Raw genomic sequence first — 456217 nt, 5'->3', positions numbered from 1 at the left:
GGTGCATGGCCATGGCCGAATCGGTCAGCTTGAGCTGGTCGCTGGCCTTGGGCGGTGGCGGTGCCCCGGCGGCATGGCCGGCGTTGCTGCTCAAGGCGGTTGCCACGCCATTGCCGGCGGCGTTGCTGGCCGGCTGGGGCTTGGGCAGACCGTTGTTGGAGATAGTGGTGTTCATGTGTCCGTACTCGCGACTAGTGACCCTGTAGACGTTGTTTCGACAATGCCGGCGGAAACTTTAGGGCTTGCCCGGCGGCGAGGGAAGGCAAGTGCGGATCAAGGCAGGGCCTGCACGGTGCCGGGGCCGCTGACCATGGCGTCGATCACCCGCCCGGAGCTGTCGTTGCGCACGCGCAGGCGGGCGCCATCGTCGCCGCTGCCCAGCGCCACGCCGTCGGCGCGCACCTCGATGGCGCCCAATTTGGCCACCACCGCGACGTGATCGCCGGCGCGCACCAGGCTGCGCCCGCCCAGGGCGGCGGGGGACAGCACGCTGCCGGCGGGCAGGTTCTGGCTCAGCGTGCGGCCGACGACCTGCTCGAGGTTGCCGATGTAGCCGTAGCCCAGTCTGGCAATGTCGCGGGGTTCGACCTGCACGTCGGCTGCCCGCAGGCCGTCGCCGCGCAGCAGTGGGTGGCGGGCGACCAGTACGTCGCGGAACACCTGCAGCTTGACCAGTACGCGCACCGTCCAGCCGCCGGTTGGTTGCGGGCAATGCACCGGCACGCTCACGCTGGGCAGGGCGCGCAGGGTGTCGGGCAGGCTGGCTTTGAGTGGCAGGGAACAGGCGGCGGGCTGCAGGCGCGGTTCCAGCGGCATGGCTTGCAGGACGAGCCGGTTGCCCGGCAGGTCGAAATGCGCGCGCGTGGCCTGTTCGGCCGCGGCGAGGATGGCCTGGGCGGGCGACTCGCCAGCGCGTGCGGCCGCCGGCCATGTCCCGCCGAAAACGGCGAGGGTGGCGAGCAGGCCAGCGGTGGCGAGGCGGGCGCTCATGCGTCGGCCAGCAGGGTTCCCAGTTGGCCCACCAGGGCATCGCGGCCCGATTCGATTTGCGCGATGAGCGCGGCGGCCTGGTCTTTCTCGTTGTCGCTCAGGAGGGTGATGAAGCGGCTGCCCTGTTCGCGCAGCTGTTTGCTGGTTTCGGTGAGTTGACTGCTGGCGGGATGGCCCTGGCGCAGCGCGGCCAGCCGTTCGACGCCATTGCCCAGGGCGTGGGTGTCGAACCAGCGGCGATCCAGCGCGGAGGGTTCGGTCAGCGCAAGCTCGGCGGCCTGGCGCAGCGAGGAGGCGGCCTCGCGCACGGTGAGGCTGAGGCTGGCGGCGTCACAACCGCTCAGGCTGTCCAGCCAATCCAGCCCCAGCCGGTGGGCGAGCAGGGCGGCGCGTTGCAGCGCCTCGGATTGGCGCCTCGCCTCGCCGGCCCGGCGCTGCAGTGCGCCCAGTGCGGATTGGGTCGTGCCGATGCGCGCGTGTTGCGCGTCGTGGCCTTGCCGCAGGCGCAGCGCACGCTCGCTGGCGACCTGCAGCGCCGCGCTGCCGCCGCCCAGCGTGGCGATGGATTGGGTGGTGCAGGACTGGGCACGATCCAGCTGCTGCAGGCTGTGTTGTACGTCGTTGTTCAACTGGGTGGAAAAGTCGCCGATCGAACCGGTGACGACTTCGATCTCGGTGGTGGCGGTCGTGGTCTTCTCGGCCAGCAGCTTGACCTCGTCGGCGACCACCGCGAAGCCGCGACCCGCCTCGCCGGCGCGGGCGGCCTCGATGGCGGCGTTGAGCGCCACCAGGTTGGTCTGGTGGGCGATTTCCTGCACGGTGGCGGTGAGCTTGCGGATCTGCTCCACCTGTTCGGCCAGCTTGCTCTGGTTGCGGTTCATGGTGGCGAGCGCGCCGCGCAGCAGGCGCAACTGGCCATCCAGCTCGCTGACGTTGGCGGTGCCGGAGTGGCTGGCCTGTTCGGCCCGTTCCAGTTCGGTGGCGACCTGTTGCAGTTCCGTCGAGATGCCGGCGCTGGCGTCCGTCAATCGGTCGACGCTGCGGCGGCTATCGCCGGCGGCGTCGTCGAGCGAGGCCTGCTCGCGGGCGAGCTTCTGCACGGCGGTCAGCACCAGGCTTTGCTGCTCCACGGTCTGCAGCGCTACCGCGGCCGGTGGCCGACTGGCGGCGCGGGCCAGAAGCGGCGCAAGCAGTCGGGCGGCGCGGGGGTGTCGGCGACGCAGTTCGGCGACACGATCGTCGTCGCCGGCGGCAGCGGCGTCCACCAGATCGGCAAGTGGCTGTATCCAGGTCAGGCTCATGGGAGGGGAGTCACCTTAGGCAAGGGCGGAATATGGATTGGCGCAGTCTGCATCGTCCGGTAGCCGCCGAACTTGAGCAAGCAATCCATGTGCCAGATGGTGCGCACGGCGCTGGCTCAAGCCTGTCCCGGCGCGGCCGATAGCGTACGCGCTGGGCCGCGTACGGCGGCGGGTGTATCGGTTGGGAGTTCGCATGGGCAGCACACTGCTGGAGAAGGTGGAACAGCATACCCGCCTGGCCGGTCACAACCGGGTCAACATGTTGCTGTTCCGGCTGGGCGATCCCCAGTTGTTCGGCATCAACGTGTTCAAGGTGCGCGAGGTGATGCGGCGGCCGCCGATGGAGCGGCTGGTGGGGGTGCACGCTTTCCTGGCCGGCAGCTGCGATTACCGCGGGCAGACCATTCCGGTGATCGATATGGCGGCGGCACTGGGTTATCCGCCGCTGCGCGAGGTGGAGTCGGCGCACCTGGTGGTCACCGAGTTCAGCCGTTCGGTGCAGGGTTTCCTGGTGGCCGACCTGCAGCGCATGGTGCAGGTGAACGGCGACACGATGTCGCTGCCGGCGCCGGCGCTGGGCTTCGGCAACCGGGTCAATGCGGTGACGCGGCTGGATGGTGCGCTGGTGGCCGTGGTGGACGTGGAGCAGGTGCTGGCCGATATCGACACGCAGCCCACGGAGCTCTCCGCGCATATGCAGCGCATGGTCGATGAGCGCATCGTGACGTCGCGCCGGGTGATGGTGGTGGACGATTCGCTGATCGCGCGCCGCCGCGTGGTGACCCTGTTCAAGCAGATGCACATCGAGTGCGTGACGGCGAAGGATGGCCGCGAGGCGCTGGAGCTTCTGCGCGAGATGGCCGACGGCGACCCGGAGGCGGGCGTCAGGCTGGTGGTATCCGACATCGAGATGCCGCGGCTGGATGGCTACGCCCTGACGCGCGCGATCCGCGAGGATCTGAAATTGCGCGGGCTCAAGGTGGTGCTGCACAGCTCGCTCAGCGGCGGCTTCAACACGGCGATGGTGAAGGAGGTCAAGGCCGACGCCTTTGTCGCCAAGTTCCAGCCCGATCTCCTCGCGCAAGAGGTGCTGGCGCTGCTGCCGCAAGAGTAGCTGCCGGCGGACTGCCGCCCGGGTTGCTGGCGGGTCGACGCCCTGTCCACACGGGCGTCAACAAATCGACTTCACGCCGATGCCGGCGCGGTTCAGGCTGTCGCCGACAGGCGGCAGGCCAACCCCGGCAAGGGTTTCCGGCGTACTGGCATGCAACTTGCCTCCGACTTCGTGCGGCCATTCCACACGGAGTCCGAGTCGATGAGCGCCCTACCCGACAACCTGTTCGGCATCCATACCCAGGCACTGGAGCTGTGGCAGCGCCGTGCCCAGGTGCTGGCCAGCAACCTGGCCAATGCCGATACCCCGGGCTATCTCGCCCGCGACGTCGATTTCCGCAAGGCGCTGGCCGAGGCCGGCGGTGCGACCACGGCGTTGCCGCTGGAGACGACCGCCCCCGGCCAGATCGCGCCCCAGCAGCAAGCCGGCCAGACGCTGGCCTATCGCGTGCCGCTGCAGCCCAGCATGGACGGCAACACGGTCGACCCGCAGGTCGAGCAGGCGGCGTTCGCCGGCAACACGGTGCACTACCAGGCCAGCCTGTCCTTCATCACCGCGCAGATCCACATGTTGCGCGCCGCCATCACGGGAGGCCAAGGCTGATGTCCCTGTTCTCGATCTTCAATGTGGCCGGTTCGGGCATGGCCGCGCAGTCGATGCGGCTCAATACGGTGGCCAGCAACCTAGCCAATGCCGAGAGCGTGGCCCCCACGCCCGAGGGCGCCTACCGCGCGCGCGAACCCCTGTTCGCGGCCGTGCAGCAGCAATTGGCCGCCGGTGCAGGGGCCGGCGGCGTGGCGGGCGGCGCGGGGGCGGACGAAGGCGTGCGCGTGCTCGGCGTCAGCCAGAGCCAGGCCGACATCCCCAAGCGCTACGAACCGGGCAATCCGCTGGCCGGGCCGGACGGCTACGTCTACGGCAGCAACGTCAACCCGGTCGATGAGCTGGTCAACATGATTTCCGCCTCGCGTTCCTACCAGAACAACGTCGAGGTGATGAATAGCGCCAAGCAGTTGATGCTCAAGACCTTGACCCTGGGCAATTGAAGAGAACCGCCATGACTACCAGCGTGACCAACAATCCCGGCGCCAGCGCCGGCTCGACGGCAGCGGCCGGTTCGGCCACCGCGGCGATGGGCAAAGCCATGAACCAGGCCGATTTCCTGAAGCTGATGACGGCGCAGCTGCAGGCGCAGGATCCGACCAGCCCGTTGGACAACTCGCAATTCGTCGCGCAGCTCGCGCAGTTCAGCCAGCTCGCCGCCACCCAGGATCTGAGTGCCAGCGTCAACAACATCGGCAGCCAGGTGGCCGGCTCGATGCAGACCGCGCAGGTGCTCAGTTCGGTCGGGCTGGTGGGGCGCCAGGTGATGGTGCCTTCCGACAGCATCGCCTACACGAGTGGCACGGTGCAGGGCGCGGTCGGCGTCACCGGCAGCGCGGCGCAGGATGTGCAGGTGGCCATCAAGGACGGCAACGGCAAGGTTGTGCGCACGCTCGACCTTGGCATCCAGGCTGCAGGGCTTGCCCGTTTCCAGTGGGACGGGCTGGACGACAGCGGCAGCCCGGTGGCCCCCGGGAGTTACAGCGTGTCCGCGGCCGACGCGGGCGGCAGCGCACTTTCCACCTACGCCGCCGGCACGGTCACCGGCGTGGGCTACGGCGGCAGCAGCGTGGGCACCTATGTGCAGGTGGCCGGCGTGGGCGGGGTGCCGCTTTCCGCCATCGCACAGATCAACTGACCGCGATCCCTTCTTCCAGCTCAAGGAACCCAAGCCATGGCACTCAATCAGGCCCTCAGCGGCATCAACGCGGCGCAGTCCGACCTCAACGTCATCGCCAACAACATCTCCAATGCCAACACCACCGGCTTCAAGGGCTCGCGTGCCGAGTTCGCCGACATCTACGCGGTATCCGGTATCAACCTCAGCGCCACCGCCATCGGCGGCGGCACCCGCATGGTCGACGTGGCCCAGCTGTTCGCCCAGGGCGACATCGAGGCCACCGGCAACAGCCTGGACATGGCCATCAGCGGCAACGGCTTCTTCGTGGTGAACTCGGGCAAGGGCGATGCCTACACCCGCTCCGGCGCCTTCCACCAGGATGCGTCCGGCAACGTGGTCACCAACGAGGGCTATCCGCTGCAGGTCTATCCCTACAGCGCAACCAGCGGCAGCTTCAACACCAGCACGCTCTCCAACCTCAACCTGATCTCGGCGCAAAGCACGGCCAAGGCCACGACCTCGGCCTCGGTCACGTCCAACCTGCCAGCCTCGGCCACGGTGCCGACGCTGCCGTTCGACCCCAACAATCCGGCCACCTTCAACGACTCCACCACCTTCACGGTGTACGACAGCCTGGGTACCGCGCACCAGGCCACCGCCTATTACGTGAAGACCGGCACCAACGCCTGGAACGTCAACCTCTACGTGGATGGCAACAACGCCGGTACCCAGGCGCTGACCTTCAGCTCCAGCGGCGCGCTGGCCACGCCGGCCAGCGGCATCCTGACCTTCAACCCGGTGAACTACGGCAACGGCTCCAACCCGCAGACGCTGTCGGTCAACATGGGCCTGACCACCCAGTACGGCACCGCGTACACGGCAGGCAACATCACCCAGGACGGTTACCCGGCCGGCGGGCTCTCCTCCATCGATATCGACAGCGCCGGCATCGTCACCGCCAACTACTCCAACGGCCAGACCAGCAAACTTGGGCAACTGGCGATGGCCAACTTCCAGAACCTGCAGGGCCTGCGCCAGCTCGGCAACGCCAGCTGGATGTCCAGCCCGGATTCGGGCACGGCGGTGATGGGCGCGGCCGGCGCCGGCCAGTACGGCACGATCCAGTCCGGCGCGCTGGAGTCGTCCAACACCAGCGACACCACCCAGCAGCTGGTGGACATGATCAAGGCGCAGCGCGACTACCAGGCCAACGCGCAGGTGCTCTCCACCGACAACAAGCTGGCCTCCACCCTGTTCAACGCCGTCGGGTAACCGACCATGGACCATGCCATCTACATCGCCATGACCGGGGCCACGCAGATCATGCGGGCCCAGGACGTGGTGAGCCACAACCTGGCCAATGCGTCCACGGTCGGTTTCAAGAGCGAGCTGGACGCCTTCCAGAACCTGCCCGTGCTGGGGCCGGGCATGCCCAGCCGGATCAACGCGGTGGCGCAAAGCCTCGGCTACGACGCCACCTCGGGCAGCCTGCAGCAGACCGGGCGCGCGCTGGACGTGGCGATCCGTGGTGACGGCTGGATCGCCGTGCAGGCGCCTGACGGCAGCGAGGCCTACACGCGCGCCGGGCAACTGCAGCTCACCGCCGACGGCACGCTCACCGACGCCGCCGGCAATCCGGTGGTCGGCAGCGGCGGGCCGATCACCCTGCCGCCCAACACCAACGTCACCATCGGCGGCGACGGCACGATTTCCGTCGTGCCGCAGGGGCAGGGGCCGAACACGCTTGCCCAGGTCGACCGCATCAAGCTGGTCAACCCCGGCCCCGGGCAACTCAGCAAGGGGGCGGACAGCCTGATGCACCTGGCCGGTGGTGCCAGTGCCGACGCCGACCCCAACGTGCACCTGGCATCGGCCATGCTTGAAGCCAGCAACGTCAACCCCTCGGGCGAACTGGCACGCATGATTACCCTGGCGCGCCAGTACGACATGCAGGTGCGTTCGATCAAGACCGCCAAGGACGACGCCGACAGCAGCGCCCTGCTGCTGCAGGCGAGCTGAAGCGGCACATCACTGACGGAGCCACGCCATGTTTTCCTCACTCTGGATCGCCAAGACCGGCCTCGATGCGCAGCAGGCAAGCCTGGATGCGATCGCCAACAACCTGGCCAACGCCAATACCACCGGCTACAAGACCTCGCGCCCGGCGTTCCAGGATCTGATGTACCAGAACATCACCCAGCCGGGCAGCCAGACCACCGAGCAGAACCAGTCGCCCTCGGGCCTGATGATGGGCACCGGCGTGCGCATCGTGGGCAACGAGAAGGTGTTCACCGAAGGCGCGATCAGCCAGACCGGCAACGCGCTGGACGTGGCCATCCAGGGCCGCGGCTTCCTGCAGGTGGGCATGCCCGACGGCACCACCGCCTACACCCGCGATGGCTCGCTGCATACCGACGCCAATGGCCAGATCGTCACCGCCGACGGCTACCCGATCCAGCCCGCCATCACCCTGCCGCAAGGCACCCAGAGCATCACCATCGGCAACGATGGCACGGTCAGCGCCACCGTGCCGGGGCAGGCCACGCCGGTGCAATTGGGCGTGCTGCAGCTGGCCGATTTCATCAACCCCGCCGGCCTGCAGGCGATGGGCCAGAACCTCTACCTGCAGACCGCTTCCAGCGGTACGCCGCAGACCGGCCAGGCCGGTTTGAACGGCATGGGCACCCTGCTGCAGGGCGCGCTGGAATCTTCCAACGTCAACGTGGTGGAGGCGATGGTGGACATGATCCAGACCCAGCGCGTGTACGAGATGAACTCCAAGGCGATCAGCACCGCCAGCAGCATGCTGCAAGCCATCACCAACAACGTCTGAGGTCGCCGTGATGTGCCGCATTCCTTCCCTTCGCGCCTTCGCCCTGCTGGGGTTTGCCGTGGCCGCCAGCGGCTGCGCCATGCTGCATCGGCCCAACGACGATGCGCAGTGGGCGGCGACGGCACCGGTGGTGGCCGAGGCGCCGCCACCGGCCAACGGTTCGATCTACCACGACACGCAGAACATGGAGCTGTTCTCCGACCCGCGCGCGCACCGCGCCGGCGACATCCTCACCGTGGTGCTGGTGGAGAACACCCAGGCGGTGAAGAAATCCAACACCACCACCAGCAAGACCGACAAGGACACCGTTGGCGCGCCGACCCTGCTCGGCAAGACCTTCAGCAAGGCGGCCATCGGCACCAGTGCGGATCGCAGCTTCGCCGGCGCCGGCACCAGCAGCCAGAGCAATCAGCTCACCGGCAACATCACCGTCACCGTGGCCCAGCGCCTGGCCAACGGCAACCTCATCGTGCGCGGCGAGAAGTGGCTCACCATCAACCAGGGCCAGGAACTCATCCGCATCGCCGGCATCGTGCGACCGCAGGACATCGCGCAGGACAACACCGTGCCCTCCACCCGCGTGGCCGACGCCAAGATCACCTACACCGGCCGCGGCTCGCTCGCCGACGTCAACACGCAAGGCTGGCTGTCGCGCTTCTTCAACTCCAAGTGGATGCCTTTCTGACATGAAAATCCACGCAGCCAGGGTGATGCGGTGGCCCGTGATCGTGGCGCTGGCCACGGCGCTGGCGGTCATGCTCGCCGCGCCCGCTCCGGCCCACGCCGACAAGATCCGCGACCTCGCCTCGATCAGTGGCGTGCGCAACAACCAGCTGATCGGTTACGGCCTGGTGGTGGGCCTGGATGGCACCGGCGACCAGACCACGCAGGCGCCGTTTACCACGCAGAGCCTGGAGAACATGCTGCAGCAGTTTGGTGTCAGCGTGCCGGCCAACGTGAACCCGCAGCTCAAGAACGTGGCGGCGGTGACCATCACCGCCCAGTTGCCGCCGTTCGCCAAACCGGGCCAGGCCATCGACGTCACGGTGGCCTCCATCGGCAACGCCAAGAGCATCCGCGGCGGTGAGCTGCTGATGTCGCCGCTGCGCGGCGCCGATGGCAACGTCTACGCGGTGGCGCAGGGCAGCGTGGTGGTGGGCGGCGTCAGCGCCGCGGGCAAGAGCGGCTCCAGCGTGCAGGTGAACATCTCCGCCAGCGGCCGCATTCCCAACGGCGCCATGGTGGAGCGCAGCGTGGCTTCCACCTTCGCCGGCAGCGACGATCTGCACCTGAACCTCAATACGCCGGATTTCACCACGGTGGCGCGCATCGTCAGCCTCATCAACCAGACCTATGGCAGCGGCACCGCGCACGCCGTCGACGGCGGCTCGGTGGATGTGAAAGTGCCGGTCGATCCCAGCCAGAAAGTGGCGTGGCTGGGCTCGATCATGAACCTCGACGTGACCCCGGGCGACCCGCCGGCGCGGGTGGTGGTGAACTCGCGCACCGGCACCGTGGTGATCGGCTCGGACGTGCGCGTCTCCGCCGCCGCCGTGGCGCACGGCGCCATCCAGGTGACCATCGGCGAGCAGCCGCAGGTCAGCCAGCCGGCGCCGTTCAGCGGCGGCCAGACCACGGTGGTGCCCAACAGTAGCGTGCAGATCAGCGAAGGCGGCGGCCACATGTTCAAGTTCGGCCCCGGGGTGAGCCTGGACACCATCGTGCGCGCGGTGAACCAGGTGGGCGCCTCGCCCAGCGATCTCATTTCCATCCTGCAGGCGCTCAAGCAAGCCGGCGCCCTGCATGCCGATCTGGTGGTCATCTAGCCGCCATGACCACTCCCGCGCTCGCCAGCAATGCCTCGCTGAACACCTGGACGGATCTGTCCGGGTTCAACCAGCTGCGTGCGCAGGCCAAGCAGGATGGCAAGGCTGCGCTGCCGGCGGTGGCGCGCCAGTTCGAGGCGCTGTTCACCCAGATGATGCTGAAGACCATGCGCGAGGCGGGCGACAGCCTGGGCGAAGGCTTGGGCGACAGCGACGCCGGCAAGGCGTATCGCGACCTGTTCGACCAGCAGCTCGCGGTGAGCCTGTCGCAAGGAGGGCGTGGCATGGGCATCGCGCAGATGCTGGTGCGCCAGTTGGGCGGCAAGGTGGATGGGGCGACGTCGCCGACCTCCGCCAGCGCGAACGGCGCGTTGCCGACAGGTGCTGGTTTGCCGGCGGGTGGTGGTTTGTCGACAGGCGCAGATGCCCCGGCGGTTGCCACCGTCGAAGGCGTGGGCGGATCCTCCGCCCTGTCCGCCGGTGTCGGTGCCTTCAGCCAGAACCTGTCCGAGCTGGTGCAGGCCGGCCGCGCGGTGGGGCGCAGCGCCATGCAATGGCTGCCGCAGAGCGCGCAGGATTTCGTGCGCGAGCTGGCACCCTACGCCGAGGCGGTGGGTCGCAAGCTGGGCCTGTCCATGCGCACCGTGCTGGCCCAGGCGGCGCTGGAAACCCAATGGGGCAAGCACATGCCACGCGCGGCGGACGGCTCGCCCAGCTTCAACCTGTTCGGCATCAAGGCCGGCAGCAGCTGGGACGGACGCAAGGTCAGCGTGCCTACGCTGGAGTTCGAGGGTGGCGTGGCGGTGCAGCGACGCGCCCAGTTCCGCGCCTACGACTCCCCGGCGCAGTCGTTCAGCGACTATGCCAGCCTGATCGCCGGCAACCCGCGCTACGCCGCCGTCCGTGGGCATGGCGACGACGTGCGGGGCTTTGCCAATGCGCTGGTGCAGGGCGGGTATGCCACCGATCCGGGCTATGCGGAGAAGATCGCGGCGGTCGCCAGCAGCCCCGTCATGCGCGAGGCGCTGACGGCGCTAAAGCATTCCACCAACCTGCCGATGCAGTAAGCGTTCTTGGGAGTACAGGCTCATGTCCAGCCTTCTCGGTATCGGCACCTCCGGGTTGATGGCCGCCCAACTCGGGCTCACCACCACCAGCAACAACATCGCCAACGCCAGCACGCCCGGCTACAGCCGGCAGAGCATCGTGCAGGAAGACCGGGTGGGCCAGAGCAACGGCCGCTACACCATGGGTTCGGGCGTGGATGTGACGGCGGTGCAGCGCGCCTACACCCAATACCTGACCCAGGCGCTGTGGAACGGCAACAGCTCGCTGCAAAACGCCACCACCAACAACAACCTGGCCAGCCAGCTCAACGGCTTGCTCAGCAGCGGCGGCAACCTGCAGGCGGCGCTGGACAATTTCTACGGTGGCTTCAGCGGCGTGGCCAATGCGCCCAGCGATCCCTCGGCGCGCCAGGCCCTGCTTGGCAAAGCCACGAGCCTGGTCACCACGTTCAACACGCTGGGCCAGCAGCTCGACCAGCAGCGCAGCCAGATCAACACGCAGATTTCCGACACGGTCGGCAACATCAACTCGCTGGTGCAGCGGATCGCCACGCTGAACACGCGGATCAGCCAAGCCGGGCATAACCCGTCCAACGACCTGCTCGACCAGCGCGACAGCCTGATCCAGCAACTGGCCGGCAACACCGGTATCAGTACGGGCACGCAAAACGACGGCACCATTTCCATCTACAGCTCGTCGGGGCAGGTGCTGGTGAGCGGCGGTTTCTCCTACGGCTTCAAGGTCGGCACCAATCCTGCCGATGCGAGCACCACCACCGTGCTCAACGCCAGCGGCAGCGACATCAGCTCGCTGCTCACCGGTGGCAGCCTGGGGGCGCTGCTGAACTACCGCAGCAACACCCTCGATCCGGCGCAGAACCAGCTCGGCCGCGCCGCGTTGGCGCTGGCGCAGAGCGTCAACGCGCAGCAGGCCAAGGGCCTGGATCTCAACGGTACACAGGGCCAGCCACTGTTCTTCGTGCCCTATCCCAGCGTGGCCGCGTTCAAGAGCAACGCCGGCACGGCCACTGCCAGCGCTGTCGTCAGCGACGTCAGCCAGCTCACCAACGACAACTACCAGCTCACCTACACCGGCAGCAATACCGCGCCCTCGGTCAACGGCTGGTCGCTGGCCACCAGCAGCGGGCGCACGGTGACGATGACGGCGGGGCCGGGCGGCACTCTGCAGGCCGAAGGACTCACCTTCACCGTTTCCGCCGGCGCCCAGGTGGGTGACAGCTTCGCGGTGCGGCCCACCCAGGACGCCGCCACCGGCCTGGCCATGGCCACCACCAGCACATCCTCGATCGCCGCCGCCGCCGCGCTCAGCGCCAAACCGGCCAACGCCAACACCGGCAGCGCCAGTGTCTCCGCGGTGACGGTCACCGATAGCGCCAACGCCAACCTGTTCGCAGGTGCCACCGTCGCCTTTGGTGCGGGCGGCAACTACACGGTGACCGACGGCGCCGGCAACACCACCAGCGGCACGTATGCGGCGGGCACGCCGATCCAGTTCGACGGCTGGAGCCTCGCGCTCACCGGTTCGCCGGCCAGCGGCGACAGCTTCACCGTGGGCAAGAACAGCAACGGCCTCAACGACAACAGCAATGCCTTGAGCCTGGCCGCGCTGGGCAATACCGGCGTGCTCGACGGCGGGCAGACCTCGGTGGTAGGCGCCTACGCCGTGCTCACCAACCAGGTAGGCCTGGCCGGCAGCATGGCGGCCAGCGACCTGACCACGCAGACGAGCCTGTTCAACCAGGCCACCAGCGCCCAGCAGAGCGCGGCCGGCGTCAACCTGGATGAGGAGGCCGCCAGCCTCGTCAAGTACCAGCAGGCCTACCAGGCTTCGGCGCAGGTGATCTCCACCTCGCAGACCATCTTTGCCAGCCTGATCTCCGCCATCCATTCCTGACTGGAATTGCCATGATCCGCCTGTCCACCAGCTGGATGTACCAGCAATCGCTCACCACCATGCTGGATGCGCAGGCGGCGATGGCGACCTCGCAGAACGCGGTCAGCAGCGGCAAGCGCATCAACCAGGCCTCCGACGACCCGGCGGGCGCGATGCAGGTGGTGCTGCTCGACCACGCGCTGGCCAACAACGCCCAGTATTCGTCCAACATCGACGCGGCCAATGCGCGGCTGTCCACCGAGAGCAACACGCTCAACACCTTCGGCAGCCTGCTGAACCAGGCGCGCTCGATCAGCGTGCAAGGCATCAATGGCGTGCTGTCCAACTCCGATCGCCAGGACATGGCCGCCCAGCTCAGCCAGATCCGCGAGCAGATGGTGCAGCTGGCCAACACCGCCGACGTCAACGGCAACGCGCTGTTCGCCGGCACCAGTACCACTGCCACGCCCTTCGTGGTGCAGCCCAACGGCGCGGTCAGCTATGCCGGCAATACCGACAACCAGCTCACCACCATCGGCAACGGGCTGCGCATGCCCAACAGCGACCAGGGCAGCGGCGTATTCATGGACATCCCCGCCGGCAACGGTTCCTTCGTTGCCAAAGCCGCCGCCGGCAACACGGGCAGCCTGCTGGTGGGCGCCAACAGCGTCACCAATGCCACCGCCTGGAACGCGGCCCTCGCCGCCGGGCCGGTGAACTACCAGCTCAGCTTCGATGGCGCCGGCAACTGGACGGCCACCGATCTCAACCACGGCAACGCCGTGGTGGGCAGCGGCACCTACCAGGGCAGCGGCAACATCAGCTTCAACGGGCTCACCATGGCGCTCACCGGCAACCCGGCCGCGGGCGATTCGGTGAGCGTGCAGAGTGGCCAGACGCAAGACGTCTTCACCACCATGGCCAACCTCATCGGCGCCCTGCAGAACAACGGCCTCAGCGACACCGCGCGCAGCAACGCCATCAGCAGCCAGCTCGCCGGCATCGACCGCGCGCAGGACAGCGTGCTGGGCACCCAGACCGCCGTCGGCAGCCGCATGAGCGGGCTCACCCAGCAGCAGTCGAACTACAGCTCCCTCACGCTGGGCTACCAGACCACCCTGTCCGGTGTGCAGGACACCGACATGGCCAGCGCCATCACCAAGCTCATGCTGCAATCCACGGCCCTGCAGGCCTCGCAGCAGACCTTCGTGAAAGTGCAGGGCATGACGCTGTTCAATTACCTCAAGTAGCGCTCGCTGCGACGGGTCGCCGCCGTGGACGAAGGTGCGGTGCGGGTGTTTCCCCGTGTGATCGGCAGCGGCCCCGGGTCGCGGGCGGGCGCGCCGTGCGTGCCTGCGGCCATCGACACGGCGCAGGGCCGGTGAACCATGCGAACGTCGTTGCGAGGTCGTCGTCGGACGCGCCTGGCAAGGTGCGCCACCAAAGCTGCCGTCTCGGATGCGGGAAGTGCGCCTTGGCACGTTACGTGCTGCGAGGGGACGCAACGGGGCTTCCGTCGTCCGCCTGCCCGCCCCGTGCACATGCCCTTGTCGAATTCGTCGGTAATTTGACGACCACGCACGTTCGGCTGGGCCACGGTGTCGCAGGCTATGGCGTACACGAGGTGTGGTGATGGATGGTGCAGCCGCGTCGAACCCGCCTGGGGAGTCATGGGTGTCAACCAAACGCATACGCAGCAAGGCCGACCTCGCCATCCATGGCGCGCCGCCGGCGTTCGCCCAGCCCTTGCACGTGGGGCGGCCCAACATCTGCAACCGCGCCGAATTCCTGCAACGCATGGAGCAGGTGCTGGACAACCAGTGGCTGACCAACGACGGCCCGCAGGTGCGCGAGTTCGAGGCGCGCATCGCCGAACGCCTCGGCGTGAAGCACTGCGTGGCCATGAGCAACGGCACCATCGCGCTGGAAATCGCCATCCGCGCGCTGGGGCTCACCGGCGAAGTGATCGTGCCCTCGTGGACCTTCGTGGCCACGGCGCATGCGCTGTACTGGCAGGACATCATGCCGGTGTTCGCCGACATCGATCCAGCCACCCACAACCTCGATCCCGCCGCCGTGCGGCGCATGATTACCCCGCGCACCAGCGGCATCATCGGCGTGCACCTGTGGGGCCGCGCGGCGCCCGTGGAGGAGTTGCAGTCCATCGCCGACGAGCACGGCCTCAAGCTGATGTTCGACGCCGCGCACGCCTTCGGCAGCACGTACCGTGGCCAGGCCATCGGCAATTTCGGCAACTGCGCGGTGTTCAGTTTCCACGCCACCAAGGCCTTCAACACCATGGAAGGCGGCGCCGTCACCACCAACGACGACGCGCTCGCCGAGGCCATGCGCCTGATGCGCAACTTCGGCTTTGCCGGCTACGACAACGTGATCCACCCCGGCACCAACGGCAAGATGATCGAGGCCTGCGCGGCGATGGGCCTGGCCAACCTCGGCTGCTTCGACGAGGTGGTGGCGGTGAACACGCGCAACCACGCCGCCTACCGCGAGGCGCTGGCCGGCATCCCCGGCATCGCAGTGCTGGACTACGACCCCGCCGAGCGCAACAGCCATCACTACGTGGTGATCGAGGTGGGCGAAGCCTGCCCTGTCCCGCGCGACGCCATCATCGCGGCGCTGCACGCCGAGAACATCCTCGCGCGCAAATACTTCTGGCCGGGCAGCCACCGCATGCAGCCCTACCGCGACCTGTTTCCGCACGCGGGCCTGCTGCTGCCGCATAGCGAGGCGGTGGCCAGCCGCGTGATCGTGCTGCCCAACGGCATGGCCTTGCCGACGACGGCGGTGGCGACGATCGCCGACGTCCTGCGCACGCTGGTGGCGGGTGGCCAGGCATGAGGCTGAACGTCGTCGACTTTTTCGAGCAGGGGGCGCTGCAGGCCTTTCCGGATCGCGTCGCCATCGTCGACGGCGATCGCCAGGTCACGTTTGCCGAACTGGCCGCTGGCGCCAAACGATGCGCCACGGGGATCGCCCAGCTCCTGGGCGGGATCAATCAGGCTGTCGTGGTCTACCTGCCCAAGAACGCCGAGGCGGTGGTCGCCGACCTGGGCATCGTCTACAGCGGCAACGCCTACTGCAACCTGGACATCAAGTCTCCGCCGCAGCGCCTGCGCAACATACTCGACAAGATCGGCCCGGCCTGCGCCGTCACGTCGCGGGCGCTTGCCGGGGCGCTGCGCGACGCGGCCGGCACGGCCATCGAGATCGCCTGCATCGAGGATCTGCTGGAGGACGATGCCGACGCGGCGCTGATCCGTGGCTGCCTGCACCGGATCGTCGACACCGACCCCCTGTGCATCATCAACACCTCGGGCTCCACCGGCACGCCCAAGGGCGTGGCGCTCAGCCATCGCGGCACCATCGATTTCATGGAGTGGCTGTTCGCCACCTTCGACTTCGACGAAACCGTGCGCATCGGCAGCCTGTCGCCGCTGTACTTCGACATCTACATCCTCGAGCTGTTCCTGTGCCTGCACAAGGGCGCCACGCTGGTGTTCGTGCCGGAGCAGATGGCGACGTTCCCGGCGCGCCTGCTCGAATTCCTGCAGGCGCAGCGCGTCAGCTTCCTGTTCTGGGTGCCGTCGATCATGGTGGCCATCGCCAACCTCGACCTGCTCGGCAAGTTCGACCTGGTGGCCTTGCGGAACGTGTTCTTCGCCGGCGAGGTGTTTCCCACCAGGCAGCTCAACCACTGGCGGCGGGCGCTGCCGCAGGCGCGCTTCGTCAATCTCTATGGCCCCATCGAAATCCACGTGGACTGCACCTGCTTCGTCGTCGATCGCGAATTCGACGACGACGAGCCGCTGCCCATCGGCCGTCCTTGCCGCAACACCGACATCCTGATCCTCGACGACGCGGGCCGGCCGTGCGCCGATGGCGAACGCGGCGAACTGTGCGTGCGCGGCAGCTCGCTGGCGCTGGGTTACTGGAACGACCCCGACAAGACGGCCAGGGCCTTCACGCAGAATCCGCTGAACACGCGCTACCCGGAGCGGATCTACCGCACCGGCGACGTGGCCTATCGCGCCGCGGGCGGCGAGCTCTACCTGGTGGGCCGCAAGGATTTCCAGATCAAGCATATGGGCTACCGGATCGACCTGCAGGAGATCGAGCACCAGGTGCATTGCGTGGAAGGCATCGGTCAGGCCTGCGTGCTGTACAACGCGGCCGCCAAGGAAATCACAGTGTTCTACGAGGCGCTTTCCGCAGAGGTCGCGCCGGCGGATATCCGGCGGAGCCTGGCGGCGATCTTCCCGAAATACATGCTGCCGACGGCGTTCCGGCCGATGGCATCGCTGCCGCGCAACCCCAATGGCAAGGTGGATCGCAATGGCCTGGCGACGCAATTGGCCGAGGCGCGATGAGCCGCCTGTCCGCCGCCGCATTGCAGGACGCCATGGGCCGGATCGCGCGTGGCGGCCCGGGTTTCGCGGTCAGCTTCTTCGCGCCGGCCGCGAAAATCGAGGCGTGGATCGCGGAAGGCTCGCTCGGGATGCTGCCGCGCGACGGCGCCCTGTTGATCCATCGCGAGGACGGCGGGTTGTTGCGCGTCAGCCATGTCGCGGCCGACCTGCCGGCGCTGGATGCCGCGCTCGGCACGCTGGCCGCGGCGATGCCAGGGCAGTGCATGGTGGCCGACCTGGTTGGCCGACCGGCGGACGTCGAGCGCGTCGCCGATGTCTACCGACAACACGGCTTCATGCGGCACACGCAACTGCTGCGCATGCAGCGTGGTGGCGCGCGGCCGGCGGCGACGGCTGGCGTGGCCGGCGTCGACCTCGCGGGCAGGGACGACGTGCCCGCGTTGCGCGCCTTCATGGAGCGTTGGCTCGACCCCTTTTCGGAGCAGATCCAGGGCATCGCCGAACTGCGCCAGGCGGTGGCGGCGCAGGGCGTGTTCGTGGTGCGGGATGGCGCCGGCCTGGCCGGCATCCTGCTCCACGACACCACCGGGCAAAGCACGACGCTGCGCTATTGGCACGTGGCCGGTGACCGGCACGGGCGGGGGATCGGGTCGCGGCTGATGCACGCCTTCCTGGCGCGCTGCGCGACGAGCCGCCGGGTTACCTTGTGGGTGATCGCCGACAACACGGCGGCGATCGCCAAGTACCACCACTACGGGTTCAGCGAGGATGGCATGATCGACGACATCATGGTGCGGCAAGTGGAGGTGGCGCGATGAAAAGTATCCTCGACATCCTGTCCGGCATCCGGCCCGAATTCGACTTCGCGGCGTCGCAGGACTACCTCGCCGACGGCATGCTTGATTCGTTCGACATGCTGGCCCTGGTGTCCGATCTGGACCATGCCTTCGGCATCCGCATCGCGGGCACGGACATCCTGCCGGAGAACTTCTGCAACCTGCAGGCGATCCGCGCGTTGCTGGCCAGGCACGGGGTCGCCGCATGAAGCTGGCCTTCCGCGGCAAACGGATCGAGGGGCTGCTGACGATACTGCCCGCCAACGAGCGCCTGTTCATCGACGAGATGGATCAGTTCGATTTCCCGCGCGCGCGCTCGCTGAAACTCAAGGACGTGATGGGCTACGACCGCCACCGCATCGTCGATGGCGCGGTGTGCGTTTCCGACCTCGCGGTGGCCGGCTTCGAGCACCTGTTCGCGCAAGGCCTGCTTGGCCGCGACGGCTTCGATGCGCTGATCGTGGTCACCCAGACGCCCGACTACCTCATGCCGGCCACCAGCAGCGTGATCCAGGGCCGGCTGGGGCTGCAGCACGACCTGTTCTGCATGGACATCAACCAGGGCTGCGCCGGTTTCCTGATCGGCCTGTACCAGGCCTTCATGCTGCTGGAGCAGCCGGCCATCCGCCGCGTCGCGCTGGTCAATGCCGACGTGCTGAGCCGCAAGGTGTCCGCGCGCGATCGCAACAGCTACCCGCTGATCGGCGATGCCGCCGCGATCACCCTGGTTGGCCGCAGCAACGACGATGCGACTATCCACGCCAACCTCAAGATGGATGGCAGCCGGCGCGAGGCGCTGATGATACCGGCCGGCGGCCTGCGCGAGCCCTCCAGCGAGGAAACGCGTGTGGCGCATGCCGATGCGGAGGGCAACCTGCGCGCCCGCGACAACCTGGTGATGGACGGTTCGGCGGTGTTCAATTTCGTGCAGACCGAAGTGCCGCCGATGATCGAGGCCTTGCTCGCCGACGCGGGCACCGACGCGGCGGCGGTGGATACCTTCCTGTTCCACCAGCCCAATCGCTTCATGCTGCAAAAGCTGGCGGACAAGCTGCAGGTGCCCTACGCGAAGATGCCCAGCAACGTGGTGGAGCATTTCGGCAACTCCAGCGGCGTCACGATTCCGCTGGCGCTTGCCCTCAACCTGCGCGAGCGCGTGCTGGACGAAACACTGACGGCGGTACTCGGCGGCTTCGGCGTCGGGCTCACCTGGAGCTCGATGCTGCTGCCGCTGGGGCCATTGGACTATTGCGACATGATCAACTACCCACAGGTGCACTGATGGACGACTTCTTGAAGGAAATGGCCGACATCCTCGACGAGGAGTCCGTCCAGGAAACCGATCGGCTCGACGGCTTCGGGGCGTGGGATTCGCTGGCCGTGCTTTCGGTGGTGGCGATGGCGGATTCGCGCTATCACGCCACCTTCTCGGCGCGGGAAATCCGCGGCGCGGCCACGGTCGGCGAGCTGTACCGGCTGCTCTCCGCTGGTGCGAAGGCAGGTTGATCGCGTGAGCGCCCTGGCTTCCAACCCGCTCGACCTGGGCGGTCGCCACTACCTTGTCACCGGAGCGGCCTCCGGCATCGGTCGCGCGACCGCCGAGCTGTTCGCGGCACTGGGCGCACGCGTCAGCCTGATCGATTGCGACGAGGAGCCGCTGCGCACGTGCGCCGACAATTTGCCGAACGGGCCGCATGGTTGCCACGTGCATGACCTCGCCGACGTCGAAGGCATCGACGCGCTGGTGCGCGATGTCGTCGCCGCGAACGGGCTGTTGCACGGCATGATTCACGCGGCGGGAACCCAGGCCGTGATGCCGGCCCGGGACATCAAGCCGGAAGTCTGGCGGCGCATCCTCGCGGTGAACACCGAGGCCGCGCTGGCGCTGGCACGCAACATGGCGCGCAAGCGCATCGGCCAGGGCGGCGGCGCGGTGGTGTTCATTTCCAGCGTGATGGCGCTGGCCGGCAGCCCCGGTTCGGTGGCCTATGCGATGAGCAAGGCGGCGCTGCACGGGTTGGCCCGTTCGCTGGCGCTGGAGTTGGCGCCGCAGGGCACGCGGGTGAACTGCATCGCGCCCGGCTTCGTGCGCACGCCGATGCTGGAGCGGCTGGAACGCGGCTGGGATGCCGCGCAGCGCGACGCCGTCGAAGCCCTGCACCCGCTAGGCTTGGGCGAGCCGCAGGACATCGCCCACGCCGCGGCCTTTCTGGCCGCCGCCACCGGCCGCTGGATCACCGGCACCGTGCTGGTGGTCGATGGCGGCTATCTGGCGAAATGACGGAGACGCAGCATGCCGTGTGACGCAAGCCATGACGACGGACGACCGGCATGAACGAGTCGGCGACGTCGCAGTCGTCTGACTGCCTGCTGATTACCGGGGCATCCTCCGGCCTCGGCCGCGAGATGGCGCTGCGTTTTTCCGCCAGTCACCGGCTGATCCTCGCGGGACGCGACGAAGCGCGCCTGCAGCGCACGCGCGCGGCTTGCCACGCCCCGGAACAGCAACTGGTCTGGCGACACGACCTGGCGGACGTGGAAGCCATCGCGACCTCGCTCGGGGCTTTCCTCAGCGCCAACGACGCGCGGGTGGACGGCTTGATCCACTGCGCCGCGCAGTTGGACGTATTGCCCTTGCGCAGCCTGGAGCCGGCCCTGGTGCTGGCGACGTTCCGCACCAACGTGCTGGCCGCGATGGAGCTGGTCAGGACGCTGACGAAGCAGCGGATCAACCAGCGGCGGCTGCGCAGCGTGGTGTTCGTCTCCAGCATCGCCAGCCAGTTCGGCGCCAAGGGTTTTTCGGCCTACAGCGCCAGCAAGGGCGCGCTCGATGCGCTGATGAAATCGCTGGCGGTGGAATTGGCGCCGGCGGTGCGCGTGAACTCGGTCCTGCCCGGTGCCTTGCGCACCGCCATGACCGAGTCCATGTTCGCCGATGCCGCGATGGCCGAGCGCCTGGCGGCGGGTTATCCGCTGGGCATCGGTGCGCCGGCCGACGTCGTCGACGCCGTCGGGTTTCTGCTCTCGGACAAGGCGCGCTGGATCACCGGCCAGCAACTGGTGGTGGACGGCGGCCGCACCAGCAACATCACCGCCTGAGGCGCACTCAGTCCATGATCCTGGCCGGGTTGCCGAACACGGCCTGCCCGGCGCCGACGTGGCGGAACACCACGCTGCCCATGGCCACCGTGGCGCCGTCGCCGATCTTCTTGCCGGGATGGATGAGCGCGCCAGCGCCCACCAGCACGCCTTCGCCAAGCAGCACGCCGCCGTTGATGCTGGCGCCGCCGAGCAGTGAGCTGTAGGCACCGATCACGCAGTCGTGGCCGATCGCGGTGCCACCGTTGACCAGCACGTGCTCGCCGAGGGTGGCGTCGGAGGAAATCGAGCAGCGCGGAAAGACCATCGTGCCCTTGCCAATCGTCAGGTTCACGCCGAGCATCGCCGATTCGTGCACGTAGGTGCCAGCTTGCCAGCCCAGTGCGTCGAGCTCGTGTGCCAGGCGCCGGCGTGCCTGCGGATCGGCGACCGCGATGAGGTAATCGACCACGCCAAGCTGCGGGGCCTGTTCCCGGCGCAGGACGGGGATGCCGTCGTAACGGTCACAGGTCGGCTCGCCGTCGACCACGAAGGCCGCCATGCGCGCGCGCGGCCCGGCATCGCGGGCGGTGCGCATCCAGCCCCACAGCTCGCGGGCGAGCCCGCCGACGCCGAAAATCACCAGTGGCCGGTTGTCTGCCGCCATGCTGCGCTCCTCAGGTGTTGGAAGGCGGCTTGAGCGCGTCGACTTCGCGCTGCAGCTCCACCAGGCGCGTCGTTCGCGAGCGCACGAAAAGTTTGGCCTTGCGGTCGAGGATGATTTCGCTGCGCCATTGTCCACGCAACAGCGCGATGCCGCTGGGGTCGTCGGCCGGCTGGTAGATGATGTCGGCGAGCACGCGATCCGGGCCGCTCACGTGCGGGCCGGAGCGGTGCCAGGTCAGCGAGTGCATGAGCACGACATCGCCGGGCTCGACGCTGGGCGCATACGTGGGCCAGTCGGGCGCGAGGATCGCCGGGTCGATCTCGCCGGCGTCGCCGAGATAGCCGTACTGGTGGGTGCCGGGGTAGAACACCATGCCGCCGTTGTCCGGATTCATCGGGCTCAGCGGCACGAAGGCGGAGGCCTTGTTCGGCCAGCCCAGATGGTAGGGGAAGTCCTGATGCAGGAAGACCGGCCCGCGGCTGTGCTGGTCCTTGACCACGAAGCGCTGGTTGTAGAGCGCGATGTCCGGCCCGAAGGCTTGCGCGACGACATCCAGCAGGGCGGGGTTCCTGTGCATCTCCGACAGTGGCGGCGGCGGGGCCTCGTCGACGGCCACCGGGTTGAAGCGATTGACCTTGCGCCCGCCCGCCAGCTCCACGTTGCAGAAGTCGCGCCAAGCGGCCTGCCAGGATGCGACCGTGTCGCTGGGAATGGCGTGACGCACCACGAAGACCCCGGCGGCATGGAAGGCCTCCGCCGAAAACGTGGCGGAGTCCAGTGCGGGGAGTAGTGCGCGCAAGGCGTGCGGACCGATGCGTTGCATGGGAGTCTCCTGCGTGGTGCGTGGTGCGTGGTGCGTGGTGCGTGGTGCGTGGTGCGTGGTGCGTGGAGAGGTGGGCGGCCGCGTCAATCCGGCAGCCAGGCGTCGCGCCAGGCGACCAGGTTGTCGCCGGTGAGCATCCAGTCGCGACGTACCGCCTCGCGCAGCGCGTCGCCCTTGGCGGCGGCGGCGTCGAGGTCGGACAGGTGCAGGCGGATCGCGTCCATCCACTCCTTGTAGCGGTTGCGCACACGGGTGACAGGCAGGTCGCCGCGGTAGCAGACGATGTCGCTGCAGATCACCGGGAAGCCGCAGATGCCGTATTCGAGCAGGCGCAGGTTGCTCTTGCAGGCGTTGAAGAAGTTGTCCTCCAGCGGTGCCAGCGCGAGGTCGAGGTTCAGCGAGGCCAGCTTGGCCGGGTAGTGCTCGATGGGCAGCCCGGGGTGGAACTCGTGGATGTAGGGGTGCAGCTGCTCCGGACACATGCCGAAGAACACCCACTCCACGGCGCCGGAGAGGTCGCGCACGATGTCGCTGATGAGCTCCAGGTCGCCGCGATGGCTGCTGCCGCCGCCCCAGCCCACGCGGGGTTTGCGGCCTTGCCGGCGCAGGCTCTTGAGCTCGCCCCACCAGTTCACCGGCAGGCGATTGGGCACCACGCGGATGTCGCGGTGCAGGTCGGCGAAGGCTTCGGCCAGCGGGGCGGTGGAAACCACGAAGCGGTCGGTGAGCCCGATGGCCTTGCGCAGGGATTTCAGGATGTCCTTGGGCATGTCCTTGCGGTGCATGCTCTTCAAGGGCACGTTGGGCATGTAGTCGTCCAGCTCATACACCTTGAAGGCGTGGTTGAACTCGCGGTACTGGCGCAGCAGGCCGATCTGGCCGTCGGTGTACTGGCGCTGCAGCACCATGCTGGTGGGGTCGCAACGCTCCATCAACACCGGCGGCAGGTGGGACGGCGCGATCATGCCCTGGGCCAGCTCTTCGCGCTGCATCGCCTGGAAGGGTTGCATCACGCGGTAGTGGCCGCAGCCGGTGATGTCGGCGGCGATGCAGAAGAAGTTGGGCAGCGCGGGCTGCTCGAACGGCTGCCAGTTCAGCTTGCGCAAGAGGTCGATGTCGTAGCCGTTGCCGGCCAGGCCAAGGCTGCGGTTGTAGGCCGGGTCGCGCGCCAGCAGCGGCAGCCAGCGGTGGTACATGGCGTGCTGCGCCTGCTGGGTGCGTTGCTGCATCTGCTCGTTGCCGACACGGTCGATGGTGTTGTGGCTGGCGCCGGCGTGGTGCATCAGGCGTGCATAAGGTGTCCACACGGTGAGATAGCCGGCGGCACGCACCTTGAGGCAGAGATCGATGTCGTTGCAGGTGTTGGCGAGGGTTTCCGTGTCCAGCCCGCCGACTTCCGCATAAACCGCCTTGCGCACCATCAGGCAGGCAGCGGTGACGGCGGTGTAGTTCTGATCCACCTGCAGGCGATGCAGGTAGCCGGGAGCGTCCATGGCTTCGTCGATGAACGGGGAGTCGGCCGGGCCGTGCAGGCCAAGCAGCATGCCGGCATGCTGGATGTGGCCGTTGGGGTAATGCAGCTTGGCGCCGACGATGCCCACTTCCGGGCGTTGTGCGTGGTTGAGCAGCGCCTCGATCCAGTCCGCGTGCAGCACGGCGGTGTCGTTGTTGAGCAGGATCAGATATTCGCCTTGCGCCTGTTCGGCGGCGAAGTTGTTGATGGCGGAATAGTTGAACGGGTGCGGCCAGCGCAGTACGCGCAGCTGCGGGTTGCCCAGCCTCGCGATGCCGTCCAGATAGGCGCAGGTGGCGGGATCGTGGCTGTCGTTGTCCACGATCAGCAGTTCGTAATTCGTGTAGTGGGTGGTGGCCAGCAGGCTGTCGATCAGGCCGTTGAGCAGGGGCAGGCGGTCGCGCGTGGGGATGATGATGGAGACCGGCGGCTGGCGCTCGTTCTGGTAGGTGATGCGGTTGGAGCCGAGCAGCACGCCGGGCTGGATGTGGTGGGGCACGCCGAGGCGGTCGAGGTGGCGCGACACCATGGGCGCCGACTGCTCGGCCACGGCCTGGCTGCCCAGCCAGGCGGCGAAAGGCGTGCCGGCATGCAGCAGCACCTCGGCGACGTGGCCGACGGCGGGCAGGCCGAATTGCTCGATGCAGCGGAAGACGAGGTCGCTGGCCGCCAGCGCGCCGGCCAGTTCCGCCAGCCCGCCGGCAGCGAGCAGCGGTTCGCGGCGCATGGCGAGCATCTGGCCGACATAGGGATAGCTGCGCAGCAGATCGAGGTTGAGGTCGGGCTTGAAGATGGGCTGCGCCGGGCCGTCGGGCAGCCAGGCATCTTCGTCGCTGTAGCAGCAGGCCCACTCCGGATGGTTGCTGGCGGCGTCGGCCAGCAGCAGCAGGGCGTCGACGGTCAGGCGGTCGCCGGCCATGAGCGGCAGCAGCCAGGTGGCCGCGCTGGTCTGGGCGACGGCGTTGCATGCCGTTACCCAGCCGGCGCCGAGCGCGTGCCAGGCGACGCCATCGGGAAGCGCCGGCGCAACCTCGCTCAGCACGGTGATGGCCGCGGCGGGCAGGGATTGGGCTTGCACGGATTGCAGGCTGTCCGCGCGGCGCGCGGCATCGCCGTCGGTGTCGATGACGAGTACGTGGAAGTCGATGGAGGGCGCCAGCCGCGCGCGCGCCAGCGCCACGTGCCGGCTGGACAGCTGTTGCGGGGCCAACCATTGCCGATAACTCTCCTCGACGGAGAGCGTGGCTTCGTCCGGCCCGCTGGCGGCGCCGGTTTCCAGCCGGTAGGCGGCGGTGCGGTTGTCGCCGAGCTGATCCAGCAGGCGGTCGAGCAGTTCCACGCGATGGACGGCGATGTCCGCATCGAGTTCGATGCGCGGCAACTGGCTGGCGCGAGCGTAGAGGGCTTCGAGCTGCGGCTGGAAGTCGGCGGCGTCGTAGACCAGGCGGATCGCGCTGGCGGCCAGCCTGCCGTTGCGTTCGCGCAAGGCCGGCGAGTCGAGCAGCTCCAGCAGGCGCGCGCGGTACTCGTCGGCGTCGTGACAGACGTGCAAGGCTGGCGGGATGGCTTCCGCGTTGATGGTGAAGCCGCTGTCGCTCCAGTCCTGCGGGTTGAACTTCAGCACTGGCTTGCCGAGGATCGCGGCCTCGTGCATGGACGTGCCCGAGGCGAACGGGCAGGGGTCGAGATAGACGTCGCTGGCGGCATAGGCCGCGTGCAGCAGCTCGCGCTGGCTGATGATGCCGGTCAGGTGGATGCGCCCCGGGAAATCCGCCGACAGGCTGGTGCCGGGGGCATCGAAGCGCGGGCCGATCAGCAGCACGTGCACGTCGTCGCGCTCGCTGAGCACGGGCGTCAGCAGCGCGGCCAGCGAGTGGCCGTCGATGGGCACGAATTTGTAGGCGGCACCGCAGGACACCAGCAGCGGTGCCTCAGGCGGGATGCCGAATCGTTCGCGCGCGTCGATGCCGGCGGTGTCGGCCGGGCCGGTGTCGATGAGGGTGCGCAGCCAGCTCGTGTGCGCGCGCGGTATGCCGCGGCGGCCGGCGGCGATGCGCATGCCGTCGCTGTGCAGCGCAACGAGCAGGTTGGCAGCGCTGGCACCCATCCAGAACACGTGGTTGGCGTGATCCTCCAGCAGCACCGGTGGCGGCGACGGCATGCCGGCCAGCGCCACCGCGGGCAGCGGGTCGTTCGGATGGATATGCAACACGACCTGGTCGGCTTCGCCGAACAAATGGTGCAGCCGGTGCACGCGGTCGATCGCCAGGGGCTCGTCCAGCACCACCAGCCGAGCGCGGCCTTGCTCGATCAGCGCCTCGACGGCGCGGGGTATGGGCGTCCGATCCTGCCGGGTGATGACCAGGGTGTGCCGCGAGCGCGTGTCGTTGGCGATCCACGAACAGGCAATCGGCGTGTGCCCGCCCGAGGCGTACGCCTGGGTCATCACCGTCACCACATGGCGATCCGTGCCCTGCGTGCGTGGCGGCGGGGCCTGCGCCGGGATCAGCCGGCCGATCCGCGCCAGCAGGGCCTCCAGCCGCGGCGAGGCGAAGATGCCGCAGCTGTGCGCCCATGCATGCATGCCTGCCTGCCAGGCGTGATGCATGGCCAGCTCGAGGCTGCCCTTGTTGGTGGCGGCCTCCACCTGGTCGAGCAACTGCTGGAAGGCGGTATGGTTCTGCTGGATGCGGGCATCGATCTGCATGGTGGACGTTCCGTGAAGCGCAAGAGGCTTGGGAGCCTGTGAAAAAAATCGCCCTTCTGCTGCGGCTTCCACGCATCGCCCCTGGCGGCGCGCTGCGCGAAAACGGTGGTCATCGGGTTCGCCAAAATCCTATGTTTTCGCCCAGCGCGCCTTGCCAAGCTCGCCCGGTGACGCTTTCGCGCGACGATGTCCGAATTTTTTACAGGCTCCGACGTGTCGGAATGGCGTCGCGCCGACACCATTCCGCAAGCGCGCAGCAAGCTTGGTGCCAATCAATGATGGGTGACACGTGGCGCGTCAAGCGGCGGTGCGGCAGACATCGCGTTGCGCCGCATGGCAGGGGCATCGCGCACGTTCCATGCCAACGCGAAGCGATGCTCAAGAAGCCCGTGCCGGCGCCGAAAAGCCCACTGAGGCGGTTGGCACTCCGATCCAGGGGCACCGCCGGAGAGCCATTCCGACAGCTTCAAGATTGAATCGCAGGAGAAATCCCATGTCCCTCGTCGTCAACACCAACGTCTCTTCGCTCAATGCGCAAAACAACCTGATGAGGTCGCGGAGCGCCCTGGCACAAGCCACCGAGCGCCTGTCTTCCGGTCTCCAGATCAACAGCGCCGCCGACAACGCCGCCGGCTTCGCCATTGCGCAGCGCTACACCACCCAGATCGGCGGCATCGCCCAGGCCAGCGCCAACGCCTCGGACGCCATCAACCTGGCGCAGACCACCGGCTCCGCGCTGGATCAGGTCACCGCCAACCTGCAGGCCATCCGCGACCTGGCTGCGCAGTCCGCCAACGGCACCTACACCGCGACGGATCGCGCCTCGATGGACGCGGAAGTGCAGCAGCGCCTGCAGGAAATCACCCGTATCGCCAACCAGACCTCCTTCAACGGTTCCAACGTGCTGGACGGCTCGCTGGGCACCAAGAGCTTCCAGGTGGGCGCCAACGTCGGCCAGACCATCAGCGTCACCCTTGCCACCAGCGTGAAGGCCTCTGACATCGGCAAGGTGGCGCATTTCGAGTCGGGCAACCTGACCGGCGCCTTCGTCGGCAGCGGCGGTACGGCCGCCCCGACCCAGACCATGGATCTGAGCAAGATCACCATCGCCTACACCGGTGCCGATGGCGTCACCACGGGCAGCGTGACGCTGGCCGGCACGGCCAACAGCGTGCAGAACCTGTCCGACCAGATCAACGCCGCCCTGAGCGGCAACGTGACGGCGGCGGTGGACGGCAACGGCGGCGTCGACGTCTTCTCGCAGGGCAGCTTCAGCATCAAGGACAGCGGCTCGGTTTCCGCCAATTCCGCGCTCAGCGGCACGGCGAGCGCCGTCAGCAGTGGCGTGACCTACAGCGGCGCGACCTCGGGTTCGTCGGCGAGCTACACGGCGGGCAACGCGATTGGCGCCTCGGGTTCGATGGCTGGCGCCGACGTGCTCACCGTCAGCGATGCCAACTCGCTGGTGTCGCGCGTCGACGTGGCCTTGTCCTCGGTGGCCACCTTCGCGGCCCAGCTGGGCGCGGTGCAGAACCGTTTCCAGTCCACCATCGCCACGCTGTCGGCGCAATCGACCAACCTGCAGGCATCCCGGTCGACCATCCAGGATGCGAACTTCGCGGCCGAGACGGCGGCACTCAGCAGGGCGCAGGTGCTGCAGCAGGCGGGCATCTCGGTACTGGCCCAGGCCAATGCCAACCCGCAGCTGGCGCTGAAGCTGCTGCAGTAATACGCACGACAGCCCAGGGATGAGCCACAAAGCCCACGTCCAAGGACGTGGGCTTTGTGTTTTTAGCGGGAAGTGGGGGGCGAGAGGCGAGCCCCCCTCCCCCGCGTCGCATCCCGAGCCTCGCCTCTCGCACTCCGCCTCCCGCGCACAGACCATGCCAATGCTGCTCTTCAAGAAATCCAGCCCGTCGCCGAAACATGAAGCATGAGGGTTGCGGCCGGATGCGCGCTTGGCGCGGGTCTTGCCTGTAGCCATCGAAGCGCCGTTCGATCGGCGGCACCATCAGTCGCAAGGTACTCGGCCATGACTTCCATTTCCGGCATCAGCAGCACGCCCACCCCGTCGCCGTCGCCGTCGCCGTCGCCGACAAGTTCCGGCGGCACCAGCAGCGGTTCCGGCACAGGGTTGCTCAGTTCGGCGGGCATCGGTTCAGGCCTGAATGTCAACGCCATCATCACGGCGCTGGTCAATGCCAAGCAGGCCGGGCCGCAGCAGCAGATCAGCAACGAGTCCACGCAGTTGCAGGCCCAGGCCGCCGGCCTGACGGCGCTGAGCAGCGCGCTCAGCTCCCTGCAGGGCGCGGTGAGCACGCTCAGCAACAGCGCCACCTTCAATACCTACACGGCGACCCTGGCCAACTCGACCATCGGCACGGCCAGCACCCTGGCCAACGCGCAACCGGGCACCTACAACGTGGTGGTGAACAACCTGGCCACGGCGCAGTCGCGCACCAGTGGCGCCTATGCCACCGGCACGGCGGTGGGCGCCGGAACCTTGACGCTCACCGTCGGCAGCCAGTCGGTGAACATTACGGTGGGTGCCACCGACCAGATGAGCGACATCGCCACGGCCATCAACCAGGCCAGCGGCAATCCCGGCGTGCAGGCCACCGTGGTGTATGGCACCAGCGGCGCGCAGTTGCTGCTCACCTCCACCCGCACCGGCGTGGCCAATGGTTTCACCGTCACCGCCGGCTCCGGCAGCAGCGCGGGCCTTTCCTCGCTGGCCACCACCTTGAACACCGCCGGCTCGAACGAGGCCCACGACGCCAGCCTGAGCATCAACGGCATCGCGGCCACCAGCGCCAGCAATGCGGTGAGCGGCGTGCTCGATGGCGTCACCCTGAACCTCAAGGCCACCGGCACAACCACGCTGACGGTGAGCCAGAACACCGGCGCGGTGACCGACGCGGTCAACAACTTCGTCGCCGCCTACAACAACTATGCGAGCACCGTGAGCACGTTGAGCAGCTACGACCCCACCAGCAAGCAGTCCGGGGTACTGCTGGGCGATGCCACGCTGCAATCGGTGCAGCGCCAGGTCAACAGCCTGCTCAGCAGCTCCGTGGCGGGCAACAGCTTCGGCTCGCTGGCGGCGCTCGGTATTGCACGGAACGCCGACGGCACCTTGTCGGTGAACAGCACCACCCTGGGCAACGCGCTGCAAAGCAATCCAGGCGCGGTACAGAGCCTGTTCTCGAGCACGAATGGCTTTGCCACGACGCTCAACAACGCCTTGAACGGCTTCACGGCGGGCGGCGGCATCATCGCCGCGCGCAACACCAGCATCCAGAACCAGCTCACCAACCTGGGCCAGCAGACAGCTGCGCTCAACGCGCGCATGGCGGTGTACAAGGCGCAACTCAGCCAGCAGTACACCGCGCTGGACACCTTGATGTCCTCGCTCAACAACACCAGCAGCTATCTCAACAACGCGCTGCAGACGATCATGAGCCCGTACATCGCTTCGAACAAGTAACGAGGGTGAAGCCATGACCAACGCCTACATGCGCCATGCCAGCGCCATGTACCAGCAGACGCGCGCCGCCGGCAGCGTCGAGGGCGCCGATCCGCACCAGTTGATCGCCATGCTGCTCGATGGCGCGATGGAGCGCGTGGCGCAGGCGCGCGGCCAAATGCGCCAGCAGAATGCCAACGCCAAGGGCACCGCCATCGGCAAGGCCATCGCGATCCTGGGCGAGTTGCGTACTAGCCTCAACCTGGAGGCCGGCGGCCAGTTGGCGCAGCGGCTGGATTCGCTCTACGACTACGTCAACCGGCGCCTGCTGCATGCCCAGCTCAATGACGACGACCGCGCCCTGGTCGAATGCCTGGATCTGCTCGGTCAGGTGCGCGATGGCTGGAATGGCATCCGCGGGAACTACCTGGCCGAGCGCGCGGGGAAAACCGCATGACCAGCGACTACACCTCGCTGGAACGGGCACTGGAGGTCAGCTACACCATGCTGGCCGAGGCCCGTGAAGGCCGCTGGGACAAGCTGCCGCGACTGGAAGTGGAGCGGCAGCCGCTCTTGCGGGCGGAGTACCCGCGTGATGCGCGCAGCCGCGAACTGCTGCAGCAGCTGCTGACCTGCAACGAGGAAATGCTCGCCTTGGCGGCGCGCGCGCGCGCGCAGGTGGCCAACGCCCTGCGCCAGCAATACCGCGCCGGGCAGGCGCTGCGCACCTATGTCGGCGTGGCGGGCTGAGCGCCGCGCGGTGCACACTGGCATGATGTGATGCACGGCCTTGTGCTTCGGAGTGCCAGTCATGCCAACGTCCATCCGTACCGAGTTTGAACAGCGCATGGTGTATGCAGGCTCGCTGCATGCGGCCTTCGAGGCGGCGGCTGCACCGGATGTCGGCGCGTTGCAGGCGCTGGCCGAACGCAATGCCCATGTGCTGGTGGCGATCGCCCTGCTGGAGGAGCGCCCCCGCGCCGAGCGTGACGATGCCGGCCCGATGGCGCAGGAGCTGGCGCGGCTGGATGGCAAGCTCAATCTGCTGATCGAGATCGTCAATCACCTGTTGTTGCCCGCCACCGCCTTGCCGCCACGACAGCGGCTGCGGTTCAACGGCGTGGGCGCGGAGGTGCCGCAGGCCTTGTTGCCGCCGGGCGCCACGCTGGGTCGTTTGCGTCTGCATCTGGATGCCTGTCTGGCCTTGCCGCTGGAGTTGGCCTGCCACGTCGAGTCGGTGCACGACGACATGGCTTTCCTCGCCTTCAGCGCCTTTGGCGATGCGGTGGAGGAAGGCTTGGATCGTTACGTTTTTCGTCAGCATCGGCGCAAATTGGCCGACGAGCGTCAGTCGGCCGGGTGACGCCCGCTGGGCCGCTGTCACCGCACGTGTGATGCATTTCACACTTTGCCTGTGCGCTCCCTCGCAAAAACGCCAATACGCGCCGGTACGCCGTCGTCGGCTGTCCGGCAGGCCATGCTTTGCGGCATCAATCCGCCGCAACCGACGCGTTGGCGGAAAGCCTTGCCGTGACAGGCTTTTCGCCAAGGGTGCGTTACGAATGCGCGGGTACAGCAGCGTCCATCGATGCAGCGGAGGCATGACGCGCGTCGGTTTGACGTCGCCGCCGCCATGTCTCTGGCCCTGTTCTTGCACTTCATCCGCCAAGCGGCGCTCACGGAAAACCGACAGTGCCTGTGAAAGAGTCAGGCACCGTCGCGAAACCGTCGCCGGGGCCCGTTATCGGGAGACGGTACGCACGAGAGGGGCGGTCATCATCGCCGACGACGTGCAACGCCGCCGCTCCCATCGCGGGGCGCATCGGTCGATCGTGGCGTTGCATGAATCTTTTACGGCATGGGTCGGGCCAAGGGGCAGCACGTATCGGCAGTTTTGGATGGCAACAAAGTCAGGTGTGAGGTGAGGGATATGAGCAAGGTCGATTTCCTGGTCATCGAGTCGGATGCCATGCGCGCCCAGTCCGTGGCGGCGGCGCTGCACTTTCTCGGCTATCACCCGCAATCGGCCGCGGAGTATGCGCTGGCCGCGCCGGCGAGCACGTTGTGGCGCGGCGTGTACGTGGGCACGCTCGGCGATGTGGCCGAGGCCGAGCGCCAGTTCGCCCTGCTGGGCGAGGCGGCGAACCAGGTGCCGGTGCTGCTGGCGGTGGACTCGCCGTGGACGGATCGCCTGCTGGCCTCCAGCTCGCCTTGCGCCACGCATGCGGCGGCACTGGAATTTCCGCTGGCCTACGAGGCGCTGGCCGACACGCTGCACACCCTGCAGATGCGCCTGGCCGGGGCGCATCGCGGCGAATTCCGCTTCGTCGGCGAGTCGGCGCCGATGCGCCATTTGAATGCCTTGATCCACCAGGTGGCGCCGTTCGATTCCAGCGTGCTGGTGCTGGGCGAGTCGGGCACCGGCAAGGAGATGGTGGCGCGCGCCATCCACGAGCAATCGGTGCGGCGGGACAAGCCCTTCGTGGCGATCAATTGCGGCGCGATCCCGGCCGAACTGCTGGAGAGCGAGCTGTTCGGCCACGAGAAGGGCGCTTTCACCGGCGCGATCAGCGCGCGCAAGGGCCGCTTCGAGCTGGCTGAGGGCGGCACGCTGTTCCTGGACGAGATCGGCGACATGAGCCTGCCGATGCAGGTGAAGCTGCTGCGCGTGCTGCAGGAGCGCGTGTATGAGCGTGTCGGCGGCAGCAAGACCCAGCGTTGCGACGTGCGCATCATCGCCGCCACTCATCGCAACCTGGAGCAGTCCATCGCCGATGGCCGCTTTCGCGAAGATCTGTTCTACCGCCTCAGCGTGTTTCCGCTGGAGCTGCCGGCGCTGCGCGAGCGGCTGGAGGATCTGCCGGTGCTGGTTGCGGAGTTCAACCAGCGCCTGGCGCGGCGCGGCCTGCATGCGGTGCACTTCAGCGCCAGCGCGATGCAGGCGCTGCGCAACCACGGCTGGCCCGGCAATGTGCGCGAACTGGCCAACCTGGTCGAACGCATGGCCATCCTGTGTCCCGGTGGCGAGGTGCGCGCCAGCGAATTGCCGGACAAGTACCGCCAGGCCCACGGCAGCGACGAGGTGCACGGCACCGCCTTGCTGAACCTGATGGAGGACGACGGCGCCACCGCCGCCGTCGCCGCCGGCGTGCAAATGGTGGATGAGTCCTTGCGCCTGTTGCCCGAGGACGGCATCGACCTCAAGGATCACCTGGCCGACATCGAGATCGGCCTGATCCGGCAGGCGCTCGATGCCAGTGGCGGCGTGGTGGCGCATGCGGCGCGGCTGCTGCACGTGCAGCGCACCACGCTGGTGGAGAAGCTGCGCAAGTACGGACTGGCCAGCAGCCTGGCGGCTTGACGGCAGCGGGCGCGCCTGGTGGCGCGTGGCGATGGGTATGGCACGGCGCATGCATTCCATCCTCGTAAACCCGTCGCGTGACGTTATCCCGTCGCCTCGCCATGGCAGGAGTCCAGCATGAGCACCATCGACGTCAACAACCTGCTTGCCCAGATGCGCCTGCTCTCCGTGCAGGCCCAAGCGCCCGAGCATGCCATCGGCGCGCCCGTCGCGAAGTCGACCAATTTCGCCATGCTGCTCAAGCAATCCATCGCTGCCGTGGGCGAGTCGCAAGAGCGGGCCGGCCAGATGGCCGCCGCCTTCGAACGCGGCGATCCGGGCGCGGATCTCGGCCGCACCATGGTGGCGATCCAGAAGGCCGACCTCTCGCTCAACGCACTGGTGCAGGTGAACGGCAAGCTGGTCAACGCCTACAACGCCATCATGAACATGACTTTCTGAGGCCCCGGCGCGGCTTGCCGCCCCGCCCTCGCCTGACGAGCACATCCCATGGCCGACACCGCCATCGCGAACACCGACGACAGGCCACCGGCGCCACGGCTCGACCTGCGCCAGCTCGCGCGCAGCCCGGCGACGCGCCAGCTGTTGCTGCTGGTCGGCATGGCGGCGGCCGTGGCGCTGGGCGTGGCCGTGGTGCTGTGGTCGCGTGGCCCCAACTACGGCCTGCTCTACGCCGGACTGGACCAGAAGGACGCCGCTGCCATCACGCAGACGCTGCAGGCCGCCAATACGCCCTACAAGCTGGGCGACGACGGCAATTCGATCATGGTGCCGGCGGCCGACCTCGCCGCCGTGCGCCTCAAGCTGGCCGCGCAAGGCCTGCCGCAGGGCAGCGCGGCCAACGCCCTGTCGGCGGGCGACTCGCCCTTCGGCATGAGCGACCTGGCCGAACGCACGCGCTACCAGCAGATGCTGGAAACCGATCTGGGCAACACCATCGGCAGCCTGCAGGGGGTGCGCGCGGCGCGTGTGCACCTGGCGCTGTCCAAGCCCTCCGCCTTCATCCGTGACAGCCGCGAGGCCAGCGCCTCGGTGCTGGTCACGCTCTACCCGGGGCGGCGGCTCGATGCCGGACAGGTGGCCGCGATCATGCATCTGGTGGCCGCCAGCGTTCCCAACCTCGACCCCAACCAGGTGTCGGTGGTGGATCAGCAGGGCCAACTCCTGACCAATGGCGGCCCGGATAACCTCGCCGCCGTGGGCGACAGCCGCTTGCGCCTGGCTACGCGCATCGAGAACACCTACGACCAGCGCATCGAGGAGCTGCTGACGCCGCTGGTCGGTGCCGGCAAGGTGCGCGCCCAGGTCTATGCCGATCTCGATTTCAGCCAGAGCGAGAAGGCCACCGAAACCTATGATCCGGATCATTCCGCGTTGCGCAGCGAGCAGGTGAGCAGCGAGCAGCGCAGCAACGGCGGCAATGCCAATGGTGGCGTGCCGGGCGCGCTCAGCAACCAGCCGCCCAACACCGTGGCCCAGCCCACGGCGGCGCAGCCCACGGCCGGCCAGGGCGCCAAACCCGGCACCGCCGCCACGGCCAGCACGACCACGCCGACCGACAGCTCCAGCAGCGCCACGCGCAATTACGAGCTCAATCGCACCATCAGCCATGTCAGCGATCCGGCTGGCCGGCTGTCGCGGCTTACCGTGGCGGTGGTGGTGGACAACAAATCCGTCCGTGGCCCCAAGGGCGACGCCAGCGTGCCGTTCAGCACGCAGGAATTGGCGCACTTCACCGACCTGGTGAAGAACGCGGTGGGCTTCGATGCCAGCCGGGGCGACAACGTCAGCGTCGTCAACGAGCCCTTCCATCAAGCCACCCCGATGGCCGCGCCGGAGTCGACGCCGATCTGGCAGCGTCCGGGCATGCTCGACCTGGTCAAGCAAGGCATGGGCGTGCTGGTGGCGTTGTTGGTGGCCTTTGGCCTGCTGCGCCCCTTGCTCAAGGGCCTGATGCGCAGCGAGCCGGCCTTCGCCGGCGCGGGCGGCAAGCAGGCCTTGCCTTCCCCGCTGCCGAACGTGTCGGTGCGGGTGGGCGATGAGACGGAGGAGGCCGCCGTCCGGCCGCGCATCGAGGTGGCGGGCGCGGGCACGGGCCAGGCCTACGACCAACGCATCACCAAGGCCAAACGCATGGTGGGAGAAAATTCCAAGCAGGTCGCACAGGTCGTGCGCAGTTGGGTGAGCGAAGATGGCGAATAGGAACTCCAACATCCCGTTCAGCGGCGCGCAGCGCGCGGCGGTGTTGCTGCTTGCCGTGGGCGAACAGGATGCCGCCGAAGTGCTCAAGCACCTTTCCGCGCGCGACGTGCAGGCGGTGGGTTCGGCGATGGCCGGCCTCTCCAACATCTCGCGCGAACAGGTCACCGGCGTGCTTGATCGGCTCGACGAGGACATGGGCGTGCAGACCTCGTTCGGCGTGGGCACCGAGGAGTACATCCGCAAGATCCTCACCAATGCGTTGGGCGAAACCAAGGCCGGCGGCCTGATCGACCGCATCCTGCTGGGCCGCAGCTCGAAGGGGCTGGAGTCGCTCAAGTGGATGGAGAGCCGCGCCATTGCCGAGATGATCAACCAGGAGCATCCGCAGATCATCGCGCTGGTGCTGGCGCATCTGGAGCCCGACCAGGCGGCCGAGGTGCTGGGTTACCTGCCGCCACGCACGCGCTCTGACGCGGTGATGCGTATTGCCACGCTCGACGGCGTGCAGCCGCATGCGCTGAACGAGCTGGATGAAGTCATGGAGCGTCAATTCTCCGGCTCCAACAAGAAGCTCAAGACCGCCAACGTGGGCGGCCTGAAGGCGGCGGCCAACATCCTGAACTCGATGGACAGCAGCCGCGAAGCCGAGTTGATGACCGCCATCCGCGGTCAGGACGATGCCCTGGGCAGCCGCATCGAGGATCTGATGTTCGTCTTCGACGACCTGATCGAGATGGACGACCGCAGCCTGCAGACCCTGCTGCGCGAGGTGCAGTCGGCCACCCTCATCACGGCGCTGAAGGGTGCCGAGCCGGCCATGCGCGAAAAGGTCTTCTCCAACATGTCCAAGCGTGCCGCCGACATGATGCGCGACGACCTCGAGGTGAAGGGCCCGGTGAAACTTTCCGAAGTGGATGCCGCGCAGAAGGAGATCCTCGCCAGCGCCCGCAAGCTGGCCGACGCCGGCCAGATCAGCCTTGCCGCCAGCGGCGGGGATGAGTACGTATGAGCGTGGCCGACGTCCACGAGGCTGCCGCGGACTTCCAGCGCTGGGAATGGCCCAGCATGGATGCGACCGCCGCTTCCGCGCCCGCGGCGGTCGAGCAGCCCACTGTGCAGGATCTGCAGGCCATCGAGCAGCAGGCGCGCGAGGAAGGACGTGCCGCCGGCCTGGCGGAAGGCCTGGCCGTCGCCGAGCAGCAACTGCGCCAGCGCATGGCCCAGCTCGACGCGCTGTACGTGGCGACGACACATCCGTTGCTGGCTTTCGACGAGCAGACCGCCGATGAACTCGCCCGCCTGGCGATGGTGGTGGCGCGCCGCGTGGTGGCGCACGAATTGCAGCTCAACCCGGAGCTGATCGCCCGCGCCGTGCGCGAGGCGGCCGACGCTCTGCCGGCGGCCACGCGCGAGCTGCGCGTCTACCTGCACCCGGACGACCTCGCGCTTGTACGTGCGCTGGACGTGGCCGAGCGCGACTGGCAACTGCTGGCCGATCCCTCGCTCGCGCGCGGCGATTGCCGCATGGAGAGCGAACGCTCGCGGCTGGACGCGCGGGTCGAAACGCGCCTGGCCGCGGTCATCGACGCTGTGCTGGGCGAAGCTATCCGGCCGGAGTTCGACGAGCCATGAGTGCGGGCGTCGACCATGCCGCGCGCCGCGAGCGCTGGCAGCACCAGTTCGCCCGCCTGGCCGAGCGTGCCGGCAGCGCCGCCACGCTCACCGTGGAAGGGCGCCTGCGGCGCGTGGTCGGGCTCACCCTGGAGGCGGAAGGCTGCGAGGCCGCGCTGGGCGCGCGCTGCCTGGTCGATACCGTCGACGGCAGCCAGCTGGAAACCGAGGTGGTGGGCTTCGCCGACGAGCGCCTGCTGCTGATGCCGGTGGGCGACATCCATGGCGTGCCGCCGAACGCGCGCGTGCGCCCGTGCGCGACCAGCAGCGGCTTGCCGGTGGGCAGGCAACTTCTGGGTCGCGTGGTCGGCGCTGATGGCGCGCCGCTCGACGACCTGGGCCCGCTGGACGCCGACGAGCAGGCCCAGCTCAAGAACGAACCGATCAACCCGATGGCGCGCAAACCCATCGACGCGCCGCTGGACGTCGGCGTGCGCGCCATCAACGCCATGCTCACCGTGGGGCGCGGCCAGCGCATCGGCCTGTTCGCCGGCTCGGGCGTGGGCAAATCCACCCTGCTCGGCATGATGACGCGTTACACCAATGCCGACGTGGTGGTGGTGGGCCTGGTGGGCGAACGCGGCCGCGAGGTGAAGGAGTTCGTCGAGCACACGCTGGGCGCGGAGGGTCGCCGCCGCGCGGTGATCGTGGCAGCGCCGGCCGACGCGCCGCCGCTCAAGCGCCTGCGCGGCGCGCAGTACGCCACCGCCATCGCCGAGTGGTTCCGCGATCGCGGTCAGCGCGTGCTGCTGCTGATGGATTCGCTCACCCGCTACGCCCAGGCGCAACGCGAGATCGCGCTGGCGATCGGCGAGCCGCCGGCCACCAAGGGTTACCCGCCATCCGTGTTCGCGCTGATGCCGGCGCTGGTGGAGCGTGCCGGCAACGACGCCGAGGGCAAGGGCTCGATCACCGCCTTCTACACCGTGCTGACCGAGGGCGACGATTACCGGCACGACCCCATCGCCGATGCCGCGCGCGCGATTCTGGACGGCCATATCGTGCTCTCGCGCGACCTCGCCGAGGCTGGCCACTACCCGGCCATCGACATCGAGGCCTCGATCAGCCGCGTGATGCCGCAGGTGACCACGCGCGAGCATCTTCACGCCGCGCAGCGCTTCCGGCGCGTCTACTCGGCGTATCGCCAGCAGCGCGACCTGATCGCGGTGGGCGCCTACCAGAAGGGCTCCGACCCGCAGGTCGATCTTGCCATCGCCATGTGGCCGCAACTGCGCGACTTCCTGGTGCAGGAAGTGGACGAGCCGGTGACGCTCGCCGCCGCCATCCAGCGCCTGAGTGCCCTGGCCGAACAGGTGACCACATGAACTCGCGAACCCAACGCCTGCAGCCGGCCGTCGACCTGGCCCACCAGCGCAGCGAGGACGCCCTGGCGGAACTGGCGCGCCAGCAACAGCAACTGGCCAAGGCCGAACAGCAACTCGAAGAGCTGGAGCGCTACCGCAGCGAGTACGCCATTGGCGGCGCTGAGGCGCTCAGCGTGTCGGCGCTGCTCAACCGGCAGGGTTTCGTCGAAAAGATCGACCACGCGATCCGCGTGCAGGTGGCCGAGGTGGCGCGCCAGAAGCGCCTGCTCGACCGGGTGCGCGACCACTGGCAGCAGGCGCATGCCCGCGAAAGCGCGCTGGGCACCGTGGTCGCGCACCAACTGGAACATGAGCGCCGCGCGGAGGACAGGCGCGAACAGGCCGAGGTGGACGAGCGCATGCAGCATCGCCGGGCGCGTTGATGCCGAGGTCGCGGTCGCCGGTGTTACAGCGGCCGAGATTGTGCGTACTTGGCGCGGGCGCGGCGCCACTCGGCACGAATCCTGCCTTGCCATGGTGGGGCGTCGGCTGATTGACGCCGCCCGCCGGGGGTGCGCCACGCGGCGCGCGCCCGCTTCCGTCCGTTTCCGGAGTCCGTCCCATGTCATCCACCGCGGCCACTGTCGCCAACCTGATCCTCCCCCAGAGCGGCTACCCCGCCGGGCAGGGCGTCCCTGCCGACGTCCTGGCCACCGGCGGCTTCGACAATCAATTGCAAACGGCCAGGCAATCGCCGACCGGTGCGGCAGCGCCCACCGCGGCGGGCGACCAGGCCACCAATCCACTGGCCGCCTTGTTGCAACAAGGCGCCAACGCCGCCTTGGCTGACGGCACGGGAGGCGGCATGCCCAGTACGGGAACGACGATATCGGGCGCGAACGCAGGCGCCGCGCCGACCAATGGCAAGCCGGGCAATGGCGCGTCGCCGGTGGCGGCTGCAGCAACGACAGCCGCTGCGGCAACGGCGCTCGCCGCCAGTGCCGCGGCCGCGCTGGCGTCCGCCACCATGCCGCCCACCGCGGTCGCGGATACGCCGGTCGCCGGCGTCGACACGCCGCCCGCGAAATCATCGGACAAGGCGAAGGAGATGGGCAACGACCAGGCCGCAGCGGCGCTGGCCGGGGCGATGCTGGCGGCGCTGGGGCAGCTGACCAGCGCGGTGCTGCCAGCGTCCGCCACACCGGCAACGGGTGTGGCCATCGGCAAGGCGCCGCCGACGGCCAAGGCCATCGGCCTGGCGGGGACGCTGCCTGCGGCGACGGCCCTGGTGCCGGGCGCCGTATCGCTGCCGGCCGGCATGAATCAGGCTGCCGGCGTACCAGCCCATGGCACGCCGGCTGGTGCGGGGCAGGGTGCTGTCGACTGGTTGGCGCCCCTGTCAACGGCCTTGGCGGGGACGCCGACTGCCGCCGCGACGATTGCCGCAACGACGGCGCCGCCTGCCGCGACGGCAACAACAGCGGCCACGCCGGCGCCTGCCGACGCGGCATCGTCGGCGGACGGCGCTGGCAGTGGGGGTCAGCCTGGCGCCACCGCCTTGCTGGATGCGCAAGCCCCGTCCCTGGCGGGGGGCGGTGCGGCGCCGGCTGCCGGCGCGGCGGCGTCGGCATCGACCGCGCCGGCCGCCGGCGTAGCCTTCGTCAACCTGCTGCATGGCGTGCCGGTGCCGGCCTTGTCGAAACACGCGGAGCCCACCGGGCTTGCGGCCTTGCTGCCGCCCACGGTCGCCGGCGTGGCGACGGTGGTGCCCATGCATGCGCTCAACCTGGCCAATCCGCCGGGCACGCCGGCCTTCACGCAGGAGCTCAGTCAGCAGATCGCCTGGCTGGGCGGACAGGCGATCACCCAGGCACGCATCCGCCTGCATCCGCAGGATCTGGGGCAGCTCGACGTGAAAGTGAGTGTGCAGCAGAGCGGCCAGGTGGATCTGAGCTTCGCCGTGCAGCACCCGGCGGTGGTGCATGCCTTGCAGCAAACCCTGCCGCAGCTGAACGCCATGCTGGCCCAGCATGGCTTGTCGCTGGGCCAGGCACAGGTCGGCCAGCAGCAGGCGGGACGCGAGGGCGCCCACTATGCGGCGCTGGCCGGTGGCGCCGGCGGCGGCAGCGAGGATGGCGAGCCGATCATGGCGATCACGAGCGTGGCGGCGACCACGGCCAACGGCCTGCTCGATACCTTCGCTTGAGGCCCGCCGTGCGGCCGCCGCCCGTCGTCGCGCGGATCGCCGACGGCGGGCGCGGCGGTGTCCGTTTCTGCACGTCTTCTTGCCGCCGCGACGTTGAGACTTGCCGGTGAGGTTCATTGGTGCGTGCCGTCGTGATGGCGTCGCGGCACCACGTCGGCGGGCGTCAATGAATTGCCGTCAGTCGTGCTGGTGTTGGCGTGGCGTGCGCAAGTCGATGCGCCGGCAGGCTTTTCACACATGGCACGCGGATTGCTAAACATCACTGGGCGCGCGGATCGGCGCCACTCACCCGGACGAGGCATCCATGAAAGACGACGAAGAACAGGCCGCGGCGCCAGCCGAAGCTCCCAAGCCCAAGCGGCGCTTGCCGCTGCTGATCGCGCTGGCGGTGGTGGTGCTGGTACTGGCCGGCGGCGGGTTCTTCCTGCTGAAGGCGCGCGGGGCGCACGGCAAGGATGGCGCGGCCACCGCGCCGGTCAGCAAGCTGGATCTCTACCTGCCGCTGGAACCGGCCTTCGTGGTGAATTTCAAGGATGGCGACTCGCTGCGCTATTTGCAGGTGGGGGTGACCCTGATGTCGCACGATCCCAAGGCGATCGAGGCGGCCAAGGCGGCCGATCCGGTAATCCGCGATGCCCTGGTCAACCTGTTCAGCAACCAGGATTTCGCCGTCATCAGCACGACCAAGGGGCGCGAGGCGATGCAGGCCAAGGCGCTCGCGGCGGTACGCAAGATCATCCAGGATCGCCTCGGCCAGCCAGGCATCGATGCGCTGTACTTCACCAGTTTCGTGATGCAGTGACGGGGGTTTCGCACGCATGAGCGACCTGCTCTCCCAAGACGAAATCGACGCGCTGCTCGAAGGCGTCACCGATGGCGGCGTCGAGACCGGCGGCGATCAGCCGCCACCGGCCGGCACGGTGATCAATTTCGATTTCACCCAGCAAGACCGCATCGTGCGTGGTCGCCTGCCCACGCTGGAGATGGTCAACGACCGCATCGCGCGCTACCTGCGCACCGGCATGTTCAACGTGCTGCGCAAGACCTGCGAGGTGGGGGTGCTCGGCGTGAAGATGGTGAAGTTCGCCGAGTACGTGCACGGCCTGGTGGTGCCGACCAACCTCAACCTGATAAAGATCAAGCCGCTGCGCGGCACCGCCCTGGTGGTGTTCGAGCCGCGCCTGGTGTTCAGCGTGATCGACAACTTCTTCGGTGGCGACGGCCGCTTCCACGCGCGCATCGAGGGCCGCGATTTCACGCCCACCGAGAGCCGGGTCATCCAGATCATCCTGGACGAGCTGTTCAGTGCGATGACCGAGGCGTGGGCGCCGGTGATGGGCCTGCATTTCGAATACCAGAGTTCGGAAATCAACCCGCAGTTCGCCAACATCGTCAGCCCCACCGAGACGGTGGTGGTGTCGCGCTTCCACATCGAGCTGGACGGCGGCGGCGGCGAGATCCATATCACCCTGCCCTACGCGATGATCGAGCCGATCCGCAGCCTGCTCGATGCCGGCGTGCAGAGCGACCGGGTCGACCGCGACGACCGCTGGATCGAGATGCTGCGCGACGAGGTGCTCGACGCCGAGGTGCCGGTCAGCTCGCAACTGGTCGAAATCGAACTCACGCTCGGCGAATTCCTGCACCTGCGCCCGGGCGACGTCATCCCGATCCAGTTGCCCGAACTGGCCACCGTCTACGCCGAGGATGTGCCGCTGTTTCGCGGCCGCTACGGCCAGGCCAATGGCCATAACGCCGTCCGTTTCGTGATGCGGGTGGGGCGCCGCACGCTGCGCACCTCCGGTGAACTTTCCAGCAAGGAAGAGTCTCCATGAACACTCCCATCGATGCCATGCCGCCGGGCGAAGACAAGCTTGCCTTTGATGCCCTGCACGGCGCCGCGCCGGCCGCCGCCGATGCCGCTTCCGGTACCACCGACGTCAACCTCGACATGATCCTGGACGTGCCGGTCACGCTGGGCATGGAAGTGGGCCGCACCCGCATCAGCATCCGCAACCTGTTGCAGCTGAACCAAGGCTCGGTGGTGGAGCTCGACCGCGCCGCCGGCGAGCCGCTGGACGTGTTCGTCAACGGCACCCTGGTGGCGCATGGCGAGGTGGTGGTCATCAATGAGAAATTCGGCATTCGCTTGACCGACGTCATCAGCCCCGCCGAACGCGTGCGCAAGTTGAGGTAGCGCCGTGACCCGCAACGCATGGCACGAAATACGTCTTGCCGCGCTGGCGCCGGTGGTGGCGCCGGCGGCGTCGATCGATGTGGGCGGCGAGTTGCTGCGGGTGCTGGCCAGCCTCGTCGGCGTGGTGGCGTTGATCTTCGCGGCGGGCTGGTTGTCGCGGCGCCTGCAGGCGCGCCAGCGGCCCGGCGGACGGCGCCTGCGCTGCGTGGAGGCGATGGCGGTGGGCACGCGCGATCGCCTGCTCCTGATCGACGCCGACGGCAAACGCCTGCTGATCGGCGTCGGGCCGGGCGGCATGCGCACGCTGCATGTCTACGAGGGTGCCGCGCCGGTCGACACCGCGCCGCCCGAGGCGCCGGGCATGCCCAATTTCGCGCAGCTGCTCGCGCGCTGGAAGATCAAGCCATGAGCGCCTGGCAGCGGGCGACGGTGTGTGGCTGGCTGCTGCTGGCGCTGCTGCTGGTGCCGCTGGCGGCCTGGGGCGCGCCGCAGGCGGCGGGTGCGCGCGCCGGCGCACCGGCGGCGGCCGCGCTGTCGATGCCGGCCAGCCCGCCAGGACTGGGCGCGGCCGGCATCCCGGTGTTGACCGTGCACGATGCGTCGAACGGCGCGAAGAACTGGACGCTGTCCCTGCAGATGCTGGCACTGATGACGGTGCTGACCCTGCTGCCGGCGATCTTCCTGATGATGACCTCGTTCACCCGCATCATCATCGTGCTGGGTTTCCTGCGGCAGGCGCTGGGCACGCAGACCACGCCGCCCAACCAGGTGCTGCTGGGGCTGGCGCTGTTCCTCACCCTGTTCGTGATGTCACCGGTGCTCAACCGCGCCTATGTGGACGGCGTGAAGCCCTACATGGACGGCCAGCTCTCCGCCGAGCAGGCGGTGCCGGCCGCCGCGGCGCCGTTCAAGCGCTTCATGCTCGACCAGACCCGCGACGCCGACCTGCAGCTGTTCGCCAGGCTCGCCGGCGACAAGCCTTATGCGAACAAGGCTGACGTGCCGTTCAAGGTGGCCATGCCGGCCTTCCTCACCTCGGAGCTGAAGACCGCGTTCCAGATGGGCTTCCTGCTGTTCATCCCCTTCCTCATCATCGACCTGGTGGTGGCCAGCGTGCTGATGTCGATGGGCATGATGATGGTGTCGCCCTCGATCATCTCGCTGCCGTTCAAGATCATGCTGTTCGTGCTGGTGGACGGCTGGACGCTGCTGCTGGGCACGCTGGCGGGGAGCTTCTACACGTGACCCCCGAATCCATCATCCAGCTCGGCCAGCACGCGTTGTACGTGGCGATGCTGGTGGCGATGCCGATGCTGCTCACCGCGCTGGTGGTGGGCCTGCTGGTGGGCGTGGTGCAGGCGGCCACGCAGATCAACGAGATGACGCTGTCCTTCATCCCCAAGCTGATTGCGATGGCGGTGATGGCGCTGGTCGCGGGGCCGTGGATGTTGCGGCTGCTGGTGCAGTTCACCCGGCAGCTGATCGAGGGCCTGCCGGGGGCTATCAAGTGACGCCGATACCCTACAGCTTCGACCCGGCCCTGCTGCAGCCGTGGATGGGCGCGCTGTTGTGGACGCTGGCGCGGGTCGGTGGCTTGAGCCTGACCGCGCCGGTGCTGGGCGCGGCGGTGGTGCCGGGGCGCATCCGCACCGGGCTCGCGGTGCTGCTGGCGCTGCTGCTGTTGCCGGTGGCGCCGATCGCGACGGCCGATCCCCTGAGCGCGGCGGGGGTGGCGACCATGGCCGGGCAACTGCTGCTGGGCGCGCTGCTGGGTTTCGTGTTGCAGCTCACCTTCGAGGCGGTGTCCTTCGGCGGGCAGGTGGTGTCGCAGAGCATGAACCTGGGCATCGCCGAGGTGCTCAACCCCGCCGCCGGCGGCAACGTGCCGGTGCTAAGCCAGTTCTACAACGCGATCATCATGCTGTTGTTCCTGGCGCTGGACGGACACCTGCGGCTGATCGCGCTGCTCTCGGACAGCTTCCGCCTGCTGCCGCTGGGTGTCGATCCGGTGAGCGCGGGCGGCCTGCACGCGGTGATGGCGTTTGCCGGGGAGCTGTTCGCCGGGGCGGTGCGCGTGGCGCTGCCGGCGTTGACCTCGTTGCTGGTGGTGAACCTGGGCTTCGCCGCGATCAGCCGCGCCGCGCCGGCGATGAACCTGTTCGCGGTGGGTTTTCCGATCATCCTCACGCTGGGCATGGTGGTGCTGTGGCTGGCGCTGCGCAGCCTGCCCGGCGCGTTCGCCGCGCTGCAGGGCGATGCCTGGGCGCTGATGCACCAGTTGGTGGGAGGCTGAAGCCATGGCCGAACACGACGACGACCAGGAACGCACCGAACAACCCTCCGAAAAGCGCCTCAAGGAAGCGCGCGAAAAAGGCGACCTGCCGCGCTCGCGCGATCTTTCCGGCGCGCTGGTGGTGCTGGCGGCGACCGCTGCGCTGTTCTACACCGCGTCGGGCACGTTCCTGCATTTGCGGCGGATCTACCGGCTGGGGCTGGACTACGATCGCACGGCGCTGTTCAGCGATGCCTTGCCGGCGCGCGTGCTGGCGCTGGCGGCGCGTGAGGCGCTGGCCCTGTTCACGCCGGTGGCGGCCGTCACCGTGCTGGCGGCCGTCCTCGGCCCGCTGCTGCTGGGCGGGCTCAACTTCAGCGTCGAGGCGCTGGAGCTCAAGCTGGAGCGGCTCGATCCGATCGCCGGGCTGGGCCGCATCTTCGCCCTGCGCGGTTTCGTGGAGCTGGGCAAGTCGCTGCTCAAACTGGCCTTGATCGGCGCGGCGCTGGCGCTCTTGCTGCGGCACTGGGAGGGCGAGCTGATGGCCACCGGCAACGGCGCGGTGGACGCGGGCATCGTGCGTTCGCTCGGCCTGCTCGGCCGCTCCGCCCTGCTGTTTGGCGGCATGCTGCTGCTGATCGGCGGCATCGACGCGCTGTACCAGCGCTTCGACTACACCCGCCGCCAGCGCATGACCCGGCAGGAGCTGCGCGACGAGGCCAAGGAAACCGAAGGCAATCCGGAAATCCGTGGCCGCGTGCGCCGGGTGCAGCAGGAGCTGTCACGGCGCCGCATGATGCAGCAATTGCCCAAGGCCGACGTGGTGGTGACCAATCCCACCCACTTCGCGGTGGCGCTGATCTACGACCAGGGCAGGAGCGGCGCGCCCCGGGTGATCGCCAAGGGCATGGATCTCTTGGCCCAGCAGATCCGCCTGGTGGCGGCCACGCATCACATTCCGCTGGTCGAGGCGCCGCCGTTGGCACGCGCCTTGTATGCCACTACGGCGCTGGGGCGGGAAATCCCCGTCGGCCTGTATGTGGCGGTGGCGCAAGTGCTGGCCTACGTCTATCAGCTCAAGCAGTCCACCGAACGTGGCGATGCGCCGCCGCCAGCGCCCCATCCCGAGGTCGATCCCGACCTGATGGGGCCGTACAAGCCGCACTAGCAGGAAGGATTCATGGCCGCCACCACGAGCGTGCTGGACAACCTGAAACTGATGACCCGCCGCGGCATCGGCGCGCCGGTGATGATGCTGGCCGCGCTGGCCATGCTGATGCTGCCGCTGCCGCCGTTCCTGCTCGACATGCTGTTCAGCTTCAACATCGCGCTGTCGCTGGTGATCCTGCTCGCGGTGATCTACGTGATGCGGCCGCTGGAATTCGCCGCCTTCCCCACCGTGGTGCTGGGCGCCACCTTGCTGCGCCTGGCGCTGAACATCGCCTCCACCCGCGTGGTGCTGCTGCACGGCCACGACGGCCCCGGCGCTGCGGGCAAGGTGATCGAGGCCTTCGGCGAGTTCGTCATCGGCGGCAATTTCGCGGTCGGTCTGGTGGTGTTCGCGATCTTGACCATCATCAACTTCGTGGTGGTCACCAAGGGTGCCACCCGCGTGTCGGAGGTGACCGCGCGGTTCACCCTGGACGCAATGCCCGGCAAGCAAATGGCGATCGACGCCGACTTGAACGCCGGACTTTTGACCCAGGAGCAGGCGCGTGAGCGGCGCCAGGAAGTGCGCGAGGAGGCGGACTTCTACGGCTCGATGGACGGCGCCTCGAAATTCGTGCGCGGCGACGCCACCGCCGCCATCCTGATCCTCTTCATCAACATCATCGGCGGCTTCATCGTCGGCGTGATGCAGCACGGCATGTCGGCCGGCGAAGCGGGGCGCACCTACACCCTGCTCAGCATCGGCGACGGCCTGGTGGCGCAGGTGCCCTCGCTGATGCTGTCGATCGCCACCGCGGTGATCGTCACCCGCGTCTCGCGCGCGCAGGACATGGGCCGGCAGGTGATCGGCCAGGTGTTCGGCCAACCGCGCGCGCTGGCGGTGGCCGGTGTGGTGCTGGGCGTGATGGGCCTGGTGCCGGGCATGCCGAACATCGCCTTCCTGATCCTCGGCGCCAGCTGTGGCGCGGCGGCGTGGATGCTGCTCAAGCGCCAGCGCGAGACGCTGGACAAGCTGGCCGAGAGCGTGGGCGAAGCGCCGACCACCGCCGCGCCGGCCGAGCGGGTGGAGCTGAACTGGGACGACGTGGCCAGCGTCGATCCGCTGGGGCTGGAAGTGGGCTACCGGCTGATCCCGCTGGTGGACACCCACCAGGGCGGCGAGCTGATGGGGCGGATCAAGTCGGTGCGCCGCAAGCTCTCGCAGGAGCTGGGCTTCCTGATCCCCGCCGTGCACATCCGCGACAATCTCGACCTCGGCCCCAACACCTATCGCATCACCCTGATGGGCGTGCCGATGGGCGAGGCCGAGGTGCATACCGAGCGCCTCCTGGCGATCAATCCCGGCCAAGTGCACGGTCAGGTGCCCGGCATCAAGACGCAAGACCCTGCCTTCGGGCTGGAAGCGGTGTGGATCGACCTCGGTCAGCGCGAGCTGGCGCAGAGCTACGGCTACACCGTGGTCGATCCGGCCACCGTGATCGCCACGCATCTGTCGCATATCCTCGGCAGCCACGCGCATGAATTGCTCAGCCATCAGGACGTGCAGCAACTGCTCGACCGCCTCGCGCAGAGCGCGCCCAAGCTGGTGGAAGACCTCGTGCCCAAGCGCCTGTCGCTGGGCGTGGTGGTGAAGGTGTTGCAGAATCTCTTGGCCGAGCGGGTGCCGATCCGCAACATGCGCTCCATCGTCGAGTCCTTGGCGGAGCACGCGGGGCAGAGTCAGGATCCCGGCATGCTCACCGCCGCCGTGCGCGTCACGCTGGGCCGGCAGATCGTGCAGGAAATCGCCGGCCTGGGTACCGAGATTCCCGTCATCACCCTGGCGCCGGAGCTGGAGCAGATCCTGCTGGGTTCGCTCTCCGGCAGCGGCGTGGCCGGCGCGGCGGTGGAACCCGGCCTCGCCGACCGCCTGCAACAGGGCGTGGCCGAGGCCGCGCGGCGGCAGGAATCCAGCGGCGAACCCGCCGTGCTGCTGGTCGCCCCGCAGCTGCGCCCGTGGCTCGCGCGCTTCACCCGGCATGTGGCACAAAACCTGCACGTGCTTGCCTACAACGAGGTGCCCGACAACCGTCGTGTGCGCCTGGTACAAGCCTTGGGGCGATGACGAGCCGGGAATCGGGACATAGGGAATAGGACATCGGAAAAGCCAAACCCGCGAGGCTGCGGCGCTTTCCCTGCTCCATTCCCGAATCCCGAATCTCCTTCGCGGAGCGAGCAATGAAGATCAAACGTTACGTGGCACCCGACATGCGCCAGGCCATGCGCGAAGTGCGCGAGGAGCAGGGTGCCGATGCGGTGATCCTGTCCACCCGGCGGGTGGATGAGGGCATCGAGGTGGTCGCCGCCGTCGACTACGACGAGGCCCTGGTGCGGCAAGCGGTCAGGCCGCCGGCGCCGACCGGCGCGCCGAGTGCGCGCGTGGAGCGCCCGGCCACGCCGCCAGCGCCCACGGCCACGGCGGCCTTCGGTGCCAGCGCCACGGCATTGTTGCGGCGTGCCATGCCACCGGCCACGGCGCCGGCGCGCCCGGTCGCCGCGCCTGCCGCGCCTGCCGCGCCGCGTGTGCCCGCCACCCCGCGTATGCCCGCCACCCCGCGTATGCCCGCCCCCCCGGTCGCCTCTGCGCCGGCGCCGCGTCCGGTGGATCGCGCCGTACGCGAAACCGAACAATTGCGCGAGGAAATGGGCGACCTGCGCGCCCTGCTGGAAGTGCAACTGTCCGGGCTGGCGTGGAACGACCTGGAGCGTCGCCGTCCGCTGCGCGCGCGCGTGCTGCGCGAACTGAGCCGCATGGGCATCGAGCCCGATGTCGCCCGCGCGCTGGCGGGTGGGTTGCCCGAGCAGATCAGCCCAGAGCAGGCGCGCTACCTGCCGCTGGGCATGCTCAGCCGCAGTGTGGCGGTGAGCGGCCGCAGCCTGGCCGGCGACGACAGCGACATCATCGCCCTGGTCGGCCCCACCGGCGTGGGCAAGACCACCACGCTGGCCAAGCTGGCCGCCCGCGCCGTGATGCGCCATGGCGCCAACCGGGTGGCGCTGGTTTCGACCGACCACTACCGCATCGGCGCTGCCGCGCAACTGGAGCACTACGGCCGCCTGCTGGGCGTGCAGGTGCACCCGGCCTACGACGTGCGCAGCCTGCGCAAGGTGCTGGACATGTTGCGCGGCCGGCAGACCGTGCTGATCGACACCGCCGGCATGGCCACCAGCGACCCGCGGTTGGCCGCCCAGCTGGAGGTGCTGGCCGGCGCCGGCGAACTGCGTCTGGATCTGGTGCTGGCAGCCAACGCGCAGCCGCAATCGATGGAGGAGTCCCTCGGCGCCTATCGCGCGCTGAAGCCGCAGGCCTGCATCCTGACCAAGCTGGACGAGGCACCGAGCCTGGGCGGCGCGCTCAGCGTGCTGATCCGCCACCGCCTGCTGCTGGACTACACCACCGACGGCCAGCGCGTGCCCGAGGATATCGCCGTGGCGGACGCACGCACGCTGGTATGTCGCGCCGCACAATCACTTAAGGCTGACATCCCCGATGACAGCATGATGGCCGAGCGTTTCGGCCTGACAATGGCCGAGGTATGAGCGGGGTGTGGACGATGGATCAAGCGGCGGGGCTCAAGCAGATGCTGGCGGCCATGGTCACTCCCGAACCCGTGTCGCAGGAGGTGGACGGACAGCAGGCCAGCGGCCTGCTCGCCACCGTCAATGCGCCGGCGCGCGCGTGCCGCACCATCGCGGTGGCCGGCGGCAAGGGTGGCGTGGGCAAGAGCACCGTGGCGGTCAACCTCGGCGTGGCGCTGGCCGGCCTCGGCAAGCGCGTGATCCTGCTCGATGCCGACATGGGCCTGGCGAACGTCGACGTGCTGCTCGGGCTCACCCCCACGCGCCACATCGGCCACCTGCTCGACGGCGAGTGTCGGCTTGAAGAGCTTCTGCTGGACGCGCCTGGCGGCTTGCAGGTGGTGCCGGGCGGCTCCGGCGCGCGGCGGCTGGCCCAGCTGAAGAACGGCGAGCACGCGGCGATCATCCACGCCTTCGACGAATTGCCGATGCCGCCGCAGTATCTGCTGGTGGATACCGCCGCCGGTCTCACCGACAATGTCACCCTGTTTGCCGCCGCCGCCAATGAGGTGATCCTTGTCGTGTGTGATGAACCTGCCTCGCTGACCGACGCCTATGGCCTGGCCAAGGTGCTCAATCGTGATTTCGGCGTGCGCCGCCTGCGCATGCTGGCCAACCTCGTGCGCAACGAAGGCGAAGCCCGCCAGTTGCACCAGAAGCTCACCCGGGTGAGCGACCGCTTCCTCGACATGGCCATCGACTACTGCGGCTGGATACCTCACGACGAGCGCCTGCGCCAGGCGATCCGGCGCCAGAACTCGGTGCTCGAGCTGTGGCCGACCAGCCCCGCCGCGCTGGCATTCAAGAAATTGGCCGATGCGGTCGATAAGTGGTCGGAACCCGAACGCGGCGGTCTGGATCGCCTTGCCTTCTTCGGCGGCCGCATCGTGCCGGCCGGAGGGGTGGCTGGATGAACGTGGCTTCGGGATACCTTCAACTTACCCGCGAAAGCGCCGACGAACTGGTACGTCGGCACGCGCCGTTGGTGCGACGCATCGCCTATCACCTGATGGGTCGACTGCCGCCCAGCGTCGACGTGGGCGACCTGATCCAGGCGGGGATGATCGGTTTGCTGGAATCGGCGCGCAATTTCGCCCTCGACAAGGGCGCCAGTTTCGAGACCTATGCGGGCATCCGCATTCGCGGCGCCATGCTGGACGAACTGCGCAAGACCGACTGGACCCCGCGCTCGGTGCACCGCAAGACGCGCGAGGTGGCCGACACCATCCACCAGATCGAAATCGAGACCGGCGCCGAGGCCGACGACGCCGAGGTGATCCGCCGGCTGGGCATCAGCGCTGAGGAATACCACCAGGTGCTCGCCGATGCGGCCTGTTCGCGCCTGCTCAGCCTCACCACCGCCGAGGATGGCGAGGAAAGCGGCATGTTCGAGGTGGTCGACGAGAACAGCCTCGGGCCGGCGGAAAGCATCGAGCACGAGGGCATGCACGATGCGCTGACCGACGCGATCAGCGGACTGCCCGAGCGCGAGCAACTGGTGATGTCGCTGTACTACGAGCAGGAGCTGAACCTGAAGGAGATCGGCGCCGTGCTCGGTGTGAGCGAGTCGCGCGTCTGCCAGATCCACGGCCAGGCCGTGATCCGGCTGCGCGCACAACTGTCCGGCTGGCGTCACTGAACCGCCGCCCCATTTCCCGCAACCCGGCCTTCCACGGGCCCGAAGCACCCGGAGCAGACGTTTGGACAAGAACTTGAAAATCCTGGTGGTGGACGACTTCTCCACCATGCGACGCATCGTCAGGAATCTCCTGGTCGAAGTGGGCTTTTCCAATCAACTGATCCAGGAAGCCGACGATGGCGAGAACGCCCTCACCATGCTGCGCGGCCAGCCGTTCGACTTCGTGGTCACCGACTGGAACATGCCCAACATGACCGGCATCGATCTCCTGCGCGCGATCCGCGCCGAGCCCTCGCTCAAGGGGCTGCCGGTGCTGATGGTCACCGCCGAAAACAACCGCGACCAGATCATCGCCGCGGCCCAGGCGGGTGTGAACGGCTACATCGTCAAGCCGTTTACCGCCGTCACTCTGCAGGAAAAGCTCACCAAGATCTTCGAACGGATCGCCGCCAGCGGAGCCAGCGCATGACCGCCACCTTGCCCATCGCCGCCGACAAGAGTCTGCCGCCGGAACTGCGCGAACTCTTCAACAGTCCGGAAGGCCCGGCCTTCGAGCATGCGCTTGACGCGATCGTGCGCGAACGCGAGCAAACCCTGTTTCGCGCGCTGGGCAAACTGGCGCGCGAGCTGCACGACGCCGTGGGCCGGCTTGGCGGCGAGCTGGCGCACGAAGGCGTGCCTGGCATCGTGGCCGATGCGCGCCAGCACCTGGCCGAAGTGATGGAAATGAGCGCCGAGGCCGCCAACCGCAGCATCGACTTTGCCGAGCGCCTGCGCCCGCAGGCCGATGCGCTGGCGCAGCGCGCCGCCGCCGCGCTGGCGCAGTCCAGCGCCGACCCGCTGGCGCGCGAAGCCGCCGACTTCGCCAAAACCTGCTGCTCCGGCTTGGCCGACATGGTGGTGGCGCAGTCCTGGCAGGATCTTTCCGGACAACGCATCAAGAAGGTTTCGGCCTTCATCGGCACGGTCGAATCCTCGCTGCTCGAACTGGTGCGCCTCACCGGTGCGCTGGCCGGCAGCGAGGCCAAGGTCGAGGTGGCCAAGGTGACCAGCCAGGAGGACGCCGACCGGCTGCTCAGCGAATTCGGGTTCTGACGGACGCCACGCGTGAATACGGAATTCGACAATGAGCTGAAGCAGGATTTCCTGGTCGAGGCCGGCGAACTGGTCGAGCGCCTCTCCGAACAATTGGTCGAACTGGAAAAAACACCGACCGACCCCGAACTGCTCAATGCCGTGTTCCGTGCTTTCCACACCGTGAAGGGAGGCGCCGGCTTTCTCGCGGTCGAACCGATGGTGCAGCTGTGCCACCACGCCGAGGATCTGCTCAACGAGGCGCGCAACGGCAAACTGCAACTGGACGCCGATTACATGGACGCGCTGCTCAAGGCGCTGGATCGGCTCACCGAGATGATGGATGCCTTGCGCAGCGACGCCGCCCTGGTGATGCCGCCGCCGGGGCTGCTCAAGGCATTGCTGCCGCGTGGCGCGCGACCGGCACCGGCACCCGCCCCGGTGGCGGTGGTCGCGCCGGCCACTGCCGGGGGCGCCATCGATGACAGCGAATTCGAGGCGCTGCTGGATACCCTGTACGGCGCCGCCGCCCCCGGTACCGTGCCCGCCGCGCCCTTGCCGGCGCCAGCGGCGTCGACCACCATCGACGACGACGAATTCGAAGCCCTGCTGGACAACCTGCACGGCAAGAGCGGCCAGCCCGGTGCCGTCGGCACGCCCGCACCGGCGCCCGTCGCACCGGCGCCAGCGCCGGCGGCCACACCGACCGCAGCCCCCGCCAAGCATGCCGCGCCAGCGACCGAAACCACCGTGCGCGTGGACACGGCGCGGCTGGACGTGCTGGTGAACCACGCCGGCGAACTGGTGTTGGCGCGCAACCGTCTGCTCAGCTTGGCCGCGCGCCACGGCAATGACGCGCTGGCCGATGCGGCCAGCGAGCTGGATCGCATCACCGACGAATTGCAGACTGCCGTGATGGGCATGCGCATGCAGCCGGTGGGGCGTCTGTTCCAGCGCTTCCCGCGCATCGTGCGCGACCTCGCCCGCCAGCTCGGCAAGGACGTGGAGCTGGTGCTGGAAGGCGAGGGCACCGACCTCGACCGCAGCCTGGTCGAGTCCTTGGCCGATCCCTTGATCCACCTCCTGCGCAATGCGCTCGACCACGGCCTGGAAAAACCCGACGAGCGCGAGCGCGCTGGCAAGCCGCGCAAGGGCCGGGTGACCCTGTCGGCCAGCCAGCGCGGCGAGCGCATCGTGATCTCGGTGAGCGACGACGGCCATGGCATGGATCCGGAGGTGCTCAAGCGCAAGGCCGTGGAGAAGGGTGTGATCGACCTGGCGCAGGCGGCGCGCCTGTCCGAGACCGAGTGCTACGAGCTGATCTTCCGGCCGGGCTTTTCCACCGCCGCCGTGGTGTCGGACATCTCCGGCCGCGGCGTGGGCATGGACGTGGTGAAGACCCGCATTACCGAGTTGGGCGGCACCCTGGCGGTGCATTCCAAGCTGGGCCATGGCAGCGAGCTGGAGCTGGCCGTGCCGCTCACCCTGGCGGTGCTGCGCGTGCTGATGGTGCGCATCGGCCATCGCCTGCTGGGCCTGCCGCTGAGCAGCGTCGAGGAAGTTTTCGAGCTGGAAAGCGGTCAGGACAGCCTGTTCGACGGCCGCCTGGTCGCGCACCATCGCGATCGCGCGCTGCCGTTGGTGGATCTCGTCGCGTGGGCGCGCGGCGCGGTCGAGGCGGTGCGCCACGTGGTGGTGCTGCACATCGGCCACCAGCGCTTCGGTTGCCTGGTGCATCAGGTGCTTGGCCGCGAGGACGTCATCGTCAAACCGCTCGGCCACCTGTTCGCCGGCGTGCCGGGCGTGGCCGGCGCCACCATCACCGGCGACGGCCGGCTGGCGCTGGTGATGGATGCGGCCAGCCTGGCCACGAACGAGGTGTTCCTGACCGCGCCATCGGCCAGCACAGGCTGATCGCCATGGACATGGTGAGCATCATCGGCACGGTGCTGGCTTTCCTGGTCATCATCGTGGGCACCATCCTGAAGGGCTCCACCGTCGATGCCCTGTGGAATCCGGCCGCCTTCGTGATCGTGTTCATCGGCACGCTGGCGGCGCTCCTGGTGCAGAATCACGGCAAGGTGCTCCGGCACGCGCTCCGCATGGTGTCGATGATCTACCGCCCGCCGGTGCACCGGCCGGACGACCTGGTCAGCCGCATCGTGGGCTGGAGCGAGATCTCGCGCCGGCAGGGACTGCTGGGGCTGGAGCCGCAGATCGAGCGCGAGAGCGATGCCTTTGTCTGCAAGGGGCTGCAACTGCTGGTCGACGGCGGCGAGCCGGAGGCGATCCGCGGCGTGCTGGAAGTGGATCTGGAAACCCGCGAGGCGGTGGATCTGGCCGGCGCCAAGGTGTTCGAGATGGCCGGCATCTACTCACCCACGCTGGGCATCATCGGCGCAGTGATGGGGCTGATGGCGGTGATGCAGAACCTGGCCGATCCCAGCAAGCTTGGCCACGGCATCGCCGCCGCCTTCGTCGCCACCATCTACGGCGTGGCGCTGGCCAACCTGTTCATGCTGCCGATGGCGGCGCGGCTGAAGACCCTGGTGGGCCGGCAGACCAGGATGCGCGAAATCCTCATCGAAGGCCTGGTATCCATCGCCCAGGGCGACAACCCGCGCCAGATCGAGGCGCGCCTGCAGGGTTACCTGTCGTGAGGCGTCGACGCCACCGCCACGACGACCACATGAACCACGAGGCGTGGGCGATCCCCTATGCCGACCTGATGACCCTGCTGCTGGCTTTTTTCGTGGTGATGTACGCCGTCTCGGTGGTCAACGAAGGCAAGTACCGGGTGCTGTCCGACTCGATGGTGCAGGCCTTCAACGGCTCCAGCCACGTGGTGGCGCCGATGCCGGCCACGCCGACGCGTCCCCGCAATATCGTGCCGGCCATCGTCACCCCCACCGGCGCGCCCAGCGCAGCGACGCCCGCCGCCATTCCCCTTCCGGCGCGCACCCCGCCCAAGCCGGCGGTCGACACGCATGCCAAGACGCCGCCGCCCGCCGCCGCGCCGGGCAGCATGCAGCAGATCGAAAGCCGCGTGCGCGAGGCGCTGCAGCCGCTGATCGACAAGCAACTGGTGAACGTGCGGCGCGACAAGAACAACCAGTGGCTGGAAATCGAGATACGCACCGACCTGCTGTTCCCTAGCGGCGTGGCCATGCTGGATGCCCCGGCGCAGGGCGTACTGCACAACCTTGCGGCGGTGTTGGCGAACCTGCCCAACCAGATGCGGGTGGAAGGGTTCACCGACGATGTGCCGATCGGCACCGCGCAGTACCCGTCCAACTGGGAGCTGTCCGCCGCGCGCGCCGGCAGCGTGGCGCGCCTGTTCGTCGCCAACGGCATCGCGCCGGGGCGGCTGGGCATCGTTGGCTGGGGCGAGACGCGGCCGGTGGCCGACAACGCCACCGAAGCCGGTCGCCAGCGCAATCGCCGCGTGCTGGTGGTGGTGCTGGGGGCGGACTCGGCGCCCACGCGCGAGCAGGGCGGGGTCGACGATTTGCGCCTGCAGCCCGCTGCCACCGGGTCGTCGGCGCCGGTTACACTGCCCGGACAGCCGGTGGTGCCGGGCGCGGCAACGCCCGCCGCCACGAGCATGCCGCCGGTGACCCCGGCACGCGCCGCCGCGCCGTCGCGGCACGAGTGATGAGCGCCACCCTTGTGCATGGAGTCGTCGCATGAATGACACCGCCACCGACGCCGATACGATACGCGGCAGCACGCTCTGGCTGACGTTTCGGATGGGTGCGCAGCTGTACGCCGCCCTGCTGGCGGAGGTCAACGAGGTCATCCGTGACAGCGAGCTGACCGCGGTGCCTGGTGCGGCCGCCGACATGCTGGGGGTGCGCCATCTGCGCGGTCGCATCGTGCCGGTGATGGACGGCCGCCGCCGGCTCGGCCTGCCCGCGGAGCCGGCGCCCGACCCCGCCGACGTGCGCATCGTGATGCTGGCCAGGGGCGGGCAGGTGGTTGGCCTGAAGGTCGATGCCGTGGGCGAGCTGATCGACAGCACGGGGCTGGAGGTGGCGCCGCCGCCGCCCGGTCGGGTCGGACGGGAGGATGACCCGGTCAGCGGTGTGCTGGCATGGCGCGCCGGCTTCGTGGCCCTGCTCGACGTGCGCCGCCTGTGCCGGTTGGAGGTCAATGATGCCGACCAGGCTTGAATGGGGCGTGTTGATCGTGCTCGTGCTGGCGCTCGTGCAGGTCGGGCTGCTGATGTTGCTTTGGCTGCGTTCGCGTCGATTGCAGCAGCGGCTCGATGCGCTCTGGCAAAACGCCGCCGGCACCGGCACCGATGTGCCCACCTCGATGCTGGTGGCCGCCCTGGGCCGCATGGAGCGGCAGCTTGGCCAGGTGCAGCAGGCGGCGCCGGTGGGGCGGGCCTGGGAACTGGCGCAGCAACTGGCGCGCGAGGGCGCCGATGCCGAGCAGTTGATGGCGCGCTGCGGCCTGTCCAGCGAGGAAGCCAAGCTGGTGTTGCAGGTGCGCCCGCCCGCCGCGTGAGCACCGGTGGATTTTTCAGGCGCGAAACCCCGCCACGGATGACCGGACGCGAATCGTCCGTCCGGATGACCGGCCCAGGCTTCTAGGCGCCCGGCTCGCCGGCGGCGTCGTAGACCGCCGCCAGCACTGAGGCGGCAGCGGCGTACAGCAGCACCGGCACGTCGTCGCGCAGGCGCAAGCCGGCCAGGATCGCGGCGATCTGCGGATCGGGATGCAGCGGCACGCCCATTGCCTGTGCGCGTGCGCGCAGGCTCTCCAGCGTTTCGGCCGGCAGCGGCCTGGCCTCGCCGTCGCTGGACAGGCGCAGGCTGACCCGGCGCATGGGCGTCGCGGGCGTGTTCATGCGGTGGCCTGCAGCAACACGGAGCTGTGGCGGCCAGGTGATGCGGGCAGGCCGACCTGGCAGCTCAGCTGATCGAGCAGCACGCCGCAGGCCGCCAGCCGTTGGCGCAGCGCGGTGAATTGCTGTTCGAGACGCTGCGCCGTCGTGGCTTCGGCCGCCCACAGGCGCACCGACAGCCGCGGGTCGCGCAGCTGCAGCTCGCCCTGCACGGCGCCCAGCGTCGGCAGGTCGAGCGCAAAACCGAGGTTCCAGCCCTGGCTGCTGTCCACGGCATCGGTGGCGTACTCGAGCTGCAGTTGCAGCACGTCGCCGCCATCCCGGCCTTGCAACGGTATCTCGATCATCCAGGCAGGCACCAAGCTGCTGCCGGCTTCCAGCTGGGCGACCTCGACGCGGGCGAAGGCGGCCTTCACCTCGCTGTGCAGGCGGTCGAGCAACGGGTTGATGTCGTCATCGGTGGGCAGCGGCGGCGGCAGCGCGCGCGGCTGGGGTTGCAGACCACGCTGCAGCAGCGGCGGAGCGGCATTGTCGCTGGAGGTCGGCGGTGCCGGTGGGCCGCCCGCGCGCTGGCCGAGCAGCTCCAGCAGGCGCAGCAGGGCGCCCTTCCAGTCGTCCTGGGGCAGGTTGGCGAGCTGGCTCTGCGGCAAGGTCAACTGCGACTCGAAAAACAGCCCGCTGCGCAGGATGGCCTGGCGCAGGCCCTCACCGCTGGTGATTTCGGTGGGCGTATGCAACGCCTGCTCCAGCATGGCCAGCGCGGTGCGCAGTGGCGGCGACAGCTGGCGCACCATCGGGCGTTGAGCCAGCGCGCCCAGCGTGGCCAGCAGCGGCGCGTAGCCGTCCTGTTGCGGCAGGCGCTCGCGCAAGGCACGTTGCAGCACTGGTTCGAACGAGGGGATGAGCGCCTCCAGTTGCGGCTGCGCACCCATGCTCAACACCCGCACCTGGAATTGCGAGGGGAGCTGGCCGTGCACGACGTCGGCTTCCACGCTGAGCGAGCCGATCTGCAGAACCTGCAGCCCCTGCGGGCTCACCCCGGTGGGCCGTGCCGACAACACGCTGCCGATGCGCCAGCTGGGCGCCAGGGTGCCCGCGGCAGCGCCGGCCCAGGTCAGGGCGGCAAGGCTGGTCGGCTGGATGATCAAGTCGGTTCCCTACCCTGGGGCGGCAATGGACGGTTTGAGGGGCTTCAAGCGGCCATCGGCCACCGGCGGGCAAACTTTAGGAACATGGCGGCGCAAACCGCGATGCGCGTCACGTTTCCGGCCGCTGCCGGCGCCGCACAAGGGGTTACGCCGTGGCCTGACCCGATTGTCGGCGCCGGGCGGGATCGGTACCGGCCCGTGGGTCGGGGAAGCGCGGGGCGGCACTTGCCCAACCTCCCGCCAACAGGCTGTCGAGAAACAGCCTGTTGGCGCGATCCATGGATGGATCGCACGCCGGGCAAACACGCAACGGCTTGCTCGGCGGAGCCGCGTCCGGACATGTGCCGGACGCGGCGAGTTGAGAAAGTGCAGGACAGCACTTTCTCAACACCCTGCTAAAGCGTGCACGCATCGTGCCGATAAGGCCAGCACGGCGCCGCGCTGGCGCGCACGGAGCATCGGGATGGCGGGCAAACGGGCGGCAAAGCATGACGACGACCCGCAGGCAGGCGGGACGGCGACGGTGGTGTTGCCGGCCGATTGCCGGCTGGCGGCGCTGGCTGCCGTGCAGGCCGAACTGATCGAGGCGAGGTCGGCGGGCGCCATCGAACTGGATGGCCGCGAGGTGGAGCGCGTGGATACGGCCGCGCTGCAGCTCTTGACGATCCTGCGACGTGAACTGGACAAAGCTGGCGCCACCCTGACTTGGTCGGGTGCCAGCGTCGCGCTGAACGATGCGGCCAGTTTGCTGGGACTGGCGAAATTACTGGCATTGCCGGCTGTCGGGCCGGCCTGAACGAGGTGGAAGCATGGCAAAGATTCTTGCGGTAGACGATTCGGCTTCGATGCGCGGCATGGTGGCCTTCACCCTGCGCGGCGCGGGGCATGAGGTGACCGAGGCCGAGAACGGCCAGTTGGCGCTGGATGCGGCCAACGCAACCGCCTTCGACCTGGTGCTGGCCGACGTCAACATGCCGGTGATGGATGGCATCACCATGGTGCGCGAGTTGCGCACGCGGCCCGCCTACAAGGGCGTGCCGATCCTGATGCTCACGACCGAGTCGCACACCGAAAAGAAGATGGAGGGCAAGGCGGCCGGCGCCACCGGCTGGCTGGTCAAGCCGTTCGATCCGGAACAGCTGCTGGCCACCGTCAAACGCGTACTGGGCTGAGGCGACGCACATGGGTACGGTCGACCTGACCCAGTTCCACAAGACCTTCTTCGAGGAAAGCCGCGAAGGCCTGGATGCGATGGAGGCCGCGCTCCTGGCGCTGGACTCCGGATCGACCGACCATGAGCTGGTGCACACCATCTTTCGCGCCGCGCATTCCATCAAGGGCGGCGCGGCGACCTTCGGCTTCACCGACGTGGCCGCTTTCACCCACGTGGCCGAGTCCTTGCTGGAAGAGGTACGCAGCGAACGGCGCGCGGTGGATGGCGAGCTGATCGACCTGCTGCTGCGTTCGGTGGATTGCCTGCGCGCCATGCTGGAGCACACCAGCATGGGCCAGCCGGTGGCCGATGCCGCCAGCGAGGCGTTGCGTGCCGAACTGGCGCAGCGGGTCGAAGGCGGGGCGGTGGCCAAGCCCGCGGCGGCCGTGGCGGCCACCGGGCCTGTGCAGCACGCGGGCTGGGCCATCCGCTTCGTCGCCTTGCCGCACCTGCTGCAAACCGGCAACGATCCCACCCGGCTGTTCCGTGAGCTGCAGCAGCTGGGGCAGCTGGAAGTGGTGAGCGCCTTCCTGCTCGACAGCGCGCCCGGCGAACTGGCCGCGCTCGACCCCAGCCAGTGCTACCTGGGCTGGGAGCTGCGCCTGCACGGCGACGTCAAACGCGCCGATCTGGACGCGGTATTCGACTGGCTGGAAGGCGACTGCGAACTCACCATCGAGGCCTTGCCGACCGAGGGGGGCGCGGTCGAAGCCGTTGCCGTTCCAGTCGCCGCTGCGGCGGCCGCGGCACCGGTTGCCGCCGCGCCGGCGGCGGGCCAGCAGGCCATCGCGCATGCGGAAGGCGGTTCCATCCGCGTCGGCATCGACAAGGTCGATGCGCTCATCAACATGATGGGCGAGCTGGTCATCACCCAATCCATGCTCAGCGACATCGGCGAGCATTTCGACATGTCCCAGCTGGAGCGCCTGCGCGACGGTCTGGGCCAACTGGAGCGCACCACACGCGAGCTGCAGGAAAGCGTGATGCGCATACGCATGCTGCCCATCGGCAGCGTGTTCAACCGTTTCCCGCGCCTGGTACGCGACCTGGAGCGCAAGCTCGGCAAGCAGGTGAAGCTGGAGCTGCACGGCGAAGGCACCGAGCTGGACAAGACCGTGCTGGAGAAGATCGGCGATCCGATGGTGCACCTGGTGCGCAACGCCATCGACCACGGCCTGGAAACCCCCGACAAACGCCGCGCCGCCGGCAAGAACGAAACCGGCACGCTCACGCTCGATGCGCACCACGAAGGCGGCAACATCATCGTGCGCATCAGCGACGATGGCGCGGGGCTCAATCACGAACGCATCCGGGCCAAGGCGGTCGAGCGCGGCCTGGTCAATGCTGGCCAGCAGCTCAGCGACGACGAGATCGCCGAGCTGATCTTCCAGCCCGGCTTCTCCACCGCCGCCCAGGCCACCGATCTCTCTGGACGCGGCGTAGGCATGGATGTGGTTCGGCGCAACGTGCGTGATCTTGGCGGCAGCGTGGGCGTCAAGAGCGAAGAGGGCAAGGGCAGCGTGTTCACCATCGCCCTGCCGCTGACGCTGGCGATCATCGATGGCCTGGTCACCACGGTGGGCGAGGAGCGCTACATCGTGCCGCTCATTTCCATCGTCGAATCGCTGCGGCTGTCGGGCGACACGGTGCGCCGGCTTGCCAGCGGCGGCGAGGTGTTCCACTTCCGTGGCGACTACCTGCCGGTCATGCGCCTGCACCAGATCTTCGGCTGCGCCAGCGCCGTTACCGAGATCGAGCGCGGCATCGTGGTGGTGGTCGAAGACGAAGGCCAGCGCGTCGGCCTGCTGGTCGACGAGCTGGTCGGCCAGCAGCAGGCGGTCATCAAGTCGCTGGAGGCGCATTACCGCCGTGTGCAAGGGGTGTCCGGTGCGACCATCGTCAGCGATGGCTCGGTGGCGCTGATCGTGGACGTGGCGGGCGTGGTCCGGCTGGGCCGGCGCAGCAAGGCGGCCTGAGTGCTCGTGGATTCTTCGAGCGCCTGGCTGGCCACGGATGGCCGGAGATTAAGCAGCCACGCAAGCGGCTGATTTGAGTCCGATGTGGTCGGGCAGGATTGCCGGGAGCGGATTTGGACAGCCGCAGGTTGGCCCGAAAGGCCGGATGCCAGGCATGGCGCCCGCACATGTGCCGGAGGCGCGGATGAGGCATTCCGCGCGACGCGGCATGTTTCACCGGCGCCGGCCCGGCGCCGTCCATGGGAGAAAGTGGGTGCGGGCGGCTAGGCGCAGCTGCCGCGCTGGTGTCCTGCGCCGTGCTGTTGGGAGGTAACGCGATGTTTTCGGCCATACACAGGTTTTTCGACAGGCTCAGCCTCAACGCCAGGGTGGTCCTGGTGTTGGTGGTGGTACTCGCCGGCCTCACCGCGCTGGCCACGGTCGGCGCGCTGCAGGATCGCGCCAACCAGATGGCGGGCCTGGAACACCTGCTGCGCAGCCAGGTGCAATCCGCCATCGCGGTGGCCGCCTCCTACGATGCGCGGGCGGCCAAGGGTGAGTTCAGCCCGGCCGAGGCGCGCAAGCGCGCGCTGGCGCAGATCGAGCACCAGCGCTGGGACGGCGGCGCCGGCTACGTGTTCGCCTTCGACGACGATTACACCCTGGCCGAACACCCGGTGATGACCGACAAGGTCGGCCAGAGCGTGAAGGCGATGGCCGATCCCGACGGCAAGCAGGTGTTCGTGCTGATGCACGATGTCGATGCGAGGGACGGCCATGGCATCAGCCTCTACCGCTGGGCCAAGCCGGGGGCCAAGCAGCCGGTGGGCAAGGTCACCTACAGCGAGCTGTACCTGCCGTGGCGCATGCATTTCGGCGCGGGCGCCTACTTCGACGACATCGACGCCAAGTTCCACCACGATCTGGGGGAAAGCCTGGGTCTGGCCCTGCTGATCGCGTTGCTCGTGATCGGCACGGTGTGGCTGTCGATGTTCAGCATCCGCCGCAGCGTCGGCGGCGAGCCGGCCCAGGGCATGGCCATCCTCGGGCGCATGGCCGGTGGCGAATTGCTGGTCAAGGGCACCGACGAGCTGCATTTCCTGCCGGGCAGCATGATGCATTCCATGCGCGAGCTGCGGCACAAGCTGATCGAGGTGGTGGGCGAGGTGCAGCGCGGCTCGGACACCGTGAACAGTGCCGCGCAGGAGCTGGCCAAGGGCAACGACGACCTGTCCCAGCGCACCCAGGAACAGGCCTCCAGCCTGGAGGAAACCGCTGCCTCGATGGAGGAGATGACCTCCACCGTGAAACACAACGCCGAGAACGCCAGCGTCGCCAACCAGCTCGCCGCCGGCGCGCGCGAACAGGCCGAGCGCGGTGGCGGCGTGGCGGCGCAGGCGGTGGCCGCGATGGGCGAAATCACCGCCTCCAGCCGCAAGATCGCCGACATCGTGGGCCTGATCGACGAGATCGCCTTCCAGACCAACCTGCTCTCGCTCAACGCCGCCGTCGAGGCGGCGCGCGCGGGCGAGCAGGGGCGCGGCTTCGCGGTGGTGGCCAGCGAGGTGCGCAGCCTGTCGCAGCGCAGCGCGGCGGCGGCCAAGGAGATCAAGGCGCTGATCGGCGAGAGCGTGCAGAAGGTGCAGGCCGGCAGCGTGCTGGTGGAGCAGTCGGGCGCGGCGCTGGCCGGGATCGTGGAGAGCGTGCGCAAGGTCACCGACATCGTGGCCGAGATCGCGGCGGCCAGCCAGGAACAATCGCAAGGTATCGACCAGGTGAACCGCGCGGTGATGCAGATGGACGAGGTCACCCAGCAGAACGCCGCGCTGGTGGAACAGGCCTCGGCCGCGGCGCGGGCGATGCAGGAGCAGGCCGGCGAACTGCGCCGGCAGGTGGGGTTCTTCCAGCTTGGCGAAACGGCCGAGCCCGAGCCGCCGACGCGGGCGATGGTGCCGGGGCACACGCCGACGGTGCGCCAGCCGGCGTCGCAGGTGCCGGCCCGTCGCCCCGGCAAGCCCGCCGGTGGCGCCAAACCGGCCGCGGCCAAGCCGGCGTCCTCGGCGGACGAGTGGACGGAATTTTGAGGCGATCCATCATCCGTCGCGCTCAAGTCCTTCACATGGGAGTCGATAACGTTTCCGCGTCCGGCGCCCGACGCGGTCATCCACAAGGCAAGCGATCATGAGCGAAAACAGACAGGAGACGGCGGCCACCGTGCAGCAACTCACCTTCAGCCTGGCCGGCGAGGAATACGGCGTCGACATCCTCTCCGTGCGCGAAATCCGCGGCTGGTCGCGCGTCACGCGCATCCCGCAGGCGCCGCCGCACGTGCTGGGTGTGCTCAACCTGCGCGGTGCGGTGGTGCCGGTGATGGACTTGCGCCTGCGCTTCGGCATGGAGCGCGTGGAATACAACGAGAACACCGTGATGATCGTGGTGGCGCTGGCCGAGCGCCTGTTCGGCATCGTGGTCGACGCGGTGTCCGACGTGGTCGACATCGACCCGGCGGCGATCAAGCCGGTGCCCGACATGGGCGCCATCGTCGATACCCGTTACTTGAAGGGCCTCGCCACCCATGTGGAACGCATGGTGATGTTGCTGGACGTGGACAAGCTCATGCGTCCGGACGAGGTCGAAACTCTGGACGCCGCGCTGCCGGAAGTCCGGGATGTCGAAGTTGCCGCCTGATTCGGGAAACACGATGAATATCAAGAAACTCCTCGCACGCCTCAACCAGTTGTCCACTCTTTCCCTCAAGGCGCGCCTGTCCGGTGTGCTGGGCCTGCTTTGCCTGATGCTGGTTATCGGCGCGGCGGTGGGGCTGGGCGTGATGAAGATGCAGAACGAGGGAACCCGGCAGATTTACGAAGACAACCTGCAACCGATCCAGCAGGCTGGTTTGGCCCGTAAGAGCGAACTGAAGGCCTATATCGCCCTGGATGATGCTTTGCGGCTCATGAGCAAGCCCGACCAGATGAAGCAAAAGGTCGATGCTTTCCACAAGGAAGAGGCTGATGCCGCTGCGGCATCGAAGAAGATCGGGGCCCTGCCGAAGAGTGCCGAAGTCGACAAGCTCTACAAGGCCTGGATAGCTACCGATGGCGACATGGCCTCCAACAGCAAGGATCTGCTCGATGCGATGGCGCAGAAGGACGACAGCGCGGGCGACCTGCTCGACATGCAATTGCAGCCCATCATGCTCGACCGCCTGGACAAGCTGCAAAAAATGAATCAGGCGCTCGGCGAGGAGGCACATCAGGCCTATGCGGCGCAGGTGAAGCGCTACAAGGTGATTTCGACGATCACCCTGCTTGCCCTCGTACTCGGCCTCGCCGTGGCGCTGGTGGCGGCCTTCATCCTGATCCGTTCGATCACCGTCACGCTGTCCCAGGCGGTGAAAATTGCCAACGCCATCGCCGAGGGCCGGCTGGTGCACGACGTCAAGGTGACCCGGCACGATGAACTGGGCCAACTGCTGCGTGCCTTCCAGCAGATGGACGAGCGGCTGGCCGCCATCGTGGGCGAGGTGCGCCAGGGCTCGGAGGCGGTCAATACCGCGGCCAAGGAAATCGCGCGCGGCAACGACGACCTCAGCCAGCGCACGCAGGAGCAGGCCTCCAGCCTGGAGGAAACTGCCTCCTCGATGGAAGAGATGACTTCCACCGTCAAGCAGAACGCCGAGAACGCCAGCCACGCCAACCAACTGGCGCGCGGCGCGCGCGAGCAGGCCGAGCACGGCGGCACGGTGGCCGGCAAGGCGGTGGCGGCGATGGCCGAGATCGATGCCTCCAGCCGCAAGATCGGCGACATCGTGGGCCTGATCCAGGAGATCGCGTTCCAGACCAACCTGCTGGCGCTGAACGCCGCGGTGGAGGCTGCGCGCGCCGGCGAGCAGGGTCGCGGCTTCGCCGTGGTGGCCAGCGAGGTGCGCAGCCTGGCGCAGCGCAGCGCCGGCGCGGCCAAGGAAATCAAGAGCCTCATCACCGAGAGCGAGGCCAAGGTGAAGAGCGGCTCGGAGCTGGTCAACCAGTCCGGCAAGGCACTGGCCGAAATCGTGGAGAGCGTGAAGAAGGTCACCGACATCGTGGCCGAGATCGCCGCCGCCAGCCAGGAACAATCCGCCGGCATCGACCAGGTCAACAACGCCGTGATGCAAATGGACGAGATGACCCAGCAGAATGCCGCGCTGGTCGAGCAGGCCTCGGCCGCCGCGCGCGCCATGCAGGATCAGGCTTCCGACCTCACCAGCCAGGTGAGCTTCTTCCAGGTCGGTAGCGAAGGCGGCGCGGCCAGCCATGGCGCGGGCGCGGCCAAGGCCGAAGCGCGGTCGGCGGCCAAGGCCGCACCCAAGGCCGCACCCGGCCGGCCGGTGCCCACGCAGAACGTGCGCGTGGCCCCCGCCGCGCGCAAGACCAACCTGCCGGCGATGGTGAGCGAAACGTCGGATGCGGGCGCCTGGAAGGAGTTCTGAAGATGGTGGCCGTCGGTGCGGACAGGAGTTCGCCTGCTGCGTCCGACGATGGCGCGACGGGATTGGGCGACGCCGAATTCGCCTTCCTGCGCGATTTCGTCTACCAACACCTCGGCATCGCCCTGAGCGAACAGAAGCGCCAGCTGGTGCAGGGGCGGCTGGCGCGGCGGCTGCGTGCGCTGCGCCTGCCGGATTACGCCGCCTATTGCCAGCTGCTGCGCGACGATGCGGAGGGCGAACTGGGCGAGCTGGCCAGCGTCATCAGCACCAACGTCACCTCGTTCTTTCGCGAGAACCACCATTACGAACTGCTGGAGAAGGAGCTGCTCCCCCGCTGGCTGGATCAAAAGCGCCGCGCGGGCGACCGCCTGCGCATCTGGTCAGCCGGCTGCTCCAGCGGCGAGGAGCCTTACGCCATCGCGATGGTGCTGGCCGAGGCGATGGAAAAGGCCGGATCGCACGGCATCGACGCGAAAATCCTCGCCACCGACCTCTCGCCGCAGGTGCTGGACATCGCGCGCAACGGCGTCTACCCGCTGGACAAGCTCGATGGCATCAGTGAGGAGCGCCGCCGGCGCTGGATGCTGCGCGGTTCCGGGGCGAACGAGGGCTACGCCTGCGTGCACCCGCGCCTGCGCGAGCTGGTGAGCGTGCAGCGCCTGAACCTCTTGCACGACTGGCCGATGCGCGGCCCCTTTGACGCCATTTTCTGCCGCAATGTGGTGATCTACTTCGACACGCCCACCAAACAGCGGCTGTTTTCCCGCTACGCGGCGTTGTTGCCAACGGGGGGCTACCTGTTTCTCGGCCACTCCGAGTCGATGCACGGCATCAACAGCGAGTTCGACCTGGTGGGCCGCACCACCTATCGGAAGCGATCATGACGTACGTTGGAAGAATGGATCATCGCGGGCACCGCGCACCGCCGCCACCCTCCAGCAAACCGGAGCGCCGGGCCACGGTCACCCTGCCCGAGGCCTTGCCGGGCTTCGAGCACCTGCGGCGGTTCTGGGACCCCACCCAGAACTGCATGGTGGTGAAGGTGCTGCCGGGCGAGTTCTATGTCAGCGGCGAGGAGGAGCTGGTCAGCACCGTGCTGGGTTCCTGCGTGTCGGCCTGCATCCACGATGCCTCACGCGGCATCGGCGGCATGAACCACTTCATGCTGCCCGAACCGCGCGGCAACGACAGCGACAGCTGGTCGGCCACGGTGGGGCGCGCGGCGCGCTACGGCTCGGACGCGATGGAGCAGCTCATCAACTCGCTCATCAAGGCCGGCAGTCAACGCGGCGACATGCGCATCAAGGTGTTCGGCGGTGGCCGCGTGCTGGCGCAGATGAGCGACGTGGGCCAGCGCAACATCGAGTTCGTGCGCCGCTACATCGCCGCCGAGCAGCTCAAGCTGGTGGCGGAGGACCTGGGCGACATCTATCCGCGCCAGGTGCAGTTTTTTCCACACAGTGGGCGCGTGCGCGTGCGCCAGCTGCGCCGCAGCGACGACGTCAAGCTGGTGGCCGATGAGCGCGTCTACCTCAAGCAACTGGACAAGGACCCGATACAGGGCGACGTGGAGCTGTTCTAGCGCGTGCCCGTCGCGGGCCGCGGTGCGTGACGCCCCGCCGGCACGTTCGGATCACGATGGAAGGCAAGACCCTAGGGTGAACGATGGACAAAGTGCGTGTTCTGGTGGTTGACGATTCCGCGCTGGTGCGCAAGCTCATGTCGGGCATGCTGGCCAGCGATCCGGAGATCGAGGTCGTGGGCACCGCCCCCGACCCGCTGATCGCGCGTGACAAGATCAAGCAGCTCAATCCCGACGTGCTCACCCTGGACGTCGAGATGCCGCGCATGGACGGACTCACCTTCCTGGAAAACCTGATGCGGCTGCGGCCGATGCCGGTGGTGATGGTGTCCACCCTCACCACCGCCGGCGCCGACGTCACCCTGCGCGCGCTGGAGCTGGGCGCGGTGGATTTCTACGCCAAGCCGAACAGCGACCTGGCCGCCAGCTTCGCCGAGGCGGCGCAGGAGCTGTGCACCAAGGTCAAGCACGCGGCCGTGGCCAAGCCGCGCGCGCGCACCACGGTGCGCAAGCTGGACGTGGCACCCAAGCTCTCCGCCGATGCCGTGCTGCCGCGCTCGCAGGCCATCGGCAGCCGTGGCGGCAGCCCCATCATCGCCATCGGCGCCTCCACCGGTGGCACCGAGGCGATCCGCGTGGTGTTGGAGATGATGCCGCCGGATGCGCCGCCGATCCTGATTACCCAGCACATCCCCGCCGCCTTCAGCGGCCCGTTCGCCGAACGCATGGATCGCTGCTCCGCGATGCGCGTGTGCGAGGCGCAGGATGGCCAGCCGATCCAGCCGGGCTCGGCCTATATCGCGCCCGGCAGCCATCACCTGCTGGCCATGTGGGACGGTGCCAGATACGTGTGCCGCCTGCACGATGGCCCGCCGGTGAACCGGCACAAGCCCAGCGTGGACGTGCTGTTCCGCTCGATGGCCGCCAGCGTGGGCAAGGCCACCATTGCCGCCCTGCTCACCGGGATGGGTGATGACGGTGCGCGCGGTCTGCTGGAACTGCGCCAGGCGGGCGCCGCCACCTTGGTGCAGGACGAGGCCAGCTCGGTGGTGTGGGGCATGCCAGGCTCGGCCTGGAAAATCGATGCCGCCCCCGAGGCGCAGCCCATCGACCAGGTGGCCGGGCGTCTGCTGGCGCTGGCCCACTACTCCCATACCGGCGCGACCAGCGCCTGATTCGCGGACATTGACCATGCCATTTCTCTCCCGTTACGCCCTGCGCCATCGGCCCGCCGGCTGGATCGCCAGCGCCGTCGCCCTGCTGCTGGCCCTCATTTGGCACCCGGTCTGGTTGGCGCCACTCTTGGTGCTGGCCGTCACCGCCGCGTGGATGATCGTGCCCCGATCCGGCGAGCCGGTGACCACCGTGGTCGTGCCCGCGCCCAACGCGGTGCCGGTGCGCGAGGCACTGGATGATGTGCGCAGCGCGCTGGTCGACGAACTCGGCCATGCCTGCCGCGAACTGCATCAGGGGCTGGATCTGCTGCACGACGCCGTCTCCGAGCTGGGCGGCGGCTTCGACGGCCTCTCCAACAAGACCAACCTGCAGCAATCCCTGCTCAAGCAGATCATCGACGCGCAGAAGGGCGGCGTCTCGGTGCAGGATTTCGCCGCGCGCACCGGCGACCTGCTGGAGCATTTCGTGGGCGTGGTGGTGCAGATGTCGCGCGAGAGCCTGCGCATCGTCTACCGCATCGACGGCATGGCCAAGGAGATGGATGCGGTGTTCGGCCTGCTGCGCAATGTCAACACCATCGCCGAAGAGACCAACCTGCTGGCGCTGAACGCCGCGATCGAGGCGGCGCGCGCCGGCGAGTCCGGCCGCGGCTTCGCGGTGGTGGCCGGCGAAATCCGCAACCTGGCCAGCAACTCCAACCAGCTCAACGAGCAGATTGGCGGCCACGTCGAGCGCGCGCGCTCGGCGATGGAGCAGTTGCGCGGCCTGATCGGCGCGATGGCCTCGCAGGATCTCAACGTGGCCTTGTCGGCCAAGGGCGGCATCGACGCGATGACCGCCCACGTCACCGAGAGCGACGCGCGCACCAGCGCGGTGGCCGACCAGGTAGTGGAAATCAGCCGCGGGCTGACCGCCGATGTCTCCACCACGGTGCGTTCGCTGCAGTTCGAGGACATCCTGCGCCAGCTGATCGGGCAGTCGCGCGCGCGGCTTACCGAGTTGCAGGAAATCACCGCCGATTGCACCCGCGACATCGAGGATCTGGCCTGCGCACCGCTGGAGGCCGAGGCGCTGGAGGAGCGCTCGCAGCGCGTGCGCGCCCGCCTTGCCATGCAGCGCGAGAAGGCGCGCCTGCGCGCGCGCGGCCCGGCGTTGCAGAACTCCATGGACGCTGGCGAAATCGAACTGTTTTGAGGATGGCCTGATGATCGTGCACCACGACTCCGAACTCGATTGCCTCACCCTGCAACTGGGCGAGCGTTTCGACTTCAGCATTCACCGCGACTTCCACGATGCCTGCCTGGGCGGTGGCAAGCCCGCGCGCAGCTACATCATCGACTTGAACGAGGTGACCCACATGGACAGCTCGGCGCTGGGCATGCTGCTCCTGCTGCGCGAGCACGCAGGCGCCGACCGGGCGGACATCCGCATCGTCAACGCCTCCGACGAATTGCGCGGCACCTTGCGCGTGGCCGGCTTCGACAAGCTGTTCGTGCTGCACTGATTCGCGCTGCGTGCTCGCCGCCGCCGGCCTGGCTGGCCTGCGGCTGGTGCGTGGCGATCCCCGCCGCCACATCGACCGACGCACACGAAAAAGGCTCCTTGCGGAGCCTTTTTCGTGTCGCCAGCCAGCCAGACTGCCGAGGATCAGCCTGGCGAAGCGGCTTACCAGGTACGCACGCTCACCACGCTCACCGTGTAGCTGCTCATGTTGGGCTGCACGCGGATCAGGCGGCCGAGGTCGAAATGCACCGACTGCCCCGGGGCGATGTTGGAAGTGCCGGCCGGCCAGGCTTCCTTGCTGGCGATGACCTTGCCGGCGTCGTCCTTGATGTCGACGCGAACCTGCGGCGCGGAGGCGGCGGCGCAGTTGTTCACGACGTTGCCGGGCAGGGCCATGTGGCCGCCCGCGGCGGCGGCGGGCTTGAAATCCTTGACCGCGAAATCGGTGGGCGCGCAGGCGGCGTGGGCGGCCAGCGGGGCAAGCAGCAGGACGGCAGCAAGAGCAAGGGCTTTCATGAACGCATGGACTCCAGCGAGGGGATGTGGGGGCGCAAGTGCGGGGGAATGACCACCGCGTTATCGTCGCCGGATCGCTGGTCTTGAGTCGTTTGAGGCGGTTTCTGCCCGGTTTGTTGCGGTTCCGTGACGGAGATCACGCTTCGCCGGCCCGGCTCGCAGGGGTAGTTGTCGTGTTGGCTAAAGAAACCCCGCCAAGTGTCGATTCATTCCATGAATGCCCAAAGGCCTGCAACGGGATGACCCCAACCCATGAAGACATTGCTGCTCGCCGCCATTGTGCTGTTGGTTCCCTTGGCCGCCCACGCCGCTTGTGCACCCACCGATTTCGCGATCAAGAACTTCAAGCCGTCCTTCAACAGCGTTGGCCCGGCGACCCGCATCAGCCTGCGTGGCGAGCTGGTCAATAACTGCGCCACGGCGGCGGCGGCCCAGGTCCGCATCGACATCAAGGACGACTCGGGCAAGGTCGTCGAGAGCAAGCAGGCCTGGCCGGCCGGCACGTCCAACATCGACCCGGGCAAGTCGGTCGACTTCGACCTGGGTCGGCTGTTTCGCTTTCAATCCAGCATGAGCAGCTTCACCGTCACCGTCACCGAGGTGCGCACCTGGTGAGCGGTGCGGCCGGTGTCGCGCAGGCGGGTTGCCTTCAATCCAGCGGGTGGCCGAACTGCTGCGCAAAGGCTGCGGCGAACTCGGCGTAGCTGAAGCGCTGGTTCTGCGTGCCGGGGTGTTCCACCTTGAGCGCGCCCATCAGCGAGGCCATGCGGCCCACCGTGGGCCAGTCCGCGCCGCGCATGATGCCGAAGATCAGGCCGGCGCGGTAAGCGTCGCCGCAACCGGTGGGATCGACCACCTGGCGCTCCTGCGCGGGCGGGATTTCATGGGTCGTGCCGGCGGCGTGGATCAGCGAGCCGCGCGGCCCCAGCGTGACGATGTAGGCCTTGACGCGGCTGGCGATCTCCTGCGCGCTCCAGCCGGTACGTGTCTGCAGCAACTGGGATTCGTAGTCGTTGACGATGACGTAGGTGGATTTTTCGATCATCGCGCGGAATTCGTCGCCGCTGAACAGCGGCATCGCCTGGCCCGGATCGAAGATGAAGGGCACGCCGCGCGCGGCGAATTCGTCCACGTGCTGCAGCATCGCCTCGCGGCCGTCGGGCGCGACGATGGCGAAGTCGATGTCGGGGATGTCGCGCACGTGGTTTTCCTGCGCGCTGGACATCGCGCCAGGATGGAAGGCGGTGATCTGGTTGTTGTCCAGATCCGTGGTGATGAAGCATTGCGGGGTGAACTGGTCATCGAACACGCGCACGCCATCGAGCCGGATGCCGCATTTTTCCAGGTGCGCGCGGTAGGGCGCGAAATCCTGGCCCACGGCGGCCACCGGCAGCGGATCGCCGCCCAGCAGCTTCAGGTTGTAGGCGATGTTGCCGGCGCAGCCGCCAAACTCGCGGCGCATCCTGGGCACCAGGAACGACACGTTCAGGATGTGCATCTGGTCGGGCAGGATGTGGTTCTTGAACTGGTCCTGGAACACCATGATGGTGTCGTAGGCCAGCGATCCGCAGATGACGGCAGACATGGTTGCGAGGTGCCCTGTGTGTGTTGGATGGCCGCCGGCGGCGGCAGGCCGGTGCGGACGCGCCGAGCGGGCCAAAGCGCTCATGTTAGCGTGAACAACCATTCAGGGTGAACCCTGCGGGCCATGGCAGCGCTGGGGCAAAGTTGTGGAAATGTGCGGCAAATGGCGCTGCACAAGGCTTTTTTAACGTCCGCGCGGTTGCGTGGATGGGGCGCGCTGACTAGACTGGTGAGCTTGATTTTTACTCGGCGGCGCGCGGCGGATCTCATGTTCAAGAAGTTTCGCGGGATGTTTTCCAACGATGTCTCGATCGACCTTGGCACCGCCAACACGCTGATTTATGTGCGCGGCCAGGGCATCGTGCTGAACGAGCCCTCGGTGGTGGCGATCCGCCACGATCGCGGCCCCGGCGGCCCGCGCACCATCGCCGCGGTCGGCAGCGACGCCAAGCGCATGCTGGGCCGCACGCCGGGCAACATCGCCACCGTGCGGCCGATGAAGGACGGCGTGATCGCCGACTTCACCATGACCGAGGCGATGCTGCAGCACTTCATCAAGCAGGTGCACAAGTCGCGCTTCCTGCGCCCGAGCCCGCGCGTGCTGGTCTGCGTGCCGTGCGGCTCGACCCAGGTCGAGCGCCGCGCGATCAAGGAATCGGCTGAAGGCGCCGGCGCGCGCGACGTGTTCCTGATCGAGGAGCCGATGGCCGCCGCGATCGGCGCCGGCATTCCGGTGCACGAGGCACGCGGTGCGATGGTGCTGGACATCGGCGGCGGCACCTCCGAGGTGGCGGTGATCTCGCTCAACGGCATCGTCTACTCGCAGTCGGTGCGCGTGGGCGGCGACCGCTTCGACGAATCCATCATCAACTACGTGCGCCGCAACCACGGCACCCTGATCGGCGAATCCACCGCCGAGCGGATCAAGCTGGAGATCGGCTGCGCCTTCCCGCAGGCCAACGTCAAGGAGATCGAGATCTCCGGCCGCAACCTCGCCGAGGGTGTGCCGCGCATGTTCACCATCAACTCCAACGAAATCCTGGAGGCGCTGCACGAGCCGCTGGCCGGCATCGTGGCGGCGGTGAAGTCGGCGCTGGAACAGACCCCGCCGGAACTGTGCTCCGACGTGGCCGAGCGCGGCATCGTGCTGACTGGCGGCGGCGCCCTGCTGCGCGACCTCGACCGCCTGATCTCCGAGGAAACCGGCCTGCACGTGCAGGTGGCCGACGATCCGCTGACCTGCGTGGCGCGCGGCGGCGGCAAGGCGCTGGAGCTGATCGATCAGCACGGCAGCGATTTCTTCGCGCCCGAATAAGGCCGGGGCGTCCCGATGGCGCGGCCGCGCGATGCATCCTCGCCACTGTTCGCCGGCAACGCGGCGGGCACCTTGCGGCTGATCGTCTACCTGGCGCTGGCCATGGTGCTGATGGTGCTGGATCACCGCAACGGCTGGTTGTGGCGCGCGCGCGGCGTCGCGTCATGGGTGGTGGAGCCGGTGTACCAGCTGGCCAACCTGCCCGGCGCGGGTGTGCGCTCGCTCACCGTGGCCTTCGCCGACCGCAAGCTGCTCACCGAGCAGAACCAGCGCCTGCGCGAGGATCTGCTGCTCGCCAACGCGCGGCTGAACCGCATGGCCGGCGTGGCCGAGCAGAACCAGCACCTCAAGCAGTTGCTCGACACCCGGCGCAGCCTGGAGCTCAACGTGCAGCTCGCCCGTGTGGTGGGCGTGGATCTGGGTGAATGGCAGCAGCGCCTGGTCATCAACCTGGGCGCCCGCGACGGTGTGAAGCCGGGTCAGCCGGTGATCGACGCGCATGGCGTGATGGGGCAGGTGGTCGAGGTGTTGCCCACCACGGCGGTGGTGATGCTGGTGAGCGATCCCGCGCATGCGGTGCCGGTGGTGGTGGAGCGCAGCGGCCTGCGCACCGTGGCCTATGGCGCGCGCGACGGCAGCGGCATGACCCTGCCCAACATCCCGCTGGCCGCCGATGTGCGGGCGGGCGATCGCCTGCTCACCTCGGGCCTGGGCGGGCGTTTTCCGCCGGGTTTTCCGGTGGGTACGGTGACGATGGTGACGCCGGGAAGCTCGGGCATGTTCCGCGTGGCGCAGGTGCGGCCGGCGGCCGATCTCGACCGCAGCGAGGATGTGCTGTTGCTGCACGACCAGGCCGAACCGGCCGGGCCGCCCGCACCGGTGGTGCCGGCCGGGCCGCCGGCCAGCCTCGCGGCACCGGCGGACGCGGCCTCGTCCGCGCCACCGCGCGCGGCCGGAGCGACATCCGTCCCGGCCAAGCCGGCCGTTTCTGGAGCGCAGCGATGAACCACCAGCGTCTCGCCCGCTGGTGGTTCGCCGCCACCTTGCTGCTGTCGCTCATGGCGATGCTGGTGCCGCTGCCGGCGGTGCTGGCGCCGCTCAAGCCGTACTGGCCGGCGCTGGTGCTGATCTACTGGGTGCTGGAAACCGAGGACAGGGTGAGCCTGGGGCTGGCCTTCCTGCTCGGCCTGGGTGCCGACCTGTTCGATGGCGTGCTGCTGGGCGAGCAGGCGCTGCGGCTCACCGCGCTGGTGTTCATCGTGCTGCGCTTCCGCTCGCGGCTGCGTTTCTTCACGCTGTGGCAGCAGGCGCTGGCCGTGCTGGGCCTGCTGCTGAACGACCGCGTGCTGCTGCTGGTGGTGCGCATGTTCGCCGGCGACGCCGCGCCGCCGTGGAGCTGGTGGGTCGCACCCTTCACCGGGGCGCTGCTGTGGCCGTTCCTGTTCCTGTTGCTGGACGACCTGCGCATGCGCCTGCGCCTGCAGTGAGGATGCGATGAGGCCGCAGCGCGCCATCAAGGATGCACGCAGCGAGGGGGCACTGTTCCGCCGCCGCGCGCTGGCCGGTTTCGCCATGATCCTCCTGGCGCTGACGGGCCTGGCCGGTCGCTACGTGTTCCTGCAGGTGATGCGCTACGACGAGTTCGCCGCGCGCTCGCAGAACAACCGCATCAAGCCGATCCCGATTCCCCCGGCGCGCGGCCTGATCTACGACCGCAACGGCGTGCTGCTCGCCAACAACGTGCCGGCGTTCCGGCTCGAAGTGGTGCCCGAGCAGGTGGACGACATGGCGGCGATGCTGGCGCGGCTGGGCCGCATCGTCCCGCTCGGCCAGGACGACCTCGATGCCTTCCACAAGCAGCTCAAGCAGAGTCGCCGCTTCGAGAGCGTGCCGCTCAAGCTGCGCCTGACCGAGGACGAGATCGACCGCTTCGCGGTGAACCGCTGGCGCTTCCCCGGGGTGGACGTGGTGCCCTACCTCAACCGCCGCTACCCGCTGGGCGAGCTGTTCGCGCACGTGATCGGCTACGTCTCGCGCATCGACGCGGATGACCTCGACCGCCTCGATCCGTCGCGCTACAAGGGCACCACCCACGTCGGCCGCATCGGCATCGAGCGCTCCTACGAGGACATGCTGCACGGCACGCCGGGCTACGAGCTGGTGGAGGTGAACGCGGACGGCCGCATCCAGCGTGTGCTGCAGACGCATCCGGCCACCGCCGGGCAGAACCTCTACCTCTCCATCGACGCGCGCATCCAGAAGGCCGCCGAGGCTGCCTTCGATGGTCGTCCCGGCGCGGCGGTGGCGATCGACCCGCGCAACGGCCAGGTGCTGGCCATGGTCAGCGTGCCGAGCTTCGATCCCAACCTGTTCGTGGACGGCATCAGCCACGCCGACTACGACGCGCTCACCACGGCGCCGGACAAGCCGCTCTTGAACCGCGCGCTGCGCGGGGTGTATCCGCCCGGCTCCACGGTGAAACCCTTCGTCGGTCTGGGCGGTCTGGAGCTGGGCCTGCGCCGGCCCACCGACACCGTGCTCTCCACCGGCACCTTCTACATTCCCGGCCAGTCGCGCGGCTACCGCGACGACGTGCGCGGCGGCGTGGGCTCGGTGAACCTGATGCAGGCCATCGAGATGTCGGTGAACACCTATTTCTACAAGCTCGCGCTGGACATGGGCATCGACCGCTTCAGCGCGTGGATGGGAGGGTTCGGCTTCGGCAGGCCCACCGGCATCGACCTGGACGGTGAATCCAGCGGCGTGCTGCCTTCGCGCGCCTGGAAGGCCAAACGCTTCAAGCAGCCGTGGTATCCGGGCGAGACGGTGATCGCCGGCATCGGCCAGGGCTTCTGGGCGGTGACGCCGCTGCAGCTGGCGCATGCGCTGGCGACCCTCGCCGGCCACGGCGTGCCGCATGCGCCGCGCCTGGCGTTGGCCACCCAGGCCGGCGTGGATCAGCCCAAGCTGGTGTTGCCCAATCCGCCCAGCGGCCCCTCGCTTATCACCAGCCAGGCCAACTGGCTGGCGGTGAACCAGGGCATGCAGATGGTGGTGAATGACCCGCGCGGCACCGGCTACGGACTGGGCCGGGGCTTCCCCTACACCGTCGCCGGCAAGAGCGGCACGGCCGAGCGCTACTCGCGCCGCAGCGACGCCTACAACGAGAACAAGAACACCGCCTACCTCGCCAGCCGCCATCGGGCGTGGTTCGAGATGTTTGCGCCCGCGGATGAGCCGCGCATCGCCGTGGCGGTGGTGCTGGAGCAGGGCGCCTGGGGCGCCTCCTCGGCCGGCCCGATCGCGCGCAAGATCCTCGATGCCTGGCTGGCCACCCAGCCCGATGCGCCGCCGGACACGCCGCTGTCGGCCGCGCCGTCCGCCGCGCCGCCGCCCGCCGCCGAGGAACCGCAGGACGCCGCGCCGGCGGATGCCCCGGCCAGCGCCGGTACCACGGCCGGCGATCCGTTGGAGAGTGGCCATGATTGACGTGCTGCAAGTCCGCCTGCAGCGCCTGCTGCGGCGCGTGCTGACGCGGCCGCGCATCGACCTGCCGCTGGCGGCGGGGCTGCTGCTGCTGGCGCTGGCCGGGTTGTGCACCCTGTACACGGCGGCCGATGGCGGCATGGCGCTGGTCGGCGGGCAGGCCGCGCGCTTCGTGCTGGGCTTCGCCCTGCTGCTGCTGATCTCGCGCATCCCGCCGGCGATCCTGCGCAACTGGACGCCGTGGCTGTACGCCGGCAGCACGTTCCTGCTGGTGGTGGTGGCGGTGCTGGGCGAAGGGCGCGGCGCGGATCGCTGGCTCAACCTCGGTGTGATGCGCTTCCAGCCTTCCGAGCTGCTCAAGCTCACCATGCCGATGATGGTGGCCTGGTACCTGCACCCGCGCCAGCTGCCGCCCTCTTGGAAGGACATGGCCGTGGTCGCCGCGCTGATCGCCGTGCCCGCCTACCTGATCGGCAGGCAGCCGGATCTCGGCACCGCGTTGCTGGTGGCGGCGGCCGGCAGCTTCGCGCTGTTCCTCTCGGGGGTGGCGTGGTGGCGCATCGGCGTGCTGCTGCTGGGGGCCGCCGGCATGGCGCCGATCGCCTGGCATTTCATGCACGGCTACCAGCGCGGCCGCATCCTCACCATGCTCAATCCGGAATCCGATCCGCTGGGCAACGGCTGGCACATCATCCAGTCGCAGATCGCGGTGGGTTCCGGCGGGGTGTTCGGCAAGGGCTGGATGCACAGTTCGCAGTCGCGGTTGGACTTCCTGCCCGAGCACACCACCGACTTCATCTTCGCGGTGTTTTCCGAAGAGTTCGGCCTGGTCGGCGTGTGTCTGCTGATGGCGCTGTATGCCTTCATCATCGGCCGCTGCCTGTGGATCGCGATGGAGGCGCGCGATACCTACTCGCGCCTGCTCGCTGGCGCCATCGGCATGAGCCTGTTCGTCTACGTGTTCGTCAACGGCGGCATGGTCGCCGGCATGCTGCCGGTGGTCGGCGTGCCGATGCCGCTGGTGAGCTACGGCGGCACGTCTGCCGTGACCTTGCTGGTGGGCTTCGGCATGCTCATGTCCATCCACGTCAATCGCAAGGTGCACGCTTGAGGCATGTGGCCATCGACGGCGGCGCGTTCGATCGGCGCGGTTGCGGCGGATCGCAAGGGTGATGCGCCCGGGTGCATGTTACGCTTCGGAGCCTGTGTTTCGAGCCGATCACGCCATGCCCTTGAACCTCGCATCGCGCCACCGGCGCCGTGTATGGATGTCCGTTCTGCTGCTGGTCCTCGCGCTGCCGGGCGCGGCGTTGCGCGCCGAGACGCATCCCGGCCAGGCCGCGCTGGTCGCCGAGGTGGCGCATGACACCGGCAGGAGCCCGCGCGAGCTGAATGCCTTGCTCCGGCGCGCGCAGGTGCAGCCGTCCATCCTCGCCGCCATCGGCCGTCCGGCCGAGAGCAAGCCATGGAGCAGCTACCGGCCGATCTTCCTCACCCCGCAGCGCATCGCCGACGGCGTGGCGTTCTACCGCGCGCACCGCGTGCTGCTGGAACACATCGGCCGGCAGTACGGCGTGGCGCCGCAGTACCTGGTGGCGATCCTCGGCGTGGAGACGGCCTACGGTCGCAATACCGGCAGGTACAAGGTGCTCGACGCGCTGGTGACGCTGGGCCTGTATTACCCGCCGCGCGCGAAGTATTTCCGCCAGCAGTTGAAGACCCTGCTGGAACTGCCGCCGACCCAGCTCGGCGGCCCGCTGGACACGCTCACCGGCTCCTACGCCGGCGCGCAGGGCTGGTGCCAGTTCATGCCCGACAGCATCCGCGACTACGCGGTGGACGAGGACGACGACGGCCGCATCGACCTCAAGGACTCGCTGCCCGACATCCTCGCCAGCGTGGCCAATTACTTCGCCAAGCACGGCTGGGTCTACGGCGGCCCGGTGGCGGCGCGCGCACAGATGGACGGAGCGGCCAAGCCGCTGGGCGACTGGCCGGCACAGGCCACGTGGCCGGTCGAGCAACTGGAGGCCTGGGGCTACGCGCCGCTGGAATCCCTGAACCCCGGCGAGTCGGCCGGCGTGCTCGCCTTGGACGGCGCGACCGGGCCGGAGCACTGGTTCACCTTCAACAACTTCCGCGTCATCACCCGCTACAACAAGAGCCCGCTGTACGCGATGGCGGTGCAGCAGCTGGCGCAGTCCATCGTGGACGACGTGCGCCGCGCGGACGCCGCGCCGTGAACCGCTGGCGCTGGTGCCCGTTGCTGCTGGCGTTGTCGGCGCTCGCGGCCTGCGGCGGTCGCCACACCACGCGCCCGGGCGCGGGCGGCGCCGCGGCGAATGCGTCGCGGTCGTCGCACCACGGTTGGTTTGGCCATGGCGACGACACCAGCCTGCCGCAGGATCGCCGCTACGGCGACAAGAGCGACAGCACGCCGGCCGGCCCGCCGCCAGCCTTCATCTACACCATGCCCGAACCGGTGCCCAAGGCCGCGCCGCGCTCCGCCTACGGCAACAAGTCACCCTACAGCGTGCTGGGCCAGACCTACCGCGTGCTGCCCAGCGCGCGTGGCTACGACGAGCGCGGCATCGCCTCCTACTACGGCGACAAGTTCCATGGTTACAAGACCTCGAACCTCGAACAGTACGACATGTACCAGTTCACCGCCGCCAGCAAGGTGCTGCCCCTGCCGAGCTATGCGCGCGTGACCAACCTCGCCAACGGCAAGAGTGTGATCGTGCGCGTGAACGATCGCGGGCCGTTCCACGAGAACCGCATCGTCGACCTCTCCTACGCCGCCGCCGTGCGCATCGGCATCTGGCCCAGGGGCAGTGGCCTGGTGGAGGTGCAGGGCATCGACCCGTCCGCGGGCAAGGCGGAACCTCCGCCGCCGCCCGCGGTCGCAGCTAGCGCCAGGCCGCCGGGCATCTACCTGCAGGTGGGCGCGTTCTCCGACCCGGCCAACGCCGAGCGGGTGGCCGCGCAGCTGCGTCAGGCCAACTTCGCGCCGGTGCAGGTGGAGTCGGTGCAGATCGACGGGCGCAGCATGCGCCGCGTGCGGGTGGGGCCGTTCGACGGCGTGGATCGCGCCGATGCGGCCACCGCCCGCATCGAGGATATGGGCCTGCCGCACCCGCAGGTCGCGGTAGACTGAGCGGCCCTTTTCCAGGACGGCACGCGTTTGTGCCGTCGAAATTTCTTCCGGATCGAAAACCACGATGAGCTTGTTCCGCCGCCTCCTCACGCCGTTCGCCATCGCCGCCTTCACGGCTGGCGCCGCCATCGCCCAGACCGTGCCGCCGCACCCGACGACCCCGCCACATCCCGGAGCCGTGCCGCGCCCGGCGGTGCCCGCGATGCCGGTGCCGCCGCCGCCGGACGTGGACGCACAGAGCTGGGTGCTGATGGACTACGCCACCGGCCAGATCCTCGCTTCCAAGAATCCCGACGAGCACCGCGCGCCGGCCTCGCTCACCAAGGTGATGACCGACTACGTGGTCTCCGCCGAGATCGCCAACGGCCGCGTCCATCCCAGCGACATGGTCACCGTCAGCGAGCACGCCTGGCGTGCCGGCGGCGGCGGCACCGACGGCTCCACCAGTTTCCTGAAAATCCATAGCCAGGTGCCGCTGGAAGACCTGCTCAAGGGCATGATCGTGCAGTCGGGCAACGACGCCGCCATCGCGCTGGCCGAACACGCCGCCGGCTCCGAGGACGCCTTCGCCAACCTGATGAACGCCTATGCCAAGCAGCTCGGCATGGCCAACACGCACTACGCCAATGCGTCGGGCTACCCGGTCGACGACCACTATTCCACCGCGCACGACATCGCCACCCTCTCGCGCGCACTGATCCACGACTTCCCCACCGACTACGCGATCTCCGCGATCAAGGAATACACCTGGAACGGCATCAAGCAGCAGAACCGCAACGAGCTGCTGTGGCGCGATCCCGCCGTGGACGGCATCAAGACCGGCCACACCGCCGCCGCCGGTTTCTGCCTCGATGCCTCGGCCAAACGCGGCGACGCACGCATGATCGCGGTGGTGATGGGCTCCTCCACCAACAAGGGACGCGCCGACGCGGCGATGGCGCTGCTCAACTACGGCTTCCGCTTCTACGAAACCCACAAGCTCTACGAAGCCGGCAAGGCGCTGGCCACGCCGCGCCTGTGGAAGGGTGCGTCCAGCACCCTGCCGCTGGGCGTGGCCGAGCCCGTGCTGGTCACGGTCAAGACCGGCCAGTACGACAAGCTCAAGGCTGCCATGGACATCCCCAGCACCTTGATCGCCCCGTTCAAGAAGGGCCAGCAGGTCGGTACGCTGCGCATCACGCTGGATGGCGCGCCAGTGCAGAACGTGCCGCTGATCGCGCTCGCCGATGCCCCGCAAGGCGGTTTCTTCTCGCGCCTGTGGGATTCCATCCTGTTGTGGTTCCACCGCGATCAGGCCGCCAAGTAATGCACGAGATCGACTTCAGCCAGGCGAAGCGGGAAGGCAAGGGTTTCGTCTTCCCCGGCGAATTCGAGATCACCGCCGTGGGCAAGGCCGACGCCGGCCTGCCCACCCGCGTGCCACAACTGCTCGCCGGCGCCGGGCTGGACGTGCTGCACGAAACCGTGAAATTCCGACACTCCGGCGGCGGCAACTACGTCTCGGTGACCGTCAGCTTCCGTTGCGACAACCGCGAGCAATACGACAGCGCGCACGCGGTGCTGCGGGCGGACGAGGCGATTCGGTATACGTTGTGAGTGCAAGGGATCGGGCGTCGGGAACAGGGCATGGCGAAGGCGCGTTTCCGTATTCCGACCACCCTGCCGGAACCCTCCATCATTCCAGTCTTGCCGTGACCATCGAATCCCCCATCCCGAATTCCGCATCCCTGCCCTTGGCCGTCCGTCGCCTCGGCCGCCAGCCCTACGCGGCCACCTGGCACGCGATGAGCGCGTTTACCGACAACCGCACCGCCGACACCGTCGACGAGTTCTGGCTGCTGGAGCACGAGCCGGTGTTCACCCTGGGCCAGGCCGGCAAGATGGAACACGTACTGGCGCCGGGCGACATTCCGGTGATCCCGGTGGATCGCGGCGGCCAGGTGACCTACCACGGCCCCGGCCAGATCGTGGGTTATCCGCTGATCGATCTGCGCCGCGCCAAGGTCGGCGTGCGCGAGCTGGTCAACAAGATCGAGCAGGCCATCATCGACACGCTGGCGCACTGGGACATCGAGGCCGTGCGCCGCGAGGGTGCGCCCGGGGTGTACGTGGCCGAGGCCAAGGTGGCGGCGTTGGGCCTGCGCGTGCGGCGCGGCTGCAGCTTCCATGGGCTGGCCTTCAACGTCAACATGAACCTTGAGCCTTTCCACCGCATCAACCCCTGCGGTTACAAGGGTTTGGCGGTAACGCAAGTGTTAGACTTGGGTGGCCCGTCGCGGCTGGCGACGGTGGAAGACGTGCTGGTGGAGGAGTTTTGCCGCCAATTCGGGTTCCGCGCCGAGCCGGCTGCTCCCGTGATCCCCGAACTCCCCGCGCGCGCGGCGGTCTGAAGCCCATCCATGAGCGACGTCATCCCCAAGTCCATCCCGATCAGCGTCGTCAGCGGCGCCGCCGCGCTCGACAAGCAGGTAGGCAGCGACAAGATCGCGTTGAACCGTGCCGGCTTCGACACCAGCGTGCCGACCCTGCGCAAGCCGAGCTGGATTCGCGTGCGCCTGCCGCAGGGCAACGCCGTGCAGCAGCTCAAGGCGCGCCTGCGCGAGAACGCGTTGGTGACGGTGTGCGAGGAGGCCAGCTGCCCGAACATCCACGAGTGCTTCAGCAAGGGCACCGCCACCTTCATGGTCCTGGGCGAGGTGTGCACCCGGCGCTGCTCGTTCTGCGACGTGGCGCATGGCCGTCCGGTGGCGCCCGATCCGCTGGAGCCGGCGCGGCTGGCCGAGACGATCCGCGACATGCGCCTGCGCTACGTGGTCATTACCTCGGTGGATCGCGACGACCTGCGCGACGGCGGCGCCGAGCACTTTGCCGCCTGCATCCGTGCGGTGCGTCACGCCTGTCCGGACATCCGCATCGAGATCCTCACGCCGGATTTCCGTGGCAAGGGCCGCATGGAGCGCGCGCTGGAGGTGCTCAAGGACTTCCCGCCGGACGTGTTCAACCACAACCTGGAAACCGTGCCGCACCTGTACCGCGAGGTGCGCCCCGGCGCCGACTACCAGTGGTCGCTGGATCTGCTCAAGCGCTTCAAGGCGCAGCACCCCGACGTGCCGACCAAGAGCGGCATCATGCTGGGCCTGGGCGAGACGCACGAGCAGGTGCTGGAAACCATGCACGACCTGCGCGCGCATGACGTGGAAATGATCACCATCGGCCAGTACCTGCAACCCACCGCGCATCACCACCCGGTGACCCGTTACTGGACGCCCGACGAATTCGACGAGCTGCGCGTGCAGGGCGAGGCGATGGGCTTCCATCATGTCGCCTCCGGCCCGCTGGTGCGTTCCTCCTACCATGCCGACCGGCAGGCGCACGCCGCCGGTGTCGCCTGACCCCACGAAGAGCCACGACCTCATGAGCTTCCGCCCCGCACTGGCCCTGTTGCTGGCTTTCACCGTCACCGGCGCCTGTGCGCAATCGGCGGCCGACCTCGGTGCCGGCGCGCAGCGCAAGGCCGCCACCTGGCCGGTGCAACCCACCGCCGTGCAGGAGCAGGCGGCGCAGCTGTCCGCGCGCTTTCTCACCCGCCTCCACTACGACGCGCAGCCGCTGGACGATGCGATGTCGGCGAAGATCTTCAGCGACTACCTGAAGCTGCTGGACGCCGACAAGGTGTTCTTCACCCAGCAGGACATCGACGGCTTCGCCAAGGACAAGGACAAGCTCGACGACGCGATCTGGAACCAGGATCTCGCCGCGCCGTTCGCCATCTACAACGCTTTCCTCCAGCGCGCGGTCGGGCGCATGGCCTACGCGCGCGGCCTGCTCGCCGCCGGCTTCGATTTCAACGGCGACGAAAGCTACGACTTCGACCGCAAGCACGCCAGCTGGCCCAAGGATCAGGCAGCGATGGATGCGTTGTGGCGCAAGCGCACCATGAACGACTGGCTGCGCCTGAAGCTCGCTGGCAAGAGCGACGAGGAAATCCGCAAGACGCTGACCAGGCGCTACAGCAACTACATCGAGCGCCTGAAACAGCTGGACGGCGAGGACGCGTTCCAGACCTTCATGACCGCGTATGCCGAGACCACCGATCCGCATACCGACTACCTCAGCCCGCGCCAGGCGGAGAACTTCGCGATCCAGATGAAGCTCTCGCTGGAGGGCATCGGCGCCCAGCTGCAGGCGCGCGACGACTACACCATGATCTTCTCGCTGGTGCCCGGCGGCCCGGCGCAGAAGTCCGGCAAGCTCAAGCCCGGCGACCGCATCGTCGGCGTGGGCCAGGGCGACGGCGGCCCGTTCACCGATGTGATCGGCTGGCGCCTGGACGACGTGGTCAACCTGATCCGCGGCAAGAAGGACACCACGGTGCGGCTGGAAATCCTGCCCGCCGACGCCGGCCCCGACGGCAAGCACGAGGTCATCAGCCTGGTGCGCAAGAAGATCAACATCGAGGAAAGCGCCGCCAAGAAGAAGATCATCGACATCAAGGACGGCGATGTCGTGCGCAAGATCGGCGTGATCGAGCTGCCCAGCTTCTACTCCGATTTCGGCGCGCGCAGCGAGGGCGACAAGGACTACCGCAGCGCCACCCGCGACGTGGCCAAGCTGCTGGGCGAGCTGAAGGCCGCCGGCGTGCAGGGCGTCATCATGGATCTGCGCAGCAACGGCGGTGGCTCGCTGGCCGAGGCCGATTCCATGACCGGCCTGTTCACCGCCAAGGGGCCGGTGGTGCAGGTGCGCAGCGCCAACGGCCAGGTCGACGTGCAAGGCGCGGACAATGCCGAGCCGGTGTGGAACGGCCCGCTGGCGGTGCTGGTCAACCGCGGCACGGCTTCGGCCTCGGAGATCTTCTCCGCCGCCATCCAGGATTACGGCCGTGGCCTGGTCATCGGCGCGCCCACCTTCGGCAAGGGCACCGTGCAGACCCTGATCGACCTCGACCACTACAGCCCCGCCGCGGATGGCAAGCCGCAGTTCGGCGAGCTGAAAATGACGGTGCAGGAGTTCTTCCGCATCGACGGCGGCTCCACCCAGATCAAGGGCGTCACGCCGGACATGGCTTTCCCGAGCAATGGCGATGCCAAGGAGTTCGGCGAATCCACCTATGACAATGCCTTGCCGTGGACGCACATCGCACCGGCGCACTACGCGACCGAGGGCAATGTGAAGGCCTACTTGCCGCCATTGCAGCGCCTGCATGCGGCGCGCGTGGCGCAGTCACCGTCGTGGAAGCTGATGCTGGACGAACTCAACCAGTACAAGGCCATGCGCGACCAGACCATGGTGTCGCTGAACTTCGCCAAGCGCGAAGCCGAACGCAAGCAACTCGATGCCATCCAGACCGGCTTTCGCAACCGGCAAAAGGCCATCGACGGTGGTGACGCCTACCTGAAGGATCAGGACAGCGCGCTGGACGACGGCCTCGATCCCGGCGAGCGCAGCCTGAAGACCGAGTTGCAGCAGGAGAAGGACGCGAAGAAGGCGCCCGATGCCCAACTGCGCGAGGCGGCGCACATCGTGTCCGACGAAGTGGGCCTGCTGCGCCAACAGCCCAAGCTGGCCACCGCCATCCTGCCACCGGGCAGCGATTACCTCACCGCCGTGCTGGCCAAGCCCGACGCGCCGGCGCCGGCCGCGTCCACCGGCAAGGCGCCTGCTTCGACCGCCAAGGCGCACTGAGCGCGCCAGCGGCGGTGAACGAAGAAGGGGCGCTGCGGCGCCCCTTCTTCGTCATGCATCAGAGGGCATAGCCAAGCCGCTCGATCATCGGCCGCAGCAGTGGCAGCACCGGCTCGAAATGCTCGCGATAGGCTTGCCAGCGGCCGATCGAGCCGCCGTGGATGCCGGTGGTGACCTGGGCGTAGCTAGGTGTGCTGATGAAGGGTTTGGCGCGCGCGTGCTCGGCGTAGCGCGCCAGCGGCGCGGCGTCGGCCACGTCGAGGAAGCGGCCGAGGCGATCCACCTGGCCGGCGAAATCGCCGACCACGTCCTCGTAGCGCCAGGTCAGCAGGTTCGGCGCGAAGACCTCCGCGTGCTGGAACCAGTGCTCGAAGGCCTGCACGTAGCCACGCGCCAGTCGCTCCAGCGAGGAGCACAGCACCATGAAGGCGGGCGAGCGGAACGACTGCATGTAGCAGCTGAGCAGCACGTCGCAGGGGTGGCGCAGGCACAGGATGATGCGCGAGCGTGGAAACAGCCGCGCGATCATCGGCAGGCAAAGCATGTTGAGCGGGTTCTTGTCCACCAGGCGGCGGGCGCCGAGATCGGGCACGACCTGGGCGACGCGGCGGTAGTAGACCGCGCGCAGTTGATCCGCCTCGCGCGTGGAAAGACGGGCCAGGTCGTCCGGGTAGTGCTGGCCGGTCATCGCCATGGCTTCGATCAGGTCGTGGATGAAGGCGCGCTCGTCCATCGAGCGGAAATCCGGGTGCGCGTCCAGCATCTGCTCCAGCAAGGTCGTGCCCGAGCGTGGAAAGCCCACCACGAACACCGGTTGGTGGCTTGCGGGCGGCGCGGGCAGGGGCTGCCAGTGTTGATAGGTCGCGCGATCCACTTGGTGTTTGGCCATCTGCAAGGGCGTGCTGCCGGCTTGCATCAACTCCGGCACGATGCCGCGTGCGATCTCCAGCTGGGCGGCATGGGCTTGCTGCAAGGCCGGCCATGCCGCGCCGTGCTGTTGCAAGCGATGACAGGCGGCGGCGAGGCCAAAGGCGGCATGGCTGCGGTGCTGCTCGTCCAGCGGCAAGGTCAGCATGCGGCGATAGAGTGCGGCGGCGGTGGCAGGGTCGCCGTCGCGCATGGCCAGCGCGGCGTGGGCGCTCCAGCCTTCGGCGCGCAGTTCGTGGTCGCCCTGCGCGTCGAGCGTTTCCAGTGGCACGGCCAGCAAGGCCTGGCGGGCGCGGTCAAGCTGGTTGCCGCGCTCGTACAGCGCCGCGCGCTGGGCGCTCAGGCGCAGGTGCATGATGTCGGCGGTTGGGCCAGTGGGCAGCACCGCGCGGTCGAGCGTGGCCAGTGCGATGGCCAGCTCGCCTTGCGCGGACAGCATCGGCGCGAGCAGCAGGGCCTGGGCGGCCGCTTGCGCCGGCCAGTGCGCGGCGCCCTCCAGCATGGCCTGCTGGCCTTCGTTGTCGCCGCCGACGTAGCAGGCATGGGCGGCTTGCAGGCGGGCTTCGATGAAGGCTGGTGCCAGTGCGACCGCATCCATCAGCGCATCCCTGGCGCGTACCCATTGCCGCTGTTGCAAATGCAGCAGGCCGAGGTTGTAGTGCAATTCGGCGTCGTTCGGCGCCAGCGCGAGCGCCGTCTGGAAAGCGTGCTCCGCGCCGGCCGGGTCGCCGGCCTGGCGGCGGGCCAGCCCGAGGTTGTTCCAGTACGCCGATACCGTGGGCTGCAGGTTCGTCAGCGCCAGGAAGGTGGTGGCGGCCTGGTCGTGGCGGCCGCAGGCGTAATGGGCCAGCCCCAGCCACAGCAGCGCCGATTCGTCCGCCGTGGTGGCGCTTTCGCCCAGGGCGACGACGCGCGCCATGTCGCCGTCTTGATAGGCGTGGCGCATGGCTTCGCCGAGGCTGGGGGTGGCTGCGGTCATGCGATCCTGCGGGCGGTTTTCGGCAGGCCGCCATTATGCAAGAAGGGGCAGCGGATAGACTCCGCTGCCCCTTCGATTTACCGCGCTTCAGCGTCCGGTGCCGATCAGAACTTCACCGTGGCGCGGGCCCAGTAGTAGCGGCCGAGCGCGTCGTAGGTGGAGGTGTCCACGTTGTAGTTCATGCCGTTCTGGTAGATCAGCGGCGGGGTCTTGTTCATCAGGTTGTCCACGCCGACGTCGAACGAGGTGTGGATGGCCGGCACCTGGTAGCCGACCTTGAGCGACTGATACACGACCGAAGCCAGCGGCAGGTTGACGCCGGGGATGCTGGCGTCCGCGTTCATGTTGGTCAGGTGGTTGATGTAGCGACCCTGCCACTGGGCATTCCAGTTGCCGCGCATCCAGTTGAGCGTCAGCGTGCCGCGCCAGCGGGCCATGTTGCCGAACTGCTGGGTGTAGGTGCCGGCGTAGTTGACCGTGTGCGCGCCCTGCAGGCCAGGCGTGGCGTCGTTCTTGTAGGTGGAAAGGTAGGTGCTGGCGAAGCCCAGCTTGAAGTCGCCCGGATTGGTGCCGCCGAGGTCGAAGTGCGGGATCTTGTAGTCCAGCGTGAAGTCGATGCCGCTGGTGCTGAGCGTGCCAAGGTTGACGACCGGCGTGCTGATGACCTTGATGTTGCCGGCCTGCTGGGTGTTGGTGCCCTGGCGGCTGATCAGCAAGCAGGCAGGGCTGCTGTTGTTGGCGAAGCAGGCGTCGACGATGGTCTGGGCGGCGATCGGGGTCAGCAGGTCGTTCAGGTAGATGTGCCAGAAGTCGACGCTGGTGGACAGGCCCGGCATCCAGTCCGGCGCGTAGACCAGGCCGAAGTCGACCGACTTGCCCTTTTCCGGCTTGAGCGACTCGCCCACCGTGCTGGCGCCCGAGTACCAGGTATTCACCTGGTAGGGCGAATTGCCCGCCCAGCCGACCGGGACGGACTGGCAGGCGGCGGCATGCTGCGCCAGCTGGGCGGCGGTCAGGTTCACGCAGGGGTCGTTCAGGCCGGGCTGGACCAGGGTGACGCCGTCGTAGAGCTCGTCCAGGTTGGGCGCGCGGAACACTTGCGAGACGGTGCCGCGCACCAGCAACTGGGCGGTGGGGCGCCACTCGATGGCGGCCTTGCCGTTGGTGGTCGTGCCACTGGTGCTGTAGTTGGACGTGCGCACGCCAAGGTCGAGGTTCAGCGAGTGCGCCCAGGGCTGGTCGGCCAGCAGCGGGATCAGCGTTTCGGCGAAGAACTCCTTGACGTTGTCGCTGCCGCGGCCGGGCGAGCCGCAGGCTTCCTGCAGCACCGCGCAACGGCCGGTGGCCAGGTTGAGCACGGCGTCGGGGGTGACGGTGTAGTTCATCGTCCGCTTGCGGTACAGGGCGCCGAGCGCCAGCTGCATGGCGCCGGCCGGCAGATCCCACAGCTCGCCGTTGGCGTCGACCTGCACTTGCTTGGTGGAGTTCGTGTAGACGTATTCCGGCGCGTCCACGCCGGCGGCCAGCGCCGCGCCGGCATGGGCCTGGTCAAAGATGTTCGCGCCGTTGTTGATCGCGTTCTGGAAGGCGGCGATGTTGATTTCGTTGTAGTCGCGCTGCCTGCGGTTGGCGTGGCCGTAGTTGAGGATGGCGTCCCAGTTCCAGCTGCTCTGGCCGAACGCACCGCGCAGGCCGGTGTTGATCTGCACGTTCTGGGTGTCGAAGGCGTGCAGGCGGGTGCCAGCGCCGGTCAGGCGGGTGTTGAAGCCGTAGCCGCCATTGGGGTCGTTCGGGTTGGCGGGGTCGGTGCCGAAGGTGACGCCGAATGGATTGATCGGGTTGCTGGCCGACACGTACCAGCCATCGTCGTTGGCCGAGGTGGGTGCGGGGGCGTCCTGGCCGCTGGACTGGGTGTGGTTGAAGAACGCGTCGGCGAAGAGGGTCAGGTTGCTGGTCAGGTTGTAGCTGCCGAGCAGGAAGCCGTCGGTGCGCTGCTGCGCGGTCTGGATGTAGTTGAAGGCGTTGTAGTTGTAGGCGTCCGGGTTGCCGAGGTCGCAGCGGTAGTCGCCCAGGCTGGAACCGTTGCCCTGCGCCAGCGTGACGTACTGGGTCGGACAGGTGCCTGCGTTGTGCGCGGCGATCGATGCCGGCGTCTGGATCTTGCCGGTCGGAATGGTGCTGGAGCCGGCCACGCTGAGCACGCCGCTGGAGAGGTACAACTGGTGCGCCGAGAACTTGCGCTTGGTGGCCAGCACGGCGTCGTACTTGTTGTAGTCGAGGCCGCCGACGATGTTGTAGTTGTCGCCGTTCAGCCCGCCGATCAGGTTGATGCCGTGCCGCTGGCCGTCGCCATGGCTGGAGATGCCGCCGTTGACGCTGGCTTCGACGCCCTTGTAATCCTTGCGCAGGATGAAGTTGACCACGCCGCCGATGGCGTCGGAGCCGTACACCGTCGAGGCACCCTCGGCCAGCACATCGACCCGCTCGACCATGCTCTGCGGGATCATGTTGATGTCGGGATTGGCCATGCGCTGGCCATCGATCAGCACCAGGGTGCGGTTGACGCCCAGGCCGCGCAGCGAGACACGCGCGGCGCCGTCGCCGCCTTCCAGGCTCGGGCTGGCGACGCCACCGCCGTTGCTGTTGTTCTGGGTGTTGGTGGCGTTGCCGGCGATGTTCGGCAGCGCCTGCAACACGTTGCCCATGGTCGGGTTGCCGGCGTTGGCGATGCTGCTGCGGTCGACTGTGACCACCGGGCTGGAGGTTTCCACGTCGACGCGGCGGATCAGCGAGCCGGTAACCACCACGGCCTGCAGGTTCTTGGCTTTGTCCTTGCTGGGCGCCTGGCTGCTGCTGGACTGGGCGTCGCCGGTCTGGCTGGCGGTCGCATCCTGGGCCTGGATGGCGCCGGCCATCGCGAAGGCGCCCACGGTGAGTGCCAGGCGTACGGCCAGCGACAAGCGATTCAAGTCATGTTTCATGCGTTTTCCCCAAGTGGATGGCAAGTGGCCCGCTGGCCGCGAGGCAAGCGGTGGCGCCGTGGCGGTTGCTCTTTAGGGCAGCGGTCGGGCGCCGGGCGGAGACGTGGAGTGGGAGTGGGAGTGGTCACGACGTGGACGGTCGCGGCGGACGGGACGCCCCGGTGCATCGGACAACGCGTAGTTCACGAGCCATGCGGTTATGCCCCAGGTGGTCACGGTACGGCAACCATCCACGGCAGGCCTGGGAGTCCGGGTCTGCGTGGCGGCTCGCCGTGGCTCCCGGGTCGCGTCAGCGGGTGCAAGCTCGTGCTGGCGGCGGCGTGGGGACGGCGGGCCGCAGGCAGCCTAGCACGGATTTGTACAAGAAATTAACGGGCGAAATTTCCGGCGGAACGTGCCTGTCGGCAGTGGGCGGCGGCCGGCGGCGTCAGTCCCCGGTGTCATCCGTCAGTAAGAAATCGGTGAACTGGAAACGCCCGTCGCGCAGCACCGTTTCACCCTGTCGCAGCGCCAGCGGGCGGCGGAACAGCGGGCCGCCGCAGGCCAGGGTGTGGAACTCGCCGCGCTCGCCGCAGGGGTCGACGCCGGCGGGCAGGGCGTCGAGCAGGGCATCGTCGAAGGTGTGGCCGCAGAAGCTGGCGGCGAGTTGTTGCGTGTCCACGCAGCACAGGCGGGCGGCATGTCCTGCGGCCACGAAGCGGCGCGACAAGGTGGCGGTGTCCTCGCCCCAAAGCGGGAATACCGCCTGCCAGCCGTCGCGCGCCAGCTGGCGTTCGCGATAGGCGCGCACGTCGGCGAGGAACAGGTCGCCGAAGGCGCAGTGCCTGATGCCGGGCCAGCGCAGGCGTGTCTCCGCCAGCGCCTGGGCGTGCGCTTCCTCGTAGGCCGTGTTGCTGCCCGGCCAGTCCATCATCACCTCCACCAGCGGCAAGGCCAGCGCCTCGGCCTGCGCCTGCAACACCGCGCGACGGATGCCGTGCATGGCTACGCGCTGGTGGCTGCGGTTGACCGTGCTGAGCAGGCCGACTACCCGCCAGGCCGGATCGGCGCGCAGGCGCGTGAGTGCCATCAGGCAGTCCTTGCCGCCGCTCCAGGCGAGCAGGATGGGAGTGGGCGTGGCGTTCATCGTGCGCGGCTTCCGCAGGCAGGGCAGCGGTTATTGTCGCCATCGCGGCCGGGCAATTCACCCCCTGCGGGCGCGCACCGTGCGCTGCGCATCGACAGTGGCGGCAGGCAACCGCTATAAAGACTGCCGATCAGGCGGTGGAGAACGTGCGGCAAGGCGCATGCCCCGCCGCCGTTTTTCCGGGAGCAGGCAGTGAGCGAAGAAATCCTGATCAACGTGACCCCGCGCGAGACGCGGGTGGGCGTGGTCGAAAACGGCATGTTGCAGGAAGTGCACGTGGAGCGCGCCTCGAAGCGCGGCTACGTGGGCAACATCTACAAGGGCCGGGTGCAGCGGGTGATGCCGGGCATGCAGGCCGCTTTCGTGGAGATCGGTCTGGGCCGCGCCGCTTTTTTGCATGCCGCGGACATCGTGCGCCCGCCGCTGGCCGAAGGCGCCGAGCCGGCCGGCAACGGGCACGGTCACACGCCGTCGATCAGCGAGCTGCTGCACGAGGGCCAGGAGATCGTGGTGCAGGTGGTGAAGGATCCGATCGGCAGCAAGGGCGCGCGGCTGTCCGCCCACCTGTCGATCCCTTCGCGCTACCTGGTGCTGTTGCCCTACGCGCACACGCTGGGGATCTCCGCACGCATCGAGGACGAGGCCGCGCGCGTGCGCCTGCGCGAGGTGCTGGTACCGCTGATCGGCGAGCAGCCGCTGGGTTACATCGTGCGCACCAATGCCGAAGGGCAGAGCGCGGAGGCGCTGGCCTTCGACGTCACCTATCTGGGCAAGGTGTGGCGCGTGGTGCAGGAGAACGTCGCCAAAGCCAAGGTGGGCGAGCGCGTCTACGAGGAACTCTCGCTGCCGCTGCGCAGCCTGCGCGACATGCTGAACGAGGGCATCGAGAAGGTGCGCGTGGATTCGCGCGAAACCTTCGACAAGGTGGTCAAGTTCGTGCACAAGTTCATGCCCAGCCTGGATGATCGCGTCGAGCATTACGACGGCGAGCGGCCGATCTTCGACCTGTACAGCGTGGAGGACGAGATCCAGCACGCGCTGAAGAAGGAGGTGCCGCTGAAGTCGGGCGGCTACCTGGTGGTGGATCAGACCGAGGCGATGACCACCATCGACGTCAACACCGGGGCGTATGTGGGCACGCGCAACCTGGAGGAAACCGTCTACCGCACCAACCTCGAAGCCGCGCAGGCGGCGGCGCGCCAGCTGCGGCTGCGCAACCTCGGCGGCATCATCATCATCGACTTCATCGACATGGTGGACGAGGAGCACAAGCGGCAGGTGCTGCGCATGCTGTCCAAGGGGCTGGCGCGCGACCACGCCAAGACCACGGTGTATCCGATGTCCTCGTTGGGCTTGGTCGAAATGACCCGCAAGCGCACCACCGAGAGCCTGGCACGCCAGCTGTGCGAGCCCTGCCCGGCCTGCGGCGGGCGCGGCGCGATCAAGACCGCCGAGACGGTGACCTACGAGATCTTCCGCGAGATCACCCGCGCGGTGCGCCAGTTCAATGCCGAGAAACTCCTGGTGATGGCGCATCCCGCCGTGGTGAACCGCATTCTGGAAGAAGAGTCCAGCGCGGTGGCCGAACTGGAGGAGTTCATCTCCAAAAGCATACGCTTCCAGGCCGAAGAGCATTATTCGCAGGAACAGTTTGATGTGGTCTTGCTGTAAATCCGAGCACCAAGCGGCCGCGCGATGATGAAGGCTGTCCTGCAACGACGGCTTCAAATCGGCATGCGCGCGCTGGGTTGGGTCGTGGGCGTGGTGCTGATTACGCTGGCGGTGCTGATGGCGCTGGCGCAGCTGCTTCAGCCGCTGGTGCTGCGCCATCCCGACTGGGTGGCGCGCGAGCTGTCGGAAAAGCTCCATCGCCCGGTGAGCTTTGCCAGGCTGGATGGCTACTGGGCATCTGGCGGCCCGCTGTTCGAACTGCGCGATGTGGTGGTGGGCGTGCCACCGGGCGAAGCGGGCACGCCGGTACGGTTGCCGCGTGCGCAGGTGTGGCTGGACATCGGCCGCGGCTGGCTGCCGGCGCGGCATCTGCTCAATCTGCGCGTCAGCGGCTTGCAGCTCGATCTGGCGCGCGGCAAGGATGGCCGCTGGCGGGTGGATGGCATCGGCAGTGGTGGCGATTCGCAGCCGGCGGATTTCGGCCGCCTCTCGATAGCGCTGCAACTGGACGACCTGCATCTGGCCATCCGCGACGACGCCACCGGCAAGCAGGCCAAGGTGCTGGCCGAGGCGGTGCGGCTGACGCGGCAGGGGCGGGAGATTCGCGTGGGCTTGCGCCTGCGCCGCGAGGGTGCCACCGGCGTGCTGCAAGGCGCGGGACGCTTTCGCGATGACGGCAGCAGCGGGCGGCTGTGGCTGGCCGGGCAACGGCTCGATCTGGCCGCGCTGACGGCGAGCCTCGATCTGGACGGCCGCACGGTGCAGGCGGGGCAGGGCGACGTGGCCGCCTGGCTGGATTGGCAAGATGGCCGGGTGCAGCGCAGCTTCCTGCGCATCAACCTGCACGGTGTGCGCATGGCCACCGCCAGTGGCGCGCATGTCAATGTGCCGATGCTCAAGGGCGAGGCCGACCTCAGCCGCAGCGCGGATGGTTACATCTTGCGCTGGGCCGGTGCGGACAAGGGCGCGCTGGCGCTGTGGCTGCATCAGCCCGGTACGCCGCGGTTCAACGTGCAGGCGGTGGCGCGCGAGTTGCCCATCGCGCCGCTGCTGCCGTGGCTGGGCCTCGTGCCCCAACTGCCGCCGGCACTGGCCAACTGGGTGGGCACGGGCCAGCCGCGCGGGCAGTTGGATCACGCGGCGCTGGCATGGTCGCAGGCCGGCGGGCTGGCACGCCTCGATGCCACATTCAGCGGCCTGGGCATCGGCGCGGCGGGCCATATTCCGGGCGTGAGCGGTCTGGCCGGCATCGTGCGCGGCGACGCCGAGGCGATATCGCTCAGCCTCGCCGGGCAGGGCGCCACGGTGGATGCGCGGCCCACCTTCCGGCAGCCCTTCGTGTTCTCGAAACTGGCCGGCACGCTGGCGTTGTGGCACGCGGGTGACGACTGGCATCTGGGCATCGACCCACTGGATTTCGAAGGTCAGGGCTACGGCGGCCAGGCGCGCGGCGAGGTTCGCTTCCACGATGCCGGCGGCGCGCCCTTCCTCGACATCTACGCCAGCATCGACCATGGCGAGGTGCCCGCCGCCAAGCTGTTCTGGCCGGTGAGCGTGATGCCGGCCGGTACCGTGCAATGGCTGGATCGCGCGCTGGAAGCCGGCACGCTCGATCACGCTGACGCGCTGGTGCGCGGCGATCTGAAAGACTGGCCGTTCCGCCACAACGAAGGCCGCTTCGAGGCGCGCGCGCAGCTGAGCGGCCTGCGCCTGCGCTATGCGCCCGATTGGCCGGCGGCCACCAACATCCACGCCACCGCCAGCTTCATCGACAACGGCATGTTGGTGGAGGCCGACGGCGGCGATTCGCTGGGCGTGGCGGCGGACAAGGTGGTGGCGCTGATTCCCGATTTCGGCGCTGGCCTGCTCGACCTCAACGTGGATGGCCACGGCAGCGCGGCCAATCTGTTGGGCTTCGTCGCCAAGAGTCCGATTGGCCGCGCGCAGGCCAAGCTGCTTTCCACGCTGAAGTTGGCGGGCAGCGGCAGCTTCGGCTTTCATCTCGCCCTGCCGCTGGGCGTGCCCGGGCAGTTCCGGCTGGCCGGCCATGCGCAGCTGAAGAACGTGGACGTGAGCCAGGGCGACTGGTCGCTCAAGCTCGATCAACTCAGCGGCCCGGCCAGCTTCGATGGCGGCGGCTTCCACGCCGGCCCGCTGGAAGGCCGCTTCCACGGCCAGAACGCACAGGTCGACCTCGCTATCGCCGATGCCACGGGCGATCCCGCCACGGCGCTGGCGGCGCACCTCACCGGCGCCTTCCGCCTCGATGAGCTCACCCAGGGCTACCCGTCGCTGGACTGGCTGAATCCGCTGGGCAACGGGCGCAGCCTGTTCGACCTCGGCTTCCGGCTGGCGCGGCCCGCGGGTGGTGGCGAGCTCACGCAGACCCTCAGCGTGGATACCAACCTGGTCGGCATGGCGCTCACCGCGCCGGTGCCGCTGGCCAAGTCCGCCACCACGGCGTTGCCGCTGCACCTCACGCTGGGCCTGCCGCTGGCCGGCGGCGATCTCAAGGTGGCGCTGGGCGAGGTGGCGCGCGGCCATTTGCGCCTGGCCAATGGCAAGCAGCCGCTGGCCGGCACCCTGGCCTTCGGCGCGCAGATGCCGGCTGAACTGCCGGCGCAGGGCCTGCGCATCCGCGGCCATGCGGCGAAGCTCGACGTCACCGGCTGGGTGCAGCAAGCCGTCGCGCTCAGCGCGGGCGGCGCCGGCGCGGGCGGCGGGCCGCAGTTGGAGAGCGTGGACGTGGGCACCGACCACGCCGAGTGGTTCGGCCGTCCGCTGGGCGCCATGACGCTGCACGTTGCACCCAAGCCCGACGCCTTGCAGGTGGATGTGGAAGGCGCCCTGCTGGCCGGGCACTTCAGCGTGCCCAACCGCGAGCTGGACAAGCGCGGCATCACCGCCCGCCTCGATCGTCTGTACTGGCCCGGCAACCCGCCGGCGTCGCCCGGCGCGGCCGGTAACGCGGTGGCCGAAAACCCCGCCGCCACCGGCATCAATCCGGCTGCGTTGCCGCCCTTCCACCTGTGGGTGGGCGAGCTGCGCTTCGGCGAGGCGAAACTGGGCGAGGCGCGCCTGGAAACCTGGCCCACCGACCAGGGCATGCACATCGACCAGTTGCGCGCGCTCTCGCCCAGCGTGCAGCTCACCGGCAGCGGCGACTGGAACGGGTCGGCCGCCGACAGTCACACCACCATGCGCGTGCGCTTCGCCGCCGACGACCTGGGCAAGATGCTGAACGCCTTCGGCTACAACGGCCTGGTCAGCGGCGGCAAGACCGACGATGAACTCGATGCCAGCTGGCCGGGGGCGCCCTCGTCCTTCAACCTGGCTAACGCCACCGGCACGCTCGCCGTCCATGTCGACGATGGCCGCATCCCCGAGGTGGGGCCGGGCATGGGGCGGCTGTTCGGCCTGGTCTCGCTGGCCGAGCTGCCGCGCCGGCTCACGCTGGATTTCGGCGACGTGTTCGGCAAGGGGCTGGGCTTCGACGCCATCAAGGGCCACTTCCGCCTCGCCGACGGCAATGCCACCACCAACGACCTCGTCATCAAGGGGCCGGCCGCGCAAATCAGCATCACCGGCCGCACCGGCTTGCGCACCAAGGACTACGACCAGGAAGTGATCGTGCTGCCGCACGTGGGCAACAGCCTGCCGGTGATCGGTGCGGTGGTGGCGGGGCCGGTGGGCGTTGCCGCCGGCCTCGCCGTGCAGGGCATTCTCGGCAAGGGGCTCAACAAGACCGCCGGCAACCGCTACCGAGTCACCGGCAGCTGGGACAAACCGGTGATGACCCTGGTGGAAAAACACGCCGTGCCGCCGCCGGCGGTGCAGCCGCCGCTGTTGCCCGAGCCGGAGCGTCGCCCGGCCGTCACCACGCCGCTGCATGAGTCGTCGTCGCAACCCGCCGGCGCGTCGTCGTCGCCGTGACCAGGAGCCCCTCTCCCGCAAGCGGGCGAGGGGAGCAAAACAACGCGGCTTTGATTTCGCGTCCCGAACCCCCATCCTTTCCATTACCACCGCAGCGACCCGAAAACCCATGGATTCCCTCATCGCGCAAGCCCAGAGCCGCCTGCTCACCCCCGGCAGCCTCACTACCGGTGACCTGGAGCGCGTGTTCGCGCAGCTGATGGGGCCGTCCATCGACGCGGCGGATCTGTATTTCCAGCATTCGCGCAGCGAGTCGTGGACGCTGGAGGAGGGCATCGTCAAGGACGGCAGCCATTCCATTGAACAGGGCGTGGGCGTGCGCGCGATCTCCGGCGAGAAGACTGGCTTCGCCTACTCCGACGAGATCGTGCTGCCGCAGCTGCTTGAGGCCTCGAAGGCCGCGCGCGCCATCGCACAGGATGGCCGCGGTGCCGGCCAGCCGCTGGCGCTGGCTGGCGGCCGGCAGCTGTATCCCGCCATCGACCCGGTGGAAAGCCTGCCCAACCCCGACAAGATCGCCCTGCTGCGCGAGGTGGATGCCTACGCGCGTTCGCGCGATCCGCGCATCACCCAGGTGATCGTGAGCCTGGCCGCCACGCTGGACACCGTGTTGATCGCCGCCAGCGACGGCACGCTCGCCGCCGACGTGCGCCCGCTGGTGCGTCTGAACGTGCAGGTGATCGCTGAACAAGGCGGCCGCCGCGAGCAGGGCTACGCCGGCGGCGGCGGACGTTACAGCTACCGCGAGCTGATCGAGAACGGCCGCGCGCTGGCATTCGCCGACGAGGCGGTGCGTCAGGCGCTGGTGAATCTCGACGCCGTCGACGCCCCTGCCGGCCAGATGACCGTGGTGCTCGGCCCCGGCTGGCCCGGCGTGCTGCTGCACGAAGCCATCGGTCACGGTCTGGAAGGCGACTTCAACCGCAAGGGTAGCTCCGCCTTCGCCGGCCGGCTGGGTCAGCGCGTGGCCGCGCCCGGCGTCACCGTGGTCGACGACGGCACGCTGCCCGGCCGTCGCGGTTCGCTCAGCGTGGACGACGAAGGCACGCCGACGAACTGCACCGTGCTGATCGAGGACGGCATCTTGAAGGGCTACATGCAGGACAAGCTCAACGCGCGCCTGATGGGCATGGCGCCCACCGGCAACGGCCGCCGCGAATCCTTCACCGCACTGCCGATGCCGCGCATGACCAACACCTACATGCGCAGCGGCAACGCCGACCCCGAGGAAATCATCCGCTCGGTGAGGAAGGGCCTCTACGCGCCGAACTTCGGCGGTGGCCAGGTGGACATCACCAACGGCAAGTTCGTGTTCTCCGCCAGCGAGGCCTACCTGATCGAGGACGGCAAAATCACCGCCCCGGTGAAGGGCGCCACCCTGATCGGCAGCGGCCCCGACGTGCTCACCCGCGTCTCCATGATCGGCAACGACATGAAGCTCGACGAAGGCGTGGGCATCTGCGGCAAGGACGGCCAGAGCGTGCCGGTGGGCGTGGGCCAGCCCACGCTGAAGATCGATGCGATGACGGTGGGTGGGACGGCGTCCTGACCAGCGCGCCGCTGAAGCAGCGCACCCTGTCCACCAGGGACTTCCTTCGATCGTGCGAGATGCTGCTGTCCGCTGATGCGTGCATCCACCACGATCAGGCAGGTACCAGCCGCCGTCCTTGTCACGGCGTCACATTACGTCGCTGCTTCTCGCAGGAGCCCGCATCGCTGGCGATGCTCCAGGCGTTCCCGAACTTCTGCATCCCTCGCACGAAGGCCTTCGCTTACTTTTAAGACCCTTCAACCCGCTTCATGGATTGGTGAAATAGAGTTCTGAACTGCTGCACTCGGCGCAATCGCGGTAAAACTGGTTGCCTGCCTTGCGCAGGCGTGGCGTGTGCCCGGGCAGACAGGTGAACTTGATTGACGTGTTGGTTTGGCACTGGGTGCACTTGAAGTAGTAGCTGTACCTGCCATACAGGATGCTGCCTGTGCAGCTCTGACACTTCTTGCACTGAGGGCCGCTGGTGGCAGATTTCGTCGGGACAGGCAGCGTTGTGGGTTTCGCGGGTTCGACTGGATTCAAGGTGTCCGGTTCGGCCATGTGCAACGCGGGAACCGCCGTCGGCTTGCTGGCGGGTGTCGATATGCCGCTGCCAGTGGAAGGTATCGACCACGCGGTAGGCCGATGCAAGTTGACCAACTGCTGCGCCACGTCGCGTATCGTGTCGCCAGAGACGATTTTTGCCGCGGTCTTGATCAGGCCGACCAGCGCGTTTTCCTTGTCGATGTCGCGCCAGATGCGTTCCTTGATCTGATCGGCCTTGATCACGCGGCTGGTGTCGAGTTTCTTCGGTCGATCGATTCTCGCCGCGGGTGAAACCAGTACGATTGTATGGAACGCAAAGGTGATGCGCAGGCCAAGCCGCGTGGGTAGCTCCAGCGTGCTCATCGCGTCGCGCAGCACGGCAATGTGCCGTTCGTTTTGCAGTAGCGGCGACGGCATGCCTTCGTAGGTGTGCTTGTAATCGTTCCAGCGCATGAACTCGCCGTCTTCGGTGATCTTGATGCCGGCGTGGAAATGCTTGGACTCCAGCACGTAGCACTCCATCCAGCGATTGATCAGCAGGTGGTCGATCTGCGCCGTGCGGCCGTTGTGCTCCAAGCGCAGGTCGTGGATCAAGGCCCAGTTGGGAGAGGTCGCAAAGTGAAAGTCGAGCAGGTACGCCGATTCGGCCTCACCCTTGAGACCAGCCTTGCGCATGGCGAGATCCGTCGCAGCGCGCTTCGCTTCCGAGCTGGCGCCCGCCTTGGCCAATCGTTCGAGCTGTGTCAGTTCTTCGGCGTGATCGTCAGCTTGTTTAATCAACATGGTCTGCTTTCCTTGGCGGATGGCTTCGAAGGCGGATGCGCATAGAGCAGGCGTCGTCGTTCCGGAGTGCGATGTTCGCACCGGCACTTCAACGAGCAGTTATCGCTTGAAACAGTGCTCTCGGTGCCAGGCCAGATAAGTCGCATGTGGTCGCAGGTCGGGATTGGCGGGGACCCGCAGTTTTCGATCCGGCAGAATCAGTTTATCCAGATCATCGGGAACGCCATGCGGCGAGAGCAGGATGCTGTAGTCGTCGGTAAAGGTAAGCAGGCCCCGGTCGAACAACCAATGAGCGGTGCCCGTGAGGGCGATGCCGTTGCGAACGGTATCTGGGCCGTCTGCCTCTACCGAGCGGATATGCGCGGCCTGAACTTCGGGGCGACCGCCGCCGTTGATCAGGCGAAGGCCGGTAATTGCGCAGGGCGGTTTCAAGGTCCACGTGCAACATGATCAATGAATTGTTCCGGCGCTTGCTTCGGCGAGCCTCAGGTGGTCGTTGTAGACCTCCAGCGGGGTACGGAATTGATGACGCTTTCGCGGTCGGGTGTTGAGGCTGAGGGCGATCTGGTTGAGCTCGTCCTGGCTGTAGACCGACAGGTCGGTGCCCTTGGGCAGGTACTGTCGAAGCAGGCCATTGGTGTTCTCGTTGCTGCCGCGCTGCCAGGGGCTGTGCGGGTCGGCGAAGTACACCTGCACGCCGGTACGCAAGGTCAGGGCGTCGTGGTAGCTCATCTCCTTACCCTGGTCGTATGTCAGCGTCTTGCGCAAGGCTTCAGGGATGCTCTTCAGCGCCTTGCCAAAACTCTCCAGTACGTCGGCTGCGCTGGCGCTGCTCATCTTGGCCAGCACCACGAAGCCGCTGGTGCGTTCGACCAGTGTCCCCACGGACGAACGGTTGCCGGCGCCCTTGATCAGGTCGCCCTCCCAGTGTCCGGGAATCAAGCGATCCGCCACTTCCGGTGGACGTACGTGGATGCTCTGCATGTTCGGTATCTGGCCGCGTCGATCCATCCCGCGCGTGCGTGGCTTGCGCGTGCTGCGGCCTTGGCGCAGGCAGTCGATCAACTCCTTGCGCAGTTCGCCGCGCGGCACCAGGTACACCGCGGTGTAGATCGTTTCGTGAGACACCCGATAGCTCGCCGCGTCAGGAAAGGCCCTCGCCAGTATCCCGGCGATCTGCTCCGGCGACCAGCGTGCCCGCAACAGCGCCTGCACGGTTTCCCACAGCGCAGGGTCGTCCAGTTTTCGCGTCACGCGCGGTTTGCTCCGGCATTCCCGACTACGCTGATGCGCCGCCTGCGCCTTGTAGTTCGCCGGGTCGACACGTGCCCGGCGGCGCTCGCGACTGATCGTGCTCGTCGCACGTCCCAGCGAGCGGCCAATGGCACGCAGGCTGTCACCCGCCTCCAAGCGGCGCTGAATCTCCACTCGCTCTTCCAGGGTCAGTTCGTTGTACGTTCTCATCGCAACAGCCTATGTCAGAATCGGCAAGGTGTTGCACGTGGAGTTTGAGACGGCCCAGGTATTTGCATAAGCGTTACGAACGTGACGCCGGAACGCGGTGTCGCGGAATTTGCGTAGGCTGACCTGTTCTACGATGGGGCGAGCGACGTACTCTGGTACGGGTTCAGCCACCCTGTTTGCCAATTCCCAAGGTTGGGGTTGTGCATACAAGCCGGCTTGTGCGATTCGCTCGAATTCTTCCCGGGGAATCAGGCGAACGGATCGACCGAAAGCGCCTTTGTTGGTCGATCCATCTGCTTTTTGCAGGACCGACTCCCGGTATTCCGCTCCTTCGCGGAACGTGATGACTTGGTCGAACTCTAGAAAGTCACGCACCTGTGCATAGTAATGGTCAGCCCGAACAGGATCCGGTGTGATCGCTGTGACTTGAGCGATGGCGAAGTACGCCTGCCGGCCTCCGGTGCCGCTTGAGTTGGTGGAACGCCGTGGCTCGTAGTAAATGATCCAGTCGCCAACGGCCTCTTCGACCTGACGCAGATAAGTGCGGGGAAAGTGGTAATGGCGTTCGATGAGGTCATCGTAAGCAGAGCTTTCCGAAGCGGTGAATATGGCGTTGGTCATCCTGGTTCTCCCGTGTCGGCCAGATTACCAGGAGTGGTTGCGCTTCGAGATTTGCTGCCCGTTGCGCGCAAGGCTTTCGGCCTTGCGCTTGGGAGTTTTTCGCTTGCGCGCGGGGCCGGATTGGTGGCGGGCGAGGGTTGCCGGCTTGCGCTCGGGACGGAATGCCTTGCGGTTGGGGTTGGTGTACTGGCCGCTCGGGTGGAGAGCGTCGCGGACGGATGCCTTGGTGTGGCGCATGGCGTGCCTGTCGTCGTGAGTCCCGGGCCGGGGCGGCAAGCCGGGTTCGGGTCGCGAGCACCGCCGACGCCAAACCCGTAAAATAGCCGCCTCGCATGGGCTTGCCGCCCGCTCAGGATCATTCCCCGCATGAACATCATCGAAGGCGATTTCGCCACGCCCAAGGGCCGTTTTGCCATCGTCGCGGGCCGTTTCAACGGCTTCGTCGTGGAGCCGCTGGTGGCCGGGGCGCGCGACGCGCTGCTGCGCCATGGCGTGGCGGACGAGGCCATCGACCTGGTGCGCGTGCCGGGCGCCTGGGAGATCGCGCTGGCCGCGCACAAGCTGGCCAGCTCGGGCAAGTACGCGGCGGTGATCGCGCTGGGCGCGGTGATCCGCGGCGCCACGCCGCATTTCGACTACGTGGCCGGCGAATGCGCCAAGGGCCTGGCCAAGGCCGCGCTGGATGCCGGGGTGCCGGTGGCATTCGGCGTGCTCACCACCGACAGCATCGAGCAGGCCATCGAGCGCGCCGGCACCAAGGCCGGCAACAAGGGCGCCGACGCGGCGATGGCCGCGCTGGAGATGGTCAACCTGTACGGCCAGCTGTGATGCATACCAAACCCGAGGGCATCGACCTGGCTGCGCGCTCGCGTGCCCGCCGCCGCGCGTTGCAGGCGCTGTACGCGTGGCAGCTCTCCGGCAGTCACATGGACGCGGTGATCGAGCAGTTCCGCCACGAGCAGGACATGGAAGTGGCCGACCTCGGCTACTTCGAGGATCTGCTGAACGGCGTTGAGGCCCACGTGGCCGAGCTGGATGCGGCGTTGCGGCCGTACCTTGATCGCGAGGTGGCCGAGGTCGATCCGATCGAGCGTGCCGCGCTGCGCCTGGCGGCCTACGAGCTGAAGCACCGGCTCGACGTGCCGTACCGCGTGGTCATCAACGAGGCCATCGAGGTCACCAAGCGTTTTGGCGCCGACCACGGCCACAGCTACGTCAACGGCGTGCTGGACAAGCTCGCCGGCGCCCTGCGCGGGGCCGAGAAGCAAGCCGGTCGCTGAGCGGCGATGGAATTTTCGCTGATCGAACGCCTGCGCGAGCGGACCGCCTGCCCGCGCGAGGACGTGCGCCTGGGCATCGGCGACGACGCGGCGCTGCTGGCCGTGCCGCCGGGCGTGGAGCTTGCCGTGGCGCTGGACACGATGGTCGAGGGCGTGCATTTCCTGCCCGGCCAGGCACCGTTCGACCTGGGCTGGAAGGCGCTGGCGGTGAACCTGTCCGATCTCGCCGCGATGGGCGCGACGCCGGCCTGGGCGCTGCTCGCGCTGACTCTGCCCACGGCCATCGACGCCGCCGAACGCGTGGCCTTCGTCGATGGTTTCGCCGACGGTTTTGCCGCGCTGGCGCGCGAGCACCACGTGGCGCTGGTGGGCGGCGACACCACCGGCGGGCCGCTGGCCTTCAGCGTCGCCGTGCACGGTTTCGTGCCGCGGGGGCAGGCGTTGCGGCGCGCCGGTGCGCGGGTGGGCGACGCGGTGCTGGTCACCGGCACGCTGGGCGACGCGGTGGCCGCGCTGCACTTGCTGCGCGAGGGCAAGGCGCAGGTCGGCGATGCGCCGCTGCTGGAACGCATGCACCGGCCGACGCCGCGCGTGGCGGCGGGGCTGGCGCTGCGCGGCCGCGCGCATGCTTGCCAGGATATTTCCGATGGCCTCGTCGCCGACCTCGGCCACCTCTGCACGGCCAGCGGCGTGGCGGCCGAGATCGACGCGGATGCGTTGCCGCGTTCCGCCGCCCTGGTCGCGCGCTTCGGCGAGCCGGTGGCGCGCGACTTCGCGCTGGCCTGCGGCGACGATTACGAGCTGGTGTTCACCGCGCCCGAAGCCGTGGTCGCGACGATCTGCCGCGAGCTGGCGCCACTGGGTGGCGCCACCCGCATTGGCCGCATCGTCGCGGGCGAGGGCGTGCGCGTGCATGATGCGCAAGGTGCGCGGCTGCAAGCCGTTCGGCCGGGCTGGGATCATTTTTCGGTGGCGCCGTAGCGGGGCATCGCTTGCGCGCAGCCTTGCTTCCTCCCCCCAGACAGGCTTGGGGGAGAGGCTTTGAACTTCGAGTGTCGCCATGACCGCTTCCACTGAACGCAAGACCCTCACGCCTGCGCAGCGCCGCGCCTTGCTTGCCACGCCGGCGGGCTGGATCGCCTGCGGTCTCGGCTCCGGCCTCGCGCCAGTGGCGCAGGGCACGTTCGGCTCGCTGGCGGCGATCCTGCCGTGGCTGCTGCTGCGCGAGCTGTCGCTGCCCTGGAATCTCGCGGTCATCGCGCTGGGTTTCGGCCTGGGCGTGTGGGCTTGCGAGATGGCCGGCCGCGCGTTGGGCGTGGACGACCATCGCGGGCTGGTGTGGGACGAGTTTGTCGGGCAATGGATCGCGCTGCTGCCGGCCTTGCTCGCGCCATGGTGGGCGGTGCTTGCCGGCTTCGCGCTGTTTCGCCTGTTCGACGTGTGGAAGCCCTGGCCGATCCGCGTGGCCGACCGTCGCCTGCACGGCGGCCTCGGCGTGATGGTGGATGACGTGATCGCCGGCGCGTTCGCCGCCGCCGTGCTGTACGCGCTGCTTGCCGCGTTGCGGGCGTCTTGATCGCACGGCTTGCATTCGCCGCCGTCGTCGCCGCAGCATGACGGCTGCTTTCGCGCAGGAGTTTCCCATGCAATACCGCCGCCTCGGCCGTTCCGGCCTGCAATTGTCCGCGCTCTCCTTCGGCGCCTGGGCCACCTTCGGCAAGAGCGTCGACCGCAAGCTCGCGCGCGAGATGCTGGCGCTGGCCTGGGATCGCGGCATCAATTTCTTCGACAACGCCGAAACCTACGGCGACGGCGCGGCCGAGCTTCTGATGGGCGACGTGCTGGCCGACCTGCGTTTCCCGCGCGACAGCTGGTGCGTGTCGAGCAAGGTGTTCTTCGGCGCCTGCGAGAAACCGCGGCCGACCCAGCGCGGCCTGTCGCGCAAGCACGTGATCGAGGCCTGCCACCAGGCGCTGGCGCGTCTGCGCGTGGATTACCTCGACCTGTATTTCTGCCATCGGCCCGACCCCGATACGCCCATCGCGGAGACCGTGGCGGCGATGGACATGCTGGTGCGCCAGGGCAAGGTGCTGTATTGGGGCACCAGCGAGTGGCCGGCGGACGCCATCGTCGAGGCGCATCGCGTGGCCAGGGAGAACCACCTCGCCGCGCCGACGATGGAGCAGCCGGAATACAACCTGCTGCATCGCGAGCGCGTCGAGCAGGAGTACGCGCCGCTGTACCGCGACTACGGCATGGGCACCACGATCTGGTCGCCGCTGGCCTCGGGCCTGCTCAGCGGCAAGTACGACGACGGCGTGCCGGCGGATTCGCGCCTGGCGCATGCCGAATACGCGTGGCTGCATGATCGCGTGCTGGGCGCAGGTGGCGAGCGCGTGGCGAAGGCGCGTCGCCTGCGCCCGTTCGCGGACGAGCTGGGCTGCAGCACCGCGCAACTCGCCGTCGCATGGTGCGCAGCCAATCCGCACGTCTCCACTGTGATGCTGGGCGCGAGCCGGCTGGAGCAGCTGGAGCAGAACCTCGGCGCGCTGGAGGTGTTGCCGAAGCTGGACGAGGCGATGCGTGCCCGGATCGCCTCGGCGCTGGCTTGAGCGTTCCTGATGGGCGACGGTGCTTGACTGGCTTCCTGATCGGCAGTGGAACCCGGCCGACACCGCGCCGTTCGCCCTGAGTGTGGGCCCGCAGGGCCGAAGTCGAGGGGTGGGGTGTGTGCGAACGCTTCGACTTCGCTTGCTGCCGCAAGCTGCGCTCAGCGCGAACGGTCTTCCAGCTGAGCCTTGTCCAATCAGGCGGGCGTTTGACGCGATGGCGCGTCAGCCTGACGGCTCCGGTCGTCGCAGCGCGTCGGCATCTGCAGTGTGGAAGTGCCGCTTGAACGCGACCTCGCCGGCGGCTGGCTCCTCCAGCTCGCGCGCGTAGCGATGCCCGGCGTAGACCGCGTGCGCGATCAGGCCCGGCGCCTCGGCGTCGCCGATGCAGCGCACGCTGCGCAGGCCGGCAGCGATCCACTCAGCCTCGCGCAGCAGTAGCGCCTGATACAGCGCGTCATCGGGTAGGCGCGCGGTGACGGTAACCACCGCGTCGCATGCCAGCTCGCGCTGCTGGTGGGTCCATACGTCCTCGATGGCGAGCATGTTGCCGGCGTAGCCGACGACCTCATGCGATACCAGTGCCTCGATGCCGAGTTCGGCCATGCGCTTGCGCACATGGCGGTAGTCCAGCGTGTTCAGCGTCCACGGCGCGAGGCTGTCCTCGGGAGTGAGGTGGATCACCTCGCAACCGCGCAAGCGCAGCAGTTCGGCAGCGACGCTGGCGTGGTAGTAGCCGTCGTCGTCGTACACCACCACCTTGCCTTCCGGCAGGCGGCCGTCCAGCAGTTCGTCCACGGTGAATACGCGCGGGTTGTCCGCGAAGCCGGGCAGGGCGAAGCCGTGGCTGCGACCGCAGCCGTCGTGGCGCCAGTGGCAACCGGTGGCCAGCACCACGTGCTCGGCGCCGAAGTCGAGCACGTCCTGCGCGCTCAAGGTCGAATCGAGATAGACGGCTACGTTCGCCAGCTTGTGGATCTGGCCCACGCGCCAGTCGCGCACGCGCGCCCATTCGGCCAGGCCGGGCAGGCGCGACTCGCGCGTCACGCGACCACCCAGTTCCCTGCGTGCCTCGGCCAGACTCACGTCGTAACCGCGCTGGCCCAGCGCGCGGGCAGCCTCCAGTCCGGCCGGGCCGGCACCCACCACCAGCACGCGCGCGGCGCTGCGCTTCGGCGCGATGCGCTCCGGGTGCCAGCCCTTGCGCCATTCCTCGCCCATGGTGGGGTTCTGCGTGCAGCGGATCGGCGAGATGGTCATGTCGCCGGAGACGCAGACGTTGCAGCCGATGCACTCGCGGATGTCGTCGGCGCGGCCTTCCTCGATCTTCTTCGGCAAAAAGGGATCCGCGATCGACGGCCGCGCGCAGCCGATCAGGTCCAGCACGCCGCGCCTGAGCTGTGACACCATGGTGTCCGGCGAGGTGAAGCGGCCCACGCCCACCACCGGCTTGCTGGTGGCTCGCTTGACGAAGGCGATGAACGGCTCCTGCGCGCCTTCGCCGGCGAAGCGCGAGGGCACCGAGTCGTTGTACCAGGCGGCCAGGTTCACGTCCCACAGGTCGGGCAGTTCGGCCAGCATACCGACGATGTCCTGCGCCTCGGCCAGCTCCACGCCGCCCGGGCCCAGCCCTTCCTCGACGGCGAAGCGCAGCGCCACCGCGCAGGTGTCGCCGACCGCCTCCTTCGTGTCCTGCAGCACCTCGCGCAGCAGCCGCACGCGGTTTTCCAGCGAGCCGCCGTATTCGTCGCCGCGCTGGTTGCGCCGGCGCTGCAGGAAGTGCATCGCCAGCGACAGGTCGTGCGCGGCGTAGACGTAGATGATGTCCATGCCGGCGCGCTTGCCGCGGATGGCCGCTTCGCGGTGCCAGCGCCGATACTCGCGGATGTCGTGCTTCGTCATCGCGCGCGCCTGGTGCGGGTAACCGTACTTGGTCGGCTGCGGCGAGGGCGCGATCAGCACCTCGCGCGAATACAGGTTCGAGGCGGTCGGGCCGTTGTGGGTCAGCTCCAGCGCGGCCAGCGCGCCGTGCGCGTGCACCTTGTCGCACATCAGCGCCAGTGCGGGGATGTCGCGGTCGTCCCACAGCCGCGCTTCGACGTAGGGCGTGAGGTCGCCGCTGGGGTGGATCTCGCATTCCTCGGTGGAGACCACCGCCCAGCCGCCCGCGGCCTTCATCTCGCGCATCGCCGCGTGCGCCAGCGGCATCGCGTGGCCCATGCCGTTGCAGTGCGGCACCTGGAAGAAGCGATTCTTCGCGGTGACCGGGCCGATCCTCACCGGTTCGAACAGGATGTCGTGGCGGGGATCTCTCACTTGGGCGTCACTCCGGCAATGGTGCGCAGGCGCAGCCGCCGCAACGCGAACAGCGGCAAACCCGCGGCGACCAGCGCCAACGCGTACGACGAAGGCTCGCGGCCCGCGCCCACGAAGGCGAATATCACGAACAGCACGCAGATCGCCGCGACGATGGCGTTGCGGCGTGCGGCGCAGGCGGCGTGGCGGCGGCGCCAGAGCACGCCCAGCGCCAGCGCGCAGCCGAGATAAAGCGGCAGGGAGGCGGCTGTGCTCAACAGGGTGAGGAAGGTGAACGCCGCCACCAGTGACTTGCTGTAGCTCATGGCGATCAGGGCTGCGGCGAGTACGCCGGTGACGAGCAACGCCAGCACCGGCGTGCCCTGGCGGTTGGTGCGCGCGAGCACGGCCGGCAGCACGCCGTTGCCGGCCAGCGTGCTGGTGAGCTCGCCCATCAGCAAAGTCCAGCCGTTCAGCGCGCCGAGGCCGCTGATGGCCACGAAAAATGCCAGCGCGCGGCCGGAACCGGGAACGGCGTAGCGATCCATCACCAGCGCGAACGGCGCGCTGGCGTGGGCCAGTTCCTGCTGCTCGACCAGCAGCAGCGGCACGGCCGACACCACGATGTAGATGGCGGCGGCGAGTGCCGTGCCGGCCATGGTGGCGCGCGCGATGGTGCGCGCCGGGTTGTCCACGCGCGCCGCCGGCACGCTGGCCGACTCGATGCCTATCATCGCGAACAGCGCGATGCTGGAGGCCGCGGTGATCGCGCCAGCCGAGAGTGGCGTGGCGGGCAGGTGCGCGGTGTAGCTGGCTGGCGTGGTCAGCAGCAGCCAGCCGCCCAGCAGCGCGATGGCCAGCATCGGCAGGAGCTTGAGCGCGGTGGTGAGGATCTGCACGCCGCCGCCGCTGCGCACGCCGCACAGGTTGACCGCCACCAGCGCCCACAGCAGGCCCTGCGCCAGCCACATCGGCGGCAGCGCGCCCAGCGGCGGGAACACCATGGCCAGGTAGCCCACCACGCCGGTGGCCAGCGCGGCGTTGGTGATCCACACCGACACCCAGTACGCCCACAGCGCGAGGTAGGCCGGCAGCTCGCCCAGCGTGTGGCGGACATAGCCATAGGGACCACCGGCATCGGGCAGCGCGCGGGCGAGCTGCGCGAACACGCGGGCCAGCAGCAGGCAGCCAGCCAGCACGATCACCCAGCCGATCAGCGCATTGAAGCCGTAGGGGGCGAGCGACGCGGGCAGCACGAAGATGCCCATGCCGATCACGTTGCCCACCACCAGCGCGGTGCAGGTCCAGAAACCGATCTTTTTGCCGTCGCGCATGCGCAGTGCCCTGCCTGGCGGCTCAGGTGGATTCGCCGCTGGGCCCGGCATAGGCCGCGCGCAGCAGGTTGTGGAAATGCCACACGCCGCTCTCGCGTTTCGGGTTCAGCCGGCCCGCCGTGTAGGTGCCGGAGGCCAGCCCCTTCTGCACGGCTTCGCAGATGGTGATGTCCTCCTGCTGCACCTGGTCGCTGAAGCCGGCGTCGGCGTCGATGCGCGCCTGCGCGGCTGCGTCCTGCGCGTAGTAGTAGTCGAACTCCACCCGGCAGCGGTCCGGCCCCAGCGGCAGGATGCGGTTGGTCTGCAGCCGCCCCGGCATGATGTTGAGCATCACGTTGGGGTAGACGAAGTAGTAGAACGCCTCGCCATCGCCGTAGATGTCGGCGCTGTTGCGCAGCGGCGAGGACTGCAGCGAGTGCCACGGGAACAGCTCGGTGTCGTAGGCGCGGTAGTCGAGCACCTTCGACAGGCCGGGATGCACGTGCGGCAGGTGGTAGCCCTCGAGGAAGTTGTCCACGTAGACCTTCCAGTTGCAGGCGATGTCGTAGCTGTCGCGGCGCAGGTAGCGCATCGCCGAAAGGTCGATCGGCGCGATGCGCTCCTTGATCCCGCCGTAGACCGCCTCGAACGCCGGCGCGGCCTCGTCCAGGGCCACGAACACCAGGCCCTGCCATTCGTGCACGCGCAGCGGCGGCAGGCGGATGTCCTCCACATGGAAGTCGCAGGCGTCCTGCATCTCCGGCGCGCTGCGCAGCTGGCCTTCCAGCGTGTAGGTCCAGCCGTGGTACTTGCAGTGCAGGGCGCGCGCGCCCTTGCCGTCGCACAGCGCCAGCGGCCCGGCGCGGTGGCGGCAGACGTTGGGGAAGGCGCGCAGCACGCGGTCGGCGCCGCGCACCAGCAGCACCGGCACGTGACCGATCTCGCCCACCACATGGTCGCCGGCTTCCGCCAGTTGCCCCTGGTGGGCCACCAGCTGCCAACTGCGGGCGAATACCGCGCGGCGCTCCATCGCCAGCATGGGCTCGCCCGCGTAATAGCGCGCCGCCAGCGCGTGGGCATGGTCGAGCGGTTCGATGGCGGTATCGGCTGACATGTGCTGCCCCCTGGTTGGCGCATCCCTGCCGCGTGTGTCCGTCGGCAGTGTATGTCGCGCCGCCGGCCGCGGTCATGCTTCGCTGCCGCTTGCGCTGGGGCCGCGCGAGCGCCTAGATTGCGGGCAACCCTTGCGAGGACCTGCCGTTGCCCATGCCACGCGCCGCCGATCTGTTCCGATGGTTTCCGCGGAGGCAGCAGGGGTGGGCATGAGCCAGGCTGCCGTCGGCCGATCGCTGGAGGAGGCGCTGGCCGAGGCCGGGCGCGCGGTGCGGCAGCAGCCGGAGCAGGCCGCGATCCACCGCGATTACGGGCAGCTCCTGCTGGATGCCGGGCGCCCCGCCGAGGCCGTGGCGGCCTTGCGCCGCGCGGCGGCGCTGGAGCCCGCCCTGCCGCAGGCCTGGCGCCTGCTGGGCGATGCTTTGCTGGCGACGGGCGAGCCGGCTGCGGCGGCCGATGCCTACCTGCAGCATGTGCGCCATGCCACCGGTGATCCGCAGCTGATGGCCGCGGCCATGGCGCTGGTCGAGAACCGCATTCCCGAGGCCGAGGCACGGCTGCGCGCGCACCTGAAGCTGGCGTCCACCGACGTGGCGGCGATCCGCATGTTCGCCGAGCTGGCCGCCCGCCTGGGGCGCAACGAGGATGCGCTGAGCCTGCTTGAACGCTGCCTGGAGCTGGCGCCCGGTTTCGTGGAGGCGCGGCGCAACTACGCCCTGGTTCTGCATCGCGGCAACCAGCCGGAACGGGCGCTGGCCGAGCTCGAATGCCTGCTCGCCATCGACGCCCAGGATGCCGCCAGCCGCAACCTCAAGGCGGTGGTGCTGTGCCGTACCGGCGATTACGACGCGGCGATCCGGCTTTACGAGGAGTTGGTGCAGGCCCATCCGGAGCAGCCCAAATTGTGGGAAAGCTTCGGCCACGCGCTGAAGACCGCCGGCCAGCTCGAACGCGCCATCGCCGCCTACCGGCGCAGCCTGGAACTCCAGCCGTCCTTCGGCGACGTGTGGTGGAGCCTGGCCAACCTCAAGACCTTCCGTTTCAGTGTCGACGACCTGGCCACCATGCGCGCGCAGTTGGCGCGTGCGGATCTGGCCCAGGACGACCGCCTGCACCTGGAGTTCGCCATCGGCAAGGCGCTGGAGGACGCCGGCGAGTACGAGCCCTCGTTCCGCCACTACGCGCGCGGCAACGCGATCCGCCGCGCGCAGCTCGACTACCGCGCCGACGACACCAGCGCGCGGGTGCGCTACATCCGCGAGCACTACACGCCCGGGTTCTTCGCCGCGCGCGCCGGCGGCGGCTGCCCGGCGCCCGACCCGATCTTCGTGGTCGGCCTGCCGCGCGCCGGTTCCACCCTGATCGAGCAGATCCTCTCCAGTCACAGCCAGGTCGAAGGCACGATGGAGCTGCCCGAGGTCACCTCGATCACGCGGCTGCTGCGCCAGCAGGGTGCCGTCGGGGAGGCGATGCCCTACCACGCGGCGCTCGCGGCGCTCGATGGCGCCGGCCTGCGCCAGCTCGGCGAGCGCTACCTCGAACGCACGCGCATCCAGCGCAAGACGTCGGCGCCGCTGTTCATCGACAAGATGCCGAACAACTTCATGCACCTCGGCCTGATCCACCTGATGCTGCCCAACGCGAAGATCATCGACGCGCGCCGGCATCCCATGGCCTGCGGCTTCTCGGCCTTCAAGCAGCATTTCGCGCGCGGCCAGGGTTTCAGCTACGACCTCGCCGACATCGGCCGCTACTACCGCGACTATGTGGCGCTGTTGGCGCACTTCGACGCGGTGCTGCCCGGTCGCGTGCATCGCGTGGTGTACGAGCGCATGGTGGAGGACACCGAGGGCGAGGTGCGCCGGCTGCTCGATTACTGCGGCCTGCCGTTCGAGGCCGGCTGCCTGCGCTTCTTCGAGAACGCGCGGCCGGTGCGCACGGCCAGCTCGGAGCAGGTGCGCCAGCCGATCTACCGCGAGGGGATGGAGCACTGGCGACATTACGCGCCGTGGCTGGAGCCGCTGGAGGCGGCGTTGGGGCCGGTGCTGGCGAGTTATCCCGCCGTGCCGGCAGGGGGCGACAACTGAGCGGCAAGTCATTGCACATGATCTTGACGACCGTTCGTCAAAAGTGGGTTCTGTGGTCTTTTCTGGGGAGAAATCATGAACACGAAGAAGTCGCAACGCACGGCCCATGCGGCGCGGGTTGCCTTGAACCGATTGCCGTTGACCGCCGCGATCTGCCTGGCCATCGCCGCGCCGGTGCTGGCGCAGGAGACGGCGCCGCCGGCCAAGCCAGCCTCGGCCGCGACGCCCGCCAAGACGGACGCGAAGCAGAAGCCGGTGGTGCTGGCCGAGGTGACGGTGACCGCGCAGAAGCGCACCGAGAACCTGCAGAAGGTGCCGATCAGCATGGACGTGCTGGAGAACGACCAGCTCGAGTCCCTGCACGTGCAGAGCTTCAACGATTACGTGAAATACCTGCCCAGCGTCACCTTCCAGCAAGGTGGCGGCGGCATCGCCACCGGCCCGGGCTTCGCCACCATCTACATGCGCGGCGTGGCCAGCGGCGGCAACACCAACCACTCGGGCTCCTCGCCCAGCGTGGGCGTGTACCTGGACGACCAGCCGGTCACCACCATCCAGGGCCCGCTCGACATCCACATGTACGACATCGCCCGCATCGAGGTGCTGGCTGGCCCGCAGGGCTCGCTGTACGGCGCCAGCGCCGAGGCCGGCGCGTTGCGCATCATCACCAACAAGCCCGACCCCAGCGGTTTCGCGGCCAGCTACCAGCTCAGCACGGACAAGGTGGCGCACGGCGGCGTGGGCTTCACCACCGACGGCATGGTGAACATTCCCCTGGCGCCGAGCACGGCGCTGCGCGTGGTGGGCTGGCACGAGCACGACGCCGGTTACATCGACAACAAGGCCGGCTCGCGCACCTTCCCGGTGTCGGGCATCACCGTCAGCAATGCCGACAATTGCACGCCGGGGCCGCTGCTGCAGTGCTTCGGGCATGCCCGCAACCACTACAACGACGCCAACACCAGCGGTGCGCGCGCGGCGCTCAAGATCGACCTCAACGACGACTGGTCGATCAGCCCCACCCTGATGGGGCAGCAGACCACCAGCAACGGCACGTTCGCCAGCGATCCCTCGGTCGGCAAGCTCGCCGTGACCCACTTCTACCCCGAGCACGTGGACGACCGCTGGTGGCAGGGCGCGCTGGCCGTGCAGGGCAAGATCGGCATCTTCGACCTCACCTACGACTACGCCCACCTGAAGCGCAACCAGGAGGAAGCCACCGACTACAACGACTACTCGTTCTGGTACGACACGCTGCTCCAATACGGCGCCTACCTGCACGACAACAGCGGCGCGCTCATCAACCCGTCCGAGTTCATCAGCGACCGCGACCACTACACCATCAACAGCCACGAGCTGCGCATCGTCTCGCCCGCCACGGATCGCCTGCGCCTGGTGGGCGGCCTGTTCTGGCAGAAGCAGAAGCACGACATCATGCAGGACTACCAGATCAACGGCCTGGCCGATGCGCTCTCGGTGCCGGGCTGGCCCAACACGATCTGGCTGACCAAGCAGATGCGTTACGACTACGACGAGGCCATCTTCGGCGAGCTGTCCTACGACATTATTCCGGACACGCTGACCGCCACGGTGGGCGGGCGCTATTTCCGCAGCAAGAATCAGTTGTACGGTTTCTACGGCTTCAGCAAGGGCTTCTTGCCCAGCTCCAGCTACGGCGAGGCGGGCTGCATCAGCAGTGTGCCGTTCGAGAGTGCGCCCTGCCTGGACTTCAACAAGAGCGTGCGGCAGAGCGGTTCGCTGGGCAAGTTCAACCTCACCTGGAACCTCTCGAAGGACGCGATGCTCTACCTCACCCGCTCCGAGGGCTACCGCCCTGGCGGCGTCAACCGTGCCGGCCAGCAGCCGCCCTACCAGCCGGATTTCCTCACCAACCTGGAGCTGGGCTGGAAGACTTCCTGGTTCGACCACCGGCTGTCGTTCAACGGCGCGGTGTTCCGCGAGAACTGGAACGACTTCCAGTTCAACATCCTCGGCCCCAACGGCCTCACCATCATCAAGAACGCCAACTCGGCGCGCATCGATGGCTTCGAGTCGCAGTTGGGCTGGATGGCCACCTACAACCTCAACATCAGCGCGGGCGTGGCGCTCTACAACGCCAAGCTCACCGCCAACTACTGCGGTTTCACCGACGCCAACGGCAAGCCGGTCACCAGCTGCGCCACGCCGCAGGCGCCCAAGGGTACCCAGTTGCCGATCACCCCGCGCTTCAAGGGCAACCTGGTGGCGCGCTACTCCATCGACCTGGGCGAGAACGAAGGCTACGTGCAGGCCGCGTTCACCCACGTGGGCAAGCGCACCACCGATCTGCGCCTGCAGGAACGCAGCCTCTTGGGCGACCTGCCGGCGTACAACTCGGTCGACCTCTCGGCCGGCTTCCAGAAAAACAGCTGGACGCTGGACGTCTACATCGACAACCTGTTCAACAAGCTGGGCACCACGTACAAGTTCACCGAGTGCGGGGTGACGGTCTGCGGCGCGCACGGCGTGGTGTCGCAGTACCCGAACGGGCAGGTCTACACCGGCGTCACCCAGCCGCGCACCTTCGGTATCCGCTTCAAGCAGGACTTCTGACCGACGACCGCAGGCCGCCGGTCAGGCGGGCCATGGATGGCCCGCACGTCGGACCAGCGCATGCGCTGGCCCGACGGAGCGGAGCCCGCGCGCAGCGCGGGCGCAGCGAGCTCAGGGAAGCGCATGGATGCGCTTCCCGGGGCATAAGCAAGCGCTGTTGCTCTACCCCGGCAGACCGCGCGCAACCACCCAAGCCCCGGCAGCCGCCGGGGCTTTTCGCATGCGTGCCGCCAGTCTCCGTCCGCTGTCCGCGCAGTGTCCGCGGACACCGGTTTTTTGCAGTATGGAAACAGCAAGTCGCTGAAACATAGTATGTTTTTCCGTATCGCTGGCTTGGCACGCGGATTGCTGAAGCCCAAGTGCAACGCCGCACTGTCCGCGGCCGGGGAACACACGATGATCCGCGACACTTCCGCGCAGGACCGCTTGGTCGAGGTCAAGCCCAACAAGAAGCGCCGCATGCTGCTGATCGGTGGCGGCGCGCTCGCGCTGATCGTGCTGGCCTTCACCATGCCATCCATCCTGCGCCTGTTCTCCGCCGATGCCTCGGTGAGTGCGTCGCGCCTGGCCTTCGCCACCGTCGAGCGTGGCGCCTTCGTGCGCGACATCGCCGCCGAGGGCAAGGTGGTGGCGGCCAACAGCCCCACGCTGTACGCCACCTACGGCGGCGCGGTGCGGCTCAAGGTGCATGCCGGCGACGCGGTGAAGAAGGGCCAGGTGCTGGCCGTGGTCGACAGTCCCGAACTGCGCAACAAGCTGGCGCAGGAAGAGAGCAACGGCGACGCGATGAAGGTAGCCTGGGAGCGCGCCAAGATCGACGCGCGCAAGCAGGGCGCACAGCTGCGCGAGGCGTTCGAGAACGCGAACATCGACCAGCAGACCGCCGCACGCAACCTCGACCGCTACCAGAAGGCCTTCGCCAAGGGCGCGGTGTCCAGCATGGACGTGGATCGCGCCAGGGATACGCTGGAAAAGGCGCAGATCGCCACGCGCCAGGCCCAGTCCAATCTCGGTCTGGACAAGGACAGCCTGGGCTTCGACATCCAGGCCAAGCAGCTCGCCTACGGGCGTCAGCAACTGCTGGTGCAGGACCTGCAGCGGCAGGTGGACGATCTCAACGTGAAGTCGCCGGTGGACGGCCAGGTCGGCCAGTTGTTCATCGCGCCAGTGGCCACCGTGGCCAAGGACGCGCAATTGCTCAGCGTGATCGACCTCACCGCGCTGGAAGTGGAAGTGAAGGTGCCCGAGAGCTTCGCGCGCGACCTCGCCATCGGCATGACCGGCGAGATCAGCGGCAACGGCAATACCTGGAAGGGCCTGGTCAGCGCCATCTCGCCCGAGGTGGTCAACGGCGAGGTGGCCGCCCGCGTGCGCTTCGAAGGCGTCACGCCCAAGCAGCTGCGGCAGAACCAGCGCCTGTCCGTGCGCATCCTGCTCGACCAGCGCGACAGCGTGCTCACCGTGCAGCGCGGCTCCTTCGTCGACGAATCCGGCGGCGCGTACGCCTATGTGGTGAAGGACGGCATCGCGACGAAAACGCCGATCCGCGTGGGCGAATCCAGCATCGACAAGGTGGAGATCCTGCAGGGCCTGAAAGCAGGCGACCAGGTCGTGATTTCCGGCACCGACAGCTTCAAGGGCGCGCAAAGGGTAGCCATCGCGCGTTGAATTTCTCCCCTCTCCCTCCGGGAGAGGGTGCCCGTAGGGCGGGAGAGGGTACGGGGCTTGCGAGGGAGTCCATCGCAAGTCCCGCACCCTCTCCCCAACCCCTCTCCCGCAAGCGGGAGAGGGGCTCCAAAGAACCACCATTCACCACCACCGAAGGACGCATCACCATGCTCAAGATGACCCACCTGTCCAAGGTCTACCGCACCGAAGTGGTGGAAACCTACGCGCTGCGCGACTTCAACATCGACGTGAAGGAGGGCGAGTTCGTCGCCGTCACCGGGCCGTCCGGCTCGGGCAAGACCACCTTCCTCACCATCGCCGGCCTGCTCGAAACCTTCAGCGGCGGCGAGTACCACCTCGACGGCATCGAGGTGAGCAACTTGAACGACAACGCGCGCTCGAGGATACGCAACGAAAAGATCGGCTTCATCTTCCAGGCCTTCAACCTGATCCCCGACCTCAACGTGTTCGACAACGTGGAAGTGCCGCTGCGCTATCGCGGCATGAAGGCGCCCGAGCGCAAGCAGCGCATCATGGAGGCGCTCGAACGCGTCGGCCTGGCCTCGCGCCACAAGCACTACCCGGCCGAGCTTTCCGGCGGCCAGCAACAGCGCGTGGCGATCGCCCGCGCGCTCGCCGGCTCGCCGCGCCTGCTGCTCGCCGACGAACCCACCGGCAACCTCGACACCCAGATGGCGCGCGGCGTGCTGGAACTGCTGGAGGAAATCCACCGCGGCGGCGCCACCATCGTGATGGTCACCCACGACCCCGAACTGGCCGCGCGTGCCCAGCGCAACGTGCACGTCATCGACGGCCAGGTGGTGGATCTCGCCGAGGAGCCGCGCTTCCACACCCACACCGCGGCCCATGCCGCCGCGGAGTGAGCCCGCGCTCGAATGCTCGCCACGATGCGCGTGAGGGCTGCGCTTGAACCTGCACTTGACAGCATCGGGGGAGTAGGACGGCGTGCAGTTGCCTTGCTCCCCTCTCCCTCCGGGAGAGGGGGCGGGAGAGAGGGTACGGGGCTTGCGGCAAGGCCGAAGTGCCCCTCACCCCAACCCTCTCCCCCAACGATGGAGCCGTTGGGGGAGAGGGAGTTCGAATCAAGGAGACGTGGAATGTTTGGCTACTACATCGACCTGGCGCTGCACAGCCTCAAGCGCAACAAGGCGCTCACCGCGCTGATGGTGCTGGCCATTGCGCTGGGTATCGGCGCGGCCATGACCACGCTCACAGTGCTGCATGCGCTTTCCGGCGACCCGCTGCCGGGGCGCAGCGGCGCGCTGTACCACCCGCAGCTCGATCCGCGCGACGGCCAGGGCTACATCCCCGGCAAGACGGGGCCGATGGGCCAGGTGACCTGGATCGACGGCATGAACCTGCTGCAGGCCAAGCGCGCGGATCGGCAGGCGCTGATGAGCGGCGGCAACGTGGCGGTGCAGCCGGACGACGGCACGCTTGATCCGTTCTACGAGGATGCGCGTTACACCACTGCGGATTTCTTCCCGATGTTCGGCGTGCCATTCCGCTACGGCCACGCCTGGAATGCGGCGGACGACGCGGCGCATGCGCGGGTGGCGGTGATCACCAGCCAGCTCAACGACAAGCTGTTTGGCGGCATCGACAGCAGCGGCAGGACGCTGTGGCTCGATGGCGCGGCCTTCCGCATCGTCGGCGTGGTCGGCACCTGGAACCCGAATCCGCATTTCTACGATCTGAACGGCAGGAGCTACGGCGAGAACGAAGGCGTGCTCGTGCCGCTGTCCATCTCGCAGGACATCGGCATGGCCCATGTGGGGAACACCGATTGCTGGGGTAATGGCGGCGCCGGCCGGACCATCGACCACAACGCCCCGTGCGCGTGGTTGCAGTTCTGGGTGCAGCTGGACAATCCGGCCAAGGCGGCCGCGTACAGGGAATTTCTCGTCCACTACTCCGAACAGCAACGGGCACTGGGGCGTTTCGGCCGGCCACCCAACGTGGCGCTGCGCAACGTGATGCAGTGGCTGGACTACAACATGGTCGTGCCGGACGACGTGCGCCTGCAGACCGGGCTGGCGTTCGGCTTCCTGCTGGTGTGCCTGGTGAATACGGTGGGCCTGATGCTGGCGAAATTCCTGCGCCGCGCCGGCGAGCTGTGTGTGCGCCGCGCGCTGGGGGCGTCGAAGCAGGCGCTGTTCGCGCAACTGCTGGTGGAGTCTGGCGTGGTCGGCCTGGTCGGCGGCGTGGGCGGCCTGCTGCTCGCGCTGGCCGGCTTGTGGCTGGTACGCCGGCAGCCGGCGGACTACGCGGCACTGGCGCAGCTCGACCCCGCGATGCTGCTGGTCACCTTTCTGCTGGCGCTGGCAGCGAGCCTGCTCGCCGGGCTGCTGCCGGCATGGCGGGCTTGCCAGGTGGCGCCCGCCCTCCAGTTGAAGAGCCACTGACATGGAACTGCGACCGATCTTTTCCACGTTGCGCCGGCACAAGACCACGGCGTGGCTGCTGATCCTCGAAATCGCGCTGACCTGCGCCATCATCTGCAACGCGGTGTTCCTGATCGGACAGCGCCTGCAACGGCTGAACCTGCCCAGCGGCGTCGCCGAACACGAACTGGTGCAGCTCCAGCTTGGACAGATTGGCAAGAACCCGGGCGCGAAGGCGCAGACGGCCACCGATCTGGCGGCGCTGCGGCAGATTGCCGGGGTGCGCCAGGCGGCCATGGCCAACCAGTTGCCCTTCAACCTGGGCACCGACTCCAACGGCAGCCTCATGCTCGACCCGCATCAGCAGCGCGGTACGGCACAAGTCGCGGAGTACATGGGCGGGCCCGGCCTGCTGGCCACGCTGGGCACGCGGCTGGTGGCGGGGCGCGGTTTCCAGCCCGGCGAATATGTCGATTTCGACACGGCGGTGAAGGCGCTGCACGACGGCGACGCGCGCGGCTTGCCGCAGCAGATCATCGTCACGAAGGCGCTGGCCGAGCGGCTGTGGCCGGGGCAGGATGCGCTGGGCAGGACGGTGTATTTCGGCAACGCCTTGCCGTTCCGCGTCGTCGGCGTGCTCGACCGGCTGGCGCGGACGAAGCAGCTGCAACTGGGCGCCCAGTACAGCGTGGTGTTGCCGATACGCATGACAGCGGCCGACGGCGCCAGCTACCTCCTGCGCACGGCGCCGCAGGATCGTGCCGCCGTGCTCAGGGCCGCTGCGGCCAAACTCAAGCAGCTCGATCCGCGCCGCGTGGTCGTCGTGAAGCAGACCTACGACGAGGCGCGCCGCACGTTCTTTGCCGGCGATCGCGCGATGGCCGGCATCCTGGTCGGAGTGATCGCGGCGTTGCTCGTGGTGACCGCGCTGGGCATCACCGGCCTCGCCAGCTTCTGGGTGGGCCAGCGTCGCCGCACCATTGGCGTGCGCCGTGCGCTTGGCGCCACGCGCGGCGACATCCTGCGCTACTTCCAGACCGAGAACTTCCTGCTCGCCACGCTCGGCATCGCGCTGGGCATGGTGCTGGCCTTTGGGCTCAACCTGTTCCTGATGACGCATTACGAACTGCCGCGGCTGCCGGGCATTTACTTCCCGGTCGGCGCGCTGGCGCTGTGGCTCATCGGCCAGCTCGCCGTGCTCGGCCCCGCGCTGCGCGCCGCGCAGGTGCCGCCGGTGGTGGCGACGCGGAGCGTGTAGTTGCTCTCTCTCCCCTCTCCTTCCGGGAGAGGGGCCGGGGGAGAGGGTGCGGGCTTGCGGCAAGGCCCAGGCACCCTCTCCCCCAACCCCTCTCCCGCAAGCGGGCGAGGGGGGTGATGTGAGGCCTCTCGCGCAAGTGGCGAGGGGAGGAATGCTGGAGCTTGCAGCGGCGATGGATGCGCCTGCTTGAACCCTCTCCCCCGACGATGGAGCCGTCGGGGGAGAGGGAGTCCAAACCTGAAGGAGCGAACGATGTTTGCCTACTACCTCGAACTGGCCCTGCGCAGCCTCAAGCGCAGCCCCGGCCTCACCGTGCTGATGGTGCTCGCCATCGGCTTCGGCGTGGCCGCCTCGATGACCTCGTGGTCGGTATTCCGCGCGGTGTCGGGCGATCCGATCCCGTGGAAATCCGCGAAGCTGTTCGTGCCGCAGATCGACAACTGGGGGCCGAACGGTCGCAGCCCCGACGGCGAGCCGCCGAACGCGATGGACTACACCGACGCCATGGCGCTGATGCGCGACCACCGCGCGAAGCGGCAGTCCGCGATGTACCAGATCTCGCCTTCCATCGTGCCGGCGGAGGCGAACAAGCATCCGATCAACGTCAGCGGCCATGCGGTGTACGGCGAGTTCTTCCCGATGCTGGATGTGCCGTTCAAATACGGCAGTGGCTGGAGTGCCGGCGACGACGCCAGCCGCGCGCAGGTCGTGGTCATCAGCGACAAGCTCAACCAGAAGCTGTTCGGCGGCACCAACAGCGTGGGCAAGAGCGTGCGCATCGAAGGCCACGACTACCGCGTGACCGGCGTGCTGGACGACTGGAATCCGCAGCCGCGCTTCTACGACGTGGTCAACTCGGGCGGCTTCAACAGCCAGACCGATGACGTGTTCCTGCCGTTCCAGACGGCCGTCCAGGCGGATCTCCAGAACGACGGCAACACCAACTGCAACGCGGTGCCCACGGAATCCGGCTTCGTCGGCCTGCAGCATTCCGAATGCGTGTGGCTCGCCTATATGGCGGAACTGGACGATGCGGCGGCGGTGGAGGCCTACCGCGACTACCTGCTGGGCTACGCGAAGGAACAACAGCAGGCCGGCCGCTTCGGCTGGGCGCCGAACAATCGCCTGCGCGACTTGCCGTCCTGGCTGGACAGCCAGCACGTGGTGCCGCCCGACACCAAGGTGTCGCTGATGGTGGCGCTGGGCCTGCTGCTGGTCTGCCTGGTCAACACCATCGGCCTGCTGCTGGCGAAGTTCCTGCGCCGCAGCGGCGAGATCGGCGTGCGTCGCGCGCTGGGGGCGCCACGGCATGCGATCTACCTGCAGTTCCTCACCGAGGCAGGCATGGTCGGCGCGGCGGGCGGCGTGCTCGGCCTCGCGCTTACCTGCGTGGGCGTGGCCAGCGTGGGCTGGGTGATGCCCAAGGACATCGCGGCGCTGGCGCGGCTGGACGTCTCGCTGCTGGTGCTCACCCTGCTGGTGGCGGTGGTCGCCACCATGCTGGCCGGCCTCTACCCCACCTGGCGCGCCTCGCGGGTGCAGCCGGCGTGGCAACTCAAGAGCAACTAAGGATGGCGGCGCATGCAGGTGGTTTCCCGTTCGTCCTGAGCGTAGGCCCGCAGGGACGCACGCGGAGAGTGGACATGGATGGCCACGGCTTTGGGGGGCGAGGAAGTCGAAGGACAGCAGCGCTTCGACTCCGTTCGCTGCGCTCTCTACGCTCGGCGCGAACAGATTTGGGCCGATTCGTTTTCCATCCAGTACATTCCCGGAGCAAAGCACCATGAAACTCCATCCCATGATCGCCTCGCTGCGCAAGCACAAGGCCGGTGTGGTGCTGATCGCGCTGCAGATCGCGCTGACGCTGGCGATCGTCTGCAACGCCATCTTCATCATCGGCTCGCGCGTCGGCCGGGTGAACCGGCCCACCGGGCTGGACGAGCAGAACCTGTTCCTGGTCAGCCAGCAATGGGTGGGCGCGCCCAGCGCCGACACGCCGGACGGCGTGGCCAAGCTCGACGCCATGCAGAAGGAGGACCTCGCCGCGCTGCGCGGCCTGCCCGGCGTGGCGTCGGTGGCGCCGATCAACTCGATTCCCCTGCTCAATTCGGCATGGACCGGCACGGTGTCGCTCAAGCCCGATACCCGGCTCGGCGACAGGAGTGGCAACGTGCGCACCGCCTACTACTTCACCGACGAGCAGGCGCTGGCGACCCTGGGCGTGAAGCTGGTGGCCGGCCGCAATTTCACGACGGCGGAGGTGCAGCACCAGGGCTTTCGCGACAACCTGCCGCGTCCCGTCGTGATCGTCACCCAGACGCTGGCGGACAAGCTGTTCCCGCATGGCGACGCGGTGGGCAAGGCGATCTACAGCGACGGCAGCGGCACGCCCAGCACCATCGTCGGCGTGATCGCGCGCATGCAGGTGCCGTCCACCAGCAGTTGGGCCAATGACTTCACCTGGAACTCCACCCTCATACCCACCCGGCTGGATGGCGGTTCCGCGCGCTACGTGGTGCGCGCCCGGCCCGGCCAGCTGGCGGCGGCGATGAAAGCGGTGGCGCCCGCGCTGTACCGGGTGAACCCGCTGCGCGTGCTCGACGACGACAGCGTCAAATCGTTCGCCGACATCCGCGCCAAGGCCTACCGCGCCGACGTGGGCATGGCCGTGCTGATGGGCGTGATCTGCCTGATCCTGATTGCCGTCACCGCCGCCGGCATCGTCGGCCTCACCAGCTTCTGGGTCGGCCAGCGCCATCGCCAGATCGGCGTGCGCCGCGCGCTGGGCGCACGCAAGGTCGACATCCTGCACTACTTCCAGCTGGAGAACCTCCTGATCGCCGGCAGCGGCGCGATGGTCGGCATCGTGCTGGCGATCGGCCTCAACCTGTGGCTGATGCGCCTCTACCAGATGGATCGCCTGCCGCTGGCCTACAGCCTGGCCGGCGTGGTGGCAGTGCTGGTGCTGGGCCAGTGCGCCGTGTTCGTGCCCGCGCGGCGCGCCTCCAACGTGCCGCCGGTCACCGCCACACGGGCAGCGTGATCGCTTGCCCCTTTCCATGCGGAAGGGAGCGCTTTGCTCCCCTCGCCCGCTTGCGGGAGAGGGGCCGGGGGAGAGGGCGGGGCTTGCGGCAGGGCTCAAGCGCCCTCCCCCCCCAACCCCTCTCCCGCAAGCGGGCGAGGGGAGTTCAATCAAGGAGACGTGGAATGTTCGGCTACTACCTCGACCTTGCCCTGCACAGCCTCAGACGTAACAAGGTGCTCACCGCGCTGATGGTGCTGGCCATCGCCGTGGGCATCGGTGCGTCGATGACGACTCTGACGGTGATGCACCTGCTCTCCGGCGATCCGCTACCGGGGCGCAGCGCGCACATCTATTACCCGCAGGTGGACCCTTCGCCCGACCCCGACCCGAAGCACCGACCGTGGGACATGATGGACTACCGCTCGGCGACGGATCTGTGGAGCGCGCGCCGCGCCGACCGCCAGGCGCTGGCAGCGCATGCCGCGCTCAAGCTGCGCGCGCCGGCGACGAACCTGCCGCCGCTGCTGGCGCCGTCGCTGGCCACCACAGGCGACTTCTTTCCGATGTTCGCCGTGCCGTTCGCCTACGGCCGGGGCTGGAGCGCCGCCGACGATGCGAAGAGCACGCGCGTGGTGGTGATCTCCGACGACCTCAATCGCAAGCTGTTCGGCGGCACCGACAGCGTGGGCCGCACGCTGCGACTGAAGGACAGCGACGTGCGCATCGTAGGCGTGCTCAAGCCGTGGCGGCCGTCGCCGGTGTTCTTCAACGTGGCCGGCGGGCGCTTCACCAACGGCGACACTGGCAGTTTCTACGGCAAGACGGAAGACGTGTTCCTGCCGCTGGGCACTGCGCGGGACATCGCGCCCACCGACCTGCAGCCGTTCACCTGCTGGGGCAGGTGGGACGTCGGCAACCAGCCGCTGGAAAACTCGCCCTGCCTGTGGGTGACGCTGTGGGTGCAGCTGGACAGCGCGGCCAAGGTCGCCGACTACCGCCATTTCCTCGCCGGCTACGCGGCGCAGCAGAAACAACTCGGCCGCATCGCCAATGCCGACAACACCCGCATGATGAGCCTGATGCAGTGGCTGGATTTCAACCGTGTGGTGCCCAGCGACGTGCGCCTGCAGACCTGGCTGGCGTTCGCCTTCCTCGCCATCTGCCTGTGCAACACGGTGGGCCTGCTGCTGGCCAAGTTCCTGCGCCGCTCGGGCGAGATCGGCGTGCGCCGCGCGCTGGGCGCCACGCGCCGCGCGGTGTTCGCGCAATGCCTGGTGGAGGCGGGGCTGATCGGCCTGATCGGTGGCGTGGGGGGCTGGCTGCTGTCGCTGTTCGGCCTGTGGCTGGTGCGTCGGCAACCAGTGGAATACGCCAGCCTGGCGCACCTGGACGCGCCGATGTTCCTGGCCACCTTCGCGCTGGCCGTGGCGGTGAGCCTCGTCGCCGGCGCCTTGCCCGCGCTGCGCGCCAGCCGCGTGGCACCCGGCCTGCAACTCAAGGTCTTGTGAGGGGAATGCCATGCAGATTCGATTGATCCTCGCCGCGCTGCGCAAGCATCGCCTCGCCACCTTGCTGATCGCAATGGAAATCGCGCTGGCCTGCGCGGTGCTGTGCAATGCCTGTTTCCTGATCGCGCACCGCCTCGAACTCACCCGCGTGCAAAGCGGCGTGGACGAGGCCGCGCTGGCCGTGCTGCAGGTGGGCGGCTTCGACCCGACGCAGTCCGCCGACCTCAACGCGCGCATGGTCGCAGGGCTACGCGCGATTCCCGGCATGCAGTCGGTGAGCGTGGTCAACACCGTGCCCTTCGGCGTGCCGAACGGCAACACCGGCGTCACCCTGGATGCCGCCGGCAAGCGCTTCGGCGGCGTGGTGGGCCTCTACCTCGATGGCCCCGGCAGCTTCGAGGCGCTGGGTCTGAAGCTGGTGGCGGGCCGCGCGCCGCAGGCTGAGGATTTCCGGCCGATGGACACCTTCGCGCCCAAGGATTCGCAGGTGCTGGTGAGCCGCACGCTGGCCGAGCACCTGTGGCCCGGCGAGAACCCGCTGGGCCGGGAGTTCTGGAGCGGCGGCCTGCATTTCCGCGTGACCGGCGTGGTGGCGCACATGGCGCGCCCCGGCGCGGGCGAGGGCGGCACCGGCACCATCGAGTGGTCGGTGTTCGTGCCCACGCTGCCGGGGCCTGGCCTGACCGGCACCTACCTGTTGCGCGCCGACCCGAAGGGCCTGCCGCGTGTGCTGCGCGACGCCAAGGCGGCGGTGGCGACCACCGCCCCCGACGTGGTGCTCGACCATGACGCCAGCCGCAGCCTTTCCAACCTTCGCGAACGCTACTTCCGCGGCGACCGCGTGATGGTCGGCATGATGGTGGGCGTGATCGCCGCGCTGCTCGGCGTCACCGCGCTGGGCATCGTGGGCCTGGCCAGCTTCTGGGTGGCGCAGCGGCGCAAGCAGATCGGCATACGCCGCGCGATCGGCGCCACGCGCGGCGACATCCTGCGCTACTTCCAGACCGAGAACTTCCTCATCGTCACGCTGGGCATCGCCATCGGCATGGCGCTGACTTTCGCGCTCAACGTGGCGCTGATGCAGTTCTACGAGCTGCCGCGCCTGCCGCTGGTCTACCTGCCGGTGGGCGCCGTGGCGCTGTGGCTGCTCGGCCAGCTCGCCGTACTCGGCCCCGCACTGCGCGCCGCCAACGTGCCACCGGTGGTGGCGACCAGGAGCGTGTGATGAAGGTCGGTAGATCCACCTCCATGCGTAGGAGCCCGCTGGCGGGCGATGCTCCGGCTTTGATCCATCAGAACAAAGGCATCGCCCGCGAGCAGGCTCCTACCGGAAGCGCGGCGCCTTTTGCGAACGCAGGAGATTCATGATGTTCGGTTACTACCTCGACCTGGCGCTGCGCAGCTTGAAGCGCACGCCGATCCTCACCGGCCTGATGGTGCTCGCCATCGGCCTGGGCATCGGCGCGTCGATGACGATGGTCACGGTGTTGCATGTGATGACCGACGATCCGCTGCCAGGGCGCAGCGCGCACTTGTACACGCCGCATCTCGATCCGTTGCCGCTGAATTCCAAGCGCAGGGACGGCAGTCCCGATGCCAGCGACAACCTTACCTGGCCCGACGCGATGGCCTTGCTCAAGGCGGATCGGGCCACGCGGCAGGCGGCGATGGCGGGCGGTTCGCTGCTGGTGCGTCCGACGCGCGACGGCTTGCGGCCGTTCGATGTCGACGGGCGTTACGCCACGGCGGATTTCTTCGTGCTGTTCGGCGTGCCGTTCGAGCACGGCCAGGGCTGGTCGGCGGCGGACGATGAGGCGCGTACGCACGTGGTGGTACTCAGCGATGCGCTGGAGCGCAAGCTGTTTGGCGATGCCACTGCCGTGGGCCAGATGGTGCGGTTGGGCGACAACGATTTTCGCGTGATCGGCGTGGTGGCTGATTGGGAGCCGCAGCCGATGTTCTATGCCGACGCCTCGGCCAAGCGTTACAGCGATGCCGACCAGTTCTTCCTGCCGTTGTCCACGGCGGCGGATTTGAAGCTGGACGTCAACGGCAACTTCAGCAGTTGGGGCGAGGATCACGCCGATACGCGCGTGACCAGCCCGACGACGACCTGGCTGCAGTTCTGGGTGCAACTGGACAGCCCTGCGCAAGTGGCGGCGTATCGCCAGTATCTGGTCGACTACTCCGCGCAGCAGAAAGCGCTCGGCCGTTTCCAGCGGCCGCCGACGAACACGAAGCTGTACAGCCTGATGGGCTGGCTGGCGCACGAGAATCTGGTGCCCAACGACGTGCGCTTGCAGCTGTGGCTGGCGCTGGGCTTTCTGTTCGTGTGCCTGCTGAACATCGTGGCGCTGCTCCTGGCCAAGTTCCTGCGGCGCAGCGGCGAGATCAGCGTGCGTCGCGCGCTGGGCGCAAGGCGGCGGGATATTTTCGTGCAGCTCGGCATCGAATCCGCCTTGATCGGCGTGGCCGGCGGCACGCTTGGCCTGGCCATTGCGCAGCTCGGCCTGTGGAGCATCCGCCAACGCCCGGACGACTACGCCAGGCTGGCGCAGATGGACGCATCGATGCTGCTGGGTACGCTGGCCATGGCCATTGTCGCCAGCGTGCTCGCCGGCATGCTGCCCGCATGGCGCGCCTGCCGCGTGCCGCCCGCGCTGCAGCTCAAAACCGTATAGGAGCGCGCTTGCGCGCGATGGCGCCGGCTGAGCCGGCCCCCGTCCCGGAGAAAGAATCCATGCAAATCCGCCCCATCCTTTCCACCCTTCGCCACCATAAGCTCACGGCCATCCTGCTGACGTTGCAGGTGGCCTTCACCTGCGCCATCGTCTGCAACGTGGTGTTCATGATCGCCAACCGCGTGCATCGCATCAGCGTGCCTACCGGCATCGTCGAAAACGAGCTGTCGGTCATCCGCAGCAAGGGTATCGAGAAGGATGCGAGCCCTGTTGCGCAACATGCGGCTGACCTGGCTGCCCTGCGCGCGATTCCCGGCGTGCGTTCCGCCGTGGCGGTCAGTTATTCGCTGCCGCTGAACCAGGACGAGTCATCCGCTGGCATGTGCCCGAGCAAGCAGGCGCTGGATCGCGCGATCCAGCGCAATACGATCGACGGCAGCGGATGCATCGAGCCCTCCATCTACGACGGCACGCCCGGCCTGGTCGACACGCTGGGCCTGCGCCTGGTCGCGGGGCGCGACTTTCAGCCGGACGACTACGTGAGCAAGGGCAAGCCCGCCGTGGTGATCGTCACCCGTGCCCTGGCGCAGCATTTGTATCCGGGCAAACAGGCGCTGGGGCAGAGCATGTACGACGGCGACAACTACTTTCGCATCGTCGGCATTGTCGACACGCTGCTGCGACCGAGCCTGCGCACGTCGGGCGTGGATGGCGACAGCATGATCTGGCCGCAGTTGCCCGACCGCGCCGGTATCACCTACGTATTGCGCAGCGCGCCGCAGGATCGTCAGCGCGTGCTCAAGGCGGCGGAAGCCGCGTTGTTCAAGGTCAGCCCCAGCCGCCTGATCAATCCGAAACAGATGCAGACCTACACGGAAATCCGCGCCGCCTATTTCCAGCGCGACACCACCATGATCGGCCTGCTGATTGCGTCCGCGCTGGGCCTCTTGTTCGTCACCGCGCTGGGCATCGCGGGGCTGGCGAGCTTCTGGGTGCAGCAGCGCACGCGCAGCATCGGCATCCGCCGTGCGATAGGTGCCACGCGCAGCGACATCCTCACCTACTTCCAGACCGAGAACTTGCTGATCGTCGGCGCCGGCATCGTGCTCGGCGTTCTACTGGCAGTGCTGCTGAACCTGCTGCTGATGAAACACTACGAACTGCCGCGCCTGCCGCTGTGGTACCTGCCGATCGGCGCGCTGGCGCTGTGGGTGCTGGGGCAACTGGCGGTGCTCTCGCCCGCGCTGCGCGCCGCGCGCGTGCCGCCGGTGGTGGCGACGCGCAGCGTGTGAGGTCGATTTGCTCCCCTCTCCCATTTATGGGAGAGGGGTCGGGGGGGGAGGGTGCGGGGCTTGCGGCAAGGCCCAGGCACCCTCTCCCCCAACCCCTCTCCCGCAAGCGGGCGAGGGGAGCAGTGAGTGGCCTCTCCCGCAAGCGGGCGGGGGGTAGTCGCACCCAGCCAATCTAGCCAAGTATGCTAGCCTTGTTGTGCAAGCCAACGACGCGACAGGTGCCTCATGCAAACGAATGTACTGGACGCCAAGAATCGCCTTTCCCAGCTCATCAAGTCGGCACAGGCGGGCGAGGAGGTGGTGATCGCCAATCGCGGTGAGCCGGTGGCGAAGCTGGTGGCGGTGCCGCGCAAGGGCGCGCGGCATGCCGAGCCGGGTAGCCCGGAAGCCATCCTTGGCTGGCTGGAAAGCCGCAAGCTGCCTGACTACGCGCGGCGCAGCGCCAAGGAGATCAACGCCGATATCCGGGAGGCGCGGGATTCATGGGATTGATCTATCTGGATACCTGTCTGCTGATCTATCTGACCGAGGATCACCCGCAGTGGTCAAGGCGCGTTGTTGCAGCGATCACCAAGGCGGGCGGTGCGCGCTTCGCCATCTCGCCGCTGGTCAAGATGGAATGCCAAGTGGGCCCGCTGAAGCGTGGTGATACGGTGTTGCAGCGTGAGTACGGCGACGTGTTTGCGGTGTTCGCGGTGCTGGCCATGCCCGAGCAGGTGTTTCTGCAGGCGGCGCAATTGCGCGCGCGCTTCGGCTTGAAGACACCCGATGCCCTGCACCTGGCTTGTGCCCAGCATCACCGCTGCGAATCCCTGTGGACAAACGACCATCGCCTGGCGAAAGCCTCGCATGGCTTGGCGCGCAAACTTCCAGCGTGAGGCGTCTTGCAACCTTTTCGATCCGCGCCGCATCCATGCGGACATGTGCAGGAAATCCATGCGTACCGTACTGATCGTCGACGACAACCCGGCCGTGGGCGAGGCGCTGTCGCTGCTGCTTTCGCTGCACGACATCCGCCCGCTCATCGCGCTGAATCAGCCCGAGGGACTGGCGCTGCTCGCGAGCGAGCGGGTGGATGTGGTGATCCAGGACATGAACTTCACCGCCGACACCACTTCGGGCGAGGAGGGCGTGGCGCTGTTCCGCGCGATCCGCGAGCGGCATCCCGACTTGCCGGTGATCCTGCTCACCGCGTGGACGCATCTGGAGACGGCGGTGGAGCTGGTGAAGGCCGGTGCGGCCGATTACCTCGCCAAGCCCTGGGACGACCACAAGCTCTTGGCCACGGTGGAGAACCTGCTGGAACTCTCCGAATCCACCCGCGAGATGAGCCGCGCGCGGCGCGAGCGCCGCCGTCGCCGCGAGGTGCTGCAGAACACCTACGAGCTGGATGGCCTGGTGTTTGCCTCCGAGGCGATGGCGCGCACGCTGGAGCTGGCCTGCCAGGTGGCGCGCGCCGAGGTGCCCATCCTCATCACCGGCCCCAATGGCGCGGGCAAGGAGCGCATCGCGGCGATCGTGCACAAGAATTCGCTGGTGAAGAAGGGTTCGTTCGTGGCGGTGAACTGCGGCGCGCTGCCGGGCGAGCTGATCGAGGCGGAGTTGTTCGGCGCCGAGGCCGGCGCCTACACCGGTGCGAACAAGGCGCGCGAGGGCCGCTTCGAGCTGGCCGACGGCGGCACGCTGTTCCTGGATGAGATTGGCAACCTGCCGCTGCCGGGTCAGATGAAACTGCTGCGCGTGCTGGAAACCGGCCAGTTCGAGCGCCTCGGCTCCGGCAAGACGCGGCAGGCCAAGGTGCGCGTGCTGTCCGCGACCAACGCGGATCTGAAGGCGATGATCCGCGCCGGCAGCTTCCGCGAGGATCTGTACTACCGCCTCAACGTGATCGAAGTGAACCTGCCGCCGCTGGCCGAGCGCAGCGACGACGTGCTGCCGCTGGCCGAGCACTTCCTCGCCGGGCGTGCCACGCTGGGCGATGCCGCGCGCGAGGCTCTGCTGGCCTATCCGTGGCCGGGCAATGTGCGTGAACTGAAGAACGCCATCGAACGCGCGGCGCTCTTGGCCGGCGGCAAGCCGATCACGCCCGAGGGGTTGAACCTGCCGCAGGTCGCAACGTCGGTAACGCGCGATCTCGACGAGCCGGGCCGCGAAGCGGTGGAAAGCGCGCTGGCCAAGGCCAATGGCGTGGTGAGCCGCGCGGCGCAGACGCTGGGTTTGTCGCGGCAGGCACTGTATCGACGGATGGAGCGTTACGGGCTGGCGGTTGCGTCATGATCTACCTGGCCTGGCACCACACTGCAGGAGCACGCTCGCGCGCGATGAAGCCTTTGACGAGGTGCCAGACATCGCCCGCAAGCGGGCTCCTACGGTGAGCATGTTTTGGCGAGGTCACTGATGCTGCGCGCTCTGCACTCGCTGCAATTCCGCCTGACCCTGCTGCTGTTGCTGGCGGCGGTGATCGGCGCGATGGTCTATGCCGGCATCGTGCAATGGCCGCTGCCGCAGTTCATCGCGTGGTTGCACAGCGATCTGGCCATCACGCTGCGCGTGCCCACGCAGCTGGGGCGCTACGGTGGGTTTGCGGTGAGCGTGGCGGTGCTGCTGCCCTTGGCGTGGTGGCTGGCGCACCGCGCGCTGGCGCCCATCAGCAAGCTGCTGCGCGCGCTGGAAGGCGCGGTGGCGAGTTACCGCGATGGCGATTTCAGCTTCTCCATCGCAGCAGATCGGCGCGACGAGCTGGGCGAGCTGATCCGCATGCACAACGCGCTGGGGCACACCTTGCGCGAGCAGCGCCAGCACCTGGCGCAGCGCGAGCTGCTCTTGGAAACCGTGGTGCAGAACACGCCGGTGGCGCTGGTGCTCACCGACGGCGTCGGCCGCGTGGCGTATTCCAACCTCGCCGCGCGGCATCTGTTCAACGAAGGAAAGAGCCTGCACGGGCTGGATTTCGCCGGGCTGTTGACCGCGGTACCGGAGGCGCTGCGCCATGCGGTGGCCGGCGGCGAGGATGCGCTCATCAGCGTGGAGATGGGCGGCGAGGAAGAAACCTTCCATCTCTCGCAGCGCGCGTTCCGCCTGCAGGGGCGGCCGCATCGGCTGCACCTGTTCCGGCGCATGACGCGCGAGCTGTCGCGGCAGGAAGTGGCCACCTGGAAGCGCGTGATCCGCGTCATCAGCCACGAGCTGAACAACTCGCTGGCGCCGATTTCCTCGCTGGCGCATTCGGGCGCGGAACTGGCGCGGCGTGGCGACCTCGAACGCCTGCCCGGCGTGTTCGCCACCATCGGCGGCCGCGCGAAGCACCTGCACGGCTTCATTGCCGGCTACGCCAGCTTCGCCAAGCTGCCCGCGCCGCGCGTGGCCCAGGTGGCCTGGCCGCCGTTTCTCGATGCGCTGGCGCTGCATTGCCGCTTTCGCCTGGAGGGCGCGCCACCGGCCTCGCCCTGCTGGTTCGATCCGGTGCAGGTCGAGCAGGTGCTCATCAACCTGGTGAAGAACGCGCACGAGGCCGGTGGGCCGGCGGACGAGGTGCGCCTGGTGCTGCACGACGCGGGCAGCGAGCTGCACATCGAGGTGCTCGACCGCGGTCCGGGCATGAGCGACATCGTGCTGGCGCAGGCGCTGTTGCCGTTCTATTCCACCAAGCGCTCCGGCACCGGACTGGGCCTGGCGTTGACGCGCGAGATCGCCGAGGCGCATGGCGGCCGCGTGCAACTGGCCAATCGCGAGGGCGGCGGCTTGCGCGTGAGCCTGCGCCTGCCGCAACCGGCGTCGCGCTGATACGCGTCCGCCGGCAGGAGCCCGCTGGCGGGCGATGTTGTCGCCCTGATGCATCAAGGCAGGAGCATCGCCCGCGAGCGGACTTCTACGCTTGGTCGCGCGCGGGGAACCACATGCTGGCGTCGGGTTGGAACGGCCGCGGGTGGATGCCGAGCAGGCGTTCGAGTTCATCGTTGTCGGCGATGAGGTCGGCTTCCAGCCGTTGCAGCGGGCCGCGCAGCCGGCCGGGGGCGAAGCGCTGTCCGGCGCGCAACAGCCAGGCCGGCAGCGGCACGGGCAGCGTGGCGCGCGGCAGGCCGTCGCGCACGCGGGCGAACATGGCGGCGGCGCTGAGCCGCTCGCCGCCGCCGATGGCGAGGATGCGCCCGGCGCTGGCCGGACGCTCCAGCGCGGCGAGCACGGCCAGCGCGATGTCCGCGGCATGCACCGGCTGGCGCAGGCCGCGTCCGGCGGGCAGCGGGAACACCCGTGTGCGCAGCGCGCGGCGGGCGATGGGGCTGAGGCTCTTGTCCAGCCCGGCGCCGTAGACCAGGGTGGGGCGCAGCACCGTCCACGGCGCGCCGTGGCGGTCGCAGGCGGCGGCCAGTGCCGTCTCGCCGTCGCGCAGTTGCCGGGCGATGGCGCGCTCGGCCGGCACGTCGGAGTCGCGCTTGGTCTGCGCGCTCATCGAGCTGGTGGCGATCACCCGCGGCGGTTCGCCGCCGAAGTCGGCGCGTGCCAGCCACTGTGCGAACGAATCCAGCGGGCCGAAGCTGATGACGGCCGACGGCCGGGGCAGCTCGCGTGGCAGGTCATCGGGCAGGCTGCCGTGCAGCCAGCGCATGCCGTCTTGCGGCGCGTGCGCGCGGCGGCTGACGGCGAGCACGGTTTCGCCGCTGGCCACGAGGCGGGGCAGCAGGAAGCGGCCGATCTGGCTGCTGCCGCCAAACACCAGCACGGTCATCAGCTGCCCGCTTGCAGGCGCGCGGTGAGCTCTTGCAGGCGCGGACGGTTGGGCGCGAGCTTGCGCGCCTGCTCCAGCGATTGCGCGGCGGCGGCGCGGTCGCCTGTGGTGAGTTGCTGGTTGGCGGCGTCCAGCCAGGCGTCGGCCAGGTGCTGGCGCAGCGGGCCCAGCGAGGCATCGCCCGGCGCGAGGTCGGCGAGGTTGGCCAGCATGTCGCCGGCATGTGCCAGCTGGCCGGCGGTGAGCGCCTGGTCGAACAGCTTGCGCACCGTGGCGGGCAGGGCTTCGAGGCCTTGCTGGGCCTGGGCGTTGTTGCCGTCGATGGCCAGCGCGTTGCGGTAGAGGTCGTAGGCGCAATCGCCCGGCGGCATCATGATGTCGCCGCGCTGCAGGGCGACCTGCGCACGCTGCAGGAGCTGCGCGAGCTGCGCGTTTTGCGCGGGGGACAGCGGCGGATGCAGGAAGCCGCCGTCGGCGGCAGCGGCGTGGTTCGCGCCGGTCGTGTCGCCTGCGCTGGCCGGCTTGCCCGCGGCCGCATGGCTGCCCGCCATGCCCTGCAGGCGGGCGCGCGCGGCGGCGAGGTCGGCGGACTTGGGCGCCAGCGATTGGGCGTGGTCGAGCAGGGCGGCGGCCTGCGTGGTATCGCCGGCGTCGAGCGCGGCATTGGCTTGCACGGTGAGCGCCTGCGCGACCTGGCCCAGTCCGGCCTGCACCTGCGGGTTGTCGGGGGCGAGCGCCTGCGCCGCGCGGTAGTAGGCCAGCGCGGTGTCGTTGCCGGGGCCATCGATGCGGCCGGCGCGCAGCGCGGCGTCGCCCTGCTGCAGCGCCGTGTCGAGCGCGGCGTTGTCCGTCTGGCCGGCTTGGGTGTGCGCGGCGCGCAGGCCGGGCAGAGCGGCGTTGTTGGGCTGCAGCGCGGCGAGTTGTTCGATGGTGGTTTCGGCGGCGACGTTGTCGTTGGCGTCCTGCGCCTGCCTGGCTTGCGCGGCCAGCGCGTCGCCCACCTGGTCCAGGCCGTGGCGGGCCACCGCGTTGCCGGGATCGGCCGCCAGCACCTTGCGGTACAGCGTGCCGGCGCCCGCCGCCCCGCTGTACTGGCCTGCCGCGAACGCCTGTTGCGCCTGCTGCACCAGCGCGTCCACCGGCACGCCGGCGTTGCGGCGCGCGGCGATCATCCGGTCGAGCTGGTCGACGTCGCTGCCGCCGCCCAGCAGTTCGCGCGCCACGGCGGCGGCCTGCGCGGCCTCGTCGAGCTTGCCGGCCTGCAGCGCCGCATCGGCCTGCGACACCTCGGCCATGCCGACCTGGCGCAGGCCGTTGCGCGCGACGTCGTTGTCCGGCTCCAGCGCGGCCGCCGCCTGGAACAGCTCGCGCGCGCTGCTGCCGTCGTTGCCATCCAGATGGCCTTGCTGCAGGGCGGCCTGGGCGCGGCCGAGCACGTCGTTGAAATCGGTGCGCGGCAGCATGCCGCCCAGCCAGCCGCGGCCCAGCCACAAGGTGAGCAGCGCCACGACAAGCGCGCCGAGCAGCGCGGGCAGCCGCCAGCGGCGGCGCGTGGGCGAGCCGGTGCGCGCTTCGCGCGGGGCGGCTGCCGGCGTTGCCTGCCGTGCGCGGTGGCCGGGGGCGTCGGTGGCGAGCGCGTCGAGTTGGCCGAGGTCGCCCAGGGTGGGCTCGGTACGCCCGTACGCGTCGGGTTCGGGTGGGTCGCGGCGTTCGCTCATGCGGTCGGGGGAGCCTGGAATCGAAGGCTGTCTAGGGGAAGTGCGGGCATGGATGGCTGCCCATGTGATCTTCGCGATCCCGGCGCGCGGGAGGGATCGCGAGAGCGAGGCAACTCTAGCATCGCCCCGGCATGCCGCCGCGTGTCGCGCGGATGCGCGTTCAGGCAGGCGTGTGCGAGCCGCCGACGCGGCGGGCTTCCATCACGTTGGGCAGTGCCACGAGGCGGCCAAGCAGGCTGGAGAGCTGCTCGAAATCGCGCACGCGCAGGGCAAAGCGCATTTCCACCTCGCCGCTGGCGGCGAAGGCGCGGGTGGATGAGGCGAGGATGGGCGTGTTGGCGTTGCTGATGACGTTGGTGACGTCCTTCTGCAGGCCCTTGCGGTCGTAGCCGCGCAGCTCGATGTCCACCTCGTAGGCCTGCGCGCCGGCCTTACCCCAGGCCACCTCGATCACGCGGTCGGGCTCGCGCTTGCCCAGCCGCGCCAGCGCGGCGCAGTCGGCGCGGTGCACCGATACGCCGCGGCCCTTGGTGACGTAGCCGCGCACCGGGTCGCCGGGCAGCGGCTGGCAGCAGCGCGCCAGCGTGGTGAGCAGGTTGCCGATGCCTTCGATGCTGAGTGCGCCGGGGTCGCGCGCCGGCGCCGGGCGCGCGGGTGCAAGCGGGACGACGTCGGCCTCGACGGGCGGTTGCGCGATGTCCTGCAAAGCGTGCGCGATCTGGCCGGGGCTAATCTCGTTCAGCGCCAGCGCGACCAGCAGTTCGTCCTGGTTTTTCAGGTGGAAGTGCGCCGGCAGCTTGGCGATGTCCGCCTCGGGCAGGGCGAGGCGTCGGCGCTCGCGCTCGAACATGGCGCGGCCCACGGCGAGGTTGGCGTCGTGGGCGAGGCGGCGGAACCAGGCGCGCACCTTGTCGCGGGCGCGCGCGCTGTTCAGGTAACCGTGGTGCGGCGAGAGCCAGTCGCGGCTGGGTTCGGCCAGCTTGGCGGTGAGGATTTCCACGCGGTCGCCGCTCTGCGGCTGGAAGGTGAGCGGCACGATGCGGCCGTTGACCTTGGCGCCGCGGCAGCGGTGGCCCACCTCGGTGTGCACGTGGTAGGCGAAATCCAGCACGGTGCCGCCGTGCGGCAGGTCCACCACTTCGCCCTTCGGGGTGAGCAGGTAGACGCGATCCTCCATCAGCTCGGTCTTGAGCCCGGCGGCGAGCGCGCCGTCGTCTTCGCCGCGTGTGTCGAGCAGCTGGCGCATCCAGGCGATCTTGGCTTCGAACTCGGCGTCGGCGCCGCCGCCTTCCTTGTAGCGCCAGTGCGCGGCCACGCCCAGCTCGTTGTCGTGGTGCATCTGGTGGGTGCGGATCTGCACCTCCAGCGTCTTGCCGCGCGGGCCGATCACCGCCGTGTGCAGCGAGCGATAGCCGTTGCCCTTGGGCCGGGCGAGGTAGTCGTCGAACTCGCGCGGCAGATGCACCCACAAGGTGTGCACCACGCCCAGCGCGGCATAGCAATCGGCGACCGAATCCACCAGCACGCGCACCGCGCGGATGTCGTACAGCTCGGTGAAGGCCACGCCCTTTTTCTGCATCTTCTTCCAGATGGAATAGATGTGCTTGGGGCGGCCGGCGAGGTCGGCCTGGATGCCTGCCTCGCGCAGCGCGGCGTCCAGCGCGGCCAGCGATTCGGCGATGAAGGTTTCGCGGTCGGCGCGGCGTTCGTCGAGCAGGTGCGCGATGCGCTTGTAGGTGCCCGGCTGCAGGTAGCGGAAGGCGAGGTCTTCCAGCTCCCACTTGAGTTGCCAGATGCCCAGGCGATTGGCGAGCGGGCCGTGGATGTCGCGGGTAAGCCGCGCCAGCGCGAGGCATTCGGCTTCGGGCAGCGCCGTGGCTGCGCGCATGCGCGCGAGCTGGCGCGCGAGCAGCGCGAATACCACGCGCAGGTCGCGGATGATCGCCAGCAGCAGGCGGCGCAGGCCTTCCGAACCGTTGGCCTGGGCGTGTTGGGCGTGCAGCGTCCACACTTTTTCCGCCGCTTGCTGGCCTTCCACCAGCCGGCGCACGTCGGCGGGCAGGGCCGGTGCGCGCTCCTGCCACAGCGCGGGGTCGGCCTGCGCCAGCGCGAACCACAGCGATGCGGCCTGCGTGGCGGCGTCGCAGCCGAGCATGGCGAGGGTGTCGAGCACGTCGGCGCATTCGGCCTCGTCCAGCGGGCGCGTGGCGCTGGCTTCCAGCGCGACGGCCAGGACGGGGGCGAGCGCGTCGGCGCGGTCGTGCCAGGCTTGCAGGCGGGTGGGGTGCGGATGTGCAGTCATGGTGGCAGTGTCGGGACGGCAGTCATTCTAGAAGTTTGCGTGGTGCTTGGCTTCGTCGCCCCGCGGCCGCAGGATCGCGGCATGCCCTTTACCGCCCAACCGCAGGATCGACCCATGCAAACCCGCTTGCGCACCTTCGCCGCCGCCTTGCTGCTGGCGTTGCCACTGACCGTGTTGCCGGCGCGTGCGCAGCAGGCCGACGGCTTGCAGCAGCGCATGGGCGCGGCGGATTTCAAGGCGGCCGGACTGGACAAGCTCAGCCCGCAGGAGCTGGCGCACCTGGAGGCCTGGCTGGCCGCGCATCCCGAAGTGAAGGTGCGCGAGGTGACCTCCGCCGGCCAGCCGGTGTTCTACGCCGGGCACGCCAAGCGGGAGAAATTCGAGGCGCATATCGCGGGACATTTCTCCGGCTGGAACGGGCACAACCAGTTCACCCTGGACAACGGCCAGGTGTGGAAGCAGGTGGGCTCCGATGCGCCGCAGTGCATGTCGGCCGACAACCCCAGGGTGAAACTGAAACCCTCGATCATGGACAGCTGGCTGATGTACGTGGTCGGCTGCAACGACACCGTGCACGTCCAGCGGGTGCGCTGAAGGCCAGTGCGCAGCGCCGCCGGCTGGCGGCGTCATCCCGTCGTGTGCGTCGCCGCCGGCTGGCGCGCGCGGTGCCGATGCGCTGTTGCGGCACGATCCGGCGTGCCGGCATCCGGCGCCGGTTGGCGGGTGGTCAACCAGTGCCGGCGGAAGCTTGCCGCATCCAGCGCCGGACTGATGAGGTGGCCTTGCAGGCGCGTGCAGCCCAGGCCGACGAGGGTGTCCCGCTGCGCCAGCGTTTCCACGCCCTCGGCCACCGTCTCCAGTTGCAGCCGGCGGCCGATGTCGACGATGAAACCGGCCAACGGGTTGGCGACGTCGGGGCGCAGGTCGCGCACGAAGGCGCGGTCGATCTTCATTTCGTGCAGTGGCAGTTGCTGCAGGTAGGACAGCGAGGAATAGCCCGTGCCGAAATCGTCCAGCGACAGCCGGAAGCCCAGTTCCGCCAGCTGGCGCAGGCTGCGCCGAGCGGCCTCGAAATCGCTCAGCAGCGTGCTTTCGGTCAGCTCCAGCGTCAGCGCCGCCGGCTCGATGCCGGCCTCGCGCGCATGCGCCGCGACCTCGTCGACAAAACGCGGATTCACCAGTTGCCAGGGGCTGACGTTCACCGCCAGGCGCAGCGCCCCGGCCACGCCGCACAGGCGCCACGCGCGCAATTGATGACAGGCCGTGGCGATCGCCCAGTCGCCCAGTGCGTGGATCAGGCCGGTTTCCTCGGCGATCGGGATGAAGCGGTCGGGCGCCACCAGGCCCAGCGTCGGATGGCGCCAGCGCAGCAGGGCCTCGGCGCTGACCAGGCGGCCGTCCAGGCTGGTTTGCGGCTGGTAGTGCAGCGCCAGTTCGCCGTGTTCCAGCGCGTGGCGCAGGCCGCGTTCCAGTACCAGGCGCTCGTCGGCGTCGTGCTGCATCCACGGCTCGAAGTGGCGTGCCGTGTGGCGGCCAGCCGCCTTGGCGCGGTACAGGGCGATGTCGGCGCGGCGCAGCAGGTCGGCGGTGTCGACGCCGGCCTCGGGGTAGGCGGCGATGCCGATGCTGGCGCCGACGCCCAGCACCAGGCTGTCCAGGGTCAACGGCGGCGCGAGGTGGTCGAGCAGGTGCCGGGCCAGTTGCCCCGCGGCCGCGGCGGCCGCGGCGTCGTCGTCCTGATCGGCCGCCAGCAGCACGGCGAACTCGTCGCCGCCCAGGCGCGCCACGCTGGCATGCGCGGGCACGCTGGCCAGCAGGTGGTCGGCGATGGCCGCCAGCACGCGGTCGCCGACATGGTGGCCCAGCGCGTCGTTGATGGTCTTGAAATTGTCGAGGTCGAGCAGCAGCACGGCGCCATGGCGGCCGGTGCGCGAGGCCGTTTGCAGCAAGTCGGCCAGCTGCTGTTGCGCGTGCAGGCGGTTGGGCAGGCCGGTCAGCGCGTCGTGCCAGGCCACGTGGCACAGGTCGTCCTCGGCGCGCTGCCGGATCGCCGCTTCCTGGCGCAGCCTGGCGCTGGCTTGTTCGAGTTGCGCCGCGTGCACGTGCAGGCGGTCGACCAGCCACAGCCCCATCAGCAGCACGAAGGAGAGGAAGGCGAAGGCATCGGTGGCCGGGTAGGGTATGTCGAAGGCGTTGATCGCCACCGTGCTCCACAGCAGTGCGGAGAACTGCGCCAGCAGGCAGGCGAGCAGCATGCCGCCGCGCAGGCGTTCGCCGCTGGCCCACTGGCGCGCGCCACGGTACATGGCCCAGAGGAAGACGGCATAGCTGAAAAGGTAGAACAGGTTGCCCAGCGGGTTGTCGGCGCCGTCGACCGTGTACAAGGTTTCGCCCCACGGCAGGCGCAGGCGCGGCGGCGCGTACAGGGCGTGGTTGAGCAGCGTGCCCGGCTCGATCAGGTTGGCCACGGACAGCGCAGCGGCCAGCAGCAGCACGGCGGCCAGGCCGGGGCGCCACACCGGGCGGGCGGTGTAGTTGCCGACGAACAGCACCAGCGCGGGCAGGGCGATCAGTGCGGCGCCGACCACCACGTGCAGCCCCAAGGTGGCCTGCGCCAGCGAGGCGGCGGTGTAGATCACGACGCGACCGCCGGCGAGCGCGGCGAGGCAGAAGCACAGCAGGGCGAAGGCCGAGGCGGTGCGGTCGGTCTTCTGGCGCAGGCCGATCAGGAGGAATTGCAGGCCGGCCGCGAACGCCAGCGCCGCCGCCGCAACCAGTGCGGTGGTGAAGTAGCCGAAGCTGATGCCTGCGCTCATGCCTGTCAACGTGCCGACCTCGCCGCCGCGCGCTTCCTGCGCGCAAGCGCCCGTGGCGCGACGGCGTCACGGGCGTGCGGTATCTGGATTGAGGGCCTGCCGGAGCTGTGAGGACGGCGGTGGCAGGCGGGGGAAGCCGCCAATTCTAGCAGGTGCGCCGTTGCTACCGGACGACGACGTATGGTCGCGGGGCCGCGCGGCGGCTGGTGGTTCAGCTTCGGCGTCCGGCCAGCGGCGCGGATGGACGCGTGCCGGTCACGCCGGTGAGCGTTTCCGCGGGAAACGGAAACCCTGCGCGTCGGTGAGATCATCCGTCGACCGCCGCGGCCAGGGACGCCCGCCGATACCTTCGCGACGACGTCCGGTTTTCCACTGGCCTTGATCGGCCCACCGGTGGCGGGTTCAGCAGCAGCGCCCGCCGCCGCCCTTGTAACGCGCCTCGGTGCGCTCGCGGTAGAACTGCGCGTAGCTGGGCACCGGGCGCTCCGGGTGGTGCTCGCGCAGGTGCCGCACGTAGGTGTCGTAGTCGGGCAGGCCGCAGCACAGGCGGGCGGTCTGCACCGCCCACTTGCGCAGGGCCGTGAAGCGCGTGGCCATCACGGCGCGGCCACCGAAGCCAGCGCCACGTAGGGTTCCTCGCGGGCGGTGGGGTGGTTGGCCTGCCAGCCCTTCACCAGCGCGTTCAGGCAGAACAGCACCATCACCACCACCAGCGCCATGAACAGCCCGGTCATCACCATGTCCACGCGGTTGTTGGCGATGATCTGCTGCATGGCTGCGGTGGTCTTGGCCGGCGCCAGCAGCTCACCCTTGGCCAGCGCGCTCGCGTACTTGCCGGCGGCGGCGGTGAAGCTGATCGGCCCCACCAGCTTCTCGTAGCCGGCGACCAGGGTGCACACGATCAGCCAGATCGCCGGGATGCCCGGCACCCACACGTAGCGCTCGCGCTTGAGCTTCACCACCACCACCGTGGCCAGCATCAGCGCGATCGCGGCCAGCATCTGGTTGGCGATGCCGAACAGCGGCCACAGCGTGTTGATGCCGCCCAGCGGATCGACCGCGCCCTGATACAGGAAGTAGCCCCACAGCGCCACACAGATCGCGGTGGCCAGCAGGTTGCCGGTCCACGACTCGGTGCCCTGCAGCGGCTGGTGGATGAGGCCGGCGATCTCCTGGATCATGAAGCGGCCCACGCGCGTGCCGGCATCCACCGTGGTCAGGATGAACAGCGCCTCGAACAGGATCGCGTAGTGGTACCAGAACGCCGTCATGCCTTCGCCGGGCAGGATGTTGTGCAGCAGTTGGGCCATGCCTACCGCCAGCGTGGGCGCGCCGCCGGCGCGGGAGAGGATGCTCTGCTCGCCCACGTCCTTCGCGGTGCGGATCAGCTCGTCCGGCGTCACCACGAAGCCCCACTGGCTGATGACCTGCGCCGCGTGCTCCACCGTGGTGCCGATGAGCGCGCCCGGCGCATTCATCGCGAAGTACACGCCCGGGTGCAGCGACACCGCCGCCACCATCGCCATGATCGCCACGAAGGCCTCGCACAGCATGCCGCCGTAGCCGACCATGCGCGCCTGACCCTCGTTGGCCAGCAGCTTGGGCGTGGTGCCCGAGGCGATGATCGAATGCCAGCCCGACACCGCGCCGCAGGCGATGGTGATGAACAGGAACGGGAACAGGTGGCCGGCGAACACCGGGCCGGTGCCGTCGATGAATTTGGTCACCGCCGGCATCTGCAGCATCGGCGCGGCCAGGAAGATCGCCAGCGCCAGCAGCGCGATGGTGCCGATCTTGAGGAAGGTGGAAAGGTAATCGCGCGGCGCCAGCAGCAGCCATACCGGCAGGATCGAGGCGATGGCGCCGTAACCGATCAGCCACCAGGCCAGCGCCTTGGCGTCGAGGTCGAAGATCGGCGCCAGCACGGCCGAGTCGGCCACGAACTTGCCGGCCCCGATCGACAGCAGCAGCAGGACCAGGCCGACGATGGAGATTTCCAGGATGCGGCCGGGGCGGAACCAGCGCAGGTAGGCGCCCATCAGGAAGGCAATCGGGATGGTGGCGGCCACGGTGAAGGTGCCCCACGGGCTGTGCGTGAGCGCCTTCACCACCACCAGCGCCAGCACCGCCAGCACAATCATCATCAGCACCAGCACGCCGATCATCGCCACGATGCCGGGCAGCGGGCCGAGTTCCTCGCGCAGCATGTGGCCCAGTGAGCGGCCATCGCGGCGCAGCGAAAGGCCCAGGATCATGAAGTCCTGCACCGCGCCGGCGAACACCACGCCGAACAGGATCCACAGCGTGCCGGGCAGATAGCCCATCTGCGCGGCCAGCACCGGGCCCACCAGCGGGCCGGCGCCGGCGATTGCGGCGAAGTGGTGGCCGAACACCACCCACTTGTTGGTGGGCACGTAGTCGAGGCCGTCGTTGCGCAGCACCGACGGCGGTGCGCGTGAGGGGTCGAGCTGGAGCACGGCGTGTTCGACGAACTTGCCGTAGAAGCGGTAGCCGATGGCGAAGATCGCCAGCGCGGCCGCCACCATCCAGATCGCGTTGATCGGCTCGCCGCGGCGCAGCGCCACCACGCCGAGGCAGCAGGCGCCGATGATGGCGATGGCGGCCCACAGAAGCTTCGCGGCCGGGCCCGGCCTTGCGGTTTCGCTGAGCATGGAGCATCCCCTCGAGTGATGTCGCCAGCGTCTCGCGCGGCATGACGAGGGTCAATGCCAGCGAGCTTAGCCTTTGGTCGAATGCGTCACGTGCCCGTCACGCCGCAGCACGCCACCATGACGATGACAGCGGCCTTGTGCGAGGTCAGTGATGATCCGTGAGATTCTCAGAATGGGCGACCCGCGCCTGTTGCGCGTGGCCGCGCCGGTACCTGCCGCGATGCTCGGCAGCGCCGAGCTGGATACCCTGATCGCCGACATGTTCGACACCATGCACGCCGCCGGCGGCGTGGGCCTGGCCGCGCCGCAGATCGGCGTCGACCTGCAACTGGTGATCTTCGGCTTCGAGCGTTCCGAGCGTTACCCCGACGCGCCGGCCGTGCCGCAGACCATCCTGCTCAACCCGCACCTCACGCCGTTGTCGCAGGACATGGAGGAAGGCTGGGAAGGCTGCCTCTCGGTGCCCGGCCTGCGTGGCGCGGTGAACCGCTACACGCTGATCCGCTACCAGGGCACCGATCCGCACGGCGCGCCCATCGATCGCCGCGCGGAAGGCTTTCACGCCCGCGTGGCGCAGCACGAATGCGATCATTTGATCGGCCGTCTCTACCCCTCGCGCATCACCGACTTCAGCAAGTTCGGCTATGTCGAGGCCTTGCCTCCGGATCTGCGCCTGCCGGAAGAGTGAATGCGGGCGCCGCGTTTGCCTCCTCGATCCAGGCTCAAGTTCGGCGGCCGGGTGGCCGATAAGACAGCCATGGCAGTGCATGACGAGCCGTCCAACGTGGCTGCGCCCTCATCCCCGCGCAGGGAGTGTCGTCATCGTGCTGTGAACTTGCGGGCTGTCCGGAGGTCGGCATGGACATGAGTCATCACCTGAAGCCACCGTCGGGCAACAGCGTGGACTGGAGCAATCCGGATCTCCAGAAACTGCTCGACAAGACCCAGGGCTGGGGCCTAGACAACCGCGGCGTGTACTCGCCGGCGGCCTGCGAGTTGTTCGTAGGCTGGGGCGCCGGCGCCGGGCGGCTGGCCACCCTGGTCTACGAGCGCGACCGGCTGATGGTGGTGGAAACCCGCTTCAGCATCCCCAAGGGCGAGCACGTGCGGGTGGATCGCATCGTGGCCGGCGCCCTCAGCGCGACCTGGGGCACCGTGGTGGATGGTCGCGAGGGCTTCCGCGCGGACGACCGCGCCAACGGCGTCTTCGTGCACTGGATTCACCACCAGCGGTGAGTCGGCGGGACGGGTTCGCCCCGCTAGGGTGAGCCGATACCCGCTTGCCTGATTGAGGGGTGTACCTGGCGAGTTGGTTGCGATCAGCGACGAGATCTTGCGCCTGGGTGGCGGGTAACATGGCGTGCCGGCAAGCGCCGGCACACTTGTCTGAAGGGGTCATCCATGCGGATCGACGAAATGCGTAGTGCATGGGCCAATGCCGGCCTAGCCAACCGGGCGATAGTTATAGCGGTTCTCCTTGCCCTCTGCCTGATGTGGTGGCCGATGTATGCGGCGTGGAACGCGAGGGGTACCTGGCAAGCCACGCTGCAGCATGAGAATGGCAGCAGCGAGCCGTTTTCCCTGCGCGTCGAGTCGGGTGGTGGTCGCCGGGCTACCCACGGGTGGGCACGTTTCGCCGGTAGCCCGGAGCAGCGGCTCACCCATCTGGACGTGTCGCGTGGAAGCATCCGCTTCGACCTGATGCTGAACGGGCAAGAGGATCACTTCGACGGCACCATTGACCACGGCCGCATCAGTGGGACGTGGATGCCCCTCGCCAGCAGCGATGACCTCGGCGACTGGAGTGCCCAGCGCATCAGCACCAGCGCATATTGAGCGCCGGTGAAAAATCGCTGGCCCGCCGCGGCAGGCACCGGCCCGGTTGACGCAGATCAGGGGGCGCCAGACGCGCGCTGGGCATCATGCCGGGCTGGCACGTGCCAGTCACCCCATGCGAGGAATCCACGATGCAGTTCGAACTTTCCGGCCCCGGCAGCCGTCTCGACGCCGCCACCTTCGCCAGCGCGATGCGCGCGCTGGACACGCACGCCACGGTCACCCTGGATGCGGCCAACAGCCGGCTGGAAGTGCTCACCACGGCCGCCGTGGCGCAGGTACAGGCCAAGCTGGAAAGCCTGGATTGCGGCGTGCGCGTGCTGGAGCGCCCGGTGCATATCAGCGGCGGCAGCACTTGCTGCGGTTCGTGCGGCTGAGCGTTTGCGATTTTTTCAAACTCTCGGCCCGGCGATGAATGGCCGGTCGTGAATCAGCCATGCCCACGGTCGATTCAGGGAGGCGCGTCCGGGCATGCGTCGGACGCGTCGATGAAAAATTCCGCACGATGCAGGATTTTTGCAGGCTCTGAACGCGGGGCACGCGTTGCCCTGGCGGCGGGTGTCATCGCATCGGTCGGGTGCCGGCGGGCGCTTGTCAGCCTGGCGCCCGGCCGCCACCATCGCGCATCGACGACGATGGAGTGCGGCGCATGGGCGAGGCGATGGTATCGACGGGGGTACGCGATGTGGCCTCCCGCAATCACGGCATCGACCTGCTGCGCGGCCTGGCCATCGTGCTGGTGGTGTTCAACCACCTCGGCCTGCGCATCCCACTGGAAAAAACCGCGCTGGCCGGTGTACAGCCGGGCTGGCTGCTGAACCGGCTGAACTGGAACGGCTACGAGGCCGTGTACGTGTTCTTCGTGATTTCCGGTTTCCTGATCGCCGGCAACGTGCTGCGCCGCTGGGGCAGCCTTGCGGCCATCGACGCACGCGCGTTCTATGCGCGGCGTTTCGCGCGCATCGTGCCCTGCCTGCTGGCCCTGCTCGCGGTGTTGAGCGCGCTGCACTTGCTCGGCGTGCAAGACTTCGTGATCCATCGTGTTGGGCAGTCGCTGCCGCGCGCGTTGCTGTCGGCGCTGGGCCTGCACCTCAACTGGTACGAGGGCGTTACGGGTTACCTGCCCGGCAACTGGGACGTGTTGTGGTCGCTGTCGATCGAGGAGGCGTTCTACCTCGGCTTCCCGCTGGCCTGCCTACTGCTGCGCCGGCGCTCGCTGCTGGTGCCGCCGCTGGTGCTGCTCGCCCTGTCCCTGCCGTGGTCGCGCGCCGCGCTACACGGCAACGAGATCTGGTTGGAAAAAGCCTATCTGCCCGGCATGGCGGCCATCGCCACTGGCGTGCTCGGTGCCTTGCTGGCCGAGGCTTGCCGCCCGCCGCCGCGCACCATCGTGCTGCTGGGCTGGCTGGGCGCGTTTGGGTTGGGCGCGGTGCTGCTGGACGGCGGCGCGCTGTGGCACTGGCTGCGCGACGGCTACATGCTGGTGCTCACCTGTTCCAGCCTATGCCTGCTGCTGTGCTGTCGCTGGCGTGCCGATGATGGCCGCATGCGACCGTGGCGCGGCTTCGGCTGGCTGCGTTCCTGGGGACGCCTGAGCTACGAGGTCTATCTCAGCCACATGTTCGTGGTGTTCGCGCTGGTGCACATGTATCACGCCTGGGGCGGCGATCCGGCACTGGGTTGGCTGTGGTACTTGCCCGCGTTGGGCCTGTGCTGGCTGCTGGGCGTGGCGGTGGAACGTGGGTTGTCCGCACCGTGCGAACGCTGGTTGCGTGGCCGCTGAATCGTACCGCGCGCGATGACGGACGCGGCGACGGCAGCCTGATGCGTCGACTCAGCCGCCGCGCAGCACGCGCCCGTAGGCGTGCACTTCGTCCACCAGCACCTTGAGGTACTCGGGGTCGACTTCGGGCGTGATGCCGTGGCCGAGGTTGAACACGTGGCCGGTGGGTTCGCCGTAGCTGTCCATCACGGCGCGCGCCTCGCGGCGGATCGTCGCGGGGTTGGCGCGCATCACGGCGGGGTCGAGGTTGCCTTGCAAGGCAACCTTGCCGGCCACCGCGCGGCGCGCGTCGGCGAGATCGATCGTCCAGTCCACGCCCAGCGCGGCGCAACCGCTGTCGGCCATCGCCGCGAGGCTGGCGTTGGCGCCCTTGGCGAACAGGATCACTGGCAGCTCGCGCGCCTGCGCATCGGCCTGCAGCGCGGCCACGATCTGCGTCAGGTAGCGCAGCGAGAATTCGCGGAACGGCGCCGGGCCGAGCATGCCGCCCCAGCTGTCGAACACCATCAGCGCCTGCGCGCCAGCGTGGGCCTGCGCGATGAGGTAGCTCGCCACGCTCTTCGCCAGCACGTCCAGCAGCTGGTGCGCCAGCGCGGGTTCGTTCCAGCACAGCGCCTTGAGCCGCGCGAAGTCGCGCGAGCCATGGCCTTCCACCATGTAGCAGGCCAGCGTCCACGGGCTGCCGGCGAAGCCGATCAGCGGCACGCGGCCATCGAGCTCCCGGCGGATCAGGCGCACCGCGTCCATCACGTAGCGCAGCTCGCCGTCCATGTCGGGCACGGCGAGTTTCGCGATGTCGGCGGCGCTGCGCACCGGGTGCGCGAACTGCGGGCCTTCGCCCTGCGCGAAGCTGAGGCCAAGGCCCATCGCGTCGGGGATGGTGAGGATGTCGGAGAACAGGATCGCGGCGTCGAGCTCGAAGCGCGCCAGCGGCTGCAGCGTCACTTCGCAGGCGAACTCGGGGTGCTGCGCCAGCCCCATGAAGCTGCCGGCGCGCTCGCGGGTGGCGCGGTACTCGGGCAGGTAGCGGCCAGCCTGGCGCATCACCCAGATCGGCGTGGTGTCGGTGGGTTCGCGGCGCAGCGCGCGCAGGAAGCGGTCGTTCTTCAGGGGGGCGTGCATGTCAATGTCCGTGCGGGCCTTCCAGGCCCTGGGCAAACATCAGGCGGAAGCCGCGCTTGAGCTGCGCATCGCGCGCCTTCTCCAGCGCGGCCATGGCCGCGTCACGCTCCAGGAACTGCTCGCGCTTGAGCATGGCCTTGCCGCCTTGCGTGCCCGACTCGCGGTACAGCGTCCAGCCACCCAGGAGATCCTGTTCCAGCACGATCTGGACGTAGCGTGGCGGCTCGGCGTTGCCGGGCAGATTTTGCAGGTAGAGGCGCATGGGGCGAGGCGTTGGGCGTGAGCCGGTTCGCACAGTTTACAGGGGCGGCCACGGCTTTGTAGGCGCGCACGGAGTGCGCTCCTGTTCTGGTGCCGGGTTGGGGCAAAAGCGTTCGCGCACGAAGTGCGCTCCTACGCAGACGCGGTGGCTTCGCGCAATGTGGCCAGCACCTCGGCCTCGGCCACGCCGCTCACGATCTCCGCCTTGCCGATGCCGCGCCACAGGATCAGCCGCAGCGTGTCGGCGGTGTTCTTCTTGTCCAGCCGCATCAGGGCGAGCAGTTGCCGCGGATCGAAGCCCGCCGGCACGGTGGTGGGCAGGCCCAGCGTGTCGAGCAGGCGCTGCAGACGCGCGGTGTCGGCGGCGGTGCTCATGCCGAGCTGCGCGGACAGCCGCGCCGCGAGCAGCATGCCCACGGCCACGCCTTCGCCGTGCAGCAGCGTGGTGTAACGGCCGGCGGTTTCCAGCGCGTGGCCGAAAGTGTGGCCGAAGTTGAGCAGGGCGCGCTCGCCCTGTTCGGTTTCGTCGCGCGCCACCACGCCGGCCTTGTAGGCCACCTTGCGCGCGATGGCTTCGATCACGGCGTCGTCGTCGCGCGCCGCCAGCACATCGGCGTGCGCTTCCAGCCAGGCGAAGAAGGGTGCGTCGCTGATCGCCGCGCCCTTGACGACTTCGGCCAGGCCGGCGCGGAACTCGCGCTCGGGCAAGGTGGCCAGCGTGTCGATATCAGCCACCACGGCGCGCGGCTGGTGGAAGGCGCCGGCGAGGTTCTTGCCGGCCGGCAGGTTGACGCCGGTCTTGCCACCGACCGAGGAGTCGACCATCGCCAGCAGAGTGGTCGGCATCTGGATGAAGTCGATGCCGCGCATCCAGCACGCCGCGCTGAAGCCGGCCAGGTCGCCGACCACGCCGCCGCCCAGCGCGAGCACGCAGGCGTCGCGGGTGGCGCCGAGTTTCGCCAGCGCTTCCAGCACGCGTTCCACGTTGGCGAAACTCTTGTGCGCCTCGCCGTCGTCGAGCAGGAAGCTGGACCAGTGCAGGCCATCCAGCCCTTGTGCCACGCGTTCGAGGTACAGCGGCGCTACCGTGGTGTTGCTCACCACCAGCACATGCTTGCCGCGCAGGCGCGCGCGCCAGCGCGCGGTGTCGAGCAGCAGGCCGCGGCCGATCCAGACCGGATAGCTGCGCGTGCCAAGGGTGACGTCGATGGTGGCGATGGCGGAGTTCATGCGGTGGCCGTGGAGATGGGCGCCGGGGGGCGTTGCCAGTGGCGATCCAGCAGCGCAATGGCCTGGTTGCCCATCGCGGTGGCGCCGTGGATGGCGGGCAGGGCAAGATCGGCACAGGCCTGGTACAACGGCTCGCGGACCGCCGCCATGGCGGCGAGTGCGGCGCGGCGATCCCCGCCGGCCAGCAGCGGGCGCGAGCCGTCGCGCGCCAGGCGTTCCAGCTGCTGCTCGATGTCGACTTGCACCCACAACACGTAGCCGTGCGCGGCCAGTTGCTGGCGATTGCCCGCGTCGAGCACGGCGCCGGCGCCGGTGGCGATCAGCACGTTGTCGCGCGCGGCATGGGCGGCCAGCAGGGTGCTTTCGCGGTGGCGGAAGCCGGATTCGCCCTCGAGGTCGAAGATGGTGGCGATACCGGTGCCGGTGTGGCGCTCGATCTCGCGGTCGAGATCCACCAGCGCAAGTCCATAATGCGCGGCGAGGCGCCGCCCCAGCGAGGTCTTGCCCGCGCCGGTGGGGCCGATCAGGAACAGGTTGCGCGAGGGATTCATCCCGCCACTTTAACAGGAGACGTTTGGATGGCTGAACGCATCGTGCTGGCTGGTTGCGGCGACCTTGGCCTGCGCGTGGCCGCGCGGCTGCTGGCGGCGGGCGACGAGGTGTGGGCGCTGCGGCGCAGCCCGCCACGCGAGGCTCCGCCCGGCCTGCACTGGCTGGGCGGCGACCTCACCGCACCGGCCACGCTGGAGGGCTTGCCGCGCGACGTCCACCGCGTGGTGTACCTGCCGGCACCCGATATGCGCGACCGGGTGACGTACCGCGCGCTGTTCGTGGACGGCTTGCGCCACCTGCTGGAGGCGCTGGATGGGCGCGCACTGCGGCAAGTGCTGCTGGTGTCCTCCAGTGCGGTGTACGGCGAGCACGATGGCGGCTGGGTGGATGAGACGACCCCGCCCGCACCACTGGGCTTCAACGGCACGCTGCTGCTGGAGACCGAGCAGTGGCTGGCTGCGCAGGCGGTGCCCGCCACCGTGCTGCGCCTCGCCGGCTTGTACGGGCCGGGGCGGCTGCAATTGATCGAACGCCTGCGCGCCGGCGCCGCGCGCGTGCCGCGCGGGACGCCGCACTGGGCCAATCGCATCCACGTGGACGATGCGGTGGCGGCCATCGTGCACCTGTTGCGCCTGCCTGCGCCCGCGCCCCTGTACCTGGGCGTGGACGACACGCCGCTGCCACTGGATGAGTTGTACGACGTGCTTGCCCGCCTGATCGACGCGTCGCCGCCAGGCGCTGGCCCGGCGCCGGTCGGCGTGGGCAGCAAGCGGCTCTGCAACACTCGCCTGCGCGCCAGCGGCTGGGTGCCCGCGTGGCCGGATGCCCGCGCCGGGTACGCGGCTTTGCTGGATACTTGAGATCCCATCACGGCGGAGCAGCAGGCATGGCAATTCCCCACGGCATGGTCACCACCGGCAACGAACTGCACGGTTACAACATCAATCGCACCCTGGGCATCGTGCGCGGCATCACCGTGCGCTCGCGCTCGGTGGTGGGCAATATCGGCGCCGCCTTGCAGACCCTGGTGGGCGGCAACATCACCATCTATACCGAGCTATGCGAGAAGGCGCGCGAGGAAGCCTTCGAGCTGATGCTGCAGCACGCCGCCGCGATGGGCGCGAATGCGGTGATCGGCATGCGCTACGACGCCAACGACGTGGCCGAGGGCGTCACCGAAGTGCTGAGTTATGGCACCGCGGTGCAGGTGGTGCCGGCGTAGCGGGTCGTGCGGCGACCTGCTACGCGCGATCCGCGGGTGGATGGCGCGCGGGTCAATCGCCTTGGTGATAGACCCGCGGAGCCCGGTTCAGCCTCACCGGGACGGGCGAGCCGGGAAAGTGCAGGAAGCACTTTTCCGGCACCAGGCAAGGCGGTGGTTGTATTTCGCCGTGCACCGAACTTTCTCCCAGCGCCTCTCCCGGAGGGAGAGGAGAAGGGCACGTCACGCGTGCGTGAGCCCCGTCATGTGCCGCGCGTCGTCGTACTCCACCACGCTGTCGGCGAGCGCGGGCAAGGTGGCCAGGGCGTGCCGGCTCAAGCGCTCGAAGTGTTCGAGGAAGCGCGTCAGGGTGGCGGCGTCCATCGCCAGCGGGGCGCGACGTTCCAGGAGTTCCTGTTCGGTCTGGCCGCGCCAGTGGCGCACGACTTCCCAGCCGGGCGCCTGCAGCACCACCAGCGCGTCGAACTTGCGCCACAGCGGCTGATAGCCGCGCAACTGCTTGTTGACCCAGTGACGCCAGCTGCCGTCGGCGTCCTCATCGTGCTCCAGCGCGTTGATGGGATCTTCCAGCGCGGCCTGCACCTGCGGGCGGATGCCCAGTGCCCAGCCTTCCACGATCACCAACTGCGGCGGATGGGTGGCGCGCGACCAGCGCGAGGGCGGCATGCGCGTGTCGCGGCCCTTGTCGAAGCGCGGCCAGGCCACCGGCAACCGCTCCGAGGCCTGCGGCAGCGCGGCCAGCACGGAGAGCAGCAGCTCGATCTCGTGCGTGCCGGGCACGCCGCGCGTGCGCAGGAGCGGGTGGATCTGCTGCGCCATCAGCTCGCGCTCGCTGCGCGAGTAGTAGAAGTCGTCCAGCGAGAGGATCTCGGTGGGCCAGCCACGTGCCTCGGCCTGCGCCTTCATTTCTCGCGCCAGCGTGCTCTTGCCGCTGCCCTGCAGGCCGGACAGACCGATGATGTAGGGGCGTCTGGAGCGCGCGATACGCCCCGCGTATTGATCCAGCAGGTGCCCGGCCAGCAAGGCATTGGGCGCGGCGAGGCGCGGCTTGGGCGCGCTCATCGCTGTCCTTCCGCTTCGGGCGGGCGCAGGCGGCCGTGGACACGGGCGGGATGGGGGATTGGGTTAAGATGCGCTGGTTTCATCCGTCACATGATGGCGCGAGCGCGCCACGATTCAAGGAAAAAGTTTCCCCGCCATGCTGAGCCCCGAAATCCTGCAGACTTTCCGGCAGTTGCTGGAGGAGGCCCAGGCCTCCAGCGAGCCCGAACCCACGGCGATGAACCTGGCCAGCGTGGATGCCGACGGCCGACCGGCCTCGCGCATCGTGCTGCTGAAGGGGGTGGACGAGCGCGGGTTCCGCTTCCACACCAACTACGACAGCGACAAGGGCAGCCAACTGGTGGCGCACCCGCAGGTGGCGTTGTGCTTCCACTGGAAGCAACTGCGCGCCGGCGTGCAGGTGCGCGTGGAGGGTGCGGCGCGCAAGCTGCAGCCGGAGGAATCCGACGCCTACTTCGCTACCCGTCCGCGCGGCAGTCAGATCGGCGCCTGGGCCTCGCTGCAGTCGCAGAGCCTGCCGAGCCGGCAGGCCTTCGACGAGCGAGTGGCGCGCTACGAGCACGAGTTCGAGGGCCGCGACGTACCGCGCCCACCGCACTGGGGCGGCTTCCTGGTGGAGCCGGACATGCTGGAGTTCTGGTACGGCGCGACGTTCCGTCTGCACGAGCGCGTGCGCTGGAGCCGCCACGGCCAGACCTGGACGCACCGCCTGCTGTATCCCTGAGCCCGCGGCAGGCGCCGGTTCAGTGCCCGCGCCCGTGGAACTGCCCTCGGCCCACGCTGATGGAGAAGCCGACGCTGCCCTTGGGGTCGTCGCAGTCGCCCAGGTTCCTGGTCACGCCGACCGCGCCGGTCTGGTAACTGCCGCTCAGGTGGTTGCCGGCCATCACGCCCATGCCCACGCTGCCGTGCACCTGCGCCTGGTTGTAGCTGGCGTCGTTGCAAGGCTGCGCGCGGGCGTCGCGCTCGCCGGTGTCGCTCATGCGGCCGCTGGTGTCGCCGTAGTACGCGCCGGGTGCGCTGCTGGCGGGCTTGGCGCTGCTCGCGCTGGTGGCGGGCAGGCTGGATGGCGGCAGGTCGCTGGCCGGCAGTTTGAGATTCAGCGGCTGGCTGGCGTTTTGCGCCCATGCCGCTGGGGCGAGAAGCGTGGCCAGCAGGGCGGAAAGAAGACGTGGGGCGTTCATGCATGCTCCGGGGTTGTCGCGTAACCAACGCGCAGAGCCGCGTCGGCGTGTACATCCCGATGTTGGAACGGTGGCGTGGCCACAAGTTCAGTCATCGCCAGTGGTAGAAGCCCGCTGGCGGGCGATGCCTTTGCTCTGATGGATCAGGACAGGCGTATCGCCCGCCAGCGGGCTTCTACCGGGGCCGGTTCACTTCAACCGCTGGTTTCGATCCGTTCGACGTGGCGCAGGCCGCGCGGCAAGAGGTTGCCGCGGGTGGCGCGGTTGCCACCGTATTCCACCAGATCCGCCCATTTCAAGGTGAGCTTGCGTGCGCCGGCATACAGTGTCACCTCGCCCTTGCCTTCGGCGACCACGGCGATGCCCACCACGCGCTCACCTTCGGCCAGCTGCTTCTTCGGCACTTCGATCAGCTTGTTGCCCTTGCCCTTGTCCAGCTCGGGCAGCTCGGCCACCGAGAACATCAGCAGGTGGCCTTCCGTGGTGACCGCCACGATGCGGTCGCGCGCCGGGTCGACGCTGGCCTGCGGCGTCAGCACCTTCGCCCCGTCGCTCAAGCTGATGATTTGCTTGCCCGCCTTGTTGCGCCCGGTGAGCGCCTCGAAGCGGGTGACGAAGCCGTAGCCGTAGTCGGTGGCCAGCACCAGGCGGGTGTCGTTGTCGCCGGCGGTGAGCGCATCGAAGCTGGCGCCGGCGGGTGGGCTGAAGCGGCCGGTGAGCGGCTCGCCGTTGCCGCGCGCCGAGGGCAGGGTGTGCGCCGGTGTGGAGTAGGCACGGCCGGTGGCGTCGATCACCGCGATCTGCTGGGTGGTGCGCGCCTTCACCGCGGCGAGCAGGCCGTCGCCCTCGCGGTAGTTCAGGCCTTCGGCATCCACGTCGTGGCCCTTGGCGGCGCGAATCCAGCCCATCTTCGACAACACCACGGTGACCGGCTCGCTGGCCACCAGCGCGCTCTCGTCCAGCGCCTGCGCGGCCGCGCGCTCCACCAGCGGCGAGCGGCGGGCGTCGCCGTATTTCTCGGCATCGGCGCGCAGCTCGTCCTTGATGAGGCTCTTGAGCTTGGCGGGCGATTTCAGCAGCACGTTGATGCGCGCGCGCTCCTCTTCGAGCTGGTCGCGCTCGGCGTTGATCTTCATCTCCTCCAGCCGCGCCAACTGGCGCAGGCGGGTTTCGAGGATGTAGTCGGTCTGCTCTTCGCTCAAGGCGAAGCGTGCCATCAGCACGGGTTTGGGCTCGTCCTCGGTGCGCACGATGCGGATGACTTCATCCAGGTTGAGGTAGGCGATGCGCAGGCCTTCCAGCAGGTGCAGGCGACGCTCGACCTTGGCGAGGCGATGATTCAAGCGGCGCGTCACCGTGGAGGTGCGGAAGGCCAGCCATTCGCCGAGGATCTTCTTCAGATCTTTCACCTGCGGGCGGCCGTCCAGACCAATCATGTTGAGGTTGACGCGGAAGCTCTTTTCCAGATCCGTGGTGGCGAACAGATGCGGCATCAGCTCGTCGGCGTCGACGCGCGAGGAGCGCGGCACCAGCACCAGGCGGATCGGGTTCTCGTGGTCGGACTCGTCGCGCAGGTCCTCGATCATCGGCAGCTTCTTCGCGCGCATCTGCGCGGCGATCTGTTCGAGGATCTTGGACGGGCTGACCTGGTGCGGCAGCGCGGTGATGACGATGTTGCCTTCCTCGCGCTGGAACACCGCGCGGGCGCGCACCGAACCGGTGCCGTGCTGGTACATCGCCAGCAGCTCGGCGCGCGGGGTGATGATCTCCGCCTCGGTGGGATAGTCCGGCCCCAGCACGTGCTCGCACAGCTGCGCCACCGTGGCCTCGGGTTCGTCCAGCAGGCGGATACAGGCCGTGACCAGCTCGCGCAGGTTGTGCGGCGGGATGTCGGTGGCCATGCCCACCGCAATGCCCATCGAACCGTTGAGCAGCACATGCGGCACGCGCGCCGGCAGCCAACTGGGTTCTTCCAGCGTACCGTCGAAGTTCGGCACCCAGTCCACCGTGCCCTGGCCCAGTTCGCCCAGCAGCGCCTCGGCGATCGGGCTGAGCTTGGATTCGGTGTAGCGCATCGCCGCGAAGCTTTTCGGGTCGTCCGGCGAGCCGAAGTTGCCCTGGCCGTCGACCAGCGGGTAGCGGTACGAGAACGGCTGCGCCATCAGCACCATCGCCTCGTAGCACGAGCTGTCGCCATGCGGATGGAACTTGCCGATTACGTCGCCGATGGTGCGCGCGGATTTCTTGGGCTTCGCGCTGGCGGCCAGCCCCAGCTCGCTCATCGCGTAGATGATGCGCCGCTGCACCGGCTTCAACCCGTCGCCCACGAAGGGCAGCGCGCGATCCAGCACCACGTACATCGAGTAATCGAGATAGGCCCGCTCGGCGTATTCCTTCAGCGGGATCTGTTCGTAATTGGCTTGCAGGTTCATGCGGTGACGTCAACAGGCGCGCGCGTCGCGCGGATAGCCGGACGATGGTGCCAGATCGGGAGGGTGGGGGACAGCTTGACGGCGGTGCACCGGCCGATCCCCGACCACCGACGGCACCGCTGGATGAGGTCTCCGGGCGCGGTTCGCACCCTGCTCCGAGCCAGCCACACCGGCTCAACAAGGCCAGCTGAGGAGATGCCGTCTGACACAGGTTGCCGCCGGCTCGCACTGGCGCCACGCATCACATCTTCACTGAAAGCCCCGCCGTCGGCAGCGGCCTGGAGGCCCAGCGCAGAAGCCTCATGCGCATGGGTTGACGGGGAAGTCTCCCGGGAATCGTCAGGTCTTTGCCTGCTTTGAGCGGGACACCAGCTGCCCCTTGCGGAGTAGGCGCTCGGAACGCATGACATGCAGGATAAAGACCTTATGCCCGTCATGACGATAGAAGACGCGGCATGGTGGCTCCACAATCTGCCGGTAGCGTGATTTCCCGAGTTCTTGCGGTCGGCCACCACTTTCAGGATGGTCGGCAAGTTGGCCAACGTGGTTGAAGATGCGCTTGACCAGTTCTGAGGCAGCTACCGGGTTTTCAAGAGCGATGTAGTCCGCAATGGCGTCCAGGTCAGCCAATGCCGGCTCAGACCAGACTATCCCAACCATCTGGCGAGGCGCTTCTTGGCTTGGGTGTGTGTGGCCGTGCGCCCTTCGGCAAGAGCCTGCTCGCCACGCGCAATGCCCTCCAGGATGGTCATGCGCTGCTGCATGAGCTGGTAGGTTTCAACATCCAGCAGGTACGCGCTTGGCAGGCCATGCTGGGTGATGAGAATAGGCTGCTTGTCCCGCTCAATGTCCGAGAGGAGTTCGGTGGCCTGCCGCTTGAGGGTCGTGACGAGTTCGGTACGCATGAAGTGACACTAAAGTATCACTTCTGGGTGTGCAAGTGCCGCGGGGGCAAAGACTTGGCATCGGAGTTAAGCGGCGGCGCAGCCTTCCGCCTCGAATGGCAACACCGCCGCATGCCGTCTGACGCACGTTGCCGCCGGCTCGCACTGACGCCACACACCAAGCCGCCGCTGAAACCCCTCTTCCTCGCTCCTCCAAGCAGGGCCATCCATGGCCCTTCCCCGCGTCCGCAAGCGGGAGAGGGGAAATGGCGTGCGTCTCACCGAGGCACTCGCAACCCGCCCGGCACGCCATTCGGACTCAACACCAGTTGCCACAACTGATCCCGTCGGCTGCGGAACACGGCGGTGGAGGCGGCGAGGTAGTAGTGCCACATGCGCCGAAACCGCTCGTCGTAGCGCTTCGACAGCTCCGGCCAGGCGGCATCGAAATTCGCGCGCCAGGCGCTGAGGGTGCGGTCGTAGTCGGCGCCGAAGTTGTGCCAGTCCTCGACCACGAACAGATCCTCCAGTGCGGCGGCGACCTGGCTGGCGGCGGGGATCATCGAGTTGGGGAAGATGTATTTCTCGATCCACGGGTCGGTTTGCGCGGGTGCGCCGTTGCTGCCGATGCAGTGGAGCACGGAGAGGCCGTCGTCCTTGAGGCAGCGGCGTACCGTCTCGAAGTAGGCACGGTAGTTCTTGCCGCCGACGTGCTCGAACATGCCGATGGAATACACCACGTCGAAGGGCTCGTCGAGTTCGCGGTAGTCCTCGAGGCGAATCTCGATGGGTAATCCCTTGCACAGCGCGCGGGCGAATTCGGCCTGCTGCTCGGAGACGGTGATGCCCACGCCGGTGACGCCGTATTTCTCCGCGGCGTATTTCAGCGCTTCGCCCCAGCCGCAGCCGATGTCGAGCACGCGCTGGCCGGGCTTGAGCCGCAGCTTGCGGCAGACGAGGTCGAGCTTGGCGGCTTGCGCGTCGTCGAGCTTGTCGGCCTGCGCCCAGTAGCCGCAGGAGTACACCAGCCGCCGGCCCAGCATGGCGGCGAACAGGTCGTTGCCGAGGTCGTAGTGCACCTTGCCGACGTCGAAGGCGTGCGCGCCGCGCTGGCGATTGAGGTAGCGGGCGCGCAGGTGCGCCAGCGCGGTGCCCAGGGTGCGCATGTGTTCGTCCACGCGCGCATCGAGCAGGCGGGCGAAGAAGCCGGCGAGGTCGTCGGCGTCCCACCAGCCGTCCATGTAGGCCTCGCCCAAACCCAGCGAACCGTGGGCGAACACGCGCGCGTACAGGCGCTGGTCGTGCACCGCGAGGTCGGTGGGCGCGTCGCCGCCGATGCGGATGCCGGCCAGTGCGAGCAAGTCGCTTGCGCGCTGTTGCAGTGAGCCGCGGCGCATCGCGTTCACGCCTGCCCGAGGATGCCGAAGCGGGTCGGCGTGCGGGCGTAGACCAGGGGCACGCCGGCGGCGCGCACCAGTTGCAGCAGGGCGTCGGCCTCGTCCTCGCGCAGCAGGAATTCCACCTTCACCGGCAGGTCGTCGGCCAGCTCGAAGAAGGCCTCGTGGTGCAGCACGCCATGCCGGCCGAAGCCGGCGGTGGCGCGGAACACCGAGCCGCCGCCGAGCTTGTGCCGCTTGGCCAGCTGCAGCAGCCAATCCGACACCAGCAGGCCGTCGTGGCGGGCATGCAGGTGCATGAAGAAGCGCAGGTATACGCCGTCGATGCTCGTCTCTTGGCTCATGTCCGGGTCTCCTTGCTCAGGCGCGCAGCAGGCCGCGGGTCAGCGCGATGCCCACGATGGTCATGCCCAGCGTGCCCACCAGGTGCAGCAGCACGTGGCCGCCGAACCACAGGTATTGCTGGCGCAGCAGCAAGGTGTCGGCTTCGGCGGAAAAGGTCGAGAAGGTGGTGAGTCCACCGAGGAAGCCGGTGAGCGCGAACAGCCGCACTTCCGGGGGCAGCGCCTGGAAGTGTTCGAGCAGGCCCATCATGCAGCCCATGATGAAGCCGCCGAGCAGGTTGGCCGTCAGCGTGCCCAGCGGCACGGTGGGGAAGATCGGGTTGAGCGCGATGCCCAGCAGCCAGCGTATCCAGCAGCCGATGGCGCCGCCCAGGCCTACCGCGAGAAAGCCGTTGAAACTCACGTGTCGTGTCTCCTGTGCGCAGGGTGCGGCGACGACAGGCATCATCGGCTTCGGTGCGGCTGCACGTCGGCGGTTCGTTCCCTGGTGGAGGAACGGGAGGCATGCCATCTCCCTCGCGCCCACGCATGCTAGGAGCTTGGGCGGTGGAAACCAAGCAAGCGCGGCGCGAGCAAGTTCATGCGGCGTCGGGCGGCGCGGCGACCACGCCGCTGCGCACGCCCTGTGCCAGGCTGGGCGAGCGGTAGCCGGACGCGTGGCGCGCGTGCCACCACACCGACGCGTCCACCGTTTCGTTGACGCCGCCGCCGAGCACGCGGTCGAACGGCGGCTTGATGAGCCGATACAGGCCGCCCATGAATTCGCCGTAGGAATCGCGCGGTGTGCCCAGCCCGGCATCGGGCAGGGGGATGAAGGCCTGGCAGGCGAGGCCGGTGGCGGCGGCCTTGCCAAGCAGCCATGCCAGCGGCAGATCCGGCAGCGGGTCGGGCGCGCGGCCGTCGCCGTCGTGGTCGTAGCCGCCGCCGACGTCGGCGTGCGCACCCACGAACCAGCGTTGCTCGACGTCGATTTGCGTGGTTTTCTTCGCGGTGGGCGATTCGCCGGGGGCGAGCGTGGCGGGGTTGCGCGTCCACTTGGCCGGCGCGAAATCGGCACGGTGCTCGTCCAGCGCCAGGGCCTGGTAGGCGTGCTTGACGATGCGGCTGAGCTCGGTGTCGTGGAACTGGTAGCGCGCACGGGCGAACGGAAACCACGAGGCGGTGTCCGGGATGCCCAGCGCGCCCACAGTGTCCCACACGCCGATGAAATGGACGTCCGTTTCGTTCGAGTGCGCGGCACGCCAGGCGACGGCCGCGTCGTCGCCTGGCTTGATCGTGGTGTCGCGGTAGAACGCGTAGGCGCTGGAGATCGCGGCGTTGTCGACGGTGCCGCCGGCGTCGTGGCGCAGCAAGCCGCACTTGCGGATCATCCCGCCGAGGCTGCGCGCGGTATAGGCGCCGCGGCTGAAGCCGAACAGCCAGATTTCGTCGCCGGGGCGCCACTGCGCGCACAGCCAGCGGTAGCCGTCCTGTACGTTGTCGGAGAGGCCGTAGCCGAACATGCCGCCGAGGAGGTGCTTGATCCCTGGCGCTACGCCGACGCCGGGCAGGTATTGGACGAGTTGCGGGGTGCCGGCGGCGTCATGCGGGACGATCAGCCGGCGCAGGCGTTCCACGTTGGTGTTCGACTCGGGCTTGTTCCAGGTACCGTCGAACAGGGCGACCAGTCTGCGCGTACCCATGCCGTTCTCCGTGGTGCGTGCGTAAGAGCCTGTTCAATATCTCCGCATAGCCCGCGCCGGTCCCGGCGCGGGCGCGGATCGCGTCACAACACCGGCGAGTCGTTGCCCAGCATCGCCTTGCGCACGATGGCGATGGGCGCGAAGCCCTGCTGCATGAAGGCGTCGTGGAAGCGTTCGAGGCTAAAATTCTTGCCCTGCTGCTTCGCCACGTCGGCACGCAGCTGCTGGATCTCCAGCTTGCCCAGCGTGTAGTAGAGGTAGGTGGGGTCGCCGGTGCCGCGCTTGGTTTCCACCTCGCCCACGGTACGCGACTGGTAGCCTTCCTTGACAAAGAAATCCACCGCCTGCGCCATCGTCATCTGGCCGGTGTGCAGCTTGATGCCTACGATGAAGCGGGCGTTGCGCAGCAGGGCATCCTGCAGCTGGCCCAGGCGCAGCAGCAGTTGCTGGCGACGGTCGTGCGGATACAGGAATTGCGCCAGGCCTTCGTCCAGCATCATCTGTTCGCAGTAGTGCGCCCAGCCTTCCACGTTGGTGTTGGCGCCCAGCAGCTTGCGCACGCGGTCGTCGAGGCGGTGCATCCACAGGAACTGGATGTAGTGGCCGGGGTAGGCCTCGTGCGTGGCCACGCTGTTGATGACGGGGTAGCTGAACTGCGCCATGAATTCGGCGGTGTGCTGCTTGTCCCACGACGGCTCGGGCAAGGTGACGTTGAAGTAGGCCTCTTTCGCCACCGTCTCGTAGGGCCCGGGCGTGTCCATCGAGGCGAAGGTGGTGGCGCGCATGAAGGGCGGCGTCTCCTCCACGATGGGGCGCACGTCGGAGGGCACCGTGATGATGTGCCTGGCGCGGATGAAGGCGACCAACTGGTCGAGGCTGCCGCGGAAGGTGGCCAGCAGCTGATCCGGCGCGGGATGGTCGGCGGCCAGCTCGGCCAGCACCTGCTGTGGCGTCTTCGTCGGGTCGAGCTCGTGCGCCACCTTGGCGAACTGCTGCTGGTTGGCGCGCATGTTGGCGGTGTCGATGGCGAGCAGCCGGTCCAGCGGCAAGGTGACCATCTCGTCGTACTTCAGCTTGTCGCGGTAGGCCTGCGCGCCGATGCGGAAGTCGCCGTGCGAGCGCGGCAGCAGGTCGCTCTGCAGCCAGTGCTGGTAATCCTTGAGCGACTGGATGACGGCGCCGTTGCTGGCGGTGAACTGCTGCTTGAGATCCGCGTCGGCGACGTCGGCGAAGGCGGCGGGCACGTCGCGCTCGAAGAAGCTCACCAGGCCGGGCAGTTGCTCCAGCGCGATCTGGGTGTAGATCTTCGGCGGGTCGACGAGGTTCTTGCGTGCCTCGGCCAGCACGGCCGGCATCAGCTTTTCGCGGGCGATCAGCGCGCGCAGACGGGTCTCCGGCGGCGCGAACTTGCGCTCCATCAGGGTGAACGCGCTGCTGGTGATGCCGCTGGAATAGCTGTCGGGGTTCTTCTGCCACGGCTTGATGGTTTCCAGCGTGAGCAGGGTGCTGCGGATGTTGTCCAGCACCAGCGTGCGGTCGCCCTGCACGTAGCCGCTGAGCGCCTTCGGGTCGACCGCGGCGATCTTCGCTTCCCAAGCCTTGAGCGCCTTGACGTCGGCATCCACGCCGGCGCGCGAGTAGTCCTCCAGCTTGGCGTCCCAGGCGTGCAGGCCGTCGACGGTGGCGGTGCTGGGGTTGGTGGGGAAGTAGTAATCGTCGAAGTAGTGGTCGGCCAGTTGCCGGAAGGCCTGGTCGGCAGCCGAGCTGCTGGCGCCCGTGGTGGTCGGCGCGGTGGCGGCCTGGTCGGCCAGCGCACTGCTGGCCAGGGGCAGGGCGAGGGCACCGGCGAGCGCGCAGGCCATGGCCCTGCGGGTGAGCGTCTGCAGCATCGTGGGTTCTCCGTGGTGGGGCGGTGCACGGAGACTAGCGCAGCGTGGCGTGGCACGCATTCGCGCGCGGATTAGAGTCGCGCGGCAAGCTCGCGCGCGACGTCCGCCGGGCCGAGGTCGTAGGCGGCGATCACGTGGTTGCCCGGGCCGTAGGGGCCCCATTCGTCGGCGCGGGTGGTGGTGAAGATGCCCAGCGTGGGCGCGCGCGCGGCGCAGGCCAGGTGCATGATGCCGCAGTCCAGGCTCAGATAGCCGTCCAGATGGGCCAGCACGCTGCCGAGCTGACGCAGGTCGGTGGAGAAATAGCTGGGGTAGCGCGAGCCCAGCATGGAGCGGCCGTTCATCGGCACGATCTCCACCAGCCGGCAATCCGGGCGCAGTTGTTCCAGCGTGGCCAGCAGCGGGTTCCACCAGTCGCCGCCCAGCAGCTTGGGGCCGGTGGCGTTGGCGAACACGCCGACGACCTTGCGCTGTTCCGGTTTGGCGGGTGCCGCGGCCAGCACGCGCTGCAACACCTGCTCGCCGCGTGCCAGTTCGGCGGGGTCGAGGCGGATGTCCGGCGTCGGGTAGTCGACGTCCGACGCGGCGCCCAGTGCCTGGCGCAGCAGGTACACCGGGCGCTGGCCCTTGCTCTGCACGTGCTCGGGCACGGCGACCGCGTGGGTCACGCTGCCGCTCTTCTTCGGCCCGCTGAAACCCAGCGTCCAGCTGGCGCGTGCCTTCAGCAGCAGCAGGCGGCCGGTCTGCGATTGCGGGTCGACATCGATGGCGAGGTCGTAATGCGCCCGGCGCATGCCACGGTAGGCGCGCAGCCACTGGATGGGGTGACCGAAGCCGTGCGCGGGCATCTGGAATACCCGGCTGACGCGGTCGTAGTGGCCGTAGAGCGCTTGCCCGATCTGGCTGCGCGTGATGATGTCGATTTCGGCGCCGGGATACGTCGCCTCCAGCTCCTGCAGCAGCGGCGTGAGCAGCAGCGCGTTGCCCAGCGTGTGGCTGATGTGGCAGATCAGGATGCGGTGGATGCCGCGGCGCGGCAGGGGTTCGCGACTGGGCTGGGCGGGTTGGCCCAGCACGAGACGCATCAGGCCGCGCGCGGCACGGCGGCGGAGGTGGTCAAGGTCGAAGGAGGCGGTGTTGGCCACGGCGAGTCTGCGGATGGGTGGGGTCAGTCGACAGCGACGGGGGCGGTCGGCGTGCCGTTGGCGGCGAGCAGGCCGCGTTCGAACAGCCAGCAGCGCGCGTTCTCGGCGTCCTGCTCGAACCAGGCGCGGGTGGAGCCGAGCCGGAAGCTGTAGCCCCAGGCGTCCATGTCGGTCATCAGGCGCGCGCGGCCCACGCCGGGCAGCGCGTCGGCCAGCACGATCTGCAGGTAGCAGGTGGCGTCTTCCTCCGGCACGGAATCGGTGGCGTCGGTGTGCACCTGCGCGCGGCGTTCCGGCGGCAGCACGATCAGGTGGCAGGCCTCGTGCAGCAGCGAGTGCACCGGCGTGTCGGCGCGGGCGTAGACGTGGCAGCCGATGATGCCGGCCTCGTCATCGCCCCAGTAGCTGCCGGGGATGGGCGCAGCGTCGGCCACGCGGTGCAGGGCGAGGCCGTAGCGGGCGAGCAGCGCAGTGGGCGCGGCTGCGTCGATGTCGGCCAGGCGCAGCACGCTGGGGACGGTGGAGGTATCGGGCATCGGCGGTGGTCACCCCGTGTGGCGGGGCGGCGTGGGCTCAGGTGGCGGGCGCGGCGGCGGGCTGCTTGCCTTCGGGCAATGCCACGGAGAGTTCCAGCACCTCGTGGCCGCTGTCGCGTTCCACGTTGATGTTGATGGCCTCGATCTCGACGTGCACGTATTTCTTGATGACTTCGAGCAGTTCGTTGCGCAGCAGCGGCAGGTAGTCCGGCGCGCCGCGGTTGGAACGCTCCTGCGCCACGATGATGCGCAGGCGCTCCTTGGCGAGTCCCGCGGTGGGCTCGGGTCGGCGCTTCAGGAAGTCGAGAATGCCCATCGTGTCAGCCTCCGAACACGCGTTGCAGGAAACCTTTTTTGGGGACGTCGAGGAAACGCATGGCGCGCTCTTCGCCGAGGATGCGCGCCACGGTGTCGTGGTAGGCCTGGCCGGCGTTGGAGGCGGCATCGAGGATCACCGGCACGCCGGAGTTGGAGGCGGCCAGCACCTGCTCGGATTCCGGGATCACGCCCACCACGCCGATGCCGAGGATGTCCTCGACGTCCTTCACGCTCAGCATGTCGCCGTTGGCCACGCGCGCGGGGTTGTAGCGGGTCAGCAGCAAGTGCTGGGTGATCGGCGTCTCGCCGCGTTCGGCGCGGCGGGTCTTGCTGGACAGCAGGCCGAGGATGCGGTCGGAGTCGCGCACCGAGGAGACTTCGGGATTCACCACCACCACCGCGTGGTCGGCGAAGTACATGGCCAGGTGCGCGCCTTTCTCGATGCCGGCGGGCGAGTCGCATACGATGTAGTCGAAGCCGTCCTCGGACAGGCCGTCGAGCACCTTCTCCACGCCTTCCTGGGTGAGGGCGTCCTTGTCGCGGGTCTGGCTGGCGGCCAGCACGAACAGGTTGTCGTGGCGTTTGTCCTTGATCAGCGACTGCTTCAGCGTGGCCTCGCCGTGCACGACGTTGACGAAGTCATACACCACGCGGCGCTCGCAGCCCATGATGAGGTCGAGGTTGCGCAGGCCGACGTCGAAGTCGATCACGGCGACCTTCTTGCCGGCGATGGCGAGGCCGGTGGCGAGCGAGGCGCTGGTCGTGGTCTTGCCGACGCCGCCCTTGCCCGAGGTGACAACAATGATTTCAGCAGTCAAGGAACCATCTCCCGGGTACGTTCTTGTCGTTGTGTGTGCCGCGCCTGCGACCGGCTACAGCCGGGCCAGCAGAAGTTTTTCGCCTTCCAGCCAGCATCGCACGGATTGGCCTTCGAGGTCTTTGGGAATCTGTTCGAACACGCGGTAATGGCCGGCGATGGCTACCAGCTCGGCGCGGAAATCGTGCACGTAGATGCGTGCGTTGGCGTCGCCCTGGGCGCCGGCCATGGCGCGGCCGCGCAGGCCGCCGTAGATGTGCACATCGCCATCGGCGATGGCCTCGGCGCCATTGGCGACGCCGCCGGTGACCACCAGGTCGCCGGCGCGGGCGTAGACCTGCTGGCCCGAGCGCACGGTGCCGTCGTGGTGCAGGGTGCCCGCGGCGGGCATGACCGGCTCGACGGGGCGCTCCTCACGGTGCGCCACCACGGCGGGCGCCGTGGCGGGTTCGGCCGTGACGTGGCCGCGGGCCGGTTCGTAGGCGGCGCGGAACTTGGCGATCAGCGGCAACCCCATGCGTTTGGCCAGGGCTTCGGTTTCGCTGGTGCCGTAGGCCAGCCCCACCGGCAGCATGCCGGCGCTGCGCACGGCTTCCAGCAGGGCGTCCACCGTGCCGTCGTCGGGCAGCTCGGACAAGTGACTCAGATCCAGCACCACGGCGGCGCGGGCGAACATCTGCGGCGCGCTGTGCACGCGGCGTTCCAGCTCTTCGTACAGGACGGCGGCGTCGGCACGGCGCACGCGCACGCAGGCCAGGCCCACCTGGCCGAAGCGCAGGTCGCAGGCATCGACGACTTCCGGATTGGCGCTCACAGGCCACGCTCCCCGACCAGCCGACGCGCGTCGGGTGCCGGCGGACGCCGGCGTTCGGCCAGCCATGGCACGTCCGGCAGGCGGTCGCCGTAGGTCTCGTGCACGTAGGTGTAACTGGGCAGTTCCCTGGCCAGCAGGCTCACCAGGCGACCCTGCGGACCCATGCGCTGCTGGCCCACTTCCTGGAAGCCATAGGTGCCGTGGAACAGCACGGCGACGTCATTGCGTGGCTCCAGAAACACTTCGCAGGCAAGCAGGGGCACGCGCACCTCGGCATAGCTGGTGACGTCGCAGTAGAAGATGCGGCCCAGGCCGTGGCGGCGGTAGGCGTTGGCGATCACGATGCGATCGATGTAGGCGAAGGCGGCGTAATGGTCGGCGAACCAGCGGTAGTTGGGGCTGGCGTAGTCGCAGCCTTCGCGCAGGGCAATCAGGAAACCGGCGAGATGGCCGTCGATCTCGGCCACGCGGAAATACTCGGCCTGTGCGAAGAAATAACGCAGCTGCGCGGCGTCCAGCGCGAGGATGGACTGACCGGCGGCGTTGTTCAGGGCCAGCACGGCGTCGAGGTCGTGCTCGGTGACGTCGCGGATGGCGAGGGCCATGCGTTGCTCCGCAAGGGTGGGACGGTTCCGCAGGCGCTGAAGCACCACGCGGCAACGACGCATTATGGCATGCGGCGGCGGGCGGTACACCTCGCGTTGCCGCATGTAAAAGCTTTGTAAGCAGACCATGCCTTCTGGCAGGGGTGACTTCCCGCGCATTGCGCGCGCCACGCGCCTGGCCAATCATGCACGGCATGACATGGATGAATTTCAGCCATATCCGCCTGCTGCGCTACACGGGGTTGTTCACCTGCGTGTGCGTGTCGCTGCCGCTGCTGCAACTGTTGCCCAACAGTTGGGGCGTGCGCGTGGGTGTGCGCTCGCCCGAGCTGTGCCTGATCTCCGATATCGTCTTCGCGTTGACCTATCTCGCGCTGACCAGCCGTGCGGGCATGACCGCCGAGGGCTGGCGCGCGATGGTGGTGCGCCTGCTGGGGCTGCTGGTGCTCACCGGCTCGGCGCTGGTGATGGGCTGGGCCAGCCGCAGCGGCCTGTCGGCGATGCTGATGGTGGTGATTTCGGTGGTGCTGCCATGGCAGTTGCCCACGCTGGCGGGGCTGCTGTGGATGCTCGGGCAGAATCTGCTGCAGGTGCCGCTGATCGCCAGCTACAAGGGCTGGACGCTGGGCACCGCGCTGCTTCAGGTGTGCATGTACCTGGGCATCTGCGCGTTGGCCTTCATCGCGTCGCTGGTGGCCAGCCGGCAGGCCGAGGAGCGTGAGGCGCAGCGGCGGCTCAATGCCGAATTGCGCGCCACCCGCGCGCTGCTGGCCGAGTCCACCCGCATCGCCGAACGCATGCGCATCGCGCGCGAACTGCATGATTTGATCGGCCACCATCTCACGGCGCTCAGCCTGAACCTCGAGGTGGCCAGTCACGTCTGCAACGAAGAAGCGCTCGTGCACGTGCGCAAGGCGCAGGCCACGGCCAAGCTGCTGCTGGCGGACGTGCGCGAGGCGGTGAGCGAGCTGCGCCAGGACGACGCCATCGACCTCACCCAGGCGCTGCGCAGCCTGGTCGAGGGTGTGCCCGGCCTGACCGTGCACATCAACATGCCGCCGCGCTTCAGTGTGGAAGACCCGCGTCGCGCCCAGGTGCTGCTGCGCTGCGCGCAGGAGATCATCACCAACACTGCCAAGCATGCCGGCGCGCGCAACCTGTGGCTGACCTTTGCCTGGGCCGGGCCCAGCCTGCTGGGCCTGCATGCGCGCGACGATGGCCGTGGCGCCCTGTTGCCCGAAGCCGGCAACGGCTTGTCGGGCATGCGCGAGCGGTTGGCTGAGTTCGGTGGCAGCTTGGTGCTGGAAACGGCGCCGGGTGAGGGCTTTGCACTCACCTTGCGGCTGCCGCTGGGCGAGCGCAGCGCGCTGGCGCACGCGCCATCGCGGGTCGAACCGTCCGCGCTGAGGATGGGCTGATGTGTGTCGCGCATGGGTTCGCATGGCTGGCGCATGCCAGAATGCGACGGTTCGCGTGTTGCCCGGTTTCCCCTGCTGCCGGTCGGTTGGCCGGTTCGACAATCGCCGCGAGGGCTTGCGATGATTTCCGTTTGTCTCGTTGACGACCAGACCCTGGTGCGCCAGGGCGTCCGTTCGCTGCTCGACCTGGCGCCGGATATCCGCGTGGTGGCCGAGTGCGCCGATGGCGCGCAGGCGGTGGCCGATATCCCCCGCGTGCAACCCGACGTGGTGCTGCTCGACCTGCGCATGCCCAACATGAGCGGGCTGGAGGTGCTGCAGGCGCTTGGCGCACGTGGCGTGCTGCCACCCACGATCATCCTCACCACGTTCGACGACGACCAGCTGGTGCTGCAGGGGCTCAAGGCCGGCGCGCGCGGTTATCTGCTGAAAGATGTCTCGCTGGAGCAGTTGGTGGAGGCCGTGCGCACGGTGGCCGCGGGCGGTTCGCTGGTGGCGCCGATGGTCACCCAGCGGCTGCTGGCCGGGGTGGGGCGCATGCAGAATCAGTTCACCAGCCTGGAACAGCCCGACCCGCTGACCGAGCGTGAGACGGAGATCCTGCGCCTGCTCTCCGGCGGCTACTCCAACAAGGAGATCGCCAACTCGCTGAAGGTGGCCGAGGGCACGGTGAAGAACCATGTCTCCAACATCCTCTCCAAGCTGGGCGTGCGCGACCGCACCCGCGCGGTGCTCAAGGCGCTGGAAATGGGCATCGTCTGATCCGCTGCGCCCGGCATGCGCCATGCGCGGGCGGATGCTGCAACGCGGCGTCGATCGGGACGCAGGAAGCCAGTTGCGGCAAGGGTTTGCAGCCGTTCCCCAGCCGATGGCGTTCCGGCCTTCGAGCAAGTAACATCAGGCCCTTCGGCGCAAGCCGACCCCCGGCCACTCCCCGTGATCGAGCCGTTGACTGGTTCGTGCGATGGCCGGATACCACCTGAGTACCGCGTACAGACGCTCGGAGACCTTGGAATGATGCGTGTTCGTGTTCTTGAATTTCTCGTGGCGCTGGCCATCGTCATCGGCCTCGGCGTGCTGGCTGCGGTGATCATGCCGGGCAGCGGCCATATCGAGCGCTCGCTGGTGGTGGGCAAGGACATGCGCCAGGTCTACGACGTGCTCGACAACTTCCGTCGCTTGCCCGAGTACTCGGTGCTGGGCAGCTACGACAAGCAGATCAAGTACAACTATGTCGGCAAGGCCTTCGGCCCCGGCGCCGAGATCAGCTGGATCAGCACCGACCCGCGCGTGGGCAACGGTTCGCTCACCATCGACAGCGCCACGCCCGATTTCGACAAGATCGACGGCACCGTCAAGAGCGCCAAGATCGTCTGGGATCTGGACAACGTCTGGAAGGGCTACAACAAGCAGTTCACCCTGGATCTGGAGCGCCAGGGCAACCGCAACCAGCTCACCAACGTCACCTGGTCGTATGACGTGGCCTATGGCTGGAACCTCTACAACCGCTTCGCCAACCTCTATATCCACGGCGATCCCGACTCCTTCATCGAGTTCGGCCTGAACAGCCTGCAGAACGTGCTGGCCTCGGTGCCGAACGTCGACTACGGCCAGCTGATCCCGTACATCCGCCAGACCGATCCGGCGCCGGTGCTGCTGGTGCCCGCGCAGATCCAGCGCAAGGACGGCATCGAGGGTCTGAACGACACCATCAACAAGGCGGTGGCGCAGATCCAGGCCACGGCGAAGACCCTGGGCGTCAACATCACCGGCCCGCGCATCGTCTTCACCACCAATTACGGTGACACCACCTACAGTTTCGACGTGGCGATGCCGATCGACTCCAGCACGGTCAACGTCAACGGCCAGACCCAGCAGCTCACCGCTGCCACGCCGCCGGCGATGGGTACTTCGGCCGACGACAGCAGCTCCGATGCGGCCGCGCAGCCTGCGCTGAAGCCCGGCGACCACGACAAGTTCGGTCGCCTGGCGATTGACGGTAACGTGCGTGCCACGCTGGCCTTCGGCGGCTCCGCGCTTGAGGGCGTGTGGGACGGCACCGCCGCCGGCGTCCCGCCGACGCGCGACATGCTGAAGGCCTACGCGCTCACCCACGGTTACAAGTTCGACGACGTGGTGAATCGCAGCTACGACATCCAGATCAAGCCCGAAGTGAAGGATGCCCAGGGCAACATCACCAGCTACGCCGAGTACAACGTCTACCTGCCGGTCACCAACGCGCCGGAGCAGACCCCGGAGCAGAACGCCGGCATCAAGCAGCCGACCCAGCAGGAAGACAACGCTGCGGTGGGCGATGCGCCGGTGGCGGCCAGTACGGCGGCGGCTCCGGCAGCGGCGTCTGAAGCCAAGCCGGCACCAGCCAAGCACGAGGCGAAGCGCGAAGCCAAGCGCACCGGCAAGCACAAGCGCTGAAACCGGTTGCATCGAACTTTGAAAGGCCCTTCCCCGGAAGGGCCTTTCGTTTTTTCGACTGCCGTAATCACTGTGCCGCCGCGCAACTGGCGGCCTGTTCGGCGCTGGCCGGAGCGCCACGGACGCGGCCGGCGTTGGACACCACGACCACCAGCGCTTGTTCCGGATGGCCGCGACGGCAGATGCGCCAGGTGTTGGTCGAGCCGCCGGCACTGCCGTCGCCACGAAAGCGTATGGAGTGCCGCCCGGCATCACCCAGTACGACGATGTGCGCATAGGCGCCGCCGGTGCGCAGTACCGTCGCGGGCTGACCCGCATGCGTCGGGTCGCGGGCAAGCAGCCAGCCGCCTTCCCAGCGGGCTTCATCGCTGCAGTGCGTGCCGTCGCGGCTGGGGCAGAACAGGGCTGGCCTGCCGCCGATGGCGGCGGTTGCGCGCGCGTGCTGCAGTGCCGAGATGAAGTCCATCTGTGCTGTCTGAACTTCATGGCGTGCCTGCATCTGCGACAGCGCCGGCATGGCAACGACGGCCAGCACGCCCATCACGGCCACCGCCATGATCTGCTCGATCAGGGTGACGCCGGCTTGCCGGTGCGGACGATGGCGGAACCGGTGTGTGGCCATGATGCACCCCTGCGTGGAGAGGCGACCATGCTAGGCAGGCGGCAACGCTCGGCCTGCCGGCCAGCCACGGCGCCCTGTGTCGGGTGGCGCCGACACGGGGCGTCGGTTGCGACGATCTACAATGCGGGCTTGCACTTGCAGATCGTCCGTCATGACCGACCGTTTTGAACTCGTTGCGCCCTACCAGCCTGCCGGCGACCAGCCAGAGGCGATCCGCCGCCTCAGCGAGGGCTTCGAGTCGGGCCTGGCCGCGCAGACCCTGCTCGGCGTCACCGGCTCGGGCAAGACCTACACCATCGCCAACGTAATCGAGCGCGTGCAGCGGCCCACCATCGTGATGGCGCCGAACAAGACGCTGGCGGCGCAGCTGTACGGCGAGTTCCGCGAGTTCTTTCCGCACAACGCGGTGGAGTATTTCGTCAGCTACTACGACTACTACCAGCCGGAGGCCTACGTGGTGGCCTCGGACACCTTCATCGAGAAGGATTCCTCGATCAACGAGCACATCGAGCAGATGCGCTTGGCGGCGACCAAGGCGCTGCTGTCGCGGCGCGACGCCATCATCGTGGCTTCGGTGTCGGCGATCTACGGCCTGGGCAACCCGGAGGATTACCTCTCGCTGCGCCTGATCCTCGCCAAGGGCGAGCGCATCGACCAGCGTAAGCTGATCCGCCAGCTCACCGAACTGCAGTACACGCGCAACGAGATGGAGCTGCGCCGCGGCAGCTATCGCGTGCGCGGCGAGATCATCGACGTGTTTCCGGCCGAATCGGAGACTGAGGCGCTGCGCATCGAGCTGTTCGACGGCGAGGTGGAGAACATGGCGCTGTTCGATCCACTCACCGGCGAGACGCTGCGCAAGGTGCCGCGCTACACGGTCTACCCGCGCACGCACTACGCTTCCACGCGCGCGAGCGTGCTGAATGCGATCGAGACGATCAAGCTGGAGCTCTCCGAGCGGCTGGAGCTGCTGTACAAGGAAAATCGCCTGCTCGAAGCGCAGCGACTGGAGCAGCGCACCCGCTTCGACATCGAGATGATGGCCGAGGTCGGCTACTGCCAGGGCATCGAGAACTACTCGCGCCACCTCACCCGGCGCGCACCGGGCGAGCCGCCGCCCACGCTGTTCGACTACCTGCCGGCCGATGGCCTGCTGGTGATCGACGAATCCCACGTTACCGTGCCGCAGCTGGGCGCCATGTACAAGGGCGACCGCTCGCGCAAGGAAACCCTGGTGGAATTCGGCTTCCGGCTGCCGTCGGCGCTGGACAACCGCCCGCTGCGCTTCGAGGAATGGGAAGCACGGGTGCCGCGCGCGATCTACGTCTCCGCCACGCCACGCGACTACGAATTGCAGAAATCCGGCGATGCCATCGTCGAGCTGGTGGTGCGCCCCACCGGCCTGCTCGATCCCGAGGTGGAAGTGCGTCCGGTACGGACCCAGGTGGACGACCTGCTGGGCGAGGCCAACCGGCGCATCGCCATGGGTGACCGCGTACTGATCACCACGCTCACCAAGCGCATGGCCGAGAAGCTCACCGAATACCTGGGCGAGCACGGCGTGAAGGTGCGCTACCTGCACTCGGACGTGGAGACGGTGGAGCGCAGCGAAATCATCCGCGACCTGCGCCTGGGCGAGTTCGACGTGCTGGTGGGCATCAACCTGCTGCGCGAAGGCCTGGACATGCCCGAGGTGTCGCTGGTGGCGATCCTCGACGCCGACAAGGAAGGCTTTCTGCGCTCCACCGGCTCGCTGATCCAGACCATCGGCCGCGCCGCGCGCAACGTGCGCGGCAAGGCCATCCTCTACGCCGACGAGATCACCCGCTCGATGCGGGCGGCGATGGACGAGACCGGTCGCCGCCGCGAGAAGCAGCTGGCCTACAACGCCGCCCACGGCATCACCCCCAGAACCGTGCAGCGACGCATCGCCGACATCATGGAAGGCGCGCGCAGCGAAGCGCCTGCGCGTGGCCGCGGTGGCAAGGGCAAGGTCCGGGCGGTGGCGGAGGATGCCGCCAACTACGCCGCGATGGACGCGGCCCAGGCCACCGCCGCAATCAAGAAGCTGGAGGCGCAGATGTATCAGCACGCCCAGAACCTGGAGTTCGAGGAGGCCGCTCGGCTGCGCGACCAGATCCACCAGCTGCGCGAACGGGCGCTGCGTTGAATATTCCGCTTGCCGGAAGCATGACCCTCGCCTATACTGCGCGGCTCGCGTGCCGCACACGGCTGCGAGTTGCGGGCGGTTAGCTCAGCGGTAGAGCACTACCTTGACATGGTAGGGGTCACAAGTTCGATCCTTGTACCGCCCACCAATACCGTCAAAACGGCGCGGCCCTTGGGTTCGCGCCGTTTTGTTTTCCGCCGCCGGAGCGTCGCGATGATCTATCTGTGGCTCAAGAGTTTCCACGTGCTGTTCGTGATCGCCTGGATGGCGACGGTGTTCTACCTGCCGCGCATCCTGGTGAACCTCGCCGAGGCGGGCGACGAGCCGGCGGTGAAGGCGCGGCTGCTCTTGATGGGGCGGCGGCTGTACAAGTTCGGCCACAACATGTTCGGCATCGCCTTCGTGTTCGGCCTGGCCTTGTGGGAGGGCTGGCGGCTGTGGCCGGTGGCGTTGCCGAATGTGGTGGCAGGCCGGCACTGGATCGATGCCAAGCTGACCCTGGTGGTGCTGTTGCTGGCCTATTTCGTGTGGGCGGGGCGCATGCTCAAGCGCAGCGAAAAGGGCGGCGCGCTGCCGTCGACGAAGGCGCTGCGCTGGCTCAACGAGTTGCCGGTGATGCTGTTGCTGGGCGTGATCTTCCTGGTACTGGCCAAGCCATTCTGAGGCGCGGAACCTTGACAGGTAGGATCCCGTTGGCGGGCGATGCTTGGCTTTGATGCATCAGAGCGGGAGCATCGCCCGCCAGCGGGCTCCTACCGTGCGCGCCGTGGATCAGTCTTGATGATGGTAGTTCCGATACCACGCCACGAAGCGCGCCACGCCTTCCTCGATGGACGTATTGGGCGCGTAGCCCACGTCGCGGCGTAGCGCGGAGACGTCGGCCCAGGTGTCGGGCACGTCGCCGGGTTGCATCGGCAGCAGGTTCTTTTCCACCGTGCGGCCGAGGTGTTGTTCCAGCAGTTCGATGAAGCGCAAGAGCTGCACCGGCTGGTCGTTGCCGATGTTGTAGACGCGGTAGGGCGCACTCGACGTGCCCGGGTTCGGCGACTGCGCGTCGTAGGCCGGGTCGGGCGCGGCCGGGTGGTCGAGCGTGCGGATCACGCCTTCCACGATGTCGTCGACGTAGGTGAAGTCGCGGCTGTGGTGGCCGTAGTTGAACACGTCGATGGCCTCGCCGCGGCTGATCCGGTCGGCGAACAGCATCGGCGACATGTCCGGCCGGCCCCACGGGCCGTACACGGTGAAGAAGCGCAACCCAGTGGTGGGCAGGCCGTACAGGTGGCTGTAGCTGTGCGCCATCAGCTCGTTGGCCTTCTTGGTGGCCGCGTACAGGCTGACCGGGTGATCGACGGCGTCCTCGACTGCGAATGGTAGCTTGCGGTTGGCGCCGTAGACCGAGCTGGAGGAGGCGTAGACCAAGTGCTCCACGTCGCCGTGGCGACAGGCTTCGAGGATGTTGCCGAAGCCCACCAGGTTCGACTGCACGTAGGCCTGCGGGTTCTGCAGCGAGTAGCGCACGCCGGCCTGCGCGGCGAGGTTCACCACGCGCTGCGGCTTGAAGGCGGCGAAGGCGCCCTTGATGGCGCCGGCGTCGGCCAGGTCGGCACGCACGTGGGCATAACCCGGATGATTCGCGAAGCGGGCGAGTCGGGCCTCCTTCAGCGCCGGGTCGTAGTAGTCGTTATGATTGTCGATGCCCAGCACTTCATCGCCGCGCGCCAGCAGGCGCTCAGCCAGGGCGGCGCCGATGAAGCCGGCGGTGCCGGTGATGAGAATGTGCATGGTTTGTCCCTTCGCGGGGAAAGCGGCATTGTAGCCGGCGGTCGCGGTGTGCGATTGACGGCATGGGCGGCGTTGGGCTACGTTCTGAGCCTCTTTCGGAGACAAGGTGGCCCGTGCGCAAGCGCTGGCCGAGTGTGCGACATGTCCACTATTGCCTGCCCGCGCTGAGTTTTCCGCCGAGCTTCACCTTGTTGACAAGGCGCTTCGGCGCCTTTGCTTTTTCCGCCATCCTGGCGGATCGCGACAACACCGGCCGTCCCCGGCCGGGCTTCCCCATCAAGAACAGCGCCGCATCGAGGCGTTGCAGCAGGAACGAACCATGATCGAGATTACGCTACCCGACGGCAGCAAGCGCCCGTTCGACCACCCCGTGTCCGTGCAGGACGTGGCCGCCTCCATCGGCGCCGGCCTGGCCAAGGCTACCCTGGCCGGCAAGGTGGACGATCGATTGGTGGACGCCAGCCATGTCATCGAGCACGACGCCAGCCTGCAGATCGTCACCGAGAAGAGCCCCGAGGCGCTGGAGATCCTGCGCCACTCCACCGCGCACCTGATGGGGCAGGCGGTGCAGCGCTTGTTCCCCGGCGCGCAGGTCACCATCGGGCCGGTGATCGACAACGGCTTCTACTACGACTTCGCCTACGAACGCCCGTTCACACCCGAGGATCTGCCGAAGATCGAGGACGAGATGCGCAAGATCGTCGCCGAGCAGTTCCCGGTGACGCGCAGCGTGAAGTCGCGTGACGAAGCGGTGGCCTTCTTCAAGGGACTGGGCGAGCGCTACAAGGCCGAGATCATCGAAGGCATCCCGTCCAACGAGCCGCTGTCGCTGTATTCGCAGGGCGAGTTCACCGACCTGTGCCGCGGGCCGCACGTGCCGAACACCGGCAAGTTGCATTCGTTCAAGTTGATGAAAGTGGCCGGTGCCTACTGGCGCGGCGACAGCAACAACGCGATGCTCACGCGCATCTACGGCACGGCGTGGTTGAACGACAAGGATCTGAAGGCCTACCTCACGCAACTGGAAGAGGCCGAGAAGCGCGATCACCGCAAACTCGGCAAGGCGCTGGATCTGTTCCATCAGCAGGAGGAAAGCCCGGGCATGGTGTTCTGGCACCCGCGCGGCTGGGCGATCTGGCAGCAGGTTGAGCAGTACATGCGCGGCGTGTATCGCAAGAGCGGCTACCAGGAAGTGCGCTGCCCGCAGGTGCTGGATGTGTCGCTGTGGAAGAAATCCGGCCACTGGGACAACTACCAGGAGAACATGTTCTTCACCGAGTCGGAGAAACATACCTTCGCGCTCAAGCCGATGAATTGCCCTGGCCACGTGCAGGTGTTCAACACCGGCCTGCACAGCTACCGCGAGCTGCCGATCCGCTACGGCGAGTTCGGCGGCTGCCATCGCAACGAGCCGTCCGGCGCGCTGCACGGCATCATGCGCGTGCGCGCCTTCACCCAGGACGACGGCCACGTGTTCTGCACGCCGGCGCAGATCGAATCCGAGGTGACCGCCTTCCACGCGCAAGCCATGCGGGTCTACGCCGACTTCGGTTTCGAGCACATCGACGTGGCGCTCGCCCTGCGCCCGGACAAGCGCATCGGCAGCGACGAAGTGTGGGACAAGGCCGAGGCCGCGCTGCGCAGTGCGCTGGCCGCCGCCGGCGTGAAGTGGACCGAATTGCCGGGCGAGGGCGCGTTCTACGGCCCCAAGATCGAGTACCACATGCACGACTCCATCGGCCGCGACTGGCAGGTGGGCACCATGCAGGTGGATTTCATGATGCCCGAGCGCCTCGGTGCCGAGTACGTGGACGAAAACTCGCAGAAAAGGCACCCCGTGATGCTGCATCGGGCCATCGTGGGCTCGATGGAGCGCTTCATCGGCATCCTGATCGAGCACCACGCCGGGCTCATGCCGGCCTGGCTGGCACCGGTGCAGGCGGCGGTGTTCTCGATCACCGATGCCCAGGCCGATTACGCCCATCAAGTTGCGCAAACCCTTGTCGATAAAGGTTTCCGGGTAGAGGCCGATTTGCGCAACGAAAAGGTCGGCTATAAGATTCGCGAACATACGTTGCAGAAAATCCCCTACCTCCTGGTGGTCGGTGACCGCGAGAAGGAAGCGGGGGCCGTTTCTGTACGTACCCGTTCGGGTGAGGATTTGGGCAGCATGCCGCTGGCCGACTTCATCGGGCGACTGCAGGCCGAGACGCAGCGCTGATCGCGCTGCACGGCCTAATCAAAACTTCTTCTGGAGGATAGTGGTATCGCTACCACCGACAACAAGGGTAACCGCCGCAACCTGGAAATCCGCGTTCCGCGCGTGCGTGTGATCGGCGCCGACGCGGAACAGCTGGGCATCCTGACTCGTGACGAGGCACTGGCGCTGGCGCAGGAAGCCGGCATGGATCTGGTCGAGATCCAGCCGAACGGCGATCCGCCGGTCTGCCGCATCATGGACTACGGCAAGTTCAAGTTCGAAGCCCAGAAGAAGGCGCAGGCCGCCAAGAAAAAGCAGAAGCAGGTCGAGATCAAGGAAGTGAAGTTCCGTCCGGTCACGGACGTGGGCGACTACCAGATCAAGCTGCGCAACATGCTTCGCTTCCTGGAAGAGGGCGACAAGGTCAAGGTCACCATCCGCTTCCGTGGCCGTGAAATGTCGCACCAGGACTTGGGCCGCGGTCTCGCCGAGCGCATCCAGGCGGACGTGGGCGAGAATGGCCAGGTGGAGTCTTTCCCTCGACTGGAAGGACGCCAGATGATCATGATGATCGGCCCCAAGAAGAAGCAGTGAGGCGGGTGGCGGCCCATGGGTCGCCTGCCATTGCCTGGTCGCGCCGCACCCACGTGGCGCCCGTCGTTTGACGGCACCGGCGAACTCGGATTAAACTTCCGAGTTCGCCGGTGCCTGTTTATGGCATGGCGAACCCCGCAAGAATAACGACAGAAGGGTATTTCCATGAGTTATGCAGTCATCAAGACTGGCGGCAAGCAATACCGCGTGCAGCAGGGCGACGTCCTGCGCGTGGAGCTGCTCGACGCCGAAGAAGGTTCCGCCGTGCAGTTCGACCAGGTGCTGCTGGTCGGCGAGGGCGAGGGTGTCACCGTCGGCGCGCCGATCGTGGCCGGCGCCACGGTCTCCGCCACCGTGCGCAAGCACGGCCGCGCCGACAAGGTGCGCATCGTCAAGTTCCGCCGCCGCAAGCACTTCAAGAAGCAGCAGGGACATCGTCAGCACTACACCGAAGTCGAGATCACGGGCATCAACGCCTGATAGAGCCGGAGAGATAAGTCATGGCACACAAAAAGGCAGGCGGTAGTACCCGCAACGGTCGCGACTCCAACCCGAAGTACCTGGGTGTGAAGATGTACGGCGGCCAAGCCGTCGAGGCCGGCAACATCATCGTGCGTCAGCGCGGCACCCAGTTCCATGCCGGCACCGGCGTGGGCCTTGGTCGCGACCACACCCTGTTCGCCCTGGTGGACGGCACGGTGGAGTTCAAGGTTCGTGGCGAGCACAGCCGCCGTTTCGTCAGCGTCGTGAAGGCCTGATCTTCAGCGATGCTGCGGCAAGGGCCCCGCTCCGGCGGGGCTTTTGTTTTGTGGAGGGAGCGGGAATAGGGAATCGCAAAGCGGCTCCTGTCGCCGCCTGGCCATGTTTCCCGGCTGAGAGCCTGTGAAAAAACTGCTCGTCTGCCGTGGCCGCCGCGCTGCGCACCTTCGACGCCCGCGCGACGACGCTCGAAATTCCTCACGGGCGCTGAGCCACTAGACTGGCCGCTGTGCATGGGGCTTGTTCCATGCGCCATCCTCTATTTTCCATTTCCGGCTCCAAACCATGAAATTCGTCGACGAAGCAATCATCAAGGTTCAGGCCGGCGACGGCGGCAACGGCTGCGCGAGCTTCCGGCGCGAGAAGTTCATCCCCTTCGGCGGACCGGACGGCGGTGACGGCGGCAGCGGCGGCTCGGTATGGATAGTCGCCGACGAGGGTTTGAACACCCTGGTCGATTTTCGCCACCAGCGCAGCTACAAGGCGCAGCGCGGCCAGAACGGCATGGGTAGCGACATGTACGGCAAGGGCGGCGAAGACACCACGATCCGCGTACCGGTGGGCACCGTCATCACCAATGTCGACACCGACGAGATGATTGGCGATCTGACCGCGCACGGCCGGCGCCTGCTGGTGGCGCAGGGCGGCAAGGGCGGTCTCGGCAACATCCACTTCAAGACCTCGGTGAATCGCGCGCCGCGCCAGTTCACCGACGGCACGCCGGGCGAAGTGCGCGAGCTGAAGCTGGAGTTGCGCCTGCTCGCCGACGTGGGCCTGCTGGGCTTTCCCAACGCAGGCAAATCCACCTTCATCCGCGCGGTATCGGCGGCCACACCGCGCGTGGCAGATTACCCGTTCACCACCCTGCACCCCAACTTGGGCGTGGTCAGCCTGGGTACCGACCAGAGCTTCGTGATCGCCGACATCCCTGGCCTGATCGAAGGTGCTGCCGATGGCGCCGGGCTGGGCATCCAGTTCCTGCGCCACGTGTCGCGCACCAGCCTGCTGTTGCACTTGGTCGACATCGCGCCGGTCGACGACACCGATCCGGTGGAACAGGTGCGGGCGATCGAACATGAGCTGGCGAAGTTCAACCCGGAGTTGCTGGAGCGCCCGCGCTGGCTGGTGCTGAACAAGTCCGATGCGCTGCCCGAGGACGAGCGTCAGCGCGTGGCGGAGGAGATCGTGCGGCGGCTGGATTGGCAGGCGCCGTGGTTCCTCGTCTCCGCCTTGGCTCGGGACAACACCATGGCGGTGTGCCAGCAGGTGCAGCGCTTCTTCGAGCAGCAGCGCGAAGCGCAGGCCGAGGCCAGGGGCGATCTCGCGCCCGGCGACGTGCGCCTGCGCGGCGAGTGAGCGGCGTCCGCGTCTGGTCGCGCAGCACGCGGCTGCAGGGGTGTGCTGCGCGCGATGGCTTTGTAGCTTTGATCAAAGCCAGAGTCCTCGCGCACAGGGGTGCTTCTACACGCTTCTGTGCAGGATCAGCTCCAGCACCGCCTTGCTGCCGAAGAAGGCCAGCAGCAGCACGGCCATGCCGATCAGGCACAGGTTCACCGCGCTGCGGCCGCGCCAGCCGTGTTTCCAGCGGCCCCACAGCAGCACGCCGAAGATCAGCCAAGCCAGCACACTGAGCACCGTGGTGTGGATCAGGTGCTGGGCACGGATGTTCTGGATGAACAGCGCGCCGCTCAAGAGGGTCAGCGTGAGCAGGGCGAAACCACCGCCGATCAGACGGAACAATAGCGCCTCGGTCTGCACCAGTGGTGGCAGTGCGCGCATCAGCCGCGTGGGTCGATGCGCGCGCAAGGCCCGCTCCTGCAGCGCCAGCAAAACGGCCACCACGGCGGCAATCGACAGCAGGCTGTAGGCGAGCAGGGCCACGGCGACATGCAGACTGATCTGCCAGTCCAGCGGATGGGGCGTGGTGGGCGGGGCAAGGAAAACATCCAGCGCCAACAGCAGTGCCGCCAGTGGAAACACGATCACACCCAGCCCGGCCACCGGCCGCGACAGGTTGACCAACAGGGTCAGCGCCGCCACCACGCAGGCGACCAGCGACAGTGCGGCGAAAAAGTGCAGATCCAGCCGACCGGCATGGGCGCCCAGCAGCGCGGCGGCGTGCATCAGTACAGCCAGGCTGGCAGCCGCCAGTCCCGGCCGTTGCGGCGTACGCGGGCAACCGGTCAGCGGTGCTGCCAGCAGGCTGGCGCCGGCCAGATACAGGGCGATGGCAAGTAGGGATAACAGAGAGAGTGGCATGGTCGAGAAGTGTCGCACAGCCGTTCGTTCGGCGTGAATGCGGCGGCATGCGCCAGGGGCTCGGTTATACTCGGTCGTTCCGTCGCCCGATGCCTTGTCCCATGTTCGAATCGCTTAGCCAACGCCTCTCCGCCACCGTCAGCCGCCTGCGCGGCCGCGGCCGCCTGACCGAGGAAAACATCCGCGAGGCCTTGCGCGAGGTGCGCATCGCCCTGCTGGAGGCCGACGTGGCGCTGCCGGTGGTGCAGGCGCTGATCCAGCGCGTGAAGGTGCGGGCGGTGGGCCAGGACGTGATGAAGAGCCTGTCGCCGGGCCAGGCGCTGGTGAAAGTGGTCAGCGACGAGCTGACTGCCGTCATGGGCACCGCCAACAGCGAGTTGAACCTGGCGCAGACCCCGCCCGCCGTGGTGCTGCTGGCCGGCCTGCAGGGCGCGGGCAAGACCACCACGGTGGCCAAGCTGGCGCGCTTCCTCACCGCGCGCAAGAAGAAAAAGGTGATGGTGGTGAGCTGCGACGTTTACCGTCCCGCTGCCATCGAGCAGTTGCGCACGCTGGCCGAGCAGGTGGGGGTGAAGTTCTTCCCATCCAGCGCGGGGCAGCACCCGGTCGATATCGCGAAGGACGCGATCGCCGCCGCGCGCCGCGAAGTGGTCGACGTGCTGCTGGTCGACACCGCCGGTCGCCTGCATGTGGATGAGGCGATGATGGCCGAGATCAAGGCGCTGCACGCCGCGATCACCCCGGTCGAAACCCTGTTCGTGGTCGATTCGATGACCGGCCAGGACGCTGCCACCACCGCCAAGGCCTTCAGTGAGGCCTTGCCGCTCACCGGCGTGGTGTTGACCAAGACCGACGGTGACGCCCGTGGCGGTGCGGCGCTGTCGGTGCGCTACGTCACCGGCCGGCCGATCAAGTTCCTCGGCGCTGGCGAGAAAACCGATGCGCTGGAGCCGTTCCATCCGGATCGCCTCGCGCAGCGCATCCTCGGCATGGGCGACGTGCTCTCGCTGGTCGAGGAAGTCGAGCGCAAGGTTGACCAGGAGAAGGCGCAGAAGCTTGCCCAGAAGGTGATGAAGGGCAAGCGCTTCGACCTCAACGACATGCGCGACCAGTTGGAGCAGATGAACAACATGGGCGGGCTCGCCGGCCTGATGGACAAGCTGCCCGGCGTCGCCGGCCTGCCCGACAGCGTCAAGTCCAAGGTCAACGATGGCGAACTCAAGCGCATGGTGGCCATCATCGGCTCGATGACGCCGAGAGAGCGCCGTCATCCGGATACGCTCAACGGCTCGCGCCGCGCCCGCGTGGCGAAGGGCTCCGGCACCCAGCCGGCCGACGTCAACCGCCTGCTCAAGCAGTACATGCAGATGGAGAAGATGATGTCCAAACTCTCCAGGGGTGGCGGCAAAGGCCTGTTGCGCCAGATGAGCGGCGCGCTGAAGGGCATGGGTGGCATGGGTGGCATGCTGCCGCCCCGGTAGGGGCGGCAGCGCGGGCCATGGATGGCCCGTTCGTTTCCATCGCCGTGCATTGGGAATGGAGCCAAGGCCGGCTTGCCGGCCTTGGCGAGCCTTGGGAAGGGCCGGAACCCTTCCCCGGGCATCAGACAAGAGCCCTGGTCCTTCGGGGCGGGCCGCACCGCAAACCGCATAACCTCTTTCTTTTTCAGTCACGCCCCCCTAAAATGCCCCGTTTACCGCGCACGCCCAAGTGCGCGCGTGCCGGACGTCCGGCATCTCTGGAGTTTTCATCATGGTCAAGATTCGTCTTTCGCGCGGTGGCGCCAAGGGCCGTCCGTTCTACCACGTCGTGGTCACCGATCAGCGCAACAAGCGCGATGGCCGCAACATTGAGAGCGTGGGCTTCTACAACCCGGTCGCCTCGGGCAAGGACAAGCGCCTCGAGCTGAACGTCGAGCGTGTCAAGGAGTGGGTGGGCAAGGGCGCCCAGCTCTCCGACAAGGTGGCCGCGCTCGTCAAGGAAGCCGGCAAGCAGCCGGCGGCCTGAACATGGCGTCAGCCGGTCGGCGCGTTCCAGTGGGACGCATCGTCGGGCTGTACGGTGTGCAGGGCTGGCTCAAGATCGAATCCTGGACTGAGCCCCGCACGACGATCTTCGACTACCAACCCTGGCTGCTGGCCACAGCACCGGAGGCGGTCACCGAGATCACCGGAGCGAAAGGACGCCCGCAAGGCAAGGGCCTGGTGGCCCACCTGCCTGGGGTGGATGATCGCGACACGGCGGCCGCTCTCGTCGGCAGCGACATCTACGTCGCCCGCGAGCAACTGCCGCCTCCCGGCAAGAACGAGTATTACTGGGTCGACCTCGAAGGGCTGGAGGTCGTCACCATCGAAGGTACGGTGCTAGGGCGGGTCAGTCACCTGTTCGCCACCGGTGCCAACGACGTGGTGGTGGTGCGGGACGGTACGCGTGAGCGGCTGCTCCCCTTCGTCCAGGGCAGTGTGGTGCGTTCGGTGGACTTGTCCGGCGGGCGCATGGTGGTGGACTGGGACCCGGAGTTCTAGGGCCGTGCGCATCGACGTCGTCACGCTGTTTCCCGACTTCATGCGCCAGTGCGCCGAAGTGGGGGTGGTGGGACGCGCGCAGCAACGCGAGTTGCTGCAGGTGGCAACCTGGAATCCGCGCGACTACGCCACTGACAACTACCGTACCGTGGATGGCCGCACCTGCGGCGGCGGCCCCGGCATGGTGATGCTGATTGAACCCTTGCGTGCGGCCATCGAGGCCATGCGCGAGGCCGCACCGGAACCGGTGCACGTGATTTACCTGAGTCCGCAGGGAGCGCGGCTCACGCAGGGCAGGGTGGAGGCGCTGGCCAGGTTGCCGCGCATCGCCTTGCTTTGCGGGCGTTACGAGGGCGTGGATGAGCGCCTGCTGGCGCACGAGGTCGACGAGGAGCTTTCCCTCGGCGATTATGTGCTGTCCGGCGGCGAGCTGGGTGCCGCGGTGGTGATCGATGCGGTGGGCAGATTGCAGGAGGGCGCGTTGAACGACGCACGCTCCGCCGAGCAGGATTCGTTTTCGGACGGCCTGCTGGACTGTCCGCATTACACCAAACCGGTGCAACACGCCTGGGGCGAGGTGCCGCCGGTGCTGCTTTCCGGCGACCACGCGGCGATCCGCCGCTGGCGCTTGAAGCAGGCACTGGGCCGAACCTGGCTGCGACGCCCGGAACTGTTGGCGCAGCGCGTGCTGGACGACGAATCCCGCGCACTGCTGGAAGCATTCCGCCGCGAATACCTCGCGGCATCAAACCAAACCACGCGGCAAGGGACGCCGCTGCTAGAACCCCGCGGTCAGGGATGAACGCAAACCACTGAGGTCGCCATGAACAAGATCATCCAGCAGTTCGAAGCCGAGCAGATCACCCGCCCCTTGCCGGAATTCGGCGCTGGCGACACCGTGGTGGTCAACGTCAAGGTGAAGGAAGGCAATCGCGAGCGCGTGCAGGCTTTCGAGGGCATCGTCATCGCCAAGCGCAATCGTGGCCTGCATTCGGCCTTCACCGTGCGCAAGATTTCGCATGGCACTGGCGTGGAGCGCGTATTCCAGGCGCACAGCCCGGCCATCGACTCCATCGAGGTGAAGCGCAAGGGCAAGGTGCGCGGCGCCAAGCTGTACTACCTGCGCAACCTGGAAGGCAAGGCCGCGCGTATCAAGGAAGACGTCGCCGCCGCCGCTGCGATCAAGGCCGCGAACAAGGCCGCCGCCGCCCGCGCCGAGTAAGCGCAGGCGCCACGGCCATCCGGCAAAAAGCCCGCGGAGCGATCCGCGGGCTTTTTGTTGGTGCGTGCGGTGGAATGCTCTCCCCGGAGGCCGGGCTCAATCCAGTCGCTGCGGCATCTGCAGGAAGTGGCCCTGCACGAAGTCCACGCCGGCGGCAAACAGCAGCGAGGTGCTGGTGGCGTCCTCCACCCACTCGGCGATGGTCTGGCGGTTCATTTCGCGGGCCTGCTCGCAGATTTCGGCGATCTTCTTCTGGTTGTCCGGGTGCTTGGGCAGGTCGGCCATGAAGCTGCGGTCGATCTTGATGAAGTCCGCATCGACATGGGTGAGCAGCTGGAAGGAGTTGAGACCCGAGCCGAACTGTTCCAGCGCGAAACTGGCGCCAAGCTTCTTCAGACCGTTGACGAATTCCTGGGCGGGACGCAGCAAGGTCATCACCTTGCTCTCGGTCATCTCCAGCACCAGTTTGCCGCGCTTGAGTCTGGCCTTGCCCAGCTGTTCGGCCAGCCAGGGCAACAAGGTGTCGTCTTTCAGCGAGGCGGTGGTGAACTTGACGAAGAAGGTGGTGTTCTGGCCCATGCCATCGCGCGCGCTCAAGGCCTGGATCGCGTGGGAAATCACCCAGCGGTCGATGGCGCCGGAAAGCCCGTGCTTGTCGGCGATGGGCATGAAGAAGCCAGGCAGCACCTCGCCTTGCGGGCCTTCCATGCGCAGCAGGATTTCCGAGTAGTCGCCTTCGGCGTCCTGCAGGCTTACCGCTTGCTGGTGGTAGAGCATCAGCCCCTCGCCCTCCAGCGACTTGCGCAACTGGGTGAGCCAGAAACGCTCGCGCTCCTCGTCGGCTTTTTCGCGGGCGGCGGGATCGTGCAGTTCCACCTGGCTGCCGCCCACGTTCTGCGCGACGCGCAAGGCCTGGGTGGCCTGGTTGAGCAGCAGCTCGGTGTTGGCGTTCTTTTCGCCGAGCAGGCTGCCGCCGATGCTGACGGTGACCGACAGCGAGCGGGCGCCGGCGTCGAAGATTTCGCCGGCGACGCCCCGCCGCATCTGGTCGATCCAGGCGCGGATGGCTTCGTCGCTGCGCGTATCCAGCGCCACCGCGAAGGTGTGTTCGGCCAGCATGCCGGCGACGTCGCCTTCGCCAAGTTCCGCGCGGATGTGTTCAGCCAGACCGGCCAGCAGCTCGTCGATCTTGGACAGTCCGATGCCGTTCACCAGCGACACCCAGTTGTCCGGTTCGATCAGGAGCAGCGACTGGCCCTTCTTGCCGCTGGCGGCGGCGGCGACGGCCTCGTCCAGTGCCTCCAGCAGGCGGGCGCGGTTGAACAGGCCGGTGACCGGATCGCGCTGCAGTTGTTCCAGCGCCGCCGGGTCGATCGCTTGCAGTCGAAATACGACCTGCAGGCAGGGTTCGCCCTCGAAGGTGGCGGGGGCAAACTCCACAGTGGCGTCGAAGGTGTCGCCGTCGGCGCGACGGGCGCGCAGGCTGACCTGGTTGGGGGCCTTTTCCTGGCGCGTGTGGCTGCGCAGCAGGTTCTTGAAGTCGTCCACGTGGGTGGTGTCGATCATGTCCAGGATCGGCATGCCGAGCAGGTCGTCGAAACTGTCGTAACCGAAGGTTTCCAGGTAGGCCTGGTTGACGCGCACATGCACGCCTTCGTGCACGTAGGCGATGGCGTCGCGCGAGGAGTCGAGCAGGGCGTCGCAGCGGCGCTCCAGTTCGCGCTGGGTGGATTCGAGCCGGCGCAGGTGGCGGCGGGTCTGCAGGGCGTCGAATTCGCGGCGCAGCACGGCCAGCAACTGGCTGGAGGTCTTGCGCGCCACCACGCCGTGCACGCCTTGTTCGAACAGCTTGGCCACCTGTTCGCCGTCCAGCGTGTCGACCACGCCCACCAGCGAGTAGTCGCGGCCCTGGGCGTCGAGCAGGCGCTTGGCCTCGGGCAGCGTGACACCGCCGTTGGCAGGGTTGAACATCACCAGGTCGGGTTCCAGATCGTTCAGCAGGGTTTGCACCTGGGCGGCGTCGGTAGCGCGCTCGGGACGTACCGCGATGCCGGTGTTGCGCAGCAGGCTGATGATCTGTTCCGCTGCCTCGACCGAGGGTTCGATGAAGAGAATGCGGATGACGAAATCTTTTTTCATGAGGTACGGAATGGCCGGCGGCGAGGGGTGTCTTGGCCCAATCTGGTGTTGCGAGGCTCGGTTGTAGCGGATTGCCGGGTGAATCGCCAGCGGTAATGTGTCGAAAAGGCGTATGGATGGCTATAACGGACGCTTGGCGGGGTCGCCGCCCACTTCGCGCACCAGCCTAGGCACCAGATAACCGGGCAGGCTGGCGCGGACGGCGTCCACCAGCGCCAGCGCCTTGGCATCGGCCACCTCGAAATGCGCGGTGCCTTGCACACGATCGAGCTGGTGCAGGTAGTAGGGCAGCACGCCGGCGGCGAACAGGCGTTCGGAGAGCACGGCCAGTGCCGTGGCGTCGTCGTTGACGCCACGCAACAGCACCGACTGGTTCAGCAGCGTGGCGCCGGTCGCGCGCATCCTCGCGCAGGCGGCATCGACGCTGGCGTCGAGCTCGTTCGCATGGTTGGCGTGCAACACCACCACCTTCTGCAAGGGCAGGGTAGCCAGCCAGTGGGTGAAGGCGGTGTCGATGCGCTCGGGCAGCACCACCGGCAGGCGGCTGTGGATGCGCAGGCGGATCACGTGGGGGATGTCGACCAGCGCGCGGGTGAGCTCTTCCAGCTTGGCGGTGGACAGGGACAACGGATCGCCGCCAGAAAGGATCAATTCGTTGATCGTGGGATCGCGTCGAACGTGCTCCAGCGCCTCGCGCCAGTGGTTGGCGGCGGCCATTTCCTCGCCATAGGGGAAGTGGCGGCGGAAGCAGTAGCGACAATTCACCGCGCAACTGCCGCTGGCGATCAAGAGGGCGCGACCTTCGTACTTGTGCAGCACGCCGCGCGCCTCGCGGGCCGCCAGGTCACCCACCGCGTCGACGGTGAAGCCGGGCACTTCGTCCAGTTCGGCCAGTTGCGGCAGCACCTGCAGCAACAGCGGGTCGTGGCGGTCGCCATGGCGCATGCGTGCCACGAAGCCGCGCGGCACCCGCAGCGCAAAGCCGGCGTCGGCGGGTGGCAGCTCGTCGGCGAGGGGAGAGAGCCCGACCAGGTCGAGCAACTCGCGCGCATCGGTGACGGCCTCGCGCCATAACTGGCGCCAGTCGGCCAGCGGGGATGCGGCATCGGGTGTAATGCGTGCGTCTGGGCTTGCGGTTATCATGGGCAGCCTTGTCCGGGCCGTTCCGGACCCGCGAATCGCCTATTTTAGCCGCCACGGGTGGCGCGATGGGCATTCGACCCCTCGACCATCCATCTGCGGAGTTCCAAGCATGGCCAGCGCCGGTCTCAACGACGTCAAGAAGGGCATGAAGATCCTTCACAACAACGACCCGTGGGTCATCACCGAGGCCGAGTTCATCAAGCCCGGCAAGGGTCAGGCCTTCACCCGCATCTTCATGCGCAACCTGAAGAGCGGTCGCACCACCGAGCAGACGATGAAGTCCAGCGATACCTTCGAGGTCGCCGACGTTGCCGATACCGACATGCAGTACCTGTATTCGGACGGCGAGTTCTGGCACTTCATGCAGCAGGACAGCTTCGAGCAGCACCAGGCCGGCAAGGCGGGCATGGGCGACGCGGCGAAGTGGCTGAAGGGCGAGGAGGAGTGCGTGGTCACCCTGTTCAATGGCGAGATCATCGCGGTGCAGGCGCCCAACTTCGTCGAGCTGAAGATCACCGAGACCGACCCGGGCGTGCGCGGCGACACCTCCGGCGGCGGCGGCAAGCCGGCTACGCTGGAAACCGGCGCCGTGGTGCGTGTGCCGCTGTTCGTGGGTCAGGACGAGGTCATCAAGGTCGATACCCGCACCGGCGAATACGTCAGCCGCGTCGGCAAGTGACGCGCCGGCGCAAGCCGGTGCGATGAGCAAGGGCGGCGCCGCGATCCGGGCCGCCCTTTGCGTATCCAAACCCCCGAAAGGCCAGCCATGAGCCAAGCGCAGCCGTCGTCCATTGACCTCCTCATCGAAGCCCGCTGGGTGGTGCCGATCGAGCCGCACGGTGTGGTGCTGGACGACCACGCGGTGGCGGTCGACGGCGATCGCATCGTGGCGATCTTGCCCATCGTCGCGGCGCGCGCCGCCTATGCTCCGCGCGAAACCGTGTGCCTTGCCGAGCACGCGCTGATCCCCGGTCTGGTCAATGCGCATACGCACAACCCGATGACGCTCTTGCGCGGGCTGGCCGATGACTTGCCGCTGATGGTGTGGCTGCAGCAGCACATCTGGCCGGCCGAAGCCAAGGTGATCGGCCCCGAGTTCGTGCGTGACGGCGTGGAGCTGGCGGTGGCCGAGATGCTGCGCGGCGGCACCACCTGCGCCAACGAGAACTACTTCTTCCCCGACGCGATCGGCGCCACCTACCGCAAGCTGGGCTTCCGCGCCGTGGTCGGCCTGCCGGTGATCGAGTTCCCCACCGCCTGGGCGAAGTCGCAGGACGAATACTTCGAGCGCGCCGGCGCCGTGCACGACAGCTTCCGCGGCGACGCGCTGGTCAGCACCGCGTTCGCGCCGCACGCGCCGTACACGGTGTCGGACGAGAGCTTCGCGCGCATCCGCGTGCTGGCCGACCAGCTCGACATCCCGGTGCACCTGCATCTGCACGAGACCGCGCACGAGGTCGAGGAAGAAAAGAAGAAATCCGGCCTGCGCCCGTTCCAGCGCCTGCAAAGGCTGGGCCTGGTCAACGACCGCCTGATCGCGGTGCACATGACTCAGCTCACCGACGGCGAAATCGCCGCCTGCGCCGAGGCCGGCGTGTCGGTGGTGCATTGCCCGGAGTCGAACCTCAAGCTGGCCTCCGGCTTCTGCCCGGCGGAGAAGCTGCGCAAGGCGGGCGTGAACCTCGCCATTGGCACCGACGGCTGCGCGTCGAACAACGATCTGGACATGTTCGGCGAACTGCGCACCGCCGCGCTGCTGGCCAAGGCGGTGGCGAACGACGCCGCCGCCTTCGACGCCGCCAGCGCGCTGCGCGCGGCTACGCTGGGCAGCGCCAAGGCGATGGGTCTGGAGGCGAAGATCGGTTCCATCGAAGTCGGCAAGCAGGCCGATCTCGCGGCCGTGCGCCTGTCCGACCTGGAAACCCAACCGCTGTTCCACGTCGCCTCGCAACTGGCCTATGCCACGGGCCGGCACCAGGTCAGCGATGTGTGGATCGCCGGCCGGCGCAAACTGGCCGCGCGCGAACTGGTGGGCATGGATGTGGACGCCATCCTCGCCCGCACCCGCGCCTGGCGCGAACGCATCGCGGTGGCTGGAGGATGAACCGTTATCTCGTGATGGTGATGCGCCGCCCGTCCTTCGACCCGGCGGTCGTGCCGCTGCATCGCGCGTTCCTCGAAACGCTGCGGGCGCAGGGGCGCAACGAGCTGTCCGGCCCGTTCGGCAACGGGAGCGGCGGCGCCTATGTGCTGCGCGCCGAATCGCTGGAGGAAGCGGCGTCGATGGCGCATCGCGACCCATGCCACACCAGCGGCGGCTGGGAAGTCACCGTGCACGAATGGCTGGCGTCTTGAAGCCCTGGCGTCCTTGCCCGGCGCGAAGGCCAACCCTTTCCCGCGGCTTGCGCCCAGCCATGCGCGCGGCTTGCCATAAAATCATGCGTTCACCATGGACTCGAACATGACCACCGCCAACGTCAGCCCCGCCGAGATTGCCCGCTTCGACCAGCTCGCCGCGCGCTGGTGGGATGCCGACGGCGAATCGCGTCCGCTGCACGACCTCAACCCCGTGCGCGCGGCCTACATCGCCGCGCGCGTGGATCTGCGCGGCGCGAAGGTGGCCGACGTGGGCTGCGGCGGCGGCCTGCTCAGCGAGGCGCTGGCGCGCGCGGGCGCCGAAGTCACCGGCATCGACCTAGGCGACAAGGTCATCGGCATCGCGCGGTTGCACCTGCACGAGTCCAACCTCAAGGTGGATTACCGCAAGCAGTCCTCGGCGGAGCTGGCGCAGGCCGAGCCGGCTGCGTTCGATGCCGTGTGCTGCCTGGAGCTGATCGAGCACGTGCCCGATCCGGCGGCGCTGGTGCACGATCTCGCCGGCATGCTCAAGCCCGGCGGTCGGCTGTTCCTGTCCACGCTCAACCGCACCCCGGCGGCCTTCGGCGCGGCCATCCTCGGCGCCGAATACCTGCTGCGCCTGTTGCCGCGCGGTACGCACCACTACGCGCAGTTCCTCAAGCCGGCCGAGCTGGCGCGCCTGTTGCGCGCGGAAGGGTTGGAGCTGGAGGACGTCAGCGGGCTGGGCTACAACCCGCTGGTGCGCAAGGCCTGGCTCAGCCGCCGCACGGCGGTGAACTACATCCTGTGCGCCAGGAAGCCCGCATGAAGCCCATGCCTGCAGACCTGCATGCCGTGCTGTTCGATCTCGACGGCACCCTGCTCGACAGCGCCGCCGATCTTTACGCCGCCCTGCAGGCCTATTGCGCCGAGGTTGGCGCGACCGTGCCGGCGTACCCCGTGGTGCGCGAGGTGGTGTCGCGCGGCAGCCGGGCGATCCTGTGCTGCGCGTTCGCGGAAAGCGACGAGGCGCTGGCGGCACGCATACCGCGTTATCTCGACATCTACCAAAGCATGCTGGCCACGCATACCCGGCCGTTCGAGGGCATTGCCGCGCTGCTTGGCGCCATCGAGGCGCGCGACTGGCGCTGGGGCATCGTCACCAACAAGCCCGGTTTCCTGACCGAGGAGCTGATCCAGCGCATGGATTGGGATCTGCGCGCCAGCGCGGTGGTCTGCGGCGACAGCCTGCCGGTGAAGAAGCCCGATCCTGCGCCGGTGCTCCTGGCCTGCACGCGCGCCGGCGTGGCGCCGGATCGTACGGTGTTCGTGGGCGACGACGCGCGCGACGTGGAGGCCGGCCGTGCCGCCGGGCTGGTCACGGTGGCGGTGCGCTGGGGCTATCTGGATGGCGGCGACCCGGCCATGTGGGGCGCCGATGCGGTGGTCGAGCATCCGCGCCAGCTGGCCGGCCTGCTGGGCCTGGAGATGATGGCGTGAGCGGCACCGAGATCACCGTCGGTCAGGGCCTGCAGGGCTATGTCGACAAATGGCTGATGGCGCAGCCCGGGCAACGCCTCGCGCTGGCCTTCGTCGATCCGGTGAAGTATCCCGGACACATTGCGCTGGCCGCGCTGGAGCAGGAATGGATCGCCGCCGCCTACGGCATCCGCGAGCCGCAGGTGGCGGCCGCCAAGCTCGGCTGGTGGGCCGAGGAGATCGCCAACGCCCCGGCCAGCGGTGGCCAGCACCCGCTGACTCAGGTGCTGTTCGACGACGAACGTGCGCAGGCGATCCCGACGGCCGTCTGGCTGGCGCCGCTGCAGGCCGCGGTGGTGCAACTGGAACAGGGCACGGCGGCGGATTTCACGGCGCAACTGGCTGCCGCCGAACCCCTGCACGGCGCGCTGGCGCGGCTGGAAACCGCCTGGTGGCATGGCACGCAGGCCGATGCCACGCGCGCCGCGCGGCTGGCCACGCTCGATCATGCCCTGCATGCCTTGCGTCGCCTTGAGGACGACCTGCAGCGCGACCGCTTGCCGCTGCCGATGTCGTGCCTGGCGCGCCATGGCCTGGTGCGCGCCGAATTGGGGCAGCGCAGCGACGCGCGCGACGCGGCCATCCGCGCCCAACTGGCCGACCTGCAGGTGGCGTGGCGCGCGGCGGCGCACCTGCCCGGGCCGCTCAGCGTGTTCCGCGCGCTCAGCGCGCACGAGGGCGCGCGGCGACTGCGCCGAGCGCGTGGTGCCGCCGATCCGCTGGCGGCATTGCAGCGCGAGCAGCGCGGCGGCTTCGGTGCCACTTTCGCCGCCTGGCGGGCGGCAAGGCGCTGGCATCGGTTGGCAGGCTGAGGGTTCGCGGATTTTTCAAACGCCCAACCGGCCACGGATGGCCGGCAGCGTCGATGAAAACGCCGCACGATGCGGAGCCTCACCACGGTTCTGAACGCCGGTGGACACAGCGTTTCCCGGCGATGACTGTTGCAATGCGGCAGCCTGCCCCAAAATAGGCGACTTCGACGGCCGCGCCGCCGCTCCGTTGCGCGAGAGTTCCCATGCACAGCCACGAAAACACCGCCCGCCTGATGCCCGATGTGGCCGGTCAGGCGCAGCCGCACCTGGACGGCGCGCTGGACTGGGTCGGTATGGACGGCATCCAGACCCGGGTGTGCTTCGATGCGGGCGATGGCCGTGAGCAGCAGGTGGCGGCCCAGGTGGGCGCCTTCGTCAATCTCACGCGTGCGGACAAGCGCGGCATCCATATGTCGCGCCTGTACCTTCTCATCGACCGCCAACTGGGCGAGCAGACGCTCTCGTCTGCCGCGCTGGAAACCCTGCTGCGCGCCTTCCTGGAATCGCACGCGGGCCTCGCCGACCGCGCCCGCATCAGCATCCGCTTCGACGCACTGGTGCGCCGTGCCGCCTTGCGCAGCAGCCACAGCGGCTGGCGCAGCTACCCGGTCTCCATCGAGGCCAGCCTCGACGCGCAAGGCTTCCAACTGGCGCTGGGTTCCGAGGTGGTCTATTCCTCCACCTGTCCCGCCTCGGCCGCACTGGCGCGCCAGCTGATCCAGGAACAATTCGGCAGGGACTTCGATCCGACGCAGCCGGTCGACCACGCCGCCGTGCTGGCCTGGCTGGGCAGCGAACGCGGCATCAATGCCACGCCGCACGCGCAGCGCAGCGTGGCGCGGCTGCTGGTGCGCTACCAGCCCGGCGCCTCGTTCGACCTGATCGGCCTGCTCGACCGTGTGGAACAGGCGTTGGGCACGCCGGTGCAGACCGCGGTGAAACGCGAGGACGAACAAGCCTTCGCGCTCGCCAATGGCGGCAACCTGATGTTCTGCGAGGACGCCGCCCGCCGCATCCAGCGCGTGCTGGCCAGCGACGAACACCTGGCCGACTTCCACGTGCGCGTGGAACACCAGGAAAGCCTGCACCCGCACGACGCCGTGGCCTATGCCAGCAAGGGCGTGCCGGGTGGGTTTGGCTGCTGACCTGTCAGCGGTCGGGATCGGCGCCTTGATCGGGTGACGCGCGAGGGTGCCGCCGCCAGGGGCGTTCGATGACGGCCGCGGTAGACGGGCGATTTTTCAGAGGCGCTCAGCCGGCGTGGCGCGAATCATCGTGGCAGTGGCAGCGCACGAAGTGAAACTGCTCCGGCACCGGATCTGCGCCGCCGTCGCACAGGGGCTGGCAGCGCAGCAGGCGCCAGGCGGTGAGCAGGCAGCCGCGCCAGGGGCCGAAACGCGTGATCGCGATCCGTGCATAATCGGAGCAACTGGGGTAGAAACGGCAGTGTTGCCCCAGGAGGGGACTGATCCCGCGCTTGTAGGCCTTGAGCAACAAGAGCAGGAATCGGGTGAGGATATTCACGGGGGCTGCGGCAGCTCGTCGCCAGAATGGGGCAAGTATCCCAGAAGGCGGGTTGCCGGTGCAGGGTGCATGGGCTATAACACCCGGCCGCCACGGCAGAAAACGGTGAAGGAATATGGCGAAACCCACGCGCAGTTCGACTTCCGCCAAAGCCGCCAAGGGCAAGCCGCCGGCGCGTACGGTGGCGCCCGCCAAGGCAAAGGTCGCGGCGAAGAAGGCCGTTGCGAAAAAGCCTGTCGCGAAGCAGCCCGTTGCAAAGAAGCCCGCGGTGAAGAAGCCCGCACCGAAGAAACCCGCGGCGAAGAAACCCAACGCCGGCAAGGCGGTCAAGCCGGTCGCGAAGAAGCTTGCTCCGCCGGCTGCAAAGAAGGTCGCCAAGCCGGCTCCGAAAAAGGCGGTCGCCAAAAAGCCGGCAGTCAAACCGCCGGTGGCGAAGAAAGCCGCGGTCGGCAAGTCCGCCCCGGCGCGCCAACCGGCCGCCAAGCCGGTGACGAAGGCGGCCGCCAAGCCCGTCGCCAAGTCGCCGGCAAAGCACGCCGCCAAACCGGTGGTGCCTGCCCACCAGCCCGTCGCCCGGGCCGCCGCCAAATCGGCGAAGGCGCCTGTCGGCAAGCCGGTGGCGACCGTGGCGACGCCCCACCGGAACAAGCCGGCGTCGGCACATGCTCCCGCCCCCGCCAAGGCCGTCGTCAAACCATTCCCCGTGCCTGCCACCGCGCCGCCTCGCGGCAAGGTGGCCAGCGCAACCGCCAACGCATCCCACAAGCCAACGAAAAACGCATCAGCATCGATGAATAAACAGGCAGACAAAAACCTCGACAACGGTGTCACCCGCGAAGACGGGCGCTACGCCTTGCCGGCCACCACCCAGATCGCCTTGCCCAAGGGTTACCGCCCCTCGCCCAGCGAGGAGTACATGAATCCGCAGCATCTGGCCTATTTCCGCAACAAGCTGCGCGAGTGGCGCGACCAGTTGGTGGAGGAATCGCGCCAGACCATGGACAACCTGCGCGAGGAAGTGCGCGACGTGGGCGACGAGGCCGAGCGCGCCACCCGCGAAACCGAGAACTCGCTGGAGCTGCGCACCCGGGACCGCTACCGCAAGCTGATCTCCAAGATCGACAAGGCGCTGCGTCGCATCGAGGAGGGCAGCTACGGCTACTGCGAGGAAACCGACGAGGAGATCGGCGTGGATCGGCTCGACGCCCGCCCCATCGCCACCTTGTCGCTGGATGCGCAGGAACGCCGCGAACATCTGCAGAAGCAGATGGGGGACTGAATTCTGCGCTCCTCCGTGAGCGCAGGGATCAAACCGGCGCCATGCCGGACTTCTCGCAAAAGCCCCGCTTCGAGCGGGGCTTTTCGTGTACGGGGATGCGTGAGTGTTGTTGCCTATGCAGGGCTGGCGGCGGCCGAGGCGTAGGCTTTCAGCTTGGCCAGCGTGGCGGCCAGACCGTTGGAGCGGGTGGGCGAGAGGTGCTTGGCCAAGCCGATCTGCTGGATGAAATCCGGATCGGTGGCAACGATCTCGGCGGCAGGGCGATCCGAATACACGCGCAGGATCAGCGCCAACAGGCCCGAGACGATGGCCGAATCGCTGGCCGCCTCGAAGTGCATGCGCCCGGCGTCGCCGCTGGGCACCAGCCATACCATGGACTGGCAACCCTGCACGCGCCAAGCCTCGGTCCTCTGCTCACTGGCCAGTGGCGGCAACTGCCGGCCGAGGTCGATCAGGTACTGGTAGCGCTCGCTCCACTCGCTGAAGTAGGCGAATTCCTCGGCGATCTCGCGTTGTGCTTCGTCGGCGCTGGCGGTCATGACTTATTTCCTAATGCGATGCCAGGACACTTTACCCCCCGGCTTGTCTTCAAGCGCAATGCCAATACTGTTGAGCGCATCGCGGATCATGTCGGCTTTTTGCCAATCTTTTTGGGTTCGAGCCTTATTTCGTTCATCGATAAACGCATCGATTTGTGCATCTGTAGGGCTCCCGCCGATGGCCAGTGCCTGTGGGGCCGGAGCCCGTGCATTCAGTGTGGCAAGGTTGTTGTTGTGGGGCTGCCAGCGAAACCAGGCTTCCGGCTCCTGTTGCAGCAGGCCCAGCGCGGCGCCGCCGGCGAGCAGGGCGGCCTTGGCTGCCGGCGTACCTAGCGTGCGCGCGGCGTCGGCCAGCACGGCCAACTCGGCCAGCGCCTGCGGCGTGTTGAGGTCGTCGCATAGCGCGGCTTCGATTTTTTCGGGTACGGGCGAACCCGCCGTGTCCACCGCCACCTCGGCGAGCTCGCGCAGCACGCGATACCAGCCGTCCAGCGTGCTTACCGACTGCGCGATGGCGGCGTCGGACCAGTCCAGCGGCTGGCGGTAGTGGCCACTCATCAGACGCAGGCGCAGCGCTTCGGCCGGATGCTGCTGCAGGAGTTCATGCAATTGCAGCACGTTGCCCAACGACTTCGACATCTTCTTGCCGTCGAAGGTGAGCATGCCGTTGTGCAGCCACCAGCGGGCGAAGGTCGCCCCACCGTGCGCGCAGGTGGATTGCGCCACCTCGTTCTCATGGTGCGGGAACAGCAGATCCACGCCGCCGGCATGGATGTCGATGGTTTCGCCCAGGTGCTGGGCGGCCATCGCCGAGCACTCGATGTGCCAGCCCGGACGCCCGCGGCCCCAGGGGCTGTCCCAGCCGGGCAGCTCGGGCGTGGAGGGTTTCCACAGCACGAAGTCGGCGGGGTTCTTCTTGTACGGCGCCACTTCCACGCGCGCGCCGGCGATCATCTCCTCGGTGTCGCGGCCGGAAAGCTTGCCGTAGTCGGGGTAGCTGGCCACGTCGAACAGCGCGTGGCCCTGTGCGGCGTAGGCATGGCCGTCGGCGATCAGCTTTTCGATCATCGCCACCATCGGCCCGATGTGCGCGGTGGCACTGGGCTCGATGTCGGGCGGGGCGATGCCGAGCTCCGCCATGTCCTCGCGGTAGGCGGCGGCGAACTTGCCGGTGATCGCCTCGATGCCCACGCCCTGATCCAGCGCGGCGGCGTTGATCTTGTCGTCCACGTCGGTGATGTTGCGGGCGTAGACCACGTTTGGGTAATGCCGGCGCAGCAGCCTGGCCAGCACGTCGAACACCACCGGGCCGCGCGCGTTGCCGATGTGCACGTAGTTGTAGACGGTGGGGCCGCACACGTACATCGTCACCCGGTTCGGATCGAGCGGCGCGAACGCCTCGGTGCGGCGGGTCAGGCTGTTGTAGAGCGAAATCGGCATGGCGGGGCGTTCCAGGGCGTTCGAGGGCCAGCCGCGCATCTTAACAAGCCCTAAGCGGGGGTGGCGTCCCGGCGTCGATGGGGGCGCATTCTAAGCTCGGATTCAGTGTGGATTTGCTGCAATCGGCCATGCGCCAAAGTCGCGTCCGAAACACTCCACCGGAGTTCGCCATGACCAAATACCTGCTTGCCGCCTTGATGCTGGTTGTCGCCGCCGGCAGCGCCCAGGCGCAGGACGCGCGTTATGCCAATTCCGGCGACAACGCCCATTACGGCTGGGCCGACGTCTTGCGGGTCGATCCGGTCTACGGCGTCACCCAGACCACGGTGCCGCGCCAGCAGTGCTACGACCAGCAGGTGGTGCAGCAGGATCGCGGCAACAGCACGGCCGGCACCATCCTTGGCGCCGTGGTGGGTGGCGTGCTGGGCAGCACCATTGGCAAGGGCGATGGCCGCAAGGCGGCCACCGTGGCCGGCGCGGTGGTGGGCGGCGCGGTGGGCAACCGGGCTTCCGACCATGGCGGCAGCTACGAAACCACCCAGACCCGCTGCCGCGAGGTCAGCTCCGTGAGCGAGCAGCGCCAGATCGTGGGCTACGACGTGGAATACCGCTATCGCGGCGAGGTCTACGAGTCGCGCCTGAACTACGACCCCGGCGAGCGCCTGCGCGTACGGGTGAGCGTGACTCCCGCCGACTGATGCATGCTGCCGCCTTCGGGCGGCGGTTTTTCCCATGCTCTTGCGAGTGTCCTTGGTCGCGAAGATCAAATGGGCAGCCATCCATGACCGCACTTTCAACGGCATGTTGCATGGCAGCGAAAATACCGGCATGATGAAACCTCGCCCGATGGAAACACCCGTGTCCACAGCCGTCTATACCGCCAATGTTCTGACCAGCGCCCGCATGGCCGCTGGCATGACTTCGCGTGCGCGCCGACCGCTGGACGAACATCCGGCCGGGTAGGCTGTCGCGCGCTGCACCATCACGCAACGACTGAAAAACCCGGCCATCGCGCCGGGTTTTTTTGTTGGGAAATCCACGGTTCATTCCTCTCCGAGAGTCTTGTCCCCATGACCATCCGCCACTTCCTCACCACCCAGGACTGGAGCCGCGCCGAGATCGACGCGCTGCTGGAGCAGGCCGCCGCGTTCAAGCGTTCGCCCGCGGGCAACCAGCTCGCCGGCAAGTCGGTGGCGTTGCTGTTCTTCAACCCGTCCATGCGCACCCGCACCAGCTTCGAGCTGGGCACGTTCCAGCTCGGCGGCCACGCGGTGGTGCTGCAGCCGGGCAAGGATGCGTGGCCGATCGAGTTCGACGAAGGCACGGTGATGAATGGCGAGGCCGAGGAGCATGTGGCCGAGGTGGCGCGAGTGCTCAGTCGCTATGTGGATCTGATCTGCGTGCGTGCCTTTCCGAAGTTCCAGGACTGGTCGGTGGATCGCCAGGACAAGGTCATCCAGGCGTTCGCCAGGTACGCCACCGTGCCTGTCATCAACATGGAAACGATCACCCATCCCTGCCAGGAGCTGGCGCATGCGCTGGCTATGCGGGAGCGCCTTGGCGACCTGCATAAAAAGAAATATGTGTTGACTTGGACCTACCACCCCAAGCCCTTGAACACCGCGGTGGCGAATTCCGCCCTGCTGATCGCCACCAAGATGGGCATGGACGTGACCCTGCTGTGCCCCACGCCGGACTACGTGCTGGACGAGCGCTACATGGCCTTTGGCCGTCTGAACGCCGAGGCCAACGGTGGCTCGCTCAAGGTCAGCCATGACATCGAAGAGGCCTACAGCGGCGCCGACGTCGTCTACGCCAAGAGCTGGGGCGCGCTGCCGTTCTTCGGCCGGTGGGAGCAGGAGAAGCCCGTGCGCGAAGCCAGCAGGCACTTCATCGTGGACGAGGCGAAGATGGCTTTGACCCACCATGGCCTGTTCAGCCACTGCCTGCCGTTGCGCCGCAACGTCAAGGCTACCGACGCGGTGATGGATGCGCCGTACTGTTTCGCCATCGACGAGGCCGAAAACCGCCTGCACGTGCAGAAGGCGGTGATGGCGGCGTTGGTGGGAGGCTGAGCCATGTACGCGCCGAAGCATTTTGTCGAAACGCGCGCCGAGATCCTGCACGGGCTGATCCGCGACTATCCGTTCGCCACCGTGGTGGTACAGACGACCGGCGGCCTCGTCGCCAATCATCTGCCGTTCGAGTGGGTCGATGGCGCGTTGCACGGCCATGTGGCGCGCGGCAACGAGCTGGCCGGGCTCGATGGTGCCGAGGTGCTGGTGATCTTTCGTGGCCCCGATGGCTACATCAGCCCGAACTGGTATCCAACCAAGCAGGAGACGCATCGCGAGGTGCCCACCTGGAATTACGCCGTGGTGCACGTGCACGGACGGCTGAAGGTGATCGAGGACGCGGGCTGGCTGCGCGCCCTGCTGGAACGGCTCACCGACCGTCACGAAGCCACCGAGCCGCGGCCGTGGCGCATCACCGATGCGCCGGACGACCATATCGAGAAGTCGCTGCGCGCCATCGTCGGCCTCGAGATCGCCATCGAGCGCATCGAAGGCAAGTTCAAACTCAACCAGAACCATCCCGAGCGCAACCGCCTCGGCGTGATCGCCGGCCTGCGTCGCCGCGGCAGCGAGGGTGACGCGGAACTGGCCGCGCTGATGGCGAAGCAGGAGGAAGCCAAGTCATGAGCCGGCCGCACCTCTACCGCGTGGACGTGGTCTGGACCGGCAACCGCGGCAGCGGCACCGACGGCTACCGCAACTACAGCCGCAACCACGTGATCCGCGTGCCGGGCAAGCCGGATCTTGCGGGTTCGGCCGATCCCACCTTCCGCGGCGACGCCACGAAGCACAACCCCGAGGACATGCTGGTGGCCGCGCTCTCCGCCTGCCACATGCTGTCCTATCTGCACATGGCCACCGTGGCCGGCGTGGTGGTGGTCGCCTACGACGACGCTGCCGAAGGCACGATGGTCACCGAAGGCAACGGCGGCCGTTTTACCGAGGTGGTGCTGCGCCCGGTGGTGACCATCCGTGCCGACAGCGATCCCGACAAGGCGCTGGCCGCGCACGACGACGCGCACCACGCCTGCTTCATCGCCAACTCCGTGAATTTCCCGGTGCGCTGCGAGCCGCGCATCGTCGTTTCCTCCGACTGACATTCTCCCCGACCAGGATTCGCAAGCCATGAGCCAAGACATCGTCCTCGCCTTCTCCGGCGGCCTCGACACCAGCTTCTGCGTGCCCTACCTCAAGGAGCGTGGCTGGGCCGTGCACACCGTGTTTGCCGACACCGGCGGCGTGGACGCCGAGGAGCGCGCCTTCATCGAGCACCGCGCGCAGGAGCTGGGCGTGGCCAGCCACGTCACGGTGGACGGCGGCCCGGCGATCTGGAATGGTTTCGTGAAACCGTTCGTGTGGGCGGGCGAGGGCTACCAGGGCCAGTACCCGCTGCTGGTGTCCGACCGCTATCTGATCGTGGAAGCCGCGCTGAAGCGCGCCGCCGAGCTGGGCACCCGAGCCATCGCGCACGGCTGCACCGGCATGGGCAACGACCAGGTGCGCTTCGACCTCGCCGTGAAGTCGCTGGGCGACTACGAGATCGTGGCGCCGATCCGCGAGATCCAGAAGGAGCACACCCAGACGCGCGCCTACGAGCAGAAGTTCCTGGAGGAGCGCGGCTTCGGCGTACGCGCCAAGCAGCAGGCCTACACCATCAACGAGAACCTGCTCGGCGTCACCATGTCCGGCGGCGAGATCGACCAGTGGCAGGCACCGGGCGAGGGTGCGCGCGCCTGGTGCAAGCCGCGCGCCGAATGGCCGTCCAAGCCGCTGCAGGTGAAGCTCGGCTTCGTCGACGGCGAGGCGGTGTCGCTGGACGGCGAGAAGCTCGCCGGCCACAAGATCCTGGCCAAGCTCAACGCGCTGTTCGCGCCCTACGGCGTGGGCCGCGGCCTCTACACCGGCGACACCACGATCGGCCTCAAGGGCCGCATCATCTTCGAGGCGCCGGGCCTGGTTTCGCTGCTCACCGCGCACCGCGCGCTGGAGGAAGCCGTGCTCAGCAAGCAGCAGAACCGCTTCAAGCCCGAGGTGGCGCGCAAGTGGGTGGAGGTGGTGTACGAGGGCTTCTTCCACGATCCGGTCAAAGCCGACCTGGAGGCGTTCCTCGCCTCCAGCCAGTCCACCGTCAACGGCGAGGTCACGCTGGAGACGAACGGCGGCGTGGTCAACGCCGTGGCGGTCGAGTCGAAGCACATCCTCAACGCCAAGGGCGCCACCTACGCGCAGTCGGCCGACTGGGGCGTGGCCGAGGCCGAAGGCTTCATCAAGCTGTTCGGCATGAGCAGCACGCTGTGGGCCGAGGTGAACCGGGGCCACGCGGCATGAGCGCTTCGCCCCGCTCCCCTCTCGCTACCGCCTCTTCCAAGGGGAGAGGGGCTTCGCATCATGGAGCCGTGTGATGAGTACGTTGCTCAACGCTACGCTGGAACACCTGCGCGCGCTGGTCGGTTTCGACACGCGCAACCCGCCGCGCGCGATCGGCACCGGCGGCATCTTCGATTACCTCCGCGCGCAGCTGCCCGGCTTCGACATCGTGGTGACTGACCACGGCGCCGGCGCGGTGAGCCTGCACGCGGTGCGTGGCCAACCGAGGCTGCTGTTCAACGTGCACCTGGACACCGTGCCGGACTCGCCGGCGTGGACGGCCAGTCTGCACGAGCTGCGCGTCACGGCCGACCGCGCCATCGGCCTGGGCGCCTGCGACATCAAGGGTGCGGCGGCGGCGCTGCTGGCGGTGGCAAACGCCAGCGACAGCGACATGGCGCTGCTGTTCACCACTGACGAGGAGGCGAACGATCCGCGTTGCATCGCGGGTTTTCTCCGTGCTTTTCCCCCTCTCCCACCGGGAGATGGTCGGGGTGCGGGCGAAGCGAGGCGTGGCGGCGAATCCGAACCCTCACCCCAACTCCTCTCCCGGGGGGAAAGGGGCTATGAAGCGGTGATCGTGGCCGAGCCCACCCGGGGCGAGGCGGTGCTGGCCCACCGCGGCATCCAGTCCGTGCTGATGCGCTTCGCCGGTCACGCCGGGCATGCTTCGGGCGAGCAGCAGCCCAGCGACAGCGCGCTGCACCAGGCGGTGCGCTGGGGCGATGCCGCGCTGGATTTCGTGGCGGCGCAATCGCACGAGCGCTTCGGTGGGCTCACCGGCCTGCGCTTCAACATCGGCCGCATCGAGGGCGGCATCAAGGCGAACATGATCGCGCCCAGCGCCGAGCTGCGCTTCGGCATGCGGCCCTTGCCGACGATGAGTCCCGACGGCCTGCTCGAGCGCTTCCGCACGCTGGCCGAGCCGGCCCCCGCGCATTTCGAGGAGACGTTCCGCGGCCCCTCGCTGCCCGCGGGCGACACCGCCTCCGCCGAGGCGCGGCGCCTGGTCGCGCGCGACCTCGCCGACGAGTTGGAGATTCCCGTGGGCAATGCGGTGGATTTCTGGACCGAGGCCTCGCTGTTCTCCGCCGCCGGCTACACCGCCTTCGTCTACGGCCCCGGCGACATCGCCCAGGCGCACACCGCCGACGAGTGGGTGGCGTTGGGCCAGCTGCAGCACTACGCCGAAACCGTCCACCACATCATTGAGAAGTGCGGCCACGGAAGGCCGCTGTTCGACTCTCGCGCGCATGGATGAGCGCAAAGGATCAATCATGGAAACGCACAAGCACACCCGCAAGACCATCGTCCGCCTGCTGTCGGCGATGGGCAGCGCCAAGGAAATCCAGCAATACCTCAAGCGCTTCTCCGAGCTGGACGCCAAGCGCTTCGCCGTGGTGAAGGTGGGCGGCGCGGTGCTGCGCGACGAGCTGCAGGATCTCGCCTCCTCGCTGACCTTCCTGCAGCAGGTGGGTCTCACGCCCATCGTGCTGCACGGCGCCGGCCCGCAGCTGGACGAAGAGCTGTCCGCCGCCGGCATCGTCAAGCAGACCGTGCACGGCCTGCGCGTGACTTCGCCGAAGGCGCTGGGCATCGTGCGTAAGGTGTTCATGCAGCAGAACCTCAAGCTGGTCGAGGCGCTGCAGGCGATGGACACGCGCGCCACCGCGGTGCCTTCGGGCGTGTTCGCGGCGAGCTATCTCGACCGCGATACGTACGGCATGGTGGGCAAGGTGGAGGGCATCAACCTCGCACCCATCGAGGCCAGCCTGCGCGCGAATTCGATCCCGGTGATCGCCAGCCTGGGCGAGACCGACGAGGGGCAGATCCTCAACGTCAACGCCGACGTCGCCGCCAACGAGCTGGTGCGCATGCTGCAGCCATACAAGATCGTGTTCCTCACCGGCACCGGCGGCCTGCTCGACGGTGACGGCAGGCTGATCGACTCGATCAACCTCAGCACCGAGTACGAGCACCTGATGGCGCAGCCATGGATCAACGGCGGCATGCGCCTGAAGATCGAGCAGATCGCCGACCTGCTGAACGGCCTGCCGCTCACCTCGTCGGTGTCGATCACGCGCCCCGCCGAACTGGCCAAGGAGCTGTTCACCCACAAGGGTTCGGGCACGCTGGTGCGGCGCGGCGAGAAGGTGCTCCGTGTCGATTCGTGGGACGGCATCGACCGGGCGCGCATGCGCGGGCTGATCGAGTCCAGCTTCGGCCGCGCGCTGGTGCCGGATTACTTCGAACGCACCATGCCGTACCGCATCTACGTCAGCGAGAACTACCGCGCCGCGATGATCCTCACCCTGGAGGACGGCCTGCCGTATCTGGACAAGTTCGCGGTGCTCGACGACGCGCAGGGCGAGGGCCTGGGCCGCGCCGTGTGGCAGGTGATGCGCGAGGAAAACCCGCAGCTGTTCTGGCGCTCGCGCCACGGCAACCCGGTCAACATCTTCTACTACGCCGAATCCGACGGCTGTCTCAAGCAGCCGAAGTGGAAGGTGTTCTGGTACGGCCTTGACGGCCACTTCGACACCATCGCCCGTTGCGTCGCGCACTGCGCGCAGCGGCAGCCGACGTTGATTGGATGAGAGTGAAATGACACAGCAGAAGAAACGCATCGGCATCGTCGGCGCGCGCGGCCACACCGGCGCGGAGCTGATCCGCCTGATCGCGGCGCATCCCGCACTGGAGCTGGCCTTCGTCTCCTCGCGCGAGCTGGACGGCCAGCGCGTCAGCGAACACAGCGACGCCTACGCGGGCGACCTGCGCTACGAGAGCCTCGATCCCGCCGCGGTGGCCGCCAAGCGCGCCGACGTGGTGATCCTCGCCTTGCCCAACGGCAAGGCCGCGCCCTATGTGGAAGCCATCGACGAGGCCGCGCCAGATACCCTGATCGTCGACCTCTCTGCCGACTACCGTTTCGATCCGTCGTGGTACTACGGCCTGCCCGAGCTCACCCGCGGCAGGTGGCGCGGCGAGCGGCACATCTCGAACCCCGGCTGCTACGCCACCGCGATGGAGCTCTCCATCGCGCCGCTGAGGGATCTGCTGGCCGCGCCGCCGGTGTGCTTCGGCGTGTCGGGCTATTCTGGCGCGGGCACCACGCCCTCGGACAAGAACGACCCGGACAAGCTGCGCGACAACCTGATGCCGTACGCGCTCACCGGCCACACGCACGAGAAGGAAGTCAGCTTCCAGCTCGGCCTGCCGGTGGAATTCATGCCGCACGTGGCGCCGCACTTCCGCGGTCTCACCGTCACCACCAACCTGTACCTGTCGCGCGCGCTGAAGCGCGAGGACGTGCTGCAGCGTTTCCACACCGCCTACGACAACGAGAAACTGGTCAGCGTGACCGACGAGGCACCGTGGGTCAGCCGCGTCGCGCACCGCCATCACGCCGAGGTCGGCGGTTTCGCCGTGTCCGCCGACGGCAAGCGGGTGGTGGTGGTGGCGACATTGGACAACCTGTTGAAAGGCGCGGCGACGCAGGCGATGCAGAACATCAACCGCGTGTTGGGACTGGACGAGTTGACCGCGATACCCATGGATGCCTGACGCAGCCGAGGCATCGGGGGCTCGGCAGGGACATCGTCGCCGGCACCCGCCTTTCCGAATTTCCCATTCCCCCATCCCGAATCCCGGAGATCCCCATGACCCAACCCCTCTGGCAAAAATCCGGCATCCGGATCGACGCGAAGATCATGCGTTTCCTCGCCGGCGACGACGTGATCCTCGACCGCGAGTTCTTCCTGCACGACATTGTCGCCAGCAAGGCGCATGTCGAAGGCCTCGCCCACATCGGCGTGGTGAGTACCGACGAGGCCGACGCGCTGAAGCGCGAGCTGGACGCACTGGCCGATGACTTCAGGAGCGGTGCCTTCGTGCTGGACGAGCGCTACGAGGATGGCCACTCCGCCATCGAGGCGCGTCTCATCGAGCGCCTGGGCGACGCCGGTCGCCGCGTGCACACCGGGCGAAGCCGCAACGACCAGATCCTGGTAGCCACGCGGTTGTGGCTGAAGGACAAGCTCATCGCGCTGGAAACGCACTGCCGCGCCATTGCCCAGGTCTGCCTTGAGCGCACCGCACAGCCGGCCATCCCGCTGCCGGGCTATACCCACCTGCAACGCGCGGTGGTGTCCTCTACCGCGATGTGGTTCGCCGGCTTCGCCGAGGGCTTCATCGACAACGCGCTGCGCGCGCGGCAGACGCTGGCCCTGATCGACGCCAACCCGCTCGGCACCGCCGCCGGCTACGGCGTGAACCTCGCGCTCGACCGCGCGCACACCACGCAAGCGCTCGGCTTCGCGCGCATGCAGCTCAGCCCGATCTACGCGCAGCTCTCGCGCGGCAAGTTCGAGATGGCGGTGCTGGAGGCGATCGGCGGCGCGCTGCTGGACACGCGCCGGCTGGCCTGGGACTTGTCGCTGTTCACCACCGCCGAATTCGATTTCGTGAAGCTGCCGGCCGAGTACACCACCGGCAGCTCGATCATGCCGAACAAGCGCAACCCCGACGTGGTGGAACTGCTGCGTGCCAGCTATGCCAGCGTGGCGGCCGCGCGCACCGAGGTCGAGCAGCTGCTGTCGCTGCCCTCGGGCTACCAGCGCGACCTGCAGTTCTCCAAGGGCTCGATCTTCCACGGCGTGCGCCATGGCCTGATGGCGCTGGAACTGGTGCCCGACCTGCTGGCGCGCCTACAGTGGAACGAGGGCGCGATGCGCGCGGCGATCGAGCCGGCGATGTACGCCACCGACGTGGCGATCGAGCAGGCCGCCGCCGGCGTGCCGTTCCGCGAGGCCTACCGCGCCGCGGCCGAGACCGCAGCTTCGGCAGGGCAGGGGCGTACGCCCGAGGGCAGCCTGGCCGCGCGCGTTTCGCCCGGTGCGGGCGACGATCTTCGGCTGGACGAATTGCAGGCGAGACTTGGCCGTCTGGACGGCTGAACGGAGGCGTCATGGGGGTTGTCGGTACGGGGAACGCCGAGCACTATCGCTGGGGCTATGGCTGCGACGGCTGGCATCTGCTGGCCGGCGACGACCTCAGCGTGATCGAGGAGTGCATGCCGCCCGGCACAGCGGAGCAGCGCCATCGCCATGCCCGTGCGCGGCAGTTCTTCTACGTGTTGGAAGGGGAGGCGGTGCTGGAAATGGATGGGACACCCCACCGCTTGCGTCGGCATGAGGGCTTGCACGTGCCCCCCGGCGTCGCCCACCAGATACGCAATGACAGCGTCGCCGACGTGCGCTTCCTGGTGGTGTCTTCGCCCAAGAGCCATGGCGACCGCCTGGCCGCCCCTGCGGAGGCCAACGCATGAGCGGCAAGCTTTCCGCACAACCCCTGCCGCCTTGGCGGCGCGCCGTGCTCAAGGTGGGCAGCAACCTGCTGGCTGCCGATGGCGGCGGGCTTTCCGGGCAATACGCCTCGGCGTTGGCGGCCTTCATCGCCGCCAGCCAGGCGCAGGGGCGCGACGTGGTGCTGGTGTCCTCCGGCGCGGTGGCGGCGGGGCGCGCGCTGTTGCGCGAGCACGCGCCGGCGCTGGGCGATATCGCCGCGCGGCAGGCGCTGGCCGCGCTGGGGCAGGCGCCGATGGTCGCGTTGTGGCAGTCGCTCTCGGTGCGCCCGGTGGCGCAGGTGCTGTTGACCCACGACGACCTGCGCCATCGCCGCCGGTACCTCAACGCCCGCGCTACCTTGCGCGAGCTGCTGCGCCTCGGCGTGCTGCCGGTGGTGAACGAGAACGACACCGTGGCAGTGGATGAGCTGAAGCTCGGCGACAACGACAATCTCGCCGCCATCGTCGCCGCACTGGTCGACGCCGAGTTGCTGCTGATCGCCTCCGACATCGATGCGCTGTACAGCGCCGACCCGCGCCGCGACCCTGCCGCCACGCCCATCGCGCACGTCGCCGCACTCACCCCGGCGATCCTCGCCATGGCCGGCGGCAGCGGTTCGAGCGTGGGCACCGGTGGCATGCGCACCAAGCTGGAAGCCGCGAAGAAGGCGGCGACGGCGGGCATTCCCACCGCGCTGTTCAACGGACGCGACACCGATACCGTGCGCGCGCTGGGGCGCGGCGAACTGCGCGGCACGCTGTTCAACGCCGCCGCCAGCCGGCTGCAGGCGCGCAAGTACTGGCTGCAGCATGCGCCGGGGGCGAGTGGCCGCATCCGCGTGGATGCGGGTGCGGCGAAAGCCCTGGCTGGCGGTCGCGTCTCGCTGCTGCCCGGCGGCGTGCTCGGCGCCGAGGGCGAGTTCCTACGCGGCGACCTGGTGGAGATCGTGGCCGAGGATGGCATGCCGGTGGCGCGCGGGCTCTGCCACTACAACGCCGCCGAACTCGCGCGCATCCAGGGCCGGCACAGCCGGGAGATCCTCGCCGTGCTGGGCTACAGCTACGGCGACGAAGTGATCCACCGCGACGATCTCGTCGCCCTGGCCACCACCACCGATGCACCGGAGCTTCCCGCATGAGCGCGATCCGCCACCAGGCCGAGGCCTGCCGCGCCGCCGTGCCCGCCATCGCCGCGCTCTCGACCGGCGCCAAGCGCGCGCTGCTGCACGCCATGGCCGCCGCGCTGGAAGCGCGGTGCGAGGCCGTGCTCACCGCCAATGCGCGCGACCTGCAGGCGGCGGCGGAAAAAGGCGTGGCCGGCGCGATGCTGGATCGCCTGCGGCTGGATGCCCCGCGTGTGGCCGGCATCGCGCAGGCCTTGCGCGAAGTGGCCGCGCTGCCCGATCCGGTGGGCCAGGTCACGCGCACGGAGGTGCGCCCCAACGGCATCCGCGTGGAACGCGTACGCATTCCGCTGGGCGTGATCGCGATGATCTACGAGGCGCGCCCCAACGTCACCGCCGACGCCGCCGCGCTGTGCCTGATGGCCGGCAACGTGGTGCTCCTGCGCGGCGGCTCGGAGGCGATCCACTCCAACCTCGCCATCGCTGCTGCATTGCACACGGCGCTGCGCGGGCACGGTCTGCCCGAGGCGGCGGTCACCGTGGTGGAGGATCTGCGCCGCGAGACGATGGTGGAGCTGCTGCAGCTCAGCGACCTGGTCGACCTGGCCATTCCGCGCGGCGGCGAAGGCCTGATCCGCTTCGTCACCGAGCACGCGCGCGTGCCGGTGATCAAGCATTACAAGGGCGTGTGCCATCTCTACGTGGATCGCGCCGCCGACCTCGCGCTGGCGCTGGATCTGCTGGTCGACGGCAAGACCTCGCGCCCCGGCGTGTGCAATGCGCTGGAAACGCTGCTGGTGCATCGCGATGTCGCCGCGGCGTTCCTGCCGCGCGCCGCGCAGGCGCTGCGCGGACGCGGCGTGGAACTGCGCGGCGACGACGCCAGCCGCGCGCTGGTGCCCGATATGCAGACCGCCATCGACGACGACTACGCCGCCGAGTTCCTCGCCCTGATCCTCGCCGTGCGCGTGGTGGACAGCCTGGACGATGCCATCGCCCACATCCGCCGCTACGGCTCCGACCACACCGAGGTGATCGCCACCCGCGACGAGGCCGCCGCCGCGCGCTTCGTGCAGGCGATGCGCTCGGCGGTGGTGATGGTCAACGCCTCCTCGCGCTTCAGCGATGGCGGCGAGCTGGGGCTGGGTGCGGAAATCGGCATCTCCACCACGCGTCTGCACGCCTACGGCCCGATGGGCGCGGAGGCGCTCACCATCGAGCGCTTCGTGGTGCGCGGCGAGGGGCAGGTGCGGCACGCGGCCAGCCGCGGCTGACGACATCCCGCGCGCGGCGCGTGACAACGTGCCGCGCCTGCTTTGCACATGGCCATGCGCCGCGTCCGGCCGTGCGTGCGAAAATGCATCGCAGACAGACTGGGTGCGTGGGAGTGGTGCGGTGAAGGCGTTGGCGCGGCATGCCATGCATCGACGGTTGGCTTGGCTGGCGCTGCTGGCCATGGCCTTCGTCGCCGTCCTGCCGTCGATCTCGCGCGTGCTGCCGCGGGCTTCCGCGATGCCCGGCATGGATGCCATGGCCCACGCGCGTCACGCGGCGACGCGCCAGCCGGATGTCCCCGGCGAGCCCGATGATCCCCTGCAGCGCTGCGCGTACTGCGTGCTGCTGGCGCACAGCCCCGCGCTGGGCGCCGGCGCGTTTGCGCCGCTGTTGCTACCCACCCCGTTGCCGTCCGCGCCGCCCGTGGCGCCAACCCTCGCCGCGCGCGTGCAGCCCGCGTGGAGCGCGTCTGCGCGTGGGCCGCCGGCCTCGGCCTGAGTTGCGGTTGCACCCGTCGCGCCATGGTGGCGACGGCACACCCACTGAAAGACCGTCGGGTACGGTGCGCGTTGGCGCGCTCCCGCGCGGTCGGCTGGTTGTCCGCATGCGCCTCGGCGCCATCCGGATGGCCCTGATACGGAGATTTTCATGCGAACCACCGACCATTGGCGCGCTTTCTGCGCGCTGGCCTGCCTGCTGCTGGCCGGCACTTTCCCCTCGCTGGCACAGGCTTGTGCCACCTGCGGCTGCACGCTCAGCACCGATGCGGCGACCGGCTATTCGACCGCCTCGGGCTGGCGCGTCACGCTCGACTACACCTATCTCGACCAGAACCAGTTGCGCCATGGCAGCGACCGCGCCACGCCTGCGCAGGTGATCGACCAGCCGTCCGATCCGGCGATGGCCGGCGGCGAGATCGAGAAGGGCACCATCAACCGTTACCTTACCCTCGGCGTGGCCTACCGCCTCAATGTGGACTGGGGCGTGAGCCTGTCCGCGCCGTGGGTGGCACGCGACCACACCACCTACGGCATGCAGATGCAGCCCTATGCGCCGTCGATGACCGCGCCCGACCAGGTCAGCGGCGCCCGGGTGGCCGGGCTGGGCGACATCAAGCTGCTGGGCGATTACCAGGGCTTCCTGCCCATGCACAACCTCGGCGTGCAGTTCGGCGTGAAGCTGCCGACCGGCCGCTACGGCGGGCAGACCGAGGACGGCCGGCAGGTTGGTCACCCCGTGAGCTTCCGCAGCGGGCCCGCGGCGGGTGAGGCGCTGGACACCAGTCTGCAGGCAGGCACCGGCAGCACCGACCTGATCGTGGGTGCGTACTACTACCAGCCGATAAGCCAGGATTTCGACGCCTTCGTCAGCGGACAGTTCCAGGCGGCCGTCGCCCAGCGGCTGGATGCGGCGGGCGCGGATTATCGCCCCGGCAACCAGACCTCGCTCAGCGTGGGCCTGCGCTACGAGGCGCATGCGAAATGGGTGCCGCAATTGCAGTTGAACTGGCTGCGCAAGATGGCCGACCAGGGTGCGCTGGCCGACGCGCCGAACACGGCGGGCACAGTGGCCTACCTGAGCCCGGGCATCAGCGCCAGCCTCACGCGCAAGCTGCAGGCCTATGCCTTCGTGCAGGTGCCGGTCTATCGCCACCTTGCGGGTTATCAACTGTTTCCCGGCTGGACCGGTACGCTCGGCCTCAGCCTGCAACTCTGACGTTGACGGCGCCGCCGCGACCCGGCGGCGCCGCCTGGAGGTTGGTATGAAACTGCGTCTGCTCCACGGTCCGATCCGCGCCCTGTGTCTCGCGGCCCTGCTGTTCGCCACTCTGTCGGGGGCGGTGCGCGCCAACGACCTGGTCGTCGGCAAGCCGGCGCCGGCGATCGTCCTGCACACCTTGGATGGTGGGGAGATCAGTCTCGCCGCACTGCACGGCAAGGTGGTGATCCTCACCTTCTGGGCCACCTGGTGCGCGCCGTGCCGCGCGGAGTTGCCGCTGCTGTCGCGCTATGCCAAGGCGCATGCGGAGGATGGCCTGGTGGTGCTGGGCTTCAGCCTCGATGCGCCCGACGAGCTGGGCGAGGTGCGCGCGGTGGCGAAGTCGCTGAGCTTCCCGGTCGGCTTGCTGGGCGATCCACACGTACCGGGTTACGGACGCATCTGGCATCTGCCGGTGAGCTTCACCGTTGACCGCCATGGCGTGCTGGTGGACGACGGCTGGAAAGACCGGCAGCCGGAGTGGACGGAAGCACGCTTGCAGCGCGTTGTCACGCCGCTGCTGGCGGCGCGCCACTGAGCTTCAGCCGTTCGCGTCGCGCCACGCCTGCACTGCCTGCGCGAAGGCGAGGCAGTCGGCGTGGCGGTTGTACAGCGGCGCCGGGGAAATGCGGATCACGTCGGGCTCGCGCCAGTCGCCGACCACGCCGTGGGCCATCAGGTACTCGAACAGCGCGCGACCACGCGCGCGGCCGCCCTGCACGCGGATCGAGAGTTGCGCGCCGCGGCGCGCGGGTTCGGCGGGGGTGACGATCTCCAGCGTATCGGCGAGCAGGGTGTTCACCAGCCACTCCAGGTAGCCGGTGAGCTGCTCCGATTTCGCGCGCAGCCGCGCCATGCCGGCACGGTGGAAGATCTCCAGCGAGGCGCGCAGCGGCGCCAGCGCGAGGATCGGCGGGTTGGACAGCTGCCAGCCGTCGGCGCCGGGCGTGGGCTGGAAGCTGGGGCCCATCTGGAAACGGGTGGCCTGGTCGTGGCCCCACCAGCCAGCAAAGCGCGGCAGTTCGGCGTGCGCGTGGCGCGCATGCACGAAGGCGCCGCCCACCGCGCCGGGGCCGGCGTTCAAATATTTGTAGCTGCACCAGATGGCGAAGTCGGCGCCGCTGTCGTGCAATTGCAAGGGCAGGTTGCCCACCGCGTGGGCGAGATCGAAACCCACGATGCAGCCGTGCCGGTGGCCGAGCGCGGTGATCGCTTGCAGGTCGAAGGCCTGGCCGCTGCGGTATTGCACGCCGGGCAGCAGCACCAGCGCGACGCGCGAGCCATGTTCGGCCAGCGCACGTTCGATCGCCGCCATCGACAGCGTGCCGTTCGGCTCGTCGGCTTCCAGCTCGATCAGCGCGGTGGCCGGGTCGAAGCCGTGGAAGCGCACCTGCGATTCCAGCGCATAGCGGTCGGTGGGGAAGGCGCCGGCTTCCATCAGGATGGCGGGGCGCGCGGCGGTGGGGCGGTAGAAACTCACCAGCAGCAGGTGCAGGTTCACGCCCAGCGAGTTCATCGCCACCACTTCGGACGGCTGCGCGCCCACCACTTCGGCCAGGTGGTCGCGCACGAACGCGTGGTAATGCATCCATGGCAGCGGGCCGTTGAAATGGCCTTCCACCGCTTGCGTGCCCCAGCTGTCCAGCTCGGCGGCCAGTGCGGCGCGCACCGCGCGCGGCTGCAGGCCCAGCGAGTTGCCGCAGAAATAGACGCTGTCGCGCCCGTCGTGCGGCGGGATCAGGAACTCATCGCGGAATGCGCGCAGCGGGTCGGCGGCGTCGGCGGCCTCGGCCCATGCGGCGCTGGCTTGGTAGTGGGAAGACATCGGCGATCCTGTCGGGATGGCCCCGCCGGCAGGCAGGGCGGGGCGTTACTTCAGCTGCGCGGCCAGCGCGGTGCAGCCCTTGTCGAAGGCGGCGATCCAGGCGGCGCCGGCCTTGCTCTGCTGCGGGCGCAGGCAACGCAGCTGGATGGCGTGGCCGTCCTTGTACCAGTACAGCTCGCGGTAAACGGCTGCCACACCGGCTTCGCGCGCGGTGTAGCTGTAGGTGTTGGGTACGGTGGCCTTGCCGGCGGTCTGGTAGCCGGGCAGGGCGGCGGCCTTGGCGCTGGCCTGGCTCACGTAGGCCTGGAAACCGGCGATGTCCGGCTCGGCCTTCACCGTCACCGTGATGCGGGCCAGCACGGCCTGGCCGGTCGGCGAGGGGTCGGGCACCTGGAACACCAGGGTCTCGGGGTCGCCGTCGGTTTGCAGGATCTCCAGCCAGCTGTCGGGCGTGCTGAAGTGCACGCTGCCGCCGGCCATGCTGTTGCTGCCGGCGCTGGCCGGGCCGGCGGCGCAGAGGCCGATGGCGAGGGCGGCGGCGATGGCGATGGGGCGCAGGTAGCCCATGGGAATCCTCAAGCAGTGGTGGCGGTGACGAAGCGGCGTTCGGGCAGGCCCAGCCATTCCAGCGCGGTGCCGTGGAACAGGCGCGCGCGGTCGGCGTCGGAGAGCCCCAGCGCCTCGATGCTTTCGCCTGGCGCCTGTTCGCCCAGCGGGAAAGGATAATCGGTGCCGAGCATCACCTGGCGGACACCCGTCACATCCAGCAGCCAGCGCAGCGCCTGATCGTCGTGCACGCAGGAGTCGAAATAAAACCGCTTGAGGTACTCGCGCGGATTGCGTGGGTTGTCGGTGGCCACCAGGTCGGGGCGCATCTTGAAACCGTGCTCGATGCGGCCGATCGTCCACGGGAAACTGCCGCCGCCATGGGCCAGCATCACGCGCAGCTTCGGTAGCCGTTCCAGTACGCCGCCGAAGGCGAGGCAGCAGGCGGCGCGTGCCTGCTCGGCGGGCATGCCGACCAGCCACGGCATCCAGTATTTCGGCATGCTGGCCATGCCCATCATGTCCCACGGGTGCACCAGCACCGCGGCGCCGAGGTCGGCGGCGGCCTCGAAGAACGGGAACAGTTCGGGCGCATCCAGGTTCCAGTCGCCGCAGTGCGAGCCAATCTGCACACCCTGCAGGCCCAGCTCGTCGATGCAGCGCTCCAGCTCGCGCACGGCCAGCTGCGGCGCCTGCAACGGCACGGTGCCGATGCCGGCGTAGTGGCGCGGGAAATCACGGCAGATACCCGCCATGTGGTCGTTCAAGTGGCGGTGCAGCTCCAGCGCCTGGTGCCCCGGCGCCCAGTAGGAAAACAGCACCGGCACGGTGGAGATCACCTGCACGTCCACGCCGAAACGGGCGTAGTCGGCGATGCGCGCCGCGGGGTCGAAGGCGGAATCCCACACCTCGCGGAAGAACTTGCCGTCCTTGTAGATGCGGTGGCGGCCGTCGGTATGCGTCATCACCGGAAAGCGGTTGTCGCCGTAACGGGCGGCGAGATCCGGCCAGTCGCGGGGCAGGATATGTGCGTGGGTGTCGATCTTGAGCATCCAAGCAGTTTATCGCCTTGCGGCCGCAGCGTCGTGCCGCCGGCGCGACCGCTTGACAGCCAGCAGCACGATCGACAAACTACGCAGCTTCCCGCCCGAATAGCTCAGCTGGTTAGAGCACTTGACTGTTAATCAGGGGGTCGTTGGTTCGAGTCCAACTTCGGGCGCCACCTTTCAAAAGCCAGCAAGTCGTTGCTGGCTTTTGCTTTTATGGCGTCGCCAGAAGCTTTGGCGTGGCAGCGTTCGGCCCAGTGTTGGCCCAGAGGTACAGTTTCGGTACATCGCCAAAACGGGAGGGCTTCATGGCGACGATGGTGCGAACGCCTTTGGACACCTGGACGGCCGTCATCCGCAAGCAGGGATGGCCAACCACAGCCAGGATTTTCCGCACTCAGCGCGACGCCAAAGGCTGGGCGCGCAGCACCGGGGGCGAGATGGTGCGCGGTGTGTATATCGAGCGTGATGCGTCGGGTCTGGCCCCGAAACCTCAGCGTTTGCCGAGCAGGTCGGATCTTCCAACAACTGCGCGATCCTGCGGTACAGGCTTCGGGTCAGAAAATCCGGTGAACGCAGCGCCGAGCTCTGCCTCGCCCAACGCGTAGATGCGTTTGCCGCGGAGTCCTTCCAGCCCTTCTTGCCAGGCGCGCAACATGCGTTTGCCGATCTCTGCGAAGCCAGGGTGTTCGACCATCGCCGCACGGACTTGGGGGCCCACATCGGCCATGGCTGCACCGATCTGCTCGACGATCCCGGCTTGCTCGCGCGGCTGCACACCGAACGTCGCGCTGATGAAGGTTCGCAAACTCTTGCCCGGGTTCCAGGTTTTCTTGCCCATGAAGGCGATGGCGGGCGGATTCTTCGCGTAGTCCGCGTAGGCGACCGTGGTGATCATGTCGTATGCCGGCGCGAGGTGCACATCGTCGTGGCGGGTGTAACGCAGGGCCACGTTCTTGGCGTGGCAATCAGCATTGCGCAAAGCGTAGGTCAGCAGCAGCAAGGTCGCCATCTGGCGGAATACATCCTGGCGGTTTGCTGCCGGCACATGGTCGCGCACCGCCTTGGCGATACGCTCCCAGGTGGTTTCGTACTTGGCTGCGGGGCGCAGACCCAGCAAGGCACAGAAATCCTCCATACCCCAGTGTCGCGCACCGTTTTCGTCCACATCGAACCGGTGGACGACCAGCGCCTGGCCATCGTGCGAGATCTCCGTCGCTGCCGCAGGCATCACTCTACGGACGACCTGCATGCACAGGTGCTCGTTCAAGGATACGAAGGGCAACAAGCGTGACGAACCCTTGATGATGTGCCTGTGGGTAAGCAGGATGGCTTTCTTGTGCGGGCCGAGATGAACGTGCTCAGTCGCGTTGTCCAGAAACTTCGGCACCACGCCCGACACGCCGCTGGCCGCGTGCCGTCGTACCAGTTCGGCGAAGGCTTCCTCGGAGTTGTCGCCTTGCAGCAGAGCGGCAACGTCCACCGGTGTGGCCGGCTCGTCCAGCTTCGCACCGGCGGGTGCCACCTGCACACGTCCGATCATGTTGCGGCCGATCACCGACAGCAGCGCCATTGGACTGGCGCCGATGTGCGGGCCGAACTGTTCCTGCAGCACTTGCAGCAGGTAGCCCTCCGGCAGGTTCATCTGGAAGATGGGGTGCAGCACGTCATCCCAGCGCCACGGCTCGCGGCGCACGCGTATGGTCAGGGAGACGAACTCGTCCGTGGAAACGCCGTCGTGATACGTCAGCACGCTCTTGAAGTCGCCAATCGCCTCCAGCATGGCGACGTCACGGCCGAGCACGTGGACAGCGAGGTTCACGTATCGCCTCCGCGCTCGCGACGCAGCTCATCCAATGAACCGGATGAACCTGTCTCCTCGAACTGCAGCTCCATGCCCAGCACCGCCAGGATGGCCAACAGCTTGCGCGAGCCGAGCTCGGCCAGTTTGCCGCGCTCAAAGCGGGACAAGGTTTCCTGGGGGATGCCAGCACGCACGGCGACATCGCCTTGCTTCAGGCCGAGCGTGCGTCGCCGGGTGGCTACGGCTTCGCCAAGTTCCAGTACGGTCTGCATTTGATATATGTATCAATAATTTGTGTCTTGGCCTTATTATTTGACGTATATGTCTAAAATTGCAACTGGGCGGCTTCAATAGCCTGGCGGCAAGTCACCAAGCTGCTGGTGAGGCAGGAACCTCATCAACGGGGTGCCCGGGAGGCGCCCCGTGGCGGTGGTTGCAGCAGGCGGCGAGTTTTTCCCTGGTGCTCAGTCCTTGCCTTTGAGCCTGGCCACCAGTGCCTGCAGCGTGGCTTGGGTGTCGGGGTGGAAGTAGCCTTCGAGGAAGGCGCCTAGCGGCAGCGCGTCGACGTCGGCGTAGGTGGCGACGAGGTCGGCGCGGGCGAGGCGGCGGGTGGCGAGCATGGCGTGCGCGGGCAGGGCCAGCAGTTCGCCCATCCAGTGCAGGGCACGGGTGGTGACCTGATCCACGGCGGTGATCTCGTCGACGAAGCCACAGGCCAGCGCCGCGGCGGCGTCGACCATGGCGCCCGCCACCAGCAGGCGTTCGGCGCGGTAGCTGCCGACCACGCGGCGCAGCGCGAACTGGATGCAGTCGGGCACGGTGAGCCCCACCTGCACTTCGTTGAGGCCGATCTTGTACGGGCCTTCGGCCATCACGCGGTAGTCGCACATCAGCGCCAGCACAGCACCGCCGGCGGGGCTGTGGCCGGTGATGGCGGCGACCAGCGGCACGGTTGAGGTGGCCAGTGCGGCGGCGGTGGCGAAGAACTCGCGCCAGAAAGCGCGCGCGCCGTCGCGATCCTGCGTGAGCAGGGCGGGCACGTCCACGCCGGCGCTGAACATGCCGGGCGACCCGGCGAGCACGATGCCGCGTGCGCCGGCGGCGACGGCCTCGGCATGGGCCCTGCGCAGCGCTGCGAGCAACTCGCGGTTCAGCGCGTTGACCGGCGGGCGGGCGAGGCGGATTTCGGTGATGGCGTCGTGCGTGATGATGTCGAGCATGGGATTCATCCTTGCGGCTGTTGCGCCGCCGTCCAGTGGTAGCGCACAGCGTAATCCAGCACGGCCTTGCCGTTGGCGGGTACGTCGACGCGGAAGCTCAGGGTGTCGGTAGTCTGCTGGTCGGGTTTTTCGTTGGAGGAGGCCAGCGACCATTCGCGCCAGCGGTTGGGGTGTTCGCGCACGATGACCGTGCGCGCCGCCGCGCCGCTGTTGGTGAGGGTGATGCGGAAGCCTTCGTCCAGCGTGCGGCCGGCGCGATCCACGTGGAAGCTGGTGCGTTCGCGCGTGGCGCGCAGATCGAAGGCGGTGCCCAGGGTGATGGTGGCGTCGGTGCCCTTGGGCGTGTCGTTGAGGCGACCTTCGCCGATGAACTGCGGCGTGCCGTGGGCGTCTTGTGCCAGCACGCGCAGGTAGCCGGCGGGCAGGCTGTCCAAGGCGGTGAGCTTGAGCGTGGTGTAGATGGCGCCGGTGTTGCTGCCGCTGTTGAAGTCGCTGCCCAGCATGGGCTGCGCGGGCTGCCAGTTGCCGCCGTCCTCGTAGAGGTTGGTGCGCGTGCAGGCGAGCTCGCGAGTGGCGTACAGCGGCAACTGGCTGACGCTGCCGTCGGGCAGATCCACCGGCGCGGGCAGGGTGTAGCTGCGGTAGTTGTCCAGCTGTGCCTGTTCGGGCAGCGGCGCGGCGGCGTAGGCCTTGGCCATCAGCATCATCGGGCGCGGCGCGGCGGCCTTGGCGAAGCTGGGCGAGCCGGCGATCAGGGTGAGGTGGGCATCGTGCCAGTCGCGGCCGCTGCGGTTGGCGATGGAGGCGCGTGCCGCAAACTGCATGCGGCAGCTGGCGCCGGGCTGCAGCGCGGCCACGTAGGCGGCGCGCCAGCCCAGTCCGGCGGCGGGATAGCTGAGCACGGCCGCAGCCTGGCCGGCGCGTTTGGCGTCCAGGCGCAGGATCAGGCTGGTGCCACCGGGGATGCCGCCATCGCTGGCGCGCACGGCAGCGTACTGATGCACCAGGGTGTCGCCGGACGACGAGTGCACCACCAGACCATCCGCGCTCACGCGCAGCAGCTTGCCTTCGAGAAAGGGCTGGCCGTTCTCGCCCAGTACGGTCACCTCGCGACCGACCAGGCCGGCGAGCGCGGCGTCGCTGCCTTGGGCCAGTTGCAGGCGCTGCGCCAGCACCGTGGCGGCGCCATCGGGGAACGTCAGCGCCAGCGCCTCGGCGTCGAGCTGGTCGGGCAGGTTGTCCAGGGTGAGGTCCTGCACGCCACGCTTCAGCATGAGCGTGCGCTGCTCGCGCACTACGGCGTGGCCGTCGTCGACCTTGCCCTCGCCGTGGCTGGTGTAGAGCGCAGGGCTGTCGCTGCGGTACAGGGTGAGGCTGGCGTCGTCGGCGGCGAGCGCCGGCATGGCGGCCAGCCCGCAACAGAGGCTGGCGAGGGCAAGGGCGGTGCGGTGCGGACGCGTCATGGCGGGGCTCCGGATGGGGAGCAGCCATCATAACCAGCGTGGGGTCAGGGCGTGCCGTCGACCTGCGCCGCGTCGCGGATCGCCGCGGGCAGCGCCACCGGCTTGCCGCTGGCCGGATCCATCCACACCATCACGACGTGGCCGTCGCAGTAGAGCTGGCTGGCGTCGGCGGCGTCCACGATGCGGTGGGCGATGGTCATGGAGCTGTTGCCCATGCGCTCGACATAGAGCTGCACTTGCAACTGTGCGGGCCAGGCGATGGGCCGGCGGTAGTTGAGTTGCACGGCGGCCATCACCGGCATGCTGTGCTCGTCGAACCACGGGCCGGGCACGTGGCTGAGCCACTGCAGGCGCGCCTCTTCGAGATAGGTGAGGTAGTTGGAGTTGTTGACGTGGTTGAAGGCGTCGAGGTCGCGCCAGCGCGCGGCGAGCGCGGCCACGAACAGCGGTGTCGGCGCGGTGCTGGGCGCGGTTTCCGGCGTGGGCGATGCGGTGTCGACCGGAACCGCGTCGGGCTGATGCACGGTGGGCTTGGCCTTGCGGCGGCGGCTGGGCTTGGGGGTTTCGCTGGGGTTGTTCATGGCATCTCCGGATCGGCGCCGATCTTGTGCATCGTTTCTCCGTTCGCGCCGGACGCAGCTTGTGGCAGCAGGTGGAGTCGAAGGGCACCAGGTGATGGTGCCCTTCGACTCTGGCGCTACGCGCCGACGCCCAGGGCGAACGGGTGTCTGTCAACGGTGTTCGACTCGCGTCGGAACGGCGAACAGGTGGTTGTCGTCGGTGTCCGACTCTCGTCAGAGTGGGGGCTTCTTTCTTCCGCGCATCGGCTTGTGCTTGTCGGCCGAGGCGATGTGTTTGAGGGTGTTCTTCGTACGCTTCGCGGCGGCGGGTTTGATCGGCTTGAGGTGCGGCGCGAGGAAGCGGCCGGTGTGCGAGCCGGGCGTGGCGGCCACGGTTTCCGGCGTGCCGGTGACCAGGATACGCCCGCCGCCGGCACCGCCCTCGGGGCCGAGGTCGACCACCCAGTCGGCGGTCTTGATGACGTCGAGGTTGTGCTCGATCACCACCACGGTGTTGCCCTGTTCCACCAGCTGGTGCAGCACGTCGAGCAGTTGCTCGATGTCGTGGAAGTGCAAGCCGGTGGTGGGCTCGTCCAGCACGTAGAGGGTGTGGCCGGTGTCGCGCTTGCTGAGCTCCTTGGAGAGCTTGACGCGCTGCGCCTCGCCGCCGGAGAGCGTGGTGGCGCTCTGGCCGAGCTTGATGTAGTCCAGCCCCACCGCGCGCAGGGTGTCGAGCTTGCGCGCGATGGTGGGCACGTGCTCGAACAGCTTGAGCGCGTCTTCCACCGTCATGTCGAGCACGTCGGCGATGGTGTGGCCCTTGTAGAGGATGTCCAGCGTCTCGCGGTTGTAGCGCTTGCCGTGGCAGACGTCGCAGGGCACGTAGACATCGGGCAGGAAGTGCATCTCCACCTTGAGCAGGCCGTCGCCCTCGCAGGCCTCGCAGCGGCCGCCGCGCACGTTGAAGCTGAAACGCCCGGCCTCGTAGCCGCGCGCGCGCGCCTCGGGCACCTGCGCGAACAGCTCGCGCAGCGGCGTGAACAGGCCGGTGTAGGTGGCCGGGTTGGAGCGCGGCGTGCGGCCGATCGGCGACTGGTCGATGTCCACCACCTTGTCGAACAGCTGCAGCCCTTCCACCGTGTCGAACGGCGCGGGCTGGGTGCCGGCGCCGTTCAATTCCATCGCGGCGAGACGGAACAAGGTGTCGTTGACCAGGGTGGACTTGCCCGAGCCGGAGACGCCGGTGACGCAGGTGAACAGGCCGGCGGGGATGGCCAGGTCCACGTGCTTGAGATTGTTGCCGCGCGCGCCGCGGATGCGCAGCCAGGCCTCCGCGGCGGGCTCGCGGCGCAGCGTGGGCACCTCGATGGCGCGCGCGCCGGAGAGGAACTGGCCGGTGATCGAGCGCGGCGCGGCGAGGATGTCCGCGACCGTGCCCTGCGCCACCACCTCGCCGCCGTGCACGCCGGCGCCGGGGCCAATGTCGAGCACGTGGTCGGCGCTGCGGATGGCGTCCTCGTCGTGCTCGACCACGATCACCGTGTTGCCCATGTCGCGCAGCCGCGTGAGCGTGCCGAGCAGGCGCTCGTTGTCGCGCTGGTGCAGGCCGATGGAGGGCTCGTCCAGCACGTACATCACGCCGACCAGGCCAGCGCCGATCTGCGAGGCGAGCCGGATGCGCTGCGCCTCGCCGCCGGAGAGCGAGTCGGCCTGGCGATCCAGCGTGAGGTAGTTGAGGCCGACATCGTTGAGGAAGCTGAGCCGCTCGCGGATCTCCTTGACGATCTTCGCCGCGATCTCGCCGCGCCAGCCGCTGAGTTGCAGGTCGGCGAAGAAGGCCAGGGCGTCGTCGATGGCGCGGTGGGTGAGCGCGGGCAGCGCGGTGTCGGCCACGAACACGTGGCGCGCGGCGCGGTTCAGGCGCTGGCCCGCGCACTCGGGGCAGGGCTGGTCGCTGATGTACTTGGCCAGCTCCTCGCGCACGGCGGCGGATTCGGTTTCCTTGTAGCGCCGTTCCATGTTGGGCAGGATGCCTTCGAAGGCATGCTCGCGGGAGACCTTGCCGCCGCGCTCGGTGAGATAGCGGAAGGCGATCTTCGTTTTGCCGCTGCCATAGAGGATGGCCTCGCGGGTGGCCGTGGGCAGCGTGCTCCACGGCGCATCCACATCAAAGCCGTAATGCGCGGCCAACGACAGGATCAGCTGGAAATAGTGCGGGTTGCGTCGATCCCAACCGCGCACCGCGCCGCCCGAGAGCGGCAGCTCCGGGTGCGCCACCACGCGCGCGGGGTCGAACACCTGGGTGACGCCGAGGCCGTCGCAAGCCGGACAGGCGCCGACCGGCGAGTTGAACGAAAACAGGCGCGGTTCCAGCTCCGGCAGCGAGTAGTCGCACACCGGGCAGGCGTAGCGCGAGGAGAACAGCTGCTCCGGCGCCGAGGTGTCGGCCGTGCCCGCGCTTCCTGCGCCCGCGGCATCCGCGCTTCCCGGTGCGGCATCCATGTCGACCAGGATCGCCAGGCCTTCGCCCAGCTTCAGCGCCATCTCGAAGGATTCGGCCAGCCGCTGCTGGATGTCGTCGCGCGGACGGAAGCGGTCGATCACCACCTCGATGGTGTGCTTGAGGCGCAGGCCCAGCGGCGGCACCGCGTCGAGCTCGTGCACCACGCCGTCCACGCGGGCGCGTACGAAGCCCTTGGCGCGCAGCTGCTCGAACACCTGCACGTGCTCGCCCTTGCGCTCGCGGACTACTGGCGCCAGCAGCATGTAGCGATGCTCCGGCGCCAGCGCCAGCGCCGCGTCCACCATCTGGCTCACCGTCTGCGCCTCCAGCGGCGTGCCGTGGGTGGGGCAGCGCGGGGTGCCCACGCGGGCATACAGCAGGCGCAAGTAGTCGTACACCTCGGTGATCGTGCCCACGGTGGAGCGCGGGTTGTGCGAGGTGGATTTCTGCTCGATGGAAATGGCCGGCGACAGTCCTTCGATGCTGTCGATGTCGGGCTTCTCCATCATCGACAGGAACTGCCGCGCATAGGCGCTGAGCGATTCCACGTAGCGGCGCTGGCCTTCGGCGTAGATGGTGTCGAAGGCCAGCGAGGATTTGCCCGAGCCAGACAGCCCGGTAATCACGATCAGCCGGTCGCGCGGCAGGTCGAGGTCGATATTCTTGAGGTTGTGCGTGCGCGCGCCGCGAAGGCGGATGGTGTCCATGCGTGGGGCCGCAGGGGGAAACGCCAACTATATCAAACCGGGCAGGTCAGTTATTTGTGCGAAGGCCGTTTTCTTGCGCGCCAGCCTGCCGCAAGGGTGCACCCGAGCATGATCGGCGCCACATGCTTCACGCTATGATGCGGCGATCTTTCGGGAAGTCGCCGTGGAACGTCTGAGCATCATCCTGCCCGCCAAGAACGAGGCGCCTGCACTGGCCGGCCTGCTGCCGCGCCTGCGCGCGGCGCATCCGGAGGCCGAGATCATCGTGGTGGACGATGGCTCCACCGACGATACGCGGGAGGTGTGCGCCAGGGCGGGCGTGAGCTGCCTCAGTTCACCGTATTCGATGGGCAACGGCGCGGCGGTCAAGCGCGGCGCCCGCGCCGCGGGCGGCGACGTCCTCGTCTTCATGGATGGCGACGGCCAGCACGACAGCAATGATGTGGCGCGTCTCCTGGCCAAGCTTGACGAGGGCTACGACATGGTCGTTGGCGCTCGCGGCTGGGGCAGCCAGGCCGGCGTGGGGCGCGGGCTCGCCAATACGTTCTACAACTGGCTCGCCACGCGCATGACCGGCCACCTCGTGGCCGACCTCACCTCCGGCTTTCGCGCCGTGCGCGCGGCCAAATTCCGCGAATTCCTGCACCTGTTGCCGAACGGCTTCAGTTATCCCACCACCAGCACCATGGCCTTCTTCCGCAGCGCCTACCCGGTGGCCTACCTGCCCATCACCGCCGCACAGCGCGTGGGCAAGAGCCACATCAGACCGCTCAAGGACGGCATCCGCTTCCTGCTCATCATCTTCAAGATCGCCACGCTCTACTCGCCGCTGAAGCTGTTCGTCCCTGCCAGTTCGACGTTTTTCCTGCTGGGCTGCGCCAACTACGCCTGGACCTTTGTGCACGAAGGCAGGCTGACCAACGGCAGCACGTTGATGTGGAGCGCGGCGGTGATCGTGTTCCTGATTGGCCTGGTGTCGGAGCAGATCACGGCGTTGACGTATCGGCGCGATGCCTGATAGCCGCCGCCCGCGCATACTGCTGGTCACGCGCAACCTGCCGCCGTTGGTCGGCGGCATGGAACGACTCAACTGGCACATGGCCGAGGAACTGGCCAAGCACGCCGACGTGCGCGTGGTCGGCCCGGCCGGCTCGGCGGCCATGGCACCAACGGGCGTGTCAGTCGACGAGGTACCGCTCAAGCCGCTGTGGAAGTTTCTGCTGCATGCGTCGTGGCATGCGTTCCGCGTGGCGCGGCGATGGCGGCCCGACGTGGTGCTGGCCGGCAGCGGTCTTACCGCTTTGGCCGTCTGGTTCGCGGCGCGCACGAGCGGCGCGCGTGCCGCGACCTATGTGCACGGGCTGGATCTGGCCGTGGATCATCCGGTCTATCGCGCCCTGTGGCGGCCGGCGCTGCGGCACATGGATCGCGTGATCGCGAACAGCCGCGCCACGGCCGGCCTGGCGCAGTCGGTGGGCATACGGCCCGAACGCCTCGGCATCGTGCATCCGGGCGTCGATTTGCCGACCGAACCCACGGTTGCGGAGGTCGCACAAGGCCAGGCGGGCGAGCAGGTGCTGGCGGATTTCCGCGAGCGGCAGCAGCTCGGTCATCGTCCCCTGCTGCTGTCGGTGGGCCGGCTGTCCACCCGCAAAGGGTTGCGCGAATTCGTGGTACGTGCCTTGCCGGACATCGTCGCCGCCTACCCGGATGTGTTGCTGCTGGTGGTAGGCGACGCGCCCAGCGATGCCCTGCACGCCCAAGCGCAAACGCCCGAAAGCATCCAGGCCGCCGCCGCGGCGGCAGGCATCGCCCGCAACCTGCGTTTCCTCGGCACCATCACTGACTATCGAGAGCTTGGTGCGGCCTATCGCGCGGCTGACGTGCACGTCTTCCCGGTGCGCGAGCTACCCGGCGACCCCGAGGGTTTCGGCATGGTGGCGGTGGAGGCCGCCGCCCATGGCCTGCCTACGGTGGCTTTCGCCACGGGCGGGGTGGTGGATGCGGTGGCTGAAGGCGAATCCGGGTACTTGGTGGCCAATGGTGATTACGAGGCCTTTGCGCAAGCCGTGAAGCGCGTCCTCGGCCAAAGCGCATGGCTGCGGGAGCCGTGCAAGGCATTTGCCGCCCGGTTTGCCTGGCCACGGTTTGGCGAACGACTGCGGCGGCTCTTGCGGGGCGCGCGAAGTTGACGCCTACGGTGCGCGGTCTGTCCATGCTGCTTCCCACGAAACCGATTTCCGATAGTGCATTCATGACACAGCCCGAGACGAATGCCAGCCCAAACCGTCAGGCGCATGCCGCGCTCGACCTGGCATCGCGCCACGCCAAGGCGTTGAAAATCGAGCAGCTGCTCGGCATGTCTGCCATGCCGCAGCCCTTGCGCCTGCTGGAAATTGGCACAGGCTCCGGCGGCATCGCGCACTATTTCGCCACCCACCCGCAGCTGCGTTGCGAGGTGCATGCCGTGGACGTGGTGGACAATCGCCAGGTTGTCGATGGGTATGCCTACCGGCAGGTGCCGGGCGTGGAGCTGCCGTTTCCGGATGCCACGTTCGACGTGGTCATCAGCAACCACGTCATCGAACATGTAGGCTATGCTCAGGCGCAGGCGCGCCATCTCACCGAAATCCGCCGCGTGATGAGGCCCAGCGGCGTGGGCTATCTCGCCGTGCCCAACCGCTGGATGCTCACCGAGCCGCACTACCGCCTGATGTTCCTCAGCTGGTGGCCGCGTGCGTGGCGCACCCCTTACCTGCGGCTGATGCGCAAGGGCGACTTCTACGATTGCGAACCGCTGGAAATGCGCCAGCTCGAGCGTATGTTGGATCGTGCCGGGTTCGGCTACAGCGATCTGTGTATCGAGGCATTGCGCGAAACCATGGCGATCGAGCGGCCGCAGGCCATGCTTGCACGCGCATTGGAAAAAAGGCTCATCGCGGAATCGTGTGGGCGTCCACGCCGGCAAAGGCTTGCGTAAACCTCCTCTGGCAAGCCATCTTCGGCCAGCAGGTGGGCGGTTGATTCCTGCATCGACTCGGTGAGCGAGGTTGTGCGATGAAGACAGGCCGCAGTCTGCGCGAGTTGTTCTCCTTCCCCGGCTTCGATGCGGCGGCGACGCTGGCGGGCGAATTCGGCGATCCAAAGGCACGCATCGTCCAACTTCGGCGCCGAAAAAAACGGCCGTGTGTTCGCGCTGCGGCCATCGCTGCCGCGGGCGTTACGACCAGAAAACCTGCCGTAGCCGCGACCTGCGCGTGGCCGGCTGGTTCCTGTACGTGGAGTACGAACGCTGGCGGGTGGATTGTCCCGGGTGCGGCGGCGTGCATGTAGAGCGGTTGGACTGGCTGGCGACCAATCCGCGCTACACCGCGCGCTTCGCCCTGCACGTGGGCAACCTCTGCCGCAGCATGACGAACAAGGCGGTGGCCGAGCTGGAGCGCCTGCACGACGGCACGGTCAAGGACCTGTCCAAGTTGTACATGGCCGAGCAGGTGCGCCGTGCCGGCTTGCCCGCGCCGCGCGCCATCGGCATCGACGAGATCGCCATCCACAAGGGCCACGACTACCGCGTGGTGGTCAGCGACCTGGAGCAGAGGCGGCCGATCTGGTTCGGTGGGCAAGGCCGCACCGAGGCGGACATCGATCGCTTCTTCGCCGAACTGGGGCCGACCAAGAGTGCGCGCATCGAACTGGCGCTGATGGACATGTGGCGCCCCTTCCGCAACTCGGTCGCCAGGAACGCCCCCCACGCCGCCATCGCCTTCGACAAATTCCACATCCTGCGTCACCTCGGCGACGCGCTCGACCAGGTGCGCCGCGACGAATACAAGCGCCTGCAGGGCAAGGACCGTAGTTACATCAAGGGCCAGCGCTACACACTGCTGAGCCACCGCGAGAACCTTAGCCTGGACGGACGCGCCGCCCTCAAGAAGCTGCTGGCAGCGAACAAGCGCCTGCACACCGCCTACCTGCTGAAGGAATCCTTCGGGCAGCTGTGGAGCTATCGCACCGAGCGCGGCGCACGGGTGTTCTTCGAGCGCTGGAAGCAGAGCCTGCGCTGGCAGCGCCTGGCGCCGTACCAGAAGTTCGGGCACATGATCGAGCGCCACTGGGACGGCATCGCCGCCTACTGCCAGCCCGACCACAAGGTCAGTCTCGGGCTGGTCGAAGGCCTCAACAACAAGATCCGCGTCATCCAGCGCAGCGCCTACGGCTACCGCGACGAGGACTACCTGAGGCTCAAGGTCATCGCCAGCTTCCTGCCGCCGCTACCCGAAAACGCCAAAATTCACCCACACTGATCCGCGATGACCCGGAAAAAATACCGGATGGAGTGTTGCGTCCGCTGCTGCGCAGCATGCCCACGCTGATTTATCGCATTGAGCGAGAGTAGGCACAGCGTGGACTGCTGCCGGTCTCGTGGACACCATCCTAAGCTAATTGCTTCTGCTGCTCGAACTGTATCGGGCTGACGTAGCCGAGGGTCGAGTGGCGTCGTCGGCTGTTGTAGAACCGCTCGATGTAGTCGAAGACGTCGGCCTTGGCATCAGCACGTGTGCGGTAGACCTTGCCATCGGCCCGCTCGGTCTTGAGCGACTTGAAGAAGCTCTCCATCACCGAGTTGTCCCAGCAGTTGCCCGACCGACTCATACTGCAGGTGATGCCCAGTTCGTCAAGCAATCGCTGGAACCGATCACTGGTGTACTGGCTGCCGCGATCGGAGTGATGCAGCAATGCATCGGGTTGACCGCGGCGCCAAACCGCCATCATCAACGCGTCGGTCACCAGCTGTGTGGTCATCTGCGACTGCATCGACCAACCTACGATGCGGCGCGAATACAGATCCAGCACGACGGCTACATACAACCATCCCTCGGCCGTCCACAGGTAGGTGAAGTCCGCGACCCACTTTTGGTTCGGCGCGACAGCCTGGAACTGGCGGTCGAGCAGGTTCGGTGCCATCGCCCCGCCGGGCCGCTCGCCACGATCCACCGGCAATCCGCGCCGCCGCGGACGTGCACGCATAGCCTGGGTGCGCATCAGCCGTTCGATGCGATGCAGGCCGCAGCGGTAGCCGGCCTCCAGCACGTCACGCCAGACACGGCGGGCACCGTAGGTGCGGCCGCTGTCGAGGAAGCTCAGCCGAACCTGCTGCCCGATGACCTCGTCGTCCAGGTTTCGCTGGCTCCGCGGTCGCATCAGCCATGCATAGAACCCACTGCGAGACACACCGAGCGCCTCGCACATCATCGCTACCGGCCAGGCCCCTCGGTGCTTCGCCACGAAGCCGAACTTCACATCGACTCCTTGGCGAAATAGGCCGCGGCTTTTTTCAGGATGTCGCGCTCCATCCTGAGCTTGGCGACTTCTTTCTTCAGACGTTCGATTTCGGCCTGCTCAGGCTTCATCTGCGCCTGGCCGGGAAACGCATGCTGCGGATCAACGGCCAACTCCCGGATCCATTTGCGCAGTACGTTCTCGTGCAGATCCAGATCGCGAGCAGCCTGCGTGATCGCTACGCCCCGCTCCTTGACCAGCCGCACCGCCTCACGCTTGAACTCGCCACTGAATGTTCTTCTCGTTGCCATGAACCACCTCCGCTTTCATCATCACACCTAAATGCGGTGTCTGTGAAACCGGCAGCAGTCCAGCGGGCGGGTCTTGATGTCTAGTTGTGGTCTGGGGTTTCCACTTCGGGTTTGACCTTGGTTCCATGCATGTAGGCAATCGCCACGAGGAATTTCACGATGGGTTTGACCAGCAGGTAGGGCACTCGCGGATGCAGTATCAGGCGGTTGATGGCAGGGGCGGTTCGAAGCAGCGGATTCAACAGCAGATCAAGTGCTCGTAGCCAAGCGTGCAAGCGCACATCGAGTGCGGCATAGCCAAGCGATTCGTATGCTTTGGCATGATCGCGTGCAAACAATATGGCTGAGTCGCCTGCGGCGCGATGCATTTTTTCCAGTACGGTCGGTAGCGCCAACGTGTCGAGATGCCTGACCGCAGCATCAGGGCACCAGCCAAGTTTGCCGAGTCGTGAAAGGCGGGCGAACAGGTCGCGATCCTCGAAACCATATTCTTTGTAGCGGTTATCGAAGCCGCCAGCACGATGAAATGCCTCGGTTTGCACGACACAGTTCTGTGTGGAGCCAGCGAAGCTGGAGCCTTGTGCGTGCTGTCGCGCGCGACGGGCTGAGGCGTCGCTTTGGTAGCGCGACCAGAAGCCGTGGCCGTCGCCCATAACCGGGCCGCAGGTGGCGATGCAGCCACTGCGCAGCATGCCGAGATGTGAGGCTAGGAAGTACGGATCTTCCGGCCTGCAGTCGCAATCGATGAATGCGAGAAATTCCCCGCGCGCATTTTCGGCACCGGCATTGCGCGCCATGGAGCGCCCACTATTGTGCGCGAGTGCCACCAACCGAAATTGCCCGTTTGTGCGCTGGCGCAGCAGCTCGGTGCTGCCGTCGTTCGAGCCATCGTCCACCACCACGATTTCGAGCGGGTGATCTGATGGCAATTCCTGCAGAAGCAGCGAATGAACCAGGTTCAGCGCGCGCACCGCATCTCGGAACACGGGGATGACGACGCTGATCACGTTTGATTTGTGCCTTGTCGCGTGGTGAGTAGCGACTCGAACAGAGACAGGTAGCGGGCCGCAATCTGCGGGAGGCCAAAACGTTGCAATGTGCAAGCGCGGTTGCGCTCTCCCATGGCAGCGAGTGCGGACACGTTGGCCGCAAGCGCACGTTGCATGGCTGTTGCCAATGCGCTGGCGTCTTCCGGAGCCACGAGCCAACCCATATCTGGCTGAATGTAGGTATCAAGTCCACCGCAGCGGGTCATCACCATGGCGAGTCCGCGTTCCATGGCTTCCAGTCCAGCGTTGGACATGCCTTCGTAGCGGGAAGGAAGCAAGAATACCCGTGTCTGATCTAGTTCATGTAGCACGGCGTCGTGGCTCAATTCGCCGAGCCATTCGATAGCGTGATCCACGGCTGATGCTTTGGCCTGTTCCTGGAGCGAGGCCCGCTCCGGGCCGTCGCCGGCGATACGCACAAGTCCGGGGCGCAGTTGGTCGCGGATCATTGACAGGGCTTCGATCAGGAAATCGTAGCCTTTCTGGCGGGCCACTCTACCGACGGCAAGGAAATAATGGGGCCGCTGGGATGTTGGCGGTGGGGTCTCACGAATCGATACGCCGTTCGGGATATGGGTGAAGTTTCGACCCGTGAAACCCGCACGGCGCAACTCGTCCGCCATGGCAGGTGCAATAAGGTTGATGGCGTCGCACTGCTGGTCGAGTAGGCGCACAAGCCAACGTTGACCGGGGAGGCTTGTAAGGAATCGCGTGTCGCTCCCGGTTCCGCCCGTGTTCGCTGGCGTCGACACCAGCCTGACATCCAGCAGACGCAGGCACTTCAGCAGGCTCGCCGTAAGCGCCGCCTCGCCAAGAAAGCGGGTATAGATCACATCGTGGCAGTGCCGATGGCGCAGCAACAACGTGGCCAGTGAAAGCAGGTAACTGATGCCGCGTAGTGCGCGCCCGAAGCGCTGCACGACATGAATGCGGCGGACGGGAACTTTGTGCTGCCCCACGGATACGGTGTGCCCGTTCATGCGGCGGCCAAAGCATGTCACCTTGTGGCCGGCATCCATCCAGGCCTCGATCAGATGGGCAGCCTGTTTTTCCGCCCCGCCAGTGACGAAATGCGGTAGATCCGAGATGACGAGGATGCGCACTAGCAGGCCACCCCATAGTGCTCGCGCCAGTCGGCGAGCATCAGCACGTTCCACAGGACGTAGGCGGCGTTCATCTGGCCGCCCATATGTGCCTTCCAGATGTTGCGGACTTCCCTGGCATCCAGCATCGGCAGTTCGCGCAGCGAGCTTTCCGAGAGCCGTGCTTCGGCCCACTCACGCAATGGGCCGCGCAACCAGGCATCCATGGGCGGCGAGAATCCCTGCTTGGGGCGCTCGAACATGCCGGCGGGAATGTATTTTTCCAGAATGCGTCGCAGCGGTTGCTTGCCCGTGCCGCCTATCGCCAGCAGCGGCGTGGCCAATCGCCACGACAGCGCCACTACACGGTGGTCAAGCAACGGGACGCGCGTTTCAAGACTGTGTGCCATCGCCGCACGATCTACCTTGAACAAGATGTCGTCGGGCAGGTAATCAGCCTGATCGCCAAGCATCAGTCGACGCAATGGCTCGCGCAAGGTGGTGCGCGCCAGCAAAGAGGACACGTCTCCGGGATCGCCTGGAATTATGCGGGCATGGCCCGCGCCACCGATGAACGACAGCCGCATCGCGTCGATATTGGGCATGGCGATGCGCTCGGCGAGGCGCGAGAAACGGAAGGACAGTGAACCGGCTGGCCCGCGGCTCGGCGGCAATGGCGTAAGCAGTCGCGCAGCAGCGCCACATGCCAAGGCGGCGCCGCGGCGCAGGGGCAAAGGCAGCGGTTGCAGCACGCGCCAAAGCGCAAGGATGGCGAAGTAACGCTGGTACCCGGCAAACAGCTCGTCGCCGCCATCGCCGGTCAGCGCTACCGTAACGTGCTGGCGGGCCAGTTGCGATACCAGCAGCGTCGGCAGCTGCGAGAAGTCGGCAAACGGCTCGTCAAAGGCCCCGGCCAGCGAGGGAACCAGATCCAGGGCCGCTTGCGCGTCGACGTAAAGCTCGGTGTGCTCCGTGCCGAGGTGTTTGGCCACCGCGCGGGCAAACGGCGCCTCGTCGAAACGAGGCTCGTGAAAGCCGATGCTGAACGTGCGCACAGGGAGCGTGCTTTGCGTTTGCATCAGTGCGGTGACAAGGCTGGAGTCGACGCCGCCGGAGAGAAAGGCGCCCAGAGGTACGTCCGCCGCCATGCGCATCGATACGGCTTCGCGCAGCAAGGTTTCGAGTTGCCGGAGGGCTTCGCCGGCATCGTGGATCGGCTGCGAAAGCCCCTCGGTAGCGACGGCGGGCAACGACCAGTACGGTTCAAGCTTGGATGCCAGCCACTCGGCATCGTGTGGCTGTTGCAGCTCGTCCAGCGACAGTTGCAGCAGGCAACCCGGCGGCAGTCGAAAGATGCCGGCCACGGCAGACTCGAAGCCGTGCACGTAACCGGTGCGCAGAAATCCTGCAACCGATGGTACGTGCATACGCGGCGCCCAACCGGGTAGACTGGTGAGTGCTTTCAGTTCCGATGCAAACGCAAAGCGCCCGGCGACCCAGCCGAAATACAGCGGCTTCTCACCCATGCGGTCGCGGGCCAGCACAAGGCGGCGCTGCTGCTTGTCCCACAGGGCAAACGCAAACATGCCGTTGCAGCGATCCAGCGTGCCTTCCAGGCCCCAAGTGTCGATGGCTGCTAGCAAGGTTTCCGTGTCGGAGGTGCCACGCCAGCGCACATCCGGATCAGCCAAATCCAGTTCCCTGCGCATGGCGAAGTGATTGTAGATTTCGCCGTTGTATACCAGTACGTAACGGCCGCTGTCCGACAGCATCGGCTGGTGTCCCGCAGGGCTGAGATCGATGATCGAGAGCCGGCGGTGACCAAGGGCCATGCCGCAGGCGTCGTCCAGCCATACGCCGCTGTCGTCCGGGCCACGGTGCGCAAGGTGGTTCAGCATCTGCTCCAGCAGAGGCCGGGCCGATGGGGTGGGAGCGAGAATGCCGGCGATACCACACATGTCGTCAGCCCCGCGTGTTGATCGGCTTTTCGCAGTAGGCCTCGACCCCGTTTCCACCCTTGGATACGTGGATGTTCACTGCGCCGAGTGTCTCGAGCGTGCGACGAATCGAGCGTGGAGTGCGGCGGTGCTTGTACACGTCGGTCATGGCATCGTGCGTGTCGAGAAGCATCCATTCGTAATACATGTCACGATCCTTCAAGCCGAAGTGAGGGTAATAGTTGACGATGGGATTGAAACGCGCGATCACGAACTGCAGCAGCTTCGAATTTCGGCAACGCCAGACCAGCGGAAACCAGAAATCGAACACCCGCTTGACCGAGTCGAACTGACGTGACGTGGGCAGTTGGAGAAAGAAGTGGCGATAGGCGTTTCCACCCACTCCGATCGGCGGCGGAAGATAGTTCCTCAGTTTCCATCGGTAGTGGTCGAAGACTAGCGCACCGCCGGGTTTGACCATGCGCCAAAGCGAATGGATGCTTTCCTCGGGATCGGGAGTGTGCTGGATCACACCGAGGCATATCACGAAGTCGTAACTCTCCATCGTGAAAGGCGGTTGGCGGATGTCGGCTTGGGCTAGTGCCAAGCGCTGCGATGAACCATTATTGGCAAGGTTGGCTTCCACCGCACTTGAATAGTCGAACGAGTCGAGCATGGCGCCATGCTTGAGCAGGATCTCGGTAAAGCGCCCGGCCCCGGAGCCGGCTTCTAGTACCCGCTGGTCGCGTACTTCTGGAAGCCGTCCACGCATGCAGCGCGCTAAGCGATCCTCGGATAGCGAAAGACCTGTGTGCGAATCAAGCTGTGTCTTGGGAAAGCGATTCCACTGCGACCCGAATGCGTTGGCGTAGTTGTCGACCGCAACAAACCTCGGAATGCTGCGGACAATTGGAAACGCCGAACCGTCCTCGGCAGTCAGATGTGCATCGGCCGAGGATAGCCGCGCGCCCGTGGCCGGGTGAACGAAGCGTTCTGGTTGAAATTTCATGCTTTGCCCAGTGTTGGGGGAAGTGAGTGGGGTCATTCCGGAAACAACACCTTCAGATATGCGTCCGCGATATGTTCAATGTTGAACTGCCGCAGATGCTCGGTAGGGTCTGGAAATGTTACGTCACCCCTCAGAATCTGCAGGATTGCGTTGGCCATGGCGGCATCATCGCCGACTGGAGTCAAAGTCCCGTACTTGCCGTCGGAAAGTACTTCCCGAACACCCCCTGGCGAATCAGCGGCAACGATGGGCAACCCGCAAGCCAAGGCTTCAAGGAGGACAACCCCGAATCCCTCGTAACATGCGCTGTGAACAAAGATCGATGATTCGTGCATGAATGCCAACGGGTCGCCGACGAAGCCGGCGAACACTGTGTCGTTGGCGATCCCGATCTCCTTGGCCAAAGCGGCCAGTTCTCGATGCAGTATGCCCTCACCAAGAATGACAAGTTTGGCTTTGTGTTGCTTTCTCACGCGCGCGAAGGCGCGAAGCAACGTCGGGTAATCCTTTTGTGGCTCAAGCCTGCCACAGGCGACTATCACAGTGAATTCCTGCCGTCTAAGGGCAGCCATCCAGCTTGGCGCAGTCCCGGCTGCCGGCGACGGTGCAGGGTTTGGAATAATCCGAACCTGTGAGCTATTTGCGAATCCGTGTTTCAGCAGGCTGTCACGAACGCCACGCGAAATCGCAATGATTGCATCGGAGCGACGGTATAATAGTTTGGCTGAGATCTGGTTGAGTAGCGTTCCCCACCAATGCTTGGCCAGTACGTCGATATCGGTAGGGCTTGCCTCTCGCGTGACTACTCGTATCCGGGCGTGAGCGGTGGTTGCAGCCGCCAGTGCACAAATGTTCGCCGGGAAAACTGTCGCAAGCATGCAGCCCGGTCGTTCGCTACGCAGATAGCGTGCCAGTGCCACCAATGCATGAATCGTCTTTCGCTTGTGGAGTTCGACAAGGCGGACGCCATCGGGTACTTGCCCAAGTAGCTGGCCTTCACTGATTGCGATCACGAGATCGCACTTGACATCGTGAGCAACAAAGCGCTCGGCAAGCGACAGCATCACCTTTTCGGCGCCGCCGCCAGCGAGGGATGGGAGGAAGATGGCAAGGTGGCGATCCAATCGGTAGTCCTTAAGGCGAGGCGAGGCGCTGGCGCAGCACCCATGAACCCAGAGCGATCACGCAGATGTCTGTGCAAGCGAGCGCGATGACTGCGCCGAATGCGCCAGCATGTGACACCAAAACAATCAACAATGCGATGGATAGGCTTACCCCGCCGATTTCGATGCCGTTGCGGCTGGCTTGCATATCGCGCATGGTCAACAACGCGGTGATGTATTGGCGCAGGCTGCCGGTGACAATGATGGCGCACATCCAGCGCAGCAAAGGCGTCGCGTTGTTAAAGCCCTGCCCCAACAGCCAGGGCGCGATTGGCGCCAGCAACCAAAGTGCGGCCGCGGCAATTAGCGCATAGCCGGTCACGGTGGCCAGCATGATCGTGGCGAGACGTGTATTACTGGTGGATGGCGTGCGGAATAGGCGCGGAGCAGCGGCAAGTATCAAAGCGTTGACCGGCAACGTAGCTGCCGATGCGACGCGATACGCGGCGGCGTATGGCCCGGTGACGGCCTCGCCCGCGAGGCGCAACAACACGGTCTTATCCAGTTCGCTGCCGGCCGTCAACGCCACGCCGCTTACGGCATAAGGCAGGCCTTCTCGGATGGCTTGGCGGGTGGAGTCGATGGCGGCTGCGTCGCTACGCGGCCAGGCAAGGTGCAGCGTGATGACTACAGTCAGAATGAGCCATGCCAGATACAGCTGCGCGAAGCTGGTGACATCGCGCCAACCCAAGACCGCAATCGAAGCCATAGCCGCCAGTCGCGCGACGGGTGCCAGCGTGCCGATGGCGCTGGAAAGAAACAGGCGCTCTTCGGCCTGATAGCGATACACCAGCGGCAGCAAGGCCGGAGCAGCCAGAATTTCGGCGATCGCAAGCAATACCAGTGCCTTGGCTGGCACTAGTGTGCCAAGCACACTAAGCGATAGGGGAACTGCGAGTAGCGTCAGTGCCGTACCGGTGATTAAGTAGGCACGCTCGGTCGTGGCGAGGCGGGAGCGCATTTCACCACCGCGGGCAACATGTCTTACCAAGGCGATGCCGCTGCCAAGCCCGGTGAACTGGCCGCAAACCATGAACAAGGAGACGGAGCCGGCGAGTGCGCCGTAGCCATCGGCGCCCAGCACCCGCGCCATCAGCACCAGACTGGCGGCCTGCAATGCGATGCGTATCCCGTTCCATGAGCTTGCATGGGCCGCATTGCGCGCGATGCGCCCCGGGCGCCAGCGCATCAAGCGGGATAGTGGTGGATGAAAAGACACGGATGCGCGGAGCCTGTAGTCAGCAGTGGGTTTGTTCGGGACGGCGCTGGCGTTGCCGCCTTGGTGAGGAATGGTGGCAGCCCGGTGGTCGTGTTTCCTGGAGGCCGGGATTGTGGTCAGCCCCCAGCCTTTTCGAGCAACAGGTAACCACCGGAAGTGCTGCGGTCTGGTGCGCTCATGTCGTGGAATCGCCTGGTCAGCCGGCGGGATGCCGGCATGCTTTCGATCCGCACACAATGGCGTTCGCGAAAACCCGCCATACTCGCCAATGCGCGGTGCGTGGCGAATGGTTCGCGGTTCAAAAGATAGGCGCGACGACCGACGAATAGCTTCCACAACCAGTCTGGGCAGGCCCAGTGACCATCCCACGTATTGAACAGGCCGTGTGAGCGAAAGTCGATTTGGTGCGAGGCGAAGCCGCCAGGGCGAAGCCAATGCCACATGGCGTTATAGGCCGACGGCAGGTCGGCGACGTGCTCCATCACGGCGTTGGTGAGAATGAAGTCCACCGAGCCGATATCGGCTTCAAACGGTTGATCCCATGGGGTGCGATAGTCGAGAACGGCCGGATCGCGACGATCACCGCTAACCAAGCTGCGCAGCCATGTGATTCGATCGTCGGCTAGCGTCTGTTGCATGAGGGATGGTGTTAGGACTTCCTCCGGAAACCGGGCATCGGCCAGATCCGGCTTGATTTCGGGAAATTGATTACGGCCGGGAATGTCGGCTCGGCGGCGAAAGAGTTCAACCAGATCATCGAAGACGCGCAGGTTTCGCTCGGGGTCGGCGTGGGCAATGGCGTCCATTGCAAGGTATCGTTTGGCTCCGCTCAGCAATGCGGCAAGCCCCGTGCCAATGGAATCGCCAGGCCCCAGCTCGGCGACAGTTTGCGGAAATTTTTGCATCCCGGCGTCGTACGCAAGCTTCAGATGGCGCATCCAAATACAGTAGCAGTAGTCGGCGGACTCCGTGCCACCAGTCCCCTTGTACAGGGACTCTGGTATCGCGGGGACAAAGCTGAGGACGCCGTAGGCAAGCTGTCTGAAATTCATGTTGTCGATCACAGACGACGTTTTATTTGATCGTCAAAAGTGCTCATTATTCAGGTGCGCGCATCGGCCGACCTGATTAGCGACTTTGCTCAGCTGTTCGTCGCGTGATTTGAGACGCGGCGAGCGCAACCTCGGTGCCATGTTCGAAGCGGGAGAACGATCATGGCGATGAACCAAGTGCAGTTCCAGGCGGGATTGTCGATGGCGCAGTTCATCCAACGCTACGGTACCGAGGCCAAGTGCTATCGAGCGCTGTATCGCGCCCGCTGGCCGCACGGTTTCCGGTGCCCCCATTGCGACAAGCGGCCGCGCTCGCGCTTCCGTCGCGATGGGCGGGTGTACTACCAGTGCCGCGCCTGCCGCCACCAGACAACGCTGACCAGCGGCACGCTGTTCGGTGCCAGCCACCTGCCGTTGACGACGTGGTTCCTGGCCATGCACCTGCTGACAGGCAGCAAGACCAACATGTCGGCGCTTGAGCTCAAGCGCCATCTCGGCGTCAGCTACGACACGGCGTGGAAGCTCAAGCACAAGGTCATGCAGGCGATGACCGACCGCGAGGCGCCGCGCCAGTTGGACGGGTTTGTCCAGATCGACGATGCGTACCTTGGTGGCGAGCGCAACGGCGGCAAGCCGGGGCGCGGTTCGGAGAACAAGCAGGCCTTTGTGGTGGCCGTTTCGACCGACGCCGAGCTGGAGCACCCGACGTTTGCCGTCATCGAGCCGGTGCGCAGCTTCGACAATGCGTCGATGAACGACTGGCGCACGCGGCGACTGGCGCCGGGCGCCGAGGTGTTTAGCGACGGCCTGGGTTGCTTCCGCCGCTTGGCCGAGGGCGACCACGCGCACACGGTGCTGGTGACCGGTGGTGGCCGCGCCAGCACCGAGGTGAAGGGCGCGCGCTGGGTCAACGTGCTGATGGGCAACGTCAAACGCGCCATCAGTGGCTGCTACCACGCACTTCGCCAAGCCAAATACGCCCGCCGCTACTTGGCCGAAGCCGCCTACCGCTTCAACCGCCGTTTTCGTCTCGCGGACATGTTGCCGCGACTGGCGCGAGCCATGACCCTCTGCAACCCTTGGCCAGAGCCGCATTTGCGTGCTGTCGACAATTTTCATGGCTGAGCGAAGTCGCTAATCAGGTCGGCCGAAGGCCGTGGCGTGACGGCGCGTTTTCCGCGGGGCTCAACCCACATCGGTATGGATGTCGTCGTCGGCCGGCGTGGCGTCCGGGCAAGGCGGGGCGATGCCGCCCTGTTCGGCGTACTCCACCCGCCACGGGTGGAGGCATTCGCGCCGGATCTCGCCATGCAGCTCGCCGGCGGGATAGTCCTCGATGCTGACGAGGGGCTTCGGTGTGCCGCGTGCGGACATGGCGTGCGTCTTGGGAGGGGCGGGTGTCGAGTTTACCGTGAGCGTCACGGCCGGGCGTGGGACGTCGAATCAAGGGCGATCCGCGTCGTGCCCGGGCGTAGGCGGCAACTGCGCCTGCAGCCCGGCGATATCGTGATTCAGCCGGCCACCGATGTTGAGCGCTTGCAGATCCTCGATCTGCTTTTCCGCCTCGGCATAGCGACCCTGCGCCGCCAGCATGCGCGCCAGCGTGATGTGATAGGCGGGCTCCGAGCGTTGGCCGGCCACGGCGGCGTCCATCATGCGGGTCGCCAGTGCCCGTTCGTCCAGCACGTTCCATGCGTATTCGCCGTACATGGCTTGCAGTCGCGCCGATGGGCGTGGGTGGGAGAGTGCGGCTTCGAACGCGGTCACCATGCGCTCGGGCGGCAGCGGGCAGGCGTGATCTTCGGCGCATTTGGCCAGCGCACCCAGCGAGCTTTCATCCTGCACGCCGGGGGGGTGCGCCTTGAGCTTGGCGATGATGCTGTCCCACCATGCGGCCTTCAGCGGGCGCCCCATGCGCGCATTCATGAAGATCAGCGCCTGCTGCGGCAGGATCGAGGATTGAGGCAGCGCGGCGGCCTGCTCCAGCGGCGCATAGGCCAGCGCCGTGTAGGGGGAGGCGGGGTCATAGTGCGAATAGATGATGTAGGTGCGGCCCAGTTCGTATTGGGCGCGTGGCGAGTCGGGCGCGCGCGCGGCCAGCTCCTGGGCGAGACGCAGCGGATCGCCCCAGGCGTAGGCGGTCAGCGTGGTCAGCGTGCCCCACCACAGCAGCAGTGCCGCGAGGATGATCCGTCGCGGCCATCGCCAGCTGATGGTGGCTTGTTCCTGCCATCCCGCCAGCCACGGCACCAGTGCCAGCATCAGCCCCAGGCTGGCGAAATAGTTGCGGTGCTCGTACACCAGCTCCAGCGGCAAAAGGGTGCCGGTCAGCAGTTGGCCGCCCAGGAACCAGGCCAGGCCCAGCGCCACCATGGGGTGGCGTTTGCGCCAGCGCAGGGCCAGCCATGCCAGCGCGGCAAGCACGCCGATGGCGGCCAGTGTGGTCCATGGCGAGAGCAGGCCGGTCGAAGGGGGGAACTGGTCGTGGTAGAAGGAGAGCGCACCGGGCGCGGGCAGCAGCGTCCAGGCGATATAGCCGCAGATGACGCGCGCCTCGGTCAGCAGTCGGGTGCCCAGCGTGAAGTCGCGCGTGGCCCATTGGCTGGGCGCCAGTACCTGCGGCAGCAGCCAATACAGGCCAAGCAGCAAGGGCAGCAACAGCACCACGGCAAACAGGCCGAGGAGGCGGCCATCCCACCACGAGCGCGCCTGTGCGCGACGCTCCGTGTCCCCGCCGAACACGATGGCCTCGACCAGGAAGGCGTACAGCGGCAGCATCACCGCAGTTTCCTTGGCGAGCAGGCCGATGGCCGTGCACAGCACGAGGCTGGCCACGCAAAGCCCGAAGTCGCCGCGTCCCGCTGACCCCGGGAGGGACGTCGAGGTGGGTTGGGCGTGCAGCATCCGCCGTCGCCCGGTCACGTAGCCGACCAGGCCGAGCAGCACCCACAGGTTGGCCAGGCTCTCCTCGCGCTGCACCACGTACAGCACGGCGGTGAGGTTGATTGGCAGCAGCATCCAGCCGCCTGCGATCAGTGCGGCCACGGTGCCCGCCCGTCGCTCCGTGGTTGCCACGGCCATCGTAGGAGTCCGCTCGCGGGCGATGCTGTTGAATCCCCAATTCCGAATCCCGGCGGACGGCATCGCCTGCGAGTGGGCTCCTGCGGGGATGGCCTGCAGCAGCATCCGCGCAAGCACGAACACCAGCACCCCGTTCAACAGGTGCAGCAGCAGGTTGAAGAGCTTCCAGCTCCAGGGATCGAGCCCGCCGACCAGATAGTTGGCGGCAAAGCTCAGCGAAGCCAGCGGCCGCTTGAACTCGCTGGCCGGCGAGGAAAGCGCGGCGCGCACCAGCGAGGCGACGCCGGCCGCATGCGGCTGCACGCCGGGGTTGTCCACGATGTTGGGGTAATCGTCGAACAGCCAGCTGCCGGAGAGGCCGGGCCAGTAGGCTAGGGCGGTAATCACTAATGCGGCCAGCAGCAGCCAGGCAGCATGGTGTCGGGAGTTCATGGGCAATGGGCGCGGTGCTTGGGCATGGCCGGGTATCTTAGCCATTCGGCAGGTTGCCGCCCGTAGGCGCGACGCTGACTCGCGCCGGTTCTCAGTTGGCTCTCCGTTCCGTTCGCCCCGAGCGTAGGTGCATGGCGCTGAAGTCGAAGGGTGCGCTACCGGGCTGTTTCTCAACAGCTCGGTAGCGAGCCATCCTGGTTTCAAGCGGTGCGGATCTCGCCTAGCAACTCGGGGTGGCGATCCAGCACCTTGAGCAGTTTTACCAAGGCCAAGGGGGCTTGGTTTTGCCGTTCTCGTAGCGCGAGAAGGCATGGATGCCGCCGCCGAAGATTTCGGCAGCTTCACGCTGGTCGAGCGCGAGCTTCTTGCGCACGGTGGTGATGAATCCAGGGTCGACGATGGCTGCGTTGATTTGTTTGGCGAACGCGCGCATCTCGCGCATGACGCGATCCGATTCCGTCGCATCCAGTACGGACTCGGCGCACGCGGGGCAAAAGTCGCCGGTCACTGCGGCGATGGTGGTGGTGTCGCCCTTGTAGGTGTAGGGCAGGTCGCGGGTATCATGAATCAGCTGCGCCGCGCCGCACACGGGACATTTCATGGTCATAGCTCCTTGAAGGACACGATGAGCACGTCATCGATGACCGTCAGCTTCAGGTACACATTGCCTCAACCGATGCCTCCCGCCCTCGCTCGGACACGTAGCCGACCAAGCCCAGCAGCACGAACAGATTGGCCACGCTCTCTTCGCGCTGCACCACGTACAGCACGGCGGTGAGATTGATCGGCAGCAGCATCCGCGCGAGCACGAACACCAGCGCCCCATTCAACCGATGCCTCCCGCATGTGCCCGGAGCATCGCCGCTGAAGCGGCTCCTACGGGGCGGCGGCCTTGGTCTGCAAGGCCAGCAGCTCGGCGTCGTGCCGCAGTGCCGGTTGCAGCGCCATGGCCTTGGCGATCACGGCCAAAGCCTCCTGCGGTCGGTGCTGCTCCAGCAGATAACCGGCCAGTTGCGGAGCGTATTGCGCAAGGTGGGCGTCCAGCGCCAACGTCGCTTGCCACTGGGCGATGGCCAGCGTCGTGTCATGCAAGACGCCGCCGGCCAGCTCGGCGTACTCGGCGTGCAGGCTTTCGCGCGCGGGCACGCGGGCCACCGCGATGGCGTAGGCCTCGGCCAATTGCCTGGCGTCGATGCCGGTGTCGCCGCCGACGCGCTGGGTCATCAGCTTGTTGAGCGACTGGAAGCTGTCTGGGATCAGCGGGCGCGTGCGCAGCTTGCGCTTGAGGCTGTCCCAGTAGGGCTGGGTGGGCAGTTGCGGGTTTTTCGAGGCCTCCAGCAGCAGGGCTTCCTCGGCCAGCGGCGAGTCGGTACGCAAGGTAGTGGCGCGCTGCAATTGCTGGATGCTGAGCGAATACAAGGGCGAATCCGGGTTGCCGCCCGACATCGCCATGTAGCTGCGCGCCAGATCCTGCGCGGCGCGCGCGGAGCCAGGGTTCAGTTCCACCAGGGTGCTTGCCAGCATCAGCTTGCTGCCCCAATTGGCCGCGCGCAGCGCGGTGAGGAAGCCGAGGTTGAGGATGAGCACGCAAGCCAGCAGCGCGGGCAGGCGCGAGCGGCTGCGCTGGCCAATCCACCACGCCAGGTCGGCCGCGATCAGCACCACGCCCAACAGGGCAGGGTAATTGCGGTGTTCGAACACCAGCTCTAGGTTGATGGGCGAGCTGGTCAGCACATGTGCCATGAAAAACCAGCCGATGCCCAGCGCCAGCAGCGGGCGGCGCTGGCGCATGGCCACGGCCAAGCCCAGCAAGGCCAGCAGAAACACCCCACCGTACAACGTGGTGGCCGGGTGCAGCCAGCCGGTGGAAGCGAGGTAATCGTCGTAATAGAACACCATGTGGCTGGGGGCGGGCCACACGATGAGGCCGAGGTAAAAAGGCAGGGCGCGCAACTGGGTCAGCTCGCGCTCGCCAGCGGTGAAATCGCGGCCGGCATAGGCCGCCGCCGTGGCGTAATGCGGCAGGAGGTAAAATAGGAACACGGCCAGCGCGGTCAGGCAACCGGCGATATAGAACACACGCCAGTACCGTGTGGTGGTTGGCGCGGCCGCCTTGAAGCGCAGCACGGTCAACTCCAGCAGCAGCGCGTAGCCGGGCACCAGCACGGCGGTTTCCTTGGCGCCGTAGCCGATCACGATAAGCACGGCGCACACGGTCAACCACGGCCAGCCGCGCCGGCCAGCCTGTTGCAGCGCGCGCGCGCGCCAGTAGGCCAGGAGCGCCAGCAGCACGAAACTGAAACCCATCACCTCCATGCGCTGCACCACATACATCACCGTGGAGACTTGCAGCGGGTGGATGGCCCATGCCAGGGCAATGCCCAGTGCCCAGCCGCCAAGGCGGCGCTGGTGGACATGGGCGTCTTCACCCGTGCCTGCGGGCCAGGCGGCATCCAGCAGGCGCTTGGCCAGCAGCCACACCAGCACGGTGTTGCCCAGATGGAGGATGAGGTTGAACAGCTTGAAGCCGAACGTGCTGCCGCCCAGCGCGTAGTTCAGCGCATAGCTCAGCATCGCCAGTGGGCGCTCGATATTGATGCGCGACCACGTCCACGCCCGGTGCCATTCACTCCAATGCCAGCCGGTAACGTGGATGGCCGGGTTCTCGGCGAAGATGGGGTAGTCGTCGAAGATGAAGCCGCCGTGGAGGGCGGGCCAGAAGGCGAGGATGACCAGCAGCAAGGCGCCCAGCAGGGGCAGCGCGAAGCGTGGAAAGCGGTTGGGCGCGTGGTTCATGGGGGGGCTTGTAGATGGGGGGAAGGCGCAAGGCGCACGTGGCGTGTCCTTGGCGTTGCATGGCGCCGCGCGGCGAGTATCAATCGGCCATGGCGTCATGCGGCCATTTTCGGGCCGCATGCAGCACACGCAGCACGCGCACCTGATCGTGGGCGATGTCGTAGATCAGCAGGTAGTTTCGATGTACAACCAGCTCGCGCGTGCCGGCGAGGCGGCCTGCGCGTCCGAGTTCCGGGTGATCGGCCAGGCGCCCGGCTTTCTCGGTGAAAAGCTCATCGAGCATCAGTGCGGCAGCCGGGTTCTCTTGCGCGATGTACTCACGAATGCCCTTGCGGTTGAGTCTCGCGCGGGCAGTCCAGACCAGGTTCACGCCGCACGATCCGCAAGCTTCTGTCGTATGGACGCACGCCACGCGGCTGACTCAGCTTCCACCTCTGCCGCAGGTATCAAGTTGCCGGCGTTGGCCTCGACGATTCCCGCTGCCACCTCTTTGCGAAACCAATCGTCGTAGTCGGCGGCCTCTTGGCGTTGCTGCACGAAGTCGCGCATGAAGTCGCGCAGGAGCTGTGCACCGCTGCGATCACGCGATTTGGCGGCTGTGGTGAAAGCGTGCTTGAGGGTCTCATCGACCCGGAAGGTAAAGGTGGCTTCGCTCATGGCAGGTGCCTCGGGTTACATCCGGCGTACATCGTAACACCAGGGGGCATGGGCGGCAGAAACACAGGCGGCAGCGGCTGCGCCGTTTTGGCCATCTTCCGCACCGGTTTTTGGCCCATGGAACCACCATGGGCCTGCAAACCGTCACGCAAGCTGGCTCAAAACGAATCTTGCCTCGCCTGCTTGGTTTCTACCGCCCAAGCTCCTTGGGGTGAGTGGGCTGGCGTTTCCTGTGTGACGGTGCATGCTTGAAGTGCTTTACGGAGAGCCAGGCGCTGCCGTGCCGGTGCCTGGCTCTGAACTCGGCGCGGCGCCGACATGTACGATGGTTGGGCTGATGGAGCCGATCCCGGCCTCCCACTCCGCCAGCAGGCGTTTGAAGAACGGTTCGGGTACACGTTCCCGGTGCTCGTGGATCGAGCCAAGCATGCTTTCGCTGATGCGCTCGATGACCCGTTCGGGCTTCGTCACGTAGCAGTGCTCCTTGCCGAAGGCTATCAATTCCTCGCGTGTCGGGTAGGAAAAGCGCTTGTTGAGCTTGAGGGCGAGGGTACGATCGGTCTGCATCGTGCCCGTGCGTGCGTTGTAATCGTCGTAGGCGGCCGTGGTCACCACGTCGTACAGCGGGGCCAGCGTCGGGGCATCGGCCATGGGGTGCTCGTAGAGCAGACCGAAGTTCTTCAGGTGCGCATCGCCGTTGCGCACGGCGACGCAGAGCACCAGGTACTCATAGAAGGCCTGGGCGCTGGCAGGTGCGTTGGTGCCGCAGAAGAGCTTGATCGCCCGGGCGATGGTTTCGTAGCTCTGCCTGTACTTGTAGTTGCCGGTGGGCTCGCGTGCCTGGTCGAGGACAACCGTCATGTCCTCGAAGCCCAGCTTGTTGCCGTTGCGCAGATCGAAACGTTCCATGATGAAGAGCTGGCCGTCATCCGAGAGCCAGAAATTCGGAACGGCGATGCCGGCGCGGCGCGCCGCATCCATGCAGATGAACTCGTTGAGCGACAGGTGTTCGTAGCCGGCGCCTCCGGTCTTCACGATGAGGTTGGAGTGCAGTACCGTGGTTCGGTCGCGCATGGGGTGATCGGCATCCGGGATCATCACCTTGGGCTGGGCACCTGAAATGCCTGCGTTGAGGTAGGTGTCCACCAGGTGATCGAAGAGTTCCCGCGAGGCAGGGTCGCGGATCAGACGCTCCCTGCCAACGCTGGCTTTCAGCGGCTCCGTGGCTTGGCCGGGAGCCTCCAAGTTGAGGCGACCGATGGTCTGCTTCCCCGTGAGGTGGAGCAGACGCATGTCGTCCACCTTCTCGAACTTGGCCAGCCTCTCGTGGATCTTGTTGAGAAGGTAGCCTTCGGGAAGCGACATGGAGAAGATGGGCGGAAGGACGCTGCTCCGCAGCGAGTCTTTCTCCAGCGGCAGGGCGAGTGATACCGCGCAGACGGGATCGTTCGTCTGGTAGTCGAACTCGTACTGGGACTTGTGGCGAAGACTTCCCGCCAGGCCCTGCGGCGTGACGACCCGCAGCTCCTTAATTTTCATCGTCGTCCAGATCGAGCAGGAGGCGGAGGTTATCGACCGTCGGGCGCGTGTCGATGATCGCGATGCCCTTGCCAAGCGCGGCCAGGCTGGCCATCAGCGTGTGCAGGGACACATTCTTGCCAGCCTCCATGTCGAGGATGGTCTGACGGCTGCACTGGGCCGCGTCCGCGAGATCCTGCTGGGTCTTGCGGAGGGCCTTCCGTTCCTTGCGGATCGCTTGGCCGATGTCGATGGGACTCATGTTGGGAACAAGCATGATGTCTGCTCTGGCCGACATTACTGGCACATGATGCCAGTAATGTACGTTGAAGTACACATTCATGCAAGCCGAGGGGCTTGCCGCATTCAGCTTGTCGCGAGCAAGGCTTCAATGCAGAACAACGCCGAGTGAGCTGCGACAACGAAATCCGGTTCTGCGCAGGGTTGACGCGAATGATTCAGGTGCCCGAAACACAGCCGAATCCGGATACCCCAAAAAAACAAGGGCCGCCAATGGCGGCCCTTGCGTGATGCGTTTTCTCTACGCTGGGCTACGATTAGTTCTGGCAGCTGGAGGGAGCGTAGCTGTTGCTGATGTTACCACCGGTCTTGCAGGACCATGCACCACTCGTGGTGCGCGTCCACTTGATTGTGCCAGTCTTGACCTTGGCGTTGGAGTTGCCAGCCATCACGGCATCGATCTCAGCGGAACCATCAGCATTCATGGTGACGGGGGGGCGGCCAATAAGATCCGACGACGTGCTGGTGTTGACGCAGCTGCCGGTGCCAAATGAGGTCTGGCCATTGTTCAGGCAGTCTTCGATGGCCACCTTCAGGTCGCCAGCCTCACCGATGGCGCGGGTGACCTGCGAGCGGATCACATAGGTCTGGTACTGCGGGATGGCGATGGCCGCCAGGATGGCGATGATCGCGACCACGATCATCAGTTCGATCAGGGTGAAGCCCTTCTGCATGCTCTTCATGGTGGTTCCTCGGTAGTGTTGACTTTGATGCCCCCTGAGCCCCGGCGCCGCCTTGCGGTGGATGCCGGCCCCGCCGTGCCGTTGGAACGACCAGGAAGCTCGCTTCGACAGTAGCAGCTAGCGTGCCAGCTCTGTCGAGATGCCTGCTTGCCAGCAGGCGGGGCGATTGTGCGGCCTCGGGCGTGGCCAGCGCAAGGCGGAAGCGGGGCGGGTGATGGCGGAAATGCGGAGCAGATCGCGAAGTTTTTCAAGCGCATGACGTAAAATGTCATGAAGTGACGTTGTATGTCACTGACGAGGGTCTAACCCGCCTGGCAACTACTGGGCAGGTATTTGAGCAACACGTCGGAGAGACAGCCCCAGTCGCCGCTGCTGTCGCGGGTGAGCTTGATGTAGTGGCCGCGGATGGCGGTGGAGCCTTTGAGCGTGCAGCTGATCTCGCTGTTGCCGGCCGTCGGGGCGGTGGCGGTGATGGCGCAGAACTCGGTGCTGCTGGGCAGGCCGAGGTTGCTGGCGTCGGCGTAGATCGCGCCGCTGACCACGCCCTGGTTGACCAGGGTTTCGTAGGCGGTGCGGCCCGGCGTGATCTCGGTCAGCGCGGCGGCGGTTTGCGCGCGCGCCACGTAGGTCTGGTACTGCGGCACGGCGATGGCGGCCAGGATGGCGATGATGGCCACCACGATCATCAGCTCGATAAGAGTGAAGCCGTACGACAGGCGCTGGCGCGACATGGTTGAATTCCCCTGGTGGACGCCGGCATCAAAGCACGACGCATACCAAGATGTTGCGGTGGCGACGTGTGTTGTCGTGATGTGCGCGGGATCACGCGAGGTGAACCGCCCCGGGATTCGTGGAGGCTGTTTGGTTTGAGTCACGCTGCCTTGGGCAACGCAGCCTGTTGCCGATAGTAAGCCGCTTCGGCTTCCGCTGGCGGGATGTTCCCGATCGGCCCCAGCAGTCGATGGTGGTTGAACCAGTGCACCCAATCGAGAGTGGCCATCTCCACGGCCTCGCGGTTGCGCCAGGACCGCCGATGGATCACCTCGGCCTTGTACAGGCCATTGATCGTCTCGGCCAGAGCGTTGTTCGTAGGAATCGCCGACGCTGCCGACCGAGGCTTCGATGCCCACCTCGGCCAGGCGCTCGGTGTAGCGGATGGACACATATTGCGATCCCCTGTCGCTGTGGTGAATCAGCCCACCCTAGTCGAAGGGCTTGCGCGCATGCAGCGCCTGCTCCAGGGCATCGAGCACGAAGTCCGTGCGCATCGTGCTCGACACCTTCCAACCGACGATGCGGCGGGCGTACACGTCGATCACGAAGGCCACGTACATGTGTCCCTGCCAGGTCGACACGTACGTGAAGTCGGCTACCCACAGCGCATTGGGCCGGTCGGCCCGGAACTGCCGGTTGACCCGATCCAGCGGACAGGGCGCCGCCGTGTCGCTGACCGTCGTCTTCACACCCTTGCCACGGATCACGCCGCGGAGCCCGAGTCGTCCCATCAGCCGCGCCACCGTGCAGCGCGCCACGTCGACCGATTCACGCCGCAGCTGTCGCCAGACCTTGCGCACCCGTAGACCCGGCGGTTCTCATCCCACACCCGCTGGATAGCTGCGCACAGATACTCGTCTCGCTTACCGCGTGCCGGCGCCCTGGCCGGATCAGCCCGGCGAGCGGCGTGCAGGTAATACGTCGACGGGGCGATCGGCAATACCTTGCAGAACGGCTCGACCCCATAGACGCCACGGTGGTCGTCGATGAACGCCCTCATGGCTTGAACCGGCGGTCGAGCTCCGCCTGGGCAAAATACGCCGAGGCCTTGCGCAGGATCTCGTTGGCCTGCCTCAGCTCGCGCACCTCACGCTCCAGCGCCTTGATCCGGGCCTGCTCCTCGCTCGTGGCGCCGGGCCGCAGCCCTTGGTCACGCTCGACCTGGCGCACCCAGTTGCACAGCGTCTGCGCCGTGCAGCCGATCTTGCCGGCGATCGACTCGATCGCGGCCCACTGCGAGGGGTGCTCTGCCTTGTGTTCGAACACCATCCGGACCGCTCGCTCCCGGACCTCACGTGAGTACGTTGGGGGCTTCTTCTTCGGGGTTTCCATCGCTCCATCCTCTCAAGAGTTGGAGCCTCCGAGAATCCCGGGGCGGTTCACCACATGACTTGCCGGTGAGCTGAGGCTGACGCTGCCTCTGCTGTGTGACGGCTTGCGCGCCGCCCTCCCGCCGCTTACCGTCGACGCTTTCGCTACCAGGGAGTCGTCCATGAAACCTCTGCTTGCCGCCTTGCTGCTGGTGCTGGCGGCCTCGCCCGCGCTGGCGGCGGATACCGATACGGTGGCGCCGGTGGATACCGCCATCACCGTGGATCAAGCGCCGCACCCATTCAACGTGCGCGATCTGGTGATGATGGATCGGGTGAGCGATCCGCAGCTGTCGCCGGATGGGCGCTACGCCGCCTACAGCCTGCGCAGCACGGATTACGCGGCGAACAAGGGCATCAACGCGATCTACGTGCTGGAGCTGGCGCGCAGCGGCGCGGAGCCGGTGAAACTGGTCAACATGGCGGCTTCCTCGCCGCGCTGGGCACCGGACGGGAGCGGCGTGTATTTCCTCGCGGCGGTGAACGGCGTCACCCAGCTATGGCGGCGTAGCGTGGGCGATCTGCTGGGCGGCGGCCATCGCCCGCCGACCAGCTTCGCGCCGGTGCAGGTGAGCCACGGCCCGCTGGACGTGCAGGCCTACAAGCTGTCGCCCGACGGCCACAGCGTGCTGCTTTCCTACGCGGTGTTCACCGACTGCGGCACGCTGGCCTGCAGCAAGCAGATGCAGGACAAGCGCGCGGCGGACAAGGCCAGCGGCACGCTCTACAAGAAGCTGTTCGTGCGCCACTGGGACACCTGGATGGACGGCACGCGCAACCAGCTCTACCTCGGCCGCTTCGATGCCAGGGGGCAGCTGCCGGCAGAGCCGACCTGGTTGACGCGCGGCATCGACGGCGACGTGCCCAGCAAGCCGTTCGGCGACGATAGCGAGTTTGCGTTCTCGCCCGACGGCAAAACCGTGTATTTCGACGTGCGCATCGCGGGCAAGAGCGAGCCGTGGTCGACCAATTTCGACGTCTACCAGGTGCCCGCCGACGGCTCCGCCAAGCCGGTGGATCTCACCGCGGACAACCATGCCTGGGATGCCTACCCGGTGCCCTCGAAGGATGGCAAGACGCTGTACTACCTCGCGATGAAGACGCCGGGTTTCGAGGCGGACCGCTTCGGCATCATGGCGCTGGATCTGGCCACCGGCGCGAAGCGTGAGATCGATCCGGGCTGGGATCGATCGCCGGGCGGCATGAGCCTTTCCGCCGACGGCAAGGCACTCTACGTCACCGCCGACGACGAGGGCCAGCACCCGCTGTTCGCGGTGGATGCGGCCAGCGGCAAGGTGCGCCAGCTGGTGGGCGATGGCGAAGTGGACAGTTATTCGCTGGCCGGCTCGCGCGTGCTCCTGGCGCGCAACGACTTGAAGCGCCCCACCGACCTCTACACCGTGAACGCCGACGGCAAGGAGCTCACACAGGTCACGCACTACAACGCCGACGCGCTGAAGAATGCGCACGAGGGCGACTTCGCGTTCTTCACCTTCAAGGGCTGGCACGACGACACCGTGCAGGGCTACGTGGTGAAGCCTGCCGATTACCAGCCGGGCAAGAAGTACCCGGTGGCCTTCATCATCCACGGCGGCCCGCAGGGCGCGATGACCAACAGTTGGAGCTACCGCTGGAACCCGCAGACCTACGCGGGGCAGGGCTTCGCGGTGGTCACCATCAACTTCCACGGTTCCACCGGCTACGGCCAGGCCTTCACCGATGCCATCTCGGGCGACTGGGGCGGCAAGCCGCTGGAGGATCTCAAGCGTGGCTGGCAGGCGGCACTTGCCAAGTACAGCTTCCTCGACGGCAACCGCGCCTGCGCGCTGGGCGCCAGCTACGGCGGCTACATGACCTACTGGATCGCCGGCGTGTGGAACCAGCCGTGGAAGTGCTTCGTCGACCACGACGGCGTATTCGACGCGCGCATGATGTATTACGCCACCGAGGAGCTGTGGTTCGAGGAACACGAGAACGGCGGCGCGCAGTTCGAGGCGCCGGCCAACTACGAGAAGTTCAACCCGCTCGACCACGTCAAGGACTGGCGCGTGCCGATGCTGGTGGTGCATTCGGACCACGACTTCCGCATCCCGATCACCCAGGGTCTGGGCGCCTTCACCGCGATGCAGCGCCGCGGCATCCCCAGTGAATTCCTCACCTTCCCCGATGAGAACCACTGGGTGCTCAAGCCGCACAACAGCGTGCTGTGGCACGACACGGTGAATGCGTGGCTCAAGCAGTGGACGGCGGCGAAGCCGTAACCCGGCATCCGATTAGCGATGTTGCTCAGCTGCAGGCAACCCCTCTCCCGCAGGGAGAGGGGTTGGGGTGAGGGTTCGGGCGAGTCGCGACATACGGGGATCTGGCCGGCGTGTGACCCTTCGCTATGCCTGAATCCTCATCCAGCCCTTCGGGCCACCTTCTCACCCGCAAGGGGACTCCCTGGGGGCGTCGAGGGGAAAGGGGACGGCTAGCTTGGCTGGACAGCGTCGTTCAGGGCACGTCCGCCGCGCTCACGTAGAACAGTTCGCAGGCGCCGTCGCCGGTGTCCTCGCGCGTGAGTGAGGTGCGCCAGTGCCAGCCGTCGGGGCGCGCGGCGTCCACCAGGTAGCCTTGCAGCGCGATCACCTGGCCCACGCGCGCCCGCGCCAGTGCACGGCGGACGCCGGCATCGGCGGGAATCAGGTGCATGTTGGCGCTGTGGATCTCGATCTCGCGGCGCGGGATGGGGAACTCGTGCACGCTCCAGTAGTAGAAGCGGCCCGATTGCGCGATGTCGATGGACTGCAGCACCGCGCTGTCGGACATGCGGCCCCAGCCCAGCGCGAAATCCTCCGGCACCAGCGCGGCGCCGGCATCGAAGCGGTAGCGCTCGGTGGAGAGCACGCGGGCGGTGAGGCTGAAATCCGCGCGCGGAGTGAGGGTGAAAGCGCCGACGCGGATCGGCGCCACTGGCGCCGGCAGCGCAGTCTGCACCGGATCGTCCGGCGCGATCTCGCCCGGACCGGGATGCACGGGCCGCGTGCGCCAGTGCGACCAGCCGGCCCACAGTGCCAGCAGCAAGGCGATGATGAGCCAGGGGCGGCGCATCAGCCGGCTCCGGGGGCTGTGTCGGGTGGATCGAGCAGGCCGGCGGGCAGGGCGCGCAGCACCTCGGCCAGGCGCATGAGGAGGTCGCCGGTGGCTGAACTCTTGCGCCACAGCATGGCGACGCGCCGGCTGGGCGGGTGCTTGCCGCGGAAGGCGATGAGCCGCACGTTGGGCAGCATCGCCACCGGCGGTTTCACTGCCAGCGTGGGCAGCAGGGTAATGCCCACCTCGGCGGCCACCATCTGGCGCAGGGTCTCCAGGCTGGTGGCGCGAAAGCCGTTCTTTTCGTTGGCCCCGGCCAGTTGGCAAACCGCCAGCGCCTGCTCGCGCAGGCAGTGGCCGTCTTCCAGCAGCAGCAGGTTCTGGCCGTCCAGATCGGCGAGCTTGAGCGCCGGTCGCGCGGCCAACGGGTGATTCCGCGGCACTGCTAGCACGAAGGGTTCCTCGAACAGGAACTCGGCATGCAGGCCGTCGTCGTGCACGGGCAGGGCGAGGAGGGCGGCATCCAGCCGTCCCTCGCGCAGGCGATGCAGCAGTTCCTCGCTCTTTTCCTCCACCAGCAGCAACTCCAGCTGCGGAAAGCGCTGGTGCAAGCGCGGCACCACGTGCGGCAGCAGGTAGGGGCCCAGGGTAGGGAACATGCCCAGCCGCAGCGTGCCGGCCTCGGGGTTCAGCGTGCGCCGCGCGATGCCCTTGATCTGTTCCACCTCGGTCAGCACGTCGCGTGCGCGCGCCACGATGTCGCGGCCCACCGTGGTCAGCAGCACCCGGCGCGGTGTGCGTTCCACCAGGGTCACGCCCAGCTCGTCCTCCAGCTTCTTGATCTGGGTGGAGAGCGTGGGCTGGCTGACGAAACAGGCCTCGGCGGCGCGGCCAAAGTGGCGGTGCTCGGCCAGGGCCACCAGGTAGTGCAGGTCGCGCAGGTTCATCGACAGCCTTGGTCGGTGGTGGCTGGAGCCGGCATGATAGGCCATGCCCCGCGGCGCCGGGCTCCAGACGTGACGGGGTGGGCATGATGCGATGGCGGGGGCACGGAACAGCGGCGCTACAATTTCGGCAGAACAACATCCCGGCCGTTGCCGGCCACAGTCCACAGGGGGACTGATGATCGCGCTGGAAATCCAGACGCTCGCGCTGTCGCGCGAAGGTCTGCTCATCGAAGTGGGCCGCCTGGCCAACGAATGTGGCTTCACCTTGCTGCGGCAGCGCTTGACGCAGGACCCGCACGGCAGCTTGCTCAGCATGGTCGTGCGGGGTTCGTGGTTCAAGAAGCGCGCCTTGCGCTCCGCGCTGGAAGCTTGCGACCGGCTGGTGAGCTTCGAGCTGCTGGATGCCGCCGACGAGGGCATGCACCCGCATTTTGCCGTCACCCGGCAGGTCGTCAGCGATTACGTACCACCGCCCGCGCCGCCTGCGCCGCCACCGGAACCGGAGGCGAAGGCGGCGGCCCAGCCCGCCGGCCAGGAAGCCACCGCAGCGGTGCCGCGTGTCGAGCTGCCACCGCCTCCGGCGATGTTGGCGGTGCCCGAGGCCATCGCTCAGGTCGAGCCGCCGGAAACCTTCGAGGAGCTGCTGGTGGTGCGCAGCACGCCAGCCGCGCCGGCCGCGCCCGACCCCGCGCCCTTTGTCGAGCTGGTCGAACTGCCGGCCGATGTCGCCACGGTGGATGCCGCGCTGCCCCGGTTGCAGGCCGACTATCCGCAGGTGTTGCCGCACCTGGCCAGGCTCGACCAGACGCTGGCGCCGGGCGCGCGTGCCGCCAGCCTGCAACTGCTCGGACAGCGGCTGGGCGCCTGGGTGTTCGCGCAGCAATACGCCATGGACACCGGCCTGGCGCTCGATACGGCGCTGGCCGCCATCGCGGTGCCGGCGCTGCACGGTTTCGTCGAGGTGGACCTGCAGGGCGAGCAGTTGCACATCCACGCCAGCCCGCTGTGCGGCGCGGACGGCCACTCCGGCTGCGGCTTCTACAGCGGCTTCCTCGAAGGCCTGCTCGGGCCGACGCTGGCGCAGCCCGGCTTCAGCATCTTCCCGGTGTGCTGCCGCAGTTATGGCGCCGAGGACTGCGTGCTGGCGATCGGCGAGTAGCCACCGCCGTTCCCGTACACTGCGCCGACCGGGTGCGGATAGGGAGATGGGCATGCTGGCACGATTGATCGCTTGGCTGGGCTTGGGCCTGCTGCTTGCCGCGCCGCTCATGGCGCAGGATGTACCACCGCCGCTGCGCGACTGGCAGGGTTGGGTGCTGCACGACGCGCCCGAACACGATTGCCCCTTCCTCGCCAACCGGCAGCCCGGCGCGGGCAGCTACCAGTGCGCCTGGCCGGGTCGGCTTACCCTCGATGCGGGCGCCGATGGCGGCCACTTCACGCTGGCCGTGCATGTGGATGCCGCCAGCTGGGTGGCCTTGCCCGGCGATGCGCGTGCTTGGCCGCAGGACGTTGACGTCAACCGGCAGAGCGCCGTGGTGCTCGCGCACGCGGGGCGGCCGATGCTGTACCTGGCGCCGGGCGATTACCAGGTGCGCGGCACGCTGCCGTGGACGGCCCGCCCCGCACGGCTGGCGCTGCCCCCGGCCATCGGCCTCGTCGTGCTCAGCGTGGACGGCAAGCCGGTGACGCACCTCGAGCGCAACGACGGCGAGCTCACCCTGGGCGAGGCCGCCGCCGCGCAGCGCCGCGCCGATGCGCTGGCGCTGCGGGTCTACCGCAAGCTCAGCGACGGCGTGCCGGCGACGCTGGCCACGCGCCTGCAACTGGACGTGGCCGGCAGCGCGCGCGAGACCGTGCTCGGCCCGGTGTTGCCGGCCGGCTTCGTCGCCACGGCGCTTGCCGGCGAGCTGCCGGCGCGGCTGGAGGGCGATGGCCGTCTGCGCGTGCAGCTGCGCCCTGGCCACTGGACGCTCACGCTGCAGGCGCGCGCCACGGCGCCGGTGAGCCGCCTCGCGCTGAAACTGCCGCCCGCACCGTGGCCGCGCCAGGAAGTGTGGAGCTATGCCGATGCCGCCGCGCTGCGCAGCAGTCGCGCCGAAGGCCAGGGCGTGGATGCCGCGCAGGCCGGCGTGCCCGGGGCGTGGCGCGAGTTGCCGGCTTTTGCGATGGATGATGCCGATGGCCTCGTCGTGCGCGTCGGCGAGCGCGGTGTGGCCGGCGGGCAGGGCGACCAGCTGCGCCTCGAACGCGGCCTGTGGCTGGATTTCGACGGTGGTGGCTGGAGCGCGGTGGATCAGCTCCGCGGCACGCTGCGTCAGCGCCAGCGGCTGGACGTGGCCGCGCCGTGGCAATTGCAGCGGGCCAGCCTGGACGGCGAGCCGCTGCAGATCAGCCATGGCGACGCCGGTCGCAGCGGTGTGGAACTGCGTGCCCGCGCGCTCGACCTCGCGGCCGGTCTGCGCCTGCCCACGGCCGGCGGCGCGATCCCCGACACCGGCTGGCAGCTGCCGCTGGATGGCATCGACGCCACCGTGCACCTGCCTTACGGCTATCGCCTGATCGCCGCGCCGGGTGCCGACCGGGCCAACGACACCTGGCTCGCGCGGTGGAGCCTGCTCGACCTGTTCGTGCTGGCGCTGCTGGCGATGCTGGCGGGGCGTCTCCTGGGCTGGCGCTGGGCGCTGCTCGCGGCGGCCTATCTGGCGCTGGGTCGCCACGAGCATGGCGCGCCGCTGTGGACGCTGGCGGTCGTGTTGCTGCTGGCCCTGCTGCTGCGCGCGTTGCCGCAGGGGCGGTTGGGCACGGCGCTGCGCGCGCTGGCGGCGGCCGCCCTGGTGTTGGCCGCCTTGTGGAGCCTGCCGTTCGCCGCCACGCAGTTGCAGTACGCCCTGCATCCGCAGTTGGAAGGCTTTGCGCAGTCGCGGGCAGTGCAGGTGCAATTTGTCGAGCCGGCGGCGGAAATGGCTGCGCCGATGGCCGCGCCGTCGGCCAAGGTGGCGGCCCGGATGGCGCCGCCGCCACCCGCGCCACCCGCGCCGCCGGCCGTGTCCGCGATGGCCAGCATGGCCGCTTCCGGCCCGCAAGGATCGGGTGTCAGCATCGGCGTGACTGGTGCGCTGGCGTCGCCGCCCGAGCTGCGCGGCTACGTCGGCCACGGGGTGGTGCAGGCCGGCGCGGGGACGCCGCAATGGAATCAGGGCAACGACTACCGGCTGGGTTGGTCTGGCCCGGTGCAGCCGGGGCAGACCACGCGTCTGGTGATCGCACCGCGCTGGCTGGTGCGCCTGCTGCGCGTGCTGCTGGTGGGCCTGCTGGCGGCGCTGCTGGCGCGCCTCGCCACCACGCTCAAGCCCTGGCGGGTGCGCTGGGCGGGGCTGCGTGCCACGGGCGCCGCGGCCGTGCTGCTGCTGGCCATGTTGCCCGCGCATGCGCAAAACCTGCCCAGCCAGGACATGCTCGATCAGCTCAAGGCACGCCTCACCGAGGCGCCGAAATGCGCGCCCGCCTGCGCTGATGTGGCGCAGGCCCGGCTCACGCTCGGCGGCGACACGCTGGATCTCGCGCTGGAGGTGCATGCCGGCGCCAGCGTGGCCGTGCCGCTGCCGCAAAGCGATGCTGGACTGACCCTCGCCGGCGCGCAGGCCGACGGCCACGATGCCGTGCTGGGCCGCCAGGGCGGCGCCGTGTTGCTGCGGCTGGAGCGCGGCGTGCACCAGGTGGTCTTGCATTACCGCCTCGGCACCGCCGCCGACAGCATCAGCCTGCGGTTTCCGCTGTCGCCGCAGCGCGTGCTGTTCAGCGGTTCGGGCTGGACGGTGGATGGCGTGCAGGATGGCCGCCTGCTTGGCGACAGCCTGAGCCTGCAGCGCCAGCGCGCCGTGGCGGCGACACCGGGCCAGGCCGCGCCGGTGCAGGATTTTCCGCCCTACGTGCGGCTCACCCGCCGGCTGTTGCTGGGCGTGGATTGGCAGGTGGAGAACACGGTGGAACGCATCGCGCCGGCCAGTGGCGGCTTCAGCCTCGAGCTGCCGCTCCTGCCCGGCGAACACCCGCTGGGCGATGGCGTGCCGGTCAAGGACGGCCGCATCGAGCTGGCCTTCAGCGCCGGCATGCGCGAGCTGCGCTGGTCGAGCCGGCTCGACCACGCGGACACGCTGGCGCTCGTGGCGCCGCCGCTGCACGAGCGCGCCGAAGTGTGGGCGGTGGACGCGGCGCCCTGGTGGCATGTGCGGGCGCGCGGTGTGCCGGCGGTAGCCGACGACGATGGCCTGCGCTTTCAGCCACTGCCCGGCGAAACCCTGCAACTGGCCTTCAGCCGGCCGGCACCCGTCGACGGCGGCAGCCTGGCCTTCGACCGCGTGCAGCTCAACGCCGTCGTGGGCGAGCGCGCCACCGACGCGACGCTCATGCTCGACGCGCGCAGCACCCGTGGCGGCGAGCACGCCATCACGCTGCCGGCGGGGGCCGAACTGCTGGACGCCAGCCGCGACGGCGAGACGCTGAACCTCACCGTGCGCCAGGGCAAGCTGGGGTTGCCGCTGCTGCCGGGGCCGCATGGCTACCAGCTGCATCTGCGCATGCCGCAGGGCATCGCCGCACGCGCCAGCTTGCCCGCGTTCGCGCTGGCCGCGCCTGCCGCCAATCTCGGCAGCGAGCTCGACCTGCCGCAGGATCGCTGGGTGCTGTGGGCCTGGGTCCGGCCACCGGGCCGGCCGTGTTGTACTGGTCGCAGCTGGCCGTGCTGCTGCTCGTCGCCTGGCTGTTGGCGCGGCATGCGCCGACGCCGTTGCGCCTGCGTCACTGGCTGCTGCTGGGGCTGGGGTTCTCCGCCTTCGATTGGGGCGCTTTCGCGCTGGTGGTGGGCTGGCTGATCCTGCTTGGCCTGCGCGCGCGGCTGGCCGAACCCGCCGGTTGGGATCGCTGGCGCTTCAACCTCGTCCAACTGGGGCTGGCCGTGCTCACTGTGTTCGCCCTGCTGGTGCTGGTGGGAGCCGTGCCCAGGGGGTTGCTCGGCCAGCCCGACATGCACGTGGCCGGCAACGATTCGACGGCCTGGGCGCTGCACTGGTTCGCCGACCGCAGCAGCGGCAGTTTGCCGGCCGCCGGCGTGCTCAGCGTGTCGCTGTGGTGGTACAAGCTCGCCATGCTGGCTTGGGCGCTGTGGCTGGCCTACGAGCTGGTGGGCTGGTTGCGCTGGGCGTTCGAGGCATGGAGCCGTGGCGGCTACTGGCGCCGCGCCGAACCCCGGCCCGGCGTGGATCGCACCGCGAGCGTGCCGCCGCCGCCCCTGCCGGGTGAGCCGCATGCCTAGCGTGCGCGAAACGTTGGCGGCGGCCACCGCCAGGCTGGGCGAACGCGCCGATGCCGAGGCCTTGCTGCTGCACGTGCTCGGCCAGGCGCGCAGCTGGCTGTACGCACACGCCGACGACCCGTTAGCTTCGGACGTCCAGACGGCTATTTGCGATCTCGTCGAACGCCGCGCGGCGGGTGAGCCGGTGGCCTACCTTACCGGCCGGCGCGGCTTCTGGACGCTGGAGCTGGAAGTGACGCCGGCCACGCTGATTCCGCGCCCGGAAACCGAGCTGCTGGTGGAGCTGGCGCTGGCGCGCCTGCCGCCCGATGCCGCCTGCCGCGTGGCCGACCTGGGCACCGGCAGCGGCGCCATCGCGCTGGCCCTGGCCAGCGAGCGTCCGCAGGCGCACGTGACCGCCACCGACCAGAGCGCGGCCGCGCTCGCCGTGGCACGTGGTAATGCGCGGCGCCTGGGCATCGCCAATGTGCGCTTCGCCGAAGGCGACTGGCTGGCGCCGCTCGCCGGCGAGCGCTTCGACCTCATTGTTTCCAACCCGCCGTATATCGAGGCGGGTGACGCGCACCTCGCGCAAGGTGACCTGCGCTACGAGCCGCCGGCCGCGCTGGCCTCGGGGCGCGACGGCCTGGACGCCATCCGTCGCATCGTCGCCGACGCGCCCGCGCAGCTTGTTCCCGGTGGCTGGCTGCTCCTGGAGCATGGCTGGCACCAGGGCGAAGCCGCGCGCGCACTGCTGCGCGCGGCGGGTTACACGGAGGTCTTCACCGCGCCGGATCTGGAGGCGCGGGATCGGGTGAGCGGCGGGCAGCTGCGGCGATTGAACGCAGCCACCCCGCAGGGTTGACCGGCGTCAAGATGGGCCGGTTTGGCCGGCGCACGATGCGGCTGGGCCGGCGCCGGGCGCCGGAGGACTGAGCTAACGGAGAACCTTGCCATGCATGAGATCCTGGTCTACGCCCGCGCGCACGATGCACCCACGCCGGCGGTTCGCTGCGCCACCGAACTTGCTGCTGCGTGGTCGGCGTCGTTGACCGGTGTGTTCACGGTGCCCGATTACCTCAGTTCGACCATGGAGCCGGAACTCCTGGCCGAGCTCATCGGGCAGATGCGCCGCTCGGTGGAGGAGGCCGTCGCGGCCAGGCCGGCCTTTATCAATACGGCGACGTCGCTGGGCGTCGGCACGGTCGACTGGTGGGTGGTCGAGGGGCGCACCGACGAGGCGCTGGCGCAGGCCTCGCTGTGCCACGACCTGCTGGTGCTCGACCACGCCGGCGAGGAGGCTGGTCATGCGTCGGATCTGCCGGGTATCGTGCTGCGCGCGGGCGCGCCTTGCCTCGTGTTGCCGCGCGGTGCTCACCACTGGCATGCGGTGGAGCGCGCGGCGCTCGCCTGGAACGGCTCGCCGGAGGCGATGCGCGCGCTGCACGCAGCGCTGCCCTTCCTGCGCGGCAGGCAGGTGCTGTTGCTGCTGGGCGAAGAGCGTCCGGCCTATCCCGGGCTGGCTTGGCATCCACCGTTCGACGTGGCCGCCTACCTGCGCGGGCATGGCGCGACGGTGGAGATCCAGCGGATCGAGGCGAAGGCCGATACGGCCGGCGGCGCCTTGCTCGATGCCGCCACGCGCTTTCACGCCGACCTGCTGGTGATGGGCGCCTACGGTCGCAGCCGCTTCAGTGAATGGGTGCTGGGCGGCGCCACCCGCGACGCGTTGCAGTGGGCGGAGCTGCCGCTGTTGCTGCGGCATTGAGGCGAGGCTGCGCGGGCCTACGCGCTGGCCTGGATGACTGCGCCGGCCTGCGGAAAGCGCGCACGGATGGCGTGGCGGATGCCCGGCAGGTCGAGGCCGGCCATGCTCAGCACTTCCTCGCGCGTGCCGTGTTCCAGATAGACGTCTGGAAGGCCAAGATGCAGGATCGGCAGCGTGATGCCGTGGGCGGCCAGGCATTCGGCCACGGCGCTGCCTGCGCCACCGGCGATGGCGTTGTCTTCCAAAGTGACGAAGGCGTCGTGGCTCTTCGCCAGTTCCACCAGCAAGGCCTCGTCCAGCGGTTTCACGAAGCGCATGTTGACCAGGGTGGCGCCCAGCTCGCCGGCGATCACCGCGGCGGGCGCCAGCATCGCGCCGAAGCTCAAGAGGGCCAGGCCGTGGCCGCGGCGACGCAGTTCGGCCTTGCCGATGGGCAGGCTGCCGAGTTCGGGGCGCACGGCCACGCCGGGGCCGGTGCCGCGCGGGTAGCGGATCGCGGCGGGGCCGGCGTGCTGGAAACCGGTGGAGAGCATCTGCCGGCATTCGTTCTCGTCGGCGGGTGCCATGATGACGAAGTTGGGCAGGCAGCGCAGGAAACTCAGGTCGAAGCTGCCGCAGTGGGTGGCGCCGTCGGGACCGACCACGCCGGCGCGGTCGATGGCGAAGGTGACGTCGAGGTTCTGCAGCGCCACGTCGTGGATCGCCTGGTCGTAGGCGCGCTGCAGGAAGGTGGAGTAGATCGCCACCACCGGTTTGGCGCCTTCGCAGGCCATGCCGGCGGCCAGCGTCACCGCGTGCTGTTCGGCAATCGCCACGTCGAAGTAGCGCTCGGGATATTCCTTCGAGAAACGCACCAGGCCGGAACCCTCGCGCATCGCCGGGGTGATGCCGAGCAGGCGCTCGTCGGCGGCGGCCTGGTCGCACAGCCAGTTGCCGAAGACGTCGGTATAGGTGGGTCGCGCCGGCTTGGCCTTCTTCACCAGGCCGGCCTCGGGGTCGAACGGGCCGACCGCGTGGTATTCGATCTGTGCCTGTTCGGCCGGCGCGTAGCCCTTGCCCTTGGTGGTGAGCACGTGCAGCAGTTGCGGGCCGGGCAGATGCTTCACCGTGCGCAGCGCGCGCAGCAGCGCCGGCAGGTCGTGGCCGTCCACCGGGCCGGTGTAGTGGAAGCCCAGTTCCTCGAACAGCGTCGAGGGCACGAACATGCCCTTGGCGTGCTCCTCCCAGCGTTTGAAGAAGCGGCCGCGCAGCGTGTGCGCGGGCAACGCGCGCTTGGCGCGCTCACGCACCGCGTTGAGCCGGCGGCTGGCCAGCGCGCGCGACATCATCTTGGTCATCGCGCCCACGTTCTCGCTGATCGACATGCCGTTGTCGTTGAACACCACCAGCATGTCGGGCTCGACGTCGCCGCCGTGGTTGAGCGCCTCGAAGGCCATGCCGGCGGTCATCGCACCGTCGCCGATCACCGCCACCACCTTGCGGTGGTCGCCCTTGCGCTGGGCGGCGATCGCCATGCCCAGCGCCGCCGAGATGGAGGTGGAGGAATGGCCCACGCCGAAGGTGTCGTACTCGCTCTCCTCGCGGCGCGGGAACGGTGCCAGGCCGTCCTTCTGCTTGATCGTGGTGATCTGGTCGCGGCGGCCGGTGAGGATCTTGTGCGGGTAGCACTGGTGACCCACGTCCCACACCAGGCGATCGTGCGGGGTGTCGAACTCGTGGTGCAGCGCCACGGTCAGTTCCACCACGCCCAGCCCGGCGCCGAAGTGGCCGCCGGAGCTGGCTACCGATTCGATCAGGTAAGCGCGCAGCTCGTCGGCGACGGCGGGCAGCTCCTCGTCGGCGATGCGGCGCAGGTCGGCCGGCGACGCGATGGTCGCCAGGTGGGGGTAGCTCATGGGGTCGTTCATTGGCCTATTGTTGGCCCAGCGGCCTGGCGGGGCAAGGGCGGGAGGCTGGCGTGTCGGGGCGCGGAGTCAGGCCAGCGCCGGCCGCCGCTCGCGCGGCAGGTGGCTGACCAGGAATTCCATCTGGTCGACGAGGATGTTGCGGTTGGAGAGGATCAGGTGCTCCACCCAGCTCGGCCGGTAGGGCACGGCGAGCAGCGGCATGTGGGCCTGCTGCGGCGTGCGGCTGCCTTTCCTGAGGTTGCAGGCGAGGCAGGCGCTGACCACGTTTTCCCATTCATCGCGACCGCCCCGGGACACCGGCTGCACGTGGTCGCGGGTGAGTTCGGCGCGGGTGTAGTGCTCGCCGCAGTACAGGCACAGATGGCGGTCGCGGGCGAACAGGGCGGTGTTGGTGAGCGCGGGTGCGGGGTCGATGGCGCGGGCGTTGCAATGGCCGGTGCTGGCGATGATGGGGTGCAGGGCGAGGCGGCTTTGCATGCCAAGCCGGCGGTTGTAGCCGCCGTGCAGGCTGAGGCAGGGCTGGCCCAGCGTCCACGCCACCACGCCGCGCACGTACAGGCACGCGGCGTCCTGCCAACTGATCCAGTCGAGGATGCGGCCGGCGGCGTCCAGCGACAGCACGCGGGTCGAATGGAGATCGGCCCGGTTCACGACGTCCATCAGCATATGGTGTCGTCCTTCCCAGCGAGAAAGCGCCATGCAACGGTGCCCGGTGCGTCGCAGCATAGAACACTTTGGCGCCGATGCGCAGGTAAAAGCTTCTGTGTCGTCAAGCAGATAGGCGGCGCGGTGCGGGGGTTATCGCCGGGCCGTGGGCGCTGATATAGTGGCCGTTCATTCGTGGACCCGACGCCGGGTTTGGTAGGGGCCGCCGTTGGTGGCGACCCCGGCACGGCGGGGCAGAGGTAAGTAACGTGGCTGAAGTGATCTTCTACGAGCGCCCGGTGCCGCTCAACCGTACCGCACACAAGGATCTGCGCCTGAAGCCGATCCCGAGCATGAAGTTCGCGCTTTCCGCGCACTCCGTGCCGCTGACCGGCGTGGAATTCGGCCTGGCCGCGCGCGATCTGCCCATCGTGTTCGCCGGCAACGACCTCAGCGACGTCGGCCCGGTGGCGCTGCTGGGCCTGCGCCAGAACGAAAACCTCCTGGTGAACGCGGAAGGCCAGTGGGAAGCCAACGTCTACGTGCCGGCCTTCGTGCGCCGTTACCCGTTCGTGTTGGCCGAGAAGCCGCCGGGCCAGCCGGGCGACGATTTCGCCGTGTTCCTCGACGAAGGCTACGAGGGTTTCGGTTCGACCGAGGGCGAGCGCCTGTTCAACGAGGACGGCACGGACACCGAACTGCTGTCCCGCGCCGTGGGTTTCCTGGGCGAGTTCCAGCAGAACGTCACCAACACCCGCAACTTCGTCGACCGCCTGCGCCAGCATGATCTGCTCGAGTCGCGCAACCTCAGCCTGCGCAAGGGCGCGCAGGACGATCCGAACGGCCGCGTCATCAACTTGAACGGCATGTTCGTGGTCAACGAGGAAAAGCTGCGCGCGCTCGACGAGAAGACCGCGCACGAGTTCCTGCGCGAAGGCGTGCTGGGCTGGATCTACGCCCACCTGATGTCGCTCGCCAACATCGACCGCCTGGCCCAGCGGCTGGATCAGCGCGAGCAGGCCGAGTCGGCCACCGCGTCGCGCAACTGAGTCACTGCTTGATGGGAACGCCGCGATGCCTGCGCATCGCGGCGTTTTTCATGGGGCCGGCGCGGGGGCGCCGGCACGCAGTGAGGCGCGCGCCGCGCGCGTCTGCATGGCGACGCGCACCAGGTAGGCCACGATGGCGACGTTGCCGATGAGGGCGGCGAACTTGAGCCAGCCGAAGTGGCGCAGGGTCTCGAAAAGCTCGATGGGGATCAGCGAGGCGGTGGCGATCACGGTGAACCACTCGGCCCAATACTTGCCCATGAGCAGGCCCACGCCCTCGATGCCGAACAGTACGGCATAGCCCAGCGCCACCAGGCCCACCGCCACGAAGCGGGCCGGGCCGAAGGCCTGCAGCTCGTCGACCATGCGCCAGCGCAGCGCGCTGCTGCCGGTCAGCGGCAGGTGTTCTAGCCAGTGCACCAGCCGCTCGAAATTCTGCTGGTGCTCGAAGTGAAAGGCGGCGATGGCCACCAGCACCAGGCACAGCGTCTTGACGATCTCGTAGGCCGCGATCACGCGCAAACCGGCGCGATGGGGTGAGGCTGGCGGGGCGGCGGCAAGGGGCGCGGTCATGTCGAAGGCTGCAGGCAGGGCGCCCATTGTGGCAGCTGGCGGATGAACGGCGGTGCGCGGCGTCCGGGGCGCGTCAGGGCGCTGCGGCCGCCGTGCGACCGGCAGCGCGCGCGGCGTGTTCGCGCAGCCAGGCAATGAAGGCCTCGCCGTCCAGCGGCGGCGCCACCAGGTGGCCCTGCACGAGGTCGCAGCCCAGCGTGGCCAGGATGCCGCGCTGCTGCTGCGTCTCGACGCCTTCGGCGACCGTGGTCATGCCCAGGCGCCGGCCGACGTCGATGATGAAGCCGACCAGCGGATCGGTGGTGGTGGGCTGCAGCGAACGCACGAAGGAGCGGTCGATCTTGAGTTCGTCCAGCGGCAGTTGCTGCAGGTAGGCGAGCGAGGAGTAGCCCGTGCCGAAGTCGTCCAGCGAAAGCCGGAAGCCGAGCTCGGAGAGCCGCTGCAAGGTGCGCCGGGCGGCCTCGAAATCGTTGAGCAGCGCGCTTTCGGTCAGCTCCAGCGTGAGCGCGGCGGGAAGCACGCCGGCGCCTTCGAGCTGTCCGGCGAGCTGCTCGACGAAGGTCGGGTTGGCGAGCTGCCACGGGCTCACGTTCACCGACAGATGCCAGCCCGTATCCAGGCCGAGGCGGCGCCACCTGAGCAGTTGCTGGCAGGCCTGGGCGATGGCCCAGTGGCCCACCGCGTGGATCAGCCCGGTTTCCTCGGCAATCGGAATGAACACGTCCGGCGTGATTTCGCCAAGCACGGGGTGCCGCCAGCGCAGCAGCGCCTCGGCGCCCATCAGTCGGCCGGTCATGTCCAGCTGCGGCTGGAAATGCATCGCCAGCTCGCCGCGTTCCAGCGCCACGCGCAGGCCGCGCTCGAGTTCCAGCCGGGTGTCGGCGTCGTCCTGCATCTGCGGCTGGAACAGGCGTGCCGCCTGGCGGCCGGCGGCCTTGGCGCGGTACAGCGCGATGTCCGCGCGGCGCATGATGTCGGCGGCCCGCATGCCGGGCTCGGGAAAGGTGGCCACGCCGATGCTGGCACCCACCGCCAGCACGCGGCTGTCGATGGCCAGCGGCGGCAGCAGACAGGTGAGCAGGCCTTCGGCCACCGCGAGGCCGCGTGCGGCGGCGGCGGCGCTGGTGGCGTCCGTGGCGTCGAGCAGTATCGCGAACTCGTCGCCGCCCAGTCGCGCCACGGTGGTGCTGTCGGGCATCGCGGCCAGCATGCGGTCGGCGATGGCTTCGAGCACACGGTCGCCGACATGGTGGCCCAGTGAGTCGTTGATGGTCTTGAAGTTGTCCAGGTCGATCATCAGCGCGGCGCCGTGGCGGTCGGCCGGTTCCGCACTGGCGATCAGCTCGCAGAGCACGCCCAGCGCGCGCAAGCGGTTGGGCAGGCCGGTCAGGCTGTCGTGGAAGGCGGCGTGGCGCAAATCGAGTTCGGCCTGGTGGCGGGTGGCGGCCTCCTTGCGCAGCGCGTTGGCGCCGCGTTCGATCTGCACGGCGTGCGCGTGCATCTGGCCCATCAATGACAGCGCCATCAGCAGCACGAACGACAGGAAGGCGAACACATCGATGGCGGGATAGGGCTTGCCCAGCATGTTGACCATGACGGCCGTCCACAACAGGGCGACAAACTGCAACAACAGGCAGGTGCCCAGCAGTGCGCCGCGCAGCCGCTGGCCTGCGCGGTACTGGCGCGCCGCGCGATACAACGCCCACAGGAACACCGCGTAGCTCAGCCAGTAGAACAGGTGGCCGGCGACCGAGGCCGTGCCGTCGAGCATGTACAGCGACTCGCCCCACGGCAGGCGCAGCGGCGTGCCCGGGCGCAGGGCATCGTCCAGCACGGTGCCAGGCTCATGCAGGTTGAGCGCAAACAGCAGCAGGGTCACCAGCGCCGTGCCGACCAGCAGCGGACGCCGCACGGGGCGATGGGTATAGCTGGCCACGAACAGCATCAGCGCAGGGAAGGCCAGCAGCGATGCGCCGGTGGCGACGCGCAGGGCAAGCACAGCCTGTCCGAAGGCGTGCGCGTTGTAGACCATCGCGCGGGCGCAGGCCAGCGTGGCCACGCACAGGCTGAGCAGGGCAAAGGTCAGCGGGGTGCGGTCGTTTTTCTGGCGCAGGCCGATCAGCAGGAACTGGACGCCAGCCGCGAAGGCCACCACGGCGGTGGCCAGCAGCGCCAGGGTGAAGTACCCGAACGCTGTCGTACTCTCCACAGGCTGCATGTTGCGGTTGCCCTCGCGTCGACGCCGACGCCTCCCCGCACACAGGTTACGCCATGCGGGGGCGGGCGTGTGGGGACGCCCGCCCGAAGCCCGTGAACCATCACGTGTCGTGCGGCATGTTCCACCGACGTTTCCGGCAGACGGCACGGAGACGGCCGCGGGAAACGCGCCAGCGTTCAGATGACGGCCTCCAGCACCTTCGCCAGCCGTTTCGCCGACACCGCAGGCGCATGGCCTTGAGTGAAGCGGGCGACGGCATGGCGACTCCCACGGCGTCCCGCACGTGGGGCGGACAGGGAACGCGGTCACGGAACCTATCGGGTACTACGACGCATAGTGCAGTCTTGTGGTGGCTGCGCTAAGGTTCCTGCCACGCGTGAGAGGTAGTTCGTGGCCGCACAGTCATTGTGCGCGATTGGTCGAAGGGAGTTGACGCATGCGGCAGGGGAAATGGATCGTTGCCTTGGTTTTGCTGTTGGCCGCGCTGTCGGGTGGCTTGTACTTCGCCAACTGGCTCGTGTTGCGGCTGCTGGGCCTGCAGGGGGCGTCGCTGAGCTGGCACACCTACCTGGATTACATCCGTGTGCTGGATCTGCCGCAGGTGGCGGCCTACGTCGGCAGGATCAAGCTGGCCGGCGGCATTGGTTTTGGCGTGCCGCTGCTGGCGTGGCTGGTCTTGCTGATTCCGCTGTTCAGGCCCGGGGCACAGTCGCTGCATGGCGACGCCAGCCTGGCCAGCAGGGCCGACATCGGGAAGGCCGGCTTGTTCCGGCAAACCCCGCAAGGCATCCTCATCGGCAAGGTCAAGGGGCGCCACTTGTGGCTGAACGGGCCGCAGCACCTCGTCATGATCGCGCCGACGCGTTCTGGCAAGACGACCAGCGTCGCCATCCCCGTTCTGTGCACCTATGCGGACTCGATGGTCGTGCTGGATCTCAAGGGCGAATTGCGCAAGGCGACCAGCGGCCGGCGCCTGGCGATGGGGCAGCGCATCCACGTGTGGGCGCCCTACGACGAGCAAGGGCGTACCGATCGCTTCAATCCGTTCACCTTGCTGGATGGCATGGATGCGGGCAGGCGCCTTGGCGAGATCCAGACCATCGCCGCCATCCTCTATCCGGACGAGCCCGGCAAAGACCCCTTCTGGGCCAGTCAGTCGCGTGCGGCCTTCGTGGCCTTTGCCTCGTACCTGTTCGAGACGTGGGATCACCAACTGCATGAATGCCGGGGGCACGCCCTGCCCGACGCGCTGCACCCCAAGGCGAACACCGCGGAGAGCTTTCCCAGTTTCGAACGCATCCTGCGGTTCTCATCCGGTGCGCAAGGGGAGGGCACCCACGCGATGCTGCAAAAGATCATTGCGGCGCCGAAGGAGCATGCCTTCGTCAGCCCGCAGACGCGCACCACCTTCAGCAACCTTGCGGGCCTCGCCGAGCAGACCTTCTCCAGCGTTATTGCCACCATGCAGGCGCCGCTGCAACAGTTCCTCAACCCGATCCTGGCCGCCGCCACCAACGCCACGGACTTCGACATCACCCGCATCCGCCGGCAGCCCACCACGCTGTACGTGGATATCCCGACCAACAAGCTCGACGAAAGCAGCAAGCTGCTCAACATCTTCTTCAGCTGTGTGATCGGCAACAACCTGACGCGGCAGCTTGGTGACGAACCAGATCTGAAGCACCAGATGCTGATGCTCATGGATGAGTTCACCGCGATGGGCCGGGTGGATGTATGGGCCAAGCGCATCTCCATTTCCGCCAGCTACGGCGTGCGCGACCTGTGCATCGTGCAGAGTCGCGCGCAACTGCGCGGCACCTACGGCGACCACGACGCGCAGAACTTCATCACCAACCACGGTTGCCAGATCGTGTTCACTCCGCGCGAGCAGGCCGACGCGAACGAATACAGCGAAATGATGGGCTACAAGACCGTGCGCAGGCGCCATCGCAGCACCAGCAGTGGAAGCGGCACCAGCAGCGTCTCGGTCAACTACACGGAGGAGCGTCGCGCCTTGATGCTGCCGCAGGAGATCAAGGAACTTCCGGGCGACGACGAGCTGATCTTCATGGAAGGCTGCAAGCCGATCCGGGCGAAGAAGAACTGGTTCTTCAAGGACAAGACCTTCATCGCGTGGACGAAGCTGCCGCCGGTCGTGGTCGAGCCGCGGGTGCGGCGGCAGGCATCACCGTCGAATGCTGCGGACGAACATGAGGTGTCGCGGCCGGCATCGCCGCAGATGGCGGCCATGCTGGCGCAGTAAGGCGCGGATGGCTCTCGCGGCGCGCAGGCGCCAGCGTTGGAGGGAGGCATGCCTTGATCCGGGTGGACGAGGCAATGCCATAGGGCAATTCAATTTGGATTGAATGGAGGAGTATCCATGTTGCGCAAATTCTTGTTTTCGATACTGGCGGCAGGTCTTGTCTGTCCTTGTCTCGTTGCTGCCCCTGCCGCCGGACGCGATATTGCAGCCAAAGGGCCGCAACATGATGCCTCTGTACGGGCCGTTACCCCGATTTTCAGCCAGTTGCTGGCGATGAGCCTGCCGGCCGGGTTTGTTCCGTCGGATGAGCACATCAATGGACCGAGTTACCGGCAAGAAGCGGTGCCGAAGGGTGAAACCGTGGATGACTGGAGCCAGATGATCACCGTGACTGGCGCGCAGGGCATGACACAGCATCCGGGTGTCACCCCGAGCGGGATCGCGGCGGACTTAGGGGTCGGCTACCAAAGGGCGTGCCCGGAATCCTTTACCGGCGTGGGTGTCGAAGCGGTGCAGGTCGATGGCAATGATGCGTTCGTGGCGTTTCTAGGTTGTGGCGTGGCAGGGGAGCGCAAGGGCGCGCCCTACAGCGAATCCGCCATTATCCTGGTCGTCAAGGGGCTACAAGATTACTACACCGTTCAATGGGCTGTTCGTGGGGAGGCCTCTACAACACCCCTGGCCTTTGATCGCGCCGCCTGGTTGCAGCGCCTGAATCAGCTGGCGCCTATCGTGCTGTGTCGGAAGGTGGCAGGGGAAAAGGAGCCGTATCCGAGTTGTGTGGAGCGCAAGGTCGTGCAGCGGTTTTAGGCGGTCGTTGTGGAAACTCCTGCACGGGATGTCTTCGGGAGTGCGCGCCGGTTTGGGTTGCCGGCGCGCGGCCGACTGGCTACGGCAGCCCGTGCACACCATCGAGAGGCTGCATGCCATGAACCAAGCCCCGAACGACGCCAGCGACAATCCATTCCAACCCAAGGCACGCGGCGTGCGCGATCCGGCCTACGACGCGCAGCTGCTGCGTGAACTGGCGACGATCAACGCACGAACCGTCGCCAGCCTTGGCGCGCTGCCTGCCGGTGGTTTGCCGGTAACGCCAAAGCGCAAGCCGGATCTACCACGGCTGCCGTTGTCCTTGCCCTTCGGGGCAACCACCACCCGAGAGGATGACCCGATGAAACTGCACCAGCTTGCAGCGGCGGCCTTGCTGCCCCTGGCGATGGGTGGGTGCTCGCACACCATCGATGCCGGCAGTGCGAAAGCCACGTTTAATCCGCACCCGGTCAAACGCTATGAGGTGATTGCCACTTCCGACGCGCCGGGGCCGTGGGATTCGATTGAGGCCTATATCGGCTACGACGTCATCAACAAGAAATGCGTGCCGCAGGATTGGTTTACCGGTGCGCAGAACGTACCCAACACAGGCATCGACGTGGACATGGTTCGCGTCGGCGAAAACACATGGAAGGGTTATTTTTACAGGGACAAGCTGCAGGATGAGGACTACTTTGACATGGGCGTGTGCCACTGGGACGTCACAAGCGTCGGTATTTCGGCGGTGGCCCAAGGAGTCCGGTTCAACTGGGGGGATATGTTGGGGTCGCTTCTGCACGAAGGTACGTGGACAAGGTACTTCAAAAAGAGCGTGTACGGAAACCAATCCTTTGCACGCTCGGGAACACTGGATCTCGGTCCAACTGATCCCGAGGTGCTCCAGCGCCCCAGTAACTATTTCCGAACCACCATCACCGTCAAGGAAGCCACACCATGAGTGCTGCCGACCAAGTGCGCGCCGATGCCGCCAATGATTCGTACAATAATCGCCCGCATAGCGATGTAGTTCAGCAAAAATCCGTCGTACTGGATGGCAAAAAATACCAAGGGCCGTCTCAAACTCCACGTGCAACACCTTGCCGATTCTGACATAGGCTGTTGCGATGAGAACGTACAACGAACTGACCCTGGAAGAGCGAGTGGAGATTCAGCGCCGCTTGGAGGCGGGTGACAGCCTGCGTGCCATTGGCCGCTCGCTGGGACGTGCGACGAGCACGATCAGTCGCGAGCGCCGCCGGGCACGTGTCGACCCGGCGAACTACAAGGCGCAGGCGGCGCATCAGCGTAGTCGGGAATGCCGGAGCAAACCGCGCGTGACGCGAAAACTGGACGACCCTGCGCTGTGGGAAACCGTGCAGGCGCTGTTGCGGGCACGCTGGTCGCCGGAGCAGATCGCCGGGATACTGGCGAGGGCCTTTCCTGACGCGGCGAGCTATCGGGTGTCTCACGAAACGATCTACACCGCGGTGTACCTGGTGCCGCGCGGCGAACTGCGCAAGGAGTTGATCGACTGCCTGCGCCAAGGCCGCAGCACGCGCAAGCCACGCACGCGCGGGATGGATCGACGCGGCCAGATACCGAACATGCAGAGCATCCACGTACGTCCACCGGAAGTGGCGGATCGCTTGATTCCCGGACACTGGGAGGGCGACCTGATCAAGGGCGCCGGCAACCGTTCGTCCGTGGGGACACTGGTCGAACGCACCAGCGGCTTCGTGGTGCTGGCCAAGATGAGCAGCGCCAGCGCAGCCGACGTACTGGAGAGTTTTGGCAAGGCGCTGAAGAGCATCCCTGAAGCCTTGCGCAAGACGCTGACATACGACCAGGGTAAGGAGATGAGCTACCACGACGCCCTGACCTTGCGTACCGGCGTGCAGGTGTACTTCGCCGACCCGCACAGCCCCTGGCAGCGCGGCAGCAACGAGAACACCAATGGCCTGCTTCGACAGTACCTGCCCAAGGGCACCGACCTGTCGGTCTACAGCCAGGACGAGCTCAACCAGATCGCCCTCAGCCTCAACACCCGACCGCGAAAGCGTCATCAATTCCGTACCCCGCTGGAGGTCTACAACGACCACCTGAGGCTCGCCGAAGCAAGCGCCGGAACAATTCATTGATCATGTTGCACGTGGACCTTGAAACCGCCAAGTCTTCGGCTACGCCAACGACCCGTCCACCGGCTTCCATGCCACCGCCTATAAGAGCGTGTCAGAGCCTCACAACATCATCATCGCCTACCGCGGCACCGACCCTGGCTTGTTTTCGGGCGCGACCAAGGCCGACAAGGCCGCCCACGCGCTGACCACGCTGCAGGACATCGCGGTGGACGCCACCATGGTGCGCGACGCCGTCAATCCGCAAAAAGGCGACGCTGACGCTTTTACCCAGGCCATGATCGCCAAGGCCGAGCAGTTGGGAATCCCCATGGATCGCATCTTCGTCGCCGGCCATTCCCTTGGCGGCACGCTGGCGGAAATCGAGGCCGCGAAGTTCGGCCTCGCCGGCACCACCTTCAATGCCTACGGCGCCGAAGGCTTGACCGAAGGCCCGCCCGCGCCCGGCTGCCACCTCACCAACTACGTGCTGGCGAACGACGTGGTGAGCGCGGCCAATCGGCATATCGGCACGGTGGTGCCGCTGGCCAGCGCGGACGATCTGCAAAGCCTGCGCGCCGGGCGCTACCTGGAGGCGCCGCCAGGGTCGCCACCGCCCAACGCCCTGCTGGCGATGCGGCTGGATGACCACAGCGGCCAACACTTCTCCGGCGTGGACAGCGTGCTGGCCCCCGCCCGGTTGGCGCAGTACGCGCGGAACTCCGCGGAGCACAAGGACGCCATCGATCGCTACCGCAACGATGTGTACCACGAGCGCCACGAACTGGCCGCCGCCTTGCGCGAAACCCAGGGAAAAGGGCACGACCAGCAGGCGCACCTGCCACCCGATATCCAGCGGCAGGTAAACGAATACCTCGCCGTCCACACCGATCCACCCATCCGCCAGTCCATCGAGCAGAGCGCACTGCTACGCGGCGTCGAGCAGGGGCTCCAGCACGGCGCCATCGCGGTTCAAGCGGGCGGCCAATTCGTGCATGCGGTGGACGAGCGCGTCGCGGGCCTGGCACGCGAAGCAGGCGTCGTCGCCATGCCGTTGAACCCGGTGGCACCACTGGTCGGCGCCGCCGTCGGCGAAGCGGCCCACCTGCACGGGCGCGCCGCCGAGGCTGTGGGTCACCGCGTGGGCGACGGCCTGCACACGGCCGGGGAAACGGTCGAACGGAGCGCACACGGCCTGGCTGACGCGGCGGTGGCGATCACCCACGACCCGGGTGTCCAGGCCGGTGCGCTCGGCACCGCCAATCGCGTCATCGACACCTACGGCAACGCTCGCGTCGCGGATCTGGCCATCGACACGCTCGCCCACCCGGGACAGTGGCTGCACCACGGCGTGCCTGCGGATCAGGCACCAGAGCATGCGGTCGCAGCCCACGGCTACGCGCGCAATGACCCGCGCCACCCGGAAAACCCGGATCACGCCTTGTACAACGAATTGCACCGGCGCATCCCCGAAGCCTCCGAGAACCGGCTGCTGCAATGCACGGCAGCCTGCCATGTCAAGGGCATCACGCGCGAAAACCTGGAGTGGAGCCATCTCGACGAACGGAACCACGCCGTCGTGCTGGGCTCCGGCGGACTGATGCCACAGATGGCCACCGTCGATGTAAGCCATGCTTCGCCGCCGCCCGCGCAGTCGATCCAGCAGATACAGGACTTCGATGCGGGACAAGCGCTGTTCAGCCAGCACATCCAGCAGCAGCTTCAGCGGATCGACATGCAGGTATCGCCGGGACGGTGATGGACGGGTATCAGGCGGTCAAGCCTGCAAGGCAGGGCATCAGTGCCGCCAGTCACGCCGATAACGCGGCCAGCGCTTTGGCGAGGCGCTTGGCCGACACCGGCTCGGCGGTTTTCAGCTCCTGCGCGAACAGCGAGACGCGCCATTCCTCGATCAGCCAGCGCAGCTCGTCGAGGCCTTCGCTGCCGGCGGCGCGATGCTTCAGGAATTCGCGCCAGTAGGGCAGCACCTGCAGCATGCGCTGCTGATCCCTGGCCGGGTCCTGGTGCAGGCGCTCGCCGCGCAGGCGCATCGCCTTGAGGTAGCGCGGGTAGTGCGCCAGCCGCGCGCCGGGCAACTCGCGCAGGATGCCGGGGGCGAGCAGGGCGTCGAATTGTTCGCGCAGGTCGTCGTAGCTGGCGCGGGCGTAGCCCATGAGCGGCGGCGACAGCCAGGGACGCAGTTCGGCCTGCGCCTCGATGATGGGTTCGGCGAGTTTCAGCCGCTCGATGGCGCAGCCGAACAGCTCGCGCGCGGCTTGCGTGTGCAGCGCGGCGAAGGCGCCGGCGCTGCGTGCGTCGAGATCGAGTCGCGCCACGAGGTCGGCGAGGCCGCCTTCGACCAGATCCTCGCGCAAGGCCTCCATGCTGCCCAGCGGCGCGTATTTCAGCGCCAGCGGGTTGGCGATGGGCAGCCGGCGGCGCGCCTGTTTCAGGTCGCTGGCCAGCGCGTTGCGCAGCAGGCGCAGTACGCCGGCGACGTGGGCGGCGGCGGCTTCATCGCGACGTTCGAACACGCGCAGCGCCACGGCGTCGCCGAGATCGACCAAGGCGGGGAAGGCGACGAGGTTGCCCTTGGAGCGCACTTCGCGCGGGATCTCCTCGAAGTCCCAGGCGACGACGTCCTCGCGGGTGAGTTCCACGTCGGTTTTCTTCGAGAACGCCGCGCGCGCGCGGTTCTCCCATTCGGCGCGCAGCGCGGCGAGGTCGCGACCGGCGGCGAGGGTGCGACCGTCTTCGTCGTGCACGCGGTAGCGCATCAGGAAGTGCGGCGCGAGTTCCACGGTGGTGAATTCGGCCGCCTCGAAGGCCACGCCGGTGGCGCGCTTGAGGAAGGCGGCCAGCGCCTGCGCCAGCGGCTCATCGCGCGGCGTCTCGGCTTCGACGAAGGCACGCGCGAAATCCGGCGCGGGCACGAAGTTGCGGCGCAGCGCCTTGGGCAGGCCGCGGATCAGTTCGGCTGCCTTCTCCGCGAGCAGGCCCGGCACCAGCCATTCGCAGCGCGCGGTGGGCAGGGCGTTGAGCATCGCCAGCGGCAGGTGCAGGGTGACGCCGTCGGCCTCGTCGCCGGGCACGAAGCGGTATTCGAGGCGATAACGCTGCGCGGCTCCGCCCTTTGGCGCGAGCTCCAGTGTTGCGGGAAACGCCTTGGGATCGAGCCCGGCGCCGCCTGCCATCACGTCGTCCAGCGACCAGCGCAGCGCGGCCTGTTCGGCCGGGCGCGCGCGGCGATACCACGCATCCAGTGCGCGACTGGATGCGATGTCTTCCGGCAGCTTGCCGCGGAAGAAGTCGACCAGTTCGTCCTCGTGGCGGATCAGCCCTTCGCGACGCTGTTTCGCCTCGATGTCGACGGCTTCCTGCAGGATGCGCTGGTTCGCGCGCACGAAGTCGGCCTTCGCCTCGATGTCGCCGCGTGCCAGCGCCTCGCGCAGGAAGATCTCGTGGGCGAGGGCCGGATCCTGCTGCTGGAAGGTCACCGCGCGGCGCTCAACCAGGTTCAGGCCGAACAGGCTGACCTGCTCGTAGGCCACCACGCAGCCGCGCTTCTTCGACCAGTGCGCGTCGCGGCAGGACGACTTCAGCAGATGCGCGGCCTGCTGCTCGATCCACAACGGCTCGATGCGCGCGCACGTCATCGCCCACACCTTGCCGCCGATGTCGAGGATCTGCGCGGCGAACACCCAGTTGGGCTGCGACTTGGCCAGCGCCGAGCCGGGGAACACCTGGAACTTGCGCTCGCGCGTGCCCTGGTAGACGCCGCGCTCGTCCTTGCGGCCGACCTGCGTGGGCAGGCCCGCCAGGAGGCTGCGGTGGATCTTCTCAAAAAGAAGCGCAGCTTCTTTTTCAACAGTGACGGGCTCTTCGCGTTCGCTTCCTCTCCCCTTCGGGGAGAGGATTGAGGTGAGGGGTTGGGACTTGCGGGGTCTTTCTTGTGAAGCGCTCTTGCCCTTGTGTGCCTGCCGCGAAGCAGAAGCCCCCCTCACCCCAACCCTCTCCCCCGGCGCAGCCGGGGGAGAGGGAGTAGATGCATCGAGCTTCCAGCCAAGCTCCTGCACCACCAGCAGCAACTGCCGGTGCAGTTCGCGCCACTCGCGCATGCGCAGGAAGCTGAGGAAATGCCGCGAGCACCAGTCGCGCAGCTTCGACTGGGTCAGTTCCTCGTGCGCCGTGTGATACGCGCGCCACAGGTTCAGCACGCCGACGAAGTCGGACTTCGGATCGGCGAACGCTGCGTGCGCGGTATCGGCCTGTTGGCGTGCGTCAGCGGGGCGTTCGCGCGGGTCCTGGAGGCTGAGGAAGGACACGATCGTCAGCAGTTCGCGCAGGCCATCGAGCTGATGGGCTTCCACCAGCATGCGCGCCAGCTGCACATCGATCGGCAGCTTGGCCAGCGTGTGGCCGATGCGGGTGAGCGTGCGCGCGGCGTCGATGGCGCCGATCTCGGCGAGGCGGCGGTAGCCGTCGGCCACCACGCGCGGGTCGGGCGCGTCGAGGAAGGGGAAGTCGTCCACCTCGCCCAGCTTCAGCGCCAGCATGCGCAGGATCACGTTGGCCAGCGAGGAGCGCAGCAGTTCCGGGTCGGTGAATTCGCTGCGCGAGGCGAAGTCCGCCTCGTCGTACAGGCGGTAGCAGATGCCGGGCCCGATGCGGCCGCAGCGGCCCTTGCGCTGGTTGGCGGCGGCCTGCGAGACGCTTTCCACGTGCAGGCGTTCGAGCTGGCTGCGCTGGCTGTAGCGCTTCACCCGCGCGCTGCCGGTGTCGACCACGTAGCGGATGCGCGGCACGGTGAGCGAGGTTTCGGCCACGTTCGTCGCCAGCACCACGCGGCGCTTCGGGCCGGGCTTGAACACGCGATCCTGGTCGGCGGCGGAGAGCCGCGCGTACAGCGGCAGGATTTCCGTCTCGCGATACTGCCGACGCGACAACACGAGGTGCGCGTCGCGGATCTCGCGCTCGCCGGGCAGGAACACCAGCACGTCGCCGGGGCCGCCGCCGAGGCTGCGGTCGGCGACGATTTCATCCAGCACGGCGGCAATGTGTTCGGCGCTGCCTTGCTGCATGTTCGACCGCGGGGGCGCACTCTGCGCGCGATCGCTTTTTGTCCCGCTCGAAGTGCCAGCGCCATCACGCACCGGGTGCGCTCCTGCAGGCAGGTCGACCGGCCGCCAGCGCAGCTCCACCGGATACGCACGGCCTTCCACCGACACCACCGGCGCGCCGCCGAAGTGCTCGGCGAAGCGCGCGGTGTCGATGGTGGCCGAGGTGACGATGATCTTCAGCTGCGGGCGCCGGGCGGCGAGCCGCTTCAGGTAACCCAGCAGGAAATCGATGTTGAGGTTGCGCTCGTGCGCCTCGTCGATGATGAGCGTGTCGTAGTTGGCGAGCCACGGGTCGCCCTGCGTCTCGGCGAGCAGGATGCCGTCGGTCATGAACTTCACCAGGGTGCGCTCGCTCACCTGGTCGTTGAAGCGCACCTGGAAGCCCACCTGGTCGCCGATCCGCGTGCCCAGCTCCTCGGCCACGCGGTGCGCCACCGCACGCGCGGCGAGCCGGCGCGGTTGGGTGCAGCCGATCATGCCCGCTTCGCCACGGCCGGCGGCGAGGCAGAGTTTGGGAATCTGCGTGGTCTTGCCCGAGCCGGTTTCGCCGGCGATCACCACGATCTGGTGCGCGCGGATCAGCCTGACGATTTCCTCGCCGCGCGCGGTGATCGGCAGCGACTCGTCCAGCCGGATCGCCGGCTTGGCTTCGGCGCGTGCGCGGCGTTTGGCGGCCGAGCTTTCGATGTCGGCGGCCAATGCCGCCAGTTTCCCGTTGTCGGCATGCTTCGACAGCGCGCGCCAGCGCCCCAGCAGGCGGCCGAAGTCGCGGCTTGCGGTGTCGTCGAGCGCGCGGCGCAGCGCGTGCAGCGTGGCCTGGGGCGTCGGTGGATGGGTGGCGTCGTTCATGGAGCTGCGCATGATAACCGGGCATGACACCGGGCCCGATAGTTTCGGGCTATGGCCGGTATCGGAAGGATTCATTTCATCGGCGGCGCGCGATGCCGCAAGATCGTTCCACCCACCCCACGAGGAATCGCCCATGTCGCTCAATATCGGTATCGCCAAGCAGGGTCGCGTAGCGGTCGCCAAGCAGCTGTCCCGCTTGCTGGCCGACACGTACTCGCTTTACCTCAAGACCCACAGCTTCCACTGGAACGTCACCGGTCCGCAGTTCAACTCCCTGCATGCGATGTTCGAGGTGCAGTACAACGAGCTGTGGCTGGCGGCGGACGAGATCGCCGAGCGCATCCGCACGCTGGACGTGTTCGCGCCCGGCTCCTACAGCCAGTTCGCCAAACTCGGCTCGATCAAGGAGGAAACCGGCGTGCCGGCATGGGCGGCGATGGTGGCGCAACTGGTGGAAGGTCACGAAGCCTGCGCCGCCACCGCGCGCGACACCCTGAAGGCCGCCAACGCGGCGGGCGACGACGGCACCGCCGACATGGTCACCGGCCGCCTGATGGCGCACGAAAAGACCGCGTGGATGCTGCGCTCGCTGCTGCAGTAGTCAGAGGGTCGCCCGAAGGTGCCCTTCATGGCGCGTCGATGTCGGCGATCAAGGTTTCGAGCGCCAGCTGTTGTTCGAGCACCGTCTGTCCGGCGTGCAGCAGTTCCAGGCGCTGCTCGTCCCATCGCAGGCGAAGTTCGAGGCGTTGCGCCCCGGACACATCGCCCGGCGTTGCGGCTTTTTCCAACCCGGCGGTGAGGTCGGCCTGCATGGCGACGCTCCGGGCCAGGTCGGCGCGCTGTCGCAGCAGGATCGCGCGATCCTGCTGCAGGCGCGTGATGTCGGATCGGGCCTGGGCGAGGCGCAGCGTGTACTCGTCGTGCAGCGCCTGACGCGTCGCCTTTGCGATGGCCACGTTGCCGCGGTTGCGGTTGAAGACCGGCAGGGTCAGCGAGAGCTGGAAGCTGCGCGAGCCGATGGCGTCGGTGTCGCGGCTCCTGGAAAAGCCGACGTCGATCGAGGGGAACTGTTGCCAGATGGCGCGGCGGTAGCGCGCATCCGCGCTCGCGTAGCCGGCCTGCAGTGCCAGCAGGTCGGGGCGGCGTTGCGCGAGCGTGGCGAGGTCGTGGTCGATCTCCGCTTCGCCGGGCGCTGAGGGCGCCATGGGTTCCCGCAGCGTCAGCTTCGCTTCCGGCGACAGGCCAAGCAGCGCATCGAGCGCCTGCCGGCTTGCCAGCAGCTGCCGCGTCATGTCGTCCCGGCGCGACTGCACGCCCTGCAAGGCGGCTTGATCGAGGTCGAGCTCGGCCAGCGACACGTCGCCGCGCGACTGGGCCTGCGCCAGTTGCGCGTGGAAGCGCCCGCGCTGCCCGGTTTCGTCGCGCAACACGTCCAGCATCCTGGCCTGATAGACGCAGCGCACGAACAGCTGCCGGGCGGCGGCGATCACCTGCCATTCCTGCCAAAGCAGATTCAGGTCGACCTGCTTTTCCGTGGCATCGGCGGCACGCACGTCCAGGGCGTGGGCAAGCAGGGCCGTGAGGCCGTAGGTCAGGCCGACGCTGTACGCCGTGCTCTCGGCAGGGCCGCTGGTGGGGTAGCCGCGCGAGAAATCCAGCACCGGATCGGGCAACAGCCCGGCGGCGAACGCCTGCGCATGGGCGATGCCGCGCTGGTCGCGGGCCACCTTCAGCATGGGATTGTTGGCGACGGCGAGCATCGCCACGTCGGTCATGTCCAGGCCGTGCGACGGATCGAAGACATGCTTGCGCAGCGCCGGAATCGGCATCGATGCCGCATCCACCTTCAAGTCCGCGACGCGGTCCGGCAGGCGGGCATCCTGCGCCAGCGGCAGCGGCTGGTAGGTCGCGCAGCCAGCCAACGCCGCGCACAGGGCGAGTCCCAGGAGCCGCATCACGTCCGCGCTCCCCAGCGCAGATAAAGCGCCGGCAGCAGGTTGGTGGAAAGCAGCGCGCTCCACAGCACGCCGCCCAGCACCACGATGGCCAGGCCCTGTTCCGGCGCGGCGCCGGTGCCCAGACCCAGCGCCGTCGGCAGCATGCCCAGCACCGCGGTGAGCGTGGTCAGCACGATGGGGCGCAGGCGCTCGTGGACGGCGCGGCGCACGGCGTCCTCGCGCGGCATGCCCTGCCGCTCGTGGGAGCGCACGTAGGCGAGCAGCACGATGCCGTGATTGAGGCTGACGCCGACCAGGGTGAGCAGGCCGATCAGGCCGGTGGCGTTGAGCCCCACGCCGGAAATGGCCAGCGCCAGCGCCGCGCCGGTGAAGGCGAGCGGCGCCTGCAGCAGCAGGATCAGTGGCAGCCGCCAGCCGCCGAACTGCAAGGCGAGGATGCCCAGGGTGAGCAGCAAGGCCAGCAGCACCGCCAGCCCCAGTGCTTCGACCGTGTGGATCAACTCCGGATACATGCCGCCGAAGGCCACGCGGTATCCGGTCGGCCACGGCACCGACGCCAACGCGGCCTTGGCGGCGGCGATGGTGCTGCCCAGCGGGCCGGTGGGCGTGGCCATGATGCTGAGTGCGCGTTCGCCATCGAGGTGTTCCAACTGGTTGGGCTGCGCCTGCAGCGTCAACTGCGCCACGTGCGCCAACGGCATCCAGCCCTGCGCGCTGAAGATCGGCTCGCGCCCGAGCGCGGCAAGGTCGAGATACGGCGCGTCGGCCTGGCGCATGAAGAGCTCGCGCTGACTGGCGCCATACGGCAGGGTCGCCAGCACGCGGCCATGCAGCAGCAGGTCGAGCTGATCGCCGAGCGCGGCCGGCGTCAGGCCGGCGCTGCGCAGCGCGTCCATGCGTGGCGCGATCTGCAGCTGGGTCACCGGGTAGGCATCGTTGTTGAAGATGTCGGTGAGCGCCGGCACCGTGCGCAGCCTGGCGGCGACGGTTTCCGACAGGCGGCGCAAGGTGTCGATCTGGTCGCCGTAGAGCAGCACCTCGAACGGTTGCGGCAAGCCCGACAGGCTTTCGCCCACGCGCTCGATGGTCGGCGTGCCGATGCTCTGCACCACGCCTGGCTGTTCGGCGACGTCGTGCAGATGCCGGGCGATCCGGTCGAGGCTGTTGGCATCGAACCCCGGCTTGAGCACGATCTGCATCTCGCCGGCAAAGCTGTGCTCGGTGTACGCGGATTCCTCTGGCGAGCCGTTGCGCACGAAGACGTGCGCAACGGCGGGATCCGCCTGCAAGGCATCGCTCATGCGTCGCGACACCGCGATGGCATCGTCCAGCGCGGTGCCGGGTGCGAAGGTGAAGCTGTCGAGCAGCACGCCCTCGTTGGGTAGCGGCAGGAAGTTCACCGGCACGATGGCCAGTGCCCCGACGGAGATCGCGAAGGCGACGGCGGCGACAGCGAGGCTGGCACCGGGGCGGCGCAGGGTCAGCTCCAGCAGCTTGCCGTTGAGGCGCGCGAGGGCGTCCATGCAGCGGCGGCCGCTGCGGAACACGCGTCCCGCACGCGTGCCGCGATGTCCCAGCGCCGCCGGAATCAGGGTCAGTGACACGAGCAGCGAGGCCAGCAGCGCCAGGCTCATCGCCAACGCGAACGGCCGCATGAACAGTCCCGCCAGCCCCGACACCGCCAGCAAGGGCAGATAGGCCGCCACGGTGGTGAGCGTGCCGGTGGTGTCGGCGACCGCGATGTCCGCGACGCCGGCTTGCACGCCGTCCCATCCCTCGCGGCCGTTCTCCCAGCGGTGCTGGATGGCTTCGAGCACGATGATGCCGTCATCCGCCAGCAGGCCCACCGCCAGCGTCAGTGCGCCCAGCGTCAGCAGGTTGAGGCTTTGCCCCAGCGCATACAGGCCGCCGATGGCGAGCAGCAGGCTGGCGGGAATGCTCAGGGCCAGCACGCCCACGCCGTGCTGGCGGCCGAGGATCCAGATCAGCACCAGGATCGCCAGCGCGCCACCGAGCAGGAGGTTGCGCAGCAGGTCGTGCCCGATCAGCGACACCAGATACGACTGGCGATAGATCGGCACCCAGGCGACACCGTGCGGCAGCTGCCCCTGCAAGGACGCCAGGGTCTGCATCACGGCCGCGTCGACCGGTATCGTCGACGCCCCCGCCTGCTTGAACACGATCAGTCCGAGCCCCGATTGACCGTCGACCTGCACGCCGTAATGCACATCGGGCGGCCCGTTGACCACCTGGGCGAGCGCGCCCAGCGGCACCGCGCCGCCGGGCGCGGGCACGGGAATGGTCAGGACGTCGCCGACCTCGACCGGCAGCTGCCGCACCTCCAGCAGCACGTCCTGGTGCCCGAGCGTGGTGCGCCCGGCCGGCGCGAGTACGGTCGCATGGCCGACCGCCGCGGCCAGCGCGTCCACACCGACGTGGTGCTGGATCAACGCGGCGGGATCGGGCTGAATCCAGATCGTGGGCGGGCCCGCGCCGAACAGTTCCACGCGCTGCACGCCGGGCACCGCACGCAGCGCCGGCAGCACGTGGGTGCGGATCGCGTCTTCGGCCTGCCACAGCGGCACGTCGGCCGGCACGCGCAACCCGGCGTCCAGCACCTCGTTCATCGCGTTGCCCATGATCTCGGCATACGGCGTGACCTGCGGCGGCAGGCTGGCGCGGGCGCGGTCGATCGCGCTGTAGACCGCCTGCAGATCCAGCTGCGGATCGCTGCCTTCGGTGAAGCGCACGGTGAACTGCGCGCTGCCCTGGGCGATGGTGGTGCGCAGGTTGTCGACGCCCTGCAGCCCGAGCAGCTGGCCTTCGATCGGGCGCGCGACCAGCGATTCCATCTCCAGCGTGGCGTAGCCCGGCGCGTGCACCACCACGCCGACCTGCGGGAAATCAAAGCGCGGCAGCACCTCGGCCGGGATGCGCCACAGCGCATAGGCGCTGTAGCCGAGCAGCAGGCCGAAGACCATCACCCACGGCAGCGGACGTCGTAGCAGAGTGAGCCATTTCATCAGTCGGGCGGGGTGTATTGCGCGGCGAAGTCGCGGTGGTAGAGCAGGTAGGCGTCGCGCACCACCACCGGCACGCCGGGTGTGAGCCCTGCCGTGACCACCACGTCGTTGCCCTGCGCCGGGCCGGGCGTGACGCCTCGCGCCGCCAGCTTGCCGCCGACGTCGGTGAGCACGTACCACTTGCCGGCATCGAGGATCAGCGACTGCGCTGGCACGGCGATGGCCGATTGCACATGGCCGGTCCAGCTCACCTCGCCGGTTTCGCCGGCTTGCCAGGCGGTGGCATCGACCGGAGCGAAGTTCAGCACGCGGGCGCCGTTGGCGGCGCGCGCGGGCAGCTCGGCAACCAGCCTGACCTTTATGGGCTGCCCGCCGTCGGATGGCGTGAAGCGACCAACCGCCCCGGCTGGCCGCATGGTGCAGAACCATTCTGCGCGCAGCCACCACTGACCGCGCGGCAGCAGGGTCAGCACCGGTGCACCCGCCTGCACGTCGGTGCCGGCGGCGACTTCGATGCTGCCGACGGTCGCTGCGGTGGGGCTGCTCAAGGTGGCCTGCGCTTCCAGCGTGGCCAGGCTGGCGCGTGCGGCGGCTTGCTGGCTCAGCGCGGTGCCCAGCGCCGATTGCGCCGCCGCCAGCGTTTGCCGGTTGCTGGTCAGCGGATAGGTGCGCTGCACGGATTCGGCGGTGTGCCTGGCCGCGACCACGGCCTGCTGCGCGGCCTGCGCCTGCGCGCGCGCCGCGGCGAGTTCGCCATCGAGCTGCGGGCCGCCGAGCGTGGCCAGCACCTGCCCTGCCGCCACCGCCTGTCCGGGTGCCACGCGCAGGTGGACGACGCGCGCCGCCGTGGCCGCGTGCAGCACCAGCGGTGCGATGTTTTCCACGCGAGCCCAGGCGCGGTTTTCCAGCTGGTAGTTCACGGCGCGCGCAGGCAAGGTCACCGGCCCGGCCACCGCCGGCCCGGCCAGCACCATCAGCAAACCCGCGCGCCACCAGAACATGCCTGCCTGCCCGTCATGCCTCGTGCGAGGCGCCAACAGGCATCGATGATAGGCAGGCCATCCGGCAAACCGCGATCAAACGCATGACAAATCTGTCATTGCGCACATCCATGTGCGCAACCCCGCGGGCGTGCAAAACGGCAGTCCTGCCGTTTTGTCATTGCGCCGTTGCGATGCCTGCGCGCAACCCTGCGGGCGCCTTTCGGGTGTGCAAAGTGGTGTCTGATTAGCGACGCGGCTCAGCCGAAAAACCGTTCGCGCTGAGCGTAGCTTGCGATAGCAAGCGCAGTCGAAGCACCCGCAAGCGACCGCCCTTCGACTTTGGCCCCGCGGGCCTACGCTCAGGGCGAACGGTGAGGTGTCGGCTGGGCTTCTTCGCTCGTCAGAAAACGGCAGCCGTGCCGTTTTGTCATCCGTCGCTGTGACGCGGTTGCAGTGCTGGTGGAAAGCGCAGGGTCACCGTGGTGCCGACGCCGGGCTGGCTTTCCAGCGCGACGTCGCCGCCGTGCGCCTCGGCGATGGTCTTGATGATGGCTAGCCCCAGTCCGGTGCCTTCGCCATCGGCGTGCCTGCGTGATGGGCTGACCTGGTAAAAGCGATCGAACACATGCGGCTGATGCGCCGCGTCGATGCCGATGCCACGGTCCACCACGCGCACCTCGGCGCCGCCGTCCGCCAGCGTGCGGAGTTCGACGCGGATGTCCCCGCTTGCCCTGGAATGCTGGATGGCATTCGCCAGCGCGTTGGCCAGTGCCTGCCGGAACAGCACCGGGTCGGCGTGCACCCGGGCGTGGCCTTCCAACTGGATGCCGAGCCCGCGCGACCCGGCGCCGGGGAGCTGCTGGGCGATGACCCATCGGCAAGCCTCTTCGCCATCGAACGCTTCGACGTGGAGCGCGGCGTCGGCGCGTTCGGCGCGCGCCATGAACAGCAGGTTGTCGACCAAGGCGTGCAGGCGGCGGCATTCCTCCAGGTTCGACTCCAGCGCTTCGCGGTATTCGTCGCCAGTGCGCTCGCGCAGCAGGCATACGTCCAGCGAGCTGCGCATGTTGCTCAGGGGCGTGCGCAGCTCGTGCGCGAGGTCGGAGGAGAAGCGCGACAGGCGCTCGAAGGCCTCTTCCAGGCGGCCCAGCATCGAGTTGAACACGGTGACCAGTTCGTCCAGTTCGCGCGGCCAGGGCGGGGCGGTGGGGATGCGCGCCGACAGGTGCTTCGGGGTCACCTCGCGCGCGGCGTTGGCGATGCGCTTGAGCGGCGCCAGTGCGTGTTCGGCCACGAAATACCCGGCCACCATCAGCAGCGGGGTCAACAGCGCGAAGGCCAGCCAGATGGCGTGCCGCAGTTTGGCCAGCAGGCCGGCGTCGCGCGTCACGTCCATGGCGATCTGCACGTGCAGCGCCGCCGCGTTCGATGGGTGCAGGGTCGCCGTCGCCAGCGCGTACACATGCGGGCCGGTCTTCAGCAGGCGGATGGCATCGGGCGCCGACGCGGTGGCGGCGAACCTCGCGGGCGGCAGCACCTCGTGCATGCCGGGCGTTTCGCCCAGGACGCGGCCGGCGGCGGAGAGCACCCGGGCCTGGTACTGGCGCACGTCGCTGGCGTCGGTTTCCTTGGCGATCTCGCGCAGCAGGCTGGCCGGCTGGCCGTGGCCGTCGTCCAGGTCGGTCTGCATTTCCGCGGTCTTCGCCCGCAGGAAGCGCTGGTGCTCGGCATTGAACGTGGCCGACAGCTGCCACATGACCATGCCGGCGAGCAGCGCCATCGCGGCCAGCACCACCAGGGTGTAGAGCAGGGTGAGGCGCCCGCCGATCGAGGGCGCGCGGCTAGCCATCATGGGCGTCGAGCACATAGCCCACGCCGCGTACGGTCTGCAGCATGGGCGAAGGGAAGGGCGCGTCGACCTTGGCGCGCAGCCGGCGCACCACGACGTCCACCACGTTGGTCTGCGTGTCGAAGCACACGCCCCACACGCTTTCGGCGATCAGCGTGCGCGACAGCACCCGCCCCCGATGGCGCGCCAGCAGGAGCAGCAGGGCGTATTCCCTGGGCGTCAGTTGCAGCGGCTGGCCGGCGCGTTCGACGCGATGGCGCAGCAGGTCGAACACGAGGTCGCCGACGCGCAGGCCGTTGTCGCCGGCCACGGACTCCGCCTGCCGGGCGATGTTGCGCACGCGCGCCACCAGTTCGGCAAAGGCGAAGGGTTTCACCAGGTAGTCGTTCGCGCCCAGCTCGAAGCCGCGCACGCGGTCTTCGACGTGGTCGCGCGCGGTGAGGAACAGTACGGGGGTGCGGTTGTGCTCCTTGCGCAACGTCTTGACGAGCGTCCAACCGTCGAGCCCCGGCAGCATGATGTCCAGCACGGCGGCATCGAACGCGTGCTCGCGCAGCAGGCCCAGGGCGGCCTGCCCGTCTTCGACGGCTTCGACGGCAAACCCGAGCTCATGGAACCCTTGCGCGACGTAGCGCCGCGTCTTGGCTTCATCCTCGGCTATGAGAATCCGCACGCAGGGGTGCCCTCCGGTTCCTGTGCCATCCATGCGCGACAGGCTGACATCAAAAGCGGGAAAGCGCCAACGCCACCGGAGGGATGCGGTGGCGGTTCGCCGGCGTGGTGGTGTGGCCGCATTCGGTTGCTGCGCGCGACCCGGGCGGGCAAAGTCCGGCCGATGGCTGGTCCTGGTCGTTCCGGGATACGCATGCGGCAGGCAGCAGCGGTTTTTTGTCGAAGCCCATGGCGGGCTCCTGGCGTGGCGTTCTGCGGCAGCAGTCCCCGCCGCAGCCCCTCTCCCGCTGTGGGAGAGGGGCTGGAAGCCGGTCAGCCCTTCGGCGCCGGCCCCTTCACCGCGGTCACCAGCCCGGTGGGCCGCAGGTACTTCGTGAACGCCTGCTGCACCTCGGGCGCGGTGAGCGAGAGGTAGTGCTCGCCGGCCACGGTCATCGCATCCAGCGGCTTGCCCTGCTGCGACAGCATCAGCAACTGGCCGCCGATGGCATCGAAGCTGGATTCGCCCAGCGGGATGCGGCGCAGGAGGATGCCCTTGGCTTGCTTGAGTTCCGTCTCAGTCACCGGCGCGTTCTGCATCTGCTTCAAGTCCTGCACCACAAGCTGGCTGGCGGCGCCGACCTTGTCGGGATCGCAGCCGAAGTTGACGGTGTAGCTGCCGCGGTTTTTCTGGGTATCCAGCCCCACGCCCACGGTGTAGACCAGGCCGTGCTTCTCGCGTAGGTCGCGGGTGAGGCGCGAGGCGTAGAAGCCGCCGCCCAGCACCTGGTTGCCCAGAGTGATGGCGTAGCGCGCCGGGTCGTTCTGGGTGATATCGATGGTCTGCGTCATCTCCACGCTGTCCTGCACCGCGCTGGCGTCGGGCACGTCGAGCTTGCCGGGCTGGTTCGCCGGCACGGCGGCGTAGTCGGTGGCGGGCGTGGCGCCGCTGGCCTTCCAGTCGCCGAAGGCCTGTTCGACGATGGCCTTGGCCTGCGCCGGATCGACCTTGCCGACCACCACGATGGTGGTCAGGTCGGGGCGGAAGGTCTGCGCGTAATAGGCCTTCACCTTGTCCGGCGTCAGCGCCATCACGCCCTGCGGCGTGGGGTGGCGCAGCGAGGCGTCGCCTTCCGGCAGCAAGGCCTTGCCCACGGCCTGCTGGTACAGGAAGCTGGGTGATTGCAGCGTGCCTACCAGCATGCCGGCGGTCTGCTTCTGCACCAGCGGGAAGGCCTGTGCCGGCAGTGCCGGGTGCAGCTCGTGGTCGGCGAGCAGCTTCACACCATCGGCGAAGTGCGCGGACGGCACCGCCAGCGAGAAGTCGTAGCCGGCGCTTTCATGCGCGCCGATGGCATCCAGCGCGGCCTGGAATTGCAGGCGGTTCAGGTGCTCGGTGCCGAACGGGAACAGGCCGGAGAGCAGCTCGGCCACGCCTTCCTCGCCCTTGGCGGCTTGCAGGTCCTGGTTGGTCTTGATCGCGCCGTACAGCTCCACCGTGTCGCTGATGGCTTCGGGCTGCACGATCAGCTTGAGGCCGTTGGCGAGTGTGTAGCTCACGGGCTTGAGCGACGAGGCCGGCACGCTGAGCTTGGCGAAGGCCTGCTCCGCCCACGCCGGCAGCTGCACCGGCTTGTCCGGCGTGGAAGCGAAGCTCTCGGCGCCGCCGAAGCCCTTGCTGGCCACCGGCTTGCCCGAGCTTTCCGGGGTGAGGATGGCGGTGATCGCATGCTTGGGATCGAAGGTCGCCTTGGCCAGCGCGTTCACGGCCTCGGGCGTCACTGCTTCGATGGCCGCCTTGATCGCATCGGGCGAGTCGGCGTTCTGGAAGGCCAGCGCGTCCGACCACGCATTGGCGAGGCCTTCCACCGAGTTCTTCTTGAATTCCAGATCGGAGATCGCCTTGCGCTTGGCGGCATCCACCAGCGCCGGGTCGATGCCCTTGCTGGCCGCCTCGGCGAGGATGGCCTGCATCTTCGCGAGAATCGGCTGCGGGTTGCCGCCCTTGGGGAAGATGCCCACCGCCATGCCCACGCCGGCCTGCGGCATGCTCTGGCCGAAGAAGCCGCCGAACAGCGCGGTGCCGTCAAAGCGCATGCCGGCCAGCGCCGCGCGCTGTGAACCCAGCGCCTGGCTCAGCACCAGCGCGGTGGCGTGATCCTTCGAGGTGAGGCCGGGCAGGCGATAGCCCAGGTACACCGAGCCGTAGGGATTGTCGGTGGGCAACTGCACCGTCTTGGCTTCCACCGGCTTGAAGTCGAACGCGGGGCGCGCGGGCAGCGCCTTCTGCGCGATGCCGCCGAACTCCGCCTTCACCTTGGCCAGCGTGGCGGTCGGGTCGACGTCGCCCGCGATCACCAGGATCGCGTTGTTGGGCGCGTACCAGGTGTCGTGGAAGTTCTTCAACATCGCCGCCGTGGTCTTGGCGAAGGAATCGCGCGTGCCCAGCGGCGTGTGCGCGTAGGGCGTGCCGGAAAACATCTGCTCCAGCAGCTGCGAGTAGAACTTGAAATCGGGGCTGGAAAGATCGCGCATCACCTCTTGCGTGATCGCGCCGCGCTCCTTGTCCCATTCCTTCTGATCCATGTCCACGCCGCGCATGCGCAGGCTTTGCACCTTGAGCGCCACGTCCAGATCCTGCGCCGGCGCCACGAAGTAATACTGGGTCACGCCCTGGGTGGTGTCGGCGTTGAACGCGCCGCCCATGTTCGCGGCGATCGCCGCGAGTTGATCCTTGCTGAGGCCCGGGCTGCCGCGGAACATCATGTGTTCCACCGCGTGCGCGGTGCCGGGGAAGGCCGCCGGCACTTCGTCCGAACCGGCGAGGTAATTCATCTCGGTGGTGACCACCGGCGCGAGCGTGTCACGCACGATCACCACGCGCAGGCCGTTGTCCAGCGTGGCGCGGGTGACGTCGGTGTTGCCGGCCGCGGCCATCGCGCCGGTGGCGGCGAGGGCGAGGCTGATGGCGGCGGCCAGTTGCAGAGCTTGCTTCTTCATCGTGTAGTCCTTGCTTTCATGGGAAGAACCGGATGCCCCCGCGTCCGGGCGTTGCGGTGAAACGTGTCGATCAGTGGGTGCCGTCGGCGTGTGCGGTGGCGCGCGCGACGGCGAGGATGGGGCCGCGCGCGCGACGCTGGATCAGGATTTCCGTGGCTGCGAAGGCGAGCATGCTCAGCGGCAGCAGGTACTGGGTCGCGCGATACCAGAGGGTGTCATCCGGCATGAAGCCAAGCGCCAGCGTGGCACTGAACATGGCGAATGCGGCGAGTTGCCAGTGGCGATAGTGCTGGCGCGCCAGCGTGGTCTGCTCGCGGATGAGACATTCGGCCGTGGCGAAAGGCAGTCCGAACTCGCGCTGCAATCCTTGGGTGGTGATGCGTTGCATGTGCTGTCTCTAGTGCTTGAGTGAGCCGGCGATGCCGGCAAATCCTGTGTTGGCTGGCGTGTGCGGATTCACGGCACATTCGCCAGAAACGGATGCGGTCGCGCCTGCATGCCCTGCCAGCCGCGCCGGCCCAGCCACAGCAGCGCCACGATGGCGGCGGCCCAGACGATGGCGAGTGTGGCGATGGTGGTTTCCCCCATGGGCTGTGCGTGCCGCCCCAGACTGGAGATGATCGACAGGAAGGTGCTTGCCGATACCAAAAGGCCCATCGCGCCCAGCAGCACGCCCATGCTCCAGCCCGGCAGCGGCTTGCCGCCGAAGGTGGCAAGCTGGCTCGCCACCACCACGCCAGCGCAGCCCAACTGGCCCAGCGTCGCGAACAGCCATAGCGCGGGGCCGGCGTGCATGGCCAGCGCGGCGGCCAGCACCAGCGCCAGCAGCAAGGCTTGCAGCAGCAGCGGTCGCAGCAGCGCGGCGCGCAGCAGGTGGTGGCGCAGCGCATCGGCATCGCCCAGGCCGGGCAGCAGCGCCAGCAGCGGCAGTTCGGCGTTGGCGCGCCGCCAGCCTCTCCACGGCAGCAGGCTGCCCATCACCATCAGGGCGATGCCGCCCATCAGGCCCAGCCAGCCGATCACGTTGACGCCCACGCCAAGCAGCACCTTGTGCAGCACGTCGCCGTGCGCCTCGCCGGCCTGCATCACGGCCATCATCGGAATGAACAGCAGCAGCGGCAGGCCCATGCGCGCGAAACAACGCGCATGGCTGCGCGGCGTTTGCGGCGCGAGGTGTTCGCCCAACGCCACGCGCAGCGCTCGTACCGGCGTGTTCGGGCCGATGCCGTCGAGCCGGATCGCGGGCGCCGCACGGGACTGGCGCGCGCCGCTGGCCGACGTCGCGCGATCATGCAGCGCGGCGCCCAAGAGACCGCCGTTCATGCCGCCGTTGCGGCGGTACTGCAACACCATCGCGCTGCCCAGCCCGGTTTCCGCCGGTGCCTCGGCGCGCAGCAGCCGTCGCCAGCAGAAGGCGCAGGCCGCCACCAGCGCGACGAGTACCGCCAGCCCCAGCGGCACGAAACCCGGCTGACCGGGAAAGGGGATGTGCGCATGGTGCTGCAAGCCGATGGCTAGCGCTGGCAGAAAGCCGAGCGCCACCGTGAAGTAGCGCGGCGTCAGCGGCGACGCCAACCCTGCACTCGCCGCCAGCGCCGCCACCAGCGCGACCGTGGCCGCGTCGCCGCCCAGCGGCACGAACATCGCCAGCGGCAGGGCCACCGCGATGAGCCCGTACAGCAGCAGGCTGCCCGTGATGGATCGCTCGATGTCAGGCAGCCGCAGCCGCCGCGCGTCGATGGCCACCAGCATCAGGCAAGCCATCACGCACATCCAGAAATAGCCCACGCCGAAGGCGTACAGCATCATCCCGTAACGCCAACCATGCGTGCCGCCCACATAAGCGGCCACGCCCGCGCCGGCCACGCACAACAACAAACCGAAGCCGCCGCCCAGCCAGCGCAGCGAGCGGTGCACGGTGCGCCAGGGCAGCCAGAGGGAGAGGGGCAGGTTCATCGTGATGACTCAGAGGGCGGTGGGCAGGAAGGGGTGCGGGCGATGCTGGAAGCGTTGCCAGCCGCGCCAGGCCAGGTTCACAAGTGGAGCCAGCAGTGCGGCCCAGACCACGGCCATCGCCAGCAGCACGTAATGTGCGGCGGTGGACGAGATGTCGGTCATGGCGGCCATGCCGCCGCCGGTACTGATGACGATGATGGCGCCGAGCAGGAAGCCTTTGCGGCCCCAGCCATCCATGGGCAGGCCACCCAGCGTGGCCAGGGTGAAGGCCAGCAGCATGCCCATGCCCAGCAGTTGATCGAGCGTCACCATGGCCCAGCCCACCGTGCCCAGTTGCAGCCACGCGGCCACGCCCAGGCTGGCGATCAGCAACAGGCATTGGGCGCCGAAGCTTGGCAACAAACAGGCCTGCAACAGGCTGCGCTTGATCTCGGCACGGCTGGCCAGGCCCGGCAGCAAGGCCAACAGCGGCAACTCGGCGCGGTTGCTGGCCCAGAGACGTTGCAGCTTCATGGTTTGTATCTGGGCAAACAACGGGCTGGCGATGCCGGCATAGATCAACGCCATGCTGATGTCACCGTCGGGTTTGCGGTTGCCGTACCCGGTCAGCCATACGAGCGCGGCAGCGAGGGCAACGGCGCTCAGCAGGCTGGCGACATGCCGCGTTCGGCTGGCGAGGGTTTGCGGCATGGCCCAGCCGCCGAGCGCCACGCCCAGGCTCGCGCCCAGCGCGATTTCGACAAACGCGAGCATGAGGTGGCCGTCCAGCGCGCCCAGCGCCAGCGCAGGCAGCGCGATGGTGATGCTCGCATACAGCGCCAGGCTGGCGTGGACGTCGCGTTCGAGCACGGGCATGCGCAGGTGGTTGGCCGTGTGCAACAGCAGCAGCGACGACGACATGACCGTGGCCCAGAACAGAAGATCCATCAGGGCGGCGATGTGCGCGGCAGGCACAACCGCCAGCGTGCTTGCGTTGATGCCCGTGTCATCGAATGCAGCGCCGAGCACGATCACCGCCGCGAGCACGGTGGAGAGGCCGGCGAGGGGGCGGCGGCTGTCCTTCGACAGTGCCATCCATGGAAGCATCAGCAGGTGTCGGAGGTTCATGCGGCGACTTCGTTGCGGGAGTGGTGGATGGGCGACATGGCGGAACTCACGCCGCGGGCAGGAAGGGATGCGGGCGATGCTGGAAGGCGTGCCAGCCGCGTTGGATCAGCCAGGTCAGCACCAGCGCCGCCACGAGCCATGCAAGCAGCAGCCAGGACTCCGTCGTGGCGAAGCCGGCGTGGATGAAGAGGGACAGGATGGGAAACAGCAGGCTCAGGGCGATCAGTGCCGTCAGCGGGACGAACAGCAGCCACGCGACCCAGGCAGGCAAGGGGCGCCCACCATAGACGCGTAGCGCCTGCGTCACGATCACGCCCAGCGATGCCAAGGTGGGCAGGGCCACCAGCAACAGATCCAGCCCGTGCAAGTGCGACGCCAGTGCGGCGGCCAGCACGACCAGCAGGATCAAGGCCAACGACACGGTGGGCCCGGCGAGGGTGGCGCGCAGCAGTTTGTGGCGTTGTTCATCGGCATCGCCCAGCCCCGGCAACAAGGCCAGCAGGGAAAGCTCTGCTTGCGGGCGCTGCCAGCGTTGTTGCAACTGCGCGCCGATGGTCAGGGCCAGTATGGGGCCGCCCAGCAGGCAGCTGCCGCCGATGTAGGCCAGTGCGATCAACTCCAAGTTTGCCCGCAGGAACGACAGGCCGTGCTTGTCGGTAAGTACAAGGGTGAACACTAGGGCTATGGCCACCACTTGCAGCAAGGCGATGGCCGCCATCCGCAGATGGCTGGCCAGTGTCTTGGGCAGGTAATGGCCACCCAGCGCGATGCGCAGTGCCAGCACGCGCGAGTGCGGGCCGGCATCGCGCAGTGCGGCGCGCGGCTGCAGCCAATTTGGCCGCCGACGGATCATCTGCACGCTGCTGGCATCGAGGTCGCTGCCGAGGAAGCCAGCGGCGTCCATGCGATGGAAATGCATCACCAGCGGCTTGCGCAGGCCAGAGGCATGGTCGGCGCCGCCGCGCACGAGCTGGCGCCAGCGCAGCGCGACGACGGTCACCAACACCACCAGCGTGGACGCGAGTCCAGCTTGCCAGCTCAGGTCGGGCAGGGCTGGCAGATGCAGGGTCTGCTTCAGGCCGGAATACAGGGCGGGCAGCATGCACGCCAGCGAGACGGCATAGCTCGGCAGCAGGGTAAAGGCCAAACCGCCCATCGTCGCCGAAGCCGCGATCAGCGCGGTCAGGACGCTGTCGGTGTTGGGCAGCGCGTGCAGCGCCACCGCCGGCAAGCCGACCGTGAGCACGGCGTAGCACGCCAGACCGTGGATGGCCGCCTGCTGCATGCGTGGCAGGCCGAGGCGGCGCGCGTCGATGGCCAGGATCAGGGTGGCGGACAGCCACAGTGCCCACAGAAAAAATGCGCCCACGGCGTAAAGCACGGCGCACGCCTGCCAGCGGCGCGGCCCCGGCATGAACACGCCAATGGCCACAGCGCCGAGGATGCACAGCGCCATGATGGCGAGTGCGGCCCATCGCTGCGAGGCGCGCGAGGCGCGCCAGGGCGTGAGCAAAGCGTCGGCCAGCCACGCTTTCATTCCGCGATTTCCACGAACAGATCCTCCAGCCCCAGCGCATCGACGCGCGCGCCGGCCAGGTCGGCGGCTTCGGGCCAGCGTCCTTGCGCGTCGCGTTCGACGACGAGGCTCAGGCTGCCGTCTTCGTGGCGACGGCGGCTGAGCGCTTGGGTGGGTGCCACGGCGCTTTTGGCCGCCGGCAGCCACAGCCGGCCGTAGCGTTCCTTGGTGTCGTCCACGCTGGCGCGCAGCAGCAGGCGACCTTCGTGCAGGAAGGCGATCTCCGAAGCCACGCGTTCGAGGTCAGAGACGATATGCGTGGAGAACAGCACCGTGGTGCCGCTCTCGCCGGCGCGCAGCGCCACTTCGCGCAGCAGCTCGCGGCGCGCGACGGGGTCGAGCGCGGCGGCGGGTTCGTCCAGCACCAGCAGTTCCGGCTGCGAGGCCAGCGCGCGGATCAGGTCCACCCGCTGGCGCTCGCCGGGCGAGAGCTTGGCCAGGAGTTTGTTCGGCTGGATGTGCCAGCGCTCCAGCGTCTTTTTGGCGAAGCCCTCGTCCCAGCGCGGGTAGAAGCGGCCGACGAAATCCAGCATCTGCTGCGCGGTGAGCCAGGCCAGCGCCTCGGGCTGCTGCGGCACGTAGGCGAGGCGTTCCTTGCTGCGGTCGGAGAGTTTGAGCGCCGGTTCGCCGAATACCGTGGCGGTGCCCGCGAGCGGTTCGAGCAGGCCGAGCATGGCGCGGATCAGGGTGGATTTGCCGGCGCCGTTGCGCCCAATCAGGCCGAGCACGCTGCCCGGTTCCAGCGCAAGATCGACGCCGCACAGCACGTTGCTGCCTTCGTAGCTGTGGATCAGGCCGTGGGCGGCGAGCGGCGCGGCGGACGGGTTTTCGCGAAGCATGGCGTTCATGGTGGTTCCCCTGGGCAAGCGATTAGGTGTTCAAGGCGATGGGCAACGGGCGATTCATCCGTCCAGCAGCCGGGTCAGCCGGCGCAGGATCGGGTCGGCGGGAAGCTCCAGCTCGCGCGCATGGCGGGCGAGCTCGACGAGTTGCGGTTCGATCAGACCGAGACGCTGGTGTTCGCTCTGGCTGGCGCGGCGCGTGGCGGCCACCGCCATGCCCTTGCCGCGCAGGCGCTCCAGCAGGCCCTCGGACTCGGCCAGGCCGTAGGCGCGCGACACCGTCATCGGGTTGATGGCGTGGAAGCCGGCCACCTCGCGCACCGATGGCAGCAGCTCACCGGCGGCGAGCTGGCCGCCAGCAATCAGCCGCCGCAACTGCTCCACGATCTGCCGATAGATTGGCTCGGGGGCATTGGGTTGAATGGTGAGCAAGGAGGCATCCATGTGTATCAATACAACAATACACGTGGATGAATGTCAAGCGCGCCGGGGTGCGGGCGGCCAAGGCCGCAGCGGTAAGCAACGGCTAAGCGCGCCGTTTTATCCTGCTGGAATGATTGCCGATTTTTTCCGTATCGCCTTCCCGCGCCGGTGCGTCCTGCTGGCAGCGCTGCTTGGCTTGTCGGCCTGCGCCAGCTACCGGCCGCTGCCGCTGGGATCCGGCGAAGGCGCCGCCAGCGCCACGCGGCTCAGCGTGCCGGCCAGCGCGATGCCGCTGCCGGAACTGGCCGCGCATCGCTTCGATCCCGCCGACGGCCTCGACGTCACCGAGGTGGCGATGCTGGCGGTGGCGAACAGTCCCGGCCTGAAGCTGCAGCGCGACGCGCTGGGCATCGCCCGCGCGCAGGCCTTCGCCGCTGGCCTGTTGCCCGATCCGCAGCTGAGTTTCGGCGCGGACTTTCCGCACAACTCCGGCGGCGGCCTCAGCAAGGCCTACAACCTCGGCCTCAGCGAGGACGTGAGCGCGCTGCTGCTGCGCTCCTCGCGCAAGCACGCGGCGAACGCGCAGATGGATCAGGTCAACCTCGACCTGCTGTGGGCTGAGTGGCAGACCATTGCGCAGGCGCGACTGCTGTTCGAGCAGGTGCAGAGCCTGCGTGCGCAGCAGGTGGAACTGGACGCCGAGCAGCGCGCACTGGCGCCGGTGGACCGTGCGGTGCAGGCGGCGCTCGCCGCCGGCAATCTCAACTACGACAGCGCCAGCGCGGGGCTGGGCGCCATGGCCGACGCGCGCAAGCGTGCGGGCGACAATGCCGTGGCGCTGCACCAGGCCGAGAGTGACCTGCGCCAGCTGCTGGGTCTCGCGTCCACGGCGCCGCTGAACCTGGTGGGCGCGCCGTACCAAGCCGATCCCGATGCCGCGCAGCTGCAGGTGGCGCTGGCTGAGTTGCCCAGGCGGCGTCCCGACCTGCTCGCGCTGCAGGCGGGCTACCGCGCGCAGGAGGCGACGCTGCGCGGCGCCATCCTCGCCCAGTTCCCCGCGATCACGCTGGGCGTTACCCGCGCGCGCGACACCAGCAACATCACCACCAACGGTTTCAGCGTCGGCCTCACCCTGCCGCTGTTCAACCGCAACCGTGGCAACATCGCGATCGAGCGGGCGACCCGGCAACAGCTGAAGGACGACTACGACGCGCGCCTGCTGGCCACCCGCAGCGACATGCAGCGCCTCGCTGCCGACCTCGCAACGCTGGATGCCCGGCAAACGACGCAGGCCGCGCATGCGCAGCGGCTCGATGCGGCGCGCGCGGCGGCGGAGCAGGCCTGGCAGAAGGATCTGCTCGACTGGCCGACCTATCTCGCCATCCGCGGCAACGCGCTGGCCGCCGATGCCGACCTGATCGCACTGAGGCAGGCGCGCTCCACTGCCGCGATTGCGCTGGAGGCCCTGCTCGGTCGCACCGATTTCGCCAACCTACGGACGTCCAAACGATGAAACCAGGCTTGCTTGCGCGCGGTGCCGCGCTGGCCGTCGCGGCCTTGCTGCTGGCCGCCTGCGGCAAGGGCGGCAGCGACGACAACGCTGCCGATGACGCCAAGGGCGTCGCGCTGGTCACCACGGCGATGCCGGTGCAGCGCAGCTTCCACGACAGCGTGGCGGCCTGGGGCACGGTGGCGGCCGATCCGCATGCCGCACGCTCGGTCAGCCTCGCGCATGGTGGCCAGGTGATCGCGCTCAAGGTGAACGCGGGGCAGACGGTTCGTCGCGGCCAGCCCTTGCTGGTGGCGGCGCCCGATCCGGCGGCGCGCAGCGCGTACCAGCAGGCACAGAGCGCGGCGACGCTGGCGCAGGGCGAGTTGCAGCGTACCGGGCAGCTGGCGGCGCAACATCTGGCCACCGCTTCGCAGGTCGCCATCGCGCGCAAGGCGCTGGCCGATGCGCAATCCGCGCTGGCGGCGCAGCGTGCGCTGGGCGGTGGCGATGCGCAGGAAACCGTGGCGGCGCCGGACGACGGCGTGGTCACCGCCGTGTCGGTGGCCCTGGGCGACCGCTTCGCCGCGAACGCGCCGCTGCTCGGCTTCATGCCCGCGCACGCGCTGGTCGCCGCGCTGGGCGTGCAGCCCGACGCCGGCGCGCGGCTGCGCGTGGGCATGCCGGTGCAACTGCATGGCGTGTACGGCGAGGCGCCGTCCTTCGCTGGCAAGTTGACGATGGTGGGGCACGCGATCGATCCGCAAAGCCATCTGCTGCCGGTGCAGGCCGCGCTGCCCGCCAGCGCCGATGCCGTGCTGATGGCCGGCGCCGCGCTTGAGGCCAGCATCCAGCGCGACGACGACACCGCCTGGGCGGTGCCGCGCGCCGCCGTGCTGCACGATGCGCAAGGCGATTACCTCTACCAGGTCGAGCACGGCAAGGCACATCGCGTGGATGTCGTGCTGCGCCATCCCGCCGGCGACACCGTAGGCGTGCAAGGCAGGCTCGCCGCGCGGCTGCCGGTGATCGTGCAGGGCGCCTACGAGGTGGACGACGGCACCGCCGTGCGCCTGGGCAACGACGGAACCGCCCCGTGAGCGCAACACCGATGACGATGACCCAGTGGATGCACGGCCACCGGCGTTCGCTGCTGTTCCTTGCCCTCATCCTCGCCATTGGCGGCATCGTCGGCGCGTTCAAGCTGCCGGTGTCGCTGTTCCCCAACGTGTCCTTCCCGCGCGTGCGGGTGACGCTGGATGCCGGCGACCAGCCCGCCGACCAGATGGTGGTGGCCGTCACCCGGCCAATGGAGGAGGCGATCCGCCGCGTGCGCGGCGTGCGCGAGCTGCGCTCCACCACCAGCCGTGGCAGCGCCGAAATCAACATCGGCTTCGACTGGGGTGCCGACATGGGCCGCGCCCTGCTCGACGTCGACGCCGCGATCGGCGAGGTGCTGCCGCGCCTGCCGCCCGGGGTGAACGTGGGGGCGATCCGGCTCGATCCCACGGTGTTCCCGATCCTCGCCTACAGCCTGCGCTCCGACACGCTCACGCCCACCCAGTTGCGCGACATCGCGCAGTTCCAGTTGCGCCCGCTGCTCTCCGGCGTCGCCGGCGCGGCCCAGGTGGATGTGCAGGGCGGCGAGGTGGCCGAGTTCCACGTGGACGTGGACGCGGCGAAGCTGCGCGCGCAAGGCCTCACGCTGGCCGATGTCAACCGCGCGGTGGCCAGCGCCGCCACCATCCAGGCGATGGGCCATCTGCAGGATCACTACAAGCTCTACCTGCTGCTGGCGAACAACCAGCCGGCTACCGCGACGGCGCTGGGCGACATCGTGCTGCGCGCCGACGCGCATGGTGTGTTGCATCTCAAGGACGTGGCCACGGTGGGCATGCGCCACGTGCCGCAATGGGTACGCACCACCGCGGACGGCCACGACGCGGTGCTGCTGCAGGTGTTCCAGCAGCCCAGCGGCAACAGCGTGCAGATCGCGCGCGACGTGAAGCAGCGCCTGGCCGAGTACCGGAAGACGGCGCCGAAGAGTCTGCGCATCGCCAACTGGTACGACCAGACCCAACTGGTGCTGGGCGCGGCGGGCAGCGTGCGCGACGCCATCGCCATCGGCATCGTGCTGGCGGGCTTGGTGCTGTTCGTGTTCCTGCGCAACGCGCGGGTGATCCTGGTGGCGCTGATCGTGGTGCCGGCCACGCTGGCGATCACCGTGCTGCTGCTCGATCTGCTGCAGATGAGCTTCAACATGATGACGCTGGGCGGCATGGCGGCGGCGGTCGGCCTGTTGATCGACGACGTGATCGTGATGCTGGAGCACATCATGCGGCGCCTGCGCGACGGCACCGGCGAGGTGCGCGAACGCATCGCCGGCGCGGCCTGGGAATTCACCCGCCCGCTCACCGGTTCCAGCGCGGCGACGGTGGTGATCTTCCTGCCGCTGGCCTTCCTGACCGGCGTCACCGGTGCGTTCTTCAAGGCATTGAGCCTGACCATGGCCAGCGCGCTGGTGATCTCGTATCTGTTGACCTGGGTGGTGGTGCCGCTGCTGGCCGAGTGGCTGATCGACGAGCGCCACGCCGAAGAGCCGCCGCCGGGGCGTTTCTCGCAGCGTCTGCTGGCGGGTTACGAGCGCAGCCTGGGGTGTCTGCTGCGGCGGCCCGCGTGGTTGCTGCTGGGTGTGGTTCCGCTGCTGCTGGCCGGCGCGCTGGCGTACCGGCAGGTGGGCAGCGGCTTCATGCCACAGATGGACGAGGGCGGCTTCACGCTGGACTACCGCTCGCTGCCCGGTACCTCGCTGGACGAGACGGATCGCCTGCTGCGCCAGGTCGAGCAGATCATCCGCGCCAACCCCTACGTGGATACCTACTCGCGGCGCACTGGGCTGCAGCTGGGCGGCGGCCTCACCGAGGCGAACACCGGCGACTTTTTCGTGCGCCTGAAGCACGGCTCGCGCCCGACCACCGGCGCGGTGATGGAGCAGATCCGCAAGCGGATCGTGGCCCGGGTGCCGGGGCTGGATGTCGACGTCTCGCAGCTGATGGAGGACCTGATCGGCGACCTCACCGAGGTGCCGCAGCCGATCGAGATCAAGCTGTATGGCGACGACGAAACCCAGCTCGCCGCCACCGCGAAGAAGGTGGCCGCGGCGATCGCCAAGGTCAACGGCGTGGCCGAGGTGCGCGACGGCATCAACCCCGCCGGCGACGCGCTGGATGTGCGCGTCGATCCGGTCAAGGCCGGCCTCTACGGGCTCGATCCGGTGGCGGTGGCGCAGCAGGTGTCCGACGCGGTGGCCGGCAACGTGGCCGCGCAGCTGCCACAGGGGCCGAAGATGGTGGGTGTGCGCGTGTGGCTGCCGCCCGGCGCGCGCGCGCAACTGGAGCAGCTCGCGGCGCTGCCGATCCGCGCCGCCGACGGCCGCGTGCTGCCGCTGTCCGCGCTGGCCACAATCCGTTCGGTGCAGGGCCAGCCGGAGATCAATCGCGACAACCTCAAGCGCATGGTGGCGGTGACGGCGCGCATCGTGGGTCGCGACCTCGGCTCCACCGTGAAGGATGTGAAGCAGGTGCTGGCCAGGCCGGGCCTGCTGCCGCCGGGCATGCCCCACGCGCTGGGCGGCCTCTACGCGCAGCAGCAGATCGCCTTCCACGATCTTTCCGTCGTGATGCTGGCGGCGATCGCGCTGGTGTTCACCCTGCTCCTGTTCCTGTACGAGAGCTTCCGCGTGGCGCTGGCGATCATGCTGGCGCCGCTGCTGGCGCTGTCGGCGGTGTTCGTGGGCCTGTGGGTCACCGGCATCGAGCTCAATATCTCGGCGATGATGGGCATGACGATGATCGTGGGCATCGTCACCGAGCTGGCGATCTTCTACTTCACCGAGGCGCGCGACGCGGAGCAGCACATGCCGCTGTTCGATGCCTTGCGCTACGCCGGCCACCACCGCATGCGGCCGATCCTGATGTCCACCTTCGCCGCCATCCTCACCCTGCTGCCGCTGGCGCTGGCCATCGGACAGGGCGCGCAGATGCAGCAGCCGCTGGCGGTGGCGATCATCGCCGGCATGCTGGTGGCGGTGCCGCTGGTGCTGTTGGCGATGCCGACAGCGTATGCGTGGCTGCGGCGCGACGCGGCGGCGGGTGCATCCCGGGCCGGCTAAGCGAAGCCAAAGCTTGGGCTGGGAGTATTATCGACCGCCGCCCACTTGCCGGTGCGGATTGAGCACGAGGGGAACGCCATGCGCCGCGCCGTCGTCTGCTGCCTGCTGCTCGCCCTGCTGCCCTGCGCCCATGCTTCTGGTGGGCCGCTGGGCATCGACCACCGACTGCACTACGACAACCACGGCATCTGGAAGCGCAGCACGCAGCTCAAGCTGGAATACGGCACGGCGCTGACCGTGCTGGGCGGTTCGTTGCTGCTGGGCGACCAGGACAAGCTGGGCGACACCTTCTGGCGCTCGCTCGACGCGGTGGCGTTTTCCAGCGCCTCGGCGCAGGTCCTGAAGTTGACGTTCCAGCGCGAGCGGCCGTCGGACACCAATGATCCGAACCGCTTCTTCAGGGGCGTCCACAACCAGAGTTTTCCCAGCGGCGAGGTCACCATGGTCGCGGCGGCGGTGACGCCGTTCATGGTCAACTACGGCCCGGATCACCCCGCGGTGTACGCGCTGGCCTTGCTGCCGGCCTACGACGCGGTGGCGCGCCTGAAGGTCCGCGGGCACTGGCAGACCGACGTGCTGGCCGGCGCCGCGCTGGGCACCGGCATCGGCATCTGGGCCACGCGCACGCACAGTCCGATCATCCTGGGCTGGTTGCCGGGCGGGTTCCAGGTGGGCTGGGTGCATCGCTTCTGAAGCCACGGCGGGACGCACCGCGCTTGCCGTTTGGTAGCGCGGGCGTCAGCGCGCGGTGTTCAGCGCTGCCCGGGTATGTCGCGCCAGTCCAGCGTCGCCCGCAGGTGACCGTCATCGGCCAGCGCAAAGCCCAGCCGCCAGCCCATCGCGGTGGCGGCGGCCGCGGCCAGCGCCAGCCCCAGCCCGGTGTGGCCGCCACGGCCTTGTTGCTTGCTCCAGTAGCGCTGGCCGAGGCAGGCGAGCTCGCTGGTGTCGAGATCGGGCGCGGCATTGCTCACGCCGAGGCCGCTGGCGTCCCACTCCATGCGCACCACGCTGCCTTCCGGCGCGTACTCGCAGGCGTTGCCCAGCAGGTTGCCCAGCACGATGTCGAGCAGCGAGCGATCGGCGTGCAGCGGCACCGGTTGCGGCGGCGGGGCGAGCTCGAGCCGCAGGCCGCGCTGCCGTACTGTCGCGGCCACGCGCGCGGCATGGCGGGCGAGCGCGGCGGACAGGTCGATGGCCTGCCAGTCCGGGTGTTCCAGCCCGGCATCCAGCCGGGTGAGCAGCAGCAAGCCGGACACCGTGCCTTCCAGCTCGCCGCCGATGGCGCCGACTTCGCCCAGCAGCGCCTCCAGCGGACGCCCGCTGGGATAGCGGCGCTCCACCTCCACCAGGGTGCGCAGCTCGGCGAGCCGGGTACGGGTTTCGTGGGCCAGCGCGTCGGTGAAGCGGCGCTCGCGCGCCAGCACCTCGTCCATCCGCGCCAGCACTTCGTTGAAGCTGGATGCCAGCGGTTCCAGTTCGCGCGTGCCGGTGGGGCGCAGGCGCTGGCCGGGATGCTGCGGGCCGATGTCGCGCATGCTCTCGCGCAGGCGCGTGAGCGGGCGCAGGCCATGACGCACCAGGAAGGGCGATAGCGCGAGCACCGCGAGCAGCGCCATCAGCGGAATCACGGTCAGGATGATGTCGATGTCCAGCAGGAGCGTGTCCAGCGAGCGACGCGACTGCACGAACAGCAGGCGGCAGGCGACGGCCGGCGCGTGCGCCACCTCGTCGCTGGCCGGCAGCAGGAAGTCGAACCACACGGCGCGCTGCGCGCCGGCGCCGTCGCCGAGATCGGCGACGGCCGGCGGCGTGGCGTCGCCGCGCTGCCACGCCGGCGGCTGCATGGTGGGCGGCGGTGCGCTCGTCAGCCGCATGCCGTTGGCGCAGCGCACCAGGTAGCCGGCCTGCGTGTCGCCGCTGGGCAGGTGCGCCGGCGCCTCGGCGCCAAGGTCCATCGCGAGCCCGTGCGGGCCGCTCTCCGTCAGCGCCGCCAGCGCCTTGGCCTGGGTCAGCAGGTCGATGTCGAAACGGTGGCGCATCTGCGCGTCGAGCAGGTGATCCATCAGCATGGCCGCCGCGCCCAGCAGCAGCATGGTGGCCATGCCCAACAGCAGGGCGATGCCGCCGGTGAGCGTGCGCGGCCTCACGGCACCAGGTATCCGCTGCCGCGGCGGGTTTCCACCAGTTCGCCGAGCGCGACCTCGGCCAGCTTGCGGCGCAGGCCGAACACCAGCACCTCCACGCTGCGATCCGAGGCGGTGGAGTCGCTGCCGGCGGTGCGTTCGAGGATCTCCGCGCGGGGGAATACGCGGCCGCGATGGCGCGCGAGCAGCGAGAGCACGGCGAATTCGCGCGGGGTGAGCGGCAGCGCGCGGCCGTCGACGAAGGCTTGCCGTGCGCGCAGGTCGATGCACAGCGCGCCGATTTCCAGCCGCGCGGCTTGCGCCTGTTCCGGCCGTCGCGCCAGCGCGTGCAGACGCGCCAGCAGCTCGTCGAAATCGAACGGCTTGACCAGGTAATCGTCCGCGCCGGCATCCAGCGCTTCGATGCGGTCGCGCACGCGGTCGCGTGCCGACAGCACCAGCACGCGCGGGCGCACCGGCCGGTGCATCAAGCCGCGCAGCACGGTGAGGCCGTCGACCTTGGGCAGCATCAGGTCCAGCACCACCAGCTCGTAGCCGTAGCTGGCGAGGTAGCCGCGCGCCTCGGCGCCGTCGGCCGCTGCGTCCACGGTGAAACCGGCGGCTGCCAGGCCGTGCTGCAACGTCTGGCGCAGGCGCTCGGAGTCTTCGACCAGCAGCAGCTTCATGGCAAGGAAGGCCCGGCGGGGAGATCGCCAGTCTAAGCAATCGCCTCGGGTGCGACGAGGGGGCGCCTCAGCGGGCGCTAAGCGTTCATGCCCAAACTTTGGCGGTATGACCGCGCCACCGAGTTCGCCCATGCCCGCTACGGCGCCCGTTACGCCGGGCGCCGCTGCCGGCGGTCGCCTGACCCGTTGGCGTCGCGGCGTGGTGGGGCTGGTGTTGTCGCGCTGGCTTCGCATGATCGAGGCCAGCCTGTGCCTGCCGGGTTCCTTGCCCGGCAGTGGCATCCATCGCATCCTGGTCTGCCGGCCCAATCATCGGCTGGGCAATACGGTGTTGTTGAGTCCGTTGTTGCGTGAGCTTGAAGCCCGCTACCCGGGTGCGGCCATCGACCTGGTTTGCGCGGGTCTGGCCGGACAGTGGCTGTTCGGCTCGCGGTTTCAGATGCATGAGGTGATCGCCCTGCCTGGACGCATGCCGCGTCATCCCTGGCGCACGCTGGCGCAGTTGCGCCGGATGCGGCGAGGCAGCTACGACCTTGCGGTGGATGCCTGCCCGGAGTCGTATTCGGGGCGGTTGCTGCTGGGCCTTTGCCATGCGCGCTGGAAGCTGGGTTTTCCGCCGGCGGATGCGCCCGGCCCGTGGCGCGAATATGCGCAAAACTGCCCTGTGCACGTGGCCAAGCGCAGCGTGCATCTGCTGCGGGTGGCGTGCGGCGACCGTTACCCGCGGGAGTGGCTGAACCTCGCTGTCGAACTGGACGACGAGCTCCTCGCGCATGGCCGACAGGCGCTGGCCGCCGTGGTCGGTTGCGGCGGCAGTGCCGGCGGGCCGGTGCTCGGCATCTTTCCCAACGCCACCGGGGCGAAGCGCTACCCCGAGTCCTGGTGGGCGGATTTCGTCGCCGCCTTGCACGCGCGCCGCCCAGAGATTCGCATCGTCAATGTGCTGGCCGAACACGGGTGTTCGCAACTGCCGGGCGTGCAGGCCGCCTTCTATTCGCGCGACCTGCGCAAGTTGGCGGCGGTGCTGGCCGGCATGGATGGTTTCATCAGCGGCGATTGCGGCGTGATGCACCTGGCCAGCGCGGTGAGCACGCCTACGCTGGGCCTGTTCGTGCAGCCCAATCGCGCCAAGTACGCGCCCTATGGCCTGCGCAACGACAGCCTGGATGCGTCGGTTGAAGCCGGTGGTGCCGTCGCCGCGCATGCGGCTGCCGCCTGGCTGGAACAGGCGTGCCCGCGCGAGCCGGATGGCGAGGTTGCCACCGCTGGCGTAAGCGTGGGCTAAGCCCTCGGCGCTAACGTGCCGGTGTCGCCACTGGCGGCACATCCTTACAACTCCATGGAGATTGCTCATGCGCAAGTCGATGTTATGCATCGCGTCGTTCGCCCTGTGTGGTGGCATGTTCGCCGCAGCCCACGCCGGGGAGACGCCGATCCAATTGGCCGCCCAGGCGAAGATCAGCCCGGCGCAGGCGCGGGCCATCGCGTTGAAGGCCCACCCCGGCAAGATCGTCAAGCACGAATTGGAGCAGGAGGCCGGCGGCAGCGGCCTGCGCTATTCCTTCGACATTGGTGCGGGCAAGCACACCTACGAGGTGGGCGTGGATGCCAGGACGGGCAAGGTCCTGGAGAACTCGCTGGACGACAACGCCAGCGACTGATGGGCGACGCCCTCGCGGCGACGTTCGAAGCCTTTGCAGGATCTGACACGCGGCGGTCATTGCACCGCAAGCGGGGCATCACACAGCGCGGTCAACATGCCGTCGTGACGCGGGCACGTGCCCGCTTCCGCTCCCCCGCCCATGCCGGCGGCGTCGCGCGAGTGGCGCCGCCAAAGGATGCCTGCCAGTGCCTGTCCGTCGTGTTGTAACCCCGCTGTCCCTTCTGGCCTTGGCCGTCCTGTCGGGATTGCACGGCAGCGCCGTGGCGGCGGATGCCGATGCCGCGGCCATGGCGCCGTCGCGCGATGCGGCCAAGTCGCTGCAGGCGATCTCGGTGGTCGCGACTGGCGAGACGCGCCAGATCCAGACCATCGGCCGCAAGGACATCGAGGCCGCCGCGCCGGGCACCAGTGCGCTGAAGGTGCTCAACGAGCTGCCGGGCGTGAACTTCCAGTCGTCCGATCCGTGGGGTGCCTACGAGTGGTCCACGGCGATCAGCCTGCACGGCTTCGACCAGAGCCGCCTCGGCTTCACGCTGGACGGCATCCCGCTGGGCAACATGTCCTACGGCGTGAGCAACGGCCTGCAGGTGACCCGCGCGATCAGCTCGGACAACATCGACTCGGTGCAACTGGCGCAGGGTGCCGGCGCGCTGGGCACGCCGTCCAGCACCAACCTCGGCGGCACCGTGCAGTTTTACTCGGCCGATCCGGACATGACCCCGGGCGTGCGCCTCAACCAGACGATCGGTTCGGACAACACGCTGCGCAGCTACGCGCGGCTGGATACCGGCGATTTCCACGGTTTCTCGATGTACCTGTCGTTCGATCACGCGGACACCGACAAGTGGAAGGGCTACGGCTCGCAAGGATCCAACCAGGCCAACCTGAAAGCGGTCTACCAGTGGGACAACGGCGACCGCATCAGCCTGTTCGTGGACAACTCGCGGCGCAAGGAATACGACTACCAGGATCTGTCGCTGACCAGCCAGCGCGTACTGGGCTGGAACTACGACTACTGGCAGCCGGACTGGAACACCGCGCTGCAGGCGGCCACCGCCTACCACACCAGCGGGCAGTACAACGGCGTGGCCAACGGCTATCCGACCTCGCTCGCCGGGCTGCCGGCCGACTACGACTGGCTGGACGCGAACTACTACGCCGGCGGCGGCATCCGCAAGGACAACCTGGCCGGGCTCAGCGGCAGCTTCAACTTCGGCGAGAACCTGACCTGGAACGTGGGCGGCTACTACCACGGCAACCGTGGCGAGGGGCAGTGGGTGACGCCGTACGCGTCGTCGCCGGCCACCGGCCTGCCGCTGGCCATGCGCACCACCGACTATGGCCTGGACCGTTACGGCGTGACCAGCTCGCTGCAGTACACGATCGACCACAACGACATCGAAGTGGGTGTGTGGGGTGAGGACTCCAGCAACCACATCGAGCGCAACTACTTCAACCTCGCCGGCCAGTACACCGGCCTGTGGACCTTCTACGACGGCGGGACGCCGTTCCTGCGCGGCTTCCTGCAGCACTACACCTACAACACGCGCATGGCGTATGCCGAGGACACACTGCATTTGATGAACGACCGGCTGACGATCAACGTCGGCGCGAAATCGCTGCGCGCCACCAGCACCGCGGAGTCGCTGGTGGCCACCAGCGCCTTCGCGCAGGGCAGCATCAAGGCCAGCAAGGGCTTCCTGCCGCAGGCCGGCGTGGACTACAAGCTGGACGCGCGCCAGGACATCTACGCCTCCTACAGCAAGAACATCGATGCCTACGGCGCGCTGCCCTTCGCCACCTCGCAGGCGACCTTCGACGCCAGCAAGCGCACGCTCAAGCCGGAAGGCTCGCAGACGCTGGAAGCGGGCTACCGCGTGCACGGCGAAACCTTCGAGGCGGCGGCCGACCTGTACTACACGCGCTTCAGCAACCGCCTGCTGCAGACCACGCCGTGCTCGGCGGTGCAGACCTGCGCCAGCCAGCTCGACAACGTCGGCAGCGTGGACAGCAAGGGCGCCGACCTGTCGCTGATCTGGCGCCCCGTGCAGGGCCTGCGCTGGCTCAACACGCTGTCCTACGACAGCTCCAAGTACCAGGACGACTACCTCAACGGCGGTGTGGTCGCCACCCGGGGCAAGTACGTGGTGGGCATCCCGAGCTGGATGGCTACCTCCAGCGTGAACTACCACGTGGGTGCCTGGGACTTCACGCTGGACGGCAAGTACACCGGCCGGCGCTACATCACCTATACCAACGATTCGCAGGTGCCGTCGTACTGGCTGTTCAATGCCGGCGCGAGCTACGACCTCGGCGCGCTGGCGGGCTTCCGCAACATCCGCCTGGCGCTCAACGTGACCAACCTCGCCGGCAAGCACTACTACGCGACCACCGGCACCAACGGCTACGTCGCCGCCGACCCGAACGGCTACAACCAGACCCTGCAGGCCGGCGCGCCGCGGCAGGTGTTCTTCAACATCAACGCGCAGCTCTAGACGCACGCATGCGCGTGCCGGCCGATCCGCGCCGGCAAGCGCGCCGCGTGCGGTCCGCGCGCTGCAGCAGCGCCATTCCACCGGACGCGAACCCGATCGCGTCCTTTCACTTTCAGGGATCACCATGAAACATCGCCTGTTGCCCTTGGTCCTGCTGCTCGCGCTGGGCGGTTGCGGGCGCCATGCCGCCGAGTCGCACCTTGCCGTCAGCGGCGTGGTCGGCGGCGCAGTACCGGTGGCGGGCGTGCCGGTCACCGCCACCGACCATGCGGGGCATCGCACGGTGTCCGGCGTGACGGATGCGCAGGGGCGCTATGCGCTGGTGCTCGATGGGCCCGGCCCCTTCGTGCTGACGGCGCCGTTCAACGAAGATGACGGAACGCCGGCCATCCTGTCCGCGGCCTTGTCGCCTGCGCCGGGCCAGGCATCGGTGGTGGCGAACCTCGACCCGATCACCACCTTGCAGGCGCAACGCGCGCTCGGCGCGGTGCTGGACGGCGCGCCGGATGCGGCGAAGATGGCCGGCCTCGACGCCGCGCGCATCGCAACGGCGGGGCGCGACACCGGGGCCGTGTTCGCGCCGCTGTACGCGGCGTTCCAGGTGCCTGCCGCTGCGGCGAAGGATCCCGCCGGTGCTGCGGCGTTCCGCGCTGATGCCGGCAACCCGCTGGGCGAGCTGTTCTCGGTGGTGCACTTCGACCTGCGCCGGGGCAGCGCCAGCGTGGGCAGCGATACCGACCGCTCGGTGGTCGCCGTGCCCGCGCAGGGCGCGCCTTCCGCCGCGGTGCCCGCCAACGCGGCGGCGTCGGCGCTGGCGCTGGCGAAAGGGCCAACCAGCACGCCGATCCAGCACGTGATCGTGGTGATCGGCGAGAACCAGACCTTCGACGGCCTGTTCGGCGGCTACGTGCCGGCCAGTGGGCAGTCGGTGCGCAACCTGTTGTCCGAAGGCATCATCCAGGCCGACGGCACGCCCGGGCCGAACTTCGCGTTGGCCGCGCAGAGCAAGGCTGCGCCGCTCAAGGCCTACACCCTGCAGCCCGCGCGTGAGGGCCGCTACGCCACGCTGCCGCAGCCGCTGCAGATCGGCGAAATGAACCCGGTGACCTTCCAGGGTGCCGCCGGTGTACCGGACACGCGCTTCCCCGCCGACCTGCCGAACGGGCCGTTCCCGATCACCCGCTACGTGCCGTACCGCAACGCCGGCAAGGATGGGCTCGCCGCGGCGGTGGTGACCGGCGATCCGGTGCACCGCTTCTTCCAGATGTGGCAGCAGACCGGCGGCGACAACGGCAAGCTCGACATGTTCGCCTGGGTCGCCGACAGCACCGGACAGGGCGGCGACACGCCGGGCGTGAGTCCGGCCAATCCAGCGCAGGGTGGCGAGCTGATGGGCTTCATGAACATGGCGGCCGGCGACGCGCCGCTGTTCCGTTCGCTGGCGCAGGACTACGCGCTCAGCGACAACTACCACCAGTCCATCATGGGCGGCACCGGCGCGAACTTCTTCGCCATCGCCACCGCCGACGTGCCGTTCTTCAACGAAGGCGGCAAGGTCGCGGCGCCGCCGGCCAACCAGATCGAAAACCCGAACCCGCTGCCGGGCACGGCGAATTTCTACACCCGCGACGGCTACCAGGGCGGCTCCTACGTCGACTGCTCCGACCCGAAGCAACCGGGTGTGGCCGCCATCCGCGCCTTCCTCGACGCGCGCCACATCCCCAGCAAGTGCGCGCCCGGCGCCTACTACCTGTTGAACAACTACAACCCCGGTTACGACATGGACGGCCGGCCGCAGCCGATCGGCCCGAACAACTACAACTACCCGCCGCAGACCGTGCCCACCATCGCCGAGCTGCTGGCGAAGCACGGGGTGAGCTGGAAGTGGTACACCGGCGGGCGCGACGCGGCGGACGTCGCCGCCGAGGCCGCCGCGCTGCACATGCCGGTCGCCAAGGCGCAGATGCTCCAGTACAACAACATCGGCGATCCGCTGGCGGCATCCGCGAAGGTGATGGGCGACCCGGCGCTGAAGTCGGGCCTGGCCGGCCTCGCCACGTTCGACAGCGACCTCGCGCAGCACACCCTGCCGGCGGTGTCCTTCGTGGTGCCGAAGAACCTCGACAGCGGCCACCCCGGTTATTCGGCGCCGGCCAGCTACGAGGCCTTCCTCAAGGATCTGCTGGCCAAGGTGCAGGCCGATCCGGCGTTGTGGGCGCACACCGCGATCCTGGTCACCACCGACGAGGGCGGCGGCCATTTCGACACCGGCAGCATCCAGACCCTCGACTTCTTCGGCGACGGCCCGCGCATCCCGCTGCTGGTGATCTCGCCCTATGCGCGCAAGGGCGCGGTCGACCACAGCTACGCGGATCACGCCTCGATCCTGAAATTCATCGAGCGCAACTGGCGGCTGCAACCGTTGTCGCCGCGCAGCCGCGACCGTCTGCCGAACCCGGTGACCGTGGCCGGCAAGTCGTACCGGCCGATCAACGGCCCGGCGGTGGGCGACCTGATGTCGATGTTCCAGTTCTGAGCGCTTGCCGCGCCAGCGGGAGCCGCGAGCCGGGCGAGGGCATGCGTCCCGTGCCTGGCACACGGCATGGCAGTAGGTTCGGCTGGATCGGGCCCGCCATCGTCGCGACGCTGGCCATGCTCGCCATCGGCCTTGCGGGCGCTTGCCTGCCGGCCGTGGCGCGCGAGCCGGCCGCCGTGGCAACGCAGGCGGCGCGCGATGCCGCGGTCCGCCGCTGGGTGCGCTATCCGCCGGTGCCGGCGCACCTGAGTCCGCAGGCCGAGCTGGGCCGGCGACTGTTCTTCGATACGGCGTTGTCCGCGTCGGGCCGGATGTCGTGCGCCAGTTGCCACGACCCCGCGCATGCCTATGGCCCGCCGGACGGTCGCGCGGTGCAACCGGGCGGCAGGGATCTGCGCCACGCGGGCACGCGCGCGGTGCCCTCGCTGCGCTACCTCGACGACACGCCGCTGTTCAGCCTCCACGCCTTCATCCCCGGCTCCGCGGATGCCGAATACGAAGGCCCCAGCGGCGGTTTCGACCATGATGGCGCGGCGGCCTCGCGCCAGCAGCAGGCGGCCGGGCCGCTGCTCGATCCGAACGAAATGGCCAATGCATCGCCCACCGCGGTGGTCGCCGCGGTGCGCGATGGCGCCTATGCGCGCGAGTTCGCGCAGGTCTTCGGCGCGGACGTGTTCCGGCATCCGCGGCAGGCGTTCGACGCCATCGGCGTGGCGCTGCAGGCCTTCCAGGTCGAAGACCCGAGCTTTCATCCGTACACCAGCAAGTTCGACGCGGTGATGTCCGGCCACGCCCGCTTCACGCCGCCGGAACTGCACGGCTACGCGCTGTTCAACGATCCGCGGCAAGGCAACTGCGCGGCCTGCCACATCGACGTGCCCGGCCCCGGCGGCCGGCCAGCGGCGTTCACCGACTACGCCTACGCGGCACTGGGCGCGCCGCGCAATCCGGCGATTCCGGCCAACCGCGACCCGCACTACTACGACCTCGGGCTGTGCGGCCCCAAGCGGCGCGACCTCGCCGCGCAGACGCCGTACTGCGGCAGTTTCAAGACGCCGACCCTGCGCAACGTGGCCACGCGCCACGTGTTCTTCCACAACGGCTACTTCCACACGCTGGACGCGATGATGCACTTCTACGTCGAACGCGACACCGACCCGCGCAAGTGGTACCCAGTGGTGCGCGGCCAGCTGCGGAAGTTCGACGACCTGCCACTCCGCTATCGCGCCAACGTCGACCGCAGCGACGCGCCGCTGGATCGCGCGCCCGGTGACAGGCCCGCACTCGACGCGCGCGAGATCGCCGACGTCATCGCCTTCCTGAAGACACTGGACGACGGCTATTCGGCGACGGCGGGCGGGCCGGCTCTGGAACGCGGTGCTCAGCGCAGCGGTTTGGCCAGCCGCAGCAGGTCGATGCCGTAGCCGGCGGCTTCGTACAATTTCAGGGCGCGCTCGTTGCCGGGGAAGACCGCCAGGGTCAGCAACTGGCACTGGTGGTCGCGTGCCCAGCGTTCGGCGTGGGCGAGCAGGGCGCGCGCCACGCCGCGGCCTTCGTGCATGGCGGCCACCGCGAGGTCGGTGATGTGGGCGTTGGCGCGGCCGGTGAAGGGGTCGGCGCTGCGCTGCAGGTGGATGAAACCGGTGCGCGCGCCAGCGTCGTCCTCGGCCACGAACAGGTGGCTGTTCGCCGCGTGCTCGTCCAGCTGCCGCTGCAGGCGTTCGCGGATGCCGGCCACGCAGGCGTGGCGCTGCCGCCATGCCGGCAGCGTAAAGCCGGCAAAGCGCGGCGCCAGCGACAGGATGAAATCGTCGTCGTCTTCGGCCAGTCGGATCAGCATGGGGCCTGCCGGTGGTGGGAGTTGCGGTGCATGGTGCCATGCGCCAGGCCGGGGCATCGTGGCCGGCACCGCGTTCGCATGGCTTTCACGCGGGCGAGGGCGTAGTGACGGCGGACGCCGCCCCATGAGGCGCGGCGAGGGCGTGCGTATGGGCCGTTGGGTGTGGCTGCTGCTGGGGTGTCTGTTCGTTGGCCTGTCGTCACCGGCGCGGGCCGGGGCTCCCGTGCCTGCGTCCAGCACCGTGCCGCTGGCCGCGCCGACGTCCATCCGCGTGGTCGGCGACAACAGCTATCCGCCCTTCCTGTTCGTCGGCGCTGACGGCCGCCTGCAAGGCTACGAGGCGGATCGGTGGAAGCTGTTCCAGGCGCATACCGGCATCCGGGTGGATCTGGTGCCGATGGACTGGGATGCGGCCAAGCAGGCGGTGCGCTCGGGCAAGGCCGACGTGATCGACCTGATCTTCCGCACCAGCGAGCGCGAAGCCTTGTACGATTTCTCCCCGCCGTATGCCGCCTTGCCCATTGGCGTCTACGTGGACGAGGCCATCCATGGTGTGCACGACGTGGCCTCGCTGCGGGGTTATTCCATCGGCGTCAATCGCGGCAGCGTGTGCGCGCGGCAACTGGCCTCGTTGGGCTTTGCCAACGTGCGAACTTACGACAATTTCGAGCACACCGTGCAGGCGGCGGTGCACGGCGACGTGCGCGCGTTCTGCATGAACGAGGAATCTGCCTGGCACTTCCTGCAGCAGGAAGCAGCGCTGGATCGCTTCAGTCGCGCCTTTGCGCTCAACACCGGGCAGTTTCACTGGGCCGTGCGCAAGGGCAACGCCGCCATGCTGCAGACGGTGGAGCGCGGCATGGCGCAGATCACGCCGGACGAACTGGCCGCGCTCAAGGCGCGCTGGCTGGATCGGCCCTTCAACGCCGCGCCCTACGCGCGTGCGGTGCTGCTGGCGTTGGCGGTGGTGCTGCTGTTGATGGCGCTGATGGCATTGTGGGTGTGGGCACTGCGCCGCAGCGTGGCGGCGCGCACGCACGAACTGCGTGCCGAGGAGCGCAAGCTGCGCGCGCTGTTCGATGCCAGCCCTGACGCGTTGTGGGTGAAGGATCGCGACGGCATCCTGCGCGAGTGCAACGACCGGGTGCCCGATCTGTACGGCGTGCCGCGCGAGCAGTTGCTTGGCCATAGCGGCGATGAACTCCTGCCGCCCGAGTTGGCGGCGCGCGTGCGCGCGATGGACGAGGAGGTGATGCGGCTGGGCCAGCATCGCGCTTACCTGCAGCCTGCGGTGGGCGGCGTTGCGCCGCGTCAGTACGAGGTGGTCAAGGTGCCGCTGAACGGTGCCAAGGGCGAAGTGCGCGGCGTGCTCAGCGTGGCGCGCGACATCACCGGGCGTCTGCGCACCGAGGCCGAGCTGCGGCTGGCCGCGGCGGCCTTCGAGACACAGGAGGCGCTGATGGTGATGTGGCGCGACCGCACAATACAGCGGGTCAACCAGGCCTTCGTGCGGCTCACCGGGTATGCGGCGGCCGCAGCGGTCGGACAGTCGGTGGAACTGCTGAGTTCGCGCCAGCACGACGCGGCGTTCTATCGGCAGGTGTGGGAGCAGGTGGAACGCGAGGGCGTCTGGCAGGGCGAGCGCTGGATACGCATCGAGCAAGGCCGGTCGTTGGTGGTGCGCATGACGATTTCGGCGGTGTGCGACGCCGCTGGCGAGGCGGGCCAGTATGTTTGTTCGATGATCGACCTGACTGGCGAGCGTGAGGCGCACGCCAGCGTCGACCATCTGACTTTCTTCGATGCGCTGACCGACCTGCCCAACCGCTATTTCCTGCGTGGCCGCCTGCAGCAGATGCTGGACGACGACGCGGCGCACGGCGGCGTGCTGCTGCTGGCCGGGCTGGATCATTTCAAGCGGGTCAACGAACTGCGCGGTCATGCCGTGGGCGATTGCGTGCTGATGCAGGTGGCACAACGCCTGCGCCAGTTGCAGGAGTCCGGCTGGGTGCTGAGCCGCTTCAGCGGCGACGCCTTCGTGCTGTTGCTGCCGATCCATGGCGAAGATGCGATGGCGCGACCGCAGCGCGCGCGCGACGGCGCACAGCGGGTGTGCGCGCTGCTGCGCGAGCCGTTTCCGTTTGACGACGGCACGGCGGTGGCGCTTACCGCCAGCATTGGCTGGACCGAGCTGGTGCCCGGCCAGGGCTCGCCCGAGGCCGTGCTGAAGGAGGCCGAGCTGGCGATGTATGGGGCCAAGGCGGCCGGCCGCGACCAGGTGCGCTGGTTCGAGCCGGCCATGCAGGCGGCGCTGGAGCGGCACGAGGCGCTGGCACAGGATCTGCGCCGCGCCATCGCCGACGACGCGTTGGAGTTGCACTACCAGACCCAGGTGGATCGGCAGGGTCGCCATGTCGGAGCCGAGGCGCTGCTGCGCTGGACGCGTGGCGACGGCGAGAAGGTGTCGCCGGCGGAGTTCATTCCGATCGCCGAGGAAAACGGGCTGATCCTGCCGCTGGGCGACTGGGTGCTGCGTCGCGCCTGCGCGCAGTTGACGGCCTGGGCCGGGCGGGGACGCCTGGGCGAACTGTCGCTGGCGGTGAATGTGAGCGCGCGGCAGTTTGCCCAACCGACCTTCGTGGATGGCGTGCGCGAGGCACTGGCGGCCACCGGCGCGGCGCCGAAGCGGCTCAAGCTGGAGATCACCGAGTCGGTGGTGATGGGCGACCTGGAAGAGGCCGCCTTCAAGTTGAGCCGCTTGCGCGAGCTGGGCATCCGCATCTCGCTGGACGACTTCGGTACCGGCTATTCCTCGCTTTCCTACCTGTCGTGCCTGCCGCTGGATCAGCTCAAGATCGACCAATCCTTCGTGCGCCATCTGGCCGAGGACGCCACCGATGCGATGGTGGCGCAGACCATCGTCGGCATGGGGCGGGGGCTGGGGCTGGAGGTGATCGCCGAAGGGGTGGAAACCACCGGTCAGCACGCGTTCCTGCTAGCGCAAGGCTGCGACGCCTTCCAGGGCTACCTGTTCGCCCGCCCGCTGCCGCTGGCAGCGTTCGAGGCCTTGCTGGGCGAGCGTTTCACGCGGGCATGATGGGCGCAAGGCGGCGGCCTGCTGCGCGAAAACGGCGGTCATTGGGTTCACCCGACTTCCTGATTCTCACACCGCGCGCCTTGCCAAGGGCGCCCGGCGGCGCCCTTGCGACTGGCCGTTCGTGATTGGGTTTCGAGGCCGAAAAATTTACCGCCTCTCAGCTGAAATCGGCTACGGTTGCGGTCATGCGCGGTGTGGCGTGCGTGGCGCCGCGCTCAAGCATCGGGGTCGACGGCCGACACGCCTTGGGGGCGCCAGGATTCTTGCGGAGCGTGTGCATGCGGCGATGGTGGCTTGCCTGGATGGCGTGGTGCTTGGGAGGCGTGGCCGCCATGGCCGCGGCGGCGCCGGCTGGCCCGCCGCCGCAGCAGCCGACGTCACCCGCGCCCGCGCGCATCCGCGTGGTGGGTGATGGCAGCTATCCGCCGTTCCTGTTCACCGATGCCGGCGGCAAGCCGCAGGGCTACGTGGCCGACATCTGGAAGCTGTTCGAGCAGCACACCGGCATCCCGGTCGAGCTGCGGGCCATCGAGTGGGATCAGGCCAAGCGCGAAGTGCTGAGCGGCCAGGCTGACGTGATCGAATCGATGTACCGCACGCCCGAGCGCGCGCGCGCGTTCGACTTCACCGAGCCCTATGCCGACACCACCACCAGCGTCTACGTGGATCGACGCATCCTCGGCGTGCGCGACATCGCCTCCCTGCGCGGCTTTCCGGTGGCGGTGGAGCGCGGCGATGCCTGCGAGGAAACCCTGCGCACACTGGGCATCGTCGACCTGCATCCGTACGAGGATTACCGGCAGGTCATCGAGGCGGTGGTCAAGGGCGACCAGCGCATCTTCTGCATGGAGGACGATCCGGCCAACTTCTACCTCTACCGATACCGGGCGCTGGACCGTTTCACCCGGGCCTTCACCCTGGGCAGCGACCGGGAACGCCGCGCGGTGCGCAAGGGCAATGTCGCGATGCTCGTCCTGGTAGAGCAGGGCATGGCCATGATCACGCCCGCCGAGCGCGACGCGGTGCGCAAGCGCTGGCTGGAAAGCCCCTTCGTCCTCAAGCCCTACGTGCGGATGCTGTGGATCGCGCTGGCGGTTGTCTTCGCGCTGGTTGCCGCGATGGTGCTGCTGGGGCTGTGGACGCGCTTCCTGCGCCGCACCGTGGCCGCGCGCACGCACGAGCTGCGCGCGGAGGAGCGCAAGCTGCGCGAAGTGCTGGACGCCAGCCCGTATGCCATGTGGGTCAAGCATCGCGACGGCGTGCTGCAAGACGCCAACGAGCGGTCCGCCCGGTTGTTTGGACGCGCGCGCGAGGCGCTGGTCGGCACCACCGACGACGAGCTGTTCGATCCGGTGGCCGCGGCCAGGATGCGCGCGCTGGATGCCAGCGTGCTGGCCGACGGCCAGCAATGTCGCGGCGAACTGTCGCTGGTGGACGACGACGGCAACATGCGGCAACTGGAAGTCATCGAGGTGCCGTTGCATCTGCCCGACGGCAGCGTGCGCGGCGTGCTTACCGCCGCCAGCGACATCACCGAGCGCCTGCAGGCCGAAAGCGAGCTGCGCCTGGCCGCGGCGGCCTTCGAGATGCAGGAGGCGCTGATGGTGCTGGCGCCCGACCGCACCATCGTGCGCGTCAACCAGGCCTTCACCCGCTTCACCGGCTATACGGCGGCGCAGGCCATCGGCCAGCGCTCGTCCCTGCTGCGCTCGCGCAACCACGATGCCGCGTTTTATCGGCAGATCTGGAGCCAGGTGCTGGACGAGGGCATCTGGCAGGGCGAACAGTGGGTTGGCGTGCGCCAGGGGCCGCCGCGGGTGGCGCGCACCACGATCTCGGTGGTGCGCAATGGTCGCGGCGAGGTGGGCCATATCGTCTGCTCGATGATCGACCTGACCGGTGAGCGCGAGGCGCATGCCAGCGTCGAGCGGCTGACCTTTTTCGACCCGCTCACCGAACTGCCCAACCGGCGTTTCCTGCATGGCCGCCTGCAGCAATGGCTGGACGACCTCGGCGCGCATGGTGGTGCCCTGCTGCTGATCGACATCGACCACTTCAAACGGGTCAACGACCTGCACGGACACGCCACCGGCGACCGCCTGCTGTCGCAGCTGGCACAGCGCCTGCGCCAGCTGCTGGAGGATGCCTGGGTGCTCTGCCGCTTCGGTGGCGGCAGCTTCGCGCTGCTGGTGAGCGGCGGCACGGATGGCGATACGCGGTCGCGGCCGGAGCTGGCGCGCGACGGCGCGGAGCGCGTGCGCGCGGCGCTGCGCGAGCCGTTCCCCCTGGGCGACAGTGCGCCGGCGGCCTTGTCCGTCAGCATCGGCTGGTCCGAGCTGGTGCCCGGGCAAGGCTCGCCTGAGACGGTGTTGAAGGAGGCGGAGCTGGCCATGTACGAAGCCAAGGCCGGCGGCCGCGATCAGGTGCGCTGGTTCGAGCCGGCGATGCAGTTCGCGCTGGCGCATCGCGAGGCGATGCTCGACGACCTGCGCCAGGCGCTGGCGGCCGAGGCGCTGGAGTTGCACTACCAGGCCCAGGTGGATCGGCAGGGGCGGGCGTTCGGCGCCGAGGCCTTGCTGCGCTGGACGCGGCCGGGCGGTGAGAGGGTGCCGCCGCTGGAGTTCATCCCGCTGGCCGAGGAAAGCGGGCTGATCCTGCCGCTGGGCAGCTGGGTGCTGCGCCAGGCCTGCGCGCAATTGGTGGCCTGGGCGGCGCAGCCGCACCTGGCCGGGTTGTTGCTGGCGGTGAACGTGAGCGCGCGGCAATTCGTGCAGGTCGGCTTCGTGGACGAGGTGCGCGATGCGCTGGCCGCCAGCGGCGCCAACCCGGCGCAGCTGGAACTGGAGATCACCGAGTCGGTGGTGATGGGCAACCTGGACGAGGCGGCCTTCAAGCTGAACCAGTTGCGCGCCCTCGGCATCCGCATCTCGCTGGACGATTTCGGCACCGGCTATTCCTCGCTCTCCTACCTGTCGCGCCTGCCGCTGGATCAGCTCAAGATCGACCAGTCCTTCGTGCGCCACCTCACCGAGGACGCCACCGACGCGATGGTGGCGCAGACCATCATCGCCATGGGTCGTGGGTTGGGCTTGCAGGTGATCGCCGAGGGCGTGGAAACGACCAGCCAGCGTGACTTTCTGCTGGCGCAGGGCTGCGATGCCTTCCAGGGTTACCTGTATGCGCGGCCGGTGCCGTTGGCGGAGTTCGAAGCCCTGCGGGGGGAACGATTCACGCAGGTGTGACGCGCGGGCGGGCAGGCTGCATGGTCTGGCCGTCCATACAGGCCGGGTGGCGGGCGATTCAAGGCCGGTGCGCCGCTGCCGACAAGCCATGGAGAGTGCAGGCCGCTGGCGCCTGCAGGAGTGCGTGCATGCGGCGGTGGCGGTTGTGCCTGACAGGTGGGTGTCTGGCGTGCCTGATGGCGCTGGCGGCGATGGCAGTGGCCGATCCGGCGCCGCCGGTCGGCGTTACTGCGCCTATCCGCGTGGTCAGCGACTTCAACTACCCGCCCTTCGTGTTCCTCGACGCCGACGGCAAGCCGCAAGGCTATGTGGTCGACCGCTGGAAACTGTTCCAGGCGCATACCGGCATTCGCGTCGACCTGGTGCCGATGGACTGGGTCGCGGCGCAGCAGCAGATCCGGCAAGGGCGTGCCGACGCCATCGACATGATCTTCCGCACGCCCGCGCGCGAGCCGCTGTACGACTTCTCCGCGCCGTATGCCACGCTGCCGGTGGGCATCTACGTGGATCGCCGCATCCATGGCGTGCGCGACCTGTCCACCTTGCGCGGCCTGCCGGTAGGCGTGGAGCGTGGCGATGCCTGCGCCGAGCGGCTGCGCGCGGCGGGGGTGACGGATCTGCGCGAGTTCGACGACTACCAGTCGCTCATCACTGCGGCGGCCCATGGCGACCTGCGCATCTTCTGCATGGACGACTACCCGGCCGAATACTTCCTGTACCGCGACTCGGCGCTGAGCCGTTTCGGCCGGGCGTTTCCGCTTTACCAGGCGCACCTCCGCGTGGCCGTGCGCAAGGGCAACGTCGCCATGCTGCGGACGATCGAGCGCGGCATGGCGCAGATCACGCCAGCCGAGCAGGCGGCCCTGCGCAGGCGCTGGCTGGAGCAGCCGTTCGTGCTCGAGCCCTATATGCGTGCCGCCAAATGGATGGCCGCCGCGGCGCTGGCGCTGGCAGCGCTGCTTGCGCTGTGGATCGGCACGATGCGCCGCCAGGTGCGTGCGCGCACACGCGAGCTGCGCGCCGGGCAGGGCCAGTTGCGCGCGCTGTTCGACGCCAACCCGGATGCGCTGTGGGTCAAGGATGGGCAGGGCATCTACCGCGACTGCAACGACCGCGTTTTCGAGGTGCTGGGCCTGGAGCGACGGCAGCTGATCGGCCATCGCGACGAGGAGCTGTTCGATCCGGCGCGGCTGGCCGCCATGCGTGCCATGGACGATCTGGCGCGGCAACAGGGGCGGCACACCTGCGTGCTGTCGATCGATGTCGGCGGCACGCGGCGGCAACTGGAGGTCACCCATGTGGCGCTGCCCGATGCGGCGGGCGCCGGCCAGGGCATCCTGGGCGTCGCGCGCGACGTCACCGAGCGCCTGCGGGCGGAGGCGGCGCTGCGCCTGTGGGGGCAGGCATTCCAGTACGCGGCCTTCGGCGTGGCGATCTTCGACGTGCGCAGCCGCTGCATCACCGCCGCCAACCCCACCTTCGCGCGCGAGCGCGGCTACACGCCGGAGGAGATGGTGGGCATGCCGGCGGACGAGTTGTACCCGCCCGACCTCGTGGCTTCGCGCGCAGCGCAGCGCGAGGCCTGCCTGCGCGACAAGCACACCCTGGTGGAAACCGAGCAGGTAACCCGCGATGGCCGCCGTTTCCCCGTGCTGCTGGACGTCTCGGGCACGCACGACGCGGACGGCACCCCCGAATCCGTCATCGTGCTGGCGCAGGACATCAGCGAGCGCAAGCGCGTCGAGAGCGCCTTGCTGCTCGCCGAGGCGGCGTTTGAGTCGCAGGGCGCATTGCTGGTGGCCGATGCCCAAGGCGCCATCCTGCGCGTCAACCGGGCCTTTACCCGATTCACCGGCTACGCGCCCGACGAGGTGCTGGGCAAGTCGCCTTCCATGTTGAGCTCGCCTTACCACCCGCAGCCCGCCGTGGCCGAGGTGCTGGCCGGTGCGCGCGCGACCGGAATATGGCAGGGCGAACGCTGGATCAGGCTGAAGAACGGGCAGATCAAGGTGGTGCGCAGCACGGTGTCGATCATGCGCGGCGGCGACGGCCAGGTCAGCCGCTACATTTTCGCGGTGGTCGATCTCACCGGCGAGCGCGCGGCGCACGAGAGCGTCGAGCGCATGACGTACTTCGATCCCTTGACCGACCTGCCCAATCGCCTGCACCTGCACGGCCGCCTGCAGCAGATGCGTGTTTCCGGCGTCGGCGGCGTGCTGCTGCTGATCGATCTCGACCATTTCAAGCGCGTCAACGACTTGCGCGGCCACGCCGAGGGCGACCACCTGCTCACCCTGGTGGCGCGCCGCTTGCGCCGGTTCGCCGACGGCGAACGCCTGCTTGGGCGCTTCAGCGGCGGCACCTTCGCGCTGGTGGTGCCCGTCCATGCGGACGGCGGCATGCCGCCGGCGGGGGTGGCCTGGGACGATGCTGGGCGGGTACGCGAGAGCCTGCGCGAGCCCTTCCGCATGCCGGATGGATCGACGCTGACGGTTACCGCCAGCATCGGCTGGACCGAGTTGTCGCGGGATCAGGAAAACCCGGCGGCCGTGCTGAAGGACGCCGAGCTGGCGATGTATCAGGCCAAGGCGGCGGGCCGCGACCAGGCGCGGCGCTATGAGCCGGCCATGCGCGACGCGCTGCTGCGCCACGAGGCGCTGGTGCGGGATCTGCGCGCCGCCATCGATGCGGACACGCTGGAGCTTCAGCTGCAGGGGCAGGTGGATCTGCATGGCCGCACTACCGGTGCCGAGGCACTGCTGCGCTGGACGCGGCCTTGCGGCGAACGGGTGCCGCCCAATGTCTTCGTCGCCTTCGCCGAGGAGAACGGCCTGATCCTGCCGCTGGGCGACTGGGTGCTGCGCCATGCCTGCACCCTGCTGGCGGACTGGTCGACGCAACCGGCGCTGCGCGGGCTGGCGCTGGCGGCCAATGTGAGCGCCAAACAGTTCGCCCAGCCCGGTTTCGTCGATGGTGTGCGCGCGGCGCTGGCCGCCAGCGGCGCCGATCCGCGACGGCTGAAGCTGGAGATCACCGAGTCGGCGATCCTGGACGACATCGACGAGGCCGCCGACAAATTGAATCGGTTGCGCGCCATGGGCATCCGCATCTCGCTGGACGACTTCGGCACCGGCTATTCCTCGCTGGCCTATCTTTCGCGCCTGCCGCTGGATCAGCTCAAGATCGATCAGTCCTTCGTCGCGCGCCTGCCCGACGACGCCAACGACGCGATGGTGGCGCAGACCATCATCGGCATGGGTCGCGGCCTCGGGCTGGAGGTGATTGCCGAAGGCGTGGAAACCGAGGCGCAGCGACGATTCCTGGCCGAGCAGGGCTGCGACGCCTTCCAGGGCTACCTGTTCGCACGCCCGCAGCCGCGCGACACCTTCGAGGCCGTCGTCGCGGGGCTGGCCAGCACGGCGGCGTGAGCCGTGTGCATCAGGGCCGGCGGATCGTGTGGGAGAAATCCTCGTCCGGGCCGCAGGCGCGCGCCTTGTCGCTGATGCGCGCCCGTGTCCGCCACTGCGCCAGCGACAGGCGGCGATCCAGCATGCCGATGTCGTACAGATAGCCGGGCAGATAGCCGGTGAGCAGCAGGCGCACGTCCCACGGCAGGCCGGGGCGCAACTGGCGCGCCATGCGGTGGACCAGCGTGGTGCAATTGGCGGTGGCCGTGTTGTAGAACGCCGGATGCGCCGCCAGCGTGTTGGCGGCGCGCACGTAGGACAGGAACAGCGCGCGCAGCGCCGCGCGCTCGAGCGTGAGCGGGTAGAGCTGCACGTCTTCGCCGCGCACGTTGCTGCGCACGCGGATCAGGTCGTCCTCCGGCGCGGCGACCAGGATGGTTTCAAAGTGCTTGAAAAAGCCACCCAGCGCGGAAAAGGCCTGGCCACGCTGCTTGCGGATCTCCACCGAGAACACCAGGTGGCGGCCATCGCTGAAGCCGAAGGAGAGCATGGCGTGGGCGATGGCGCGGTTGCCCCAGTGCGAGAGCACCACGTCGGCACTGGCGAGGCGGGTGAGGTCGCAGGTGGCGGTTTCCCAGCGGGCGTCGTAGTCGACGTCGCTGCGCCAGGCGAAATGGCGCACGTGGTGCAGGGTGACCGTGTTGCCGTGCACCTGGCCGGTCAGCAGGCAAGCCACGTCGTCGGCCCAATCGCGCGCATGGCTGGGCCGGACGGTCAGCCACCACACCAGGAGCAGGGCGTAGGCCAGCGCGTAACCGGCCAGCGGCCACTCGGCGCGGCGGAGCAGCGCCCAGCCGATGAGCGCGAAGGCGCCGCCCAGCCACGCTGCGGCGCCCAGTGCGCGCACCGCCCGTCCGCCGGGCAGGCGATACCACAACGCCAGCGCACCCCATGCGCCGGAGGCCAGCGCCAGTAGCGCGAGCAGCGTCAGCGCGAGTGCTTTGCCCAGCGAGCGGAGGCGGTTCGACATGCCGCCAGCCTGCCGCGCCGCGCCCGCGAAGGCAACGGCGCGACCGGCAGGTCAGGCCGGAGTGTCTTTAAGCGCCACGCCGTGGGCGCGATACATGGACATATCGCGCCCGATCGGGCATGTGCCGGCTTGGCCGGCGAAACCAAGCCCGGGCGTGCGCCGGGCCTGGTGATCCGAGCAACGCCGGGGAGGCGTTTTCGAGGTCAGGCGATGTTGGGGATCGTTGCCGCGCCGGCCTCGATCGCGGCCTTGTGCAGCAGCGTGCGCGGCAGGATGCGGGCGAAGTAGAACGTGGCGGTGTCGCGCTTGGCCTGCGTGAACGCCGCGCCGTGCGTGCCTGCCTCGGCGGCGGCCACGGCGCGGGCCTGGAAGTAGGCCAGGGTGACGTAGCCCGAGTACCACAGGTAATCCGTGGCGCTCGCGCCCAGTTCCTCCGGGTTGGCCTGCACGCGCTGGGCGAGCGAAAGCGTGAGTTCACCCCACTGCTTGAGCGCGGCACCCAGCGGCGCGACGAAGGCGGCGAGCTTCGCGTCGCCCGCGTGCGCCTTGCAGAACGCGCCGATCTCGGCGGCGAAATGCTTGAAGCCCACGCCCTGCAGCTGGAGGATCTTGCGGCCCAGCAGGTCGGCGGCCTGGATGCCGGTGGTGCCTTCGTACAGCGTGATGATGCGCGCGTCGCGCACGAACTGCTCCATGCCGTTCTCGCCGATGTAGCCGTGGCCGCCGTACACCTGCAAGGCTTCCTTGGTGCACTCCTGCGCCAGTTCGGTGACCACGCCCTTGGCGATGGGGATGAGGAAGGCCACCAGCTCACCGGCCGCCTTGCGCGTGGCCTCGTCGGCACCGCGCGCCTCGATGTCGGTCTGCAGCGCGGTGTAGTAGAGCAGGGCGCGCGAGGCTTCCACGCAGGCGCGCTGGGTCAGCAGCATGCGGCGCACGTCGGGCTGCACCAGCAGGTTGTCGGCCACCTTGTCGGGGAACTTCGCGCCGGAGAGCGCGCGGCCCTGCAGGCGCTCGCGCGCGTAGTTCAGGCTGTTCTGGTACGCGCGCTCGGCCAGCGCCAGGCCCTGCACGCCCACCGACAGCCGCGCGGCGTTCATCATGGTGAACATCGCCGACAGGCCCTTGTGCGGCTGGCCGATCAGATAGCCTTCTGCGCCGTCGAAGTTCATCACGCAGGTGGCCGAACCCTTCAGGCCCATCTTGTGCTCGATGGCGCCGGGGAAGGCGGCGTTGCGCGCGCCCAGCGAGCCGTCGGCGTTCAACTTGAACTTGGGCACGATGAACATGGAGATGCCGCGGCTGCCGGCCGGCGCATCGGGCAGGCGCGCCAGCACCAGGTGCACGATGTTCTCGGCCAGGTCGTGGTCGCCCGCGCTGATGAAGATCTTGGTGCCGGTGATCGCGTAGCTGCCGTCGGCGTTCGGCTCGGCGCGGGTCTTCAGGAGGCCCAGGTCGGAACCGGCCTGCGGCTCGGTGAGGCACATGGTGCCGGTCCAGCGGCCGGCCACGATGGGCTTCAGGTACTTGTCCTGTTGCTCCGCCGTGCCGTGCAGCTCCATCGCGTGGCAGGCGCCTTCGCTGAGCAGCGGGTACAGGCTCCACGACAGGTTGCCGCTCTGGAACAGCTCGGTGGTGGCGATGCCCAGCACGCCCGGCAGCGCCTGGCCGCCGAAGCTTTCCCGGGCGGTGAGGCCGGCCCAGCCGCCTTCGGCGAAGGCCTTGAACGCCGCCTTGAAGCCCTTGGGCGTGGTCACCGAGCGCGTGGCCTTGTCGTAGTGGCAACCCTCGGCGTCGCCGGATTCGTTGGTCGGCGCCAGCACCTGTTCGGCCAGCTTGCCGGCTTCCTCCAGCACGGCATCCAGCAGCTCGCGGCCGTGTTCGGCGCCGCCCTCAAGCCGGGTGAGCACGGCTTCGGCGCCCAGGAGGTCAAACAAGGTGAAACGCTGCTCGTCGAGCGGAGCCTGGTAGATGGTCATGGGATTTGCCTCCGGGGCTGCATGGGTGAGGGGTTAGCGAAAGGTGTGGGCAATGCCCGGCACCGGCGAGAGCCAGTCATGGCCGTTGAAATCGAAAGGACGCGGCTGCTTTTCCTGCTCGGGTTTGGCCAGCGTACTGCCGCTGATGCGATAGGCCAGCGAGCCCGGGCTGCCCTTGGCTTCCACCTGGGCCAGCGCCTTGCTCATCGCCGGCGTCGGCAGCACGGTGAGCGGCAAGGTGTCGCCGGCGAAGGCGGGGATGTCGCGCTGGAACGTGGCGTGCAGGCGCACCGGGATCAGCTCGGCCACCTGCAGCTGGCCATCGAGCGCGGTGAAATCCATGCCGGCGTAGCTGTTGTTCTGGATGCGCAGCGTGAGCTGCCAGGCTCCGTCGGGCCGCACCTGCAACTGCTGCACGCTGAGCGTGGGCGGAAACACGCTCTTGCGCGCCGGTCCGCAGGCGGTGAGGCCGGCGACCAGCGCGACGAGGGCGAGGCGGCGGAGCAGTCGTGGCATGGGGAAACCTCAAACGATTGTTTGAATCTTTACCCGTGGGCGGCGCGCGCGTCAATGCCGGCAGTTTCAAACGGCTTGGACACGCGGCATCATGTCGCGTTCCACGTCAAGTTCCCGTGCCATGACCCGACGCATCGCTGCCCGCCGCTCCCCCATCCATGGCAATGGCGTATTCGCCCTGGCCCCCATCCGGAAGGGCGAAGAGGTCATCCGCTACCGCGGCACGCTGATGACCCACGCCGAGGCCGATGCCATGTACGGCGATGGCGGTGAAAGCGGCCACACCTTCCTGTTCACGCTCAACGAAAGCTGGATCATCGACGCCAACCGCAAGGGCAATGCCGCGCGCTGGATCAATCACAGCTGCGCGCCCAACTGCCGCGCCGTGGTGGAGGAAGCCGCCGACGGCAATCCGCGCCACGACAAAGTGCTGATCGAAGCCATCCGCGCCATCAAGCCCGGCGACGAGCTCACCTACGACTACGGCATCACCCTCGACGTGCCGCACACCGCGCGGCTGAAGAAACTGTGGAAGTGCCTGTGCGGGTCGAAGCACTGCACCGGCACGTTGTTGAAGGCGAAGCGGTAGAAGCCTGGGCGAGCGCAGGGTGGTGGCTTGCCTGGGATGCGCGCCAACGGCCGCGATGCCGAGCTGGTTGATGATCCGAACCCTCACTAGAAGCAGCACGATGAACATGCACAACCCACCTCACCCGGGCGAAGTCCTGCGCGAATGGTTGGAAGGCGTGACCGTCACCGACGCGGCGGCGAAGCTGGGCGCTACCCGCGTGGCTTTGTCGCGCGTGCTGAATGGTGCGGCGGCGGTGAGCGCCGAAATGGACTTGCGCCTGTCAAAGTCGCTGGGCACGACGCCGGGTAGCTGGTACGCGATGCAGGCGAATTACGACATGTGGCAGGCGCAGCGCACGTTCAAAGCGAAGGTGAGGCCGATCCATACGCAAGCAGCCTGAGCGAGCCGCGATGTTCATGCGGGAAACGGCGCGGGCGCGACGGAGAGAGGTGAAGGCATGACAAGCGGCCGCTACGACCCCGTTCCTCTCGACGTGGAAGCCACGCACAAGCGATGGATGAAACAACCGGGCTATGCGGCAGCCTACGCGGCGCTTGAGATGGATTCGCCGCGCTGGACGAACTGCTGCGCACGCACAGGGCAGCGGGCACGCTGCAACGAAAAAGCCCATCCGGTGAAAGATGGGCTAAATCGCTGATTTGCATGGTGGCCGGGGACGGAATCGAACCGCCGACACGGAGATTTTCAACCGATACAGCGACGAAATTCGGGGCTGCTTCCACCCGTAAAAGCGCAGAATGGCGCCATTCTAGACGCCTGTCCTCCTCCCGTCCTCCTCCTGTCTCCCTCTCCATCCCTCTGTTACCCGGGACCACAGGGGGACCACAATCTTGGGTCACACCGGTACGAATGAGGTTCGTGGGGAAGGGGACAAATGGAGAACGGCAAGGAGATGTAGACCTGAGATGTCACCCGCCCGGTGTCCGTTTCCGACCCCAAAGCGGACACTTGGGTGACCGGCTTGCAAACCACAATGCTACTCAAGACTAGGTCGGGTGACTCTTCGGCAATCGATGGCTGTCGTTGTTCCACCTCATCGCGCGCGGCACTCCCAAGTGCATGGCACGGTTCGTTGAGACAGCCCGCGGCGCGCTTTTTAGCCAGTTCGTTGTCAAACGATAGGGCGCGTCAGGCGGCCGGCGTCACAAAGTCATCCCGCATCCGGAAAGCGGCGGAGGAGCCGCTCTCGACGAGCATGTCGAGCACATACAGGATGGCTTCGCGCAGGGCCAGATCGCGCTTGAGTTCCAGCGGCCTTGTGTAAACATGCCGCTGGAGAAGAACTTCAAGCATGAAGACGGTGTTGGACTCGCGCAGCATGTCGGCAGGATTTCCACGTCTGAGCGCGTTCGCGACGCGCACAAATGCGGCGGGCATAGAACGCTCGCCGATGTGGTAGAGGAAGCGGACGTAGCTGTCCAGAACGATCCAGACCGGCGGCAGCGCGTCGAAGAGCGCGTCGATGTTGTGAGCGTGGCCTTCCAGGCTCCGCCAGTGACGGATGTTATCCTTCCACCACAAAGTCAGGAAGATCGCCGAAAGTACTTCGCTGCCGTGCGGGTGTTCCCTGTCAAGATGCGCAAGCCACTTGGCGCGCTTGATTCTCTCCGCAAACAGGTCCCACAGGAACCAGTAATGCTGAGTATTGGGACTGCTGTCCTCGCTGCTGGTGAAACCCTGGATGACGCTGTGGACTTCGCGTGGATGCCGGTCAACCACATCGAGGATGGGCTGGAGGACTTGTTCGGCATCGGCATCTGACGCGCGCATCACAAATCGCTGAATGAGGTCGGATATCGCCTGCTCCCCGTGAAAGTCCCGGTCGCGCCGGTCGGGAGAACGGCTGTGGTCGCGGTTCCAGCAGTTGACGAGGTCTTCACTGGCGCGCCTATGCGCGGCCACGGCCAGAGGCTCGTTGGGCACCTGGCCGAGAATCGCGAGAACCTTCGCGTGCGCCTCGGCTCCGAATACCTCAGTGATATCGAACCTGATGTGCGCATCTTCGGCGATTGCCCCGTCGGTCCAGAACCGCCGGCGAATGTCTGCGGCCGTGGCGGAAGCGATCGTGTCCGGCGCGCGCCGCTTGTCGTAACGCTTCTTCTTCTCGGCGTTCCAGTCGTGATCGGCAAGCGCGGCTTCCGTCGCCATGGCGTTGGCGGAGCGAAGGGCAAGAGCGGAGTTCACCGCCCAAAACTTCTCGTCAATGCCATAGGTAGCGTACCAACGGACCTCGTTGATCGGATGGGTCAGCGCGGCGATAAGGGCTTGTCGTACGCGCGATGTCTGGGCTTCCGTCAGGGGATTGAGCAGGAGTCGCGGCACGACGAAAGCACACGGACGATCCGCGAGCATTGAGAACCGTTGCAGACGATCGATGGATCCCCATTGGTCTGCGTGCCTGAAGATCTCGGAGCAGATGACATCGATACACCAGTCTTTCTCTTCTGGCGACATCTCCTTCCAGTGATCGCGGACGCAGACGGCGGCGACGAAGCCAGGAGTGTTGTGGCTGTTGTCCGGATTTTCAGAGGCGCGGTCCATGCCCTGCGCACTTTCGAGCTTCTCGCGCCACTGGGCAGCGTCAGCAGAGCCGGAGTCGCGCTGGAAGATCTGGAGTCCCCAATTGTAGACACCTAGCCGGGCATTCATTTCGCCAAGCATCTTTGTGCTCTCGTCAATCAGTTGCCGCACTTCTGGAGCCGGAGGCTTGGGTTCGAGGCGGATGTAATTCTTCGAATGCTCCTCGCTGTCCGTCGCCGATGTCTCGTCCGCTGCGGGCTGGGTATCGGCCAAGTCGTACTGGCGGAAGTCCATCCGATGAAGGACGATCTGCCAGGAGAGTTCCGACCTGTTGCGCTTGTCCGGCGCAGGAAGTGCGGCGATGTAGCGGTCGATGACGGCGTGAACCCGCGGGGCCAGAGGACCGAGTTGCAAGTTTGCGATGGCCGATTCAAGATCCTGCCGACGGTGCGGCAGCGCATTCGACTTCTTACGCTCCTCTTCGTAGATCTTTTTTTCCACGCGCATGGTCGGGAATAATCCCGTGAGGCTCGAGGTCCGGCGCTCGTCGTTCATTCGACTTCGATCTAGCTCGACATAGTCCCGCACCGACAACAGCACGAGAAGAGCTTCGCCTGACCGATGAGGATTCGCGGCCGCCACACTTGCGACGACGGCTGCGAGCGAGGCGGAATCGCTACGCTGCAGGATTTCGAGTAATACCGCATCGAGTCCCTCGGGATGGGATTTGGCGTAGTCGAGCAGCCATTTCTCGAATGCCATCAGCAGCGACTGGAGCACATAGGGTCCGACGGCCATGCCGCGGTACAGGCCCCAGAGGCGGGGGTTCACCCACTGCTTCCGCGTCGTCTCATTCGCGAACGTCAGCTCGACTTCCCAAGCGGGTTCGAGGCGGTCGCCAAGACGCGGATGCGCGTACCACTCGGCACTGTGATTGAAGACCTGGATCAGGAACTCAAGACCCTTTCTCGGGTGGTGCGTGAGCAGGCTGATCCACGGCCCGCGGAAAGCACTGGCAGGGAAGAATTCCTGACGCAGGTGTTCCTTGATACCGAAGTAAAGGTCAACGTCGATGGATGAACGGAGGTAGGATTCCTCGCGCAGATACTCTTCCGTGGCGAGGAATGTATCCAGTGCAACAGAGATCAAAATGTCCGGCAGGTCGCGGGCAGCAGGTGCGCCGTCGAGACCCGCAAGAAGGATGTCGCGGAATTCCTCGGCAACGGGATCGCGCTGGCGTCCCTCCCTGATCTTCCCGCGCAGAACAGCTTCGAAGCGCACCGGATCGGCTTTCGGGAGCTTCGCAATGACCTTGAGAACGCGTTTGCGCGCATCGCCACCCCTGTAGTGGTCGAAGCTCGGAAGAAGCCAATAGGCAATGCCGGCGACATGTTCGGCTCCGTCGATGTCCGGTGCCCACCAGCTGATGCCGCGCACGGCATCCTCGATCAATGCGAGAAGCAGCGGTGCGTCTTGCGGTTCAAAGCTTTCAATGTTGCGGTGGACCAGTTTTACCACGGTTGCCCAGACTGCGCCGTCAGGCACGCTAAGGATCGAACTGTGGCCGCGCACGTCGGCAAGCCAGGCGGGCGACGTCACACAGGCAACGCGCAGGAGGTGGATGACCCGCTTGAGGATTGCGCGGTCATTGGCGAGCAGCTTGGCCTCGTGCCGCATTAGGAATTCGGAGGCAGACGGTGCCTTTAGCAGCGACACCAGCGTGTCGTCGCGGAATTGAGCGGGCACATCGGCCTGCGCGATGGCCGCGCTGAACAACCGGTCCGCAGCGGGCGCGTCACGGTCGACCAGTTCGGCAACCCACTTCCGGTAAGAGCGGCGTACTGCGGGATACGGGCCGATCGCGGAGGACAACGCTTTGAACGCAGTCTCATCCGCGAGGTGCTGTTCCTCGATCCACTGGAGGATGGCCCAGTCCTCAAGCACGTCGTGCGCCGTCGCGACGAGCAGAGGGTTGCTGTCCGGCGAAACAATGAGGGAATCCTGTTTCAGGAGGGCGATGGCTGCAGCATTGAGTCCGGTAGCGGGCACGTAGTCCGAAAGGGCACGCGCCCTGCGCACCGCCAGCTCCTGCAAGGCCTCTTCGCGCAGACGCGGCATGCCGTTGGTCGGACTGTGGTCCGCGCAAACGATCTGTCGCCAGAAGATGGCCCGGAAATCACGCTCGTTCTCTGGAAGCGGACGTCCCGCGTCCCAGGGAATCTGAAGTGCCTTGTCGATGAAGTACGGGTTGCGCAGGATCTCGCGCAGGGCCGGATTACCCAGCGGGACCGCCAGCGAAGGAAACGCCGTCTGGATCTCCTGCAATTCGGAGTCGTCGAGCGGCGGAACCTCGATAACTGCGTGGTCAATTCCCGCAGGCCGGAGGAAGCTGGCTTGCACCTGCTCCACGGAATAGTCGCGGCAGGTCATGACGATGCCGAGGCCGTTGTCGCCCTGGGCGAGCGTCATCAGATCACTGAAGGCGTCGCGCGTTGGCTTTTCAAGCAGACGTTCGACGCTCTCTATGACGAGCACCTTGCGACCCTGCGCGCCGAGAATGGCCTGAAGCTCTGTGGCGCGCGTCGGAATCTGACTGTTGTGGAGCGTTTCGTCGATGTGGGCGACGGCGAATTCCTCAACCCGGAACCCGAAGGCGAAGAATTCGCGGGAGAGAAAGGACACCGCTTCCTTACCAATGACGGACTTGCCGGTGCCGGCCGGACCCGTGATCAGGACGACCTGCTTCGCCTCGATGGCTGACAGCACCTTCTGGACGATGGCGGCGCGCCGCAGGTGGAAGGCGGGCCCAATTGTCGTGCGGATCTTCCGCAGCACGAACTCGGTGTGGTTCTTCAGAGCGGTCAGTACGCGCTGCTCGTACGCGCCCACCTCGTCGTAGGCCTGAACAAGGGCGCCTGGAAGGTCGGCGCGCTTCAGGCTGCGCGCGGCCGGTCCGGCCTCGCTGGCGAAGGTTAGCAGAGCGTCCCACGCGGCGGTCGCGCTCGCTATGGGATCTGGATCGGTTGACTTGAGGGCGAGAAGCGTCTTGATGTGCGCTTCGGTTTGTCGCGTGGTGGTGTGGAGGTCGAGGCTGAGGACATGGAGCACGCGCAGAAAGGGCCAAAGGTCCTTCGCCGTGACGGGGGTTCCTTCCAATGCGCTCACGATCTCGCAGAGCTCGGTACACTGATGAACGGACTTCTTCGAAACAAAGCCGCTCAGCAAGAGCCGCCGCTGGAACTCTTCGCTATCCGCCGCACCCCTGGCGCAGTCGAGCAGTCCAACGAAATCCTTGAGGAGCGTGCCCGTGCCGCGTAGCGTGACGAGGATAAGGCGATCGCGCTGGGGATTGAAAGGGTCGGCCTTCTTGAAATCTTTCCAGAAATCGCTGATGGCCTTTTTGCATTCATCGTCGGCAGCACTGATTGTAAAGCTTCGCTTTACCTGCCCGACGAGCCGCGCAGCCGTAACGCCTGCGCGCGCGCAGACGACCAGGAAGTCGTCCGTATTGAAGCCAAAATGCTCGGTCTGGAAATGGACATCGGTAACGCCGGTATTGGTCAAGATCGGCGGGATGCTGCGGACGAGCAGCTGCGCCAGCCAGTACGCCGCGACGTGTTGTTCGAAGAAAACGCCCTCGCCGCCCGTGGAGATCGGGCTTGAAACTCGGTTCTTGCCTGGGCCATCCATGCGATCCACCTCATAGCCTCACTGTTTCCAGGGTAGAGGGTAAGCGCTCAAGCCTAGCTCGCTATGACGTTCCCGCGCGAATGATGACACGCTCTGCTTCCTGTGGATTGGCGTAGATCACCTGCTGCTCCAGCGTGCGGAGCCCTTGGTCCTGGTATCGTGGATGGGTCAAAGGGGATGGGATCGAACCGCCGACACGGGGATTTCCAGGGGACGCGCTTGACGCAATTAGTCGCTGTATCCCTGCGAAGAAGTCCAGAGATGCGACACTCCTGAGACCTATCCTCCGCCTGATTCCCATCGGTTTTGGGGCCACGCCTGCGGATGCGATCCGTCGAGCTGGGGAGCACTTATCCGAGCTGGGGAACGGGGAGGGAACCACAGGGGGCCACAAACAAAAAAGCCCACCGGGTCTGGTGGGCTAAATCGTTGATTTACATGGTGGCCGGGGACGGAATCGAACCGCCGACACGGGGATTTTCAATCCCCTGCTCTACCAACTGAGCTACCCGGCCGGGTGTGGGACGATCAAACGCTGGCGCGTGGCGTGCGGTTGATGCGTGAGCCGCGCATTAGACCGGATGTGCCTGGCTTCGTCAAGGCTGCCGGTCAGGCTGCCGATCCGGCGGGGGGCTGAAGCCGGCGGCTTTGTCGAAGTCGCCGCCGAACAGGAATTTCTCCATCTGCTCGGTGAGGTACCGGCGCGATTTGGCTTCCAGCGGGTTCAGCCGGTATTCGTTGATGAGGGTGGTCTGGTGGGCCAGCCACTCCTGCCAGGCCTTGACCGAAATCTCGTGATAGATGCGCTGGCCCAGCGTGCCAGGCCAGGGGACGTAGTCGAAGCCCGGGGCGTCGATGCCGAGCTTGGCGCAGTGGACGGTACGGCTCATGGGGATTCCGGTGCGGCGGGCAGGGCGCGCAGTGTGCGTGGCGCCTCAGGGCGCGTCGTTGATCTTGAACAGGAGTTGGCGCACCGGGGCGGGCAGGCCCAGCGTGGCCCGCTCGCCGGATGTGCACCAGCGCAGGCCGGGATTATCGCCGACGCTGCTGGTGGCTGTCGCGCCATCGAACAGCAGCGGTTCGATGGCCAGGCGGTAGTGGCTGAAGACGTGGGTGAACGGGGCGAGCGGCTGGGCGTCGTCGATGCGCGCGAGCTGACGCGCAAGACGCCAGGCCGCGTCGATGTCGGTGGCTTCGGGCAGGCTCCACAGACCGCTCCAGACGCCTTGCGGGCCGCGTCGTTCCAGCAGCACGCGGCCGTGCGCGTCGCGCAGCAGCAGCATGATGGTGGCGCGGCTGGGCAGGGTCTTGCCGGGCTTGCGGGTGGGCAGCTCGGCGGTGCGGTCGTCGCGGCGGGCGACGCAGTGTTCCGCCAGCGGGCAGGCCGCACAACGCGGCCGGGCGCGGGTGCAGACGGTGGCGCCCAGATCCATGATGGCCTGGGTGTAGTCGGCCACGCGCGCGGCAGGGGTGTGCGCGTCGGCGTGCTGCCAGAGCTGTTTCTCCACCGCGCTTGCGCCGGGGTGGCCGTGGATGCCGTGCCAGCGTGCCAGCACGCGCTTGACGTTGCCGTCCAGGATGGGAAAACGCAGGCCGTGCGCCTGGGCAAGGATGGCGCCGGCGGTGGAGCGGCCGATGCCGGGCAGGGCGGCGAGCGCGTCGAAGTCGCGCGGCAGTTCGCCGCCGTGCCGTTCGACGCAGAGCTGCGCGGCGCGGTGCAGGAAGCGTGCGCGGCGGTAGTAGCCAAGCCCCGACCACAGTGCGAGCACCTGGTCCTCGGGCGCGGCGGCCAGCGCGCGCAGGTCGGGCAGCGCGGCGACGAAGCGCTCGAAATAGCCGGTGACGGTGGCAACCTGGGTCTGCTGCAGCATGATTTCGGAGAGCCACACGCGGTAGGCGTCGCGCCGGCCGTCGGCCAGCGCTTGCTGCCACGGCAGGTCGTGGCGGCCGTGGTGGTCGAACCAGGCCAGCAGGGTGGCGGCGAAGGGGTTCACTTTGCCGTGGCGGGTGGAGCCGTGCTGCTGGCCACCGCTGGCACATCGTCGCCGGCATGGACGCTGAGGCCTTCGACGTGCAGGCCGCTGAGCTGCAGCTTGGCGATCTCCACGCTGCCGCTGCCGGGGGGCAGCCTGGGCAGCGGGTCGGTGGCGCCGGCGGACTGATGGCCGGCTGGCGCGGCGAGCTCGTTCCACCAGTGGGCCAGCGCCAGCGGTGGCAGGCGCAGGTCGGCGTGGTTGCCGGGGCCGTCGAGCTGGAGATGCAGCAGCAGCGGGTCGGATTGGTTGGCTGGGCTGAGCGCCACTCGCACGATGTAGTTGCCGGCATCGGCGTGGTCGAGCTTGCCGCCGAGTTTTACCGTGGCATTGGCGCCGCCGCGCCAGCTGGCATCGCCTTCGAGCGTCAGCGTGGCGCTGCTGCCTTGCGACAGGTGCAGTTGGATGTTGTCCACCCGCAGGGCCTGGTCTTGCAGGCGTGGCGTGGCGGACAGGCGCAATCGCAGCGGGGCGCCCGCGGCTGTGCTGGCCGAGGCTTCGAGCGGGAAAGGCTGTCCGGGCGCCAAGGTGCCGGCGGTGAGGCTCACGTTGTCGAGCAGCAGGCGGTCGCCGTGCACCACGCTGCCGTGTTCGACCCGGATGCCGGCATCGATGCGTGGGATCGTGGGTGCGAGATTTTCCGCGCGCGGCGGCAGGGCGGCGAGCCAATCCTGCAGGGCGTCCAGATCCACCCGGGGCGCGTCCACTTCCATCCGCGCGATGGCGGTGGGGCCGCCCAGCAAGGTGCGCCACGGCAGCACCAGCCGGCCGTGCGAGGCCAGCAGGATGGGGCGGCTGGCGCCCTTGGCGTTGAGCGTGATGCCGGAGAGTTCCAGCGCGGGGCGCGGGAACAGGGTCGGGCTGGCGGGGCTGTCGAGGTTGAGTGCGAGGCCGACGTCCTGCGCCTGTTGCTGCAGCAGAGTGGTGAAGCGATCCGGCTGCAACAGCAGATACACAGCGACGAAGGCGGCCAGCAGCGCGGCAAGCGCCAGCATGCCCGCCACGATCAGCCAGCGGCGCGCCCCGTGCAGCATGTCAGGCCTGCTCAGCCATGGGCGGGCAGCAGGCCGTCGACGAAGGCCGCGGCGTCGAACTCACGCAGGTCGGTGGCGCTTTCGCCCAGTCCCACGTAGCGGATCGGCAGGCCGAACTCGCGTGCCAGTGCGAACACCACGCCGCCCTTGGCGGTGCCGTCGAGCTTGGTCACCACCAGGCCGGTGACGCCGACGATCTGGCGGAACTGGCGTACCTGGCTGACCGCGTTCTGGCCGGTGGTGCCGTCGATCACCATCAGCACTTCGTGCGGCGCGTCGGCATCGAGCTTTTTCAGCACGCGGGCGATCTTGCCCAGCTCGTCCATCAGCCCGCCCTGGGTGTGCAGGCGGCCAGCGGTGTCGGCGATCAGCACGTCGGCGCCGCGCGAGCGCGCGGCCTGCAGCGCGTCGAAGATCACGCTGGCGGCATCGGCGTCCTGGCCTTGCGAGATCACCGGCACGGCGTTGCGCTCGCCCCAGGTCTTGAGTTGTTCGACCGCGGCGGCGCGGAAGGTGTCGCCGGCGGCCAGCATCACGCTCTTGCCCTCGTCGCGCCAGCGGCGGGCGAGCTTGCCGATCGTGGTGGTCTTGCCAGCGCCGTTGATGCCGACAGTGAGCACCACGAAGGGTTGGCGGCCAGCGACTTCCAGCGCGCGTTGCACCGGCTGCAGCAGCGCGATCAACGCTTCGCGCAGCGCGTTGCGCAGGGCGTCGGCGCTGCTGAACTCGCGCTTGTGCATGCGCTTGCGCAGATCCTCCACCAGCGCGGTACTGGCTTCCACGCCGACGTCGGCGGTGATGAGGGTGGTTTCCAGCTCGTCCAGCAACTCGTCGTCGAGCTTGGGGTTGCGGCTGAACAGCGAGCCCAGGCCGCGACCCAGTGCGCTGCCGGCGAGGCGCTCGCGCCAGCCGAGTTTGGCCGGGGCGGTGGCGGCGGCGACTTCGACCGGCGCGGGCGGAGCGGGCGCCGCTGCCGCTTCCTGCGGCGCGTCGGCGACCGGCGCCTCGGGCGGCTGTGCCGGGGGCGGGGTGTCGGCGGGCTTTTTCTTCCAGAACGTGAGCATTGCGCGGGCGCATCGGGGACAATGGGCGGCATGCTAACACCGACACCCGTACCGGCCGCTGAGCCGTGGCCAGCCTCGTGAATGCGCGTGCCGGGCGTATCCGCATCATCGGCGGCAGTCTGCGCAATTCGCGCCTTGAAGTGCCCGGGCTGGCCGGCCTTCGCCCCACGCCCGAGCGCGTGCGCGAAACCCTGTTCAACTGGCTGGCGCCAGCGATCAACGGTGCGCGCGTGCTCGACCTGTGCGCGGGCACCGGCGCGCTGGGCATCGAAGCGCTGTCGCGCGGCGCGGCTTCGGCCTGTTTCGTGGAGCCGGAACCGCGTGCGGCGCAGGCCTTGCGCGACAATCTCGCCCGGCTGAAAGTGAGTTGCGGCGAGGTGGCTGTGAGCACGGCGCAGGTCTTCCTGCGCACCGCGCCGCGTCCGTTCGATCTGGTGTTGCTCGATCCGCCCTTTGCGCTCGATGCGTGGGCGGCGCTGGCCGATGCGCTGGAAGCCGGTGGCTGGCTGGCCGCGCGGGCCTGGGTTTACGCGGAATCGCCGCGTGATGTGGTGCCGGTGCTGCCAATGCGCTGGGCGCTGCACCGCGAGGGGCAGGCGGGCGAAGTGCGTTACGCGCTTTATCGGCGCGCAGGTGTCGAATCGGGCGGCGTTGCCTTGACAGGCTGTTGAGAAACAGCCTGATAGGGCGATCCATGGATGGATCGCACGCCGGGCAAGCACGCAAATGCTTGATCGGCGGAGCAGCGTCCGGACATGCGCCGGACGCGGCGAGTTGAGAAAGTGCAGGAAAGCACTTTCTCAACACCCTGCTAAGCTAAGGCTTGTTTCCGCCGCCCTCCGTGCCCGTGAATCCTCCCGCCGCCAATCCGCGCCTGGCCGTGTATCCGGGCACTTTCGATCCCATCACCAACGGCCACGCCGACCTGGTGTCGCGCGCCGCGCCGTTGTTCGAGCGGGTGGTGGTGGCGGTGGCCGAGAGCCCGAACAAGGGCAAGGGGCCGGGTTTCAGCCTGCATGAGCGCATTGCGCTGGCGCGCCTGGCGCTGGCCGATCTATCCAATGTGGAGGTGCGCGGCTTCGACTGCCTGCTGGCCAATTTCGTCGATCAGATCGGCGCTGGCGTCATCATCCGCGGCCTGCGGGCAGTGTCGGATTTCGAATACGAGTTCCAGCTCGCCAGCATGAACCGGCATCTGATTCCGCAGGCCGAGACCTTGTTTCTTACCCCGGCCGAACAGTACAGCTTCATCTCTTCCTCGCTGGTGCGCGAGATCGGCCGCCTTGGTGGCGATATCTCCGGCTTCGTGCATCCGGCGGTGCAGCAGGCCATGCGTCAGCGCTGGCACAAGGGCCGCAGCGGCCTCCCCACGCAACCCGAAACCGAAGGTGACCACCATGCGTAAGTTCGTTCTCATCGCCGCCGTCGCGCTGGCTACCGGCCTCGCCCTGGGCGGCTGCTCCAAGCAGGCCGACGACCAGGATCAGGCCGCTGCCGCACAGCAGGCCAAGGCAGTCGCCAAGCCCGCCGATGTCAACGACGCCAAGGCCTGGCAGGCCTACCTCGGCCCGCTGGTGCAGAAAAACCTGCAAGGCATGGCGGCGCAGCAGCCCTACGTGTACTTCATCACGCCGGGCCAGAGCGACGACGACAAGGCGCAGAACGACCGCCAGCTGCAGAACGTGCAGGACACCGTGGCGCGCGGCGTGACCCCGGGCAACCTGCTGGCCTTTGCCGGCCCGGTGTCGGCCACCACGGCCGATCTCGTCGTGGCCGCGTTCAAGGACGTGCAGGCCGGCACCTTCAAGGGCTCCATCGTGCTGTTCATCGGCGACCAGGCCGACCAGCAGCGCGTAGCCGACGCGATCAAGCCCTCCGGCGCGGAATTCCGCTTCGTGGCGATGTGAGGAATGCGGGGACGGTGCGGCGCCGCCGCCCGTCCCCCTGTCGTCATGTCGTTAGTGATCCTCGACACCTGCGTCAACTGCGACGTCTGTGAGCCGGCGTGCCCCAATCAGGCGATCTCGCTGGGCAAAGAGTTTTACGTGATCGACCCGGCGCGCTGCACCGAATGCGTGGGGCACCACGACGAGCCGCAGTGCGTCGTCGTGTGCCCGGTCGAATGCATCGTGCTCGATCCGGGCAACCCCGAATCGCGCGAAAAACTGGAACGCAAATACCGCCAGCTCACCGGACTGGAGTCCGCCGGATGAAGTTCTCCCTGCGCGTGCCGACCCTGCTGCTGGCCTTGCTGTTGGCCGGCAGCGCGTTCGCTGCCGCCGATGCGCCGGCGCTTGCGGCGACCACGCAGCGTCCCGGCCACGCCGGCATCGCCAGTGCCAGCGGCTATGCCACTGACGCTGGTTTCGCGGTGCTGCACGAAGGCGGCAACGCCTTCGACGCGGCCGTGGCGGTGGCCGCCACCCTGTCGGTGGTGGAGCCGCAAAGCTCGGGCCTGGGTGGCGGCTTCATGGCGACGCTGCACATCGCCAAGACCGGCAAGGACGTGTTCATCGACGCGCGCGAAACCGCGCCGATGGCGGTGAACCCCAAGGATTACCTCAATCCCGACGGCACGCCGAACCGTGACGCGGCGCTGAAAGGCCCGCTGTCCGCCGGCATTCCCGGCGAGCCGGCCGGGTTGGTGCTGCTGGCACGGCGTTACGGCAAGTTGCCGCTGGCCAAGTCGCTGGCGCCGGCCATCCGCATCGCACGCGAAGGCTTCAAGCCCGATCCGCGCCTGCTGCACGCGATTGCCGGGGAACAGAAGAACCTCGAGCGCTGGCCCGCCTCCGCCGCCAAGTACCTGCCGGGTGGCAAGCCGCCGGCAGTGGGCGCGATCTGGCGCGATCCGGAACAGGCGCGCGCCTGGGAGCTGATCGCCGAGCAGGGCGACGCCGGCTTCTATCACGGTGAGACGGCGCAGAAGCTGGTGGACGCGGTACGCGCCGCCGGCGGCAACTGGACGCTGGCCGACCTGGCTAACTACCGCGCCAAGGAACGCACGCCGATCGTCGTCGACTACCAGGGTTACCGGATCGTCACCGCGCCGCCACCATCCTCGGGCGGCGTGGCGATCGCCGAGATCCTCGACATCCTGCGGCCCTACGACCTGGGCAAGATGGATGAGGCGCACCGCGTCCACTACATCGTCGAGGCGATGCGCCGCGCGTTCCGCGACCACAACGACTATCTCGGCGACCCCGACTTCGTGTCGATGCCGCTCGCGATGCTGCTGTCGCCGTACTACGCCGACGGCCTGCGCCAGGGCATCCTGGCCGACCAGGCCACGCCGTCCTCCATGCTTCCGCACGGGCCGGCGCACGATCCGGGCATGCATACCACGCATTTCTCGATCATCGATGCGGACGGCAACATGGTGGGCATCACCTCCACCGTGAACTACATCCTGGGCTCCACCTTCGTCGCCCAGGGCACCGGGGTGCTGCTCAACGACGAGATGGACGACTTCGCGCTGGTGCCGAACCAGCCCAACGTCTACGGCCTGCTCGGCAGCAAGGCGAACGCGCCGAAGGGTGGCAAGCGCATGCTCTCCTCGATGTCGCCCAGCCTCGTGCTGGGCAAGCATCGCAGCGCGGTGATCGGCTCGCCCGGCGGCTCCACCATCATCACCCAGGTGCTCGAAGGCATCCTGCATTTCATCGACGGCGACAGCGCGCAGCAGATCGTTGCCGCCAAGCGCTTCCATCACCAGTTCCTGCCCGACGTAGTGGACGTGGAGGACGGCGTGTTCGACGCCGCCACCAGCACGGAGCTGCAAAAGATGGGCTACACGCTGAAGCCGCGCGGGCCATGGGGCTTCATGAACGTGGTCACCTGGAACCACCAGACCAACACGCTGGATGCGGCCAGCGATCCGCGCCATCACGATGGCCTGGGCAAGGTGGAGTAGGGCATGGGACGCTTCGCGCTACCAGGCAATGCGCGCGGTCGTGGCGGCTGCGCGGGCGAGCGGATCGCACAGCACGGGGCGATCGCCTGATGCGGCCCGAACGCCTGCTGGCCTGGCGCGTGCCGCTGGCCATTGGCCTCGGCGCCTTGTGCTTGCTTCTCGGGCTATGGCTCGCCCTGTCCACCGAGCGCGGTGAACTGGCCTGGCAGGACGCGCTGGCGCGCCATGGCGGCGCGGTGGTCGACCTGGGCCACGCCGTGGAGCCGGCCGACGGCATGCAAGGCCGGATGGTGCGCATCGCCGGCACGCCGCGCGTAGTGGAGTCGCCCTACGACGCGGACTTCAACCAGCAGGCGGCCACGGCCGTGCTGACCCGCCATGTGGCGATGTTCCAGTGGCGCGAGCTGCACCTGGGCAACGACATCACCTATGAGCAGGACTGGGTCGACCATCCGGTGGATTCCAGTCACTTCGCGCAGCCGCGTGGCCATGCCAACCCCGGCACCTTTCCCATTCGCGGCGCGCAGTTTGTTTCCGGCAGCGTGCAACTGGGCGGTTACACGCTCTCCCATGCCCTGGTGCGCGCCCTGCCGGGCAGCGGGTCGGTGCCGCTCAACGTGAAGGCCGTGCCGGCGAATTTCGCCGCCACCTTCAGCGGCTACGACAACGCCCTGGTCACCAGCGACCGGCCGGGACATCCGGAGGTGGGCGATCTGCGCGTGAGCTGGAGCGGCGTGCCGACGCAGGAGGTGACCGTGCTCGCCCGCGTCGACGGCGGGCAACTGGTGGCCGTGTCCAACGTCGCCGACGGGCAAGGCTACGAGGTCAACGTGGGCGACAGCGCGCTGCTGGACATGCGGCCGGACATGGCGGCGCAACCCTCGCTGGTATGGCTGCGGCGCATCCTCGCCGTGCTGCTGGCGGCGCTGGGCGCAGGCCTGCTGCTGGGGCGCGGCGCGATGTGCTTCGATCCGCTGCGGGCGCTGGGTGGCGGGTTGCTGGCGGTGGGCGTGGCCGCCGCATTGCCGTGGCTGGGGCATGGCTGGTTGGCCGCCACCGCGTGGCTGGCCCTAGCGCTGGCGGGCGCTGCGTTGCTGGCGTGGCGTTGGCGCGCGCGGCGGTCTGCCGCCTGATGCTCGTTGTGGCGAGGCCCGGGGGCGCTGCACGGTGGCCGCGGCGACGGGCTGTTTCACCGGCCCTCACACTGCGGAGCCGTGCTCCAGCAGCCACAGGCCGGCGAACAATTTAGGATCGACGGAATAGCCTTCCGCCGCCCGCGCGAACAGCCAGGTGCCGGCGTCCATGCGGGGAATTTCGTGCACGACGATGTTCTCGCTGGCGTCACCGCCACCTGCGCCGACCTTGACGAGGTCGAAGGCGCGCACGTAGGCGATCATCTCGGTGCTCATGCCGGCCGAGGACGGCCCCTGGTGCAGGAAGGACACGCGACCGCAGCGCCAACCGGTTTCCTCCTCCAGCTCGCGGCTGGCGGCCAGCAGCATGCCCTCGTCCTCCTGGCCCTGGAGGTCGCCGACCAGTCCGGCCGGCATCTCGATGGTGCGCGCCTGGATCGCCACGCGGTATTGCTCCACGAACAGCACGCGATCCTCCGGCGTCAGCGCGATCACGATGGCAGCGCCGCTGGGGTTGTTGCGTTCGGCGTATTCCCAGCGGCCGCGCTTGCACAGGCGCAGCCAGCGGCCCTGATGGAGGATTTCCACCGGAGCGTCGGCGTCGGCCGGTCGTGGGTAGTCGCGGGGATTCATCAGTACGTGCGCTGCACGGAGTGATCCGCCAGCGTGGCCAGCGCGTCGCGATACTTTGATGCGGGCAGGGCGGCGAGCGCCTCGTGCGCCGCCGCCGCATGCGCTTCGGCGCGCTCGCGCGTGCGCTGCAGCGCGCCCGAGTCGCGGATCGCGGCAACGATGCGATCCAGCGAATCCAGCCCGCCGTGCTCGATCGCGTGGCGCAGCGAAGCGGCCTGTTCGGGCGAGGCGCCCTGCAGCGCATAGATCAGCGGCAGGGTGGGTTTGCCCTCGGCCAGATCGTCGCCGATGTTCTTGCCCAGGGTGTCGGCGTCGCTGGTGTAGTCGAGCAGGTCGTCGGCGATCTGGAACGCGTAGCCCAGCTGCATGCCGTATTCGCGCAGCGCGGCAACCTGCTCCGTCGGCAGGCCGCCGAGCAGGCCGCCGAGTTCGGTGGCGGCGGCGAACAGCACCGCGGTCTTGCGCTCGATCACCGTGAGGTAGGCGGCCTCACCCACGTCGGCGTTGCCGATGTTGAGCAGTTGCAGCACCTCGCCCTCGGCGATGGTGTTGGTGGTGTCGGCCAGGATGCGCATGACGCGCATGTCGTCCAGCTCCACCATCAGCTGGAACGCGCGCGAGTAGAGGAAGTCGCCCACCAGCACGCTGGCGGCGTTGCCCCACAGCGCGTTGGCGGTCTGGCGGCCGCGGCGCAGGCCCGATTCGTCCACCACGTCGTCGTGCAGCAGGGTGGAGGTGTGGATGAACTCGATCACCGCCGCGAGCTTGACGTGCTCCTCGCCGTGGTAACCCGCCGCGCGGGCGGCCAGCGCATGCAGCATCGGTCGCAGCCGCTTGCCACCGCCGGCGATGATGTGCTCGGCGATCTGGTTGATCAGCACCACGTCGGAAGCCAGCCGCGCGCGGATCAGCGCGTCGATGCGGCGCATGTCGGCGTCGGCGAGCGCGCGCACGGCGGCGAAGTCGGCGGGGCGTGGGGCGTCGGCGTGGATGGAGTTCATGAGGCGGCTGGTCGGGAGTCCGGGGAATTATAGGGGGCGGCTGCGATGGCCGCGCGGCACGGAGCGATGTGCCGAATGTCATGTTGGTGCCGCGATGGGGGCGTCGTATGGTGGGTGGTGCGCCACATAACATTCGGCGCGTCAAGAACTTGCGGTCACGCGCCAGCCCCGGCTGGGCATTCAACTGGACATGGAGAACACAGGATGAAACTTCGCGGCAAGCTCAGCCCCATCGCCTTGGGAACCCTTCTCGCCCTCGGCCTCGCCGCCCCCGGCGCACCGGCCCATGCCGCCGATGCGCCGACCGCGCGGCCGGCCGGCAACGTGACGCGCGCCACGCTGGCCAACGGCCTGCGCGTGGTGATCGTGCGCGACGCGCTGGCACCGATGGTGACCACGCAGATCACCTACCTCGCCGGCAGCTACGAGGCGCCTGCGGGCTTCCCCGGCACCGCGCACGCGCTGGAACACATGATGTTCCGCAACTCCACCGGCATGACCGGCGCGCAGTTGAACGAGATGACCGGCAAGATGGGCGCGGAGAACAATGCGTTCACCACCAACGACGCCACCCAGTATTTCTTCATGGCACCTGCGCAATATCTCGACGTGCTGCTGCACATCGAGGCCACCCGCATGCGCGGCGCGCAGCTCACCGACAAGGATTGGGGGCTGGAGAAGGGCGCGATCGAGCAAGAAGTCTCGCGCGACATTTCCGACCCCGGCTACCTCGCCTTCCAGCAGGCCGAGCGCAGCCTCTACGCCGGCACCGGCTACGCCGAGGATGCGCTGGGTTCGCGGCCGACTTTCGACGCGACCACCGGCAAGGTGCTGCAGGGCTTTTACGACAAGTGGTACGTGCCGAACAACGCGATCCTGGTGATCGTCGGCGATGTCGACGCGCAGGCGGCACTGGCCAAGGTGAAGGAACTCTTCGGGCCGATCGCCAAGGGCGACGTGCCCGTGCGCACGCCGGTGAAGCTGGCGCCGTTCCAGCCGCAGACCATCGCCAAGACCACGCCGGACGCCACCGGCTCGGTGCAATACCTGTTCCGCGCGCCGGGCCAGCAGTCGCAGGACTACGCGGCGTATCAGGTGCTGCTCAAGGTGCTGGGCAACTCGCGCAGTGAGCTGTCCGGACTCGCCGCGCAGGGCAAGGTGCTGTCGGCGGACGCCGGCAGCCAGCCGTTCGTGCACGGCGGCATCGGCACCATCGAGGTCGGCTTCCCCAAGGGCGGCGACGCCAGGCAGGCGCAGGCGCAGCTCGAGCGCGCGATGGCCGACCTGCTCAAGCACGGCGTGCCGGCCGACCTGGTCGAGGCGGCCAAGAAGCAGGAGCAGGCACAGTACGAATTCAGCAAGAACAGCGCGATGAACCTCGCCGAGCGCTGGTCGCGGGCGCTGGCGTGGCAAGGGCTGGATTCGCCGCAGCAGGCGTTGGACAACATCCTCGCGGTGACGCCGGCCGACGTCGACCGGGTGGCGCGCGAGTACCTCAAGCCCTCGCAGCGGCTCACCGTGGTGCTGACGCCCGACCCGAACGGCAAGCGCCCACCGGACAGCAACGGCTTCGGCGGTACCGAGAAATTCGGCGGTGACGACAAGCTCGATGCGCCGCTGCCGGCGTGGGCGGCCCAGCCGCTGGCGCAGCTGCAGATGCCGCATTGGACGCTGGCGCCGACCACCATGAAGCTCGCCAACGGCATCACCCTGATCGTGCAGCCCACCGACGCCAGCAAGACGGTGACGGTGCAGGGCCGGATCGACAGCAATGAAGACCTGCAGGCGCCCAAGGGGCAGGAGGGTGTCGGCCAGCTGCTGGCCTCGCTGTTCGACTACGGCACCACCACGCTGGATCGCGCGGCCTTCCACCGGGCGCTGGACGGCATCGCCGCCACCGAGACCGCCGGCAGCAGCTTCAGCCTGGCGGTGCCCAGCGCGAACTTCGACCAAGGCATGCGGCTCCTCGCCGACAACGAACTGCATCCGGCCTTGCCGGCGAAAGCCTTCGGCATCCAGCAACAGACGCTGGCGCGCACCCTGGCCGGCGAGCTGCAGTCGCCGCAATACAAGATGTTCCACGCCTTGTACAAGGGCATCTACCCGGCTGGCGATCCGGCGCTGCGCGAGGCCACGCCGCAGACCGTGGGCGCGCTCACGCTGGCCGACGCCAAGGCCTATTTCGGCCAGGTCTATCGCCCCGACATGACCACCCTTGTGGTGGTGGGCGACGTGACGCCTGCGCAGGCCAAGGCCACCGTTGAAAAGTACTTCGGCGCGTGGAAGGCTGCCGGCCCGAAACCCGATGTGGTGGCGAAGCCGGTGCCGGTCAACCCGGCCAGCTACACCGTGGTGCCGAATGCCTACGCTTCGCAGGATCAGGTGTTCATGGGGCAATCGCTGGGCCTGGACATCCATAACCCCGACCGCTATGCCCTGCAGCTCGGCAACGAAGTGCTGGGTGGCAACGGCTTCGCCTCGCGCCTGATGGTGGACATCCGCGTCAAGCACGGCTATGCCTACGGTGCGGGTTCGGGCATGAGCTTCGGCCGCTCGCGCGCGGTCTTCTATGTGCGCTACGGCAGCGATCCGGGCAAGGTTCAGCCAGCCGACCAACTGGTGATGAAGAACCTGGACGACATGCGCGACACGCCGGTCAAGGCCGACGAACTGCTGAATGCCAAGCAGGCGCGCATCCGCTCGATCCCGCTGGGAGTATCCAGCGTCGACGCCATCGCGCGTTCGCTGCTCTCCTGGAGCATCGATGGCGAGCCGCTCGACGAGCCGATGGTGGCCGCCCAGCACTACCGCGACCTCACCGCCGGACAGGTGCAGAACGCGTTCAAGAAGTACGTGCAACCGGCGCACCTGGCGCAGGTGGTGCAGGGGCCGGCGCCCAAGCAGCACTGATCGGTTGGCGCGGCATGCCGGCCCGCGAGCACGGGCCGGCATGCGCGGCCGGGGATGACGCCGCCGGTGGGCCGATGCCGGATGATTTCGTCCGGCGGCAAGGTATGATGACCGTTATTTCAACGTCGGTGGCTGGCAGTGGCGCCGACCCAAGCGGGGGAACCCATCCATGGCACGTGGCGTCAACAAGGTCATCCTGATCGGCAACCTCGGCAACGACCCCGACGTGCGCAGCACGAGCAGCGGCATGGCGGTGTGCACACTCAGCGTTGCCACGGCGGAACGCCGCAAGGATCAGTCCGGCGAGTGGCAGGATCACACCGAATGGCACCGCGTAAAGCTGTTCGGCAAGACCGCCGAAGTTGCCCGCGACTACCTGAAAAAGGGCCGGCAGGTCTATATCGAAGGCTCGCTGCGCACCGACAAGTACACCGACAAGAACGGCGTGGAGCGTTATTCCACCGACATCATCTGCAACGACATGCAGATGCTGGGCAGCGGCGGCGAAGGCGGCGGCGGTTACCAGCAGCGTGAGCGCCCGCAGGGCAGCGGTTACGGTGGCGGCCAGCAGCGCGGCGGCAATGCGCCCGCACCATCGGCGTCGGCCGGCAACGGCGGCTTCGAGGATGACGACATCCCGTTCTAGCGAACACCTTTTCTTGAAGGGTGAGAAAGATGCGCCAGCCGCCAGCCGCCAGCCGCCAGCCGCCAGCCGCCAGCCGCCAGCCGCCAGCCGCCAGCCGCCAGCCGCCAGCCGCCAGCTTCGGCGGGCAGCCCATGTTGTTTGCAGTGCTGGCGTACGACGCCCGATTTGCGTAGAATCGCCGGTTCGACCCGCCAGGAAGGGTCGTGCACCGATGTCGGCAGGATGGAAAGCGCGGCTCCCAAGCCGCCGCCGGATCAGTCAGAAACCCATGATTCGGAGCATTTCATGCCCAAGATCAAGACCAACCGGGCGGCGGCGAAGCGTTTTCGCAAGACCGCTTCCGGCAAGTTCAAGGCCGGTCACGCCTTCAAGTCGCATATCCTGACCAAGAAGTCGACCAAGCGTAAGCGCAACCTGCGCGCCACCAACCACGTCAAAGCGTGCGACACCAAGAGTGTGGCTCGCATGTTGCCGTATCTCTGAACCGGGAGGACTAGACCATGGCTCGTGTCAAGCGTGGCGTTACCGCCCGTCGTCGTCACAAGAAGATCATCGGCCGCGCTAAGGGCTACTACAACGCCCGTCGCAAGGTGTTCCGCGCAGCCAACCAGGCCGTCACCAAGGCTGGCCAGTACGCCTATATCGGCCGCAAGCAGAAGAAGCGCCAGTTCCGCGCCCTGTGGATCGTGCGCATCAATGCCGCCGCCCGCCAGTTCGGCCTGTCCTACAGCCGCCTCATCAACGGCCTGCTGAAGGCCGGCATCGCGGTTGACCGCAAGGTGTTGGCGGACATCGCCGTGCACGACATCAAGGCGTTCGGCGCCATTGCCGACAAGGCGAAGGCCGCCTTGGCCGCTTGATCGTCGCTTGCTGACGATATGATGTGAAACAAGCGGGGAGGAGGCCACCAGCCTTCTCCCCGTTTTTATTTCAATGATGCGCTTTCTGCGGTTGCCTCCTCCCCCTTCGGGGAGAGGATTGAGGTGAGGGGCGGGTGCTCGCATTAGCCTGCACCGAAAGCACGCTTCGCTCCTGACACAGACGCAAGAGCCTCCCCTCACCCCGACCCTCTCCCCAGAGGGGAGTAGAAGCCAAAGCGGACTCGTACCGATGGACGATCTGGATAGCCGCGCCAGCCAAGCCCTGGCCGACATAGATACCGCCGCCACGCTCGATGCGCTGGAGTCCCTGCGCGTTGGCCTGCTCGGCAAGAGCGGCGTCGTCACTGCCGCATTGAAGGCGTTGGGCGCGTTGCCGGCGGAAGAAAAGAAGGCGCGCGGCGCCGCCGTGAACCTGGTCAAGCAGCGCCTGAACGATGCGCTGGCCGCGCGCAGGACGGCGCTGGAGCAGGCCGAGCTGGATCGCCGGCTTGCCTCGGAAACCATCGACATCGCGCTGCCGGGTCGTGACGGCGAGCGCGGTGGCATCCACCCGATCACCCGCGCACTGGAGCGCATCGTCGCGATCTTCGCGCGGCTGGGCTACCAGCGCGCCGACGGCCCGGAGATCGAGGACGACTGGCACAACTTCGAGGCGCTGAATTTTCCGCCGCATCACCCGGCGCGCGCCATGCACGACACCTTCTACATGGCCGACGGGAGCGGCGGCGACCGACGCCTGTTGCGCACGCACACCTCGCCGGTGCAGATCCGTACCATGCAGGGTCGCCAGCCGCCGATCCGCATCATCGCGCCAGGCAAGGTCTACCGCAGCGACTCCGATCAGACCCATTCGCCGATGTTCCATCAGGTCGAGGGGCTGCTGGTGGACGAAACCTCCAGCTTCGCCGACTTGAAGGGCACCTTGGCTGAGTTCGTCCGTGCCTTCTTCGAGCGCGATTTCGAGATGCGCTCGCGCCCCAGCTACTTCCCTTTCACCGAGCCCTCGGCCGAGGTGGACATCCGCTGGGAAACCCCCGACGGGCAGAGCCGCTGGCTGGAGGTGCTGGGCTGCGGCATGGTGCATCCCAACGTGCTCGCCCATTGCGGCATCGACCCGGAGCGCTATACCGGCTTCGCCTTCGGCCTGGGTGTGGAGCGCTTTGCCATGCTGCGCTACGGCGTGACCGACCTGCGTGCGTTCTTCGAGAACGATCTGCGGTTCCTCAGGCAGTTTGCCTGAGAAGTGAATCGGGAATAGGGCGTGGCGAGAGGCGCAGGCCCGCGCTCTTCCGAATGCTCTGTTCCCTACTTCCCATTCCCGGACTTCAATCATGAAATTCTCCGAAAACTGGCTGCGCGAGTGGGTCGATATCCAGGCCGATCGCGAGGCGCTTTCCCATGCGCTGACCATGGCCGGGCTGGAAGTGGAGGCGCTGACCGTGCTGGGTGAAAACCTGGCGGGCGTGGTGGTGGCCGAGATCGTCGAGGCCGAAAAACATCCCGCAGCCGACCGCCTGCGGGTGTGCAGGGTCGACGCGGGGCAGGGTGAGCCGCTTACGATCGTCTGCGGTGCGCCGAACGCGCGCGTGGGCATCCGCGTGCCACTGGCCACCGTGGGCGCAACCCTGCCCGGCGGCGTCCACATCAAGGCCGCCAAGCTGCGCGGCGTGGAATCCTTCGGCATGCTGTGCTCGGCCAAGGAACTCGGCATCGACGACGATGCCTCGGGCCTGCTGGAGTTGCCGCTGGATGCGCCGGTGGGCCAGCCGTTGGCCGAATACCTGAGCTTGCCCGACGCGGCGATTGAACTCAGCCTCACGCCCAACCGCGCCGACTGCCTGGGCCTCCTTGGCGTGGCCTACGACGTGGCCGCGCTGTTCGGCAGTCGGGTGAAGGTCGGCGAGCAGCCCGCCGCGCCGGTCACCAGCGCAACGCGTCGCGGCATCCGCCTGGAAGCCGGCAAGGACGCGCCGCGCTACCTCGGCCGCGTGGTCGAAGGCATCAACCCCGCCGCCCGCACGCCGTTGTGGCTGGCCGAGCGGCTGCGCCGCGCCGGCCTGCGCCCGATCAGCGTGGTGGTGGACATCACCAATTACGTGATGCTGGAGCTGGGCCAGCCCATGCACGCCTTCGACAACGATGCGCTCGAGGGCGACATCGTGGTGCGCCATGCACGCGCGGGCGAAACGCTCAAACTGCTCGATGGCAGCGAGGCGACGCTGGATGAAGGCTTCGTGCTGATCGCCGACGAAGCCAGGGCGCTGGCCGTGGCCGGCGTGATGGGCGGCTTCGATTCGCGCGTCACCGCGGCCACGCGCGACATCTTCTTCGAGGCCGCGCACTTCGCGCCGGCGGCGATCATGGGGCGCGCGCGCAAGCTCGGTCTGCATACCGACGCCTCGCACCGTTTCGAGCGCGGCGTCGATCCCGAGTTGCCGCGCCGCGCGCTGGAGCGCGCCACCGAGCTGCTGCTGGCCATCGCCGGCGGCAAGGCGGGCCCGGTGCTGGTAGCGGAGAACCTCGCCGATCTGCCCAGGTCTGCGCCGGTGACCCTGCGCCGCGCGCGTCTCAAGCGCGTACTGGGGGTGGCGGTTCCTGACGCCGAAGTGGCGCGCATCTTCACCGCGCTGGGCATGGCCGTGGAGACGCTGGTCGAAGGCTGGCGCGTCACCGCGCCCAGCCGCCGCTTTGACATCGAGCGCGAGGAGGACCTGATCGAGGAGGTTGCGCGCATCCACGGTTACGACAACATCCCGGCCGCCATGCCGACGGGCGAAATCGGCCTGGCCATCGAGCCGGAGGGGCGCCTCCACGAGCTGGCACTGCGCGAGCAGCTCGCCGCGCGCGGCTACTTCGAGGCGGTCAACCTGTCCTTCGTCGCTACCGAGCTCCTGGCGCAGTGGGGCATGGGCGGGCAGGGTGTGGCGCTGGCCAATCCGTTGTCGGCCGATTTGGCCGTGATGCGTCCCTCGTTGCTGCCGGGCCTGATCGAGGCGTTGCGCCACAACCGCGCCCGCCAGCAGGAGCGCGTGCGCCTGTTCGAGCTGGCGCGCGTGTTTGCCGACAGGTTGGAAACCCCCAGCCTGGCCATGGTGGCCTGCGGTAGTGCGCGTGCCGAACAATGGGGTGAACCTGCGCGCGCGCTGGATTTCTTTGATCTCAAGGGCGAGCTGGATGCCCTCCTGGCCTGGGGCGGCGAGCCGCAGCGCTGGTCCTTGCATGCCGATGGCCTGCCGGCCTGGCTGCATCCCGGACGTGGCGCCCGTGTCGTCCGTGATGGCGAAACGGTGGGTTTCATGGGGGCGCTGCACCCGCAACTGGCCAAGGCACTGGATCTTGGCCCTGACGCACATGTGCTGGAGCTGGCACTGGAACCGCTCCTGGCACGCCGCCTGCCCAGGGCGCAGGCGGTGGCGCGCTTCCCCTCGGTACGCCGCGACCTGGCCGTCGAGGTGCCCGAAGCGGTGAGCTGGTCACAAATTGAGCAGGTGGTACGCGGCACGCTGGGCGCGCTGCTCAAGGAGTTGCGCCTGTTTGACCGCTACAGTGGCAAGGGCGTCGAAGCAGGCCGAAAAAGCCTCGCTATGGGCTTGATTTTACAGGAGCCTTCACGCACTCTTGTCGATGACGACGCAGACAGGTGTGTGCGGCAGGTCATGGCCGCACTGGAGCAGGCATGCAAGGCAAAGTTGCGGGGATGAGATGGCGCTGACCAAGGCGGACATGGCCGAGCGGCTTTTCATTGACGTGGGCCTCAACAAGCGTGAAGCCAAGGAATTCGTGGACGCCTGCTTCGAGGTGGTTCGCGAGGCCTTGGAAGGTGGCGAACAGGTGAAGCTGTCGGGCTTCGGCAACTTCGATCTGCGCGCGAAGAACCAGCGGCCTGGGCGCAACCCCAAGACTGGCGAGGAGATTCCGATCTCCGCGCGGCGGGTGGTGACGTTCCGGCCAGGGCAGAAACTCAAGGTAAGAGTCGAGGGCTATGCTGGATCAGGGAAATAACACCGAACTGCCGGCCATCCCGGCCAAGCGCTACTTCACCATCGGTGAGGTGGGCGAGCTGTGCGGGGTGAAGCCGCATGTGCTGCGTTACTGGGAGCAGGAGTTCCCCGGCCTGAATCCGGTGAAGCGCCGCGGCAACCGTCGCTACTACCAGCGGCAGGATGTGCTGATGATCCGCCAGATCCGCGCGCTGCTGTACGACGAAGGGTTCACCATCACCGGCGCGCGCGCACGGCTGGAGGGCCCGCAGGCGAAGGTGGAGGCCAGCATGTCGCACCAGATCGTGCATCAGGTGCGCATGGAACTGGAAGAAGTTCTGGCCTTGCTGCGGCGTTGAATCCGGCGCGCTTCTGCTATACTTCCGCCTCTTTGGAACGCGCGGCCAGTCGGTACTGCGCACAGTCTTGGCGGGCAGGGAGTCCGCAGCCACACGTCGGGGCGTAGCGCAGCCTGGTAGCGCATTTGCCTGGGGGGCAAAGGGTCGTCGGTTCAAATCCGGCCGCCCCGACCAATCGAGTTGTCTGATGCGCAGCCTGTTCCTCCAGGCTGCGTTTTTTTATGCGCGGCGTCTGAAGGCGGCGCATTGACAACGGTATCTATTTCTTGCTTGCCAAGGGTGCCGGCCTTGTTGACCGCGCCTTTGCCGCGTATGGGCGTGCACGAGCGCCTGGTTGTCTGTGATGTCCGGCGCGCGGCTGGCTGTCATATGCCGTGGTGCTTCCGGGTGGCCATGCGTGACGTGATTGGCAAGTCTTTCGGGTCATGGCTGTCCTTGGTAGACAACGTTGTCATCACTGGGTCACACTGCCACCGCTTTGCATGACAAGCGGTAACGGCAGGGAGGCATGAGACGGCCGTCCCCGAGTGGCCAAGGGAACCTGGCTGCGGTTACGTCTCGGCAGTTCATCCCAATGATGCAACTCACCAGGAGACAGTCGTATGCAAACCAGTCATTCCGGAAACCGGCCGCGTCTGGCCTTGAACATGCTGAGCGGCGCGGTACTGGCCGGCTTGTCGATGTCGTTGCTGGCGTTGGCGCCGGTGCAGAGTGCCCACGCGCAAGGCACAACTTCGCAGACCTGCGCGGCGGCGTGGAGCGCTTCGATCGCGTACACCGGCGGGCAGGGCGTCAGCGAAAACGGCATCAACTACGTGGCCAACTGGTGGACGCAGGGCAACGATCCTGCCAACAGTAGCGGCCCGGCGGGAAGCGGAGAGCCGTGGACGGCCCAGGGCAGCTGCGGCGGCACGCCCACGCCCACGCCCTCTGGCAATTGCGCTCCGGTATGGAGCGCGGCCACGGCCTATAGCGGCGGTGCGGCGGTGAGCGAAAGCGGCGTCAATTACCAGGCGAACTGGTGGAGCCAGGGCAGCGATCCGGCGACCCATAACGGCCCGGGCGGCAGCGGGCAGCCGTGGACGGCGGCAGGAGCCTGCAGCGCAACGCCGACTCCGACTCCGACTCCGACTCCGACCCCGACCCCGACCCCGACCCCGACCCCGACCCCGACCCCGACCCCGACCCCGACCCCGACCCCCGCTCCGGGTGGTCTGGTGTTCAGTCCCTACAAGGACGTCACCGTCAACATGGATTGGAACACCAGCACCATGCGCACGGCGGCCTCCGGCAGCATCATTCCGGTGGTGGGCAATGGTGGCCTGTACCCAGCCACGGTTCCCAAGCTCGGGGCCATCACGCTGGCCTTCGCCACGGGCGAGTGCGGCAGCGAGAACTGGGGCGGCGTGCCGGGCGCAAGTTTCGCCAGCGCCAATGTCCCGGCCTTGTCGGGTGCGGGCCTGAACTACATCGTCTCCACCGGCGGCGCAGCCGGCAGCTTCACCTGCGGCAGCACGGCAGGCTTCGCGAGCTTCCTGTCGCGCTACATGTCGCCACAGATGCTGGGCGTGGATTTCGACATTGAGGGTGGGCAGAGCCAGGCCGACATCAACAACCTCGTCTCGGCGGTGGCCTATGCGCAGGGCGTCTATCCGAAGCTGCGCTTCTCCTTCACGCTGGCCACGCTGGCGGCGTCGGACGGCAGCTACGGCGGGCTGAACAACCTTGGCGACATGGTGATGAAGTCGATCAAGGCCGCCGGCCTCAAGAACTACCTCATCGACCTGATGGTGATGGACTACGGCGCACCCGGCGCCTCGGTGTGCGTGGTGGCAAACGGCAAGTGCGACATGGGGCAGTCGGCGATCCAGGCGGCGACCAACCTGGAGCACAGCTATGGCGTGCCGGCCAGCCAGATCGAGCTGACGCCGATGATCGCGCAGAACGACGCGGCGGACGAGGTGTTCACCACGGCCAACGTCGACACCGTGACCCAGTACGCCGTGGCCAACGGCCTCGCCGGCCTGCACTACTGGTCGCTGGATCGCGACACGCCGTGCCCTGGCGGCGCTACCGGCTCGGCTTCATCCACCTGCAATTCGCAGAGCGGCACGACGCCGTTGGAATACACCAATCGGTTCGTCCAGGATCTGGGGCGTTGATGCGCTGAAAACGCGGGCGGGCCGGATCGCTCCGGCCCGCCTTTTTTGTCGCTGCCGCCGCCGCTGTCAGTACAGCACGCGGCTGCGCAGCGTGCCGGGGATGTCGGCCAGCTTGACCTTGAGCGCATCAGCCTGCGCCTCGTCGGCGGCCACGTCGATCACCACATAGCCCACTGCCGCGTCGGTCTGCAGGAACTGCGCGTCGATGTTCATGTTGCCGGCGGAGAACAGCTCGTTGATGCGCGAGAGCACGCCGGGCACGTTCTTGTGGATGTGCAGCAGGCGGCGGCTCTTCGGGTGCTCGGGCAGGCTCACCTCGGGGAAGTTGACTGCCGACAGGGTGGAGCCGTTGTCGCTGTAGCGCACCAGCTTGCTGGCCACCTCGATGCCGATGTTGTCCTGCGCCTCCAGTGTGCTGCCGCCGATGTGCGGGGTGAGGATGACGTTGTCCAGGCCCACCAGCGGCGACACGAAGGGGTCGTCGTTGCCCTTGGGCTCCAGCGGGAACACGTCCACCGCCGCGCCGGCCAGGTGACCACTGCGCAGTGCCGCCGCCAGCGCGTCGATCTCCACCACGCTGCCGCGCGAGGCATTGATGAGCAGTGCGTCCTGGCGCATCGCGGCGATTTCCTTCGCGCCGAACATCAGTCGGGTGGAGGGCGTCTCGGGCACATGCAGGGTCACCACGTCGGCGCGCTGCAGCAGGTCTTCCAGGCCGGCGGCGGCGTGTGCATTGCCCAGCGAGAGTTTGGTCTCCACGTCGTGGAAGATCACCTGCATGCCCATGGATTCGGCCAGCACGCCCACCTGGGTGCCGATGTGGCCATAGCCGATCACGCCCAGCACCTTGCCGCGCGCCTCGAAACTGCCGGTGGCGGATTTGCTCCAGCCGCCACGGTGGCACTGCATGTTCTTCTGCGGGATGCCGCGCAGCAGCATGATGGCCTCGGCCACCACCAGCTCGGCCACGCTGCGCGTGTTGGAATAGGGCGCGTTGAACACGGGGATGCCCAGCCGCTCGGCCTCGGGCAGATCCACCTGGTTGGTGCCGATGCAGAAGCAGCCAGCGGCGATCAGTTTTTTCGCGTGCTTGAGCACCTCGGCATTGAGCTGGGTGCGCGAGCGCAGGCCTACAATGTGCGCGTCGGCGATGCGTTCGATCAGTTCCGCCTGCGGCAGCGATTTCTGGTGGTACTCGATGTTCGTGTAGCCGGCGCGCTCAAGGGTATCCACCGCGGTGCGACTCACACCCTCCAGCAGCAGCACCTTGATGTCTTGCCGAGGGAACGAGGTCTTCATGGCGGCTCCGGTAGGGAATGGAGCTGCTACTATGCCAGAATTGCGGCAGCGCAGCACAGAAAGTTTGGACGTCTGAATGCCCTCCCGTGCCATAACTCCACCCGGAGCCCTCATGAGTGCCGCCCTGGACGATCTCGCCCGCCGCTTGCCCTCGCTGCGCCTGCTCACCGCTGCCGGTGACCTCGAACATTACGGCCGCGACTGGACGCGCCGCTGGACGCCGGCACCGCTCGCCATCGCGCTGCCGGCCAGCATCGAGGAAGTGCAGGGCATCGTGCGCTGGGCCAACGAGCAGCATGTGGCGATCGTGCCCTCGGGCGGACGCACCGGGCTCTCGGGCGGCGCAGTGGCGGCGCGCGGTGAGCTGGTGCTGAGCCTTTCACGCATGAACCGCGTGCTCGGCTTCGACATCGCCGACCGCACGCTCACCGTGCAGCCGGGCATGCCACTGGAGGCCGTGCACGCAGCGGCGCGCGAGCATGGGCTGATCTACCCGGTGGACTTCGCCGCGCGCGGCTCCTGTTTCATCGGCGGCAACATCGCCACCAATGCCGGCGGCATCCGGGTGATCCGCTACGGCAACACCCGCGAGTGGATCGCCGGGCTCAAGGTGGTGGCCGGCAACGGCGAACTGCTGGATCTCAACCGCGCGCTGGTGAAGAACTCCAGCGGCTACGACTTTCGCCAGTTGATGATCGGTTCCGAAGGTACGCTGGGCATCGTGGTGGAAGCCACGCTCAAACTCACCGATCCGCCGCCGCCCGCACAAACCATGCTGCTGGCGCTGCCGGACATGGACGCGGTGCTGGCCGTGTTCGGCCTGTTCCGCGCGAAGCTGTCGCTGCAGGCCTTCGAGTTCTTCACCGACGTGGCGTTGAAGCACGTGCTGGCGCACGGCGCGCAGCGCGCGCTGGACGGCGAGCATCCGTATTACGTGGTCGCCGAGTTTGATGCGCCGGACGAGGCCGCGCAGGACGCCGCGCTGGCGGTGCTCGGTGAGGGCATGGAGCAGGGCTGGATCGTCGACGGCACGATCGCGCAGAGCGAGGCCCAGGCCGCCGCGCTGTGGCGGCTGCGCGAGGGCATCACCGAGAGCCTGGCGCCGCACCAGCCATACAAGAACGACGTCTCGGTGCGCATCGGCGCAGTGCCGGCCTTCCTGCACGCGATGCAGGCCTTGCTGGCGCGCGAGTACCCGCACATCGAAGTGGTGTGGTTCGGCCACATTGGCGACGGCAACCTGCACATCAACGTGCTGAAGCCTGCGGACATGGCCGATGCCGATTTCATCGCGCAGTGCGAGCACGTCACCAAGCTGCTGGCCGCCACGCTGAAGGAGCACGGTGGCAGCATCTCCGCCGAACACGGCATTGGCCTGGTCAAAAAGCCCTACCTGGAAAGCACGCGCAGCACGGCGGAGATCGCGCTGATGCGCGGCGTGCGCCAGGTGTTCGATCCCAACGGTATCCTCAATCCGGGCAAGCTGTTCGAGAGCTGATCGCGCGGGCAGGGCGGGTTCCGGCCCGACTTTCGATGGTGTGTCGGACTGAAGCCCGGCATGCCTCCTGTTCGCAGATCGGGTGGCATCCCGACCTGCTCTCGGATGGCATGGCCGGTTGCGTTTCCGGTGGTCAAGCTCCTAGCCTTGCGGCTTTCCGCCATTCAACCGAGAACCGCCATGGCCGAGTCGCGCCGCACGTTGTACCCCGAAATCGAGCCCTATGCGCGTGGCATGCTCAAGGTTTCCGATCTGCATACGCTGTACTGGGAGCAGAGCGGCAATCCCGACGGCAAGCCGGTGGTGTTCGTGCACGGTGGCCCGGGTGGCGGCACCAACCCGAAGTGCCGGCGCTTCTTCGACCCGGCGGTGTACCGCATCGTGCTGTTCGACCAGCGCGGCTGCGGCCAGTCCACCCCGCATGCGGAACTGCGCGACAACACCACCTGGGATCTGGTGGCCGACATGGAGCGCGTGCGCGAGCACCTGGGCATGGATCGCTGGCAGGTGTTCGGCGGGTCCTGGGGCTCCACGCTGGCGCTGGCCTATGCGCAGACGCACCCGGACAAGGTCACGGAACTCGTGCTGCGCGGCATCTTCATGCTGCGCCGCTGGGAGCTGGAGTGGTTCTACCAGAAGGGCTGCGACGCGTTGTACCCGGATGCGTGGGAAACCTATCTCGCGGCGATCCCTGAAGTGGAACGTGGCGACCTGATGAGCGCCTACCATCGCCGACTGACCAGCGACGACCCGGCGGTGCGCGTGGCTGCGGCGCGTGCGTGGTCGGTGTGGGAGGGTTCGACCAGCTACCTCCAGCAGGATTCGGCCAGCATCGGCGCGCATGACGAAGACGAGTTCGCGCTGGCTTTTGCCCGCATCGAGTGCCACTACTTCGTCAACGGTGGCTTCTTCGACCATGAAGACCAACTGCTGCGCAACGTGGATCGCATCCGTCACATCCCGGCGGTGATCGTGCAGGGCCGCTACGACGTGGTCTGCCCGATCCGCAGCGCCTGGGATCTGCATCGTGCCTGGCCTGAGGCCGATCTGCGCATCGTGCCCGACGCCGGTCACTCGGCCTTCGAGCCGGGCAACGTCAGCGAGCTGATCGAGGCGACCGACCGCTATCGCCAGGCCTGAGAGTCTGCGGAAAGATCGTGCGACCGCCGCGCCCCTGGTGGTGGCGCGCTGTGCGGAAGCCTGTAGTCGTTGGGCGTTTCGTCCATGAAAAACGCCGGCCACCAGGCCGGCGTTTTTCATGGACGATGCCGAGTGGCCGTCGGGTCAGATCAGGAGATCCTTTTCCTTCTTGCCGGCCTTCAGCGCGTCGTTGAACCAGCGCGGGTGCTTGCCGCGGCCGGACCAGGTCTGCTCCGGGTCGGCCGGATTGCGGTATTTCGGGGCCACCGTGCCGCCACTGCGGCGCTTGCCGCGGGCGCTGCCGAAAATGTCGTCGAAGGAATAGCCTTCAGCCTTGATCAGGGCGTGGACTTTCTCGCGCAGCTTGGCGACCTTTTCCTTGCGCATTTCGTGCTGGCGCGATTGCGCCTTGCTGATGAGGTCGTTCAGCTGGTTGTGGTTGAGGCTCTTCAGATCGATGGCCATGAATGGCTCCTGTTATTTGGCAGTGGTTTGGATGTTACGGGCGAAAAGGCCGGGCGGGATTAACGGAGCGTCGAGAACATGCTTGCCGCATTCTTCCCTGTCGGCAAGCCTTGTCACCTGTCCGGGCTTGGCTCCACCAAGCAAACACGGGCAGGCGCGATGGGCGAGTGGCTCTTCCGTGGATCGCGCGATCAGGCTGTTTTCCAACAGCCGGCTAATTCGCCGCGGATACCATTCTTACCAGAATATCTTGCGATTGCAAAGCTGCTGGTGCGATGCCCGCAATCCGCGGCCGTGCCTTTCGTGCCGATTATCCACCGAGCAGGCCAAAAAGCTCCGTGTGGCTTACTGCCCGGCTTTCCGGTTCGTGCCTGGCGCGGTATTCCAGCGTGCCTGCTTCGAGGCCGCGCTCGCTAACCACCACGCGGTGCGGAATGCCGATCAATTCCATGTCGGCAAACATCGCGCCAGGGCGCAGGCCACGGTCGTCCAATACCGTTTCGATGCCGCGCGCCGATAATTCGGCGTATAGCGTTTCGGCCGCGGCGGCGACCTCCGGCTTGGCTTTTGGATTGATGACGCACACCGCCACGCGCCACGGTGCCATGGCTTCGGGCCAGATAATGCCGGTATCGTCGTGGCATTGCTCGATGGCGGCGGCCACGATGCGGCTGATGCCGATGCCGTAGCAGCCCATCAGCATCACCTGGGCCTTGCCCTGGTCGTCCAGCACGGTAGCACCCAGCGCCTCGGCGTACTTGCTGCCGAGCTGGAACACGTGGCCGACCTCGATGCCGCGGGCAAGCTGCAGCGTGCCATGGCCATCGGGCGAAGGGTCGCCCGCCACGACCTGGCGAATGTCCGCGATGCGGGTGAGGCGCGCGTCGCGCTCCCAGTTGGCACCGGTGTAGTGGGTGCCGTCCTGGTTGCCGCCGCAAACGAAGTCGGCCAGCGCGGCCGCGCTGCGATCCACGATCACCGGGATGTCGGCGGGCAGGCCCACCGGGCCCAGCGAGCCGGGGCGGGCGCCACAGGCGGCGAGGATTTCCTCCTCGCTGGCCATGACCACCTCGTCGCCCACTTCGGCCAGCTTGTTGGCCTTGATCTCGTTCATGTCGTGGTCGCCGCGCAGGCACAGGGCGACCGGGCCGTCGCGGCCTTTCAGCAGCAGGGTCTTCAGGCACTGCGAGGTCGGCACCTTGAGGAAGGCGCTGACCTCGTCGATGGATTTCTGCTGCGGCGTGTCCACGCGTTGCAAGGCGGCGGCGGGGGCCGGGCGTCCAGTGGCCGGCGCCAGCGCCTCGGCTTTTTCGATATTGGCGGCGTAATCGGAAGCATCGGAGAAGGCAATGGCGTCCTCGCCCGAGTCGGCCAATACCTGGAATTCGTGGCTGGCATTGCCGCCGATGGCGCCGGTGTCGGCCTGCACCGCGCGGAACTTCAGGCCCAGCCGGGTGAAAATGCGCGAATAAGCGTCGTACATCGCCTGATAGGTGTCGCTCAGCGAATCCTGGGTGAGATGGAAGGAATAGGCATCCTTCATCAGGAATTCGCGTGCGCGCATCACGCCGAAACGCGGGCGGATCTCGTCGCGGAACTTGGTCTGGATCTGGTAGAAATTGACCGGTAGCTGTTTGTAGCTGGCGAGCTCGCTCCGCGCGTAGTCGGTAATCACCTCCTCGGCGGTGGGGGCGTAGCAGAATTCCTGCTCCTTGCGATCCTTGAGTTTCAGCAATTGCCCGCCGAATTTCTGCCAGCGTCCGGTTTCTTCCCACAGTTCCCTGGGCTGGATGGTGGGCATCAGCAGTTCGATGGCGCCGGCGCGATCCATTTCCTCGCGCACCACGGCTTCCACCTTGCGCAGCACGCGCAGACCCAGCGGGCTCCAGGTGTAGAGGCCGGCGGCGAGTTTGCGGATCATGCCGGCACGCAGCATCAGCTGGTGGCTGGCGATCTCGGCGTCGGCGGGCACTTCCTTGACGGTGGCCAGGTGGTAATGGCGAAGGCGCATGCGTGGCGTTCCGGGTGGTAAAGAACCCGGATTATAGCCTTGTGTTGCGTTGCGTCAGCGCATTGGCGCCGGCGTGGCGACACGGGCTCCGCGAAGTCTCGCGGCGTCCGCGACAGGCGGGACTGCCGATCCGAAAACGCCGGGGTGGCGGTTTTCGGCGGGGCCTTATTTGCCGGCGCAGTACTTCAGATATTGCGCGTTGGCGTCCGTGACCTGCTGCTTGCGCTGGATGTCGTTCAAGAGCGAGGGCTTGCCGCCACTCTGCACCACCACCGGGCCGCTGCCCTTCAGGGTGGCGAGGTTGGATTTGAGCGTGGCGCACAGGCTGGCGCGGTTGGCCGGCGTGTCGGCCATTTGTGCCGGGGCTGGGGTGGCGGTCGGCGGGGCGGCCTCGTCGGCGGGTTTTGCGGCGGGCTCGGCGGTCGCTTCCACACCACCGGTCAGCTTCACCTGCTGGTAGCGAGTGCCTTCGGCAGGGGCGGACTGCGAGTAGTGCACCGTGCCCTGGGCGTCCGTCCACTTGTAGATTTGCTGGGCGGAAGCCAGCGGAGTGGCGAGCAGCAGCGCCATGACGATGGGCAAACGTGACATGGATTTCTCCGGGCAGGGCGGCGAGAGGCCGGACAGGGGCCGCCGGCGAGGTTACCAGTTAACCGCCAGCGTCGTCCGGACTCAAGTTAAACTCCACGCATTCCGTCACGGATCGCGCCATGAGCGAGTCAGCGCCCGCCCGCCCGCCAAGGCACCGCGGCATTTACCTGTTGCCCAACCTGTTCACCACCGGGGCGATGTTCGCGGGTTTCTACGCGATACTCGCGGGCATCGGCGGGCGTTTTGAGGATGCTTCCATCGCGGTGTTCGTCGCCGCCCTGCTCGATGGCATGGATGGCCGCGTGGCGCGGCTTACCGGCACGCAGAGCGAATTTGGCGTGCAATACGACTCGCTTTCCGACCTGGTGAGCTTCGGTCTTGCCCCTGCGCTGGTGATGTACACCTGGTCGCTCGCCGCGCTGCGCGAGGTCGGCCCGCTGTGGGGCAAGCTGGGCTGGGCCTGCGCCTTTATCTACGCCGTTTGCGCCGCGCTGCGGCTGGCGCGCTTCAATACCCAGGTGGGTGTGGCCGACAAGCGCTACTTCCAGGGGCTGGCCAGCCCGGCGGCGGCGGCGGTGTGCATGGCTTTCGTGTGGAGCATGGACAAATCCGGCATGACGGGGGGCGACCTGCGTTTCGTCACACCGTGGATCGCGGCGATCACCGGACTGCTGATGGTGAGCCGGTTTCGTTATTACAGCTTCAAGTCGTTGCCGTTGGGCGAACGCCAGTTGGTGCCCTTCGTGTGGATGGTGGCGGCCATCCTGATCCTGGTGCTGCTTTGGCTCGATCCGCCGCGTGTGCTGCTGGCCGGGTTCTCGGTTTATCTGCTGTCCGGCCCTGTGCTGACCCTGTGGGGCCTGGCCATGCACCGAAGAGTGCGGCAAGGGGGTGTGGCGTGAGTCGTGACGCCCATCGTCGCCGCGTGATGCAGGCGCTGGGGCTGACACCCTGGCAGCGGCGGCAGGCGTCGCCTGCACCGGTGGCGGAGGCGGCACTGGCGGAGGGCGTGGAGGCTGCCTGCGTGGTACTGCTGCCCGCCGGTTGCGGCACGCGCGAATTGGATCTGCTGGGGCGTGCGCTGAACTGCGCTGGCGCGGTGCTGGCGCGTGCCGGACGGTTGCCCGTGCAGGCGGGCCAGGGCGAGCTGGAGGTGCCGGTGGCGCGGGCCTATCTGGCTTGCGGCGAGGCGCAGGCGCACGCGCTGGGCCGCAGTCTGCCGATGCAGGTGACCGCGCAGGCGCAGGTCATACTGGTGGACGAGCCGGCGCGGCTGCTGCGCGAGGGTGGCGCCAAGCGACGCCTGTGGCTCGCGCTGCGCACCTTGCGACGCCACCTGCGTGGGGCGGGTTGAGCATGGTCGCGGTTGCCCGCCCGGCCAGCCAGGTGCGTCTGATGCGTGCCGATGATCTGGACGAGGTCGATGCCATCGAGCGGGCTTCCTATGAATTTCCGTGGACGCGCGGCATCTTTGCCGACTGCCTGAAGGCCGGGCATCCGTGCTGGGTATTGTGCGTGGACGAGGTCGTCGCCGGTTACGGCATTCTCTCGGTGGGTGCGGGTGAGGCGCATGTGCTCAATATCTGCCTCGGCCCCGACTTTCGCGGGTGTGGTCTGGGGCGGCATCTGCTGGAGCGGCTGCTGGACGTGGCGCGCTGGAGCGGCGCGCAGCGGGTGTTTCTTGAGGTGCGCCCGTCCAACCCGCTGGCCAGGGCGTTGTATGCGTCGATGGGCTTTGCCGAAATCGGCCGTCGGCCGCGTTATTACCCGGCCAGGGATGGGCGGGAAGATGCGATCGTGATGGCTCTCCCGATCGCGGCAGGCGATCGGGAGCCCTAGGCCAGGCGGCGCCGCCACCGGCGATCAGAAGCCATGGTTTCGGAATGCCTGCGCCCGGGTTCCGGATGGCTCCGATGCAGCGAGTCCGGCGATGCAAGCGGGAGCCCGCCTCGGGGCGGGCGGTTCAGAACACCCGCAGGTAGCGCAGCACCGCCATCGCCGCCACCGCCAGCACGGCCACCATGGCGAATCGGCGCGCGCGCGCGGCCGTGTTGCGGCGACGGGCTTGCGGCGTGGTGTTGCGGGCAGCGGCCAGTTCGGCGCCGTAGCGCACCTCCGGCTCGAGGCCCAGTTCGCGCAGCAGCGCGCGCGCGCGGGGGTAGTCGTCGGCGCGTTCGATCCACACTTGCTCCCAGTGGTCACGCTCGGTTTCCGGCTCCTGGTAACTGAAGCGGCGGTGGCCGGGGCGGTTCCAATTGGAGCGGTTCTGGATCGAGGCCTTGATGCCGTGCTCGTTCATCAGCGCGTGCACGTGCTCGACATTGGTGGGGCGGGGCGAGCTGTAGATCTGGCGCATCAGTCGTTGCTCATTCGCCGCGCAGGCGGATCAGGCCTTCCTGTGCGCTGGAGGCGACGAGCCGGCCGTGGCGGTCGAAGATTTGCCCGCGCGCGAGGCCGCGCCCGCCCTGGGCGGTGGGGCTGTCGAAGGAGTACAGCAGCCATTCGTCCACCCGGAACGGGCGGTGGAACCACAGCGCGTGGTCGAGGCTGGCCATCTGCACGTTGCGGGTCATGTAGGAGATGCCGTGCGGCAGCGTGGCGGTGCCGATCAGGTGGAAGTCCGAGGCATAGGCGAGCAGGGCGCGGTGCAATACGGCGGAATCGTCGACCGGCGCGGTGAGGCGGAACCAGATGTGCTGCACCGGTGGGCGTTTCACCGGGTGCATCTCGTCGCGCGGCCACACCAGGCGGAACTCGAACGGGCCGTCAATGCCCATCCAGCGCTGCAGCTTCACCGGCAGCTTGGCCAGCTCACCCGCTGGCAACGGACGCATGGGCTCCACGTCCTCTGGTGCCGGCACCTCGGGCATCGCGCTCTGGTGTTCGAAACCTTTTTCCGGAACCTGGAACGACACCGAACCGTTCAGGATGGGCTGGCCGTGCTGGATCGCCAGCACGCGCCGGGAGGAGAACGAGCCGCCGTCGCGGGCGCGCTCCACGCTGTAGACGATGGGCGCATCGATGTCGCCGGCGCGCAGGAAGTAGGCGTGCAGCGAATGCGCCTCGCGCGAGGCATCCACCGTCTGCTGCGCCGCCGACAAGGCCTGCCCCAGCACCTGTCCGCCGAACACGAACTTGGTGCCGATGTCGCGGCTTTGGCCGCGGAACAGGTTGTCTTCCAGCCGTTCGAGCTGGAGCAGCTCGACCAGTTCCTTGACGTGTTCTTCGCGCATGTGGGCGGGTTTTCGCTGTGGGGGAGGTTCAATTATAGCCGTTCGCCTTTCTCCCGCCCTGGCGCGGCGGGCGGGATGGCGAGGCGTGTGAGGCCGCTGTCTTGCAGCACCGCCGGCCATGGAAACAGCGGGCCGGGATCGCGCTTGCGCGGCACGCTCAGCGCCGGATCGTCGCTGGCCGCCACGCGCGCGGTGTCCAGATCCTCGTGGCCGGCGATCTCGCGCAGGTGGGGAAATTCGCTGCGCAGTTGCGCGAGCAGGGCGCGCAGAGTGGCGATCTGCGCGGCGGTATAGGGTTCGGTCATCGCCTGGTGGTGGCTGTCCAGCCAGTCGGGGTAGCGGCCCGTGTTCACCAGTTCGATGCCGATGGATGCTGCGTTCCAGTCGCGCACGTGATGGGCTACACGGGTGCCTGGCACGTAGCGGTACACCGCGCCGTCGCGGTCGATGTAATAGTGGCCGCTGTTGCCGGTGCCGCTGTCGTACAGCACTTTTTCGCCGTAGTCGCGCGCCATGGCGAGGTCGGGCAGCTCGGTGCAGTGGATCACCACCAGGGTCACCGCGCTGGCCGGGCGCTCGGACAGTTTCGCCACATAGGGCAGGGGCTGGTCGTGGATGGCGGGCATGCGGCAAGTCTCGCACGCTGGACAGGTATCATGGGCGTCTCGCCGACCCTTCCGGAGACCGCCATGCGCGGCCAGATCATCCTTTCCCATGGTTCGGGCTCCGGGCCGAACGCCACCAAGATCACCGCGCTCGCGGCGCGTGCCGAGGCGCGCGGCTGGCATACGCAGCGGCCCGACTTTCGCGCGCACGATGCCGGCGGCCCTGCGGACGCCGTCGCGCCGCGCGTGGCGCAGCTGGTTGACGCCATCGCTGCCTGCGAAGTGCCGCCGCTGCTGGTGGGGTCGAGCATGGGCGCGTTCGCCTCCGCGCTGGCCTCGCTCGAGGCGCCGGTGGCGGGCCTGTTCCTGCTGGCCACGCCGGCGCTGGTTCCGGGGCTTGCGTCGCCGCTGAACCTGCGTGCGGGCGTGCCCGCGATGCTGGTGCACGGCTGGCGCGACGAGTTGTGCCTGGTGGCGCCGATCCAGGCCTTCGCCGCGCAACGCCGCTTGCCGTTGTTGCTGCTGGACGACGATCACCGCCTGCTCGCCAGCATGGGCATGCTGGCCGCCGCGTTCGATGCGCTGTTGGAGTCGCTCGCATGACCGCCTATTTCGCCACCTGCCCCAAGGGCATGGAATACCTCTTGCGCGACGAACTCGCCGCGCTGGGTGCGCAAGAAGCGCATGAGGCACTGGCCGGCGTGCATTTTTCCGGCACGCTGGAAACCGCCTACCGCGCTTGCCTGTGGTCGCGCCTAGCCAGTCGCGTGTTGCTGCCGCTGGCCGAGTTCGATGCGGCCACCGACGAGGCGCTCTACGTTGGCGTGCAGGCCATCGATTGGTCGCAGCACCTCGCTGCGCACGCCACGCTGGCGGTGGACGCACACACTGCGCTGAGCAAGCTCACCCACAGCCAGTTCATTGCGCAGCGGGTGAAGGATGCGGTGGTCGACCAGTTCCGCCAACAGGGCGGCACGCGCCCTGGCGTGGACACCGACGAGCCCGACGTGCGGCTCAATCTGCGGCTGAAGCGCGATCGCGCCACGCTCTCGCTGGATCTCGCCGGCAGCCCGCTGCACCGGCGCGGCTGGCGCGAGGTGCAGGGCGAGGCGCCGCTGAAGGAAAACCTCGCTGCGGCCATGCTGCTGCGCGCGCGCTGGCCGGAAATCTACGCACAAGGCGGCGCCCTGCTCGATCCGATGTGCGGCTCCGGCACGCTGCTGATTGAGGCCGCGCTGATGGCGGCCGACGTGGCGCCAGGCTGGCGCCGCGACTACTACGGCTTCCTCGGTTGGCAGCAGCACGACCTCGCGCTGTGGCGCGGCCTGCTGGACGAGGCGCGCCAGCGCGCCGAGGCGGGCCTCACGCAACTGCGCCCCTGCTTCTTCGGTAGCGACCTCGACCCGCGCATGGTGCAGACTGCCAAGCGCAACGCGCAGGAGGCCGGCGTGGCCGGTTTCCTCCAGCTTGAGAAGCGCGACGTGGCGCACGTCGAGCCACCAGCCGGCGTGGAGCGCGGCTTGCTCATCACCAATCCACCCTACGGCGAGCGACTGGGCGAACGCGCGGCCATGCCCGCGCTGTACCACGCACTGGGCGAGCGCCTGCGCACGCAGTTCCCCGGCTGGCGCGCCGCGGTGCTGGCGGGCGATGCGGAGCTTGGCCGCGCGCTGGGCCTCGCCGCCGAGAAAAAGTACGCGCTGTACAACGGCGCGCTGGAAACGCAACTGCTCATCTTCGAGATCCGCGCGCGCGACGCCGCGCCGCGCGAGGCGCGGCCGCTCTCCGCCGGCGCGCAGATGCTGAAGAACCGGCTGGAGAAGAACCTCAAGCACCTGCGCAAGCGCCTCGCGCGCGAAGGCATCGCCTGCTTCCGCGCCTACGATCAGGACCTGCCCGAATACGCCGCCGCGATCGACGTGTACGCGCGCGAGGGCGAAGCGCCGTGGCTGCACGTGCAGGAATACCGCGCGCCGGCCGAGGTGCCTGTCGCCACCGCGCAGCAGCGCCTGCGCGAAGTCGCCCGCGTGGCCGGTGAAGTGTTCGCAGTGCCGCGCGAACATGTGGCGCTGAAGACCCGCGAGCGCGGCAAGGGCGGTTCCAAGTACGGCCAGTTCGACCAGCGCGGCGAATTCGTCGAAGTGGACGAGGGCGGCCTGCGGTTCCTGGTCAACCTCACCGACTACCTCGACACCGGCCTGTTCCTCGACCACCGCCTGGTGCGCGCCAAACTGCGCGAGCTGGCGGCGAACAAGCGCTTCCTCAACCTGTTCGCCTATACCGCCACCGCCAGCGTGTACGCGGCGGCTGGCGGCGCGAAGGACACCACCAGCGTCGACCTGTCGGCCACCTATCTGGACTGGGCCTCGAAGAACCTCGCACTGAACGGTTACACCGGCGCGAAGCACCGGCTGATGCAGGCCGATGCGTTGGCCTTCCTGCGCCAGGATCGTGCGCACTACGGCTTGATCTACGTCGACCCGCCGACCTTCTCCAACTCCAAGCGCGCCGAGGATTTCGACGTGCAGCGCGACCACGTGGCCCTGCTGGAAGCCTGCGGCGAGCGCCTGGTCAACGACGGCGTGATCGTGTTCTCCAACAACTTCCGCCGCTTCAAGCTGGATGCGGAAGCGCTGGCCGAACACTTCGACATCGAGGACTGGAGCGCCGCCAGCATCCCGTTCGACTTTGCCCGCCGCGCCGACATCCACGGCTGCTGGCTGCTGCGGCATCGCAAGCCTGAAGCGGCGCCCAATCCGTGGCGTGATGCGCACGTTAAGCGCTGAAATCTTCAGTGCCGATTAAGCGTTTCGAGTCGAGCATCGAGCCCGCCCCAACGGAGGAGCCAACATCATGACCAAGCGCAATGTAGGGAAGTTTCTGGCCATCGGCCTGGCTGTGGCCGCTGCGGCGGCGATGCCGCTGAGCGCCTCCGCGCACGGTTGGGGGCATGGTGGCGATTGGGGCCGTGGCGGCGGTTGGGGTCATGACGGTGGCTGGCGCCACGGCTGGGATCACGACCACGACGACTGGCACCGCGGTGGTGGTTACCGCCATGGCGGCTACTGGAGCGGCGGCCGCTGGATCGCCGGCGCCATCGTCACCGGCGCCGTGGCTGGCCTGGTCAGCGATGCGCTGGCGCCGCGCACCGTGGTCTATGACAACCCGTCCGTGATCTACCAGCGTGCGCCGGTGGTATACGAAAGCGCGCCGATAGTGACGCGCCGCGTGGTGACCACCCGCACCGTGGTCTACGACGATGGCACCTCCACCCGCTACGTGCGCGACGACGGCGACGATTACGACGGCAACTGACCGCCCGCACACCGGCTCGTCCCGCCAAATCCACCCCGCGCCGCCTTGCGACGCGGGGTTTTTCTTGGGCTGGCTGCAAGGCTCAGTGCCCGCCGGTGCCCTGTCCGAGGGACTTGGCGAGGAAGTCCTGCATGTGCTGGTACAGGTCGGTGCGGTCGTGCTCGGTGTAGAAGCCGTGGCCTTCCTTGGGCTTGCTCAGCCAGACGTAGGGCTTGCCGGCCTTGTCCAGCGCGGCGTGCAGCGCAGTGGCGTTGCGGAAGGGTACGCGCGGGTCGTTCTCGCCGTGCGCGATCAGCACCGGCACGTTGAAACGGTCGAGCATGTACAGCGGGGAGATGGCCTGCGCCGTCGCCTTGTCGCCGATGGCCGTCGCGAAGTAGCGCAAGCCACCGGCGAAGTGGCTGGTGTCGCTGCTTTCCATCCCGATGCTCCAGTCGGAGACGCTGGCATAGTCGATCGCGCATTTGTACAGGCCGGGCGCGACGATGGGCTGCATCAGCGCGAAGTAGCCGCCGAAGCTGGCGCTGTTGTCGCGGGCGCAGCGGAGCGCGGGGTCTGTGGCGTGGTCTCATGCGTGCCTGCTGCAGGAGCTTGCCGGCTGTGGCGATCAGGCGGCTCGGCTACACTGCGCGTTTCACCTGACACTGCGCGGCAGGCATGAGCATTCCCTACGTCGTCCAGATCGATCCCGTCGCCTTCCACCTCGGCCCGGTGCAGGTGCACTGGTACGGGCTGATGTACCTGGCCGGCTTCTTCGCCGCCGCGACGCTGGGCGAATACCGCCGCCGCAAGGGGCGATTGCCGGTGAGCCGCGACGCGGTGAGCGACCTGTTCTTCTACGCGATGATGGGCGTGATTGTGGGCGGCCGCATCGGCTACATGCTGTTCTACTACGCCGGCGGCCTGCGCTGGATCTGGACCGATCCGCTGGCCCTGTTCCGCGTGTGGGACGGCGGCATGAGTTTCCATGGCGGCCTGCTCGGCGTGCTGGCGGCCGGCTTGTGGTGGTCGCGCCGGCACAAGCTGCACTTCATGGATACGGTGGATTTCGTCTCCCCGCTGGTGCCCATTGGCTTGGGCCTGGGCCGGCTGGGCAACTTCATCAACGGCGAGCTGTGGGGCAAGCCCACACAACTGTCGTGGGGCATGATCTTCCCCAATGCGCATGGCGAGGACGTGGCCTATGCCGCCGCGCACCCGGCCTGGCAGGCGCAACTGCAGCAGTGGGGCGCGCTGGCGCGCCAGCCCTCGCAACTGTACGAACTGGCGCTGGAAGGCATCGTGATGTTTGCCGTGCTGTGGCTGGTGTCGATGAAGCCGCGCCGGCGTTATCTCGTCGGCGGCCTGTTCGCGCTGATGTACGGCAGCTTCCGCTTCGCGGTGGAGTTCGTGCGCCTGCCCGACATCCAGCTCGGCTACCTCGCCTTCGGTTGGCTGACGATGGGCCAGATCCTCTCGCTGCCGCTGATCGTGGCCGGGCTGTGGATGCTGTGGATGTCGCGCCGCGCGCCGGTGTTGCCGTTGGCGGAAGGGCAAGCCTGATGCGCGCCTACCTCGACCTGCTGCGCCATGTGCTGGAACACGGCACGGCGAAGATGGATCGCACCGGCACCGGCACGCAGAGCGTGTTCGGCTGGCAGATGCGCTTCGATTTGAACGAAGGCTTTCCGCTGCTCACCACCAAGAAGCTGCACCTGAAGTCCATCGTGCACGAGCTGATCTGGTTCTTGCAGGGCGACACCAACATCGCCTACCTCAAGCAGCACGGTGTCAGCATCTGGGACGCATGGGCCGACGCCAACGGTGACCTCGGCCCGGTGTATGGCAAGCAGTGGCGCAGCTGGCCCACCGCCGATGGCGGCGCGGTGGATCAGATCCGCCAGGTGGTGGACGAGATCCGCCGCAACCCCGATTCGCGCCGGCTGATCGTGAGTGCATGGAACGTGGGCGAGCTGCCGAAGATGGCGCTGCTGCCCTGCCACACGCTGTTCCAGTTCTACGTGGCCCCTTCGGCGGGCGCAGGACAGGCGGGCAAGCTCAGCTGCCAGCTCTACCAGCGCTCCGGCGACATCTTCCTCGGCGTGCCGTTCAACATCGCCAGCTATGCGCTGCTCACCCATCTGGTGGCGCAGGTGTGCGGTCTGGGGGTGGGCGACTTCGTGCACACGCTGGGCGATGCCCACTTGTATGCGAACCACCTGGAGCAGGCGCGCCTGCAATTGACGCGTGAACCACGGGCCCTGCCTCGCCTGGTGCTGAATCCGGATGTGCGCGCGCTGGAAGACTTCCGCTACGAGGACATCGCCATCGAGGGCTACGACCCGCATCCGGCGATCAAGGCGCCCGTGGCGGTGTAAGCGGCTGCCGCAGGCAGCCGCTTACACCGCCACGATCCATGGATGGATCGTCGCCGCGCAAGCACGGCGGAGCCCGATTCGGCTTGGCCGAACCGGGCGAGTTCCGGCCAGGGCAGGAGCCCTTGCCGGAACAAAGACAAGGCGGCCCTTGCTCGACTCCACGCGCCCTCGAGCCCACCACTCGCTACAATCAAGGCATAACCGGGCGGCCTGTTCCGCCCCCGATGCCCGCCTGTCACGCAAGGAATCCCGATGGCCATTTCGCTGATCGCCGCACTCGACGAGAACTTCGCCATCGGCAGCAAGGGCAAGCTGCCCTGGCACCTGCCCGACGACCTGCGCCATTTCAAGCAGCTCACGCTCGAACGCTACGTATTGATGGGCTACAACACCGCCGTCTCCATCGGCAAGGCGCTGCCAAACCGGCACAACCTGGTGCTGTCGCGCCGCCATGAGGCACCGTATCCGGGCCAGGTCACCGTGCGCTCCATCGAGGAGGCGCAGGCGCGCTGCGGCCATTCCGGCCTGCTGGTGATCGGTGGCGGCATGGTGTTCCGCGAGACGCTGCCGCTGGCGCGCCGCCTGTACCTGACCTGGGTGAACGCGGCCATCGGGGGCGCCGACACCTTTTTCCCCGGCGTGCACTTCAGCGAGTGGACGGAAGTGTCGCGCGTGCATCACAAGAAGGATGCGCAGCACGCCTACGACTTCGACATGGTCGAGTACGTGCGCGGCGCGTGAGCCTGTCCGTGATGGCTGCGCCGCTGCACGTGCTGGCCGGTGTCCTGTGCGACGGCGCGGGGCGCGTGCTGCTGGCCGAACGTCCGGCAGGCAAGCAGCTCGCGGGGTTCTGGGAGTTTCCCGGTGGCAAGCGCGAGGATGGCGAGACGCCGCGCGAGGCCTTGTGGCGCGAACTGCACGAGGAGCTTGGCGTGCAGGTGCTCGCGGCCGAGCCGCTGGTGCAGGTACCCTGGTGCTACGCGGCGCGCGAACTCTTGCTGGATGCCTGGCGGGTGACGCACTGGCAAGGCGAGCCGCAGGGGCTGGAGGGACAGGGCTTGCAATGGTGCCTGCCGGCCGAGGTGATGCCGGCCACGCTGGCGCCGGCGGATCGGGAGATCCTCCGGGCGCTGTGCCTCAGCCTTGGTCTTCCGGCAGGCCCTTGAGCCACTGGAACAGTTCGCGGTACGCGCGTGGCGGCTTGTTCGGCGTGGCTTGCTCCAGCCGGGCCTGGCGGATCAGCGCGCGCACGTGCTGGCGATCCACGTCCGGATGCTGCGCGATCAGGTCGGCGAGCACCGCATCGCCGTCCTCGCCCATGAGCCGCTCGCGCAGCGCTTCGAGCCGGTGCATGGCGGCGGTCTCCTGACGCTGGCGCTCGCGATTCTCGCCCAGCGCGGCGCGCACCGCGGCGAAGGCGTCGTCCTCGTGGCGGCGCATCAGCTTGGCGAGGAAGGCGAGCTGGCGCTTGCGCGCCCCGTGCGAGGTGATGCGCCGCACGTTGGCGATCTCCTCGCGCACGTTGTCGGGCAGCTCCAGCTTGGCCAGCCGTGTCGGCGGCAGTTCCACCAGCTGGCCGGCCAGCTCCAGCACATCCAGCGCCTCGCGGCGTTGCTGAGAGCGGCTGGGGCCGTAGTCGGCGTCGTCGAGCTCGGTCTGGTTGCGGCTGCGGCTGGGGCTCACGGTATCGGTATCCGGATCAGGGCTGAGGGTCGAACGCGGAAGGCAGGGTTTCTTCCAGCGCGAAACGGGGGATGGGCTCGCCGTCTAGCTCCACGGTTTCCGTGAACATGGCCAGTGGGCGCACCCACAGGCCGCGCTCGCCGTACATGGCCTGGTAGACCACCAATGCCTCTTCCGTCTCGCTGTGGAGCGCGGTGCCCAGCACGCGGTAGCGCTGGCCCTTGTAGTGGCGATAGAGGCCGGGGACGACCGTCATGGGCTGGCTCCGCGGGGTGTTGCGGGGAGGTGGCATCGCCCCCATGTGGAGACGGCGCGACGTGGATCGTGCATTCTACCTGTTTGGCCCTTCAGGAACCTCCCGTGAGCGAGATCGCCACCGTCCATCCCCGTGCTGCCGACGCCAGCGCCGCCGAGCTGGATCGCCTCGCCGAACTGGCCGGGGACGTGATCCGCCGCGCCCACGCGGCCGGCGCCAGCGCGGCCGAGGTGGCCGCCAGCATCGACACCGGCCTCAGCGTGAACGTGCGCCTGGGCGAGGTGGAGACGGTGGAGCACACCCGCGACCGCGGCTTCGGCCTCACCGTGTACTTCGGTCGGCGCAAGGGTTCGGCCAGCACCGCCGACCTGCATGCCGACTCGATCCAGGCCACGCTGGAGCAGGCCTGCGCCATCGCGAAATTCACCGAGGAAGATCCCTGCGCCGGGCTGGCCGATGCCGAACGCATGGCCACCCGCTTCCCCGATCTCGACCTGTGGCATCCCTGGGCCATCGATACGGCGGCGGCCATCGCGCTGGGCCAGCGCATCGAAGCGGCCGGCCGCGCGCACGCGGGCATCAGCAACTCCGACGGCGCCAGCGTGCAGACCGGCACGGGCCTGTCGGTATACGCCAACTCGCACGGTTTCGTCGGCCGCGAGCGCGGCAGCCGGCATTCGCTGTCGCTGTCGCTGATCGCCGGCGAAGGCGAGCGCATGCAGCGCGATTACTGGTACGACAGCGTGCGTCGCGCGGACGATTTCATGAGCGCGCAGGCGCTGGGCGACAAGGCCGCCGAGCGCACGCTGGCGCGGCTGGACGCGCGCAGCCTCGCCACCTGCGAATGCCCGGTGCTGTTCGCGCCGGAGTTGGCGCGCGGCCTGGTTGGGCATCTGGTCGGTGCGGTGTCCGGTGGTGCGCTGTATCGCCGCGCCAGCTTCCTGCTCGATCACGTTGGCAAGGCGATCATGCCGGCGTGGCTGCACATCGACGAGCGTCCGCACCTGTCGCGCGGCCAGGGTTCGGGCAATTTCGACGCCGAGGGCGTGGCCACCGTCGACAGCGCGCTGATCGAGGGTGGCGTGCTGGCGCGCTACGTGCTGGGCAGCTACTCGGCGCGCAAGCTGGGGCTCAGCTCCACCGGCAACGCCGGCGGCATCCACAACCTGGTGGTGGCGCCGGGCGCGGCCGATGGCGAGGCCAGCGACTTCGCCGGCATGCTGCAGCGGCTGGGCACCGGCCTGCTGGTCACCGAGGTGATGGGGCAGGGCGTCAGCACCATCACCGGCGACTACTCGCGCGGCGCGGCGGGGTTCTGGGTCGAGAACGGCGCCATCGCCTACCCGGTGGAAGGCGTCACCATCGCCGCCAACCTGCGCGAGATGTTCGCCGGCATCCGTGCCGTCGGCACGGACGTCGATCCGCGCTCGCACATCCTCACTGGCGCGATCCTGCTCGACCGGATGACCGTGGCCGGCGAGTGAGTCGCCCGCGCCGGCGCGCCGCCTTCAGCGCTTGTCGTCGCGCAGGAAACGCACGATCACCCGTTGGCCGATGCGCAGTTGCGGCTGCGGCTGATCGAAGGCCAGCACGCATTCCACCGTGCGCGCGTTGGCGCGGATCTGCGGATCGTTCTCCAGCGTGGCCGGGCCGTAGACCTGGCCGATGCGCAGCACGTGCGCGGCCCAGTGGCGGTTTTCGCTGGCGTCATTGCTCACCACGTCGGCGCGCATGCCTGGCTGTACCGCATCGACGAAGCTCTCGTTGAGTTCCGCGCGCACGATGCGCGGCTTGTCCGGCAGCAGGTTGAACAGTGCGCCGGAACCGGGCGACACGCTGGCGCCTGGTTGCGCCAGCACGCGCACCACGGTGGCATCGAGCGGCGCCCGCAGGCTGCGCAGGGAGAGTTCGTACTTGGCCTCGGCGAGTTTCTGCGTGGCCATGGCCAGCGCGGCCACATCGGCGTCGTGCTCGGCGCCGAGCTGGGCGCTGGCCTCGCGCGCGTCGTCCGCGCTCTGACCGTCGCCGGCGCCGGCGGCCACCGCTGCCGCGAGGCGGTCGGCGCGCTGCCGGGCGGCGGTCTGCTTGACGGCGTCGAGCGCCAGCTTGGCTTGGGCCTCTTCACGTTGGGCCTGGGCGGCGTCCACCGCGAGCTGGGCGGGGTGGGCGTCCAGCGTGGCCAACACCTGGCCGGCCTTCACCGCCTCGCCTTCATGCACGGCCACGCTGACCAGCGTGCCTTCGCGCGATGCGCTCAAGGCCAGCTGGCCGCCTTCGATGTCGATGCGGCCACGGGCCACGGCGGCGTAACTGGCCGTTGGTGCATCACCGGCTGGCACCGCCGGCTTCGAGCAGGCGGCGAGCGCAGCGAGCGCGAACGCGAGGGCACAGGGGCGCGCGAGCGATGTCATGGCGAAGTTTCCTTGGTGGCGGCGCGCTGGCGACGGTCGCTGAGGATGCGGCCGTCCTCCATCGCCAGCACGCGGTCGGCATGGGCCACCAGACGCGGGTCGTGGCTGACGCACAGCACGGTGGTGCCGTGGGTGTGGGCGATGGTGTGGAGAATGTCGATCACGATCTGGCCGTTGGCGGCGTCCAGCGCGCTGGTGGGTTCGTCGGCGAACAGCAGCTCGGGCCGCTTGGCCAGGGCGCGGGCGATTGCCACGCGCTGCTTCTCGCCGCCGGAAAGCTCGGCCGGACGCAGCCGGATGCGATGGGCCAGGCCCACTTCCTCCAGCGACAGACGGGCGCGCTCGCGCGCCTCGCCGCGCGACAGGCCGAGGTGGTTCAGCGGCAGCTCCACCTGTTCCAGCGCGGTGAGCGCGGGGAACAGGTTGAAGCCCTGGAACACGAAGCCGGTGTGTTGCAGGCGGAAGCGCTCCAGCGCGCGCAAGTCGAGCTGGCCCAGCTCGCTGCCCAACGCGCAGACGCGGCCGGCGTCCACTTTTTGCAGGCCGGAAAGGATGGCGAGCAAGGTGCTCTTGCCGCAGCCGGAAGGGCCGGAGATCAGGGTGAGCTCGCCCGGTGCGATGCTGAGCGACAGCGCGTTCAGCACTTGGGTGCGCAGCTTGCCGGAGACGAAGGCCTTGCACACGCCTTCGGCCATGATGGCCGGGGCGGTGGCGTCGATGCTGGCGAGCGGCGCGTTCATCGCAGCAGGGTCGCCGGGTCGATGCGGCGCAAGCTGCGCATGGCGGCCATGCCCGAGACGGCGGCCTGACCCATCACCAGCACGATGCAGGCCAGCGCGGCGGCCGGGTTGAGTACCACCGGCACATCCTGGCTGCGCGCCGCGACAAGCAGCAGGGCGCCCAGCACCACGGCGCCAGCGAGCCCCAGTGCGCCCACCCAGAAGGCCTGTTCCAGCACCACCTTGCGCAGCGCGCCCACGCCCACACCCAGCGCGTTCAGCGTGGCGTACTCGCGCACCGAGCCGTTCACCGCGCCGATCAGGGTCTGGCTGGTGATGACCGCGCCGACCAGGAACACGATGCCGGCGAGGAACAGCACGCCGGCGCCAGCGCCGGTGTCGAACAGCCAGTAGCGCACCGAGCGGCGGGCGAAGTCGGCGGCGCTCCAGGTGGTGTACGGACCGAAGGCGGTGTCGCCGCGCAGACGCCGCGCCACCTGGGCGGCCTGGCTGGGGTCGCGCAGTTTGGCGACGAGGTAGGTGGGGCCGTTGTCGGCGGCGTCGGTGTCGAGCTGGCGCGCGGTGTCCAGCGAGGCGATCACGTTGATGCCGCCCAGCCCGCGCAAGCCCTGGCTCACGCCCATCACCCGCACGCGGTGGCCGTTGATGGTGGCGCTCTGGCCGGGCGCCACGCCGAGCTTGTCGAGGTCGGCGCGGTCCACGATCACCGCGTCGGGCTCGGCCAGGCGGGCGCGCAGCGCGGGCGTCAGCGACTTGGCGAACATCAGGCCGTGCGCATCCGGGTCGATGCCGGAGACGAACACCGACACGCCGCCGGTATCGGTCGCGCCGCGCCAGTCGCCATCCACCCACAGGTAGGGTTCGACCCGGGTGACGGCGGGATCCATCAGCACGCGCGCTTCCACGCCGGCGTCGATGGTGCGGCCGGAACCTACGCTCTGGGTGCCGGGGTAGCCGATCCACACGTCGGCGCTGGCGCCGGTGATGTACACGCTGGTGGCGCCGAAGATGCCCAGCACCAGGGCGAGCTGCAGCAATTGCAGCAGGCCGGTAAAGCCTACCGCGAGCATGGCGGGCAGGAAGCGCCGCCACTCGTAGATGAGCGTCTTGCGCGCCAGCGCCACCATCAGCGTGGCGCTCCGGTTGCATGTGCTGCTGCGTCGGCGGGCAGCGGCGCGCCGCCCAGGGCCTTGAACAAGGCCACGTAGGCGAGACTCTGGCTGGCGCGCGCGTCGAGCAGGTCGATGGCGGCTTGGTCGACGGCCAGCTGGCTGTCGGTGAGCGCGAGCGGGCTGTCCAGCGTGAGCCTTACGCGGGTTTGCGTGGCGCGCTGCGCCTGCTGCAACGCCTGCCATGCGGCGAGGCTGGCCTGCGCGCGCTGCGCCTGCGCGCCCAGCGTGCCCAGCGCGGTTTCCACCTCGCCCACGCCTTCGAGCACGGCTTGCCGGTAACCCAGCACGGCGGCTTTCAGCTCATGCGACTTGGCGTGTTCGTTGGCCTTGCGCAGGCCCCAGTCGAACAGCGGGATGTCGAACATCGGGCCGACCGAAGCCAGGCCGTTGGAGACGGTGTGCTTGCGGTTGTTGTTGAGGTCGGTGGACCAGACTATGGACGCGCCCAGACCCAGATTTGGGAAGCGGTCGGCATGGGCCACGCCCAGTTCGCCGGCGGCGCGCAGCACCTCGGCCTCGGCGTGGGCGATCTCGGGGCGCGTGCGCAACAGCTCGGCCGGCGCGCCGGGCAGGCGCCAGGCACCCAGTTGCGGCATCGGGCCACCCTTGAGCCATGCGGGATCGGGGTGGTTCTGGCCCGTGAGCACGGCCAGCCGTTGCGCGGCCTGGTTGATGGCCTGGCGCGGCTCGGCGAGGGCGGCTTGCGCCTGGGCGACCGCGGCGGCGGCCTGTGCCACCGCGCTGGCCGGTGCCAGGCGCAGGCGTCGGCGGGTGGCCAGCAGGGCGTGCTGCCGGACGCGCAGCTCGGCGATCTGTTGCAGCTGTTGCAGTTGGGCCTGGGCGGTGCGCAGCTCGATCCAGTTGCGCACCACCTCGGCCACCAGCGACACGCGCGCGGCCTGCAGGTCAGCCTGGCTGGCCTCCAGCGCGCCGCGGGCTTCGCGCTGTGCCCCCTGGTGGCGGCCGAACAGGCCGAACTCCCAGCTGGCGTCGAAGCCGGCCATCAGGAAGGAGGCGCTGGCGTCGGGGTCGATGGCCTGGCTGGTGCTGGCCTTGAGCGAGGGCAGGTAGGGCGCGCCCGCATGGCGCTGCAGGGTGCGTGCGGCGCGCCAGCGTTCGACGGCCTGCGCCACGTCGAGGTTGTTCGCCAGCGCTTGTTCGACCAGGGCGTCCAGCGCGGTATCCCCAAACACGCGCCACCAACTGCGCAGATCGGCGGGGGTGGCGGCCTGCGCAGCGAGCGCGTGCTGCCACTGCGCCGGGATCGGCGGATCGAGCCGGGGCATCTCCACCGAGCAGCCGGCGAGCACGATGCCGGCGGCCAGCAGGGCGGCACGGACGTGGCGGATGGTCCGGCTCATGCCGGAATCCATGGCGTTGGCGGGAGGCGAGGAAGGCGCAAGGAGTGGTGCCACGGTCAATTCGTAGAGTGGGGGCAGGGCGGCACGCGACCGTGCGTATCTGGCCAAGGATACAGGGCGCAAGGCGCGGCCGACAGGCACGCCGGTGGATCAGTCGATGGCTGCCGCGCCGGCATGCGGGGGAAACCGCACCTCCACGTGCAGGCCGCGCTCCTCGCCCAGCTGGTAGACCACCTCGGCGTGATGGCGCTCGGCGATGCGCTGCACGATGGCCAGACCCAGACCGCTGCCTTCCTCGTTGGTTCCCGGCGCGCGGAAAAAACGCTCGCTGAGCCGGGACAGCAGCTCCGGCGGCACGCCGGGGCCGTTGTCTTCCACCGCCAGCGCGGCGCCACCGCCCGCCAGCGCTTGCACGCTGACGGTGACGATGCTGCCGCGGCCGGCGTAGCGCAGCGCGTTGTCGATGAGGTTGTCGAGCAGGTCATGCAGGCTGGCAGCATGGCCGAGGATGCTTAGCGCCTGCTCAGGGCCGTCGTAGCCAAGGTCGATGCCGGCCACCAGCGCCTCGTGCACGCGCTGCGCCACCGCCTCGGGGATCAGCCGGGTGAGGTCGATCGCCCGCAGTTCGGCGGTGTCCGTGGCCGGCGACTGCGCGCGGGTCAGGGCGAGCAGTTGGGCGGTGGTGCGCGCCGTGCGCCGGGTGAGCCGCTGGATATGGCCCAGCGCCTCGCGCATGGCGGCGGGGTCGCTGGTTTCCAGTGCGTGCTCCACCTGCAGGCCCAGACCGGTGAGCGGCGTGCGCAGCTGATGGGCCGCATCGGCGATGAAGCGGTCGTGCAGCGCCAGCATGCTGCGCTGGCGGGCGAACAGCGCGTCGATGGTGCGGGTGAGCGGCAGGATTTCCTGCGGCACGTCCGGCCCGCCGATCGGGGTGAGTTCGTGGCTGCGGCGGGCGAGGCGCTGGGTCAGCGGGTCGAGCACGCGCAGGCCGTGGCTGACGCCGAACCACACCAGCAAGAGCGTGCAGACGATCAGCAGCGACTGGGTGAGGATGGCCAGCACCAGGATGCTGCGCGCCTGCGCGTGGCGGACGTGCAGGGTCTCGGCCACGGTGATGACGAGGGTGTCGTGCGGGTGGTTGGCTGATCGCATGCTCAGCGTGGCCGCGCGCAGCGGGCGGCGGCCCATCTGCATCGCCGTCAACACGGGCGGCGCCCCGGGCGCCGGCACCACGGCCGGGCGCGGCAGGTGCGCATTGCCGGCGATCAGGCCGCGCTGGCTGCTGACGATGCTGAAATAGCCTTCGCCGGTGGGGTCGTACTGCAGCAGGAAACGCGCCTGTGGCGAGAGCTCGCCGCCCAGTTGCTCGCTGCTCATCATCTTGGCCAGCGTGAGCGCGTCGTTGCCGAGGTCGCGGTCGTGCACGTGGTTGGAGTAGCCCAGCGCCACGCCGTAGGTGAGCGCGATGTCCAGCAGCAGCAGCACCGCCACCGGGATCAGCAGGAAACCGAGCAGGCGCCGGCGCAGGCTGGGGCGGCGGGCGGGATGGTGGCTCATGGGCGGCTGCCGTCCTCGCCGGCTTCTTCGAGCAGGTAGCCCAGGCCGCGGATGGTGCGCACACCGGTGCCGCTGCCTTCCAGCTTGCGGCGCAGGCGGTGGATGGCGATGTCCAGGCCGTTGTCGGTGAGCTCCTCGTCCCAGCTGCACAGCGCCTCCACCAGTTGCGCGCGGCTGGTGACGCGGTCGGCGCGGCTGGCCAGCGCTTCGAGCAGGCCGAATTCGCGCGCGGTGAGCTCCAGCGGCGCCTCGTCCACCCAGGCGCGGTGGCCGGGCAGGTCGAGCCGCAACCGGCCCAGCCTCAGTTCGGGTACGCCCTGGCTGCTGGATCGGCGCAGCAGGGCGCGCACGCGCGCCTCGAACTCGGCCAGCGCGAAGGGTTTGACCAGGTAGTCGTCGGCACCGAGGTCGAGCACGCGGATGCGCTCATCCAGGGCGTCGCGCGCGGTCACCACCAGCACCGGCACGCCGGTGCCGCGGGCGCGCAGCCGACGCAGCACCTCGCTGCCGTCCAGTTGCGGCAGGCCCAGGTCGAGCACCAGCAGGTCGTAGTCGTGGTCGCGCAGCGCGGCGTCGGCCAACTGGCCGCTGGCCACGTGATCCACCGCGTGGCCGCCATGGCGCAATGCGGTGCCCACGCCATTGGCGATGGAGGCGTCGTCTTCGGCCAGCAGGATGCGCATGTGTCTGGAGCCCTTGGGCACGGGTGGCGAAAACGTTAGCTTGCCACGACTTGCCCGCCTGGCGGTTCAGCGGTGTGGCCGGCGCTCAGCCGCAGGCGACGCGGTGCGGCTCGCGGTGGGGCGGGTAGTAGGCGAACACGCGGGTGTCACTGCCAAAAAACGTCAGGTCATCGACGTGTTCGCCACCCAGCCGTCCAGCCACGCGGTCGGAGGCGTCGTTGCCGCTGCGGATCAGGCTGATGACGCGCGGCGCGTGCAGGTGGCGCCAGGCGAAGGCCAGTGCCGCCTCGCCCGCCTCGGTGGCGTAGCCGTGGTGGCGGTGTTCGGGCTTGAGCATCCAGCCCAGTTCGAGATCGGGCCAGCCTTCCGGGCGCATCAGGCCGGCGCGGCCGATGAAGTCGCCCGTATCCTTCAGCTCCAGCGCCCACATGCCGTAGCCGCGCAGCTGCCAGTGGCCCAGCAGCATGGCCAGTGAGCGCCAGGCGCTGGCGCGATCCAGCGGTTGCCCATCGCCGACGTAGCGGGTGCTTTCCGGATCGGCCAGCATGGCGGCGTAGTCGTCGAAGTGGCGCTCGGCCAGGGCGGTGAGGCGCAGTCGCGCGGTTTCGAGGGTGGGGATGGCGATCATGGCGAATCAGGATGCATGCGCCGTGCCACCGAGCAGTTTGAGCAGGGCATGGGTGCTGGTGGCGAGGCTTTCGGCCCAGGACCAGCCGACGATCGCCGCCCCGGTGACCGCGTCGGAAAAATCCTCGGCCTCGCCGGGTGGCAGCAGGTGGCGATAGTCCACCGTGATCTCGCCGCCGGCCGGCAGGTCGGCCAGCGCGAACACGAAGCCAAGGTGCCACAGGCCGGTGGGCGCGAAGCTGTGGTTGATGTAGCACTCGTCCGGCCAGTCCGGCGACACCGTGTAGCGATCCTCGAACCAGCGCGCGCTGGCGTACTTCAGCTGCGCCATGTCCGGCCCGGCCAGCTCGGTTTCGCGCCAGGTGCGGTCGATCTGGTCGGGCGCGGCGAGGATGCTGCCGGCGCGCGCGGCTTCGTCGAGGAACAAGCCCTTGCCGGCGCCGGCAATGCGCGAAGGGGCGATGTGGTAGCGCGGCAGGATCATGGTGCGACTGGCGAGCGAAAGGGCGCCAGTGTAGGGCAGGCGGGGGCAGGCGCGGCGGCTTGCTAGAATGACGGTCTTTCCCACGCTCTGGAGCTGTCATGGATACCGCCCGCCTTTCCCGTTTCGTCGGCAAGCTGTGGGACGACGAGATCGTGCCCAAGCTGGTGGACTACATCCGCATCCCCAACAAGTCGCCGATGTTCGACAAGGAGTGGAAGGCGCATGGCCACATGGACGCGGCGGTGAAGCTGATGGGCGACTGGGCCAAGTCCAAGCTGGCCGCGCTGCCGGGCGCCACGCTGGAGGTGCTGGAGCTGGAAGGTCGCACCCCGCTGATCTATATCGAGGTGCCGGGGCAGGGCGACGACACCGTGGTGCTGTACGGCCACCTCGACAAGCAGCCGGAAATGACCGGCTGGGCGGAAGGCCTGGGCCCGTGGACGCCGGTGCTGAAGGGCGACAAGCTCTACGGCCGTGGCGGCGCCGACGACGGCTACGCGATCTTCGGCTCGCTGGCGGCGCTGCTGGCGCTGCAGGAACAGGGCATTCCGCACGCGCGCTGCGTGGTGCTGATCGAGGCCTGCGAGGAGTCGGGCAGCTACGACCTGCCGTTCTACGTGGATCACCTGGCCAGCCGCATCGGCAATCCCTCGCTGGTGGTGTGCCTGGATTCGGGCTGCGGCAACTACGAGCAGCTCTGGCTCACCACCTCGCTGCGCGGCATGACCGGCGGCAACCTCACCGTGCAGGTGCTGGACGAGGGCGTGCACTCGGGCGACGCCTCCGGCGTGGTGCCGTCCAGCTTCCGCATCCTGCGCGAGATCCTCTCCCGGCTGGAAGACCCGGAAACCGGCGCGATCAAGCCGAAGGAGCTCTACGTCGAGATCCCCGCCCAACGCGTGCAGCAGGCCCAGCACGCGGCGGCGGTGCTGGGTACCGACATCTACAGCAAGTTCCCCTGGGCCGCAGGCATGCAGCCGGTGACCAAGGAGCTGCCCGAGCTGGTCTTGAACCGCACCTGGCGTCCGCAGCTGGCGGTGACCGGCATCGGCGGTATCCCGCCGCTGGACAGCGCCGGCAACGTGCTGCGCCCGTTCACCGCGGTGAAGCTTTCCCTGCGCGTGCCGCCCACGCTGGACGCCAAGGCCGCCGGCCAGTTCCTCAAGCAACTCCTGGAAAAAGACCCGCCCTACGGCGCCACCGTCACCTTCGACCTGGAAAAGGATGGCAGCGGCTGGAACGCGCCGGCGCTGTCGCCGTGGCTGGAGCAGGCGGTGACCGAGGCCTCGCAGCACCAGTTCGGCGCGCCGGCCACCTACATGGGCGAAGGCGGCTCGATCCCGTTCATGGGCATGCTGGGCGAGAAATTCCCCAAGGCGCAGTTCCTCATCACCGGCGTGCTCGGCCCGCACTCCAACGCGCACGGCCCCAACGAGTTCCTGCACATTCCCACCGGCAAGCACGTCACCGCCGTGGTGGCCGAGGTGGTGGCGAAGCATTACGCGCAAGGCGCCAAGGGCTGACGTATCAGGCCTTGCGACGGCGGCCGGTCAAGCTGGTGCGGACACCTTAGAAGGAGCTTTTCATGGCCAAGGCCAAGACCGCCTACGTCTGCACCGAGTGCGGCGCCGAGCATCCGAAGTGGCAGGGCTCCTGCGTGGAATGTGGCGCATGGAACACGCTGTCCGAGATCGTGCTGCAACCGGCGGTGAAATCGGCCGGTGCGGCGCGCGGTGGCTATGCGGGCAAGGCCGCGGGGGCGCCGCAGGTGACACCGCTCACCGCGGTGATGGCGAGCGCCGAGGTGCGTTCGCAGACCGGCATCGGCGAGCTGGATCGCGTGCTGGGCGGCGGCCTGGTCGACGGTTCGGTGGTGCTGGTGGGCGGCGATCCTGGCATCGGCAAGTCCACCCTGCTGCTGCAGATGCTGGGCACGCTGGGCGCCGCACTGCCCAGCGTCTACGTCACCGGCGAGGAATCGCTGGCGCAGGTGGCGGCACGCGCGCAGCGTCTGGGGCTGCCGCTGGAACCCCTGCGGGCACTGGCCGAAACCTGCATCGAGCGCATTCTTGAACAGGCCGTGGCGGCGCGCCCGCGCGTGCTGGTGATCGACTCGATCCAGACCATCTGGACCGAGCTGCTCACCGCGGCGCCGGGTTCGGTGTCGCAGGTGCGCGAATCGGCGGCCAAACTCACGCGCTATGCCAAGGAAACCGGCACCAGCGTGTTCCTGGTCGGCCACGTCACCAAGGAGGGCGGCATCGCCGGCCCGCGCGTGCTGGAGCACATGGTGGACGCGGTGCTGTATTTCGAGGGCGAGTCGGGTTCGCGCTTTCGCGTGCTGCGCGCCTTCAAGAACCGCTTCGGCGCGGTGAACGAACTGGGCGTGTTCGCGATGTCCGACAAGGGGCTGCGCGAGGTTCCCAATCCGTCGGCGATCTTCCTTTCCGCGCATGCCGGCCCCACGCCGGGCAGCGCGGTGATGGTGACGCGCGAAGGTACGCGGCCGCTGCTGGTCGAGGTACAGGCGCTGGTGGATCAATCCTCGCTGGGCAATCCGCGCCGCGTGGCGCTGGGGCTGGAGCAGAACCGCCTCGCCATGCTGCTGGCCGTGCTGCATCGGCACGGCGGCGTGGCCGCCTACGACCAGGACGTGTTCATCAATATCGTGGGCGGCATCCGCGTGCAGGAGACGGCGGTGGACCTGCCGGCACTGCTGGCCGTGCTCTCCAGCCTGCGTGACCGGCCGCTGCCGGAAAAAACCGTGGCCTTCGGCGAGGTGGGCCTGTCCGGCGAAATCCGCCCGGTGCCGAACGGCGAGGAACGCCTGAAGGAGGCTGCGCACCACGGCTTCCGCCGCGCCATCGTGCCCAAGGCGAACGCGCCCAAGTCCGGCCGCGTGGGCGAGTTGGAGGTGATCGGCGTGGAGCGTCTGGTGGAGGCGATCGACGCCTGCCGCTGAGCGCCTTGCTCCCCTCTCCCTTCGAGAGAGGGGTTGGGGGAGAGGGTGCGGACTTGCATCGAGGCTGGGGTGATCGGCGGCACCCTCTCCCCCAGCCCCTCCCCCGCAAGCGTGGGAGGGGAGCCGAGCAAGCACGCAAAAAAGCCGGCCAAGGCCGGCTTTTTCGTGACGCGCGATGAAACCGGCTTACGCCAGTTCGCGGATCTTCGCGTTCAGGCGGCTCTTGTGGCGGGCGGCCTTGTTCTTGTGGATCAGGCCACGCGAGGCGTAGCGATCCATCACCGGCTGGGCAGCGGCGAAGGCTTCCACGGCGGCAGCCTTGTTCTTCGCCTCGATGGCCTTGACGACCTTCTTCAGTGCGGTGCGCACCATGGAACGGGCACTGATGTTGCGCAGGCGGCGCTGCTCAGACTGGCGCGCACGCTTCTTCGCGGACTTGATGTTGGCCAAGGTAGAACTCCCGAATCGCGGGTTGCGGGTTGAAGAAAGAGGCGAATTATGCTGTCAGAGTGCGCTTGCGTCAAGCGTGCGGCCAACTGTCAGCGGCGCCGCGCCCGTGAACGGTCATGCACGGGCCGTGATCTTGCCAGCGGCGGCTGTCAGACTGTGCGCCCTCGTTCGCCGATCGGGATGTCGTTCCGGCATGAAGTCACCCAGCATGTTCCGTGGCTTGCTCTCCTTCAGCAGCATGACCATGGTGTCGCGCGTGCTTGGGCTCGTGCGCGACATGTCGCTGAACGCGGTGTTCGGCGCCAACGCGGTCACCGATGCGTTCTGGGTGGCCTTCCGTATCCCCAACTTCATGCGCCGGCTGTTCGCGGAGGGCTCGTTCTCCACCGCCTTCGTACCGGTGTTCACCGAGGTGAAGGAGCGGGGCACGCATGCGGATCTGCAACGGCTGATGGCGCGCGTCTCCGGCACGCTGGGGGTGGTGCTGCTCGCCATCACCGCGCTGGGCCTGGTCTTCGCGCCGCAACTGGCCACGGTGTTCGAGCCGGGGGCGCTGAACGAGCCGGACAAGCTCGAACTCACCATCGACCTGCTGCGGCTCACCTTTCCGTTTCTGCTCTGCGTGTCGATCACCGCGCTGGCGGCCGGTGCGCTGAACAGCTTCCACCATTTCGCGCTGCCGGCGTTGGCGCCAGTGATCCTGAACCTCTGCATGATCGTCGGCGCGCTGTGGTTGTCGAAGCATCTGGCCGTGCCGATCATGGCGATGGGCTGGGCGGTGCTGGCGGCGGGCGTGCTGCAGGTGCTGTTCCTGCTGCCCGCGCTGGGCAAGCTCGATTTGCTGGTGTGGCCGCGCTGGGGCTGGGCCTACCCCGAGGTGAAGCGCATCCTGAAGCTGATGGTGCCGACCCTGTTCGGCTCCTCGGTGGCGCAGATCAACCTCTTGCTGGACACGGTGATCGCCTCGCTGCTGGTCACCGGCTCGCAGAGCTGGCTGTCGCTCTCCACGCGCTTCCTCGAACTGCCGCTGGGCGTGTTCGGCGTGGCGCTGGGCACGGTGGTGCTGCCGGCCTTGTCACGTCATCACGTCAGCACGGATCGAGCGGGCTTTTCGCGCGCGCTGGACTGGGGACTGCGGCTCACCTTGCTGATTGCCGTGCCGGCGATGTGTGCCTTGCTGATCCTTGCCGGGCCGCTGGTGTCCACGCTGTTCCAGCATGGCCGCTTCAACGCCTTCGACACGCACATGTCCACGCTTTCCATCGTGGCGCTGGTCTGCGGCTTGCCGGCCTACGCGCTGGTGAAGGTGCTGCTGCCGGCGTTTTACGCGCGGCAGGATACCCGCACGCCGGTGCGGGCCGGGGTGGCGGCGCTGGTGGTCAACATGCTGTGCAATGGTCTGTTCATCGCCTTGCTGTACGTGCTGTGGGCGCCGGTCGGCGTGCGTGGGGGTGGCTGGCTGGCCGGCATCGCCCAGGTGCCCGGCCTGCACCTGGGGCTGGGTATCGCCAGCGCGGTTTCCAGCTATCTCAACTTTGCGCTGTTGTGGCATTGGCTGAAGGCCGCCGGCGTGTACCAGCGGCAACCGGGTTGGTTGCGGCACTGGACACGACTGGTCGTGGCTTGCGCGGCGATGGTGGCGGTGCTGCTGCTGGGCCGCTGGCTGTGGCCGAACTGGAACCATGTCGGCACGCTCATCCGGGTCTGGCGCCTGACGGCGCTGGTGGTCGTGGGCGGGGCCAGTTACGTGGCGGTGCTGTTTGCGCTGGGCTTCCGGCTGCGTGACTTGCGGGTGGGTTGAGGCGGGCTCGCCCGATATACTGCCGCGATGATGAATCTCTCCCGAGATGTCGCCGGCCCGTGCCTGGCGCCGGCAGGCAGCGTGGTGGCGGTGGGCGCGTTCGATGGCTTGCATCGGGGCCACCAGGCCTTGCTGGCCGAGGTGTGCGTGCGCGCCGCGGCGCTGGGCGCCGTGCCGACGGTGGTGAGTTTCGAGCCGCTGCCGCGGGCGTATTTCGCCAAGGCACCGCTGCCGCGCATCTCCAGCACACGCGAAAAACTGGCGGGTTTTGCTGCCGCTGGTATCGAGCAGGCCTTGCTGCTGCGCTTCAATGCCGCGCTCACCGCGATGGCGGCCGAGGATTTCGTGCGCCGCGTGCTGGTGGAGCGGCTGGCCGCGCGCGAGGTATGGGTGGGGGCGGATTTTCGCTATGGCCACGGCCGCGCCGGCGACGTGGCGCTGCTGGGGCGGATGGGTGCGGAGTTGGGTTTCGCCGCGCGCACCATGCCGGCGGTGCAACTGGAGGGCGAACGGGTGTCCGCCAGCCGTATCCGCACGCTGCTGGGCGCGGGCGACTTCGCCGCGGCGGCGCCGCTGCTGGGCCGGCCCTTCGTGATCGAGGGCAGGGTGGAATACGGCAACCAGCTCGGCCGCACGCTGGGTTTCCCCACCGCCAACATGCCCCTGCGTCAGCGGGTCAGTCCGGTGCAGGGCATCTTCGCCGTGCGCGTGGGGCTGGGCGAGGGCGAATGCAGCTGGCCCGGCGTGGCCAGCCTGGGCGTGCGGCCCACGGTGAACCAGGTCGGCGCGCCGCTGCTGGAAACCCATCTGTTCGATTTCGAGGGCGACCTCTACGGCCAGCGCATGGCGGTGGAGTTCGTCGCCAAGCTGCGCGACGAGCAGAAATTCAGCGACCTGGATGCGCTGAAAGCGCAGATGGATCATGATGCGCGCTCGGCCCGGGCGATCCTGGGCATGAATCCGATCCTGGCCCGCGCATGACATACCGCGAGAAAAACCAGCTGCTTTCCCGCCGCGAATGCGCTCCCGCGCCTGCGGCCATCGTCATTATTATTTGAAGGCACCGCCCGCAGCGCGTGCGCCTGCCGCCGCGCGCGGTGGGCGGCCACATGACGCCCTGGGCCAGTCGGGCCCGGGGTGAAACCACCGAGGCACCCGATGAGCACGGATTACAAGAGCACGATCAACCTGCCGCAGACGGATTTCCCGATGCGTGGCGACCTGCCCAAGCGCGAGCCGGGCTGGCTGGCCGACTGGGAAAAGGCCGGGCGCTACCAGCAGATCCAGCAGGCCACCGCGCAGCGCGAGCGTGCCTTCGTGCTGCACGACGGCCCGCCCTACGCGAACGGCGCCATCCACATCGGCCATGCCGTCAACAAGATCCTCAAGGACATGGTGGTGCGCTCCAAGCTGCTCGCCGGCCATCGCGCGCCCTACGTGCCGGGCTGGGACTGCCACGGCCTGCCCATCGAGATTGCGGTGGAGAAGAAATTCGGCAAGCCGGGCGAGAAGCTCGACGCGCGCGCCTTCCGCGAAAAATGCCGCGAGTACGCCGACGAGCAGATCGATGCGCAGCGCGCCGGCTTCAAGCGCCTGGGTGTGCTGGGCGACTGGGAGCACCCCTACCGCACCAAGGATTTCAAGTACGAGGCCGACATGCTGCGCGCGTTGGCGAAGATCGTCGCCAACGGCCACGTGGTGCGCGGTGCCAAGCCGGTGTACTGGTGCTTCGACTGCGGCTCGGCGCTGGCCGAGGCCGAGATCGAATACGGCGACAAGAGCTCGCCGGCGGTGGACGTGGCCTACGATGCGGTGGATGCCAAGGCGCTGGCTGCGAGATTCGGCGTGGACGCCGGCGATGCCATCGTGTCCATCCCGATCTGGACCACCACGCCGTGGACGCTGCCGGAAAGCCAGGCGGTGGCGCTGGGCGCCGAACTGGAATACGCGCTGGTGGAAGGGCCAGCACGCAACGGCAAGCGTGTGTTGCTGGTGATCGCCAGTGCGCTGGTCGACAAGGCGCTCGCACGCTATTCCCCTCTCCCTCCGGGAGAGGGTGCCCAAAGGGCAGGAGAGGGGAGAGTGCAGGGGCATGCCGTCGGCAATGCGCTCAACGGCGTGAAGCTCCACCACCCATTCTACGAGCGCATCGTCCCGGTGATCCTCGGCGAGCACGTCAGTGCCGAGGACGGCACCGGCGCGGTGCATACCTCGCCCGACCATGGCGTGGAGGACTTCCTCGTCGCACGCGACAACGGCATCGGCCTTTTGAACTACATCGACGGCCGCGGCACCTACCGCGATGGCACGCCCAAGGTCGGCGAGCTCGACTTGACCGGCATGCACGTGTGGAAGGCCAACGGCGCCGTGGTGGAACTGCTGCGCGCGCGCGGCGTGCTGCTGGCACATGCCGAGATCAGTCATAGCTACCCCTGCTGCTGGCGGCACAAGACGCCGGTGATCTTCCGCGCCACGCCGCAGTGGTTCATCGGCATGGAGCAGGCCGGCCTGCGCGCCACGGCACTCAAATCCATCAAGGATGTGCGCTGGGTGCCGGGCTGGGGCGAGGAACGCATCGCCGGCATGGTCGCCGGGCGGCCGGACTGGTGCATCAGCCGTCAGCGCACCTGGGGCGTGCCGATCGCGCTGTTCGTGCACAAGGCCACGCAGGAGCCGCACCCGGATTCCGTGGCGCTGCTGGAGCAGGTGGCGAAGAAAGTGGAGCAGGGCGGCATCGACGCCTGGTACGACCTCGATGCCACCGAACTGCTGGGCGATACGGCGAAGGATTACGACAAGGTCACCGACGTGCTCGACGTCTGGTTCGACTCCGGTGTCACCCACTTCGCCGTGGTTGGCCAGCGCCCCGAACTGCAGCAGGGCAGTGCGCACGAATACAAGGTGATGTACCTGGAAGGCTCCGACCAGCATCGCGGCTGGTTCCAGTCCTCGCTGCTCACCTCGGCGGCGATCCACGGCCGCGCGCCCTACGACGACGTGCTCACCCACGGCTTCACCGTGGATGCCTCGGGCCGCAAGATGTCCAAGTCGCTGGGCAACGTGGTGGCGCCGCAGAAGGTGATGGGCACGCTGGGCGCCGACGTGCTGCGCCTGTGGGTGGCCTCGGCCGACTATCGCAACGAGATGAGTGTCTCCGACGAGATCCTGAAGCGCGTGTCGGACGGCTACCGTCGCCTGCGCAACACCGCGCGCTTCCTGCTCGGCAATCTCGACGGCTTCGATCCCGCGCAACATCTGGTGAAGGTGGAAGACAGTCTGCCGCTGGACCAGTGGGCCGTGCAGCAGGCGTACGACGTGCAGCAGGCGGTGGTCGCCGCCTACGAGCGCTACGACTTCCCCGAGGTGGTGGCGCGCGTGCAGAATTTCTGCACCAACGAGATGGGTGCGCTCTACCTCGACATCACCAAGGATCGGCTTTACACCATGCCGACCGACAGCCACGGCCGGCGCAGCGCGCAAAGTGCGATGTATCGCATCGCCGAGGCGCTGGTGCGCTGGCTGGCGCCGATCCTCGCCTTCACCGCCGAGGAAATCTGGCGCGAACTGCCCGGCAAGCATGGCGACAGCGTGCTGCTGGAAACCTGGTATGACGGCCTCGCCGCCACGCAAGGCTCGCCCGAGCAGCGCCGCTGGTGGGGCGACCTGCTCGCCATCCGCGAGACCGGCGCCCGCGTGCTGGAAACCATGCGCAAGGGTGGTGCCATTGGCGCGGCGCTGGAGGCCAGGCTCGCCATCCACGCCGACGCCGCCACCGTGGCACGCTATGCCGGCTCGGCCGAGGAGCTGCGCTTCTTCTTCATCACTTCCGAGGCGGCGCTCGGCGGAGCGGATGCGCCACCGGCAGGTGCCGAGGCAGTGGCGCTGGATGGTGCGCAAGCCTGGGTGTCGGCCACGGTCAGCGAGGCCGCCAAGTGCGTGCGCTGCTGGCACCGCCGCGATGACGTGGGCAGCCACGCCGACCACCCGGAACTTTGTGGGCGCTGCGTGGACAACGTCGAAGGCCCGGGCGAGACGCGTCGCTGGTTCTGAGGCTTTGTGGAGCCCCTCTCCCGCCGGGAGAGGGGGTGGGGTGAGGGTTCGGTACTTGCGGTGCGCCGATACGAGCCGAACCCTCACCGCCCTGCCTGGCACCTGCATTCAGCACAGCCCTGTGCTTCACCTTCCGGGCGGCGACGCCGTCAAATTGGCCATCCTGCCGATTTGTCTCCCGAAGGGAGAAGGGAATCCATCTTGAGAGTCATTGCATGACCACCAAACCCAACGCGCTTCCCTGGCTGCTGCTTTCGGCCTTGCTCATCGCCCTCGACCAGCTCAGCAAGTGGTGGGCGGTGGCTGCGCTGCAACCGGCTGGCCTGCCGCATCCGGCCATCCCGGGTTTCCTCAACTGGACGCTGGTCTACAACCCCGGCGCCGCCTTCAGCTTCCTCGGGCACGCCGACGGCTGGCAGCGCTGGCTGTTCGTGGCGCTGGCCGTCGTCATCAGTGTCGTGCTGGTGGTGTGGCTGGCACGCACGCCGCGGCGCGATTGGCGCACCGCCTTGCCGCTCGCGCTCATCGTCGGCGGCGCCATCGGCAACCTGATCGACCGCCTGCATGCGGCGGCGGTCACCGACTTCATCGACGTGTATTTCCGCGACTGGCACTACCCGGTGTTCAACGTGGCCGACTGCGGCGTTACGGTGGGTGCGGTGATGCTGGTGGCATTCGGCATGTTCGGCGGGAAGGATTAGCAGTCCGGTCAGCAGAAATCATCCGGGCTCCCGGAGCGACGTGCGATAATTGCGGCATGCCCATGGACATCCTGCTCGCCAATCCCCGCGGTTTCTGCGCCGGCGTCGACCGTGCCATCGCCATCGTCCAGCGTGCGCTGGAGTCCTACGGCGCGCCGATCTACGTGCGCCACGAGGTGGTGCACAATCGCTACGTGGTGGACAAGCTGCGCCATGACGGCGCGGTGTTCGTGGAGGAACTCGCCGAAGTACCCGACGGCGCCATCGTGATCTTCAGCGCCCACGGCGTCTCCAAGGACGTGCGGGAGGAAGCCGGGCAGCGCGGCCTCAAGGTGTTCGACGCCACCTGTCCGCTGGTCACCAAGGTGCACATGGAAGTCGCGCGACTGGGCCGGCTGGGGCGCAGCGTGGTACTGATCGGCCACGCCCGCCATCCCGAGGTGGAGGGCACGATGGGGCAGTGGAATCCCGCCTTCAGCGGCCAGATCATGCTGGTGGAGTCAGTGGAGGACGTGGGTCGCCTCACGCCAAGGCAGCCCGCGACGCTCTCCTACGTCACCCAGACCACGCTGTCGGTGGACGACACCAAGGCGGTGATCGCCGCGCTGCGCGAGAAATTCCCCGCCATCGACGGCCCGCGCAAGGACGACATCTGCTACGCCACGCAGAATCGTCAGGACGCCGTGCGCCGCCTCGCCGACGCGGTGGACGTGATGCTGGTGGTGGGCTCGGTCAACAGCTCCAACTCCAACCGCCTGCGCGAGCTGGCCGCCAAGCAGGGACGGCCCGCTTACTTGATCGACGGCGCCGAGCATATCGACCGCGCCTGGCTCGAAGGCGTGCAACACATCGGCCTTACCGCCGGCGCCTCCGCCCCCGAGAAGCTGGTACGCGACGTGATCGCCCAGCTGCAGGCCTGGGGTGCCGGTGAAGTGCGCGAACTGGACGGCGAGCGCGAAACCATCACCTTTGCCCTGCCCAAGGAATTGCGCCTGGTCGATGCCGGGCCGGCGCTCTCCTGAAATCGCGATGCCCGGATACACCAAAGGCCCGCATTGCGGGCCTTTGGTGTGTTCGATGGTGCGGAAACAGGCATGGAATAACCCGTGGTAGGCCGCAACGTCATGCCATCTGACGAAGGCGCGATGGCCGTCCTACCCCCAAAGTTACCCCCAAACTGGCGCGACGCCCCACCATCGCCCGCTTGTTCCGCCCTGTTCTCAGGCTCGCCTTTTGGGGTTGCAGAAACCCGGACGCCGCGCGCGTGGTGACTGCGGAAACCTTTGCCTCACGCGCGATGGCGCGGGAAACACTAGATCGCAGCAGTTTACTGGTGTCGCACTTCGCCGCACTTTGCGATGCCGGGTGTTCCTCGCTGATAGCAGCGAAGCGAGTCGCAGCGTTTTCAGGCGTTGTTTACGCGCCGGCTAGCGGCTACTCGGGCCTGTTTCAGCCGTCACGCCGCGCCGGCCATCGCCTGCCGCTTGCGCTGGACGTGGTACGGGGTCAGCAGTGCATGCGCCTTCATGTCCAGGGATGGCCGCGCGTTGCCGTCCTTGTCCGTCCAGACCTTCGGGGTCAGCTCGCCGGCCAGCGTCACCGCCTCGCCCGGCTTGAGCGCCAGCAGCCCGGCCACGGTGACGGCGTCGAAGGCAATCACGGACACCGTGATGCGGTCTTCCGCCCCGGCGGCGACGTGCAGGCGCGCGGTGGCGTAGCGGTTGCCGTTGCTGGCCGTGCCTTCCTTCGGCTCGGCGGCGAGTCTGCCGCTCAGCAGTGCGTCAATCATGGCGGGTTCCTTTTCGTGATGCGTAACGGTTCACGGCAGCGCGGTGCAGCAGTTCATCGGTGAAGCGCTGCACTTCGGCGACGTCGCCGGCCTTCACCGCGTCGCGCAGCTCAAGCAGCAGCGCCGGCAAGGCGGCGTCGCCCGGCGAGCACATGGCGAGGCGCTTGCGGGCCTGCCGCCGTCGCCGGTACGCGCGGGCGCGCTCGGCACTGGTCATGGCGGCTGCGCCTGTCGGTGGCCGGGGCATGGTCAGTGGTCGCCGGTGCGTGGGGCGGGAACATGGCTTCCGCAGCCGTGCCGCTGCATCGGGTAGTGCATGCCGTGGCCGCTGGCGCAGCTCCCCATGCCGCCATCGGGGTTCACGGTGTCGGGTTGCCAGTGCGTGCAGGTAGCGCACGACACGCGAGGCCGGGGCACGTAGCCACCTACTTTGCGGATCGCGCACCACGGGCAGCCCAGCGCACGCGGCCAGCCGTTCACTACGGGCAGCACGGCGGCAATGTCCGGGTGAGCGTAGACCGGGCCGCAGTGCGCGCAGTGGATCGCCGCCGTGTCGCCTGCCGGAACCTTGCCGGCCTGCCGTGTGGCGGTGTCGGCCAGCGCCAGCAGGTAGCTGCGCAGCGTGCCCACGGTCAGCCCCTTGCAGGCGGCCAGTTCGTCCGTGGTCAGCCGTTCCACCATGGCGCGCTCCACGCCCACGCTGTCGGCCAGCGCCAGCAGCACCGATTGCAGCCGGGCGAGGCTGTCGTCCGTGGGCGGGTGCAGTTCGGCCAGTAGGCCAGCCTTGTTGTCGGCGATGCGCTGGCGCAATTCCGGGGTGACGGTGCCGGCGGGCGCCTCGATGTGCAGGCGGTCACCCGTGGCCGAAAGCGTGACGCCAGCGGCCTGCAATTCGCGCAGTAGCGGTGCGGCGCTCATAGGTCGAACGTCTCCCTTGCCGTGTCGTCGCTTGTCTTTTCTGCCGGAACCCCGTTTTTATCCGTGACACCGTGACAAGCCTTGTCCCATGCGGGTTCCGGGGGTTTTGCTATCCGTGACGCAAGCCCGGCTGTCACGGAAGCCGATGCCTCGCAAACCGCGCTGTTATGCGGTTGGCACGGTGTCACGGATACATTGCCCCCTTCGGCGGAAAGGTAACGGGTGAAGGCGTCGGCGAAGTCGGCCAGTGCATACCCTTTGAGCCGGTCGCCATTCGGTAGGCGCGTCGTCTTCGGCTTGATACCGAACTCAGAAAGGCGCTGGGCGAGCTGGCGCGGTCGCAGTGGGCTGCCACGGTTCCACGATGCCCACGGCGCTTCATCGTCTTGAGTCAGGATGCGCAACAGCTCGGCGGTGGCGAGCCGGCTTGTCCCGCGCTCCTTGAATGCGGCCTCCACGTCGCGCAGCAGCTCCACGCCGATGCTGGGCGTGTCTTCCTCCACGCCGTGAAGCGCCAGCGCCGCCGCACGCGCCCGGCGCGGCCACTCCCCGCCTGCATCATCGGCAATGGCTAGCAGCGGCTCCCAGCAGTCTTGCGCGCGGTCGCCAAGCCCTGCCGCCGGCGTTGGGTGTGCCATGCCCACCGCGTGGCGGCGATCCTCAGCCCAGCGCGTCAACTGTGCTCGCAGGTCGGCCCATGGTTGCGGGTCGGATCGCCGGATGCTGGCGGCAGTTTCACCAGCCACCTTGCGCCGCATCCGCAGCGGGATGGCGCGGTCTTCAATGGTGCCGGCTAGCTTGCCGATGCCGCAAAGAATCTTGGGCGCCCAGGTGCTGAATTGCGTGGGCGTGTTGTCGTCGCCGGTGCAGCGGATGACCACAGCAGTCTCGCGGTACAGGCCGGAGTTAATCAGGCCGCGCGCTTCCTCGTTGTCTTTCAGGAAGGCGTCCACCTCGTCAATGCCCAGCGTCGGCGCCCATCGCTCCACGGTGCGGAAGATCGCCGCCGGGGAAATGCTCGCCACCGACAGTGGGCGATAGCAAAGCCGCATCATCGCCGTGAGCAAGACGGTCTTGCCGCAGCGCATTTCCGGCGCGCTGATATGGGCCAGCGGCGACACAGTTAGCGCGTCCATGCAGTACGTGTGCGCGATCCACAAGGCCGCCGCGCAGATCGTCGGCGGGTCGGCGACAACGTGCTGCGCGATGATCCGATACACGTCCGCCAGCAGCGCTGCACCGCTCACGGGTTGTGGCCATGGCTCCATGTCGGGGAACAACTCGACGGCTGGCGCGTCGTCCTTGGAAGCGGTCAGCTTGTCCAGCTCGATCACGCTGGCCTTGCCCTTCGCCGCCGCTCGCACGCGTTGGTAGCGGGCCGGGTCGGTCTGCCGTACTGCGGTCAACGCGTCCAGCACCTCGCGCGCAAAGAGTGCGCCGGGGTCGCTGTCCAGTTGCTGCAAGGCGACGTCGATGCAGTCGGGTGCGTCATCCTTCGGCGCGGTGTCTGCCCCGCTGTCCCCGCGTGTTTCAGTAGGGGCAGGGCCACGATGCCGCGATGGCGCGCGATCCAGCATCGCAAGCTCGCGTTCCGCGCGGTCTTCCAGCGAACGCACGTAGGGTGTCACTGGTTCGGCGGACGGATTCATGCCAACACCTCCCGTGCCCGTTGAATACGCTCCTCGGCCTGCCATAGACGCATGGTGTCGTCGGGTGACAGCGCCTTGCCGTCCAGCAAGTCATGCGCGGCAAGAACGACAATGCGAGCCTCGCGGCCCAGCACGTTCAGTGCCGCCGCCCAGCGGTTGCGCTTGGCCGCCTCGCGTGCGGCGCGGCGCGCTTCGGGCGATGGATCGCGGATGCGCTCGGGGTACAGGTCGGCCATCGCCAAGTCCAGCGCCCCGAGAATCGCCGGGGTGTCGTGGCAGGCGAAGCAGGAAAGCAGCAAGCGCCCGTCGTCCGCTTCGGTGATGGACAGCGAGCCGCGCACCTTGGCGTGGGCCGGGTTCGGGCAGTTCGCCCGCCAGCCGGTGCCAGCGCGGCGCACGTTGTCCAGCCGCGAAAGCAGCATGGTGGCGTTCACGGCTTCACCCCCAGCCAGCGGCGAACGCGCTGCGCACCGTCCAAGGCCAGCAGCGGAACAGCGAGCGCGCACGCGATGGTGTAAATGGCCGCCAACAGCAGCGCATCGGCAATGCGGGCGAATGACGGGCGCGTCATGCGGTCACCTCGACGCGGCGCGCGAACGCGTCAAGGTCGGCGCGGCGGTAGCGCACGGCACGCTTGCCCACCTTCACGAAGGCCGGGCCTTCGCGTTTGGCGCGCCAGTTGGCGAGCGTGCGCGGCGTGACCGCCAGCGCGTTCGATGCTTCCTCAGTGGTCAGCAGGTCGCCGGGTTCGATCTTGCTGGCGGCTTGGGGAGCAAGGTTGGTGGTTGGCATGGTTGCATCCTCAGTGTTGCCCGCAGACGTTGCGGGTTGCTGGGGATGCTGCCAAGCGAGTGCGCCGTTACTTACTTGCGGCGCAGTTTCCGGCATGCCGTGACGCGTTTGCGGAACCGGTCGATGCCGATTTGTTCCGTCAACCATTCGGGCGCGCGCGCCCAAAGGGCGGGAGCCCTCGCGTTCGGCTCGGTTCTCAATTGGCCGTCTATCCATTGCGTGACGTCCGGTCGCCGTTCCTTGCGCGTTCCGGCTTGCCGCTTCTGGTCGCGCGCGCCCGCCTTGCCAAGAATCAACTCGGCCGCTCGCTTGCTGTCGCAATGCATGGCACTGCAAATGTCCTTCAGTTGGCGAATCGCCAGCCGTTCCGAATCGGCCAATCCCGGCACATTGCCGCTTCCACGGCACGGGCCGAACTCACGCCACAACTGCCGCAGCTCATCGACCGGGCGCCTGTCCACAAGGAAGTCGCGCAGGTCATTGACCGTGCGTTGCAGCGCTTCCGGCGTGCCATCGAGAAGCGGCCCCAGCAAATCGTCAAACTCCACCGACGCCCATCGTGTCGCATCGGCAATGCCGGCATCCATCGCCGCCAAGGCTTCCGCGTCCACACTTCGATTGCGAGCTGCGCGCATAACCTCAGCCGGCCTTGCGCTTGAACGGAACCACGACAGCGCCAGCGCGCAGCGCGTCCAAGTAATCGGCCCATGCCTGCATCATCTGGCGGCGCTCGGTCAGGTACTGCGCCCGATTGTAGGCGGCACGCACCTTGTTACGTTCGGCGTGGGCCAGCTGGCGTTCGATGACGTCGGGCGGGTAACCCATTTCATTCAGCCGAGTGGACGCCATCGCCCGGAAGCCGTGGGCGGTCATGGTGGCTTTGTCGAAGTCCATACGGCGCAGTGCGGCATTGATCGCCGCCTCGCTCATGGGCATGCGCGGACTGCGCGCGCCGGGGAAGACGTACTGCCCGCGTCCGGTGAGCGGTTGCAGCTCGCGCAGGATCGCCACGGCTTGGGCGGGCAGGGGCACGATGTGCAGCTCGCGCATCTTCATCTTGTCCGCAGGGATGCGCCATTCGGCGCCGTCCATGTCCAGCTCGGCCCATTCCATCTGGCGCAGTTCGCCGGGACGCACCATCAGCAGGGGCGAGAGCTTCAGTGCTGCGCCCACGATGGCGCCCCCGGTGTAGCCGTCAATGGCGCGCAGCAGCTCGGCCACCTTGGCCGGTTCCGTGATGGCGGCGCGGTGAGTCACCTTTACCGCTTTCAGTGCGCCGCGCAGGTCGGCGGTTGGGTCATGGCTGGCGCGCCCGGTGGCTATCGCGTAGCGGAAGACCTGCCCGCACCGTTGTTTCGTGCGGTGCGCGGTTTCGACAGCGCCGCGCGATTCGATCCGGCGCAGCAGCGCCAGCACTTCCGGGGCGTCAATCTCGGACACGGGGCGGTGCCCGATAAAGGGGTTCAGTAGATCGTCGAACGTCCACCGCGCTTTCTCCATCGTGGCCGGCGCCATGTGCTGCTTGCCCAGCCATTCGGCGGCGATGGCGGCGAAGCTATTCGCAGCAGCGGCGACCTTGGCGCGTTCCTCCGACTTGCGAACCTCGCCGGGGTCGGTGCCGTCCGCCAGCAGGGCGCGGGCTTTCTCGCGCTCGGCGCGGGCGTTCTTCAGACTCACGTCGGGGTAGGTGCCGAAGCTCAGCACGTTCTCTTTGCCGGTTACCGGGCGGCGGTACTTCCAGCGCCACCACTTGCCACCGTTGGGCTGCAACAGCAGGAACAGGCCGCCGCCGTCCGCGAGCTTGTACGGCTTGGCTTGTGGCTTGGCGTTCGCTACGGCAGACGGTGACAGCGCTGGAATCCGTTTCGGCATGACAGTTACCCCCAAGGCTTCGATCTACCCCCAAAGCTACCCCCAAGGTTGGGGTAACTCAAGGGTGGGCCGGGGTATGTCGCGTGACGTCAGGGCAAAGAAAAACCGCGTCAGGGCGCGGTTTGAGGGGTGTTTCGTGATGTTGCGTGACGCTTAAATGGTGCCGGAAACAGGAGTCGAACCTGCGACCTACGCATTACGAATGCGCCGCTCTACCAACTGAGCTATTCCGGCGGAATGGAACGGCGGATTTTACGGGGTGACGGGATGGGGCGCAAGCCGCGCGGCCAGCCCGGAATGCCGGCGGGTGCGTTGCGCCACGGCCTGTTCGACGATGGCGGCGCCGGCGAGCAGGCTGAAATGGCGGCGGGCGCGGGTGATGCCGGTGTAGAGCAGCTCGCGGGTAAGCACGGGGCTGGGCGCGGGCGGCAGCAGCAGGGCGACGCGCTCGAACTCCGAGCCTTGCGATTTGTGCACGGTGAGCGCGAAGGCCGTGGCCGCCTCGGGCAGGCGCGCGGGCGCCACGAAGCGCAGCCGCGTGCCGCCGTCCTGGGCGGCGGCGAGGAAGGCCACCGCGAGGTGCGCGTCGCCGTCTTTGCCGGGCAGGCGCAGGCACAGGCCGAGGTCGCCGTTCATCAGGCCCAGCGCGTAATCGTTGCGGGTGGCGAGCACCGGGCGGCCCTCGTACCAGCCCTGCGTGGCCTCGATCAGGTCGCGCGCCTGCAAGGTGGCGGCGACGCGCTGGTTCATGCCTTCCACGCCGTGTGGGCCACGGTGCAGCGCGCACAGCAACTGGAAACGGTTGAAGGCGGCGAGTGCGCCGGTTGCCCAGTCGGCGTGCGCGGCCTCGCCGGCATCGGCCGCGGGACGATGCTGGTGCAGCCAGTCGAGGCAGGGCCGGTAGCCATCGACGATGAGGGTTTCCAGTGTCGCGGCGCCCGCGTCGGGCAGCCACGCCAGGTCGGTGGCTGGGGCGTGCAGCAGCGTCAGCACGGCAGGCGCATCGCCGGCGTTCACCGCCTGGGCCAGTTGTCCGATGCCGCTGCCGGCGCTGAAGCGATGGCTCACGCGCAGCATGGCAATGCGCTGATCCAGCGGCTGCGCGTCGGCTCGCACGAAGGCCCGGATGTCGTCGCCGCAGGTGGCGGCGATCCAGCGGGCGGTGGCGTCGTCGTAGTGACCACCTTCGGCGCGCGCGCACAGCTCGCCCAGCACGGCGCCGGCTTCCACCGAGGCGAGCTGGTCCTTGTCGCCCAGCAGGATCAGCCGCGCTGTGCCGGGCAGCGCGGCGAGCACGGCGGCCATCATTTCCAGATCCACCATCGAGGCCTCGTCGATCACCAGCACGTCCAGCGGCAGCGGGTTTCGCGCGTCGTGGCGGAAGTGGCGGGTATCGGGGCGCGCGCCCAGCAGGCGATGCAGGGTGGTGACTTCGGCGGGGATGCCGGCGCGCACGGCATCAGTCACGTCGAGCTTGGCGAGCTGGGCGCTGATCGACTCGTTCAGCCGCGCCGCGGCCTTGCCGGTGGGCGCGGCGAGGCGGATGCGCAGCGGCTCATCGTGTTCGCGCAGGTGCAGGGTTTGCAGCAGGCCGAGCAGGCGCACCACGGTGGTGGTCTTGCCGGCGCCGGGGCCACCGGTGATGACGCCGAAGCCGCCGCGCGCAGCCAGCGCGCAGGCGATGCGTGGCCAGTCCGGCGCAATCTGGGTGGGGAACAGGCGCGCGAGTTCGGCGGCCAGGTGGCCGGATGGTGGCTCGTCGCGCGCCACGCGATCCAGGATGCCTTGCGCCACGGCGCGCTCGTGGTTCCAGTGGCGGCGCAGATAGAGCCGCGAGCCGTCGTGTACCAACGGTGCGTTGGCGGGCGCGCCGCTGGCGTCGGCGAGCAGCGGCGAAGTGGGCAGGCCGCTGCGCAAGGTGTCGGCGTGGGCGCGCCAGGCGGGTGGCCATTCCTCCGCATCGGCGAGCGTGTCGAGCTGGTCGAGGTCGAGGCACAGATGGCCGTCGGCCAGCTGCCGGCTGAGCACGGCGGCCAGCCAGGCCAGCGCGGGGGCGATACTGGCGTCGCGCTCGACCAGGAAACGCGCGAAGGCCACATCCAGCGGGCGCAGGCGCTGCTGTTCCAGCGCGCGGTCGAACAGGGCTTCAAGCGACATCGCGGACGCCTCCCGTGGCAAGCAGCGTATCCATGGCATCGATCAGGGCGAACGGCAGGCGCTGCGCATGCACGCCATGGCCGGCGCCGTCCACGCCGCGCAGGTAGAGGTAGAGCACGCCGCCCATGTGGGTGTCGTAGCGGTAGCCGGGCAGGCGGGCCTGGAGCTGGCGGTGCAGGGCCAGGGTGTAGAGGGCGTACTGCAGTTCGTAGCGGCTCTGCAGCACCGAGGCGCGCATGGCTTCCCCGGTGTACGCGGCGGCATCCTTGCCCAGCCAGTTGGATTTGTAGTCGGCCACGTACCAGCGCCCGTCGTGCTCGAACACCAGGTCGATGAAACCCTTGAGCAGGCCGTTGACGAAGCTGGACGCCAGCGCGGGGCGTGGCGCGCCGTCCAGTGTGTGCGCGGTGACGAGGCGATCCAGTGCCTGCGCGTCGACGTGATGTACCTCGAACCAGAACTCGAGTTCGGCGCGATAGCGCAGCGGATCGGTGAGCGCGGTCAGCGGCATGGCGTCGCCGTCGGGCAGGGCCAGCGGCGTGCGCAGCAGGGCGGGCAGCCAGGCGGTGAGCGGTTCGATCCAGCGTTTCCAGCCGCGCGCCTGGCAGCGTCGGGCGATGGTGTCGATGAGCAACGGCGAGGGCGCGGCGGCGTGGGCGAAACCTTCCTCGGCGCAGTGCTCCAACAGCTCATGCAGGAAGGTGCCGGGCGCGGCGCCGCGCTCGAAATCGTGGATGCCGGCCTGGATGCCGGCCTGGATGCCGGCAACGCCGGCATCCATCAACGGTACGGCTTTGGCTGGTGGGGCCGTGTCGCTCGCTGCGGCGATGGCCGAGTCGCTGGCCTGCAGTGTTTCAGTGAGCGTGGCTTGGTGCGAAGTCTCCGGCGCGCCGTGCGATGCGCCGGCCTCGTGCTGCGCCAGCGCGCTGTAGCTGGCGATCCACCACGGCGTGCGCGCGGGCAGGGTGCATGGGCGCGCGGGACGCGGCGCGCTGGCGGCGTCCTCGGGCTGGTAGCGACGGGTGTCGGCAGTGTCGGGCAGTCTGACGAGCCGGATGGCGGGTTGGCCCTGCGCCAGCGTTTGCAGCGTGGTCATCAGCGCGCCGGCTTCAATGACGTTGTCGCCGGCGAGCGCATAACCGAAAGCGGATTTGTGCAGGCCGGAATCCTTCTTCGCACCATCCTTGAGGCAGGCCACGCCCAGCCAGCACAGGTGGCGGGCGCGGGTGAGCGCCACGTAGAGCAGGCGCAGGTCTTCCTGCAGGCGCGCGTCTTCGGCGGCTTGCCAGGCATCGCTGCCGGGGCGCAGGTCGAAGTGCGCCTCGCCGTGCGCGTCGTGCCACAGCAGCGGTTTCTTGTCGCCGGTTTCCTTGAAAGCGCAGACGAAGGGCAGCAGCACCACCGGGTATTCCAGGCCCTTGGATTTGTGGATGGTCACCACCTGGATGAGGGCAGCCTCGCTTTCCAGCCGCACGATCTGTTCCTCGGCGGCCTCGCCACCGGCGGGGTTGGTGATTTGCGCGGCGAGGTGGCGGATCAGCGCGTGCTCGCCGTCCAGCCCGGTGGCGGCCTGCTGCAGCAGCTCGGCCAGTTGCAGCAGGTTGGTGAGCGCACGCTCGCCGTTCGCGCGGGCCAAGAGGCGAGCGGGCACGCCGAATCGATGCAGCAGCTCATGCAGCATTGCCAGCACGCCGTGGCGCTGCCACAACGCGTGCAACTGGCGGAAGTGCTCGCCGCAGGCTTCCCAGTGTGCCTCGTCGGTGTTCAGCCGATCCAGCTCGGCCAGGCTCTGGCCCATCATCGGCGTGGCCAGCGCGGTGCGCATGGCGCGGTCATTGCCGGGGTTGGCGCAGGCGGCGATCCAGCATTGCAACTCGGCGGCCTCGGTACTGGCGTAGACCGACTGCTTGTCCGAGAGGTACACATGGGCGAGGCCGTGCGCGTGCAGTGCGGCGCGCATCGCGGCGGCGTCGCTCTTGTCGCGCACCAGGATGGCGATGTCGCCGGGCTGGAGCGGAGTGAGGTGGCCGTCTTTATCCATGAATCCGCAACGGCTGGCCTGCGCGGCGGTGAGCCAGTCCACCAGTTGCGCGGCGGCGTGGGCGGCCAGGGCGTCGCGGTAGTCGTTGGTGCCGATGGTTGTGACGGACGTCTGGACGGCTATCTGCATGGCTGGAAGGTCGGTGCCGTCGAGCTGCAGACGTTCGTCGCGGCCCTTGGCTTCGACCTTGATGAAGGGGAGTTGCGCGCCGAAGCCGAAGGCGCCCTTGTCGTGCTGGTTCGCGAACTCAAAAACGTGGTTGACGGCCTTGACCAGTGCGTCGGTGGAGCGGTGGTTGGTGCCCAGCGTCCAGTGCGGCTGCGCAGCGTCCTTGCGTGCGTTGAAATAGGTGTGGATGTCGGCGCCGCGGAAGCCGTAGATGGCCTGCTTGGGATCGCCGATCAGCAGCAGCGCCTTGCCACCGACGCCATGGTAGAGGCGGTGGAAGATGCGCCACTGCAGCGCGTCGGTGTCCTGGAATTCGTCCACCAGCGCCACCGGATATTGCGCGGCGATCAGTCGTGCGAGGCTGTCGCCGGTGGCGCCGTGCAGGGCGGCGTCGAGGCGTTTGAGCATGTCGTCGTAGCCGAGCAGGGCTTGCTTGCGGCGGGCTTCGTCCACGCGCCGGGCCACCCAGGGGGCGGCGTGGGCGAGCAGCAGCGGGGGCAGCGACGCGGCCTGTCGGCGCGCGGCCAGCAGGTGATCGATGGCGACAAAGGCCGCATGCGTGGGGGGCTGCTTGCCGGCCACCGTGCGTTCGGCCAGATAGGCCGGCGTGAAGCGTTCCAGCGTGGCGTCGTCGAGCGCCTCGCCCTGCGCCCAGGCGAGCATGCTGGCGAAGTGGCCAGGCAAGCCCCGGGCTTGCAGCCGGCGGCCATCGAACACCTTGGTCTGCGAGGCCTTGAGCAGCAACGCCTCGATGGCGTCGGTGTGCTGGAGCCAGCGGCTGCGCGCTTGCGTCTCGGCGGCATGCAGCGCCTTCGCCTGCGCCTCCAGCAGGTCGCCGGGTGCGCGCAGGGTGGGCAGCGGCTGGCCGTCCAGTTGCAGGCGTTCGACGTGGGGCAGCAGCGGTTTCAGCGCGGCCTGCAGTGCGGCGGGCGTGTCCCATGACTGCGCATACAGCGCGGCGGCTTCGCGGCCCAACGTGAACACCTGGCCGCGCCAGTAGTCGCGCACGGCCTCGGCCAGCAGCTCGGCCTCGTCGGCTACCGCATCCGCGCTGGCCGCTTCGCCGCTGGCGAAGGCGTGCTGGGTGAGCATGCGCTGGCACCAGCCGTGGATGGTGAATACGGCGGCCTCGTCCATCCATTGCGCGGCCAGTTCCAGCTGGCGCGCGGCGCGGGAGCGCTGTCCGGCATCGGGGTATTCGGCGATCAGGGCGCGCAGGAAATCATCGGGCGCGCGCTGGTCGCGAAAGGCCGCGGCGGCTTCGGACAGCCGCGTGCGGATGCGCTCGCGCAGCTCGGCGGTGGCGGCCTTGGTGAAGGTCATCACCAATATTTGCGCGGGCAGCAGCGGCGCTCCGCCGCCGTGGCCCAGCACCAGGCGCAGGTACAGCGCGGCGATGGTCCAGGTCTTGCCGGTGCCGGCGCTGGCTTCGATGAGTTGCGTTCCGGCCAGCGGCAGGCGCAGCGGGTTCAGGGCTTGCGCGGCGCTCATGCGTTTTCGTCCATGACGCACGCGGCGTCCAGCAGGGGGCGGTACAGATGCAGCCAATGCTCGAAGCCGGCGCCATGCAAGGCGGCGAAGTTGGGCCAGCGGCGGGCGAGCGCGGGCTCCTCGTCCACCTCGCCGTGGCCGTGTTCGCCTTCGGCGTGGTCGTAGCGCTTGCGCGCGCTGGCGTAGGGGTTCTTCTGTTTTTCGGGCGCGAGTTGCTGGTTTGCCGCTTCGCTCAGCAGCCAGGCGAAGGCGCTCTGGCGCGCGATCGGCAGCGGTGCACGCATGCCGTCGGCGAAGGCGGCGAGCAGTTCGTCGAGATGGTGTTTCGCCGCGCCGGCATCGAGCGGGCGCAGCTGCACCAGCGCGTCCGGCGCCACGATGCAGGTGGTGGCGGCCAGCGCGTTGGCGTTGACCAGGAGATGCGCGACCCAGTAGGCAAGCAGTTTGTCGTGGCGGAGTTTCTGCTCGCTCTTGAGCGTGCTGGCGGTGGCCATCAGGCGGATGCGCTGGCCGTCGTCGTCCGCGCGCAAGTCGTCCAGCGTGTCTTCCACGGCGAGGCCATGCGCGGCGGCGTGCAGCGTGTGGTTTTCGCCGGTGCGCGGGTAGTGCGCGTCCAGCGCCTGCCAGCGCGTGGCGACGCGCGTGGCGGCGGCTTCCATCGGCGTCAGCGTCAGTGTGCCGAAGCTGTCCGGCGGCAGCACGCCTTGTTCGTGCAGGCGCTGCGTGGCCGGCGCCAGTGCATCGAGGCCGGTGTGGATGGCGGCGCGCAGCAGGGCGTCGGTGATCTGGTGGTTTTCGAGAGGGTCGAGGGCGAAGGGCTCGTGGTCCGTGTCGGCCTCGTCGTCGCTGGCGAAGTGCACGGCGAGGCGCTCGGCATAGAAGGCCTTGGCGGGCGACCTGAGGAAGCGTTGCAGCAGGGCGAGGCCCAGCGGCGTTTCGCGCTGCCAGGGCGGCAGCGGGTTGTCGTCGCTGGCCGGCGCGGCCTGGCGCGCGCGCTGCCACTCGGCGGCATAGGTGAACAGGCGTGCGTCGCTGGCGGCGTCGAAATAGCGCGGACTGAAGGCTTGCAGCGGGTACTCGGTGGTGAGCGATAAAAGGGGGTCAGAATCACTTTTCGTGGCGGCAGGGGCTGGCGGGTCGTCGTCGGAAAAGTGACTCTGATCCCCTTTGACCCAGCCCGCGGCGAGGTAGTCGCGCAACTGCCCCACCAGCACCGAGGGCGGCAGTTCGCTGTTGTCGCGTGCGCTGCGCCCCACCCAGCTCACGTACAGCGTGTCGCGCGCGGCGAGCAGGGCTTCCAGAAACAGATAACGGTCGTCCTCGCGGCGCGAGCGGTCGCCGGGGCGCTGCTGGCCGGGCGTGGCCATCAGGTCGAAATCCGGCGCGCTGCTGCGGCGCGGGTAGGCGCCGTCGTTCATGCCCAAGAGGCACACCACGCGGAAGGGGATGGCGCGCATCGGCATCAGGGTGGCGAAGCTCACCGCGCCGCCGAGGAAGCGCTGCGAGAGGCGGCTTTCATCCACGGCAGCCAGCCAGTGTTCGCGCACCACGGCCAGCGGCACGGCGTCGGCAAAGCCGGCTTCCGCGCAGGCGTGCTCCCAGCTTTCCAGTGCCGCCGTCAGGCCTTGCAGCAGCAGGGCGTCGCCATCGTCGTGGCCGGCATCGAAGAACGCCGCGAGCAGGCCGCGCAGGCGTTCGTTCCAGGCGGCGGGCGTGGCCGGCGTGGCGAGCTGCTGGCCGTAGTGGTCGAGCCGATCCAGCAGCAGCGCGAGCGGGCCGACCAGGGCGGCATCGAGGCCGCCCACCTCGTCGTAGGGCGCGATGCCGTCCAGTGACTCGCCGTCGCCCACCGCGTAACCCAGCAGCATGCGGCGCAGGCCGAAGCGCCAGCTGTTCTGCTCCTCCGGCGGCAGGCCGAGGCTGGCTTTCTGTGCGCCATCCAGGCCCCAGCGGATGCCGGCGCCTTCGATCCAGCGGCGCAGGGTCGGCAGGCCGGTGTCGTCGAGTTGGAAGCGGCGACGCAGCGCGGGCGTGTCCAGCAGGTCGAGGATGTCGCCGGCGGCGTAGCGCGATTCGGGCAGGCGCAGCAGCTGTTCCAGCGCCACCAGCAGCGGCGTGGCGCCGCGCGTGGGGCGGTCGGCGATGCTGCACGGAAGAAAGCGCGGATCGTCGTGCGGGATGCGCCCGAACACGGCCTGGATGTGCGGCGCGTAGGTCTGGATGTCGGGCACCATCACCATCACGTCGCGCGGCGCCAGCGGCCGGCCTTCGCGCTGCGCCTGCTCGAACAGCGCGAGCAGGTTGTCATGCAGGATCTCCACCTCGCGCTGCGCGTTGTGCGCCACGTGGAAGCGCAGCGAGTCGTCGCCGGCGATCAGCGACCTGCGCTGCGCGGGGTCGGCGGGCAGCGGTTCCAGGTCGAGGATGGCCTGCTGCACCTGATGCAACAGGGAACCGTGGCCGGGATCGGCGAACAGGTCGATGTCGCGGCCCAGCGCGGCGAAGCGCGCCCGGTAGGTGTCGGGCGCATCGAAGCTGTCGAGTAGGCGGATGTAGTCGCGGCCCTGCTTGCCCCAGGCGGCGAGCAGCGGGTTGGCGTGCTGGTGCAGCTCTTCGAAGTGCGGCTCGGGCGGCAGGCCGGGCTTGCCGGCGTGGCGGCGCTGCGCGGCCTTGAGCAGTTCGCGATCCTCGATGATGTCGGCCCAGTAGTGGCGGCAGGGGTTGGCCACCAGCAGGAACACCTGGCACACGCGGGCGAGCGCGGTCAGCGCCTCCAGCGTCTGCTGCGGCAGCGAGGAAATGCCGAACACGCTGATGCGCCGGGGCAGGCCGGCGGGGCGCTCCGTCAGCGTGGCGGCGCGTTCGAGAAAGGCGCGATGCACGGCGGCGCGATGGCTGGCGCGCTGCGCCTCGCCCACGTCGACCAGCAGGGCGCGCCACAGGCGGGGTTGCCAGCGCTGCTCGTCGGGCAGTTGCGCCTGGCCACCGCGCAGCTCGTCGCGCAGCACGTCGTGGCCGTGTTCCCAGTCCTCCAGCCAGTCGGCGCGGTAGACCTGGTACTGGTCGAACAGGTCGGCGACCTGGTTGGCGAGCTGGAACAATTTGACCGGGTCGGCGCGATCCTGGCCGAGGAAGTGCCGCAGCGGCGCGAAATCCGCCTCGTCCAGCAGGGTGGGCAGCAGGCGCATCAGTCGCCAGCCAAGGCGCGATTTGTCGAACGGCGAATCCGCCGGTACCGCCGCGCGCCCCAGCACGGCGCGATACGCCAGCCACAGGAAGCGGCCGGGCAGTTGCACATCCACCGCCGCGCTGATGCCCATGCCGCCGGCGTCGCGCGGACGCGCCAGCGCCAGCTTCAGCCACTGCGCGATGCCGTTGCTCTGCACCAGCAGCAGCTCGTCCTCCAGCGGCGCCAGCGGCGTGCGCGCCAGCCATTCGATCAGCAGGTCACGCAGGTCTTCCAGCTGGTTGCCGTGCGCGACCATCAGGCCGGATTGGATGGTGTGGTTCATCCTCCGATTCTGCCGCCCTTTGGTCTCGCCGTCTGCGATAACCGGAGGGTGGACGTGAAAAAGCGGCGATCCGGATTGCCCGTGCCGCCGCTTTTTCGAGCAGTGCGGCCACGGATGGCCGCCCATGTGATCTTCGCGATCAGGGATGTGCGCAGAAGTGCACTATCAGCCGGTCACCCACACGCCCACATGGAAGTGCCAGCCGTCGTTGCGCTGTTCCCAGTGCGGATGCACGTAGTGGTAGCCGGGGCGCGCCTCGCGCCAGTGGCCGGGCACGGCCACGTAGCGGCCGTGTTCCCAGCGCCAGTAGCCGTGCACCCAGATATAGCCGGGGCGCGGCGGCGGCATGTCTTCCACGATGCGCGGCGGCGGTGGCTGCGGGGCGATCACTTCGATCACGGTGGGCGGCGGAGGCGCCTGGCGCTCCACGATCACCTCGCGCTGCACCGGGTGTGGGCGATAGGCCGGGCGTTCTTCGACGCAGCCCGCAGCCAGCGCAGTGGCTGCGGAGACGAGCAACAGAGCCGCAAGACGTGATGACATGGATTCCCCTCGGTTGACATGGTGGAGCGTGGTGGGATGGCGTTGTCACGCCGTGGCGACGACGCCGGTGTGATGGGGTGCGTTGGCCGCGAAACGGCTCATCCGCAGGTTGTTGCGCGCTCAGCGCGTCCAGTAGCCGGCGCTGAAATGCCAGTGGCCATGCGGCCCCTGCCACCAGCGCGCCGGCACGTAGCGTTGGCCCGGGCGCACGCGCAGCCAGCGGCCGTTGCCCCAGACGTGGCGATGCAGACGTTGGCTCCAGATCCAGTAGCCCGGCGCCCAGACATAGCCGGCGCGCGGTGGCGGCCGGCGTTCGAAGCGCGCCGGAGGCGGTGGTGTGAGCATGCCGCCGCCGGCCGTCACGACAGCTGGCGGCGCGGCCGGTGCCGTCGATGCGATGGCCGTGGTCGTGCCGGCGATGGCGAGTGCGACGGCGAGCAGGCGCATGCGGGAGGTCGACATCGTGGGGCTCTCCGTGGAGACCGTCGTGGGTGGCTGGCAGGACGGAAAACGTCGGTGCATGAGCGCTGTTGACCTGGCCGCCCGCTGCATTCAGCCGCTGGTGGGTTGCCATGTGGCGCGCGGTTCAGGTCGCCGTGCCGGGACGCGGTGGGGCCGCGGCCTTTCGAGCATGCCTCCGATGCCGCATTGCGTCAGCGATGCCGCACCGCGATGCCCTAAAATCGGCCGGTTCAAGCACACGATGCCGGAGTTGCCATGAGTTCCCCCGCCAAGCACGTCCCCGCTGGTGCGCCGCAAGCCGAGTCCACCCCGCTGCGCTTCGTCACCGCCGCCAGCCTGTTCGACGGCCACGACGCGGCCATCAACATCATGCGGCGGATCATCCAGAGCCAGGGCGCGGAGGTGATCCACCTGGGTCACAACCGCTCGGTGGAGGATGTGGTGCGCGCCGCGCTGCAGGAGGATGCCGACGCCATCGCGCTGTCGTCCTACCAGGGCGGCCACGTCGAGTACTTCAAGTACATGGTCGACATGCTGCGCGAGCGCGGCGCCGGCCACATCCGCGTGTTCGGCGGTGGCGGTGGCACCATCACGCCGGAGGAGATCCGCGAGCTGGAAGCCTACGGCGTGGAGCGCATCTACCATCCGAACGACGGCATGAAGCTGGGCCTGGTCGAGATGATCGAGGATGTGATGCAGCGCGCGGCGAAGAGCCGGGGTGCGGGACGCGGGACGCGGGACGCGGCCGGGTTGGTCGGTCGCGTCGACATCGATGACGAGATCAGCGTTGGCCGCATGCTCAGCGCCATCGAGGAGGGACGTTTCCCCGAAGCCGAATTGGCCCTGCTGCGCAAGCAGTGGCACGCCGGCCCGGCCGAGCCCCGCTCCAACACGCCCGTGCTCGGCCTCACCGGCACCGGTGGCGCGGGCAAGTCGTCGGTGGTGGACGAGCTCCTGCTGCGCTTCCTGCATGCCTTCCCCGCGATGCGCATTGCCGTGCTCGCGGTCGATCCCACCCGGCGCCGCTCGGGCGGTGCGCTGCTGGGCGACCGCATCCGCATGAATGCGCTGCGCAGCTACCGTGTCTACATGCGTTCGATGGCCACGCGGCGCCAGCACGCGGCCACCAACGTGATGCTGCACGATTGCATCGACTTCCTGAAGAGCCAGCCCTACGACCTGGTGATCGTGGAAACCGCCGGCATCGGCCAGAGCGATTCGGAGATCGTCGACCTGGTGGATTTCCCGGTCTACGTGATGACCAGCGACTACGGCGCGGCATCGCAACTCGAAAAGATCGACATGATCGACTTCGCGGAACTCGTCGTGCTCAACAAGTTCGACCGCCGCGGTGCCGAGGACGCGCTGCGCGACGTGCGCAAGCAGTGGAAGCGCAACCACACCGCATTCGCCGTCAAGGACGAGGACGTGCCGGTGTATCCCACCATCGCCAGCCAGTTCAACGACCCCGGCATCACCTGGATGTTCGCCAACCTGTGCCGTTTGATGAAGGCAAAGCTGCACCTGGGCAATGTAGGAGCGCACTCCGTGCGCGATCACGGCGCGACAGACTCTTCGGGCAAAGCCATCGCCCACAAGGTGGGCTCCTGCAAGGGCAGCTGCGATTGGCAGCCCCGGCTCGACACCACGCTGAAGGAGCCGCGCGCCACCGTGCTGATCCCCGGCGCGCGCGTGCGCTACCTGGCCGAGATCGCCGAGCAGGGCCGCGGCATCAATGCCTCCGTCGTCCACCAGGCCGAGGCGGCCAGCAAGGCGCAGCACTACTACGAGTCGCTGAAGGAGCTGGGCGACGACAAGCTGCCGAAGCCACTGGAACTGTACCACAGCGAGGATTTGCATCCCGCTTTGCATCCCTCTCCCACCGGGAGAGGGACCGAGGGTGAGGGTTCGGCCCTTGCCTCAAGCTCCACGCAAGCCTCGCACCCTCACCCCCAGCCCCTCTCCCGAGGGGAGAGGGGAGAGGGCGTCGACCGCACCCTGCTCCTCCTCCGCCAACGCTACAACGCCGCGTTGAAGGAACTCAGCCACGAGTCTATCCACCTGCTGCGCGACTGGCCGGCGCTGCGCGAGTCGGTGACCAAGGAGGTCAACGAATACAAGGTGCGCGACAAGGTGATCCGCGTGGAGAACTACCGCGAATCGCTCAGCCACCAGAAGATTCCCAAGGTGGCGCCGCCCAAGACTGAAAGCTGGGGCGACCAGTTGCTGTTCCTCGGCAAGGAAAACCTGCCCGGCCACTATCCGTACACCGGCGGCGTGTACCCGTACCGCCGCAGCGGCGAAGACCCCACCCGCATGTTCGCGGGCGAGGGCACGCCCGAGCGCACCAACCGCCGCTTCCATTACCTCAGCCAGGGCGGCGCCGCCACGCGCCTGTCCACCGCGTTCGACTCGGTCACGCTGTACGGCGAAGACCCGGCGCCGCGCCCCGACATCTACGGCAAGATCGGCAACTCCGGCGTCAACATCGCCACGCTGGACGACATGAAGAAGCTGTACTCCGGCTTCGACCTGAGCGCGCCCACCAGCTCGGTGTCGATGACCATCAACGGCCCGGCGCCGATGATCCTGGCGATGTTCATGAACACCGCGATCGACCAGAACGTGGAGAAGTACCTGCGCGCCGATGAGGCTCGCTGGGCGCAGGCGCAGAAAACCATCGCCGCGATGTACCCCAACGGCCGCCCGCAGTACCACGGTGATTTGCCCACCGGCAACGACGGCCTGGGGCTAGGCCTGCTCGGTATCACCGGCGACCAACTGGTGGATGCCGAGACTTACGCGCGCATCAAGGCCGAGACGCTATCCAGCGTGCGCGGCACCGTGCAGGCCGACATCCTGAAGGAAGACCAGGCGCAGAACACCTGCATCTTCTCCACCGAATTCGCGCTGCGCATGATGGGCGACATCCAGCAGTACTTCGTCGACCACAAGGTGCGCAACTTCTACTCGGTCAGCATCAGCGGTTATCACATCGCCGAAGCCGGCGCCAACCCGATCAGCCAGCTCGCCTTCACCTTGAGCAACGGCTTCACCATCGTCGAGTACTACCTCGCCCGCGGCATGAAGGTGGACGACTTCGCGCCCAACCTCAGCTTCTTCTTCTCCAACGGCATGGACCCGGAATACACCGTGATCGGCCGCGTCGCCCGCCGCATCTGGGCCCGCGCCATGCGCGAGCGCTACGGTGCCAGCGCGCGCAGCCAGATGATGAAGTACCACATCCAGACGAGCGGTCGCTCGCTGCACGCGCAGGAAATCCAGTTCAACGACATCCGCACCACGCTGCAGGCGCTGTACGCGCTGTTCGACAACTGCAACTCCCTGCACACCAACGCCTACGACGAAGCGATCACCACTCCCACCGAAGAAAGCGTGCGCCGCGCCGTGGCGATCCAGATGATCATCAACAAGGAACTGGGCCTCAACTTCAACGAGAACCCCTGGCAGGGCAGCTACGTGGTCGAAGAGCTCACCGACCTGGTCGAGGAAGCGGTGTACAAGGAGTTCGAGGCGATCAGCGAGCGCGGCGGCGTGCTCGGCGCGATGGACACGATGTACCAGCGCGGCAAGATCCAGGAAGAGTCGATGTATTACGAGCACAAGAAGCATGATGGCTCGTTGCCGCTGATCGGCGTCAACACCTTCCTGCCCAAGGACAAGGGCGGCGAGATCGCTACCGAGATCGAGTTGATCCGCTCGACGGAGGAGGAGAAGGGGGCGCAGATTGCCAACGTCCGGGCGTTCCAGCAAGCGCGCAATGCGTTGGCGCCGGCGGGCGAGACGTCACACACGCACGGCGCCGATTCCACCGATGAAGAGGCATCCGTTCGCCCTGAGCTTAGCTCGCCGCAGGCGAGCGGAGTCGAAGGGCAGGGCCACGGCCTGGCTTACCTGCAGAACACCGCGCGCGACCGCAAGAACGTCTTCGCCGCGCTGATGGAGGCGGTGAAGACCCACTCGCTGGGGCAGATCAGCCACGCACTCTACGACGTGGGTGGCGAGTACCGGCGCAACATGTAAACCCGCTGGCGCATGGAGGGAATGCACTAAGGCCCGCCACTCGGTGGGCCTTAGTCATGACGGCTTGCGTCATATGACGGTAGGCGTTATGGTGACTGCGTGATCCGAAACTTCGCCGACAAGGAAGCGGAAAAGATCTGGGGTGCAGTGCCTTCCCGGCGGCTGCCTGCCGACATCCAGCCTGTGGCCCGCCGTAAGCTGCGCATGCTCAACAATGCTGCCACGCTGGAAGATCTCCGCATCCCGCCGGCCAACCGCCTGGAGGCGCTCAAGGGCGCTCAAGGGCGCTCAAGGGCGACCGAAGGGGCCAGCACAGCATCCGCTCAACGGCCAGTGGCGCATCTGCTTCCGCTGGCTCGACGGCGATGCACATGATGTGGAGATCGTCGATTACCACTGACGCAAGCGAACCGACCATGAAGACCCTGCCCAACATCCATCCCGGTGAAGTGCTGCTCGAGGAGTTCCTCACTCCCATGGGCATCAGCCAGAACGCGCTGGCGCGCGCCGCCGGCGTGCCGCCGCGCCGCATCAACGAGATCGTGCTCGGCAAGCGCGGCGTCACGGCGGATACGGCTGTGCGCCTGGCCGCTGCGCTGGGTACCAGCGAACGGTTCTGGCTCGGCCTGCAGGCGGACTATGATCTGGAAGAGGCGCATCGGGCGCTGGGGAAGACTGTTGGGAAGATTGAGCGGTTGGCTGCGTAGTGGGGCTGGCCTGGCGATTGGAAGTGAACCTGGCCCCGGTCTTGGGTGCATGACAAACGGGTGGTTTGATCGGTGTTCTTGGGAAGGGCGGATAAGTGAACCTGACCCCGTTTTGGCGAGTGAACCTGACCCCGCCTTGGCGCTGATGCTTTAGTGCCGGCGCAACATTCAACGGTTGCATTTGTACATTGCCACTGCCGCAATTTTAAAAGGGGATGAACTTGTCGAACTTGCATCCGGAAATCGATTTTCAGCACGTACTTAAAGAGCTTTCAGTAAACCGAAACGATCCTTGCGAAATAGTGCGAGAGTTGGTTTCTAACTCTTACGATGCCAAGGCCACTGAAATTCGTCTTGGGGTCGTCAGTAGTAAAAAGGGAATTTGTTTCTTCGACAATGGGATGGGTTTGGATCGCTCTAAGAAGATCAATGGCATCACTCCATACGAAGCATTCTTCTCAATCGGAAAATCTACCAAGGTCAAAGGTGATGGTGGTGTCGGTTATAAATGTCAAGGCTCCAAGCTATGTTTTGCCGCCTCCCGGGTTATGGTAATCACGAAGACGGCTGAGGAGTCTAATTGGCTATGCAAAATAGTTGAGAATCCGCGCAATACCCTTTCGCCAGCCTTTGACATTACGCCTGAAGTTACGGTTGATCCTGCCTCGACTTTGCTTAATTTTTTTGTCGGTGCCGACGCGCAGGGGAAAAAAGTTATTGGGTCATTCGATTCGAATTTCTTCGCTGAGTGTAATTCGGGTACGCTCGTCGCGGTCATGGATTTGGATGCGGAAGGATTCAATAAGTATTTTGTCATTGGGGCGTCCTCCGAGAAATCGTATCTCTACAATTACATTCGACATTACACGCGCCACGGAGATACCGCATATATTACTAAGGCTGAGGGGTTCTCGGCGTCTGACGTTAAGCAGGTTTCCGCTGGGCGAAAAGGTATCACCTTTCATTTGTGGGCAAACGATGCATATGTCGATGTTCCCTATGGATTCCCTTATCTTGCAGGTGAGGTCGACAAAGATGTCAAAGATCCACTTGAAGTGGCACGATTGAGGGATGGACGATTTTCCGCGCGATCTGCGAAAAGAATTGTTTATGCGGGACAATCATACGCTTTCATATTGACTGTAGACGGAAATAGACGTGCGCACGATGGCTACGAGCATCTTGATCGAAAGGGTGCCTCTAAGTCTGGTGTTCGACTCGCGGATCAGCGTGGGGTTTGGGTGTCGGCAAACGGCATTAAAATTTCTCGTTTCAACGAGATCCTTGCTCGAACAGAGCTCGACTCCTATTCGGTCTTAGCTGATGCGGAAAGTTCGAGTCATTATCATTTGGTTATTGATGGTGATTTCGAGCTTGTCACAAACCGAAACGCAGTTAGTCGATCTTCGACATCTGCTCTAGATGATTCCACTTTTGTCACAGGAAAAACGGGGTCAGGTTCACTTACACCCGTTTGAATCGCGACGTGGCGGTCTGTGTGCAGGCCTGATGCCGGCAAAGCGTTGAGTCTTCGCTTCGACCATGGCGCGGAAGTCGTCTCGACCCAAGGCACGTTGCTGTTGGAGATAGGTTCGGATGACCATCAGGTCATCGTCGGGCAGGGCCTCGCGCAGAAGCAGGCGGTAGGCCTCGCTGCGGGCTTCGGGTCCAGAGGCGAGGGCGGTGTAGGCCGGATGGGGCGTCAGCATGGCATCCGAACGGCGGCCGCAGTGGGCGGGGCAACTCGACCATGGATATTCGGCCGGATCATCCGTCATGCGCGCGCGGACCGGATTGAGGTCGATGTATCGCTGGCAGTGCAGGACGTAGCTTTCGCTGTCGACCAGGCTGGCCTTGTAGCGGCCTTCCCATAAGGTGCCAGTCCGCCGATGGCGGGCATTGAACTGGCCAACGTAACCGCGTCCGAGTTTCTGCATCAGGCGGCCGATCGCACCGATGGCTGGCGGTGATAGCAACAGGTGGACGTGGTTGTCCATCAGCACGTAGGCGTGCAGCTTGCAGCCCGTGTCGAGCAGTGCCTCGCGCAGCAGCGTGAGGTAACGTCGCCGGTCGTCGTCATCCAGAAAGCAGGGCAGGCGGTTGTTGCCGCGCTGGACGATGTGTTGCGGAATGCCGGGCAGGTCGAGTCGTGGTTGTCTGGCCATTGCCCGAGGATCGGCGCAAGCACGCCGCCGCGATAGCATCCTCAGGAGCTTTGCATCGTGGGAGTTGGTCTGAATTTCCTGTCGGAAAGTGAACCTGACCCCGTTCGGCTTCCCGTCAGCCGCGCAGGCCGCCCTCGCCGGCGGCCTGCGCGGCGATCTCCCGCAGCGCGCGTTCAAACACTTCCGGCGGCTGTCCGCCCGAGATCAGGTGCGTGCCGTCGACGATGGTGGCGGGCACGGAGTGGACACCGGCTTCCTGGTAGCGCCGTTCCTGCGCGCGCACTTCGTCGGCGTATTCGCCGCTGTCCAGCACGCGGCGTGCTTCGCCGGCATCGAGGCCGGCGTCCCCGGCGATGCGGACGAGTACCTCGCGGTCGGAGACGTTCTCGCCGTCGCTGAAGTAGGCGCGCAGCAGCGCCTGCTTCAGCGCCAGCGCGCGTGCGTTGTCCTGCAATTCGGCCCAGTGCAGCAGCCGGTGCGCGTCGAAGGTATTCCAGACACGGCTGCCGCGATGCACGTTGTAGGCGAAGCCGAGCGCCGCGGCGCGCTCGCGGATCGCCGCACGGTTGGCGTCCATCCGCACCTCGTCGATGCCGTACTTGCGCATGATGTGTTCGCCCGCGTCCTCGCCTGCGGGCGCCATCTGCGGATTCAGTTCGAATGGCTGCAGGTGGATGTCCGCGTGCACCTCGCCATCGAGCCTGGCCAGCGCCTGTTGCAGGCTGGCGAGCCCGACCGCGCACCAGGGGCAGGCGACGTCGGAGACGAAATCGATGCGGAGCGTGGCAGGGGAAGTCATGGGCGATCCAGTGCAGGTTCGAATGCCCATGATGTGGAGGCGCCGGCGCGCATCTCAATCGTGCGGGCTGCCGGCGCCGGCCGGCCTCACTCGAACGATCCGGTCTGCACCGCACCCGCGCGGACGTAACGAGTGGTCAATACACCGGTGGGTGAGGTCTTCGACGCTTCGAGCCGGAACGCCGCGGCCTGCGCGCGGTCGTCGAACAGGCGCTTGCCGTGGCCGAGCAGAACCGGGTGGATCAGCAGGCGCAGTTCGTCGACCAGGTCGGTGGCCAGCAGCTGGTGCACCAGTTCGCTGCTGCCCTGGGTGACCAGGTCGGGGCCGTCGCTACGCTTGAGCTCGCGCACGGCGGCGACGACGTCCGGCCCCAGGGAATGGCTGTACGCCCATTCGAGCGTGTCGGGATGATGGGTGGCGACGTGCTTGGCGGTGCCGTTGAACATGGCCGCGATGCCGTGGTGCGGCGCATCCTCCGGCACCTCCGGCCAGTACGCGGCGAAGATGTCGTAGGTGCGGCGACCGAGCAGCAGCTCGAACGGGTTCGAGAACACGCCGCCCATCACCTCGCCGGAGTCGTCGGCATGGGGCCAGACCCAGCCGCCATGGACGAAGCCGCCGCTGGTGTCTTCCTCCGGGCCGCCGGGCGCCTGCATGACGCCGTCGAGGCTGATGAACGCGGGGACGATGAGCTTGCGCATGCGGGAGCTCCGGTGCGGATCGACTTGTCCGCCTGTCTTTCCGACGAATGGATCAGTGGGAAATCGGCCGGGGGAGAACCGGTGCGGCGCCGCGGTCGATGCGTCGGAAAAGGTCGCCTCAATATTCGCCGTAACGTCCCTGCACGGATTTCAGCAGCGCCTGCGAGTCGTAGCCGATGCCATCCTTGAACACGGTTTCGACGTGTTCGATGTCGTCGATGTGCTGCGAGGGATCACCTTTCACCACGACGAGATCGGCGTCCTTGCCTGCGGCGATCGAGCCGATGCGATCCTGCAGGCCGAGATACCACGCGCCGTTGTAGCTGGCGATGTGGATTGCCTGTTCGGGGCTGAAGCCTTCCTCGACCAGCAGCTCCACTTCACGCAGGTCGCCAAAGCCGGGAACGACGCCGCCGTTGCCGGTGGGGTCGGGGCCGGCCAGCAGCAGGCCGCCCGCGGCGACGAACTCGCGTTCCATCGCCATGCCGTGGCGGAACGTGATGCTGCGCTGCTGCGCCTGCTCCGGCGGCAGCGCGTCGGTGCGCGCACGCAGCAACAGGTAGTCGTGCTTCGCTTCCGGGCTGAGCGTAGCCATCGCCTGCGGCCACAGCGGTGCGTGGTGCGGCACCATCTGTTCGAACACCGGCAGGGTGGAGGTGATGGCGACGTGGTGCGCCACGAGGTCGTGGATCAGGCTTTTCGCGTCGCTGCCCTCGGGGTCCATCGCATGCAGCGTGTCGAGACCGTCGGAGGCGGTGCACTTGTCCGGCGCCTTGCCGGGATCGTGCTCGGTGTTGACGAAGAAACCGTGTTCGAGGTCGTCGATGCCAGCCTCGGCGGCTTCCCGGTAGGTGACTGCGCAGAGGTGCCCGGTAATCTTCAACCCACGACGATGCGCCTCGTCCACCGCAGCCTGCAGTTCGGCACGGGTGATGTTCATGTAGGCCTTGAACGAGGTCACGCCCTGTTTTGCCCAGAACGCCACCGTCTCCTTCGCGTCTTGCGGGTCGCGGATGGGGTGCATCTGGATGAAGTACGAACCCGCGCCTTCCAGGTACGGCCCGGTCACGTCCATGTGCGGGCCGGGCAGCTCGCCCTTGTCGATGGCGTGCTTGAGATTGAGGTCGGTGTACGGCTCGACGCTGCCGGTGGTACGCAAGGTGGTGACGCCCATGGCGAGGTAGAGCCGCGGCGCGGAGAACGCCATCTCCGGCACGATCAGCGGCGGCTCGCTGTGCAGCTTGCCGTCCTGCTCGCCGAGGTTGGGCCGCGCGACGTAGAACAGGTGGTCGTGCATGCCGACCAGGCCCGGGAACACGGTGTGGCCGGAAAGATCGATGCGCTTGGCATCGGCGGGTATCGGCAGGCCGTCGGCGCCCACCGCGGCGATCTTGCCGTGCTCGATCAGCAGGGTCTGGTTCGCGCGTGCGGGCGCGCCGCTGCCGTCGATCACGCGCACGTGCAACAGCGCGACGACGGGGGCATCCGTCCGGACATACGGCTGCACGGTTTTTCCAGGCAGCGCGGCCGGCGGCAGCACGATGGGTGCGAGATCGCGGGTCGCGGCGCCAGCCGCGCCCGCACCGATCAACAAGGCTGCCGCAAGCGCTGTCGTACGTCGCATGGCTCCCCTCCCATCAGCGTGGCTGCTTGAACATCCGGACCCTGGTTCCGCCAGTCACTGTAGCACCGCGGGAAAAAGCGCCTGGGACAATGCCTGACGATGGATGAGGAGCGGAACAGCAGACCGAGCCTTGTTCGAGGGTGCGCTGCCCGATGGCTGGTGGTGGAGATTCGCAGCTACCTGCAGCAGCAGAAGGTGCCGGGATCGGATCGATTCCGCGCCTGGGTCGAGACAACACGGGACGCCTCGCGGCGGCCCGACCACTCGGCAGGTCAACGCGGTACTGGCATTGCCCAGGTACCTTGTGCGCTCAGCCTTCGGTCGCGTAATGCATGTACATCGACTGGATGCCGACCCGGCCCGGCCCGGTGAAGCGATTGAGGATCAGGTTCATGCCACCGAACAAGCCGCTGGTCAGGCGATCCACCCGCGTCTCCATCTTCACCGAGGCATCCTTGTACAACCAGCCACCTGGCTCGATGTCGATCGACTCGCCTGCTGCCAGCACTTTCTCGAACACGTTGCCATAGCCGTGCAACCACAGGATGCCGTCGCCAGCGTGGCTGTGGAACTTGTCGATGAAGAAACCGGTGCCGCCGAACATCATGTTGGCCACGCCCTTAACCCGCTCGAAGCTGTAGTCGATGCTGCCGGTGGCGGCCAGGAACTGGTGTTCACGCACATGCAATTCGCGGCCCTTTTCCATGTGCATCGCCAGGATGTGGCCCGCACCGTCGCGGCTGAATGCAATCATGCCGTCGCCACTGGCTTCGGTCACAAATACCTGCATGCCGGCCACCATGCGTTTCAGCGCGCCACGCATCGCCTTCAGACCAATGTTCACCGTGGGGTGCTTCCACAGCAGGATGTGATGCTCGAAGTAGACCGGCGCATGCGACACATCGATGGTGAGCACCGGCACCAGTTCGCCACCGATGTGATAGGTGACGCCGCCGAACGTTTCGGATTCGGCGCTGCTGGGCATCAATCTGGGCAACTCGGCCACGGGCTTTCCTTATTGGGTTGGTGGGTGAAACTCGGTCGCAGGCCGGTCAGCATATCGCCGACGGGTCTGTCGCAGCGCACGCTGCCAACGTGGCCGAGTCGAACCATTGCCCCTGGCGCCTTTTGCCTGTTCGGTCGGAAGTGCCTTGACCATGGTGGCGTGTATCGGGTTGCGGTCAGGCATTGACGCCTGCCTGCCGGCTGGCGCGGCACGACAAATTGTCGATCGACCGCGGCATGCCTTTGGCTCAATATTCCTCCGCGGCCTGTACTGCCGTTTTGTAGCTATCGATTGTCAAAAGGATTCCCATGCCTTACTCAATGAACCAGGTGGCCTTGTACCTCAACCTCGCTGCCGCGCGGGTCAAGGCGGATGGCGATCTCCGCTATCTGATGGGGCCGGGGGCGCCAACGATCAGTGGTGGCGGCAATCTGCAGGAGACACAGATACTCTTCGTGCGCGACGCCCTGTGGGTCGCCAACAACGATGATGCCGATACCCTGTTGCAGAAGGCCATTCTCGACAAGCTGAAGATCGGTACGCCCGAGGCACTTATCGAGCATGTCGAGGCCTGCCAGACACGCGTCTTCAAGCGCATGAAACTCGGCGCGAAGGAGATTTTCGTGCCGCCCGGTTCGCCCGCGGAAATCCTGCTTGCCGAACTCGCCGGCCTCGACGATGCCGGGAAAAAGCGTGACTTGACCTATCCAGCCGCCCTCGGCGCCCCGCCCGCTGCCGGCAAAGGGCCCGTCGGCTACGCGCTGAAGTCACCAGGAACGGGCGAGGGGCCGGCTGTCTCGGGCATCGTTTTTGTCACCGGCAACTACGAAGGTGTTGCGGGTTCGGGGGACAACGAGCACGCCGAGCAGAAGCTGCTCGCGGCCTTGAGCCGGGTGCCCGACAGTGTTCGTGGCACGCTGGCGCTGTATGGCTGCAAGCGGCAATGCAGCGTTTGCAAAGGCGTGTTCGACAAGGCGATCCCGAAAGTCGCGTTGTCCTATCGCTACCTCAATTGCCGCGCCCACGACGACCCCGTGATCGAAAATTACCAAGCGCAGGCGCATCCCTCAGGGATCAAGGCGCTGGATGTGGATCGGTACTTTCCGGCGTAGTTCTTGTGGAACAAAACGGGGTCAGGTTCCCTGGGTGCAGTCCTGCTTTCACGGGATCAGAAACCCTGTCCGCTCGACAGCCCGTCGTGGTCGGCCCAGAACACTTCGACAGCATCCACATCCAGCAATCCCCACCAAAACGTGCCCAGTCGCAGCCAGCCGGTGCGGATGCGATGGATGCTGTCGTCGTAGACGCGCATGCGCACGATCAACTGGTTTCTGCTCGTGGTCAACGCAACCATGATCGGCGGGTAGGGTGGGAAGGGCAGGACGCTGTAATCCAGCATTTTCAGGCTGTTGTGTTCGGCCCAGCGATTGACCATGGTGCGGGTACGATAAAACCACCAGGTGGTGTAGAGGATGATTCCGGCGATCAGAACGATCCAGATCTTCACATCCATCGGGACTTCCCTTGATGCGCGACCATCCCTGCGATAGTCGCGGAAGCTCGCAACGATAGCGCAACCGAGCGACTGGAATGCCTGCTTGGGCGATGCATCAGAGGTGGACAAGCGGTGAGGGGATCGAATGACGCGCGTATTTTCCGTGCGCTGGCAGTTGCCGTACACTGCCGCACATGCAAGCGGCACTGCCGCTTTTTCGAGGGGACGCATGCATCATCAAGAGCGCCTGGCCTTGTACAGACAGTACATGGCCACGAAGGGTATCGATCCAAAAATTTCCACGCCGGGGATCTGGGAATTCCTGTGGCAGCAAGGTCTCGAAATTCCCCCACCTCCGTTCATCAATCCCGTCGTCATGGCCCTGGTCTATATCCCATTGGGTCTGGCTTTTCCGCTCGTTTTGGGCGTGGCCTTCATGGTGTTCGGGCCTGGCCATAGATTCTATTTTCCGCCTTGGAAAGTGGTCGAGGCGTTGATGGTGGGATGTGGCTTGTTCATGGGGCTTGGCAGTCCCATTTATTACCGCAGCTTGGCCCGTCGATGCGGGTTGGGCGCGTGGTCGACCTTCATCGGACACCCGCAGCGTCCGCTGCCTTGAACGTCACCTTCCGCAGGCAGCCGAACGCTCGTTGCCCTCGCGCGAAGTCCACTGATCTTCATGGACGTCCATGTCCTCCACCCGGGCGTCCAGTTTTTTGCCAGCGGCGGGTTGCGCTCAGATCGCCAGCCACACGTAGCAGTAGAGCGTGTTGTTGTCCTTGGCGTTGCGCCCTGCGCCGTCGACGTCGTGCATCCGCCCGCTGAATCGGTTGAAGTAGGTGTATTGCAGGCCTAGCCTCACGTTGGCCCAGGGCTGACGCCACGAGGTGGATTGCCCGAACGGGCTGTAGTCGAGCTCGATGCTTTCGCCTTTGGTGTTTGGCAAGCCGTCGTTGCCATAGAGCGTGACGTCCCTGCTGCCGTTGTAGGCGAACGACGCCAGGGTCACGCCGTAGGTGTGGCGGTACCAGTAGCTGCCCTTGAGGTTGAACGATTGCAGGGTGTCGTGCAGGTGGTCCGAGCCGCCGCTGCCCCAGGTGGCGTCCAGCTTCTGGCTCTCGTGGACGTACAGCCCGTCGATGGTGATGGCGTTGTCGCCATTGACGTAGATGTAGCTGGAATCCACGCCGACATCGCGGAACCGATCCGTCGGCCCGGGCAGTGCCACCGCGTCACCGGCCGCGTTGGTGCCGACCTGTCCGCGGCGCATGTTCAGCATGAAGCCGCCGACCGAGAAACTGCCGATGGGCAGGTTCCAGGTGTAGGCCAGGCGCGCATACGGCGCGATCCCGCTCAGGCGACCGTCGTAGCCGGCGTTGACGTGCCGCAGGAAGGCCGGCGACAGCGAACGGTAGCCGCCGGCTTCCAGGTACCAGGCGCCGTCGAGCTGCGTGTAGGCGGTGGCGCCGATCACCTGTGCAGCCAGGCCGCCGAGCAGCATCGGCTGGGCCGGTGCACCGGGTGCCAGGTCGGCCGACATGTACGGGTACCTCCACGCCGGTGCGGTGTTGAACACGTCGCTGACGGTGGGGTTGTTGTTGAGCGAGACACCCCAGATGCCGCTGTGGCTGCCATGGCTGAACATGCGCGCATAGCGCCAGTCCATGTTGTCCCAACCGAGCAGGCCGCCGTTCTCGGAGTAGGTCGCCTGGGCGAACACGCCCATGTGCTCGCTCAGTCGCCCGGCCAGGAACACCGAGGTCTGTTGCAGTTCGGTATTGTTGTTGGTGCCGAAGCCCTTGGCCGGCGCTTCCGTCTGGGCTTTCTGCGTGTGCGTGAACGACTCCACCAGCATCGCCGAGAGCGGCACGTCGGTCTGGTCACCGACCTTCATGGTATAGCCCATCAGCTTGAACTGGCGTCCGAACTGGGTGAGCTCCGGCCCGAAGCCGCCCACATGGCAAGCCACGCACGGCTGCTGGGTCTGCCGCGCATACGAGGGCACCGCCAGAGTCATGGTGGGCGCGCCCCACAACCCCGCAAGCACGATCAAGGCTGTCCAGCGTGGCGCTCGACGCATGGCAGCAGACCAACCCCGAATCAGGCTGTTCCGGCGAGTGTTCATGTGCATGCTCCCCACGACTCCAGTGTGATGACTGGATACGGGCGCAGTCTTGAACCGGGGGATGCCCCGCATATTGATTTCAGTCAACAGTGCCGGCGCGACACTGGAGCGGAATGCCGCAGGCTGGCGATACCAATACCGATACCGGATTGGGTCGGTGATGGCAGGGTTTGCCTCACTTGCCTGCAGTTGCGCATCACATCGACTGCCTGTGTTGCGCCGCCTGCCCCATGCAAGTCGGTCATGGGGTCGGGCAGAGTGGGTTTGGCGCCGAGTGGAGCCAGTTCAGCGTGCGTCACGAGGTACCGATGGGGCGGCGTCGTCGACCGTCGCAGCCGGTCGATCTTTCCACGGGCGCTCAGCGCACCAGCGGCCACGGCGCCAGCGCGATCAGCCACAGGAGCAGCGCGATGGCGGCGTACTTGAAGCCGCGGAAAAGTCTGGGGTGTTTCTGCTTGAAGACCTTGCTGCGCGCGCGGCGGCGTTGGCTGAACGAATACACGCGGTTGACGAAACCGGCCTGCTCGGTGGCCGACTCCATGTTCGGCGAGCGGGTGATGCGGCCCATGAAGGCGCTCACGCGGCGGTTGATCGCCTGCATCCAGCGGAATTTCAGCGGGCGCTCGACGTCGGCGAAGAAGATCACGCGCGGCTGGTCGGTCTTGTTTTCCACCCAGTGCACGTAGGTTTCGTCGAACACCACGTCCTTGCCGTCGCCCCAGGCGTGTTCCTCGCCGTCGACGAAGATGGCGCAGTCGCGGGAGTTGGGGGTGACCAGGCCGAGGTGGTAGCGCAGCGAACCCGCGAACGGGTCGCGGTGGGGATTCAGCCGGCTGTGCGGCGCGAGCACGGTGAACATGGCGGCCTTGACGCTGGGCACCGACTGCACCAGCGCCACCGTCTGCGGGCACAGCCTGGCCGCCGAGGGCAGCGGCTCGCCGTACCAGGTGAGGCGGAAGCGCGTCCAGCCCTGGCGGAAGAAACTCGCGAAGCTCGCATCGTCGGCCTTGGCCGAGGCGCGGATGTGGCCATCGCCAGAGAGCGCCAGCGCCTCGTCGCGGATGACCTTCCAGTTGGCCTGGAACAGGTCCAGTTGCGGGAAGCCGCGCCGATCCATGATTGGCCGCGACTTGACCCGGGAGCAGGCGTACATCAGGAGGTTGTAGGGCGCGAAGACGGCCGAGTGGTCGACCAGCTGGCGGTCGAAGCGCAGCTTGAAGCGGCCGCGCAGGTGCACCAGGAGCACGCACAGCACGAACAGGGCAAGCAGGAGGAGCAGGACGAGGCGGGGAGTCATGGGGTTAAGTGGGTGGCGAGCGAACGATGGGATTGAGCGGCGACGAAATTGTTGGCCTTGAGCAAGTCAGGCTACGGAACCCGTTTCATCGGAGTCGAGCCTGTCGGTTTTGCACGTACCGCAAAGGACTGGTCCATACCAAACAAAACGTTTGTCGGTCTCGTAGGCCTGCCGCTGCTCCTCGGGTGTGAAGATGAATGGCCGAGTGCACACCGAGCACTTGCACCGGATGCCCCTCGTATTGCGTTGCGTTGCGATCATGCGGGCCGCCATTTCGCTGGCTGGCCGCGCTCCACTTTGATCAATCGACCTGATTAGCGACAAGGCTCAGCTGAAAAACCGTTCGTGCTGAGCGTAGCTTGCGACAGCAAGCGAAGTCGAAGCGCACGCACGCGGCCACCCTTCGACTTCGGCCCTGCGGGCCTACGCTCAGGGTGAACGGTGAGGTGTCGACGGCTGTGTTTCATTGCTGATCAGGTCGATCGATGAAGACGCCAGATGCGGGGTTGGTGGCCACGTCTTGGCCATTCTACGCCACACGCGAGAGCGTACCCCCTCACCCCAGCCCTCTCCCCCAAGCTGTGCTTGGGGGAGAGGGAGACAGGCGGCACGCTCTTCCCACGTCCCGAGTGACTCGCCGCATCCGCGGCTCGCCCTGCGGGCCATCGGCTGCGCCGATGTTCGCTCCGGCTCCTGCCTGCGCAGCCCGAGTCCCGCCCCTACAACGCCTCCGACGCGAAGTCCGCCAGCCGCGAACGCTCGCCGCGGCGCAGGGTGACGTGGGCGGAGTGCTCCCAGTCCTTGAAGCGATCCACCGCGTAGGTGAGGCCGGAGGTGGTTTCGGTGAGGTAGGGCGTGTCGATCTGCTCCACGTTGCCCAGGCACACGATCTTGGTGCCGGGGCCGGCGCGGGTGATCAGGGTCTTCATCTGCTTGGGCGTGAGGTTCTGCGCCTCGTCGATGATGAGGTAGCGCGACAGGAAGGTGCGCCCGCGCATGAAGTTCAGCGAGCGGATCTTGATGCGCGAGGCGAGCAGGTCGTTGGTGGCCGCCCGGCCCCAGCTGCCGCCTTCCTCGGGGTTGGCGAGCACTTCGAGGTTGTCGGTGAGCGCGCCCATCCACGGCGTCATTTTTTCTTCCTCGGTACCGGGCAGGAAGCCGATGTCCTCGCCCACGCTCACCGTGACGCGGGTCATGATGATCTCGCGGTAGCGCTGCTGGTCCATCACCTGGGCAAGGCCGGCGGCGAGCGCGAGCAGGGTCTTGCCGGTGCCGGCGGTGCCGAGCAGGGTGACGAAGTCGATGTCGGGATCCATCAGCGCGTTCAGCGCGAAGTTCTGCTCGCGGTTGCGCGCGGCGATGCCCCACACGTGGTGGTTGGCGTGGCTGTGGTCGTCCTGCAGCACCAGCGTGGCCTGCGTCTCGTCGAGCCGCTGCACGCGCAGCTCCACGCCGCCCTCGCCGGGCAGGTAGAGGTTCTGGTTGGGGTACCAGTCCTCGTCCTCGTGGCGGTCGAGTTTGTACCAGGTGCGGCCGCGCTCGTTCCAGGAAGTGACTTCCGGGTGCTTGGCCCAGAAGCCTTCGTCCAGCGCGGCCGAGCCGGTGTAGAGCAGGGCGAAATCGTCCAGCGCGCGGTCGTTCTCGTAGTCCTCCGCGTCGATGCCGTAGATCTTGGCCTTGATGCGCAGGTTGATGTCCTTGCTGACCAGCACCACGGCGCGATCCGGGTTCTGGTCGCGCAGCTCGATCACCGCGGCGAGGATGAGATTGTCGGCCTTGCCGTGGTTGGCGCTGGTGCGCTGCTGGAAATACAGCCGGCCCACCGCGCCGCCGCGCTTGAGCTTGATGCCTTGCGGGTTGGCCAGCTCCAGTCCGTTGGAAATGCCGTGGCCATTGCCGCGCACGATCAGCTCGTTCAGGAAACGGCTGACCTGGCGGCCGTTGCGCGAGACTTCCGAGCCGCCTTTCTTCTTGTCGTCCAGTTCCTCCAGCACCGTCATCGGAATGAACACGTCGTGTTCCTCGAAGCGGAACAGTGAGGTGGGGTCGTGCAGCAGCACGTTGGTGTCCAGCACGTAGATGCGCTTGCTGTCGCTCATGCGGGGTGATCCTTGCGGTGGACGGTCAGTGGGCGGGGATGGCGTCGAGCACGGCCTGCGCATGGCCGGCGACCTTCACGCCGCGCCACTGGGCGGCAAGCTTGCCGGTCGGGTCGAGCAGGAAGGTGCTGCGCACCACGCCCAGGTGGCGCTTGCCGTAGAGCACTTTCTCGTGGATCACGTCGAAGGCCTGGCACCAGGTTTCGTCGGTGTCGGACACCAGCGGAAAGGGCAGCGCCTGCTTCGCGGCGAAGCGGGCGTGCGAGGCGGGCGGGTCGCGCGAGACGCCGACGATCTCGGCATGGCGTGCGCGGAACAGCGGGTGCAGGTCGCGGAAGTCCTGCGCCTCGGTGGTGCAGCCTGGCGTGGCGTCCTTCGGGTAGAAATACAGCACCACCCATTGGCCCTTGAAATCGGCGAGCCTGAGCGTGCCGCCGTCACCGGTGGCGCCGACGAGTGTGGGAACCTTTTTTCCGATCTCTGGCATGGTGTCTCCCGCGACCCGGGATGGGTACGGCCAGAGACTAGCGCGGCAGAGGCGATGCAGACAGCCTTGTGCGCCGCCATGCAAAACGGCAAGCTAGAACTTCACCGGGTCCATGATCGCGTCGAGGTTCAGCCCGTCGCACAGTTCCAGGAAATCGTCGCGCAAGGCGGCGATATGCACGTCGGCAGGTATGCCGATGGTGAACTGGGCCTGGAACATCTCCGCGCCGGTCTGCATGGCGTGGTAACGGGTGGAGTGCAGTTGCTCCACGCTGATGGCTTGCTGGCTGAAGAACTCCACGATGCGCGCCACGATACCGGGGCGGTCGGCGGAGATGATTTCCACCAGGTAGGGCAACAGGTGCGCATTGGGCTCGCGCGGCGCGGTGCGATAGTGCGCCAGGCGCAGATTGCCGTCGCGCGCCAGCTTGTTCAGCGCCGTTTCCAGCTTGGCCAGCGCGTCCCAGGCGCCGCAGGCCAGCAGCATCACGGAAACTTCGTTGCCGATGGTGGAAACGCGCGCTTCGGCGAGGTTGCAGCCGGCGTCATGGATGCGCCGGGCCAGGGCATCCAGCGGCATGAGGCTGGCCGTGGTCAGCGCGTGGATCAGCAATTGGTTGTCGTTGCCGGAGCGGGCGGTAGCGGATGGCGTGGATTTCAATGGGGTGGCCTGTGCCGGAACCCGCGCAGCGCGGGCATCGCGCCAGCGAGCTTACTTGCCGCTCCGGCGAGCCCGCAAGTAACATGCAGGGCTCGATTCCCATGCGGTATCCCTCCTTGGACATTCGCGGAAGCATCTGCGCGCTGGCCACCCCCTTCGCGCCCGACGGCATGCTCGACCTGCCGGCCTTTGCGCGCCTCATCGACCATCAGCTCGCCGGCGGTACGCAGGCGCTGGTGGTGGCCGGTTCCACCGGCGAGGCGCACATGCTGGAGCACGCCGAGTTCGAGCAGTTGCTGGCCTTCGCGGTGGAGCACGTCGCTGGCCGCGTGCCGGTGGTCGCCGGCACCGGCGAGGCGGGCACCGCGAAGACCGTGGCGCTCACCCGTCGCGCCGGGGCGCTGGGCGCCGATGCCGCGCTGGTGGTAACGCCGTATTACGTGCGGCCCACCCAGGAAGGCATGCGTCGCCATTTCCTTGAAGTCGCCGAGCATGGCGGCCTGCCGGTGATCCTCTACAACGTGCCCAGCCGCACCGCCTGCGACCTCTTGCCGGAGACGGTGGCCCAGCTCGCCGCGCACCCGGCCATCGTCGGCATCAAGGAAGCGCGCAATGATGTCGAGCGCATCCATGCGCTGGCGGAACTTGCACGCGCGGATTTCGTCTATCTCTCCGGCGACGATGGCACGGCCGGGCAGGCCATGCTGGCGGGCGCGGCCGGCACCGTGTCGGTGGTGGCCAACCTGGCGCCCCGGGCGTTCCGCGCGCTGTGCGACGCGGCCACCGGTGGCGATCACGCTGCCACCACGCGTTGCACTGGCGTGCTGGCGCCGCTGGTGCAGGCGCTCAATTGCGCGCCCAATCCGATTGCGGTGAAGGCGGGGTTGCCTGAGCTGGGGCTGGGTTCGGCGCGGCCACGGCTGCCGTTGGTGGAGTTGGCCGAGGGGCCGGATCGTGCGCACCTGCGCGAGGCGCTCGCCGCTCTGGCATCCTTGGCGCACGCCGCCTGATCGAAAACCACGGCAACTGGCCGTATCCGAAACATTCCACGGAAATCCCCCGCATGAAGAAATCCTCGTTCCTCGTGACCCTGCCGGCGCTGGCGCTGGCGGGACTGCTCCTGTCCGGTTGCGGCATGTTCCGCACCACCAAGGCGTGGGAAACCGCCAAGCAGGAGTCTCCGCTGGAAATTCCGCCGGGCATGGATACGCCGCCGGCCAACGATGCCCTGGTGATCCCGCCGCCCGGTAACCAGCAGCAGGCCGCGCCCAGTGACAAGCAGATTTCCGATGGCTTCGTGGTGGCCGGCGATGTCGATACCGCCTACGCCAAGCTGGGCCAGGTGCTTGCCAGCGGCAGTCTGGGACAGGTTGCCGCGCATGACGACGCCGCGCACAGCTACACGGTCAACGTGGTCGGCGGCGAGTTGCCGGCGGCCAAGCCGGGCTTCTTTGGCCGCCTGTTTCATCACCATCCCAAGCCGCAGGCCAGTCGTGACGGCGGTACGCACGCGGTGTCGATCAGCGTGAGCGCCAGTGGCGACAAGGCCAGCGAAGTGCGCGCGCAAGGCGATGCCGGCGCCGTGGCCAAGACCGTCGATCAGCTTAAGCAGCGCATGGGCGGCTGAACATGCTGCGCACCGCGCACGAAGATGCCGCCCCAGGGCGGCATTTTTGTGTGCGGTTCCGTCCTGGTTGCAGCTGTGCCGAATCCTGGCCCCTAGCGCTCCAGCAACGGCAGTTTGTCCGGTCGGCCGTCCCACGCCTTGGCATCGGGCGGGGCGTCCTTGCGTTCGGTGATGACCGGCCAGGCCTTGGCCAGCTCCGCGTTCAGCGCCACGAAGTTTTCCTGCCCCGCCGGCACGTCATCCTCCGGGTAGATGGCATTGGCCGGGCACTCCGGCTCGCACAGCGTGCAGTCGATGCACTCGTCCGGGTCGATGGCGAGGAAGTTCGGGCCCTCGTGGAACGCATCCACCGGGCACACTTCCACGCAGTCGGTGTACTTGCACTTGATGCAGTTGTCGGTGACGACGAAGGTCATGGGCGAGGCTCGTGCAGAAGACTTTGCAAGTATGACCTCAAGACCGGCTCGTTGCGAAGCGCACAGGCACCGCGCAACCCTTCGACTTCGGCGCTGCGCATCGACGCTCAGGGCGAACGGCCGCGGCGAAGTGTGCGGCGAACAAGCAAAAAGCCCGCAGCATGCGCTTGCGGGCTCTTCGTAAGCAGTGCGGCCATGGATGGCCGCTGGTAATGCTTGAGGGGCGTCGAAGCGGAGGGCTTGCCAGCCCGCTCATCCATACGGCGATTCCGGACGAATCGCATCAGTAATGGAGTGCGACCATGGATAGCCGCAGGTGATGCCTGAGAAGCGCCGAGGCAGATGGTTTGCCAGCCTGCCCGTTCAAGCAGCGATTCCGGATGAATCGCATCAATAAATGGCGCTCCCAACGAGGTTCGAACTCGTGTTCCCGCCTTGAGAGGGCGGTGTCCTGGGCCACTAGACGATGGGAGCGGGTGTCGCGAAGCGCGCTAGTATAGCCGAAGCGCCTGGTTCGGCAATGCCCCCGCGATGGCGGTTATCATGAGCGGCTGCAGGCCATCGCGCCGTCATGGCGGCGAAGTGCCACACACGTTATCGCCAAGGACTCCACGCGCTTGAATCCCGCCGCCCGGAACGACGCCAGCCCTGCGCCACGCATCATCGCGCGCGAGCAGCACATCATCTCCCGCAAGAACATCAGCAAGGCCGCGCTGCGCGTGCTGTACCGGCTGCATGAGGCCGGCTACGACGCCTTCCTGGTCGGCGGCGCGGTGCGCGACCTGCTGCTGGGCGGTACGCCCAAGGATTTCGATGTGGCCACCAATGCCACGCCTGACGAGGTGCGGGCGTTGTTCCGCAACTGCCGGCTGATCGGCCGCCGGTTTCGCCTCGCGCACGTGGTGTTCGGCCCCGAGATCATCGAGGTGGCCACGTTCCGCGGCACCGGCGAGGACGAGGAGGCCGAGGGCGAGCGGCGCATCGTGGATGGCCGCATCGTGCGCGACAACGTCTGGGGCAGCATCGAGGAAGACGCCGTGCGCCGCGACTTCCGCGTCAACGCGATGTACTACGACATCAGCGATTTCTCGGTGCGCGACTACGTGGGCGGCATGCAGGATCTGGAAGACCGCGTACTGCGCCTGATCGGCGAGCCGGACACGCGCTACCGCGAAGATCCGGTGCGCATGCTGCGCGCGGTGCGCCTGGCGGCCAAGCTGGGCTTTCGCATCGACGAGCCGGCCGCCGCGCCGTTCGACGAGTTGGGGTCGCTGCTGGCCGAGGCCGCGCCGGCGCGCCTGTTCGACGAGGCGCTGAAGATGTTCCTCGCCGGGCACGGCCTCGACAGCTTCCGCCTGTTCGAGCAGTGCGGCCTGATGAAGTTCATGCTGCCGGCTACCGCGCGCGCGCTGCGGCGCGGCGACGAGGGCTTGCGCGCGCTGGTGGAGCAGGGGCTGGCCAATACCGATGCGCGGGTGCTGGACGGCAAGTCGGTGACGCCGGCCTTCCTGTTTGCGGTGCTCTTGTGGGGCGAGGTGCGCGACCTGGCGCATGGCTGGATCGCGCAGGGCGTGGATGCCAACGAGGCCTGGCCGCGCGCCGCGCAGCGCGTGGTGGGCGAGCAGTGCCAGCGCGTGGCGATCCCGCGCCGCTTCACCTTCGCCATGGAGGAGATCTGGTCGCTGCAGCCGCGCTTCGAACAGGTGCAGCGCAAGAAGGTGCTGCGCCTGCTGGCGCACCCGCGCTTCCGCGCCGCGTTCGATTTCCTGCTGCTGCGCGCGCACGAGTCGCCGGCGATGCGCGAGCTGGGACGCTGGTGGGAGCACGCGCAGCAACTGCCGCACGACGTGCTGGCGGCGGCACTGCCCACCCAGGGCGGCAGCGTCGAGCCCGACGTGGCGATGCCCACGGCACCCCCTCCGCGCCGGCGTCGCCGCCGCAAACCGGCGACCCGGAGCAAGCCGGCGTGAGCCTGGCCTACGTCGCGCTGGGCAGCAACCTTGGCGAGCCGCGACAACGGATACTTGATGCGATGGCCGCGCTGGACGCCCTGCCGCGCACGCGCGTCCTGCTGCGTTCGCACCTGTATCGCACGCCGCCCTGGGGTGTGCTGGAGCAGCCGGCCTTCGTCAATGCGGTGGTGCAATTGGAGACCGCGCTCGCGCCGCACGCCCTACTCGATGCCTTGCTCATGCTCGAACAGGCGGCTGGTCGCGTGCGCGGCGTGCGCAACGGCCCGCGCACGCTGGATCTGGACCTGCTGCACATGGACGACGTGCAACTAGATGACGCGCGGCTGAGCCTGCCGCACCCGCGCATCGCCGAGCGCGCCTTCGTGCTGCTGCCGCTGGCCGACGTCGCGTCCGAGCTGGTGCTGCCGGGCCAGGGGCGCGTGCACGAACTGCTGGCCCGGGTGGACACGCAAGGCTGCGAACGACTGGCCGAATGATGCGGCGCAGCGGATAATCCCCCGACATCCGTTTCGAGGCCGCAGCGTGTACGTGGATTCCGCCAAGCTACCAGTCCGCAAACCGGTCACCGTGCCCGGCCTGCACGCGATGAAGGCCGCCGGCCAGCGCATCGCGATGCTCACCGCCTACGACTACAGCTTCGCCATGCAGCTGGAGTTCGCCGGCATCGACATCGCCTTGGTCGGCGATTCGCTGGGCATGGTGGTGCAGGGCCACAAGAGCACCCTGCCGGTGAGCCTCGACGACATGGTCTATCACACGCGGGCCGTGGCGCGCGGCTTGTCCGCCACGCTGCTGGTGGCCGACTTGCCGTTCATGGCCGACCGCGACCTGCCGCACGTGCTGGCGGCCGGTGCGCGGCTGGTGGGCGAGGCCGGCGCGGCGATGGTGAAGATCGAAGGCGCCGCGCCGCATATCCTGGAGGCGATCGCCGCGCTCGACGCGCGCGCGATCCCGGTGTGTGCGCATCTTGGCCTCACCCCGCAGTCGGTGCACAAGTTCGGCGGTTTCCGCATCCAGGGGCGCGAGCAGAGCGCGGCCGAGCGCGTGCTGGCCGAGGCGCACGCGGTGCAGGCGGCCGGCGCCAGCCTGCTGGTGATGGAAGGCGTGCCCAGCACGCTGGGCGCGCAGGTCAGCCGCGCGCTGGCGATTCCGGTCATCGGCATCGGTGCCGGCCCGGATTGCGACGGCCAGGTGCTGGTGATCCACGACATGCTGGGCATCACCCCGGGCAAACGGCCCAAGTTCAGCAAGGATTTCCTCGCCGGCCGCGGCTCGGTGGCGGCAGCCATCGCGGCCTATGCCGAGGACGTGCGCAGCGGCGCCTTTCCGGCGCCCGAGCACGGCTTCAACTGACGGACGCGCGCCATGCAGACCTTGCAAGACGTCCCGGCGCTGCGCGCCGCCATCCGCGGCTGGCGCGGCAAGGGCCAGACCGTGGGGCTGGTGCCGACCATGGGCAACCTGCACGCGGGGCATTACTCGCTCATCAAGCTGGCGCGCGCGCGCTGTGACCGCGTCGTGGCCAGCGTCTTCGTCAACCCCACCCAGTTCGGCCCGAACGAGGATTTCGAACGCTACCCGCGCACGCTGGCGCAGGATCAGGCCGGGCTGGCAGAGCACGGCTGCGACCTGCTGTTCGCCCCCGAGGTGGCCACCATCTATCCTTTCGGCGCCGCGCACAGCGTGAGCATCCGCGTGCCGGTGGTGAGCGAAACGCTGGAAGGCGCGCACCGTCCCGGCCACTTCGACGGCGTGGCCACCGTGGTGTGCAAGCTGTTCAACCTGGTGCAGCCCGACGTGGCCGTGTTCGGCCAGAAGGACTACCAGCAGCTCAAGGTGATCGAGCGCATGGTGCGTGACCTTGCCCTGCCGGTGAAGGTGATGGGCGCGCCGATCCAGCGCGCCGAGGACGGCCTCGCGCTCAGCTCGCGCAACCAGTACCTCAGCGCCGCCGAGCGCGCGCAGGCGCCGCTCATCCGGCAGACCCTGCAGCAGATGCGCGAGCTCCTGGCCAAGGGCCACGCCTGGCGGGTGATCGAGCAGGCGGCGGCGTCCAGGCTGGATCGCGCCGGTTTTGTCACCGACTACGCCGCGATCCGCCGCGCCGAGGATCTGGCCGAACCGGCCGATGGCGAGCGCGCTGGCCTGGTGGCGCTGGTCGCGGCCCGCCTCGGAACGACGCGCCTGATCGACAACTTGTTGTTCGATTAGGCTATTTGTCCACTGGTATGCCGCGTGATGTTGCGGCGCAATGCCTGCGGTTCGATAATGTGCCGCTCACCCCGCCGTTCCCGCAGGAAACCGCAGTCATGCAACTCAACATGTTCAAGGCGAAGATCCATCGCGCCACCGTCAGCCACGCCGAGCTGCACTACGAAGGTTCGATCGCGATCGACGGCAACCTGCTGGATGCGGCGGGCATCCGCGAGTACGAGCAGATCCACGCCTGGAACGTCAACAGCGGCCAGCGCTTCGTCACCTACGCCCTGCGCGCCGAAGAGGGCTCGGGCATCATCTCGGTGAACGGCAGCGCCGCGCGCAGCGCCGAGGTGGGCGACATCATCATCATCGCCGCCTTCGCCGTGGTGGACGAAAAGGAGCTGGCGCAATTCCAGCCCACCTGCGTCTACGTGGATGCGAACAACCGCGTCAGCCACACCAATCGTTCCATCCCCAAGCAGATGGCGGCGGCGTAAGCCGTTCCGCCTCGCCGCCGCCCGCTTGTGGGCGCTGGGGCCTTCACCGGAAACCTTGCCGCCCGTCCGCCGGCCCCTGCCGCCGTCGTGCAGTGAGCGTTTCGATCAAAGCGCCGGCAGCACCGCGCCTTTGTACTTCGCTTCGATGAACCGGCGGATCGCCGGGCTGGTCAGTGCCTTGGCCAGCTTCTGCACGCGTGGGTCGTGCTGGTTGTCGGCGCGACCCACCAGGTAGTTCACGTAGGGCGAGTCGCTGCTTTCGATCAGAAGGGCGTCCCGCACCGGGTTCAGCCCCGCCGCCAGCGCGTAGTTGGTGTTGATGAGCGCCAGATCCACCTCGTCCAGCGTGCGCGGCAGCATCGCCGCTTCCAGCTCCCTGAACTTGAGCTGCCTCGGGTTGATGGCGATCTCCTTCACTGTGGCCAGCGCGGCGGCCGGATTCTTCAGCGTGACGAGGCCGTGCTGCGCGAGCAGGCGCAGCGCGCGGGCCTCGTTGCTGGGGTCGTTGGGCAGCGCCACGGTGGCGCCCACGGGCAACTGATCGATGGTCCTGAACCTGCGCGAGTAGGCGCCGAAGGGTTCGATATGCACGCCGACGATGGGCACGAGCTGGGTGCCGTGCTCGCGGTTGAAGGCATCCAGGTAGGGCCGGGTCTGGAAGTAGTTGAGGTCGACCTGCCTTTCGGCCACCAGCGTGTTCGGCTGCACGTAGTCGGCGAACACCTTGATGTCGAGCTGCACGCCTTCCTTCGCCAGGATGGGCTGCACCTGCCGGAGGATTTCCGCATGCGGTACCGCGGTGGCGGCCACGGACAGGGTGTCGGCATCCGGCTTTGGCGCGGCGCAGCCGGACAGCAGCAACAGGGCGAGCGTGGCGGAGAGGGCGGCGAGCAGCATGCGTTTCATGGGAGGGATCCGGGTGGGGTTCGAGTCTGGACGTCCGTATCGCCGCAGCCAAATGACCGATCAGCCGCGCTTATAACGCGCCACGATGCGGTCGCCGGCCATCTGCAGCCCTTGCACCAGGGCCACCAGCAGGATCACGGTGGCCACCATGTAGTCGGACTGGTAGCTCAGGTAGCCGTAGCGGTAGGCGAGGTCGCCCAGTCCGCCCGCGCCGATCGCGCCGCCCATCGCGGTGCAGCCCACCAGCGCGATGGCGGTGACCGTGGTGCCGGCGACGATGCCGGCGCGCGCCTCGGGCAAGAGCACGTGGCGCACGATCTGCCAGGTACTGGCGCCCATCGCCTGCGCCGCCTCGATCACGCCCTGCTGCACCTCGCGCAGTGCGGTTTCCACCAGCCGCGCGAAGAACGGCGCGGTGCCGATCACCAGCGGCGGGATGGCGCCGCGCACGCCGAGCTTGGTGCCCACCAGCGCGTAGGTGAGCGGCATCAGCACGATCATCAGGATGATGAAGGGCACCGAGCGCAAGATGTTCACGATGATGGAGAGGGCACCGTAGAGTCTGGGGCGTGCGCGCAGCTGGCCCGGCGCGGCGAGGTAGAGCAGCACACCCAGCGGCAGGCCGATGGCCACGGTGAGCGCCAGCGAACCGCCCAGCATCAGCAGGGTGTCGATGCAGGCGCGGCCCAGCTCGCCCCAGTCGTCGATGTGGGGAAACAGCGTCTGCGGCAGCGTGGTCATGCCAACTCCTCGATCTCGATGCCGGCCTCGCGCAGCGCGGCCAACGCGGCGTCGGCGTTCGCGCCTTCCAGCGCCAGCGTGAGCTGGCCGTAGGGCAGGTCCTTGATGCGGTCGATGCGGCCGGCGAGCAGGTTGAAATCCACGCCGCTCTCGCGCATCACCCGGCTCAGCACCGGGCTGAGCGTGGTGGCGCCGCGGAAGGTGAGGCGCAGCTTGCGGCCTGCCACCTGCGCCATTGGCGCCTGCACGCTGGCGACTTCCTCCGGAAGTGCCTCGTTGACGAAGCGCCGGGTGGTGGCGTGTTGCGGGTGCAGGAACACGTCGGCCACCGTGCCGGCCTCCACGATGTGGCCGGCATCCAGCACGGCCACGCGGTCGCACAATCGGCGCACCACGTCCATCTCGTGGGTAATCAGCATGATGGTGAGTTTCAGCTCGCGGTTGATGGTGGCGAGCAGGTCCAGCACCTCGGCGGTAGTCTGCGGATCGAGCGCGCTGGTAGCCTCGTCGCACAGCAGGATCTCCGGCCGGTTGGCCAGTGCGCGGGCGATGCCCACGCGTTGTTTCTGGCCGCCGGAGAGCTGCGAGGGGTATTTCTCCGCATGCTCGGCCAGGCCCACGCGCGCCAGGAGCTCCTCCACGCGGGCGCGGATCGCCGTTCGGTCGCGCTCGCCGGCGAGGCGCAGCGGCAGGGCCACGTTGTCGGCCACCGTCTGCGAGGCGAGCAGGTTGAAGTGCTGGAAGATCATGCCGATGCGTCGCCGCTGCGCGCGCAGGGCCGCCGCGGACAGCGCGGTCAGGTCGGTGTCGCCGATCAGCACGCGGCCGCCGCTGGGCCGCTCCAGCAGGTTGACCAGGCGCAGCAGGGTGGATTTGCCGGCGCCCGAGTGGCCGATGACGCCGAACACCTCGCCGGCGTGGATCTCCAGGCTGCAGGGGTGCAGCGCGGCGACTTCCCGCGCGCCAACGCGGTAGGATTTGTGGACGTCGAGGAAACGGATCACGGCGATGAGGCTGGATGGGCGGTCGGCCATTCTAGCATGTTTGGACTTCCAGACGTCTATTTGAGGATTTTTCATGGGCGCTATCTACGATTTCTCCGTACGCGACATCGACGGCAACGAGCGCTCGCTGGGCGAGTGGCGCGGCAAGCCCCTGCTCATCGTCAACGTGGCCTCGAAGTGCGGTTTTACCCCGCAGTACGCCGGGCTGGAAAAGCTGTGGCGCGAATGGCACGACAAGGGGCTGGTGGTACTGGGTTTCCCCTGCGACCAGTTCGGCCACCAGGAACCGGGCGACGAGGCGGCGATCCGCGAATTCTGCGACACCAGCTTCGGCGTCACCTTTCCGCTGTTCGCCAAGATCGAGGTGAACGGCGAGCGCGCACACCCGCTCTACCAATGGCTCAAGCACGAAGGCAAGGGCATCCTCGGCAGCGAAGCGATCAAGTGGAACTTCACCAAGTTCCTGGTCGATGCCGAGGGCAAGGTGGTGAAACGCTATGCGCCCACTGACACGCCGGAGAAGATCGGGCGTGAGCTGGATCGGCTGCTCGCGGGCTGAGCATCCGTGAATTTTCAACTTCCCGGACCGGCCGTGGCTGGCCGGTCGCGAGCCAGCCGCGCCAGTGATGGATTCACGGCGGCGCGCCCGACGCCGCCCTCGCGACAGCGTCTGGATTTCTGACGGGCGCTGACGGTTTTTCGTGTTCGCGCCATGTCGCCAGCAGGCCCACGATGGCGTCGATGTCGCGCGTGGCGGGCGGCTCGCCTTCCTCATGCACGGTGTTGTTCAGCATGATGGCGAACGCCAGCTGTTCGCCATCGGCGCGGGTGAGGTAGCCGGCAAGGCTGTGCACATGCCGCATGCTGCCGGTCTTGGCCTGCACCTTGTCGGCCGTGGGTGCCTCGCGCAGGCGCCATGCCAGCGTGCCATCCACGCCGGCGACGGGCAGCATGGCGCGTACCGCCGCGCCGTCGGGTTGTGCGGCAAGGTAGCGCAGCAGTTGCACCAGCGCGGTGGGCGTGACCAGATCGCCGCGTGCCAGGCCGGTGCCTTCCTCCAGTTGCACCGTGGCGGGCGCGATGCCGATGCGCTCGAGCAGCAGGTGCAGGGCGTGCAGGCCCCAGGCCTCGCTGCCCGGAAAGCCCGCCGGCGCGCCGGCCTCGCCGGTAGCCGCGGCCTGGGCGTGGACGCCGGCGATCTTGAGCAGATTCTGCAGGTACAGGTTCTGCGAGCGCTTCAGTCCCTGGGTGAGGATCTGCGCCGTCGTGGGTGAGCGCACTTCGGCCAGCGTGCGGGCGTGGTCGAGCAGCGCCGCATCGTCCTGCGGCCAGGCGAGCACACGCAAGCGTCCCTGCAGGCGGACGTGGTGGCGCGCGAGTGCCTCGCGCAGCTCCGTGCCGGCCTGTCGGGCTGGATCGGGGATGGCCAGCCGGTAGGTATGCGCCGGCGTGTCGAGGGCGAGGCCACCGAAGGCGTGCAACGTGGCTTCGCCCGGGGCGCGATAGAAATTGACCTCCTCGGCGGTGCCGGCGGCGGTGGTGAGCAGGCGGCCTTGCAGCGGCGGCGCGGCGATGGCCGGCGCGAAGTCCAGCCGTGCCGGCGCAGCGGCCTCGGCGGCGGGCGTCACTGTCAGCGCCACGATGTTCTCGTGCACGCTGAGCGCGGAGGCCGGCGCGGCGAACCAGCCCAGCAGATCGCTGGCCTCCCAGCCGCTGCCGAGCTGCGGGCCGCTGAAATAGCTGGCGTCGGCGATCAGGTCGCCGCGGATGGCGTGGATGCCGTGCGTGGCCAGTTGCGCAGCCAGATCGTCCGCCCAGTCGGGGTTGGCTTGCGGCGTGCCCAGGGTGGGATCGCCCATGCCGTAGAGCAGCAGCGGGCCGTCCAGACGGCCGTGGCGCAGCGGCGCCGCCGACACCAACCGGGTGGGGATGCGCGCGTCCGCACCCAGCGTGGCCAGCGTCAGCGCGGCGGTGAACAGCTTGGCGGTGGAGGCAGGCTGGGCCAGCTTGTCGGCGCGGTGGGCGTACAGCGTGCGCCCGTTGTCCAGCGACAGCACGGCGATGCCCCAGTCGGCGTGGGCGTAGCGTGGCTGATCGATCACCGCGTCGATGCGGCTGGCCAGCGTGGCGGTTTGCGGCGACATGGCCGTCGCCACGGCGGCAACGGGCAAGCACAGGGCGAACAGCAGGGCGAGGCGTTTCATCGCGGCAGTATTGCGCAATCGCGCGGGCCGGCAGCGGGGCGGGCGGGGCCGGTGATCGGCTACACTCGCCGACCCGTGCCGGCGCGATGCCGGTGGATTCACCCTTGCCGGAACCCCGCCATGCAGATCGCCGCCAATACCGCCGTTGCCTTCCACTACACCCTCACCGACGACGCCGGCCAGGTCGTCGACAGCTCCGCCGGGCGCGAGCCGCTGACCTACCTGCATGGCCAGGGCCAGATCGTGCCGGGGCTGGAGAAGCAGATGGAAGGCCGCGTGGTGGGCGACAAGTTCGATGCCCACGTGGCGCCGGCCGAAGGCTACGGCGAGTTCCAGGCCGAGTTGGTGCAGCAGGTGCCGCGCGAGGCCTTCCAGGGCGTGGCCGACATCCAGCCGGGCATGCAGTTCCAGGGCCACGGGCCGCAGGGTGTGTTCAATGTCACCGTCACCAAGGTCGAGAACGACGTGGTGCACATCGACGGCAATCACCCGCTGGCTGGCAAGGCGCTGCATTTCGCCATCGAGGTGACCGAGGTGCGCGAAGCCAGCGCCGAGGAACTGGAGCACGGCCATGTGCATGGCGCGGGCGGCCATCACCACTGAGCACGGACACGATCACCGATACGCAACGAGCCCGGCCGATGCCGGGCTCGTTGCGTTGGAGGACGCCGTTCAGTCGAGCGTCTTGACCCAGCTTGCGTATTGCGCCTGGCTCAGGCGCGGCGCGCCGTGGCTGGCGTGGAGGAAATCGTTGGCCAGCGGTGGGTAGGCGGCGGCCTGCGCCGGAGTGATCCAGCGGCTGCCGCCGGAGAGTTGCTTGAACGCAGGTGGCGGCGCGATGTGCGGCGCGGTGGGCTGCACGCTGCGCACGGTCACGATGGGCGGCGGCGTGGCTGGCGGCGTGGCCGGCATTGGCATTGGCGTCGGCGTCGGCGTCGGCGTCGTGGTCTGGGCGATGCCGGCGCCGGCGCAGAGCAACGACGCGGCGGCGAGGGCGGTAAGCAGCGGAGTGCGGACTTTCATGGTGCTTGCTCCATGTCAGAATGCGGGGGTGGTTCGCCGGCCATGGCGGGGAGGCCGGCGAATGCCGCGTTCCACGCTAGCAAGGGCTGCCTAAATGGCGACGCAATATCACCGTGCATCCGTCGTGAAGGCGGCCACCCGTTGAGCCGCGCTTCAGCGAATCCTCGCCCGTTGGCGCTGGCGCAGGCACGTGCCCTGCAATTGCATGCGCAGGGCCTGCTGACGGTGCCACGTCGGCGCGCGCGGTGCGCCGACGTGGTGGCGACCATCGAACGCATGCGCCTGCTGCAGATCGACAGCATCCACGTGGTGGCGCGCAGCCCGTACCTGGTGCTGCATGCGCGCCTCGGCGACTATCCGATGGCCTGGCTGGACGAAGCGCTGGCCGCCGGGCGCCTCGCCGAGTGCTGGGCGCACGAGGCCTGCTTCGTGGCGGCGCGCGACATCGCGCTGCACCGCGCCTGGCGGGAGCGCGGCGGGCACTGGGCGCACCGGCATGCCGCGCGCATGTTGCGCGAGCATCGGCAGGCGATGGAGGCGCTGCTGGCGCGCATCCGCGAACACGGCCCGGTGCGCGCGGCGGATTTCCCGCGCGCCGACCGTGGTGCTTCGGGTTGGTGGGAGTGGAAGCCGGAGAAGCGCTGGCTGGAGGCCTGGTTCGCGCTGGGCGAACTGATGGTGCTGCGGCGCGAGCGCTTTCAGCGCGTCTACGAGGTGGCCGAGCGCGTGCTGACGCGGCTGACACCGCCCTTCGCGCCGTCCGCGCTGGACGCCGATGCGCTGCGTCGCGGCTTCATCCTCGACAGCGTGCAGGCGCTGGGTATCGCGCAGGCGCGCTGGATCGCCGACTATTTTCGCCTGAAGCCCGCCGTGACGGCACGCGAGTTGGCGCCGCTGGTGGCGGCGGGCGAGTTGCTGGCGGTCGAAGTGGCGGGCTGGGATGCACCGGCCTACGTGCACCCCGCGCACGCCGAGGCACTGGCGCGTGCGCGCAGCGGCCGCTTGCGCGCCACGCGCACCGCGCTGCTGTCACCGTTCGATCCGCTGGTGTGGGATCGGGCGCGCGCGCTGGCGCTGTTCGGTTTCGACTACCGCATCGAGTGCTACACACCGGCGCCGAAACGACGCTATGGCTATTACGTGCTGCCCATCCTGCATCGCGGTGCGCTGGTGGGGCGGTTGGACGCCAAGGCGCATCGCGCCGAGGGCGTGTTCGAGGTCAAGGCGTTGTATCTGGAACCGGACGTAGATGTCACCCCGGTGCTGGTGACCGCCGTGGCGGCGGTGATCGCGCGCACCGCGCGCTGGCACGGCACGCCGCAACTTCGGCTGGGGCGCTGCCGGCCGGCAGCGCTGGGGCCGGCCTTGCGCGCCGCGTGGAAGGCGGCCGGCGATTGAATCAGTGGCGCGCCGGCGCGGTGGCGGGCGTCGTGCAAGGGCGGCCCTGCAGGCTGGCCTGCAGCTGGCTGTCGAGGACGTGGCAACGCGCGTCGAGATAGGGCTTGGCCTGCGGGTCGTGCGCGGCGGCCAGCAGGCTGTCGTGCATGGCCTGGTAGTGCGCGGGCAACTGGTCGGCGGGGAAGATGCCTGCCGCGCGGTGGCAGGCCTGGTAGCTGGCCAGATAAGCGTCGCAGCTCGATACGCCGGTGACCACCGGAATGGCAGCGGGTGGTGGAGAGGGGCGCGTGGTGGCGCAGCCGGCCAGGATCAGCGCGGCGCAAGTCGTGCAGAGCAGGCGTGGGTTCACGCGGATCACCTCGAAACAGCCGGCCGGGAAGCCTGAATGATAGCCGCTCGCGGCACTCGCGCCGGTTGGCTCGCGCCCGTTATCATGCTTGGGCTGAGTTTGCCGGGGTCGCCAAGTGCCGGTGACCCGATGCAGCCGATCCGCGATCTGCGACATCTGTTCACCCCGGGTAGTTTTCCTATGCACGCCAGTAAGCCGGCCATCGCCCGTGGCGAGGGTCGAGTCTCTTTCCTACCCAAGTGGAGCAGTTTCATGTCTGATCGTCAGATCGGTACCGTCAAGTGGTTCAACGACGCCAAGGGCTTTGGTTTCATCGCCCGCGACAATGGCCCGGATGTGTTCGTGCACTTCCGTGCGATTGCCGGCAGCGGCTTCAAGAGCCTGCAGGAAGGCCAGCAGGTGAGCTTCAAGGTGGTGCAGGGCCAGAAGGGCCTGCAGGCCGACGAAGTCACCCCGGCCTGAGCCGTCGCATCACCGGAACCGGGCCTCGCGCCCGGTTTCTTCTTTCTTGGTTAGCGACAATGCGCAGCTGAAAAACCGTTCGCACTGAGCGTAGCTTGCGGCAGCAAGCGGAGTCGAAGTGCCGCGCGGACAATCACCCTTCGACTTCCTCGCTCCTCAAGGCCGAGGCCATCCATGGACACTCCCCGCGTGCGGCCCTACGGGCCTGCGCTCAGGGCGAACGGTGAAATGTTGGCTGAGCTTCGGCTAATCAGGTCTTCTTTTCGCCGGTCAGGTGGATCGAGCTATGCCGAGCAAGGTTCCCCCCGTCACCCGTTATCTGCTGATCGCCAACGTGCTGGCGTTCCTCCTGCAGCTGTGGTTGCACGATGACCGCACGGCGGCGCTGACCCGCTACTTCGCCCTGTGGCCGCTGGGGCCGTCGCCGTATGCGGACGTGGCCGGCTTCGAGCCGTGGCAGCTCGTCACCTATGCCTTCCTGCACGGCGGTTACGAGCACATCGCCTTCAACATGTTCGGCCTGTGGATGTTCGGCGGCGTGATCGAGCGCAGCTTCGGCGCGCGCAACTACGCGATCTACTACGTCGTCTGCGCCATCGTGGCGGCGCTGGCGCAGCTGGTGGTGGTGAAATATTTCACCCACGGCTTCTATCCCACCCTCGGCGCCTCGGGTGCGCTGTTCGGCCTGCTGCTGGCCTTCGGCATGCTGTACCCGCGCGAGAAGATGTTCCTGATCTTCCTGCCGATACCGCTGCCGGCGTGGCTGTTCGTGACCGGCTACGCAGTGGTGGAGCTGGTGCTCGGCGTCACCGGCACGCAGGCCGGCGTGGCGCACTTCGCGCACCTGGGCGGCATGGTGGGCGGCTATGTCATGATCCAGTATTGGCGCGGGCGCCTCCCGCTCAAGCCGAAGCGTCGACTGCTGCGCTGAACGGCGCCGCATCCATCCATCCGGGGAACCCATGAGCCACGACCTGCAGCGCCGCCTGACGCCGCGCCACATCACCTTCATGGCGCTGGGCATGTGCATCGGCGCGGGCCTGTTCCTGGGCTCGGCCAGCACGATCAAGCTGGCCGGGCCGTCGGTGCTCATCGCCTACGTGTTCGGCGGCGCGATGATCTTCATCATCATGCGCGCGCTGGGTGAGATGGCCGCGCACGAACCGGTGGCCGGCTCCTTCGGCGCCTACGCGCATCAGTACCTCGGTCCGCTGGCCGGCTATCTCACCGGCTGGAACTACTGGATCCTGATGATGGGCGTGGGCATCGCCGAGAGCACGGCGGTGGGCATCTACATGAAGGCGTGGTTTCCCGGTACGCCGCAATGGATCTGGGCCTTCGCCAGCGTCTCGATGATCGGCGGACTGAACCTGCTCGCGGTGAAGGTGTACGGCGAGCTGGAGTTCTGGTTCTCGCTCATCAAGGTGCTCACCGTGGTGGCGATGATCCTCGGTGGCTTGGCGATGATCTGGCTGGGCTGGGGCAACGGCGGGCATCCGGTGGGGCTTTCCAACCTGTGGACGCACGGCGGCTGGTTCCCGCATGGCGTCACCGGCATGGTGCTGGCGCTGCCGGTGCTGGTGTTCTCCTTCGGCGGCATCGAGACGATCGGCATGGCCGCGGCCGAAGCCGCGCAGCCCGAGCGCACTATCCCGCGCGCGGTGAACTCGGTGATCTGGCGCATCCTGATTTTCTACATCGGCTCGCTGTTCGTCATCATGGCGATCTATCCGTGGAACGCGCTGGACGCGAACAGCAGCCCCTTCGTCACCACCTTCGACCGCCTGGGCATTCCCGGCGCGGCCGGGCTCATCAACTTCGTGGTCATCACCGCGGCGCTGTCGAGCTTCAACTCCACCACCTTCAGCGGCAGCCGCATGCTGCACAGCCTCGCCAGCAAGGGCCAGGCGCCGGCGGCACTGGGCAAGACCAGCACGCATGGCGTGCCGGTGCGCGGCGTCGTGGTGACCATGGCCTTCCTGCTGTTCGGCGTGCTGATGAACTACCTGGTGCCGGGGCGCATCTTCGGCATGATGATGTCCATTCTCGCCTTCAACACGGTGTGGACCTGGGGCATGGTGCTGGTGGCGCACTGGAGCTTCCGCCGCCGGCAGGCGCAGCCGCTGCGCTTCCGCCTGCGCGTGTGGCCGCTGTCCAGCGTCGTGTGCCTGGCCTTCCTCGGCTTCGTGTGGGTGATGTTGTGGTGGAGCCCCGACACCCGCGTGGCGATCTACGTGGGCGTGGCTTGGCTCGCGCTGTTGATCGCCGGTTACTACGGCTGCGGCATCGAGCGACGCATGCGTGCGGAGTTGACGGCGGGCGGCGCGTAGCTCCCCTGCGGTCCGCTGGCTTTTCGCGACAGGCCATCGCCCGCCAGCGGGCTCCTACCCTTGTCGGGGTTCGAGGCTGCCGCAGACGGGCGATTTTTTCACCGGCGCTCAGCGCAGCGCGAGGAAATCCGCGCTGACCACGAAGCGCACCGCGTCCAGCCGCAGCCGTGAGGCCGGCAGGGCGGTGAGCAGGGCGATGCGTTCGGCGGTGAGGCTGGCGAGCTCGGCGGCGCTGATCGAGGGGTTCACCGCGTGCAACGCGGTGAGGCGCGACAGCTCCGCGTCCAGTGCGGTGGTGGCTTCGGCCACGGCGTCGTCGATGCTGGCCTGGGCGCGCGTGCGCACGATGGCCTCGGCCTTCTCCAGCATCGGCGGCACCAGTTTGGCGAGGAACTTGCGGTAGCGCGGCACCTCGATGTTGCGGTCGGTGGCGCGGCGCAACGCGATTTCGCTGGGCTGGAAATCCGCGCGCTCGACGAGCCTGGTGTCCACGGTGGCGATGAGCGGCAGGGCGGGCAGGAAACGGTCGGCATCGAGCGCGCGGTCGGCCACGCATTCGAGCACGAACACCGCCTGCAGCAGGGCGCTGCGTGGCGGCAGGGCATCGTCCACCATGAAGGCGGCGTTGCCTTGCTCGCCGGAGAGCGCGAGGTCGAGCGCGCCGGCGATCATCGGGTGATCCAGCCGCAGCAGTGGCAGGTCCTCGCGCGCCAGCGCCACCTCGCGGCTGCAGGTGGCCGACACCGGGCCATCGGCGAAGCCGGGCAGGGCATCGGTGGAAAGGTATTGCGGGTCGAGCAGCAGCACCTTGCCGCCGAGCTCCTCGGCGTGGATGCCGAAGTTTTCCAGCAGGCGCTGCACGAAGGCGTCGCGGGCCGGGTCCTCGTCGTCGCGACGGAAGGCGCGTTCCAGCTCCTCGGCGTGCGGGTCGCGGCTGGCGGCCAGCTCCAGCAGGCGGTCGCGGCCGTCGCGGATGACGGCGGCCATGGCCTCGTGCGAGGCGCGGGTTTCGGCGATGAGGACGTCCAGCTCCTGGTCGCGGCCGTCGTCGCCGCGCGCGTGCTGGTCGGCCAGCGAGGCGAGCATCTCGCCGTAGCGGCGCAGCAGCTCGCGGCCGTCGGCCGGGCTCATGCGGAAGGCGTCCACGCCGTCGTCGTACCAGCGTGCCAGCACGTGCTGGGCGCTGTCGGCCACGACGAGGATGTGGATATGGATGTCGTGCGCCTGGCCGATGCGGTCGAGGCGGCCGATGCGCTGTTCGAGCAGGTCGGGATCGAGCGGCAAGTCCCACAGCACGAGGCGATGGGCGAACTGGAAGTTGCGGCCTTCCGAGCCGATTTCCGAGCACAGCAGCAGGCGCGCGCCGTCCTTCTGCGCGAAGTAGGCCGCGTTGCGGTCGCGCTGCACTATCCCTAAGCCTTCGTGGAAGCGGGCGATGCCGGCGCCGGTGCGCGTGCGCAGGGCTTCCTCCAGCGCCAGCACCTTGGCCTGGCTGCGACAGATCAGCAGGAACTTGTCCTGCGGGTGTTCGTCCAGCAGGGCAAGCAGCGCGGCGAGGCGCGGATCGCCGGCGTAGTCGGGCGCCAGGGCGGGTGGCGGCTGCTGGATGTCGGCGTGGAATTCCACCAGGAGCGCCTGGCGCGCAGCCTCGTCGATGCGGTCGGCCGGCAGCAGGTGCCATTGCGGCAGGCGCCGGGGAAACCCGCCAATGCCGGCGCGGCGGTTGCGGAACATGGCGCGGCCGGTGCCGTGGCGGTCGATCAGCGCGGCGAGGATGGCTTGCGCGTGCGCCGGCTTGGTGGGGTCGAGCAGGGCCGCCTCGAGCGCGGCGTCGCCGGCCAGCGCGCGGCGCAGCGCGTCGTGCTGGGTGGCCTCCAGCGGTTGGCCTTCCAGCAGTTTGTCGGCGATGCGCGACAGCGGCTGGAAGCCATCGGCCTCGGCCAGATAGGCGTCCAGATCGTGGTAGCGCTGCGGGTCGAGCAGGCGCAGGCGGGCGAAGTGGCCCTTGCGCCCCAGTTGCTCGGGCGTGGCGGTGAGCAGGATCACGCCGGGGGTCCTGGCGGCGAGCCGTTCCACCAGGGCGTAGCGCGGGCTGGCGGCTTCGGGCGTCCATGCGAGGTGATGCGCCTCGTCCACCACCAGCAGATCCCAGCTGGCGTCCTGCAGCTGCTGCGCGCGCTTGGGGCTGGCTTCGAGGAAGGCGAAGTCGGCGATCACCAGCTGTTCGTCCTCGAACGGATTGGCCTGTTGGTCGTCGTCGGCCAGCGCCAGCGATTCGCAGCGCTCCTCGTCGTAGATCGCGAAGTTGAGGTTGAAGCGGCGCAGCAGTTCCACGAACCACTGGTAGACCAGGGTGTCGGGCAACAGCAGCAGCACGCGCGAGGCGCGGCCGGTGGCGAGCTGGCGGGCGAGGATCATGCCTGCCTCGATGGTCTTGCCCAGGCCCACCTCGTCGGCCAGCAGCACGCGCGGGGGGCGGCGCGCGGCGGCGATGCCGGCCACGCGCAACTGGTGCGGCACCAGGCCGATGCGCGCGGCGCCCAGCCCCCACATCGGCGAACGACGCGCCGCGGCGCGGCGGGAGAGCCCGTCCATGCGCAGCTCGAATTGCGGAACCGGGTCGGTGCGCCCGCCGATCAGGCGGTCGTCGGCCTGGCTCACGCTCTGCTCGTCGTCGAGCTGGCCCTCGTGCAACTCGCGGCCCTCGCCGCGGTAGATGATGAGCTCGTCCTGGATCTCCACCCGCTCCACCAGGAACGCGATGCCCTTGCCCGCCACGCGCTGGCCGGGGCGGAACTCCGCGCGTACCAGCGGCGCGGAGTCCGTCGCGTAGGGTCGCAGCACGCCGGCCTTGGCGAACAGCACCTGCACGCCGCGCCCTTCGATGCGCAGCACGGTACCGAGGCCAAGCTCGGGTTCGGCGGTGGAAATCCAGCGTTGACCAGGTACGAACATTGAGCGGCGGCTTGGACGGAAAAAGGTCGCCAATTATCCGCGTTTGCGGCGTCAAAGCCCAGCGAAAGGGCGCGACCCGGTCAGCTGCTGCAGGAACCGCCCGAGGCGATCGTCTTGCTGATGATACTGCCCGAACTGCGTACGTCCAGTTCGACCCCCGGCACGGCGCTGGTGCTGCTTACCGTGCCACCGCTGTCGCGGAAACAGGTGATGTAGCGCAGGGTGGTGGACGGCTTGAGCTGCCCTTGCATGCCATAGCTAGGGTAGGTCGCCTGGCCAGCCCAGATCGACACGTTGCCCTGCGCGGTGGTGCTGCGTAGCTGCACGTTGCCGGTGGCGTAGGCGGCGTTGCTGGACGCGGCGCCCGCCGGGTAGGTGTAGACCATCCAGCCGTTCTCCCATGCCGTGCCGCCGCTGGTGCAACCCGCGGCGGTCGCACTGGGGCACAGGGTGACGATCTGGGCGCGCGTGATGGCTTCGGCGCGGGCGTAGTTGAGGCTTGCCAGCAGTGCATTGCTGGCGGAGTTGACCTGGTTGCGGCGGATGGTGTCGCGGTAGCTCGGCAGGGCGATCATGGTGAGGATCGCCATGATCGTCACGGTCACCATCAATTCGACCAGGGTGAAACCATGCGAGGCCTTCGGTTGGCGAGTCATGCGGGTCACCAGCAACTGCCGTTGGCGTTGGATGCCGTCGATGCCGGCAAGGGCGTTTTCACGCCGGCACTGTTCACCGTCATTGCGCCGCACGCATCCGTCGACTGCGTGTTTTGCGGTTGGGCCGTGGCGATATAGGACTGCGAACTGCTGCCGGCTGGTATGGCCACGGTCACGTTGTAGTAGCCGTTGCCCGATGGTGCGGGGTTGGTGAAGCCGATGGCGGTGAGCGAGCCGTAGCGGTTGTAGGTGGCGTAATAACGCTCCTGCGCATTGGCCACGCTCAGCAAGAGGTTCTTGCCGTCCACGCGTCGCGAGCGGAAGGTGTAGCGGTTGTAACTGGGCACGGCGATGGCCGCCAGGATGGCGACGATGGCGACCACCACCATGATTTCGATCAAGGTGAAACCGCGGGCTTGGGTCATGGCGGTATTCCTGTTCATTGGTCGTTGTCCAGTGCGCCCCACGAACGGCGGCGCCACACGGCATCGTCGATCTTCAGCGAGCCGCCACCGACGAGCGGCGGACCCGGGATGAACCGGGCGCCGCCACCGACCGCCGCGGCCACTGGCACCGTGCCGCTGGTGGGGGGGTTGCTCACCTTGGCACCCACGACACGGAAGGCGCTGCTGCCCGTCCATGCCGGATTGGCCGGGTCACTGAGACCGCCATCGGAACCGCCGTTGGCCGCGTTGAACACCATGATGGCGCCGGTGATCGTGGCGGTGCAGGGGTCGTTGCTGGCCGGAATCAGCGTGGTAATCACCACCCGGTTGGAGTCGAACAAGGCACCCGGGGTGACCACCACGCGCTCACCTGGCGAGCTGGACAGGTTCAGCGGGATGTACCAGCCATCCTGCGAGGCGCTTACCGTATTGTTGGTGCTGCCGCGCAAGACATTGCTTCCGATCGTGGCCTCGGCCAGCGTTTGCGCCTGCAGGTTGCTGGTGCCGTTGATCGTGACCGTGCCGCCACTGCTGTTCACCTCGTCGCGGATGCCGTAGATGGCCTGGGTGGGCACACCGGTGCCGGTGTTGTCGTTGGCGCCGAGATACTTGCCGGTGCCGAAGACGATGATGAAACGATTGGTCGCCGGGTCGGGGAACAGGCGCGGCATCACCGTGATGGGCTGCGATCCTTGCGTGGCTGGCTTGAAGGCCAGCGACACCGTCCATCCCGAGGTTGAGCTGGAGGTGAGATCGTAGCGCCACAGGTTGCCGGCCAGATCGCCGGCGTAGGCGGCGTCGTCGATCTGGTCGTTGTTGTAATCGCCCAGCACCGGAGAGCCCAAGCCGTAGCTGGTGACGCCCGAGATGTTGGTAGGTGTCTTGAGCTCGGCGATCAGGGCACCGGTCTGGGCATCCAGCACAAACAGCGAGCTGAAGGCCACTGCCGGGCTGCCGCCAGTAGGGGCGCCGGCCGGGGTGGGGCAGTTGCCGGTGTTGTAGGAGACCTTGGTGCAGTTGGGGAAGTAGCCGCCGGGCACCAAGACCACCCACTTGCCGTTGGCAAGGCGGCCGATGTTGGGTTGGCCGTAGGTGAAGCCGAGATCGGCCGGGTCACAGCTGCCGCTATTGCTGTAGCAGCCCGAGGTCGGCTTGGGGGTGTCGCTGCTGAATTCCCATAGCACCTTGCTGCCGGCGTTGGTTTCGGTGACGGTCGTCGGGTCGGTGACGTCCAGGGCATAGACGCCGCGGCCGCCATTGCGCAGGTTGCCCACCAACAGGGTGTGCCAACCCGCGGTGGTCGTCACCGGGGAGCTGGTGGCCGCGTCGAAATATACGTCGCGCGTCACCGGGGTGCCGTCCACCGTGGGCAGGAAGTTGAAGTTCTTGCTGGTGAGGTTGCCGAGGTTGCCGTACACGGCGCGCGGCACATAGGCGAACACTTCGCGTCCGGCCGTGCTGGTGGGCACGACCACCGGTGGCGTGCCGGACTGGGTGACCGAGGCGTCGAAGGCGTGCAGCATGCCGTCATTGGCGCCCACGTAGATCACCGGCTTGCGGCTGATATGGTTTTGCACGAACTGCGCGTAGCTACCGGTGTCGTTGGTGTTGCCGGAAGCTGCCGCCGTGGCTTCGGGCGAGCTGGCGGGCCAGTTGTCCACGTAACCGCTGGCGGGGTAGGCCACGTAGATGGCATGCGAGTCGATGATGGCGCCGAGCAGACTGTCACGCTTGCGCATCACACTGGAGGTTTCCATGGTGCGCACGCCGCGCAGATAGCTGACGCGGTTGGCAAAGGTGTCGTTGGTCGTATCCGTGGGCGCCGGCAGCATCATGGCCGTCTGGGCGGCGGTATCGAACGTGCTGCTGGGCTCGAAGGCGATGCCGGTCACGCTGCCGTCGGTATTTATCTTGGCGCTGAGGATTTGCCGCGAGGAGGGCGCGGTGATGGTGCTGTTGGTCAGCTTGCTGGCGGCATCCCACTGCACCGTGCTGTCCACCGTGCCGTCGGCATTGGCCTTCACCGCCTGCAGGGTGCCGCTCCAGTCGGCGGGGTTGTAGCCGGTGGTGAAAGCCAGCGCGCCGGGCACCAGCACGCTGGTGTTCAATGCGGCGGTTGCCGGCGGCCCGTTGCGTGCGCTGATGCTGGTAAGGATCTTGCTGAGCTGGTCGACCAGATCCTGCGGGTTGCCGGCGCTGAAGAACTGGCCGCGACCGGCCAGGCCGGCGTGCCAGGTGTCGTCGATGTTGGCGGCAATGCCGTTGCCGTTGCCGTTGGGCGTGGGCCAGCCAATGCTGCCAAGGGAGTTCCTGACGCCCTGGCGCAGCAAGCAGGCGTCGTTGGTGTTGCCGCTGGTGCCGCCGCTGCAATCGGTGTCGTCGGAGAAATTCAGGTTGCCGCTGACGCCCAGGCCGATCATGTAGTCGGCCATGTGCGGCCAGGTGGCGGGGTCGTTCTTGGGGTTGAAGTAGACCTCCGGGTTGATTTGCGTGCTCTTGACGCTGGAGCTGGTGGTGCTGGTGAGGTTGAAGATGCTGGTGCTCTGGTCGGGCAGGTAAGGCGAGACGATGTCGCCGGCGGCAGGCCTGTAGAGGTCGCTGCGCAGGTCGGTGGCCCAGTAATGGAAAGCGATGTCGGAGAGCGAGGCGTAACCCGTATCGCCGCCGTCGTGCACTGGCTTGTAGATGGAGGTGACGCCGGCGCTGGCGGGGCTGGGCATGACCACGCCGTCGGGCAGGACGAGCCCGGATGCGGGCAGGGTCAGGTTTCCGTAAAGGGGGCCGTCACTGTTGCCATTCCACAGGCCGTCGGTGATCAGCATGTGATAGTTCTGGCGGCAGGACAGCTCGTGACCATCGCCGCTGCCGGTTTGCGGCGGTTGCCAGTAGGGGTCGTGCAGATCGCCGCTGCTGCCAGTGTTGCCATTACCGCGGGTGAAGAAATCACCTGCGCGCGCGGTGGCGCTGCGGGTAGGCGTGCCGGATTGGGCCGGTACCTGGAAGATCCAGTTGAAGAAATCGCTGCGGTAGCAGGACGGCGGCGTTTTGATGGTGCCCGATTGCAACGACTGCGAGCCAAGCGTTGGCTGGCTGCTCTTGCAACTGCTGGGTGTGGTGTCGACCAGGCTGCTGATGAGCGTCGAATCTTGCAGCACGAACTGGTCGTTGATGCCTGCATAGCCGTTGTAAAGGTTCTGCCAAGCCACGCGCACGGCACTGCCGAAGCCGCCGTCGTCCCACATGCCAGGGTCGTTGATCGCGCTGCCCAAGCTGCTGGAGCCGAACACGCGCGACAGGGCGGTGCGCGCCATTTGGTTGCGGGTGTGGTAGTAGGCCCACCAGTTGGCCCAGTTTTGGTATTGGCTGGAAGGTACGGCGACCGCCGTCCAGTTGCCGGTGTTGTAGAGGTTCGACAAGCCGGTGGATGTCGGGTTGCCGTAGGTATCCACGGCGATGGTCGAACCCGTGTACTTGTAGTAGTACGGGCCGCCGCCGCTGACCGGGCTGGATGAACCGTATTGGTTGCCGCTCTGGCCCAGGGTGTAGTAGTTGCCAGAGTCGTACTGGCACTGCCAGTACTGTGTTCTGCGACGGCTTACCTGGTTGGTGAAATTCGTGGTGCCAGCACTGGTGTCCGAATTCAGCGGGCGATTCCAGGCGATGCCGTCGTTCCACACGGCCTTCAGCGTGGCGTCGGCGTTGGGGAAGGACGTGCCATCGGCGTTGACGGGTGGCGCGTAGGTGACATTGGGGTTGTAGTACACACCGTTCATCACGTGGGCCAGGATGCCCGAGCTGGCGCCAGGGTTGATGATGGCGGCGCACATCCATGGCCCGCTCAGCCAGTTGGTGCTGTTGAACGGAGCGTTGTCGCCCATGAAATCCCACGCCATCGAGCCGGAATCGTCGAAGGTGACGGCGATGTTTGGCGGCACCGACTGGGTCTGGTTGGGTGGGGTGGTGCTCAACTGCACCGTGCCGGCGAGCGCGGCCGTGCTTGCCGTGGCCAGTGCGGTGCTGGTGGAAGCGGTAGCCAGGGAAGCAACGGGCGGCAGCGCATTGGGCACCGCCCGTACGGGGATGGCGGCGCCGAGGCCGCCAACCAGGGTCAGCAGCAGGACAGGCGCGGCGGCGCGGGTGCGCGTCAGTAGTTGTCGACGGATCATGACCAGGGCTCCGGCTCAGTTGCCTTCGGCTTCGAACGTGCTTTCCAGCACGCGAACTGTGTTGGGGTTGCCGCCGGTGGCGCGGGCGGTAATGCGGTAGCTGTGGCGCTTGCACGGGGGCGCTTGGTTGTCGCATCCAGCGGCGCCGGTGTCGCCACTTTCGTGTGGGCCATCTGGCTGATCCACGCCGAGATCCTCGATCATATAGACCGGGTTGTTGGCCAGTTGGGCGGTGGCGGCGGCGGTGCCAAAGGCGCTGCTGTTGGCGGCGGTGTAGTCCACGCTGCCGGAGGGGCCGGTATAGGCCGTGGCGCCGGCGGTGATCCAGCCCTGGCCATGGCGGAAATTGGTGACGATACCGCCGTTGCCGTAGTCGGCGCTATTGCCCAGGTTGTACCGGTGGCAATCGGCCAGTACGCCGCTGCCGCAAACCAACGGTGTAGCGGCCAGGTTGGTGGTGTTCATCCATAGTTTCCATTCGGCGCCGCGCAAGGCGGTTTGCGCGCTCATCTGCGCCTGCTGTGCGTTGCGCAGGCCGCCGGCCATGCGCTCCTGCAGCAGCGAGCGCCCGGTGGCGCTGAGGGCGAGGATGGTAAGCAGCAACAGGAAGATCAGCGCCACGATCAGCACGGCGCCGCGTTGGTGCCGCGACGGGGCGAATCGTGTGCGGCGGCCCACCGCATCAGACAAGTGGCAGCTGTGTTGGTGGCTGAAAGCGTGCATGGTGGTTTCGCGCCTCACGGGTTGTAGTTGCGCATCGCGACCAACGCGGTGAATTGACGGCGCAGCAGCGGGTTGACGAAGCCCTGCGCGGTGGGCTTGATGGCATGTGCGGAGGGCGCCTGGGCCGCGTTGCTGCCATCCACGCTGTAGACGTAGGCGAGGTCGTTGCTGGTCAGGGTGTAGAGCGGGTTCAGGCCGTCCACCAGCAGGCTGACTTCGATGCTCTTGACCGAGCGCCACAGACAGCCGGGATCGGTGGCCGACAGCGGCGTGGGCGCCGAGGGCGGGCAGTCGGCGCTGGTGCTGGCATCCACCTGGGCGGCGGTCAGGAAGCGGGTGCGGCCATCGGAGCCTTCCACACCGTAGAGAAAATCCAGTCGCTCGATGCCACGCGCGATTTCGTCCACGGAGCCGCCGTGGGCGGTATCGCCGCCGTTGACGCGCCGCATCAGGGCGCCGGTGAACGGCGCCGCACCATTGTTGTTGATGCTGACCAGTTGCAGGTAATAGGTGACGGTCTGGAAATCGCGGTTGAAGTCGTAGACACGCGGCGCGGAGGGCGGTAGCTGTATCGCCGGCGCGGAGAAGTTGTTGGCGGCGTTGGGGCTGATAACCCCGCCAGCAACGTCGGCCGCGAAAATCTGCGCGTTGACACAGTTCGCGAGCATGGCGAGGTCGCCGTTCTTGAAATCGCTGGCTGGCGGCTCGCCGGTGGCGGTATCGGGATTCAGCGTGATGCTGGAGAGCAGGCCCGCACTGGTGCCGGTGATGGTGCTGTGGCCAGCGCCGATCAGCCAGCCGCGCCCGGGGTTGATGTAGCGGATCGTGAGCACATCGGTACCGGGAACACGGTTGTTGAGAGCGGTGCCCATGATGGGAATCGCGGTGATGTTGGCGTTCGGATCTACCGGGGTGCAGGCCGTTGTGCTGCAGTCGTAGCCGCGCATGGCGAGGAAGGAGGGGAAGGTGTACTTGGCGGCGGGCACGGCCGGGTAGCTGTTGCCGCCGCTGGAACCGCCCATGGGGGTGGTGACGTCGTACATGCCGTCGGTCAGCGACTTGGCGTACACCACGGGGGAGCGCAGATTGTCCAGATAGGTGCCGCTGCTGGCGGCCTGTGGCTTGGCAATGCCGCCGTTGTTGGTGCAGTAGAGCCCGTTGGCCATGGCCAGGTCGCTGTGCATGCGGCTGATGGCGAAACGCCCGGTTTCCTGCAACTCGGCGAGCTGGGATTGCACCTTGTTGCTGCTGGAGGTGGAGATGAACACGCTGATGATGCCGGCGGCAACCAGCAGGCCGAGCACCATGGCGATCATGAGCTCGATCAGCGAGAGACCGGCCATGCCGGCGCGGCGCGGGTAGCGTGGCATCACGGTTGGAACTCCCAGGCGAAGGTTTGCGGGGCGGCGGTGCTGTGCGCGGTGTCGCCGGCACCGCGCTCGACCCATTGGATGGTCATGATGCAGGTGCCTCCATAGGGTGGGCGCATGCCGTATTGCGAGGTGCTGGGGGTAAAGCCGGCATTGGTGGCACTGCAGTTGATTTTGGCCTTGGGGTTGGGCAGGAAGGCGGCGAGCTGG

At 67.9% G+C, this 456217-nt stretch carries 408 protein-coding genes, 6 tRNA genes, 5 pseudogenes and 1 other annotated feature (2 of these 420 only partly in view); of the genes and pseudogenes, 239 read left to right on the top strand and 180 right to left on the bottom strand.

What is annotated here, in order from left to right; genetic code table 11:
- The 3 genes from flgM to AC3WQA_RS07175 form a co-directional block, all read right to left on the bottom strand.
- Positions 1–175 carry the 5' portion of a flagellar biosynthesis anti-sigma factor FlgM gene (flgM, locus tag AC3WQA_RS07185; RefSeq protein WP_492674388.1) on the bottom strand. Its footprint begins 158 nt before the window's first position, so 175 of the gene's 333 nt are visible here — the first part of the coding sequence; its start codon is at positions 173–175; the stop codon falls past the left edge of the window.
- 98 nt (positions 176–273) lie between these two features.
- Complete coding sequence (gene flgA, locus AC3WQA_RS07180) at positions 274–990, bottom strand: flagellar basal body P-ring formation chaperone FlgA (protein WP_492674387.1); 717 nt, start codon at positions 988–990, stop codon at positions 274–276.
- Positions 987–2291, bottom strand: coding sequence for a methyl-accepting chemotaxis protein (locus AC3WQA_RS07175; RefSeq protein ID WP_492674386.1), 1305 nt, complete (start codon positions 2289–2291; stop codon positions 987–989). Before AC3WQA_RS07175 ends, flgA begins: the two co-directional genes overlap by 4 nt.
- A gap of 193 nt (positions 2292–2484) precedes the next feature.
- Between AC3WQA_RS07175 and AC3WQA_RS07170 the strand changes: the two genes are divergently transcribed.
- From AC3WQA_RS07170 to AC3WQA_RS07075, 20 genes are all read left to right on the top strand, one after another.
- Positions 2485–3405 carry a chemotaxis protein gene (locus tag AC3WQA_RS07170; protein WP_492674385.1) on the top strand — a complete coding sequence of 307 codons (921 nt, stop codon included), beginning with the start codon at positions 2485–2487 and terminating at the stop codon, positions 3403–3405.
- 201 nt (positions 3406–3606) lie between these two features.
- A complete protein-coding gene (gene flgB, locus AC3WQA_RS07165; RefSeq protein WP_492674384.1) occupies positions 3607–4008 on the top strand; it encodes a flagellar basal body rod protein FlgB in 402 nt (133 codons plus the stop codon).
- The gene (gene flgC / locus AC3WQA_RS07160) at positions 4008–4451 is read left to right on the top strand and encodes a flagellar basal body rod protein FlgC (RefSeq protein WP_492674383.1); all 444 of its coding nucleotides are present in this window, start codon (positions 4008–4010) and stop codon (positions 4449–4451) included. Before flgB ends, flgC begins: the two co-directional genes overlap by 1 nt.
- Before the next feature lie 11 nt (positions 4452–4462).
- A complete protein-coding gene (locus AC3WQA_RS07155) occupies positions 4463–5146 on the top strand; it encodes a flagellar hook assembly protein FlgD (RefSeq protein ID WP_492674382.1) in 684 nt (227 codons plus the stop codon).
- A 36-nt stretch (positions 5147–5182) separates the two neighbouring features.
- The gene (gene flgE, locus AC3WQA_RS07150; protein WP_492674381.1) at positions 5183–6400 is read left to right on the top strand and encodes a flagellar hook protein FlgE; all 1218 of its coding nucleotides are present in this window, start codon (positions 5183–5185) and stop codon (positions 6398–6400) included.
- Positions 6401–6406: 6 nt separating this feature from the next.
- Complete coding sequence (flgF, locus tag AC3WQA_RS07145; protein ID WP_492674380.1) at positions 6407–7147, top strand: flagellar basal-body rod protein FlgF; 741 nt, start codon at positions 6407–6409, stop codon at positions 7145–7147.
- A 28-nt stretch (positions 7148–7175) separates the two neighbouring features.
- On the top strand, positions 7176–7961 hold the full coding sequence (gene flgG / locus AC3WQA_RS07140; RefSeq protein WP_492674379.1) for a flagellar basal-body rod protein FlgG: 786 nt from the start codon (positions 7176–7178) through the stop codon (positions 7959–7961).
- A 10-nt stretch (positions 7962–7971) separates the two neighbouring features.
- A complete protein-coding gene (gene flgH / locus AC3WQA_RS07135) occupies positions 7972–8646 on the top strand; it encodes a flagellar basal body L-ring protein FlgH (protein WP_492674378.1) in 675 nt (224 codons plus the stop codon).
- Positions 8647–8671: 25 nt separating this feature from the next.
- The gene (locus tag AC3WQA_RS07130; RefSeq protein WP_492676333.1) at positions 8672–9787 is read left to right on the top strand and encodes a flagellar basal body P-ring protein FlgI; all 1116 of its coding nucleotides are present in this window, start codon (positions 8672–8674) and stop codon (positions 9785–9787) included.
- A 5-nt stretch (positions 9788–9792) separates the two neighbouring features.
- Positions 9793–10854 carry a flagellar assembly peptidoglycan hydrolase FlgJ gene (flgJ, locus tag AC3WQA_RS07125; RefSeq protein WP_492674377.1) on the top strand — a complete coding sequence of 354 codons (1062 nt, stop codon included), beginning with the start codon at positions 9793–9795 and terminating at the stop codon, positions 10852–10854.
- Between the two features lie 22 nt (positions 10855–10876).
- Positions 10877–12769: a flagellar hook-associated protein FlgK gene (flgK, locus tag AC3WQA_RS07120; protein WP_492674376.1), complete on the top strand. Its 1893-nt coding sequence runs from the start codon at positions 10877–10879 to the stop codon at positions 12767–12769.
- Positions 12770–12780: 11 nt separating this feature from the next.
- Entirely contained in the window at positions 12781–13998 is a 1218-nt protein-coding gene (gene flgL, locus AC3WQA_RS07115; protein ID WP_492674375.1) for a flagellar hook-associated protein FlgL, read from the top strand.
- Between the two features lie 424 nt (positions 13999–14422).
- Positions 14423–15607, top strand: coding sequence for a DegT/DnrJ/EryC1/StrS family aminotransferase (locus AC3WQA_RS07110; protein WP_492674374.1), 1185 nt, complete (start codon positions 14423–14425; stop codon positions 15605–15607).
- The gene (locus AC3WQA_RS07105; protein WP_492674373.1) at positions 15604–17136 is read left to right on the top strand and encodes an amino acid adenylation domain-containing protein; all 1533 of its coding nucleotides are present in this window, start codon (positions 15604–15606) and stop codon (positions 17134–17136) included. The genes AC3WQA_RS07110 and AC3WQA_RS07105 overlap by 4 nt, the downstream gene beginning before the upstream one ends.
- Positions 17133–17954 (top strand): GNAT family N-acetyltransferase, encoded by an 822-nt coding sequence (locus tag AC3WQA_RS07100; protein ID WP_492674372.1) that lies wholly within the window; start codon positions 17133–17135, stop codon positions 17952–17954. Before AC3WQA_RS07105 ends, AC3WQA_RS07100 begins: the two co-directional genes overlap by 4 nt.
- On the top strand, positions 17951–18181 hold the full coding sequence (locus tag AC3WQA_RS07095; protein WP_492674371.1) for a hypothetical protein: 231 nt from the start codon (positions 17951–17953) through the stop codon (positions 18179–18181). The genes AC3WQA_RS07100 and AC3WQA_RS07095 overlap by 4 nt, the downstream gene beginning before the upstream one ends.
- On the top strand, positions 18178–19254 hold the full coding sequence (locus AC3WQA_RS07090; protein WP_492674370.1) for a ketoacyl-ACP synthase III: 1077 nt from the start codon (positions 18178–18180) through the stop codon (positions 19252–19254). Before AC3WQA_RS07095 ends, AC3WQA_RS07090 begins: the two co-directional genes overlap by 4 nt.
- On the top strand, positions 19254–19478 hold the full coding sequence (locus AC3WQA_RS07085; protein WP_492674369.1) for a hypothetical protein: 225 nt from the start codon (positions 19254–19256) through the stop codon (positions 19476–19478). Before AC3WQA_RS07090 ends, AC3WQA_RS07085 begins: the two co-directional genes overlap by 1 nt.
- A gap of 4 nt (positions 19479–19482) precedes the next feature.
- A complete protein-coding gene (locus AC3WQA_RS07080) occupies positions 19483–20253 on the top strand; it encodes an SDR family NAD(P)-dependent oxidoreductase (RefSeq protein WP_492674368.1) in 771 nt (256 codons plus the stop codon).
- Between the two features lie 50 nt (positions 20254–20303).
- Positions 20304–21071, top strand: a complete 768-nt coding sequence (locus AC3WQA_RS07075; protein WP_492674367.1) for an SDR family NAD(P)-dependent oxidoreductase — start codon at positions 20304–20306, stop codon at positions 21069–21071.
- Between the two features lie 7 nt (positions 21072–21078).
- Here the strand turns inward: AC3WQA_RS07075 and AC3WQA_RS07070 are convergent, their stop codons facing one another.
- The 3 genes from AC3WQA_RS07070 to AC3WQA_RS07060 all read right to left on the bottom strand — a co-directional run bounded on the left by AC3WQA_RS07070 (position 21079) and on the right by AC3WQA_RS07060 (position 26760).
- Complete coding sequence (locus AC3WQA_RS07070; protein WP_492674366.1) at positions 21079–21717, bottom strand: NeuD/PglB/VioB family sugar acetyltransferase; 639 nt, start codon at positions 21715–21717, stop codon at positions 21079–21081.
- Positions 21718–21727: 10 nt separating this feature from the next.
- Positions 21728–22540 (bottom strand): phytanoyl-CoA dioxygenase family protein, encoded by an 813-nt coding sequence (locus AC3WQA_RS07065; protein WP_492674365.1) that lies wholly within the window; start codon positions 22538–22540, stop codon positions 21728–21730.
- Positions 22541–22623: 83 nt separating this feature from the next.
- Entirely contained in the window at positions 22624–26760 is a 4137-nt protein-coding gene (locus tag AC3WQA_RS07060) for a glycosyltransferase (RefSeq protein ID WP_492674364.1), read from the bottom strand.
- Between the two features lie 493 nt (positions 26761–27253).
- Between AC3WQA_RS07060 and AC3WQA_RS07055 the strand changes: the two genes are divergently transcribed.
- Complete coding sequence (locus tag AC3WQA_RS07055; RefSeq protein ID WP_492674363.1) at positions 27254–28489, top strand: flagellin N-terminal helical domain-containing protein; 1236 nt, start codon at positions 27254–27256, stop codon at positions 28487–28489.
- Positions 28490–28659: 170 nt separating this feature from the next.
- Here the strand turns inward: AC3WQA_RS07055 and AC3WQA_RS07050 are convergent, their stop codons facing one another.
- A complete protein-coding gene (locus tag AC3WQA_RS07050) occupies positions 28660–28914 on the bottom strand; it encodes a hypothetical protein (protein ID WP_492674362.1) in 255 nt (84 codons plus the stop codon).
- Between AC3WQA_RS07050 and fliD the strand changes: the two genes are divergently transcribed.
- The 31 genes from fliD (at position 28895) to AC3WQA_RS06895 (ending at position 57452) form a co-directional block, all read left to right on the top strand.
- A complete protein-coding gene (gene fliD, locus AC3WQA_RS07045; RefSeq protein WP_492674361.1) occupies positions 28895–30247 on the top strand; it encodes a flagellar filament capping protein FliD in 1353 nt (450 codons plus the stop codon). The genes AC3WQA_RS07050 and fliD overlap by 20 nt on opposite strands.
- A gap of 13 nt (positions 30248–30260) precedes the next feature.
- Entirely contained in the window at positions 30261–30683 is a 423-nt protein-coding gene (gene fliS / locus AC3WQA_RS07040; protein WP_492674360.1) for a flagellar export chaperone FliS, read from the top strand.
- The gene (gene fliT / locus AC3WQA_RS07035) at positions 30680–30976 is read left to right on the top strand and encodes a flagellar protein FliT (RefSeq protein ID WP_492674359.1); all 297 of its coding nucleotides are present in this window, start codon (positions 30680–30682) and stop codon (positions 30974–30976) included. Before fliS ends, fliT begins: the two co-directional genes overlap by 4 nt.
- A gap of 61 nt (positions 30977–31037) precedes the next feature.
- Positions 31038–31589: a PilZ domain-containing protein gene (locus tag AC3WQA_RS07030; RefSeq protein WP_492674358.1), complete on the top strand. Its 552-nt coding sequence runs from the start codon at positions 31038–31040 to the stop codon at positions 31587–31589.
- 567 nt (positions 31590–32156) lie between these two features.
- Positions 32157–33587: a sigma-54 dependent transcriptional regulator gene (locus AC3WQA_RS07025; protein WP_492674357.1), complete on the top strand. Its 1431-nt coding sequence runs from the start codon at positions 32157–32159 to the stop codon at positions 33585–33587.
- Between the two features lie 117 nt (positions 33588–33704).
- The gene (gene fliE / locus AC3WQA_RS07020; protein ID WP_492674356.1) at positions 33705–34028 is read left to right on the top strand and encodes a flagellar hook-basal body complex protein FliE; all 324 of its coding nucleotides are present in this window, start codon (positions 33705–33707) and stop codon (positions 34026–34028) included.
- 48 nt (positions 34029–34076) lie between these two features.
- Positions 34077–35789: a flagellar basal-body MS-ring/collar protein FliF gene (fliF, locus tag AC3WQA_RS07015; protein WP_492674355.1), complete on the top strand. Its 1713-nt coding sequence runs from the start codon at positions 34077–34079 to the stop codon at positions 35787–35789.
- A complete protein-coding gene (gene fliG, locus AC3WQA_RS07010) occupies positions 35779–36798 on the top strand; it encodes a flagellar motor switch protein FliG (protein ID WP_492674354.1) in 1020 nt (339 codons plus the stop codon). Before fliF ends, fliG begins: the two co-directional genes overlap by 11 nt.
- A complete protein-coding gene (locus AC3WQA_RS07005) occupies positions 36795–37421 on the top strand; it encodes a flagellar assembly protein FliH (RefSeq protein WP_492674353.1) in 627 nt (208 codons plus the stop codon). Before fliG ends, AC3WQA_RS07005 begins: the two co-directional genes overlap by 4 nt.
- Entirely contained in the window at positions 37418–38785 is a 1368-nt protein-coding gene (gene fliI, locus AC3WQA_RS07000; RefSeq protein WP_492674352.1) for a flagellar protein export ATPase FliI, read from the top strand. The genes AC3WQA_RS07005 and fliI overlap by 4 nt, the downstream gene beginning before the upstream one ends.
- Complete coding sequence (gene fliJ, locus AC3WQA_RS06995; RefSeq protein WP_492674351.1) at positions 38782–39207, top strand: flagellar export protein FliJ; 426 nt, start codon at positions 38782–38784, stop codon at positions 39205–39207. Before fliI ends, fliJ begins: the two co-directional genes overlap by 4 nt.
- Before the next feature lie 179 nt (positions 39208–39386).
- Entirely contained in the window at positions 39387–40970 is a 1584-nt protein-coding gene (locus tag AC3WQA_RS06990; protein WP_492674350.1) for a flagellar hook-length control protein FliK, read from the top strand.
- 304 nt (positions 40971–41274) lie between these two features.
- Entirely contained in the window at positions 41275–41772 is a 498-nt protein-coding gene (locus AC3WQA_RS06985; RefSeq protein ID WP_492674349.1) for a flagellar basal body-associated FliL family protein, read from the top strand.
- 16 nt (positions 41773–41788) lie between these two features.
- Positions 41789–42805, top strand: coding sequence for a flagellar motor switch protein FliM (fliM, locus tag AC3WQA_RS06980; RefSeq protein ID WP_492674348.1), 1017 nt, complete (start codon positions 41789–41791; stop codon positions 42803–42805).
- On the top strand, positions 42802–43167 hold the full coding sequence (fliN, locus tag AC3WQA_RS06975) for a flagellar motor switch protein FliN (RefSeq protein WP_492674347.1): 366 nt from the start codon (positions 42802–42804) through the stop codon (positions 43165–43167). Before fliM ends, fliN begins: the two co-directional genes overlap by 4 nt.
- Positions 43168–43171: 4 nt before the next feature.
- Positions 43172–43576 carry a flagellar biosynthetic protein FliO gene (gene fliO / locus AC3WQA_RS06970; protein ID WP_492674346.1) on the top strand — a complete coding sequence of 135 codons (405 nt, stop codon included), beginning with the start codon at positions 43172–43174 and terminating at the stop codon, positions 43574–43576.
- Positions 43573–44412, top strand: coding sequence for a flagellar type III secretion system pore protein FliP (gene fliP, locus AC3WQA_RS06965; protein WP_492674345.1), 840 nt, complete (start codon positions 43573–43575; stop codon positions 44410–44412). The genes fliO and fliP overlap by 4 nt, the downstream gene beginning before the upstream one ends.
- Complete coding sequence (gene fliQ / locus AC3WQA_RS06960) at positions 44409–44678, top strand: flagellar biosynthesis protein FliQ (protein WP_492674344.1); 270 nt, start codon at positions 44409–44411, stop codon at positions 44676–44678. Before fliP ends, fliQ begins: the two co-directional genes overlap by 4 nt.
- Positions 44675–45460 carry a flagellar biosynthetic protein FliR gene (gene fliR / locus AC3WQA_RS06955; RefSeq protein ID WP_492674343.1) on the top strand — a complete coding sequence of 262 codons (786 nt, stop codon included), beginning with the start codon at positions 44675–44677 and terminating at the stop codon, positions 45458–45460. The genes fliQ and fliR overlap by 4 nt, the downstream gene beginning before the upstream one ends.
- Before the next feature lie 4 nt (positions 45461–45464).
- On the top strand, positions 45465–46607 hold the full coding sequence (gene flhB / locus AC3WQA_RS06950; protein WP_492674342.1) for a flagellar biosynthesis protein FlhB: 1143 nt from the start codon (positions 45465–45467) through the stop codon (positions 46605–46607).
- Positions 46608–46619: 12 nt separating this feature from the next.
- Positions 46620–48713 (top strand): flagellar biosynthesis protein FlhA, encoded by a 2094-nt coding sequence (gene flhA, locus AC3WQA_RS06945; protein WP_492674341.1) that lies wholly within the window; start codon positions 46620–46622, stop codon positions 48711–48713.
- A gap of 113 nt (positions 48714–48826) precedes the next feature.
- A complete protein-coding gene (gene flhF, locus AC3WQA_RS06940; RefSeq protein ID WP_492674340.1) occupies positions 48827–50188 on the top strand; it encodes a flagellar biosynthesis GTPase FlhF in 1362 nt (453 codons plus the stop codon).
- 14 nt (positions 50189–50202) lie between these two features.
- Positions 50203–51141: a MinD/ParA family ATP-binding protein gene (locus AC3WQA_RS06935; RefSeq protein WP_492674339.1), complete on the top strand. Its 939-nt coding sequence runs from the start codon at positions 50203–50205 to the stop codon at positions 51139–51141.
- Positions 51138–51866, top strand: a complete 729-nt coding sequence (locus tag AC3WQA_RS06930; RefSeq protein ID WP_492674338.1) for an RNA polymerase sigma factor FliA — start codon at positions 51138–51140, stop codon at positions 51864–51866. Before AC3WQA_RS06935 ends, AC3WQA_RS06930 begins: the two co-directional genes overlap by 4 nt.
- 61 nt (positions 51867–51927) lie before the next feature.
- Positions 51928–52335, top strand: coding sequence for a chemotaxis response regulator CheY (gene cheY, locus AC3WQA_RS06925; RefSeq protein ID WP_492674337.1), 408 nt, complete (start codon positions 51928–51930; stop codon positions 52333–52335).
- Positions 52332–52961, top strand: a complete 630-nt coding sequence (locus AC3WQA_RS06920; RefSeq protein ID WP_492674336.1) for a protein phosphatase CheZ — start codon at positions 52332–52334, stop codon at positions 52959–52961. The genes cheY and AC3WQA_RS06920 overlap by 4 nt, the downstream gene beginning before the upstream one ends.
- 12 nt (positions 52962–52973) lie before the next feature.
- On the top strand, positions 52974–54854 hold the full coding sequence (locus AC3WQA_RS06915; RefSeq protein ID WP_492674335.1) for a chemotaxis protein CheA: 1881 nt from the start codon (positions 52974–52976) through the stop codon (positions 54852–54854).
- A 5-nt stretch (positions 54855–54859) separates the two neighbouring features.
- Positions 54860–55600 carry a flagellar motor protein gene (locus AC3WQA_RS06910; protein ID WP_492674334.1) on the top strand — a complete coding sequence of 247 codons (741 nt, stop codon included), beginning with the start codon at positions 54860–54862 and terminating at the stop codon, positions 55598–55600.
- Positions 55597–56595: a flagellar motor protein MotD gene (motD, locus tag AC3WQA_RS06905; protein WP_492674333.1), complete on the top strand. Its 999-nt coding sequence runs from the start codon at positions 55597–55599 to the stop codon at positions 56593–56595. The genes AC3WQA_RS06910 and motD overlap by 4 nt, the downstream gene beginning before the upstream one ends.
- A gap of 31 nt (positions 56596–56626) precedes the next feature.
- Positions 56627–57112 carry a chemotaxis protein CheW gene (locus AC3WQA_RS06900; protein ID WP_492674332.1) on the top strand — a complete coding sequence of 162 codons (486 nt, stop codon included), beginning with the start codon at positions 56627–56629 and terminating at the stop codon, positions 57110–57112.
- Positions 57096–57452 carry a DUF2802 domain-containing protein gene (locus tag AC3WQA_RS06895; RefSeq protein ID WP_492674331.1) on the top strand — a complete coding sequence of 119 codons (357 nt, stop codon included), beginning with the start codon at positions 57096–57098 and terminating at the stop codon, positions 57450–57452. The genes AC3WQA_RS06900 and AC3WQA_RS06895 overlap by 17 nt, the downstream gene beginning before the upstream one ends.
- Before the next feature lie 82 nt (positions 57453–57534).
- Here the strand turns inward: AC3WQA_RS06895 and AC3WQA_RS06890 are convergent, their stop codons facing one another.
- Positions 57535–57795, bottom strand: coding sequence for a flagellar biosynthesis protein (locus tag AC3WQA_RS06890; protein ID WP_492674330.1), 261 nt, complete (start codon positions 57793–57795; stop codon positions 57535–57537).
- Positions 57792–58940: a flagellar hook-length control protein FliK gene (fliK, locus tag AC3WQA_RS06885; protein ID WP_492674329.1), complete on the bottom strand. Its 1149-nt coding sequence runs from the start codon at positions 58938–58940 to the stop codon at positions 57792–57794. The genes AC3WQA_RS06890 and fliK overlap by 4 nt, the downstream gene beginning before the upstream one ends.
- Before the next feature lie 463 nt (positions 58941–59403).
- On the opposite strand from fliK, the gene AC3WQA_RS06880 reads away from it, so the two are divergent.
- The 11 genes from AC3WQA_RS06880 (at position 59404) to AC3WQA_RS06830 (ending at position 70841) form a co-directional block, all read left to right on the top strand.
- Positions 59404–59736 (top strand): STAS domain-containing protein, encoded by a 333-nt coding sequence (locus AC3WQA_RS06880; RefSeq protein ID WP_492674328.1) that lies wholly within the window; start codon positions 59404–59406, stop codon positions 59734–59736.
- Positions 59737–59749: 13 nt separating this feature from the next.
- A complete protein-coding gene (locus tag AC3WQA_RS06875; protein ID WP_492674327.1) occupies positions 59750–60112 on the top strand; it encodes a response regulator in 363 nt (120 codons plus the stop codon).
- 10 nt (positions 60113–60122) lie between these two features.
- Positions 60123–62129 (top strand): chemotaxis protein CheA, encoded by a 2007-nt coding sequence (locus tag AC3WQA_RS06870; protein WP_492674326.1) that lies wholly within the window; start codon positions 60123–60125, stop codon positions 62127–62129.
- A 317-nt stretch (positions 62130–62446) separates the two neighbouring features.
- Positions 62447–64192 (top strand): methyl-accepting chemotaxis protein, encoded by a 1746-nt coding sequence (locus AC3WQA_RS06865; protein ID WP_492674325.1) that lies wholly within the window; start codon positions 62447–62449, stop codon positions 64190–64192.
- Positions 64193–64289: 97 nt separating this feature from the next.
- A complete protein-coding gene (locus AC3WQA_RS06860) occupies positions 64290–64796 on the top strand; it encodes a chemotaxis protein CheW (protein WP_492674324.1) in 507 nt (168 codons plus the stop codon).
- Positions 64797–64809: 13 nt separating this feature from the next.
- Complete coding sequence (locus AC3WQA_RS06855; protein ID WP_492674323.1) at positions 64810–66579, top strand: methyl-accepting chemotaxis protein; 1770 nt, start codon at positions 64810–64812, stop codon at positions 66577–66579.
- 2 nt (positions 66580–66581) lie between these two features.
- Entirely contained in the window at positions 66582–67463 is an 882-nt protein-coding gene (locus AC3WQA_RS06850; protein WP_492674322.1) for a CheR family methyltransferase, read from the top strand.
- A 14-nt stretch (positions 67464–67477) separates the two neighbouring features.
- Positions 67478–68161, top strand: coding sequence for a chemoreceptor glutamine deamidase CheD (gene cheD / locus AC3WQA_RS06845; protein ID WP_492674321.1), 684 nt, complete (start codon positions 67478–67480; stop codon positions 68159–68161).
- An 83-nt stretch (positions 68162–68244) separates the two neighbouring features.
- The gene (locus AC3WQA_RS06840) at positions 68245–69336 is read left to right on the top strand and encodes a protein-glutamate methylesterase/protein-glutamine glutaminase (protein ID WP_492674320.1); all 1092 of its coding nucleotides are present in this window, start codon (positions 68245–68247) and stop codon (positions 69334–69336) included.
- 16 nt (positions 69337–69352) lie between these two features.
- Entirely contained in the window at positions 69353–70531 is a 1179-nt protein-coding gene (locus AC3WQA_RS06835) for a methyl-accepting chemotaxis protein (RefSeq protein WP_492674319.1), read from the top strand.
- A 10-nt stretch (positions 70532–70541) separates the two neighbouring features.
- Positions 70542–70841: an STAS domain-containing protein gene (locus AC3WQA_RS06830; protein ID WP_492674318.1), complete on the top strand. Its 300-nt coding sequence runs from the start codon at positions 70542–70544 to the stop codon at positions 70839–70841.
- 161 nt (positions 70842–71002) lie between these two features.
- Here AC3WQA_RS06830 and AC3WQA_RS06825 read toward each other — a convergent pair whose 3' ends face one another.
- Positions 71003–71356, bottom strand: a complete 354-nt coding sequence (locus tag AC3WQA_RS06825; protein WP_492674317.1) for a hypothetical protein — start codon at positions 71354–71356, stop codon at positions 71003–71005.
- Between the two features lie 252 nt (positions 71357–71608).
- On the opposite strand from AC3WQA_RS06825, the gene AC3WQA_RS06820 reads away from it, so the two are divergent.
- The gene (locus tag AC3WQA_RS06820) at positions 71609–71971 is read left to right on the top strand and encodes a hypothetical protein (RefSeq protein WP_492674316.1); all 363 of its coding nucleotides are present in this window, start codon (positions 71609–71611) and stop codon (positions 71969–71971) included.
- 34 nt (positions 71972–72005) lie between these two features.
- Here AC3WQA_RS06820 and AC3WQA_RS06815 read toward each other — a convergent pair whose 3' ends face one another.
- Positions 72006–72941: a carbohydrate kinase family protein gene (locus tag AC3WQA_RS06815; protein ID WP_492674315.1), complete on the bottom strand. Its 936-nt coding sequence runs from the start codon at positions 72939–72941 to the stop codon at positions 72006–72008.
- Positions 72942–73208: 267 nt separating this feature from the next.
- On the opposite strand from AC3WQA_RS06815, the gene AC3WQA_RS06810 reads away from it, so the two are divergent.
- The 12 genes from AC3WQA_RS06810 to AC3WQA_RS06755 all read left to right on the top strand — a co-directional run bounded on the left by AC3WQA_RS06810 (position 73209) and on the right by AC3WQA_RS06755 (position 86583).
- A complete protein-coding gene (locus AC3WQA_RS06810) occupies positions 73209–74255 on the top strand; it encodes a rod shape-determining protein (RefSeq protein ID WP_492674314.1) in 1047 nt (348 codons plus the stop codon).
- 15 nt (positions 74256–74270) lie between these two features.
- Positions 74271–75260, top strand: coding sequence for a rod shape-determining protein MreC (gene mreC, locus AC3WQA_RS06805; protein ID WP_492674313.1), 990 nt, complete (start codon positions 74271–74273; stop codon positions 75258–75260).
- Entirely contained in the window at positions 75257–75742 is a 486-nt protein-coding gene (gene mreD / locus AC3WQA_RS06800; RefSeq protein ID WP_492674312.1) for a rod shape-determining protein MreD, read from the top strand. Before mreC ends, mreD begins: the two co-directional genes overlap by 4 nt.
- Positions 75743–75749: 7 nt before the next feature.
- Entirely contained in the window at positions 75750–77744 is a 1995-nt protein-coding gene (mrdA, locus tag AC3WQA_RS06795; protein WP_492674311.1) for a penicillin-binding protein 2, read from the top strand.
- Positions 77737–78852 (top strand): rod shape-determining protein RodA, encoded by a 1116-nt coding sequence (rodA, locus tag AC3WQA_RS06790; protein ID WP_492674310.1) that lies wholly within the window; start codon positions 77737–77739, stop codon positions 78850–78852. Before mrdA ends, rodA begins: the two co-directional genes overlap by 8 nt.
- A 157-nt stretch (positions 78853–79009) precedes the next feature.
- Complete coding sequence (gene mltB / locus AC3WQA_RS06785) at positions 79010–79984, top strand: lytic murein transglycosylase B (RefSeq protein ID WP_492674309.1); 975 nt, start codon at positions 79010–79012, stop codon at positions 79982–79984.
- The gene (locus AC3WQA_RS06780) at positions 79981–80898 is read left to right on the top strand and encodes a septal ring lytic transglycosylase RlpA family protein (RefSeq protein WP_492674308.1); all 918 of its coding nucleotides are present in this window, start codon (positions 79981–79983) and stop codon (positions 80896–80898) included. The genes mltB and AC3WQA_RS06780 overlap by 4 nt, the downstream gene beginning before the upstream one ends.
- 64 nt (positions 80899–80962) lie before the next feature.
- On the top strand, positions 80963–82204 hold the full coding sequence (locus tag AC3WQA_RS06775) for a D-alanyl-D-alanine carboxypeptidase family protein (RefSeq protein WP_492674307.1): 1242 nt from the start codon (positions 80963–80965) through the stop codon (positions 82202–82204).
- Positions 82204–82494 (top strand): DUF493 family protein, encoded by a 291-nt coding sequence (locus tag AC3WQA_RS06770; RefSeq protein ID WP_492674306.1) that lies wholly within the window; start codon positions 82204–82206, stop codon positions 82492–82494. Before AC3WQA_RS06775 ends, AC3WQA_RS06770 begins: the two co-directional genes overlap by 1 nt.
- A 95-nt stretch (positions 82495–82589) precedes the next feature.
- Positions 82590–83288 carry a lipoyl(octanoyl) transferase LipB gene (lipB, locus tag AC3WQA_RS06765; RefSeq protein ID WP_492674305.1) on the top strand — a complete coding sequence of 233 codons (699 nt, stop codon included), beginning with the start codon at positions 82590–82592 and terminating at the stop codon, positions 83286–83288.
- Between the two features lie 9 nt (positions 83289–83297).
- Positions 83298–84290 carry a lipoyl synthase gene (gene lipA, locus AC3WQA_RS06760; RefSeq protein WP_492674304.1) on the top strand — a complete coding sequence of 331 codons (993 nt, stop codon included), beginning with the start codon at positions 83298–83300 and terminating at the stop codon, positions 84288–84290.
- A 22-nt stretch (positions 84291–84312) separates the two neighbouring features.
- On the top strand, positions 84313–86583 hold the full coding sequence (locus AC3WQA_RS06755) for a carboxy terminal-processing peptidase (RefSeq protein ID WP_492674303.1): 2271 nt from the start codon (positions 84313–84315) through the stop codon (positions 86581–86583).
- Positions 86584–86641: 58 nt separating this feature from the next.
- Here AC3WQA_RS06755 and AC3WQA_RS06750 read toward each other — a convergent pair whose 3' ends face one another.
- From AC3WQA_RS06750 to AC3WQA_RS06740, 3 genes are all read right to left on the bottom strand, one after another.
- Entirely contained in the window at positions 86642–88489 is a 1848-nt protein-coding gene (locus AC3WQA_RS06750; RefSeq protein ID WP_492674302.1) for a tetratricopeptide repeat-containing sulfotransferase family protein, read from the bottom strand.
- Positions 88490–88593: 104 nt separating this feature from the next.
- Positions 88594–91470, bottom strand: a complete 2877-nt coding sequence (locus AC3WQA_RS06745; RefSeq protein WP_492674301.1) for a TonB-dependent receptor domain-containing protein — start codon at positions 91468–91470, stop codon at positions 88594–88596.
- A gap of 427 nt (positions 91471–91897) precedes the next feature.
- Positions 91898–92596: a Dph6-related ATP pyrophosphatase gene (locus AC3WQA_RS06740; RefSeq protein WP_492674300.1), complete on the bottom strand. Its 699-nt coding sequence runs from the start codon at positions 92594–92596 to the stop codon at positions 91898–91900.
- Positions 92597–92788: 192 nt separating this feature from the next.
- On the opposite strand from AC3WQA_RS06740, the gene rng reads away from it, so the two are divergent.
- The 3 genes from rng to tldD all read left to right on the top strand — a co-directional run bounded on the left by rng (position 92789) and on the right by tldD (position 99749).
- Complete coding sequence (gene rng / locus AC3WQA_RS06735) at positions 92789–94267, top strand: ribonuclease G (protein WP_492674299.1); 1479 nt, start codon at positions 92789–92791, stop codon at positions 94265–94267.
- 24 nt (positions 94268–94291) lie between these two features.
- Complete coding sequence (locus AC3WQA_RS06730) at positions 94292–98200, top strand: YhdP family protein (RefSeq protein WP_492674298.1); 3909 nt, start codon at positions 94292–94294, stop codon at positions 98198–98200.
- Positions 98201–98309: 109 nt separating this feature from the next.
- Positions 98310–99749, top strand: a complete 1440-nt coding sequence (gene tldD / locus AC3WQA_RS06725) for a metalloprotease TldD (RefSeq protein WP_492674297.1) — start codon at positions 98310–98312, stop codon at positions 99747–99749.
- Between the two features lie 249 nt (positions 99750–99998).
- Here tldD and AC3WQA_RS06720 read toward each other — a convergent pair whose 3' ends face one another.
- The 5 genes from AC3WQA_RS06720 to AC3WQA_RS06700 all read right to left on the bottom strand — a co-directional run bounded on the left by AC3WQA_RS06720 (position 99999) and on the right by AC3WQA_RS06700 (position 103382).
- Complete coding sequence (locus AC3WQA_RS06720) at positions 99999–101060, bottom strand: nuclease-related domain-containing protein (RefSeq protein ID WP_492674296.1); 1062 nt, start codon at positions 101058–101060, stop codon at positions 99999–100001.
- A gap of 99 nt (positions 101061–101159) precedes the next feature.
- Positions 101160–101492, bottom strand: coding sequence for an HNH endonuclease (locus tag AC3WQA_RS06715; protein WP_492674295.1), 333 nt, complete (start codon positions 101490–101492; stop codon positions 101160–101162).
- 18 nt (positions 101493–101510) lie between these two features.
- Complete coding sequence (locus tag AC3WQA_RS06710; protein ID WP_492673427.1) at positions 101511–102524, bottom strand: IS30 family transposase; 1014 nt, start codon at positions 102522–102524, stop codon at positions 101511–101513.
- Positions 102525–102533: 9 nt separating this feature from the next.
- A complete protein-coding gene (locus AC3WQA_RS06705; protein WP_492674294.1) occupies positions 102534–103145 on the bottom strand; it encodes a hypothetical protein in 612 nt (203 codons plus the stop codon).
- 24 nt (positions 103146–103169) lie between these two features.
- Positions 103170–103382, bottom strand: a complete 213-nt coding sequence (locus tag AC3WQA_RS06700) for a hypothetical protein (RefSeq protein ID WP_492674293.1) — start codon at positions 103380–103382, stop codon at positions 103170–103172.
- Between the two features lie 129 nt (positions 103383–103511).
- Here AC3WQA_RS06700 and ribH point away from each other — a divergent pair, with 129 nt between their 5' ends.
- From ribH to AC3WQA_RS06675, 5 genes are all read left to right on the top strand, one after another.
- A complete protein-coding gene (gene ribH, locus AC3WQA_RS06695; RefSeq protein WP_492674292.1) occupies positions 103512–103973 on the top strand; it encodes a 6,7-dimethyl-8-ribityllumazine synthase in 462 nt (153 codons plus the stop codon).
- Positions 103973–104425 (top strand): transcription antitermination factor NusB, encoded by a 453-nt coding sequence (gene nusB, locus AC3WQA_RS06690; protein WP_492674291.1) that lies wholly within the window; start codon positions 103973–103975, stop codon positions 104423–104425. The genes ribH and nusB overlap by 1 nt, the downstream gene beginning before the upstream one ends.
- A 6-nt stretch (positions 104426–104431) precedes the next feature.
- A complete protein-coding gene (thiL, locus tag AC3WQA_RS06685; protein WP_492674290.1) occupies positions 104432–105406 on the top strand; it encodes a thiamine-phosphate kinase in 975 nt (324 codons plus the stop codon).
- A gap of 79 nt (positions 105407–105485) precedes the next feature.
- Entirely contained in the window at positions 105486–106001 is a 516-nt protein-coding gene (locus tag AC3WQA_RS06680) for a phosphatidylglycerophosphatase A family protein (RefSeq protein WP_492674289.1), read from the top strand.
- A 67-nt stretch (positions 106002–106068) separates the two neighbouring features.
- A complete protein-coding gene (locus tag AC3WQA_RS06675) occupies positions 106069–107037 on the top strand; it encodes a potassium channel beta subunit family protein (RefSeq protein WP_492674288.1) in 969 nt (322 codons plus the stop codon).
- Positions 107038–107259: 222 nt separating this feature from the next.
- On the opposite strand, the gene AC3WQA_RS06670 is transcribed toward AC3WQA_RS06675, so the two are convergent.
- From AC3WQA_RS06670 to AC3WQA_RS06660, 3 genes are read right to left on the bottom strand one after another with little or no spacing between them, the layout of a single operon-like run.
- Positions 107260–109350: an oxidoreductase gene (locus AC3WQA_RS06670; protein WP_492674287.1), complete on the bottom strand. Its 2091-nt coding sequence runs from the start codon at positions 109348–109350 to the stop codon at positions 107260–107262.
- The gene (locus AC3WQA_RS06665; RefSeq protein ID WP_492674286.1) at positions 109347–110663 is read right to left on the bottom strand and encodes an amino acid permease; all 1317 of its coding nucleotides are present in this window, start codon (positions 110661–110663) and stop codon (positions 109347–109349) included. Before AC3WQA_RS06665 ends, AC3WQA_RS06670 begins: the two co-directional genes overlap by 4 nt.
- A 22-nt stretch (positions 110664–110685) precedes the next feature.
- Complete coding sequence (locus AC3WQA_RS06660; RefSeq protein WP_492674285.1) at positions 110686–111756, bottom strand: aromatic ring-hydroxylating oxygenase subunit alpha; 1071 nt, start codon at positions 111754–111756, stop codon at positions 110686–110688.
- Positions 111757–111964: 208 nt separating this feature from the next.
- Here AC3WQA_RS06660 and AC3WQA_RS06655 point away from each other — a divergent pair, with 208 nt between their 5' ends.
- The 16 genes from AC3WQA_RS06655 (at position 111965) to AC3WQA_RS06580 (ending at position 134054) form a co-directional block, all read left to right on the top strand.
- The gene (locus tag AC3WQA_RS06655) at positions 111965–113842 is read left to right on the top strand and encodes a tetratricopeptide repeat-containing sulfotransferase family protein (RefSeq protein WP_492674284.1); all 1878 of its coding nucleotides are present in this window, start codon (positions 111965–111967) and stop codon (positions 113840–113842) included.
- 75 nt (positions 113843–113917) lie between these two features.
- The gene (locus AC3WQA_RS06650) at positions 113918–116434 is read left to right on the top strand and encodes a TonB-dependent receptor (RefSeq protein ID WP_492674283.1); all 2517 of its coding nucleotides are present in this window, start codon (positions 113918–113920) and stop codon (positions 116432–116434) included.
- 396 nt (positions 116435–116830) lie between these two features.
- On the top strand, positions 116831–118102 hold the full coding sequence (locus AC3WQA_RS06645) for an efflux RND transporter periplasmic adaptor subunit (protein WP_492674282.1): 1272 nt from the start codon (positions 116831–116833) through the stop codon (positions 118100–118102).
- A 167-nt stretch (positions 118103–118269) separates the two neighbouring features.
- Entirely contained in the window at positions 118270–118986 is a 717-nt protein-coding gene (locus AC3WQA_RS06640) for an ABC transporter ATP-binding protein (RefSeq protein WP_492674281.1), read from the top strand.
- A gap of 234 nt (positions 118987–119220) precedes the next feature.
- Positions 119221–120528: an ABC transporter permease gene (locus tag AC3WQA_RS06635; protein WP_492674280.1), complete on the top strand. Its 1308-nt coding sequence runs from the start codon at positions 119221–119223 to the stop codon at positions 120526–120528.
- 1 nt (position 120529) lies between these two features.
- Entirely contained in the window at positions 120530–121765 is a 1236-nt protein-coding gene (locus AC3WQA_RS06630) for an ABC transporter permease (RefSeq protein WP_492674279.1), read from the top strand.
- Positions 121766–122017: 252 nt separating this feature from the next.
- Positions 122018–123334, top strand: coding sequence for an ABC transporter permease (locus AC3WQA_RS06625; protein WP_492674278.1), 1317 nt, complete (start codon positions 122018–122020; stop codon positions 123332–123334).
- A gap of 214 nt (positions 123335–123548) precedes the next feature.
- Complete coding sequence (locus AC3WQA_RS06620) at positions 123549–124808, top strand: ABC transporter permease (protein WP_492674277.1); 1260 nt, start codon at positions 123549–123551, stop codon at positions 124806–124808.
- A 164-nt stretch (positions 124809–124972) separates the two neighbouring features.
- Complete coding sequence (locus AC3WQA_RS06615) at positions 124973–126298, top strand: ABC transporter permease (RefSeq protein WP_492674276.1); 1326 nt, start codon at positions 124973–124975, stop codon at positions 126296–126298.
- A 10-nt stretch (positions 126299–126308) separates the two neighbouring features.
- On the top strand, positions 126309–127523 hold the full coding sequence (locus AC3WQA_RS06610) for an ABC transporter permease (RefSeq protein ID WP_492674275.1): 1215 nt from the start codon (positions 126309–126311) through the stop codon (positions 127521–127523).
- A 142-nt stretch (positions 127524–127665) separates the two neighbouring features.
- On the top strand, positions 127666–128979 hold the full coding sequence (locus AC3WQA_RS06605) for an ABC transporter permease (RefSeq protein WP_492674274.1): 1314 nt from the start codon (positions 127666–127668) through the stop codon (positions 128977–128979).
- Positions 128980–129038: 59 nt separating this feature from the next.
- A complete protein-coding gene (locus tag AC3WQA_RS06600; protein ID WP_492674273.1) occupies positions 129039–130271 on the top strand; it encodes an ABC transporter permease in 1233 nt (410 codons plus the stop codon).
- Positions 130272–130496: 225 nt separating this feature from the next.
- Positions 130497–130763 (top strand): type II toxin-antitoxin system Phd/YefM family antitoxin, encoded by a 267-nt coding sequence (locus tag AC3WQA_RS06595; RefSeq protein WP_492674272.1) that lies wholly within the window; start codon positions 130497–130499, stop codon positions 130761–130763.
- Positions 130754–131149 carry a type II toxin-antitoxin system VapC family toxin gene (locus tag AC3WQA_RS06590; protein WP_492674271.1) on the top strand — a complete coding sequence of 132 codons (396 nt, stop codon included), beginning with the start codon at positions 130754–130756 and terminating at the stop codon, positions 131147–131149. Before AC3WQA_RS06595 ends, AC3WQA_RS06590 begins: the two co-directional genes overlap by 10 nt.
- 58 nt (positions 131150–131207) lie before the next feature.
- Complete coding sequence (locus AC3WQA_RS06585; RefSeq protein WP_492674270.1) at positions 131208–132548, top strand: sigma-54-dependent transcriptional regulator; 1341 nt, start codon at positions 131208–131210, stop codon at positions 132546–132548.
- 120 nt (positions 132549–132668) lie between these two features.
- Positions 132669–134054, top strand: coding sequence for a sensor histidine kinase (locus AC3WQA_RS06580; protein WP_492674269.1), 1386 nt, complete (start codon positions 132669–132671; stop codon positions 134052–134054).
- Between the two features lie 85 nt (positions 134055–134139).
- Here the strand turns inward: AC3WQA_RS06580 and AC3WQA_RS06575 are convergent, their stop codons facing one another.
- The 3 genes from AC3WQA_RS06575 to AC3WQA_RS06565 form a co-directional block, all read right to left on the bottom strand.
- A complete protein-coding gene (locus AC3WQA_RS06575) occupies positions 134140–134997 on the bottom strand; it encodes an NAD-dependent epimerase/dehydratase family protein (RefSeq protein ID WP_492674268.1) in 858 nt (285 codons plus the stop codon).
- Positions 134997–136715: a hypothetical protein gene (locus tag AC3WQA_RS06570; RefSeq protein ID WP_492674267.1), complete on the bottom strand. Its 1719-nt coding sequence runs from the start codon at positions 136713–136715 to the stop codon at positions 134997–134999. The genes AC3WQA_RS06575 and AC3WQA_RS06570 overlap by 1 nt, the downstream gene beginning before the upstream one ends.
- 160 nt (positions 136716–136875) lie before the next feature.
- A complete protein-coding gene (locus tag AC3WQA_RS06565; RefSeq protein ID WP_492674266.1) occupies positions 136876–139017 on the bottom strand; it encodes a RelA/SpoT family protein in 2142 nt (713 codons plus the stop codon).
- Between the two features lie 114 nt (positions 139018–139131).
- On the opposite strand from AC3WQA_RS06565, the gene AC3WQA_RS06560 reads away from it, so the two are divergent.
- Complete coding sequence (locus tag AC3WQA_RS06560) at positions 139132–139611, top strand: hypothetical protein (protein WP_492674265.1); 480 nt, start codon at positions 139132–139134, stop codon at positions 139609–139611.
- 32 nt (positions 139612–139643) lie between these two features.
- Here the strand turns inward: AC3WQA_RS06560 and AC3WQA_RS06555 are convergent, their stop codons facing one another.
- The 3 genes from AC3WQA_RS06555 to AC3WQA_RS06545 all read right to left on the bottom strand — a co-directional run bounded on the left by AC3WQA_RS06555 (position 139644) and on the right by AC3WQA_RS06545 (position 144505).
- Complete coding sequence (locus AC3WQA_RS06555) at positions 139644–141833, bottom strand: putative bifunctional diguanylate cyclase/phosphodiesterase (protein ID WP_492674264.1); 2190 nt, start codon at positions 141831–141833, stop codon at positions 139644–139646.
- Between the two features lie 402 nt (positions 141834–142235).
- On the bottom strand, positions 142236–142430 hold the full coding sequence (locus AC3WQA_RS06550; protein WP_492674263.1) for a YbdD/YjiX family protein: 195 nt from the start codon (positions 142428–142430) through the stop codon (positions 142236–142238).
- On the bottom strand, positions 142430–144505 hold the full coding sequence (locus AC3WQA_RS06545; RefSeq protein WP_492674262.1) for a carbon starvation CstA family protein: 2076 nt from the start codon (positions 144503–144505) through the stop codon (positions 142430–142432). Before AC3WQA_RS06545 ends, AC3WQA_RS06550 begins: the two co-directional genes overlap by 1 nt.
- 151 nt (positions 144506–144656) lie before the next feature.
- On the opposite strand from AC3WQA_RS06545, the gene def reads away from it, so the two are divergent.
- From def to AC3WQA_RS06520, 5 genes are all read left to right on the top strand, one after another.
- Positions 144657–145193: a peptide deformylase gene (gene def / locus AC3WQA_RS06540; RefSeq protein ID WP_492674261.1), complete on the top strand. Its 537-nt coding sequence runs from the start codon at positions 144657–144659 to the stop codon at positions 145191–145193.
- Between the two features lie 170 nt (positions 145194–145363).
- Positions 145364–145741 (top strand): hypothetical protein, encoded by a 378-nt coding sequence (locus AC3WQA_RS06535; protein ID WP_492674260.1) that lies wholly within the window; start codon positions 145364–145366, stop codon positions 145739–145741.
- Positions 145742–145906: 165 nt separating this feature from the next.
- Positions 145907–146341 carry a hypothetical protein gene (locus tag AC3WQA_RS06530; RefSeq protein ID WP_492674259.1) on the top strand — a complete coding sequence of 145 codons (435 nt, stop codon included), beginning with the start codon at positions 145907–145909 and terminating at the stop codon, positions 146339–146341.
- A 131-nt stretch (positions 146342–146472) separates the two neighbouring features.
- Positions 146473–146718, top strand: coding sequence for a hypothetical protein (locus AC3WQA_RS06525; protein ID WP_492674258.1), 246 nt, complete (start codon positions 146473–146475; stop codon positions 146716–146718).
- A gap of 272 nt (positions 146719–146990) precedes the next feature.
- Entirely contained in the window at positions 146991–148124 is a 1134-nt protein-coding gene (locus AC3WQA_RS06520; RefSeq protein ID WP_492674257.1) for an acyltransferase family protein, read from the top strand.
- Positions 148125–148175: 51 nt separating this feature from the next.
- On the opposite strand, the gene hemE is transcribed toward AC3WQA_RS06520, so the two are convergent.
- The 4 genes from hemE to AC3WQA_RS06500 form a co-directional block, all read right to left on the bottom strand.
- Positions 148176–149246: a uroporphyrinogen decarboxylase gene (hemE, locus tag AC3WQA_RS06515; protein WP_492674256.1), complete on the bottom strand. Its 1071-nt coding sequence runs from the start codon at positions 149244–149246 to the stop codon at positions 148176–148178.
- 1 nt (position 149247) lies between these two features.
- Positions 149248–149508 carry a WGR domain-containing protein gene (locus AC3WQA_RS06510; RefSeq protein ID WP_492674255.1) on the bottom strand — a complete coding sequence of 87 codons (261 nt, stop codon included), beginning with the start codon at positions 149506–149508 and terminating at the stop codon, positions 149248–149250.
- Positions 149509–149639: 131 nt separating this feature from the next.
- A complete protein-coding gene (aroB, locus tag AC3WQA_RS06505) occupies positions 149640–150737 on the bottom strand; it encodes a 3-dehydroquinate synthase (protein ID WP_492674254.1) in 1098 nt (365 codons plus the stop codon).
- A complete protein-coding gene (locus AC3WQA_RS06500) occupies positions 150734–151288 on the bottom strand; it encodes a shikimate kinase (RefSeq protein WP_492674253.1) in 555 nt (184 codons plus the stop codon). Before AC3WQA_RS06500 ends, aroB begins: the two co-directional genes overlap by 4 nt.
- A gap of 27 nt (positions 151289–151315) precedes the next feature.
- Between AC3WQA_RS06500 and AC3WQA_RS06495 the strand changes: the two genes are divergently transcribed.
- Both AC3WQA_RS06495 and AC3WQA_RS06490 read left to right on the top strand, forming a co-directional pair.
- Positions 151316–152149: an SDR family oxidoreductase gene (locus AC3WQA_RS06495; protein ID WP_492674252.1), complete on the top strand. Its 834-nt coding sequence runs from the start codon at positions 151316–151318 to the stop codon at positions 152147–152149.
- A 26-nt stretch (positions 152150–152175) separates the two neighbouring features.
- Entirely contained in the window at positions 152176–152511 is a 336-nt protein-coding gene (locus AC3WQA_RS06490; protein ID WP_492674251.1) for a YbjQ family protein, read from the top strand.
- Between the two features lie 222 nt (positions 152512–152733).
- Here the strand turns inward: AC3WQA_RS06490 and AC3WQA_RS06485 are convergent, their stop codons facing one another.
- Positions 152734–153573, bottom strand: a complete 840-nt coding sequence (locus tag AC3WQA_RS06485) for a kinase (RefSeq protein WP_492674250.1) — start codon at positions 153571–153573, stop codon at positions 152734–152736.
- A gap of 136 nt (positions 153574–153709) precedes the next feature.
- Between AC3WQA_RS06485 and pdxH the strand changes: the two genes are divergently transcribed.
- On the top strand, positions 153710–154297 hold the full coding sequence (gene pdxH, locus AC3WQA_RS06480) for a pyridoxamine 5'-phosphate oxidase (protein WP_492674249.1): 588 nt from the start codon (positions 153710–153712) through the stop codon (positions 154295–154297).
- 19 nt (positions 154298–154316) lie between these two features.
- Here pdxH and AC3WQA_RS06475 read toward each other — a convergent pair whose 3' ends face one another.
- The 15 genes from AC3WQA_RS06475 to AC3WQA_RS06405 all read right to left on the bottom strand — a co-directional run bounded on the left by AC3WQA_RS06475 (position 154317) and on the right by AC3WQA_RS06405 (position 167620).
- Complete coding sequence (locus AC3WQA_RS06475) at positions 154317–154757, bottom strand: hypothetical protein (RefSeq protein WP_492674248.1); 441 nt, start codon at positions 154755–154757, stop codon at positions 154317–154319.
- A gap of 194 nt (positions 154758–154951) precedes the next feature.
- Positions 154952–157189, bottom strand: coding sequence for a DNA topoisomerase IV subunit A (gene parC / locus AC3WQA_RS06470; protein ID WP_492674247.1), 2238 nt, complete (start codon positions 157187–157189; stop codon positions 154952–154954).
- 339 nt (positions 157190–157528) lie between these two features.
- A complete protein-coding gene (locus AC3WQA_RS06465) occupies positions 157529–157849 on the bottom strand; it encodes a type II toxin-antitoxin system RelE/ParE family toxin (protein ID WP_492674246.1) in 321 nt (106 codons plus the stop codon).
- A complete protein-coding gene (locus AC3WQA_RS06460; RefSeq protein WP_492674245.1) occupies positions 157837–158094 on the bottom strand; it encodes a type II toxin-antitoxin system prevent-host-death family antitoxin in 258 nt (85 codons plus the stop codon). Before AC3WQA_RS06460 ends, AC3WQA_RS06465 begins: the two co-directional genes overlap by 13 nt.
- A gap of 257 nt (positions 158095–158351) precedes the next feature.
- On the bottom strand, positions 158352–159470 hold the full coding sequence (gene cfa, locus AC3WQA_RS06455; protein ID WP_492674244.1) for a cyclopropane fatty acyl phospholipid synthase: 1119 nt from the start codon (positions 159468–159470) through the stop codon (positions 158352–158354).
- 5 nt (positions 159471–159475) lie between these two features.
- Positions 159476–159814 carry a DUF190 domain-containing protein gene (locus tag AC3WQA_RS06450; protein WP_492674243.1) on the bottom strand — a complete coding sequence of 113 codons (339 nt, stop codon included), beginning with the start codon at positions 159812–159814 and terminating at the stop codon, positions 159476–159478.
- 16 nt (positions 159815–159830) lie between these two features.
- Positions 159831–160217 (bottom strand): fluoride efflux transporter CrcB, encoded by a 387-nt coding sequence (gene crcB / locus AC3WQA_RS06445; RefSeq protein WP_492674242.1) that lies wholly within the window; start codon positions 160215–160217, stop codon positions 159831–159833.
- 175 nt (positions 160218–160392) lie between these two features.
- A complete protein-coding gene (locus tag AC3WQA_RS06440) occupies positions 160393–161496 on the bottom strand; it encodes a T6SS phospholipase effector Tle1-like catalytic domain-containing protein (RefSeq protein WP_492674241.1) in 1104 nt (367 codons plus the stop codon).
- Positions 161497–161579: 83 nt separating this feature from the next.
- Positions 161580–163385: a DUF885 domain-containing protein gene (locus AC3WQA_RS06435; RefSeq protein WP_492674240.1), complete on the bottom strand. Its 1806-nt coding sequence runs from the start codon at positions 163383–163385 to the stop codon at positions 161580–161582.
- A gap of 71 nt (positions 163386–163456) precedes the next feature.
- Complete coding sequence (locus AC3WQA_RS06430) at positions 163457–164530, bottom strand: glycosyltransferase family 9 protein (protein WP_492674239.1); 1074 nt, start codon at positions 164528–164530, stop codon at positions 163457–163459.
- A gap of 23 nt (positions 164531–164553) precedes the next feature.
- Entirely contained in the window at positions 164554–165066 is a 513-nt protein-coding gene (locus AC3WQA_RS06425; protein ID WP_492674238.1) for a hypothetical protein, read from the bottom strand.
- 37 nt (positions 165067–165103) lie between these two features.
- Positions 165104–165382: a cell division topological specificity factor MinE gene (gene minE / locus AC3WQA_RS06420; RefSeq protein ID WP_492674237.1), complete on the bottom strand. Its 279-nt coding sequence runs from the start codon at positions 165380–165382 to the stop codon at positions 165104–165106.
- 4 nt (positions 165383–165386) lie between these two features.
- Positions 165387–166202: a septum site-determining protein MinD gene (gene minD / locus AC3WQA_RS06415; protein ID WP_492674236.1), complete on the bottom strand. Its 816-nt coding sequence runs from the start codon at positions 166200–166202 to the stop codon at positions 165387–165389.
- Between the two features lie 54 nt (positions 166203–166256).
- Positions 166257–167015: a septum site-determining protein MinC gene (gene minC, locus AC3WQA_RS06410; protein ID WP_492674235.1), complete on the bottom strand. Its 759-nt coding sequence runs from the start codon at positions 167013–167015 to the stop codon at positions 166257–166259.
- Positions 167012–167620: a GNAT family N-acetyltransferase gene (locus AC3WQA_RS06405; RefSeq protein ID WP_492674234.1), complete on the bottom strand. Its 609-nt coding sequence runs from the start codon at positions 167618–167620 to the stop codon at positions 167012–167014. Before AC3WQA_RS06405 ends, minC begins: the two co-directional genes overlap by 4 nt.
- A gap of 194 nt (positions 167621–167814) precedes the next feature.
- Here AC3WQA_RS06405 and AC3WQA_RS06400 point away from each other — a divergent pair, with 194 nt between their 5' ends.
- From AC3WQA_RS06400 to AC3WQA_RS06390, 3 genes are all read left to right on the top strand, one after another.
- Positions 167815–169038, top strand: coding sequence for a sensor histidine kinase (locus tag AC3WQA_RS06400; RefSeq protein WP_492674233.1), 1224 nt, complete (start codon positions 167815–167817; stop codon positions 169036–169038).
- 120 nt (positions 169039–169158) lie between these two features.
- Positions 169159–169800, top strand: a complete 642-nt coding sequence (locus AC3WQA_RS06395; protein ID WP_492674232.1) for a response regulator — start codon at positions 169159–169161, stop codon at positions 169798–169800.
- Between the two features lie 252 nt (positions 169801–170052).
- Complete coding sequence (locus AC3WQA_RS06390) at positions 170053–171471, top strand: SRPBCC family protein (RefSeq protein ID WP_492674231.1); 1419 nt, start codon at positions 170053–170055, stop codon at positions 171469–171471.
- Positions 171472–171538: 67 nt separating this feature from the next.
- On the opposite strand, the gene AC3WQA_RS06385 is transcribed toward AC3WQA_RS06390, so the two are convergent.
- On the bottom strand, positions 171539–172093 hold the full coding sequence (locus AC3WQA_RS06385; RefSeq protein ID WP_492674230.1) for a GspH/FimT family pseudopilin: 555 nt from the start codon (positions 172091–172093) through the stop codon (positions 171539–171541).
- Between the two features lie 151 nt (positions 172094–172244).
- Between AC3WQA_RS06385 and uvrB the strand changes: the two genes are divergently transcribed.
- From uvrB to AC3WQA_RS06370, 3 genes are all read left to right on the top strand, one after another.
- Complete coding sequence (gene uvrB / locus AC3WQA_RS06380; RefSeq protein WP_492674229.1) at positions 172245–174263, top strand: excinuclease ABC subunit UvrB; 2019 nt, start codon at positions 172245–172247, stop codon at positions 174261–174263.
- A 73-nt stretch (positions 174264–174336) separates the two neighbouring features.
- Positions 174337–174411, top strand: a tRNA-Val gene (locus AC3WQA_RS06375).
- Positions 174412–174476: 65 nt separating this feature from the next.
- The gene (locus tag AC3WQA_RS06370) at positions 174477–174926 is read left to right on the top strand and encodes a CopD family protein (protein ID WP_492674228.1); all 450 of its coding nucleotides are present in this window, start codon (positions 174477–174479) and stop codon (positions 174924–174926) included.
- 108 nt (positions 174927–175034) lie between these two features.
- On the opposite strand, the gene AC3WQA_RS06365 is transcribed toward AC3WQA_RS06370, so the two are convergent.
- Positions 175035–176045: an NAD-dependent epimerase gene (locus AC3WQA_RS06365; RefSeq protein WP_492674227.1), complete on the bottom strand. Its 1011-nt coding sequence runs from the start codon at positions 176043–176045 to the stop codon at positions 175035–175037.
- Positions 176046–176158: 113 nt separating this feature from the next.
- On the opposite strand from AC3WQA_RS06365, the gene AC3WQA_RS06360 reads away from it, so the two are divergent.
- The 6 genes from AC3WQA_RS06360 (at position 176159) to cgtA (ending at position 180954) form a co-directional block, all read left to right on the top strand.
- Positions 176159–176368 carry a hypothetical protein gene (locus AC3WQA_RS06360; RefSeq protein WP_492674226.1) on the top strand — a complete coding sequence of 70 codons (210 nt, stop codon included), beginning with the start codon at positions 176159–176161 and terminating at the stop codon, positions 176366–176368.
- Positions 176365–178266, top strand: a complete 1902-nt coding sequence (thrS, locus tag AC3WQA_RS06355) for a threonine--tRNA ligase (protein WP_492674225.1) — start codon at positions 176365–176367, stop codon at positions 178264–178266. Before AC3WQA_RS06360 ends, thrS begins: the two co-directional genes overlap by 4 nt.
- A gap of 45 nt (positions 178267–178311) precedes the next feature.
- Entirely contained in the window at positions 178312–178839 is a 528-nt protein-coding gene (gene infC, locus AC3WQA_RS06350) for a translation initiation factor IF-3 (RefSeq protein ID WP_492676332.1), read from the top strand.
- A gap of 165 nt (positions 178840–179004) precedes the next feature.
- Entirely contained in the window at positions 179005–179319 is a 315-nt protein-coding gene (gene rplU / locus AC3WQA_RS06345; protein ID WP_492674224.1) for a 50S ribosomal protein L21, read from the top strand.
- Positions 179320–179339: 20 nt separating this feature from the next.
- Positions 179340–179597 carry a 50S ribosomal protein L27 gene (gene rpmA / locus AC3WQA_RS06340; protein ID WP_492674223.1) on the top strand — a complete coding sequence of 86 codons (258 nt, stop codon included), beginning with the start codon at positions 179340–179342 and terminating at the stop codon, positions 179595–179597.
- A gap of 286 nt (positions 179598–179883) precedes the next feature.
- The gene (gene cgtA, locus AC3WQA_RS06335; RefSeq protein WP_492674222.1) at positions 179884–180954 is read left to right on the top strand and encodes an Obg family GTPase CgtA; all 1071 of its coding nucleotides are present in this window, start codon (positions 179884–179886) and stop codon (positions 180952–180954) included.
- 105 nt (positions 180955–181059) lie between these two features.
- On the opposite strand, the gene AC3WQA_RS06330 is transcribed toward cgtA, so the two are convergent.
- The gene (locus tag AC3WQA_RS06330; RefSeq protein ID WP_492674221.1) at positions 181060–181857 is read right to left on the bottom strand and encodes a cytochrome C assembly family protein; all 798 of its coding nucleotides are present in this window, start codon (positions 181855–181857) and stop codon (positions 181060–181062) included.
- A gap of 101 nt (positions 181858–181958) precedes the next feature.
- On the opposite strand from AC3WQA_RS06330, the gene ffh reads away from it, so the two are divergent.
- From ffh to rplS, 5 genes are all read left to right on the top strand, one after another.
- On the top strand, positions 181959–183338 hold the full coding sequence (ffh, locus tag AC3WQA_RS06325; RefSeq protein ID WP_492674220.1) for a signal recognition particle protein: 1380 nt from the start codon (positions 181959–181961) through the stop codon (positions 183336–183338).
- A gap of 271 nt (positions 183339–183609) precedes the next feature.
- Positions 183610–183864 carry a 30S ribosomal protein S16 gene (gene rpsP / locus AC3WQA_RS06320; protein WP_492674219.1) on the top strand — a complete coding sequence of 85 codons (255 nt, stop codon included), beginning with the start codon at positions 183610–183612 and terminating at the stop codon, positions 183862–183864.
- A gap of 2 nt (positions 183865–183866) precedes the next feature.
- A complete protein-coding gene (gene rimM / locus AC3WQA_RS06315; RefSeq protein ID WP_492674218.1) occupies positions 183867–184382 on the top strand; it encodes a ribosome maturation factor RimM in 516 nt (171 codons plus the stop codon).
- A gap of 4 nt (positions 184383–184386) precedes the next feature.
- Positions 184387–185184 (top strand): tRNA (guanosine(37)-N1)-methyltransferase TrmD, encoded by a 798-nt coding sequence (gene trmD, locus AC3WQA_RS06310; RefSeq protein ID WP_492674217.1) that lies wholly within the window; start codon positions 184387–184389, stop codon positions 185182–185184.
- A 21-nt stretch (positions 185185–185205) separates the two neighbouring features.
- Positions 185206–185604, top strand: a complete 399-nt coding sequence (gene rplS, locus AC3WQA_RS06305) for a 50S ribosomal protein L19 (RefSeq protein WP_492674216.1) — start codon at positions 185206–185208, stop codon at positions 185602–185604.
- 96 nt (positions 185605–185700) lie between these two features.
- Here rplS and AC3WQA_RS06300 read toward each other — a convergent pair whose 3' ends face one another.
- Both AC3WQA_RS06300 and epmB read right to left on the bottom strand, forming a co-directional pair.
- Positions 185701–187743: an EAL domain-containing response regulator gene (locus AC3WQA_RS06300; protein ID WP_492674215.1), complete on the bottom strand. Its 2043-nt coding sequence runs from the start codon at positions 187741–187743 to the stop codon at positions 185701–185703.
- A gap of 120 nt (positions 187744–187863) precedes the next feature.
- Positions 187864–188886, bottom strand: coding sequence for an EF-P beta-lysylation protein EpmB (gene epmB, locus AC3WQA_RS06295; RefSeq protein ID WP_492674214.1), 1023 nt, complete (start codon positions 188884–188886; stop codon positions 187864–187866).
- Between the two features lie 109 nt (positions 188887–188995).
- Between epmB and efp the strand changes: the two genes are divergently transcribed.
- The 7 genes from efp to folE2 all read left to right on the top strand — a co-directional run bounded on the left by efp (position 188996) and on the right by folE2 (position 194719).
- Positions 188996–189565: an elongation factor P gene (gene efp, locus AC3WQA_RS06290; RefSeq protein ID WP_492674213.1), complete on the top strand. Its 570-nt coding sequence runs from the start codon at positions 188996–188998 to the stop codon at positions 189563–189565.
- Positions 189566–189652: 87 nt separating this feature from the next.
- A complete protein-coding gene (locus AC3WQA_RS06285; protein WP_492674212.1) occupies positions 189653–190990 on the top strand; it encodes a TRZ/ATZ family hydrolase in 1338 nt (445 codons plus the stop codon).
- Positions 190987–191241, top strand: a complete 255-nt coding sequence (locus tag AC3WQA_RS06280) for a YciI family protein (protein ID WP_492674211.1) — start codon at positions 190987–190989, stop codon at positions 191239–191241. The genes AC3WQA_RS06285 and AC3WQA_RS06280 overlap by 4 nt, the downstream gene beginning before the upstream one ends.
- 106 nt (positions 191242–191347) lie before the next feature.
- The gene (gene ubiG, locus AC3WQA_RS06275) at positions 191348–192052 is read left to right on the top strand and encodes a bifunctional 2-polyprenyl-6-hydroxyphenol methylase/3-demethylubiquinol 3-O-methyltransferase UbiG (RefSeq protein ID WP_492674210.1); all 705 of its coding nucleotides are present in this window, start codon (positions 191348–191350) and stop codon (positions 192050–192052) included.
- Positions 192049–192723 carry an HAD family hydrolase gene (locus tag AC3WQA_RS06270; protein ID WP_492674209.1) on the top strand — a complete coding sequence of 225 codons (675 nt, stop codon included), beginning with the start codon at positions 192049–192051 and terminating at the stop codon, positions 192721–192723. The genes ubiG and AC3WQA_RS06270 overlap by 4 nt, the downstream gene beginning before the upstream one ends.
- Positions 192720–193574 (top strand): squalene/phytoene synthase family protein, encoded by an 855-nt coding sequence (locus AC3WQA_RS06265; protein WP_492674208.1) that lies wholly within the window; start codon positions 192720–192722, stop codon positions 193572–193574. The genes AC3WQA_RS06270 and AC3WQA_RS06265 overlap by 4 nt, the downstream gene beginning before the upstream one ends.
- Before the next feature lie 203 nt (positions 193575–193777).
- On the top strand, positions 193778–194719 hold the full coding sequence (gene folE2 / locus AC3WQA_RS06260; protein ID WP_492674207.1) for a GTP cyclohydrolase FolE2: 942 nt from the start codon (positions 193778–193780) through the stop codon (positions 194717–194719).
- A gap of 106 nt (positions 194720–194825) precedes the next feature.
- Here folE2 and yidD read toward each other — a convergent pair whose 3' ends face one another.
- Complete coding sequence (gene yidD, locus AC3WQA_RS06255; RefSeq protein WP_492674206.1) at positions 194826–195098, bottom strand: membrane protein insertion efficiency factor YidD; 273 nt, start codon at positions 195096–195098, stop codon at positions 194826–194828.
- A gap of 115 nt (positions 195099–195213) precedes the next feature.
- Between yidD and dksA the strand changes: the two genes are divergently transcribed.
- Positions 195214–196377, top strand: coding sequence for an RNA polymerase-binding protein DksA (gene dksA / locus AC3WQA_RS06250; protein WP_492674205.1), 1164 nt, complete (start codon positions 195214–195216; stop codon positions 196375–196377).
- A gap of 113 nt (positions 196378–196490) precedes the next feature.
- Here dksA and AC3WQA_RS06245 read toward each other — a convergent pair whose 3' ends face one another.
- Together AC3WQA_RS06245 and cysS are read right to left on the bottom strand one after the other, a co-directional pair.
- Positions 196491–196916: a SufE family protein gene (locus AC3WQA_RS06245; RefSeq protein WP_492674204.1), complete on the bottom strand. Its 426-nt coding sequence runs from the start codon at positions 196914–196916 to the stop codon at positions 196491–196493.
- Between the two features lie 3 nt (positions 196917–196919).
- The gene (gene cysS, locus AC3WQA_RS06240; RefSeq protein WP_492674203.1) at positions 196920–198356 is read right to left on the bottom strand and encodes a cysteine--tRNA ligase; all 1437 of its coding nucleotides are present in this window, start codon (positions 198354–198356) and stop codon (positions 196920–196922) included.
- A gap of 170 nt (positions 198357–198526) precedes the next feature.
- Between cysS and AC3WQA_RS06235 the strand changes: the two genes are divergently transcribed.
- From AC3WQA_RS06235 to AC3WQA_RS06160, 16 genes are all read left to right on the top strand, one after another.
- A complete protein-coding gene (locus AC3WQA_RS06235; protein WP_492674202.1) occupies positions 198527–199054 on the top strand; it encodes a glycine zipper 2TM domain-containing protein in 528 nt (175 codons plus the stop codon).
- A 52-nt stretch (positions 199055–199106) separates the two neighbouring features.
- Positions 199107–199319: a hypothetical protein gene (locus AC3WQA_RS06230; protein ID WP_492674201.1), complete on the top strand. Its 213-nt coding sequence runs from the start codon at positions 199107–199109 to the stop codon at positions 199317–199319.
- A 107-nt stretch (positions 199320–199426) separates the two neighbouring features.
- Positions 199427–200431, top strand: coding sequence for an N-acetylornithine carbamoyltransferase (locus tag AC3WQA_RS06225; RefSeq protein WP_492674200.1), 1005 nt, complete (start codon positions 199427–199429; stop codon positions 200429–200431).
- Positions 200432–200434: 3 nt separating this feature from the next.
- Complete coding sequence (locus tag AC3WQA_RS06220; protein WP_492674199.1) at positions 200435–201058, top strand: FMN-binding negative transcriptional regulator; 624 nt, start codon at positions 200435–200437, stop codon at positions 201056–201058.
- Complete coding sequence (locus tag AC3WQA_RS06215) at positions 201055–201528, top strand: OsmC family protein (protein ID WP_492674198.1); 474 nt, start codon at positions 201055–201057, stop codon at positions 201526–201528. Before AC3WQA_RS06220 ends, AC3WQA_RS06215 begins: the two co-directional genes overlap by 4 nt.
- Positions 201529–201556: 28 nt before the next feature.
- Positions 201557–202759: an argininosuccinate synthase gene (locus tag AC3WQA_RS06210; RefSeq protein ID WP_492674197.1), complete on the top strand. Its 1203-nt coding sequence runs from the start codon at positions 201557–201559 to the stop codon at positions 202757–202759.
- A 73-nt stretch (positions 202760–202832) separates the two neighbouring features.
- Positions 202833–204059, top strand: coding sequence for an acetylornithine deacetylase (locus AC3WQA_RS06205; RefSeq protein WP_492674196.1), 1227 nt, complete (start codon positions 202833–202835; stop codon positions 204057–204059).
- Between the two features lie 16 nt (positions 204060–204075).
- Positions 204076–205395 (top strand): acetylglutamate kinase, encoded by a 1320-nt coding sequence (locus AC3WQA_RS06200; protein WP_492674195.1) that lies wholly within the window; start codon positions 204076–204078, stop codon positions 205393–205395.
- Positions 205396–205402: 7 nt separating this feature from the next.
- Positions 205403–206362, top strand: coding sequence for an N-acetyl-gamma-glutamyl-phosphate reductase (gene argC, locus AC3WQA_RS06195; protein ID WP_492674194.1), 960 nt, complete (start codon positions 205403–205405; stop codon positions 206360–206362).
- 95 nt (positions 206363–206457) lie between these two features.
- Positions 206458–207753, top strand: coding sequence for an argininosuccinate lyase (locus tag AC3WQA_RS06190; RefSeq protein ID WP_492674193.1), 1296 nt, complete (start codon positions 206458–206460; stop codon positions 207751–207753).
- An 11-nt stretch (positions 207754–207764) separates the two neighbouring features.
- Positions 207765–208124: a cupin domain-containing protein gene (locus tag AC3WQA_RS06185; protein ID WP_492674192.1), complete on the top strand. Its 360-nt coding sequence runs from the start codon at positions 207765–207767 to the stop codon at positions 208122–208124.
- Positions 208121–209281: a glutamate 5-kinase gene (gene proB / locus AC3WQA_RS06180; RefSeq protein ID WP_492674191.1), complete on the top strand. Its 1161-nt coding sequence runs from the start codon at positions 208121–208123 to the stop codon at positions 209279–209281. The genes AC3WQA_RS06185 and proB overlap by 4 nt, the downstream gene beginning before the upstream one ends.
- Positions 209278–210540, top strand: coding sequence for a glutamate-5-semialdehyde dehydrogenase (locus AC3WQA_RS06175; protein WP_492674190.1), 1263 nt, complete (start codon positions 209278–209280; stop codon positions 210538–210540). Before proB ends, AC3WQA_RS06175 begins: the two co-directional genes overlap by 4 nt.
- A gap of 145 nt (positions 210541–210685) precedes the next feature.
- Entirely contained in the window at positions 210686–211039 is a 354-nt protein-coding gene (locus AC3WQA_RS06170; RefSeq protein ID WP_492674189.1) for a DUF2946 family protein, read from the top strand.
- 150 nt (positions 211040–211189) lie between these two features.
- On the top strand, positions 211190–212257 hold the full coding sequence (locus AC3WQA_RS06165; protein ID WP_492674188.1) for a transporter: 1068 nt from the start codon (positions 211190–211192) through the stop codon (positions 212255–212257).
- A 46-nt stretch (positions 212258–212303) separates the two neighbouring features.
- A complete protein-coding gene (locus AC3WQA_RS06160) occupies positions 212304–212837 on the top strand; it encodes a TlpA disulfide reductase family protein (RefSeq protein ID WP_492674187.1) in 534 nt (177 codons plus the stop codon).
- Between the two features lie 3 nt (positions 212838–212840).
- On the opposite strand, the gene kynU is transcribed toward AC3WQA_RS06160, so the two are convergent.
- Genes kynU through AC3WQA_RS06145 form a run of 3 tightly spaced genes read right to left on the bottom strand, consistent with a single transcriptional unit; the run spans position 212841 to position 215722 of the window.
- A complete protein-coding gene (gene kynU / locus AC3WQA_RS06155; protein ID WP_492674186.1) occupies positions 212841–214124 on the bottom strand; it encodes a kynureninase in 1284 nt (427 codons plus the stop codon).
- Positions 214125–214169: 45 nt separating this feature from the next.
- Positions 214170–214691 (bottom strand): hypothetical protein, encoded by a 522-nt coding sequence (locus tag AC3WQA_RS06150; protein WP_492674185.1) that lies wholly within the window; start codon positions 214689–214691, stop codon positions 214170–214172.
- A gap of 8 nt (positions 214692–214699) precedes the next feature.
- Positions 214700–215722, bottom strand: a complete 1023-nt coding sequence (locus AC3WQA_RS06145; protein ID WP_492674184.1) for an amidohydrolase family protein — start codon at positions 215720–215722, stop codon at positions 214700–214702.
- A 93-nt stretch (positions 215723–215815) separates the two neighbouring features.
- On the opposite strand from AC3WQA_RS06145, the gene AC3WQA_RS06140 reads away from it, so the two are divergent.
- Positions 215816–215892, top strand: a tRNA-Asn gene (locus AC3WQA_RS06140).
- Positions 215893–216209: 317 nt separating this feature from the next.
- Here AC3WQA_RS06140 and AC3WQA_RS06135 read toward each other — a convergent pair.
- From AC3WQA_RS06135 to uvrA, 6 genes are all read right to left on the bottom strand, one after another.
- Complete coding sequence (locus AC3WQA_RS06135; RefSeq protein ID WP_492674183.1) at positions 216210–217520, bottom strand: type II toxin-antitoxin system HipA family toxin; 1311 nt, start codon at positions 217518–217520, stop codon at positions 216210–216212.
- Between the two features lie 14 nt (positions 217521–217534).
- Positions 217535–217792, bottom strand: a complete 258-nt coding sequence (locus AC3WQA_RS06130) for a helix-turn-helix domain-containing protein (protein WP_492674182.1) — start codon at positions 217790–217792, stop codon at positions 217535–217537.
- Between the two features lie 192 nt (positions 217793–217984).
- The gene (locus tag AC3WQA_RS06125; protein ID WP_492674181.1) at positions 217985–218740 is read right to left on the bottom strand and encodes an enoyl-CoA hydratase/isomerase family protein; all 756 of its coding nucleotides are present in this window, start codon (positions 218738–218740) and stop codon (positions 217985–217987) included.
- Between the two features lie 5 nt (positions 218741–218745).
- On the bottom strand, positions 218746–220203 hold the full coding sequence (locus tag AC3WQA_RS06120) for a DUF4139 domain-containing protein (protein ID WP_492674180.1): 1458 nt from the start codon (positions 220201–220203) through the stop codon (positions 218746–218748).
- A 44-nt stretch (positions 220204–220247) separates the two neighbouring features.
- Complete coding sequence (locus AC3WQA_RS06115; RefSeq protein WP_492674179.1) at positions 220248–220784, bottom strand: acyl-CoA thioesterase; 537 nt, start codon at positions 220782–220784, stop codon at positions 220248–220250.
- Between the two features lie 213 nt (positions 220785–220997).
- Positions 220998–223973, bottom strand: a complete 2976-nt coding sequence (gene uvrA, locus AC3WQA_RS06110) for an excinuclease ABC subunit UvrA (RefSeq protein ID WP_492674178.1) — start codon at positions 223971–223973, stop codon at positions 220998–221000.
- A gap of 163 nt (positions 223974–224136) precedes the next feature.
- On the opposite strand from uvrA, the gene AC3WQA_RS06105 reads away from it, so the two are divergent.
- The 4 genes from AC3WQA_RS06105 (at position 224137) to AC3WQA_RS06090 (ending at position 228277) form a co-directional block, all read left to right on the top strand.
- Positions 224137–224991, top strand: coding sequence for a glycosyltransferase family 2 protein (locus tag AC3WQA_RS06105; RefSeq protein WP_492674177.1), 855 nt, complete (start codon positions 224137–224139; stop codon positions 224989–224991).
- The gene (locus AC3WQA_RS06100) at positions 224984–226165 is read left to right on the top strand and encodes a glycosyltransferase family 4 protein (protein WP_492674176.1); all 1182 of its coding nucleotides are present in this window, start codon (positions 224984–224986) and stop codon (positions 226163–226165) included. Before AC3WQA_RS06105 ends, AC3WQA_RS06100 begins: the two co-directional genes overlap by 8 nt.
- Positions 226069–226953 carry a class I SAM-dependent methyltransferase gene (locus tag AC3WQA_RS06095; RefSeq protein ID WP_492674175.1) on the top strand — a complete coding sequence of 295 codons (885 nt, stop codon included), beginning with the start codon at positions 226069–226071 and terminating at the stop codon, positions 226951–226953. The genes AC3WQA_RS06100 and AC3WQA_RS06095 overlap by 97 nt, the downstream gene beginning before the upstream one ends.
- A 205-nt stretch (positions 226954–227158) precedes the next feature.
- The gene (locus AC3WQA_RS06090) at positions 227159–228277 is read left to right on the top strand and encodes an ISL3 family transposase (protein ID WP_492673495.1); all 1119 of its coding nucleotides are present in this window, start codon (positions 227159–227161) and stop codon (positions 228275–228277) included.
- A 130-nt stretch (positions 228278–228407) separates the two neighbouring features.
- Here the strand turns inward: AC3WQA_RS06090 and AC3WQA_RS06085 are convergent.
- From AC3WQA_RS06085 to AC3WQA_RS06050, 8 genes are all read right to left on the bottom strand, one after another.
- A protein-coding gene (locus AC3WQA_RS06085) for an IS3 family transposase (protein ID WP_492674174.1) occupies positions 228408–229564 on the bottom strand; the annotation gives its coding sequence in 2 pieces (ribosomal slippage) (positions 228408–229303 and positions 229303–229564; 1158 coding nt in all).
- A gap of 80 nt (positions 229565–229644) precedes the next feature.
- A complete protein-coding gene (locus AC3WQA_RS06080; RefSeq protein ID WP_492674173.1) occupies positions 229645–230571 on the bottom strand; it encodes a glycosyltransferase family 2 protein in 927 nt (308 codons plus the stop codon).
- Positions 230568–231716, bottom strand: coding sequence for a glycosyltransferase family 4 protein (locus AC3WQA_RS06075; RefSeq protein ID WP_492674172.1), 1149 nt, complete (start codon positions 231714–231716; stop codon positions 230568–230570). Before AC3WQA_RS06075 ends, AC3WQA_RS06080 begins: the two co-directional genes overlap by 4 nt.
- Complete coding sequence (gene asnB / locus AC3WQA_RS06070; RefSeq protein WP_492674171.1) at positions 231716–233653, bottom strand: asparagine synthase (glutamine-hydrolyzing); 1938 nt, start codon at positions 233651–233653, stop codon at positions 231716–231718. The genes AC3WQA_RS06075 and asnB overlap by 1 nt, the downstream gene beginning before the upstream one ends.
- A gap of 4 nt (positions 233654–233657) precedes the next feature.
- Positions 233658–234641 carry a class I SAM-dependent methyltransferase gene (locus AC3WQA_RS06065; protein ID WP_492674170.1) on the bottom strand — a complete coding sequence of 328 codons (984 nt, stop codon included), beginning with the start codon at positions 234639–234641 and terminating at the stop codon, positions 233658–233660.
- 32 nt (positions 234642–234673) lie between these two features.
- Positions 234674–235765 carry a glycosyltransferase gene (locus AC3WQA_RS06060; protein WP_492674169.1) on the bottom strand — a complete coding sequence of 364 codons (1092 nt, stop codon included), beginning with the start codon at positions 235763–235765 and terminating at the stop codon, positions 234674–234676.
- Between the two features lie 10 nt (positions 235766–235775).
- Entirely contained in the window at positions 235776–236993 is a 1218-nt protein-coding gene (locus AC3WQA_RS06055; protein ID WP_492676331.1) for a lipopolysaccharide biosynthesis protein, read from the bottom strand.
- Between the two features lie 146 nt (positions 236994–237139).
- Entirely contained in the window at positions 237140–238087 is a 948-nt protein-coding gene (locus AC3WQA_RS06050) for a methyltransferase domain-containing protein (RefSeq protein ID WP_492674168.1), read from the bottom strand.
- A 150-nt stretch (positions 238088–238237) separates the two neighbouring features.
- On the opposite strand from AC3WQA_RS06050, the gene AC3WQA_RS06045 reads away from it, so the two are divergent.
- Positions 238238–239200: an IS1595 family transposase gene (locus AC3WQA_RS06045; protein WP_492673425.1), complete on the top strand. Its 963-nt coding sequence runs from the start codon at positions 238238–238240 to the stop codon at positions 239198–239200.
- 60 nt (positions 239201–239260) lie between these two features.
- Here the strand turns inward: AC3WQA_RS06045 and AC3WQA_RS06040 are convergent, their stop codons facing one another.
- The 12 genes and pseudogenes from AC3WQA_RS06040 to AC3WQA_RS05985 all read right to left on the bottom strand — a co-directional run bounded on the left by AC3WQA_RS06040 (position 239261) and on the right by AC3WQA_RS05985 (position 249648).
- Positions 239261–239449, bottom strand: coding sequence for a hypothetical protein (locus tag AC3WQA_RS06040; protein ID WP_492674167.1), 189 nt, complete (start codon positions 239447–239449; stop codon positions 239261–239263).
- 69 nt (positions 239450–239518) lie between these two features.
- Positions 239519–241588 carry a tetratricopeptide repeat protein gene (locus tag AC3WQA_RS06035; protein WP_492674166.1) on the bottom strand — a complete coding sequence of 690 codons (2070 nt, stop codon included), beginning with the start codon at positions 241586–241588 and terminating at the stop codon, positions 239519–239521.
- Between the two features lie 200 nt (positions 241589–241788).
- Positions 241789–242189 (bottom strand): annotated as a pseudogene (locus tag AC3WQA_RS06030) (type II toxin-antitoxin system MqsA family antitoxin).
- 52 nt (positions 242190–242241) lie between these two features.
- Complete coding sequence (locus AC3WQA_RS06025; RefSeq protein WP_492674165.1) at positions 242242–242418, bottom strand: hypothetical protein; 177 nt, start codon at positions 242416–242418, stop codon at positions 242242–242244.
- A gap of 46 nt (positions 242419–242464) precedes the next feature.
- Positions 242465–244384, bottom strand: coding sequence for a glycosyltransferase family protein (locus AC3WQA_RS06020; protein ID WP_492674164.1), 1920 nt, complete (start codon positions 244382–244384; stop codon positions 242465–242467).
- Positions 244385–244463: 79 nt separating this feature from the next.
- Positions 244464–244754 carry a type II toxin-antitoxin system RelE/ParE family toxin gene (locus AC3WQA_RS06015; protein ID WP_492674163.1) on the bottom strand — a complete coding sequence of 97 codons (291 nt, stop codon included), beginning with the start codon at positions 244752–244754 and terminating at the stop codon, positions 244464–244466.
- Positions 244751–245041 carry a CopG family ribbon-helix-helix protein gene (locus AC3WQA_RS06010; protein WP_492674162.1) on the bottom strand — a complete coding sequence of 97 codons (291 nt, stop codon included), beginning with the start codon at positions 245039–245041 and terminating at the stop codon, positions 244751–244753. The genes AC3WQA_RS06015 and AC3WQA_RS06010 overlap by 4 nt, the downstream gene beginning before the upstream one ends.
- A gap of 258 nt (positions 245042–245299) precedes the next feature.
- Positions 245300–246580: a type II toxin-antitoxin system HipA family toxin gene (locus AC3WQA_RS06005; RefSeq protein ID WP_492674161.1), complete on the bottom strand. Its 1281-nt coding sequence runs from the start codon at positions 246578–246580 to the stop codon at positions 245300–245302.
- On the bottom strand, positions 246570–246821 hold the full coding sequence (locus AC3WQA_RS06000; protein ID WP_492674160.1) for a helix-turn-helix domain-containing protein: 252 nt from the start codon (positions 246819–246821) through the stop codon (positions 246570–246572). Before AC3WQA_RS06000 ends, AC3WQA_RS06005 begins: the two co-directional genes overlap by 11 nt.
- A gap of 295 nt (positions 246822–247116) precedes the next feature.
- Positions 247117–247542: a pilin gene (locus AC3WQA_RS05995; RefSeq protein ID WP_492674159.1), complete on the bottom strand. Its 426-nt coding sequence runs from the start codon at positions 247540–247542 to the stop codon at positions 247117–247119.
- Between the two features lie 302 nt (positions 247543–247844).
- On the bottom strand, positions 247845–248273 hold the full coding sequence (locus AC3WQA_RS05990; RefSeq protein WP_492674158.1) for a pilin: 429 nt from the start codon (positions 248271–248273) through the stop codon (positions 247845–247847).
- A gap of 140 nt (positions 248274–248413) precedes the next feature.
- Positions 248414–249648 (bottom strand): annotated as a pseudogene (locus tag AC3WQA_RS05985) (IS3 family transposase).
- Positions 249242–249358, bottom strand: a sequence feature (AL1L pseudoknot). It overlaps the preceding pseudogene by 117 nt.
- Positions 249649–249808: 160 nt before the next feature.
- On the opposite strand from AC3WQA_RS05985, the gene AC3WQA_RS05980 reads away from it, so the two are divergent.
- Positions 249809–251947 (top strand): dipeptidyl-peptidase 5, encoded by a 2139-nt coding sequence (locus tag AC3WQA_RS05980; RefSeq protein ID WP_492674157.1) that lies wholly within the window; start codon positions 249809–249811, stop codon positions 251945–251947.
- Positions 251948–252179: 232 nt separating this feature from the next.
- Here AC3WQA_RS05980 and AC3WQA_RS05975 read toward each other — a convergent pair whose 3' ends face one another.
- Together AC3WQA_RS05975 and oxyR are read right to left on the bottom strand one after the other, a co-directional pair.
- Complete coding sequence (locus tag AC3WQA_RS05975) at positions 252180–252776, bottom strand: hypothetical protein (protein ID WP_492674156.1); 597 nt, start codon at positions 252774–252776, stop codon at positions 252180–252182.
- A complete protein-coding gene (oxyR, locus tag AC3WQA_RS05970) occupies positions 252776–253705 on the bottom strand; it encodes a DNA-binding transcriptional regulator OxyR (protein WP_492676330.1) in 930 nt (309 codons plus the stop codon). The genes AC3WQA_RS05975 and oxyR overlap by 1 nt, the downstream gene beginning before the upstream one ends.
- 175 nt (positions 253706–253880) lie before the next feature.
- Between oxyR and AC3WQA_RS05965 the strand changes: the two genes are divergently transcribed.
- The 4 genes from AC3WQA_RS05965 to AC3WQA_RS05950 all read left to right on the top strand — a co-directional run bounded on the left by AC3WQA_RS05965 (position 253881) and on the right by AC3WQA_RS05950 (position 260766).
- Positions 253881–254864, top strand: a complete 984-nt coding sequence (locus tag AC3WQA_RS05965; RefSeq protein ID WP_492674155.1) for an ACT domain-containing protein — start codon at positions 253881–253883, stop codon at positions 254862–254864.
- A 52-nt stretch (positions 254865–254916) separates the two neighbouring features.
- Positions 254917–258579: a hypothetical protein gene (locus AC3WQA_RS05960; RefSeq protein WP_492674154.1), complete on the top strand. Its 3663-nt coding sequence runs from the start codon at positions 254917–254919 to the stop codon at positions 258577–258579.
- Positions 258580–259011: 432 nt separating this feature from the next.
- Complete coding sequence (gene prmC / locus AC3WQA_RS05955) at positions 259012–259863, top strand: peptide chain release factor N(5)-glutamine methyltransferase (protein WP_492674153.1); 852 nt, start codon at positions 259012–259014, stop codon at positions 259861–259863.
- Between the two features lie 90 nt (positions 259864–259953).
- Positions 259954–260766, top strand: coding sequence for a universal stress protein (locus AC3WQA_RS05950; protein WP_492674152.1), 813 nt, complete (start codon positions 259954–259956; stop codon positions 260764–260766).
- Positions 260767–260783: 17 nt separating this feature from the next.
- Here AC3WQA_RS05950 and dxs read toward each other — a convergent pair whose 3' ends face one another.
- Complete coding sequence (gene dxs / locus AC3WQA_RS05945; RefSeq protein WP_492674151.1) at positions 260784–262673, bottom strand: 1-deoxy-D-xylulose-5-phosphate synthase; 1890 nt, start codon at positions 262671–262673, stop codon at positions 260784–260786.
- Between the two features lie 66 nt (positions 262674–262739).
- Positions 262740–263339, bottom strand: a complete 600-nt coding sequence (locus tag AC3WQA_RS05940; RefSeq protein WP_492674150.1) for an HNH endonuclease — start codon at positions 263337–263339, stop codon at positions 262740–262742.
- Between the two features lie 248 nt (positions 263340–263587).
- On the opposite strand from AC3WQA_RS05940, the gene AC3WQA_RS05935 reads away from it, so the two are divergent.
- Positions 263588–264367 carry a SapC family protein gene (locus AC3WQA_RS05935; RefSeq protein WP_492674149.1) on the top strand — a complete coding sequence of 260 codons (780 nt, stop codon included), beginning with the start codon at positions 263588–263590 and terminating at the stop codon, positions 264365–264367.
- A 48-nt stretch (positions 264368–264415) separates the two neighbouring features.
- On the opposite strand, the gene AC3WQA_RS05930 is transcribed toward AC3WQA_RS05935, so the two are convergent.
- Together AC3WQA_RS05930 and AC3WQA_RS05925 are read right to left on the bottom strand one after the other, a co-directional pair.
- Positions 264416–264940: a DUF2127 domain-containing protein gene (locus AC3WQA_RS05930; RefSeq protein WP_492674148.1), complete on the bottom strand. Its 525-nt coding sequence runs from the start codon at positions 264938–264940 to the stop codon at positions 264416–264418.
- Between the two features lie 73 nt (positions 264941–265013).
- Positions 265014–267158: a putative bifunctional diguanylate cyclase/phosphodiesterase gene (locus tag AC3WQA_RS05925; RefSeq protein ID WP_492674147.1), complete on the bottom strand. Its 2145-nt coding sequence runs from the start codon at positions 267156–267158 to the stop codon at positions 265014–265016.
- Between the two features lie 463 nt (positions 267159–267621).
- On the opposite strand from AC3WQA_RS05925, the gene AC3WQA_RS05920 reads away from it, so the two are divergent.
- The 6 genes and pseudogenes from AC3WQA_RS05920 to AC3WQA_RS05895 all read left to right on the top strand — a co-directional run.
- A complete protein-coding gene (locus AC3WQA_RS05920; protein WP_492674146.1) occupies positions 267622–269421 on the top strand; it encodes a type IV secretory system conjugative DNA transfer family protein in 1800 nt (599 codons plus the stop codon).
- Between the two features lie 117 nt (positions 269422–269538).
- Positions 269539–270231, top strand: a complete 693-nt coding sequence (locus AC3WQA_RS05915; protein WP_492674145.1) for a hypothetical protein — start codon at positions 269539–269541, stop codon at positions 270229–270231.
- 118 nt (positions 270232–270349) lie between these two features.
- Positions 270350–271189: a hypothetical protein gene (locus tag AC3WQA_RS05910; RefSeq protein WP_492674144.1), complete on the top strand. Its 840-nt coding sequence runs from the start codon at positions 270350–270352 to the stop codon at positions 271187–271189.
- Positions 271186–271341 carry a hypothetical protein gene (locus AC3WQA_RS05905; RefSeq protein WP_492674143.1) on the top strand — a complete coding sequence of 52 codons (156 nt, stop codon included), beginning with the start codon at positions 271186–271188 and terminating at the stop codon, positions 271339–271341. The genes AC3WQA_RS05910 and AC3WQA_RS05905 overlap by 4 nt, the downstream gene beginning before the upstream one ends.
- A 14-nt stretch (positions 271342–271355) precedes the next feature.
- A complete protein-coding gene (locus AC3WQA_RS05900; RefSeq protein ID WP_492673427.1) occupies positions 271356–272369 on the top strand; it encodes an IS30 family transposase in 1014 nt (337 codons plus the stop codon).
- 61 nt (positions 272370–272430) lie between these two features.
- Positions 272431–274104, top strand: a pseudogene (locus AC3WQA_RS05895) (hypothetical protein); the annotation flags it as partial.
- Positions 274105–274156: 52 nt separating this feature from the next.
- Here the strand turns inward: AC3WQA_RS05895 and hrpA are convergent.
- Positions 274157–278314 carry an ATP-dependent RNA helicase HrpA gene (gene hrpA, locus AC3WQA_RS05890; protein WP_492674142.1) on the bottom strand — a complete coding sequence of 1386 codons (4158 nt, stop codon included), beginning with the start codon at positions 278312–278314 and terminating at the stop codon, positions 274157–274159.
- A gap of 133 nt (positions 278315–278447) precedes the next feature.
- Between hrpA and AC3WQA_RS05885 the strand changes: the two genes are divergently transcribed.
- Complete coding sequence (locus AC3WQA_RS05885) at positions 278448–278915, top strand: Dps family protein (RefSeq protein ID WP_492674141.1); 468 nt, start codon at positions 278448–278450, stop codon at positions 278913–278915.
- A gap of 25 nt (positions 278916–278940) precedes the next feature.
- Here the strand turns inward: AC3WQA_RS05885 and AC3WQA_RS05880 are convergent, their stop codons facing one another.
- The 13 genes from AC3WQA_RS05880 to AC3WQA_RS05820 form a co-directional block, all read right to left on the bottom strand.
- Positions 278941–280272: a TolC family protein gene (locus tag AC3WQA_RS05880; protein ID WP_492674140.1), complete on the bottom strand. Its 1332-nt coding sequence runs from the start codon at positions 280270–280272 to the stop codon at positions 278941–278943.
- Positions 280269–283295: an efflux RND transporter permease subunit gene (locus tag AC3WQA_RS05875; RefSeq protein WP_492674139.1), complete on the bottom strand. Its 3027-nt coding sequence runs from the start codon at positions 283293–283295 to the stop codon at positions 280269–280271. The genes AC3WQA_RS05880 and AC3WQA_RS05875 overlap by 4 nt, the downstream gene beginning before the upstream one ends.
- The gene (locus tag AC3WQA_RS05870) at positions 283295–284296 is read right to left on the bottom strand and encodes an efflux RND transporter periplasmic adaptor subunit (RefSeq protein ID WP_492674138.1); all 1002 of its coding nucleotides are present in this window, start codon (positions 284294–284296) and stop codon (positions 283295–283297) included. Before AC3WQA_RS05870 ends, AC3WQA_RS05875 begins: the two co-directional genes overlap by 1 nt.
- 409 nt (positions 284297–284705) lie before the next feature.
- Positions 284706–286130 carry a heavy metal sensor histidine kinase gene (locus AC3WQA_RS05865; protein ID WP_492674137.1) on the bottom strand — a complete coding sequence of 475 codons (1425 nt, stop codon included), beginning with the start codon at positions 286128–286130 and terminating at the stop codon, positions 284706–284708.
- Entirely contained in the window at positions 286120–286800 is a 681-nt protein-coding gene (locus AC3WQA_RS05860) for a heavy metal response regulator transcription factor (protein WP_492674136.1), read from the bottom strand. Before AC3WQA_RS05860 ends, AC3WQA_RS05865 begins: the two co-directional genes overlap by 11 nt.
- 49 nt (positions 286801–286849) lie before the next feature.
- Positions 286850–287029 (bottom strand): hypothetical protein, encoded by a 180-nt coding sequence (locus tag AC3WQA_RS05855; protein WP_492674135.1) that lies wholly within the window; start codon positions 287027–287029, stop codon positions 286850–286852.
- A gap of 82 nt (positions 287030–287111) precedes the next feature.
- Positions 287112–289778, bottom strand: a complete 2667-nt coding sequence (locus tag AC3WQA_RS05850) for a M16 family metallopeptidase (RefSeq protein ID WP_492674134.1) — start codon at positions 289776–289778, stop codon at positions 287112–287114.
- A 70-nt stretch (positions 289779–289848) separates the two neighbouring features.
- Positions 289849–290166 (bottom strand): hypothetical protein, encoded by a 318-nt coding sequence (locus tag AC3WQA_RS05845; RefSeq protein ID WP_492674133.1) that lies wholly within the window; start codon positions 290164–290166, stop codon positions 289849–289851.
- A 68-nt stretch (positions 290167–290234) separates the two neighbouring features.
- Positions 290235–291734, bottom strand: coding sequence for a hypothetical protein (locus tag AC3WQA_RS05840; RefSeq protein ID WP_492674132.1), 1500 nt, complete (start codon positions 291732–291734; stop codon positions 290235–290237).
- A 9-nt stretch (positions 291735–291743) separates the two neighbouring features.
- The gene (locus tag AC3WQA_RS05835; protein ID WP_492674131.1) at positions 291744–292841 is read right to left on the bottom strand and encodes a hypothetical protein; all 1098 of its coding nucleotides are present in this window, start codon (positions 292839–292841) and stop codon (positions 291744–291746) included.
- Positions 292842–292887: 46 nt separating this feature from the next.
- Complete coding sequence (locus AC3WQA_RS05830; protein WP_492674130.1) at positions 292888–294378, bottom strand: hypothetical protein; 1491 nt, start codon at positions 294376–294378, stop codon at positions 292888–292890.
- Entirely contained in the window at positions 294375–295265 is an 891-nt protein-coding gene (locus AC3WQA_RS05825; RefSeq protein WP_492674129.1) for an ABC transporter ATP-binding protein, read from the bottom strand. Before AC3WQA_RS05825 ends, AC3WQA_RS05830 begins: the two co-directional genes overlap by 4 nt.
- Before the next feature lie 54 nt (positions 295266–295319).
- A complete protein-coding gene (locus AC3WQA_RS05820) occupies positions 295320–295703 on the bottom strand; it encodes a GntR family transcriptional regulator (protein ID WP_492674128.1) in 384 nt (127 codons plus the stop codon).
- A 109-nt stretch (positions 295704–295812) separates the two neighbouring features.
- Here AC3WQA_RS05820 and AC3WQA_RS05815 point away from each other — a divergent pair, with 109 nt between their 5' ends.
- From AC3WQA_RS05815 to AC3WQA_RS05800, 4 genes are all read left to right on the top strand, one after another.
- On the top strand, positions 295813–297195 hold the full coding sequence (locus AC3WQA_RS05815) for a TolC family protein (RefSeq protein WP_492674127.1): 1383 nt from the start codon (positions 295813–295815) through the stop codon (positions 297193–297195).
- Complete coding sequence (locus AC3WQA_RS05810; RefSeq protein ID WP_492674126.1) at positions 297192–298271, top strand: efflux RND transporter periplasmic adaptor subunit; 1080 nt, start codon at positions 297192–297194, stop codon at positions 298269–298271. Before AC3WQA_RS05815 ends, AC3WQA_RS05810 begins: the two co-directional genes overlap by 4 nt.
- An 11-nt stretch (positions 298272–298282) precedes the next feature.
- Positions 298283–301342 carry an efflux RND transporter permease subunit gene (locus tag AC3WQA_RS05805; RefSeq protein WP_492676329.1) on the top strand — a complete coding sequence of 1020 codons (3060 nt, stop codon included), beginning with the start codon at positions 298283–298285 and terminating at the stop codon, positions 301340–301342.
- Positions 301343–301420: 78 nt separating this feature from the next.
- Positions 301421–302035 carry a phosphatase PAP2 family protein gene (locus AC3WQA_RS05800; RefSeq protein ID WP_492674125.1) on the top strand — a complete coding sequence of 205 codons (615 nt, stop codon included), beginning with the start codon at positions 301421–301423 and terminating at the stop codon, positions 302033–302035.
- A gap of 59 nt (positions 302036–302094) precedes the next feature.
- Here AC3WQA_RS05800 and AC3WQA_RS05795 read toward each other — a convergent pair whose 3' ends face one another.
- Complete coding sequence (locus tag AC3WQA_RS05795; RefSeq protein WP_492674124.1) at positions 302095–303489, bottom strand: ATP-binding protein; 1395 nt, start codon at positions 303487–303489, stop codon at positions 302095–302097.
- Positions 303486–304151: a response regulator transcription factor gene (locus tag AC3WQA_RS05790; RefSeq protein WP_492674123.1), complete on the bottom strand. Its 666-nt coding sequence runs from the start codon at positions 304149–304151 to the stop codon at positions 303486–303488. The genes AC3WQA_RS05795 and AC3WQA_RS05790 overlap by 4 nt, the downstream gene beginning before the upstream one ends.
- A gap of 130 nt (positions 304152–304281) precedes the next feature.
- Here AC3WQA_RS05790 and AC3WQA_RS05785 point away from each other — a divergent pair, with 130 nt between their 5' ends.
- The 5 genes from AC3WQA_RS05785 to AC3WQA_RS05765 all read left to right on the top strand — a co-directional run bounded on the left by AC3WQA_RS05785 (position 304282) and on the right by AC3WQA_RS05765 (position 312269).
- Positions 304282–305436 carry a glycosyltransferase family 9 protein gene (locus AC3WQA_RS05785; protein ID WP_492674122.1) on the top strand — a complete coding sequence of 385 codons (1155 nt, stop codon included), beginning with the start codon at positions 304282–304284 and terminating at the stop codon, positions 305434–305436.
- Between the two features lie 67 nt (positions 305437–305503).
- Entirely contained in the window at positions 305504–305812 is a 309-nt protein-coding gene (locus AC3WQA_RS05780; protein WP_492674121.1) for a PepSY domain-containing protein, read from the top strand.
- Between the two features lie 187 nt (positions 305813–305999).
- Complete coding sequence (locus AC3WQA_RS05775; protein WP_492674120.1) at positions 306000–308309, top strand: TonB-dependent receptor family protein; 2310 nt, start codon at positions 306000–306002, stop codon at positions 308307–308309.
- A 124-nt stretch (positions 308310–308433) separates the two neighbouring features.
- Positions 308434–310845: an alkaline phosphatase family protein gene (locus tag AC3WQA_RS05770; RefSeq protein ID WP_492674119.1), complete on the top strand. Its 2412-nt coding sequence runs from the start codon at positions 308434–308436 to the stop codon at positions 310843–310845.
- A gap of 41 nt (positions 310846–310886) precedes the next feature.
- Positions 310887–312269 carry a cytochrome-c peroxidase gene (locus AC3WQA_RS05765; RefSeq protein WP_492674118.1) on the top strand — a complete coding sequence of 461 codons (1383 nt, stop codon included), beginning with the start codon at positions 310887–310889 and terminating at the stop codon, positions 312267–312269.
- On the opposite strand, the gene AC3WQA_RS05760 is transcribed toward AC3WQA_RS05765, so the two are convergent.
- Complete coding sequence (locus tag AC3WQA_RS05760; protein ID WP_492674117.1) at positions 312227–312685, bottom strand: GNAT family N-acetyltransferase; 459 nt, start codon at positions 312683–312685, stop codon at positions 312227–312229. The two genes, AC3WQA_RS05765 and AC3WQA_RS05760, sit on opposite strands and share 43 nt — an antisense overlap.
- Positions 312686–312908: 223 nt before the next feature.
- Here AC3WQA_RS05760 and AC3WQA_RS05755 point away from each other — a divergent pair, with 223 nt between their 5' ends.
- The 3 genes from AC3WQA_RS05755 to AC3WQA_RS05745 all read left to right on the top strand — a co-directional run bounded on the left by AC3WQA_RS05755 (position 312909) and on the right by AC3WQA_RS05745 (position 322452).
- Positions 312909–315782 (top strand): EAL domain-containing protein, encoded by a 2874-nt coding sequence (locus AC3WQA_RS05755; RefSeq protein ID WP_492674116.1) that lies wholly within the window; start codon positions 312909–312911, stop codon positions 315780–315782.
- 332 nt (positions 315783–316114) lie between these two features.
- A complete protein-coding gene (locus tag AC3WQA_RS05750) occupies positions 316115–319024 on the top strand; it encodes an EAL domain-containing protein (RefSeq protein ID WP_492676328.1) in 2910 nt (969 codons plus the stop codon).
- 128 nt (positions 319025–319152) lie between these two features.
- Entirely contained in the window at positions 319153–322452 is a 3300-nt protein-coding gene (locus tag AC3WQA_RS05745; protein WP_492674115.1) for an EAL domain-containing protein, read from the top strand.
- A gap of 10 nt (positions 322453–322462) precedes the next feature.
- Here the strand turns inward: AC3WQA_RS05745 and AC3WQA_RS05740 are convergent, their stop codons facing one another.
- The 3 genes from AC3WQA_RS05740 to AC3WQA_RS05730 all read right to left on the bottom strand — a co-directional run bounded on the left by AC3WQA_RS05740 (position 322463) and on the right by AC3WQA_RS05730 (position 325956).
- Entirely contained in the window at positions 322463–323113 is a 651-nt protein-coding gene (locus tag AC3WQA_RS05740) for an Lnb N-terminal periplasmic domain-containing protein (RefSeq protein ID WP_492676327.1), read from the bottom strand.
- Between the two features lie 551 nt (positions 323114–323664).
- Positions 323665–325440, bottom strand: a complete 1776-nt coding sequence (locus AC3WQA_RS05735; RefSeq protein WP_492674114.1) for an acyl-CoA dehydrogenase C-terminal domain-containing protein — start codon at positions 325438–325440, stop codon at positions 323665–323667.
- Positions 325441–325473: 33 nt separating this feature from the next.
- Entirely contained in the window at positions 325474–325956 is a 483-nt protein-coding gene (locus tag AC3WQA_RS05730; RefSeq protein ID WP_492674113.1) for a hypothetical protein, read from the bottom strand.
- Between the two features lie 121 nt (positions 325957–326077).
- On the opposite strand from AC3WQA_RS05730, the gene AC3WQA_RS05725 reads away from it, so the two are divergent.
- Both AC3WQA_RS05725 and AC3WQA_RS05720 read left to right on the top strand, forming a co-directional pair.
- Positions 326078–326545, top strand: coding sequence for an SET domain-containing protein (locus AC3WQA_RS05725; RefSeq protein WP_492674112.1), 468 nt, complete (start codon positions 326078–326080; stop codon positions 326543–326545).
- A 100-nt stretch (positions 326546–326645) separates the two neighbouring features.
- Complete coding sequence (locus AC3WQA_RS05720) at positions 326646–326927, top strand: HigA family addiction module antitoxin (protein WP_492674111.1); 282 nt, start codon at positions 326646–326648, stop codon at positions 326925–326927.
- 749 nt (positions 326928–327676) lie between these two features.
- On the opposite strand, the gene AC3WQA_RS05715 is transcribed toward AC3WQA_RS05720, so the two are convergent.
- From AC3WQA_RS05715 to ftsY, 6 genes are all read right to left on the bottom strand, one after another.
- Positions 327677–332758, bottom strand: coding sequence for a hypothetical protein (locus AC3WQA_RS05715; protein ID WP_492674110.1), 5082 nt, complete (start codon positions 332756–332758; stop codon positions 327677–327679).
- 439 nt (positions 332759–333197) lie between these two features.
- A tRNA-Phe gene (locus tag AC3WQA_RS05710) sits at positions 333198–333273 on the bottom strand.
- Positions 333274–333354: 81 nt separating this feature from the next.
- On the bottom strand, positions 333355–333648 hold the full coding sequence (locus tag AC3WQA_RS05705; protein WP_492674109.1) for an oxidative damage protection protein: 294 nt from the start codon (positions 333646–333648) through the stop codon (positions 333355–333357).
- 45 nt (positions 333649–333693) lie between these two features.
- Positions 333694–334752 (bottom strand): A/G-specific adenine glycosylase, encoded by a 1059-nt coding sequence (gene mutY / locus AC3WQA_RS05700; protein ID WP_492674108.1) that lies wholly within the window; start codon positions 334750–334752, stop codon positions 333694–333696.
- A complete protein-coding gene (locus tag AC3WQA_RS05695) occupies positions 334749–335825 on the bottom strand; it encodes an AsmA family protein (protein WP_492674107.1) in 1077 nt (358 codons plus the stop codon). The genes mutY and AC3WQA_RS05695 overlap by 4 nt, the downstream gene beginning before the upstream one ends.
- A gap of 11 nt (positions 335826–335836) precedes the next feature.
- Positions 335837–336889: a signal recognition particle-docking protein FtsY gene (gene ftsY / locus AC3WQA_RS05690; protein WP_492674106.1), complete on the bottom strand. Its 1053-nt coding sequence runs from the start codon at positions 336887–336889 to the stop codon at positions 335837–335839.
- Between the two features lie 65 nt (positions 336890–336954).
- On the opposite strand from ftsY, the gene rsmD reads away from it, so the two are divergent.
- The 6 genes from rsmD (at position 336955) to AC3WQA_RS05660 (ending at position 341935) form a co-directional block, all read left to right on the top strand.
- The gene (rsmD, locus tag AC3WQA_RS05685) at positions 336955–337560 is read left to right on the top strand and encodes a 16S rRNA (guanine(966)-N(2))-methyltransferase RsmD (protein WP_492674105.1); all 606 of its coding nucleotides are present in this window, start codon (positions 336955–336957) and stop codon (positions 337558–337560) included.
- Positions 337561–337736: 176 nt separating this feature from the next.
- Positions 337737–338294 (top strand): pantetheine-phosphate adenylyltransferase, encoded by a 558-nt coding sequence (gene coaD, locus AC3WQA_RS05680; RefSeq protein WP_492676326.1) that lies wholly within the window; start codon positions 337737–337739, stop codon positions 338292–338294.
- Positions 338287–338796 (top strand): hypothetical protein, encoded by a 510-nt coding sequence (locus AC3WQA_RS05675; RefSeq protein WP_492674104.1) that lies wholly within the window; start codon positions 338287–338289, stop codon positions 338794–338796. The genes coaD and AC3WQA_RS05675 overlap by 8 nt, the downstream gene beginning before the upstream one ends.
- A gap of 45 nt (positions 338797–338841) precedes the next feature.
- A complete protein-coding gene (locus AC3WQA_RS05670) occupies positions 338842–339102 on the top strand; it encodes a YfhL family 4Fe-4S dicluster ferredoxin (RefSeq protein WP_492674103.1) in 261 nt (86 codons plus the stop codon).
- Entirely contained in the window at positions 339099–340802 is a 1704-nt protein-coding gene (gene ggt, locus AC3WQA_RS05665; RefSeq protein WP_492674102.1) for a gamma-glutamyltransferase, read from the top strand. Before AC3WQA_RS05670 ends, ggt begins: the two co-directional genes overlap by 4 nt.
- Positions 340803–340891: 89 nt before the next feature.
- Positions 340892–341935 (top strand): TMEM43 family protein, encoded by a 1044-nt coding sequence (locus AC3WQA_RS05660; RefSeq protein WP_492674101.1) that lies wholly within the window; start codon positions 340892–340894, stop codon positions 341933–341935.
- 66 nt (positions 341936–342001) lie between these two features.
- Here the strand turns inward: AC3WQA_RS05660 and AC3WQA_RS05655 are convergent, their stop codons facing one another.
- Both AC3WQA_RS05655 and AC3WQA_RS05650 read right to left on the bottom strand, forming a co-directional pair.
- Positions 342002–342568, bottom strand: a complete 567-nt coding sequence (locus tag AC3WQA_RS05655) for an NUDIX hydrolase (protein ID WP_492674100.1) — start codon at positions 342566–342568, stop codon at positions 342002–342004.
- Positions 342568–343569, bottom strand: coding sequence for a polyprenyl synthetase family protein (locus AC3WQA_RS05650; protein WP_492674099.1), 1002 nt, complete (start codon positions 343567–343569; stop codon positions 342568–342570). Before AC3WQA_RS05650 ends, AC3WQA_RS05655 begins: the two co-directional genes overlap by 1 nt.
- 204 nt (positions 343570–343773) lie before the next feature.
- Here AC3WQA_RS05650 and AC3WQA_RS05645 point away from each other — a divergent pair, with 204 nt between their 5' ends.
- The 11 genes from AC3WQA_RS05645 (at position 343774) to AC3WQA_RS05595 (ending at position 354507) form a co-directional block, all read left to right on the top strand.
- A complete protein-coding gene (locus AC3WQA_RS05645; protein WP_492674098.1) occupies positions 343774–346479 on the top strand; it encodes a M16 family metallopeptidase in 2706 nt (901 codons plus the stop codon).
- Between the two features lie 169 nt (positions 346480–346648).
- Positions 346649–347125, top strand: a complete 477-nt coding sequence (gene ssb / locus AC3WQA_RS05640) for a single-stranded DNA-binding protein (RefSeq protein WP_492674097.1) — start codon at positions 346649–346651, stop codon at positions 347123–347125.
- A gap of 29 nt (positions 347126–347154) precedes the next feature.
- Entirely contained in the window at positions 347155–347298 is a 144-nt protein-coding gene (locus AC3WQA_RS05635; RefSeq protein ID WP_492674096.1) for a hypothetical protein, read from the top strand.
- Between the two features lie 112 nt (positions 347299–347410).
- A complete protein-coding gene (rpmI, locus tag AC3WQA_RS05630; protein WP_492674095.1) occupies positions 347411–347608 on the top strand; it encodes a 50S ribosomal protein L35 in 198 nt (65 codons plus the stop codon).
- Positions 347609–347625: 17 nt separating this feature from the next.
- The gene (gene rplT / locus AC3WQA_RS05625; RefSeq protein ID WP_492674094.1) at positions 347626–347985 is read left to right on the top strand and encodes a 50S ribosomal protein L20; all 360 of its coding nucleotides are present in this window, start codon (positions 347626–347628) and stop codon (positions 347983–347985) included.
- Between the two features lie 250 nt (positions 347986–348235).
- A complete protein-coding gene (pheS, locus tag AC3WQA_RS05620; RefSeq protein ID WP_492674093.1) occupies positions 348236–349246 on the top strand; it encodes a phenylalanine--tRNA ligase subunit alpha in 1011 nt (336 codons plus the stop codon).
- 91 nt (positions 349247–349337) lie between these two features.
- Positions 349338–351707 carry a phenylalanine--tRNA ligase subunit beta gene (gene pheT, locus AC3WQA_RS05615; RefSeq protein ID WP_492674092.1) on the top strand — a complete coding sequence of 790 codons (2370 nt, stop codon included), beginning with the start codon at positions 349338–349340 and terminating at the stop codon, positions 351705–351707.
- Position 351708: 1 nt separating this feature from the next.
- The gene (locus tag AC3WQA_RS05610; RefSeq protein WP_492674091.1) at positions 351709–352008 is read left to right on the top strand and encodes an integration host factor subunit alpha; all 300 of its coding nucleotides are present in this window, start codon (positions 351709–351711) and stop codon (positions 352006–352008) included.
- Positions 351989–352345, top strand: a complete 357-nt coding sequence (locus AC3WQA_RS05605) for a MerR family transcriptional regulator (protein ID WP_492674090.1) — start codon at positions 351989–351991, stop codon at positions 352343–352345. Before AC3WQA_RS05610 ends, AC3WQA_RS05605 begins: the two co-directional genes overlap by 20 nt.
- 97 nt (positions 352346–352442) lie before the next feature.
- Positions 352443–352519: transfer RNA gene (locus tag AC3WQA_RS05600), tRNA-Pro, on the top strand.
- A gap of 473 nt (positions 352520–352992) precedes the next feature.
- Positions 352993–354507, top strand: a complete 1515-nt coding sequence (locus AC3WQA_RS05595) for a carbohydrate-binding protein (RefSeq protein ID WP_492676325.1) — start codon at positions 352993–352995, stop codon at positions 354505–354507.
- Between the two features lie 66 nt (positions 354508–354573).
- On the opposite strand, the gene serA is transcribed toward AC3WQA_RS05595, so the two are convergent.
- Entirely contained in the window at positions 354574–355806 is a 1233-nt protein-coding gene (serA, locus tag AC3WQA_RS05590; RefSeq protein WP_492674089.1) for a phosphoglycerate dehydrogenase, read from the bottom strand.
- Between the two features lie 112 nt (positions 355807–355918).
- Between serA and AC3WQA_RS05585 the strand changes: the two genes are divergently transcribed.
- The gene (locus AC3WQA_RS05585) at positions 355919–357304 is read left to right on the top strand and encodes an FAD-binding oxidoreductase (protein ID WP_492674088.1); all 1386 of its coding nucleotides are present in this window, start codon (positions 355919–355921) and stop codon (positions 357302–357304) included.
- Between the two features lie 180 nt (positions 357305–357484).
- Positions 357485–358444 carry a prolyl aminopeptidase gene (pip, locus tag AC3WQA_RS05580; protein WP_492674087.1) on the top strand — a complete coding sequence of 320 codons (960 nt, stop codon included), beginning with the start codon at positions 357485–357487 and terminating at the stop codon, positions 358442–358444.
- 144 nt (positions 358445–358588) lie between these two features.
- On the opposite strand, the gene AC3WQA_RS05575 is transcribed toward pip, so the two are convergent.
- The 3 genes from AC3WQA_RS05575 to AC3WQA_RS05565 all read right to left on the bottom strand — a co-directional run bounded on the left by AC3WQA_RS05575 (position 358589) and on the right by AC3WQA_RS05565 (position 361511).
- Positions 358589–358909, bottom strand: coding sequence for an H-NS histone family protein (locus AC3WQA_RS05575; protein WP_492674086.1), 321 nt, complete (start codon positions 358907–358909; stop codon positions 358589–358591).
- Between the two features lie 310 nt (positions 358910–359219).
- Positions 359220–360920 carry a proline--tRNA ligase gene (locus tag AC3WQA_RS05570; RefSeq protein WP_492674085.1) on the bottom strand — a complete coding sequence of 567 codons (1701 nt, stop codon included), beginning with the start codon at positions 360918–360920 and terminating at the stop codon, positions 359220–359222.
- Between the two features lie 165 nt (positions 360921–361085).
- On the bottom strand, positions 361086–361511 hold the full coding sequence (locus AC3WQA_RS05565) for a DUF4124 domain-containing protein (protein ID WP_492674084.1): 426 nt from the start codon (positions 361509–361511) through the stop codon (positions 361086–361088).
- Positions 361512–361630: 119 nt separating this feature from the next.
- On the opposite strand from AC3WQA_RS05565, the gene AC3WQA_RS05560 reads away from it, so the two are divergent.
- The 3 genes from AC3WQA_RS05560 to rimI are packed head-to-tail and all read left to right on the top strand — an operon-like array spanning position 361631 to position 363350.
- Entirely contained in the window at positions 361631–362413 is a 783-nt protein-coding gene (locus AC3WQA_RS05560) for a CDP-alcohol phosphatidyltransferase family protein (RefSeq protein ID WP_492674083.1), read from the top strand.
- Entirely contained in the window at positions 362410–362865 is a 456-nt protein-coding gene (locus AC3WQA_RS05555) for a hypothetical protein (RefSeq protein WP_492674082.1), read from the top strand. Before AC3WQA_RS05560 ends, AC3WQA_RS05555 begins: the two co-directional genes overlap by 4 nt.
- Before the next feature lie 2 nt (positions 362866–362867).
- On the top strand, positions 362868–363350 hold the full coding sequence (rimI, locus tag AC3WQA_RS05550; RefSeq protein WP_492674081.1) for a ribosomal protein S18-alanine N-acetyltransferase: 483 nt from the start codon (positions 362868–362870) through the stop codon (positions 363348–363350).
- A 124-nt stretch (positions 363351–363474) separates the two neighbouring features.
- Here rimI and AC3WQA_RS05545 read toward each other — a convergent pair whose 3' ends face one another.
- Genes AC3WQA_RS05545 through AC3WQA_RS05535 form a run of 3 tightly spaced genes read right to left on the bottom strand, consistent with a single transcriptional unit; the run spans position 363475 to position 365370 of the window.
- Entirely contained in the window at positions 363475–363867 is a 393-nt protein-coding gene (locus AC3WQA_RS05545; RefSeq protein ID WP_492674080.1) for a putative signal transducing protein, read from the bottom strand.
- A gap of 10 nt (positions 363868–363877) precedes the next feature.
- A complete protein-coding gene (gene tesB, locus AC3WQA_RS05540) occupies positions 363878–364744 on the bottom strand; it encodes an acyl-CoA thioesterase II (protein WP_492674079.1) in 867 nt (288 codons plus the stop codon).
- A 32-nt stretch (positions 364745–364776) separates the two neighbouring features.
- Positions 364777–365370 (bottom strand): N-acetylmuramoyl-L-alanine amidase, encoded by a 594-nt coding sequence (locus AC3WQA_RS05535; RefSeq protein ID WP_492674078.1) that lies wholly within the window; start codon positions 365368–365370, stop codon positions 364777–364779.
- A 63-nt stretch (positions 365371–365433) separates the two neighbouring features.
- Between AC3WQA_RS05535 and AC3WQA_RS05530 the strand changes: the two genes are divergently transcribed.
- The 3 genes from AC3WQA_RS05530 (at position 365434) to AC3WQA_RS05520 (ending at position 368664) form a co-directional block, all read left to right on the top strand.
- On the top strand, positions 365434–365952 hold the full coding sequence (locus AC3WQA_RS05530; protein WP_492674077.1) for an alpha/beta fold hydrolase: 519 nt from the start codon (positions 365434–365436) through the stop codon (positions 365950–365952).
- Positions 365949–368135, top strand: coding sequence for a bifunctional 23S rRNA (guanine(2069)-N(7))-methyltransferase RlmK/23S rRNA (guanine(2445)-N(2))-methyltransferase RlmL (gene rlmKL, locus AC3WQA_RS05525; protein WP_492674076.1), 2187 nt, complete (start codon positions 365949–365951; stop codon positions 368133–368135). Before AC3WQA_RS05530 ends, rlmKL begins: the two co-directional genes overlap by 4 nt.
- A 67-nt stretch (positions 368136–368202) precedes the next feature.
- Positions 368203–368664, top strand: a complete 462-nt coding sequence (locus tag AC3WQA_RS05520) for a hypothetical protein (protein WP_492674075.1) — start codon at positions 368203–368205, stop codon at positions 368662–368664.
- 82 nt (positions 368665–368746) lie between these two features.
- On the opposite strand, the pseudogene AC3WQA_RS05515 reads toward AC3WQA_RS05520, so the two are convergent.
- Positions 368747–369175: pseudogene (locus tag AC3WQA_RS05515) on the bottom strand (alpha/beta hydrolase family protein); the annotation flags it as partial.
- A gap of 146 nt (positions 369176–369321) precedes the next feature.
- On the opposite strand from AC3WQA_RS05515, the gene lgt reads away from it, so the two are divergent.
- The 4 genes from lgt (at position 369322) to AC3WQA_RS05495 (ending at position 372187) form a co-directional block, all read left to right on the top strand.
- The gene (gene lgt / locus AC3WQA_RS05510; RefSeq protein WP_492674074.1) at positions 369322–370206 is read left to right on the top strand and encodes a prolipoprotein diacylglyceryl transferase; all 885 of its coding nucleotides are present in this window, start codon (positions 369322–369324) and stop codon (positions 370204–370206) included.
- Positions 370206–371021, top strand: a complete 816-nt coding sequence (locus AC3WQA_RS05505) for a thymidylate synthase (RefSeq protein WP_492674073.1) — start codon at positions 370206–370208, stop codon at positions 371019–371021. Before lgt ends, AC3WQA_RS05505 begins: the two co-directional genes overlap by 1 nt.
- Before the next feature lie 252 nt (positions 371022–371273).
- Complete coding sequence (locus AC3WQA_RS05500) at positions 371274–371762, top strand: dihydrofolate reductase (RefSeq protein WP_492674072.1); 489 nt, start codon at positions 371274–371276, stop codon at positions 371760–371762.
- The gene (locus AC3WQA_RS05495; RefSeq protein WP_492674071.1) at positions 371759–372187 is read left to right on the top strand and encodes an NUDIX domain-containing protein; all 429 of its coding nucleotides are present in this window, start codon (positions 371759–371761) and stop codon (positions 372185–372187) included. Before AC3WQA_RS05500 ends, AC3WQA_RS05495 begins: the two co-directional genes overlap by 4 nt.
- Here the strand turns inward: AC3WQA_RS05495 and yjgA are convergent.
- A complete protein-coding gene (gene yjgA, locus AC3WQA_RS05490) occupies positions 372159–372704 on the bottom strand; it encodes a ribosome biogenesis factor YjgA (RefSeq protein ID WP_492674070.1) in 546 nt (181 codons plus the stop codon). The two genes, AC3WQA_RS05495 and yjgA, sit on opposite strands and share 29 nt — an antisense overlap.
- A 16-nt stretch (positions 372705–372720) precedes the next feature.
- Positions 372721–372960 (bottom strand): DUF1653 domain-containing protein, encoded by a 240-nt coding sequence (locus tag AC3WQA_RS05485; protein ID WP_492674069.1) that lies wholly within the window; start codon positions 372958–372960, stop codon positions 372721–372723.
- A gap of 113 nt (positions 372961–373073) precedes the next feature.
- Between AC3WQA_RS05485 and pmbA the strand changes: the two genes are divergently transcribed.
- On the top strand, positions 373074–374444 hold the full coding sequence (gene pmbA, locus AC3WQA_RS05480; RefSeq protein WP_492676324.1) for a metalloprotease PmbA: 1371 nt from the start codon (positions 373074–373076) through the stop codon (positions 374442–374444).
- A gap of 24 nt (positions 374445–374468) precedes the next feature.
- On the opposite strand, the gene AC3WQA_RS05475 is transcribed toward pmbA, so the two are convergent.
- The 8 genes from AC3WQA_RS05475 to AC3WQA_RS05440 all read right to left on the bottom strand — a co-directional run bounded on the left by AC3WQA_RS05475 (position 374469) and on the right by AC3WQA_RS05440 (position 381995).
- The gene (locus tag AC3WQA_RS05475; protein WP_492674068.1) at positions 374469–375371 is read right to left on the bottom strand and encodes an efflux RND transporter periplasmic adaptor subunit; all 903 of its coding nucleotides are present in this window, start codon (positions 375369–375371) and stop codon (positions 374469–374471) included.
- Positions 375368–376111: an ABC transporter ATP-binding protein gene (locus tag AC3WQA_RS05470; RefSeq protein WP_492674067.1), complete on the bottom strand. Its 744-nt coding sequence runs from the start codon at positions 376109–376111 to the stop codon at positions 375368–375370. Before AC3WQA_RS05470 ends, AC3WQA_RS05475 begins: the two co-directional genes overlap by 4 nt.
- A complete protein-coding gene (locus AC3WQA_RS05465; protein ID WP_492674066.1) occupies positions 376108–377238 on the bottom strand; it encodes an ABC transporter permease in 1131 nt (376 codons plus the stop codon). Before AC3WQA_RS05465 ends, AC3WQA_RS05470 begins: the two co-directional genes overlap by 4 nt.
- The gene (locus AC3WQA_RS05460) at positions 377238–378644 is read right to left on the bottom strand and encodes an efflux transporter outer membrane subunit (protein WP_492674065.1); all 1407 of its coding nucleotides are present in this window, start codon (positions 378642–378644) and stop codon (positions 377238–377240) included. Before AC3WQA_RS05460 ends, AC3WQA_RS05465 begins: the two co-directional genes overlap by 1 nt.
- Before the next feature lie 150 nt (positions 378645–378794).
- Entirely contained in the window at positions 378795–380201 is a 1407-nt protein-coding gene (locus AC3WQA_RS05455) for a sensor histidine kinase (RefSeq protein ID WP_492674064.1), read from the bottom strand.
- Positions 380198–380884: a response regulator gene (locus tag AC3WQA_RS05450; protein ID WP_492674063.1), complete on the bottom strand. Its 687-nt coding sequence runs from the start codon at positions 380882–380884 to the stop codon at positions 380198–380200. Before AC3WQA_RS05450 ends, AC3WQA_RS05455 begins: the two co-directional genes overlap by 4 nt.
- Positions 380885–380969: 85 nt before the next feature.
- Complete coding sequence (locus AC3WQA_RS05445; RefSeq protein ID WP_492674062.1) at positions 380970–381512, bottom strand: GNAT family N-acetyltransferase; 543 nt, start codon at positions 381510–381512, stop codon at positions 380970–380972.
- A gap of 6 nt (positions 381513–381518) precedes the next feature.
- Positions 381519–381995: an SET domain-containing protein gene (locus tag AC3WQA_RS05440; protein WP_492674061.1), complete on the bottom strand. Its 477-nt coding sequence runs from the start codon at positions 381993–381995 to the stop codon at positions 381519–381521.
- A gap of 98 nt (positions 381996–382093) precedes the next feature.
- Here AC3WQA_RS05440 and AC3WQA_RS05435 point away from each other — a divergent pair, with 98 nt between their 5' ends.
- Both AC3WQA_RS05435 and radA read left to right on the top strand, forming a co-directional pair.
- Positions 382094–383518, top strand: a complete 1425-nt coding sequence (locus AC3WQA_RS05435; protein ID WP_492674060.1) for a M20 family metallopeptidase — start codon at positions 382094–382096, stop codon at positions 383516–383518.
- A 62-nt stretch (positions 383519–383580) separates the two neighbouring features.
- Positions 383581–384957, top strand: a complete 1377-nt coding sequence (radA, locus tag AC3WQA_RS05430; RefSeq protein ID WP_492674059.1) for a DNA repair protein RadA — start codon at positions 383581–383583, stop codon at positions 384955–384957.
- A gap of 186 nt (positions 384958–385143) precedes the next feature.
- Here the strand turns inward: radA and rpsT are convergent, their stop codons facing one another.
- The gene (gene rpsT / locus AC3WQA_RS05425; protein WP_492674058.1) at positions 385144–385407 is read right to left on the bottom strand and encodes a 30S ribosomal protein S20; all 264 of its coding nucleotides are present in this window, start codon (positions 385405–385407) and stop codon (positions 385144–385146) included.
- A gap of 193 nt (positions 385408–385600) precedes the next feature.
- Here rpsT and murJ point away from each other — a divergent pair, with 193 nt between their 5' ends.
- The 5 genes from murJ (at position 385601) to ispH (ending at position 392981) form a co-directional block, all read left to right on the top strand.
- A complete protein-coding gene (murJ, locus tag AC3WQA_RS05420; RefSeq protein WP_492674057.1) occupies positions 385601–387208 on the top strand; it encodes a murein biosynthesis integral membrane protein MurJ in 1608 nt (535 codons plus the stop codon).
- A 27-nt stretch (positions 387209–387235) separates the two neighbouring features.
- On the top strand, positions 387236–388189 hold the full coding sequence (locus tag AC3WQA_RS05415) for a bifunctional riboflavin kinase/FAD synthetase (protein ID WP_492674056.1): 954 nt from the start codon (positions 387236–387238) through the stop codon (positions 388187–388189).
- Positions 388190–388366: 177 nt separating this feature from the next.
- Positions 388367–391258, top strand: a complete 2892-nt coding sequence (gene ileS, locus AC3WQA_RS05410; RefSeq protein ID WP_492674055.1) for an isoleucine--tRNA ligase — start codon at positions 388367–388369, stop codon at positions 391256–391258.
- Positions 391259–391473: 215 nt separating this feature from the next.
- Entirely contained in the window at positions 391474–391959 is a 486-nt protein-coding gene (gene lspA, locus AC3WQA_RS05405; protein ID WP_492674054.1) for a signal peptidase II, read from the top strand.
- 62 nt (positions 391960–392021) lie between these two features.
- Positions 392022–392981: a 4-hydroxy-3-methylbut-2-enyl diphosphate reductase gene (gene ispH / locus AC3WQA_RS05400; protein WP_492676323.1), complete on the top strand. Its 960-nt coding sequence runs from the start codon at positions 392022–392024 to the stop codon at positions 392979–392981.
- 434 nt (positions 392982–393415) lie between these two features.
- On the opposite strand, the gene AC3WQA_RS05395 is transcribed toward ispH, so the two are convergent.
- The 15 genes from AC3WQA_RS05395 to AC3WQA_RS05325 form a co-directional block, all read right to left on the bottom strand.
- Positions 393416–393748 carry a single-stranded DNA-binding protein gene (locus AC3WQA_RS05395; protein WP_492674053.1) on the bottom strand — a complete coding sequence of 111 codons (333 nt, stop codon included), beginning with the start codon at positions 393746–393748 and terminating at the stop codon, positions 393416–393418.
- Positions 393741–393965, bottom strand: coding sequence for a hypothetical protein (locus AC3WQA_RS05390; protein ID WP_492674052.1), 225 nt, complete (start codon positions 393963–393965; stop codon positions 393741–393743). The genes AC3WQA_RS05395 and AC3WQA_RS05390 overlap by 8 nt, the downstream gene beginning before the upstream one ends.
- 32 nt (positions 393966–393997) lie before the next feature.
- A complete protein-coding gene (locus AC3WQA_RS05385; RefSeq protein WP_492674051.1) occupies positions 393998–394666 on the bottom strand; it encodes a TubC N-terminal docking domain-related protein in 669 nt (222 codons plus the stop codon).
- Positions 394663–396315 (bottom strand): DUF3631 domain-containing protein, encoded by a 1653-nt coding sequence (locus AC3WQA_RS05380; protein ID WP_492674050.1) that lies wholly within the window; start codon positions 396313–396315, stop codon positions 394663–394665. Before AC3WQA_RS05380 ends, AC3WQA_RS05385 begins: the two co-directional genes overlap by 4 nt.
- Entirely contained in the window at positions 396312–396749 is a 438-nt protein-coding gene (locus AC3WQA_RS05375; RefSeq protein ID WP_492674049.1) for a hypothetical protein, read from the bottom strand. The genes AC3WQA_RS05380 and AC3WQA_RS05375 overlap by 4 nt, the downstream gene beginning before the upstream one ends.
- On the bottom strand, positions 396746–396886 hold the full coding sequence (locus tag AC3WQA_RS05370) for a hypothetical protein (RefSeq protein WP_492674048.1): 141 nt from the start codon (positions 396884–396886) through the stop codon (positions 396746–396748). The genes AC3WQA_RS05375 and AC3WQA_RS05370 overlap by 4 nt, the downstream gene beginning before the upstream one ends.
- Positions 396883–397107: a helix-turn-helix transcriptional regulator gene (locus tag AC3WQA_RS05365; RefSeq protein ID WP_492674047.1), complete on the bottom strand. Its 225-nt coding sequence runs from the start codon at positions 397105–397107 to the stop codon at positions 396883–396885. The genes AC3WQA_RS05370 and AC3WQA_RS05365 overlap by 4 nt, the downstream gene beginning before the upstream one ends.
- Positions 397108–397178: 71 nt before the next feature.
- Complete coding sequence (locus tag AC3WQA_RS05360) at positions 397179–397718, bottom strand: hypothetical protein (protein ID WP_492674046.1); 540 nt, start codon at positions 397716–397718, stop codon at positions 397179–397181.
- Between the two features lie 28 nt (positions 397719–397746).
- Complete coding sequence (locus tag AC3WQA_RS05355) at positions 397747–398979, bottom strand: tyrosine-type recombinase/integrase (RefSeq protein WP_492674045.1); 1233 nt, start codon at positions 398977–398979, stop codon at positions 397747–397749.
- A 158-nt stretch (positions 398980–399137) separates the two neighbouring features.
- Positions 399138–399213, bottom strand: a tRNA-Thr gene (locus AC3WQA_RS05350).
- 18 nt (positions 399214–399231) lie between these two features.
- Positions 399232–401136: an exodeoxyribonuclease V subunit alpha gene (recD, locus tag AC3WQA_RS05345; protein ID WP_492674044.1), complete on the bottom strand. Its 1905-nt coding sequence runs from the start codon at positions 401134–401136 to the stop codon at positions 399232–399234.
- Complete coding sequence (gene recB, locus AC3WQA_RS05340) at positions 401126–404836, bottom strand: exodeoxyribonuclease V subunit beta (protein ID WP_492674043.1); 3711 nt, start codon at positions 404834–404836, stop codon at positions 401126–401128. The genes recD and recB overlap by 11 nt, the downstream gene beginning before the upstream one ends.
- Positions 404833–408348: an exodeoxyribonuclease V subunit gamma gene (recC, locus tag AC3WQA_RS05335; RefSeq protein WP_492674042.1), complete on the bottom strand. Its 3516-nt coding sequence runs from the start codon at positions 408346–408348 to the stop codon at positions 404833–404835. The genes recB and recC overlap by 4 nt, the downstream gene beginning before the upstream one ends.
- A gap of 165 nt (positions 408349–408513) precedes the next feature.
- Positions 408514–408891, bottom strand: coding sequence for a YXWGXW repeat-containing protein (locus AC3WQA_RS05330; RefSeq protein WP_492674041.1), 378 nt, complete (start codon positions 408889–408891; stop codon positions 408514–408516).
- Positions 408892–409011: 120 nt separating this feature from the next.
- Entirely contained in the window at positions 409012–409353 is a 342-nt protein-coding gene (locus AC3WQA_RS05325) for a YXWGXW repeat-containing protein (RefSeq protein ID WP_492674040.1), read from the bottom strand.
- 255 nt (positions 409354–409608) lie between these two features.
- On the opposite strand from AC3WQA_RS05325, the gene AC3WQA_RS05320 reads away from it, so the two are divergent.
- The 4 genes and pseudogenes from AC3WQA_RS05320 to AC3WQA_RS05305 all read left to right on the top strand — a co-directional run bounded on the left by AC3WQA_RS05320 (position 409609) and on the right by AC3WQA_RS05305 (position 415582).
- Entirely contained in the window at positions 409609–413397 is a 3789-nt protein-coding gene (locus AC3WQA_RS05320) for a methylmalonyl-CoA mutase family protein (protein WP_492674039.1), read from the top strand.
- Between the two features lie 99 nt (positions 413398–413496).
- Positions 413497–413797 (top strand): annotated as a pseudogene (locus AC3WQA_RS05315) (type II toxin-antitoxin system RelE/ParE family toxin).
- Between the two features lie 16 nt (positions 413798–413813).
- A complete protein-coding gene (locus AC3WQA_RS05310; RefSeq protein ID WP_492674038.1) occupies positions 413814–414104 on the top strand; it encodes a HigA family addiction module antitoxin in 291 nt (96 codons plus the stop codon).
- 221 nt (positions 414105–414325) lie between these two features.
- A complete protein-coding gene (locus AC3WQA_RS05305; RefSeq protein WP_492674037.1) occupies positions 414326–415582 on the top strand; it encodes an ATP-binding protein in 1257 nt (418 codons plus the stop codon).
- Here the strand turns inward: AC3WQA_RS05305 and AC3WQA_RS05300 are convergent.
- From AC3WQA_RS05300 to AC3WQA_RS05280, 5 genes are all read right to left on the bottom strand, one after another.
- Complete coding sequence (locus AC3WQA_RS05300) at positions 415565–416269, bottom strand: transposase (RefSeq protein WP_492676322.1); 705 nt, start codon at positions 416267–416269, stop codon at positions 415565–415567. The genes AC3WQA_RS05305 and AC3WQA_RS05300 overlap by 18 nt on opposite strands.
- Before the next feature lie 115 nt (positions 416270–416384).
- Complete coding sequence (locus tag AC3WQA_RS05295; RefSeq protein WP_492674036.1) at positions 416385–417068, bottom strand: DsbA family oxidoreductase; 684 nt, start codon at positions 417066–417068, stop codon at positions 416385–416387.
- 86 nt (positions 417069–417154) lie between these two features.
- Positions 417155–417769 carry a dihydrofolate reductase family protein gene (locus AC3WQA_RS05290; protein ID WP_492674035.1) on the bottom strand — a complete coding sequence of 205 codons (615 nt, stop codon included), beginning with the start codon at positions 417767–417769 and terminating at the stop codon, positions 417155–417157.
- Between the two features lie 118 nt (positions 417770–417887).
- Positions 417888–419393: an amidohydrolase family protein gene (locus tag AC3WQA_RS05285; protein WP_492674034.1), complete on the bottom strand. Its 1506-nt coding sequence runs from the start codon at positions 419391–419393 to the stop codon at positions 417888–417890.
- A gap of 310 nt (positions 419394–419703) precedes the next feature.
- On the bottom strand, positions 419704–420399 hold the full coding sequence (locus AC3WQA_RS05280) for an AIM24 family protein (protein WP_492674033.1): 696 nt from the start codon (positions 420397–420399) through the stop codon (positions 419704–419706).
- A 308-nt stretch (positions 420400–420707) separates the two neighbouring features.
- Between AC3WQA_RS05280 and AC3WQA_RS05275 the strand changes: the two genes are divergently transcribed.
- Positions 420708–421511 (top strand): hypothetical protein, encoded by an 804-nt coding sequence (locus AC3WQA_RS05275; RefSeq protein WP_492674032.1) that lies wholly within the window; start codon positions 420708–420710, stop codon positions 421509–421511.
- Positions 421512–421567: 56 nt separating this feature from the next.
- Here AC3WQA_RS05275 and AC3WQA_RS05270 read toward each other — a convergent pair whose 3' ends face one another.
- Positions 421568–422125: a hypothetical protein gene (locus tag AC3WQA_RS05270; protein WP_492674031.1), complete on the bottom strand. Its 558-nt coding sequence runs from the start codon at positions 422123–422125 to the stop codon at positions 421568–421570.
- Between AC3WQA_RS05270 and AC3WQA_RS05265 the strand changes: the two genes are divergently transcribed.
- Positions 422124–422513, top strand: a complete 390-nt coding sequence (locus AC3WQA_RS05265) for a DUF6404 family protein (RefSeq protein WP_492674030.1) — start codon at positions 422124–422126, stop codon at positions 422511–422513. The two genes, AC3WQA_RS05270 and AC3WQA_RS05265, sit on opposite strands and share 2 nt — an antisense overlap.
- Positions 422514–422630: 117 nt before the next feature.
- On the opposite strand, the gene AC3WQA_RS05260 is transcribed toward AC3WQA_RS05265, so the two are convergent.
- The 6 genes from AC3WQA_RS05260 to AC3WQA_RS05235 form a co-directional block, all read right to left on the bottom strand.
- Complete coding sequence (locus tag AC3WQA_RS05260; RefSeq protein WP_492674029.1) at positions 422631–424019, bottom strand: cytochrome C; 1389 nt, start codon at positions 424017–424019, stop codon at positions 422631–422633.
- A gap of 358 nt (positions 424020–424377) precedes the next feature.
- The gene (locus AC3WQA_RS05255) at positions 424378–425316 is read right to left on the bottom strand and encodes an aspartyl/asparaginyl beta-hydroxylase domain-containing protein (RefSeq protein WP_492674028.1); all 939 of its coding nucleotides are present in this window, start codon (positions 425314–425316) and stop codon (positions 424378–424380) included.
- Between the two features lie 66 nt (positions 425317–425382).
- Positions 425383–425577 carry a zinc-ribbon domain containing protein gene (locus tag AC3WQA_RS05250; RefSeq protein ID WP_492674027.1) on the bottom strand — a complete coding sequence of 65 codons (195 nt, stop codon included), beginning with the start codon at positions 425575–425577 and terminating at the stop codon, positions 425383–425385.
- Positions 425578–426035: 458 nt separating this feature from the next.
- Entirely contained in the window at positions 426036–427415 is a 1380-nt protein-coding gene (locus AC3WQA_RS05245; protein ID WP_492674026.1) for a PhoH family protein, read from the bottom strand.
- Positions 427416–427440: 25 nt separating this feature from the next.
- Complete coding sequence (locus AC3WQA_RS05240; protein WP_492674025.1) at positions 427441–427902, bottom strand: peroxiredoxin; 462 nt, start codon at positions 427900–427902, stop codon at positions 427441–427443.
- A gap of 93 nt (positions 427903–427995) precedes the next feature.
- Complete coding sequence (locus tag AC3WQA_RS05235) at positions 427996–428514, bottom strand: glycine cleavage system transcriptional repressor (RefSeq protein WP_492676321.1); 519 nt, start codon at positions 428512–428514, stop codon at positions 427996–427998.
- Positions 428515–428678: 164 nt separating this feature from the next.
- Here AC3WQA_RS05235 and dapA point away from each other — a divergent pair, with 164 nt between their 5' ends.
- Complete coding sequence (gene dapA / locus AC3WQA_RS05230; protein ID WP_492674024.1) at positions 428679–429572, top strand: 4-hydroxy-tetrahydrodipicolinate synthase; 894 nt, start codon at positions 428679–428681, stop codon at positions 429570–429572.
- Positions 429573–429625: 53 nt separating this feature from the next.
- Positions 429626–430189, top strand: a complete 564-nt coding sequence (locus AC3WQA_RS05225) for a hypothetical protein (RefSeq protein ID WP_492674023.1) — start codon at positions 429626–429628, stop codon at positions 430187–430189.
- A gap of 92 nt (positions 430190–430281) precedes the next feature.
- Here AC3WQA_RS05225 and fdxA read toward each other — a convergent pair whose 3' ends face one another.
- Together fdxA and AC3WQA_RS05215 are read right to left on the bottom strand one after the other, a co-directional pair.
- Positions 430282–430605: a ferredoxin FdxA gene (gene fdxA, locus AC3WQA_RS05220; RefSeq protein ID WP_492674022.1), complete on the bottom strand. Its 324-nt coding sequence runs from the start codon at positions 430603–430605 to the stop codon at positions 430282–430284.
- A gap of 398 nt (positions 430606–431003) precedes the next feature.
- Positions 431004–431079, bottom strand: a tRNA-Glu gene (locus AC3WQA_RS05215).
- Between the two features lie 143 nt (positions 431080–431222).
- Between AC3WQA_RS05215 and pcnB the strand changes: the two genes are divergently transcribed.
- From pcnB to panD, 5 genes are all read left to right on the top strand, one after another.
- Positions 431223–432575: a polynucleotide adenylyltransferase PcnB gene (gene pcnB, locus AC3WQA_RS05210; protein ID WP_492674021.1), complete on the top strand. Its 1353-nt coding sequence runs from the start codon at positions 431223–431225 to the stop codon at positions 432573–432575.
- Complete coding sequence (gene folK / locus AC3WQA_RS05205) at positions 432572–433054, top strand: 2-amino-4-hydroxy-6-hydroxymethyldihydropteridine diphosphokinase (protein ID WP_492674020.1); 483 nt, start codon at positions 432572–432574, stop codon at positions 433052–433054. The genes pcnB and folK overlap by 4 nt, the downstream gene beginning before the upstream one ends.
- 46 nt (positions 433055–433100) lie before the next feature.
- A complete protein-coding gene (gene panB, locus AC3WQA_RS05200; protein ID WP_492674019.1) occupies positions 433101–433931 on the top strand; it encodes a 3-methyl-2-oxobutanoate hydroxymethyltransferase in 831 nt (276 codons plus the stop codon).
- A 12-nt stretch (positions 433932–433943) separates the two neighbouring features.
- A complete protein-coding gene (gene panC / locus AC3WQA_RS05195; protein ID WP_492674018.1) occupies positions 433944–434789 on the top strand; it encodes a pantoate--beta-alanine ligase in 846 nt (281 codons plus the stop codon).
- 98 nt (positions 434790–434887) lie between these two features.
- Positions 434888–435274: an aspartate 1-decarboxylase gene (panD, locus tag AC3WQA_RS05190; protein ID WP_492674017.1), complete on the top strand. Its 387-nt coding sequence runs from the start codon at positions 434888–434890 to the stop codon at positions 435272–435274.
- Positions 435275–435379: 105 nt separating this feature from the next.
- On the opposite strand, the gene AC3WQA_RS05185 is transcribed toward panD, so the two are convergent.
- The 3 genes from AC3WQA_RS05185 to AC3WQA_RS05175 are packed head-to-tail and all read right to left on the bottom strand — an operon-like array spanning position 435380 to position 437925.
- Complete coding sequence (locus AC3WQA_RS05185) at positions 435380–436180, bottom strand: MetQ/NlpA family ABC transporter substrate-binding protein (RefSeq protein WP_492674016.1); 801 nt, start codon at positions 436178–436180, stop codon at positions 435380–435382.
- Between the two features lie 60 nt (positions 436181–436240).
- Positions 436241–436921, bottom strand: a complete 681-nt coding sequence (locus AC3WQA_RS05180; RefSeq protein WP_492674015.1) for a methionine ABC transporter permease — start codon at positions 436919–436921, stop codon at positions 436241–436243.
- Entirely contained in the window at positions 436918–437925 is a 1008-nt protein-coding gene (locus AC3WQA_RS05175; RefSeq protein ID WP_492676320.1) for a methionine ABC transporter ATP-binding protein, read from the bottom strand. The genes AC3WQA_RS05180 and AC3WQA_RS05175 overlap by 4 nt, the downstream gene beginning before the upstream one ends.
- Before the next feature lie 73 nt (positions 437926–437998).
- On the opposite strand from AC3WQA_RS05175, the gene AC3WQA_RS05170 reads away from it, so the two are divergent.
- Positions 437999–438484 (top strand): glutathione peroxidase, encoded by a 486-nt coding sequence (locus tag AC3WQA_RS05170; protein ID WP_492674014.1) that lies wholly within the window; start codon positions 437999–438001, stop codon positions 438482–438484.
- Positions 438485–438557: 73 nt separating this feature from the next.
- Here AC3WQA_RS05170 and dacB read toward each other — a convergent pair whose 3' ends face one another.
- Positions 438558–440129 carry a D-alanyl-D-alanine carboxypeptidase/D-alanyl-D-alanine endopeptidase gene (gene dacB / locus AC3WQA_RS05165; protein WP_492674013.1) on the bottom strand — a complete coding sequence of 524 codons (1572 nt, stop codon included), beginning with the start codon at positions 440127–440129 and terminating at the stop codon, positions 438558–438560.
- 120 nt (positions 440130–440249) lie between these two features.
- Here dacB and AC3WQA_RS05160 point away from each other — a divergent pair, with 120 nt between their 5' ends.
- Complete coding sequence (locus AC3WQA_RS05160; protein WP_492674012.1) at positions 440250–440732, top strand: FKBP-type peptidyl-prolyl cis-trans isomerase; 483 nt, start codon at positions 440250–440252, stop codon at positions 440730–440732.
- A gap of 69 nt (positions 440733–440801) precedes the next feature.
- Here the strand turns inward: AC3WQA_RS05160 and AC3WQA_RS05155 are convergent, their stop codons facing one another.
- Positions 440802–441152 carry a hypothetical protein gene (locus tag AC3WQA_RS05155; RefSeq protein WP_492674011.1) on the bottom strand — a complete coding sequence of 117 codons (351 nt, stop codon included), beginning with the start codon at positions 441150–441152 and terminating at the stop codon, positions 440802–440804.
- 141 nt (positions 441153–441293) lie between these two features.
- Between AC3WQA_RS05155 and AC3WQA_RS05150 the strand changes: the two genes are divergently transcribed.
- Positions 441294–442550 carry a winged helix-turn-helix domain-containing protein gene (locus AC3WQA_RS05150; protein ID WP_492674010.1) on the top strand — a complete coding sequence of 419 codons (1257 nt, stop codon included), beginning with the start codon at positions 441294–441296 and terminating at the stop codon, positions 442548–442550.
- Between the two features lies 1 nt (position 442551).
- Here AC3WQA_RS05150 and AC3WQA_RS05145 read toward each other — a convergent pair whose 3' ends face one another.
- On the bottom strand, positions 442552–442899 hold the full coding sequence (locus AC3WQA_RS05145) for a hypothetical protein (protein WP_492674009.1): 348 nt from the start codon (positions 442897–442899) through the stop codon (positions 442552–442554).
- A gap of 252 nt (positions 442900–443151) precedes the next feature.
- Between AC3WQA_RS05145 and AC3WQA_RS05140 the strand changes: the two genes are divergently transcribed.
- The 3 genes from AC3WQA_RS05140 (at position 443152) to AC3WQA_RS05130 (ending at position 445691) form a co-directional block, all read left to right on the top strand.
- A complete protein-coding gene (locus AC3WQA_RS05140; RefSeq protein ID WP_077553745.1) occupies positions 443152–443361 on the top strand; it encodes a cold-shock protein in 210 nt (69 codons plus the stop codon).
- Positions 443362–443647: 286 nt separating this feature from the next.
- The gene (locus AC3WQA_RS05135; RefSeq protein ID WP_492674008.1) at positions 443648–444292 is read left to right on the top strand and encodes a rhomboid family intramembrane serine protease; all 645 of its coding nucleotides are present in this window, start codon (positions 443648–443650) and stop codon (positions 444290–444292) included.
- 31 nt (positions 444293–444323) lie between these two features.
- Positions 444324–445691: an amino acid permease gene (locus AC3WQA_RS05130; RefSeq protein ID WP_492674007.1), complete on the top strand. Its 1368-nt coding sequence runs from the start codon at positions 444324–444326 to the stop codon at positions 445689–445691.
- Positions 445692–445799: 108 nt separating this feature from the next.
- Here AC3WQA_RS05130 and rapA read toward each other — a convergent pair whose 3' ends face one another.
- The 7 genes from rapA to pilV all read right to left on the bottom strand — a co-directional run.
- Positions 445800–448646, bottom strand: coding sequence for an RNA polymerase-associated protein RapA (rapA, locus tag AC3WQA_RS05125; RefSeq protein ID WP_492674006.1), 2847 nt, complete (start codon positions 448644–448646; stop codon positions 445800–445802).
- A gap of 80 nt (positions 448647–448726) precedes the next feature.
- Complete coding sequence (locus tag AC3WQA_RS05120) at positions 448727–449302, bottom strand: GspH/FimT family pseudopilin (protein WP_492674005.1); 576 nt, start codon at positions 449300–449302, stop codon at positions 448727–448729.
- A gap of 5 nt (positions 449303–449307) precedes the next feature.
- Entirely contained in the window at positions 449308–449727 is a 420-nt protein-coding gene (locus AC3WQA_RS05115) for a type IV pilin protein (protein ID WP_492674004.1), read from the bottom strand.
- 14 nt (positions 449728–449741) lie between these two features.
- Positions 449742–453914: a pilus assembly protein gene (locus tag AC3WQA_RS05110; RefSeq protein ID WP_492674003.1), complete on the bottom strand. Its 4173-nt coding sequence runs from the start codon at positions 453912–453914 to the stop codon at positions 449742–449744.
- 15 nt (positions 453915–453929) lie between these two features.
- Positions 453930–454544 carry a pilus assembly PilX family protein gene (locus tag AC3WQA_RS05105; protein ID WP_492674002.1) on the bottom strand — a complete coding sequence of 205 codons (615 nt, stop codon included), beginning with the start codon at positions 454542–454544 and terminating at the stop codon, positions 453930–453932.
- Positions 454545–454651: 107 nt separating this feature from the next.
- Complete coding sequence (locus AC3WQA_RS05100) at positions 454652–456007, bottom strand: PilW family protein (RefSeq protein WP_492676319.1); 1356 nt, start codon at positions 456005–456007, stop codon at positions 454652–454654.
- A protein-coding gene (gene pilV / locus AC3WQA_RS05095) for a type IV pilus modification protein PilV (RefSeq protein ID WP_492674001.1) crosses the window boundary here: on the bottom strand, positions 456007–456217 show its 3' portion. It continues 323 nt past the right edge of the window; only the last 211 of its 534 coding nucleotides appear in the window; the start codon falls outside the window, past its right edge; the stop codon is at positions 456007–456009. Before pilV ends, AC3WQA_RS05100 begins: the two co-directional genes overlap by 1 nt.

It is taken from the genome of Rhodanobacter sp. FW106-PBR-R2A-2-24 (assembly GCF_058789615.1).
The sequence above is the reverse complement of the archived record's forward strand: the minus strand, read 5'-3'. Positions and strand labels throughout refer to the sequence as shown.

Excerpts from the sequence above, each read along its gene's own strand:
- flgA (WP_492674387.1), bottom strand. The coding sequence starts at position 990 with ATGAGCGCCCGCCTCGCCACCGCTGGCCTGCTCGCCACCCTCGCCGTT.
- AC3WQA_RS07175 (WP_492674386.1), bottom strand. The coding sequence starts at position 2,291 with ATGAGCCTGACCTGGATACAGCCACTTGCCGATCTGGTGGACGCCGCT.
- AC3WQA_RS07170 (WP_492674385.1), top strand. The coding sequence starts at position 2,485 with ATGGGCAGCACACTGCTGGAGAAGGTGGAACAGCATACCCGCCTGGCC.
- flgB (WP_492674384.1), top strand. The coding sequence starts at position 3,607 with ATGAGCGCCCTACCCGACAACCTGTTCGGCATCCATACCCAGGCACTG.
- flgC (WP_492674383.1), top strand. The coding sequence starts at position 4,008 with ATGTCCCTGTTCTCGATCTTCAATGTGGCCGGTTCGGGCATGGCCGCG.
- AC3WQA_RS07155 (WP_492674382.1), top strand. The coding sequence starts at position 4,463 with ATGACTACCAGCGTGACCAACAATCCCGGCGCCAGCGCCGGCTCGACG.
- flgE (WP_492674381.1), top strand. The coding sequence starts at position 5,183 with ATGGCACTCAATCAGGCCCTCAGCGGCATCAACGCGGCGCAGTCCGAC.
- flgF (WP_492674380.1), top strand. The coding sequence starts at position 6,407 with ATGGACCATGCCATCTACATCGCCATGACCGGGGCCACGCAGATCATG.
- flgG (WP_492674379.1), top strand. The coding sequence starts at position 7,176 with ATGTTTTCCTCACTCTGGATCGCCAAGACCGGCCTCGATGCGCAGCAG.
- flgH (WP_492674378.1), top strand. The coding sequence starts at position 7,972 with ATGTGCCGCATTCCTTCCCTTCGCGCCTTCGCCCTGCTGGGGTTTGCC.
- AC3WQA_RS07130 (WP_492676333.1), top strand. The coding sequence starts at position 8,672 with ATGCGGTGGCCCGTGATCGTGGCGCTGGCCACGGCGCTGGCGGTCATG.
- flgJ (WP_492674377.1), top strand. The coding sequence starts at position 9,793 with ATGACCACTCCCGCGCTCGCCAGCAATGCCTCGCTGAACACCTGGACG.
- flgK (WP_492674376.1), top strand. The coding sequence starts at position 10,877 with ATGTCCAGCCTTCTCGGTATCGGCACCTCCGGGTTGATGGCCGCCCAA.
- flgL (WP_492674375.1), top strand. The coding sequence starts at position 12,781 with ATGATCCGCCTGTCCACCAGCTGGATGTACCAGCAATCGCTCACCACC.
- AC3WQA_RS07105 (WP_492674373.1), top strand. The coding sequence starts at position 15,604 with ATGAGGCTGAACGTCGTCGACTTTTTCGAGCAGGGGGCGCTGCAGGCC.
- AC3WQA_RS07100 (WP_492674372.1), top strand. The coding sequence starts at position 17,133 with ATGAGCCGCCTGTCCGCCGCCGCATTGCAGGACGCCATGGGCCGGATC.
- AC3WQA_RS07095 (WP_492674371.1), top strand. The coding sequence starts at position 17,951 with ATGAAAAGTATCCTCGACATCCTGTCCGGCATCCGGCCCGAATTCGAC.
- AC3WQA_RS07090 (WP_492674370.1), top strand. The coding sequence starts at position 18,178 with ATGAAGCTGGCCTTCCGCGGCAAACGGATCGAGGGGCTGCTGACGATA.
- AC3WQA_RS07085 (WP_492674369.1), top strand. The coding sequence starts at position 19,254 with ATGGACGACTTCTTGAAGGAAATGGCCGACATCCTCGACGAGGAGTCC.
- AC3WQA_RS07075 (WP_492674367.1), top strand. The coding sequence starts at position 20,304 with ATGAACGAGTCGGCGACGTCGCAGTCGTCTGACTGCCTGCTGATTACC.
- AC3WQA_RS07070 (WP_492674366.1), bottom strand. The coding sequence starts at position 21,717 with ATGGCGGCAGACAACCGGCCACTGGTGATTTTCGGCGTCGGCGGGCTC.
- AC3WQA_RS07065 (WP_492674365.1), bottom strand. The coding sequence starts at position 22,540 with ATGCAACGCATCGGTCCGCACGCCTTGCGCGCACTACTCCCCGCACTG.
- AC3WQA_RS07060 (WP_492674364.1), bottom strand. The coding sequence starts at position 26,760 with ATGCAGATCGATGCCCGCATCCAGCAGAACCATACCGCCTTCCAGCAG.
- AC3WQA_RS07055 (WP_492674363.1), top strand. The coding sequence starts at position 27,254 with ATGTCCCTCGTCGTCAACACCAACGTCTCTTCGCTCAATGCGCAAAAC.
- AC3WQA_RS07050 (WP_492674362.1), bottom strand. The coding sequence starts at position 28,914 with ATGCCCGCCGAACTGAGCAACCCTGTGCCGGAACCGCTGCTGGTGCCG.
- fliS (WP_492674360.1), top strand. The coding sequence starts at position 30,261 with ATGACCAACGCCTACATGCGCCATGCCAGCGCCATGTACCAGCAGACG.
- fliT (WP_492674359.1), top strand. The coding sequence starts at position 30,680 with ATGACCAGCGACTACACCTCGCTGGAACGGGCACTGGAGGTCAGCTAC.
- AC3WQA_RS07030 (WP_492674358.1), top strand. The coding sequence starts at position 31,038 with ATGCCAACGTCCATCCGTACCGAGTTTGAACAGCGCATGGTGTATGCA.
- AC3WQA_RS07025 (WP_492674357.1), top strand. The coding sequence starts at position 32,157 with ATGAGCAAGGTCGATTTCCTGGTCATCGAGTCGGATGCCATGCGCGCC.
- fliE (WP_492674356.1), top strand. The coding sequence starts at position 33,705 with ATGAGCACCATCGACGTCAACAACCTGCTTGCCCAGATGCGCCTGCTC.
- fliF (WP_492674355.1), top strand. The coding sequence starts at position 34,077 with ATGGCCGACACCGCCATCGCGAACACCGACGACAGGCCACCGGCGCCA.
- fliG (WP_492674354.1), top strand. The coding sequence starts at position 35,779 with ATGGCGAATAGGAACTCCAACATCCCGTTCAGCGGCGCGCAGCGCGCG.
- AC3WQA_RS07005 (WP_492674353.1), top strand. The coding sequence starts at position 36,795 with ATGAGCGTGGCCGACGTCCACGAGGCTGCCGCGGACTTCCAGCGCTGG.
- fliI (WP_492674352.1), top strand. The coding sequence starts at position 37,418 with ATGAGTGCGGGCGTCGACCATGCCGCGCGCCGCGAGCGCTGGCAGCAC.
- fliJ (WP_492674351.1), top strand. The coding sequence starts at position 38,782 with ATGAACTCGCGAACCCAACGCCTGCAGCCGGCCGTCGACCTGGCCCAC.
- AC3WQA_RS06990 (WP_492674350.1), top strand. The coding sequence starts at position 39,387 with ATGTCATCCACCGCGGCCACTGTCGCCAACCTGATCCTCCCCCAGAGC.
- AC3WQA_RS06985 (WP_492674349.1), top strand. The coding sequence starts at position 41,275 with ATGAAAGACGACGAAGAACAGGCCGCGGCGCCAGCCGAAGCTCCCAAG.
- fliM (WP_492674348.1), top strand. The coding sequence starts at position 41,789 with ATGAGCGACCTGCTCTCCCAAGACGAAATCGACGCGCTGCTCGAAGGC.
- fliN (WP_492674347.1), top strand. The coding sequence starts at position 42,802 with ATGAACACTCCCATCGATGCCATGCCGCCGGGCGAAGACAAGCTTGCC.
- fliP (WP_492674345.1), top strand. The coding sequence starts at position 43,573 with ATGAGCGCCTGGCAGCGGGCGACGGTGTGTGGCTGGCTGCTGCTGGCG.
- flhB (WP_492674342.1), top strand. The coding sequence starts at position 45,465 with ATGGCCGAACACGACGACGACCAGGAACGCACCGAACAACCCTCCGAA.
- flhA (WP_492674341.1), top strand. The coding sequence starts at position 46,620 with ATGGCCGCCACCACGAGCGTGCTGGACAACCTGAAACTGATGACCCGC.
- flhF (WP_492674340.1), top strand. The coding sequence starts at position 48,827 with ATGAAGATCAAACGTTACGTGGCACCCGACATGCGCCAGGCCATGCGC.
- AC3WQA_RS06935 (WP_492674339.1), top strand. The coding sequence starts at position 50,203 with ATGGATCAAGCGGCGGGGCTCAAGCAGATGCTGGCGGCCATGGTCACT.
- AC3WQA_RS06930 (WP_492674338.1), top strand. The coding sequence starts at position 51,138 with ATGAACGTGGCTTCGGGATACCTTCAACTTACCCGCGAAAGCGCCGAC.
- AC3WQA_RS06920 (WP_492674336.1), top strand. The coding sequence starts at position 52,332 with ATGACCGCCACCTTGCCCATCGCCGCCGACAAGAGTCTGCCGCCGGAA.
- AC3WQA_RS06910 (WP_492674334.1), top strand. The coding sequence starts at position 54,860 with ATGGACATGGTGAGCATCATCGGCACGGTGCTGGCTTTCCTGGTCATC.
- AC3WQA_RS06900 (WP_492674332.1), top strand. The coding sequence starts at position 56,627 with ATGAATGACACCGCCACCGACGCCGATACGATACGCGGCAGCACGCTC.
- AC3WQA_RS06895 (WP_492674331.1), top strand. The coding sequence starts at position 57,096 with ATGCCGACCAGGCTTGAATGGGGCGTGTTGATCGTGCTCGTGCTGGCG.
- AC3WQA_RS06890 (WP_492674330.1), bottom strand. The coding sequence starts at position 57,795 with ATGAACACGCCCGCGACGCCCATGCGCCGGGTCAGCCTGCGCCTGTCC.
- AC3WQA_RS06880 (WP_492674328.1), top strand. The coding sequence starts at position 59,404 with ATGGCGGGCAAACGGGCGGCAAAGCATGACGACGACCCGCAGGCAGGC.
- AC3WQA_RS06875 (WP_492674327.1), top strand. The coding sequence starts at position 59,750 with ATGGCAAAGATTCTTGCGGTAGACGATTCGGCTTCGATGCGCGGCATG.
- AC3WQA_RS06870 (WP_492674326.1), top strand. The coding sequence starts at position 60,123 with ATGGGTACGGTCGACCTGACCCAGTTCCACAAGACCTTCTTCGAGGAA.
- AC3WQA_RS06865 (WP_492674325.1), top strand. The coding sequence starts at position 62,447 with ATGTTTTCGGCCATACACAGGTTTTTCGACAGGCTCAGCCTCAACGCC.
- AC3WQA_RS06860 (WP_492674324.1), top strand. The coding sequence starts at position 64,290 with ATGAGCGAAAACAGACAGGAGACGGCGGCCACCGTGCAGCAACTCACC.
- AC3WQA_RS06855 (WP_492674323.1), top strand. The coding sequence starts at position 64,810 with ATGAATATCAAGAAACTCCTCGCACGCCTCAACCAGTTGTCCACTCTT.
- AC3WQA_RS06850 (WP_492674322.1), top strand. The coding sequence starts at position 66,582 with ATGGTGGCCGTCGGTGCGGACAGGAGTTCGCCTGCTGCGTCCGACGAT.
- cheD (WP_492674321.1), top strand. The coding sequence starts at position 67,478 with ATGGATCATCGCGGGCACCGCGCACCGCCGCCACCCTCCAGCAAACCG.
- AC3WQA_RS06840 (WP_492674320.1), top strand. The coding sequence starts at position 68,245 with ATGGACAAAGTGCGTGTTCTGGTGGTTGACGATTCCGCGCTGGTGCGC.
- AC3WQA_RS06835 (WP_492674319.1), top strand. The coding sequence starts at position 69,353 with ATGCCATTTCTCTCCCGTTACGCCCTGCGCCATCGGCCCGCCGGCTGG.
- AC3WQA_RS06830 (WP_492674318.1), top strand. The coding sequence starts at position 70,542 with ATGATCGTGCACCACGACTCCGAACTCGATTGCCTCACCCTGCAACTG.
- AC3WQA_RS06825 (WP_492674317.1), bottom strand. The coding sequence starts at position 71,356 with ATGAAAGCCCTTGCTCTTGCTGCCGTCCTGCTGCTTGCCCCGCTGGCC.
- AC3WQA_RS06820 (WP_492674316.1), top strand. The coding sequence starts at position 71,609 with ATGAAGACATTGCTGCTCGCCGCCATTGTGCTGTTGGTTCCCTTGGCC.
- AC3WQA_RS06815 (WP_492674315.1), bottom strand. The coding sequence starts at position 72,941 with ATGTCTGCCGTCATCTGCGGATCGCTGGCCTACGACACCATCATGGTG.
- AC3WQA_RS06810 (WP_492674314.1), top strand. The coding sequence starts at position 73,209 with ATGTTCAAGAAGTTTCGCGGGATGTTTTCCAACGATGTCTCGATCGAC.
- mreC (WP_492674313.1), top strand. The coding sequence starts at position 74,271 with ATGGCGCGGCCGCGCGATGCATCCTCGCCACTGTTCGCCGGCAACGCG.
- mreD (WP_492674312.1), top strand. The coding sequence starts at position 75,257 with ATGAACCACCAGCGTCTCGCCCGCTGGTGGTTCGCCGCCACCTTGCTG.
- mrdA (WP_492674311.1), top strand. The coding sequence starts at position 75,750 with ATGAGGCCGCAGCGCGCCATCAAGGATGCACGCAGCGAGGGGGCACTG.
- rodA (WP_492674310.1), top strand. The coding sequence starts at position 77,737 with ATGATTGACGTGCTGCAAGTCCGCCTGCAGCGCCTGCTGCGGCGCGTG.
- mltB (WP_492674309.1), top strand. The coding sequence starts at position 79,010 with ATGTCCGTTCTGCTGCTGGTCCTCGCGCTGCCGGGCGCGGCGTTGCGC.
- AC3WQA_RS06775 (WP_492674307.1), top strand. The coding sequence starts at position 80,963 with ATGAGCTTGTTCCGCCGCCTCCTCACGCCGTTCGCCATCGCCGCCTTC.
- AC3WQA_RS06770 (WP_492674306.1), top strand. The coding sequence starts at position 82,204 with ATGCACGAGATCGACTTCAGCCAGGCGAAGCGGGAAGGCAAGGGTTTC.
- lipA (WP_492674304.1), top strand. The coding sequence starts at position 83,298 with ATGAGCGACGTCATCCCCAAGTCCATCCCGATCAGCGTCGTCAGCGGC.
- AC3WQA_RS06755 (WP_492674303.1), top strand. The coding sequence starts at position 84,313 with ATGAGCTTCCGCCCCGCACTGGCCCTGTTGCTGGCTTTCACCGTCACC.
- AC3WQA_RS06750 (WP_492674302.1), bottom strand. The coding sequence starts at position 88,489 with ATGACCGCAGCCACCCCCAGCCTCGGCGAAGCCATGCGCCACGCCTAT.
- AC3WQA_RS06745 (WP_492674301.1), bottom strand. The coding sequence starts at position 91,470 with ATGAAACATGACTTGAATCGCTTGTCGCTGGCCGTACGCCTGGCACTC.
- AC3WQA_RS06740 (WP_492674300.1), bottom strand. The coding sequence starts at position 92,596 with ATGAACGCCACGCCCACTCCCATCCTGCTCGCCTGGAGCGGCGGCAAG.
- AC3WQA_RS06730 (WP_492674298.1), top strand. The coding sequence starts at position 94,292 with ATGATGAAGGCTGTCCTGCAACGACGGCTTCAAATCGGCATGCGCGCG.
- tldD (WP_492674297.1), top strand. The coding sequence starts at position 98,310 with ATGGATTCCCTCATCGCGCAAGCCCAGAGCCGCCTGCTCACCCCCGGC.
- AC3WQA_RS06720 (WP_492674296.1), bottom strand. The coding sequence starts at position 101,060 with ATGTTGATTAAACAAGCTGACGATCACGCCGAAGAACTGACACAGCTC.
- AC3WQA_RS06710 (WP_492673427.1), bottom strand. The coding sequence starts at position 102,524 with ATGAGAACGTACAACGAACTGACCCTGGAAGAGCGAGTGGAGATTCAG.
- AC3WQA_RS06705 (WP_492674294.1), bottom strand. The coding sequence starts at position 103,145 with ATGACCAACGCCATATTCACCGCTTCGGAAAGCTCTGCTTACGATGAC.
- AC3WQA_RS06700 (WP_492674293.1), bottom strand. The coding sequence starts at position 103,382 with ATGCGCCACACCAAGGCATCCGTCCGCGACGCTCTCCACCCGAGCGGC.
- ribH (WP_492674292.1), top strand. The coding sequence starts at position 103,512 with ATGAACATCATCGAAGGCGATTTCGCCACGCCCAAGGGCCGTTTTGCC.
- nusB (WP_492674291.1), top strand. The coding sequence starts at position 103,973 with ATGCATACCAAACCCGAGGGCATCGACCTGGCTGCGCGCTCGCGTGCC.
- thiL (WP_492674290.1), top strand. The coding sequence starts at position 104,432 with ATGGAATTTTCGCTGATCGAACGCCTGCGCGAGCGGACCGCCTGCCCG.
- AC3WQA_RS06680 (WP_492674289.1), top strand. The coding sequence starts at position 105,486 with ATGACCGCTTCCACTGAACGCAAGACCCTCACGCCTGCGCAGCGCCGC.
- AC3WQA_RS06675 (WP_492674288.1), top strand. The coding sequence starts at position 106,069 with ATGCAATACCGCCGCCTCGGCCGTTCCGGCCTGCAATTGTCCGCGCTC.
- AC3WQA_RS06665 (WP_492674286.1), bottom strand. The coding sequence starts at position 110,663 with ATGCGCGACGGCAAAAAGATCGGTTTCTGGACCTGCACCGCGCTGGTG.
- AC3WQA_RS06660 (WP_492674285.1), bottom strand. The coding sequence starts at position 111,756 with ATGTCAGCCGATACCGCCATCGAACCGCTCGACCATGCCCACGCGCTG.
- AC3WQA_RS06655 (WP_492674284.1), top strand. The coding sequence starts at position 111,965 with ATGAGCCAGGCTGCCGTCGGCCGATCGCTGGAGGAGGCGCTGGCCGAG.
- AC3WQA_RS06650 (WP_492674283.1), top strand. The coding sequence starts at position 113,918 with ATGAACACGAAGAAGTCGCAACGCACGGCCCATGCGGCGCGGGTTGCC.
- AC3WQA_RS06645 (WP_492674282.1), top strand. The coding sequence starts at position 116,831 with ATGATCCGCGACACTTCCGCGCAGGACCGCTTGGTCGAGGTCAAGCCC.
- AC3WQA_RS06640 (WP_492674281.1), top strand. The coding sequence starts at position 118,270 with ATGCTCAAGATGACCCACCTGTCCAAGGTCTACCGCACCGAAGTGGTG.
- AC3WQA_RS06635 (WP_492674280.1), top strand. The coding sequence starts at position 119,221 with ATGTTTGGCTACTACATCGACCTGGCGCTGCACAGCCTCAAGCGCAAC.
- AC3WQA_RS06630 (WP_492674279.1), top strand. The coding sequence starts at position 120,530 with ATGGAACTGCGACCGATCTTTTCCACGTTGCGCCGGCACAAGACCACG.
- AC3WQA_RS06625 (WP_492674278.1), top strand. The coding sequence starts at position 122,018 with ATGTTTGCCTACTACCTCGAACTGGCCCTGCGCAGCCTCAAGCGCAGC.
- AC3WQA_RS06620 (WP_492674277.1), top strand. The coding sequence starts at position 123,549 with ATGAAACTCCATCCCATGATCGCCTCGCTGCGCAAGCACAAGGCCGGT.
- AC3WQA_RS06615 (WP_492674276.1), top strand. The coding sequence starts at position 124,973 with ATGTTCGGCTACTACCTCGACCTTGCCCTGCACAGCCTCAGACGTAAC.
- AC3WQA_RS06610 (WP_492674275.1), top strand. The coding sequence starts at position 126,309 with ATGCAGATTCGATTGATCCTCGCCGCGCTGCGCAAGCATCGCCTCGCC.
- AC3WQA_RS06605 (WP_492674274.1), top strand. The coding sequence starts at position 127,666 with ATGTTCGGTTACTACCTCGACCTGGCGCTGCGCAGCTTGAAGCGCACG.
- AC3WQA_RS06600 (WP_492674273.1), top strand. The coding sequence starts at position 129,039 with ATGCAAATCCGCCCCATCCTTTCCACCCTTCGCCACCATAAGCTCACG.
- AC3WQA_RS06595 (WP_492674272.1), top strand. The coding sequence starts at position 130,497 with ATGCAAACGAATGTACTGGACGCCAAGAATCGCCTTTCCCAGCTCATC.
- AC3WQA_RS06590 (WP_492674271.1), top strand. The coding sequence starts at position 130,754 with ATGGGATTGATCTATCTGGATACCTGTCTGCTGATCTATCTGACCGAG.
- AC3WQA_RS06585 (WP_492674270.1), top strand. The coding sequence starts at position 131,208 with ATGCGTACCGTACTGATCGTCGACGACAACCCGGCCGTGGGCGAGGCG.
- AC3WQA_RS06580 (WP_492674269.1), top strand. The coding sequence starts at position 132,669 with ATGCTGCGCGCTCTGCACTCGCTGCAATTCCGCCTGACCCTGCTGCTG.
- AC3WQA_RS06575 (WP_492674268.1), bottom strand. The coding sequence starts at position 134,997 with ATGACCGTGCTGGTGTTTGGCGGCAGCAGCCAGATCGGCCGCTTCCTG.
- AC3WQA_RS06570 (WP_492674267.1), bottom strand. The coding sequence starts at position 136,715 with ATGAGCGAACGCCGCGACCCACCCGAACCCGACGCGTACGGGCGTACC.
- AC3WQA_RS06565 (WP_492674266.1), bottom strand. The coding sequence starts at position 139,017 with ATGACTGCACATCCGCACCCCACCCGCCTGCAAGCCTGGCACGACCGC.
- AC3WQA_RS06560 (WP_492674265.1), top strand. The coding sequence starts at position 139,132 with ATGCAAACCCGCTTGCGCACCTTCGCCGCCGCCTTGCTGCTGGCGTTG.
- AC3WQA_RS06555 (WP_492674264.1), bottom strand. The coding sequence starts at position 141,833 with ATGAGCGCAGGCATCAGCTTCGGCTACTTCACCACCGCACTGGTTGCG.
- AC3WQA_RS06550 (WP_492674263.1), bottom strand. The coding sequence starts at position 142,430 with ATGGCCACGCGCTTCACGGCCCTGCGCAAGTGGGCGGTGCAGACCGCC.
- AC3WQA_RS06545 (WP_492674262.1), bottom strand. The coding sequence starts at position 144,505 with ATGCTCAGCGAAACCGCAAGGCCGGGCCCGGCCGCGAAGCTTCTGTGG.
- def (WP_492674261.1), top strand. The coding sequence starts at position 144,657 with ATGATCCGTGAGATTCTCAGAATGGGCGACCCGCGCCTGTTGCGCGTG.
- AC3WQA_RS06535 (WP_492674260.1), top strand. The coding sequence starts at position 145,364 with ATGGACATGAGTCATCACCTGAAGCCACCGTCGGGCAACAGCGTGGAC.
- AC3WQA_RS06530 (WP_492674259.1), top strand. The coding sequence starts at position 145,907 with ATGCGGATCGACGAAATGCGTAGTGCATGGGCCAATGCCGGCCTAGCC.
- AC3WQA_RS06525 (WP_492674258.1), top strand. The coding sequence starts at position 146,473 with ATGCAGTTCGAACTTTCCGGCCCCGGCAGCCGTCTCGACGCCGCCACC.
- AC3WQA_RS06520 (WP_492674257.1), top strand. The coding sequence starts at position 146,991 with ATGGGCGAGGCGATGGTATCGACGGGGGTACGCGATGTGGCCTCCCGC.
- hemE (WP_492674256.1), bottom strand. The coding sequence starts at position 149,246 with ATGCACGCCCCCCTGAAGAACGACCGCTTCCTGCGCGCGCTGCGCCGC.
- AC3WQA_RS06510 (WP_492674255.1), bottom strand. The coding sequence starts at position 149,508 with ATGCGCCTCTACCTGCAAAATCTGCCCGGCAACGCCGAGCCGCCACGC.
- aroB (WP_492674254.1), bottom strand. The coding sequence starts at position 150,737 with ATGAACTCCGCCATCGCCACCATCGACGTCACCCTTGGCACGCGCAGC.
- AC3WQA_RS06500 (WP_492674253.1), bottom strand. The coding sequence starts at position 151,288 with ATGAATCCCTCGCGCAACCTGTTCCTGATCGGCCCCACCGGCGCGGGC.
- AC3WQA_RS06495 (WP_492674252.1), top strand. The coding sequence starts at position 151,316 with ATGGCTGAACGCATCGTGCTGGCTGGTTGCGGCGACCTTGGCCTGCGC.
- AC3WQA_RS06490 (WP_492674251.1), top strand. The coding sequence starts at position 152,176 with ATGGCAATTCCCCACGGCATGGTCACCACCGGCAACGAACTGCACGGT.
- AC3WQA_RS06485 (WP_492674250.1), bottom strand. The coding sequence starts at position 153,573 with ATGAGCGCGCCCAAGCCGCGCCTCGCCGCGCCCAATGCCTTGCTGGCC.
- pdxH (WP_492674249.1), top strand. The coding sequence starts at position 153,710 with ATGCTGAGCCCCGAAATCCTGCAGACTTTCCGGCAGTTGCTGGAGGAG.
- AC3WQA_RS06475 (WP_492674248.1), bottom strand. The coding sequence starts at position 154,757 with ATGAACGCCCCACGTCTTCTTTCCGCCCTGCTGGCCACGCTTCTCGCC.
- parC (WP_492674247.1), bottom strand. The coding sequence starts at position 157,189 with ATGAACCTGCAAGCCAATTACGAACAGATCCCGCTGAAGGAATACGCC.
- AC3WQA_RS06465 (WP_492674246.1), bottom strand. The coding sequence starts at position 157,849 with ATGGTTGGGATAGTCTGGTCTGAGCCGGCATTGGCTGACCTGGACGCC.
- AC3WQA_RS06460 (WP_492674245.1), bottom strand. The coding sequence starts at position 158,094 with ATGCGTACCGAACTCGTCACGACCCTCAAGCGGCAGGCCACCGAACTC.
- cfa (WP_492674244.1), bottom strand. The coding sequence starts at position 159,470 with ATGCGCCGCGGCTCACTGCAACAGCGCGCAAGCGACTTGCTCGCACTG.
- AC3WQA_RS06450 (WP_492674243.1), bottom strand. The coding sequence starts at position 159,814 with ATGAGCCAAGAGACGAGCATCGACGGCGTATACCTGCGCTTCTTCATG.
- AC3WQA_RS06440 (WP_492674241.1), bottom strand. The coding sequence starts at position 161,496 with ATGGGTACGCGCAGACTGGTCGCCCTGTTCGACGGTACCTGGAACAAG.
- AC3WQA_RS06435 (WP_492674240.1), bottom strand. The coding sequence starts at position 163,385 with ATGCTGCAGACGCTCACCCGCAGGGCCATGGCCTGCGCGCTCGCCGGT.
- AC3WQA_RS06425 (WP_492674238.1), bottom strand. The coding sequence starts at position 165,066 with ATGCCCGATACCTCCACCGTCCCCAGCGTGCTGCGCCTGGCCGACATC.
- minE (WP_492674237.1), bottom strand. The coding sequence starts at position 165,382 with ATGGGCATTCTCGACTTCCTGAAGCGCCGACCCGAGCCCACCGCGGGA.
- AC3WQA_RS06405 (WP_492674234.1), bottom strand. The coding sequence starts at position 167,620 with ATGGCCCTCGCCATCCGCGACGTCACCGAGCACGACCTCGACGCCGTG.
- AC3WQA_RS06400 (WP_492674233.1), top strand. The coding sequence starts at position 167,815 with ATGACATGGATGAATTTCAGCCATATCCGCCTGCTGCGCTACACGGGG.
- AC3WQA_RS06395 (WP_492674232.1), top strand. The coding sequence starts at position 169,159 with ATGATTTCCGTTTGTCTCGTTGACGACCAGACCCTGGTGCGCCAGGGC.
- AC3WQA_RS06390 (WP_492674231.1), top strand. The coding sequence starts at position 170,053 with ATGATGCGTGTTCGTGTTCTTGAATTTCTCGTGGCGCTGGCCATCGTC.
- AC3WQA_RS06385 (WP_492674230.1), bottom strand. The coding sequence starts at position 172,093 with ATGGCCACACACCGGTTCCGCCATCGTCCGCACCGGCAAGCCGGCGTC.
- uvrB (WP_492674229.1), top strand. The coding sequence starts at position 172,245 with ATGACCGACCGTTTTGAACTCGTTGCGCCCTACCAGCCTGCCGGCGAC.
- AC3WQA_RS06370 (WP_492674228.1), top strand. The coding sequence starts at position 174,477 with ATGATCTATCTGTGGCTCAAGAGTTTCCACGTGCTGTTCGTGATCGCC.
- AC3WQA_RS06365 (WP_492674227.1), bottom strand. The coding sequence starts at position 176,045 with ATGCACATTCTCATCACCGGCACCGCCGGCTTCATCGGCGCCGCCCTG.
- thrS (WP_492674225.1), top strand. The coding sequence starts at position 176,365 with ATGATCGAGATTACGCTACCCGACGGCAGCAAGCGCCCGTTCGACCAC.
- rplU (WP_492674224.1), top strand. The coding sequence starts at position 179,005 with ATGAGTTATGCAGTCATCAAGACTGGCGGCAAGCAATACCGCGTGCAG.
- rpmA (WP_492674223.1), top strand. The coding sequence starts at position 179,340 with ATGGCACACAAAAAGGCAGGCGGTAGTACCCGCAACGGTCGCGACTCC.
- cgtA (WP_492674222.1), top strand. The coding sequence starts at position 179,884 with ATGAAATTCGTCGACGAAGCAATCATCAAGGTTCAGGCCGGCGACGGC.
- AC3WQA_RS06330 (WP_492674221.1), bottom strand. The coding sequence starts at position 181,857 with ATGCCACTCTCTCTGTTATCCCTACTTGCCATCGCCCTGTATCTGGCC.
- ffh (WP_492674220.1), top strand. The coding sequence starts at position 181,959 with ATGTTCGAATCGCTTAGCCAACGCCTCTCCGCCACCGTCAGCCGCCTG.
- rpsP (WP_492674219.1), top strand. The coding sequence starts at position 183,610 with ATGGTCAAGATTCGTCTTTCGCGCGGTGGCGCCAAGGGCCGTCCGTTC.
- rimM (WP_492674218.1), top strand. The coding sequence starts at position 183,867 with ATGGCGTCAGCCGGTCGGCGCGTTCCAGTGGGACGCATCGTCGGGCTG.
- rplS (WP_492674216.1), top strand. The coding sequence starts at position 185,206 with ATGAACAAGATCATCCAGCAGTTCGAAGCCGAGCAGATCACCCGCCCC.
- AC3WQA_RS06300 (WP_492674215.1), bottom strand. The coding sequence starts at position 187,743 with ATGAAAAAAGATTTCGTCATCCGCATTCTCTTCATCGAACCCTCGGTC.
- epmB (WP_492674214.1), bottom strand. The coding sequence starts at position 188,886 with ATGATAACCGCAAGCCCAGACGCACGCATTACACCCGATGCCGCATCC.
- efp (WP_492674213.1), top strand. The coding sequence starts at position 188,996 with ATGGCCAGCGCCGGTCTCAACGACGTCAAGAAGGGCATGAAGATCCTT.
- AC3WQA_RS06285 (WP_492674212.1), top strand. The coding sequence starts at position 189,653 with ATGAGCCAAGCGCAGCCGTCGTCCATTGACCTCCTCATCGAAGCCCGC.
- AC3WQA_RS06280 (WP_492674211.1), top strand. The coding sequence starts at position 190,987 with ATGAACCGTTATCTCGTGATGGTGATGCGCCGCCCGTCCTTCGACCCG.
- ubiG (WP_492674210.1), top strand. The coding sequence starts at position 191,348 with ATGACCACCGCCAACGTCAGCCCCGCCGAGATTGCCCGCTTCGACCAG.
- AC3WQA_RS06270 (WP_492674209.1), top strand. The coding sequence starts at position 192,049 with ATGAAGCCCATGCCTGCAGACCTGCATGCCGTGCTGTTCGATCTCGAC.
- folE2 (WP_492674207.1), top strand. The coding sequence starts at position 193,778 with ATGCACAGCCACGAAAACACCGCCCGCCTGATGCCCGATGTGGCCGGT.
- dksA (WP_492674205.1), top strand. The coding sequence starts at position 195,214 with ATGGCGAAACCCACGCGCAGTTCGACTTCCGCCAAAGCCGCCAAGGGC.
- AC3WQA_RS06245 (WP_492674204.1), bottom strand. The coding sequence starts at position 196,916 with ATGACCGCCAGCGCCGACGAAGCACAACGCGAGATCGCCGAGGAATTC.
- cysS (WP_492674203.1), bottom strand. The coding sequence starts at position 198,356 with ATGCCGATTTCGCTCTACAACAGCCTGACCCGCCGCACCGAGGCGTTC.
- AC3WQA_RS06235 (WP_492674202.1), top strand. The coding sequence starts at position 198,527 with ATGACCAAATACCTGCTTGCCGCCTTGATGCTGGTTGTCGCCGCCGGC.
- AC3WQA_RS06225 (WP_492674200.1), top strand. The coding sequence starts at position 199,427 with ATGACCATCCGCCACTTCCTCACCACCCAGGACTGGAGCCGCGCCGAG.
- AC3WQA_RS06220 (WP_492674199.1), top strand. The coding sequence starts at position 200,435 with ATGTACGCGCCGAAGCATTTTGTCGAAACGCGCGCCGAGATCCTGCAC.
- AC3WQA_RS06215 (WP_492674198.1), top strand. The coding sequence starts at position 201,055 with ATGAGCCGGCCGCACCTCTACCGCGTGGACGTGGTCTGGACCGGCAAC.
- AC3WQA_RS06210 (WP_492674197.1), top strand. The coding sequence starts at position 201,557 with ATGAGCCAAGACATCGTCCTCGCCTTCTCCGGCGGCCTCGACACCAGC.
- AC3WQA_RS06205 (WP_492674196.1), top strand. The coding sequence starts at position 202,833 with ATGAGTACGTTGCTCAACGCTACGCTGGAACACCTGCGCGCGCTGGTC.
- AC3WQA_RS06200 (WP_492674195.1), top strand. The coding sequence starts at position 204,076 with ATGGAAACGCACAAGCACACCCGCAAGACCATCGTCCGCCTGCTGTCG.
- argC (WP_492674194.1), top strand. The coding sequence starts at position 205,403 with ATGACACAGCAGAAGAAACGCATCGGCATCGTCGGCGCGCGCGGCCAC.
- AC3WQA_RS06190 (WP_492674193.1), top strand. The coding sequence starts at position 206,458 with ATGACCCAACCCCTCTGGCAAAAATCCGGCATCCGGATCGACGCGAAG.
- AC3WQA_RS06185 (WP_492674192.1), top strand. The coding sequence starts at position 207,765 with ATGGGGGTTGTCGGTACGGGGAACGCCGAGCACTATCGCTGGGGCTAT.
- proB (WP_492674191.1), top strand. The coding sequence starts at position 208,121 with ATGAGCGGCAAGCTTTCCGCACAACCCCTGCCGCCTTGGCGGCGCGCC.
- AC3WQA_RS06175 (WP_492674190.1), top strand. The coding sequence starts at position 209,278 with ATGAGCGCGATCCGCCACCAGGCCGAGGCCTGCCGCGCCGCCGTGCCC.
- AC3WQA_RS06170 (WP_492674189.1), top strand. The coding sequence starts at position 210,686 with ATGCATCGACGGTTGGCTTGGCTGGCGCTGCTGGCCATGGCCTTCGTC.
- AC3WQA_RS06165 (WP_492674188.1), top strand. The coding sequence starts at position 211,190 with ATGCGAACCACCGACCATTGGCGCGCTTTCTGCGCGCTGGCCTGCCTG.
- AC3WQA_RS06160 (WP_492674187.1), top strand. The coding sequence starts at position 212,304 with ATGAAACTGCGTCTGCTCCACGGTCCGATCCGCGCCCTGTGTCTCGCG.
- kynU (WP_492674186.1), bottom strand. The coding sequence starts at position 214,124 with ATGTCTTCCCACTACCAAGCCAGCGCCGCATGGGCCGAGGCCGCCGAC.
- AC3WQA_RS06150 (WP_492674185.1), bottom strand. The coding sequence starts at position 214,691 with ATGGGCTACCTGCGCCCCATCGCCATCGCCGCCGCCCTCGCCATCGGC.
- AC3WQA_RS06145 (WP_492674184.1), bottom strand. The coding sequence starts at position 215,722 with ATGCTCAAGATCGACACCCACGCACATATCCTGCCCCGCGACTGGCCG.
- AC3WQA_RS06130 (WP_492674182.1), bottom strand. The coding sequence starts at position 217,792 with ATGCAGACCGTACTGGAACTTGGCGAAGCCGTAGCCACCCGGCGACGC.
- AC3WQA_RS06125 (WP_492674181.1), bottom strand. The coding sequence starts at position 218,740 with ATGCTCGACATCATCACGCACGACGCCATCACCGAAATCCGCCTCGCC.
- AC3WQA_RS06120 (WP_492674180.1), bottom strand. The coding sequence starts at position 220,203 with ATGACGCGTCCGCACCGCACCGCCCTTGCCCTCGCCAGCCTCTGTTGC.
- AC3WQA_RS06115 (WP_492674179.1), bottom strand. The coding sequence starts at position 220,784 with ATGAACAACCCCAGCGAAACCCCCAAGCCCAGCCGCCGCCGCAAGGCC.
- uvrA (WP_492674178.1), bottom strand. The coding sequence starts at position 223,973 with ATGGACACCATCCGCCTTCGCGGCGCGCGCACGCACAACCTCAAGAAT.
- AC3WQA_RS06100 (WP_492674176.1), top strand. The coding sequence starts at position 224,984 with ATGCCTGATAGCCGCCGCCCGCGCATACTGCTGGTCACGCGCAACCTG.
- AC3WQA_RS06095 (WP_492674175.1), top strand. The coding sequence starts at position 226,069 with ATGGCTGCGGGAGCCGTGCAAGGCATTTGCCGCCCGGTTTGCCTGGCC.
- asnB (WP_492674171.1), bottom strand. The coding sequence starts at position 233,653 with ATGTGTGGTATCGCCGGCATTCTCGCTCCCACCCCATCGGCCCGGCCT.
- AC3WQA_RS06065 (WP_492674170.1), bottom strand. The coding sequence starts at position 234,641 with ATGAAATTTCAACCAGAACGCTTCGTTCACCCGGCCACGGGCGCGCGG.
- AC3WQA_RS06055 (WP_492676331.1), bottom strand. The coding sequence starts at position 236,993 with ATGCGCTGGCGCCCGGGGCGCATCGCGCGCAATGCGGCCCATGCAAGC.
- AC3WQA_RS06045 (WP_492673425.1), top strand. The coding sequence starts at position 238,238 with ATGGCGATGAACCAAGTGCAGTTCCAGGCGGGATTGTCGATGGCGCAG.
- AC3WQA_RS06040 (WP_492674167.1), bottom strand. The coding sequence starts at position 239,449 with ATGTCCGCACGCGGCACACCGAAGCCCCTCGTCAGCATCGAGGACTAT.
- AC3WQA_RS06035 (WP_492674166.1), bottom strand. The coding sequence starts at position 241,588 with ATGAACTCCCGACACCATGCTGCCTGGCTGCTGCTGGCCGCATTAGTG.
- AC3WQA_RS06020 (WP_492674164.1), bottom strand. The coding sequence starts at position 244,384 with ATGAACCACGCGCCCAACCGCTTTCCACGCTTCGCGCTGCCCCTGCTG.
- AC3WQA_RS06010 (WP_492674162.1), bottom strand. The coding sequence starts at position 245,041 with ATGAGCGAAGCCACCTTTACCTTCCGGGTCGATGAGACCCTCAAGCAC.
- AC3WQA_RS06005 (WP_492674161.1), bottom strand. The coding sequence starts at position 246,580 with ATGAAAATTAAGGAGCTGCGGGTCGTCACGCCGCAGGGCCTGGCGGGA.
- AC3WQA_RS06000 (WP_492674160.1), bottom strand. The coding sequence starts at position 246,821 with ATGAGTCCCATCGACATCGGCCAAGCGATCCGCAAGGAACGGAAGGCC.
- AC3WQA_RS05995 (WP_492674159.1), bottom strand. The coding sequence starts at position 247,542 with ATGAAGAGCATGCAGAAGGGCTTCACCCTGATCGAACTGATGATCGTG.
- AC3WQA_RS05990 (WP_492674158.1), bottom strand. The coding sequence starts at position 248,273 with ATGTCGCGCCAGCGCCTGTCGTACGGCTTCACTCTTATCGAGCTGATG.
- AC3WQA_RS05980 (WP_492674157.1), top strand. The coding sequence starts at position 249,809 with ATGAAACCTCTGCTTGCCGCCTTGCTGCTGGTGCTGGCGGCCTCGCCC.
- AC3WQA_RS05975 (WP_492674156.1), bottom strand. The coding sequence starts at position 252,776 with ATGCGCCGCCCCTGGCTCATCATCGCCTTGCTGCTGGCACTGTGGGCC.
- oxyR (WP_492676330.1), bottom strand. The coding sequence starts at position 253,705 with ATGAACCTGCGCGACCTGCACTACCTGGTGGCCCTGGCCGAGCACCGC.
- AC3WQA_RS05965 (WP_492674155.1), top strand. The coding sequence starts at position 253,881 with ATGATCGCGCTGGAAATCCAGACGCTCGCGCTGTCGCGCGAAGGTCTG.
- AC3WQA_RS05960 (WP_492674154.1), top strand. The coding sequence starts at position 254,917 with ATGCTGGCACGATTGATCGCTTGGCTGGGCTTGGGCCTGCTGCTTGCC.
- prmC (WP_492674153.1), top strand. The coding sequence starts at position 259,012 with ATGCCTAGCGTGCGCGAAACGTTGGCGGCGGCCACCGCCAGGCTGGGC.
- AC3WQA_RS05950 (WP_492674152.1), top strand. The coding sequence starts at position 259,954 with ATGCATGAGATCCTGGTCTACGCCCGCGCGCACGATGCACCCACGCCG.
- dxs (WP_492674151.1), bottom strand. The coding sequence starts at position 262,673 with ATGAACGACCCCATGAGCTACCCCCACCTGGCGACCATCGCGTCGCCG.
- AC3WQA_RS05940 (WP_492674150.1), bottom strand. The coding sequence starts at position 263,339 with ATGCTGATGGACGTCGTGAACCGGGCCGATCTCCATTCGACCCGCGTG.
- AC3WQA_RS05930 (WP_492674148.1), bottom strand. The coding sequence starts at position 264,940 with ATGACCGCGCCCCTTGCCGCCGCCCCGCCAGCCTCACCCCATCGCGCC.
- AC3WQA_RS05925 (WP_492674147.1), bottom strand. The coding sequence starts at position 267,158 with ATGCAGCCTGTGGAGAGTACGACAGCGTTCGGGTACTTCACCCTGGCG.
- AC3WQA_RS05915 (WP_492674145.1), top strand. The coding sequence starts at position 269,539 with ATGTTGCGCAAATTCTTGTTTTCGATACTGGCGGCAGGTCTTGTCTGT.
- AC3WQA_RS05910 (WP_492674144.1), top strand. The coding sequence starts at position 270,350 with ATGAACCAAGCCCCGAACGACGCCAGCGACAATCCATTCCAACCCAAG.
- AC3WQA_RS05905 (WP_492674143.1), top strand. The coding sequence starts at position 271,186 with ATGAGTGCTGCCGACCAAGTGCGCGCCGATGCCGCCAATGATTCGTAC.
- AC3WQA_RS05900 (WP_492673427.1), top strand. The coding sequence starts at position 271,356 with ATGAGAACGTACAACGAACTGACCCTGGAAGAGCGAGTGGAGATTCAG.
- hrpA (WP_492674142.1), bottom strand. The coding sequence starts at position 278,314 with ATGAACGACGCCACCCATCCACCGACGCCCCAGGCCACGCTGCACGCG.
- AC3WQA_RS05885 (WP_492674141.1), top strand. The coding sequence starts at position 278,448 with ATGTCGCTCAATATCGGTATCGCCAAGCAGGGTCGCGTAGCGGTCGCC.
- AC3WQA_RS05875 (WP_492674139.1), bottom strand. The coding sequence starts at position 283,295 with ATGAAATGGCTCACTCTGCTACGACGTCCGCTGCCGTGGGTGATGGTC.
- AC3WQA_RS05870 (WP_492674138.1), bottom strand. The coding sequence starts at position 284,296 with ATGTTCTGGTGGCGCGCGGGTTTGCTGATGGTGCTGGCCGGGCCGGCG.
- AC3WQA_RS05865 (WP_492674137.1), bottom strand. The coding sequence starts at position 286,130 with ATGATGGCTAGCCGCGCGCCCTCGATCGGCGGGCGCCTCACCCTGCTC.
- AC3WQA_RS05855 (WP_492674135.1), bottom strand. The coding sequence starts at position 287,029 with ATGGGCTTCGACAAAAAACCGCTGCTGCCTGCCGCATGCGTATCCCGG.
- AC3WQA_RS05850 (WP_492674134.1), bottom strand. The coding sequence starts at position 289,778 with ATGAAGAAGCAAGCTCTGCAACTGGCCGCCGCCATCAGCCTCGCCCTC.
- AC3WQA_RS05845 (WP_492674133.1), bottom strand. The coding sequence starts at position 290,166 with ATGCAACGCATCACCACCCAAGGATTGCAGCGCGAGTTCGGACTGCCT.
- AC3WQA_RS05840 (WP_492674132.1), bottom strand. The coding sequence starts at position 291,734 with ATGAACCTGCCCCTCTCCCTCTGGCTGCCCTGGCGCACCGTGCACCGC.
- AC3WQA_RS05835 (WP_492674131.1), bottom strand. The coding sequence starts at position 292,841 with ATGAACCTCCGACACCTGCTGATGCTTCCATGGATGGCACTGTCGAAG.
- AC3WQA_RS05830 (WP_492674130.1), bottom strand. The coding sequence starts at position 294,378 with ATGAAAGCGTGGCTGGCCGACGCTTTGCTCACGCCCTGGCGCGCCTCG.
- AC3WQA_RS05825 (WP_492674129.1), bottom strand. The coding sequence starts at position 295,265 with ATGAACGCCATGCTTCGCGAAAACCCGTCCGCCGCGCCGCTCGCCGCC.
- AC3WQA_RS05820 (WP_492674128.1), bottom strand. The coding sequence starts at position 295,703 with ATGGATGCCTCCTTGCTCACCATTCAACCCAATGCCCCCGAGCCAATC.
- AC3WQA_RS05815 (WP_492674127.1), top strand. The coding sequence starts at position 295,813 with ATGATTGCCGATTTTTTCCGTATCGCCTTCCCGCGCCGGTGCGTCCTG.
- AC3WQA_RS05810 (WP_492674126.1), top strand. The coding sequence starts at position 297,192 with ATGAAACCAGGCTTGCTTGCGCGCGGTGCCGCGCTGGCCGTCGCGGCC.
- AC3WQA_RS05805 (WP_492676329.1), top strand. The coding sequence starts at position 298,283 with ATGACGATGACCCAGTGGATGCACGGCCACCGGCGTTCGCTGCTGTTC.
- AC3WQA_RS05800 (WP_492674125.1), top strand. The coding sequence starts at position 301,421 with ATGCGCCGCGCCGTCGTCTGCTGCCTGCTGCTCGCCCTGCTGCCCTGC.
- AC3WQA_RS05790 (WP_492674123.1), bottom strand. The coding sequence starts at position 304,151 with ATGAAGCTGCTGCTGGTCGAAGACTCCGAGCGCCTGCGCCAGACGTTG.
- AC3WQA_RS05785 (WP_492674122.1), top strand. The coding sequence starts at position 304,282 with ATGCCCGCTACGGCGCCCGTTACGCCGGGCGCCGCTGCCGGCGGTCGC.
- AC3WQA_RS05780 (WP_492674121.1), top strand. The coding sequence starts at position 305,504 with ATGCGCAAGTCGATGTTATGCATCGCGTCGTTCGCCCTGTGTGGTGGC.
- AC3WQA_RS05770 (WP_492674119.1), top strand. The coding sequence starts at position 308,434 with ATGAAACATCGCCTGTTGCCCTTGGTCCTGCTGCTCGCGCTGGGCGGT.
- AC3WQA_RS05765 (WP_492674118.1), top strand. The coding sequence starts at position 310,887 with ATGCGTCCCGTGCCTGGCACACGGCATGGCAGTAGGTTCGGCTGGATC.
- AC3WQA_RS05760 (WP_492674117.1), bottom strand. The coding sequence starts at position 312,685 with ATGCTGATCCGACTGGCCGAAGACGACGACGATTTCATCCTGTCGCTG.
- AC3WQA_RS05750 (WP_492676328.1), top strand. The coding sequence starts at position 316,115 with ATGGCCGCGGCGGCGCCGGCTGGCCCGCCGCCGCAGCAGCCGACGTCA.
- AC3WQA_RS05745 (WP_492674115.1), top strand. The coding sequence starts at position 319,153 with ATGCGGCGGTGGCGGTTGTGCCTGACAGGTGGGTGTCTGGCGTGCCTG.
- AC3WQA_RS05735 (WP_492674114.1), bottom strand. The coding sequence starts at position 325,440 with ATGACCATCTACCAGGCTCCGCTCGACGAGCAGCGTTTCACCTTGTTT.
- AC3WQA_RS05730 (WP_492674113.1), bottom strand. The coding sequence starts at position 325,956 with ATGCCACGACTGCTCCGCCGCCTCGCCCTCGTCGCGCTGGTCGCCGGC.
- AC3WQA_RS05725 (WP_492674112.1), top strand. The coding sequence starts at position 326,078 with ATGACCCGACGCATCGCTGCCCGCCGCTCCCCCATCCATGGCAATGGC.
- AC3WQA_RS05720 (WP_492674111.1), top strand. The coding sequence starts at position 326,646 with ATGAACATGCACAACCCACCTCACCCGGGCGAAGTCCTGCGCGAATGG.
- AC3WQA_RS05715 (WP_492674110.1), bottom strand. The coding sequence starts at position 332,758 with ATGGATGGCCCAGGCAAGAACCGAGTTTCAAGCCCGATCTCCACGGGC.
- AC3WQA_RS05705 (WP_492674109.1), bottom strand. The coding sequence starts at position 333,648 with ATGAGCCGTACCGTCCACTGCGCCAAGCTCGGCATCGACGCCCCGGGC.
- AC3WQA_RS05695 (WP_492674107.1), bottom strand. The coding sequence starts at position 335,825 with ATGCTGCACGGGGCGCGCCGCTGGCTGATCGTGGCGGGCATGCTGGCG.
- ftsY (WP_492674106.1), bottom strand. The coding sequence starts at position 336,889 with ATGCTCACGTTCTGGAAGAAAAAGCCCGCCGACACCCCGCCCCCGGCA.
- AC3WQA_RS05675 (WP_492674104.1), top strand. The coding sequence starts at position 338,287 with ATGCGTAAGTTCGTTCTCATCGCCGCCGTCGCGCTGGCTACCGGCCTC.
- AC3WQA_RS05670 (WP_492674103.1), top strand. The coding sequence starts at position 338,842 with ATGTCGTTAGTGATCCTCGACACCTGCGTCAACTGCGACGTCTGTGAG.
- ggt (WP_492674102.1), top strand. The coding sequence starts at position 339,099 with ATGAAGTTCTCCCTGCGCGTGCCGACCCTGCTGCTGGCCTTGCTGTTG.
- AC3WQA_RS05660 (WP_492674101.1), top strand. The coding sequence starts at position 340,892 with ATGCGGCCCGAACGCCTGCTGGCCTGGCGCGTGCCGCTGGCCATTGGC.
- AC3WQA_RS05655 (WP_492674100.1), bottom strand. The coding sequence starts at position 342,568 with ATGAATCCCCGCGACTACCCACGACCGGCCGACGCCGACGCTCCGGTG.
- AC3WQA_RS05650 (WP_492674099.1), bottom strand. The coding sequence starts at position 343,569 with ATGAACTCCATCCACGCCGACGCCCCACGCCCCGCCGACTTCGCCGCC.
- AC3WQA_RS05645 (WP_492674098.1), top strand. The coding sequence starts at position 343,774 with ATGAAACTTCGCGGCAAGCTCAGCCCCATCGCCTTGGGAACCCTTCTC.
- ssb (WP_492674097.1), top strand. The coding sequence starts at position 346,649 with ATGGCACGTGGCGTCAACAAGGTCATCCTGATCGGCAACCTCGGCAAC.
- AC3WQA_RS05635 (WP_492674096.1), top strand. The coding sequence starts at position 347,155 with ATGCGCCAGCCGCCAGCCGCCAGCCGCCAGCCGCCAGCCGCCAGCCGC.
- rpmI (WP_492674095.1), top strand. The coding sequence starts at position 347,411 with ATGCCCAAGATCAAGACCAACCGGGCGGCGGCGAAGCGTTTTCGCAAG.
- rplT (WP_492674094.1), top strand. The coding sequence starts at position 347,626 with ATGGCTCGTGTCAAGCGTGGCGTTACCGCCCGTCGTCGTCACAAGAAG.
- pheS (WP_492674093.1), top strand. The coding sequence starts at position 348,236 with ATGGACGATCTGGATAGCCGCGCCAGCCAAGCCCTGGCCGACATAGAT.
- pheT (WP_492674092.1), top strand. The coding sequence starts at position 349,338 with ATGAAATTCTCCGAAAACTGGCTGCGCGAGTGGGTCGATATCCAGGCC.
- AC3WQA_RS05610 (WP_492674091.1), top strand. The coding sequence starts at position 351,709 with ATGGCGCTGACCAAGGCGGACATGGCCGAGCGGCTTTTCATTGACGTG.
- AC3WQA_RS05605 (WP_492674090.1), top strand. The coding sequence starts at position 351,989 with ATGCTGGATCAGGGAAATAACACCGAACTGCCGGCCATCCCGGCCAAG.
- AC3WQA_RS05595 (WP_492676325.1), top strand. The coding sequence starts at position 352,993 with ATGCTGAGCGGCGCGGTACTGGCCGGCTTGTCGATGTCGTTGCTGGCG.
- serA (WP_492674089.1), bottom strand. The coding sequence starts at position 355,806 with ATGAAGACCTCGTTCCCTCGGCAAGACATCAAGGTGCTGCTGCTGGAG.
- AC3WQA_RS05585 (WP_492674088.1), top strand. The coding sequence starts at position 355,919 with ATGAGTGCCGCCCTGGACGATCTCGCCCGCCGCTTGCCCTCGCTGCGC.
- pip (WP_492674087.1), top strand. The coding sequence starts at position 357,485 with ATGGCCGAGTCGCGCCGCACGTTGTACCCCGAAATCGAGCCCTATGCG.
- AC3WQA_RS05575 (WP_492674086.1), bottom strand. The coding sequence starts at position 358,909 with ATGGCCATCGATCTGAAGAGCCTCAACCACAACCAGCTGAACGACCTC.
- AC3WQA_RS05570 (WP_492674085.1), bottom strand. The coding sequence starts at position 360,920 with ATGCGCCTTCGCCATTACCACCTGGCCACCGTCAAGGAAGTGCCCGCC.
- AC3WQA_RS05565 (WP_492674084.1), bottom strand. The coding sequence starts at position 361,511 with ATGTCACGTTTGCCCATCGTCATGGCGCTGCTGCTCGCCACTCCGCTG.
- AC3WQA_RS05560 (WP_492674083.1), top strand. The coding sequence starts at position 361,631 with ATGAGCGAGTCAGCGCCCGCCCGCCCGCCAAGGCACCGCGGCATTTAC.
- rimI (WP_492674081.1), top strand. The coding sequence starts at position 362,868 with ATGGTCGCGGTTGCCCGCCCGGCCAGCCAGGTGCGTCTGATGCGTGCC.
- AC3WQA_RS05545 (WP_492674080.1), bottom strand. The coding sequence starts at position 363,867 with ATGCGCCAGATCTACAGCTCGCCCCGCCCCACCAATGTCGAGCACGTG.
- tesB (WP_492674079.1), bottom strand. The coding sequence starts at position 364,744 with ATGCGCGAAGAACACGTCAAGGAACTGGTCGAGCTGCTCCAGCTCGAA.
- AC3WQA_RS05535 (WP_492674078.1), bottom strand. The coding sequence starts at position 365,370 with ATGCCCGCCATCCACGACCAGCCCCTGCCCTATGTGGCGAAACTGTCC.
- AC3WQA_RS05530 (WP_492674077.1), top strand. The coding sequence starts at position 365,434 with ATGCGCGGCCAGATCATCCTTTCCCATGGTTCGGGCTCCGGGCCGAAC.
- rlmKL (WP_492674076.1), top strand. The coding sequence starts at position 365,949 with ATGACCGCCTATTTCGCCACCTGCCCCAAGGGCATGGAATACCTCTTG.
- AC3WQA_RS05520 (WP_492674075.1), top strand. The coding sequence starts at position 368,203 with ATGACCAAGCGCAATGTAGGGAAGTTTCTGGCCATCGGCCTGGCTGTG.
- lgt (WP_492674074.1), top strand. The coding sequence starts at position 369,322 with ATGAGCATTCCCTACGTCGTCCAGATCGATCCCGTCGCCTTCCACCTC.
- AC3WQA_RS05505 (WP_492674073.1), top strand. The coding sequence starts at position 370,206 with ATGCGCGCCTACCTCGACCTGCTGCGCCATGTGCTGGAACACGGCACG.
- AC3WQA_RS05500 (WP_492674072.1), top strand. The coding sequence starts at position 371,274 with ATGGCCATTTCGCTGATCGCCGCACTCGACGAGAACTTCGCCATCGGC.
- AC3WQA_RS05485 (WP_492674069.1), bottom strand. The coding sequence starts at position 372,960 with ATGACGGTCGTCCCCGGCCTCTATCGCCACTACAAGGGCCAGCGCTAC.
- AC3WQA_RS05475 (WP_492674068.1), bottom strand. The coding sequence starts at position 375,371 with ATGACATCGCTCGCGCGCCCCTGTGCCCTCGCGTTCGCGCTCGCTGCG.
- AC3WQA_RS05470 (WP_492674067.1), bottom strand. The coding sequence starts at position 376,111 with ATGAACGCGCCGCTCGCCAGCATCGACGCCACCGCCCCGGCCATCATG.
- AC3WQA_RS05465 (WP_492674066.1), bottom strand. The coding sequence starts at position 377,238 with ATGGTGGCGCTGGCGCGCAAGACGCTCATCTACGAGTGGCGGCGCTTC.
- AC3WQA_RS05460 (WP_492674065.1), bottom strand. The coding sequence starts at position 378,644 with ATGAGCCGGACCATCCGCCACGTCCGTGCCGCCCTGCTGGCCGCCGGC.
- AC3WQA_RS05455 (WP_492674064.1), bottom strand. The coding sequence starts at position 380,201 with ATGAGCCACCATCCCGCCCGCCGCCCCAGCCTGCGCCGGCGCCTGCTC.
- AC3WQA_RS05450 (WP_492674063.1), bottom strand. The coding sequence starts at position 380,884 with ATGCGCATCCTGCTGGCCGAAGACGACGCCTCCATCGCCAATGGCGTG.
- AC3WQA_RS05445 (WP_492674062.1), bottom strand. The coding sequence starts at position 381,512 with ATGATCGCCATCCCCACCCTCGAAACCGCGCGACTGCGCCTCACCGCC.
- AC3WQA_RS05440 (WP_492674061.1), bottom strand. The coding sequence starts at position 381,995 with ATGATCCTGCCGCGCTACCACATCGCCCCTTCGCGCATTGCCGGCGCC.
- AC3WQA_RS05435 (WP_492674060.1), top strand. The coding sequence starts at position 382,094 with ATGGATACCGCCCGCCTTTCCCGTTTCGTCGGCAAGCTGTGGGACGAC.
- radA (WP_492674059.1), top strand. The coding sequence starts at position 383,581 with ATGGCCAAGGCCAAGACCGCCTACGTCTGCACCGAGTGCGGCGCCGAG.
- murJ (WP_492674057.1), top strand. The coding sequence starts at position 385,601 with ATGAAGTCACCCAGCATGTTCCGTGGCTTGCTCTCCTTCAGCAGCATG.
- AC3WQA_RS05415 (WP_492674056.1), top strand. The coding sequence starts at position 387,236 with ATGATGAATCTCTCCCGAGATGTCGCCGGCCCGTGCCTGGCGCCGGCA.
- ileS (WP_492674055.1), top strand. The coding sequence starts at position 388,367 with ATGAGCACGGATTACAAGAGCACGATCAACCTGCCGCAGACGGATTTC.
- lspA (WP_492674054.1), top strand. The coding sequence starts at position 391,474 with ATGACCACCAAACCCAACGCGCTTCCCTGGCTGCTGCTTTCGGCCTTG.
- ispH (WP_492676323.1), top strand. The coding sequence starts at position 392,022 with ATGGACATCCTGCTCGCCAATCCCCGCGGTTTCTGCGCCGGCGTCGAC.
- AC3WQA_RS05395 (WP_492674053.1), bottom strand. The coding sequence starts at position 393,748 with ATGATTGACGCACTGCTGAGCGGCAGACTCGCCGCCGAGCCGAAGGAA.
- AC3WQA_RS05390 (WP_492674052.1), bottom strand. The coding sequence starts at position 393,965 with ATGACCAGTGCCGAGCGCGCCCGCGCGTACCGGCGACGGCGGCAGGCC.
- AC3WQA_RS05385 (WP_492674051.1), bottom strand. The coding sequence starts at position 394,666 with ATGAGCGCCGCACCGCTACTGCGCGAATTGCAGGCCGCTGGCGTCACG.
- AC3WQA_RS05380 (WP_492674050.1), bottom strand. The coding sequence starts at position 396,315 with ATGAATCCGTCCGCCGAACCAGTGACACCCTACGTGCGTTCGCTGGAA.
- AC3WQA_RS05370 (WP_492674048.1), bottom strand. The coding sequence starts at position 396,886 with ATGACGCGCCCGTCATTCGCCCGCATTGCCGATGCGCTGCTGTTGGCG.
- AC3WQA_RS05365 (WP_492674047.1), bottom strand. The coding sequence starts at position 397,107 with ATGCCAACCACCAACCTTGCTCCCCAAGCCGCCAGCAAGATCGAACCC.
- AC3WQA_RS05355 (WP_492674045.1), bottom strand. The coding sequence starts at position 398,979 with ATGCCGAAACGGATTCCAGCGCTGTCACCGTCTGCCGTAGCGAACGCC.
- recD (WP_492674044.1), bottom strand. The coding sequence starts at position 401,136 with ATGTCGCTTGAAGCCCTGTTCGACCGCGCGCTGGAACAGCAGCGCCTG.
- recB (WP_492674043.1), bottom strand. The coding sequence starts at position 404,836 with ATGAGCGCCGCGCAAGCCCTGAACCCGCTGCGCCTGCCGCTGGCCGGA.
- recC (WP_492674042.1), bottom strand. The coding sequence starts at position 408,348 with ATGAACCACACCATCCAATCCGGCCTGATGGTCGCGCACGGCAACCAG.
- AC3WQA_RS05330 (WP_492674041.1), bottom strand. The coding sequence starts at position 408,891 with ATGTCATCACGTCTTGCGGCTCTGTTGCTCGTCTCCGCAGCCACTGCG.
- AC3WQA_RS05325 (WP_492674040.1), bottom strand. The coding sequence starts at position 409,353 with ATGTCGACCTCCCGCATGCGCCTGCTCGCCGTCGCACTCGCCATCGCC.
- AC3WQA_RS05320 (WP_492674039.1), top strand. The coding sequence starts at position 409,609 with ATGAGTTCCCCCGCCAAGCACGTCCCCGCTGGTGCGCCGCAAGCCGAG.
- AC3WQA_RS05310 (WP_492674038.1), top strand. The coding sequence starts at position 413,814 with ATGAAGACCCTGCCCAACATCCATCCCGGTGAAGTGCTGCTCGAGGAG.
- AC3WQA_RS05300 (WP_492676322.1), bottom strand. The coding sequence starts at position 416,269 with ATGGCCAGACAACCACGACTCGACCTGCCCGGCATTCCGCAACACATC.
- AC3WQA_RS05295 (WP_492674036.1), bottom strand. The coding sequence starts at position 417,068 with ATGACTTCCCCTGCCACGCTCCGCATCGATTTCGTCTCCGACGTCGCC.
- AC3WQA_RS05290 (WP_492674035.1), bottom strand. The coding sequence starts at position 417,769 with ATGCGCAAGCTCATCGTCCCCGCGTTCATCAGCCTCGACGGCGTCATG.
- AC3WQA_RS05285 (WP_492674034.1), bottom strand. The coding sequence starts at position 419,393 with ATGCGACGTACGACAGCGCTTGCGGCAGCCTTGTTGATCGGTGCGGGC.
- AC3WQA_RS05275 (WP_492674032.1), top strand. The coding sequence starts at position 420,708 with ATGCCTTACTCAATGAACCAGGTGGCCTTGTACCTCAACCTCGCTGCC.
- AC3WQA_RS05265 (WP_492674030.1), top strand. The coding sequence starts at position 422,124 with ATGCATCATCAAGAGCGCCTGGCCTTGTACAGACAGTACATGGCCACG.
- AC3WQA_RS05270 (WP_492674031.1), bottom strand. The coding sequence starts at position 422,125 with ATGCGTCCCCTCGAAAAAGCGGCAGTGCCGCTTGCATGTGCGGCAGTG.
- AC3WQA_RS05260 (WP_492674029.1), bottom strand. The coding sequence starts at position 424,019 with ATGAACACTCGCCGGAACAGCCTGATTCGGGGTTGGTCTGCTGCCATG.
- AC3WQA_RS05255 (WP_492674028.1), bottom strand. The coding sequence starts at position 425,316 with ATGACTCCCCGCCTCGTCCTGCTCCTCCTGCTTGCCCTGTTCGTGCTG.
- AC3WQA_RS05250 (WP_492674027.1), bottom strand. The coding sequence starts at position 425,577 with ATGATCGCAACGCAACGCAATACGAGGGGCATCCGGTGCAAGTGCTCG.
- AC3WQA_RS05245 (WP_492674026.1), bottom strand. The coding sequence starts at position 427,415 with ATGAGCGACAGCAAGCGCATCTACGTGCTGGACACCAACGTGCTGCTG.
- AC3WQA_RS05240 (WP_492674025.1), bottom strand. The coding sequence starts at position 427,902 with ATGCCAGAGATCGGAAAAAAGGTTCCCACACTCGTCGGCGCCACCGGT.
- AC3WQA_RS05225 (WP_492674023.1), top strand. The coding sequence starts at position 429,626 with ATGAAGAAATCCTCGTTCCTCGTGACCCTGCCGGCGCTGGCGCTGGCG.
- fdxA (WP_492674022.1), bottom strand. The coding sequence starts at position 430,605 with ATGACCTTCGTCGTCACCGACAACTGCATCAAGTGCAAGTACACCGAC.
- panC (WP_492674018.1), top strand. The coding sequence starts at position 433,944 with ATGCAGACCTTGCAAGACGTCCCGGCGCTGCGCGCCGCCATCCGCGGC.
- panD (WP_492674017.1), top strand. The coding sequence starts at position 434,888 with ATGCAACTCAACATGTTCAAGGCGAAGATCCATCGCGCCACCGTCAGC.
- AC3WQA_RS05185 (WP_492674016.1), bottom strand. The coding sequence starts at position 436,180 with ATGAAACGCATGCTGCTCGCCGCCCTCTCCGCCACGCTCGCCCTGTTG.
- AC3WQA_RS05180 (WP_492674015.1), bottom strand. The coding sequence starts at position 436,921 with ATGACCACGCTGCCGCAGACGCTGTTTCCCCACATCGACGACTGGGGC.
- AC3WQA_RS05170 (WP_492674014.1), top strand. The coding sequence starts at position 437,999 with ATGGGCGCTATCTACGATTTCTCCGTACGCGACATCGACGGCAACGAG.
- dacB (WP_492674013.1), bottom strand. The coding sequence starts at position 440,129 with ATGAAACGCCTCGCCCTGCTGTTCGCCCTGTGCTTGCCCGTTGCCGCC.
- AC3WQA_RS05160 (WP_492674012.1), top strand. The coding sequence starts at position 440,250 with ATGCAGATCGCCGCCAATACCGCCGTTGCCTTCCACTACACCCTCACC.
- AC3WQA_RS05155 (WP_492674011.1), bottom strand. The coding sequence starts at position 441,152 with ATGAAAGTCCGCACTCCGCTGCTTACCGCCCTCGCCGCCGCGTCGTTG.
- AC3WQA_RS05140 (WP_077553745.1), top strand. The coding sequence starts at position 443,152 with ATGTCTGATCGTCAGATCGGTACCGTCAAGTGGTTCAACGACGCCAAG.
- AC3WQA_RS05135 (WP_492674008.1), top strand. The coding sequence starts at position 443,648 with ATGCCGAGCAAGGTTCCCCCCGTCACCCGTTATCTGCTGATCGCCAAC.
- AC3WQA_RS05130 (WP_492674007.1), top strand. The coding sequence starts at position 444,324 with ATGAGCCACGACCTGCAGCGCCGCCTGACGCCGCGCCACATCACCTTC.
- rapA (WP_492674006.1), bottom strand. The coding sequence starts at position 448,646 with ATGTTCGTACCTGGTCAACGCTGGATTTCCACCGCCGAACCCGAGCTT.
- AC3WQA_RS05120 (WP_492674005.1), bottom strand. The coding sequence starts at position 449,302 with ATGACTCGCCAACCGAAGGCCTCGCATGGTTTCACCCTGGTCGAATTG.
- AC3WQA_RS05115 (WP_492674004.1), bottom strand. The coding sequence starts at position 449,727 with ATGACCCAAGCCCGCGGTTTCACCTTGATCGAAATCATGGTGGTGGTC.
- AC3WQA_RS05110 (WP_492674003.1), bottom strand. The coding sequence starts at position 453,914 with ATGATCCGTCGACAACTACTGACGCGCACCCGCGCCGCCGCGCCTGTC.
- AC3WQA_RS05100 (WP_492676319.1), bottom strand. The coding sequence starts at position 456,007 with ATGCCACGCTACCCGCGCCGCGCCGGCATGGCCGGTCTCTCGCTGATC.